The organism is Pedobacter sp. FW305-3-2-15-E-R2A2 (genome assembly GCF_038446955.1).
Taxonomy (GTDB): Bacteria; Bacteroidota; Bacteroidia; order Sphingobacteriales; family Sphingobacteriaceae; genus Pedobacter.
In genome coordinates this window covers 6,285,419-6,746,791 of the sequence record NZ_CP151803.1, presented here as the reverse complement: position 1 = coordinate 6,746,791, position 461,373 = coordinate 6,285,419, and the positions used below count along the sequence as shown (strand labels likewise).

The window sequence follows — 461,373 nt, the reverse complement described above, 5'->3', positions numbered from 1 at the left end:
GGTGAGCAGGCGATCAGAAAAGAAAAAGGTTTAAAACCTAACGAGCCAGTATGTTTCGCATGTCATGGTCCGGTTGATACGATGGAAGAAATCTATCAGTTCTCTCCGCTAACGATGAAATGGTGTATCAATTGCCATAAAGACGCTGAGGTTTCAGGTAAAGACAATGCTTTCTATACGAAAGTGATTGAAGCCCATGAGAAAATCAAGAAAGGTGAGAAAATCACACCAGCATTATTGGGTGGTTTAGAGTGTGGTAAGTGCCACTATTAATAGTAGAGTTTAATAAAAGAACGTTCGATAAACAGTAATATAGCTTAAATGGAAAGCAATAAAAAATACTGGAAAGGCTTAGAGGAGTATAAAAACACTCCCGATTTTGTTGAAAACAACAAAAACGAATTTGCTGAGCCCCTTCCAATAGAAGATGTTTTAAATGAAGCAGGGTTGAGTACGGTAACCCCGCGCCGTGACTTTTTAAAAGCTTTAGGCTTCGGCCTTGGGGCGGTAACGCTTGCAGCTTGTCAATCAGCTCCGGTTCATAAATCAATTCCTTATGTCATTAAACCTGAGGAGGTAGTTCCGGGTATCCCTAACTACTATGTTTCAAGTTTCAATGGTCAGAGTATTTTGGTGAAGACCAGAGAGGGACGTCCTATTAAAATTGATGCCAATCCAAATGCAGGAGAATTCAACTGCGGTACGGATTCACAGGCACAAGCTTCGGTTTTAGACCTTTATGATGTTTCTAAATTACAGGGTCCTGTATTAAAGGATGATGAGAAAGCAACATGGGCTAAGATTGATGAGTTTGTAAAAGGAGAGTTAAATAAGGCTCAGGCTTCAGGAAAGAAAATCCGCGTGGTTTCCTCTACTGTAAACAGTCCTTCTACAAAAAATGTAATTGCTGATTTTGCTACTGCTTATCCTAACACCAAGCATGTACAATATGATGCAGTTTCATATACCGGTATCATCAAGGCAAATGAGAATAGCTTTGGTAAAGCGGTAGTTCCTAAATACAGATTCGATAAAGCTGACCTGATCGTAAGTTTCGGTGCAGACTTTTTGGGTACCTGGATCAGCGGTGAAGAATTTACTGCCCAGTATATTGCGAACAGAAATCACAAGTCATTAAAGGCTGGTAAAATGTCACGTCACTTCCAGTTCGAAGCTGGGATGAGTTTAACAGGTACTAACGCAGATACGCGTGTTCCTGTGAAATTATCAGAAGAGGGACCTGCGTTAATTACCTTATATAATACCATTACCGGTAATAACTTAGCTGGTGGCGCTTTACCTAATAACGTAACTGCTGATAAAGCGATTAAGTTGGTAGCGAAAGAGCTGGCTCAGAATAAAGGAAAAGCACTGGTAGTTTCAGGATCAAATGACGTATCTACTCAGATTTTGGTTAATGCGATCAACTCTGCAATCGGTAGCTACGGCACAACGATCGATTTAGACAATCCTTGCAAACGTTACGCAGGTAACGATGCAGAATTTGCGGAATTCATTAATGAAATGAGCAGGGGAGAAGTTGCAGCAGTATTCTTCTTAGATACCAACCCTGGTTATGACGTGGCAAATGCAAAAGCATTCGCTGATGGTTTAGCAAAAGTTCCATTAAAAGTATCTTTCTCTGACCGTAAGGATGAGACTTCTACTCTATGTGATGTGATTGCAGTTAACCATAACTATTTAGAGTCATGGGGTGATGCCAACGCTTACGAAGGATCTTACTCTATCGTACAGCCGACGATCAATCCGGTATTCAACACCCGTCAGGCAGAAGAGAGTTTATTGATCTGGTCTGATAACGCGGTTAAAGATTACTATCAATATGTACGCAACAACTGGGAAAAAAGTATCCTTCCATTATTTGGAAAGAACTGGAAAGAAGTGTTGCAAACAGGTGTATTTACAGTTGCAGAGAAAGCAGCAGGAGCGTATAACTTCAGCTTGTCATTAGCAGCAGTAATTCCTACTATTTTAAATAACAGCAAATCTTTAGCAAAAGACATCGAGTTACAGGTTTACGAAAGTGTACCGATGCGTGATGGTAAACATGCAAACAATGCATTTTTACAGGAATTGCCTGATCCGGTTTCGAAAGTAACCTGGGACAATTACATCGCTATCGCGCCTAAGTTCGCTGAGAAATTAGGTTATAAAGAATTCGATATCGTATCTGTGAAAGCAGCGAACGGTTATACTGTTGACTTACCTGTGTTGATTCAACCGGGACAAGCTCAGGGAACTGCTTCTATCGCTTTAGGATATGGACGTACGAAAGTTGGTAAAGCAGGAAATAACGTTGGTCAAAACGCTTTCCCTTTTGTAAGCTTTAGCAATGGTACTTCTAAATATGCTACAACGGTTCAGTTAACTGGTACTGGTCGCAGAGAAGAATTGGCGCAAACACAAACGCACCACTCTTTCGAAGGTAGAAATATCATTCGTGAAGCGACTTTTGCGGAATACAAAAAGAATCCTGCAGCTGGTTCAGGTAATGACCATGCTAAGCATAAAACCTACGATATGTGGGATAAATATGAGAAACCAGGTAACAACTGGGTTATGGCGATCGATTTGAACGCTTGTACTGGTTGCGGTTCTTGTATTGTTGCATGTAACGTAGAGAATAACATTCCTGTTGTAGGTAAGGACGAGGTTCGTAAGCGCAGAGAAATGCACTGGATCCGTATCGACCGTTACTACAGCTTTAATGTAGAGGGCGAAGCTCATGGTGAGAAAGCGGCACATGGCGCACATGGAAATGGCATCAATGCGGTAACTAAAGAGAAAGAAATTGCTCATTTAGACAACCTTGATAACGTATCTGTAGTTCATCAGCCGATGCTTTGTCAGCATTGCGATCACGCACCTTGCGAAACGGTTTGTCCGGTATTGGCAACAGTACACTCTTCTGATGGTTTGAACCATATGGCTTATAACCGTTGTGTAGGTACCCGTTACTGCGCGAATAACTGTCCGTATAAAGTACGTCGTTTCAACTGGTTTAACTACTGGAATGATTCACGTTTCGATAACTACCTGAACAACGAATTTACTCAGCTGGTACTTAACCCTGATGTAACTACCCGTTCAAGAGGGGTAATGGAGAAATGTTCGATGTGTATCCAACGTATCCAGGGCGGTAAATTAAAAGCTAAAATTGAGAAACGTCCATTAAAAGACGGAGATATCAAAATGGCTTGTCAGGAAGCATGTTCTGCAAATGCCATCATTTTTGGTGATGCTAATGATCCTGAATCCGAAGTATCTAAAGCATTACGTAGTGAGCGTATTTACTATGTTTTGGAAGAGATCAACGTACAGCCGGGTATAGGTTATATGACAAAAATTAGAAACACAGATACAACAGTACAAGCGTAAGCTGATATTAAAGAAAATAAATTATGTCAGGACATAAGGAATCAATATTAAGAGAACCATTAATCACCGGCAATGATATCACGTATGCAAAAATTACGAATGATATCTTAATGCCAGTTGAGAATAAGCCTAATAAGGCATGGTGGATAGGATTTATACTAGCACTTTGCGGAGCCACACTTTGGTTGGTTTCTGTAGGGTATACCTTCTGGTTTGGTATCGGTGCTTGGGGATTAAATAAAACAGTAGGATGGGCATGGGACATCACCGGATTCGTTTGGTGGGTAGGTATCGGTCACGCTGGAACACTAATCTCTGCGGTACTGTTACTCTTCCGTCAGAACTGGAGGAACTCGATTAACCGTTCAGCAGAGGCGATGACGATCTTCGCCGTAATCTGTGCGGCCACGTATGTAGTATCTCACATGGGTAGACCATGGTTAGCTTACTGGGTACTTCCATTGCCGAATCAATTCGGATCATTATGGGTTAACTTTAACTCACCACTAGTTTGGGATATGTTTGCGATCTCTACTTACTTCTCGGTATCACTATTGTTCTGGTATACAGGTTTACTACCTGATATCGCAACCATCCGTGACCGTGCAACAGGTGTGAGACGTAAAATCTATTCTATCTTCTCTTTCGGATGGTCTGGTAACGTAAAAACATGGCAACGTTTTGAGGCAGTGTCCTTGATCCTTGCGGGTATCTCTACACCACTGGTACTTTCGGTACACACGATTGTATCCATGGACTTTGCAACCTCGGTAATTCCGGGATGGCATACCACGATCTTCCCTCCATACTTCGTAGCAGGGGCGATCTTCTCCGGATTTGCGATGGTGTTAACCTTATTATTGGTTGCACGTAAAGTATTAGGTCTGGAAAACTACATCACCATGTTCCACATTGAATCGATGAATAAGATCATCATTCTAACAGGATCTATCGTAGGTGTGGCTTATATCACCGAGTTTTTCATTGCCTGGTACTCAGGTTCAGAATACGAGCAATACGCTTTCATTAACCGTTCAACTGGTCCATACTGGTGGGCATACTGGATGATGATGACGTGTAACGTAATCTCTCCTCAGTTACTTTGGTTCAAAAAGATCCGTACTAACATTCCTGCGACCTGGATTCTGTCTATCGTTGTGAACATTGGTATGTGGTTCGAACGTTTCGTAATTATCGTGACTTCATTACACCGCGATTACATCCCTTCAAGTTGGGCGATGTTCTATCCAACATGGGTAGATGTGGGTGTCTTTGTAGGATCAATCGGAGTGTTCTTTACTTTGTTCCTTTTATTCTTAAGGGTATTGCCTTCAATCGCGATTGCTGAGGTGAAACTATTGCTGAAGAGTGCGAGTGAGCAATCTAAAATGGAGCAAATTAAAGAAGGTCATTTAGATAAGGAGCAAGTTGCGGAATACGTAGAGTCTCTGGAGAAATTTGATAGTGTTAAACAAGAAGAATACGCAAAAATATAACAATGAGTAATATCAAATATATTTTAGGCAGTTTTGGTGATCCTGACGAAATGATGCACGGCATCGAGAAGTTACAGGAAAATAACATTAAGATACATGATGTTTATACGCCAATGCCTATTCACGGCATCGAAGCTAAATTAGGGGTCAAAAGATCCAGGTTAGATATTCTCGCTTTCTTTTGCGGGATTACAGGAACTATGTCTGCATTTGCACTGATCTACTTAACCTCGGTGGTAGACTGGAAACATAATATCGGTGGTAAACCAGCTTTAGCACTTCCGGATTTTATTCCGATTATGTTTGAGGTGACGATCCTTTTCTGTGCATTCAGTTTGGTAGGTGCTTATTATGCTTCTACACATTTATTCCCTGGAAGAGCACCAAGAGTGATGGACTTAAGGGCAACAGACGACAGATTTATTATCGCTATTGATGCAAAAGAAAACGCGGAACATAGTAAGATAGATGGTTTATTAAAAGATGCAGGTGCTTTAGAAATTAAGCACAATGAAAGGAAGTACATTAGCTATGAATAAGAATAAAGTAGTTTTAGCCTCATTTTGTATTCTTGCCAGTGCTGTAATATTTTCAGCATGTAAGGATAAGCAGAGTACAGGTTTAGAATATGCAAGGAACATGTATGATCCGATTGCTTATAACCCGGATCAGCCAAACAAAAACTTTAAGAACGGACAGACGGCACAAACGCCACCGGCTCATACCGCTCCTGTAGGATTCGATAAATATGATTATCCGAATACTAAAGAAGGTTATGAAGCAGCAGGTGCCGCTTTGGTGAATCCAGTTCCGGCCACAGAGCAAAACCTGATTTCAGGAAAGCATTACTTCACGGTATTTTGTGCTCCATGTCATGGAGAAAAGGGAGACGGACAAGGTCACCTGGTAAAAATCGAAAAGGTTAGTGGTATTCCTTCTTACCATGGTGATGCAACTTCCTCACGTGGTGGTAACATGAAAGACCTGAGCGCAGGAAAAATTTACCATACGATTATGTATGGTCTAAACAACATGGGTTCACATGCCTCACAATTGTCTCCTGAAGAGAGATGGAAAGTCGTGATGTATGTTCAACAATTACAAAAAATACAATAGAAAAGCACAAATAAATGGGAACTCACAATTATAATTTAACTGAGCAGTTTGAGTTTACAGGTAAAGCAAAAACCTTAAGCTTTGTCGCTATTGCCGTAGGGGTATTAGCTATAGGCTACGGTTTTACGGCTAAGGAGCTTCATGAGCGTACTTTTGCCAACTTGTTACTGATGGCTTATTACTTCGCATGTGTTTGCATGTCAGGTGCATTCTTTCTTGCTGTTCAATTTGTAGCACAGGCAGGTTGGTCTGCTTCTATACTACGTGTACCTCAGGCGATGGCCAAAACATTACCAATTGCAGTGGTTATTCTGATCGCAGTAATGGCAGCAGGCTTGTACACACACAACTTATATCATCACTGGAATGCTCCGGGTTTAACGGACATCAACAGTCCTAACTATGATAAATTAATCGACGGTAAGTCGGCTTTCCTTAACGTACCTTTCTTTATGGCACGTCAGGTGATCTTCTTAGGTGTGTATTGCATCTTTGCGGTACTTCTTGCGAAGTTATCGACAAATGAAGATTTAACCGGAGGATTAAACTCTTACAGAAAAAGCTTTAAATACTCTTGTATATTTTTAGTAATCTACGGTTTCACTACACCAATCTTTGCTTTTGATACGATCATGTCATTAGAGGCACACTGGTTCTCTACTATGTTTGGCTGGTATAACTTCGCCGCAATGTGGGTAAGCAGTTTAGCAACGATTGCCATCATCATTATCCTGTTGAGAAAAGCAGGTTACATGAGCTGGGTGAACAATAGTCACTTACACAACCTTGGACAGTTTATCTTCGGTTTCTCTATTTTCTGGACTTATGTATGGTTTGCTCAGTTTATGCTGATCTATTATGCAAACATGCCGGAAGAGACTGTATACTTCTACAAAAGGTTCGATCACTACGAATTTTGGTTCTATCTGAACCTGATCCTGAATTTCTTAGCTCCGGTATTGTTATTAATGGACAGAGATAATAAAAGGCAGGAAAACATCATGCTAACGGTGTGTATCATCGTATTGTGTGGTCACTGGGTTGATTATTACCAAATGATTATGCCTGGAACGGTTGAAGAACACCATGCTTTTGGTTTTATTGAGATCGGAACAGCCGTAGGTTTTGTAGGATTGTTTACCTTTACCGTTTTAAGAGCACTAAGTAAACAACCTTTGATCGCCAAGAACCACCCGTTCTTACAGGAAAGTTTGAATCATCACTTGTAATAAGTGATCTTAATACAGTAAATAAAATAATAGTATAATAGAAGTACAGCGTTACTACTTTTAAGGAAATGAGTTTAAGAAAATTTATAAGTAACAAAACAATAGCGGCACTAGCAGTGATTCTAACTGCATTTGCAAGCACAAGCGCATTTGCACAAGCTGCCGGCGCTGCCGCTGAGACCGTCGCCAAACCTGTTGATATGGGTCCGGTTTATAAAACGGTTATATTTTATACCATGGCATTTCTATTGCTTTGCTTATTCATAGCAATCATTGGAAAAGCATTAAAGGTATATGAATTGACCCGTGAGGCTCAAGATAAACCGAAAGGCATCAACTGGAATGCAGTAAACGGAACGTTGTTCGCGTTATTCCTTATTGTAGGTTTGTACGGTGTATACTGGGAATATACGGTTCATGGAAAGATGATCCTTCCGGAAGCAGCATCAGAGCATGGTAAGAAAATTGACCAGATGTTTAACATCACGTTGATCATTACGACTATCGTGTTTATCGCGACGCACATCATCCTGTTTGCTTTTGCTTATTTCTATAAAAACACCGGAAAAAGAAAAGCGTATTACTATCCACATAATAATGCTTTAGAGCGTATCTGGACAATTGTTCCGGCATTGGTTCTAACCGTATTGGTATTGATGGGTTTCCTTACCTGGAGATCAATTTTCTACAAAATCGAAGATCCTAACAACAAGCCTTTAAGTATTGAGATCACTTCATCTCAGTTTTCATGGGCGATCCGTTATCCGGGAGCTGATGGGATTGTAGGGGTAAAAAACTACAAGTTGATCAACGGTGTTAACCAGTTGGGTATTGATTTTAAAGACAAAAACACTTTAGATGACCAGACTGCTGATGAGATGGTAATTCCTGTGAACAAACCTGTTCGTTTGATTTTAACGAGTAAAGATGTATTGCACAGTTTTTACATGCCTCACTTCAGAATTCAATTGAATACAGTACCGGGTATGACTTCTTACTTTGAGTTTACGCCAACCATCACTACTGAAGAGATGAAAGCGAAAACCAATGATCCTAAGTTTGCTTACCTATTCTTATGTGCTAAGATTTGTGGTGAAGGTCACTACAAAATGCAGAAAGAAGTAAGGGTTGTTTCACAGGCAGAGTATGAGGCTTGGGTTAAAAAACAGGGAACTTATTTAACTGACGATTTGAGAAAAGAGTTTGGCCTGCCAGTAACTGCAGCACCTGCACCAGTTGCAGCTAAGCCAGCAGATAGTGTAGCAAAAGATACTTCTGCCGTTAAAACAAATCAATTAGCTTTAAAAAAATAATAATACTGGAATAGCACATTATGTCAACTATATCATTACACGATACACATAACCACGATAGCCATGATGATCATGGGCATCACAAAGAGACCTTCTTAACGAAGTATGTCTTTAGTCAGGATCACAAAATGATCGCTAAGCAGTTCCTGATAACAGGTATTATTATGGCTGTTATTGCGATGGGCTTGTCTATCCTCTTCCGTTTGCAACTGGCATGGCCGGATACAAACTTCCCTATCCTGGAAACATTCCTTGGAACATGGGCAGAAGGCGGACGTATCAAACCGGATTTCTATCTGGCATTGGTAACGATACATGGTACCATCATGGTATTCTTTGTATTGACTGCCGGTCTGAGTGGTACATTCAGTAACTTATTAATTCCTCTTCAGATAGGGGCTAGGGATATGGCCTCGCCATTCCTGAACATGTTATCTTACTGGTTCTTCTTTGGAGCTTGTGTGGTGATGATGAGCTCTTTCTTTATTCAGACAGGTCCGGCAAGTGCGGGATGGACAGTATATCCTCCGTTATCTGCTTTACCAACTGCGATTAAAGGTTCTGCATTAGGTATGACTTTATGGTTGATCAGTATGATCATGTTTGTTGCTTCCTCATTAATGGGTGGTATCAACTATGTGAGTACCGTATTAAACATGCGTACTAAAGGAATGGACCTTTGGAAAATGCCATTGACGATCTGGGCGTTCTTTTTAACTGCGATCTTAGGTATCTTATCTTTCCCTGTACTTGTTGCGGGTGTGGTACTCTTGATCTTTGACCGTAGTTTCGGAACAAGTTTCTACCTTTCTGATATTGTTATGGGTACACAGGTATTGCCTAATGAAGGTGGTTCCCCAATCCTATGGCAACATTTATTCTGGTTCCTTGGTCACCCGGAGGTATATATTGTAATTATGCCAGCTTTGGGTATCTCTTCTGAGGTAATTTCAGTAAACTCAAGAAAACCTATCTTCGGTTACCATGCGATGATTTATTCATTGATCGGTATCACCGTGTTATCATTTATCGTTTGGGGTCACCACATGTTTGTGACGGGTATGAACCCGTTATTGGGTGGGGTATTTATGATCACCACATTGATTATTGCTGTTCCTTCAGCAGTTAAGACTTTCAACTATCTGGCTACCTTGTGGAGAGGTAATATCAAGTTTACGCCGGCAATGTTATTTGCTATCGGATTGGTATCTTTCTTCATCTCTGGTGGTTTGACCGGTATCTTCTTAGGTAATGCTTCCCTGGATATCAACTTACATGATACTTATTTCGTTGTTGCCCACTTCCACTTGGTAATGGGTTCTGCTGCGATCTTTGGTATGCTTGCAGGTGTATATCACTGGTATCCTAAAATGTTCGGTAGAATGATGAGCAGCAAATTGGGATACCTTCACTTCTGGTTGACTTTTATCTCTGCTTACCTGGTATTCTTCCCGCTTCACTTCTTAGGTTTAGATGGTGTACCTCGTCGTTACTATGCATTCACTGAGTTTGAGTTTATGCAGAAATGGTTAACAGTTAACGTATTTGTTACCTGGGCAGCTATTATCGGTGCATTGGCACAGGTAGCATTCTTATGGAACTTCTTCTATAACATTTTCAGAGGTAAAAAAGCTCCTCAGAATCCATGGGAGTCTAACACTTTAGAGTGGACTACACCGGTTGAACATTTACATGGTAACTGGCCAGGAGAAATCCCAACAGTATACCGTTGGCCATATGATTACAGTAAACCAGGTTCAGAAGCGGATTTTATTCCTCAGACTGTACCTTTCTCTCAGACCATGTCTTCAAACATGCCTCATGATTTTGAAGGTAACACTGAATCTGAGCGTATACAAAGAGAGTGGGAAGCTAAAAATGTTCCTGCAACAGAGAAGTTAGACTAATACATCGTATTCTAAAATACACAATGGGGTATCTGCAGTAGGTAAATACTTACAACAGATGCCCCATTTTTCTTAAACACATACCATGGTTCCTAAATCTGAAAAGAGATTTATCAGGCTAAACCTCATCACCATCATCGTCACCCTATTGCTGATTCTGGCAGGGGGAATCGTACGTAGTACGGGTTCAGGGATGGGCTGTCCGGATTGGCCGAAATGTTTCGATCAGTATGTTCCGCCAACTTCCGCATCGCAGCTACCTGCAAACTATAAGCAAAAGTATGTAGCGGAGCGGGTTGCGAAAAATGAACGTTTCGCAAAGACGCTGGAGAAAATGGGAAAAGCACACCTTGCAGACAGCATCAGACATGATGAGTCGATCTTAACACCTGAGACTTTTAACGTAGCCAAAACATGGACGGAATATTTAAACCGTTTGATGGGCGCGATTACCGGATTTCTATTGGTTGGTTTAGTGGTTTATGCTTTTGCTTATCGTAAAGCTGCCAAAAGAATTCTGGTATTGAGTATTCTGAATGTGATTATTGTAGGTTTCCAGGCTTGGTTGGGTTCTATCGTTGTATCGACAAACCTGATGCCCTGGATTGTAACGGTACACATGCTGCTCGCACTGGTGATTCTGGCAATTTTGGTGTATACCTATAATTATGCCCTGCAAATGCAGAAACAGGCGACGGTGATCATGTCGAATATTATTTGGCTAAAGGTATTGGTACTGGGATCTGTGGCTTTGAGTACCCTTCAAATTGTTTTGGGTACAGAGGTCAGGGAAGCGATTGATGCGATTTCAAAAGGAATGATGTACAATGACAGGGGCAGCTGGGTGAGTAAAGTAGGGGCGACCTTTTCTTATCACCGGGATGTGGCCGTATTGGTGCTGATCGTAAACCTGGTGATTTATAAGATCGTAAAAGACAAGTTTAATGGAAAAGCAACTGCTTTAAGAGTTGGTAATGCAATTGCCATAGTTTTGATCATCCAACTCCTAACAGGCTTATTATTGTCTAACTTTGCGCTGCCTCCATACGCTCAGGCATTACACATATTGTTCTCTACGGTATTATTTACCTTACAATATTATCTGTACCTGTTGGTGTACAGAACAGACACTTACAATCAGTAGTATTAATTATATATAAATTGAAACAGTTTTTAGCAGATTTCTCTAAGCTCATTAAATTCAGATTAACTTTTCTGGTTGTATTTTCCGCATCAGTTACTTTTTTAATAGGCTCTAAAGTACCGATTAACGGGGTAAGCCCGGATATTAACTGGATGAACTGGTTGATTTTAATTGTAGGTGGTTTTTTAGTAACCTCTGCGGCAAATTGCTTCAATGAGGTGATCGAAGTAGACCTGGATAAATTGATGACCAGAACTAAGGACCGTCCGATGCCTGCCGGACACATGACTACGGGACAAGGTTTAGTTTCCGGTCTTGTGATGGGAATGCTTGGTACCTGGTTACTTGGAAAACTAAATATAGAAACGGGTTTACTCTCTGTATTCTCGATCTTCTTATATGCATTTGCTTATACCCCGTTAAAACGTAAATCACCGATTGCAGCCATTGTTGGTGCAATTCCAGGTGCATTACCTCCACTAATCGGTTATGTAGCTGCACACGGGAAAATAGATCAGATTGCGGTAATTCTTTTTCTGATTCAGTTTGTATGGCAGTTGCCACATTTCTGGGCGATTGCATGGGTGCTGGATGATGATTATAAAAAGGCTGGGTTCCGACTTTTGCCGACTACAAAAAGAGATAAGACGAGTGCATTTATTACCTTTTTCAGTACGTTGGTATTGATTCCGGTAAGCTTAATGCCGACCTTTTACGGTTTTGGTGGATATTATATTGCAGGGGTGTCCCTCCTTGCCGGGCTCGTATTTGCGTGGCTGGCGTTTAAAATGTGGATGAATATGGACGTGGCAAGTGCCAGAAAGGTGATGTTTTGCTCTTTCTTTTACCTGCCAATCGTTCAGTTGGTTTTATTGTTTGATTTTATAGCTTAATAATTTAAATATGGTACATACGTTAAAAGAGCAGGATGTAAAATATGGTGAGGAGTTAAATACGAAGCCGAAGAAGTTTATTCTTTGGTTGTTTGTGGTTTCTTCGACGATCATGTTTGGGGGCTTTACGAGCTTTTACATCGTATTCGCAGCATCAAAAGGTAAAGGTCATGGATTGGTACTTCCAGACGCCTTTATGTACAGTTCATTAATCCTGATTGGCAGCAGCGTCTGTCTCTTCCTTGCGGCAAAAGCATTGAAAGCAGGAAATATCGGATCTCAGAAAATCCTGTTGTGGGGAACTATGGTTCTGGCCCTGGTTTTTGGTTACCTTCAGGTAGATGCCTGGAGTGCTTTATACCATACCGGAGCTACACTCGTGAATAACAACGCAGCAATATCTTTAATTTATATTGTTTCTGGATTTCACTTATTGCACATTTTTGGAGGACTTTGTTTTATCTTGAATTGTTTATTTGGTGCCTATGGTAAAATACCAGTGGCAAAAGCTAAATACAGGATGGAAATCGCCTCTATATTTTGGCATTTTATAGATATATTATGGATATATCTGTATGTTTTTTTACTTTTGAACAGTTAGATTTGTTAACAAACTATTACAATTTATAAAATGAATTCATTATCACAATTAGATCAGGTAAAAACTACTCCTTGGAGCGGCGGTCGCTCACCGTGGTCGGTAGAGTACGGTAAAATAATGATGTGGTTTTTCTTGCTTTCTGATGCATTCACATTCTCTTCATTATTGGTTTATTATGGAGCTCAACGTTTCACTAAATTAACCTGGCCAGATCCGGATTTGGTATTTCAATCTATTCCGGGAGTTATGGACCATGGTGCGCCATTAGTGTTCGTAGGTATCATGACTTTTATTTTGATCATGAGCTCTGTGACGATGGTACTTGCAGTGGAAGCGGGACACAGACGTTCGAAGAAAGAGGTCATCTGGTGGATGGTTGCAACAATCGTTGGTGGATTCATGTTCCTTGGTTGTCAGGCTTTAGAGTGGACACACTTATTCCACGAAGGATTCGGTTGGGGAAAAATTCCTCCAATGGAGACATTAAAGCACTTGTTTACAGGTGAGGTTTCTACCGTTTCTGCACAACAGTTTTCAAACCTGTTCTTTACGATTACCGGATTTCACGGATTTCACGTATTTAGTGGGGTAATTATCAATATCATCATCCTATGTATGACCATTAATGGTACGTTCGAAAAACGCGGACATTACCTGATGGTGGAGAAAGTTGGTTTATACTGGCACTTCGTAGACCTTGTATGGGTATTTGTATTTACATTCTTCTATTTAGTTTAATCATTCAATAAAAAATATTATGTCAGAGCACGCACATACAGAAGAGCATGGACACGGCGAACATGCAGGCTTAACCAAGAAAAAAATATGGCAGGTATTTGGTATCCTTTTGCTGATCACAGTAATTGAGTTTATCATTGCCCTTGTGATATTGCCAAAAGGCTTAATGAGCCATGGTGTTGGTAATTTCTTATACATCGCACTTACTTTATTAAAAGCATTTTATATTGTAGCTTATTTCATGCACTTGAAGTATGAGAAACTGGGTTTACAATTGTCATTAACTGTCTCGTTTATTTTTATTCTTTACTTTATAACATTAATGCTGATTGAAGGCGGTTACCTGCATCTTCACATGCCCCTTGTTTAATGAAGAGTTCACAAATAAAAAAAATATTAATCCTGGTCACCATTTTAGCGGTACCAGGATTTTTGTATTATTTGCTACAGGATAAAGGTAAAAACCGTTATAAGCCATTGCCTTTTTTTGGCCCTAAGGAAGTGGCAAAGACCTTTCATTCGGTTCGTGGGAAAAAGATTCCGGATACGATTTATCACTTGGTGCCTGATTTTAAATTAGTCAACCAACAGGCAGATACTGTCAACTGGAAAAGCTATGAAGGAAAGATCCTGGTCCTGAACCTGTTTTATACTACAGGAAATACCTATGCTGTTAATTTTGCGAATAAAGCCATGAAAGCTTTTGAAGCGACTTATGCGCATAACAAAACGGTTAATTTTGTTGGTTTAAGCATTGATCCTTCCAGAGATACACCTAAAGTATTGGCTGATTACGCAGCTGTTTTAGGTGCTAAGGCGGGTAAATGGGACCTGTTGACCGGTGATAGCACCACAATTTATGGTCTGATTAACAAAGGATTGTTTATTGACGCGCACCGGGAGTTACAGAACGGAGAACAGAAGTTTGTATATAGCAATATGTTTGTATTGCTGGATCCTCAGCGTCGCATCCGTGGATATTATGAAGCAACCAGTCAGGAAGCTTTATCTAAACTGGACGACGAGATCAAGGTTTTGATCACTGAAGAATTAAGAAATAATAAAGACGGGAGGTAAATCCTCCCATAATACCTGAATAAGATGAATGATAAGTTTTTTTTACGTTTAGTATGGATCGTTACAGCTGTGGTGCTGACTGTTGTTATTGCGCTGAAATTAGTACCACCACCGACCACTAAACCATCTTTCATTTATCTTTTACCTCATATTATCGGTGGTATCAATGCCACTTGTTCTGTGTTACTGATCATCTCTTTGGTCTTTATCAGAAAAGGGAATATTAAAGCCCATAAAATCACGAACATCATCACCTTTATCCTTTCAGCTATCTTTTTGGTTTTTTATATCTTGTTTCATCTATATGAAAAGGATACGAAGTTTGGCGATATTGACCATAACGGCATCTTATCTGTAGCAGAGCTTGCTGCAGTGGGAAGCACAAGATATGTCTATTTCTTCATTTTGGCTACGCATATCATCCTTGCTGTGGTTGTTTTACCTTTGATCCTGGTAAGCTTTTACAGGGGCTTAAACATGCAGGTAGCGCTTCATAAAAAGATCGTTCGCTGGTCTTATCCTGTTTGGTTGTATGTAGCGGTTACGGGGGTTGTGGTTTACTTAATGATTTCTCCTTACTATAATTTCTAATTAGATAGTTACTTTATTTAGGCTGATTTTTTTATTTTTCTGGAAAAATGCTGCCGGAATAGTGGACTTATCCCATTTAAGTTAATAATATTTTATTTTTTCAGCAATAATTCCTTCTTAAATCATATTTTAGAGCTATTAACGTAATAATTTCGATTTTGTTCAAATTATTCTAATTGGTTAGGAGTGTGATGAGTGTCAGCAAATCGATAGATGTAATTTCAGGGAGTGATCTACTCTTACTTATTGAGGATAACAATAAGGATGCATTCACTGACTTTTATTCTCATAATTTCAGGAAATTAATTTTGGTTTCGGATAAGTATGTTCAGAGCATTCCCGCCGCCGAAGAAATCGTACAGGATGTTTTTTTGAAGATTTGGGAGGAGAAGGAATTGCTATCGGAGATCAAATCTATTAAAGCTTATCTCTATCGTAGTGTGGTAAACGCTTCTATCAATTTTATAAACCGTCAAAAGAATATTGAGAAACATCACCTAAAAATTGCAGATCACATTACTCCTGATGATGCGGAGCGTCATGATGAAGAGAACGAGTTGATTGTATTGCTATACAACGAAATTGAGTTGCTTCCAGAGAAGTGCCAGCAGGTTTTTAAGCTCAGTAGGATGGACGGCCTGAAATACCGGGACATCGCTTCACAGCTAAACATTTCTGAAAAAACGGTAGAGAATCATATGGGGAATGCACTCAAGATTCTGAGAAGCCGCGTTTCTAAAGCCGCGGAAAATAGTCCTGTCAGGAAGAAATTCAAGTATTTCTACCTTCTTGCCATGTATTTATACTAAGGCATTCGTCCCTCAGGGGATATTTAATAAATATTATTTTTTTAATCATATATGACTAGGGGTTTTTAGTCACCCGTTTGTCTTATATACAAACCTAACCGAATTGCAAGACAAACTAACCTTTCAGGATATGATCCTGAAACATTTCAACGAACCAGAAAATGAGATTTTAGCGGCAGAGGTAAACCATTTGAGAACCTTGTCTGAGGAGAATGAAGTTTATTTTCAGCAGACCAAAAGAATATGGGATAATGCTGCCGAAACAAAACGTCTGCAGGGTCTTGATGTTCAAAAATCGGTACGTAATTTCAGGTTACGCCTCGATGAGGCTACTTATGTGGAACCTAGACGAATCTTTAGCTGGAGCAAAGTTGCAGCTGCCGCAGTTCTCGTGCTGACCGTTGGTTTCTGGATTTATAGCGAAAAAACTGCGGTAAATTATATTGTTAAAAGGACGAGTACTGAAATTGATTCCGTGTTGCTGGATGATGGATCAAAGATTTTCCTGGCTGCGAACAGTGCAGTGAGTTACCCTGAAGAATTTTCTAATGAAGAGCGTCCCGTAACCCTCGAAAAAGGTAAAGCTTTCTTTTTGGTGAGTAAAGATTCAAAAAGACCTTTTGAAGTGACGATAGGTCATTCTGTTGTTAAAGTTTTAGGAACTTCCTTTAACATCAATTATTCTGCAACGAATATAGACCTGTCGGTAAGTACAGGAAAGGTAATGTTCAGTCCTAATCAAAAAAGCAAACCTTCTATTCTACAAGCCGGCGAGGGAATCAGTTATCAATATGTTGACAATACGATACTCGGGTTGAAGAACAGTAATGATGCAGCCTGGTTTACTAAAGAGCTGAAGTTTGTGGATATGCCGCTTGATGAAGTTTGCGAGCAGTTAAGCGATTATTACGGGGTTCGGATTGTGCTGTATGACAAGAAGCTCACCATCAAAAAATTCAACGCTAATTTTAAAAATACCAGTCTGGATGAAGCATTAACCGCGCTGAAAGAGACTTATTCAATACATATAAAAAAGGATGGTAATGCCATCATCATTAAGAGCTTATAATCAACTTTAAAACCAATCAACAATTAATTTATGGAGAAAAACTACCAAAGAAAATTGCGGAGATTGAAGTATGGCCTTGGGGCTATGTTATTCTTCACGTTCTTTTGTTTTTCATTTGCCAAGGCTGATGAACTGCAAGGAAGCGCAATTAAGACAGAGAGATTAGATAACTATCTAAAGACAATAGAAAACGCTTATCAGGTGAGTTTCGTTTACGATGCAGCTCAAATCAATAAAGAAATGAGTATTGATGTTCCTGTAAAATTGGTTTCTATAAGAACAGATCTGGAACCACTGAAAGTAAAAGGAATCAATTACAATATCGTTGGAAAACAGGTAATCTTAAAAAAACTTATTGAGTCCAAAGCCAGCAGAGATGTCGTTGTAAAGGGATCTGTACGGGCAGCTAAGGATAATGAATTGTTACCGGGAGTTAGTGTCCGTGAAAAAGGAGTTTCTAATGGTGTTTCGACAAATGGAAACGGAGAATACCAGATCAGGGTGAAAGATGGTGCAACGATCGTATTTACTGCTATAGGTTATAAAACAGTTGAAATTGCTGTTGGAACCAGGACAAGTATAGATGTAAGTCTGGAAGAGGACATCAGCCAGTTGAAAGAGGTAACGATTTCGACAGGATATCAGAATATCAATAAAAAGTTATTTACCGGAGCGGCAACCAGTTTAAAAGGATCAGACATTAAGCAGGAAGGTATAACCGATGTGAGTCGTATGCTGGAAGGTCGCGCAGCCGGTGTTTCTGTTCAGAACGTTTCTGGTACATTTGGTGCAGCACCTAAAATCAGGGTTCGTGGGGCAACTTCCATTACTGGTGAGAATAAGCCATTATGGGTTGTTGATGGAGTTATTCTTGAAGATGTTGTAAATGTTTCAAATGAGCAATTGTCGTCAGGAGATGTAACGACATTAATCGGATCTTCTGTTGCGGGTATTAATGCGGATGATATTGAGAGTTTTAATATTTTGAAAGATGCAGCTGCAACTGCTCAATATGGAGCAAGAGCAATGAATGGTGTGGTTGTTATTACGACTAAAAAAGGACGTATCGGAAAACCATTGATCTCTTATACCGGTAACTTTTCTACCTATTTGAAGCCGACTTATAATGACTATAACATTATGAATTCAGCAGATCAGATGTCTGTGTATTCTGAGATGGCACGTAAAGGATGGTTAAACCATAGTCTTGCCTCACGCAGAGCAGATGGTGGTGTATTCACTAAAATGTATCAATTGATCAATACTTATGATGCGACTTCAAATCAGTTTGGACTGGCAAATACTCCGGAAGCGAGAAATGGCTTTCTAACGCGTTACGCTCAAGCAAATACGGATTGGTTTGATACCTTGTTTAAGAATTCATTTTTGCAGGAACACTCTCTAAGTGTGTCTTCAGGTACTGAAAAATCACAGTTATATTTTTCTGCCAGTTATTTGAATGATAATGGTTGGGCTAGAGGGAATAGCGTAGAGCGTTATACTGCTAATATGAATGCGAACTTTATCTTATCGGATAAACTTTCTGTGAATTTCATTACTACAGGATCCATCAGAGATCAGAAAGCACCGGGAACGGTTGGTCGTGTGAGTAATCCTGTAGAAGGCAAGTATTCACGTGATTTTGACATCAATCCTTTCAGTTATGCCCTGAATACCAGTAGAACACTTACTGCGTTTGATGAGAATGGAAAAAGAGAGAACTTTACAAGGAATTTTGCAGATTTCAATATCCTTAATGAGCTTGACAACAATACTTTAGATCTAAGTTTGCTTGATTTTAAACTTCAGGGAGGTTTGGGCTACAAGTTTAACAAACATTTTAAATATGATTTTCTTGCTTCGATGCGTTACGTGAAAAGTGGCAATGAGCATAAAGTAAGAGAAAATTCGAATATGGCTAATGCCTATCGTGCGAATGGCGATTCTTATATTCAGGACAATAACCGCTTCCTTTTCCGTGATCCGGAGCATCCTGAATTGCAGCCGATTGTTGTATTGCCATATGGTGGTTTTTACAACACTACGGACGACTTCCTGAAAGCTTATATGGTAAGAAACTCTCTGGAGTATAACAATACCATTAACGACGATCACCTGATTAACGTGTACGCTTTCCAGGAAATGAGAATGGCAAATCGTCAGTTTAGAAGTAATATCGGTTATGGCTACCAATTTGATAAAGGAGGGGTTCCTTTCCTTGATCCTAACATCATCAAACAAGCAACTTTAAATAACCTGCCGTACTATACCATGGGTCATAAATATGACCGTTTTGCGGCATTCATGGCAAGAGCTGCTTATTCTTACAAAGGAAAATATTCATTCAATGCTACAGGTAGATATGATGGTTCCAATCAATTGGGTACTTCTGCTACCGCGAGATGGCTGCCAACCTGGAACGTTTCAGGAGCATGGAATGTGGATACTGAAGACTTCATGAAAGCTCAGCAGACGATCAGCCGTTTAACTTTACGTGCAACTTATGGTCTTACTGCCAGTTTGGGTAGTGCAACAAACTCTGCTTTGGTACTTAAAAATGGAGCTGCATTGCGCCCGTATAGTAATGAGACAGAGTCTACGATGAATATCGATTATATTGAGAATCGCGACCTTACCTGGGAAAAACAATACGAAACGAATATCGGAGTTGACTTTGGCTTTTTTAAGGATGTGCTGAGTCTGACTGTAGATTTATACAAAAGAAATGGTTTCGACCTGATCAGTCCATTGAGAACTTCTGGTATTGGCGGGCAGTTTTTAACGACTGCGAATTATGCGGATATGAGAACTAAAGGTATCGAGTTTACCTTGTCTGGAAAGATTGTGGATACCAAAGACTGGGGATGGAGAAGTAACCTGAATTTTGGTTATAATGATAATAAAGTAACCAGCTTAAAAAGTCCACAGAATATTTTTCAGTTGATCGGTGCCGATGGTGGACCTCAGGAAGGATTCCCGTACCGTGGTTTGTATTCACTCGAATTTACTGGTTTGAATCATGATACCGGAGTTCCGGAATTTATTAACGAAAAAGGAGAAAGAAGCAATAAAGTATACCTTCAGAGTGATGTAACGAAATACCTTAAATATGAAGGTCCTACTGATCCGAAATTAACCGGAGGCTTCTTTAACCAGGTTCGTTATAAAGGATTTACATTATCTTCTTTATTCACGTTTTCTGCCGGAAACAAGATCAGGCTAAATCCTGCATTCTCTACTTCTTATTCGGATCTTGATGCGCATCCTAACGAATTTAAAGACCGTTGGACTTTGCCAGGTGATGAGACCAGAACTAATATTCCTGGTATACCTGATGTATCTACGGTACTCGGTTTTCCAGGTATTTTTCCGTACGACAGTTATAACTATTCTTCTGCAAGGGTTGCGGATGGTGGATTCATTCGTCTAAAGCAATTATCGCTGACTTATGCTTTACCCGCTAAAATGTTAAAAAGCATCGGTGCCAATAACGCTTCACTGGGTGTTGTGGCAAATAATTTCTGGCTGATCTATTCAGACAAAAAACTAAAAGGACAAGATCCTGAGTTCTTTGCTTCTGGTGGTGTGGCCTTACCGATTCCTAAGCAATATACCCTTTCTTTAAAAGTTGGTTTCTAATTTAACCCAGAATGAAAATGAAAAAGATTAATCAAATTATATATATGTCAGTTCTTGCAACGGTAGCATTATCCGGTTGTAAGAAGTTCCTGGAGCACCAGCCAGATGACAGATCAGAATTAAATACACCAGTAAAAGTTGCAGAATTGTTGGCTAATGCTTATCCACATGGTAATTATATTCCTTTTGCTGAAGCGATGAGTGATAATGCCGGTGATAAAGGTAACAGGTCGGGTAATGCAATTGACATCACGAATGAATCGCCATGGAAGTATGAAGATCAGGTGGATGCACAGCTGGCAGATACTCCTCCTTACTATTGGAATGCTTGCTATAAAGCGATCTCTGCTGCAAATTATGCTTTAGAAGCAATCGAAAAAGGAGGAAATACAGAAGCCTATATGGCGAGTAAAGGTGAAGCATTGGTTGCGAGGGCTTATTCTCATTTTATGTTGGTTACCTTCTTCTCTAAAGCTTATGATCCTGCGACTGCAGCTTCGGATCCTGGAATTCCTTACGTGACTACTCCTCAGAAAACAGTAGAAGGAAGCTACCGTCGTGGTACTGTTGCCGAGGTGTATGCGCAAATTGAGAAAGATCTGGAGGAGGGAATTCCTTTGATCAGAAACAATACTTACCGTGTGCCTAAATACCATTTTACCACTCAGGCCGCACATGCGTTTGCTACTCGTTTCTACCTGTTTAAAAAAGATTACCTAAAAGTAGTGGATCATGCCAATGCTGTATTTCCGGGAACTACCGTTGCCGCCAGCCTAAGACCTTGGAATACCACTTATAATGCTTTGGGATATTACGAGTTACAGGCATTGTATACCAATTCTTCTGAACCTGCAAATCTATTGATTCAGGAGTCTGCAACGAGTTGGGGAACCAGCTATGCGGAGTACAATTATTCTTTAAGTTCAGAAGTTCAGAAAATTTTTAATCCGGCAAATAATCCGATAAAAAGAGCGCTGGCAATCAGTTCAAAAGTATTTGGTGGCACAGAATTTTTCTTGAACATTCCTAAATTTAGAAATCATATCGTAAAGGAAACGATCAATGCTTCCTTTGGAGAATTTTATAACATGATCCCCTTGCTGACCGCTGAAGAAGTATTGTTTAACCGTGCTGAAGCAAACGTTATGTTGGGAGATAACGCTGCAGCGGTGAACGATATGGATGCTTATCTGTCGAAACGTATTGTAAATTACAGTGCGACGGCGATGAAATTCACAGAAGCGAAAGCAATGGCATTTTTTCCGGGCATGGATGTTAAAGATGCCTTGGTTGGATCTATCCTGAACTTTAAACGTCAGGAATATATGCATGAAGGAATTCGCTGGTTTGATATCATCCGTCTCAAAATACCGATAACGCATCCTTATATCAGTGGAGGAGAAGTGATCACTCTTGGTGCAAACGATCCAAGAAGGGTAATTCAATTGCCACAGGAAGCGATTGCTTTAGGTTTAGAGAAAAACGCCCGTTAATCATTTTAATTAGATATGATCATGAAAAAGAATTTTGGAAAGATAATGGTTCTTGGGGTTGCATTGGCGGTTTTGGCCTCATGTAGCAAAAAAGACGATTTAAGTACTCCTCTGGTAGGATTAGGAGGAGATACCTGGGCTAAAGGGCCTTTGGATGAATGGTTAAGTACCAATTATACCACACCTTATAACATAGAAGTAAAATACAAATGGGACAGGTCAGAACTGGGAGAGATTGAAAAGGACGTAGTTCCGGTGAAAGAGGATAAGGTGATTCCCGTAATGGACGCGATCAAGAAAGTATGGATCGAGCCTTATGTTGCGGTTAAAGGAGAAGCATTTTTTAAGAAATATGCTCAAAAGCAGTTCTTCCTTGTGGGAAGTCCTTCTTATAACAGCAATGGAACGATGACTTTAGGGACTGCTGAAGGTGGTAGAAAAATCGTATTGATGGTTCTGAATCAGTTTGACATTAAGAACAAGCCTGAAGTACGTAGAATGCTACATACCATTCATCATGAGTTTGGCCACATCTTGAATCAGAACATTGCTGTGACCTCTGATTATCAGAGAATCACTCCTGGTGATTATACGGCTACCTGGTTTAATTTTGACGATGCGGAGGCTCAGGCACTTGGATTTATTACCAGTTACTCAAGATCTAATAAAGATGATGATTTTGTGGAAATGCTGGCAAGTATGCTGGTTGACGGACAGGCAAGAATGAACGATGTGGTGAATAACCAGTTCATTATGGCAGGTAATTTTATTAAGAGAGATGGAAAAGGATTATACGAGCGAAACAATGACTCCAGATCTAAACTAACCAGGAAACAAGCGATTGTAATTTCTTATTTAAAAGATGCTTATGGTATCGAGTTGTCACAATTGCAAGCAAAAACTCAGGAAGCGATAGAGAAGCTTTATCCAACACCGGATCTGACGAGTGTAGTTGCATTTGATAAAGAGTTGAATTCCATCAATATTAATCCACAGAAACTGACCGGACTTTCTCCGAAGTTCCTGACTGCTTTTAATGCCGGAAACACAGGGTTGTTAAATATGGGATATTACCTGGATAACATTTCTCTTACGCTTATTGCGCCAGATAAAATTGTACTTAGCGTGAATCTAATGGATCCAACGGCAGCATTAGGCCAAGGGTATTTAGGGAATTTCTTATTTGATGCGACTACAGTTGGCGGAGTAACTACTTTGAGCAATCCTGTTGCAATGAATGGGAATGCAACTTTTATACAAGCAGCAGTGATCCCTTTACTTGCGTATTTTAACAATCAAAAGTTCAATATTCGTTGGGTAGATGATATCGTTCCTCAATCTAAAAATCTTTATGGAGGATTTGTGAAGACTACTGATGCGACTTCTTACTTATTTGGCACATTGCAATCTTTTTAACATGAACACAATGAAAAATCTTTTATTATATTTTCTTCTGCTGACTACAGTTTTTGTGTCCTGCAGGAAGGATGATACAAAGCCTATTATGGGCAATGTTGATGAACGTTTAAATGAAACACTTACGGCTTATCAGACTCAATTGGCCGGTGCTGCCTATGGTTGGAAAGCAGTAGTATTTCCAAGTAAAGGTTACGGTTTTGGTCATTTCTTTAAATTTGATGATAAAAACAGAGTAACGATGTACTCTGATTTTAACCTGGAAGGACAAACCAAAAGTCTGGAAAGCAGCTATCGTCTGAAGGCCCTGCAGCAACCTACTTTATTGTTTGATACCTATTCTTATTTGCATATCCTTCAAGACCCAACTCCTTCTTTAAGTGAAGGAGGGGAGCTGGGACAAGGTTGGTATGCCGATTTTGAATTTAAGTTCGTTTCAGCTACTACCGACACGATAAAACTTACAGGTCTATATAACCAAAGCCCATTGGTATTGGTTCGTGCAAGTAAAGAGGATTACGACTCTTATAATGCAAAAGGCCTGGAGGTAATGGATGAGGCTACTCAGGAATACGTCTCTCAACCCACTTTTAAATACCTTGATTTAGGTGATGGAAAACAGATTCAGTGCAATATAGATCCAAATACAAAAAGCTTTGTAATGATTTATAAAGACAACAGTAATTCGATTGTTGCTCCTATTACCCAATTCGGATATATGAACAGCAGTTTATTTCTAAAGGAATATGTTTCTTTTAATGGCGTGGCGTTTAATGAATTGTTCTGGGATAATGTTAAGGAATCTTTTTATGTTAAGGTCGGAGGAAAAAGATACGATTTCCAAAATTCCGCTACCGCTCCGTTTAACCTGAATTCTTTATTGGGTGTAAGTTTTAATACCCTTGATATTGATACTTCTGTACCATTGGAAGGTGCAAGTCCTGATTTTATGCTAAAGGTGGATTCCTTTAAAGCACTGTGTGAAGCTGCATATGGTTTAACATTAACCAATATGACTTTCAAATTCAAACCTGTAAATAACACGATGATCTTAGACTGTATTGTGTTGCAGGAAGGAAGGGCATTTATTGCTACTTTCCCGTTCAGCTATACAAAGGATGCCAACAATGTCTATAAATTTCAGCAGATCCCTGCAGGAAATAATGGAAATGCAGGTTTACTGGTTTCTTTTATAAAACCAATATTTGATGTTTTAAATGCAGATAAATTCACCTTAGATTATTTCAATGTAAGGCTGGGACAGTTTAAAAGCATTGAGAGACCAGGGTTTTATTTCTCAGGTAATTTAATAAAGAACTAATATTTTTTGGCGCTCCCCCCCTTAATTGAGGCCGGCAGACTTAGGTTTTCCGGCTTTTTTTATGTGATATTTTTTACAATACCAAGTCGCTGATCTCTAATCTTCTTTCCTTATATTTGCAGGATGAAAAAGATAGCTTTTGTCTTCCTTTTTATGGTGGTATTGGTTACTTCCAATATGCCATCTGCCAGTGCGCAATGCGCCATGTGTACTGTTAGTGCTGAGCAAAGTGTTAAAAATGGAAATACACAAGGAAAGGGCCTTAATACCGGCATTATCTACCTTCTGGCCATCCCTTATCTGTTAATTACGGGGATGGGGATTTTATGGTATGTAAAGTTCCGTAAGAAAAATACAGACCAGGTATTTAATATCTCGGAATAAGTTTCAATTCACCCTTCCTGCTTCTTTGCGGGTTTTTGATAGATATGCAAAAAACATCTAAGTTGTATACACTTGTGCATGGGAAATGCCCACAATGCCGCAGGGGCGATATCTTTACCGGAAGTCTCTATGGGTTTAACCTGCAGCGCACAAATACAGTTTGTAGTCATTGTGCATTTCGCTTTGAGATTGAACCGGGTTATTTTTATGCAGCAATGTATGTTAGCTATGCGATGAATTGTGCAGAGATGATCTCACTCGGTGTTGCCGCTTATATCTTATCAGGAGGTTGGCTGGAATTTGAATCTTTTTGGTTATACATCACCGTCATTTTTTCGGGATGTTTAATTTTGGCTCCATTTAACTATCGCTATTCCCGTGTGATTTTATTACATTGGCTAACACCAAAAGTTAAGTATAACGCCTATTACGATAAGCCATGATTAAACCAGAAACACTCGTTTTTATAACCGACGTCGCTCAAAATAATACCCGCGAATGGTTTGCGGAAAATAAAGCCAGATACGAAACGGCAAAGGAAGATGTATTGGCTTTTGTGGATCAGCTAATTCCTAAACTTGCTGCTGTGGACCCCGAATTTTCTATAGACACACCAGCAAAAAAATGTTTACTTCGCATTTACAGAGACGTACGGTTTAGCAAGAACAAAGACCCTTACAAGAACAATTACGGAATTTCCTTTAATGTGAAGGGAAAAGGAATTCCTGATCCAGGATATTACCTTCATATCCAGCCCGGACAATGTTTTTTTGGTGCAGGCTTCTGGATGCCCGAAGCTCCGGTCCTTAAAAAGATCAGGGAAGAAATTGATTACAATACTTCTGAATTTCTGGACATCATCAATGCTAAAAGCTTCAAAAATACGTTTACACTGAGTCAGGATGATAAACTGAAAAACGCCCCTAAAGGATATGAAGTCGATCATCCTCAGATAGAACTTTTAAAATTGAAAAGCTTTATTGCCGTTTATCCTTTGAAAGATGAAGATTTTCTGAAAGCCGGAATCGTTGATCAATTGAAAATTGCTTTTGAAAGTGTCTATCCCTTTATATTATTTTTGAGAAATGCCGTAGCGCAATAGTTATGATGAAAAAAACCGCTTTATTTTTATTTGCCGGATTACTGGCAACCGCTTTCAGTGCCTGTGTAGTTTTGTCTCCCAAAAAGTATAAAGCTTTACTGGCTAAACAGGATTCGCTGAGTTCCGGCCTGGAGCAGGCACACCTTAAAGGAGAATACCTGGAAGGGCTGATTGCAAGATTGAAAAAGGACACGACAGGTTTAAGCGCGACTTTAAACGACCTGAGAGGAAAGTATTCTGAAATGGATGGAAACTATGCCAAGCTAAAGGATAATAGCTCTACGGAGATTAGTAAGCTTTCCCAGGACCTTAAAAAGAGGGAGCAACGATTAAAAGAAGTAGAAGAGGTATTGCGTAAGCGGGATGAGGCCACCAATCAGTTGAAGGAAAAGCTACAGCAAGCCTTACTGGGTTTTACCAAGAGTGGTTTGACCGTAGAAATAAAAAATGGAAAAGTATATGTATCTCTTATGGATAAGCTGTTGTTTCCTTCCGGTAGTATTATTATCGATGAAAAAGGAAAGCTGGCACTTGCCCAGTTAGCAGGTGTTTTGAAGGAACAACCTGAAATCAATATTGCGGTAGAAGGACATACAGATTCACAGAAGATCACCAACCTTGGGCAGATTAAAGACAATTGGGACCTGAGTGTATTGCGTTCGACTTCAGTAGTTCGGTACCTGACAGAGGTGAGCAAAGTAGAAGGCGTACGTATGACCGCAACGGGTAAAGGTGAATTTCAGCCTCTGGCGCCAAATACCGGAGCTGATGGCAGAAGCAAAAACAGGAGAATAGAAATTGTACTTTCTCCTAAACTGGATGAACTGTACAATTTGATCAAACAATAATTTACTATTATAACGTATAAAAAAGGACTGTTGAAGTCTTTAAAAGCGGGAAGTATCTGATCCTTATCAGAAAGAATAAACTCATTTTCAGAAATAACTTTATTCCATTGAATGTTCAGGTCCGCATCGTTCCAGATCACCCCGATTTCTGAGTCTTTATCGTAGTAGTTGCTTACTTTATAGGTAAAAATGGTTTCATCTTCCAGGGTTAGAAAACCATGTACAAATCCTGGTGGAACCCAAAGCTGTCTGTGGTTCTCTCCGCTAAGTTCAATATCGTAGTGATTGCCATAGGTAGGAGATCCTTTTCTGATATCGACTACTACGTCCATCACTTTCCCCTGGATCACTCTGACCAGTTTACCCTGATCAAAAGGGGCTTTTTGAGCATGTAAGCCACGTAAGGCTCCTTTCTGAGAAAAAGATTGATTGTCCTGAACAAAGTTGACATTGATGCCTGCCTCTGCCAGTGTTTTCGCATTGAAACTTTCGTAAAAATAGCCACGGTTGTCTTTCCACACTTTAGGTTCTATGATCAGTAGACCTTCAATGGGTGTTTTTGTTATATTCATATTAGGGATTAGATTACATATTCCATCAGTGTGCGAAAAGAAACTGCTTGATTTTCAAAGTTCGCTGCTGTTTCAGCCTGGAGGGCTGGGGCATGATTGGCCTGATAATCCAGGTAATCGGCCATATTGTCTACTACATATTGAGCACAGTAAGTAACCCCTTCATTTGGAGAATCCAGTACCTTAAGTAAACGTTGAGAAACAAATTTCCCTGTGGACATTACTGCCGGAATGTGAGACTCCTGCATCCACTGCAACCAGCGGTCGGCAGAGGCATCTTCAATTATTGAAGTAACATTGTATAATAACATGAGGCAAAGATAGGAACTATGTACCAATAATATCTCCACGAAGTTTCCTAAAACGTTTACGTGCTTCAGTGGTATACATGCTGCCTGGATAATCGTTGATCAGCTTCTGGTACAATACCTTTGCCTGCTCATTGTCTTTTAGATTAGTCTCATAAAGTCCGGCAAGCGTAAACAAAGCGTCATCTGCCCATATGCTCGTCTGTTGCTTCTCCGTCAGCTCCTTCAACACAGTAATCGCCTGACTGATTTCATTATTTTTGATGAAGATCTTTGATTTTGCCATCAGGATGTCATCCTGCAGACTATTGTTTGGAAAGGCGATGGGAATACTGTCCAGTTTTACCATGGCTTTCGCCGGAAGATTTCTGAACTGAAGCATTTCTGCATCGGCATACATTTTTAAAGCGCTACTGTCTGTACTCGATTGAAGATTGTCTGAAATCAGAAGGCTCAGATTCAGAGCATCATTGGCAATCAGTTGTGACGTTGAGGCCTTCAGGATGTCTGCCTGTGATTTTGCATAAGTAAAGTTGCCCTGGTAAAAGGAGAGTCTTGCCGAGCGGTATCTGGCCTCATTTCCGATGGCCTGATTTTCAAATTGTTTGGCTACCTGTTCATAGAGCAGGATGGCTTCCCAGGGTTGTTGTGTTAAAATGTAGATGTCTCCCAGGTCAAGCTTTAGCTGTCCGGTTTCTGCATTGGGAAGACCAGGGATTTTAAGTGCTTCTTCCAATCCCTTTTCGGCCTTTTCAAGATCGTTCAGATAATAAGCCTGCAGATTTACCCATTTTTTTAACGCGAAAACCGTTTGCGGCGTTTTGCCATATTCATCCAGGATGGATTGGTAAGCTGCTGCCAGTTCCGTAATGGAATTTTTCTCAAACTTTCCAGTAATTACCAATTGGTATTTAGCATTGACGAGCTCCACCTTTGCCGGTAGATAATATTCATTTTCTTTTCCTTTTAATAGCAGGTATTCATAAGCTTTGATGGCTACCGGATAAGCCTGGTTGCTCAGGAAAGTATTGGCAGCCTGATAAAGAATTGCGCCATCGTCTTTAATCCGTTTGTCCTGTGCAATCAGTTGCCTCAGGGCCATTTCATATTCCTGTTGCTGCAGGTATTGCCAGATTAATAATTTGGTATAGATTTCCGTTTGTGGTTCCTTTTGAATCTTTTTTAGCAATGCAGACTGTAAAAGCTGGTAATCGGAATTGTCTTCAAAGACGGTAGACAATACGCTTTCTGCCTGGGGAAGTAGTTGAGGCATTTCAGGAAGTGCATTCAGGTATTCCTGAATCAGCATGTTTTTGTCTTTTTTATAGCGGTAAATACTCAGCAACTCAAAGGTGAAAGGCTTAGTGTCATTCATGAGCTTTCTTCCCTGTAAAAAGGTAGTGATGGCCAGGTCATAGGCCTGGAAGTTATAAAAATTATTGGCCAGCTCCCGGATCTTATACTCTTCGGCAGGAAGGTTATTAATGGCTTGAAGGTATTGCTTATTGGCTTCATCTATCTGTCCTTTTTCCTGATAAAAACGACCAAGGGCGATGCTATATGCTGGTTTTTTCGGATGCTGTCTGATCAGTTTTTTTACCAGTTTCTCTGCTTCCTCAAATTTCTTAATCTTTAACAACGAAGTGAAATATAGTTCAAAGTACGTATCACTGTTTGTTTTATTAAAGAGCTTTTCCAGTAATATGGAAGCTTCCTGAAACTGTCCCTGCTGATAATACTGATAAGCAAGTGCATCGTCTACACTCTCCTGAGCAGAAGAATACAAAACAGAGAGGCAAAAGGAAATGAATAAAATTAATTTTTTCATCAGCATATAATTGTTTTTCAACGGTTATGAAGCTATCTTAAGCATGTCCATTGTTTTTTGCAAGGGCTATGCTGCTGATGGTTTCATTGGGATAAAGTGTACAGGAACCTAAAATTAACGATTTAAAGGTTAATTTATGTGTTAAGTGAACAAGATTAATACATGCTGGTATTTTAAATGTTACTCATTTATATTCCCATACCACAAAAAAGTAATTATATTCAACATCATACGCCAGACATAAAGGAGTATAAAAGTAACAATATTGGTGTATAGCCTTTTTAGAAAGGCAGCGTTGTGTAGCTTTGCAGGCTATTAAATAATATGATTGTATATAAAAGATACTTTTTCCTGTTTTTAATATCTCTTGCTTTTGCCTGTCAGCAGAAGGAGGGGGAGGCACGCCTTATTCCTCTTGATGATTTTTTTAAATCACAGGATAAAATTACTTATCGTGTCTCTCCTGATGGATTGAATATCTCTTACCTTAAACTGGAAGATTCAGGTCTGAATCTTTACATTGAGGATATTGCTACCGGAAAGGCGAGGAAAATTACCCACCTGAAAGACAAAAACGTTATTTTTTATTTCTGGGTGAGCAACAATGACCTGATCTATTATAAAGAGATTGATGCGGCAAAACGTCGTTCAGATATTTTTATCATCAATAAAGAAGGGGTAAATGAAAGGCAATTGAGCAGAAATGAGCAGGGGAAAATGAGGGTTTTGGAAGATCAGTTGATTGATGATAAGTTCTTGCTGGTCTCTTCCAATAAGAGAGATTCTACTGTTTTTGATGTTTACCGGCTAAATGTAAGAAATGGAAGCATGGAAATGGCAGCTAAAAATCCCGGGAACATTACAGATTGGAAAACAGACTCGGAAGGGAAATTAAGACTGGCCGTGAGTACAGATGGTGGGACGACCACGATGTTATACCGGGCGCAGGAAGGACAGGTCTTCAAGCCCATCATGACCAATAATTTCATCACTACTTTTAAACCTGTGGCCTTCAAGCATGACCGTCCTAATATCATTTATGCCATTTCCAGTGTAAACAGAGATAAAAGTGCATTGGTCGAAGTGGATTGTAATACAGGGAAAGAGTTGAAAGTGCTTTTTGGAAATGACACCCTTAATATTACGGAAGCTCAATATTCGAGGAAGAAACAAAAGATGTCTTTTCTGACCTACGAAACCTGGAAGAAAGAGAAGCATTATCTTGACGATTCTATTAAGATTATCTATGATGACCTGGATCGTCTCTTGCCTAAAACGGAGACCCAGATTCTATCCCGTGATAAAGCAGAAAATGTATTTGTCATCAGGACCTTTACCGACAGAAATCCTGGGTCCTATTACCTCTATTTTGCCGACAAAAGAAAACTACAGAAATTAAGTGATTTTAATTCCGCAATCCGGGAAGGAGAGATGAGTGAAATGAAAGCGGTTAGCTTTCAATCGAAAGACGGAACTAAAATTAACGGCTATCTCACCCTTCCTTTACATGTTAAAGCAGTTAGCCTGCCAGTTGTGGTATTGCCGCATGACGGTCCTGTAAGCCGGGATTTATGGGGGTATAATGCAGAGGTTCAGTTTTTGGCCAACAGAGGATATGCTGTATTTCAGATCAATTACCGTGGTTCTTCAGGGTATGGCAAGACCTTTATGTCTGCCGGATTTAAACAATGGGGTGGGAAGATCCAGGATGATATCAACGATGGGGTAAACTGGCTCATTGAAAAAAAGATTGCAGACCCGAGGAGAATAGGAATCTATGGAACAGGATTTGGTGGTAATGTTGCTTTGAACTGCTCTTATCTGAGCCCTGGTATTTATGCTTGTGCTGCCTCTAACTCTGGCGTAATTAACTTATTTGCCTATTTAAAATCTATTCCACCTTATTTTAAAACCAGCCTTCAGCTCTATTATGGTATTGTTGGAAATCCACTAACGGATGCGGATCAGATGCGAAAATCTTCCCCCTTATTCCAGACCGATAGAATCAATATTCCGGTATTCATTTGTCAGAATGTAAAGGATCAGAATACGAATGCCGGCGAATCCCTGCAATTTGTGAAAAATCTTAAAAAGAGAAATGTGAATGTAACCTATCTGGAAAATGAAGGCATCGTATTTCCGGCTAAAAATCAGGAAAGCAGACACCAGTTCTATACTACCCTGGAACAATTTTTAGAGACTAATCTTAAAAACAGGTAAATTCGGATCTCATGATCTCAGAGAAAAAAACAGGCTATCGTAAGAATTTTTCCTTAATCCTTACTTTCATCGCATTGATGTCTGTATTGTTTTGCCTGTCTTTATATCTGGCCTATAATTTCAGCAAAAAATTCATTGAGAACGAGTTTGTATCAGAGAAGGTCAATGTATTGGAGCAAAGCATTAAACCATATAATGATTTCTTTCAAAAGAAGTTGCCAGAGGTCTCTTATTATAACGGTTATCTGGATTCTGCTACGGCCTCCAGCTTCGTGGATACGGTATTACTGGAATATCCCTTTGTTTCCAAGGTGGTGTTTTATGATTCCGAGGTAAAGAATACACCTGTAAGCGACGGATTAAACACCGGGAAGTTTTCCTTCGGACCGAAAAATATTTATCAGTTTGGAAGTTTGATCCCACAGGATTCCGTGCTGTTGTTCTCCAGGGAGAATACCAGGAATTTTATTGTAGGAGATGATTTTAACGGATTAGCGTTGAAACTGGCTTCGTATATTGAAAGCCTGGATACCACTAAAGTGCCGGATCAGGATGAACTTTTCAGCAATTTCAGTAATGTCCGTTCCAATAAGATCACCTATCTCAATATTCCGAGGATGGAGGAATTGAAGGCTTATAAAAAAATGTTGAGGAATGTACTCGATCCGCAGCCAGTGTACCAGCAGGACATGATGTGTTTCCACCTGGATCCTTATAAGATTAAGATCATTAATTCCAGGCCCCTCCTGTATCAGTTTATCAAGATACAACCCCTGACCTATGATCCTTTAGATACTTCGCAAGCCTATCTCAGTACAGAGATTACCCTTCCAGGACCTTTTTCTGATTATAAGCTTTATTTTATCTCCTCCAAATCATTTGTAGATAAGGAAATCCTCAGTTATTTTTTACCTATTGCCTTAGCAATCCTGGTTTTTTATGGGATTGTGGTGCTGGTTGCCTTTCTGATTTACAGAAACCTGAACATCAATCAACGGATGTTTAAATTGCAATACGATTTTGTGAATAACCTGACGCATGAGTTTAAGACGCCCGTAAGTGTCATCAAGATTGCAGGAAATAACATAAAAAGTGCTACTGTTCTTACCGACAGGGAGCTGAAGCTGTATGGGAAGATCCTGGATGAAGAAGCGGATAAGCTGAACGGATTAATGAATAAATTGCTGGCCTTCACCCAGATTGAAAATAAGGCCATTCAATTAAACAGAGACGAGATTTACATAGAAGATTTTATAGAAAGTACCGTGGAGTCTCACCGTCTGAAGCATCCTGATTTTGACTTTACCTATGAGGTGAGCGGTTTCAGTACTTTTGTGACTGATCCTGTGCTTCTCGGAAGCCTTTTTGATAACCTTGCGGAGAATGCCTATAAATATTCTCCATCGGAGCGTAAAAAGTTGCACATCAGTGCCCGCTTAATCAAAGGAAGAGTGGTGTTTAGGTTTACGGATCATGGGATCGGAATCCCATCCTCCGAAATTAATAATATCTTTAAGAAGTTTTTCCGCATCCAGAATCAATACAACCAGAATGGAAGCGTTGGACTTGGCTTGGCTTTCTGTAAGGAACTCGTTAACTTTATGAAGGGCGAGATTACCGTGAAGAGCAGGGTGAATAAAGGAACAGAATTTAAAATTGTACTACCATATAATGATTAGAAAGTATGTCTAAGGAAATTAAAATATTAATAGTTGAAGACGATGAGAACTTAAGGTTTCTAGTAGTACATCGCTTAAAAGCAGAAGGATATGAAATCATTGAAGCTGGAGATGGAGATGCTGCGGAAAAATTGATCCTAAGCGAAAAACCGGATATCGTATTGCTCGACTGGATGCTGCCTGGTAAACAAGGTTCAGAAGTTTGCGAAGAAGTGAGAAAACAGGGATTTGAAAATCTGATCATTATGATGACTGCAAAAGCGCAGGATATCGATAAGATTGATGCCTATAACTTTGGTGTTTCCGACTATGTAACCAAACCCTTCAATATGGATGTATTGGTGGCTATGCTCGAGAATAAAGTGAAGTTTCTGCTAAACAATGATCGTTCAGAGATTCACCGTTTTGGCAATATGGAACATCATCCTAATATCCATACCTTATTCAGGAATGAAAAGAAAATTGAACTGACCATTCTGGAAAACAGAATCTTGCTTTATTTTCTTAGAAACCCTAATAAAGTGATCAACAGAGATGCTTTGATGCTGGAAGTATGGGGATATAATTCAGATGTAAATACCAGGACGCTGGACATGCACATTGTACGCCTGCGTAAAAAAATAGAACTTAATCCGGATAATCCTCAGTTATTGCAAACGGTTAGAGGGGTTGGGTACCGTTTTAATCCTGCTTAAAACCTAATACTTACCAATAACAGGAGCAGGTATTGTAAAATCATTATACCATCTAAGAAGAAGAAATAATAATATTCATTCTTTTGGATGCCGGACTTAAATATGAGCCATCCTGTGAGCAGGATGGTAATGGTTAGGGCGATGACATCCAGATTGACGGTTTGGCTGAACAATAGCAATAGAACGAGGTAGCCTAAAAGTAAAAACTGACAGAAAATATAGGCTTTCTTTTCGCCGAACATTACCGGGATCATTTTCAGTTCATATAGCTTGTCCTGAAAGAGGTCCCGGATATCAAAAGGAATCGTGATTGCCGCGATGAATAAAAAACGTTTGCCTACAAGCAGTAAAGTCTCGCCTGTGGAGATGTTGATCGGGTAACTGTGTTCTACCTCCACTATAGGCAATAAAACGCAGCTGATGGCCCATACGATCGCCACCAGAAAGAGTTTGATGCCCGGTATATTCCTTAATCCGATCTTTTGATGATTTAAGATCAGGAAGGGGATGCTATAGCTAACGGCTATTGCTCCCGTAAAGAGCATCAACAACTTTGCTTCTATACTTAGATATAGTAATCCCAGGGGGATCAGGCAGAGCGCTGAGATCAGTGTGATGGAAATGATCAGCCGGTGATGCGAAAAGATCCAGCGTACCCTTATATAAGGAGAGTGGCCCGGATCTTTAGGATGAGACATCAGCATACTGAAATTATAGATGGCCAATGTCCCAAAAAATAAGATCGCAAGAATGTTCTTGTTCGGCGGTACCTGTAATAAATGATAAGTCAGGAGCCCCTGGGCAACTGCACAGATCGCAATGAATAAATTGCTGAATAGTAGAAAATCAAGGCTGGAAAATAGTATTCTTTTTACCATGTCCGGAGAAAGATTAGCTAAGCGCGTTTCAATTCAAATATCGTTATTTCAGGTAAAATTCCAACCCTTCCCGGATAGCCCAGAAAGCCATATCCAACATTTACATAAAGTTGCTGATTTTTTTCCTGATATAAGCCTGCCCATTCTTTATAAATGTACTGTACCGGACTCCATTGAAAATCTTCTGTTCTTACTCCGAACTGCATTCCATGGGTGTGTCCGCTAAACATCGCATCTATCTGTGAATACTTGGGCAGTACCTCTGCCCTCCAGTGTGAGGGATCGTGTGAAAGTAATAATTTTACAGGAAGGTCGTCTGTATCTTTGGTGGCCAGGTCCATTCTTCCATATTTTGGAAAACGCCCGGTTCCCCAGTTTTCGATACCCAGGATTCCGATCTCTTCTCCATTTATCTTTAATCGGCGATGTTCGTTCATCAGCAGGTCCCAGCCCATCAGCTGATGCGTTTTGATGACATCCTGAAGGTTTTTTGCTTTCGCAGCGGATGGCCCTTTACCGAAATGATACTCTCCATAATCATGGTTTCCAAGAACAGAATAAACGCCTAATGGAGCCTTTACTTTGCTGAAAATATCCTGATAATCCCGCATTTCTGTGGCCATGTCGTTCACAATATCTCCGGTGAAGAAGATCAGGTCCGGTTTTTCAGCAAGCAGCATTTCTACACCACCAAGTACTGCTCTGGGGTTATAGAAGCTTCCCGAATGGATATCTGAGATTTGTCCCAGCTTCATTCCTTCAAAGGATGCAGGCAGGTTCGGTAGGATTAAGGTCCGGCGTTTTACTTTATAGTCGTATGCGCCTTTGGCAATGCCCCAGGTTAAAGAAGTAAGGGGGATGGCAGCAGTAATTAATCCCGCTTTAACCAGGAATGAAGAACGACTGATTGGTTCGCCGGGTAAGGGCTGAGTAATGGTTTCCGGCATAGTTGGGTCAACCAACGGACCGGATGAGGGTTTTACTGATCTGGAAAGCTTAATGATGAACCTTCTCAGATCGTCGACTATTAAGAAAGGAAGCATTACCAGCTTACAGGCAACCGTTAAAAAATAAGCCACCAGGATCACTGATTTCATGCTTAGGAACAAATTGGCATAGAAAGAGGTGAACACACCAATCACCAGCAAAGTGGTATATCCCCACCAGATCAGGGTAAATAGCTTTCTTGTTTGAGGTTTCCAGTTCTTGAATACACTCAGAATGGCACGGTAGCAATAATAATCGAATGCTAACAGTAAAACAGATAAAAATATAAAGACGGGTAATCGGCCCATTCGCAGGTTTTAAAGGTTATTATTAATCATACTTTGAGATCTCAGATTTTCTATCTGAAATCAAGGTCATCTTCTTCTTCATCGGGTCCGGTACTGAACAAGCTATCGAACAGATCTGAAAAGCCGAAGCCACTCTCCAGATATTTCTTGTTTAGCTGTGAATATTCTGCCAGTCCATGGAGTACAAATTCCATCATCAATAAGGTCTGGTTTGCACTTAGTTTAGGATGAAACTGTTTTACCAACTCATTCAGTCCTGCCACCTGCATCAGTTCTTTTTTATAAGCAGCTAAAGTTAACCGGTCGGAAAGGTCCAGCGTATTTCCTTCTGTAAACCATTCTGTCACAATTAGGTATGGGTTTGCAGATTTGCTCTTTTTTGCTTTTTCAGGATCTGGAAAATAACGGTTAAATAACGACTTGATTGCTTTTCCGATTAAGGTATGGGCAACTTTTGCCGGGCCTTCCAGCTCACCTTCATAAACCAATTCAATCTTCCCGGTAATTGCCGGAACAATCCCTACCAGATCTGACAACCTTACAAAGGTGTTTTTCTCTTTGTTTACGAGCATTCTTCTTTCCGCTGAGCTGATCAGGTTTTCATAAGCAGAGATCGTTAACCTTGCGGAAACTCCGGACTTTTGATCTATGAACTCACTCTGACGGGCTTCAAATGCCACTTGTTCCACCAGGTCTTTTAACAATCCATCAGATTCGATAGCTGCTTTTTGCTCCTCGCTTATTTTTGCTTCCTGGAAAGTGATTTTTCTGGAAATGGCAATTGTTTTAGGGTAATGGGTCAGAATCTGACTCTCTATCCTGTCTTTTAATGGCGTGACAATAGATCCCCTGTTGGTATAATCCTCAGGGTTTGCTGTAAATACAAACTGTACATCCAATGGCAGGCGGAGTTTAAATCCTCTGATCTGAATGTCTTTTTCCTGAAGCATATTGAACAGGGCAACCTGGATGCGTGCCTGCAGATCCGGAAGTTCATTGATCACGAAGATGCTGCGGTGTGCCCTTGGGATTAGCCCGAAGTGAATTACCCTTTCATCATTATACGTTAGTTTCAGTGTCGCTGCCTTAATCGGATCTACGTCGCCAATTAAATCGGCAACCGTTACGTCAGGTGTGGCCAGTTTCTCTGTATAGCGTTCGCTACGGTGCTGCCAGCTAATTGGGGTCTCGTCGCCATGAATTAAAATTTCATGTTTTGCATACCAGGAGATCGGGTTCAATGGATCATCAAAGATTTCGCTTCCTGCAACATAAGGAATGTATTCGTCCAAAAGGTTGACCATCAAACGGGCAATCCGTGTTTTTGCCTGTCCTCTTAAACCCAGCAGTAAAATATTATGTCTGGAAAGGATGGCAGTTTGAAGCTCAGGGATAACGGTTTCATCGTATCCTAAGATGCCTTCAAAACCTGCTTCATTACTTCGAAGCTGGGTGATCAGATTTTTACGAAGTTCGTCCTTTACGGCTAGTGATTTATAGTTGGAAGCTTTGAGCTGTCCGAGTGTTTTTATCGTGATGTGATCCATGTTGTATCGTCGTGTTGAGCTGGTCTATCTAACCGTTTTTCTTCTGTTCTTAATGTAATCTTCAAAAATATACTCTCCAAGGCCTGTGAGGGAGCTATAGAAGGCCCTTCCGCCGTTAATCTGCGTAAACTCCCGTACGAATTGCTGCAGATAGGGATCCTGTGCAATCATAAAAGTAGTGATTGGGATGTTCAGTCGTTTACACTGTGCCGCCATGTTCAGTGTTTTATTGATCACTTTCCGGTCTAGACCCATGCTGTTTTTATAATAGCGTCCGTTTTCCTTCAGGCAGGTGGGCTTGCCATCGGTGATCATAAAGATTTGCTTATTGTGTGTTTTTCGACGGCGCAACAGGTCTGCTGCCAGCTCCAGTCCGGCAAAAGTATTGGTGTGGTAGGGGCCTACCTGTAGATAGGGCAGGTCTTTTACTGTAATCGGCCAGGCATCGTTTCCAAATACCACAATATCCAGTGTATCTTTTGGATAACGGGTTTTAATCAGTTCTGCAAGGGCCATTGCTACCTTTTTAGCAGGAGTGATCCTGTCTTCTCCATAGAGAATCATGGAGTGGGAGATGTCAATCATCAGCACAGTAGAGGTGAGGGTTTTATAATCCTTTTCTTCTACTTCCAGGTCTCTTTCGGTAAGCGTAAAGTTTCCTATGCCATGGTTGATCTGTGCATTGTGGATGGAGGCAGTCATGTCAATCTGGTCGAGGCTGTCTCCAAAAGTATACTCTCTTCTATCGGCATTCTTCTCCTCTCCAATACCGGAGATATTGCTGTTGTGATTTCCTTTGCCTGCTTTCTTTAGCTTCCCAAAGATTTCTTCCAGCGCAGACTGCCGTATGGTTTGTTCTGTCTTGGCGGTGATGCTCCTATCGCCATTGGCAGGGTTTTCCTTGAGATAGCCTTTATCTTTTAGATCCTCGATAAAGTCGCCCATCCCATAATCGTTATTCGTGAACTTGTATTGCTTGTCCAGTTCGTTCATCCATGCCAGGGTTTCTCCCGCATCACCGGCAGTGTAATTGAGCAGTTGGGTGAATAGCTTTAGCAATTCATCAAAACCGCCTTTTGGCAAGTCATCTGGTTGAAAATTAGAAAAATGGAAACCTCTCATGTGTTTATATATAAACGGAATATCGAAGGTAAAAGTTTGAGGTATTAGTAATGTTATCCAGTTGTAAAAATACCTTCCTATATTTAGCTTAGCAACCAGCACATTTTTAGTGGTTTCCGGAGGGATATCCAGGTCATAAAATGTGTTTATTGCCAATTGAACCCAGATCAATCAATATGAAGAAATTAATTTTAATCCTGTTTATAGGATTTGGTCTTAGTGGAAAGGCCCAACAAAGTGCAGATCAGCAAGCGATACTCGCCGTATTAGAGAAACAACGCCTTGCCTGGAATGAGGGAAACCTGGAAAAATTCATGGAAGGCTACTGGAAAAATGACAGTTTGCTTTTTGTAGGAAAGAGCGGGCCCACTTATGGATGGCAGCAAACGCTGGATAATTATAAGAAAGGGTACCCCGACAAAAGTGCAATGGGTACCCTGACCTTTAATATCAAGAAAGTAGAACTCTTATCAAAAGATGCGGCATCCGTATTGGGTGGCTGGCATCTGAAAAGAGAAAAAGACGAACCGCAGGGATACTTTACCTTAATCCTGAGAAAAGTCAAAGGACTATGGCTGGTGGTATCCGACCACAGCAGTTAACTTATTTGGGAGAGCCGTTTGCTAAGGCTCTCTCTGCTCTTTTTATCGCCAGGCGTTCTCTGTATTTTGCATAAGGGGCTTTAAAAGCCATTTTCAATACACTGTCCAGACCTCCTTTTACCGCAAGGTTAAATACACTTTGTGCTTTTCTGGTGATAGACGCGTCCCATGCTCTTAAACTTAAAGAGAAAGAACCATCCAGGTATTTCATCCAATGCCACATACCGGTAGGCATGAAAAGGGTATCCCCATGCTCTAAGAATACTTCGTATCCTTCCACGCCTTTTAAAGCAGGGAATTTTTCGAAATCAGGGTTTGCTACATCATAATCCTCTAAGGCATAAGTTGCATTTGGAATACAATACAATCTTTTTTTCCATTTGTTATCGAAAAGGATGATGTGTTTTCTTCCTCCAAAATGGGTGTGGAAAAGGTGAGGTAAATCTATGTCGTAATGTAAAAAGGTAACGGAATTCGATCCTCCGAAGAACATGGCTGGCATGCTTTCGATAAAGCCGCCCATCAGGTCTTTAGGTAAGGTGATGTCCTTAATCAGATCAGGAACATGTTTAAACAGGTTGAAGAAAAATATACGCAGTTCTGTAGGCTCTCTTTTGATCAGGTCCAGGTAATCACCAAAACGCATCGTGGCAACAGAGGAGTTGATCGGCTTTGAGGGATCAGCTTTTGAATTGTCCATCAGGCTCACATTGATGTCGCCGCCAATTTGTTTTAAATAATCAGTCGTCCATTTCTCTCTGGCAGGCCAGGATTTAGTCAGCCCCTTAATGATTAAAGGACGTCTGGGATCTAAATAATTTTTTTTGAAATCCTCAGGACTAATATTTTCAACGGTATCTACCGGCTTCAGTATAAAGCTCATAATTATCAAGGTTAAAGAACAAAAGTGTAAATTAAAATTTAAACTTGTTCATTCAGGATTAATTATTTTTTACCAATTCGGGACGCTGAATGTACCATTTATCTGGGTTTCTGATTCGCAAGCGCCCTATTTGCCCTTCTAATTGCCAGTCTTTCCTTCCATGTCATATACTTGTCCCGGAAATTAGCCTTCATAAAATCATCGAACTTCCGCTGGATTGTCAGGTTGTATAAGCTTTTTGCCTTTATCAGCAAAGACTTATCCCATGCCCTTAAACTGATCGAGAAGGAACCATCCAGGTATTTCATCCAATGCCAGTATCCGGTAGGCATAAATAGCGTGTCTCCGTGTTCGAGGAAAGCCTCGATTCCTTTAACACCTTCCAGTGCCGGGAATTTGTTGAAGTCTGGTTTTTCGACGTCGTAATCTTCTAAGGCATAGGTCGCATAAGGAATTTGATATAGACGGTCTTTCCATTTGTTTTCGAACAAGATGACGTGCTTTCGGCCGTTGAAATGGGTATGGAAAATATGCGCAAGGTCGATGTCATAATGTAAGAAAGTGACCGACCCCTTGCCGCCAAAAAACATGTTCGGATAGCTGTCCAGAAAACCTCCCATCAATTCTTTAGGCGCACGGTAGTCTTCCAGTAGTCCAGGCGCCTGCTTTATGGGATCGAAAAGGAAAATCCGCAGGTCTGTAGGGGTGTTTTTAATGAGCTCAATGTAGTCGGCAAATTTCATCTCCGCAGCGGAAGCATTAATGGGCTTCGAAGGATCTGCTTTTGAGCTATCGTATAATGGAACCGTTCTGTCGCCAACTACAGTTTTCATGTAGTCCAGGTCCCACTTTTCGTAAGCAGGCCAGTTTTTCGACATGTTTTTAATGATTAACGGACGACGGGTATTCAGGTAGTGTTTCTCAAAATCTGCTTTGGAGATGTCGTTTACAATATCAATTGGAGTAAGGTCGAAGTTCATCTGTTTATTTTTTATTGTTCAGATGGGCACGCATGATCGAAATCAATCCCCTTTTGATAGATCATGAAACATGCTCAGGTCATGTTAATTTATTGTTAAAAGCAAAATTAATGAAAATGTAAAATGACAGATTGGGGAGGGAGGAAAAATGGAAATCTTCTGACAAATGGAAAAAGTTAATCCTGTTCTTAGGCTCAAATGTTTTGAAGGGAAAACATTTGCAGGCCTTCGAAAAGGAACAACTTTTTCTGTAGCATGATGCATATGCATGATGCATATGCATGGTGTATATAGCAGGATGTATATAGCAGGATGTATATTTCAGGATGCATATTATGGGAATGGATACAGCAGGGTGTAGGAAATTGAGTGTATAAAAAAGGGGCAACTCAATTTGAGCTGCCCCTGGGATACTTCCCTTTCCCCTATTTATAATGCTTTACCCGTATTTTTAGTTTGGCATTAATACGGAATCTATCACATGGATGACCCCATTTTTTTGATGCACATTCGCAATGGTTACGGTTGCCGTACCACCTTTTTCATCTTTTAATACCAGTTTGCTGCCTTCCATCCAGGCCCATAGTTTACCACCGCTTACGGTCGTTAGCTCAGCTTTGCCATTGCCTGCTTTGATGGCCTTTGCAATTTCTTTACTGGTCATTTTTCCGGCGACTACATGGTAGGTCAGGATTTTTGTAAGCAGGGCTTTGTTTTCTGGTTTGAGGACTGTTTCTACTGTTCCTTCAGGAAGCTTAATGAAGGCTTCATTGGTAGGTGCGAAAACAGTGAATGGCCCTGCTGATTTCAAAGTCTCTACCAGTCCTGCGGCTTTCACTGCTGCAACCAGTGTGGTATGATCTTTGGAGTTTACGGCATTGTCTACAATGTCTTTATCGGCATACATCGCTGCGCCTCCGACCATTGGATTCTTTTGTGCCTGTGTGTTAAATGCCAAAGCTACTAAGGCAATTACTGTTAAAAAGGTTCTTTTCATAGTGGTAGTTTTCATATGGGCAGATACGAAGAAATCTTTAAGCCGGATTTAATGAAGGGTATATTAAATGGAATAATAATTTATATGTTATTAATCTTTATGACGTTTTAATGGTCATAAGGTTGTTCATCAAATTGTCAGCTTATGAAAACACCAGTAAAGGTTCTTTATTCATTTGTGTTGCTTTTCCTCGTTACGGTATTCTTTTCTTCTTTTAAAGAGAAGCCTGCTTTTCCTTATCAAAAGGCAGGTCTTACGGAACGACAGGCTGCAGCACATCTGTTGAGTAGGTTTACCTATGGCAGTAAAGAAGGGGATGTGGATGCAGTCGTCAAAATGGGACTGGAAAAGTGGTTTCGTCAGCAATTGGATGGAGATCTTTCGGATGATTCTTTAAACCTGATGTTGAGCAGGTTTGATGACATTAACCTGAGCAATACAGAGGTCGAGAATAAATACCCAAGACCAAACCGGGTCCTGAAGCTGGCGATTGCCGATGGATCTATTCACAAAGATTCAGTAGATAAAGGAGATCGTAAAGCATATAGGGAGCAGATTCGCAGCTATATGGAGAAGAAAGGGTTTAAGCCGGAGCAGGAATTATACAGACAGTTTATCAATCAAAAGATATTAAGAGCCGCCTATTCACGTAATCAGCTGAGAGAGCTGCTGACGGATTTTTGGTTCAATCATTTCAATGTTTCTTTAACCAAGAATCAATGCGCTTCTTTTGTTCCCGCTTATGAACGGGATGTAATCAGACCTAATGTGACAGGGAAGTTTGAAAATCTATTGCTGGCCACCGCCAAATCTCCGGCGATGCTGATTTACCTGGACAACTTTACGAGTACGGGACAGCCTGTTGTTTTAGAAAATGGCCGGGAGCCGCAGATGAACGGGGCAGGAAAACCGCTAAAAAGAAGGGTTCCTCCGAAGCGGAAACAGGGCGGACTAAATGAAAACTATGCAAGGGAAGTGATGGAACTGCATACACTGGGAGTCGATGGTGGATATACACAGTCGGACGTGACACAGGCGGCAAGGGTACTGACCGGATGGACCTTAGCCCCAATGGGGGAAGAAGGATATGGAGCTGCAATGCAGAAGATCATCGATAATGTAGGAGCAGAAAATCTTAAGAAACGTGGTTTTGTGAAAGAGGGCGATTTTCTGTTCGTTCCAAACAGACATGACAATGAAGAAAAGACCGTTCTGGGTAAGCATTTTGCAGCAGGGGGAGGTTATGAAGAAGGGCTGACTTTACTGAACATGCTGGCCCGGCATCCATCTACAGCACAGTTCATTTCTAAAAAGATAGCGACGAGGTTTGTCAATGACCATCCGGCACAAACGCTGGTTGATAAGATGGCAAAGACTTTTACGAAGACAGATGGAGATATCCGGCAGGTGATGGTAACAATGGTTTCTTCTCCTGAATTCTGGAGCCCTGCATCGCTCCGGGAAAAAACAAAATCTCCCTTTGAGTTGGCCATCAGCGCGGTCCGTAGCCTGGATGCCGACATTACGCAACCTTATCAGCTGTTTAACTGGATCAATAAAATGGGACAGAAAATGTATTACTACCAGGCCCCTACAGGATTTCCGGATAGAGGCCAATATTGGATTAATACGGGGGCATTGCTGAATAGAATGAACTTCGGATTGGCGCTTGCAGGACAACGGATCCCCGGAGTGAAGATCAACCTTTCTGCATTGAACAACCATCATGAGCCTGAAAGTGCGGAAGCAGCCTTGCTTACGTATAGTAAGATGATCATGCCGGAACGGAATTTAACAGAGACCGTAAAGCGCTTGAAGCCGATGTTAAATGATCCTTCATTATCAACTAAGGTGGCCAATGCTGCGGAGAAGACAAACCCTCAACAGGAACAGACAATGATGGGGACGGATAATACTCCCCTAAAAACCGCTGCAAATAACGCGGTCAATAACAATGCAATGCTGGCGCAGGTAGTAGGGGTAATCATCGGTTCTCCGGAATTTCAACGTAAATAAACTTAAGTCATGACGTCAAGAAGAGGATTTATCAAAGCAGGTGGACTCGCGTTATTCGGAATAGGAATGGGGGGAATTCCCGCCTTTCTTGCCGAAGCCGTTGCAGGCACAAAACCTTTAGGGCTGTTTAACAGGAAGAAAATTTTAGTCTGCATTTTTCAACGGGGTGCAATGGATGGTTTGATGGCAGTCACGCCATTTACCGATGAGTACCTGAAGGCAGCAAGACCAGGTTTGTTTATGACTGCTGCTAAAGGAGGCAAAAATACACCACTGATTGATTTGGATGGCCGTTTTGGCCTGCATCCCTCTATGGCTGCTTTTGAGCAGGTGTTCAGGGATAAGAGGATGGGCATCGTTCATGGCATCGGATCACCCAATAATACCCGCTCTCATTTTGATGCGCAGGATTATATGGAATCGGGAACCCCATTTAAAAAAGGAACGGACAGTGGTTGGTTAAACAGGGCTGTCGGACTGCTGGGGCATGATAGTGCAACACCGTTCCAGGGAGTCAGCTTAACCTCTTCTTTGCCAAGATCATTCTATGGGGAACATCCGGCAGTAGCCATTAGCAATCTGCAGGATTTCAACATTCAGATGAGGGGAAATGTTAAGGGGGCGAATATGGCGGCTAAGAGTTTCGAAGAGCTCTATGATCAGACCTCCTCCGGACTGTTGAAAGATACCGGAAAGGAGAGCTTCGAAGCGATAAAAATGCTTCAGAAAACAGATACTAAAAATTATAAACCCTCAAACAATGCCATATATCCAAATACGGCATTGGGAAATTCTCTGAAGCAAATCGCACAGCTGATTAAGATGAATGTCGGAATGGAAGTCGCCTTTGCAGAGTCCGGAGGCTGGGATACCCATTTTAATCAGGGAACTGATACCGGGATTTTTGCGAGGAATGTAAATGACCTGAGTAATAGCATCATGGCTTTCTGGACAGATATGGGCACGTTACAAGATGATGTAACGGTAATGACCATGACTGAATTTGGACGTACGGTAAGGCAGAACGGAACCGGTGGAACGGATCATGGGAGGGCCTCCTGTAACTTCATTTTAGGCAATGGCGTGAGTGGAGGGTTGGTACATGGTAATGTAGAGCCAATGGCAGTCGAAAATCTGGAGGATGGCAGAGACCTGGCCGTAACCACAGATTTTAGAAGCGTATTCAGTGAAGTGGCAGACAGGCATTTAAATCTTAACAATGATAAAGTGCTGTTTCCGGAATGGGATGGAAGTAAAATCGGCGTGATGAGGTAAGAGTTTAACTTTTTATCATTATTTTGCCCTTCATTATTCCGAATTCAGAATCATGCTCAATAGCTTTTAGAGATTCTGAATATGACCACGATTTTTTATGAAAAGAGAACTTTTGTATTTGTTTTTTGTGTTGGCCATTACAGCCTGCAATCAGAAAAGCGACAAGAAAGGATTGGCAGGTACTACTGCTGATACTGTCGCCGGTGTGGACCATTCAAACCATACTGACTCTGCTTGTTGTAATTCTAACCTGCCTAAACGATACGGAGCAGTTACCGGAATAGAAACACTTGCTGGAACGGAGAAAGATGGCCTTGCCTCGCATCAGGGCATGAAATTTATTCCTGCAGGTTCTTTCAGAATGGGCGCTGCGGATAAAGAAGGCAGAAGAGATGAATATCCTGCCCATGAGGTAAAGGTGGATGCTTTCTGGATTGACGAAACGGAAGTCACCAATGCACAGTTTGCTGCTTTTGTGAAAGCTACCCGCTATGTGACGCAGGCAGAACAGAAACCAGATTGGGAAGAAATAAAGAAACAATTGCCTCCGGGAACACCAAAACCTCCGGAAGAACAATTACAGCCGGCCTCACTTACTTTTAGTCCGCCGAAAGGCAGGGTTGACATCAATGATGTTTCACAATGGTGGAGCTGGACTCCCGGCGCAAGCTGGAAACATCCGCAAGGACCGAAAAGCAATATTAAAGGGAAAGAGAACCTTCCTGTGACCCAGGTTTCCTGGATCGATGCCGCAGCTTATGCGAAATGGGCGGGAAAACGTCTGCCTACCGAAGCGGAATGGGAATATGCAGCAAGAGGTGGGCTCAGGGAAAAGAAATATCCATGGGGAGATGAAGATCTTGCTTCAGGGAAGGTTAAAGCCAATACCTGGCAGGGAGAGTTTCCTTATTCAGATAAAAAGACGGATGGCTATTCTAGTGTGGCTCCTGTGAAGTCATTTGCTGCAAATGGATACGGTTTATACGATATGGCAGGAAATGTATGGGAATGGACGGCCGACTGGTACCGGGAGGATTATTACCAGAGTCTGAAAGGGCAAACCGTTAATCCCAAAGGGCCAAAAGACAGCTATGATGCTGCCGAGCCTGGGATTCCTAAGAAAGTGATCCGCGGAGGTTCATTTATGTGTCATTCTTCCTATTGCAAAGGGTATCGCGTAACTTCCAAGATGAAGTCTTCTATGGATACAGGACTGGAGAATACCGGCTTCCGGTGTGTTTCCAAATGATATTCTTTATCCAGTCCTGATGGGCTGCCTACCTAGGGCAGCTTGTTGAAATCTATTGCAGGATGTGTTTTTCCTGTTGATTTCCTATGAAATGGAGTCTTAATGGGGGTAAAATCATTAAAGAATCCGCAATTTTTTAAGTAGAAAGCGGCTTGGTCTGATCCTCCGGTATAATCTTTTCGGTAATTGATTCTTGCCGTTGCATCGGCAGTAAATGTGGCATCGGTAACCTCATGCCATTTTCCATTGGCATCTATAGCCCATTGGTTTTTATAGTCGCCCCGACGGGACTGATCACCCGTTACCGGCGAAAAATTTTCAAGGAAAGAATAAATGCCTTTCAGATAAACCGCCGATTGTGGACGCTCAAAGCTCGCTACCAATTGCCAGTCGCCTTTTTCTAAATCTTTAAAATAAGCCGTGTAAACCGTGGTTTTTTTAGCTGGATTTGGCTTGGCATGAGTTAAAAATGCATAGCTCTTACCTGCTTTCCATGGGTAAATCATATAGCTTTGGCCGCCGGAACCTTCATTGCCAAACTCACCGGTCTTGGTTTTGCTTCCTTTTTTTAGCAGGATCACTTTCATGCTATCGGGAATAGATTTCGGATCATCCGTAGAAAAAGGGCTCCAGATGGAAAAAAGCACCCTGCGTTCTGTAGGGGAATTGGCCTGCATTCCAAAATATCCGCCACTAAATCCATTGGCCATATAATAGGTGCCCAGTTTATCCTCTCCTTCGGGAACCATGATCTCATTATAAAACCATTCTACTTTGTCTTCCGCTGCTGCGGGAATGATATAGTTCAAATGCACAGAAGGGCCTCTTCTGCCCCAGTGGAAATAACTTCCTTCATTGTTCTTTACATATACTGCTCCGTTATCAAGTGCGCTTCCACTAACCAGCAGGTCGGAAACGTCGGCAAATACCTGTCCGGTTTTACTCAGACCTCTTAGTTCTACTTTTACATATCCCGGAGCAGCAATTTTAACATTGCCTAGTTTTATAACAGCGGCGCCCAGGTTACTTACTTCTTTAGTCAGCGTTGTTCCCGCTACTGTCAGGCTGATTTTGCTGTTTCCCTCAGGAACGCTCAATCTGAGTGACAATTCCGCATCTCCGGCAGCTTCGGTACGAAAGTAAATGGCAATGACATCTGAGGCATTGCTCCAATTGCTCAGGCCTTCGTTTTTTATCCTTGCATGGCCGTTCTTTTCCACATATCCATTGCCCCCCAGGGGGATAGTGATCGTGGCCGGCTCGGTTTCAGCCCTGCTTCCGGCGAATGATGCCGGAAGGAGCAGTAGCTGAAAAGCAAGAAGGAAAAAGGTTAATTTTCTCATGTTCATTTGTGTGTTTGTGGTTTGTGTGTTGATTGTTTGATGAAATTAGGAAAAGGAGAGGCAAAACAAGGATCAAAATTCAGTCAAACGTTTGCGTTGTGGATTTGGGCAAAATATAATTACGTTAGATAGCGCAATACAATTTAAACACACAAATGAAAAAACTTTTTACATCACTATCATTATTATTGGCCTCATCAGCAGTAATGAGCCAGCAATTACCTGCTGAGCTACAGACTCCTGAGGTGGTTTCAGTGAACCGGATGCCGATGAGGGCCTCAGCTTTTGCTTTTGAAAGCAAGGCGGTTGCTGCAAAACGGGAGAAGGAGAAATCCGAATACTTTATGACGCTCAATGGCCAATGGAAATTTAACTGGGTTCAGGACCCGCGTAAACGCCCGGAGGACTTCTATAAAACAAGTTTTGACGATACAAAATGGGATAACTTTAAGGTTCCTGCCAACTGGGAAACCAATGGCTATGGCTTACCGATCTATGTAAACCAGCCTTATGAATTCGCAGGACGCAAGAATACAGGCTCAAGAATGAATCCTCCTTTTGATATTCCTGAAGACAACAATCCCGTAGGTTCTTACAGAAAGAAATTTAATCTCCCTCAGAACTGGGATGGCCGTCAGGTATTTATTCACCTCGGCGCAGTAAAATCGGCCTTTTTTATCTGGGTAAACGGAAAGAAAGTTGGTTATAGCGAAGACAGTAAACTTGCCGCAGAATTTGACATCACCAAATATGTCAAAGCTGGTGAAAACCTGGTTGCATTACAGGTTTACCGTTGGAGTGATGGCAGCTACCTTGAATGTCAGGACATGTGGAGAATCTCCGGAATTGAACGTGATGTGTACCTGTATGCCACACCAAAACTCGATGTAAGGGATTTCAAAGCTATTGCTACACTGGACAAATCCTATAAGAACGGACTCCTTTCATTAGATGCAGAAATCAACAACTATAGAATCGACAGGAAGACCAACCATAGCAAGCCGGATACTTTTGCCGTAGAGCTGGAGTTGATCGATCCGAAAGGGAAATCTGTATATAAGGACGAAACAAAAGGAATAAAAACGGTCCTTGGGAATTATAAAAGCAATGTGGAGTTCCATGCAGAAGTTGGAAACGTCGCGGTATGGACTGCAGAAACCCCTAACCTGTATACGCTTTTCATTACTTTGAAAAATAAAAAAGGGGAAGTACTGGAAGTGATTCCTCAGCGAATCGGTTTCCGTACCGTCGAACTCGTTAACAATAATTTCCTTGTGAACGGGAAACGTGTGTTTTTTAAAGGCGTGAACCGTCATGAGCACAATGCGACCCAGGGGCATACGCTGACCAGGGCAGACATGCGTAAAGACATGGAGATGATGAAAAAGCTGAACGTAAACTCTGTAAGGCATTCTCATTATCCTCCTGATCCCTATTGGATGGAACTTTGCGATGAGTATGGTTTATACGTAATTGATGAGGCGAACATTGAATCTCATGGCCGTTATTATGATCTTGATTATACTTTTGGAAATGATAAGCAATGGAGAATTCCTCATTTGGAGCGGATTCAGAGAATGTATGAACGCGATAAAAACCATTCCTCAGTAGTGACCTGGTCTTTAGGAAACGAGGCGGGTAACGGAAGGAATTTTTATGAAGCATATGATTGGCTGAAAGCAAAAGACATTCGTCCCGTACAATATGAACGTGCAGAGGAAGATTACAATACAGATATGATTGTTCCTCAGTATCCTGATCCAAATTGGTTGAAAGAATACGCTAACAGCAAGCCTGACCGTCCGCTCATCATGAGTGAGTTTGCCCACATTATGGGAAACAGCCTCGGTAACTTCAAAGAATACTGGGATGTGATCGAAAGTCAGCCAAACCTGCAAGGTGGTTACATCTGGGAATGGATTGACCAGGCGATTGATACCGTAAAAAATGGAAAGCATATCAATGCTTATGGTGGAGATTTTCCTTTAAGCGGACCTGTTAATGAGGACTTCAGCGACAATAACTTTAGCGTGAAAGGTGTAGTGACGAATTATCGTGGCATGACGCCGATGGCGGTAGAGGTGAAGAAGATTTACCAGTACATCAAAACAAAATACGAAGGCAACAACGCCATCAAAGTAAACAACTCTTATTTCTTTAAAGGGCTGGACAATGTGAAATTAAACTGGGAACTTTTAGAAAACGGTAAAATCGTAGAAAAAGGAACGCAGAACCTTCCCGTAATTGAGCCAAGAACAGAAAAAGAACTGAGCCTGGCCATTAAAACTAAAGCGAAAGCCGGCGCAGAATATTTTCTGAATGTATATTACGACCTGAAAATCGCAGAACCTTTCCTTCCTGCAGGATATACCATTGCTACCGGGCAGTTTGCATGGAGCGGAGCACCAAAAGCATCGGTCTATGCTGCGGCCAATGGAAAATTGACGATAGAAAAACCTTCAGGAAAAGCAGTAGTTAAAGGAAGTGATTTTTCTATCGCCTTTGATCTGGAAAAAGGATTGATGACAGGATATACCCTAAAAGGTAGCCAGTTATTGTCTGAGGGCCCTCAACCTGGGTTCTGGCGTGCCTCAACAGACAACGATATCGGTGCAGGATTTAACCGTAGCCTGAGGAAATGGAGAAATGCCTATTCAGAGGGAAAACTAATTTCTGCAGAGGTAGAAACTGCGGCTTCTGGTGAAGTGATTGCGACCTTTAAAAAGGAATTGATCGGCGGAGCAGCAACAGTGGAGCAAACGTTTACCATCAGACCTGATGGAATTGTAAAGGTAGACAATCATTTTACAGCCAATAAAGGGAAGTATCCGTTGATGCAACGTATCGGAAATGACCTGCAATTGAACGCTGCGTTGAGTAAAATTAACTTCTATGGCCGTGGACCGGGCGAAAACTATTGGGACCGTAAAACCGCATCTTTTGTCGGCTTATACCACCAGACCATCGATGAGCAGTACTTCCCTTATGCGCGTCCTCAGGAGAGCGGAAACAAAACTGATGTTCGCTGGGTGAATTTCACAGACAAGAAAGGCAAAGGACTCAGCTTTGGAATGGCAGATAGTTTATTGAATTTTTCTGCACTGCCATACAGCATGGACGACCTTGATCCTGAAGTCGAGAAGAAACAATACCATTCCGGCGAGTTGGTAAAAAGAGATAAAATCTACCTGCACCTGGATTTGATCCAGAGTGGTTTACAGGGAATAGACAGCTGGGGTTCTATGCCGTTAAAGGAATATAGAGTGCCTTTTGCAGCACATCAGTATTCGTATTGGATCAAACCAATTAAATAAGACGTGCTGATATTATAAAAAACAGGGCTTTTGGATCATCATCCAAAAGCCCTGTTTTCGTTTTTAACTATTTGCTTTATAGGTGGTTGAGAAATACTGCGCAAACGTTTGCGCCCGCGAATCCGTAGCGAGGCTCAGCTTCTCTTATAACAGCATTCCTACCACTGCCATAACCAGGGCAATGATCAGTGCCGGAGTAAAGCCCTTTACTTCAAAATCATCAAAAAACTTATCCGCCAATTTGATCATGATGGCAGTAACCACCAAATGAACAACAAAGGAGATCAGGCCGAGGGTGACTACATTCATAGGGAACCTGAGGAACATACCCAGCGTTGCATTCAATAAGCCAATCACCAGGGCTACCAGAATGGCTGTTCCGTAATTTTTAATTCTAACGCTTGGCAATACATAAGTCATTCCCAAAAGAATTCCTGCATTGACGAGTAAGGTGATAATAAAGTTCATGTCGTTTTTTTTAAGTTTTGTAAGGGTCAAAAATCAATCCAGAAATTGCCCTGAAGGCACATCAGTGCAAATAAAATAAATTAACTTTAATTTGTAGCAAATCTTATTTATCTTACGTTTAGTATGTTATACTAAATTAACAATCAGCCTTATGAAAAACATCCCGCTATTATCATTTTTTATTCTAATAATTTTCTCTTCCTGTCAACCGAAAGTGATGACTACAAAAGAACTTAATCCCGCCGATTCCTTTATGCCTATGCAAATCGGAAATTCCTGGAAAATGGGAGAACACACTTATACTGAGATTCAGGATACCTTGAGGATTGACAATAAGTTGTATTATAAATTCTATTCCTTAGTTGGCGGAGATGCCACAGATATCAAATATCTGAGAATAGATGAAAATAATGACTTGCAGGAATCCTATCCGGATCAGCCTAAGAAGGTTTATACCCATGCAAAATTCTACGCAAAAGTAAACGACGAGTTTTACACCCTCGGCGATAAATCGCAGAACGATTATAAAGTCAAAGTGATTGAAAAGACCGATAAGAAGATGACTTTTGAGTTCGATATGGTGTATCATCCTAATTTAAAAGGAAGCACACATAAAGTGAGTTATATCAAAGGTTCAGGTCTGGATGAAGACTGGAAAAGTATTAAGATTGACGGCAAGGTGATTAAGTAACCTTTGCCGTTCTTAAATATTTAGAGAAGCGCAAAGGGAAAAATCTTTTTAGCCAGATCCCTTTGACTTCTTTGCCTCCGATATAAATCTCTTCCTTACGAAGCCTGACTGCGTTGACAATCAGTTTCGCACATTCCTCAGCCGGCATGCCATTTTCCTGTGCGCTGTCCATTGTTCCTTGCGGGGCTCCATTCGAAGTCAAAGCATTCAGGGTAACGTTTGTTTTGATGAAACCCGGACAAACCATAGTGATGTGGATGCCCTGGTCAAAGAGTTCAGACCGTACAGAATCAAAATATCCATGTAGGGCATGTTTAGAAGCCGCGTACGCAGAGCGGAGCTTTGTCCCGAACTTCCCAACCAGACTGCTGATACAAACGATCTGGCCGCCTCCATTCGCGATCATTAGCGGCAGTACCGCTTTACTCAAGACTACGGTTCCCCAGAAATTCACATTCATCAGGCGTTGTTCTACTGCCAGCTCTGTTTCCAACGCAAGGCTCCGCTGACTGATTCCTCCGCTATTGATCAGCAGGTCAATTTTACCAAAGATGCGGATCGCTTCTTCAGCTTTGTCTGCCAATGCTGCGGTATTTTCAAGATCTAAAGACAGCACATGAACGTTGATTTTGTTTTTACATCCGTTCTTTACCCTAAACAACTCATCCCGGTTACGCGAAGAAATGATCAGCCTTGCACCCAGCTGACTATAGGCATATACCAATGCTTCTCCGATGCCGGATGATGCTCCGGTAATCCAAACAACTTTATCTTTCATTATGCGATCATTAATGGTGGTCTTCCGGGATTAGAAACAATTCAGAGGCAATATGGTCTGCAAAAAGTTTCCCATCCAGGGTCAAAGTTAGGTGTTCCTTTTCATTCATCAGCCATTTCTGCTCTATAAAAGGTTTGATGCTTTTGAGGGTGTCATGGAGAAATACCTTGCCAAAGTCGGCCTCAATTTTATGTAAACTGCTTCCCCACATGGTTCTCAGGGAAGTCATCATGTATTCATTGAACCGGTCGTAAAGATCGAGCGTTTCTATGGTTTCCGGTAAACGGCCCTCCCTGATGTCGCTCAGGTAGGCGGCGTTATTTGCGATGTTCAGGTAGCGTGTTTCTCCGTCAAAACCATGGGCAGAGGGGCCGATTCCAATATAAGGGATGCCCCGCCAGTAATTGGTGTTATGAACAGCGTATTTGCCGGGTTTACTGTAATTCGAAATCTCGTAATGCTCAAAACCTGCTTTTCCAAGCTGCTCAATTAAAGAGATGAACTGGTCTGCGCTTTGTTCGTCATTTACCGGAACCTGTTTGCCTCTTTTTATGGCATGGGCCAGGGCTGTGCGAGGTTCCACCGTTAAAGAATAGGCAGAGATATGTGGCGTTTCAAATTCAATGGCTTTATTGATATTGCTCAGCCATTTCTGGTCGGTCAGTAAAGGATAGCCATAAATCAGATCGATGCTTAAATTCTCAAATCCTGCATCCTGACTTCTTTTGATGCAATTTTCCGCTTCGCCGGAATTGTGCGCGCGATTCATCCAGATCAGGTCTTCATCAAAGAAAGATTGGATTCCAATGCTGAAACGGTTGACCGGCAATTGCCTTAACTCTTTGATTTTCTTAGCGTCCAGGTCGTCAGGATTGGCTTCAATAGTGATCTCCGCCTCTGAAGCGACAGAAAAATGCTTTGTTATGGTATTGAATATTTTTTCAAATGCTGCAGAAGGCAATACAGAAGGTGTTCCTCCACCAAAGTAAATACTGCCTACCTGATGGTCTGCAATTCTATCTTTTTTCCTGATAATTTCTGTGCAAATGGCCTCCGTCATTTCATCAACATACTTTAAAGAAGTGCTGAAATGGAAATCGCAATAGGTGCAGGCTTTTTTGCAGAATGGAATGTGGATGTAGATACCGGACATGGGGGCAAAGATAAGTGCAATTATACAGTTTTGAATGCCGGCGTATATTTTGCCATCCAAACCGTCGCATTTCCGCAGTCCGGATCATCTGTTTGATGTTTTAACAGGGTAAAATGATGGTCTGTTAAAAGTTTTTGGTATTCTTCAGTACTTAATGAACCATGAAATAGATTTTCTCCACCAATTTGTCCCCAGGCTTCGCCGTGTACGGTTCCGGAAGTGAAAAGTAAAATTCCACCAGGATTGAGGTGCTTTTGGAATTTGGCAAACATTGCCGGTTGATCTTCTGCAGGCAGGTGAAAAAAGCTATGCCAGGCAATAATTGCGTCGAACCTTTTATTTAAGGAGAGTTCCCGCATATCTGCCTGGATAAATGGGGTAGAAGGGAAGTTTTTCCTTGCTATGGAGAGTATTTTGGAGCTCGCATCAAGGCCGGTAATGTTTAATTTCCGACTTAAGAAATAACCCAGAATGGGAATTCCTGTTCCGCAACCAAGATCTAAAATACAGGAATCATCATTGAGATGACTGATGACTTCATCCAGATAGTTTTTTTCCATTAAACCTTTATCCCGGTTTTCAGCAAACCAATCTGCTACTTTATCGTAAACCTCGAAGGTATTTTTTCGGAAATCTTTTTCCATAGGAGATCGATATCAAAGATTCAAGCTAAAGTAAGCAATTTCCGTTATGCGATCATAACCTCGCTGATGATCTTATATCGGGGCTTTAAATCGGATATCCGCCGTTTACGCTAATCAAGTTGGTCATCCCTTATAAATTTTATATCCGCAACACCAGGTTTTTGAAGGGGAAGGGTTTTATTTTTATCGATTTAATGCTACTTTTGAAATTCACAAAATTTTATTTGGTTAGGCAGATAAATCAATTATGACACAGATAATTGACTGGTTTTTTGTGCAATTAATTAAATCTGTTTTTTAAAGTTCAATTTATAGCGGGGGGCGAAAATGTTGACTTACAGTTTACTCTCAGATTTAGAATTAACTGCACTCCTGAGAGAGGGGGATGCTGCCGCCTATACAGTGGTTTACAACCGTTATTTTAACGAACTCTATATCCATGCCTATAGCAGATTAAGGGATAAAGAAGAAGCGCAGGACGTGATCCACGAATTATTTGCTTCAATTTGGAATAAGCGGGCGGACCTGGTCTTAAAGTCGAGCTTACCGGCCTATCTCTACACAGCAGTACGCAATAGAATTCTCGACGTGATTGCACATCAGCAGGTCGAATCTAAGTATGTCAGCTCTTTACAGCATTTTCTGGAAGAAGGATATTGTGTGACTGATCATCAGGTCCGCGAGCGGCAACTTGCTGCGCTGATTGAAAAAGGAATTTCAGAACTACCTCCCAAAATGAGGGAGGTTTTTGAGCTAAGCAGAAAACAGGCGATGAGCCATAAGGAGATCGCAGAACAATTAAACTTATCGGAGCAAACGGTAAGAACACAGGTTAAGAACGCATTGAGAATTTTACGTTTAAAGCTTGGATTGATGCTTTTTGTGAGTGTGTAATGTCAGGGTTAAAAAAATATTAATTTCTTCTACCCCATCCCCCCATATTTTCCCGTCTATCATTAAAAGGGGGTATTCCCTTTCAACTTATGCAAAATAAAGAAGCGAAAGCATTACTGGCCAAATACAAACAACGGAATTGCTCGGAAGAGGAGATTGCCTTACTGGAGAGCTGGTATCTTAATTATAAAGACGAAATGTCTGATTTAAGCCCCGAAGAATTAACCAGGGCAAAGACGGAGGTCTGGGCGGGCTTACCCGTACATCAGCGTCAGGGGAAAACCATCCGTTTATGGTCCCGGATTGCGGCTGCGGCGGCTATCATTCTTTGCGTTGCAGCAGGCTGGTGGTTCTTCCAAACGAATCAGCATGTAAAGCCGTTGACCAGTAGAGAGATGGCTGCAAAGATATTACCCGGTGGAAATAAGGCCGTCCTGACTCTGGCTGATGGATCTGAAATTTCCCTCACTGATGTGGCAAATGGAAAACTGGCCAGTCAGCAGGGAATAGTGATTACCAAGAATAAAGATGGTCAGTTGGAATATCGAATAGATCCGGCAGCAGGAGTGGCAGCAGGCGAGCTGCGTTTCAATACCATCAGTACACCTGCCGGCGGTCAATACCAGGTAATCTTGCCTGATGGAACCAAGGTCTGGCTAAATGCAGGATCTTCTTTGAAATATCCAACCGTTTTTGCCGGTCAGGAGCGAAGAGTGATCCTGAAGGGAGAAGGATATTTTGAAGTCACACATGATCAGTCCAGGCCATTTAGAGTCCAGTCCAATGATCAGACCGTGGAGGTGCTGGGGACTCATTTTAACATCAGCGCTTACGAAAATGACGGGGATGTGAAAACAACGCTGATTACTGGTAAAGTGCAGGTGAAAACGCAACATAGCAATGTTTCGGCGATACTTAAGCCAGGCGAGCAATCCACATTGGAAAATAACGCTTTAAAAGTAGCAGAAGTGATGACTGAAGATGTGATTGCCTGGAAGAACAATTCTTTTGTTTTTAACAACGAAAAGCTGGGCAGCATTATGCGTAAAATAGCAAGGTGGTATGATGTCGAAGTGATCTGTCCGCCAGACCTGGCCGAATCGGTTTTTGTAGGCTCGGGATCAAGAGATAAAAGCCTGGACTGGACCCTTGACAAGCTGGAGCTCACTGGAACAATTCATTTTAAAGTAGAAGGAAGGAGGGTTACCGTAATGCCATAAACTTCTACTTCCCACACCCTTTTCCGGAACAATAATTAGAGCCAGGAGCGGTTGCAACGCCCCTGGTCTGTGTACTCTTTTTGGAGTAACTGTTCGGGTCAGGATGTTAAATAAATCGACTTATAAACATTGGAACCTAAACCCAAACTAAACAAATGTATGAATTTTTACAGGACATTTAAATATGGCGAATCCCGCCCTGTTTATGCCAGGATACTATTGAAATTGAAGCTGACTTTTATAATCTTGACCACTGTGATTCTGCAGGTTAGCGCAACCGGCTATGCCCAGATTACACTTAAAGAAAAGGATGCCCCACTGGGGCAAATCATACAGAAAATAAGAAGGCAGACTGGCTATGACTTCTTTTATAATGCAGGAATGCTCCTTAAAGCAAAACCTGTCACCCTCAACGTGATCAATGCCACGGTACCGGAGGTCCTCGACCTTTGTTTTAAAGACCAGTCTTTTACCTATAGGATTGAACAGAAAACAATTGTGATCCAGTACGTAGAACCACGGATGCTCCAAACCAGGGCAATGGTCGTTTCGGGAAGGGTCCTTGATGAAACGGATCGGCCTATTCCCGGTGCATCCATCACAATTAAGAACGCACGTGCCGGAAATACCGTCAGCAATGGAAATGGGGAGTTTAAGATCATCGTTCCCTCGGATAAAAGTATCCTGATCTTTTCTTATGTAGGATATAAGACACAGGAAATTAAGCTTAAATCAGATCAGGGACCATTGCTGATTCGCATGGAAATTGCAGAGAACAACATGAAAGATGTGGTCATTACCGGTACAGGGATTACCAGAAACAAGAATACTTTCACTGGTGCTACAGCCACTTTTTCGGGCGAACAGCTGAAAGCTGTGGGAAATCAGAACATTATCCAGGGACTGAGAGCTTTAGATCCTTCTTTTATTCAGCTGGAAAATAATAAGTTCGGCTCCAATCCCAATGTCCTTCCAAACCTGGAAATCCGCGGTAAAACAAGTATTTCCTCCACACTTCAGGATCAGTTTGCTTCAGATCCAAATCAGCCACTATTTATCTTAGATGGATTTGAAACCTCCTTGAGAACTATCGTGGACCTGAACATGAACAGGGTTGCTTCTGTCGTTATTCTGAAAGATGCTGCCTCCACTGCGATGTATGGCTCAAAAGCCTCAAATGGAGTAGTGGTTATTGAAACTGTGAAGCCGAGACCGGGGCAGATGCGTATAAATTATAGCTCAGACCTGAATGTCGAGATTCCCGATTTAACAGGCTATAACATGATGAATGCGGAGGAAAAGCTTGAGTTTGAACGTTTGTCAGGGAGATATATATACTATCTTGGAGCGGATGGCTCTCCGAATTTTCAGCTGGATTTAGATTCTATGTATGCCGTTCGGCTGGCAGAAGTAAAGAGGGGAGTAAACACGTATTGGCTCAACGAGCCGGTACGTACGGGATTCTCTCAACGGCATTCTTTTTATGCGGATGGAGGAGATCAGGCATTGCGATATGGAGTAGGGCTGACCTATAAAAAAACAACAGGGGCAATGAAAGGTTCCGGCAGAGAGGATTGGGCAGGAAACGTGGACCTGACCTATCGCAAGGGAAAATTCAATCTCTCGAATCAGATTTACATCAATGGTTATACAGGACAGGAATCCCCTTATGGCTCATTTGCTGATTTTGTCAATGCGAATCCATATTACAGAAAGAGTACCTCGAAGTATCTGGAGCAAAGTAAAGACAATGTCGGAAGATTATATAATGTGGAGAATCCATTATATAATGCCGGACTCAATAATGTCAACAGCACCAAAAATTTTGCAATTCAGAATAACCTCCAGCTGAATCTGGACCTGACCCGGGAACTGATGCTGCGGGGAGCAGTACAGGTACAGAAAGCCATCACTACAAACTTGAATTTTCTTTCTCCTTTGCATACCGACTTTGACGACAGCAGCATTTTTGAACGGGGCTCTTACAAAAACAGCAGGACAGATAACTTCAGTTATAACGCTAATCTGATGCTAACCTATGGAAAAGTGTTTGCAGGTGCTCATGCTTTAACAGCCAACCTGCGTGCGGATATCAGAGAGAATGACAATCAGAATTTAACCTTTCAGGCGGTAGGCTTCCCTTCTTCAAGTAATGGGAATCCCAGTTTTGCCTATAGTTATAAACCGGATTCCAGGCCTGCTTCGGTGGTAGGTAAAACCCGGACGAATTCCATTCTGGCCTCAGCCAATTATGCTTACAAAGCGCGCTACCTGGCAGATGCATCTTTCAGGTATGACGGTTCCACAGCCTTTGGTTCCAACAAAAAATATTCTCCTTATTATAGTGGCGGTTTGGGCTGGAACATCCATAATGAAGCCTTTATGAAGCCAATAACCTGGATTAATACTTTTCGGTTGATTGCCAATATCGGAATCACCGGGAATCAGAATTTTGCCAGTACTTCTTCGATTTCTACCTATGGTTATGATTCTTATATCAACATATATGGCCAGGGAGTAACCTTAAATTCTTTGGGTAATCCGAACCTGAAATGGCAGAACTCTGTGCAGACCAATCTTGGAATGGATCTGGTCATGTTCGGTAATAAGCTCAGCTTTAATGTCAACGCTTATCAAAAAAGAACGGATCCATTGGTCGTGGCTATTGATCTTCCATCTTCTACCGGAATTAGCTCTTTCCCGATTAATGCAGGTCTTTTAAATACCAAGGGGTTGGAAGCAACAGTAAAGTTTTCTCCTATTTACAAACCGGATCAACGTGTGGTCTGGACTTTGGGGTATACCGGCTCTGTCTATAAAAGCAAATATGACGGATTCAATAACCGGTTGGCTTCTTTGAATACCAAACAGCTGACCAATAAAACTTTGCAGCGCTTTAAAGATGGATATAGTCCTGATGACATCTGGGCGGTTCCTTCTCTGGGGATTGATCCAACCACAGGTATGGAGGTTTTCCTTAGAAAAGATGGCCAATCTACCTTCAGGTATGATGCCAATGATATCGTCCGGGTGGGAAATGCACAACCGACCATTGAAGGCGTATTCAGCAATAACCTGAGCTATAAAGGTTTTACTTTCGGGATGAGCATCCGTTACATCCTCGGCCGCGATATTTTTAATACCGCATTGTATGAGAAGGTAGAAAACATCTCTGCTCAGGGATTGGCAAATAACCAGGACCGGCGCGCATTATACGACCGTTGGAAACAACCTGGTGATGTGACACAATTTAAATCAATTGCTTTGACCAGCAAACAGGAAATGTCTTCGCGTTTTGTACAGAAGGAAAATATGCTGAGTGCTGAATCTGTGAATTTTGGTTACAATTTCCTACAGAATAAATGGTTAAAGCAGGTTGGACTTTCCTCCCTTCGCCTCAACGCTTATATGAATGATATTTTTCGGATCTCCAGCGTAAAAAGAGAAAGAGGAATAGAATATCCCTTCGCAAGGTCTGTTTCCTTTAGTTTAAATGCCACTTTTTAATTATGATTATGAAAAGATTAGCTAAAAATATATATATCGTCATCGGCTTAAGCTCGCTTATGCTATTGGGCTCCTGTAAAAAGTGGCTTGACGTACAACCTGAAGATAAGTTCACCGAGAAGCAAATTTTTGCGACACCTCAGGGAATTTCAGATGCCCTGAACGGAATCTATCTGGACATGGGTAAATCCAAGCTTTATGGTGCAACCCTAACGGGTACGATCCTTGATATATTGGCACAACGTTATAATGTGAGTGCACTTCATACCCTCACCAAATACCAAACCTATACCTATGATGATAAAGATGTAAAGGCGAGGCTCGACAACATCTGGACCAACGCTTATATCAATGTTGTGAATGCAAATAAATTCATTAAAAACCTGGATGTCTATCCCGGCGTGCTCGATGCCCAGACAGATTCTTTGTTTCGGGGAGAAGCCTATGCTTTAAGGGCTTTTTTACAATTTGATCTTTTACGGATGTATGGCCCGGTGTATAGCACCGCAGACTCGCTGAAGACTGCGATCCCTTATTATACAGCAGCGGGAATAGATGTAAACCCAATTCTGCCTGCAAACGAAGTGATGCAGAAGGTCATCACGGATCTTAAAAAAGCAGAAAGTTTATTGCTTGCGGATCCGATCAGAACAAAGGGAATTGTAAAATCCTCTGATAAAAATTATCTGACCTACCGCAACTATCGCATGAATTATTTTGCAGTTAAAGGCCTTCAGGCGCGTGCATATTTGTATCGTGGAGATAAAATTTCAGCGGCAGCGGCGGCTAAAGAAGTGATTGATCATACCACAAAATTTCCCTGGATTACCTCTGGAAATATCCTGTCTGATAAATCAAATCCTGATCGGGTATTCTCTACCGAAATTCTTTTTGGCCTGCAAAGCTTAGACCTGTACGATAACTACAGGGCTTTTTTCGCACCTGATTTGCAGGATAAGGACGTGCTTGCACCCCTGGATAGCCGTCTGAAAGCCACATTCGAAAACAATGAAAATGACTATCGCTATAATCCAAACTGGATGCTGACGGGGATTGGAGGAAAAGGCTACAAAACGTTTTTTAAGTATGCGGACATCAATGATAAAAAATTGATCTATCGCCTTACAGTTCCCCTGATCAGGCTAAGTGAAGTCTATTATATTGCTGCAGAAAGCGAACAGAATGTCGCTTATCTGAACACTGTACGTAACAATAGAGGCTTATTGAACTTGCCTGGAACGGCATCACTGACCACCGAGTTGCAGAAAGAGTATCAGAAAGAATTCTTTGGCGAAGGTCAGCTTTGGTATTATTATAAGAGAAGAAACCTGAGTCCTATTCCAAATCCTTTGGTGGCGAGTGGAAACATTACAATGAACGCGACTAAGTATGTCTTCCCCTTACCGCTGTCCGAACTCACTCCCCGTTAATTTAATCCAGACCATCATGAAAAAATATATATACATCGTTATTGCACTGGTAGCTATAGGAGGCCTGTTCAGTGCATGTAAGAAAGACCTGAAAACTTTTGAAGCAGAAACAGGGATCTACTTTTTGCCTTCTGTCTTTGCCTGGGAAAAAAAGCCGGTCGGAGATAGTACGATTATTTCCTTTTCCTATGCTAAAAGTACGTTGAAAGACTCTGTCATTCTGATTCCGGTAATGATCACCGGGCAGACTTCTACAAAAGATAAAGACTTTAAGTTGAGCATTGACCCGGCATCTACTGCAGTCCCCGATACACATTATGAGATCCTGACTAAAAATTTTGCGATCCCTGCAAACGGGCAAACTGCTATTGTCAGTATAAAGCTGCACCGTACCGAAGACATGTTAACTAAAGATTATGTACTGATCCTGAACCTGGAGGGTAATGAGAATTTTAAAACACCCATGGTCGATCGCGTTCTGGATGCTGCAACGGGTCGAAAAATCAGTTACATCAAGTACAAAATCCATCTTAATGATATCTTAAAAAAGCCAGCTGCATGGCTTGATTATTACCTGGGGCCATTCAGCCGAAAAAAGCTGTTTCTTTTGGCAGAGACGGCAGAAATTAAAAATATAGGTGACCTCGACAATACTAGCCTGACCTCTATTTCTAAAATTGTGTTCTATGGCACTTTCATGCAACGCTACCTGAATGAGATGAAAGCCTCAGGAAAAACCATATACGAAGAGGATGGAAAAGAAATGAGAATGGGAGATGCAGTTCAGTAATTCTTTAAACTAAAATTTTGATCAAAAGATGTTAAACTATAGATATTTTAAACAGGCATTACTCTTTGTGATGCTGTTTGTCAGCTTTTCCTGTAGAAAGGACCTCGGTAATTACAATTATGAAGAGATCAACGCTGTTGATTTTGGAGGAATGGAAAAAGCTTATAATGCCCTGCTTGGCGAAAAATTTAAGGTCAGCCCGGTGCTGAAATTTACGAAAGATGATACCAATGATGAACAGGCTTATTCTTATCAGTGGTTCGCCATGAAAAACGGGGAGTCATTGAATTCGGAAATAAGAAAAGAGTTGGCAACGACGCGTAACCTGGACATAGTGGTCAAAATTCCTTCCGGTATTTATGACGTTTACTATATCGTGACCGATAAAAAAACAGGTGTTGCGTATCGGACTTCCTTCAAACTAACGGTGCAAACAAATATCTATGAAGGTTGGATGGTATTAAACGATGTAAATGGTGCCGCGAGGTTGGACATGGTCTCAAAGGTTAATGAGGTGTATACCCCGGTAACTGATGTCCTGACTTCGACAGGTTCCGAACTGACGCTAAAAGGGAAGCCTCTGGATGTTCATTGCTATCAATTTAGCTTCAGTAATTATGGTATTTATCTTTCTACGGATAAAGGAACCAATAGGGTCGATCCCGAGACTTTTAAATGGAAGAATACCCTTAATATTAAATACGAGATGGTCGCTAATGTTCCGGACGATTTTCATGCTGATTTTATGGCTTCAACGGAGCATCCTCAGGGAGCCGGAACTTCCTATATGTTTTCTGCCGGAAACGTCTATTACTATTATTACGTATACCAGATCAATTATGGGGTACCCATTAACCTGGTTAAAGAAGAGGCTGTTCCATTTAAAGCAGCACCCTTTATTGCCAGATCACTCTCCAGTGCAAGCCTGATGCCCAATGCTGTGCTGTTTGATGTGGATAAAAAGAGGTTTGTCAGACACATTAACAATGAGTCTACCTGTACTACGATGCCTACGATGGACAATGCATTGTTTGACTATAATAACGTTGGAAAAGACCTTGTTTACATGGAGTATTCTCCTTTTAACGGAGGAGATGTATTTGCCATTCTAAAAGGAGGAGATGGTAAAATCTTTCTCGCCCGGTTTAACCTGGTTACCGCAATCCAAACTTATTACGCGGAAATCACAGGAGCAGAAATTGGTAACGCAGAAAAATTTGCCATTAATCCAACATATGGTTACCTGTTTTACAATGCGGGAGGCAAAGTGTATGAGTATGATATGTCTTTAAAGACCAGTAAGCTGATGATCGATAAAGGAGCGGAAAAAATAAGCTTGCTTAAGTTTCAAAAATTCACAAAAGCAGGAAGTTCCCGCCCGTATTATGAAAGCAGACAAAATCAGTTGATGGTTTGCTCCTATGATGCTGCATTACCCGCGGAGCGTAATGGGAAAATGGAGCTTTACACTGTTCCTTCGCTAAACGGCGACCTTACTCTGGGGGAAAGTTACTCCGGCTTTGGTAAAATCGTTAGCGTAAGCTACAGAGAACGTTAACCTTTATCCGGCAATTGTATTTACACACACACAAATCTAAAATTATAAACAATGAACCTAAAAAGAATAAGTAGCGCAGCAATCCTGTCGCTATTCATCAGTGCCGCATCGGCACAAATGCCGGTTGAAGTGACCGGGCTATTAAAAAGAGAGAAAATTACACCCGTTAAGCTGTTTAAAGTAACAGAGGGTAAAACGGTAGAAATCGCCACTTCGGTGCCTGAAGGGAAGGGTAAATTCGGATTCCTCTTCTATCCGGAATATGAAGGATTGTATGTGATCGGAACCGGATCTGCAATCGCCGCGAATGACAATTATAAGTTTTATTTTAAGGGCGGGGAGCAATTGTCTCTTTCCATTCTGGAATCAGGTTATGAACTGACCGGTAAACTAAATTCCAGGGAAAATACCCTGTTAACCCAATGGCATGACCTTGTTTTTCCATTGGAACAGAAGGCGGTTAATTTTATGAAAGTGCAGAGTACCTTTGTCGATTTCTTCCCTCAACTGGAAGATATCGCTGCGAAATCCAAATCTTTTTTAAAAGGAAAGTCCACTGGAAATGCAAAGTTTGACCAACAGATGAAAGCCTACATGGCCTTTGATATGGCTTTTTACGCAGCTAATTTTATAAATACCCCACGCTCAGCACATCCTTCACTGGAAGAATGGAGCCCTTATTACAGTACACTTAAAGCGCAGGATTTTTCTACGAATGCAAGCACATTGTATCGCAATCCATGGGGGAAACGGATGCTTTCGTCTCTTGTTATGATCAATTTAAGACAACAAAATGTAAAATTTGAGGGCGGTCTGGCAGGCCTCAAAAATTCCCTTGTCTATTTGCCCAATGATACTTTAAAAGGTGATGCGGTTCTGGATCATGCAGAGCGGTATAAAAGTTATAACGACTATAAAGAGCTGATCGATACTTATGGCAAATATGTGATCACCAAAAGTCAGAAGAAAAGAAACATGGATATCCTTGCACCTTTGGCTTTATTGAAGCCTGGTGATGCCGCTTTCAAATTCTCCTACCCTGATAAAGAGGGGAAAACAGTGACAATGGATGATTTAAAAGGGAAGGTTGTTTTGGTAGATGTCTGGGCAACCTGGTGTGGGCCATGTAAGGCAGAAATCCCTCATTTGAAAAAGCTGGAAGAGGAAATGAAAGGTACAGATGTGTCTATCGTCAGCATCTCTGTAGATGAAGCTAAAGACAAGGATAAATGGCTTAAAATGATCGCTGATGATCATTTGGGAGGTACTCAGTTGTTTGCCTCAGGTTGGGGAGATCTTGCTCAGTATTATAAGATCACCGGAATTCCGCGTTTTATGGTCTTCGACAGACAAGGTAAAATCGTGACGGTTGATTCGCCAAGACCTTCCAGTCCGGAGCTCAAAGCTTTATTAGAAAAAACATTGGCAAAATAGTTTTTTTTCAAGGTATTAACACAGCGCGCTGCTATCTTAAATTTCCATGAAGCCATCATAAGTAGGCCGCTTACAAACAGTAATGAGCATGCTTATGATAGCTTCATAACCGATAAAAAGTATATTCTGATGAAAAATAAATATAAATTATGCCTCCTCTTGATGTTGCTGGCATTGTTGCCGGATCAGTATGTCCGGGCTCAGCAGCAAATGGCTTCAACATCGACATTGAAAGTCAAAATTCCTTTTGAAACTGACAATGGCGCAATTATTCTAAAGGTTAAAATTAATGGAAGTCAGCGGCCGCTGAGGTTATTATTTGATACCGGAGCAGATGGGATGGCCCTGAGTCAGGATCTGGCCGATTCGATTGGTTTAAAGGTCTCGGGAAAGCAAAAAGCATCGGTAGTAGGAGGGAGCATGGACATTGCAGTTTCGGAGGGAAATGTGGTACAGCTGGATTCATTTGAACTGCCGGATCAGCGCATTGCGATCTTCAAAGAACTGCATAAAGGGACGGATGGAATTATCGGTAATATCATTGCCAGAAGGTATGTCACAAAGGTTGACTTCGATAAAAAGGAACTTTCTTTATATGATTTTGAAGGTTATGAATATGAAGAGAAAGGAACGGTTGTTCCGATAACCATTCCTTCCGGATTGTTCATTATTCCCGGTACTTTAAGCATTGCTGCGGGGCAGGCGCATCGTGCAGAATTTGTCTTTGATACAGGTGCGGCATATCAGCTGATTTGTTTTCGTCCATTTGTTAAAAAGAACCGACTGTTGGTGAGCGGATTTAAGCCGGAATATCACGGCAGTACCAGTAGTATGGGCGTTACTACACCGACTTTTAGTGGTAAAGCCGCTTCTTTTTCTTTCTCGAATATGCCGGTGATTAAAGAGATGCCGGTTACGCTAATGGCTGGAGGCGGGCAAAGCGAAGACTGGAATCCGGGATTTGACGGCTCCATAGGCGCAAGGTTAATCAGCAGGTATAATTTTACGATCAATTTGAAGAAGAAAGAAATTCACCTTGTCGCAAATAAGAGCTATGATTATCCGCATGACTTTGCCATTGGAGGATATCTTTTTGGTTTTGATGGCGAGGGGGCACTAGTGGTACAAGGATTAACCGCTATGGGAAATCCTGACCTGAAGCTGAAACAAGGAGCCCGGTTAAAATCTCTGAATGGGCTGTCCGCTCAGCAATTGTTAAAAGACCGAAAGCAACTGGATAAACTTCTGGCAATGCCTGGGGGGACAAATTATGTGATCGAATCTGTTCATAACGGGCAGGTGTTTAAAGATACCATTACGAAACAATTATAATTTTTAGCGCGCTGTTACTTCATCTTAAATGGATTCAATTATGAAAATATATAAAATATGCGGATTGTTATTGCTGATTATAGCGAGCATCCGGCTGAGTGCCCAGGAAAATCAATTTGTGAAAACGGACTCCTGGGAAGCCTTATTTGCAAAAGCAAAAAAGGAAAATAAACTGGTATTTGTCGATAGTTATTTTGTCGGCTGTCACCCTTGTAAAGAAATGGATGATGAAGTATTTCCACTTCCGGAGGTCATGAAATTTATGAAGGACAACTTTGTGAGTGTAAAAATTGATTTTATGGTAGAAGAGCTGGGGAAAGCATTACAATTGAAATATGCGGTTACAGGTTTTCCGACTTTCCTCATTTTAAATGAGAAAGGACAGCTGATTTCCAGGTTCTCCGGATATCAGGAAGCAGATGTATTTCAGAAATTGTTGAGAGAATCTATCCTGAAATCTAAAAAAGGAGAGGTGTTGGGAGGATTTAGCCCTTCAATTCAGGTGGCACACCCTGATTTTTATACGGCCATGTTCAAAGCACGTCAACCGATGAAAGCAGAAGCCCTTGTTGCTTATCTGGACCAAACTAAGGATGCATCGCTGGAGCCTGCTGCAATTCCATTTTTAGTCAGCAGAAGCCTCAATAAAAAATGGGACGATTATTTTCTTGTAAACTATGCCTCATTTGAAGATAAGTATGGTAAGGAGCTGATCTGGGGAAAACGGAATGCCATTATGAATGCGAGATTGAAAGCGTTGGGCAATGCCCGGAATGATGACCGCTTTAATGCTTTTCTGACGGAAATCAGGCCACTTTTTTCTGATAAAGACTGGGCATATGCAAAGATGGATATGGCCGAGGCCTATTATTACAGCATTCACAAGGACCATAAAACATTTTTCAGGTATGCTGCGGAGCATTACAATGATGACGACAATAAAATCCGTTACCTGTCCATGTATCTGAACGGCCCCACAGTGGATGCTGAGGAAAAAGAGCTGTTTGTAAAATGGATGGAAAAGGTGGTTAATATGGATGCTTCTTATTCCGTTCTTGCTGCTGCTACGAGATTGATGGTAGAGCAAAATGATAAAGAAGCAGCGAAGAAGTATGCAGAATGGGGATCGATAAAAGCCAGGTTGTTAAAAAAGGACGGGGCTCATTTCCGGAATGTGCTTTAAATTTATCGCATGTATAAAACCTGTCCATACAATGTTGGAAACTGCTTCGGATGAACCCCGGATAGAACAGGGATAGAACAGGGATAGAACACGGATAGAACAGGGACAAAATCCGGGTTTCATCTGTATTTGATCCGCGCTTAATTCTACCTGTATTCCTTTTTTTTCCGAAGTAGTTTCTGGCTTGTCCTTTCTGACCTCAGCCTTTGGCGCTGAGTTTTTTTTTGTGATAAAAAGGATAATTTTTCTGTCATTAAAAGGGAATTTAGGGAAGTAAAAACCTTTTCAGAATTAATACAATAAAAAACTAAATTTGCAGCAATGAATTTAAACCGCATCATCCTGCTGCTCCTGGTTATTTTTGTTGCAGGCCTTCATGAAGGGTATGCCCAGGTTCCGCCTGTTCCGGTGGATACCTTGCCGGCACGATCGGTTTATCCTAGGAAAATAGTGAAGGATGCGGCGTATTATGCCAGAAAACAGTATGTAACAGATTCCATCATGACGCATACCTGGATTCTGCCTGATTCGCTGATCAATAAGAACATCATCATAGACAGCATCCTGAAAGCAAATGTTTCCAGACGTACCAACCTCTTTAACCGGTATCAGGAAATCGGAACGATAAAAAAGATCAGCCCTTTCCGGACAGGGAAACCAGTACCCAAAGGAGACATCTGGATTCTTGGGGTTTTGGCGGTATTACTGGCGATATTTTCGGCCCTCAGGATCTCCTTTTCCAAGCAATTGCAAAGCATCATTCAATCGTTCTTTAGTAACCGGATTTTGAATAACCTGAATAAGGAAGATAACCTGTTTACCTCCTGGCCTTTTCTCCTTTTATTTGTGCAGTTTGGTTTTACATTGGGGATGTTTTTTTACCTGGTTTCCCAGTATTATCATGTCACTTTTTCGAGCAGCGGATTCCAGTTTTATGTAAGTATTTCGATACTTATAGTGGTCTTATATGTCTTTAAAATTATCATTTTACGGATGTTGGGCTATCTTTTTGATGTGCAGAAAGCCGTAAATGAGTATGTTTCCATATTATATTTAAGTTACTTTAATCTTTCTCTGGTATTCATTCCGCTGGTAATTGCTTTTGCCTTATCTCCTTTAAGGTATGGACCTTACTATGTGGCAGCTTCTTTTGTACTTCTTGCAATTATTTTTACTTTCCAGTTTATCCGCGCAGGAATTAATATTTTATCTCATTATAGATTTTCTAAAGTCTATTTATTTCTGTACTTTTGTGCCCTCGAAATTTGCCCTATATTAATATTAATCAAGGCAATAGGATTTTAAAGCGGTAATTAGGTAAAATGCAAGAAAAGACAGAAGATAGGTTGCGTAAGGTTAAAAGTATATTAATCACCTTACCAAAACCAGAAACAGAGAAGTCTCCTTATTTTGATTTGGCAAAGAAGTACAACCTGAAAATTGATTTTAGATCATTCATTCATGTTGAAGGAGTTCCAGCCAGAGACTTCAGAAAGGACAAAATCACACTGGGTGATTTTACTGCAGTAGTGTTCACCAGCAGAAATGCAGTAGATCATTTCTTCAGAATTTGCGAAGAAATGAGATATGAGGTTCCTGCTGACCTGAAATATTTCTGTATTTCAGAGTCTACCGCCCTGTATTTACAAAAATACATCCAGTACAGAAAACGTAAAATCTTCTTTGGCAAGCAAACTGCAGCCGACCTGGCTGAAGTGTTGAAAAAGCATGCCAATGAGAAATTCCTATACCCATGCTCTGATATGGCAACGGAAGATACCATGAATTTCCTTCAAAAAAATGGATACGACTTTACACCAGCGGTATTGTTCAGAACAGTAGTGTCTGACCTTTCAGATCTGGCAGAAGTTTTCTATGACGTGATCGGATTTTTCAGTCCTTCCAGCATCCAGTCATTGTTTACCAATTTTCCTGATTTTAAACAAAACAACACCCGTATCGCTGCTTTTGGTGTAAATACTCATAAGGCGGTAACGGATGCAGGACTAATGGTAGATATCGCAGCTCCTTCACCGGAAGCGCCGTCTATGATCATGGCTATTGAGAATTACATCAAAAAATCAAACAAATAGTATTAGCTTATATTTTTTGTAGCTTACAGTTTTTATTTTGCATATTTTTTTCGGAGGTTAGTACTTTTTAATTTTTAGTAGAAAGTACTTTCGGACAGGGGATTGATATAGACGAATGAACGGATAACTTTGTTCATTATTGCTTTTAGTCGCATTTTTATAGTCTAATAGTTGTTTATGTGAATCTTAATCTATAAAATTGCTATAAAATTGTCTGACTATATGATGAGAAATATCTACTTTTTTGGATTTATTGCTACAATACTATTGGCCAGCTGCGGAAAAGGCGGACAGGGAGAATTGGTTGGAGTATACAATAAGAAGTTCAAAAACAACCGGGTTCCTTTAGGAATGGTATATGTACCTCCCGGACGGACACTGATCGGAATGTCTGACGAAGACATTAACAACTCTCAAAGCTCTCCAAGCCGAATGACCTCATTTAGCGCTTTCTTCATGGACCAGACGGAGATTTCCAACGCAGAATACAGGCAATTTGTAAACTGGGTAAGAGATTCTGTGGCCATTACCTCATTAGGACCCAGTGGTGCTGCCGCCTATTATAAGCAAGCGCCTACCGGACAGCCGACCTCCGTTTCCGAACGTTATATCGACTGGAAGAAAGTTGGAAACGGTTCTAACCTGTGGAGCACCAAATCAGGTGGTCTTGGTGCTAAACTGACCGATATGTACTATAGCGGAGCAGATGCCTTACCAGGTAGAAATGAAATTGATGTAAGAAAGCTGAAATATGCTTACAGCTATAAAAGTTCTGATCTGGCTGCCGAAGGCAGAAATGACCCTACCAAGAAAAGACAGGATTTTATCCTCACTTATACAGACCTTCCTGACCCTGCCAAATCAAATCAGTTTCCTTCGGTAAACGTTTACCCGGATACCCTGGTTTGGAAAGTCGATTATTCTTACTCACAGAATGATCCAATGGTCAAAACTTATTTTAATCACCCTTCTTACGACGATTATCCTGTGGTTGGTGTAACCTGGGAACAAGCCACTGCTTTTTGTGTATGGCGCACCCGTTTCTACGAATCCGTTGCGGTATCGAGAAAACAACCATTGAATTCAAGACCTGAATATCAGCTGCCAAGTGATGCGCAGTTTGAATATGCAGCAAGAGGTGGTAATGTGAAAACAAAATATCCATGGGGCGGCCCTTATGTGCGCAATACCAAAGGATGTATGCAAGCTAATTTTAAAGTCGGACGTGGAAATTATTCTGACGATGGCGGTTTATATACCGTAAACGTGAAGTCTTATTTCCCGAATGATTACGGATTATACAATATGGCTGGTAACGTAGCAGAATGGACGGTTACTGCTTACAATCAATCAGCAGCGCCTTTATTGCTGGATTTTAACCCCAACTTTACTTACGTGGCAAAAGCTTCAGACAGCAAATACCTGAAACGTAAAGTAGTTAGAGGAGGGTCATGGAAAGACATCGGATTCTTCCTTCAAAACTCTGTAGGTACTTATGAATATCAGGATCAGGCGAGGTCATACATTGGCTTCAGGTGTATTTCTGCTTATCCGGGTTCCGACATCAAGAATAGAAACTAAAAACAACACATAGCACCTCTTCATCCTTAAAAGAAAATGGCAGCAGCAAAACGTAAATTCGATAAGATGCACCTGGCGATATCGCTTGGTGCCAGCGTAGTAATTCTTGGAGCGCTCTTTAAAATCCTTCACTTAGGTGGGGTTTGGGGCAATTACATGATCGGAATTGGATTAGGCGTAGAAGCAATTTTATTTGCTTTAACCGGTTTTATTCAGCCTGAACCGGAACCAGAGTGGGAAAGGGTATACCCGGAATTAAGAGCTGATTACGATGGGGAATTACCTACATCATCAGCAAGAGCTGCTGTTCAGCCAGCTGCGTCCTTTTCTTCTACTGCTGCCCTTGATAAAATGTTGGCAGATGCCAAAGTTGGACCCGAACTGATCGAAAGTCTGGGTACAGGACTACGTACCTTTGGAGATAAAGTCGCTGCAATTTCTAATGTAGCGGATGCTTCAACAGCAACAAACGAATTTACAAGCAAGCTGAAAACTGCTTCTGCAAGTTTCGATTCTTTAAACGGAGCGTTCTCTAAAGCAACAGCTCAACTGGTCGAAATTGGAGAAAGTACAGGTGCTTCTCAGGCTTATCACTCACAAGTGAATGCCCTTGCGAAAAACCTTTCTGCTTTAAATGCAGTCTACGAACTGGAATTACAGGATTCAAGTGCGCATCTTAAATCAATGAATAAGTTCTATCAGAACCTTTCCCTGACGATGAATAACTTCAATGAGTCTATGGAAGATTCTAAACAGTTTAAAGATGAAGTGGGCAAACTTGCTAAAAATCTATCGTCATTAAATGCGATCTATGGCAACATGTTGTCTGCCATGAATCAGCCACGCGTATAAGCATATTTAATTAGTTATCATTTAATCATAGACCTAATTAATAATGGCCGGAGGAAAACAAACGACAAGGCAGAAGATGATCAATATCATGTATTTGGTATTGTTAGCTATGCTTGCTTTAAACGTATCAGATACTATCCTTAATGCTTTTAAGAACATCAACGACAGCTTGGTGACTTCAAAAACAAATGTCAATCTCAGCATTGAACAGTTGTTTGCAGCATTTCAGAATACAAAACTTAAAGATGAACCTGGAAGGGCACAGCCGATCTGGGAAAGTGCCAATAAGGCGAAAGCTTATGCTGATGAGCTGAACAATTATATCCAGAAGCTGAAAGACCAGTTTGCGGTTGCCGGAAAAGGAATCGACCCGGAAACAGGCGATTTAACCGAGCGCTCTAATATGGACATTGCTCAGGGAATTATGATCAATCAGAAAGAAGGCGATAAATTGCAGGTAAAAATCAATGAAACCCGCGAAAAACTAATCGCTTTACTTAAGCCGGAAGATCGTAAAGGAATTACCTTTTCATTGGAAGCTAAGAATGCCGAGAAAGCTGTAAATGGCAAGAAAAACTGGGCAGACATCAACTTCGGCGAAGGAACGCCGCTAACTGCTGCAAATACGATTCTGACGAAACTTCAGTCTGACGTAAAAAATGCAGAGGCAGAAATCGTAAAGAAATTATTCGGGAATATGGACAAGGCACTGGTTAACCTGGATCAGTTTGATGCAGTTGCCGTGGCACCAAGTTCTTATGTGATTCAGGGACAGCCTTATACCGCTCAGGTATTTTTAACGGCAAGTGATTCCCGTTCCAGTCCTGAGATTTCTGTAAACTCAAACCCACTGTCTGTGAAAGATGGTAAAGGGGTGTATACCGGAGGTACCGGGAGTGTAGGGGTCTTTAAATGGGTTGGAACGATCCGTGTAAAACAAACCGATGGTAAAGTGATGGAGTATAAAACTCCTGAACAGACTTATCAGGTTGCTAAACCTTCTGCAACAGTATCCCCAGATAAAATGAACGTGATTTATGCAGGGATTCCGAATCCTTTTTCTGTATCAGCAGCAGGCTTTCCTCTGGAGAGTGTGAAAGCGAGTATGGATGGTGGAACGATCTCTGGCGGAAATGGTAAATACACGGTCAACGTAGCAGGTAGCCAGGTTGGCAAAGAATTAAACATCAATGTTTCGGCATCAAGTGGCGGAAAGACTTTAAACCTGGGTTCGCAAAGGTTCAGAGTGAAAGCTTTACCAACACCTAAAGCATTGGTAAAAGGTAAATCAGGTGGTAGTGTGGATCTGGAATGGCTGGAAAGTGCCGGTCTGATGGATACTCAACTGGATGATTTCGTTTTTGATGTGAAATACAGAGTGATCAGATTCTCGGCAACATTTATCAATCCGAGATCCGATGCGGTGACGATACAGAATAGTGGTGGTGGATTTAGTGGCCAGGTAAAAGGGGCCTTGAACTCGATCAAGCCAGGAGCAACGGTGATCTTTAAAGACATTGTGTGTGAAGGGCCTGATGGCCGTCAGAAGGTTTTAGACGGCATCACATTTAGTGCAAAATAGGAGGGAACATGAAAAATATTTTAAGTATTGCGTTATTACTGTTATTAGGATTCGGAGCTTCTGCACAGGATAGCATCCCTCCTGCAGTAAAACCCTTGAAAAAAACAAAGATAAAAACGCCGCCCAAAGATGGCTTTTCGGCCAGAAAAGATGTGGATAGTGCCGTAATGGTTCCTTATGCAGATGTTAGGGAAGAGGATGTGTACTATTCAAAACGTGTTTGGCGTGAAATAGATCTTAGAGATACCATTAACTCCGTTCTGAAAGCTGAAAATGCGAAACTGATCGATGTGCTGATGGAAGCAATTACCAATGAAGAGCTCACTGCTTACTCCTCGAAAGACACCGTTGCCGGAAAAATTCTGGAAGACAACGATTCCTTTAAAATTGCTTTAACGGCACAACAAGCGCTTCAGAATATGCGCGGCGTAACAGAAGGAACTCCTGATGCCACTACCGGAAAGATCGCAGAGCCTACCTTGAAAAAGTTAAGATCGGATGAATTCCAAAAATACAGAATCAAAGAAGACTGGATTCTGGATACCAAACGCTCTATTTTTGAACCCAGAATCGTCGGTCTTGCACCAATGAAAATGGTGGAAGGAAACTGGCAGCCGGTATTTTGGATCTATTATGATGATGCCAGAGAATTGCTAACCAAGAAAAAGCTGATGAATCCGGGTAATGATGCTTCGGTTCTGACCTTTGATGATTTCTTTGTAAGACGTTTGTTCTCAAGCTATATCGTGAAGGAAACAAATCCAGGCAATAAGAACATTACAGATATGCTGGGCTTAACAGATCCTAAAGATCCGAGGAAATTATACGAATCAGAGAAGATTAAGAAATCTATCGCAGATTTTGAACAAAGCCTTTGGGAATACTAATTTCCAAAATCATATACAAAAAAACCGGTCTTCTGTTAGAGGACCGGTTTTTTTTATGCTTTATCTTTATTGAAATAATTCGTTAAAGCGAGGAGTTGTGCTTTATTGAGTACGGTTTGTAATTCTGATTCTTTAGCTTCCGCAATCTTTTTCACGGATTTGAAATGACGGAGCAGCTTGTCGGCGGTCGTCTTCCCAATGCCTTCTATTTGCTCCAGTTCCGTTTTTAACGTACCCTGGTCTCTTTTCTTGCGGTGGAAGGTGATACCGAAGCGGTGGGCTTCATCCCGAAGTTGCTGGATGATTTTCAGGGTCTCCGACTTTTTGTCGAGGTAGAGCGGATAGGGATCTCCGGGGAAGAACAATTCTTCCAGCCGCTTCGCGATTCCGATCACGGCGACTTTCTTGTCTATCCCCAGTTTTTTTAAGCTCGTCATTGCAGAGGATAGCTGGCCTTTACCACCATCAATGATGATAAGTTGAGGCAAGGTCCCCTCTTCCTCCAACATGCGCTTATATCGCCTTAAAACGGCCTCTTCCATCGTCGCAAAATCGTTGGGACCTTCCACTGTTTTCACATTAAAATGCCGGTAGTCCTTTTTGGAAGGCTTGGCATCTTTGAACACAACAATTGCCGAAACAGGATACTTGCCCTGGAAGTTGGAGTTGTCAAAACATTCGATATGTTTAGGCAGCTGGGTTAAACTCAGGTCCTTTTGCATTTGCGTTAAAATGCGGTCCGTTCTTAAATCCGGATTCAGCTTTTCATACTGGTTCAGTTTTTCCTTCTTAAAAAACAAAACGTTTTTCTGAGATAGTTCCAGCAGGTTTTTCTTTTCCCCAAGTTTGGGAACGGTAAACCGGATGTTTTTATCTTCAAGTATGATTTCAAAGGGAACAACGATCTCCTTGGAGGTGCTGTTAAATTTCGTCCTGAATTCTGTGATGGCAATTGTTAACAGCTCTTCATCAGTCTCGTCCAGTCGTTTTTTGATCTCGATGGTTTGGGTTTGAATGATGCTGCCATTCATGATCTTCAGGTAATTTACAAAAGCATAACGTTCATCGGAAGCAATACTCACGACATCAATATTGGTGATGGCGCTGCTCACGACCGTAGATTTACTTTGATATTTCTCCAGGACGACCAGTTTTCTCTGGTATTGATGCGCGTATTCAAAGTTGAGTTCTGCCGCTGCGTCCTTAATGATCTGTTTTACATCTTTGATGACATTCCCGATCTTTCCGTTCAGGATGTCTTTTATTTCTTCAATATTTCTGTTGTATTCTTCCTCAGCCTGGTAAGCCTGACAAGGGCCTTTACAGTTCCCGATCTGGTATTCCAGGCAGACTTTAAATTTGCCGGCACTGATATTTTTCTCCGTGAGGGGCAGATTACAGGTTCGTAGGGTATACGTTTCTTTAATCAGGTCCAGAATGGTGTGCATCATGCCCACCGAAGCATAGGGGCCAAAATAAGTAGAACCATCTTTTACCCTGTTTCTCGTCCAGAATACCCTTGGAAAAGGTTCTTTTTTAATGATAATCCATGGATAGGTCTTATCATCTTTCAGCATGATGTTGTATCGGGGCTGATGCTTTTTGATCAGGCTGTTTTCCAGCAGCCAGGCATCAATCTCCGTATCCACAATGGTGAAGGTGATCTTCCTGATCTTGGAAACCAGGACCTTGGTCTTGCCATTCAGCTGTTTGTCCTGATTGAAATAAGAACCAACCCTATTTCTCAGGTCTTTGGCTTTGCCGATATATATCAGGGTATCTTCTATATCCCAATACTGGTAAACACCAGGCTTATGCGGAATATCGGCCAATACCTTTTTATAATCAAAAGCACTCATGGGAATTTGTTAAAATGATTAGAAGCCTAATTTCTCGTCCAGTTCAGTTTTCTGTTCCTGTTGTTGGTACTGGTTACAGTCGAAAGTAATGGACACTCCGTTTTTAGGCGGTTCAAAGTCGGCTTTACTCATGTTCAGCTTAGAGCTGGCATATACGCGTTTCATAAAACCGGCATAGATCGGAAGGGCAGTTGTTGCGCCATCACCCTGTGCGGTACTGGTAAAGTGAAAGGCACGGTCTTCGCAACCGGTCCATACACCAGCTACCAGCTGAGGGGTAATCGCCATAAACCATCCATCAGAGTTGGCATTGGTCGTACCTGTTTTACCGCCGATAGGTCCGCTTACACCGAATCTACCCGCGAGTCGCCATCCTGTTCCATTGGTAATTACACCACGAAGCATTCTGGTCATCACATAAGCCACTTCTTCAGATATTGCCGGAACCGGAATCGGTTTCTCACTGTACAATACCACCCCGTTTTTATCTTCTATCTTTAAAATATAAGTGGGTTTATTCCAAACGCCTTTATTGGCAAATACACTATATGCACCCACCATATCATAAACGGAGGCATCAAAAGAACCCAGTGCAATGGATGGATAAGCGGGAACTTCTGAGGTGATCCCCATCTTTTTAGCTAAAGTAGCTACCGGGATCGGGCCCACCTGTTTCATCAGGAATGCCGCTATATAATTTTGTGACAGGGCCAATGCTTTTTGCAAAGTCAGGTATCCCGGAACCGTTCCTGAAGACCTTGGCGTCCATGGGGAACTTCCAGGTACTTCAATCGTTACCGGCTCATTGAGCACACTGAAACAAGGAGAATATCCATTTTCAATGGCTACGGTATAGGTAAAAGGCTTGGCGGTAGAACCTACCTGCCTTGTTCCCATTTTTACCTGGTCATACTTGAAATGTTCGTAATTGATTCCGCCAACCCATGCTTTCACATACCCGGATTGAGGGTCCATTGCCATCATCGCATTTCTCAGAAGCAGCTTGTAATATTTTACAGAGTCAATCGGCTTCATCAAAGTATCCACATTTCCTTTCCAGGTGAAGATGCTCAATCTGGTCGGAGTATTGAAATCAGCCTTAATTTCCTCCTCTGATTTTCCTTCCAGCTGCAATGCTTTATAGCGGTCAGATCTTTTTACACCTTGCTCAATCTGCATTTCTTTACCTTTAAAAGGATTGCGTCCTTTCCAGCTGTTATTGAAAGAAACCTGTAAGGTTTTCATGTATTCTTTTTGCGCCTCTTCGGCAAATACCTGCATGTCGTAGTTGATGGTGGTGGTGATTCTCAAGCCATCTCTATCCAGGTCATATGGCGTACCATCCGATTTAAGAATGGAACGGTCCTGGAAAATTTTCTTGATGTCGTTTTTTAAGACTGCTCTGAAATAGGGCGCAATTCCATCATTTACGGTTGCTGCACTGAAGCGTAAGCCCAGTGGTTTTTCTTTTTCTTTTTCAAAATCAGGATCCGTCAGGAAATCTGCTTTGACCATTAATCCCATAATGGTATTTCTACGGGCTAAGGAACGGTCCGGATTACGGGTAGGGGAATATCTGGAAATCCCTTTCAGGATCCCTACCAGCGTTGCCGCCTGGCCAACAGTCAGCTTATCCGGAGTAGTGTTGAAATAAACCCTTGCTGCAGATTTGATGCCATAGGCCTGATTTCCGAAGTCTACGGTATTTAAATACATCACGATGATTTCTTCCTTGGTGTAGTTGCGCTCTAATTTAACCGCAATTACCCATTCCTGAAATTTCTGTAAAAGGCGCTTGGCAAAGTTCTTTTGACGTCCTTCTTCGGAGAAAAGGTTCAATGCCAGCTGTTGTGTGATGGTACTTCCACCTTGTTTTTTTCCTATGATGGCATATAGAAATATCGTAAAGGTTCGCTTGAAATCAATTCCTGAATGTTCTTTAAACCGGATGTCTTCCGTAGCAATCAATGCGTTGATGACATTCGGCGAGATCGCAGGATAAGTAACATTAGATCGGTTCTGAACGAAATAAGTGCCCAGAACTTTCCCTTCTTCAGTAACCACTTCAGAGGCTTGATTGCTTTTTGGATGTTCAATATCCCTGAAGGAAGGCAGTTCACCGAACAAGCCAAAACCTACGGCAATAATGAAGAGAGCGAATAAAACGATTCCGGCAATTAATACTTTCCAAAGTCTAAAATTGTACTTTCTGATGTCTTCTTGCGAAAGTGGTTTGTTCATTTTTAATAATTGTTTTTATAAAATTCCTGGTATTTATCCAGAATGTCCTTGCTGCTCAGCTTCTCGAAGTTTTCTTTGCTAATGATAAAGCTCTTATAAAGGTTAGCAGGGACCTTCATGATTTGTTTTAACTGTGGATTGATTCCCTCCGCATATGTTTTTGCGTCGTCGAAAGTACCAAAGTTTCCTACAAATATAAGCTGATCATTGTCAAATTCCTTCAATTGATGTCGCAGATTGTTCTCCGCATAGTTTCCGCGGTTGAATTGTCCGATCCCAAATCGGGAAGAACTGAGGGTTAATGAGCCGTCAGCCACATGAACGACATAATAATAGGTAGTCGAAACTGCCGTACTAAAAATGCCTGCAACTTTTACAGGGGCGACTGGTTTTTCTACCGTGGCCACCTTTTCTGTTGGAGGTGCGACCGCTGGTGTTACGACAGGACTGGCGGTATTTTTGACTGGTTGTTGTACAGGTTTCGCGTTGCTGGCCGGAGGGTTCACTGCTGCTACTGCTGTTGCCGGGAACTGTTGTCCAAAGAACCTGGGTTCATTCGGATCAAAGTCGATCAGCGCAATTTGCCTCTTTTTGAACTCTTCCAGATGCTGATTGATGTAACCAAGGTGCTCTTTTACGAGTGGAACGATCAGTTTATCTTCTCTAAAGCTGGTGTTGATCTTTTCAAATTCATTAATCAGGTAGTCCACATGGTTTGTTCTTCCTACGGCAATGGCTTTCAGATAGGCGAATTGTGGAGCCAGATAGTTGTCAGGGCTTGCCGTTAAAATTTCATTCACCTGCTGGATAACGGCACCGAAATCCTTTTTCTCATACAGCTCAAAAAGGTCATTATATTTTTTATTGATAAGGGTTTCCATTTCCGACTGTCTCAAAGAGAAGGAAGGATCAAGAATGGTCTTTGCATAAGTAGAAGAGGCATAATCCTTCAGTACTTTGTTCTTGAAGACTTCGGCTTTGGCCGGATCAAGTGTTTTGTTGACCAGGAACAGACCGTAATAAATAGAAGCCAGGCGGTTGTTGTTTGGAAAACGGTCCAGCAGAATCTGATAGACCTCAGCAGCCTCTTTCGGATCATTTAATTCCTGAAGATAGAAGTTGGCAATTTCATGATAGGCATCAATGATCTTCTGATCTGACTTGGCGAGTAGGTCCGGTGTAAGTGGCAGTGTTGCCGTGATGGCTTTAACTCTCGCAGCGGAATCTGGTGCTGCAGCAAGGAGGCTATCCGGATTTCCGGCTACTTTTCCATTGTTCGTACTGTAATTTTTATTGATGTCCTGAATGGTTTCCTGAGCAGAAGAGCGGATGCTCTGGCGCCAGTTGTTTTCCAGTTTCCTGTTGCCCCATTTCTTTTTGAAATCGTTGTAACCGGTACTGATGGCATTGGAATTTGCAAAATAGAAGCTGCTGCTGGTGTTTTTGTTTTTAGATCGGCTATCATTACCGGTCTGGAATGGATCCAGCGGAATGGCATTAAAGCTTTCTGTGGTTTTGACAGCGGCCACCACCGGGTTTGCGATCAGGTTGACTTTCGCCATGCGTTCCGCTTCAGGAAGTTTTGCAATGGATTGAAGGGTGTCTTCCGATGAAATTATCCCATAACGGTCGGTCAGGTATTGCAGGTTTTGATTTTTCTTCAGAATAAGCTCATAACCGGGATAAGATTTAGGTAGGGTATTTGTCGTACTGTCGTAGTAGGCTTTTGCAGCCCTGTAATCCCTGAAGTGTTTGAAATTAAGGTCTGCGATTTTTAAATAAGACAGGCCTTTCTGATAGTTGTTTTTTGTACTGTTGCGCACAGACAGCTGATAATATTTTTTGGCCTGATCGAAGTCACCGTCTCTGATATAAGTTTCTGCTACCTGATAATAGATCTGGTCATGGTAATCTTCATTTTTATCGTCTTTAAGCAGGGCAAGTAACTGGTCTTGTTTGTTTAATTTTACGCCACTCATAAAGGCGTTGAGCTTAATGCGGTTTAAATTCGCATTAAAGTACATCTCGAAAGGAGCGCTGCTTTTTTCCACTTTCCGGTAATAAAGTAAGGCTTCCGGATAGTTTTCCAGCTGCTCAGAGAGCTGTGCGAGAATATAGGTCCAGCGGACGCGTTCGGCACCGGTTGAATTGGACTTTATCGCTTCTTTTAAGGCATTGATGGCTTCGAGCGGCATCCGTTGATGGATATAGATCTGTGCAATCGTTGCCAATGGATCTGCTTTGTTCTTTTTTTGTTCGGAAATGGCAATAGATAAAGTATCCAGCACTAATGCTGCTTCACTGTATTTACTGAGCTGCATCAGACTTCGTGCTTTCCAGTCTAAAGCCTGGATATAACTCTTCTTATTATTGGGGAAGTTTTTGGCAGTATAGTCAAAATATTCCGTGGAGTTGAAATAGTTCTGTTTATAGAAGTTTGCTTTTCCCAGCAGGAGGTAAGACTCGTCTACATAGTTGCCAAAGCTTTTTTCCAGGAGGATTACCCTTGCTTTCTTGATGATCTCATCCATGGCAGGTAAGCTTTCTGAAGGCTGACTATTAAATATGTCGTACTTCTCCGGATTTACATATACGGGAAGGATCTCATCGTAATTGTCTGCATAGCCTTCCGTAAGTTCCTGCTGATGCTGGGCAAGGATCACATTTGCATTGTAGATGTAATTGTAACGGGAGGTGAGGTTCTGCATAGCCCTGCTTCCGGCAGTATCTTTATGTGAACTGCAGGAGTATAGGATACCGGAACAAAAGATAAATAGCGTTATCTTTAGAGAGTTGATTGCGTAATTTTCCAAAAAAATGCTGATTGAGTTAAAAGCTTATAACAACAAAATATATGCAAAAGTATTTTATTCAGCAATAACTTCTTAACAAAATGGGTTTTATTTGTAGGAGATTTAATTAAGATGGAACCAAACGAAAATAAAAAGAACATAAATAATTTCGCCAAATATTCTTCTATCAGTTTTCAAATGCTGGCCACAATAGGCCTGTTTGCCTTTGCAGGATATAAAATCGATGAATACAGGCAGAGTAAGACGCCGATCTTTACGGCAATTTTAAGTATTGTTGGGGTCGTTATATCTTTGTATCAGGTTGTAAAACAACTGAATAAAAATAACGACTCATGATTTAAAATCGGGGTAATTCCCTACTTTTGTAAAAAATTACTGATTTGAGTTTAACGCGGTTTACCCTTTACTATTTATTATACAGCTTTGTTCTGGCTGTGATTGCTTATTTCCTTCCTTCTGTTTTTCCCGGTGAGCTGATCCTGGTTCAGAAATTCTGGTTAGTCTTTGGCTTTTTAGCCAGCATTACCTTCATCGCTTATATTCTTGCTGATTTGGGCATAAAAAAGAACCCTGAGACCGGAATTATGGCAATTATGGGCTCGATTGCATTGAAGATGATTTTTTCTATGGCTTTTGTGCTGATTTACAGCCTGAAGAGCAAGGAAAACGGCTTTGTTTTTGTCCTGAATTTTTTTTCTTTATATTTATTGTTCAGCTTCTTTGAAATATACTGTTTGTTACGTAACTTGCGCCACCAAAATAAAAAGTAAAAATCTGCGAGTAAATGGATTGTAGCCACGTTTTTGAGTTTAAAGTGAAAAGGTTAATTGTTGTTTTTACGCTGTTTTTAGCGTTTTTTTCTGTTACACCCGCAGCTTTTGCTCAGGTTGACACAGCACAAGTAACAGAAGATTCCCATGCCCAACCAGAGGCAAAGGAAAAGTTTGACATTGGTAAGTTTGCACTACACCACATTGCGGATTCGCACAGCTGGCATGTAATCGGACATACCTATATTGATCTTCCGGTGATATTGTATACCAAAGCTGGATTTGTAAACTTCAGTTCTGCTGACTTTAACCATGATGATGATGGTAAAGTAATCGTGGAAAGAAACGGACAACGTTTTGTGAAGATGCACGAAAAGATCTATTATGCATCTGAAGCTGCAAATGAGCATGGACAGTTCCTGAACTTAGATGAGAAACATCATGCATTAAACGAACGTCCTTTGGATTTATCCATTACGAAAAACGTTTGTACCTTGTTCTTATCGATCATCATTCTGCTTGTCGTATTTATCAATGTAGCCAACGGGTACAAAAAACGTGTAGGAAAATCGCCAAAAGGATTACAATCCTGGATGGAGCCGATCATCCTGTTTGTACGTGATGATATTGCAAAACCGAATCTTGGACATAAATATGAGCGCTTCATGCCTTATTTATTAACCGTATTCTTTTTCATCTGGTTTAACAACATGCTGGGTCTGATCCCATTCTTACCAGGTGGTGCCAACTTAACAGGTAACATCGCGGTAACGATGATCTTAGCCATTGCTACGTTCTGCCTTACTGTATTCAATGGTAACAAATACTACTGGAAACACATCTTTATGCCTGATGTACCATGGTGGATGTACATTGTAATGGTTCCGGTAGAGTTGTTCGGTATCTTTACCAAACCTATTGCCTTAATGATTCGTTTGTTTGCGAACATCACTGCAGGACACATCCTGGTGTTGTCATTAATCTGCCTTGTGTTTGTATTCAACAGCCTATACATTGCCCCGGTATCGATCGCGTTTGCTGTGTTTATTGGCGCCATAGAATTATTGGTTGCTTTTATCCAGGCCTTTATCTTTACCATCTTGTCTGCCCTGTTTATCGGAATGGCAATTGAAGAACACCATTAATAAGAATTATTTTTTAACAACAATTAATATATAAAATCATGATTACAGGAAGTATTGCTGCAATTGGTGCAGGATTAGCTGCGATTGGCGCTGGTCTGGGTATCGGACGCATTGGTGGTTCAGCTATGGACGGTATTGCTCGTCAACCAGAAGCTGCCTCTAAAATTCAAACTGCAATGTTAATCGCTGCTGCCTTCGTTGAGGCTGTTGCGCTTTTCGCAGTAGTAGTTGCCCTAATGGGTAATGGCTAGAAATTAAAAGGTGCCAGGTGTAATGCCTGGTACCATTTATTGTTAAAAAAGAAAAAAATATTAATATATACATCAGATGGAATTATTATTACCTGAATTTGGCCTAGTTATCTTTCAATCCATTGCTTTCTTATTGCTAATGTTCCTATTGGCAAAATTTGCCTGGAAACCTGTTTTAGCAGCAATTAAAGAACGTGAGCAGTCGATTGATGAGGCTTTAAATAAAGCTGAACTGGCGAAACAAGAAATGACCCGTTTAACTGCTCAAAATGAGGAGTTGATGAAGTCTGCCCGTGCTGAACGTGATTTGATCTTGAAAGAAGCAAAAACGCTTAAAGATAGTATCGTTAATGAAGCTAAACATTCAGCGCAAACTGAAGGTGCTAAATTAATCGAAAAGGCTAAGATTGAAATTGAAAACCAAAAGAAAGCTGCTTTGGCAGAATTGAAAAACCAGGTTTCTACTTTATCATTGGATATCGCAGAACGTGTATTGCGTAATCAATTACAGGATAAAGCTACCCAACAGGATTTAGTTGCTAATCTTTTAAAAGATGTTGAATTAAACTAGTTGATAGTTTGTTTAGCCAAATTAGATAAAAATGTTAGAAAATAAAGCAGCATCGAGATACGCCAAATCGTTAATAGACCTTTCTACTGAGCAGAATGCTTTGGAAGAAATCAAAAACGATATGGTTCTTTTAGATCAGGTAATTGATCAGAATCCGGAATTAGAAGCCATTCTTAAAAACCCTATCGTTCCTTTGGATAAAAAGGCAGGGATTTTAGACAATGTCTTTGGTGCCAAAGTAAATGCGGTAACCAAAGCCTTCCTAAAACTGGTGGTAAACAAAGGACGTTCTGAAATCTTATTCGGAACAGCAAAAGCCTTCATTCAGCAATACAATGCGATTAAAGGAATTGTAACTGCTGAGGTAACTTCAGCTACAGAACTGACTGATGCAAACAGAGCAGAGATCGTAGCGATAGTGAAAAAAGAAGTAGGCGCTAATGAAGTGGTGATTAAAGAAAAAGTTAATGACAAACTGATTGGCGGTTTTATTTTAAAGGTTGGGGATAAGCAGTTTGATGCAAGTATCGCCAATGGTTTGAATAAACTTAAAAAAGAATTTGCTCAGGGAATTGTTTAACTTGAGTATTTAATAATAGAAGATAACATATACTGATTTACAAAAGAAATAATATAAAATTATGGTAGAGGTAAGACCAGACGAAGTATCGGCAATTATCAGGCAACAATTGGCGGGCTTTAAATCAGAAGCAGAACTTGAAGAAGTTGGTACCGTATTGCAGGTGGGTGATGGTATTGCCCGTGTTTATGGTTTAACTAAAGTTCAATCCGGTGAGTTAGTTGAATTTGAAAACGGCTTACAAGGTATTGTTTTGAACCTTGAAGAAGATAATGTTGGTGTGGTTTTATTAGGCCCATCCGACACGATCAAAGAAGGTGATACGATTAAACGTACTAAGAAAATCGCCTCTATCAAAGTTGGTGAAGGTATGTTAGGTCGCGTGGTGAACACTATGGGTGAGCCAATCGACGGTAAAGGACCAATCATTGGCCAGACTTATGAAATGCCGATCGAGCGTAAAGCTCCTGGGGTAATCTATCGTCAGCCGGTTACTGAGCCTCTACAAACAGGTATCAAAGCTATCGATGGTATGATTCCAATCGGTCGTGGTCAACGTGAGTTGGTTATTGGTGACCGTCAGATTGGTAAAACTGCGGTATGTATCGATACGATCATCAACCAAAAAGAATTTTACGAAGCAGGTAACCCTGTATTCTGTATATATGTTGCTTGCGGACAAAAAGCAAGTACTGTAGCGAACATCGTTCGTACGTTAGAAGAAAACGGTGCAATGCCATATACGGTTGTTGTTGCTGCTTCTGCTGCTGAACCTGCTCCATTACAGTTCTATGCTCCTTTTTCGGGTGCAGCGATCGGTGAGTTCTTCCGTGATACGGGTAGACCAGCACTAATTGTTTATGATGATTTGTCTAAACAAGCTGTAGCTTACCGTGAGGTGTCTCTATTGTTACGTCGTCCACCGGGCCGTGAGGCTTATCCTGGTGACGTGTTCTATCTTCACAGCCGTTTATTAGAGCGTGCTGCTAAGATCAACTCTAACGATGACATCGCACAGGCAATGAATGATCTTCCTGAATCATTAAAAGGTATCGTTAAAGGTGGTGGTTCATTAACTGCACTTCCAATTATCGAAACTCAGGCTGGTGACGTTTCTGCGTATATCCCTACGAACGTAATTTCAATTACTGACGGACAGATCTTCTTAGAAACCAACTTGTTCAACGCAGGTATCCGTCCGGCAATTAACGTAGGTATCTCGGTATCACGTGTAGGTGGTAATGCGCAGATCAAATCGATGAAAAAAGTTGCTGGTACATTGAAATTGGATCAGGCTCAATATCGTGAATTAGAGGCTTTCTCTAAATTCGGTTCTGACCTTGATGCAGCTACTAAATCAGTACTTGATAAAGGTTCACGTAACGTGGAAATCCTTAAACAAGGACAGTTCTCTCCAATGACTGTGGAGAAACAGGTAGCAATCATTTATATCGGTACTAAAAACTTAATGCGTTCAGTTCCTGTAAATAAAGTAAAAGAGTTTGAAGCTGAGTATTTACAACAATTGGAATTGCGTCATCCTGATACTTTGAAAGCTTTAAAAGCTGGAAAATTTGATGACCAAATTACAGGAGTGTTGGAAACTGTTGCAAAAGAGCTTTCCAGTAAATACTAATTACTCTCGACTGAAGAATAAAAAAGAATGGCTAATTTAAAAGAAGTAAGAATTCGTATATCATCGGTGCAATCTACACAGCAGATCACCAAAGCCATGAAAATGGTTTCGGCTGCGAAGTTGAAGCGTGCGACCAATGCGATTGTTCAGCTACGTCCGTATGCTACAAAGCTAAAAGAGATCTTAGGAAATCTTTCAGCAAGCTTAGAAGGATCATCGTCTCCGTTTATTCAGGAACGTGAACCCAATAAGGTATTGATTGTAGTGGTTTCTTCTAACCGTGGTTTAGCTGGTGCCTTTAACATGAACGTGATTAAAGCAACCAATAACTTAATCGCGGAAAAATATAGCGAACAATACAAAAAAGGTAATGTAAGTATCGTTGCAATCGGTAAGAAATCTCAGGATTTCTACGAAAAACGTAACTATAACGTCATCGGAAACAACAACGAAGTATATGCAGCGCTTACTTTTGAGAATGTAACCAAGATCACTGATTCGATCATGGCTGGCTTTGAAAAAGGAACGTTTGATAAAGTGGAATTGGTGTACAACAGGTTCAAAAATGCCGCTGTTCAGATCATTACTACTGAGCAATTGTTGCCGCTGCCTAAAGCAGAAGCGACTGACGCAGTAAAATCTGAGCATCTGGTGGATTATATTCTTGAGCCTTCTCAGGAAGAAATCGTATCGCAATTGATTCCTAAGTCTATTAAGACGCAATTGTATAAAGCCGTGTTGGATTCTCATGCTTCTGAGCATGGTGCCCGTATGACTTCAATGGATAAAGCAACTGAAAATGCTGGTGATTTGTTGAAAGCCTTAAAGCTTTCTTACAATCAGGCACGTCAGGCTGCAATTACTACAGAGCTTACAGAGATTGTAAGTGGTGCAGCAGCATTGAACGGTTAATTTACCTGATATCTAATTTAAAAAAGCCCTTCTCCGTTTGGAGAAGGGCTTTTTTGTTACTGTAGATTTAAGATGTTCTTATCCTTGGGATACTTTACGGAATAGCTGATCCGGATTGTTTCTGTGGCCCCTGCTTTCAGGTTCAGTTTCCAGGTAAGGACTCCGGTTTCTTTGTTCACTGCAGCACCCTCTGCGGCTAACAATTCTACCTCCATGTCTTTATCTGTAGAGACCGGATACTGATCTTTGAGCAATAAATTGACGGCCTCCTTTTTTCCGTTGCGCAAGCGGACCTCATAAGTGAAGGTTTGCTTTTTGCTGCTTCCGATAAATTTAACGCCCGTTTGCTCTGCCACTTTTTCCCTTTTTATCGTGATTTTTTTATCCCTTCCCATACTTAGGTTCAGGGTATCTGTGGTCGCATTGGGATCGATGAAAGATTTGCCGACATAGCTATTCTCAAAGATGATATTGGCTTCGCCTGGTAAGAGGTTCAATTTATCGTAATTCGTGATCTCCGCCATTAAAAATGCGTCACCGTCGACTTTAGGAACGCTATAGTATTTGAAATTGGCAGGCTGACTGAATTCTTTCAGCGTCACGCTATGTGGTTTACTGTTGGATGCGATATCATAAGGAATTTCAATGTCAAAAGAAGCATTTAACATGTTCTCATTCTGAGTTAGTGCAACGCCGGCAACCTGTCCCTGAATTATTGGCTTAGTCATGACCACCTCGGCGGCTAACATCTGCTCATCTTTTATTGGCACACGGGCCTCCATCGTCTGGATTCTGTTTTGGTAGGCCTGTTTTTTGCGATCATAGGCATACTGAGGTTCTCCAAATTGTAAAAACCAGGCCGATAATAACGGTGCAGTTCCATTCTGAGATGGGTTTCCTGTAGATAAACTAAGCTTCACTTTTTTCCAGTCCAGCCCTGTAGATTGGGTCACATTGGCTTTGTAAACGATTTTCAAAGGAGAAGAAGTGTTTTCCGCACGCAAGTCGTAAAAGGCAATCCAGGCTGCATTTGGGCTTAGGTAGCTGATGTTAAAATCTCCGGTACTGGCTGCTGTGGCCATCACCTGTAATACAATCTGACCGGTAGTTCCGGTTTTATCCATACTTAATTCCTGCAACTGTTGCTGCATCCTGTCTATCCGCTCCTGCTGTTTAGCTTCTGCTTCTTTCAAACTGAAAATGTTGTTTCTCAATTCCAGCTGTTTGCTTTTATAATAATCGGCTACTTTGATCAACTCTGCTACATTTACTCCCGTATTTACACCACCAATCGCCTGATTTTTATCGAGTAAGACCAATAGGTTCTCCTCTACAATTCGTTTATTTTGAACTTTATTCAGTTCTCTTTTCACAATTTGTAAGCTGTCTTCGACTTTGATATAAGCCGGACTTTTGTTTTCAGTTTTTAAGAAATCCCTGGAGAAGCTGGTCGACAGGATGGTTACACTTGAAGGAACTCCGACCTGAATGCTGCTTTCATCAACGGCATTGGCCATGTTATTCAGTATGATTTCACTGGTTCCTGCCGGAATGTTGACTTTTACTTTATGATTGAGTTCTGCACCTGTGCTGTATACGGTAACGGATTCCAGCCGGCTGTTAAAGGAAAGAGGGGATTGCGCGTAACTATAGGTAATGCTAAACGCCGTAATTAAGGTTAAAAAAATTCTTTTCATTGGATTGTGTTTTTAATATGGATGCAATTATTAAAGATAATCCATAAGTTGGAAGATGCACTGAAAATTATACCCATGTTATACCTCTTTTTGTTTAATTAATATTATTTTTGTGCCATAAATAAAAAAAGACTATGGCACAGACACCAATCCACAATACCGAAAGCATGAAGAGAGCTAATGAAGTTTCCATCTATAAATTGATGGCTGTCGGAATTTTAGTTAGCGTTTTAGGCGTTTATTTGCGTTTTGCTGGCGACTCTATGACTTTATCTATCGTATCCTGGGCAATTTTATTTGTAGGTGCTTTTATCGCTTGCAAAGGTGTATTCAAAATATTAGCTGCTTAATATTCAGGGCAGTACATTCTGGAAATTCCTCATTGGCTTTTGCTGATGAGGAATTTTTTTTGGCTCATATTTTCCTCATTTTTATTTTCATAGGTTACCTTATTGAAGATCTCGTATTAAGGGAAAACCTTAATCGATTAATATTATGAAAAAATATTTAATCTATTGTGTCGCAGCAATAGCAATTTCCGCCTGCAGTAAAGAAAATAAATCTTATGAAGCAACTTCTGATGCCACGGCCGCGAACCTGGAAGTTAACGACACCACCTTAACCGAGAAAATTATCAAGACTGCCGACATGCGTTTTAGGGTCAAAGAGGTACAGGAAACCAAAGAGAAACTGGCGGATCTGGTCAAAGCCGAAGGAGGGACCCTCGCGGAGTTTTCCATTCAGAGTAACGTAGAGCGTTTTGAGAAAGTCGGCTATTCTGCCGACTCCTTACTGGAACTTACTTCTTACCGTGTGGAAGGCTTAATCGTAGCAAAAGTTCCTTCAGAGAAACTGGATGCTTTTACCAATAAAGTAGCAGGAATGGCTGTCTTTGTGGACCATCAATCCATGAAAATGGACGATCAAAGTATCTCGTACCTTTCTAACAAATTAAAAAATCAAAATCGTGTCGAAGCAGTCGCGCAACTGAACAAACATGCGAATAAGAAAAGCAATAACGTAGAGACGGCACTCAGCTTAAAAGACGATTTTATCGATAAGAAGATCGAAAACTTAAGTATAGATTCCAGGGTGAAGTACAGCGACATCACGCTTAATTTCTACCAGGACAATACGGTGAAAAAACTGGTCGTTGGAAATGATAATTTGGCGGATTACCGTCCCGGATTTTTTAGAAGATTGGGATTGAACATCCAGAATGGATGGGTCATCTTTAAAGAATTTATCCTGATCATCTCCAATTTATGGATGCTGGTGGTCTTGGTACTGGCTGGATATTTCGCTTTCCGCTATTATCGTAAGAAAAGAAAATCTGCCCTGGCAGCATAAAAAAACTGTTGATTTAGCAGAGCCTGATTTGGTCATTAACCAAATCAGGCTTTTTTATTTTAATCGCTTTTTATTGTCTTTGGCAAAAGCCTCCCATCCGGAGTAAGATTTCCCGGAACCTGAAGTACTGACCCGCTGAAAGGAGTGACAAACCGCAACAGCTAAACCATCTGTCGCATCCAGAAACTCTGGAGTCTCCTTAAAATTCAATAACCTTTGCAACATGGCTGCCACCTGTTCTTTTCCTGCGCTCCCGTTTCCGGTAATCGATTGTTTGATTTTACGGGGTGCATATTCTGTGATTGGGATATTTCTGGATAAGGCTGCCGCCATAGCTACACCTTGTGCACGGCCTAATTTTAACATAACCTGGATGTTTTTCCCATAAAAGGGGGCCTCAAGCGCCATCGTATCCGGTTTATATTGGTCAATCAGTACTACTGTCTTCTCAAAAATCCGCTGTAGCTTTAAAAAATGGTCGTCTAAATGATCCATACGGACAATCCCCATGGTAATCATTTCGATTTTACTACCCTTTTCCAAAATCACCCCATAGCCCATAATCGAAGTGCCTGGATCAATTCCCATGATCACCCTTTCCTTTTTTTCCACCAACATAAAACAATATTAAGCATATTTGCACAGAGTAAAAGCAAAAAAGTTGACATCACAATACAAAAAGATAGTTTCATATTTTCTTAAAGCCGGAATTGTTTTTTTCGCATTTTGGTTTGTTTATAGCAAACTGACTGCAAACAAGAACTTAAAAGATTTCAAAAACCTCCTGACACAAATCCCTCAATGGGAAATTTTTTGTGTATTGGGTTTCGTCTTGTTCCTGATGCTCGTTAACTGGGGGTTGGAAGCTGTAAAATGGAAAAGGTTAATTTCCAGTGTAGAGCGCATCAGCCTCTGGAAGTCTGTGGCATCGGTTTTCTGTGGTTTAACCTGGGCGGTATTTACACCCAACCGGATTGGAGAGTATGGTGGACGGGTATTCTTCTTATCGCCAAAAAGAAGGATCATCGGAGTGGTGGCCATGGCGGTTGGCAATATCGGTCAAATGGTGCTGACCAATGTCTTCGGTGCCATCGCATTTTGTGTTTTTATCTACCGCTTCGTGAATATTGATCCCTTACTATTTTATGGATTGGTATTTCTTGCCTTGATTTTCTGTCTGTTCTTTATTGTATTTTACTTTAATATCAAATGGCTGAATGGGATTCTGGTTTCGATGCGTTTTACCAGGAAGTATAAGAAGTTTTATAGTATCCTGGCCAGGTACCAGAAGCGGGAATTGTCTAAGATTTTATTGCTGTGTTTCTCCAGGTATCTTGTTTTCAGTACGCAATATTTCATTTTGTTTTTCTGGCTGATTCCTAACCTGCATTACCTTGAAATCCTGATGATGGTGAGCATCCTCTTCTTTGTGCAGTCGACCTTGCCTTCTTTAGACCTCTTTGATATTGGTGTAAGGACAGCCACTGCTTCTTATTTTTTCAGCTCGATCACCGATCAGGAAGTCGCTGTGATTGCTTGTACTGCCAGCATCTGGCTGATTAATATTATTATTCCTGCTATATTAGGCACTTATTTCGTATTTAAACTTAACTTTTTTGGAAATCTTCAGCGTAGCTAGCTATATCACCTCTTTTTTAACGGTCTTGTATGTCCTGGTGGTGCTGGCTTTTATCAGAGGCTGGCATAGGCTGACCTATTATCAACCCAAACAACCAGTTTTTAAAACTAAGGTTTCTATATTGGTTGCGGCGCGCAATGAAGCCGCCAACATTTCAAAAACACTGGATGATCTGTGTGCGCAATCTTACGATGCTGCATTAACAGAAATCATCTTTATTGACGATCATTCTACCGACGATACCGCAAAAATCATTGCATCTTATGCCTCAAAAGGGGTAAAGCTAATCCGCCTTAATGAAGATCGTGCCCTCAATTCCTATAAGAAAAAGGCAATACAGACGGCAATAGGGCAGGCTACCGGCGAATTGATCATCACTACCGATGCCGATTGCAGGATGGGAACAAACTGGCTTAAAACGATCGTCAGCTTTTATGAAGAGAAGGACTATAAAATGATCTCATCGCCCGTGGCTTACTTTGAAGAAAAGACTTTCTTTGAGCGTGCACAGGCATTGGAATTTTTATACCTGATCGGTTTAGGGGCCTCCACCATAGGGAATAAAAAACCTTCTACCTGTAATGGGGCTAACCTTGCCTACGAAAAGGCGGCTTTTTATGAAGTCGGCGGTTTTCAGGGGATTGACGATTTAGCTTCCGGAGATGATGAATTGCTATTGCATAAAATGGCTGCCCGTTTTGACAATAATATTGGCTTTTTAAAGCACCATGATGCCGTAGTCTATACACATGCAAAGCCGACTTTAGGGGAGTTTATCCAGCAACGGAAAAGATGGGCTTCTAAAAGCACGCGTTATAAAAATAAGTCGATTATCGTATTGGGTGTTGGGATTTGGTTATTCAATGTGAGTATCTTGTTAAACATTGCCATCGGTTTATTTTTTGGATTTTTTCTACAGCTGGCACTAGCTCAGCTATTGGTCAAAATTATCGTGGAATTGTTATTTTTATACGACGTCACAGGTTTTGCAAAGAGAAGGAAATTACTCGTTTTATTACCTATACTTAACCTGATGCACATCGTTTATATCGTTTACATCGGCATTGCCGGAAACTCAGGAAAGTATAACTGGAAAGACAGAATGGTGAAATAATGGAGATCAATAATAGCCCTTCAGGAAAAGTATGGAAGCGATTCAGAAAAAATAAGATGGCTTTCGCCGGGCTATTGTTCATTCTATTAATGGTCCTTATGGGTATTCTTGGTTACCTGATCACACCGGATCAGACACCTTATGCGAATACCATGCATTTACAGCTTAGCAATAAAAAGCCGGGAAGGAGTTTTGATTTTCTCATCATCAGCAGAAATAAAGACATCAAAAAAGTGAATTTTCTGGAACGCATGTTATTCGGACAGGAAGCCGACTTTAAAAGTATTCCGGTTACGGCCTACCGTGAGGAAGGAAATAAGGTGTATGCAAGGGAATATATCGGAGACGATGAACAGGCGGAAGAATCAGTGTACCCACTCCTGGAAAAGGAAAACAGGTATCGGCAGACCTTTTGGCTGGGGACAGACATTTACGGAAGAGATTTGCTGAGCAGGTTGATTATTGGCATCCGCGTCTCCCTTTCAGTAGGACTGATGGCGGTACTCATTTCTCTTTTTATAGGCATTAGCTTAGGTGCACTTTCTGGTTATTTTGGCGGGAAGATCGATGCAGCCATCAGCTGGTTCATGAACGTCATCTGGTCTTTACCTTCCCTGTTATTGGTGATTGCCATTTCTTTCGCCTTAGGGAAAGGATTCTGGCAGATCTTTATTGCGGTGGGATTGTCTACCTGGGTAGATGTATCCAGACTGGTAAGAGGGCAGGTGATGGCTTTAAAACAAGTAGAATTTGTGGAAGCTTCCAAAGCCCTTGGTTTCTCCACCTCCAGAACAATTATTAAACATATATTACCCAATATTGCCGGACCTATCCTGGTAGTGGCTTCTGCAAATTTTGCCTCGGCAATTCTGCTGGAAACAGGCCTGAGCTTTTTGGGCTTTGGGGCACAGCCACCGATGCCCAGTTGGGGCAGCATGATCAAGGAACATTATGGTTATATCATTATGGATGCGGCTTACCTGGCCATTTTGCCCGGTTTGTCGATCATGATCACGGTATATGCCTTCAACTTACTCGCGATTGGATTAAGGGATGCTTTCGATGTGAAATCGCAAAATATATCTGTTTAGTTGAAAATTTATTAAATTGTAATATGCTGTTAAATAGTTATCAGAATGAATTAATCGAGGCTGGTTGCGATGAAGCTGGCAGGGGATGTCTTGCAGGCCCTGTATTTGCCGCCGCAGTGATCCTTCCTCCGGATTTTATTCCCGGAATGCTGACGGATTCAAAAAAGTTAAGTCATAAACAGCGGGATGTTTTAAGACTGATCATTGAGAAGGAAGCAATTGCCTGGGCTGTAGCCGAGGTGGATCACCTGGAAATTGATAAAATCAATATCTTAAATGCTTCTTTTTTAGCGATGCACAGGGCGATAGAAAAGTTAAGCCTGAGACCTCAATACCTGAGCATTGACGGGAACCGTTTTAAAGCCTACCCGGAAATTCCTCATGCCTGTATTGTTAAAGGAGACGGGAAATACCTGAATATTGCTGCTGCTTCCATTCTGGCTAAAACGCATCGTGATGAGTACATGGAAAAGATCGCCGAAGAATATCCCATCTATCAATGGAAGAAAAATAAAGGATATCCTACTGTAGACCATAGAAACGCGGCTTTAGCGCATGGATTATCGCCATATCACCGTAAAACTTTTACAATTAGCCAACCTCAGCTGGCCCTGTTTTCCGAAATTAAAGGATAATTAGTATTTTCACGTGATTTGAAAACATTAATACTCACAAACAGAATACCTTTTCCGCCCAATAGCGGCTATCCGATCGTTGTATATAACACAATAAAAGGATTGTTAAAACTGGGAGTAGAGATTACTATGTTCAGTATTAATCCCAATAAATACCGGGTAGATGTAGAGGATATCTATGATCCTTTGTTTGAACAAATCAATTTTCACTCTTTCAACCTGGATACGGAGGTAAATGTTTATGGCGCCTTGCTGAATATTTTCTCCAATCAATCTTATAATGTATCGCGCTATTTCGACGAAGATGCGGCCAAATTACTCGGCGACCTTTTAAAGGAAAACGAGTTCGACATCATTCAGTTTGAAGGACTTTTTGTCGTACCCTATCTGGATGTTGTGAAGGAAAACAGTAAGGCAAAGGTAATCTATAGGGCCCACAATATCGAGTTTGATGTCTGGGAACGGATTGCGCTGACGGAAAAATTCACCCCCAGAAGGAGTTATCTTCAGTTTTTAGCACGTCGTTTAAAGGTTTACGAAACCGAGCAGATCAATCGCTTTCATCAGGTTTTTGCGATTAGTGAGCAGGACAGGCAAAGCATTTTAAGGTTTGGTTGTGAAACGGCGCTGGAAGTTTTTCCGGTAGCGCTGGACTTTGAGAAATATGTGACAGACCCCTCCAAAACAAGTTTTCCAACCTTGTTTCATTTGGGCGCCATGGACTGGCGACCGAATAAAGAAGGATTGGAATGGTTTCTGGATGAGATCTGGCCGGATATTGAAAAACTGAACAGTGAGCTTCGTTTTTATATTGCCGGGAAAAATATGCAGAAGCAGTTTTTTGAATATGATTCGGAAAATCTGGTGGTAGAAGGAGAGGTCTTTGATGCGGTTGAGTTTATCAATTCCAAAGCGATCATGATTGTTCCTTTATTGTCCGGAAGTGGAATGAGGGTAAAGATCATCGAAGGCATGGCGATGCGGAAGTGTATCATTGCAACCAGCATGGCTGCCGAAGGAATCAGGTGTGAAAATGGAAAAGATATCCTCATTGCAGATACTGCAGATGAGTTCTACAGGGCCATCCTGCAGTGCATTACCAATCCTAAAAAATGGCGTGAGATTGGAGAAAATGCCAGAAAAACGGTAGAACGTGACCATGATGTCAGGATCATCGCAGAAAGAATGTTGAATATCTACCAAAAATTACTTACTGTATAATTTTTATGTACTTTTGCCCACGTTTTACAGGCCTGCATCAGGGATGATTCCCGGTTTATGGCTTTTAAAATGAACTAACTACGTGAACCATAAAAAAACAAATATATACTCATGAAAAATACCGCATTAACAGATAAACACATTTCATTGGGTGCCAAGATGGTACCTTTCGCAGGATATAACATGCCGGTTCAGTATGAAGGAATCAATGCAGAACATGCGGTAGTAAGAGGTGGTGTTGGCGTTTTTGATGTAAGCCACATGGGTGAATTTATCCTGAAAGGCGAAAATGCTTTAGATTTAATTCAAAGGGTAACGAGCAACGATGCGTCGAAACTTTATGACGGTAAAGTGCAGTATTCTTGTCTGCCAAATGAAGATGGCGGTATCGTAGACGATCTGTTGGTTTACAGAATCGACGAAAAAACTTATATGCTGGTCGTGAATGCTTCCAACATTGAGAAAGATTGGAACTGGATTCAAAAATATAATGATAAAGATGTAGAGATGCACAACATCTCTGACAAAACTTCTCTTTTAGCGATTCAAGGTCCTAAAGCAGCTGAAGCACTTCAGAGCTTAACAGACGTTGATTTAGCTTCTATGGAGTATTATAACTTCGTTAAAGGAACTTTTGCAGGGGTGGAAAATGTAGTAATTTCTGCTACAGGTTATACTGGTGCTGGTGGTTTCGAGATCTATTTCGACAACGAACATGCAGATGTGATCTGGGATGCCATCTTTGAAGCGGGTAAACCATTCAACATAAAGCCAATCGGCTTAGGTGCACGTGATACTTTACGTTTAGAAATGGGTTTCTGCTTATATGGAAATGACATCGATGATGCGACTTCGCCTATTGAAGCAGGATTGGGATGGATCACTAAATTCAGCAAGAAGTTCACCAATTCTGAGGCTTTACTGGCACAAAAAGAAGCTGGTGTAGCACGTAAACTGATTGGATTTGAAATGATCGACAGAGGGATTCCCCGTCATGATTATGAAATCGTTGATGCAGAAGGAAATGTAACTGGAAGGGTAACTTCTGGAACTCAGGCACCATCTTTACAGAAAGCAATCGGAATGGGATACATTGACAAAGCATTGGCTAAAGAAGGTACTGAGATCTATATCAACATCCGTAACAACAAAATTAAAGCGAAAGTGGTTAAATTCCCTTTCAACAAATAAGCTAAGAAAGACCTGTTCATCCCATTAATTGCCAATGCCAAAAAGTATAGAAGTTTGTTTAACGCCCGCACTGCTTGATCTTTATGCTATAGAAGAAAGTATTGTTGTGGTCATCGATGTTTTAAGAGCAACATCATCTATTGTATATGGTATTGATAATGGAGCCAGTGCAATCATCCCTGTCGCACAGGTAGAAGATTGCCTGAGCTACGCGGGTAAAGGCTTTTTATTAGCTGCAGAGCGAAATGGAGAAGTGGTTGAAGGCTATGACTTCGGCAATTCTCCATTTTCTTATACTCCGGAAAAAGTAGCCGGAAAAACGGTGGTTCTCACCACTACCAATGGAACGAAAGCACTTCATCTGGCAAGAACAAGGGCACATCAGGTGGTGATCGGTTCTTTTCTAAACCTGGAATCCCTGTGTAACTGGCTGCGCATTCAAAATAAAAATGTCTTGTTGTTGTGTGCGGGCTGGAAGGATAAATTCAATCTGGAAGATACCTTATTTGCCGGAGCAGTGGTCAATGAACTGCGCAAAGATTTCGCCCATTTTGACGATTCCTGTGTTGCCGCAGAAGACTTATACCTGCTGGCAAAGGATGACCTGAGGAATTACCTTCATAAATCTTCTCACAGCCATCGCCTGGCAGAGCTTAACATCGAAGAAGATGTAAAATTCTGTCTCCAGCTGAACATCTGTAAGGCCATTCCTGTATTGTCGGGAGATGCGCTGGTAGCAATTAAGGCTTAGGTTCCTTAAAATTATGGATCAGTTCCTGCAAGCTTTCGTTAGACTTGATGGTCTTTAACGTTTGCTCATAAGCAAGCCAGTAAATGGTTTCTGCTTTTTTCATATCGAAAGTACTGATGTCTCCCATTCCTTTGGGTTCCACCAAAGCATTGCAGAAAGATACCTTTTGCTCCATATCTTTATTGATAGACATGACCCCGGCCCTTTTCATCAGGGAAGAAATATTGGTGATCTTATCAACCTCATTTAAATGATTACAAGAAGAACCGATGATATAATCGCAATCGCTCAGCAAGGGTTCTATGGGAAAATTATTCAGAATTCCGCCATCCACATACATCTGATTGTTGATCATGATCGGTTTAAAAATTCCAGGAATACAACTGGAAGCCAATACTGCCCTGATCAATGGTCCTTCGGTAAAATAGACCAGTCTCCCTTCACTAAAATTGGTGGCCGCAATGGTTAATGGTATCTTCAGGTTTTCTATCCGGTCTTCCGGAAGGTGTTCTTTTAACAATTCCTCTACGTGCTCTATATTGATCAGGCCTAAAGATCCCAATGCCGGTCTGATGAAGCGCAGTAATTTTGCTTTGATAAAAATATCCAATCCTTTTTCAGGATCAATTCCTGAAGCATAAAAGGCACCGGCAATAGAGCCTGCACTGGTTCCACTGATGTGGCTAAAGGTGATACCGGCGTTTTTAAAAGCCTTTAAGACGCCTAAATGTGCGATTCCCCGAATGCCACCACCTGATAATACGATTCCTACTTTAGTCATAAGGTTATATTCTTTTGCTATTTAGGCTTATATTTTGACATGTTCAAAATTTTCTGCGGATCTTTTTCAGCCATTAGCTGTTGGAGGCTGATCCCTTTGTTCTCCTGCATGTATCTTTTTACCATTTGCCAGCCTACCCATACCCCTAATTTCGGTGCAGATTCATTCTTCTCTCCAAGACCCGGGGTAAAAGGTCCTTCACCCAGAAATACCTGGATCTTTTGATAGTCGGTTTCAAACAACAGGCTATTTTGTAATAAATAAGCCCAGATGTCTTTTTCATAAGTTTTACACCAGTCGATCTGTGATTGTGTATATCCGATTTTAACAGAATCCGGGACCTCATCCGCCAGCACCTGGTCCATAAAGTAAAGGATCTTTCCATTCTGAACCATTTTTGACAATAAGGTCCGGTCTTCATCCCTTTCCGGGAAGAGGTCTTCGCGGGCATAGGTTTCCGCAATTCTGGGAACCACATATTCCGGACTGAAACGACGGGAAAGATAAGTGGGTACACTCTGTACGATGGCGCCGTAAAACTTGCTGTTTTTTCCCAGAAACATATCCAGTCCAATACCCATATAGTCATCACCGATAGGAGTCTGAACGGCAAATCCGGAGATAAAAGAAATCATTTTCGGGATCCTTGCATTTGGGTAATAATGTTTCACATATTTGAAGGTCTGTGTGAGGTCTTTTTCAATTCCTCGCATGTCTTTAAAGATGCTGTCGGTCTCCCTGTTTAAATCGGTATAGGCCTGGTCTTTGTATAAGGTGGAAAGGATTTCCGTGTTGCTGTAGCTTGGATCACCCACCATGCGGTGTACAAAATCGTTATAAAATGCCCCGTATTTTTGCTGTAGTTGCTGGTCTGTTTGCGTTAGGTCTTTTGTTTTTCCATTGTAAAGATCCTGATCAAAGCGGGCCACTTTTATGTCCAGTTTGATGTCGCTTATATCTGGTTTGCTGCCTTGTTTACAGGAAAAGAGCAAGAGTAAACTACCTGACAATAACAAATGAAAGGTTCCTGATGTCCTTATTCTGCGCGCTGACTTACTGGCCTTTGATGAAAAAAAAGCCGGTATAGAAAGAAAAAATAGATAGATTTGGCTGGATTTTACGTTATTTATCATTTATAGCAAATATAAACAGATCCATAAGGAAAATTGCATAAACTTATTGCTCAAAAAATGAAAAGATACCTTACTTTATTCTTATTACTTTTAACGGGCCAGCTTTTTGCACAGGAAGCAGGCTCTCCATATTATGGCTTTAGATTAGGCTTAACGGCACATCCTACTTTGGGATGGGTGAAACCCGAGGTTGGAAAGACTGAGGGCATCGCCCTTGGCTTTGCTTACGGTTTAATGGCCGACTTTAATTTCGCGGACAACTATTCTTTCGCCACGGGATTAACGATCACCACGATCAATGGAAAGAGTACAGAACTTGGTTATATGGCTAATACGGTGAATGCTGAACCAGTGGATCACGAATTGAGGTATCGGCTGCAATATATAGAAGTACCGCTGACCTTAAAATTGAAAACCAATAAAATTGGCGATCTGAGGTGGTACGGGCAGTTTGGTCTCTCTAATGATTTCAATATCGGAGCGAAGCAGGACGTGAAACGTGCTGGTGAAAAAATTGCAGATGGCAAAAACATCTCGGATTATACCCGCTTTTATCGTGCCGGATTAATTGTTGGTGGAGGTGCTGAATACGATTTGGACAATCGCACCAGCCTGGCCATAGGCTTGACTTTTAACAATGGCTTTACCAATATTGCAAAGAATGGTGATGGAAAAAAAGTTAAGAATAGCTATATCGGTCTGAATATCGGTGTTTTCTTTTAGGCAATTTTAAGGATAGGACATGAATATTGCACTCGCACAACTCAATTATCACATTGGGAATTTTGAATACAATACCAAAAAAATAATCGACAATATCAACCTGGCGAAAGCCAGGGGTGCAGATCTGGTGGTCTTTGCAGAGCTTGCAATTTGCGGGTATCCGGCACGGGACTTTCTGGAGTTCGACGAATTCATTGAATTGTGTGAAGCTGCGGCACAAGAGATTGCCCTTAGCTGTCATGGGATTGCCTGCATCATCGGGCTTCCGGTGAAAAATGACGTGCTTGCCGGAAAGGACTTATATAATGCTGCCTATTTTATTGAAGATGGGCAAATCAGGGACATCGTAAAGAAAGCATTGCTGCCTACTTATGATGTATTTGATGAATACCGTTATTTCGAACCTGCCAATCATTTTGAATGCATCAGCTTTAAAGGAAAGAAGATTGCTTTGACCATTTGTGAAGACCTTTGGAACATCAATAACAATCCATTATATGCCTCTTCTCCGATGGATGAACTGATTCGTCAGAAACCAGACATCATGATCAACATCGCGGCTTCTCCTTTTTCTTATTGTCATGATGACGAAAGGGTGGTTGTATTGTCGGATAATGCAAAGAAATACAAATTGCCATTGTTGTATGTGAATCAGGTTGGTGCACAGACAGAAATCATCTTTGATGGTGGCTCAATGGTGTTTGATAAACAAGGAAAGCTACTGGATGAAATGCCTTATTTCAAGGAAGAGCTTCGTGTTTATCAAATGGAGAATGATCAGTTCATCGGCTATGCACCTATTGAACATACGCCTGCTCCTGATATTGAAGTGATACACGAAGCACTGATTCTGGGGATTAAAGATTATTTTTCAAAATCTGGGTTTAGCAAAGCGGTATTAGGTCTTTCCGGTGGAATAGATTCTGCTATTGTATGTGCATTGGCTTGTCGCGCTTTAGGGCCTGAAAATGTAATGGCAGTATTGATGCCTTCTAAATATTCTTCAGATCATTCCATTCAGGATGCATTGGACCTGGTTGCAAACATTGGCTGTAAGCATGAGATCATTCCGATCAAAGAAGCTGCAGATGCTTTTGATCAAATGATGGCTCCGGCTTTTAAAGGTTTGCCTTTTAACCTGACCGAAGAAAATATCCAGGCCAGGTGCAGAGGGATTATAGTGATGGCGATGTCGAATAAATTTGGCTATATCTTACTCAACACTTCCAATAAAAGTGAGTGCGCTGTAGGTTATGGAACCTTATACGGAGATATGTGCGGCGCAATAGGCGTGATCGGAGATGTGTATAAAACACAGGTGTATCAGCTGGCAGCCTATATCAATAAAGATGGAATTGTGATTCCGGAGAATTCCATTGTTAAACCTCCTTCAGCAGAGCTGAGGCCGGGGCAAAAGGATTCAGATTCACTACCGGATTACGATATTCTGGATAAAATCCTTTTCCAATACATTGAGCTGAAACAAAGTTCTTCGGCAATTATTGCACAGGGTTATGAAGAAGCATTGGTAAGAAGGATCATTAAGATGGTCAATACGGCGGAATTTAAACGTTATCAAACTCCGCCGATTTTAAGGGTTTCTCCCAAAGCATTTGGAATGGGCAGAAGGATGCCGATTGTTGGAAAGTATCTTTCTTAAGCATTTATTGAGGTGATCCACCAAACGTTGCCTGTGGTGTCTTTAACGCCACAGGTACGTCCATAATCCTGATCGGATAACTCCATAACTATTGAAGCTCCTGCTTCCATGGCTTTGTGAAAACTTTCGTCTGCATTGTCTACATAGACAAACAGATTTGATACTGCCGTTCCCCAGGGTTCCATGGCATCGCAATACATAATGGTACTTCCTGAAATCTGTGCTTCTCCATGTCTGAGTAAACCCGTCTGGTCTTCCCTTGGGTGCTGATGGGTAATCTCTGCATTAAACACCACTTTAATAAAGTCGGTAAACTTCTGAGCGCCGTTGAGCATAAGGTATGGCATAACTGCCTGATGTGTTTTTGGAATGTTCATGATGCTGTTTTTTAATCGTTTATATCACAAATTTAGGTGCAGATCATTGCGGTAAATTGGAAAAACACGACATTCTTTATGCGGTGATCCATTTTGTTCCTTCCGCGTTTCCGGAAAAATAAGTGCCTGGATGATGCCCGGAGAATTCTTTAAAGTCGTGGATAAAGTGCGATTGGTCATAATAGCCGCAGTTGTACGCAATGTCTGTTAAGGAAAGGGATTCCTTCTCGGGATATTTCCTTAAGGCAGTTTGAAACCGGATGATCCTGGTAAATAATTTAGGGCTAAAACCTGCATATTCTTTAAAATTGCGCTGAAACTGACGCATGGATAAAAAGCTGTCGTCTGCCAGGCGTTTTACGTTGCTGCTTCCATCAGTGTCGATGATTTGCCGGATGGTTTCCGAAATTCCATGGTGCTTTGTTTTGCGCCGGGCAAGCTTCGATTCCAGAAACTGACTGATGATGGCAACTCTGGCCTGGTTGCCGGAAGCGAGCATCATCTTTTCTTCCAGTTCTTTGCCCGCTGTACCGAGAATTGTGGTCATGTCTATCATTTCATTCGTCAGTGCAAGACAGGGAATGTCGAACAATTCAGACATGGCAAAAGGATAGAGGTATACCCCAAATATGCCAAAGCGTTGATCAATTGAAAATCGCCTGAATTGTTGTGAAGGACCCGATATTCCGGAAGAGAAGGAGGTTATTTGCTGATCATTGCTTAGCAGTTCATCGAAAACACCCTGATAATGAAAAACCATTTCCACACATCCATCCGCCATGGTCCGGTGAATATAAGGTGTTCCGGAAAAGCTGTCCATTTCCAATACCCAAAAACAACGTACCAGTCCGGCAAGTTTTGGAGAAGGAGTAATGCTGAAGTATTTCATAAGAGATAAGCCTCAACCTAAAGTTAGCGATTTTTAGGGCGTCTTTTTAACCCATTTTTTATAAGGAATGATCAGGGCGAATAACAAGGCTGTAAGCGAGAATAATTTCGCAATAAGATCTCCGTTTTCTACGTAAAAAGTAAGGTCACTGTTCAGGTTGATGTCTGCTTTTAAGGCAGTAGGTACCCACCATTTGCTTTGCTTTACCAGATCTCCTTTTTGGTCGATAAAACCGGAGATTCCGGTGTTAGCCGAACGGACTACCCATCTTCTGGTTTCTATAGCTCTTAATTTTGCGTATAAGAGGTGCTGGTCTTTTCCTGACGTATTTCCCCACCAGCCATCATTCGTGATGATAGCGATGAACTGAGCGCCTTCCTTTACCGATTTACCGATCCAGTCGCCCCATAGCGATTCATAACAGATTACAGGAGCCACACCGATACCGCTTTGCGCATACATGACCGCTGGGTTCTCCTGCCATCCCCATCCACTAACCGTGCCGCCCAATTGCGCAAACACCGGCTTTAAAAAAGCTAAAGCATTCGGGAAAGGCATTTTCTCTACACCCGGAACCAGTTTTGATTTATGGTAGAACTGTACGTTTGCAGAGTTTTCCACCTGCATGGCGGTGTTGAAATTATCATAATAGACCCCGCTGTTCTCATCAAACTTCGCACTGATGGTTTGCAGGTCATTGTAGCGTTTGATGCTCTCAATTCCGGTAATCAATGTTCCGTTTTTATACTTGGAAAGGAAATCCTGAAGCTGTATAAAGTCAGGATTACTTCTCACACGTTCTTCATCGCTATAGTTCGGGATCGCCGTTTCCGGCCAGATGAAATATTCTGTATTGGGCTGTCCGATGGAATCTGAGAGCCGGGTTAAGGTACGGATCTGTTCCTGTGAAGAAATCCCGCCCAGTTTCTGATAAGGATCGATGTTTGGTTGTACGGTGACCACATTTACCGGAACTACTTTCTCTTCATAACCGGAATATCTGATCAATGAGGCGGTAATTGGTATTAAGATCACCAGTCCCAGTATAATCAGGGGCCTGAATTTCAGGTATCCTTTTTGAATTTTGAAAGCCTGGTAAGCTTCAAAGGCGAGGATATTGCTGATTAGAATCCATAAGGAGCCACCGTAAATTCCGGTATATTCATACCATTGTATCAATTGATGGCTTGCCGCAAAACCATTTCCTAAGGTCATCCATGGAAAGGCAAGGTCCCAGGTCTGGTGCAGGTATTCCATGCTGATCCAGAAGCTGATGAGCCCGGCATAGGCCATCCATTTAGAAGCATACCGGCTTAAACGGTAATACAGCCAAAAGGCGAAGGTCATCAGCAATGCACCCAGTCCGTAAGGAATAAGGGAGATCAGAAAGGCAACAAATGCGTTATTATAAGCACTGATCGCATTATAAACCCAATAAATACAGGCGGTATTCCATACGAGGAATGTTAATCCTGCGGTTAAAAAAACACGTTTTCCTTTTTTCTCTTTTTCGCTGCTGCTGGTTTGTTTGATGGCGATGAGTAAAGGAACCATACCAATCAGCAAAAGAGGGGCAGTATAGGGAATAGGTGGCCATGCCAGCCACATTAAGAAAGCGCTTGACAGGGCCAGGAGCGTCGTGTTTTTTAAATTCATTGGGGATATTATCGTGCTGCTTTTTGAATTAGAAATTGTCTAGTACATCTGCTTTTTTAGCCTCGTATTCCTCAAGGGTAATCAGTTGCTTATCGTACAATGTTTTCAGTTTCCTCAATTTGATGGTGGTTTCATCTTCAGGTTCTTCTACCGGAGCAGGCGGTGCTAAAGGGGCAGGAGGGATGAACGCTGCCGGCTCTTCCACTACCTTAGGCTCAGGAATGGTGTTTACAGTTACCGGAGAAGTCGACGAACGTCTTTCTTCCAGCTCGATCTGGCGCTGTTGTTCTTTAAATTCTTCCAGTTGTTCATGAGCGGCCTGGTATAATTTACGGGCCTGTACTTTAGGAATGTATTCGGTGATGATGTTTTCTCCATGTGTAGGTACACAGATGAATTTAGAACCAAAAATCTCTTCTTTAAAAGAGATCTCTTTGATTGTTTTCCAGGAGATGTCTTTAAAGTTCATCGTGATTCCGAAGTTGCCCGGTTCACAATAGAAAATACGTTTGTTACTTACCGCGATGCAGGTTGGAAGCAGATTTACAGCAGGTCTTTTTTGTACCGCCATATAAATCAGTTCTTCATTTGCACTGAGCATATCATTTAGTTTTCCCAATACTTTTTCAACAGCCTTAGGATCTTGTTCGTCACTTAAAAATCTATCTATTAATATCATGTTAATGCTTTTTTATAATACTATCAAAAATTGAACCTATTTATCTTTTTCGTATTTGGACTTCTTTACTTCCGTTTTTCCCGCAATACAAATCACGAATTCTCCTTTTAATATGTTGTTTTCAAAATGTGTTTTTATCTCCAGCAATGTACCCCTCACGGTCTCCTCATACATTTTTGTCAGCTCCCTGCTTACCGAAGCCTGACGGTCTTCTCCGCAATATTCCGCAAACTCTTCCAGGGTTTTCAATAAGCGGTGTGGACTTTCATATAAGATAATGGTGCGGTCTTCCTCTGCCAGTTTTTTAAAACGTGTTTGTCTGCCTTTTTTTACCGGCAGAAAGCCTTCAAATATAAAGGAATCCGATGGAAGTCCGGAGTTCACCAGTGCCGGAACAAAAGCGGTTGCCCCTGGTAAACACTCTACCGCCAGGTCATTCTTGATCGCTTCCCTCACCAGGAAGAATCCAGGATCAGAAATGGCCGGAGTACCTGCATCGGAGATCAGTGCTACATTTTTTCCTTCTTTTAGAAACTTAATGATTTCTGAGGTTGCCTGATGCTCATTGTGCTGATGATGTGAATAGGCCTTTTTATCAATGCCGAAATGTTTCAGCATCGGGGCACTGGTACGGGTATCTTCAGCCAGAATCACATCGGCCTCTTTTAAGATTCTTATCGCCCTGAAGGTCATATCCTCAAGGTTGCCTATTGGCGTGGGAACAAGAAATAGTTTGCCTTCCATAGTTATTTTTTTCGCGATGCGATGCCAAAGGGGCTCGCAATGACGAGTTAAGTTATTATCTTTGTTTAAAAAATAAAATAATGTTGCAAGTTAACTATATCCGCGAAAATAGAGAGAAAGTTTTAGAACGACTGTCTGTCCGTAATTTCAAACAGCCTGAATTGGTGGATGAAATTATTAAAATTGATGAAGAGCGTAGACAAGCTCAAACCTCCTTGGACTCCCTTTCCGCTATCGCAAATTCCAGTGCTAAACAAATTGGTGAGCTGATGCGTAATGGTAAAAAAGAGGAAGCGGATGTATTGAAATCGGAAACTACAGCAAACAAAGAGCAGATCAAAAACCTTTCTGATGTACTGACTGAAGCGGAGGATAAATTGCACCAATTGATTGTACAGTTGCCTAACCTGCCTCATGAATCCGTACCAACGGGAGCTACACCAGAGGAAAACGAAGTGGTATTGGTACATGGTGAGCCTGCAGTATTGGGCGAAAACGCTGTGCCACACTGGGAGCTGACTGCTAAGTATGACATCATAGATTTTGAACTGGGTACTAAAATTGCCGGCGCAGGTTTTCCTGTGTATAAAGGAAAAGGAGCACGTTTACAAAGGGCATTGATCAATTTCTTTTTGGATCGCGCAATAGATGCGGGCTACAGAGAGATGCAGGTTCCTCACCTGGTAAATGAAGCTTCAGGCTTTGGTACTGGTCAGTTACCGGATAAAGAAGGTCAGATGTACCATGCAGGAGTAGACAATTTATACCTGATTCCTACAGCTGAAGTTCCGGTAACGAATTTATACCGTGATGTGATCCTGAAAGAAGAAGAACTTCCGGTTAAAAACACCGCATATACTCCATGTTTCCGTCGCGAGGCAGGTTCTTATGGGGCGCATGTACGTGGCTTGAACCGTTTGCACCAGTTTGATAAGGTGGAATTGGTACAGGTAGTTCATCCCGAAACATCTTATGATGTTTTAGAACAAATGAGCAGCTATGTACAATCCTTATTAAAGGATCTTGGCCTTCATTACAGAGTTTTGAGTCTGTGTGGTGGTGATATGGGATTCACATCTGCTAAAACTTATGATATGGAAGTATGGAGTGCTGCACAGCAACGTTGGTTAGAAGTATCTTCAGTTTCCAACTTCGAGACTTACCAAAGTAACCGTTTGAAATTAAGGTTCAAAGGGGCAACCGGAAAAACACAGCTGGCGCATACCTTAAACGGAAGTGCTTTGGCTTTACCACGTATTGTGGCTTCTATCCTGGAAAATAACCAGACGGATAAAGGAATTAAAATTCCGGAAGTTCTGGTAAAATATACCGGATTCGAATATATCGACTAAGGGCTTACCAGCTATTCATCCATAAAAAAACCTTCTCCATTACGGAGAAGGTTTTTTTATTCATCGGTAGATGAGAATATTATAAGATTAAGATCAACAATAGGATGATGATGATGATGGCTCCAACAGAAAGATAAACTCCTCCTCCTAATGCTTTAGATTGTTTTTTTAACTCTCTCAGCTCTTTACGAAGTTCTTTTTTCTCTGCTCTGGATAAATCTGATTTATCCATTGACCTGATTTCTTCTACCCGTTCTGTGATTCTTTTTAATTGCGCCTGTTGTTCAACAGTCATCTCCGTTTTATTCTTTTCAGACTTGTCTGCGGCAAGAACGGTGTTCGCGCTAACGCCTAACATAAAAATTAAGGCCAGTGAGTAAATGAATTTTTTCATGTGATTAGGTTTTGTGATTTCCTTGTAAATAACAAAAAACCTACCAAAAAATATTGGTAGGCTTTTTTTAGGCAATCTTAAAGCGCTAATAATCGCTTTTTAGCTATGTTTAAGCAGTATAACTGAAGAATATATTTTTGATGTTGATTCGCTTTTAAGGACTGTTCAACCTGTAAACTGTATATTCTTACGGCCAGTATTATTTGATCTCAAACACAGTATTCATTGTGTAATTCAATTTGATTTTCTTGAAATCAATTTCCGGAGCTGCTCCGCCCATTGCATCTGCACTTTCCGCTTTCATCATCATTACGTTTGCACGGTACATTGGCTGAGGGTAAGACTCGTTGTTTAATTCCTGAATGTCGATGATGCTTCCCAATTGATTGCCCAATGCTTCTACTAAATAAGCTGCTTTTGCTTTCGCTGCCTGAAGTGCTTTGATTTTAAGCTCTTTTTTTAAGGCTTCGATCTTAGAGTAGTCATAGCTATCGATATTGGTATAAGCCACACCTTTTGGGTCTACTGAACCGATCAGCTCATTCCATTTGTTCAGGTCAGTTACTTTTAAGCGGTATTGTTTGCTTACTAAGAAGTCAGGATTTTTCTTTTTCTCTGCAATGCTATAACCAGATACATTGTTGATGGTTAAGTTTTCTTTTGCGATACCTGCATCCTGAATCGCTTTATACAGCTGACTTTCCAGGGTAGTGATTTCTACTTTTTTCTTGCTGTTGTTGTCTTTTAAATATTCTTTTAAAGAGATGCTGATATAAATGATATCCGGAGTAACTTCCGTTTCTGCAGATCCGCTAACACTTATCTTTTTTCTCAGATCTACTTGTTGAGCCATGGCACTTAAACTAAATAAGGCAACAAAGGCAAGGGCAAATAACTTTTTCATAATGTTGATTTTTCTTTTGTGTATTTGATAAGAAGATGTAAATATCAGTCCAATTCCATATTCCAGGCATAACAATTTACAGATTATTTCTTAACTGCTTCATTATTAGGGTTATTTTCTGCGAAAAATAGTTATGAAATTTTGACTGTAAATAAAAAAGTCCGCAAAGCAAACACTTTACGGACTGTTGTTTTTTTCAGTGATCCTTAGTCTTCGACGATCTCGTTATTTGGACCGATCTCTTCTTTTACCTCTTCCTTAAAGTAAGTTTTCTGGTAGATCAGGATGATGACCACCCCAACAGAGATCGCTGCATCAGCGATGTTAAAAACAGGTCTGAAGAAGATAAAATCTTCGCCTCCCCAGATGGGTACCCATGATGGGAAATTACCCTGCAGGATCGGAAAGTAAAACATGTCTACTACCCGACCATGAAACCAGCTCTCGTATCCGTAGATCTTTCCATACAGTACAGAGTCAATGATATTGCCCACTGCACCGGAAAAAATCAATGCCACATTCAGGATCAAGCCCCTGTGGTATTTTTTCTGAATCAGATAATGTAATGCATACCCAATTCCTGCTACTGCCGCTATTCTGAATAAAGAAAGAGACAGTTTACCGAACTCTCCGCCAAACTCAAGGCCGAAAGCCATTCCATTGTTTTCCGTGAAATGAATAATAAACCAATTGCCGATGATCTTAAACTCCTGACCAAGGTACATATTGGTTTTAATCCAGGTCTTTAATACCTGGTCTGCCAGCAAAACAAAAAAGATAATCAGTAAAGGTTTTGTATATCCCTTCATTAGCTTTGCTTCATTTTAGCTTCCATGCTTAACGTCGCATGCGGAACTGCACGAAGACGTTCTTTTTGGATCAGTTTACCTGTTTCACGGCAAATACCGTAAGTTTTATTTTCGATACGTACCAATGCAGCTTCGAGATTCTCAATGAACTTTTTCTGACGGGCAGCCAGTTGGTTCAATTGTTCTTTTTCTAAAGTAGCAGAACCATCTTCCAAAGTCTTATATGTTCCTGAGGTATCTTCAGTTCCGTTAGAGTTGGGGCTACTTAATGAGCTGGTTAGAGAAAGAAATTCTTCTCTGGCCATACGTAATTTTTCCTGAATTAATTCTTTAAACTCTTGAAGTTCACTATCAGAATACCTTGTTTTTGCAGCTTTTTCCATAATAATTATTGTTTTGCTATCGAAATATGTAGTTCAACATCGTCGATTACGATTTTGTTTCCATTCTCTAAATTATCTATTAAATTAATTTTATCCGCTAAGATTTCCGAACAAATGTATGTTTTATTTTGTGCTACTGCATTTGCGATCAAATTATCGTTTTGTAAAGAGACGGTAATCCTATCGGTAACCTCAAAATTCAATTCCTTTCTCAGATTTTGGATTCTATTGATCAGCTCGCGCGATAAACCTTCCTGTTTTAGCTCATCTGTAATCGTAACATCCAATGCTACAGTTAGATTTCCTAAATTGGTGACCTGCCATCCCGGAATGTCTTCCGCAATGATCTCCACATCAGCCAGCTGAACAACGTATGCCGTTCCCGGAATCTGATATTCTCCTGCAGCTTCAAATCCCGCAAGTTCTTCCTGACTCAGGTTATTGATCACCTCGGCTACCAATTTCATATCCTTGCCTACTTTCGGACCTAAAGCCTTAAAGTTTGGTTTGATCTTTTTCTTAATGAATCCCGCAGCATCAGTGATATATTCGATATCCTTGATATTGGTTTCCGAAAGAATCAGCTCTTTTACCAGTTCCACCTGCGTTGCAAATTTCTGATCCAGTACCGGAACTAAGATTTTTGCCAATGGCTGACGAACATTGATGCTGCTTTTCTTACGTAAAGAAAGCACCATTGAAGAAATGTTTTGTGCCAGTTCCATACGCTCATTCAGTTCCTTGTCGATCAATGAAATATCCGCTTCTTTCCATAACGTTAAATGTACAGATTCAACCGTATTATTATGATCTGCGACAGATAAATTCTGGAATAACCAATCCGCAAAGAATGGTGCTACCGGTGACATGATCTGTGCGATACTTGTCAGACACGTATACAACGTCTCATAAGCTGCTTTTTTATCTGCTGTCATCTCTCCCTTCCAGAAACGGCGGCGGGATAAACGGATGTACCAGTTGCTTAAATGCTCGTCTACGAATGCTTGAATTGCCCTTGAAGCCTTAGTTGGCTCATAAGCCTTATAACTCTCATCTACCTCTGCGATTAGCGTCTCTAATAAAGACAAGATCCACCTGTCCAGTTCACTGCGTTCCGCTACCGGTGTTTCATTGTGTTCGTCGATGACAAACTTGTCGATATTCGCATATAATGCAAAGAAGGAATAGGTATTGTAAAGCGTTCCGAAAAACTTACGGCGTACCTCATCGATACCATCCAGGTTAAATTTAAGGTTGTCCCATGGAGAAGCATTACTGATCATATACCAACGGGTGGCATCTGCACTGTAAGTATCTATCGTAGAAAAAGGATCAACTCCATTGCCTAAACGTTTAGACATTTTGTTGCCGTTCTTATCCAGTACTAATCCATTGGAAACTACATTTTTAAACGCAACTCCGGGATTGCCCACTCTTTCATTGATGGCTTTAATCTCCTCGCTGGATTCACTTAACATCACCGCAATGGCATGTAAAGTAAAGAACCAGCCACGGGTCTGATCTACACCTTCAGCAATGAAATCTGCAGGATACGCATTTTCAAACTCCTCTTTATTTTCAAAAGGGAAATGCCATTGTGCGTAAGGCATCGCACCACTGTCAAACCAGACGTCAATCAGATCTAGCTCACGGATCATTCTTTCTCCCGTAGAAGAGGTCAAGATCACATCATCCACATAAGGACGGTGCATGTCTTTCAACTCAAAACCGGCTTCCATAAAACCTGCAGTTACAGATTTTTGAATCTCTGCATTCAGTTCTTCAATTGATCCGATACATTTCTCTTCCTGACCATCAGCGGTACGCCAGATCGGAAGGGGAGTACCCCAATAGCGGGAACGGGATAGGTTCCAGTCTACCAGGTTCTCCAGCCAGTTGCCAAAGCGTCCTGTTCCGGTTGCTTCGGGTTTCCAGTTGATGGTTTTGTTTAAAGCCACCATTTTCTCTTTTACCGCAGTGGTTTTGATAAACCAGCTGTCTAAAGGATAATAAAGGATCGGCTTATCAGTTCTCCAGCAATGTGGATAACTGTGTTCATATTTTTTAACGTCGAATGCTTTGTTGTCTTCTTTTAATTTGATGGCGATGAGCACATCTGTAGGTTTAAAATCAGCAGCTGTGCGCTCTTCGTCTGAATAGTATTCTTCTTTTACATAGCGACCGGCAAAATCAGTCACTTCAGTAACAAATTTCCCTTGTTTATCCACCAAAGGAGCTTCGTTACCATTTTCGTCTTTGACCAATACCGAAGGAACACCGTTCTCTTTGGCTACACGAAAATCGTCTGCACCAAAGATCGAAGCAGTATGCACGATACCCGTACCATCTTCTGTGGTTACAAAATCACCAGGAATAACGCGGAAAGCATTTTTTTCCAGGTCCTCATTCGTCACATAAGCCATTAGCTGATGATAGTGCAGGCCTACCAGGTCTTTACCTTTAAACTCGGCAGCTACGGTCCATGGGATTAATTTGTCACCCCCTTTATAGTCTTCAAAAGAAAGGTCTTTCGCATCTGCTTTGAAATGTTTCGGTACCAGGTCTTTCGCCAATACTACGCTGACTGGCAGGAAGGTATAAGGGTTGAAAGTTTTGATTTTCACATAAGTGATCTTATCTCCAACTGCTAAAGCACAGTTAGAAGGTAAGGTCCATGGTGTGGTTGTCCAGGCGATGATCGCTGTTTCTTCTTTTTCATTTTCAAAAAGCTGGCCCATCAATGGATGTTCCTGATCCTTTTTAAGAAAAAACTGAGCAGTGATCGAAGTATCTTTCAGCATCTTATACGTGCCCGGCTGGTTCAGCTCATGAGAGCTCAATCCTGTTCCTGCGGCAGGGGAATAAGGCTGTACCGTATAACCTTTGTACAAAAGACCCTTGTTGTAAAACGACTTTAAGATCGACCATAACGACTCGATGTACTCATTTTCATAAGTGACATACGGGTTCTCCAGATCTACCCAATAGCCCATTTTCTCCGTAAGGTCGTCCCATACGTCAGTGTATTTCATTACCTCCTCACGACAGGCTGTATTGTATTCTTCAACGGAAATCTTCTTTCCGATATCTTCTTTTGTAATGCCTAACTTTTTCTCTACTGCCAGCTCGATAGGTAACCCATGTGTATCCCATCCGCCTTTGCGTTTTACCTGAAAACCTTTTAAAGTTTTATACCGGCAAAAAATATCTTTAATGGCACGTGCCATTACGTGGTGAATCCCAGGCATTCCATTTGCGGAAGGCGGGCCTTCATAAAAAGTAAATGGGTTCGATTTTGAACGTGTAGAAATGCTCTTCTCAAAGATGTTTTCCGCTTTCCAAAAATCAAGTATCTCTTTTCCTATTTTAGCTAGTTCCAGTTGTTTAAATTCCCTATACATCAATCAAGTATCTCCAAAAAATTAAGGATGCAAAGTTACGTTTTTTGAATTAAAAATTGTAGTCTTATCATCATCATCTTGACGATGACCTTTGCAATCCAGATTTTATTATAAATCAGGATCGTAAAATAGGAAAAAAAATAGATTTGGAGTGGTTTTTGTTGCTTAATTGTTAATCCTTTAATGACCTCCTGTGATGATAAAAGTATTGAAACTTCAGAAAGCGGTGATGGCCATTGTATTAGGCATCATTGCACTTATTGCTTATAAAGTGATGGATGTAAAGCACCTGGAATCGAGCATTTATATGTTGGAATTCGCAGGGCTTTTATTTGTAACCGGGGCATTGCTATTTCTATATCCGGTATTCTTTGCTAAAAAAGATAAAGATGGGAATGTGGAGCTCGATCCGGAACAACAGGAAGAAGGAACAATAGAATAACAGGTGTTTTCAAAAAAAGAACGCGGAAGAAAAACACCGCAATGTTTTCCTTCCGCGCAAGGAACAGATCTTCCGTTATTTTATAATACTCCGCCCATATATGGGTCTGTGATTCCTTCTTCGCCGGTTTCTACATGGCCTGCATATTGTTTACTAAATGCCTCGTAACCCTTGATCTGAAGGCTAAAGTCATACCAGGAAGCGCTTTTCTGCAAATCAATAATGATCTTCACCTTACCTTTGGCAGATAAGGTGATGTCCTTTGTTTTATTCTTTTCGTAAGTATTGTCCTTAAGGGTAAGCTGTAGTTCTTTTGTCCCTTCATTTTCAAGGATCAACTGAACGTTCCCGGTTAATTTTTTTGTCAGCATTCCCGAAGCTTCATATTCACAACGGATTTTCAATGCAGGATCATTTTTGTTTCCTTTAAACTGACGGAAAAATCCATTCGGACCACTGATACACAAATGATAATGCTCTTTTTCAAAATCTGCCAGTTTCAGCGTATCGCCGATCTTATCGCCGGCGCTGAGGGCATAGGACCATGTTTTTCCTGGTTTTCCCTGATAAAGCGCAGGACTGTACATTAGGAATGGAGTCCCTACAGGAACCAGCTTCTGTCCAAAGTTTCCTTTTCCAGATTCAAAGTCAACCTGAATGGTCTGTGTTGCAGCATTTAGTGCTGCTTCTGCAAAGGGCTGATAAGGAAGTGCACAAGCAGGGCGTGTTCCTTTTTCCTGCTGCGGCATGGCTGAAGGAGAATTAGGATCAAAAGCCGGATGGGTATTGATTTGTTTAATCTGTTCTGGTGTTAGAGGATCAGGTTTTACCTGAGCAGGTTTGTTTTTGGCATTCTGGATTCCCGTAATCACAGCCTCTCTTTTTAAGGGGCTAACCGGATTGGACTGATCTGCTTTGGCAGGCCTGAATACAGAGGTCAGGTCTCCGCAGATGCTCCTTCTCCAACTGCTGATCGTACTGCTTTTGATCTTTTTGCCGGTCTTTTTACCCAGGAAATTTTCCAGAAACATCAGGCAGGACGTATGGTCAAATACCTGGGAATTTACATACCCGCCTTTACTCCATGGAGAAGCGACCAACATGGGTACGCGGTATCCGAGTCCAATTGGACTGCCTTTTTTCGATTCGTAATCAGCCGCAATATCAATCTTATCAGAGACTTTTCCTGTGGAAGCATCTCCGGGCTTAGGAACGACATAAGGAGGAATGTGGTCAAAATAACCATCATTCTCATCATAAGTCAGGATGAAAATCGTTTTCTTCCATACTTCCGGGTTTTTGGTCAGGATGTCTATGGCTTCAGAAACATACCAGGTGCCGTATAATGGAGAGCTCGTATGGTCAGAGAATCTTTGTGGAGCAACCAGCCAGGATACGGTAGGCAGCTTTCCATTGTCTACATCAGAGCGGAACTGGTGGAAAATATCGTTTTTAGGGATGTTTATGGTTTGCTGTTTTCCCTGATCATCAGTAAATGAAAACGGAGCGAGCTCCAGGTAATTTTCAGGGGCATTGATATTGGTTGCAAAGGCTTTGTCGATCAGGTTTTTCTCGCGATCTGTTAGCTTGTTGTATTTTTCTGTTACTTCTGCAGCAGTTAATGCGGGCTTGCTCGATTGATCTCCGTTTTTCCTAAAGTATGCAGAGAGTTTAACGTTATAGCGTTTTACATATTCGATCGCATTGTCGCCATAATTTCCCAACCAATCGTCCACAGTATCTCCCTTTAAATCGGCGGTCCAGATCTCGTTCTGGTAGATTTTCCAGCTGACATCGTTGTCCTCCAGCAATTCAGGGAAAGTTTCCCAATCTACATAGGCATTCTCACGGGATTCTGCCTGAGAGTTATTAACCGCAGCAACAGAGGTCCCGTTTTGTTCCGGGCGGATTGTTCCACTCCAGAAAAATAAGCGGTTAGGGGTCGTTCCGGTTAAGGAAGAGCAAAAGTTATGGTCACATATGGTGAAGGCATCAGCCATGGCATAGTAAAAAGGCACATCGGTACGGTCGTAATAACCGAGGCACATATGTGATTTTACCGGCACCCATTTGTCGTAATTTCCATTGTTACGCGCTGCGAGCTGATCAGACCAGGAATGTGGAAGGCCACCTTGCCAGGTGATTTTAGTCTTATTGATGTCGACATGAAAAGGGGCAAATGTTTTTCCTTCCGCGTCTTTCTGAAGCCATACCTTGTTCTGGTCAGGAAGGGTAAAGGTTCGGGGGTCATTAAAGCCACGGACACCCTTTAACTTTCCAAACATATGGTCAAAAGACCTGTTTTCCTGCATCAGAAAAACAACATGTTCGGCGTCATAAAATGTAGATCCCGGGTCGGCACTGATGGCCATCGCCTTTTGGATAGACATTGGAATAACATTAGGGAGTCCGGCGGCCCCGGATAGCAAGGCTGCCTTTTTTAAAAATGATCTTCTTGAATCCATTGTGTTGGTTTGTGTGTATGTTCAAATGTAACAAGATTGAAGATTAAAAATAATTTTTTGAGATGAAAATAAAGGCAATGATGCTTAAGATGTTACCCTACGCGGATTGATCATCTTCGCTTAACATTTTTGATCAGATTACTTAACCATACGGGTAGATCCTGACCTGATTTATTCACATTTTTATGCTATTTTACAGCTTTAAACACCTAAACTAAATTTCTTATGATAAAGTATCTTGGCGGGGCGCTGGTCATTGGCGGAGTATTGACTTCAATTTTGAGTCCTGAAGACAAAACGGCTGTACGGCAGTCAAAACCAATGGCTGTTAATGGCAATCATTTCCTGGAAGAAAAAGCAGCACTGAACTATCGGAATTATTGCGGTGGTTGTCATGGGGAAAAGATGGATGCTTTTGTGGACCGCCAATGGAAACATGGAAATACAAAAGAGGATCTTTTTAAAGCGATAAAGAATGGATATGCGAATGAAGGAATGCCTGCCTTTGATTCGACATTTACGGATAAAGAGATCAGAGAACTTTCAGATTACATCATTAAAGGAATAAAAAATGTCGACCGGTATGGTGCAGGAAAGAAACCTGTCAGCAATATTTTTAAAACAGAAGAACTGACCATTCGCCTGGATACGGTTGCAAAAGGGCTGGATATTCCATGGGGAATGGCCTTTCTGCCTGGCGATGAGTTGCTGGTCACGGATCGCAATGGCAAATTCTACAAAGTGAAAAAAGATCAGTCTTTGCAATCCATCAGTGGAGTTCCGGAGGTCCTGGCAAAAGGGCAGGGAGGGTTGATGGATGTGGTCCTTGATCCTGCTTTTGCCAGCAATAAGTTTATTTACCTGTCGTACTCTAAATTTAAAACCGAAGATGGGAAGGTGTTGGCCACGACTGCAATCCTGAAAGCAAAACTGGAAGGGAATGAATTAAAGGATCAGCAGGATATTTTTGTCGCCAAGCCCTGGTCCAGAACCCAACATCATTATGGTTCCCGAATGCAGTTTGGCAAAGACGGCTATTTGTATATTGCTGTCGGGGAGCGGGGAAATGAAAAACAAAATCCTCAGGAGATCAAGGGCAATGACCTTGGAAAGATCCACCGGATAAAAAGCGATGGAAGCATTCCTTCCGATAATCCTTTTGTAAAAACCGACGGTGCTGAGCCTTCTATTTTCACTTATGGAAACCGCAATCCTCAGGGAATGACCATTCACCCTCAAACGGGTGCCATATGGGAGAATGAGCATGGTCCAAGAGGAGGAGATGAAATCAATATCATTCAGCCGGGTAAAAATTACGGTTGGCCAATCGCGACTTATGGGATCAATTATAATGGAAAGATCATCAGCAATGTTTCCGAAAAAGAGGGGATCACCGCACCTTTACATTATTGGATTCCTTCAATAGGACCCAGTGGGATGGCCTTTGTTACGGGAAGCCGTTATAAGGGATGGGAAGGAAACCTGCTTACCGGTTCTTTACGTTTCGAATACCTGAACAGAAGTGTGTTGAAAAATAATAAAGTGGTGAAAGAAGAAATTCTTTTTAAGAATATCGGAAGGCTCAGAGATGTGAGGATGGCACCAGATGGCTTCATCTACATTGCGGTAGAATCTCCGGGCATTGTATATAGACTGGTACCGGTTAATTAACGGTAAAAGTTTTGTTTAACCATAAGGACAGCGGGAGTAAAGCGACAATGATCACTGCAATGTACCAGATGCCAAAGGCGCTGGCCCAGGCGGCATTCAATAGGATTAGCGCAATTACTCCTGCTTTTACCGATTTTCCGATGTTCTTTCCAATGGGATCATCGAGTGTTTTAAACAGGGGATTGAAAATCATCAGATAGAAAGGAATCACAAAGACAATGGTAAGCAGGAAGAATCCTTTGCTATGCGCAATGAAGAGGATACAGGCAATGACAAAAGCATAAAGGAATGCAGCAAGATAAAGTGTCCCTTTACTTTTTTCATTTCCTTTTCTTCTGTTGATGATGGTCAGCGAGGCAATGTATACGATGGGAATGGTTGCAATCACCAGCCACCATATTTCCGGGTAGCGAGAAAATATGCTTACCCCTAAAAGCAGGTTCAACCCGCGACAGAGGCCCATATTGATCGGGCCGGTGACGGTCATGTGCTTAGACCATTTATCGTAAGTGAGTGCTGCAATCATAATCAGACTGGCAAGGGCCAAAGCGGTCAGGTTAACCATTGCTGCTGTCATAATGCCGATGGTAAAACAGATTCCGCCAAATACAGCAGCATCTTTTTTGCTGATGCTCCCGCTGGGAATAGGGCGGTCTGGCCGGTCTTTTACATCTCTTTCGGCATCGAATACGTCGTTAAAAATAACCCCTCCACTGTATAAACCTATCGTAGAAATACAAAGCAGCAGAATGGGGAATAGATGTTGGATCTCAAATTCTGTCGTTAAAAAATAACCTGAAATGGCTACACCAGCAAGGACATCAGCAACAGAGGTCACCAGATTTGCCGGGCGCATGATCTTGATATAAGCCAGTTGGTTCGTCAAGGAATTTAAGTTTAAAGCAGATTTTGTTAATAAATAACGACTATCCTGCAGTATAACAATAAAAAGCAGGTTTAGGTTGGTATTTAATTACAAATAAACATATAAAAACGCTATTTGTTACTTTAACCGGCCTTTTCTTGTGTATTTTTCATGTTAAGCTGGACCATTGATTGGGAAGGATTTAACTGAATCCAGGCAAACTCAAGGGTCAATACAGCATACGTCCGGCTTTTACTGCTAAAACCTGGACTCAGCGCGGCCTTACTGTAGACTAGAGATGGAATCAATACAGCAATTAGCGTATCTTATACTTGATTTTAGCAGAAGAAATGTGGTTTAATGAGGCTGAGCTAAGTTTTGTCCCTGTTGTGATTATTTTCCCTTGTATTCTTTCTAAGGATCATATCTGGACCATCAGTTTTATTAAAAACTGGATGATTTATGACAGATCAGTTTTTATAAACTTTGTCCTAATTATTAACATAAGCAGATTTATCATTTAAACTTTAATAAAATGGCAAAATCAATTTTTTATCACGCAGGCTGCCCTGTATGTTTAAGTGCAGAGCAGGAAATTATAGCCCTTATTGGCGAAGACAAAGTAGAGGTAGTTCATCTTGGAGAAACAAGTAACCGGATTGAAGAAGCTGAAAAAGCAGGCGTAAAATCCGTGCCGGCTTTGCTTACCTCATCAGGGAATGTATTGCACCTTAATTTTGGCGCTTCCATGGCAGATGTAAAAGGATAATTCCATTCCGTAAAATTGCTCAGGTACTGATGATAGCTTCGGTAGCCTGGGCTTTTTTATTAAATCATCAAAAATAACCTCAGTATTAACTTATGGATGCCATCCTGAACAAATTTATCCTTTAATCAGTTACTTTATCTTTGATCGCAGGGCTTTTACTTCCGGAGCAGTAATCGCAGCGGCTTTATTGCCAAAGCTATTTCGGATATAGGTCAGCACGTCTGCAATTTCCTGATCCTTGAGGATGTCCAGTTGCGGCATGGGATTGGAATAGGTTTCCCCATCAATTTCCAGGCTTTCATTGGAACCATTGAGAATAATTTTGATCAGCCTGCTTTTATCTCCAAGCACATATATAGTTTTACTTAAAGGAGGGTTGAGATTGGGTACACCTCCACCATCTGACTGGTGACAGGAAGCGCAAAATTTCGAATAGACCTTTTTCCCTTCCAACAGTTGATCTCTTGCAACATTGGGAGTTGATATCGCTTTTTTTACTTTTTGAGCTTGCGTAAATAAAGCGAAAGGAAGTACGAACAGAACGGTTAGGAGGAACTTCTTCATGATATCTTATTTTCCGTTATATAAAATCCGGTATACCGTGCCTTTAACATCATCAGTTACATAAAGAGAACCATCTGGTCCCTGTGCCAGTCCGCAAGGGCGATGTTTGGCATCCCGGGGCGACATTATCTGATCTGTTCCGGCAAAGCCATCAGCAAATATTTCCCACTCTCCAGTCGGTATTCCATCTTTAAATGGGGCAAAGACGACGTAAAATCCTTCCTGTTTTTCGGGAGTCCGGTTCCAGGAACCATGAAAAGCGATAAAAGCACCATTCCTGTATTTCTCAGGAAACTGATTTCCGGTATAGAATAGCAGTCCGTTGGGAGCAAGATGACCGGGAAAAGCTAATGCCGGATTGATATATTCCTTGCTGCCTTCTTTTTTACCATCGCCTCCATATTCAGGTGCTTGTATGTTTTTCTTTTGATACTGGTCATAATAGACATATGGCCATCCGGCATTGTCTCCTTTTTTGATCATATACAGGCATTCTGCAGGAAGCAGGGCGGATGTTTTTTCGTCATAAAGATCCGGCCAAAGACCATTGAGCTGATCACGGCCATGTTGCATGACAAATAAAGTGTTGTTTTGTTGATTCCAGTCTAAACCTACCACATTTCTTATACCTGTAGCATAACGAACGCCATCGCCATAGCTTTGGTTGAGCTTGTTCGCTTTGAACTGCCATATCCCTCCGGCAGAATCTAATATCGGGCAACCCTTAATCCCGGGAGAACCAGGCGTTCGGTCTTTATGCTGACAAGAATTGGAATATGCACCAATGTTGACATATATATTACCTGAATTGTCTAAAACAATTGACTTGGTATCATGCTGCCTTCCTTTTTTTAATTTAGTGATCAGCTTTGCTGGATTATTCTGATCCAACACCTCATTTTTTTCGTTCAATTGATAACTGAAAACTTCGTCATTTGAAGAAGCATACAATAGGTTGTCTTTTAGGTAAAGGCCGGTTCCGCCGTAATTTCCAAAGCCACTTTGCTCGTCCATCCGGCCGTCGTTATTTTTATCCTGCAGGTAAATGATGCCTTTCTCTTTAACAGGTTTCGCGAGCTTTACATAGAGGTTCCCTTCTTTGGTCACCACAATATGTCTGGCTTTGCCAATGCTATCGGCCACCACTAAGGCTCCAAATCCGGAAGGGAGTTTTAAGCCTGCGTTATCGGCATCTGTTTTTGGCGGATGAATCTGTCTGCCTGCGGAAGGATTATTTTTAAAAGCATATAAGGAGCAGAAAATTCCGGCACTGAGTAACGGAATGATCATTAGTTTCTTTATCATAGTATTGGCTTGTCAATTTTATAAGATGCTTGCGGTTGGTTTAACGCAATAATGCCGTTGCGCACCATAGAATTGGCGCTTGTCCATGTAGGTCGCCGGTATTGCGCTTCCGGTCCAGGTAATATTGACGGTCGTTCTTCTTATTTGTCCCTTCACATACGTCAGTAACTTCCGCGTTTTCGTTGATATAAGAAACGAGCCCTAACCAGCCATTCCTGGCGGCTTTGCCATAAACCTCTTTATCCAGCCATCCGTTTTTAACACCGGTAATCATGGCGAAAGTAAACATTCCCGTTGCAGAAGTTTCCGGCCATGCTTCAGGATCGTCAATGAGTTGGTTCCACATACCATTCTTTCCCTGATATTTGAGTAGAGAGGCCATCATATCTGTATAACCTTTCATGATCCGCTCCCTGTTTGGATTCTTTTTCGGCATGGAACTCAATAGCTCTGCCATCCCTGCAGCCATCCATCCATCTCCTCTGCCCCAATAGAAAGGAACATCCGGAGCATGGTAAAATAAGCCGTTGGGTTTTTGAAGCTGATCTAAATAAAACACCATTTCTTTTGCTGCCTGATCAATGTATTTTTGATTTCCCGTTGCGCGGAATGCCTGTGCCTGTAATGCAGTAATCATATACATATCATCAATCCACAACCTCGTTTGCCAGGTATAACCCTGTTTATAAAACTCATGCGATTCCTCCTTTACACGCGGCCCTTCGGGTGGTCCCCATTGTTTCTCAGCGATAGAAATCCCAAGGTCGAGGTATTTTTTATCCTTTGTCTGGAGATATAATTCCAGAGGTACGGAACCAAAAACACAATAATCCACATGATCAGGCACTGGGATCATCTTTGATTCTACTCCAAATAAGGGTTCAAAACGTTCCGCAAGATTCTTCGTTAGCTGTTTATTTCCACTGGCTTTAGCGAAGGTCAATGCGCCGTACCAGGCACAGGATTCGGGATAGGTGATCACCCTTGGTGGTGTGGACTTGCCAAAATTGGTATGCGGCGTAACTACAAAATGATCGGCCACCCTGGTTCCTATCTCTTTCGGAGAACTGCTCTTTGGCCAGTTTTTTAAATCTGCAGATGTTGACTGGGCCTGTAGCAGACCTGTTCCGGAAAAGAAGAAGTAAGATATAAGACCGGTTATACCTAAGAAAATATTTTTATTCATGGGGATTTAGCTGTCTGATGATAAACATCTATGGTGATATTTACCTGTTTAGGTATTTAAAGTTAGCTTTTATTTGATTTTCGGAAAATGGAGAAAGGTGTAGTATCTGCTTAATTTGTTGATTTGATAGAATTATCGGCTATTCTTGTTAATATGGTTTACTAATTAGCTAAATTGGAACAGTATTTTTAATTCAATAATTATTCAATTGCAGTAATGCCAGCGATAAAACAATAAGTGATGAAAGATTCCTAATTTGTAAATAACAATTACACGCTGCTGAAACCTTCATGATCTTACAGTTTAGCGTACAAAATGAACTATTGAGATCCTGATCGCTTCGTAACCTTTAAACCGGGCTGTGAGCTCTTGATACCCTTTGAAAACCAATAACAACCAAATATATTCCGATGAAAAAGTATTTCTCTCTCATTTTAATCATTACACTGTCTTTGCAGCTGAAAGCACAACATAGCCTGTTGAAACTCTGGGAAACTGACAGTGTTGTAAATCTTCCTGAATCTGTTTTACCTGATTTGAAAGGTAAAGTGCTATATGTATCTATTATGGGAAATAACCCAAATGATAAGGACGGAATTGGCGGGATTGGAAAAATAAAACCTGACGGCAAAGTGATCGACCTCAACTGGATTTCAGGACTAAATTCCCCGAAAGGCCTGGCCACATTTGGCAACCTGATGTATGCTGCGGACCTGACCGATGTGGTGGTGATTGACATTGCCAAAGGAAAAGTACTTCGCAAAATTGCGATAGAAAACACCAAATTTCTGAATGACATTACGGTGAGCGACAAAGGCATTGTTTATGTCTCGGATTCCAGAACTAAAAGAATTTATAAGATTGAGAATGATGTTCCTTCCATATACCTGGACAGCATCAATGGGGTAAATGGCTTAAAAGCAATTGGCGAAGACCTGTATATCCTTGGTGGGAAAAGCTTTTTGAAAGCCGATGCAGACAAGAAGATCAGCAAGATCGCAGAATTGCCAAATGGAGGAGATGGTCTGGAGCCGATCGGAAATGGCGACTTTCTCTGTTCCAGCTGGGGAGGATATGTATATTATGTTTATGCCGATGGGAAAATCGATCTTTTACTCGATACTCATTTAGAAAAGAAGAATACTGCGGATATCGGATATGATCCAGTGAAAAAGATCGTCTACATCCCTACTTTTTATAAAAAGACGGTCATGGCTTACCAGTTAAAATAAACCTTTAGCAAATCCTGGAACTTATCGTTTCAGAACATTATAGCGACAACAATTGTTCGGTATTTTTAGTGCAGAATCTATTGGTTTCTATTTTGGTGATCATTTCCAGTAATATTGAAAAACAATTGCTTCATGGACGGTCTTTTTCTGATAAACGGTTTGTTAACATGCTTCACTTCATTCATTTTAATCTGTTGGATCAGGAGAAAGTGAGTGTAGAGGGGATTTCCTCTCGTTTCCATATTTCTGAAACCTATTTTAGTAAATATTTTAAAAGAAATGCTAATGAAAGCTTTCGCGATTATATCCTCAGATCGAAGTTGAAAATCGCAGAAGCCCGTGCAGCACTAACCTCCAATTCATTTAAAGAAATCGCAAATGAACTGGGGTTTACGGATAGTAGTCATTTGAATAAAATGATGAAAAAGTATTACCACCGGGGAATGCGCGAAATCAGAAACAAAGTAACCGCAGCTTAACGACATTAAAAAAAACGATTATGAGTAGCCTTCTTAAAGACATATATTCCCCGGCATTTTACGATAGATTATCTGATGTCCTTCTGCAAACCGTTCCTTCTTTTGATAAAGAGAAATTTATCAGTCAGATCTTTGATAAAGATTTTGAAAATAAAGAACTAAAGGCAAGGATGAAGCATACGGCTCAGGTATTACATCCCTTTCTTCCGGAAGACTATGGGAAAAGGGTAGACCTGCTTTTTGATATCATTACCGGGTTACGGAAAAACAACAGCGGAGAAGACGGACTGGCATTTATGTTTCTTCCGGATTATATAGAGACCTATGGAATGAATGATTATGAAAACTCTGTGAGAGCGATTGAATTCATTACCCAGTTTGTGAGCTGTGAGTTTTCCGTAAGGCCTTTTATTCTGAAATATGGTGATCGGATGCTAGCGCAGATGACGGCATGGTCCTTTCATGAAAACCATAAGGTAAGACGTTTGTCGAGCGAGGGTACAAGGCCGAGACTGCCATGGGCGATGGCTTTACCTGAGCTTAAAAAGAATCCAGCTCCAGTTTTACCACTGTTGGAAAACCTGAAAAATGATCCTTCAGAATGGGTGAGAAGGAGTGTGGCGAACCATATCAATGACATTGCCAAGGATAATCCGGATATTGTTATTGAGATGGCAAAACGATGGAAAGGGTTGCATAAAGAAACGGATGCCATCATCAAGCATGGTTCCAGGACATTGCTGAAGCAAGGACATCCGGAAATATTAAAACATTATGGCCTGGAGAGTAAAGACATTCAGATCACTGAATTTAAGATTTCAACGCCGGTAACTCCGATTGGGGGTGATTTGCATTTCTCTTATTACCTCCACAATCAGGAACAAAAAGAACAAACCATCCGCTTAGAGTATGGATTGTATTACCGGAGACAAAACGGCAGCTTGTCAAAAAAGGTATTCAAGATCAGCGAGAAAGTCTACCAGGCAAATGAAAAAGTAAAGATATCGCGGAAGCAAAGTTTTAAATTGATCACGACCAGAACGTTTTATCCCGGGTTACAACAATTGTCGGTGATTGTGAATGGAGAAGAGAAAGAGATCCTGGATTTTGAACTTAGCCTGTAATTTGAATTTGGGCAATAATAAAATATCAGCTGTCTGAAATAGATTCAGACAGCTGATATTTTGTTTACTGAGGTTTCACCGTAATCCTTATTCCTGCAGAATGGCTGCTGAATTCCGGAGCATACATCGACTGCAAACTGGTAATTCCATTGGAGAAGTTCCCCGCATGACTTACCCTTAAAGCATATTCAAACACATATACGCCCTTTCTGAGGTAACTGATAAAGAAATTGGTGGAAGCGTCTTTTGTGCTTTCATAATAGCCCAGCCCGTCCTGGTATTTATACGTGGAAATCACATTTACCGGTTCAAATCCTGAGGAACGCATGTCCTTTAAATGGATGTATTCCATGTCTCTGTCGGCACGAATTTCTATCCTGACCTTGAGCAGGTCGCCTGGGGTCAATACATTTGTTGGACTCAGCAGCGTCAATACATCGCCCTTGCCTGATTGTTTCTGTAAAAACAGTTCTTTTTTAATTTTAACTCCGGTTTCCGCGGAAGTGATCTTATCCAGCTGTTCAAAATATTGCCAGTATACCCCTCCCCAGGCGATGGTTTTGTTGTTATTTTTAACCTCAATTTTGCCCATCTCTGGTTTTACATTTTCACCGGCAATGGTCAGTTTCTGGTAACCCGTTCCTGCTTCTTTCTTCGCATCGTCCAGGCCTAACTGAGCAAGGGTTTGATTTCCGATGGAGATTTCAGGTGCTGCAGATTCTTCCAGCATACTTGTTCCGCGAAGAAGTAAGGAATAGCAAGCGGCCGCAGTAGCTTTCGTAGTTTTCCAGTCGTTGGTCTGTTTGTTCTTTAACAACCATATTTTCATTTCTTCTACTGATTCTGCATCATTGGCTACTTCATCAAATACTTCTATCAGCAATGATTGCGTCTCAATCGGACTTTGATACCACCACCAGCCATTGCGGTTGTCCTCCCAATACATGCCCATCTCTTCGTTCTTACGAGCACTTTCTTTTAGGAAGCGGACAATGTTCATTGCTTCTGGTTTATTTCCGTTTCTGGCTAACACCAGAGCTGCCTGACCGCGTTGGTATGCGTCCATACTTTTCCAGCTGTTTTTCAGTTTGTTCAGATAATAAGCAACTGCCTTTTTAAAGAAAGGATCGTTGTTCTTATGATCAGTATAACTCCTTGCATACAAATAGTGGAGTGGGAGATAGGCCACTCCTTTTCCCGACACTTCCCTCTGGAAATCATCCTTTAGCTTCTCGTCCAGGTAAATGATCGCTTTATTCAGCATTTTCGGAAAGCCAGGATAGGCTTTCTCATCTATCATCTTCAACCGCTTTAATTGCCCCATACCCAAAACAATATGTTGGGTGATGTAGCGGTCTTCGGCCATTCCGTTAAACCAGGCGAAGGCACCATTTTCATGTTGCATGTTTTCCAGCTTCTCAAAATTACCTTTTAACTCGTAAGTCATCCGGTTCAGGTCAAATAGTAAGGCCAGTCGTTTCTTACGTGCGGTTTCTTCACCTGCATCTTTTACCCATGGGGTTTCTTCCAGGAGAATAGACTTCAGTTCCGGATTTTTCTCCAGATTAGACAATAGTGCTGCCTCATCTTTTTCCTGTTGCCAGCGGGTAAAGACTTGTTTTATTTTGGGAGCGCTGTTGATGATTCCTGTAGCAAAGCTGTTCGCATAAAAATGGCTGAAGGTTTGTTCTGCACATTCGTAAGGATATTCCATTAAATAGGGAAGCGCCTGTACGGCATACCACACTGGATTTGCGGTGAATTCCAAAGCTAAGCTTTGATTTTTTAAGGTTTTGGAGGAGCCTGATTTTAGCAGTTTCTCCAGGTTAAAACTCTTGCTGGTATTTCCACGTACATTCAGCGGCATGGTCTCCGTAAGGAGCATACCATTGGGCAGTACGGGAATGGTCATTTCTTCTCCGTCGCTATATTTGCCAGATTGTGCGATTATTTTATAAGTGATGGCTGCAATACCTGAAGGGATTTGCAATGACCATCTCAATACCTCATTACCTTTGTTGGCGACTTCAAAGTTTTGTGCTTCTTTAACATCTGCAGCCGTAATGTGGATAACTTTGTTAGTAACTGCATCTCTTAATTCCAGCATGGCTTCTCCTTTTAATGCTTTTCCGCTCAGGTTATTCAGTTTGGCGGTAAACAAGATGGTATCCCCCTCGCGGAAGAAGCGCGGGGCATTTGCGGAGATGGCCAGTTGTTTCTGAGTAATGAGTTCACGGCTGATATTGGCTGTTTTCAGGTCTTTGGTATGTGCAAAGCCCATCATTTTATAGCGGGTTAAAGATTGAGGGATGGTGAAATCAATTTGAATCTCTCCGTTTTTGTCCGTATGCAGCTGAGGGTAAAAGAAAGCGGTTTCATTGAAGTTGGTTCTCGGTATTATCTTTTCCAGACCTTTATCCTTGCTTGCTGCCGGGTCATTATAGCCTCCGGCATCTGCAGCTACCGCCGGCATTGGTGCCTGAACTGCAGCTGGGGCAGACTCGCTAACCAGACCTGCAACTTTTCCGTTCAACATAGACATTCCGCGTATCTGAACGGAAGCGGCAGTCTTCATTTGTTTCTTTTGGGCTGCATACCCCACAACGACCACTTCATTCAAAGCTGAGCCATCCGGCCTTAGGCTCACATCCAGTCTTTTTGATTTACCTGCTTTTACGGTAAATGCTTTAAACCCGAGCGCTTTAAATTCTATTTGCTGCCCGGAAGCTGCATTTATTTTATAGATGCCGTATACATCGGTAACCGCTGCTGCTTTACCGGATTTTACACTTACTCCAGGTAAACTATAGCCTTCTTCATCGGTGACTACACCATAGAGGAGGTTTCCTTTTTGCAGTTCTGCCAGCCTTTTAAACCCTGCTTCAGAGATATTTCTGATTTTTATTTTATTCAGATAATTGCTGTAGCCCGGATTGTGGCCACCGTAATAGTAATATCCAAAGAGATTCAGGTCTTCATATTTTCGGAATATCTCGGAAAAATAATAATCATTGTCACCCAAGAACCAGAGTCTGTGTCCGGTTCTAAGGTTGTTTCGTTCTGATGCCCAGGAGTAGCGATGATAGTCGTAAGTATTGATCAGCGGAGCATTCCAGTCCATGTTATTAAGTTCATCGAGCGATGCATCATAAAGTGTGGCCGCGAGTTCTGCCATTTGTTTTTCTCCTGTTTTGCTCGTGATGCGTAGTTTCCAGCTTTCTTTTTCACCGGGTTGTAATTTATTCCGGAAGGTTAGAAAATTAATCTCTAATGCTTTTTCGGGATCAATGATATTTACTGTCTGCAAGGAGTTATAAACAATACCATTTTGAATAAGGGTAAACTGAACAGCGAAGTCGTTCTGGAATTCTGCCCTCGGGCTTATTTTAATGATGTTTTGTTTGGTTGAAACGGTTATCCACACTTTATCCACAATTTTATTTTTGTAGTAGACCTCGTAATAAGCTGTTCCGGAGGATGTTGTTCCTGCCAATCTGAAGATGGCACTTTCAGTTGGTGAAATCTGGGTTTTTTCTGCGATCAGCCATTCCTGTTCTGTCAGGATCTGACTGGCTTCAGGATGGTAAATGCGCAGTACTTTCTCCAGATCAATGCGCTCCTTATCTTCATTAATGGCACTGAACTTCACTTTATAAAAACCAGGGCTCAATTGTTTTGCATTCAGGCTAAAGTTTCCCTCTCCTTGTTCGGCACTGATGTTTTGCGTAAAGTCGATCTTTTTTGCCGGCCAGTTTATAGGGTTATCATCTCCTGCATAAGCTTCATTTGGAAAAGCCTTAATAAATTCGGTTTTGGAAAGTGTATATTTTTCCGGGCTAATTGTAAAAGGATTTTTGTTGGGTATTCTTCCCGGAGATTCCAGTAAAAACCATTCTGTTTTTAATTTCGCTTTAGTGGGTTCTCCGTTCAGGTTGGTGATGCTAAATGGGATGCTATCTGCTTTTGAGCTTAAAAAGAGCTGCGGCGGTAATGCTACATCTAAAAGCAAGTCTTTGTCTCCTGCATTGATATCTTTGGTTCCCGTTCTGGTCTCTCCGTTAATATCGGTCACCTCTACCTTCACTGAATAGGTATACCGCTCTGCTTTTGGCTGACCTGTGCTTGCAAAGAACTGAAGGCTAAAACTACCATCCGCTTTGGTCTCCGTTTGGCCTATGGCGATTTGCTTTGGCGATTCTCCTCTGGAGCCATAGAGGTAGTGAGGAAATCTGCTGTTTCTGAAAACGGTATATTTTACTTTTCCTGCACCTACTGCATAACCGGAAAAGGTAGTTGCATTTCCCTTAACCAATACGCTGTCGTTCAGTTTGTACTTCTGGGTGGATTTATCAAAGAGAACTTCAAAGCTCGGACGTTTGTATTCTTCCACCTGTACTTGAATGCTTCCATAATCGGTGCTTATTTCCATGCTGCCATTCATTTTACCCATAGGAATACTAAAGGAGCCCTGAAATGTACCATACTCATTGGTGGTTACAGATACCTCTTCCAGCTCTTCGCCATTTACGTCGTCGAAGGTGACTTCGAGTTGTTGTCCTGCTACAATGCTATTTTTTGTGTCGTCTTTTTCGATGAGAAGTCCTTTATAAAACAAGGTCTGTCCGGGGCGGTAAATAGGGCGATCAGTAAAGAGGATGACCTGTTTTTTCTCACTCTCCTCTCTATAGTAATAATAGCGGTTTGAAGCATTGGTCATCAGGGTATCATCCTTATAACTGATCTGCACTTTTCGAACATCCGGATTCGGCTTGGAAATTACAACGCCATTTTCATCTGTTTTCATTGGAGTGCTATTGTATGACTTTGATACTCCTTTGTCGTAACGCTCATTTTTTTCCAGGACAGTTGCGTTTTTTAAACGTTTTCCGCTAAGACTATTGGAAACGACATATTGCAGTGAGTCCTCAGACAATCCTCTGCTGACCACTGCAAGTGCAGTGACCCTAAACTGATTGAGGCTATTGGTATATTTCTCTTTTTTGGGATCGAAAGTGTTTTGGGCGATCAGCAAATAATTACCCATTGGAAGCGCTTCCATCTGATCAGATAAGTGATGCTCCTGATAATCCTTTAAGGAAGGGACCGGAACAGACCAGGTCCTGAAAGGCTTTTCTTTTTTAATAAAAAGCTGATAGGCCTCTTTGTTACCGAAATTTAGATAAGACTCATCGTCAGTGGCAGAAATTTTATAAAGCTTCAGATGTACGGTATCTATATTTTTGTAGCTGAGTAAAAAACGTATCGGGCGTTCCGGAAGGTTAGCCTGTTTTATTTCGACTTTTATGGTTTCTGTCTTGATGACCCGGATTAAATTGGCCGCATTTTTCGCACCCTGGCTCTCGGGATACATTTTGATGGCTTTTTCCAGGAGGGCCATTGCCTTGATCAGATTTTGCTTGCTGCTGTCTTGCTGTCCTCCATTGTTGTAAATCTGAGCCTGCTGAAATAGTACATCTGCATATAATGGATTGCTTTCTGTTGTTTTTCCCAATGATTCCAATGCATGGAAATACAGACTGTCTTTTTGTTCATTAGCACTTCTTCCATAGATGAACTTTAATCTTTTAAGTTCGATCTCTGTCAGGGCTGCGGCACTGTTCGGCTGATCATGAACTTTAAGCAGTTGCTGGAATAGTTTTAACGCCTCTGCCGAGAAATAACTGCTGTCGGCCTGCGGGATCTTTATTGCTGAAAATGTCTTATGGTCTGCAAACCAGATGGAATCATCGAAATTGATGCCCTCCATATCTGTATTGGTCATGTCGATTTGGGGATTCATAAATACGTCTAGCGCACGATGGGCTAGAAGATCATAAAGACTAGGCCTTAAATCCCGGTTACTGCTGTCGCCGATGAGGATATCATTTAACACTCCAACCTTTATTTTTTGTAAAAGGCTGGCTTCGGAAAGGGAGCTGAGGTATGTTTTCGCAGTTTCATTAGTGATTTGTCGGATAGACCAGGTGCCGATCTCGTCACTGAGCTTCGTTTGGACCATGGTCCGTTTCGCAATGCGATAGCTGTTCTCCTGGTAATACTTCCAATACATTTCAGCAAGCAAGGATTGCAAAATGCTTTTTTCAGGTTGCTTTGCCAGTTTGATATCGCTCCGCAGGTCATTCAGAATTTCCTCAAAAGCATTTTCTTTCAGGTAGCTCTGAAATAGCATGCGGTACATCACAGATTTTACCAGCATGGGAGAATTGCCTTCCGTTCTGGCTTGTTTAATCAATTTCTCAAGAATGGGGAAAGCTTTGTTGGCCTGGGCCATGCTGGCTAAAGAATCTATTTTATCGAATTCCTTCATATAATTGTTTGCCGTAGGTTGTTGTGAAAAGCTACTCTGATAAATGGAAACAAAGCAGAGGAGTAAAAAAGAGAGGCGTAGCGTAACTTTCATAAGTCTGTATTTTAAAAGAAGATGGAGTTATTGGTCCAATTCCATAAGGAAGTTGAGATTATCAACTGATGTATTTTATTTAATCTATCAGGCATTCCTTAGTAAATAATAGTTTAATTTAGTTCATAATATTGAACGAATTAAGATAATAAAAAATAAATGAGGATTGATGAAATAATTCAGGCTCAGGTGAATGCCTATAATGAGCGGAATCTGGTTAAAATGATGACTTTCTTTGCGGATGACATCCAGCTCTTTGATTTTGCGGAAAGCAAGCCATTGGTTAAAGGAATTGCAGGAGTAGAAAAACTGTACCAGAATGTTTTTGACCACTCGCCAAACCTCCATGCGGAAATTTTAAACCGGATTGTATTTGATGATAAAGTGATAGACCAGGAAAGGGTGATTACCCATCAAGGAGGGGTGGCGACGGAAGTGGTAGTCATTTATGAACTTGCCCATGGATTGATCAGTAGGGTTTATTTCATCCAGGAAAAAAAATAGTCTGAGCGCAATGGTCGCAGGTGGGGAGGCCGAAAAATCAGAGAAAAACTCAACCTGAGCTTTTCTCTGATGGTGCTGCTTTTCTTAGAATAAGCCAAACATAATCCCCGCAGAGAGACCAGTAAAGCTTTTGATCGGATTTGCATTTGCGTGTGCAGAACAACTTAAAGCAATGTTTCTGGAAAAATTAAAGCTATACCTGAGCTCCACAGGTAGGCCAATTGCAAAACGCTGCTTAAAGTTTTCTTCCTGATCTGAAGTTTCCGGATCCTTGCTATTGCCTTTTACTACATGTGTAACGAAGGATACACCTGTTCCAAAATGGACACGTTGATGCCTGAAAAAAGTATAGTTTCTTCCCAGTATCAAACTGGCATCTGAAATTTCAGGAATGGTTTTTTCCCTATATTTCTTCTTCATATACTTGGGTTCAATTGCTGAAGTGATCTTGATCTTATAATAGTTTTTCCCCAACTCCAGCCATATTCCACCTTGCAACATATTGACATTGCTGTTGTTTTTGCCTAACTCAGCTCCCATGTAAAGGTTGTTGTATTCTTCAAACTCCAGGGAATCCGAACCCTGAGCAAAGGTTTTACCTCCAAAGATTAAACCGAATGCCATGCTGATTAAAATGATGTTAATTTTCATTTGATTTCGTGTTTATGTGAACTCAAATGTAGAAGCAAAATAATGGGTCAATTATTCTTGTAAGATCACGGTAGTCTAGTTAATAATCTTTAAGATTAATTGTTATCTTAGATGAGGAGATGTTTCACTTGATGAATAACCTTAAAGTATGAAGTTGGCTTGAAAAGCTAATAATAGTCTGGTCAATCGCTCTAAATAATAATCTTTGATGATCAAATATGCAACAGAATTTTATTGACCGCCTGAAGCTGACTTTGCCAGCCTATCAGAATCCTGCCCAAAGTATTGCCGACTGTTTAAATATCAGTTTAAATGAAGCGTATAAAAAAATCAGGAATAAGAGTGCGCTTACCCTTCAGCAAATGGTGAAATTGGCGGATGCGTTTAAGATACCAATCGTATACCAACCTGACGAAACGCCCACGGTAACTTTCAGCTATCCAAAAATTGAAGGCGGGGAGCCAAACATGGAAGATTACCTTCTTGATCTTTTGACTAACCTCAAGCTGATCCATGCTTGTAAAGAAAAACACCTGACAATCGTGACAGATGATATTCCCCTGTTCCACCTTTTTAAGTATCCGGAGCTTACGGCCTTTAAGCTGTTCTTCTGGTTCGAGAGCCTGAGCAGTAGCCCTCAGAAATTTGAAAGGTCATTTGTTACGGAAAATATTACGGCAATAGCCCAGGAATTAAGCCGTATTTATCTGGAAATTCCGAGTACGGAAATCTGGGCTAAGAACAGCATTCATGGGAGTTTAGAACAGATCAGGTATGCTTATGAAGCGGGATACATTAGCGATCATGCTTTAGCAGAGGAGCTGGTGGTACAATTGCGCTACTGCCTTACGGATATGAACATGTATGCCATGAGCAGTAAAAAGACCATAGATGCAGCGCATACTTTTAACTGGTACAATTGCGATGTTTTAGGTACCATTGCCTATCTGGCAGAAATGAACGGGACTAAAATCTGTTTCAACCGATTTAATACCTTTAACTTTTTGAAAACAGAAGATCCTAATTATTGTCTGCAAACCAAAGCATGGATGCAAAGTCTGATGCGTAAGTCGGTTTCTTTTAGCGGGCAAGGGGAAAAACACCGGAATAAATATATTTATCAGGCTTTTCAGGAATGTGATGCCTTGATCAAGGAGATCTCAGGAGAGCGGAATTAAAAGACCAGACAGGTACAGCTTACATAGTACCTGTCTGGTAGGGAATTAAGAAGTCTTCTTATTCCGCTTTTATTGATGACTGGCTACAAAATCTTTGTAGTTTTTCTCATTGGCAAAATAGGCGACACTGCCTTCTTCGTTGAGCAGGATGATATAGGCGGTTGCCTTATTTACCTTTGCTCCCGTTTGCGGATCGGTCGCGATCCTGACCGTTTCATCCTTTGGAATACGCTCTACGCACATCTCGCAGCAGCCATAAAACATATCCCCTTTGTAAGGAACTTCAATTTGTTTTTTCCCCATATAGGCGTCATTTACCATGCAGACCTCACTATTGAGCACCCTGCTTCCTTTTTTAGGACCCTTTGTAAGGGTTGCGGGAGCCACTTGTGCTGCTGCTTTTGTGGTTACGACTTCTTTATTTGTTGTGGTATTTACTGGTTGAGCAGTAGAATTGCAGGCGGCAAAGAGTACACTGGATAAGGCCAGGGTACAGCATAATTGATTAAATGTATTCATGATTTCTATTTTTTTATGGATGTTCCTTCTTCGATTTCTTCAGTTGCTTTTAGCAGGATATGGTCGCCCTCACTGAGTTCGCCAAATACCTCTACCTTGTCGGGCATCATGCGCCCTTTGGAAACAGGGATGTTCTTTGTCTTCCCATTTTCAACACGGATCACGTAGATGCCGAGATTTGCATCTACTAAAGCTGTTTTGGGGATAAAGAAAGTGGCTTGTCCTGCTTGCAAGGGAATGTTTGTTTCTGCAACCATTAATGGCTTCAGATCCTGGCCTACATTCATGAAATCTGCTTCAATCTTTTCAGACCGTAATTTCAGATCCAAAGCGCCTGATTTGCGGGAGATCCTGGCTGCATACATCTTTTGCGGAACAGATTTTACCCTAAACCGGATCGTATCTCCCACATTGAGGTAAGGAGTGCTGGATTCAGGAACGGATAAGGACAGGCGAAGTTTATGGTTGTTCTGGATGACAAGCAAAGGCTTATCGGCAGCTTTACCCATAGGACCAACATAAGCACCCAGATCTACACTTCTGTCGGTCACGGTACCGCTAAAAGGAGCACGGATGACCAGGTAATTGTTCATGGCTTTTAGCTCATTGTAAACAGACCTTGCGGCATTTACCGTTGCTTCATCGGCTTGTTTTTTTGCAGTAATCTGATCCAGGGCGTCTTTGGAAATTGCCCCTTCGGTTTTATCTGCGTCAAACATCCGGTCGTAATTTGCTTTCGTGGCAATGTAGATGGCTTCCTGGGCATGTAGTTTAGACTTTGCCGTAGCCAGTTGGGCGAGGACTTCCGGAGCTTCCAATACCATCAGTACCTGCCCTGCACTTACTTTTGAGCCAATGTCTACATTGATCTGCTGGACATAGCTGTTTACCTTGGCGTACAATTCCGTTTCCTGATCTGCAAGGAGTTCTCCTGCCAGCTTTAACGATACCCTGGGGTTGCTCTTCTGGATGGAAACCGTCTCGAAACTTGGCATCATCATCGGCATTGCCGCAGTTTTTGCGGTTTCTTTCTTCTCATTATTACAGGCACTGAAGGTCAGCGCCAATCCTGCAAGGATATAAGTTAATCTTTTCATTTTTCTTAATGGTTTGGTTTAATAAAATGGATGCTGTTCTCATCTTCCGGATCAAGCGAAGCAGAGATGGTGCTCGTTTTTCCCTGTACCCAGGCAAATACCAGAGGTAATAAAATCAGCACAGAGAAGGTAGAGGCAAATAAGCCTCCGATCACTGCACGACCCAGCGGCGATACCTGATCACCACCCTCGCCATGTCCGATCGCCATGGATAACATTCCTGCCATCATCGCCATAGAGGTCATGATGATTGGACGGATTCTAAGGGAGGCTGCTTTCATCGCTGAAGCAAAAGCATCTCCATTCTGTAACCGTAGGGTTTCTGCGTTGCTGATCAGTAATACTGCGTTGGCAATAGAGACCCCAACGGACATAATAATACCCATATAAGATTGCAGGTTGAGTGTAGAACCTGTTATTTTAAGGAGAACCAAGGAGCCCAGGACCACAAAAGGAACGGTGGTCAGGACCACGAAAGAAACTTTGAAAGATTGGAAATTGGCCGTCAGCATCAGGAAGATCACCAGAACGGCAATCAATAAGCCGTTGATCAGACTTTCCATCGTTTCATCCAGCACGGGCGACATGCCAGCGACGGAAATGTTCAGTCCTTTAGGAATTTCTCCTAAGGAAGCGATTGCCGCATTGACATCCTTTTGTGCCCTGCCAAGATCCTGATTGTGCAGGTTAGCGGTAACTGTGGTATAGGCCATCGTTCCCAGGTTATAGCTTTCACCAAGGGTAGTGGTTGGCATAATGGTCGCTACATCTCCCAGTACCGGGCGGTCGGAATTTTTGGACAAGGGGATATTTGCCAGTTCATCTTTACTGTTCAGTACGTTTTGAGGGGTCTGCACTTGTACATCATAGGCAATCCCCATCATTCCTTCCACCCACATGTTCTTACTGGTATACCTGGAAGAGGCAGTGGAAGCAATCAGGGAACGGGCGATATCCTGTGCATCAATTCCCAGCTGTGCTGCACGAACGCGATCTATATTGATCGCCATCGCAGGATAGTTTAAGGATTGAGGGATCTGCTGATCTCTCAGGTAATCGATCTCCTTTAATTTTGCCAGGAGCTTATTGGCATACATGACATTTCTCTTTTTCATCATTCCTGAGAAACGTACTTCAATCGGCGTATTGGTGCCCTGACTCAGAATCTTTTCGGTCAGCTCTATCGGCTCAAAAGAAAGGTGCAGTTCCGGCATTTTCTTCTTCATGTGTGCCCGGATCTGATCTTTTAAATCATTTGTATTTCCCGAATAGTCTTTCAGTGCCACCTGCATGAGTGCTTCATGAGGCCCTGCGTTGTATAAATAAATAGGACTCACTGCAAAAGATGAAGGGTGTTGCCCGATAAATACCGAGGATATTGCGATATGGTCTTTTCCGATAACGGTTTCCAGTTCACGCAGCATCTGTTTGATCTTTTGTTCGGTTTTCTCAATCCGCGTCCCTTCCGGTGCTTTTACCCGAACCTGAAACTGACTGGAATTTACTGCCGGTAGTACGTCTGTTCCGGTGATGCTGAACATCAGGTAAATCAGGCCCCCAATTGCCAGAAAGCTGATGATGATCACTGGTTTTCGTTTAGGGAGCAGGCTTTCCAGAAAGGCAATAAAGCGGTTTCGGAAACGATCAAAACGACCTTCTTTATTGTGTTCTTCTGCCGAAAGTGGTTTGATCAGCCAGTTACAAAGAATCGGAACGAAGGTTTGAGATAGCAGGAAGGAGAAGATCATGGAGAAACCGATAGCGAGGGCTAATGGCATAAATAAGGCTCCCGGAATTCCTGTCATGATAAAGGCCGGTGCAAATACGGCAAGGATGCACAACAAGATCAATAGTTTCGGGAAGGCAATTTCCTTACAGGCATCCCAGATGGCCAGTGGTTTCGGTTTTCCCATGGCCAGATGCTGGTGGATGTTTTCAATCGTTACCGTACTCTCATCCACCAGGATCCCGATGGCCAGGGCCAGTCCGGATAGGGACATAATGTTGATGCTTTGTCCGAAGAGCTTGAGGAACAGAACCCCGGAAATAATAGAAATCGGAATGGTCAATATCACGATGATGGCACAACGGCGATCTCCAAGGAATAATAAGACCATCAATCCGGTCAGTATGGCACCTAATGCACCTTCTACAATTAAGCTTTTTACGGCATTGATCACATAGACCGACTGGTTAAATTCATAAGAAATTTTGATGTCGCCGGGCAGGTTATTCTGGATATTCGGAATGGCCTTTTTCAGGTTACTCACAACATCCCAGGTAGAGGCGTTTCCGGATTTTGCAATATTGATGTATACAGAACGCTTCCCATTGATCAAAGCGTAACCCGTGGTAATGTCTGCACCGTCTTTTACGGTTGCCACATCGCGGATATAGACGTTGTCGACCTTGCCTTTAAAGATCGGGATATTGCCGAAATCTTCTACCGCTTTAATGGTATTATTTGTTGGCGTCAGGTAGTTGATGTCATTGATATAGACATTTCCCGATGGGGCGGTGATGTTATTGCGACTGATCGCTTCGACAATCTGATCAGGAGAGAGCTGATGGGTCCGTAATTTATTGGGGTCAATGTTGATCTCGACTGTTCTCGGACTTCCGCCGAAAGGAGGGGCTGTGGTTAGTCCCGGAATGGCAATAAGGAAAGGGCGCGCAGTAAAGTTGGCGATATCCTGTAGCTCATTATTGGTCTTGGTTTCACTTCTGAAAACGAGCTGGCCCACCGGTTGTGAAGAAGCATCGAAGCGGATAATGAAGGGTGGCGGTGCGCCCGGAGGTAAGAATACCTGCGAACGGTTGGACAAGGCGCTGATCTCTGCGATGGCCTGGCCCATGTCTATTCCTTCATAAAAGTTGAGTTTCATCAGGGTGAGTCCCTGTGTGTTTTTAGTTTCTATACTTTTGATGCCACTGGTAAAGAGCATCATGTTCACATACATCTTGGTGAAATAACCTTCCATCTGCTGCGGTGTATAGCCATTGAAGGAATGGGCAATATAGACCACGGGAAGGTTCATTTCCGGAAGAATATCAATCTTGATATCCTTAGAAGCTTTAATCCCGAAGAATAAAAGCCCGAGTACCATCACCATAATGGAAATGGGCTTGCGCAGTGCTAAGCGTATTAAATTCATGTTTGTTCGGAATTATTGGATGGCATTTAATAAAATAGACAATTCCCCCATTGCGGCAGATTTGATGAGTAAGGCTTGCCAGATGTTATTCCGGGCAATTTCAAAATCAATCTCCGCCCTGTTAAGTGCATAGAGGGATTGGGTCAGGTCTACGATGGTCGTTAATCCATTCCGGTATAAAGCCATGTTTTGGCGATAAGCATCGGATGCGGCTTTGATCTGGATTTCCGTCTCTTCAAAATTCTCCATTGCATTTTTTAACTTGGCATTGGCGAGTTGTGTTTGTGCAGATAAATCCTCATTGATGAGCTGATACTCGTTTTGAAGGGATTGTGTCCTGTGTTTTTGTTCCCTTGTCTTTGCGGAGAACCGATAAAGATTGGTCAGATTCCAGCTCAGGGTTAATCCCGCGAGGTAATTGCCACGGTCTATTCCTGCTCCTTTTCCGTAAGACCTGGAGAAAGCACTGTTGTCTTGTACATAATTCCATTCAAATCCTGAGCCGCGTCCCTGAAGTACAGCAAAAGCGGATAAAGACGGAAGTTTGTTCGAACGATGAAGCTTTTCTGCCTGTTCGCTGCTTTCTACTTTGCTTTTTTGCCATATCAAAAGCGGGTGATGGTTTCCTGAGGGATCCTTGTCTGCCAGACGTGGAGTTTTGCTCGTAAAAACGGAATCCAGGGAAAAGCTTTGGTACTGTTCACCAAGGAGTACGGAAAGCAATTTGGAATATTCCAGCTCCATATCATAGGCCTTAATCCTCGCAGACTGGGCATTGGAAACTTCTGCCTTTGCAAGAGAAGCGTCTACTCCCGGAATCAGTCCGCTTGCTGCACGGCTTGCCGTGGTGGTCATAAAGACCTGAGCGCGATCCAGGTTTTTCTCTTGTACATATTTGATCCGCTGACTGGCCAGCAGGTTGAAATAAGCGGCGCCAACTTTTACCTGGTGCTGGAACTTTTCCTGCTCCAGATCTGCAAGGGCTACTTTTTCATCTGCCCTTGCGATTTGGACCTGGTTTTTTATCCGTCCAAAAGTAAAAAGGTTCCAGTTGATATTGGCCAGGTAAAGAGAACCGAAAGCAGCATTCCAGTTTTGTTCTGCAAGTGGCATAGAGGTGGCAGCACTGCCTAATCCACCGTAAGCATATATCGGTCCGTTCTGGGCGTTGATGGTCCCATAACTTTGCTGTACCAACAGGGTAAAATCAGGTAAATGCTGACTTTTCTGGTAAGTTGTATTTTCACGGGAAGCCAGGACCAGGGCTTCTTTTGCTTTAATTTTTTCGTAGTTCTGTATAGAACGTTGTAATGCATCTGGCAGTTGTAAAGTTTGGGCATATGACAGCGTCGATAAACCACAAAGTACCGCTAACGCAATGAATCTGATATTCATTGTATAATAATTAGAAATTAAACCATCATGATAACTTAGTATGGAAACATACTACAGGTTTCAAAAAGGGGATGGTCTATATTCTATATACGCAATGTAATACATAGAGCGGGGGCCGCTCTTTAGGGGTTGAAAAATAAAACGAAGGAACATTAAGCTCCGTAGAAATGATCCTTTCGTCGAAAGGAAGAAGGGGATGATGATAAAGGGTGGTTTCTCCGGAAAACTTAAACAGTGTTTGTTGCTGCGAAATCTTCTCCACCTTTTCCGTGAGTTTGATTTGTTCTTTTTCGTGTTTGCAACAATTGTCTTTTTTTGTCTTCTGTTTGGTTTTGATCACGCAAACCGGACATACTGTGTTTTGATGATCATCTGGAAAGAACTGGATCTCCTGTTTGATGCCATTGCAAAAATGAGCACTGGCCGTAAATCCGGTGGATACGGTCAGGAACAAAATGCAAAGAAAGAGGCTAAACAGTCTTTTCATAACAGGAACAAAGATGCTGTTCTCTTTAAAAAAGATCTTATAGAATTCTGAAAATGATTTATATAATTTAGATCAGATTATTATATTTGTTTAATTTAGAAAATGCTCATTATCGGATAAATCTATCTGACAGTACTCCTGGTAGCATAGATCGCAAACGCTCAGATCAACAAAAAAGATGAATAAAACATGGCAAATCATAAGCATCACGATCGTTGTTATTTTTGGAACAATCAGGATCGTTAATTATTTAGGCAGGCCTGAAGGCAATGCACAGATCATTAGCAAAACTTATGAGCCTTATTGGCGGGATGATGCTGGTGACCTCCACCGTGAAATCAAAAAAAGTCTTAAAGACAACATGGTTAGTTATGCTAACTATTATATCAAAAAAAATAATAAGTCGGGAGATGAAGTGCTTGTAGCCTGCACTAATGATGAGGAGGTGTTTACTTACTTTACCTATTATAGCTTATCGGGAAGATTAGCTCAGCTGGAGGATGATGGCATTTCAAAGCCAAAATCAACAAATACGGCTGTGAATTAGTCCTGGAGAAACTTTACAGAGAGTTTGCATAGCCGTTAGTAATACAGCTAATGGCTAGATGTTTGGAAATATAGCGGTTGTACCTGAGTTTGACAAGCATTCGGGATCTCCTCGAATTGCTGTTTCAGGAAAAGTTGAACATATAAAAAAAACCTTCCAGAATATCTGAAAGGTTTAGTGGGAGATACTGGGTTCGAACCAGTGACCCCCTGCTTGTAAGGCAGGTGCTCTGAACCAGCTGAGCTAATCTCCCTTTGGTTCTACTCTTTTTATATCCAACCGAGTAAGGTTGCTATTTAAAAAGCCTTAGATTTCTCTGAGGCTTTTAGTGGGAGATACTGGGTTCGAACCAGTGACCCCCTGCTTGTAAGGCAGGTGCTCTGAACCAGCTGAGCTAATCTCCCCTTGATTCTACTCTTTTTGTATTAAAACCAGCTGAGTAAGCCGTATTCGTTTGTCAAAGTTCCCTTCGTTTTGGGATTGCAAATATACACCCTAAAATCATTTTTGCAAAAGTTTTTTCAGCTTTTTTATGAGAGCACATCTTCAAGGACCTGATGTGAGCGGATTTCTCCGAAAGAAGCGGTATGTAAGGTGTAGTAAACCAGTATTTTATCAAGAATGGAACGTCTTGTTTTATTTTCTAATTTAATTTCATTTATTTTTTCAAAAGGAGAAATATAGAGTGAAATAAATAGGACAGCATCGGCTTTATCTATAAAATAGGGGTGTACAGGGGGAAGAGATTTGAACTCCCCTTCCTGCAAATCGAAATAGCTCTGGTCGCTTTTTGTCTCCGTACTTGGTGCAAAACCTAAATAACGGGAGAGTTTTAGCAAAAAAGCAAGGTGGAAATTCACGTTCGTTTCTTCTGATTCGTCAAACCAGCATACAGCACTGAAGATGAAATCAAACAAATGTTCATCTGCCATTTGCTGTCGGATGCTTTTATATAAAACTTCATTCAGAAAAATGGTGATAGTGCTTTTTATGATGTCATAAGGAATACTGCGAAAGATAGGCGTTGGCCTTAACTCTGAAATCCGCTGGATACTGCTATTCACCTTATGATAAACAATCATTTCTACCAGGTGAAGTGGTTGCAGCATGTTCATCCTGATTTTGGCTTTTGGCTTTCTAACCCCGTTGATCATGTACGACTGGATTCCGAATTTCTCGGTAAACATCTGTACCACGACACTACTTTCACTGTAGAGTGTAGTTTTAAGTATAATTCCCCGGGTTTTATGCAGCATAGCTTATTTTGGGAATGAAAATGATCAGTCCGATGAGTACCGAAGTAATGGCTGCGATCAATACTGCAGCGGCAGCCGTATCTTTAATGATCTTTGCCTTCGGATGAATATCCGGAGAAACCAGGTCTACCAGAACTTCGACGGCAGTGTTGAACAATTCAGAGAGCAATACGATTCCGGCAGCAACAACAATCCAGAGCCATTCGCCGGCGGACAATTGAAAATACCATCCCGCAAGGCCAACAACAAACAATGCTGCAATATGGAACCTGAAATTAAACTGGCTTTTAAAGGCATGGACAATCCCTGAAAATGCATAACCGAAACTTTTTATAAACTTAGCCATATCATGCCGTCCAAATGAGGATTTATTCTGATGCAAAGTACGTCATGCTTTCTAACATATCCAATTATTAATTGTGCGTCGATTTGAGATTACTGTTAACAATACCTTAACGGGGAGTTAAGCCTGAAGTATCCTTAGGATGATACTTTTGCTCAAAACACACAGAATGAATAGAAGATCATTATTAAAGGGAGGATTGCTGGCCGGATTGGGTTTGCCATTTTTATCTGCGGGCGATGTATTGGCGAAACCAGGTTCTCTGAAGAAAAAGGCAAAGAACATTATTATGTTAGTCAGTGATGGAATGAGTCAGGGAACGTTGAATATGGCAGATCTTTATGCACAGCGTGCTTTTGGTAAAACCAGTACCTGGATGCAGTTGTACCGTGATGGTAAAGTGACCCGTGGTTTAATGGATACGGCATCTGCCAGTTCTATGGTGACTGATTCTGCTGCGGCAAGTTCCTCCTGGGGAGGTGGTATGCGCGTTAACAATGGCTCCCTGAATGTAGGGCCGAATGGTGAAAAACCACAACCGATCCTTCAGAAATTTAAAGAATCCGGTAAAAAAGTAGGCTGTGTAACCACTGTTCCGATCACCCATGCTACTCCTGCAGGATTTTGTGTGAACATCAATAGTCGCAATGGGATGGAAGAGATTGCAGAAATGTACCTTAACCTGAAGTTTGATGTGATGATGGGTGGTGGTGCCGATTACTTCGGACCAAAAAGAAAAAATGGGAATTTACTCCCTAAATATTTAACACAGGGATTTAAAGTAGTCGAAAATAAGGCAGAAATGATGGGTTACAAAGGCAATGCTCCTGTTTTGGGCATTTTTGCTCCTGATGGATTGCCTTATGAAATAGACCGTAAAAATACGCCTCAGCTGCTGAAAGATATTCCTTCGCTGGCAGAAATGACCAGCAAGGCGATTTCCTTAATGAAAGACCATAAAGATGGTTTTGTATTACAGGTAGAAGGTGGAAGGGTAGACTGGGCGGCTCATGGAAATGACATTGGCGGACTGATTTTCGACCAATTGGCTTTTGATGAAGCAGTAGCCGTTGCGATTGATTTTGCCGAAAAGGACGGAGAAACATTGGTGATCATTACGACCGATCATGCAAATGCAAACCCTGGTTTATTCTCTGGTAGTAAGGCCGACAAGAACTTCGATAGCCTTCAGTTATTTAAACACAGCAATCAGTGGGTGTTGAACCAACTGAACCGGACTTCCAGCCCTGCACAGGTGATAGAGCTGATCAAAAGTGGTCAGGGAATGCTGATCACCGATGCAGAAGCTAAAAACCTATTGACTCATTTCTCTGATATTCAGGAAGGACAATTGTATAATGACGAAAAACTGCCTTTCTATGAAATGGCAAAGATGCAGTTTACACATACCTCTGTGGGTTGGGCAGGAATGGACCATGCTGCCGATTTTGTAGAGATTGCAATGTTTGGACCTGGCAGTGAGCAGTTAAAGCCATTAATCAAAAATACAGAGGTTCATAACATGATGTTACATGCGGCAGAAGTAGCGGAACATTATTTAGTGAAGGCCTGAAATTAAAATAACATTACCTTTGGCGAATTATTTAGTCGAAGGTAATGTCTATAGAAAAACAAGTCTTACATCCAAGAAACAAGCATCGGTCCAGGTATGATTTTCCGGAGCTGATTAAAAGTCTGCCGGAATTGCGTCCTTTTGTTGCCCTTAATGCCTATGGTGATGAATCGATAGATTTTTCGGATCCTGTGGCGGTGAAGCTCTTGAATAAAGCATTACTGAAACATTTCTATCAGATAGACCATTGGGATATCCCGGAAGGTTATCTATGTCCGCCAATTCCCGGAAGGGCAGATTATATTCATTACCTGGCCGATTTACTGGCTTCCGTCAATGATGGCGTTGTGCCCAGAGGAAAAAATGTAAAAGGTCTGGATATTGGCCTGGGCGCAAATTGCATTTATCCGATCATTGGCCATCAGGAGTACGGATGGACCTTCGGCGGTTCCGATGTAGATAGTTCTGCCATTAAATCAGCGAAGAACATTGCTGCGATAAACCCGGCATTATCTGCCTCTGTATTCCCAAGACTGCAAAGCAACAAAAATCATATTTTTAAAGGTGTGGTAAAACCGGGAGAGGTCTTTGATTTTACTTTGTGCAATCCCCCTTTCCATGCTTCTGCAGCAGAGGCACAGGCGGGAAGCCAGCGTAAAGTGAGGAATCTGGGTAAGCAGAAAGGGAAAGAAACGGTACTTAATTTTGGCGGACAGCAGGCCGAGCTCTGGTGTGAAGGTGGTGAAGTGGGCTTTATCCGGAAGATGATCGAAGAGAGTGCCGCCTTGGGTAAACAATGCTTCTGGTTCTCCACGCTGGTTTCAAAGAGCATGAATGTCCCTTTTATTTACGGTTCTTTGGAAAGGCAACGTCCGGTAGAGATCAGAACGATAGAGATGGCGCAAGGTCAGAAGATCAGTCGTTTTGTAGCCTGGACTTTCCTAAGTCCTGAGGAGCAGACAAGCTGGAGGAAAAACAGGTGGTAGCCTAAATTACTTTCGCTTTTTTATTTTTAAAAGAACCAATTAACTCCCCTGTTTCCATGTGTTTGAACAACAGGGGATCACTTTCTTTAAATCGTTTTTTAAGCATATAGTAAAGATGCAGGCATTTGATCCAGTTCAATGCCGTAGCAGCATCTTTCCAGATATCAGGATATAAATATATCTCCTTTTCTTCCAGCCGGATCAGGTTCTTTTCTTCCAGTTCTTTTACGTTGGCAATGATCTTAGCTGTCTGAGCAGCCAGGTTTGCCGTATTTTGGACTTTCTTCTTTGCGTAGATCATCAACAGAAATTATTATTCTAATAGCAGGGCATCATCATCTTCATCATCAGTAAGGCTGAGCTGAATGGTATCTGTGCCGGCAATGCCTTCGATAGAACCCCGGATATGCGCTGCGTTCAGCATCACTTTTTCCAGTTGTTTCTCACGGGCTTTCCAGAGTTTTTCCATCGCATCACGTTCTTTCTGGATAGAGAGTTTCATACTCATGAAACCTTCTCTGATGGCTTTCCATTGTTCTGAAAATTCATTGCTGGTCAGGTAATCGTATAACATGTGCATTTTGTCGCCACGGTTTTCCTGGGATTTTATGGCGCCAAACAATTTGACAATACCATCCCTGAGGATATAAGAAACTGCCCTTACTTCCTCAAAGGAACAAATCCAGACCCCGTCTTTTTCTCCAAAACAATCCATGCCTTTAGGGTAGCTTTGTGTCACGATTACCGCCACGTCAACTCCCATGCTGCGCATGTCTTTTTTCAGTTTCTCAATCCATTCCATAGAGAAGTCCTTGGTTCGTTTGCTCTCATAAATGATCTTGCCGCATTCCTGTCCGAATTGATTTCTGATATGGTGTACACAATCTGCCCCTCTTACGCCTTTACCGACTTCGGTAACGAGATCAAAAGGGAAGGCATTGCGCAAAAGCTCTTCCAGGATCAGCTCCTGAACTTCGCCCTGCAATTGCATAGAGCCTTGTTCGGCCTTACGCTTCATTTCCTCGGCCAGTTTTTTCTGGTCATCGAGCTGTTTTTCCAGTTCCTTTACCCTGAGCTGGTGTTCGGTATCTTTAAGGTTATTCTTTTCTGTTTCCTGTTTTCTAATCTGCTCGACCATTTCTGCACGTTGCTCCTGAAGTTTGCGTTGAAGCTGGATTTCCATTTCTTCTTCCTTTTCCTTCATTGCTTTTTCCTTCATCAGAAAGTCCAGCTCTTTGGCGCGGGCAAGCTTCAGTTTCTCTTCACTCTCTTTGTTGGCCGTGTCCATCATTTGAAGTTTGTTCTCAAAATCACTGGCAATGCTTTTTCTTAAACTCTCTTCCAGGGCGGTCTGCAGAACTTTCTTCTCTTCTGCCAGCTTCTGCTCGAATGCCTGGGCCTGGAGCTTGTGTTGCTGCTCAAATACCTGCTCCTGCTGTTTCTGCTGCTGGCTTAACTCATTCAGTTTTTTATTATATTCTTCGTCCTTTTGTTTGGTAAAAGAGACCATCTTTTCTCTGAGGTCTTTTTTATATTCCTCTGCCATTACCTCTTCTATAGGAAAAGTGTGTGCACAATTAGGGCATTTTATTTCTGTTGACATATCTCGAATGTAATGGGACCGGATGAATTGAATGAATACAAATTTACGACTATCTCTTTACAAACAAACTTTCTGCAAACTTCATAGATACGTTTCGCGGTTCTTCATCTGCAATCTGTATGCTTAAAGAACCGTCAAAGTCAATGCGTTCCAGGACTTTAATTGCGGTACCGATGGTGATGGAAAGCTTTTCCAGGTATTGAAGAAATACAGTGGAAGTATCTTTCACTGCAACAACTTTACATAATTCATCTTCGTTCAGCTCCGAAAGTAAAACCTTATCTATGTTGGGGATTTCTCCGTTTGCCTTAGGGATGGGATCGCCATGAGGATCAAACTCCGGGAAATTTAAAAATTCTTCGAGCTTATCTACCAGCTTGGCCGACTGGATATGTTCCAGTTGTTCTGCCACTTCATGGACCTCATCCCAGCTGAAATCCAGCTTTTCATACAAAAAAGTTTCCCATAAACGGTGTTTTCTTAAAATCGCTATTCCATTCTGCTTCCCGGTTTCGGTGAGCAGAATCTTCCCGTATTTCTTATAGGTTACCAATTCCTTTTCCTTCAGCTTTTTAAGCATGTCTGTAGCCGTAGCAGGCTTAACACCCAAATAGGCGGCCATTTCATTGGTTCCGGCTTCAGGTTTATCTTCATTCTGAAAGCTCAGTTTCAATAAAGCCTTTAAATAGTTTTCTTCCGTGTAAGATAGCATGCTGCAAATATAAAACAATAAATGTCAAATTATATTTGTTAGACTAATCTAACTTTTATAGTTTTGTGATGTAATTATGGAAGTTAGATGAACTGGCCAGTTCTGATATTCGGATAACAACACACATTTTAAAAAACAAAACATACTAATGAAAGCTATCTCTATTCGAGCCGCCACCACGATCTTATTTATATTTTTTGCAATGTCGGCCTGGGCACAAACTGGAATCATTGAAGGAAAGGTTATTTCTGAAGGCAGCCCGCTTCCTCAGGTCAACATCAGCCTGCAGGGCACCAACTCCATCATCATGACCGATAGTGCGGGCCTATATAAAATGGCTGCAATAGCTGCGGGGACCTATAAAGTACAGGCCAGCGCAGTTGGTTTCAGAAAAATGAGCAAGACCATTATCCTGAAAAAAGGAGAACAGCTTAAATTGGACTTCGACTTGAGTAATTTTCAGAATGATCTGAATGAAGTGGTCGTAACCGGGACTTTAAAGGAAGTAAACCGGCTGGAAAGCCCGGTACCTGTAGAAGTATATACGCCTGCCTTTTTTAGAAAAAATCCTACCCCCAGTATTTTTGAAGCCCTACAAAACGTAAACGGTGTAAGGCCACAGCTGAATTGTAATATTTGCAACACCGGAGATATACACATCAATGGATTAGAAGGACCTTATACCATGATCCTGATTGATGGGATGCCCATTGTGAGTAGTTTATCTACTGTCTATGGCCTTTCAGGAATCCCGAATTCCCTGGTAGAGCAAATTGAAGTGGTAAAAGGACCTGCCTCTTCTCTTTATGGAAGTGAAGCCGTTGGGGGGCTGATCAATATCATCACCAAAAAACCTCAAAATGCACCCTTATTCTCTGCAGATGTCTTTGGAACAACGTATCAGGAGTTCAATGCAGACCTTGGCTTAAAAACTAAAGTGGGTTCTGCCACCGCATTAACCGGAGTCAATTATTTTAAATTCGGCAATGTGGTAGACCATAACCATGATAATTTTACTGATGTTACCTTACAGGACAGGATCTCTGTTTTTCAGAAATGGAATTTTCAACGCAAAGATAACCGCTTGTTTACCATAGCCGGACGTTATTTGTATGAAGACAGATGGGGTGGGGAAACGAATTGGAATAAGTCTTACCGCGGTGGGGACCAGGTTTATGGAGAAAGTATTTATACCAAGAGGTGGGAGTTTATCGGAAACTATCAGCTTCCTGTAAAGGAGAAAATTTTCCTTGCTTTTTCTTACAATAACCATGATCAGGATAGTCGTTATGGGATCAAATCCTATATTGCCACACAGAAAGTTGGTTTCGGACAACTGACCTGGGACAAAAAGCTAAAGAACCATGATTTACTGGTGGGTGCTGCATTGCGCTATACCTATTATGACGACAATACTCCGGCTACAGAACTGAATAACCCTGCAAAAAACATCTGGTTGCCTGGTGTCTTTGTACAGGATGAAATCACAATTGCCCCAAAGCATAAGTTCCTGGCAGGTTTCCGTTATGATTACAACTCTTTACATGGAAATATCTTTACCCCAAGATTTGCGTATAAATGGAACCTGAATGATAACAATATCCTCCGTTTAAATGCAGGTACAGGATTCAGGGTGGTGAATATTTTCACAGAAGACCATGCTGCACTAACAGGTGCCAGGGATGTGGTTATTGCTAACCAGTTGAAACCAGAGAAAACCTATAATGTGAACCTGAATTACCTGAGAAAAATGTATGCTGCTGATGGGACCTTCTTTGGAATAGAGACTTCTGCATTTTACACTTATTTCAACAACAGAATTATCGGAGATTTTGACACGGATCCTAATAAAATTATTTATAATAACCTCGACGGTTATGCGGTGAGTAAAGGTTTGACGGCCAATGTCGATATTGCCTTGAATAATGGACTGAAATTCGTATTGGGCGCAACCTATCAGGATGTGGCGACTTATGAGAAGGGTGTTAAAAAGCAGCAAATCCTGACAGAAAAATTCTCAGGAAACTGGGCGGTATCCTATAAAATAAGAAAGCTGGACCTTGGCATCGACTATACGGGGAACATTTACAGTCCGATGCGTTTGCCATTGCTGGGGCCTTTGGACCCAAGAAGGGAATTTTCTCCGGTCTGGAGCATTCAGAATATCCAGTTTACCTATAGTGGTTTCAACAAATTTGAAATTTATGGAGGCGTAAAAAACCTGCTCAACTGGACACCAAACAAAGGAAATCCATTCATCATCGCTGGGGCGAATGATCCCTTTGATAAAAATGTGGTATATGACGACAATGGGAAGGTAAAACCTACGGAGAGCAATCCTTATGGCTTAACTTTTGACCCTAATTATGTCTTTGGACCAAATCAGAATATCCGGGGATTTTTTGGCATTAGGTATACTATAAAATAAACATGAATAGCTTAACTTTATGGCATGATCTACCAGTCCACCTATCAGGCAGCACGGGTTATTGCCCCAAAAGTTGAAGCTATTTTTGCAGCACATCTTTCTGCAGCAAGAGAAAGCGGAGAAGATGATCTTGCACCATTGCCAACAGCCAATGTGGTTGAAGCCATCATTGATGCAACATTTTGGGCGAGCCTGCGCAAAGAGGAGGGACATTCCCCGAAAATATCACTGGCATATTTACCTCCTCAGCAAGCGGGTAACCCTTTGCTTTTTAAACACCGCCTGCCACTGAGCCCGGGGATTCTGACCAAGATTGCTCCAGGTGTAGAACGGGCAGGTATCCATTTAGGAGTCTGGCTGGAAGATGACGAATTGTTTATCTGGGGAACTACCGTTAGTATTCCCAACTTCTGCTTTGTATTGGATGTATCAGAGCCCGCTTTACTGGTGATTAAACACCGCAGGATTTATGGTTTCGGTAAGTTTACCAATATTGCAGTACTCAAAGGCGATCAGGTGAAAATGGTAGATGAAAACAATACCAATATGGCGGATTGCCCGCCGATGTTACTTTCATTACTGGACCTTACTGCGCCTTCTTACTGGAATGATTCGGTCAACGTAATGATTCAGCTGGCTGTTTCTATGAGGAGTCATGGAAGGGGGGGGACATTGCTGGTCGTACCCTCAGAAACAAACAACTGGTTGCAGTCGATCATTAAACCCATTCAATATTATATTCAGCCGGCATTTACCGGCTTGTCCAAACTGCTTCAGCAGGACCGGAAAGAAGCCAGTCAGATTTTCTGGCAAACGGCATTGAAGCGTGAAGTAGAGCATCTTGCTGGTCTGACGGCTGTAGATGGTGCGACGGTCATCAGCAGCGATTATGAGCTGCTGTCTTTCGGTGCTAAAATCGGTAGGGCAAAAGGAAAGGAGAATATTGATGAACTTTCTTTCTCTGAACCGATTAAAGGGGGAGATGCAATCGTGGTTCATCCGACCAAAGTTGGTGGAACAAGGCACCTTTCTGCCGCTCAGTTTGTGCATGACCAAAGGGATGCGACTGCCCTGGTTGCTTCTCAGGATGGACATTTTACCATTTATACCTGGTCTGAAAGTCAGGGGAGGGTACAGGCCCACCGCATCGACACCCTCTTATTATAAGCCATTTAAAGCGGAACCAATGCGCATAAAAAAAGCGTACCCTGGAGAACGCTTAATTAAAAATTAATTAATCTAAAGGCTAAATTTTCGGGATCAGGAAAAGACGATTGCCCCGACAATTACCGCCACAAACAGCAGGATGATCACTATACGGTCTACCTGGATCCATTCACTTTTAGTGAGTGGTCTTTCTTTTTTTTCCTCTTTTTGCCTTGCAAAAACCTGAAGAATAGAGTAAGGTTTACTTAACATAGTTGGCTGTTTTTTAGTAATTCATTTAATGCAAACTGCGAGCCAAAAAATTAGTGGAATGTGAAAAAGTTAATAATTTTCATTTCTTCCTTGATTTTGAGACTAGTTTGTGACTTTTGTCCCTCATTTATAATGAGTTGTTGTCCATTAGTTCTCCATATTGTCCTTTTTTTAGCCATTTCGGAAAGGTGAATTTTTAACTCCATTTATTCCGGGAACCTGGCTCTAAATTCCCGATTTTTCCTTGATTGTTGATTTGTATAAAATCAGAATGTAAAATTATCTATCTGATAATAAGTTGTTTATGTCAAATTTGTTATTTATTATAGTACTATGTATTGCATATTACTATATAAAACATATAACTTTGTATTATGATAGCAGAAAATACGCAAACACAAATGCGAAAGGGCATACTGGAATACTGTGTGCTCCTGATCATATCCAGAGGTGAGATCTATGCTTCTGATATTATCGCAGAATTAAAGACAGCCAAATTGTTGGTGGTAGAGGGAACTTTGTACCCCTTACTTACCCGCTTAAAAAATAATGGCTTACTGAGTTATAACTGGGTCGAGTCCACGTCAGGGCCTCCCCGGAAATACTACCTGTTAACGGCCGAGGGTAAAGCCATCCTCAGCCAACTGGACCATACCTGGCAGGAGCTGGCTTATGCAATAGAAACTTCCAAAACTAATTTAACCAACTCATGAAGAAGACACTTAACATAAATATCGGTAACTCCATCGTTCACATCGAAGAGGATGCTTACGAAATGCTGACCATTTACCTGAACGAAGTAAAACACCATTTTTCAAAAAATGCAGATGATTTTGAAATCGTTACAGATATTGAAAACAGGATTGCCGAAATGTTTGGCGAGATCTTGTCCATCCAGCAAAAACAGGCCATCAATATAGAAGATGTCAAATCAGTAACCGCACAGATGGGTTCTGTAAAAGATTTCGAAACTTCTGAGGAATCCGAAGGAGCTGAAGATCCGCTTGCCCATATCCCACCGTATGATGGCGTAAAGAAATTATACCGGGATACCGATCAGGCGATGGTTGCGGGAGTATGTGTTGGTCTCGGTCATTATCTGAATATTGAAGCCCGCTGGATCCGTTTGGCAGCTTTGATCTCTATGCTTATCGGAGGATCCGGAGTACTCGCTTATCTTATCATGTGGATCGTTATTCCAAGGGCAGAAAGTAAGTCGGAAAAGATGACAATGAGGGGGGAAGCGCCTAACCTGAGGGGCTTTGCCAATAGCCACCTGAATCCCTTGATGAAACAATCACGTGGTTTTATTGCTGAATTTTTTGAATTTCTGGGCAGCTTTATTCAGGGTGCAGGAAAAACATTATTTAAAATCATTGCGGTAGGAATTATCATTTTCGGTTCTTTATTTCTCTTGTTTCTGATTGTTGCAGTTGCCGGTTTATTTGGAATCTGGGATTCCGATGTGTACAGTTACTTTCCGGTGAGCATGGTCAATGAGGATTACCTCAGTTCTTTGGTGATCGCTGTATTTATTGTCTTTGCAGTTCCATTGCTGGCCTTGGTATTGTTCTCTGTTCGCGTTGCTTTCAATGGCAGAGCGATTAATAAAACCCTTTCCTTTGGTCTGTTGATCATCTGGCTTGGAGGCGTAGTCGTGAGTATATTTTACATTGCTAAAATCACGACTGAGTTTAAAGAACGTGCAGAACTGGCACAGGTTACGCCATTGGTTGCGCATAAAACCATTTTCCTGACGGTAGATAAAACGCGTTTCTTTAGCAAGGAGGATAGTGTTAACTATCACATTGAGTCTTACCATCAAAATGGACGCAGAATCTTAAATGATCACCATGGGCCTTTTGATGAGCCAAGAAATGTAAACCTTAGAATTGAAAAAAGTGAGAATGGAAAAAGTGAACTGGTTAGAAATTATAGTGCACAGGGGAAAACTTTTGAAGCTGCTTTAAAACAAGCACAGAACATCCGTTATGAATTTGTACAAAAGGACTCTCTGTTGAATTTCAGCTCCCGTTTACAGCTGACTAAAAAAGCCAGTTGGAGAAATCAGGAAGTAGATTTGATGCTGAGGGTGCCTGTAGGTACCCATTTAAAAATCAGTCGTGATCTGGAATGGTTTTTAAATGGGTACAATTACTGGAACTGTAATGAGGATGGAACTGCCGAATTCACAGAGTGGATCATGACAGATACAGGCTTAAAATGTCTGAATGAACGTAAAGATTCAGACAACGAATAACTATTTTACGGTGTAGCGGTAGACAGATCGGGTAACATTTCCGAATTTGTCTACCCCTTCAATTACTGCTCTGTAAGTTCCTTTGCCATCTGCATTAAAATACTCTAAGCTTAGTGGCGTTGTTCCGGTGGTAATTACTTTTGGGTTCCAGTAAATGGTTGTTCTTAAATCATTAAAATTATAAGTGTTTGCCGGGTTGATATATTTTGGCATATAAAACTCTCTCTGTTTGCTGAAGCCTTTTGGATTGAATTTTAACATGTTCTGCTGAGGCAGCATTTTCTTCAGATCGGCAATACTCATCGTGCTTTTCTTGATCTTCTTTGTATTTACTACCAATACACCATTGGTATTGTACATTCTGTTTACCGTTCCAAGTTCATCTTTCGTAAAGACCTCTACGGATTCTACTTCCGTAGGGACTACACTCAATAAAGCCAGATAATCTACTGCCATTCCATTGATGAAAATCTGTACAGGAACCCTGCTTCCGGCCTGATAGTCCCGGGTTACATAGAAATTGTTTTCAAAAAAGGTAAGCCCCATAGCCATGGTTTGAAGGCAGAGCGCAATAGAATTACAATCTTTCAGGCGTTCCCCATCGATCACTGTTCCCGTAATAGAACTTAAGCCCGCCAATGCAGAGTGGTCCGCATGACTAGGTTTTTTAACTTTCGCCCCTTCGATTTTTACTTCTTTTAAGGTGCGCAGGTAGTTGTACTGGCGTTTGCTGTTGCTGAGGTAGGCAGATAGGGTACTGTCAATATTGCTTACTTCTTCTGCCGGGTAAGGGTTTTTACCAACCTCAGGCAAAGGTGATCCGTCCAGCATGATCATCAGGTTGGAACCATTCGTGCTATATTTAGCATTGATCAATACTTCTGAGGAATCCGGAATGGATAAGTTAGGAAAAGCGAAAAGACCAGATGGACTGGTCACTGCTTCCGAAGAAATGTTCGTTCCCGGAACGGTTAAACGTAAAGCACCTTTTCTTACCGGCATTCCGGTCCGGTCCCTTAATGTTCCGGTGATGCGCATGTCTTGCTCCGGTAAATAGGTTACAGGAGGGAATTTATTGGCCAGGATATCTTTATACGCAAAACGGCGGTACCCTTGCGTCAACATCAGGAGATCAAGGTCTGCCAGTTTTTTCTCATCCGGCTTAGTGAAATAGTAATTTGGTTTTTCAATGTATCCCTGTAAATCTGAAGTCAGCAGAAGGGAACTCAATATGGTTGTCTCCGTGTCTTCGTCAACAGGAACTTTAGTTTCGTCAGTAACAGAGATGGAATAATTTCCCTCCAGTGGCTGAGTGGCATTCTTAGGACTGACAGTCAGCTTTACTTTTTGTCTTGGTTTATAAGATGGAAGGTCTGATTTAAAGGTCAGACTTTCATTTATCGGGTAGTTGAAGGCCAGTCTTTCATTAATTGGCTCTCCGGATTCAGAGAATAATGTAATCTGAACTATTCCGGCAGGGAATTTATCTTTAGGGATCTTTGCTGAATTGACTTGTGTGGCCAGACGTGTTTTTGCAGCATAATAAATGATACCGCCCTGTGTTGCTACAATAAAGAAGGTCTTTCCTTTGTTTTGCTGAAAATAGCTGTCGTTGGCCAGGATCTTAAGGTTAAAGGCCGCTGGGTCTGTGTTGGTGATCTGATTGATGATGCCTGAGGGAACAGCTTTAGGTAAATCAAAGCTTTTGCTTGTGCCATCTTTAAAGGTAATGTTTGCTTTATAGCTTTTGTCACTTTCTACATTCAGGTAAAAAGAGCCCATTCCCAGGTGACTGGAGGTAAAATTGCTAAGCGTATTTCCTTGATTATCAGTAATTGTTCCTTTAAGGTCTATACCTAAGCCTTTAGCGGTAACCGCTTTGAAGCTTACCCGAATGGCCAACCCGCTGATCATCTCTCCGCCTTCGGGGAAAAACTGAATGTCATGTGTAGTCGCTACCGGTCTTAAATTAAAGCTGTTGGTGACGATATCTTTATCTGTCAGATTGAGTTCCGTAATTAGTTCACCATTGGTGATGAGCTCGTTTTTTCTGGGTTCAATCTTTATTTTTAGAATCCCGTTCTGATCCGTTGTTCCCTTTCCTTTACTAACGACATCATAATTAGAGATTACTTTCCAATTGACCGTTTTATTTGCCTGTGCTACCTTATCCGGGTTTTTAAACTGGACCATGGCCTCAATGCTCTGACTTTTATCGCTCTGTGTATTCTTATAGCTGAAATGAGTGATGAGTTGTTTGTCAATTGCTTCTCCAATAGGAATCGTCTTGCTGAAAAAGAATTTGTCGCTAGAGTTGAGCATCCATACTGTATAGGCCCTGATGTAATAATTTCCTTGTTTATAGGTTCCGGGTGTAAGCGGGATGTTTCCGGTAGCCACAGCATTCACTGTAGGCAGTTTGATGGTTTGTACCAGAGAATCTTTGGCATTCACCACATCGACATAAACAATCTTACTGAGCTGTGAAGGGATGTTTTGCTCCATGGTCAGATAAGCCTTAAACCAAATGGTATCGGCAACGCTGTAATAAGGTTTATCAAAATGGACATAGACCTTTTCTACGGGATGTTCATCCGAAAGTTTCTTGGTTTTGCTAATGATGTTGTCTAGGACGACACTGTCTTGTTGTGCACTGGCCGAAAGATGCGCAGTAACGGATAGCAGTATAAGGGCAATAAAGAAGTTTATAAATCTCATCAAAATAGTTCAATACGGTTAATATGGCTAATATATTCATTTATGAATTGAATAGCCATATTAACCGGCATGTTTAACACTTTTTGACATTCGGTTTATTCCTTTCCCGGTAAAATATGGAAGCTTAGCCATAAAATCAGCAGCAGTAAAAGCGGGAATAAAGCAGGGAAAGGCATAGTGTTGATATATAAGAAGATAAATGTCAGTATCCCGGCAAGGAAGACAATCGCTGCCATCTTTGATGTTTTCCTGAAAAACAAGGCCGGATAAAATGGATGACACCATAAAATATTGAAATTATGTCGCATCAGATCCAGTTCTGAATAGATAGAGAGGTAAATAAGGAGCAAGCCGGCAGCACTCAGGAGAAGGAGAAAAGATCCACTGAGGAGAGAGGCTGACCGTTTTAATACAGGATATTTTCGGATGTCGATCAGCAGTCTGCCCAGGATGGGAAATAAAAGGAGTAAAATTAATCCATAATACAAGGTGCTCAACAGGAAAGTGTGGCTACTGGCATTTGGATTAGCCTTATATAAATAAGTGATGGGGCCGGAGAACTTGCGTTCCGGGAATTGCATTTCGTCAATTCTTTTTCGCAGGGTATCGGGCAAAAATAAGCTGAGGGTCCTGTTGGTCAGGGTATCGGATTGCTTGCCGAGAAAGCTGTTCATGCCAATCATTTCAAACTTATCGTGTTTCAGATAGGGGGCCAGTAGTTCCCGGATGGAAGGCCCTTTTCCCTTGCTGACTTCCGATAAGGACTGGTCAAAATCAGGACCTATAGATTCCGATAAGAGGTCGATGATTTTAGTGGAACAGTTTTGCCTGATGAAATCATAATTATAAGACCTGTTTTCAGGCTTTATTTGTGTCTGTAGAATGGAAATTAGCTTGCTCTTCCCGGTTTCGCTCAAGTGCAGCTTTTGTTCCGTAACGGATTGTTCATCCATCAGGTAAGAACGGATAAAGGTCTGGTAATCTGTTTGGGACAGAAAGTATTTCATTCTGCCATGGAGAAAGTTGACATAGAATCCCGGGTCATTGGTGTCAAAGGTTCCATAATTGTAAACAAGGTCCAGCTGATGAGCTTCATCCCTGATCCGGATCGCGCTATGTCCAAACAGGGCATAAATATACCGGTCGGTTTTTTCGCAGGTCAACAGGCTAACCGAAATGTTCTGGAGGCTGGGGATAGGACTTGATATACTTGCTTTATGACACAGCAGGAAAAAAATGCTGAGGATTAGAAACTTTTTTAATATTCTCATTAGGAGCAATCTGGAGCGAAAAATCTGTTACAAAGATGTGAATATCCTATTAATAGAATATAAAATGAGGATTATCTTTAGAGAATAGAAAAAAAAGAGAAGGTGGTAAAAATAATTAACCCGGCATAGTGAAGCTATACCGGGTTATAAAGCGGCTTTCTATTGCCTATTTAAATTCAATGATGAAATCTTCTAATGGGGTACGTACCTTTTTCAGGTTCACCAACCAATCGCCACTTTCGTCTCTGTATCCAAGAGGTAATAAAGTTGTGGTACGAAGGCCTTTTTCTTTTAAGCCTAGTAACTCGTCCAGTGCTGCCGGATTGAAACCTTCCATTGGGGTTGCATCAACTTTTAATAAAGCGGCTTCAGCCAGGGCAACACCAAAACCAATGTATGCTTGTTTTGCAGCGTGGTTAAAGTTTTCCTCAGGAGTTTTTGCAGTATACGTTGCCACAAGGTTGTTGACATAGTCTGAGTGTGAATCTTCAGGCATACCACGCTCTCTGTTGCCATGTGCAAATACGTTTCTGATGTTTTCTTCCGTGTAATTTTCCCATGCAGCAAAAATTAACAAATGTGAAGAATCTGTAATCTGAGATTGTCCGTAAGCAAGAGCTTTGATTTTTTCTTTTAATTCCGGATTGGTAACCACAATAATCTTGAAAGGTTGCAAACCTGAAGAAGTAGGGGCAAGGTGTGCTGCAGCAAGGATCTGGTCAACTTTATCCTGTGGAACTTTCTCACCGTTCATTTTTTTTGTGGCATAACGCCATTTTAATGCTTCAATTAAGCTCATATTCTTATTTTTTTATCTAAAATTTTTCTTTTTTTGCGTGTAAGTTATATGGCGACTAAATAAATAACACTGTTAGCAAATGTAGGTATGTTACTGATATCTTGTCCATTGTTTTTTGCTTTTTACTTTTAGATGATACTTGATTGTGACAAAAAGTATGCGATAACATTTGGATTAGTTTTTTTTATTCCGTAAAATCGTTTATTGTTATGCAAGCATAATTGTTTTATAGCAAACTCAATCAAATTGAAATTGTTAATCTACCACAAGATCGACATTAAATGTTTCTTTGAGATAAACCGAATATCAATTTAACCCTATCTAAATATGAAAAAGATCCTACTAAGCTTTTTACTGGCTGTGCCTATTTTAGGCTACTCCCAATCCTTTCAGGTAAACCTTCAAGGCCAAAAGCAAACCGCCATGGGAGGTGCCGGAACAGGCCTTGCCCTGGACGAAGCTGCTGTGTTTTTTAATCCGGGAGCAGTCTCCTTCCTAAAGAAAAATGGTGTTCAGGCCGGTATCAGTCCGCTGTACCTTAAAACGGCATTCCGCGAGAATGGATCGAACATTACGGAATATAATAAAGATAAAATAGCCACTCCTGTGATGGGCTATGCGGTATTCGGTTCACCGGCCAACCGTCTTAGATTTGGTATCGGTATTTACACTCCGTTTGGTGGTGCGATGCACTGGAAGGAAGACTGGACAGGAAAATATACCGTAACCTCTCTTGACTTACAGGCGATTTATATCCAGCCAACATTAAGTTTAAAAATTACAGACAATATTGGTATCGGTGGAGGTTTGGTGTATTCTTTAGGAAAGGTTGACTTGAGAAGAGCCATTCCAATCACGAAGTCAAATGGAGAAGCCTCGACTGCAAAACTAAAAGGCGATGCAAAAGATTTTGGCTGGAATGCAGGTATCTATGTTCAAACAGTGTCTGGTGTTTCTATCGGGGTTACCCACCGTTCACAGATCACTGCAAAAGTTAAAAATGGCGATGCCATCTTTGATGTACCGGATGCTTTGAAGGCGAGTATGCCAACGAGATTTAATGCAGAACTTCCTTTGCCGGCAACAACGTCGATTGGTTTGGGTTTCTATCCTTCAGATAAAACCACTATTGCGGTTGATGTGAACTGGGTGCACTGGAATAAATATAAAGAACTGGCTTTTGATTATGACAACAATGCCAGAATTCCTGATACTAAATCACCGAGGAATTATCATGATGCTGCGGCCTTCCGTGTGGGGATTCAAAATCAAACCACTAACAGATTAGCACTTCGTGCAGGTATTGCTTATGCGATGACTCCGGTAGGAAAAGGGTATGTAACACCGGAAGTTCCGGATGCGGACCGCCTTCTGTTAAGCGCAGGTCTTGGATTTAAAGCATCTGAAAGGTTCCTTATTGATTTGTCTTTCCTATATGAAAATGTGAAAGCCAGAAATGAAACTAATATTGAAACAGGCTTGAGCGGTGAGTTTAAAACTGCAGCGTATATCCCAGGCATCTCTTTCTCTTATAAATGGTAGTTAACCTTTTCAGAAAAAACATAATGAAATCAAATTTTATATATAAAAGTATTTTTGCGGTCGCTATTCTTGGAATGGCTTCCTGCAAACCAGAGCTAAAAGACATTACGCCTACCAAAGGGTCGGCTGATTTTTCAAGATACATCGCTGTAGGAAATTCCCTGACTTCCGGTTATGCGGATAACGGATTGTTTCTGGATGGACAGAAAAACTCCTATCCTGGAATGATCGCTGAACAAATGAAAACTGTAGGTGGTGGCGCTTTTTCTACACCATTTTTTAAAGATTCGGAAGCGGATGGTTCGGGACATTTGGTGCTGAAAGGATTCGATGCAAAAGGATTACCACAAATCGCAATGCAGACCACCAATTTGGCGGTAAGACCAGAATCGGGTGCGGTAACGCTTTTTACGAAGTATACGGGAGATCTTAACAACTATGGCGTTCCGGGGATTAAACTATTGCACATTACTGTTCCTCAATATGGTAACCTGAATGGATTCTATGAAAGGTTGTTGCCAGGAAATGCTCCTGGAAATACGACCCCATACCTGGACTTCGTAACGGCTAAGCCTTATACTTTCTTTAGCATGTGGCTGGGGAACAATGACATCCTGGGCTATGCCAGTTCGGGAGGTGCAAATCCTGCAGATCAGCCAACGCCTAAAGCGACTTTTACTGCTTTATACAATCTGGCCGCGAACAAGATGACGGGTAATGGCGCTAAAGGGGTGGTCGCAACAATTCCTGATGTTTTAGGTACACCTTATTTTAATACGGTTACTTTGGCTTCAATATTAGCAACGGTACAGGCAACTGCACCTACAGTGACTGCAATTTATATCAGGACGGGTGCCGGGGTAAGCAGAGCAGCAACGGCTCAGGATTATTTCGTACTTCCTTTGCTTTCTGCAGGGGTGATCGGAGTACCTACAGGAGGAATTCCTTATGGTTTACATCCACTAAATCCAATCGAAAGCAAATGGGTCTTGGATAAAGATGAGGCTGCTGTAGTTGCGGATTATACCACTGCTTATAACAATACCATCAAATCCGTAGCGGCAGCTAAAGGTCTGGCTTTGGTAGATGCTTATGCTTTGCTGAAAGATTACGGTGCAGGTAAAGATGTAAACGGAGTAAGAGTAAGTGCAGCTTTCATTACAGGCAACATCTTCTCCTTAGATGGGATTCACCTGACTCCGATGGGATATTCTATCGTAGCCAATGAGTTTATCAAATCTATCAATGCAAAATATGGCGCTTCTATTCCAATTGTAGATGTGACGAAATACAGAGGGGTGAAGTTCCCTTAGTTTATATCAGTAACCCTTATTTAAAGCGGTAGGAGAAGTCGAAGCGAATAGCAGATTTCTCCTACCGCTTTTTTGTGGGTTTGTACCGCATGTTGCTATGCCCATGACCTTCCTTTAACGCAGTATAGTAATGGCCTTTGACCATCTTAGTATATAGATCTGTGACGACAACGACAAAACGGTTGCTAAGCCCATCCTTTAGACGCAGATGTTCAAAACCGGAAGTATCCGTCAGATAAACAAGTGCTGAAAGTCCATTTAAAGGAATGTCAGGCCTTAAAAGCCCCTGATCTTTTAGTTTCTGGATATAGGTCAGCATATTGCCGTTCAATGAGGTTGCTTCGACCGCCTCTATCGTCTTATGACTTAGGGTTTGTTCCAGTTCTCTATCGCTAAGTTCAGTGGTGATGAAATCATTTTGCTCATTTATCAAATCAGGTTCCCCGGGGGTTGGTTCAGGAACTTGCGTTTCTGTTGATTGATGAGGTTTCTGGACTATTTTGCTATGCTGATGATCATCGGCTGGTCCCGGAATACGCAGCTTGCCTAAATACTGGCTATCGGATTGTTTAGACCTGTCCTTAGCCACTACAGCGATATAAATAGCTACTTCTTTACCTGTCAGATCATGATCAAGCTTTAAAACATCAGTGCCTGAACCTCTGAAATTACCGAGCGATTCATAACAGGCTTTTTTGCCCTCCAGGTCTATCGCTAAAAGCATTACCTGATCCTTAGGGGAAGCACTGTAGGAAGAGGCTGTACTCCAGTTAAACCTCAACAGGTCCGGGCGTTCCAATTCTACAGTCGTATCATTTAGGCCAGCAAGTACACCTCCGCTAAATTTAAATCGCTCAGGATCAATCAGACAGTCGTCTCCGTTTACTTGAACAGCATGTGTTTTATTATATGATATGGCGCCTCTGGTGCCTCCGGTCTTAGTCCAGTAATCTTTGAAACCAATTTTTATTAAGGATTTGATGCAGTTTAGGGTGTCCTGTACCAATTTAAACTGTTTTCTGTTTTTTAATTCCGCAGCTGTAGCAGGAGCAGTCCGTTCAGATACAGATCGCATCCTGTCTTCGCCATAGGTTCTATAGCCGACAACACTACCTATTTTTCCGGTAAAACCACCCAATATTCCATTCTTTATTGTAGCCATGATGTTTTGTTTATCTATAATTAGATAACAATATAGGAATATTTTACAGTATTATTTTATGATCAGTTGCTTTTTAAAATAATCTAACACGATTCTTTTAAGCTGTTTAAACGCTTACGACCGAGTTGGCACCGAGTGAATATCGTGTGAGAAGCGCTTAGGATGCTGGTAATTAGAAAGCTGTCTTATCCGTGTATGGCTATACAGGTTATTGAATTAATTTTAAATTGACTATACACTCAAATTTGTTATTCCTGATCGGGTTATACAAGTTTGATTTTCCTTTGTTTTGTACTTTTTAGGCTTCCATCTTTTCTTAAAGATTCCCCGTTTAAGATGCGCCTGTTCTGGTGTGAGATAATCACAGCTTGCATGCGGTCTTAGTTGGTTATAAGTTTGAATATTCTCTCTGATTCTCTTTGTTGTTTCTTTAAAACTTGCTTTAGAACTATGCATATCAAACTCCGCTTTTAATATTCCATTTACCCGTTCTGCTATTGCATTTTCATAAGGGTCTCCATTTTCAGTCATGCTTATTGCTACCTGATTTTCGGTAAGCAGGTCCACATAGTTTTTACTACAATATTGTGATCCCCGATCAGAATGATGTATGAGCTGATCTTGGGGGTGTTTACGTGTTTTGACAGCCATATCAAGCGCGTCTATACATCCTTGAGCAGATAAATCAGTCCTAAAAGCCCATCCCATGATCTTTTTAGAATAGGCATCTGTGATAAGGCTTAGATATCCCCACTGTTTTGTCAACTGAATATAAGTAATATCACTTACCCAGACCTGTTCGGGACGGTGGATGATCAATTCCTTGATCTGGTTATTATATTTTCGCATCCAATGCCTTGAATTAGTTGTCACCGCTTTCCTTTTTCGTGTTCTGATATGGAGGCCATGCTCCCGCATTAGGCGAAATAAATAGTCCCTTCCAATTTTAATATCGTGCGCTGACAACACTTCCTGCAGCATAAAATGCAGTTTCAACGTACCTATTCGCTTTTGCTTTTCCCGAATACGCAGTACATGCTGCAAAATGATCTCATCTTTTAAACCCTCATCCTGTACTCGCCACTGGTGGTCGTAATACGCATGTCTTGTTTTGCCAAACAGTCTGCACAGCAACCTGATCCCAAGTTTTGGGAAGTCCTGTTTCATTTTGATGACTGCCTGGCACCAGACTTTTTTCTGATGTCGATTTTAAGCTGTTCTTCTGCAATATCGATCAGAGTATCAAGGGCCTGGATTTTCAAATTGGCCTCTGCCAAAGCTTTTTGTAAAGCTTCGAGTTCTGTACTACTGGAATCAGTTGTCGTGTTTTTGGCCACTTCTAGAGGTTTGAGAAGGCTAATCTCTACATTTTCTTCCTTATTTTTCTTGATCCAGTGTCTTATAATACTTGGATGGGAAATATTATATGAAACCTGGGCCTCCCGAATGCTCATACCGTTTTCTACCGCCCGAATTACCGAACGTCTTTCTGACGGTGTATAGGATTTACGTTTTGAACCCGATAAACCCGAGTTTCCCAGCCATTCTACAAGCGTGCTGCTTGACATACCGTATTCTTCCATAAGATCTCTACGGGGAACGCCTTGGGCTTCGAGCTCCACAATATGCGCTATTAATCGCTTGTCATAACGCTGATTTTTACTCCTTCTTTCTGAAATGATAAATTCTGTTTCTGTTATTTCCATACACTGTTTTTTTGTATAGCCTTTTTAGGAATGGACAAGCCTTTTAGTTTACAAGAGCTTGCTTCTACATCAGCTTAATCTATGTTGAAGATAATGGTTGTCAGCAGGCCTGAATTTAACCTACGTTTTTACGCAGTTTTTAAGAGTATGTACTTTTATGTTTCTATATTCATTCAACTTATAAATTAAAATAAATAGAATTTACATGAACAAAAGGGAATACACGCTTAATGAATTTATTCTGGAGGCTGCAGAAGATCCGAATGAAAATGATTTCTTTGAACTGGAAAAGCCGGCTTTACTGGAGGTAAATCTTAAGAATCAAAAGATAATGGCCAAAGCCGGATCAATGGTTGCCTATATAGGTAATATTGATTTTAAAAGAGAAGGTATGATGAGCAAAGGGCTCGGAGGGTTGCTTAAGAAAGCAATATCCGGAGAAGGTACTTCGTTAATGTATGCTACCGGGACGGGTAAATTATACCTGGCTGATGAAGGTAAAAAGGTGAAAATCATTAAGCTGAAAAACGAAGCCATCTTTGTGAATGGCAATGATGTTCTGGCCTTGGAGGAAAGTATTCAGAATGAAATCAAAATGCTTAAAAGTGTTGCTGGTATGATGTCTGGAGGCTTATTTCAGGTAAAGCTATCTGGTTCTGGCTATATTGCCATTACTACTCATGGAGAGCCTATTCTATTAAAGGTGACTCCTGGTCAGCCTGTTTTTACCGATCCAAACGCTACTGTAGCCTGGTCTGAAAATCTAACGCCAAAAATCAAAACGAATTTAACATTCGGTTCATTTATTGGAAGGGGTAGTGGAGAATCTTTTCAACTGGAGTTTATGGGTGAAGGATGGGTTTTAGTTCAGCCTTACGAAGAAGTGAAGTACGCTGCTAAATCTTAAGCAGGTAGAAAATGATAAACGGAATTAATTAGAACCATAAATGATAAAGGGCCTATAAAACATCAATGTTTTATAGGCCCTTTATCATTTATTTCTTAAGGACGTATTTGTCTGCCAGTGCTCCGGTGATTTCTTTTCCCTCCATATCCAGTTGTATCAGTTTATTTTCTCCAACAAAATAAGTATTTGGCTGATCCTTTAACCCAATGAGTTCTACTTTTGAGCCTGTGCTATCCCATTTAAATGTTCCTTTATCCTGAGGAAACTTCGTGTCTTTGCCCATGTAATTTGTTTTCAGTACAAAGGTCATGTCCTGGTTAAGGGTAAGCTCTGTCTGGATGCCTTCACAATCTGCACAAGGAAGAACTCCTTTATAAGTGCCATTCCAGTCCAGGGAATTCTGGGCATTATGGCCATCGTTGATGGCTGTATTTTCTGTTTTTGCAGTGCTGTCCAGTTTTTCAGTTTTTGAAGTGCTGTCTGCATCAGATGTCTTTTTTGTTTCATTAGTACAGCTCCATAATAATATGGATGCTGCGGCGAGAGTTAAGATTTGTTTTTTCATTGGTAATGAGTTTGTCTTTATTGCTGTCTTACTTCTAACGGCTGGGAAAGCGTTTTGTTTTACAAAAAAGCGGTTTGGATTTAACATCCAAACCGCTCGTAGCCCTTAACGGTTATTTTAGTGCTTTAGCTTTGCTTTAAAGACCTTTTCCAGCTTTTCCAGTTTAGGAAGGATAACCATGCGGCAATATGGCTGACTTCCATTTTTATTGAAGTAATCCTGATGATAGTTCTCGGCTACGTAAAAGGTCGCTGCTTTATTGATCGCAGTGACCACTGGTTTTCCAAAAGCATGAGTGTCATTCAGTTCTTTTTTATACTTCTCTGCAATTTGTTTCTGTTCCTCGTTATGGTAGAAAACCACGGAACGGTACTGAGTGCCCACATCCGCACCCTGACGGTTTAAAGTAGTCGGATCATGGCTCTTCCAGAAAACCTCTAAAAGTTCATCATATTTTATTTTAAGAGGGTCATAAGTAACCTCAATTACCTCTGCGTGTCCGGTTGTTCCGGTACAGACATCTTCATATGAAGGGTTGGCTACCTCGCCGCCCTCATAGCCGGACCTTACACTGCTGACTCCGTCAAGTCGCTGGAAAAGTGCTTCTGAACACCAGAAACATCCCATTCCAAAAGTTGCTTTCTGTAATTTTTTAGACTGTGCATCAGCTTGGTCTGCTGACAACGCTGATAAGAAAACTAGGACCATAATTGATAAATACTTCATGATTGTAAAAACAAGTTGAAAAAACACTTTTCAAGATATATTACGTAAGAGCAGGCTTTATAGTTTTTATAGAATACCCTTCGTAACCTAAATTACATTTGACTGATAATTTGATTTTTCAATCAGAAAAATGTGCATAACTTAATCTCGTTATTTGCAGAATGTTACGCAAGATAAGTATTGTTATTTAACGTTTATTAACAATTCTTTCTTAAATTTATCCTGTTAATACCTATAAATAAATCAATATGTCAACACCTTATATTCCAAGTTTAGATCTGAGCTCTTACATCGATGGCGATGAAGCACAGCGTAAAAAGTTCTCTGACGAATTGGGCAGGGCCTTCAATGATTCTGGTTTTGTAACCATTACTAATCATGGTGTAAGTCAGGAGTTAATTGATAAGCTATATAAAAATATTCAGGCAGTTTTCGGACTGAGCCCGGAGCAGAAAAAGAAATACGAAAAGGTGGAACTTGCCGGTCAGCGTGGATACACCAGCCCTGGAAAGGAAACAGCTAAAGGTGCTAAAACTGCCGATTTAAAAGAATTCTGGCAGATTGGTCAGGAGGTGACCGATGGCGATGTGATCAAAGCAGAATATCCGGATAATGAGGTCTTGGAAGAGCTTCCTGAATTCAATGAAGTAACCCGTGAAATCTATCAGCGATTGGAAGATAATGGTAAACATCTTTTACGTGCCATTGCTACTTATCTGTCCCTGCCGATTGATTATTTTGATAAACATGTACATAATGGCAATTCGATCCTAAGAGGAATTCATTATTTCCCGATCGAAAATCCGGATGCTTTACCTGATGATGCAGTTCGTGCAGGTGCACATGAAGACATTAACCTGATTACTTTATTGATCGGTGCGAGTGCCGACGGATTAGAAGTCCTGACCCGCAGTAACGAATGGCTGCCAATCAAAGCTGGTCATACCGATATCGTAGTAAATGTTGGAGATATGTTGCAACGATTAACGAACAATAAATTGCGTTCTACAACGCATAGAGTGGTAAATCCACCGCGTGAACTGATGAAAACTTCCCGTTTTTCTGTTCCTTTCTTCTTGCATCCACGTTCAGATATGGATTTAACCAGCCTGGAATCTACCATTGATGAGGCACATCCGAAAGTATATGAAGATATGACTGCCGGAGAATACCTTGATGAGCGTTTAAGAGAAATCGGATTAAAGAAATAATCCATTTTCGATGAATTATAAAAGGGTCCTTAATGAAAGTTAAGGACCCTTTTTTATTAAAGTTCACAGACAGAATTCCAGCTTATTTTTTTCTTGAATATTTGATCTCCATGTTTTTCATTTCTTTTCCGTCCATGTTACAATACATTTCCAGGATCTGGTTGTTCTCATCTACAAACTTCATCACCTGGCGAATGTTGGTGTCTTTCCCGGTCATGGGATCTACACAGGTGCCCTTAAAGTTGATCGACTTAGAGGCGTCATCCCAGGTGCCATCCATGTGCATAATACCTGTACCCATGTTGTCTATCCAGCTGCTGACAAAAGCTTTTTTCGAATTGTCATAGCCCATAATGCTCATTCCTTCAAATGGCATTCCCATCATGGTTCCTTTGAAAAGACATTTTTGATAACGGCCGCCCATAATCATTGAATTTTCTGAGCTTCCTTTACTTTTTTCCGGGGGTGCTCCGGGTACCATCCACATGGTTACTTCTGCATCCCATTGCCCATTATCCTTAGCCATCATTTTGTGTACATCGCCAGGGGTCATATAGGCTTGCCAGGCTTTCATCATGGCATCATCCTGTGCCTGAACCCGGCAGGTTATGACAAGCATCAGCAATGCCATAACAGTTAATGTTAACTTTTTCATTTCATTAGTTTTTGGTTTTGTATGGTACTCACTAATTTACCTTTAATCCGGAAGGTATCAAAATAAAAGTTATCAAAAATGTTACAATGAAATCTGTTTGTTTCCTTTAATCACTGCCCTTTTCTATCGCTTTGTAAATAGCGTCCTGAATTCTTGGACGGATTTTCATGCTGCCTAATTTCTCTGATACCGAGGGGTTTACCCTGTTGGATAAAAAGACGTATACCAGGCCTTTCGCGGGGTCTACCCATACACAGGTTCCGGTATATCCGGTATGCCCGTAGGTTTGCGGAGAGGCCAGTTCTGAAGGATACTTCTTGCTCGCATCCGGATCCCAACGGTCAAAACCCAGTCCTCTTCTGCTCACATCGGATTGTTTTTGAGTGAACATATCTACGGTCTGTGGCTGAAAATAACGGTTGCCACCATAGCTGCCTTTATTTAGCAGCATCTGGTAAATGATGGCCACGTCGTTTGCGCTGGCAAATAGACCTGCATGCCCGGAAACACCTCCTGCCAATGCAGCGCCCTGGTCATGTACATATCCTTCCAGTAAGGTTTTCCTGAAATAGGTATCCTGTTCTGTAGGGACAATCTGATCTTTGGTAAAGCGGTTGCGGGGTAGGAAGCCTGCGGTTTGCATGCCAAGTGGCTTGTAGAAATTTTCCCAGACATAGGTGTCGAGGGGAATTCCGCTCAGACGTTCAGAAATTTCTTTCATTACATACATACTGATGTCGCTGTATACGTACTTACCGCGGGTTTGAATCGGGGAGTTCAGCATTTTCGGCCACATGAAGTCTTTGAAAAAACCTTTTTTGATGTAATAGAAGTCGGCGACTTTAGTTGGGTAAGCAGCACTGGAATCCCTGCTGTAATCTCCTGCTTTTACAAAATTGTGGAAAGGGATATAGGGAATGAAGCCTGCCTGATGCAACATCACTTCACGAACCTTAATGTTGTTCATAGGTGATAATCTTGCTTTGGGAATATAGGCTCCGATATTGGTATCCAGGTTCAGTTTGTGCTCTTCAAAAAGGCGCATTACCGTTGGGGTAGTGGCGGTGGTCTTTGTTAAGGAAGCAAGATCAAAGATGTCGGTTACTTTTTCAGGGAGTCCGTTGTTATAGGTGTGGTTTCCGTAAGCTTTATTGAAAATGACCTTCCCGTCTTTGGCAACCAGTACCACGATTCCAGGCGCTGCCTGAGCGCGGATGGCTTCGTTGGCGATGTTGTCAATTTCTTTCAGGTTGTCTGAGTTGACGCCTGCATCTTCTGGAAGCGTGTACTTTAAGCGGGTAGGGCTGGTTAGGGCTCCCGATCCTGCTGTGTATTTTGGAGAATAATTGGCCGTTAGTTTTTTGCTGATGCCGATTCCACCAAAGATCATTTGAGGAATGGTAAGGGCTGCCTCCTCGTTATTCTGGTTGGCCCAGATCAAGGGTACGGTGAGTCCGTCAAAGGCCAGCAGGCTTCCGGTTTCCCCGAATAGGGAAATAATAATTTTTTTACTTTTCGCCAGGCTGCCGATGAAACTGGTGTTTCTGGGGTCGTTAACCGCCGAGACCGGAAGGGAGATGATGACCAGGTTGAAGTATTTAAGGTCGTCTTCCAGGTCGTTTAGTGTAGTTGAGCTTAAATATTGATCAGAAGAGAAACTGCTTACTTTGGTGTATTTGTTCAACAGGCTGTCGAATGTGGTATGAAAGGCAAAGCCAAGGCTGACCGAAGCAATGTTCTTTTTGTCCAGATCGATCAAAGGGATGGTGTTTTCCTGGTTGTTCAGCAATACGGTATTGCTGCTGATGGTACGGAGAAGAGATAATTGTTGTTGGTTTTGCTGGTGATTCTGCGCGCAGGCATTGAAGGTAAATAGGGCAATGAAACTGGTGGCGATGATCCCTGCAAGGTTATTTTTTCTCATATACTTTTTCTCCGTTAACATAGGTTTTTAATACTTGTGTGTTTAATATTTTTGAAGGGTTACTTTTCATCAGATCCTGATCAAGGATGATGAAATCAGCAAATTTCCCTTTTTCAATGCTTCCTTTTTCTTTTTCTTCAAAGTTTGCTTTCGCTGCCCAAATGGTCATTCCCCTCAGGGCCTCTTCTCTGCTCAATGCATTTTCCATTTGGAAGCCTCCTGCAGGATAATTTTTTGAATCTTTTCTAACTGTTGCCGCATAAAATGTGAAGATAGGGTTGATGTCTTCTACCGGGAAGTCTGTACCCAAAGGTAACCAACCATTTTGTTGCATCAATTGTTTGTAAGCATAAGCACCTTTTAAGCGTTCTTTGCCTAAACGGTCCCCAGCCCAATACATGTCGGAGGTGGCGTGGGTGGGCTGAACAGAAGGAATTATGTTGGCACTGCCAAAAAGCCCGAAATCTTCAGGGGCAACGACCTGTGCGTGTTCTATCCGCCAGCGTTTGTCGTTTTTTCCACCCAGGACTTTGTTGTAGATTTTCAGGATACTGCGGTTGGCGGAATCGCCGATAGCATGGGTACACATCTGAAAGTCGTGTTTGGCGATCTTTTCTGCAACTTCCTCGAAATGTTTTGGATTGCTGAGCATGAAGCCTGTTTTATTCGGCAGGTCATGATATGGATGCAATAGGCAGGCACCTCTGGAGCCCAAAGCTCCATCTGCGTAAACTTTAAAAGCACGGACATTGAGGCGGTCGGTTTTAATCGCCCCGCGACTGAACAAATAAGTGTAATTTGGTTCGCTGTCTGATAGCATCAAGTATAAACGCATTTTTAAGCTTTTTGATGCATGGAGTTTTTCAACGAGGCTAACTAAGCTGGCGTCTACACCACAATCGTCAATGGTGGTCAGGCCGGCAGCAAAACATTTGGCTTGTGCATCGAGTAATATTTTTTCCGCCTGTGAGGCTGTTGATCCGGGAATTTTACGATTGACCAGGTCTACGGCATTATCGATCAGTAGTCCGGTCAGTTTTCCGTTGTTTTCCACGATTTCTCCACCGGTAAGTGTGTAACTCCGGGTAATTCCGGCAGTGGTCAGTGCTTTTTGATTGGCTATTGCTGCATGACCGTCGATTCTGCTGAGCAATACCGGGCGGTCAGGAAAGAGGAGGTCAAGCTGTGCTTTGTCTGGAAATTGTTTGTCCACCCAGTCGTTTTGGTCCCAGCCTCTGCCAATCAGCCAGCCCTCAGGATGGGTCTTTGCAAACTCACTCAGGCGCTGTGTGACTTCCTCCCAGCTGCTGGTGCCCCTCAAGTCGGCGGTTTGCAAGCTCTCTCCGTAACCAAAAAAATGGGCATGCGCATCAATGAAGCCAGGGTAGACGCTTTTTCCGGCAACGTCGACTTCTTCCGTCGCCCTGAATTGTTTTCTGATTTCGGCACTGCTTCCGACCCCGATGATCCTGCCATCTTTCACCGCAAAAGCTTCTGCAGTGTCAAATTTCTCATTTACGGTATAAACTTTACCGTTGTAGACAACTAAATCGGCTTTTTGAGCGTTGCAGCTACTGAAAAGCAAGCTTGTGATGGTTAGGGTCGCGAAGAGGGCTTTCATTGGTATTTGTTTTACTTTTTATAGGTTTTTTCTGGCTTTCTATTGATTTTTAAATGATCTCAGGAACTCAAGGGCCCTGTTCAAAGGCGCTCAAGAGCTGGTAAGCTCGGTTTAGCAGATAGGAGCCAATCTTGAGAAAGATTTTTGTTGGGCAATCTGTGAGATCATGTTAGTTTCAAGTGTTAAAGATAGAAAAAGGAACAATGAAAACGAGAAGTACATCGTTGTGTGAAGATTCTAAAGAATTTTGCTATTTTGAAGGGTAAAACTAGCGATGAAGGCTTGATAACAATGAAAAAGACAAATTATATACAAATGAAAAACAAGGATTGAGGCTTATTTTCCTTAAATTAGCCACCTTTACCAGCGAGAAATAAATGTCAGATATAATACAACTTTTACCGGATAGTGTTGCCAACCAGATCGCAGCCGGAGAGGTGGTGCAACGACCGGCATCAGCCGTGAAAGAGCTTTTGGAGAATGCGATAGATGCAGGTGCAAACAAGATACAGTTAATTCTAAAAGATGGCGGCAAAGGGTTGATCCAGGTGATCGACAATGGCTGTGGAATGAGTGTTACAGATGCGCGTATGTGTTTTGAACGCCATGCCACTTCTAAAGTACGCAAAGCCGAAGATTTGTTTGCCATCCGTACGATGGGCTTCAGAGGGGAAGCAATGGCTTCTATCGCTGCGATTTCCCAGATTGAAATGAAAACCCGCAGGCATGAAGATGAACTGGGAACGATGGTGGAAATCGAAGGCTCTGTTTTTCTGAAACAGGAACCGGTGGCAACTGCTGAAGGAACAAGCATCAGCATCAAAAATCTTTTCTATAATACGCCGGCAAGAAGAAATTTTCTGAAAAGTAATCCTGCAGAAATGCGCCATGTACTGGAAGAATTTCAACGGGTATCGTTGGCCAATCCTACGATTGCCTTCAGTCTGCACCATGACGGCGTAGAGATTTTCCGTCTGCCTTCTTCTGTTTTAAAACAACGAATAGTCCATTTATTTGGAAATAATTATAACCAGCGACTGATTCCTGTAGAGGAAGAAACGAGTATCATCAACCTGAAAGGATTTATTGGGAAACCTGAGTTTGCCAAGAAAACCAGAGGGGAACAGTTTTTCTTTGTCAACAATCGCTACATCAGGGATACTTATCTAAACCATGCGGTCAATAAGGCGTATGAAGACCTGTTGCCGGATGATCATTTTCCTTTGTATGTGTTGTTCATTGACATCGATCCGGCAAAGATCGATGTAAACGTACATCCGACAAAAACAGAGATCAAATACCTGGATGAAAAGTCCATTTATGCGATCCTTCATTCGGCGGTAAAACGGTCTATCGGTAGGTTTAACATCAGCCCGACGATTGATTTTGATCAGGAAACCGGTTTCAGTGGAATGATAACGCATAAAGCACCGGAAGAGATTGTGCCGCCAAGCATTAGCTTTAATCCGAATTTTAATCCTTTTGCTGAGCCCAGTCCGGCAAAGGAACCGACGGTGTTTTCCAGAAATTCAAGTGCTGCGATTACACCGAGTACAAAAAACTGGGGCTCATTATATGAGATCGCTAACCATACAGAGGCGGAACAAACGGCTATAGATTTGCCGGGGACAGCCCCTTTGCCTGATGATTCATTGGTGCCTGTACAAAAACAACTGATGCAGCTGCACAACCGTTACATCATTTCTCAGATTAAGTCGGGGTTGATGTTAATCGATCAGCAAGCTGCGCATGAACGCATTCTTTATGAACGTTTCAGCAAAAACCTGGAGGACCGGAAAGGTGCTTCTCAGCAAAGCCTCTTCCCGCAAACGGTAACTTTAAGTCCGAATGACTACGAGTTGGCAAAAAGTTTATTGGAAGACATTAAAAGTTTGGGCTTTGAAGTAAGAGAGTTCGGTAAAAATACGTTAATCATCGAAGGGATCCCGGTAGATCTTGGTAGTAACAACGTGAATGAAACGCAGCTGTTTGAACACCTGATCGAAGGATTTAAAAATTCACAGCAGGAATTGAAACTGGATAGAAGAGATGCCCTGGCAAAAAGTATGGCCAGAAATAGTGCGATTAAGAGCGGAACAGCATTGGGGCAACAGGAAATGAATACGCTCATTGAGCAACTTTTTGCCTGTCAAACTCCTAACTTTAGCATTAGTGGAAAGCCAGTGATCCAAACCATTGGCCTGACAGAATTGGATAAGAAATTTGATAAATAGATACAATGAATAACATTCATATACCGCCAGTCGTTAAAAACCTGCTCATTATCAATGTGCTTTTTTTTGCTGCGAAATATTTTTTGGGTACATCAGGAATAGACTTAGGTCGTATGTTGGGTGTATATTATTTTGATTCACCCTATTTCAGGGTGTGGCAGCTGATTACCTACATGTTTATGCACGGTGATCTTGGACATATCTTCTTTAACATGTTTGCTTTATTTATGTTTGGAGGTGTTCTGGAAAGCAGGTGGGGGGCGAAACGTTTTATTAACTTCTACCTGATCACTGGGCTGGGTGCGGTGGCACTCCAAATGGGGGTACAAGCTTATGAAGTTTATCAAATCACAGGATCTGCTATTAACAATCCTGTAACGGTAGATCTTGGAGCAACTATGGGAGCTAATATGGATGCAATAGCGTTATCTGGAATATCAGATATGGGGAAACAAACCCTGATTGGAATCTATGGCTTCCCTATGGTAGGCGCTTCCGGCGCGATCTTTGGATTGCTGGTTGCTTTTGGAATGCTGTATCCCAATACGGAAATGTACATCATGTTCATTCCTATTCCGGTGAAGGCGAAGTACATTATTCCAGTATATATACTGGTGGAGCTCTCTTTAGGAGTTGCCCGTGTTCCAGGCGATTCTATAGCCCATTATGCCCACCTTGGCGGTGCATTGTTAGGCTTTATACTGGTGAAATTATGGAAAGACAAGGATAACAACAGATTTTATAAGTATTATGAATAAGAATCTTTTCCAGGACCTGAAGTACAAGGTATTCCAATCAGGAAACCCTTTGTTTTTTTATATAGGCATCAATGTGCTCCTGTTTTTAGTGGTGGCATTGGTAGGGCTTCCTTTTTTCCTGTCGGGAACAGAGTTCAAAGACTTTTCTCTTCTCGTTAGGGAGTATGCAGGGGTTCCGGCAGCGATTGATAAGTTGCCAACCCGGTTTTATACGGTCATTACTTATCAGTTCTTCCATGAAGGAGTGATGCACTTGTTGTTCAATATGCTTTGGCTGTTCTGGATGGGGAAAATTTTCCTGGATTTCCTGAAGCCAAGACAGTTTCATTTTGTATATCTGGCAGGAGGAGTTGCGGGAGCTTTGATTTATATTCTGGCTTACAATGTTTTTCCGGTTTTTTCCGGCAGCATCGCTGGAGCTACAGTCATCGGTTCTTCTGCATCAGTAACGGCTATCATTGTCGCGACCGCTACGCTGGTTCCCGATTATAGCATTCGCTTGCTTTTTCTTGGGGATGTGAAACTGAAATACCTGGCGATCGGCTATGTTGCCCTGGACCTGATTGGTATTGCTTCTGCAAACGCAGGAGGAAGTTTTTCACATCTGGGTGGTGCAGTGATGGGATTTGCTTATATTAAACTGCTACAAAACGGAAAAGACTGGAGCAGTCTGTTTAAAAGAAAGTCTAAATTAAAGGTGGTTAGAAATGAACATGCGAAATCTTCTGCCAACTCAAGAAGTACGGGGGTCAATCAGCAGGAGATAGATGCGATCTTAGATAAGATTTCTAAATCGGGATACGATCAGTTAAGCAGGGCAGAAAAAGAAACTTTATTTAAGGCAAGTAAACATTAATGAAGAAATCTGAACCGACATTTCTTGATAAACTGGTTCGTTTCCTGGCAGTTCTGCTGGCGGTGACTTTACTGCTGGGCTTTATGGCGGGCAGATTCGATCCCAGAAAGTATCAATTGATTGCTTTTTTCGGTTTAGCTTACCCTTTTATTTTGTTTCTGAACCTATTTATGATCCTCTGGTGGTGCATCCGTAAGCGATGGCTCTTTGCCGGAGCTACCCTGGTTTTAATCCTCATGGGATGGCAGGCACTGACGGCCACGATGGGCATCTCCGGAGAAACAGGGAAAGGTCCTAAATCTGATCCCAAGGCGCTGCGTATGATGACTTATAACGTGCATAGTTTTAAACCCTATGGACAGGAAAATGTGGAGTCTGTGAAACAACAGATGCTGGAATTGATTGGTAAGGAAAATCCGGATGTCATTTGCTTTCAGGAGTACTTTACCCGCAGGAAAGGATCTTTTGATATTACGGATAGCTTGAAAAAGATTCTGAATACCCGGTATTTTTATTTTGTTCCTTCAAGCGAGAATAATTACGAAGCTACAGGTCTGGCCATCTTTTCCCGTTACCCGATTCAGGATAAAGGAACGATTGCTTTCGGCCCGAATTTCGGGGGCAATGCTTCGATCTATATCGATGTGGAAGTGAACAAAAAGAAGCTCAGAGTGTACAATCTGCATTTACAGTCCATCTCTTTTGATAAGCAGGATTACAACTATATTGATAAGGTAAAGAAAAAGATGGATGCGGAAATTAAACCTTCCAAGCGCATTCTGACTTTGCTCAGGAATGCTTTTCTGAAACGAAGTGAGCAGGTAGATATTATGAAGGAACACATGGCAAAATGCCAGAGTTCTTTCCTGATTGCCGGCGATTTTAACGATACACCCGCATCTTATGCGGTAACCCAATTAACGAAATCATTAAACAACACGTTTCAGGAACAAGGAACTGGATTAGGGCGAACTTATAATGGTAAATTTCCCAACTTTCAGATTGACTATATTGCCACTACAAAAGACATCAAAGTGATGAATCACCTGGTGATCCCGGCGAAATTGTCAGACCACTTTCCTGTTCGCAGTGATTTGATATTAAACCCCTAAAATTTTTACCTTTGCAAAATGGATACAGGTCTACAGCTCTACAATACCCTTACGCGTAAAAAAGAAATTTTTGAACCGCTAAACGCACCTCATGTAGGTATGTACGTTTGCGGCCCTACTGTTTACAGTGACGTTCATTTGGGGAATTGTCGTACGTTTATCTCATTCGATTTGATCTTCAGGTATTTAACGTATAGTGGATATAAAGTCCGTTATGTGCGGAACATTACCGATGCCGGTCATTTGGAAGGTGATCGTGATGAGGGTGATGATAAATTTGCAAAAAGAGCCAAGCTGGAGCAGCTGGAGCCAATGGAAATTGTACAGAAGTACACTCTTGGATTTCATGATGTCCTGAGAATGTTCAATACCCTGCCGCCAAGCATTGAGCCTACCGCTACAGGGCATATCATAGAGCAAATCGAAATGATCAAAGAGATCATCAGCAACGGATATGCATACGAAGCGAACGGAACGGTTTATTTTGACGTAGAAAAATATAGCAAAGAATATAACTATACCATTCTTACCAACAGAAACATGGAAGACATGCTGGCCAATACCAGGGAACTGGGTGGGCAGGATGAAAAACGCGGACGATTGGATTTTGCACTTTGGATTAAAGCGAAGCCAGAAACACTGATGCGCTGGGCTTCTCCATGGGGTGAAGGTTTTCCGGGTTGGCATATTGAATGTTCGGCAATGAGTGCGAAATACCTTGGCGAAGAGTTCGACATTCACGGAGGAGGAATGGACCTTGCTGCAACACATCATACGAATGAAATTGCACAGTCTGAAGCTTGCAGTCATAAACAACCGGCCAAGTACTGGATGCATACCAATATGCTGACGGTGAATGGAACGAGAATGTCTAAAAGCTTAGGAAATGGTTTCCTTCCTGAGGAATTGTTCAAAGGGGAGCATGTATTGCTGGAGAAGGGCTTTAGCCCGATGACGGTTAAATTCTTTATGCTTCAGGCACATTACCGCAGTACGCTTGATTTTTCTAATGAAGCATTGGATGCCTCAGAAAAAGGATTCAAAAGATTGATGAATGCCATTAGTCTGATGGATAAATTAAGCCCTTCGGAAAGCAGCGATTTTGAGATCGGCCCAATCATAGACAACTGTTTAAAAGCTATGAATGATGATTTCAACAGCCCTGTGGTGATTGCAGAATTGTTCGAAGCCGTGCGCATTATCAATACGGTGTATGATGGTAAAGGAACGATCTCCGCTGCAGAACTGGATAAGCTGAAAAAGCTGATGAAAGATTTTGTGTTTGACATTTTTGGATTAAAAGCGGAAGATACTTCCAATCTGGAATTGAATTCGGTGTTGGATATGGTAATCGAGCTAAGAAAGACAGCCAAAGAGAATAAGGACTATGCCACATCTGATAAAATCCGTCTGGGCCTCCAAAGTATGGGCATCCAGTTGAAGGACAGTAAAGAAGGTACGACCTGGAACAAAGCTTAACATTGTTTAATTGTTAATTACTTTTTAAAGGTCAAAAGTAATACAACGACTATATTAGTGCCCAAACTATACCTAAAACATGATGAATAAATTTATATATACAATTATAGCGGTTTCTATAACCCTTGGTGCATATGCACAAAAATCGGATGGAAGCACTAAGTCCCTGGTAAAAGCAGAAAAGGAATTTGCAGAAGACCTTGCCAAGCATGGTGCAAAAACTGCATTTACCACTTATTCTGCGAATGATGCGCTGGTATTCAGACCCAACCCGGTAAATGCGAAAACCTTTTATGCGGGGCAGGGAGATGATAAAGGATTGAGCTGGAACCCTGTTTATGCTAAAGTAGCAAGAAGTGGCGACTGGGGTTTTACGACAGGTCCTTTTACTGCTGATGGGGAAACTAAAACCTATGGCCAATACCTTTCAGTATGGAAGGCGAAAGACGGAAAGTGGGAGTTAGCGATGGATTTAGGAATCACTCATAACAAACCTTTAAACAAAGTAGAACCTTTATTTATTGAACCTAAAGACTTTTATAAGCCTAAGTTCGCTGGTGATAAACAAAGGGCTGCAGGAGTTGACATCATTGCAACAACCGAAAAAACGCTGAATACGATGCTGAAATCTTACGGGATTGCTGCCTTCGCTGGGTTCTTAAATCCTGATGCAAGGGTTTTGTTTCCAGGATACGAGCCGATCATAGGAAAAGAAAAAGCATTGTCTTTCTTTAATGGAATGGTGAAAAATATAACATTGAAAACCACCAAAGTCAATAAAGCGGACGGTGGTGACCTTGCTTATACTTATGGCGTGGCTACTGTAGATTATAAAGCAGATCTTAGAGAAAGCTTTAATTATCTTTTTATTTATGAGCGTCAGGCAGACCATAACTGGAATTTGATTGTACAGGTATTTGCACCTGCTGAACGTTAATCAAAAGAAAATAACTTATAAAAAAGGTTTCTTAAAGATTTAATTTAAGAAACCTTTTTTTTGATCCGTTTTTTAACCCGGCCATTGCCGTATAAACACACAACAAAGACATTCATGAAGAAGAATATATTATTCATTGCGGCCATCATGTTGGCCTTTCAAAGTCAGGCTCAGAAATTCGATTTACAGGGGCAGAGGGGAGCCAGGGGGATCATGCCTGAGAACACCATTCCCGGAATGATAAAGGCGCTGGATCTGGGTGTAAATACCTTAATTATGAATGCAGTGATCTCGAAGGATAAGCAGGTCGTCCTTTCTCAGGAGCCTTATTTCAATTCGGAGATCAGTCTGAAGCCGGATGGGAAGGAAATCAGTTTGAAAGATCAGAAAAAACATAACATCTATAAGATGGATTATGCGGATGTGAAGAAATATGATGTGGGCAGTAAGGTGCACAACCGGTTTCCCGGACAGCAAAAGTTCAAAACTTATAAGCCATTGTTAGAAGAAACGATTGATTCTGTGGAGAACTACGTGAAGGAAAATCGATTGGCAAAACCGAATTACAGCATCGAAACGAAAACCATTCCTAAAGGTGACAATGAGTTCCAGCCTGAACCTGCAGAATTTGTAGACCTGATTATGGATGTGGTAAAGAGAAAGAAAATAGAAAAAAGGGTTACGATTCAATCTTTTGATGTCCGTACGCTTCAACACCTGCATGAACATTATCCTAAGATCAAAACAGCTTTACTGATTGATGAAAAGGAAGATTTTGAGAATAACATTCAGGAGCTTGGATTTAATCCTACGGTATATAGCCCATATTCTGTATTGGTAGGTAAAGGTCTGGTAGACCGTTGTCACGCTGCAGGAATTAAAATCATTCCCTGGACGATTAATTCGACAAAACAGATGAAATACCTGATTGATCTTGGTGTGGATGGTATCGTGACCGATTATCCAAACTTGTTTAAAGCGGAACTTCTGGAGCAATAGCATTTCTGTATAAAATTAAAAAGGCCTTGAAATTTTTCAAGGCCTTTTTAATTTGTATTAATCTGACAACAGATTAATATAAGTTTTTAATGATTTGTTCGATGCTTAAGCCTTCCGCTTCAGCGCGGTAGTTTCGCACAATACGGTGGCGTAGGATCGCCTCGGCAACAGCCTGTACATCTTCAATATCAGGAGAATATTTACCTGATATAGCAGCATGACATTTTGCACCGATCACCAGGAACTGAGAAGCCCTTGGTCCTGCACCCCAGCTGATGTATTTATTGATATCTTCAGTAGCAGAAGGAGTGTGAGGACGGGTTTTAGTTGCCAGTTTTACCGCGTATTCTATTACATTATCTGCAACAGGGATGTTTCTTACCAGTTTCTGGAAATATTGAATCTGCTGTGCATTGATGATTTTTTTCAATTGAATTTCCTGATTACCCGTGGTATTTTTAACGATCGTCAGCTCTTCCTCGAAGGAAGGGTAGTCCAGATGTACATTGAACATGAAACGGTCTAACTGCGCTTCAGGAAGAGGGTATGTACCTTCCTGCTCAATTGGATTTTGTGTAGCCAATACAAAGAATGGATTGGGTAAAATATGTCTTTGACCAGCTGCAGTTACCGCTTTTTCCTGCATGGCTTCCAATAAGGCAGCCTGTGTTTTTGGCGGTGTTCTGTTGATCTCATCCGCAAGGATGATATTCGAAAATATAGGTCCGGGAATGAACTTAAAATTTCTGTCTTCCCCAAGAATTTCTGCACCAATGATATCGCTGGGCATTAAGTCGGGAGTAAACTGGATCCTGTTAAAATTAAGGTCCAGTACATTGGCTACAGTTTGAACAAGTAAGGTCTTTGCCAGGCCGGGAACCCCGACAAGTAAACAATGACCATTACTGAAAATGGATATTAAAACGGATTTTACGACATCATCCTGTCCAATGACCACTTTGCCGATTTCGGCCTTAATATCCTTGTACGATTGATGTAATGCGTCTACGGCTTTTATATCGTTATCAAACTGCATAAACCTATTTTTTAGCCGTTTTAGTCCAGATTTTTAACTCATCACATTTGTTGTAATCTTCGTCAATTCTGATGTAGGTATTTTCTCTTCTTTTTTCGAACCATTCACTCAGGATACGGTCAATTTTACCTTGTTGCGCTCTTTCTTTGAACTTGGCATAATCCTGTTCCAGGTTTCCTTTATGAGGTGGAATTTTAGATTTAAGGAAAAGGATTTTATATCCTTCTTTTCCATCCTGTCCTGTGAAAAGTACCGGTTTAGAGATTTCACCTACTTTCATGGTATCCACTACCAGGAATACTTTAGGATCAAGCTTATCAGCAGGGATAAAAGTTGTTCTTGCAGTAACGTTATCCGCATAAAGGATCATTCCTCCATTGTACTGGGATTCTTTGTTGTCTGAATATAGAGATGCTGCTGTAGAGAAGGTGATTTTCTTCGTGTTGATATTGGTGTAAAGACTATCTGCCTGAAGCTTCACGCGATCTAAACTCTCTGGCGTGGTCTGAGGACGAATCAGAATGTGACGGGCCTGAACCTGTTCACCACGACGTTCAATGACCTGTAAGATATGGAAACCATGCTCTGATTCAAAAACAGGAGAGAGCTCACCAGCTTTCAGCTTGAAAGCCCATGCAGTAAATTCTTTCACCATTCTGGTCCGGTCAAAGAACCCTAAATCACCACCATCAGGTGCTGATCCCGGATCTTCAGAGTAAGATTTTGCAAGGAAAGCAAAGTCTTCACCACTTTTTACCCTAAGTCTTAAAGCATCAATTTTATCATAGAATTTTTGTTTCTCTGCCTTGGTTAGTTTTGGGTGAAGCACGATCTCTCCAACCTCAAACTCTGTAGGAATATCAGGAAGACTATCTTTTTTGTACGAATCAAAATATTTTTTAACCTCCAGAGGAGTAATGCTTACATCCTGAGTGATGTGGGCCTGCATCTTATTAGAGATTAATTGTTCCTTTAAATCAGGTCTGATCTCATCTTTATATTGGAGAACAGAACGGTTTAAAAATTGCTCCAGACGTTCTTGTCCGCCGGCCCGTTGGATCTGCATACGCATCCTTTTATCCACTTCTTCGTCTACCTGCGCTTCTTCCACAGTGATAGAGTCAATTTCTGCCTGTTGTTTCAGTAGTTTCTGAGCAAGCATCTGTTGCAAAATATAGCATTTTACCTTTTCATCAGCCGGGTTTCCCGAATTCAGATATTGCGCATATTGCTGGTTCAGGTCCGATAATAAAATGATATTATTCCCTAATACTGCAACCACTTTATCTATATTTTTCTTTGCTGGTTGTGCTTGTGCGTTCAAAAACAAACAGATTAATCCGCCTGCAATCGCTAAAAATTTCTTCATTCTATGTACGTTCAATTATATTCTTTTTGCAAATTTAATATTAATAATCTTCCGGTGGTATAATTATAATTTAGCCAGTTTTCTTAATTCCGCCTCGTATATTTTCACCGGATACTTCTTTCTCAATGCGGTCACCCATTCTCTTTCCAGGACCTCCTGGTAATCATTGATGACTTTTCCTTTGACCTCTTCAAACGAACCATCGTTATAAAAGAGCTTGTTTCTTTCGTAAAAATTGCGGAGTTGGTCTTCATCATTCTGTGCTTTATCCCAAACTTTTAATTCCGAAATGTTAAACATCAATACCGCATTCTTATATTCATTCATGACCATCGAATACGTTGCCTTTGTGTTAGAGATCTTCTTCCGGGTACGTAAAGCGGCCTCATAATTCTTTATTTCTGTAAGATAGGCCGTATCCTTATCAAAGCCCATTTCTATGGCATCGAGTACTTTAAGTTTGAAATTCAGGTAAAGATTTAAATAACCTTCCAGCTCTGTAAACGCTGCATTTGCAGTTCCTGAGTGGTTTTTCTTATAAACCCACATAAATTCTTTGCTGCCTACAGGCTTCCCATTGATACTCGCCACATTTTGTGCAAATGCGCCGGCAAAGGTCAGGCTGAAGATGATAATGCAATAAGTTTTTCTCACGAAAGATATATACTATATATATTTTAAGGCATAAAAGTAACAAATAAAGGCGCTATAATAAGATATTTAACTAATTTTAACAGAAAAAAGATTTCCAATAAAATCAGCATTAATGGCCAGTCAACTTACAACTAACGGGGACGCTTTACGTTTATTTTTCACAGATGATATTTATTTGATTAGAGGAGAGGAGATTTTATCAGCGGACAATGATATTGTTTCTGAAGATCAGTTGGTTAAGCCGGTTTCTGAGGCTCCGGTTAGTCCTGTGGTTTCGTTGCCGCGCGCTGTGGAAGAACCGAAAGAAATCCTGTCTTTTAAATTTCTGGGGAAGAACAGCCGCAATATTCTTATTCTCGTGAATGATCCAGAGCATGAGGTAAGCGATGAAAAAGGGAGAGAACTACTGCGTAAGATCGTAAAATCAGTAAACCTCAGTGCGAATGATTTTGCCCTGCTGAATTATGCCGGTTATACCGGGACAAGTTATGCACAATTACAGCAGCATTTTTCCAGTGTACTGATCTTTGCTTTTGGGGTGACACCTGAACAGTTGAAAATGAAGGCATATCCTCAGAACAGCATTGTGTTGGAGGAAGGGGTCAGAATGATTTTCTCCTCCGAGTTGAAAACGCTGGAGGGAGATTCGACAGGTAAGAAAGTATTATGGGGCAGCCTTAAACAATTAGGATTATGAGAAAAGAACTGGTGTTTGCCACCAACAATAAACATAAAACGGAAGAAGTCGGCGAGCTTTTACTGAACGAATATAAGGTACTTAACCTTTCAGATATCGGTTGCACGGTAGATATCCCGGAAACGGGTGATACTTTTGAAGAGAATGCTTTTTTGAAAAGCACTTATGTCGTGGAAAACTACCAGCTGGATTGCTTTGCAGACGATAGCGGGCTCGAGATTGAAGCTTTGAACAATGAGCCGGGGATTTATTCTGCCAGGTATTCAGGGCAGAAAGACGATCAGGTGAACCTAAAGCTGGTACTTCAGAAGATGGAAGGGCTGAGCAATAGAAAGGCCCGTTTTAAAACGGTGATCTCCTTGATTCAGGGGGCGAAGAGCTACTTTTTTGAAGGTGTAATAAATGGACATATCCGGGAAAATCCTGTCGGTGATCAGGGATTTGGATATGATCCTATTTTCGTGCCTGATGGATATGAGCAGAGTTTTGCACAGATGAGCATGGAACAGAAGAATCAGATCAGTCACCGGGCCATCGCCATGCGCAAGCTTATTGCTTTTTTAAAGGAACAACAGCCGGTGCTTTAATCGCATTGGTTTTAAGCGGAAGGCCTTTCAGGCTATCCGCTTTAACAGGTGCTTTAGAAAGACTATCTGCTTTAACAGGCACTTTGGGAAGGCTATCTGTTTTAGCTGCCGCTGGTTTTATCGTTCCGGGTTTGATGGTACCTGTTTTTATTGAATCTGTTTTAAGGCTTCCTTTTCCTTCGGTTTGTTTCAATGGTACTTTGGGAATCACATTTCCTTTTTCCGGAACTGCAGTTGGATCATTCTTGTCCTTAGGTTTCAACGGCATTTTCGGTCCCTTAGGTCCCGGTGCTTTCTTTGCTCCCGGTTTGGGCTTCGGTTTTCCATTGATCACTTCTTTTTTTGACAAAGGCCTAAGTTCCGGTTTCCAGGTAAATCCGGTCAGGAATACATCTTCTTTGAGCTCTTTTATTGGTGTTCTCGCTCCTTCAGTATCCTTAATGGTGATGATGTCTTTGATTTCCTTATTTTGAAAAATAATTTTTATCCTGGCGCTCACCGTTTGGTTCATTTCAGTATAAATACTGTCCTTTTCCTTGTTAAAGTAGATACTTTCTGCATTCCCATCCACAAACATCCGGTTTAGTTTGCCATCGATGAAAAAGCCGGTAATGAGTTTTCCTTTGACCTGGTTGTATCTTGCTGAATCGAGGTTTACGTTTACCATGAAACCATTGTTGAGCACCTGTGACGTATTCAGCTGTTTATTTTTCAGTTTCAGGTAAATGGTATCCCCGGTTTGCTGAGATCCTTCGGCCCATAATACCGGACTTCCATACCAACGTAGGGTAGAGTCTGAGCTGGTATAAAACAATGAATCTGCCCTTGCCTGCATGTTCGACTTAAACACCCTTACATTGTGATACGCTTTAATTGCCCTGGTTCTGATCGTATCAGCAGGATTAAAGGGAAGTGAGTCTTGAACTGAAGGTTTAGTGCCCGGTTTTGCGACAGGCGTTTTTCCTCCTGCTCCTTTTTTTGGGTCGGTTGCTTTTTTTGGATCAGTACCCTTTTTGGCATCCGTAGCGTTGGCCTTTTTAGGATCTGTTTTTGCAAGCTTAACCGAGTCTTTTGCCGTTGCAGGCTGAATGACTTCGGCGGCCTTTAGCACGGTCAGAATGGTGCTGTCGGCGAGAACCTGTTTTGTCGCTTTTTTGACAATGGGGACTTCTTTTTTCTTAATCGGAATGCTGTCTTTTTTCAGTGGAATATTGTCTTTTTTGAGGCTGTCCGTTAATCCGGGGATTTTAACTTTCGTACTGTCACTGCCGGCTACAGGTTTGTTCCCTGTTTTTGGGTTTTTATCAGTTTTGTCGCCTTTTTTCGCTCCTTTTTCAGTTGTCGCGGAGGCAGCTATCCCTTTTTTATCTCCAACTTTTTTCTCCTCTTTTTCCTCTTCGCCCATTTCGTTATCCTTTTTAAGTACCGGGGAGGAGATGAGTTTCAATGTTTTTAAAAGGACCATCTGTGTTTCCAGCGTATCGGCTCCCATCCACAAGCTGTCGGGACGAAGCTTTTTGCCGACCATGACAGAATCTGAAGTGCCTAATCCTATATAAGGATTTTTTGTCACAATGGTCCGCTGGTCTATTTTGTAATAATACCCCAGTTGTCCATACATCACCGTTTTATCGGTCGTGTCTTTAAATACGATATTTCTTACTGCCTTGCCATATCCGGCAATTCCATCATAATATAAACTGTCTCCTTTTAAAGATTTGGAGCCCTGAGTGTACAGGTTTTTCTTTCCGAAGTAAGCATATTGTGTTTTGGTATTGTAAGCCCCGTTTTCGGTATAAAGATTATCGTCCTTTCCCATAATATTGGTGGGGCCGTAAAAATAAGTCCAGTTAGTGAGGGTGTTGTATCTTAAGGTATCTGATTTAATGGTAGATTCAGGAGTAACGACCACTACATTATAACGGAAGTAAGCATCGCGGCTGTTGGAAAAATAGTACCCGTTTTTACTGGTTAGGGTAACATCCTTACTCACAATTTTACCTCCGGTTACATAAGTTCCTACCTTACTGCCAAGGTTGTAATCCAGAATATTGGTGGTCAATATGGATTCTTTATCAATCATTTTAACATTACTTGTTAAATGGGCATTTTTAGTGTTCCCATCATAAGTAAGTCTGTCAGAATAAATGTTGATGGTGTCGGCCTGGTTAATGTGCACATGGTCAAAAGCATCAAACATGTTTTTTTCTTCGTAAAATACGGCACTATCGCATGCAAGTGTGGCGTTGTCTTGTTTGAACACAGGATTTCTCAGATAGGAAACTGAGCCGGAAGGAGTCTTCTTTACCGTGGTCGCAGTGGAACTTAATAGGAAAATCTTTGTTTTCTGTTGCGCGAGCAAAGAAAACGGGAGCAGGAATAGAATTAAAAAAAGACGTAATTTTTGCACTTTACAAAGTTAGTTTTTTGCGTACCATTTCCATCGGAATATATTTGTTTTTTTAGCGTTATTTATTGATTTTTAAAGGTTCCCACGAACTCACAGATTCGGTTTAAGGGCTGCGAACTGATCATGAGCAGATAGGTTTCATTGGGTGATTACCAGCCTTTAAATGATTGTTTTTTTCTAAGGTATCCCATTGTGGTTTAAATTAAATATTTTTGAAAGATGTTACCTCTTCAGAATTTTAAAGATTACATCAGCCAAAATGCTCTTTTCACTGTAAATGACCGGATTCTTCTGGCTGTAAGCGGAGGCCGGGACTCTGTTTTAATGGCCCATCTATTTAAACTCTCCGGATATGATTTTGGTATTGCACACTGTAATTTTAATTTGAGGGGAGAAGAATCTGTGCGTGATGAACATTTTGTGAAAATGTTGTCTGCAACACTTGATGTGCCTTTTTATGTACAGCATTTCCGGACAAAAGAGTATGCCGCCGGACATAAGGTTTCGATACAGATGGCGGCGAGGGATTTGCGTTATCAATGGTTTGAAGAGCTGAGAAGTAAGGAAGAATATGCATTCATCGCCCTTGCGCAACATCAGGATGATGCCATTGAAACTGTTTTGCTCAACCTGACCCGTGGTACAGGGATTGCCGGATTACATGGCATCCTTCCCAAAAGAGGCCATTTAATCAGGCCCCTTTTGTTTCTCTCCAGAACTGCAATCAATGAACTGATGGAAAGAGAACATCTCGACTATGTGGAAGACAGTTCCAACCTAAGTACCAATTATGCCCGGAATAAAATAAGGTTAAAGGTATTGCCCAGGTTGAAAGAGATCAATGGGAATCTGGAAGTCACCTTTCAGCACAACATTCAGCGTTTTGCAGATACGGAACTGGTACTGCAAAAGGTAGTGGCAGATTTAAGCCAGAAACTCCTCATTAAAAAACAGGATGGAATTCACCTTTCCATTGCGGAAGTTAAAAGCCTGTCTCCGCAGAAATTGTTGTTGTTCGAGGTCTTGAAGCCTTATGGTTTTACTGAGCACCTGGTAGCCGATGTACTGCAGGCATTGGATAAACAAAGTGGGATTTCATTTTTTAGTACTTCTCATCAGCTGACACTGGATCGGGAGGATTTGATTTTAGTTGCCTTGAAGAACAAGGACGCGATGTCCCGACAGCACCTGATGATACACGCACAAGATCTGATTACCGCACTTCCTGAAGGTGAACTGACAATGGTTACCCTTTCTAAATCGAAATTTGAAGAAACGCATTCTTTTAAAAAAGACCATTTTGAAGCCTACCTCGATGCAGAAAAGCTGATTTATCCGTTAGTATTAAGAAACAGACAAAACGGTGATAAGTTTAAACCGATCGGGATGAGCAACTTTAAAAAACTAAGCGACTTCTTCATTGATGAAAAAGTCCCGGTGACGAGGAAAGATGATATTCCTATCCTGGTAAATGGGAATGGAGAAATTATTTGGGTCATGGGCCTGAGACAGGATAACCGGTATAAGATCAGTCCAGCGACGAAAAATGTAACAATATTGACTTTTAGAAATCTACATATTACAATTTCTAAACAATCTTAAGCAGGTTGTTTTACTAAGCAAAGGAAAAAACAAGTAACTTTATTGAAAATTATATAGATGGGGAACCGATACGCATTTTTGGAGAAACAATATATAGGCCGCGATTACATCAGAATATGTATTCGGTTGGTTATGGCTGCATTTTGTTTTGCTGCTTATGTCTATGAGCGTGATCGCGACAATACTCAGGACCTGTTTTTGGTAGTGGGTTTTGGAATTATCGGCGTTTCTATTATTCTCCTTTTCATGATTCAATATAAAACGATCATTGATGATAAAAAGATCCTGATCGATGGTTTATGGTCTGCCAGAAAGGTCGAGATTGATCTAAATACCATTAAAAGCGTTAGAAAAGATACATATAGCAATTATTTATTCAATAATCCGGTATATAACCTGCACCGTAAAGGAAGTGTCCGCTTTTATTCTTCGGGAAAAGATGCGGTGGTGCTTACCGATCGTGATGGTTTTGAGTACTTTATCGGAACACAACGCCCTAATGAGATGTATCTTGTTCTGAAGGACCAGATGAAATCTTAAATAATTGCAATTGTTTAACACAAAGCTCAGTTTAAGTATTGTACTTTGCATCGTAAAACAAATTCGCTGGAATGAAAATAGGTATCGTTTGTTACCCAACTTTTGGAGGTAGTGGAGTAGTTGCTACTGAATTAGGTAAAGCACTTGCTGATGAAGGTCACCAGGTCCATTTTATCACTTATAGTCAGCCTGCCCGCCTCGACTTTTTCTCTGCCAACTTATTCTATCATGAAGTATCTGTAAGGGATTATCCTTTATTTGATTATGCTCCCTATGAATCTGCACTGGCGAGTAAACTGGTAGACGTAGTGCGCTTTGAAAAGCTGGACATTCTGCATGTACATTATGCGATTCCACATGCTTCTGCTGCATTTATGGCCAAGCAAATTCTGGAAACTTATGGGATATATATCCCATTTGTCACTACGCTGCACGGAACAGACATCACCCTGGTGGGTAAAGATCCAACCTATAAACCGGTGGTTACCTTTTCGATTAACAAATCAGATGGTGTAACCACTGTTTCGCAAAACCTGAAAGAAGATACGGAGAAACATTTTGAGATCACCAATGAGATCAAAGTGATTCCTAACTTTATCGATTTCAACAGGTTTAGCTTAAAGCCTAAAGATCATTTCAAGAAAGCCATCGCGCCTAATAATGAAAGAATTCTGATCCATACCTCTAACTTCCGAAAAGTGAAGCGTACAGGTGATGTGATCAGAACCTTTGAGAAGATTCAACAAAGGATTCCTTCCAAGTTATTAATGGTAGGAGATGGCCCGGAACGTGCTTATAATGAGCAGCTTTGTCGTGAACTGGGAATTTGCGAACATGTTCGTTTCTTAGGGAAACAGGATGCAATAGAAGAGATTCTATCGGTATCAGACTTGTTCCTGATGCCTTCAGAATCGGAAAGCTTCGGATTAGCGGCATTAGAAGCTATGGCCTGTAAAGTTCCTGCCATTACGTCTAATGCAGGTGGCTTGCCAGAGTTGAATATCGACGGTTTCTGTGGCTTTATGAGTAATGTAGGTGATGTGGAAGATATGGCTGCCAAGGGAATTCAAATTCTGGAGAATGATGAGGTGTTACAACGATTTAAGGAGAATGCCTTTATCAGGGCTCAGGATTTTGATCTGAAGAAGATCCTGCCAGTATATATAGATTACTATAATCAGGTAATAGAAGAAGCGCATAAACTGAAAGTAGTTTAGCTATAAAAAAAGTCCTTTGGATCATCCAAAGGACTTTTTATTTTCAAAGTACGGTTATTTTACCGGAGCAAACAGCAGGCATACGGGAGCGCCAACTTCAATCCTTTTTCCGGTGTCCTTTAAAGCGCCTGTTTCCTGGTTACGTTCAAAAATAACTACGTCATTGGTGTACTGGTGTCCTACCAGCAGGTATTTTCCACTTGGGTCAATGACAAAATTTCTCGGGCCTTTACCAAGTGTACTTGCATGCCCCCTGATACTTAACAAGCCTCCTTTTTCAATGGCGAAAATGGTGATCTTATTTTCTGATCCCCTGTTACTGGCATACAAAAACTTACCATCAGGAGAAAGGTGGATGTCTGCTGCACCATTTTGTCCTGTAAATCCATCTTCTGTGAGTTTGGTTTGTTGAATTTCGTTCAAATTACCATCGCTATAACTGAATACGGTGACCCCTGCGTTGATTTCCCCAACGAGGTAAGCATATTTACCATCCTTGCTGAATACAAGGTGTCTTGGGCCGGTTCCCGGGGTTACATCAATGCTATATTGTATTTGTAATACTTTCTCGTTCAGGCTTGGGTTGTATTTGTAAAAAAAGATCTTGTCCGTACCCAGATCGTTCACCACAATATATTTGCCGTCTGGGGTAAACTGCGCCATGTGGACATGTGGCTGGTCCTGCTGAGGCTTAACAATGCTTTTGCCTGTATGTTGTGTGAGTAGTTTTAACGCAGATAAGGAACCGTCCTTTTTAATGCCGAACGTAGAAAGACTTCCTCCTGAATAGTTGGCTGTGATGACGTTCTTTTGATCAGCAATCACATAGCATGGATCGGCACCGGTTGCCTGTTTGTTTAAGAAAGTCAGCTTGCCGGATGCTGCATCGAAACGAAAAGCACTGACCGCGCTGCTTGCTCCGGTTTCATTAACGGCATAAATGGTTTTATTTCCGGTTCCTAAAGCCAGATAACTCGGGTTTTCTACATTTTTGGTAATACTTTTTGCTTTGAAATCAGCGGTATTCGTATTGAAGTCATAAACATAGATTCCTTCACTTTTCCCGGTGTTGGTATAGGTTCCAATGATCAGGTTGTAATCTGTTTGTTGTGCATAGCTTTGCATGGCTAGAAGTATTACTGGAAAAAACAAAAGTGCTCTCATTTGAATATTTATTATTTAGCAATAATATCATATTAAACTTGAAATTATAGGAAATATGTTCAGATTGTTGAGATATTCTGTCTGTTTTTTGAAAAGAGAGGGCGGTAAAGGAGGTCGATCAGGGGATGTCTTGATCGGGATGGGTATAAATAAAAAGAACCGGTTACGTTTGGTGTAACCGGTTCTTCAGGTATTTTTTATTTGATCAGGTGTTTAATCTGGATCAACTCATGTTCTTCTAAATAGCGCCATCTTCCACGTGGAAGGTCTTTTTTAGTCAGGTTACCATAAACAACGCGGTCTAGTTTTACCACATCATAACCCAGGTGTTCGAATATTCTTCTTACGATTCTATTTTTACCACTGTGAATCTGGATACCAACCTCACGTTTACTGCCTCCGGTTACATAAGATACATTATCTGGTTTGATGATTCCATCTTCCAGTTCAAGGCCGAACTGAATTTTGTTCAGATCTCCCTGGCTTAAGCTTCTGCTCAATTCCACATGATAGATCTTAGTGATGCCGTTTTTAGGGTGTGATAGTTTATCTGCAAGGTCTCCATCATTGGTCATCAATAATAGACCTGTTGTATTGCGGTCTAATCTTCCTACCGGATAAATGCGTTCTCTGCTTGCTTTATCTACCAGTTGCATCACAGTACGACGTTCCTGAGGATCGTCAGTTGTGGTGATGTAATCTTTTGGTTTGTTCAATAAAACGTAAACTTTCTTTTCGCGTTTCAACAATTCTCCGTTGTAACGGATTTCATCTTTCGCGGGGTCAATTTTATGTCCCAGTTCCGAAACTGCTTCTCCATTTACAGATACGACACCTGCTGCAATCAGCTCATCCGCTTTACGGCGTGAGCAAATGCCTGAATTGGCAATGTAACGGTTCAAACGGATCAGTCCGTCATCTTTAGGGATTGGCGCTTTTCTGCCACGCATAACGGTATTGCTATCGTCGCGTTCAGTGCGTTCTCCACGTGCCTTAAATCCAGGTCTTGTATTATCGTCTTCTCTTTTTCTGAATGGTCTGCTGTCCGTACTTCTGGAAGCTGATCCTTTTTTATCATCGAATTTTCTGAAAGGTTGATCACCACTTCCGAAATTGTCTTTCTTTATATAACTACGGGTTTTGTCTGTAGGAGGAACATCTCTTGAGCTTCCTGCACTATGTGGTCTTGGTTTGTAATCCCTTGACTCATTATCACCTCTTGGTTTGAAATCTCTCGATCCACCCTCTCTAGGCTTGTAATCTCTTGAACCGCCTTCTCTTGGTTTGAAATCTCTCGATCCACCTTCTCTCGGCTTATAATCTCTTGAGCCACCTTCTCTTGGCTTGAAGTCTCTCGACTCATTATCTCCCCGTGGTTTGAAGCTTCTTGAATCTCCCTCTCTCGGTTTGTAATCCCTTGAACCACCTTCTCTTGGTTTGAAATCTCTCGAGCCACCTTCTCTCGGTTTGTAATCCCTTGAACCACCTTCTCTTGGTTTGAAATCTCTCGAGCCACCTTCTCTCGGTTTATAATCTCTTGAACCGCCTTCTCTTGGCTTAAAGTCTTTCCTGTCTCCCTCTCTTGGTTTGAAGTCTTTTCTATCGCCTTCTCTTGGTTTAAAATCTCTCGGGCCACCAAACTTACTATCCTTCCCCTCTTTGTCGTCAAACTTGCCTTTGCCTTTGTAAGAACTGTCTGTTCCACTACGACTTTTGCCTGTTGTACTTCTGTTTCCCGGTTTGGACTTGTCATCCCGACTGTTCCTGTTGTTGTCTTTGATCATGATACGCTATATAACCGCATAATTTATGCGGCTGCAAATTTAGTAAAAATCGGTCAATTTATAGCTGAATTTTTCGGATTTGTACAAGATGTAAAAAATCATAGCCTATGGGTGTTTAAACGCTGATTTTCAGTACAGTTTTCGTAAAAGGTTGATAATTAACATAATATACTGTATGTTTGCAAACGTTTTAAAATTATTAACCAAAAAAAGGAGGAAAATGATAAAGAAACACATAATAACATGTACGGTAATAATTGCATTACTGGTTATGGCAAAAGTGTTTGCTTACAACATGCCCCAAGCAGCAAAAAGTCTTTTAAAAGAAGAAAAAACAACAAAGAATACAGATACATTAACACCAAAAATCGAAGAACCGGTAGCAGTAATTGCCCGGTTAAATTTTGCAGCAGAAACACTTCCACTGGGCGATGCCAGGGTGGAACGTAAAATGAAAAAAGTTCTTGCTGCATTCAGTCACAGTAAATTACAGACCAATCGTTTGCACAATAAAGCAGCAGAATGGTTTCCTGTAATAGAACCAATCCTCGCCGCTTATGGCATTCCAGAGGATTTTAAATACATCCCTTTAGTTGAATCAGGATTAAAGGCAGGCGTATCACCTAAAGGTGCTGCAGGCTTTTGGCAATTTATGCCAGGTACAGCCCGTAGTTTTGGTTTGAAAGTCAACTCAAATGTAGACGAGCGTAACAACTTACGTAAGTCAACAATTGCAGCGGCAAAGTATATCAAAGAGCTTTACGGCATTTTTGATAGCTGGACATTGGTTGCAGCAGCCTATAATGTAGGTGATGGCCACATGCAAAGGCAGATCAACAGGCAAAAACAGGACAATTATTTCAAGATGAAGCTAAACCGTGAAACAGCGGGTTATGTGTACAAATTGATTTCCATGAAGCAGATTCTGGAATTTCCTGGTAGATATGGCTATAAAGCGCCAAGAGCCTTGTTGGCATACAATGCTGAAAAAGCTGCAAATAATACAGAAAAGACCGCAAACGCGGAATAATAAAAGATAAAAGACACACAAATGGGGGAAGCCGGAATTTATTCCGGCTTTTTGTTTTTCTTGGAATTTTACTATTTTACCCGATATGGGATTGTTAAAACTGCGCATTACCACGATGACTTATTGTCCGGGGGAGACATTAATCATCAGCTTTGAACCCCTGGAAGGATCGAAACCTGACTATCTTGCCGGTCAGTTCCTGACCCTGGTTTTTGAGGAAAAAGGGAAAGAACTGAGGCGTTCTTATTCTTTATGCAGTTCTCCGGATGTGGACGAACCTTTATCTATCGCCATTAAAAGGGTAGAAAATGGAGCAATTTCGAGACTATTACATCATAAAACTGCTGTAGGAGATGTTTTGACCGCATTGGATCCCAATGGGAAATTCAGCTATGTTCCTGAACAGGAAATCAGAAGGACCGTTTTCCTTTTTGCGGCAGGTGTGGGAATCACCCCTTTATTCTCGATTTTAAAGACAGCACTCCTTAGAGAAAAACACAGCAAAGTCATATTAATCTATAGCAACAGATCTGCTGAAGGGACATTGTTTTACGCGGAACTCAATGCTTTACAAGCGCAGTATCCGGATCGTTTTAAACTGATTTATCTGTTCAGTCAGTCGAAGAATTTATTGATGGCTCGCTTAAACGGACAGTTGATTGAACGGATTGTGGCGGAGCAGCTGGAATTTGAAAAACAAGATGTCTTGCTTTACACCTGCGGACCAGTAGATTACATGGACGTATGCAGGATCACTCTGCTGAATCTTGGTTTCGACAGAACACAGATAAAAAGAGAGACTTTTGTGCTTCCGGAAGATGAGGCGGATGAAGACGACATGACGGAAAAGAAAGCCAGGGATACGAATACTTATTCCGTGATTCTGAACTACCGTGGGAAAGTACATGAAATTGAGGTGCCTTACTACCAGAGTATTCTTGACGCAGCACTGGAGCAGAAAATTGACCTGCCATATAGCTGTCATGCTGGCATCTGCAGCACCTGCACTGCCAATTGTATCAAGGGACATGTGGAAATGGATTATAATGAAGTTTTAATGGATGACGAAATTGCATCAGGTAGAGTGCTGGTTTGCACTGGTCACCCTACTGAAAATGGCACCACACTGGTTTGGTAAACAATCTCAGGTCTGCCTTGCGTAAACTTTTCTTTTGATAAAATTTTTAGCATTTTTGTGGCTGAAAATTTGTTATCCTAAATATATAGATATCAGTACAGTTTTAATAGAAATATGAGCAAAAATACCGTTGACCTGGGCGAGCAAAAGGATGTAGAAGTATATGGAGCCAGGGTACATAACCTTAAAAATATAGACATTTCCTTTCCACGGAATAAACTGGTAGTCATTACCGGTCTCAGTGGCAGTGGAAAGTCCTCACTGGCTTTTGATACCATTTATGCAGAAGGGCAACGGAGGTATATGGAAACCTTTAGTGCGTATTCCCGTCAGTTTATGGGAGGAATGGAGCGCCCGGATGTGGATAAAGTATCCGGTTTAAGCCCGGTGATTGCCATTGAGCAAAAAACCACCAGTAAAAACCCAAGGTCTACTGTGGGAACAATCACAGAAATCTACGATTTCATGCGTTTGCTATATGCCCGTGCAGCAGATGCTTTCTCCTACAATACAGGGGAGAAGATGGAGCGTATGAGCGAAGATCAGATCCTCGGTAATATCTACAATAAGTTCGAAGATATGCCGGTTAATATCCTTGCACCAGTAGTAAAAGGGCGTAAAGGACATTACAGGGAACTGTTCGAACAAATCCGGAAACAAGGCTATGTAAAAGTCCGCGTGGATGGGGATATTCAGGATATTAGTCCAAAGATGCAGGTAGACCGTTACAAGATCCATGACATCGAGATTGTGGTAGACCGGCTTATAATCGATAGAAAAGACCAGAAACGATTACAAGACTCCCTTCAAACGGCGATGCGCCTGGGGAAAGGAATCATTAAAATCAGTGATAAGGACAATAATGTTTCCCATTTCAGTCGTTTTCTAATGTGCCCGACAACGGGAATCTCTTATGATGAACCACAGCCAAATAGTTTCTCTTTTAATTCTCCTTACGGAGCATGTGAGAACTGCGATGGACTGGGATATATCTTCGTTATTGATAAAGAATCGGTAATGCCGAATCCGAAGTTGAGCATTATGAACGGCGGATTGGCTCCGCTGGGAGAATACCGCGACATCTGGGTGTTCCAGGTGCTGAAAGCATTGGCTAAAAAATATAATTTTTCTTTGTCTACTCCATTGGAGAAACTAAGTGAAGAACATATCAGTATCATTTTAAACGGTTCGCATGAATTGTTGAGTGTGGCGGTGGAATACAACAAATGGAATGTTCAGAACTATCAGATTACCTTTGATGGTATCATCAAATTACTGGAAGAACAACAGGAGAAAAAAGGAGAGGGGGCAGTCGATGATATGGAGACTTTCCGTAAGCTGAAAACTTGTCCGGTATGTAATGGCGCAAGGTTAAAGAAAGAAAGCCTGCATTTTAAAATTGACGGAAAAAATATCTTTGAACTGGCAGAAATGGACATCAACAGCCTGAAAAACTGGTATTTTGATGTGGAAAGCCGTTTAAATGAAAGACAAAATACGATTGCTAAAGAGATTCTTAAAGAGATCAGGGCGAGATTAGGCTTCCTGACCGATGTAGGATTGAATTACCTGTCTCTGGATCGTACTGCGCGGACGTTATCTGGAGGGGAGGCACAGCGGATTCGTCTGGCTACACAAATCGGATCACAACTGATGAATGTCATGTACATTCTGGATGAGCCAAGTATTGGTCTTCATCAGCGTGACAATGAGCGCCTGATTGGTGCGCTTAAAAACCTGCGTGACCTTGGTAACACGGTATTGGTGGTAGAACATGATAAAGACATGATTCTGGAGGCAGATCACGTAATCGATGTGGGGCCGGCAGCAGGAGTCCGCGGTGGTCAGATTGTTGCCCAGGGAACGCCGGCAGAGATTTTAAAATCGGATACACTGACTGCGGCTTATCTGAATGGTAAAAAGGGAATTGAAGTACCTAAAAAGCGTAGAAAAGGAACCGGGCACAAGTTGTCCATTATTAAAGCGAGTGGACATAACCTGAAAGACGTGTCTGTGGATTTCCCTCTTGGAAAGTTCATCGCGGTAACCGGTGTTTCCGGAAGTGGAAAATCAAGCCTGATTACGGAAACTTTATATCCGATATTAAACCATCATTTTTTTAGGGCGAAGAAACATCCTTTACCGTATGAGAAGATCAATGGGATTAAAGAAATAGATAAAGTAATTGAGATCGATCAGGCACCTATCGGACGTACGCCAAGATCGAATCCTTCTACTTATACCGGAGTATTTTCTGACATCAGAAACTTATTTGTGCAATTGCCGGAAGCAAAGATCAGGGGTTATAAGCCTGGTCGTTTTTCCTTCAATGTAAAAGGCGGAAGGTGTGAAACTTGTCAGGGGGGCGGAATGAAAGTGATAGAAATGAACTTCCTTCCCGATGTTCAGGTACCATGTGAAGAGTGTGGTGGAAAGAGATACAACAGGGAAACCCTGGAGGTTCGTTACCGGAGTAAATCCATTAGTGATGTACTCGATATGAGTATTGAAGATGCCTGTGATTTCTTTGAGAACATGCCGGTAATTTACCGGAAGATCAAAACACTAAAGGATGTGGGCTTAGGTTATATTACTCTAGGACAATCGTCTACAACGCTTTCGGGTGGTGAGGCTCAACGGGTTAAACTGGCTACTGAATTGTCTAAAAAAGATACGGGCAGAACATTTTATATTTTGGATGAACCCACAACTGGCCTGCATTTTGAGGATATAAATGTTCTATTAGGTGTGCTGAACGAGTTGGTAGAGAAAGGGAACACCGTATTGGTGATTGAGCACAACCTTGATGTCGTAAAAGTAGCAGATTGGGTAATCGATTTAGGTGAAGAAGGTGGCGCAGGTGGCGGTAGAATCATATTTGAAGGAACTCCAGAAGGATTGGTACAAAACCCAATAAGTTTAACCGGTAAATTTTTGAAGAAAGAAATGGGCTTATAAATTTAAAGTTATGTCAGTCTTCCTGAATACTTTTCTGCCCGATACAGATCCATCGAGTAAATTACAGGTGGTAGATCGGGGATTAAATAAACAAAGTGCAGAAGCATCCGCTTCTCCTTATAAATTAATAGAAGAAGAAGATATCAGGGCACTGCTGAAGCCTAGAATGCCATTTTCACATAAAGGAACATATGGCCATGCGCTAATCATTGCCGGGGAAATCCGGACAATGGGTGCGGCCATGTTGTCTGCAAAAGGCTGCCTCTATGGCGGTGCAGGCTTAACAACACTTTCCATTCCGGAAAGTGGGTTAACCGCATTAAATTCTACCTTGCCAGAGGTGATGTTTCTGGAAAGAAAACAGCTCATTAAGATGAAATCTTTAAAGAAGTATAATGCGGTTGCCATAGGTCCCGGAATTGGAAAATTATTGGATGGTATGGCGGTGCTGGAGGGTTTGTTTACTTTAAAGCGGCCAATCATTGCCGATGCCGATGCGTTAGGTCTTCTGGCTGAACATCAGGACCTGTTGTATCATTTACCGAAGGATTCGATTCTTACTCCTCATTTAAAAGAGTTTGACGGCCTGTTTGGGAAGCATAAAAACTGGTGGGAACGGTTACAGACAGCCCGCATGGAAGCTAAGAAATTAGGCGCAGTGATTGTCTTGAAAAATCAATTTACTTTTATTATTGATCAGCAGGGAGATGTGATGATCAATCAGACCGGCAATCCTGCTATGGCACAGGGTGGGATGGGGGATGTCCTTACAGGCTTAACTGCTGCTTATGTGGCACAGGGGTATAGTGCTAAAGCTGCTGCAATTCTGGCTTGTTTCTTCCATGGAAAAGCAGGAGATGAGTTGGCCACACATAGCATTAACGTTACGGCATCACAGGTGGCCCAGGAGATTCCAAAAACAGTAAAAAGGTTTTTAGATTTTAAATCGGAAGATTAGATAGATACGCCACCCATAACGATCATCTGATCCATAGTTGGGCTAGCTACGCCGCCACGTTTTTCCAAAGTTACGGCGAAAGCCTGCGCGGATCCGATTTCTTTCATTTTAAGCAGAATGTGTGTGGTATCTGCTTTAACATCAAATACACCAAGATCTACCGGTTTTCCGTTTACCAAAGCCCAAAGCTGGTACTGATGTGCCTGATCGTTTTTAGGAAGTCCCATTTTGGAATTGTCTACCATAACATGGCGTCCTGAAGTATGCCAGTAAACCATCATTTTAGCCTGAGGGGCCATTTTCGTGCCGGCAAGTTTAACAATCTTCCAATCGGGATCATTCGGCATATCGGCAATGGTCTGTAGTTCCTGATTGGTTTCTTTCATGTAGTTCACTGTATTGGCGAACTTCTGTTTATCCTGGTTAAGGGCAATGATTTGATCTTTGGCAATATCCAGTTCTGTATGTGCTGAGTAAAGCGCAATTCCAGCTACGATAAGGAGGACGGCGCAAGCGATCAAGGCAATCCGAAGTGTTTTTAGTTTTGATTCATAACCTTCAGGATATAAAGGCAGGACTTTAGCTTCCTGTGGAGTTGCAGGAGTTAAGTTTTCAGAAACTTTAGGTGTGGCGACTGTTGCCGCTTCTATTCTTTCTAATATTTTATTTTCTAACCCTATAGAAGGCTGAACGGAATGTTGAATCGCATATTCTTCCATAGCAAGCTCAATCGCAGAAATCTCCTGTTTTACTTCAGGATATTGTGCTGCCATCGCTTCCACTTCATATTGCTCCTGCTCGTTTAACTCGCCGAGAACATAAAGCTCAAGTATGCCTGATTCTATATATGCTTTTCCCTCTTCCACCTTAATTAAAATTCTTTCTTAGTTCCATAATTGCCATTCGAATCCGGGTTTTCACCGTACCCAAAGGTAAATCCAATTCTTCTGCTGCTTCCACATGGGTATATCCCTTAAAATACACCATATCTAATACCAGATTAAACTCTGGTTTAAGTGACGTAACCATGTCTTTTAAACCAATTGCATCTGCATTGAAAGTAACCTCTTTTTGAGCGTCAATGAAATCTACGTTATTTTCTATGTCCTGGTTTTTATTGGCGTTTTTAAAGTCCTTTGAACGGAGTTTGTCAATGGCTAAATTCCTGGCAATATTCATCATCCAGGTAAATAGACGGCCTTTACCCGGATCGTAATTGTCTGCAGATTTCCAGATTTTTATGAAAGTTTCCTGTAATACATCCTCGGCAACCTCAGGTTGAAGGATGATTCTTGATATGACACCGAATAATGCTCCCGAATACATATCGTACAATGCTTTAATAGCAATTGTTTCCTGGCTTTTTAGGGCCCGGACAAGTTCTTCTTCGGAGAGGGATATTTTCTTTGTTGTGGTCAAGTTCAGCTAATATACAGAAACAACAACAGGAAAAAATAAAATTTGTTTGATGTTATAAAAATTACAAATCGAATAAGTGCTTTTCGGCATGGTAAGAAGAACGTACCAATGGACCACTCTCTACATATTTAAATCCTTTTGCCATTCCTACTTCTTTGTATTTTGCAAATTGATCAGGATGAATCCAATCCAATACCGGGTGGTGATTACGGGTAGGTTGTAAATACTGACCTAAAGTAAGGATGTGTACGCCATTGGCAACAAGATCGTCCATGGCTTCGTATACATCTTCTTCGGTTTCTCCTAATCCAAGCATAATGCCTGTTTTTGTTCTTAAGCCAAAGTCAGAAATGCGTTTAAGACATTCTAAACTTCTGTCGTATTTTGCCTGAATGCGGACCTGTTTGGTTAAACGTCTTACTGTTTCAATGTTGTGCGACATCACCTCTGGTCTTTCTTCCAATACACGGTATAGGTTATCCCAGATCCCTCTGAAGTCAGGGATTAGTGTTTCCAGTGTTGTTTCCGGACTTTCTCTTCTGATCGCCTGTAATGTTTCTGCCCAGATAATTGAACCACCATCTTTCAGGTCGTCTCTATCCACAGAAGTGATCACGCAATGTTTTACCTGCATTAACTTTACAGAGTTGGCTACCCTGTTTGGCTCATCAGTATCTACAGCCAATGGTCTGCCCGTTGCTACTGCGCAGAAAGAGCAGGAGCGGGTACAGATATTTCCAAGAATCATAAAGGTAGCGGTACCTGCTCCCCAGCATTCACCCATATTCGGGCAATTGCCGCTTTCGCAGATGGTGTGCAGCTTATGTGTGTCTACAAGACTACGTACTTGTGCATATTCTTTACCTACAGGAAGCTTAACTCTAAGCCAATCTGGTTTACGTTGTACTGGGTTTGCGGAAACAACCGGAAGTGCGATCATACTGCAAAGTTAAGCAATAGGTTTGAATAGTTATAAAAATGAAGTGTTTGCCGGATGTAATGTTCTCCATTTTCGGTGATATTCAGATGTGTTAAAGTTGTGTTTTACTAAAATTGAATGCTAACTGACTGGTGTATCGTCGTTAATAGGCCTATTAGATCAATTATGGACCTATCAACCTCCTATTGAAGGTCAATTGACGATCAATTTTAGTAAAACACAACTTTAACGGAAATTGAACGGAACGTGAAAACGTTGGACCGGGGGGATGCGTTGAATTGCTATAGATTAGGGAGTCGGAAAAGCGGAATTGAATTGCCTCCTTTGAAAAATTATGTTAATCTTGTAATCTAAAATATAAACGATGGCAACTTCAAAAATAACCTATAATGGTGGTTTAAGAACCACATCCGTTCATGAACGTTCCGGAAATGAAATCATTACTGATGCACCGATAGATAATAAAGGACAGGGAGCTGCTTTTTCACCAACAGATTTGCTGGCGACTTCACTGGGAAATTGTATGTTGACTATTGTTGGGATTGCAGCGAATGAACATGGATTTAACATCGATGGTGCGACCTGCGAGATTACGAAGATCATGGCTGAAAATCCAAGAAGGGTTTCGGAAATTGTGGTCAACTTCCAATTCCCTGCAAATAACTATTCTGATAAGGATAAAAAAATCATTGAAAGATCGGCCAATACTTGTCCGGTGGCCTTCAGCTTACATCCGGATCTTAAGAAAACAGTTTCTTTTAATTATTAATTACTTCGGCAACTTCCTCTGCAGAAATGTCACTATGTGAAGCATCAAGAATGCATTCCCCATCTTTAATCAATAAGATTTGCGGGGATTCATGGTGAACCTGAAAAGTCTCAGCTATTTGTGCGGAAATCGCACGATAGCTGATTAAATCTAAAAAGTATAAGGAAGTATCTGTAGGGATGGCTTCCCAGTCCATTTCAAAGCGTCTTTTTGCCATCATGCTCACCGAACAACGGGTGCTATGTTTAAAAATTAAGCTGTACCCGGTTTCTTTTTGTATGTCACTGATTTGTGCCAAATCAGTTATAAATTTCCACTGCATCAATATTCTCCTAAAATGTATGTTTGTTGCTTATCTTCTTCTCCTGCTTTCCGGATAAGAGCCGTATGCCGGACAAAGTCGGTTTGAGCAGGCTTCCAGAAGCGCTATGGTTAAGAATACGCCAAGCAATAATATGGCTACTTTTTTCATGAGGTTAATTTTTATAAAAATTCTCCACTAATTTACAGATTTTAATATGAAGAAACAAGGTATTGCTAAATAGTAGCCACCAGCTCTGCCATTTTTAGTGCTGTAATCGCTGCCTCGTCGCCCTTGTTGCCATGTTTACCACCTGCGCGGTCTATTGCTTGCTGTTGATCATTTGTCGTCAGCACGCCGAAGATTACGGGCTTGCTGTATTTTATGCTTACCTGTGTGATGCCCTGAGCTACTGCGTCGCAGATAAAGTCAAAGTGTCTGGTCTCTCCCTGAATTACACATCCCAGGCAGATTACTGCATCAAGATCTTGGTGTTTTTGTAGTAAAATGTCTGCAGCAGAAGTCAACTCGAAAGTGCCCGGCACTGCAATAGAAACGATGTTTTCTGCCAATACTCCATTGTTGATCAGGGTTTGTAAAGCGCCGTTATATAGGCTTCCGGTAATTTCTGCATTCCATTCTGCAACGGCGATCGCGATTTTAAAAGGACTTCCGTTAGGAATGGTCGTATGAGAAAAGTCAGATAGATTTTTAAGTTGTGTTGCCATTTTGCAAATATAAGTAAAGGGTACAAAAAAAGGCTAGCCGTAATGGCTAACCTTTGTCATAATATTTTTTTACTCATCTATTTTGCCTGCGCTGAAGCGCGGGCGATGAATTCATCTGCCATTGCTGCTTCCTGGCTTTCAGGATATTGAGTTTTGATTTTCGTGTAAGCATCTTCTGCAGATTTGAAATCTTTAAGATGTTCATAAACCAATCCTAGTTTTTTAAGGAACAAAGGAGAAGTAAATTTGTTGCTGGCTTTATCGGCAGCTTTTTTGTAATAAGTTGCAGCTTGTTTAAAGTCTTTCAACTCACTATAAGCATCACCTAATAAACCTAAGGCCAATGGATCTGCAACAGGACTTCCGGTTTCTGAGTATTTACCTAAAGCTTCAGTTGCTTTTTTGTATTCACCTTTACGCAAATAGATACCACCTAAATAAAGGTTGGCTAAGTTTGCTGATTTGGTATTGTCGTACTCTTCCGCAATTTTCTCTAAACCAGGGTAACCCGCAGCGCCATTGATTGCTTTATTGGCAAGGGAATCGACTCCAACATACTGTTCTGATTTGTACATTTTTGCAGAAGCTTCTAATGCTCTGTTTTTTAAATATACGTTTTGATACCAAAGGTAAACTCCAATCAATAACACTACAGCGCCTGCAATGAACAAAAGGCTTTTTGAGTTTTCTTCTAAAAAGGAACCCTTCTTTACCGGGTGACTTACTTCTTTTTCTGTTGTAGACATTTTATTTAAAAAAATTAAGGATTGCAAAAATACATTTTTACATCAAAGTATCAACCCCTTTTTGCGGATTTATTAAACTTTATTGAAGGGTACTTCCAAACAGAACTGCCTGATGTTTAATATTCTAGTAGAGAGCCTTTAAAATAACTGAAATATTACGGAATAAGAGAAGAGAAATAAAAGGTAACTTTGCAGCATAATAATATGTGGTTAAAAAACATTACACTCCTCAACTTTAAGAACTATGCCGATGCCAGTCTCAGTTTTTCAAAAACTGTGAACGCATTTGTGGGTAATAATGGTGCTGGCAAAACAAATTTACTGGATGCGATACATTACCTCTGTTTATGTAAAGGGTACTTTAATCCGATAGACAGCCAGCAAATTAAGACATCCGAAGATCTGTTTATGATCCAGGGGGATTTTGAGCGTGAGAAAAAAAATGAGAAGATTACCTGTGGTGTAAAAAGAAACCAGAAGAAACAATTTAAGCGGAATAAGAAAGAGTATGATAAGCTGGCCAGCCATATTGGTTTGTTCCCTTTGGTCATGATCTCTCCTTATGATACCAATATCATTATGGATGGGAGTGAAGAGCGCCGCCGTTTTATGGACAATGTGATTTCGCAAACAGATGCACATTACCTGGATGAACTCATTTTATATAACAGGCATCTTTTAAACAGAAATGCGCTGTTGAAGCAAATTGCGGTGACCAGAAGCTACGACCCTACTTTACTGGAGATTTACAATGAGCAGCTCGTGCAATCCGGAAATAAAATCTTTGCCAAACGCGAGCAGTTTATGAAAGATTTTATCCCCTTGTTTGATAAGTACTACCAGTTTTTGACGGAAGATAAAGAAGAGGTCAGCTTGTTTTACCAGTCGCAGTTAAGCGAAACACCTTTTCTTAAATTGCTTGGACAATCCATCGAAAAAGATAAGATTTTAGAAAGAACTACTACCGGGATTCATAAGGATGAGCTGATTTTTACGATTACCGGAATGCCTTTGAAGAAATTCGGCTCGCAAGGGCAACAGAAATCTTTTTTAATTGCCTTAAAGCTTGCGCAATATGCTTATCTTCAGAAGTTTAAAGGATTTAAGCCTTTGCTGCTGCTTGACGATATTTTTGATAAACTGGACGATAGCAGAATGCATAAATTGATGGAAATGGTGTCCCATCAGGATTTCGGACAGATTTTTATTACCGATACGGGGAGAGAACGGGTGATGGCGGTATTTAATAAAATAGATGTTGCAGTCACCTTATTTGAAGTAAATAACGGAGCAGTAAATCATGCGTAAACCTAATGACATCACCTTAAAAGAAGGTATTGGAAAAATGCTCAATGTATATAAGCTCAAAGGCAAGTTCGATGAGACCACCATCATTGCGCTGTGGCCGGAACTGATGGGCGTGGCTATCGGGAACCGTACGACACAAATTTACATCAGCCAAAAGAAATTATTTGTGAGGATAGAATCTTCGGTGATCAAGAATGAGTTGATGATGGTCAGAACCGGGATCATTGAAAAATTAAATGAACGCGCCGGTTCTGAAGTAATCATAGAAATCGTCTTTCTGTAGAATTTTAGCTTCGGCCACCAAAAATCCGGCTAATCAGCCAGATGATCATGGCTAATACCAATACTACAACAATAACGCCGGTCCAGACACCGGCTTTGAATATGCCTTGAACAAGTTCGCAACTTGCAAGGGTCGTTGATAATAATGCAATAATTGCCAGTGGGAAATATCTTTTTGTCATCATAAGTTTTTGCTTTATAGACTAACAAACAAATCTCCAGATGGTTTTTATGGCTTTATTTACCGTTAACCTTTAAGAGTTCTACCTCGAAAATCAAGGTGCTGTAAGGTGGAATATCCTGCCCGGCTCCACGCTCGCCATAAGCCAGTTGGTAAGGGATAAAGAATTTATATTTTGAACCAGCAGGCATCAGTTGAATTCCTTCTGTCCATCCAGGAATTACCCTGTTTAAAGGAAGAGAAAGTGGCTCATTCCTATCGTAAGAGCTGTCAAACTGTTTGCCGTTTAACAAGGTGCCTTTGTAATGTGCCAAAACAGTATCGGTAGCTTTAGGTTTGATTCCCTCTCCGGCTTTAATAACGATGTATTGCAGTCCGCTTGGAGTTACCTGCACACCCGGTTGTTTCTTATTGTTTTCCAGAAAGTTTTTTCCTTCGGTAATATTGACTGCAAATTTCTTTTTACTCAGTCCGTTAAAGAGATTGCTGATTGGCAATTGTGATTGCTCTTTACTGATGAGCAAGGTCTTTCCTTCAAAAGCATCTTTCAGCCCTTTAACCAGAAGATCGTAGTTTAAAGCACCCAAGCCATCATTTTTCATGCTGCTGGCCATGTTTGCTCCGAATGCATAACTGGCAGAATCAAGGCTGCTGTTAAAGATAACTTTCGTTGTTGCTTTTTGTGTACTTGCTTTTTTAGTAGCAGTTGCCTTTTTTCCTTTTGTTTGCGCCAGTGTGATGAGCGTACAAAAAGGAAGTAATAAGGTGATAAAAATTCTTTTCATCAGTTTCAATGGTTTTAATTTGGTTGGAAAGGTACAAAGTATCCTTAAAAAAATAAGCACCTTGTTGGGGTGCTTATTTTTTTAACGGTTACCGTTAATGTTCGTATGTCGACTGAATACTAGAAACGCTCAGCAGCAGTAAAGAAGAAATCTCCTTCAATCTGTGCATTTTCGTCAGAATCAGAACCGTGAACTGCATTTGCATCAATAGATTTTGCATATTTAGCACGGATAGTACCTTCTGCAGCATCTGCAGGGTTAGTCGCACCGATTAGTTTTCTGAAGTCTTCGATTGCATTGTCTTTTTCTAAGATTGCAGCAACGATAGGTCCTGAAGACATAAAGCTTACTAAATCAGCGTAGAAAGGACGTTCTTTATGAACTGCATAGAACTGACCAGCAGTTTCGTCAGTTAGTTTAGTATATTTTAATGCAATGATTTTAAAACCTGCTGCAGTAATGTCATTGATTATTGCACCGATGTGTCCGTTTGCAACAGCATCCGGCTTAATCATGGTAAATGTTCTGTTTGTACTCATCTTAATTTCAATTTTTTTGCAAAATTACATTTTATACTGCTAATATTAAAGCTTCAAATATAATACGCTCCATTTATCATTTAATCATTAGCTTTGCAACGAAAAATATGCTATCTGTTTCTGAAATAAAATCATTGCTGGCTACGCCGCAGAAAATTGTAATTACCACCCATCATAAACCTGATGGTGATGCGATGGGCTCATCTCTGGGCTTATATGCTTATCTGATCCAAAAGGGGCACCATGTAACGGTGATTACGCCTACGGACTATCCCTACTTTTTACATTGGCTTCCCAATAACTCAGATGTAATTATTTACACAGAGCAACAGGAACTATCTGCTAAATTAGTGGAAGAAGCCTCTTTGATCTTTTGCCTGGATTTCAACAGCCTGAGCAGGATTAATGAGCTTGGGGAATTGGTAAGGGCATCCGATGCTTATAAGATTATGATCGATCATCACCTGGATCCTGAAGATTTTGATGACTATCGTCATTGGAGTATCAGTGCCTGTGCGGCAGCTCAGCTGGTGTATGATTTTATCGTAAATGAACTGAAAGAAGGGGAATTCATGAATAAGGATATTGCGACCTGTTTATATACAGGAATCATGACCGATTCCGGATCTTTCCGTTTTCCTTCTGCTGATTCTACCGTTTACCGGATTGCAGCAGACCTGATCGACTGTGGCGCTGAACATTGGAGGATTCATCAGCTGGTGTACGACAATGCTACTGAAAACCGACTGCGTTTTCTTGGGCACTGTCTGAGCAATAAACTGGAAATTCTTCGGGATCTCCGGACTGCGATCATTACCGTGACGAAAGAAGAGCTAAAAGCATTCAATATTCAAACGGGTGATACGGAAGGAATTGTAAATTATGCCCTGTCTGTAAATGGGATAAAACTAGCTGCATTTATTATTGAAAGAACTGATAAAGTTAAATTATCTTTGCGCTCCACCGGGGATTTTCCTGCCAATGAAATTTGCAAGAAATATTTTAATGGAGGAGGCCACAGGAACGCTGCAGGTGGATATTCTGACCAAAATCTGGAAGATACTGTGTTAGAATTTAAGGCGTTATTAAGTGATTATAAAACGCAGTTATTACAGTAAAAGATATCGTTCTTTTAGTAGCAAATAAACATAAAACGAAAAACGGCGGAGCCCTCTTGAGTACCGCTGAAAGAAAAATAAACATAAAACGAAAAACGGCGGAGCCCTCTTGAGTACCGCTGAAAGAAAAATAAACATAAAACGAAAAAAAATAATTTAAAAACCACATGAAGAAAGGTATAGTAATTCTTTTCGCAGCCACACTTGGATTAGCTGCTTGTAACCAATACAAAAAAGGCCCGGGAGGTTTGATGTACACCATCCACAAAGATGGCGGTAAAGATAAAATCAAAGAAGGCGATATCGTTAAATTGAACTTTATCCAGAAAACGGAAAAAGATTCGGTAACTGTTAATACTTGGGATATGGATGCACCTCAGGTGTTCCCTGTTCAGAAAAAAGTATATGCTGGTGATATGAATGATGTGTTGACTCTATTTGGAGAAGGCGATAGTGCAACATTCAAATTAGATTTAGATACTGTTGCTAAATATTCAGGACAACCAAAACCAGCAAATACAAAAGATAAATACCTTGTATTTACAATTAAAGTAGAAAAAGTACTGCAAAAAGGTAAAGGTGAAGCTGACTCTACTTTCCAGAAAAAAGCAAGAGATTTCTTTGAAAAAGACTACAAAGCAAACATCGAAAGATTGAAAGGTGCTGAAGCAGGAAAAATCAAAAAATACATCGCTGATAACAACCTTAAAACAGTAACTACTGCATCAGGTTTACAATATGTGATCAGCAAACCAGGTAATGCAGAAAAACCTGTTTTAGGTGATACCATGATGGTAAACTATACTGGTAAATTAACGACTAAAAAATCTAACGGTAAAGACAACGTGTTTGATACCAGTGATGAGAAAATTGCTAAAGAATCAGGTAAACACAATCCGATGGCTACTTACGGTCCTCGTCCGATCACTTTAGGTCGTGCAATCCCAGGATTTGATGAAGGCTTAAAATTAATTGGTAAAGGTGGAAAAATGACGTTGATCATTCCTTCAAACCTTGCTTATGGTGAAGGTGGTATGCAACAAGGCGGTATCAGTCCTTTCTCTCCATTGGTATTTGAAGTTGAATTATCTGACATCAAAAAACCTAAAGCTGCTCCGGCAGGTGTAGCAGGTGCTACCATTGCTCCGGTAACCACAGCTCCGGCAACTGCACCAGCAGCAGGACATGAAGGTCACAAACACTAACAAAATAAAAAGGAACATCATGGTCTGAAAGCATGACCGGGTGTTACCCATAAAATTCCAACCCTGTCCGGATATTCCGGACAGGGTTTTTTTATTAACTTTGTCCATGCTTTTTACGGATACCCATACCCACCTTTATTACGAGACAGACCCTGAAAAACTGGAGCTATTGATGCAACGTTGCTTTGATAACAAAGTAGAACGTTTGTTCTTACCCAACGTTGATATTGCTTCGATCGCAAAAATTGATGACCTGGTTAAAAGATACCCTGGTCATTGTTTTGCTATGGCGGGTTTACATCCATGCGATGTAAAAGAAGATTATGAATTGGTGCTGGACGAGATTTGTGAAAGCATTGTAGACCGGGAGATCTATGCCATTGGTGAAATCGGCATTGACCTTCATTGGGATAAAACCACTTTAGAGATTCAGCAAATTGCCTTTTCTGAGCAAATTAAATGGGCAAAGGATCTTAATCTACCCATCGTTATCCATTGTCGTGAGGCTTTTGACGAGATCTTTGAGATCCTGGAAAAAGAGAAAGACGATAAGTTAAGAGGAATTCTGCACTGCTTTACGGGTAATCTGGAACAAGCCAGAAAAGCCATTGACCTTGGGTTTTATCTAGGAATTGGTGGCGTGGTTACCTATAAAAAAGCAGGCCTTGATGAAGTGTTGAAAGATATTCCATTGGCAAACCTGGTTTTAGAGACGGATTCTCCTTACCTCGCTCCAGTTCCCTTCCGCGGGAAACCAAATGAAAGCAGTTATCTTGTTCATATTGCCGGGAAATTAGCAGATATTTACCAGACCAATATAGAGGAAATTGCTGAAGTAACCACAGCAAATTCCAGGAGCATCTTTAATATTTAATCAATGACCAAAATACTGATCATCTACACCGGTGGAACCATAGGGATGGTAAACGACCCTAAAACCGGTGTCCTTATTCCTTTTAACTTCGAACAAATTCAACAAAATGTACCCGAACTGGCCAGGTTAAATTATGACCTTTCGGTGTATTCTTTTGATCCCATTCTTGATTCTTCTAATATGGATCCTCTGATTTGGGAGCAATTGGCGAAGCTAATTCAGGATAAATATGAAGAGTTTGATGGATTTGTAGTGCTACATGGTTCAGACACCATGTCCTTTACCGCATCTGCATTGAGCTTTATGTTGGAAAATCTCTCTAAACCAGTCATCCTTACCGGATCCCAATTGCCAATAGGGGAAATCAGAACAGATGCAAAAGAAAACCTGATTACGGCGCTGGAAATAGCAGCCATGAAAAAACAGGGAAAGGCAATGGTTCCGGAAGTATGTATTTATTTCGATTATCAATTGTTTCGCGGCAACAGGTCCATTAAATACAATTCTGAGAAATTTGAAGCCTTCCGTTCCCCCAATTATCCGATTCTGGCAGAAGCAGGGGTACACCTGTCTTTCTTTAAAAATTACATTGCAAAACAACCTACTGAAGCGCTTAAGGTACATACCAGCTTCAATTCAAATATCGGCGTGTTAAAGCTTTATCCTGGAATTTCATCTCAGGCGGTTCATGCGATTACCAAATCAGGTGTAGATGCCATCGTGCTCGAAACGTTTGGTTCCGGAAATACAACAACTGCCGAATGGTTCATTTCCAGTTTACAGGATGCCGTTAATAGCGGTAAGCTGATCATCGACATTACCCAATGCAAAAGAGGTTCTGTGGAGTTAGGTAAATATGAAACGAGTAAGAAACTTCAGCAAATGGGAGTCATTAGTGGCTATGATACTACGTTTGAAGCCACTATTACTAAATTGATGTACCTGATGGGACAGGGCTTGCCAAATGAAGAAGTTGCCATTTTAATGGAACAATCTTTAAGAGGAGAGCTGACGGCCAGTTAGGATGGAAATCGATAAGGATTTACTGGTTGCAATTTCCGCCGGGGAAATTGTATTGCGGGACGATAGGATCAAAAGGGAATGGACAGTGAAAATTGATCCTTTCCTGATTGGCAGATATCCGGTAACTCAAGACCTGTATTTCTCCATTACAAAAGAATCTCCGTCTTTCTTTGAGGGGGATAAAAATCCTGTGGAACAAGTAACCTGGAAAGATGCGATTACTTTCTGCAACCTGCTTTCCCGAAAATCCGGACTCAACGAATGTTACCTCATCGATGATGATATTCGTTTTGATTTGAAGGCCAATGGCTATCGGCTTCCGTTAGAGGCTGAATGGGAGTATGCCTGTAAGGCTGGAGCATCGGAAGTAAGGTATGGTGACCTTGACGAAATTGCCTGGTATAAGGGGAATTCCCAAAATAGCACTCATGAGGTTGGTACAAAAATTCCAAATGCCTGGGGCTTATATGACATGTTGGGGAATGTGTGGGAATGGTGCTCGGATATCTATGATGAAGAGGTTTACGGTTCCTACCGTATTTTTCGCGGAGGTGGTTGGTGTGATGAGGCAAGGGGGTGTCTGGCCACAAACCGAAGACGTAGTCACCCGACTTCATTCAAAATTGATGACCTTGGTTTCCGGCTTGCCAGATCTTTATGATCCGTTCCTTTCCCTATAGTTATGTCATTAATAAGGGAATATTTGCGGTACTTCAATTATAACCTTAATTTTGTATTTCAATAGCATAAATACAAGAATGAAGATAGAGCAGATATATACAGGTTGTTTAGCAGAAGCGGCTTATTACATAGAGAGTAACGGCGAAGCAGCAATCATTGATCCTTTGCGTGAGGTTGCACCTTACCTGAAACGTGCGCAAAAAGACAATGCAACAATAAAGTATATTTTTGAAACTCATTTCCATGCTGATTTCGTGTCCGGACATGTGGACCTTGCCGAAAAATCAGGAGCTGAGATTGTCTACGGACCGACTGCTCAGACCACTTTCAGGTCGCTGATTGCGAAAGACGGAGAACAATTTAAGATCGGCGTGCTGATTATTACCACTTTACATACACCAGGCCATACGCCGGAATCTACGACCTATCTGTTAACGGACGAGAATGGTAAAGCATATTGTATTTTTACAGGGGATACCTTGTTTATCGGGGATGTTGGCCGTCCCGATCTGGCCCAAAAAGGAGAGCTGACGATGGAAGACATGGCGGCTACTTTATATGATTCCTTACAAAATAAGATTTTGACCCTTCCGGATGATATCCTGGTTTATCCTGCTCATGGAGCGGGCTCTGCCTGTGGTAAAAATATGAGTAAAGAGACGTTTGATACGCTGGGACATCAAAAAGAGGTGAATTATGCGTTGAAAGCGGCGACAAAGGAGCAGTTTATAAAAGAAGTAACGGAAGGCATTTTACCTCCACCACAATATTTTGCCAAGAATGCGGCGATGAATAGACATGGCTATGAAAGTTTTGACGAAGTCTATGAGAAAGGCCTGACTCCTTTATCACCTGATGAGTTTGAAGCCATGGCCAACCTTACCGGAGCGGTAATCCTCGATACCAGAGATCCACAGGTTTTCGCTAAAGGCTTTATTCCTTCCTCGGTAAATATTGGTCTTAACGGACAGTTTGCCCCTTGGGTAGGTGCGTTGATCACCGATTTAAAACAACCTCTATTATTGGTTTGTGAAACAGGAAAAGAAGAAGAGGCCATTACTCGTCTGGCAAGGGTAGGGTACGACAATACCATAGGCTTCTTATCTGATGGAATTGTCCTGTGGCAATCTGCAGGCAAAGACTTGGATACCATTACGTCTATTTCTGCATCGGAATTTGAACAGGTATTGAGTAATAATGAAAATATTCATGCACTGGATGTTCGTAAACCTGGCGAATATGAAGCTGAACACCTGGAACAAACGTTGACACGTCCATTGGATTATATCAACGACTGGACCAATGAAATTGACCATAAGGAGACTTACTATATCCATTGCGCAGGGGGCTACCGATCTATGATTGCGGCTTCGATTCTAAAAGCACGTGGCGTAGAAAATGTAATTGATATTGCGGGTGGTTATGGAGCGATTAAATCTACGGGTTTGAAACGCACAGACTTTGCCTGTCCTTCAAAAGCAATGAAGTCTTAACCGCACATAAAAACATAAGAAAATTAATGAAAGACTATGATGTACTGATTATCGGTGCCGGCCCTATAGGTATGGCTTGTGCTATTGAAGCGAAAAAGGCCGGGCTGAGTTATGTCATCGTGGAAAAAGGAGCCTTAGTCAACAGCCTGTACAACTATCCGGTTTTTATGACCTTCTTCTCGACTTCCCAGCGTTTGGAAATTGGGGATGTTCCTTTTGTGAGCATCAATCCGAAACCAAACCGCAATGAAGCCGTAGAGTATTACAGGAGAGTAGCTGAAAAATTTTCTTTAAATATTCATTTGTTTGAAAGGGTAGAGAAAGTAAGGAAAGAGGCAGATGGGCTGTTTGATGTAGGGACTTCCAAAACAACTTATAAAGCAAAGCAGGTCATCATTGCTACAGGATTCTATGATATCCCTTTGTTGATGGATATCCCCGGAGAAACGCTGCCTAAGGTCACACACTATTATAAAGACCCGCATTTGTATGCTTTTCAGAATGTGGTAGTGATCGGTGCAAATAATTCTGCCATAGATGCCGCACTGGAAACTTACCGGAAGGGGGCAAAGGTAACTCTGGTCATTCGTCGCGGAGAGATCGGTTCTTATGTGAAGTATTGGGTAAGGCCTGACATCGAAAACAGGATTAAAGAAGGAGAGATCACCGCTTATTTTAATTCAGAAGTGCTGTCTATTACGCCAGATCAGGTAAGAATTAAAACTCCGGAAGGGGAACAGGTCATTGAAAATGATTTTGTCATCGCCATGACTGGCTATCAGCCTGATTTTGGCATGCTGAAAAAATTGGGTGTGGAGATGGGTGATGGCAGTCAGCCTTTCTATGATCCGGAAACGATGGAAAGCAATCTGCCAGGCTTATACCTGGCAGGGGTAGTTTGTGGTGGAATGGATACCCATAAATGGTTTATAGAAAACAGTAGGGTGCATGCGGAGCAAATCTTTGCCCATATCGCAGCTCAGTCCTAATTGATCTTTAATACGGTGTGTGTGAAGCTATCTATAGCCTTCTCTACTGCCGGAATATCTTTGGAAGTAATGTGAGAACCCAATACATGGCTTGCGCCGTTAGGGATCGCCGTTTTAACTTTTAAATCTTTTGGCGTACCGAGCTCATCAAACATGCTTAGTTCTGCAGATACTTTTACAGTCTGGTCCTGTTCCTGTTCGTTTTTATAATAATAAAGCAGGAGAACGGGTTGTTTTACCTTTCCAAAAGTTTGTTTATTCATGCTGGTTTCTACCAGTTCCTGAAGTTGCACCGTAGATTCCAGACGGTAACGGGTGTACCAATATTTTTCATAGGTGGCAGACTCTCCTTCGATCACCCTTTCTTTGCCCCCAAGCGCTAAGCGTGCGATCTGTAATCCCCATGGTGCATTGAGCATGAAAGCCATTTTATCATTGATCTCAATATTTGGAGAAATAAGTATCAGGCTGTTGATCTGATCCGGATAGGTTGCAGCCAGTTTTAAAGCCAGGGTTCCTCCGGTAGAAGTGCCGACAAGAATAATTTTCTTTCCCAGTTTCTTTCCAATTTCCATAGCTTGTTTGGCGCTTTCCCAGAGACGGTCGGCGGTGAAATATTCCATTGCAGCGGTCGTATCCACACCATGGTCTGCAAGACGGGCGAGGTATAAGTTGGCTTTGATTTCTTTCGCTAAATGAAGGTGTACAGGATTTCCTTCTTCCTTAGATGCTGAATAACCGTGTAAATAGACTACAGCATATTCCGATTGGCTTTTTAAAGCGGAGTCCGCCCAGATAATTTCGGCCTCGTTACCCGGTTTTACTTTATGCTGGGATTCGATCTTTTTTACATAATCTTCCAGTTGATTGAGGTCAGGAACAGGGGGAATCTCAGTGTTATATTCGGGATGCTTAGGCTTCGGACCCATGAAATATACTACGGTAGCCACCAAAATAACGGCGATAAGTACTTTAAATGTTATTTTCACTTTAAACTTTTTACTAAAAGTACGCTTTTAAAGATATTTAATTTATGTTTGCACACATATTTTTTTACCTGAATGCCAGGAATAAATCAGATAAAACTCCCCATAGCCGCCGACATAGCTGCCTTCGAAGAAAAATTCAAGGCCTCGATGCATAGTGATGCACCATTGCTGGATAGGATTACCCATTATATTGTTAAAAGAAAGGGTAAACAGATTCGTCCGATGTTCGTCTTCTTTGCTGCAAAACTTTGTGGCGGAATCATTGAGTCTACACATAGAGGTGCTGCATTAGTAGAGCTTTTACATACCGCAACGCTGGTTCATGATGATGTGGTAGACAATGCTTATGAAAGAAGAGGCTTCTTTTCCATCAATGCTTTATGGAAAAATAAGATCGCTGTTTTGGTGGGCGATTATTTATTGGCGAAGGGCTTATTGCTTTCTGTGAATAATGGCGAATTCCGTTTACTGCAAATCGTTTCTGAAGCGGTAAAGCAGATGAGCGAAGGAGAATTATTGCAAATAGAGAAAGTAAGGAAAATGGACATCAGCGAAGAACTTTATTTCGATGTGATCCGTCAGAAGACCGCTTCCTTAATTGCCTCCTGCTGTGCCTGTGGTGCTGCATCAGCCGGTGCAGATGAAGAAACCATAGAAAAAATGAGGTTGTTCGGTGAAAAGGTTGGTATTGCCTTCCAAATCAAAGACGACACTTTCGATTTCGGTACTGACGATGTCGGAAAACCTTTAGGGATCGATATTAAAGAAAAGAAAGTGACCCTTCCTTTGATTTATGCTTTAAACCGATCAGAAAAAGCAGAGAAAAAGAGAATTATCAATCTGGTGAAAAACCATCAGGATGAGCCTGCAAAAATACAGGAGATCATTGATTTTGTGAATGCCAAAGAAGGGGTTCGCTATGCGAATGAGAAAATGGTGCAATATCAGCAGGAAGCTTTCGAGATCCTTCACAGCTTTGAACCTGGAGAAGCGAGAACAGGTCTGGAGCAATTGGTGCGCTATACGACAGAACGCAAGAAATAGTCTTTCGCAATAGATTTGTTGCAGAACAAAAAAGAAAGAACGTAGGACATCGCGGTCAAAATTCTTATTTTCATCAAAAAAACATCTTTATGAAAGCTTTCTTTAGTTTGCTCATCTGTGGTATGGCCTTTTCCGCGCAGTCGCAAGACAATTTTACTCCCGTTTTTGAGAAAATCAGCAATGAGGTACAGGCCAATTCCAACGCTTATGGAAACTTGAAGTTTGCCACGGAAAGTATCGGACATCGTCTGACGGGTTCCGCTAACGGAGCTAAAGCTGAAGAATATGCTTTCAATCTTTTAAAATCCTATGGTTATGATGTAAAATATCAGCCTTTCGAAGTGGAAAGCTGGAGTCGCCTGACCAATGAAACTAAAATAGGGGATGCTGAAAATGAAATGAGAAAAATCAGTTCAGTGACTTTAGCCCATTCGCCGGTTAAAGCAGTCGTTGTTGGGGAAATGGTAGACCTGGGAAATGGATTGGAAGAAGATTATCAGAAAGATGCGGGTAAGGTAAAAGGAAAGATTGCTTTGGTTTATCTGGGGGTTTTACCCGGTTCTCCGGCAAATACGCCCTCATTACACCGTTCAGAGAAGGCCGCAATTGCGACTAAATACGGAGCAAGCGGAATCATCATCATCAATGGTGTTAAAGGTGGAGTATTGCTTACCGGTACGGCCTCTGTTACAGGAAAACTGATCCCTATTCCTGCTGTTTGCATCGGACTGGAAAACGGAATGCGTCTGAAAGAAGCTTTAAAAACGAAAAAACAATTCGCAAGTTTAAACATGACCAATTTTTCGGGAATGATCAAAGCCCGAAATGTAATTGCGACCATAAAAGGAAAAACACATCCGGAGGAGAAGATCGTGGTAGGTGGACATCTGGATAGCTGGGATCTTGCTACCGGTGCGATAGATAACGGAATCGGATCTTTTGCCATTATGGATATGGCACGTACTTTTAAAAAGTTGAACCTAAGCACAGATCGTACTTTGGAGTTCATTCTGTTTATGGGCGAAGAACAAGGCTTACTGGGATCTAAAGCTTATGTAGATGCGGCAAAAAAAGAAAACACATTGAATCAGCTGCGGTTCATGTTAAACTATGATATGACCAATGATCCTAAAGGATTTTCTACCAGCCGAAAGGAAATGAAAACTTTATTTACCGATTGGGGTGGGCAGATCAGTAAACTCGATACTGGTTTCAAGAATGTTTTTTACTCCGGTGCAGGGTTGCATAGTGATCATCAGCCGTTTTTATTGCAAGGCGTACCTACGGGTGGTGGTGCAGGAGGTAAATTACCTAATAATTCCGGCCCTTATTACCATTCTGATGGAGATGTGTTTAAATTGGTAGATGAGCAAGGTTTGAAAAACACCGTAAGGTATAGTGCTATGCTGGCTTATGCACTTGCCAATACGCCGACCATCCCTGTGGTTAAGCAAACTGAAGAAGCTTTGAAAGTCTTCCTTCAGGATAATGAACTGGAAGTTCCGTTAAGGATTGCCGGCGAATGGCGATGGTAAAAGTGTTTCAGTAATTCTTTTAAGATCCTCGCTTTTGGTGGCATTGACGTTAACAAGGTAAAAATCCTGATTTTCCCTGGCCGCATTCCACCTCCATTGGAACTGGTCAATGGTTTTCATTTTTCCATTGTCAAACCACCAGGAGGCATAGATCTTATCCTTGCCCTTAACCAGAGTGCCCGTATAAATTTCGGTTCCGTTGATCATTTCTTTTTTTATCAATTGAAACTCATAACCACTCCCAGTCCAACAGATCATGGGATTGTGTTCCGGGGCGTAAAAGGAAGTTGGCTTCATATAGATCAATGCTTCTTTGTTCTCAAACTTTAATACATTGTTTTGAAGAAAAGTTTTCTGATATCCTTTTAATGCAATGTACTTGCTGTTTTTGTGCGCTGCAGGCACATTTTCAGATGAATGGATGGAGATAAAAATGATAACACCAAAGAACATAAAGTGTAAGAGCGGGTACTTTAAAAAATGTGCTGTTGCTTTTGATTGATCTTCCATTTTCGGGTTTATTTTACCAAATCGTTTCACAAAAGAGCCACTTAGTGCTATCAAGGGTAAAATGACGTAAACGATCAGTGTACACATCCCAACGAGGTCATGCATTGTTGTTCCAGGCATAATCTTGAAAATGACAATCATCATGATCCTGAAAAAGTTGGAAATAATATTCAGCAGGAATGTCAGGATCAGCATCGCCAGCAGGCTATAAAAAGGAAGAGATCCTTCGTTCTTCCTCTGGTGGTAACTGAGGATAAAGAGGCAGATCAGCAAAGAGATACTGAGCATGTTTAATCCGGCGCAGGCCTGATCAATGTAAAAATCGTAACCATCAATGGTAATGATGTTTCCAGTCGCCTTGGCATGTATTCCTGCCAGGGTTATGGTTTGAGCAACTGTATTGCTTAACCATAACCGAAGGGGGAAGCTGAGCGTGTCGCTAAAGAATTTAAAAAGTGGGGACAGCAGTACCAGGACGAAAAAAAAGTTCAGGCTAATCTTCCCCATGAAATTTTCAAATAGCAACAATATCGTAAATACCAGTGTAAAAAACAGGGTTGATTTTGCCGGAATAAAAACGGCAAGCAAAATGAAAAGCAAGGCAGGAATAAGAAAGCGCAATGACCTGCTTCCACTTTCTATGCGGCATACATAAGGAATAATGGCTATTCCGATGTATACGGTGATGTCCCAGATCAGGTATCCCGAAAGCAACCTAAAAGAGATCAATGTATAACAGAGACACATTATGACCGGCAAAAGAAGCGTCAATGGCTTTCTCAATCCTGCTATTTCCATAATTGGCTCAATCTGTTAAAATGTCCGGACTGATAACTGAAATAAATCATCACAGTTGCACACAGCATGATGAGCATCCATTCATGTGGTTCCGGAGCGGCACCCGAAGATTGAATAGAGGCATTTTTCAGGCTGTTCTTGCTCTCTTCTATTCCAAAACGATCATAGTCCTTCTGGCTTTCTAAAATGATCATACTGGACACCGGAGAAACAATGAAGGCCTGATCGGCTGTGGCCAGCAGCTCAGGCCGAACATAATCTTTCTCAAAATAGGTAGCCCCTACTTTTTTAAGAATGTCATTGTAGGCAAACAAACGAAGTAAATGATCCGGAGCATTCGTATTTACACTGCCTTTTATCTTTTCTACTTTCATCGTTGCATTGGGAATCATCAGGGAATTTTCCTGCGCTTCGAAGGTTTTAAATTGATTGGTCTGCAATTGGCTAATGAGTAGGTCTAGATCTCCTTCATTATAGTGGAAGAGACCAAATTCCTTTAATGTTTTTAGGTAAGGACTGCTTTGTCCGCCTAGCTGATATAAGTGAAATGGTCTGGCTTTAGCAAAGAAAGTACTGGTCTTTTTCTGGAATCTACTATTTTCCAGATCTCTAAGGTTAGGTTCATTTCCACTACTTTTGCTAATGACCAGCGCGTTTTCGGGATCTGAGATTTCATAGAACGGAAACAGGCTAAAGTTCAGTTCACTAAAATCGTTGTAAACCGAACTTAAATTCTCAGTAGTTACTTTGATCAGTTTTCCCTTAAAAACATATACGTTTTGCTGACTTATTTTTAGCCAGAGTTTTTTCAGTTCTTGTTCAGACCAGGAACGATTGAGGTCCAGATAAATGACTGTTGGTTTGAATGGTGTAGGGATAGCCCTCGCGTCTTTCAGCTGATAACTGTTGCCTCCAAATGAAAAGAGCTGAGCAGATAACTCGGTTTTACCAAGACTTAATGTCCATTTGTCTTTGTACTGGCGGTCTGAAGTGTATTTTCCGTTTTTCTGAAGGTTGAAGTCCGTGTGGAGTTCCTTTGGAGAGACCGAAAAATCAAGCTGAACGCTTTCTTCCGCATTTTTTGCCGTAGGGCCATCAAACCAGGTGTTTTCATAGATGAGTTGATTGTTCTCTTTTTTCAGGGGACTGCTGATGCCGATCTTAAATTTCCTGTTTTCTTCGCTGGTGCATGGAAAGACGCGAACACTTACTGTATTGCCTTCCTGCCAGTGAACCACAGAAGGATCGCGGGATTCGACTCCGACAATCGTTTTGTAAGCAGAATCTGCTTTCCCTTTTGTCGTCAGGCGTGCCTTTTCCTCTATCCCGTTGATCCATAAAGAAAGTGAACTGATGACCGACCCTTCAGGGAGGTGAAAGGTATAAATAGCCTCCTGGTTCATGCTCCATGGCCTTTGGCTATTGTTGCGAATGCTTAATGTTTTTTCTGTGTATGCCATGCGGTATTCGGGATACACTTTGATATTGCTGGTTACACTTTGCGTTTCCAGGTCATCACCAGACCAAAGTCTTTCCTCAGCAAGGTGTCTGGAATCATAAATGGATTTGAGGATCTTAATCCGGTTTTCGTCACTCAGATTAGGTTTACCCGACCACAAACTGGCGAATACAATCAGAGGATCATGCTTTTTAGGTTCTGCAAAGGAAGATCTGACATCTCCCCAAAACCAATTTCTGTTTTCATTTGGAGTGGTATATACCAGGTCGGCTTTCAGGTATTTTTCCGTAATTAGTGATTTTGGGAGTTGAGCTGCAATGACTGCCCATTCAGGAAGCGGGCTTTCATTTAATGAATTGTGATTTTGAGATAAACGGACACTTTTATTCAGCTGACTCCACTCAAAGGTAAACCAGGCGGCAATAAGTACCGGAATCGTAAAACCGGCAGCAATGGAATATTTTAGCACAGGGATTTTTTTAACAAAAATCACCAGAAACGAAATGGAAATGATGGCCAGAAAGAGTGGAATAAAAGAATGAATAGATAAGCCTAAAAATATAGCTGCCAAGGCACTAAGTGCATAAAATGGAATCAGATAAATGGCATAATAGATGAACAGCAGGCTTGATGCGGCCAATAGGAATGTCAGTATATGTTTAGCGAACAGACCGAATGCCTCTTGTATTGTGCTCAATACCATGGCCAGGCATGCGATACAAATGTATACAGAGAGCCAGGTGCCGGAACTGTTAAAAATATTCATGACTCTGTTCAGAGAGAATGCACTGATGAACCAAAGGACAAGTACAAGGGCCGTATATTCAATTTTAGCCTGACCCGCTTTTCTTTTGTACAAGAAAGCGATTTTGTATAAAAACAGCAGCGCAAAGATGGCCGAAAATCCGTAGCAAAGGATAAAAAGAAAAAATGCCGTGTCTTCTCTGAGAAAACCTGAAATCACAAATACCGCTGTTGAAATAAGAATAGAGACAATTCCGCTCAGGCGGAATTTGTCTTCTAAAAGAATGGATTTTATGCTTTTCATGATTTAAGCAATTGCAGGTTGATTTTTATTCCAGTTGATTTTAACGGAGAAATACATCAGACAGGCGACGGTGATAAATAAACCGATACTTCCAAAAAGGAGGGCCATGTCCTGCAATTGAATGATCACATAAATGAAACTATAAAATATGCTCAGGATAATGGCAAACACAAATGCCGCTTTCTTGTTTCTCAAAAATGTTCCGATAAAGACGCTCACCAGGGTAATGGTAGCTATGGAAGCAATTAAGTAAGCGAGTGCAAAGCCAATCTGTTCCGTGAAAGACAGCAACAGGCTATAGTAGATGATCATTGCCGCGCCAATTAACACGTACTGAAGCAGATTGACCTTTATTTTGTTGAGCAGTTCAATGAAGAAAAGAGAGATAAAGCTCAATAAAATGATCAGCACGGAATATTTTGCTGAGCGTGTGGTCTTCTGATATTGATCCACAGGAAGGAGGAATTTGACACCGAAGGTCGCTTTAGCTTTATTTTGTTCGTTTAGCGCATCATTGCTGCCCAGCCATTGCTGCGGAAAAGGCCGGTTGAAATTGGACATTTTCCAGTTGCTGCTAAATTGTTTATCCGTGATTGATCTGGTCTCGGGTAGGTAGTTGCCGGTAAAGCTCGGATTGCTCCAATTTCCTGTGACGCTCACAGAAGTGTTTTTTCCCAGATGGAGGAAATCTAATTCTCCGCTTCCGCGGAGGTCAATATCGTAGTTAAAGCGAATTGCCGTGCTTTTACCAGCACTAAGGTTGGCCTGTACCGCGAGACTATTGTTGAACAGGTGTTCCGGGGAGAAATCAGGTTCTGCGGTATAGGCCAGGTCCTCAAGTTTTATGATTGGGTTATTTTTTAACCCTTTTAGATCACTTAATCCGGCAATCACTTTAACCTTATCCCATAAGATCAGCTCTGGGTTAATGCCTGACTTTTTTAATTCCAGTTCGCTGAAGCGGCCTTGAATTTTCAGTTTGGTATTGTATACGACAGCATCAAAAATACCACGATGTAAAATTTCAGGGCTTACCTGGCTTTGAATGCTCAGGTCTTCAGGTAGGATATATACTACGGAGAGACCGTCTTTTAAGCTCGTTTTGCCAGCTGCATCTGTCACTTTGACGAAGGTTTTGTAAGGTAGCTGCATCACAGGGCTTTCGATCAATTGCTTACCGGACCATTTTTCTGCAATTTCTGTGATCGCTTCATTCTGACGTTGTTCACGTTCCGTAATCAGCGATTGAATCCAGGAGGAGGGAAGGAGTAGCAATACGGTAAGCATGCCAATTAAGAAGAGCTTGGCACCAACAGATTCCTGTAGTTGAGTGAAGACTGATTTTTGTGGGGGCAATTGAAATGGTTCCATGATTTTGATTTTTAAAAGTACTTTGTATTTCAAAGTAGTTGAATAAAAAAAATTAACGTTTTTGTTGTTTAATTAAATTTTCAAGGGATTGCAGGTGTTTCAGAAATGCGGCTCTCCCTTTTTCAGAGGCTGCATAACTGGTATTGGGTTTTCTGCCCAGAAAGGATTTATAGATAATGATATATTCTTCTTTCTCCAGTGCCTTCAGGTGAGAGGCCAGGTTACCATCAGTTACCTCCAGTAATTCCTTCAGGGAATTAAAGTCGTAATTCTCATTGGCCACCAGGATGCTCATGACCTGCAGGCGTATCCTGTTCTCAAAGGCTTTATCGAAATGTTCTAATGCTGATCTCACCTGTCGTATTTAAAATGCATGATAGAACCGTAAATGATGTGTAGTACTCCGAAACCTACGGACCAGAAAATAAGGCCATACCCAGGAAGTAAAGTCGCAAATAAACCAAGAATAATTTCCAGAATACCCAGCCATTTTACATCTTCAAAAGTATAATGACTTGCGGCAACAAGGGCCAGGCCATAAAATATTAAGCTTGCAGGAGCAACAACGGCATAATGGCCTCTTGCGATTAAAATCAGGATAAACAACCCCCCTGTAAATAAAGGAATAGCCATATTGATCATCAGTTTTCTGCTACTTGGGTTCCATACATTCTGATTTTTCTTCGCTGCTTTTCTTAGCGTCAGTAAAATTCCTGTTCCTAAGGAAAGGATCAATACGATCAGGGCAATAAAAAATAATTTCCAAAGTACCTGTTGGTCACTGATATAATAGTCTCTGTATTGAAGACCACCATAGGGACCATACACAAGATAGTAAGCATAACCTGCACCGATCAGTGCATAAACTCCAGCCATAATTCCTGACAATCCGCTTAAGGATATGAATTTGGCAGAACGTTCCATCAGGTTCCTGATAGAATTGAGTTCGGTATAAATTTCTTTCTCTTCCATAAAAGTACTTTGTGTTGCAAAGTAAAGTATTAAAAATTGAACTTGCAATAGTGTATTGCAAATTCAATAAAAAAAAAGGGGGGATTTGTATTAGGCGTTTTTCACCAGAATGCTCTCCAATACATTCGCGACATCGTCGCATTTGTCTGTAGCCATTTCCAGTGTTTGAAGAATCTCTTTTTGTTTAATGAGTTCAATGGCATTGGTTTCCGACTCGAATAAGCCAGCCAGTGCATGGTTACAGAGCGAATCTGCCTTGCTTTCACCTTTGTAAATCCTCAGACAGACATCGCTGATGAGTCCGGTATTTTTAAAAGTTTTGAGCTCTTTAAGTGCGATTTCGAGGTCTTTACACATTTCGATCAGCAGCTGGGCCATTTTGATCATGGGCTTGTTGAGATCAACTACATGGTATAGATCAATGTTAATGGCTGCGGTATGCATATGGTCGGCAATGTCATATAGCGAGCTGATCAGGGAATGGATGTCTTCCCTGCTGAATGGGGTAATGAGACTTGTGCTGAGTTTCAGGAAGACCCTGGTCCGGATGAGTTCGCCGATATGCTCCATGCGCTCAATTTCCTTGATGTGTATTTTTCGTTTTTCCATATCGGTCGTACTCAAGGTAAGCAGGAGTGCTTCTGAGATACTGACCAGATTTCCACCACATTCTTCGAAGAGGGGCTGGAATTTTTTATCCTTAGGGCTAAAGACTTTGAAAAAGCTATTCATATTACAGATGATATAACTCAAAAATATCGATCGTAATATTAACCCAGGATGAAGTTTTTGCTATCTGATGGCTATCAAATGATGGATACCTTTATGCCCATACTCTCCAGATTTTTTACCGTTTGGGGGGAAATACCGCTATCTGTAATGATATGGTCCACTTCGTCGATGCCGCAGATCTTGCCAAATCCTCTTTTTCCGAATTTCGTAGAATCGGCGAGGACTATTATTTTTTGCGAGGAATCGATCATTTGACGGTTGAGGTGTGCTTCAAAAGCATTGGTGGTGGTTAGTCCGAACTCAAGGTCTATGCCATCGACGCCGAGAAAGAGCTTGCTGCAAAAAACATTACCCAGGATATTGTCGGAATAAGGGCCGGTCACGGAGGAAGAACTTTTTCTAAGTAATCCGCCCAACTGAATCACTTCAATATTGCTATGGTGAACGAGTTCCAGGGCTACATTTAATGCGGAAGTGATGACCGTAAGGTTGCCTTTTGGCCGGATACACCTGGCTAATGCCAGCACTGTAGTACCTGATGCAATGATGATCGAGTCATTATCTTCTACCAGATCCGCAGCAAGGGCACCAATTCTCATCTTTTCTGTAGATTGCAGTTGTTCTTTTTCATTTACCGGCTTATCTACGGTATACGGATTGTTTAATGTTGCCCCTCCATGGGTTCTGAACAAAAGATTTTTATCTTCGAGTAGTTTCAGGTCTTTTCTGATCGTTACAGAGGAAACGTCCAGCTCTTTACATAAAGCCTGAACATCTACTGATCCATCAGTCTGAATTTTATTGAGAATATATTGGTGTCTTTCTGCTATATTGATCATCGAGGGTGTTGATTGTGGTTCGGGTACCTGATTTGAAATTAAAGATGCAACAAACTTAAGTGAAAAATAAATTATTCCATTTGTTTTTTAGTTTAACAGATCTATAATACCTGCTTAATAAGGAAACCGGGAGATTTGTCCTAAATCATCAAGACATGACCATGAAAAATACTACGTTTCTACTCTGTATAGCCGCAATAGGCCTATCTTCGTGTAAGACCATACAACAGCCTATGACTACTACTGCTCAATTTCCTGCTTTTAGTAACGAAGGCCATCGGGGTGGGCGGGGTTTAATGCCTGAGAATACCATTCCTGCAATGCAATATGCCATAGACCTCGGGATGACTACACTGGAAATGGATACCCACATCACCAAAGATCAGGAAGTGGCTGTTACCCACGATGATTACCTGAGCCCTGCTTTTATGCTCGATCCACAGGGTCAGGAGATCCCAAAATCCGATGCCCGGAAATATGCTGTTTTTCAAATGGACTATGCCGCACTGAAACAATTCGACCTGGGATCTAAATATTATGACGCATTTCCTCAGCAGAAAAAGATGAAAAGTTATATTCCCCGCCTGGGAGAATTGATAGAAGCCGTTCAGCAATATTTGAAGGAAACCGGTAAAAAACAGGTCTTTTATAATATAGAAACGAAATGCAGTCCGGAAGGAGATGGCTTCCTGAATCCGGATCCCGAAACTTTTGTCAAGCTGTTGATGGAGGTGATCGAGAAAAAAGGAATTCAACCATTTGTCGTCATCCAGTCTTTTGACAAAAGGACTTTGCAGGTATTGCACAAGAAATACCCAAAAGTGAAAACTTCCTATCTGGTGGCCAATAAAAAGAGTTTCGAAGAAAATATTGCCGATCTGGGCTTTAAGCCCTTTATCCTGAGTCCGATGTACCAAATGGTGAATGCTGAACTTGTTAAAAAGTGCCATGAACAACAAATAAAAGTAATTCCATGGACAGTGAATACCCCTAAGGAAATAACGGAGCTCAAAGCTTTAAATGTAGATGGAATCATCTCCGATTATCCTGATCTACTGGTTCATTAAGTAACATATTTGTTAATGAGTTTTGTGCATTGACACTATAGAAAGATCAGCTAAAGTCGTAGTTTAGTTCTGTATGAAAAAAGTATGCTGCTACCTGATTACAGGAATTTGCCTGATCTTTCTTTTAGCCCCTTTTAAGTTAAGTGCCCAGACTGCAAAATGGGATACCATTTCCAGAGCGAAGTACTATACCGAAAAACTGTCGAAATTTAAATCCGATCCGATTTCGGAGCAGGATTTTGTGTTTTTAGGGAATAGCATTACCGCAGGAGCCAACTGGCCAACCTTGCTGGATTTGCCTGTGGCAAAGAACAGAGGGATTTCCGGCGACATTACTTTTGGTGTGCTTGACCGCCTGTCAGAAATCATTGAGGCGAACCCTCGAAAAATATTTATACTCATCGGAATCAACGACATTTCTAAGGGCATTCCCGACAGTCTCATTCTGCGGAATTATAAGCGGATGATTAGTCGTATTCAGAAAGGTTCAAAGTCGAAAATTTACTTTAATACCCTCTTACCGGTTAATTATCCTGGTGATAAACAAAGGGATAGGAATGAACACATTACCGCACTAAATAAGGAAATCAGGAAGCTGAAAAGTAAAAGAGTGACCATTATTGATCTCTATCCTCATTTTATTGACGCAGAAAACAGACTCAGGGGAAACCTCAGTTCTGATGGTTTACACCTGAATGCTATAGGATATCAGGAATGGGCAAACCTGCTTAAAGCAGGTAATTATTTAAAATAGAATCTGTTTAGCTATTTATAACGTTCATCACATTAGATTATAATCAGGAATCAGGGGCTTTTTAATGGAAAATCAATTGGTAGTTTTAGCGCGCTTAATCGGGAATCTGAGTGCTGGTATGGTGGGAAGAGACCATGGTTTAAAAGGAAGTTTTTTGCAAAAAGAATTTAACCGGATTAAGTCGGAACTGGAAAAGTTGCCTTATCAGCAGCTGGAGGATACGATTGAGGTCTGTGAGTTTCATTTGTCGGAATCCTGCAGACTGGCAGATATCGTCATTCGTTTAAAGGTTTCCCTGAAAATGAAGAAAGACCTGACAGATGATGAGTTTTACCAGTTGATGAAGTGTGATACCCTGCTGAAAGAATTCAATACCTTAATCAATTTCAATAAAGCGCTGATTCAACGTAAAACAGATCTCAATCAGGAGATGGGTGCCGTATAAATGACCAAATCTACTGCTCTGTTGACATACCTGTTCTCTTTATAGGTTTCCTTGCCTAATTTCCTAAGCATCCGGTAATGAGATTTCAAGGCATCACCAAAGGTGATACATTCATTATAAGGCAAGTCGAATTCTGCGGCTGTTTGCTTAACGATTACTCCAATAGCAGGGTAATGGATATGGCAGATTTTAGGGAAAAGGTGGTGCTCTACCTGTCTGTTTAATCCTCCGCATAAGAAGGCTGCCAATTGGCTTTCTACCGCGAAATTAGCCGTTGTCTGCAGTTGATGCGCTGCCCATGCCTCTTCAATATTACCAGCTTCGTTAGGGAAAGGAAATTCTGTTGATTCTACCACATGTGCAAGCTGGAACACCAGGCCAAGAACTAAACCTTGTGCAAATTGCATAACCAGAAAGCCAATGATAAACTGCCACCAGGTCACGTTCATTACCAGAAGGGGAAGTACAATAAACAGGAAATAATAAATTCCTTTATAGAAAAAGAGATTAAAATATTCAATTTTAGGATGGCTCAATACATGCTCGCCGATCTTTTTCTGAAAGAACTTTTTATAGTCTTTTCTGAATACCCAGGAAAGCATGGCCAGGCTATATAATGCAAAAGCATAAAAATGCTGATATTGTTGTACCCTGTTGACGGTTTCAGAGGTAGAGAAACGGATCAGGCCGGGGGCAACGTCAATGTCTTCGTCATGCCCGGCAATATTGGTATAGGTATGGTGAACGATGTTGTGGCAAATGTTCCAGACATAAGGGCTGGCACCAATCAGGTTAAAGACAAAACTGAATATTTTATTAACTGTAGGATTGGGTGATAAGGCTTTGTGGATGGCATCATGGCAAACATTAAAGCCTACAAAAGCACCGAACATCCCCAAAAGGATGGACAGTAAAAGCATAACAGGTAAGCTTAGGTTGCCTAACAGCAATAGGAGATAGATGCCGGTTAGTCCGGTAATAAAGAAAAAAACCTTGAACCACATGGCAGCATTGGCATGCGTTGAAATATTATTTTCAATAAAGTAGGCATCAACCCTCTTCCGTACTGTAATATAAAATGTTGACTTATTGGCATTAGTGAATTTGACTTTTCTCGTCATAAATGTGTTTTCCCCTAAAAATGAATCGCTTGCTCCCCGTGTAATTTTGGCTAATGTACTATAATTAAATAGGTACATAATGCTTTCTTATATTATTATTTAGTTACGAAACTGCCGGCAGTTTAGATTTTCATCTATATTTACCATAAATTAATGGTTCTATATCAATCATTATTGAAACATAGATGGAGAGCGTAAATATCAAGCAATTAGCTAAAGCACTGAATTTATCCACTTCAACGGTGTCCAGGGCTTTCAGAGATAACAGTGACATCAGTAAGGAAACGAAGGAGAAGATACTTTCCAAAGCAAAGGAATTAAATTATCAGCCCAATCATTACGCCAGTAATCTGAGAGAGCAAAAAAGTAAAACCATTGCGGTAATTGTTCCTGAGCTGGCCAATAATTTTTTCTCGCAAGCCATTCGCGGGATCGAACGCATTGCCAGAGATAAAGGTTACCATATTCTGATTTATGCAACAGAGGATGATTATGAGAAAGAAGTATCCTTTATCAGACACCTTCATAACGGACGGGCCGATGGCATCATTATGTCCGTATCAGGAGAAGCCAATGACCATACTTATCTGAATGAACTGAGTCAAAACCGCCTTCCCCTGGTTTTCTTTGATCGTGTTTACGAAGACATCGTTACCCCAAGGGTGATTACCAATGATTACGACAGCAGTTTTGCTGCTACACAGCACCTGATCAAGCAAGGGTGTAAGGAAATTGCTTACCTCGTGATCAACAAAAATCTATCTATCGGAAAGTTTAGGATGCAGGGCTATCTTGACGCCCTGGAAAAACACCGCATTCCTTTTGACGACCGTCTGGTTGTGGATTGTACAAATAGTTATGCCAAGAACGATGCGATCTTAAAACGCTTACTTCTGGAGATTAAGCCTGATGGGGTCTTTACTTCCGTGGAAAGACTGGCATTTGCGACTTATTATGCCTGTTATGATCTTAACATCTCTATTCCTGATGACTTGAAGGTCATCGGCTTCTCGAGTCTGGAGATCGCCCCTTTATTAAATCCATCTTTAACGACGATTACACAGCCGGCAACCAAAATTGGAATCGCAGCTGCCGATCTTTTATTTAAGATGTTGGAAACACCGGGAGCAGTCAATCCCAGCGAAAAAATTATACTGAATTCTAAACTGATTAAAAGAAGGTCTACCGATCGGGCTTAAGCCCCCTTTTTTTAGCCGGATTCTCCCGTTTTTCAGCTTTCAAAAAGCCTCCGTAAAACATGGAAATCCGGCCTCATTTTTCTTCTCTTTTCCTCCTGCTAAAAGGCCATTTTTTTGCCATACAAAATCCCTGTTTTTTGAAAAAAATAATAACGATTTTCCGATTTCACGCAGAATTCACCTGGGATTTTAGAGCAGGCTTTGAAAAATGTGTGAATAATTACGGGAACGTTCCCGGTATCGTTCCCGGAAAAGCGTCCAAAATATCATAAGTGTAAAAAATACACTAATTAAGTTGAAAAATGTTTGTAATTATCTGATAATGAGTTTGTAATTGTTTTTACTCCTAATTTTATCAAAAATGGACTTGCAAATTTATATCCATATTTTTTACTTTTTGGAGTATAAAATATGGTGTTAAAAAAAAATTTAATATAAAATTTTGATTTCTCAGGTGGGCTTGTAAATTTACCATAAGTGTTACATACACTTAACATTAACCAAATATTTACATTAAAAAAGAGCCCAAATATGAAAGTATTTTACCTGATGAAGCATAGTCTTTTGGTGTGGTTAGCGCTAATCACATTGACGGCAAATGCGCAAACCAGTTCCTTAGCTGGAAAGGTACTTGACGAGACCGGACAACCGCTGCCCGGAGCATCTGTTCAGATCAAAAATCTCCAGAAAAGTACCACCACTACAGGCGATGGTGCCTACCAGTTAGGCGGATTAAGCAACGGGACTGTAACGGTTACCGTAAGCTATATTGGCTATCAATCGCACAGCCAGGAAGTCAGCATCAAAGGGAACACCACCCTTAATTTTAATTTAAAGCCAAGTGCGGAAAGCCTTAATGAGGTAGTCGTAGTTGGTTATGGTACGCAAACCAGAAGAGAGATTACGGGTTCTATTGCTAAAGTTACCGGCGATCAGATTGCTTCAACCCCTGCACCTTCATTTGAATCTGCTTTGGCAGGTAGGGCTGCCGGTGTACAGGTGACCACAGGATCCGGGATAGCCGGTTCTTCAGCGCAAATCAGAATCCGTGGAATTGGCTCCATCTCCGGTGGTGGAGAGCCACTATATGTGATTGATGGAATTCCAATGACCTCCGATATTTTCTCGGGTGCAGGCGCAAACGGCGACTCCAGAGTACGTGCTGGTTTTAATCAGAATCCCCTGGCTACCCTGAATCCGAACGACATTGAATCTGTAGACATCCTGAAAGATGCCGGTGCAGCTGGTATTTATGGCTCAAGAGGAGCGAATGGGGTAATTCTGATCACCACAAAACGTGGTAAGACAGGAGCACCGAAATTTAGTTTCTCTTCTAAAGTTGGATTGTCAAGTGCCTCCAACAGACCTCACTATACCAATAGCGAGCAATGGTTACAGCTTCGTCAGGAAGCATGGGAAAATGATGGCAATACCGGATTAGCCCCTTTACCAGCAAACATTACCTGGGAAGATGCGAAAAATACCAATACCGATTGGTGGGACCTGACTACCAGAGATGCTGTTTCTCAGGATTACAGTCTTTCTGTAAGCGGAGGAGGGAAGAAGCTTAAAACATTTTTAAGCGGAGCCTGGAATGATAACCCTTCCTATATTGTAGGCAACAGTTATAAAAGACTGAGTACAAGAGGAAATCTTGATTATACTTTTAATGATAAACTAAGTGTCAACCTATCGTCCAGCTGGGCACAGGGTGATAACCAACGTGTATTGGCTGCCTGGGCAGGAGGGATCGGAGATGCCATGTCTTCCGCCTTGCCTATTTTCCCAGTCTATAAAGATCCGGCAACCAACGATGGAAATCCTTATTTCTTTAACGGAGCAAACCCGGTAAGATCTGAAGAGAATACAGATTGGAGAACATTGGATACCCGTTGGATTTCCAATGTTTATCTGAATTATACTCCAATTAAAGACCTGACCATTCGTGTTGGAGGTTCCCTGGATTATAACGATACACAGCAAGACCGTTACCAAAGTAAATACCTTATTGATGGAGCAAAGCCAGTAAATGGACAATCGCTTCGCTTTCCGGTATGGGTAACCAATTATAATACCAATGCGACGGCCACTTACAACTTTAAGTTCACTGATAAGCATAAGTTTACCGCATTGGCCGGGGTTGAATATCAAAGATCCGTGACCAAACAATACAGCCGCATCGAATTATTTGGCCCGAATGCAACCGGCGTTTTTTATAAAAACCCGGATCTATTGGATCAGGCCACCAAATATTATGTAAATGATAAAGGAGGATTAATCGCTCCGGACGGACGTTGGGCGTTCGCTTCCGTATTCGCGAGGTTAAACTATACTTATAACGACAAGTTTGTTATTCAGGCATTGGCACGTACAGATGGTTCTTCCCGTTTCGGCCCGAACAATAAATACGGTTTCTTTCCTGCCATTTCAGGAGCGTGGATTGCCAGTCAGGAAGATTTTGTTAAATCTTTGGAATGGGTTTCCCTGTTGAAATTCAGAGCAGGATACGGAATTACCGGAAATGCGAATATCCCTTCCGACAAATGGCGCTCTTATTATAAAGTGGATGAAAATAAATATGGAAACGAACCGATTATCTATCCTTCACAGCTGGCTAACCCTGACTTGAAATGGGAAGACATCCGCAGCATTGATTTAGCACTGGAATATGGATTCTTAAACAACAGAATTACCGGTGAGATTTCTTATTATAATAAAAAGACCACAGATGCTTTACTAAGTGTTAACCTACCGGATCATGTGGGTTATGAAAGTCAGTACAGAAACCTGGGTAAAATTAGAAATCAAGGGTTTGAACTCAGTTTAAATACCAAGAACATCGTTACCAAAGACTTTAGCTGGACTACAAATTTCAATATTGCAACCAATAACAACAAAATTCTTGAAGTTGGTGGTCTACCTTCCGAAGCCATTCAGGGTGGAACAAATGATACCCGTGTGATTGTTGGTTACCCTATCGGAACAAACTTCCTGGTTCGTTATGCCGGAGTTGATCCAGCGGATGGAAACCCGATCTGGTTGGATAAAGATGGCAATCAGACGAAGACTTATAGCCCGGATAACCGTGTTGCAGCGGGTAAAGTAACCCCTGATTTTTCCGGAGGATTAACCAATACCTTTAACTATAAAGGTTTTGAATTCTCTACCTTATTCACCTTTGTAAAAGGACAGGATTTATGGGACAACTCTGCGAAATTCCAGTTCCAGGGTGCTTCTACTCAAAACTGGGTAGTGAGGGAAGATTTCTTTGACCGCTGGCGTAAACCCGGAGATATTGCTAAATATCCACGTTCTTATTATAATACAGCAAATGGATACCCGGGTGTGACTGCTCAATATTTATTCAACTCTAATATGTTCCTGTACGATGGGTCTTACATCAAACTTAAACAGGCAACGATTGCTTATACCCTTCCTGCAGAAGCAATGAGGAAGTTAAAACTGAGCAATGTGAAGTTTTATCTGACAGGTGTCAACCTGCTGACATTTACAAAATATCCAGGTGGAGATCCTGAGGTAGCCCGTGATTATGAAAATGCAACGGACCGTAACCTGAGTGCAAATGTCACTTACCTTACCCCGCCGCAGCAAAAATCATTCATATTGGGTGTAAACCTTAATTTCTAAATTTTTAAGCACAACTAGAGATGAAAACATTAAACAGATATATATTCACCTTTCTGACCGCTACAGCAGTGCTGGGTTTCCAGGGATGTGAAAAAGCACTGGAATTAGATCCATTAGGAGGAATTGAGAAAGAAGAAGTCTTCAGTTCTGAAGCGAACATCAAATCTTTACTGAACTCCATCTATACGGTTATTGGCTCAGACAAATGGTCAAATGGACGGGTTCAACAATTTAACGATTTGTTGGGTGATGAGTTTTTTGGCGCACAGCTGGGCTCTACTAAAGGAGAAATTTATAACCGCAATACCAGCGTTTTTAACGATGATATTAAGGGGCTTCACAAAGAACCTTATTATGCCATTCAGCGTTCCAATCAGGTATTGGATAACATCGGTATCGTTTCTGCCGGATTTAAAGACAATGCCGAAGGTCAGGCTAAATTTGCCAGAGCATTGGGACATTTTGACCTGGTGAAATTATTTGCACAGCCTTATAATACCAACACTGACAATGCGCATCCGGGAATTATCTTACAGTTGACGGTCAGCGTAGAAAGTGCAGTTGCCAGGGCTACAGTAAAACAAGTTTATGATCAGATCATTCTGGATCTTAAAGATGCTGAAGCTAAATTGCCTTCCCAAAATGGAATTTATCCCACAAAATGGGCTGCGAAAGCTTTATTGGCGCGCGTTTATTTTCAGATGAATAAATTCACAGAAGCCTATACCTATGCAAATGATGTACTGGCCAATGGTTTGAGTGTGAGAGGACAGAGTTATGCACAGATCGGGTATACAGATTTGGCTTATGCTGACCGATTCTCTGTAGCCGGTTCTAAAGAATCTATTTTCGAAGTGGTGAATGAGGCCGGTTTGTCTGGCCGTTCCAACAGCTACCGAGACCTTTATAAATCAGAAGGAGGCAACCCGGATATGAAAGTGATGAACAGCTTTTATACGGCGAACACAGGGGATGCAAATGACAAACGAGGTGCTGCCTGGTATGTTGCCGGAACATCGTCGGATTGGAAGATGCTGAAGAAATTTGATGTACAAAACTTCACCACAACCTTGATCCACTTTACAGAAATGAAACTGATCAGGGCAGAATCAGCAGCCGAAACAGGCTTAAACCTACCGGTAGGGATTGCAGATCTGAATGACATCAAATCCCGTGCTTATGGTACAGCTGCAGCCCTTTTGCCAGGGAATGCCAGTGCTTCTCTATTGAAAGACCAGGTACGGACACAACGTGAAAAAGAAATGATTGGGGAAGGTGACCGTGCGCAACAGATCAAGAGAATCGGAGCGAAAGGAGAAATTTCTTTCAGTCGCGGTGTAGTCTGGAATTGTAACGGAATGATCCTGCAGTTCCCAGGTACTGAATTTAACCTGAATCCTTTGTTCGTTAAAAATCCAGAAGGTGGATGTAATTAAAAATATACAGATATGAAAAAGTTAAAATATATCATTTTCCTGCTGGTAGTTCTAGGTGCTGCCTCATGTAAGCAGGATGAGCTGAAAGACATAGGCCCGGCACGCCAGGTAATCAGTGCTATGAAAGGGAACTGGAGCTTGAATTCTGTAATTCAGGTAGATGAATATGCTAAAGATAAACAGTTCCCATTTACTACAGTGGAGCTTACTGATCTATATCCTTACCGTGAAGCCAAGTTAACCCTGAATACCACTGAAGATCATAAACCGAGTACTTTCAGCATCTCGTTTGGCAATTCCCCTAAGTTTCTTAAACTGACTCAGGGAAACTGGACGGTAGACAATAACGATGCGCCTAAAACGATGACGCTGACCAGTGGAACAACTACTGACCAGATCACCATCGGGAAATACGGATTACTGGATCAGGGACAGTTGTTACTGAGTGTTAAAAAGTATCAGGTAGGCAGCAAGGGCGAGAGGACACTCGTTTTATCTAATAACTACTATTTCAAAAAAGCCAATTAAACAGTTATAAAATGAAAAGAATTTACAAATTATCGCTGATTGCCTTTTTCTGTTTGATTGGCATTACTGCGCAAGCGCAGAAGGCGCAGATAAAATATACGGTTACTCCCGGTGTCTTTACACCGGAAGATGAAGTGGTCCTTGAGATTGATCTTGCCGGCTCTTCCCTGGCAGGAAAGGAACCTTATATCTGGGCTTTCGGTCCTGGAGATGCCATCACGAATACCAGCTGGACGAGTTCTCCGGATATCGCGAAGTTTACTAAAGTGGCTGATGATAAATGGAAATACATATTTGTCGGAACTACGTTTTATAATAAGGGAGCATCAGACATCATCGGCAAGCCTTTTAGCTTTCTGGTGAAAACAAAAGATGGAGGAATCCAATCTGAAGATTATACACCTACGAAGTTTTCCCCGATTCTGTTTGTACCTACATTGTTCAGAAACTTCCCGCTACGCACCAGTCAGTATGATGCTTTGAGTCTTTATCTGGATCAACGCTATACTGCAAGTCCGAATAACCAACGTTTTTCTCCAACCAGTATCAATATCAGAATACTGGACGCGGCTGGACAGCTTGTCGGACCAGAAAAGAAAGGACTGCCGATCGTTAAACAAAAAGACGGCTCTTTTGGCTATACTTTCTTACCGGAAATATTGTTCGGTATTCCCGAAGGGAAGGTTGTAAATAAAGCAGTATACAGTTTTACCGGAACTGTAAAAGATGTGAATGGCTCAACGGTTCCTTATACTACCGAAGAGGCTGAGGTTGTATTTCTGGATCTTAAATAACACGCAATCATGAAGAAAATACTAAGCCTGGTCATCATTGCCGTAATTGCAATTACAGGGTGTAAAAGAAACGAATTTGACAATACGATAAAGGGGGAGGCCCTGGGGAACTTTAGCCTGAAAGCTCCTGAAAAAAATGCAATGCTGATCCTGAATTCTGCCACACCTGATCAACAGGTTGTGATCGACTGGACTGCAGCCTTGCCTGGTGTAAATACAGCACCAACCTATACCTGGATCGCAGCGCTTAAAACGGGATCCCTTGATGCTCCATTACTGGAAATTCCTTCAGACAATAAAGGATTGACCAATAAACTGACCATTAGTCAGAAAGCATTGGATGATGCATTAAAAGCAAAAGGTATTGCAGAAGGGCTAAAAACAGACTTGATCTGGACCATTGTTGCAAAGAACGGAAGTGTCAGCATTCGCGCCGCAGAAACATTTAACCTTTCCATCACCCGTTTTGGAGATGGCGCATCCAACTTTGCACTCTATAGCCCGGCATCATCATTTGATGTGATCTCTATAGAATCTCTTTCCTCGGCTGAATTTTTGAAGTTCAAATGGCAGAAATCTTTTGCTGGTAAACCTGCTGGCAACATCACTTATAAAGTAAAATTCATTAAGAATGGTGGTGATTTTAACAGTCCTTTAATGGAGTTTACTGCAGCGAATAATGGTGCTGACAGTACACTTTCTATCAGCTATAGCGATCTTGATATAGCGATGAAAGCAGCAGGACTAACAGACCGGACTCATCTTGACAGTTTGAAATGGAACGTAGAGGCAAATTCAGGAGCTTTTAAAAAGTTTGCTGACTATTCAAATGACATCGTGATTAAGCGTGGAACAAAACTGACCATGTATCTGATCGGTGATGCGACACCTGGAGGTTGGGACAATTCCACAGGCAACGCTTCTATTCCTGAAATGACGGCTTTGGGAGAGGGGAAATGGTCGATTACTCTGGAACTGAAGCCAGGAGGTTTTAAGTTTATCCCTAAGAAAGGAAGCTGGGATGTAAATTATGGAGGTTCTCCTAATGGCAGTGACCTTGGTGGTGATAACATCTCCATTTCTGAAACAGCCATGTATACCATTACCCTCGATGAGGTTAACAAAAAATATACTGTAGTAAAAAACTAAATAGTTATGGAGACCGGTAAATCCGGTCTCCTCAATTCCTTCCTGATTTTTTTAAGCATGAGACGATTTTCATTTATTTTCTTTTTACTTCTTTCCAGCACTGTTTTTGCGCAATCCAAATTAGAACGCATCGAACCAATGAACTGGTGGGTGGGGATGCACAATCCTAAACTTCAGCTCCTGATTCATGGAAATCAAATTGCAGCATATGAGGTCCGGATTAATTATCCTGGCGTAAAACTACTGGAAGTACATAAAGTAGAAAACCCAAATTACCTGTTTGCAGATCTTGAGATTTCTGCAGCCGCGAAAGCAGGTAAAATGACCATTGGCTTTTTTCTCAATGGAAAGAAAAGATTTGAAAATAGCTATGAATTAAAAGAAAGGATTCAAAATGCCAACAGGATTCAGGCAGTAACCAATAAAGACCTGATCTATTTACTGATGCCGGATCGTTTCTCTAACGGAGATCCGAAGAACGACATCGTAAAGGGGATGAAAGAGACGAAGTTGAACCGTGATTCTATGTATTACCGCCATGGTGGCGATTTACAGGGCGTGATCAACAAGTTGGATTACCTGAAAGACCTTGGGATAACTACCCTATGGATGACTCCGGAAATTGAAAACGACATGTCATTGGCATCCTATCATGGATATGCCGCTACGGACCATTATAAAATAGACCCAAGGTACGGCAGCTTAGCGCTCTACAAAACACTGGTAGATCAACTGCATGAAAAGGGGATGAAGATCGTAAAGGATATTGTACACAACCATATGGGAACCGAACATTGGTTCTTCAAAGATATGCCAATGAAAAATTGGGTCAACGAATGGCCGGTGTTTACCCAGACCAGCTATCGCGATGAGCCCGTAATGGACCCTCATGCTTCAAAAGCAGATCAAAAGAAAATGCTGGATGGCTGGTTCGTACCCACCATGCCGGATTTTAACCAGAGAAATCCTTACGTACAGAATTACATCACTCAAAATCACATCTGGTGGGTAGAATATGCCGGTATTGACGGACTCAGACTGGATACCTATCCCTACAATGATCCGGAATATATGAAAGACTGGGCCAACAAAATAAAGGCAGAATTTCCGACGCTATCCATCTTTGGAGAAACATTGGTCAACTCTGCTGCAGCACAGGCTTATTTTACCGGAGGAAACACGGTGAGCAGAGGTTTTGATACCGAATTACCCGGTGTTACTGATGCGGTGATGAAGAATGCGATCTATGAAGCTTTGAATGGCAAGTCAGGTTGGACAGATGGCGTATTCCGCTTGTACACGACCATTGCCCAGGATTTCCTTTACCAGGATGCAGATCGTAATGTCATCTTCCTGGACAACCATGACATGAGCCGCTTTTATTCTATGGTCAACGAAGACCTGAATAAATACAAATCAGGAATGGCCCTCTTACTTACCCTTCGCGGAATCCCTCAGGTCTATTATGGAACAGAAATCCTGATGAAAAATTATTCCAATCCTGACGGACTGGTCCGTTCCGATTTCCCTGGCGGATGGGCGGGTGATAAATCTGATAAGTTTACTGCAGCAGGGCGTACTCCACAGGAAAATGAAGCCTGGAACTATTTCCGTACCCTCGCAAATTATAGAAAAAATAGTCCTGCATTACAAAACGGTAAAATGATGCAATACGTACCTGAAAATGGCGTGTATACTTATTTCAGGTATCTGCCTGGAGGTGGCAAGACCGTAATGGTCATCGTCAACGGAGATGATCAGGCCAAAAGCCTGGAAACAGCAAGGTTTGCCGAGCGTATGTCTGGCGCAACGACTGCCATCAATATCATTACAAAAGAACAATTGAATACCTTAAAAACCATTGCTGTGCCTGCAAAAGGCACATTGGTACTTGAATTAAACTAAATGCAAGAAATCAAACAACATATCGCCTGCATATTTGACCTGGATGGGGTACTGGTAGACACTGCAGTTTATCATTACAAGGCCTGGAAACAACTGGCCAATTCCATGGGCTTCGACTTCACAGAACACCAAAATGAGCAGCTGAAGGGCGTAAACCGGATGCGTTCATTAGACATGATCCTCCAATGGGGAGGAGTAGAGCGGTCTGCCGAAGAAAAGGAAGTGCTGGCAGCCAGAAAAAACGAATGGTATGTGGCCATGATCAGCAAAATGACCGAAGCAGAACTATTGCCAGGTTCGCTGCAGCTTCTGCAGGAGCTTAAATTGAAGGGCGTAAGGATTGCCCTAGGATCTGCCAGCAAGAACTCTTCCCTCATTCTGGAACGCACAGCATTGACCCATTTCTTTGATGCCATTGTAGATGGAAATTCCGTGACGACTTCCAAACCAGACCCGGAGGTTTTCCTGAAAGCTGCGGAATTGTTGAATGCAGCGGAGGCAGATTGCGTGGTTTTTGAAGATGCTGCTGCCGGAGTACAGGCCGCAATTGCCGCAGGAATGAAAGTGGTAGGAATAGGGACCATAGAAAACCTTCCCGGATCAGATATCGTCATCAAAGACCTATCAGAAATTACCGTAACAGAAATTGAAAGACTGAAAAGTCTGAGCACAGATAAAGGATAACGTAAACCGGTTCAATCACCCCCGGAATACCAGAGCAGTATATAAGATGAAGAATTACATAAAAGCAGACGAGTGGAATATTATTGAGGAAGGTTTTGATCCTCATTTGAATAAGATATCAGAGAGTTTATTTAGTATTGGCAATGGCCGCATGGGGCAACGTGCCAATTTTGAAGAAAGCTATTCCGGAGAAACTTTGCAGGGGAACTATGTAGCCGGCGTATATTATCCGGACAAAACAAGAGTAGGCTGGTGGAAAAATGGCTATCCGGAGTATTTTGCGAAAGTCCTGAATGCCACCAACTGGATTGGAATTCATATTCGGATTGGAGACGAAATCTTAGACCTGAATACCTGTAAGGTAACCGAATTTAAACGGATCCTAAACATGAAAGAAGGAACATTGAGCCGGAGTTTCAGAGCAGAACTGAAAAGCGGAAAAATCATAGCCGTAGAAGCCATTCGTTTTTGCAGCATTGCCGATGATGAGGTTGGGGCTTTACATTACCGTCTTTCTGCCATCAATTTTGACGCAGCTGTTCAGCTGACTTCCTTCCTGGATGGAGATGTGAAAAATCAGGATTCCAATTACGATGAAAAGTTCTGGGACCAGGTGAGTCAAAAGCAAGAGGAAAATACCGATTATCTGGTATTGCGGACTAAAAAAACAGCCTTTGAAGTTTGTACGGTGAGCCGGACTACCCTATTGAACAACGGAGCATCGCAGGAATTAAAACAGGTCAGCAAAGAAAAATATCTGGGACAAACTGCAACCTCCAACCTGACACAAGGCGGGCACATCGACCTTTATAAAATTGTGGCGAACCTTTCTTCCGAGAATTATGATAAAGAACAATTGCTAAATGAAGCAAAACTGAGGATCGACATGGCATCGGCTAAAGGTTTCTCACAATTGTGGAAAGAACAAGCGGAAGCATGGGCAAAGAAATGGGAGGAAGGCGACATCATTATTGAAGGTGATGTTGCAGCTCAACAGGCCATCCGTTTTAATATTTTCCAGCTGAACCAAACCTATACCGGAAAAGATGCCCGTTTAAATATCGGACCTAAAGGCTTTACCGGCGAAAAATACGGAGGTTCTACGTATTGGGATACGGAAGCTTATTGTATTCCTTTTTACCTGTCTGTAGCTCCGGAAGAAGTGGCTAAAAACCTATTGGTTTACCGCTACAAGCACCTGGATAAAGCGATAGAAAATGCAGCTAAACTAGGATTTAAAGATGGGGCTGCCCTTTATCCAATGGTGACTATGAATGGCGAAGAATGCCATAATGAATGGGAAATCACCTTTGAAGAAATTCATAGAAACGGAGCCATCGCTTTTGCCATTTTTAACTATATCAGATATACCGGTGAGGAGAGTTACCTGGCACAATATGGACTGGAAGTCCTGATCGGCATTGCCCGTTTCTGGAAACAAAGGGTGAACTGGAGTGCAGATAAGAACAAATTTGTGATGCTCGGTGTAACCGGCCCAAATGAGTATGAGAACAACATTAACAACAACTGGTATACCAACAAATTGGCGGCCTGGTGTTTAAAATATACGATTGCCGCTGCGGCGAAAGTAAAAGAACAGGCCCCGGAGCAATACCTGAAGATCCTCCAAAAAACTGGTCTTCAGGAAGCACAGGAGTTTCAGGACTGGACTTCAGTAGCCGAACAAATGTATTATCCTTTTGATGAGAAAACTGGAGTTTTCCTACAGCAGGATGGCTTCCTGGACAAGGACCAAATTTTAGTTAAAGACTTGCCGGCGGCAGAGCGCCCGCTAAACCAGAAGTGGAGCTGGGATAGGATCTTACGTTCCTGCTTTATCAAACAAGCGGATGTATTACAGGGTATGTACTTCTTTGAAGAGGAATATGACCTGGAAACGCTTCGTAAGAATTTCAATTTCTATGAAAGCAGAACGGTGCATGAGAGTTCATTATCACCTTGTGTACACAGCATTTTAGCCGCAAAGCTGAATGATGAAGAGAAAGCTTATGAATTTTACCTGCGTACTGCCCGCCTGGATCTCGACGATTATAATAACGATACAGAAGATGGATTACACATTACTTCTATGGCTGGTACCTGGATGAGCGTGGTAGAAGGTTTTGCTGGAATGCGCGTGCGTAACGGACAATTGGTATTTCAACCGTTTTTACCTAAAAACTGGAATGCCTTTTCTTTCAGCATTGGCTTTAGAGGAGTGCAGTTAAAAGTGAGCATAACCGCAGATCAGATCAGCATCCGGAACAATTCAGATCAGGAATTACAGATTGTGGTCTTTAATCAGGCTTATCCTGTCCCTCATGGAGAAAAAGTGATTTCCTATAAAGGAGCCCTGGCATGAGCAAAAGTTTCAGAAATATTACTTTGATCGTATTGATGTATATAGGATCTTCCGATATGAGCATGGCACAAAGCAAACCCATCATTTATCAGTTGCTGCCCCGTTTATTCGGCAATCAGCAAAGCAAGAACATCGCCTACGGGACCATCGAACAGAATGGAACAGGCAAGTTTAACGACATCAGTTTTAAAGCTTTGGATGGACTGAAAGAATTGAGCGTTACTCACGTTTGGTATACCGGGGTCGTTGCCCATGCAAGTCTGACGGATTACAGTGCTTTTGGCATTAAACCTGATGATGCAGATGTGGTGAAAGGACGGGCCGGCTCGCCTTATGCCATCAGAGATTATTATGATGTAGATCCTGATCTGGCGGTAGATGTTAAAAACCGAATGGCAGAGTTTGAAGCCCTGATCTCCCGTACACATCAAAAGGAGCTTAAAGTTCTCATTGATTTTGTGCCCAATCATGTGGCCCGTCATTACCATTCCCTGGCGAAACCCGCGGGAGTAGAAGACTTCGGCTTTCGTGATGATGTAAATAAAAGCTTCAGTCCTGCAAATGATTATTATTATGTTCCCGGAAAACCCTTTGTCGTTCCGGCAAATGAAGGTCAGCCAAACGCCTTAACGGCGTTGAAAGATGGTCAGTTTGAGGAGAACCCAGCTAAAGCAACGGGAAACAATGTGTTTTCTCAAAGCCCTTCAAATGGCGATTGGTATGAAACAGTAAAACTGAACTATGGTGTCGATTATGGGAATGGAGAAAAGAAATATTTTGAGCCCATTCCTCCAGTATGGACAAAGATGCGTGATATCCTGGTTTACTGGGCCGGAAAAGGCGTAGATGGATTTCGTTGTGATATGGCCGAAATGGTTCCCGTAGCCTTTTGGGTATGGGTAATTCCAGAGGTTAAAAAACAATACCCTAACCTGATCTTTATAGGAGAAGCTTACAACCCGGCAGTGTATAAAGAATACCTGTACACGGGTCATTTTGATTACTTATATGATAAAGTCGGATTATATGACGGCTTAAAAAAATTAATCAGGAATGAGCCCGGAGCAAGTGTTAAAGACATTAGTAAGGTGTGGCAGGTAGAAAGCGCCGGCTTTGGCGACAAGATGCTTCGCTTTCTGGAAAACCATGATGAAGAAAGAATTGCTTCTGCAGGTTTCGCGGGAAATGCAGCTTATGCCATTCCGGCGATGGTGGTTTCGGCGACGTTATCTGCCGGTCCGGTGATGCTTTATTTCGGACAGGAAGTTGGAGAACCCGGCAAAGGAGTTGAAGGTTTTGGTGGCGAGGATAACAGAACGACCATCTTTGATTACTGGGGTGTTCCAGAACATCAGAAATGGATGAACAAAGGGGCTTTTGACGGTGGACTTCTAAATCCGGAACAACAAAAACTAAGGGCTTTCTATCAGCAACTGATGAAAGTTTCAGGTACTGCGGAAGCCGTGCTGAAAGGCGATATCCTGGAGGTTCCACTGCAAACAGAAAGGGCCTATGCGTTTATCCGTTATTCCGGCAATCAACGCCTGCTGGTTGTCGCCAATTTTGACCGGAATCAATCGGTCATCCAGGAGCTCAATGTTCCCGAAAACCTGCTGAAGGGACGTAACATTACTCAGGCCGTTGATTTATTAACAGGAACGGTGAATGCCCATACCAATCTATCTATATCTTTAAAGGTCTTGCCGGGAACGGCACAAATCATAGAATTTTAAAAAAATTGCCCGATGGAAAAGAAAATTGCTGTAAGTAAACCAAGACTATCATCGTTACAAATATTTAACCTGAGCGCGGGATTCTTCGGGATTCAGTTTGGATTTGCCTTACAGAATGGAAATGCCTCCAGGATCCTGCAAACCTACGGAGCGGATGTAGAACATCTTTCTCTGTTTTGGCTGGCAGCACCGCTCACAGGGATGATCGTTCAACCGATTATTGGTTATTACAGTGACCGGACCTGGAACAGGTTCGGAAGGAGAAGACCTTACTTTCTGATCGGCGCGGTATTAACGGCCCTTGCTTTAATCCTCATGCCCAATTCGGCCGTGATGGCTAGTCTTTTACCGCCAATCATCATTGGTGCAGGAATGCTGATGATCATGGATGCTTCTATTAACGTGGCAATGGAACCTTTTCGCGCACTGGTGGGAGATAAGCTTCCCGAGGAGCAAAGGAGTTTTGGCTTTTCCGTGCAGACCTTTCTGATTGGTGCCGGAGCGATTGCCGGTTCCTGGCTGCCTTATATTCTTTCTGAGTATTTAGGTGTATCGAAGGTGGCCGCGCAAGGACACATCCCGAACAATGTGATCTATTCCTTTTATGTAGGTGCTGCGGTATTGGTGTTCACCATCTTGTGGACCGTCATCACGACAAAAGAATATCCGCCGGAAGAGATGGAACGCTACCATGGTGAGTCTTCTGAAGGGGAAAATAAAGGGATCATGTCTATTTTTACAGATTTCTCCAAAATGCCGCTAACGATGAAACAATTGGGACTGGTACAGTTTTTCTCCTGGTTCGCCTTATTCTCAATGTGGGTCTTTACGACTCCGGCAATTGCACAACATATTTATAAAGTAGCTCCCGGTGATACCTCTTCTGTGAAATTTGCAGATGCAGGAAACTGGGTGGGAATCCTTTTTGGAATTTACAATGGCGTGTCTGCCATCTACGCTTTATTATTACCCTCCATTGCCAAAATAACCAGCAAGAAGATCGCACATGCTTTCTCTTTAACGGCAGGAGGGATCGGTTTGCTGTCTATTTATTTCATCAGTAATCCACAATACCTGATCTTCTCTATGATTGGAATTGGCCTGGCCTGGGGAAGTATCCTGTCTATGCCTTATGCCATCTTATCGAGCTCAATCCCTGCACGTAAAATGGGCGTCTATATGGGGATTTTTAATTTCTTTATCACGATGCCACAAATCGTTAATGGTTTCTTCGGTGGAATGATCGTCGAAAAGTTCTACGATGGCAAAGCCATTTATGCCATTGTAATGGCTGGGGTATTTATGCTCCTCGGAGCCATCTCCGTCCTGTATATCCGAAATAAAAAAGAATTGTAAAACACTAAAAGCTGAAACGAATACCATGAGAAAAATATACAGCCTCTTATTGATTTTTATGGTATTCGCTGCAGCATGCAGGAAGTCGGATCCAATAATTAAAGAACCTGGAACAGAGCCACCGATAGTCGTTCCACAGACCGGCTTACTGACCACTTCCACCGATTTCCCGACGGCGGAAGAAACTTTTACCCTTACTTTTGACGCCGCCAAAGGAAATGCTGCTTTACAAAATACTTCTGCGGATGTCTACATTTATACCGGAGTCATCACCAACAAAAGTACTGGAGCTGCCGACTGGAAGTATGTTAAAAGTGCTTCTTTCAGCAGCCCGGATCCCGCGGCCAGGATGACTCCCATTGGAAACGGAAAATTTCAGATCAGTTTAAGTCCCCGTAGTTTTTATGGTGTTCCGTTGGGAGAGAAGATCCTCCAGCTGGTGATGTTGTTCCGTACCGCTGATGGAAAGATTGTTGGGCGAAACAAAGATCAAAGTGATTTATACCTGCCGATTTATGAGGCCAATCAACTTGGCATAAGATTTAAACTCCCTGAATTTGAACCTACTTTCAATCCCGTGCCGGTGATCAGTATTCAAATGATCGGAGAGGAACTGAGCATTAGTGCCGCAGCCTCTAAAGCGGCTACATTGAACCTTTCTCTGGATGGCGTTGGTTTTGCATCGGCAACAAATGCAAAAGAGATCAATGGGAAGGTCAAAGTGAACGCTGCGGGAAGACATGAGCTGAAACTAAGCGGAACCGACGGTACGACCACCATAGAACGGTCTTTTACTTTCCTTTTAAACGGAACTGTGGAGACGGCTGAATTGCCGGCAGGGGCAAAAGAAGGAGTCGTCTTTATCAATGGTGGAAAATCAGCAATTCTTACGCTATATGCCCCTTTCAAACAATATGTTTATGCCATTGGCGATTTTAACGACTGGCAGTCTGGTCTTCCTTATTTCATGAAAAGGACACCTGATGGTAACAAATGGTGGGTTCAGATTGATAATTTACAACCTGGTAAGGAATATGCGTATCAATATTTAGTAGATGGCAAATTAAGAATTGCCGATCCTTATACAGAAAAGGTGATCGATCCCCAGTATGACGGGGCAATCCCATTTTTGAGTTATCCTTCCATCATGCCTTATCCAATGGGAAAGACTTCGGGCATCCTGAGCGTAATGCAGAGCAGTCAAACTGCTTATTCCTGGAAGTACAAAAACTTTAAAAGACCGGAAAAGAACGATTTGGTGATCTACGAACTCCACCTTCGCGATTTTCTTAAAAATGCAAATTACAATACCCTGAGGGATACACTGGACTACCTTGCTAAGCTTCATGTGAATGCCATTGAACTGATGCCGGTCAATGAATTTGAAGGGAATTCCAGTTGGGGATATAACCCTTCCTTCTATTTTGCTCCTGATAAATATTATGGAACAAAGGTCGCATTACAACAATTCATAGACGAGTGCCATGGCCGCGGGATTGCGGTGATCATGGATATGGTGCTGAACCATTCCTTTGGGCAGTCGCCGATGGTACAATTGTATTTTGATGAAGCCTCAGGGAAACCGGCCACAAATAGTCCCTGGTTTAATGCAACGCCCACCCATCCTTTTAATGTCGGGTACGACTTTAACCATGAAAGCCCGGCAACGAAAAGCTTTGTCAGGAATGTGCTGAAGTTCTGGATGGATACCTATCAGATAGACGGCTTTAGATTTGACCTTTCCAAGGGTTTCACTCAAAAGAACTCCGGAACTACTGATGCAGGTGTTTCTGCATGGAGCGCTTATGATCCAGATAGGGTAGCGATCTGGAAAGACTATAATTCATTTATCAAAACCAATAACCCGGATAACTTCTACGTCATTCTGGAACATTTTGCTGCAGATGCAGAAGAAAAAGAACTTTCTGAGCAAGGGATGATGTTCTGGAACAATGTCAATACAAGTTTTAACCAGGCAACGATGGGTTATCAGGAAAACTCTGATTTCTCCCGCGCTTTCTCCGGAACGCATGGTTTTAGCAGATCGGAAAATCTGGTCAGCTATATGGAGAGCCATGATGAAGAACGGCTCATGTTTAAAAACCTGGCTTATGGCAATGCTTCGGGAAGTTATAGTGTGAAAAACCTGGCTACCGCATTGAAGCGTCAGGAGATGGCAGCAGCATTTTTCTTTTCTGTTCCGGGGCCGAAGATGTTGTGGCAGTTTGGGGAATTGGGCTATGAGGTCTCAATAGAACAAAACGGAAGAACAGGAGAAAAACCAATCCACTGGGACTATCTCGGACAGGCGGCACGTTTCTCATTGAAGACAACCTATGCCAATCTGATCAATTATAAAACGAACAATTCCATTTTCAAAACGGGTATTCCAACATATAATCTTAGCGGGCCTGCTAAATACCTGAAGTTAACGAATACGGACAATACGGTGGTGGTGCTTGGTAATTTTGATGTAAAGGAACAAATACTTAGCGTTGACTTCGGGCAATCCGGACAATGGCTGGAATGGCCGGGAGGAAACACGATGAGCCTCAGCGGAAATACCTATACCAAAACACTGAGCCCCGGTGAATACCATATCTATAGCAGGAAGCCCTTGTATCTCAGATAAAAAGAGTAACAATTTTAAAGCATAGGATGCATTGATTGGGTTTAGTTTGATATTTATATTCATAAACCAACCTAAACCACTAATGAGAACAAAAGTATTGACCCTTGCATTGGCTTGTGTATGCTGTTTTAGCATATCATATGCACAAAAAGCGCCTTCAGCTAAAGCTGAAACAGCTGCAAAGACCGAACCGGTAAGCCCTTCGAGAACCATCGTTCCTGAAAGTTCAGTCGTTACCCAACATCAGGCCACCATCAACGGACAGCGCATTGCCTATAAAGCAACTGCCGGAACCCTTCCGGTATGGGATGAAGAGGGAAAAGCAATTGCAGGTCTGTTTTACACTTATTATGAACGTTCCGATGTTCAAAACCGGGACAGCAGGCCATTGGTGATCTCCTTTAACGGAGGCCCGGGTTCTGCTTCCGTATGGATGCACATCGCTTATACCGGACCAGTAGTCTTAAAAATAGACGATGAAGGATATCCGGTACAACCTTATGGGTATAAAGAAAATCCGAATTCCATCCTTGATGTTGCAGATATCATTTATATCGACCCGGTTAATACAGGTTACTCGCGACCAACAAATAAAGATGTTCCGGGCGCTAAGTTTTTTGGCGTCAATGCCGATATCAAATACCTCGCAGAATGGATCAATACTTTTGTGACCAGGAGCAACCGATGGGCATCTCCTAAATTCCTGATCGGGGAGAGCTATGGAACTACCCGCGTTTCGGGACTGGCCCTGGAGCTTCAGAATTCGCAATGGATGTATTTAAACGGCGTGATTCTGGTCTCTCCTACAGAACTGGGAATCGAACGCAGCGGACCTGTAGAAGCAGCTTTACGCTGGCCGTATTATGCGGCTACGGCCTGGTACCACAAGGCCCTTCCTGCAGATTTACAGTCGAAAAAACTGGAAGCATTTTTACCGGAAGTGGAAGAATTTACCATCAATGAGCTGTTGCCGGCAATGGCGAGGGGTAATTTCCTGACGGAACAAAAAAAGAAAGAAATTGCGGCAAAGATGGCGCGCTATTCTGGAATTTCGGAAAAGGTGATCTTACAGTATAACCTCGATGTTTCTACGAACTTTTTCTGGAAAGAGCTGCTGCGGGATAAAGGTTTTACCGTTGGCAGATTAGATTCCAGGTATAAAGGGATCGATAAAAGTGATGGGGGAGAACGCCCTGATTACAATGCCGAACTGACTTCCTGGTTGCACTCTTTCACCCCTGCCATCAATATGTACCTTAGAAATGAGCTGAATTATAAAACTGACCTGAAGTACAATATGTTCGGTTCGGTAAGGCCATGGGACAATAGTAATGACAGGACCGGAGAGAACCTACGACAGGCAATGGCACAAAATCCATATCTGAATGTCATGGTGCAGTCGGGATATTTTGATGGCGCATGCGATTATTTTAACGCAAAATATAGCATGTGGCAATTAGATCCGGGAGGCAGATTAAAAGACAGATTAAGCTTTGAGGGCTATGAAAGCGGTCATATGATGTATTTAAGGAAGGAAGATCTCTCTAAAGGAAACCGTCATATCCGTGAATTTATATTAAAATCTTTACCTAAACCCGGGGTGCCTGCGAAGTTTTAAATAAAATGTCTATTTTTACAGCCCACTTATGGAACAGATAAAAACATCATTTGATTTCGAAAAACCTTTAGCTGAATTGGCGCAGCAAATTGAAAAGGTTAAACAGGTTGCCGATAAAACCAAAGTAGATATGTCTGCGACATTAACTGAACTGGAAGCTAAGTTGGCTGATACTCAGCAAACGCTTTACAGCCACCTTAACGGATGGCAGAAAGTTCAGATGTCACGTCATCCTGAAAGGCCTCAAACCCTGGATTACATCAGCATGATCTGCGATGATTTCATAGAAATGCATGGCGACAGGACTGTAAAGGACGACAAAGCTATTATTGGCGGTTTTGCAAGTATTGCTGGCCAGACGGTAATGGTGATCGGACACCAGAAAGGTAAAAACACGAAAGAGCGTCAGTACCGCAATTTCGGAATGGCTAATCCTGAAGGATATAGAAAAGCATTGCGCTTAATGCGTCTTGCAGAGAAATTCAATAAACCAGTTATTTCTTTTATTGATACGATGGGTGCTTATCCCGGGCTGGAAGCGGAAGAACGCGGACAGGGAGAAGCAATTGCACGTAACCTGTTAGAAATGTCTGTGCTGAAAGTACCGATCCTATGTTTTGTAGTAGGTGAAGGCGCTTCCGGCGGTGCATTGGGAATCGGAATCGGCGACCGTGTCTATATGTTGGAGCATACCTGGTACTCTGTAATTTCTCCGGAATCCTGCTCTTCTATTTTATGGCGCAGCTGGGATTATAAAGAAAGAGCCGCAGAGTGTCTGAAACTGACTTCCGATGATATGTACAAAAATCAATTGATTGATGGCATCATTAAAGAGCCACTGGGAGGTGCACACCAGAATCCGGAGGCAATGGGGGAAACAGTAAAAGAACAGATCTTAAAAGACCTGGCAGTACTTAAAAAATTAAAAACGGATGTCATGATCACCCAAAGAATTGATAAATTCTGCGCAATGGGCGTGGTAAACGAATAAATCATTATAAAGAAATCAAAGGAAAAGGCTGCAACTCACACTGCGGCCTTTTCTTTTTTTAATATTTTTCCATAAAAGCCTATGATAAAGAAAATCGGATATGGCCTTGCCTTGTTGCTCTCCCTTTTTGTATTGGTCCTTTGTATGCTCTTCATCCGGCGGCCGGAGCTGATTCGCGTTTTACGCTACCAGACCCCTGCTGCAGAAACCTATAAGATATATCCACAATCGTTGGTAAATCCGGCAGATACTCCTTTTCATTTCGTAAAAGCGGAACGGATGAGGGAAGACCTGGATACGATCATGGTCTTTGACCGGGATAATAAAAGTATGCCTTTCAAAGATTACCTGGAAGCGGGAAAGGTCAACCTTTTTATGGTGATCAGGAATGATACAGTGATTTATCAAAAGTTTAAGCCAGGTTACAGTGATACCAGCTTAACCACCCTTTTTTCAGTAGCTAAGTCGATGGTTTCTATGATGCTGGGACAGGCAATTGAAGAAGGAAAGATTAAAAGCCTGGACGACCGCCTGTTGGTCTATGTTCCTGAATTAAAAAAGAACCCGGCATTTGAGCGGATCACTTTAAGGAACCTGATGGAGATGAAATCAGGCCTGGAGTTCAGCGGTCTTGAAGGTGGATTGGTTGCGGCATTTTTATCGGATGAAGCCAAATACTATTATACGGAAGACCTTAAAAAAGAGCTATCGAAGCTTAGGGCTGATCATCCTCCGGGAAAGGTCTGGAAATATAAAAGTGTAGATGTACTGTTGCTCAGCTGGGCATTGGAACAGGCGACGGGGAAAAATACTGCCAGCTATTTCCAGGATAACATCTGGAAAAAAATAGGAGCTGCACATCCGGCAAGCTGGGGACTGGATCATATTAATGGATTGGCGAATACCGCGAGCAGGTTTCAGGCAACCGCCATAGATCTGGCTAAAATTGGAAGGTTGTACCTGAACAAAGGTAATTACAACGGGCATCAGGTGGTTCCTGAAGAATGGGTTACCCATTCTGTTCATGCAAATGCTGATCCTGCTGTTCCTGTAAAAGGCTGGCAGAAGACGCGGCAAAACTATTTGTGGTGGCTTCCCCAGGAAGGGATCAATGGTGATTTTGCCGCAGAAGGGATGCGTGGACAACGTTTATATGTCGATCCCTTAACGCATACCATTATCGTTCAGTTGGCCCTTAAAGGAGCTGGAGATTATCCCTATCGTAAGATCAGCCGTTACTTATCAGGAGTACCTTTTACCTATCCTAAATAGCGTAAATAAAAAAACAGGCATAAAAAAAGGGCATCCCATACGGAATGCCCTTTTTTTATGGATTTTAAATCTTATTGTTGCGGTGGAAAGAAAGCAGAGAATCTCGCTTCTAACATCGCAAACTTATCATTCAGGTCTTTGCTGAGTTTCGTTTGTTTGTATTCAGCAGCAGTTCTTGCCATCTGGTTCAGGAAGGACATGCCCAACTGAACGTTTTGTCCGCCTACAAACTTCTTCTTGCTTTGAGAAACATCGGCAAGGTAAGTCAGTTCTTTTTCAATATAGGTGGCTGATCTTTCAATCAGTGTATTTGCTCTTTTCTGATCATTCAGCAGATATAGATTTTCTGCCATAAAATAAGCACCCATCATAGAACGCATGCCATAGAATTTCTCCGGCATCACTTCGAAATAACGATTCACTACCTTTTTAGCATCTTCTGTTTTACCTTCTTTAAGCAATCCTGAAACGGTATTGTTGAATACATTCGTGAAGATCGAAATGTCATCAGCTGATTGTGTATCCAGGTATTTTGCATTTTTAACATTCCCCCATACAAACTTGTTCATCACATTGTTGTATAGTGGTGCAATATTAAGCTGCTCATTTTTAGCGGCTGCAGTATCCGGTTTGAAAGGCATCAGACGTAAAGCCAGACCTTCATTATACAGATATTTATCTAATCCATTGTACTGATCAGAAGGAACTGTGCTTGCGAAGTAAATTGGTCTCTTCCAGTCGTTATGTACCAGGATGTCGAACATCGCCAACGTTCCTTTAGTTACATAACCTTTATTAAAGGTCCATTCCAATGCAGGAGCGATCCTTGCAGAATCCGCTGCCGTGGCAGCACCGTTTTTGATGGCATCTGCTTTATTGATCGTTAGTTTAAAGTTCTTTGTTGGAATGAAGTTTACTTTTCTTCCGTCGTTCAATGGAACTTTATCCTCATTATTTTCAGAAAGAAGGAGTTCCACAATGGTTTTTAACTCTACATTTCCTGCAATATCTTTATCCTGATAGTACATCACATCTCTTTCTCCCTGAACATATTGAGATTCTTTCATGGTAATCGGAAGTGGCGCAGATTCATTTTGTTTGCGTTTCATTCCATTGATGTACCAATCGGTATCGAATAAGCTCAGGTTAACCAAACGGATATCTGGTCTGATGTTTTCCACTTCCTGTGCATACCATAGGGGATACGTATCATTATCTCCATAAGTAAAGAGGATGGCATTCGGAGCGCAGGACTGCAGGTAGTCGACTGCAATATCATGAGCAACCATTTTCGTAGAACGGTCATGGTCATCCCATCCCTGAGCAGCCATAATGATCGGCGCAGCGAATAAACCTGCTACCGTTGCAAGGATTCCTCCGGTGGCAGGGGTCATCTTTTTAAAGATCCATTCCCTTAGGGCAAGGACACCAAATCCGACCCAGATGGCAAAGGCATAGAATGATCCTGCGTAAGCGTAATCACGTTCCCTTGGTTCCATTGGTTTCTGATTCAGGTACAATACAATGGCAATACCGGTAAAGAAGAATAAAAGGCCAACAATTCCGGCATCTTTCTGATTGCGTTTGAAATGCCATATCGCACCTAACAATCCCATAATTAAAGGAAGGAAGAAAAATCTGTTGTAAGCATTGCTTTCTGTGATGGAAGGAGGCAGGTTTTTCTGATCTCCAAGCATGATGCCATCGATAGGCTTGATTCCACTCAGCCATTGGCCTTCATAGATACTGCCTTGTCCCTGGTCGTCATTCTGTCTGCCAACAAAGTTCCACATAAAGTACCTCATGTACATCTGTCCAACCTGGTAAGACATCAGGAATCCGATATTGTCGATCAGGCTTGGGAAGTGGTCGTCACTAAAGCCCATCATGTCTTTATAGTACGCTACGTGACCTGGGTCTTCGCTATACATACGAGGGAAAGGAGTTGTTCTGTCATATTCGTATTCGGTCTTTTTACCGGCTACTTCATATTTTTCAGCACCTTTTCTATAAAGTGTTTTTCCTTCTATTACATTTACACCCTGAGAATTATAGTTAGGACCGAATAATAAAGGCCTGTCGCCATATTGCTCCCTGTTCAGGTATCCTAAGAAAGAGAAGGCATTGTCAGGAGAACTGTTGTTCAGGTTCGGGTTTGCTTTTGCACGGATAATGATCATCGCAAATGAGCCATAACCAAAAATGATCAATACCGTAGACAATAAGGCCAGGTTAAGGATCTTTTTCTCGTGTTTAATGGAATATCTGATTCCCCAGGTAAGACCTGCGATCAATAGGATGGCAAAGAAAATTACCCCGGTGCCAAAGCCCATTCCTAAGGTGTTGACAAAGAACAAGTCGAAATATGCACCAAATGAAACCAGGTATTGTATGATTCCATACTGGATCACCGCAAGAATCAGAATCCCTACAATTCCTGCTTTAATGGTTCCTGCAGTAGTTGGATTTTTTGTTTTCTTGAAATAATATACAAAGGCAATTGCCGGAATGGTCAATAAGTTCAATAAGTGAATCCCGATGGATAAACCCATGATATAAGCGATAAACAACAACCACCTGTCTGCACGGGGTTCATTGGCATTGGCTTCCCATTTCAAGATTCCCCAGAATACAATAGCGGTGAATAAGGAAGAAAGTGCATATACTTCAGACTCTACAGCAGAAAACCAGAAACTGTCGGAGAAGGTGTAAGCAAGCGCACCTACGATACCTGCACCCATGATAGAGATCAGGTTAGATTTGCTGACTTCTTCGTTCTCTTTTACCAGGACTTTTTTCGCCAATGCGGTAATGGTCCAGAATAAGAATAAGATCGTTGCGCCACTGGCAACCGCAGAACCTACGTTCATGAAATAAGCTACTTTAGTGACATCACCAAAAGCGAAGAGTGAAAAGAACCGCTGGATCATCAGGAACAAAGGGGCACCTGGTTGATGGACTACCTGCATTTTTAAGGCAGAGGCGATAAACTCACCGCAATCCCAGAAACTCACTGAGGGTTCTAATGTCAGGACATAGGTTACTGTAGCTATCAGAAAACAAATCCAGCCGGTAAGGTTGTTGATTTTTGAATAATTCATTTTTTGTATTGAATAGTTATTAAAGTCGAGCGAATAAAATGCAGCCGAAAATAAAGAATAAGATTGATAAACGCACAAAGTAATGGGGAGTTTAACAAATTTAACGAAGGATTAGGGGCGCCTTATTACAGTATCACTTATATGTTACCATAAGCAGGGCCGATTATTTTTAGAAAACTTACCTGGAGAACGCGGTCTTTTTGAAGACATGAATTCTCTTCTTCAATTTTTTTTTAAAAAAGTTTAAAAAAAAGATCATCTACAACTTCCTGATTTTAAATAATTTATTTGCCCTGCAAAGCGGAGGGCTTAAATTATTTTAATTTTTTTTGTGCGAGCCCTTGCAAAAATCAAAAATGTGCGTACATTTGCATTCCCTTACAAAGCAAGCCTATCACGCTTTAAAAAGGAAAGATTGCCCGATAGTATAAAGGTAGTACAACGGTTTTTGGTACCGTTTGTCTAGGTTCGAATCCTGGTCGGGCAACAAAACATATTCGGATTGTGGTTTTACTCACAATCCGATTTTTTTTAACCAGCATTGATACACCTTCAATCATGCCATTGCAGTTTAACCCAGTTAAGCTTTTTGCCGGAACCGGTACAAAAGAATTAGCAATCAAAATTGCCGAAAGCTACGGCAAGCCTCTAGGCAACGTCACTTTAAACCGGTTTAGTGACGGTGAATTTCAACCTTCTTACGATGAAACAGTACGCGGTTGTGATGTCTTCCTAATCAATTCTACTTACCAGCCTAACGACAACTTAATGGAGCTTTTGTTAATGATTGATGCCGCAAAACGTGCATCTGCTCATTACATTACTGCTGTTGTTCCTTATTATGGTCTGGCCAGACAAGACAGGAAAGATAAACCACGTGTGGCTATCGGAGCAAAATTGGTAGCGAACTTATTAAAGTCTGCAGGTATCCACAGGATCATGACAATGGACCTTCACGCTGCTCAGATACAAGGTTTCTTCGATATCCCTGTAGACCACTTAGATGGTTCAGTGATCTTCGTTCCTTATATCAAAAGCTTAGGCCTGGAGAATTTAACCATTGCTTCTCCGGATATGGGCGGTTCTTACAGGGCACGTACGTTTGCAAAGTTCTTCAATGCAGAGGTGGTGATTTGTGATAAGAGACGTAAACGTGCCAATGAAATCGAATCGATGTCTATCATTGGAGATGTAGTTGGTCAGGATATCGTTTTAATTGACGACATTTGCGACACCGCAGGAACTTTGTCTAAAGCAGCAGCGCTGATCATGGAAAAAGGAGCGAAAAGTGTGAGAGCAGTTTGTACACACGCGGTGCTGTCGGGGAACGCTTATGAAACGATTGAGAACTCCATGTTGGCAGAACTGATCGTTACAGATACCATCCCGCTGAAACGTCAGAGTGATAAAATAAGGGTATTGAGTACCGCTGAATTATTTGCAAAAGCAATTGCCAATGTAAATGAACACGGTTCTATCAGTGACCTTTTTAAAGTTTAATATTTTAATACAACATATATAATCAATAAAAAATGAAAACAATCGCAATTAGCGGTTCTCCAAGAGAGAACGTAGGGAAACGCGATGCTAAAGAGCTTCGCTATGAAGGTAAAGTTCCTGCAGTATTGTATGGTGGTAAAGAGCAAAAACATTTTGCTGTAATTACAACTGAATTAAAGGATGCTATTTATACTCCTGAAGCAAACTTTGTTGAAATTGACATTAATGGTACTAAAACTAAAGCTATCATTAAAGAATTACAATTTCACCCGCTTACAGACCTATTATTACACGTAGATTTTCTTCAGTTATTTGATGACAAAGAGATCTTAATGGAAATCCCTGTTAAATTAACCGGTACTTCTCCAGGTGTTAAAATGGGTGGTAAATTAGTACAGAAATTACGTAAACTTCGTGTTAAAGCATTCCCTAAAGATATGCCTCAAACAGTTGAAGTGAGCATTGCTAAATTAGAAGTTGGAAACTTGTTCCGCGTACGTGACCTTGCAAAAGCTGACTACGTGATCACAAACACTCCAGAAGATACGATCGTATCTGTAGGAATGTCAAGAGCTTTAAAACAAGCAGAAAACGAAGCTAACAAGAAATAATTTCTTTCAGCTCATTCAAAAAAGCAGCATCGGCAACGGTGCTGCTTTTTTTGTGGAATAGATTTATGGTAAATGCTTGTTCTCATCTAAACTATTATATTTGCAGCACATGAAATACTTAATCGTTGGTTTAGGGAATATCGGTCCTGAATATATGGATACGCGACACAATATCGGTTTTAATATCGCTGATGAGTTGGTGAAAGACCTGGGAGGATCATTTTCGAACGTCCGCCTGGCTTATTATGCGGAGGTGTCTTTTAAAGGGAAAAAACTACATGTGATCAAGCCAACCACCTATATGAATCTGAGCGGTAAATCAGTCAACTATTATATGCAGGAGCTGAGAATCCCATTGGAGAACGTATTGGTGATCGTAGATGACCTGGCTTTGCCATTGGGTAAACTGAGGCTAAAAATGCAGGGCAGCAGTGCAGGACATAACGGGCTGAAAAGTATTGAAGGTCTTTGTGGCGGACAAGGTTATCCACGTTTGCGTTTCGGAATCAGTGATAACTTTGCCAAAGGCAGACAAGCGGATTATGTGCTGGGCCCTTTCGACAAAGATGAACTCCCGGAGCTTCCGGCATTGATTGATAAAAGCGTGGACCTGATCAAAAGTTTTGTGACCATAGGTCCGGCGCTTACCATGACTGCTTTTAATAAGTAGTATCTTCTATCCCGGAATACTTTGTTATTTTCTCGTGAAGGACCTCTAATTCGAAAGGTTTACTGACCACATCATTTGCACCGGCATCGATGGCCGTCTGCTTATCTGTTTCTAAAACAGCCGCAGAGAAGGTGATGATCGGAATGCTTTCCTTGCCTTTAATAAATCCTTCACGGATGAGTTTAATGGCATCAAGTCCGTTCATAACGGGCATAAAAGTGTCCATCAGGATGAGGTCATAGTCTGCATCTCTGAGTTTATCCAGCGCATCCTTACCATTTTCTACCACATCCGGGTTCACTTCCCAGTCCTTTAGTATTTTTACAATCAGAAATTTGTTGATGGGATTGTCTTCTGCAACAAGAACCCTTAATCCTTTAAAAGGGCCTAAATGAGGTTTGTTCATTTTTTTAACGACTACTGTATCTTTTAACACTTCATACCAATTGGTGAAACAGAAGGTGCTGCCTACACCTTCTTCACTGATCACTTCCAGAACCCCACCTTTTAACTTTGCGAGGTTTCTAACGATAGACAGGCCTAACCCCGTGCCCCCAAACTTTACGGTTGTTTGTTCATCCGCCTGTTCAAAGGTTTCAAAGATCTTATCAATATTGTTTTTGGCAATGCCGATGCCGGTATCTATCACTGAAAATTTGATCTGCAGGTTGTTTCCTTTTCTATCGAGAATTTCCGTTTTCAAAGTGACACTCCCCTGAATGGTAAACTTAATGGCATTTCCAATCAGGTTCATCAGAATTTGGTTCAGGCGAAGGGAATCTGCCAGGACCAGCTTTGGCAATTCCGCATCAAACTCCGTGATCAGGTCAAGCTCCTTTTCTATGGCACGGATGCGCAGCAGGTTCACTACCGAATTACAGATTTTTACAATATCAGTCTCTGAGCGGTTAATTTTAAACTTCCCGGATTCAATCTTTGAAAGGTCCAGAATGTCGTTGATGACCCCGAGCAGAGAGTCTGAGGAGATCTCTAAAAGGTTGATCATCTCTTTCTGTTCCGGTGTTAAATTCGTTCTTCCCAGGAGGTTGGCCAGGCCGATAATGCCATTGATCGGGGTACGGATTTCATGGCTCATATTGGCCAGGAAATTCTCCTTAATCCTTTTCCCCTGTTCCGCCTGTTCCTTCGCCTTGATCAGCTCTTTCTGGTATGCTTCCAGTTCATGGTTTTTCTTTTTGATCTCTCTTTCATTTCTCACCAGCTGGATAAAAGAATCTACTTTAGCAGAGGTGACATATGGGTCAAGTGGCTTGTACAGGTAATCTACTGCCCCGGTATTTAACCCCTTTACGGCATATTTTGTTTCTTTGGAAATAGCGGTCACAAATATGATGAGGATCCCTTTGGTTCTGGGGTTACTTTTTAAAATTTCTACCAGCTCAAACCCATCCATCTCCGGCATTTGAACATCCACCAGAGCGATGGCGATATCCATTTCCCAGGATATTCTTAACGCTTCATTGGGATTAGTGGTGGTAATAATATTGATGTCATCACGCTGAAGCAATGCCTCAAGGGCAATGATATTTTCAGGTCTGTCATCAACAATTAAGATATTAATCTTTTCCATAGGTCTCAGGTATGAGGTAGTGTTTCGGGGATGGTTTTGAATGGCCCCTAGGCTATTTTTTGGTAAATGTTATTTTTCTTGTCAATAATTTTAAAACGACCGGTTTCTGTACTTCTTAAAGTTTCTTTGGCCCCTAAACACAGGAACCCAAAATTAGCTAAACTATTATAGAATAACTCAATCACCTTCTTTTGCAGATCTGTATTGAAATAGATCAATACATTGCGGCAGGAGATGACTTGAAATTCGTTAAATACGCCATCCGAAGCCAGGTTATGTGCCGAGAACAACAGATTTTTTTTAAGGGAATGGTTGATTGATGCTGCTTCATAGCGTGCGGTATAGAAATCAGAAAGCGTATGCATGGTTCCTGTCTTTTGATAATTTTCAGAATACTGCTTCATCTTTTGTAAATCATAGATCCCATCTTTGGCGAAATCCAGTACATCATTATTGATATCGGTTCCGTAAAAGAAACTCCGGTCATACAACTCTTCTTCGGCAAACATGATCGCATACGAGTACAATTCTTCTCCCGTAGAGCAACCTGCATTCCAAACTTTAATCCTTTGATAGGAGCGGAGGTAGGGAATGATGTTTTCCTTCACCGACCTGTAAAACGCAGGGTCCCGGAACATTTCTGTCACGTTAACGGTGATCTCGATCAAAAAGGATTCGAAATAATCATGGTCGTTTGTCAATAAGGTACGTAAGTCAAATAAGCTTAGTTTTTGCAGTTGCATGATCCTCGTCACCCTTCTTTTCAGAGAGGCTGCAGAGTAGTCACTAAAATCAAAGCCATGAATGTTTTTTATAAAATCAATTAGTTCTGATAATTGATCATAGCTGATGTAATCCTCCTCCTTATGCATACTAACTTAACCACACCCTTAACATTGACAATAGTTTATCCATATCAACCGGTTTAGAAATATAATCATTTGCTCCGGCTTCGATACATTTTTCACGATCATTTTTCATGGCTTTTGCCGTTAATGCAATGATCGGTAGTTTGGCGAAACGTTTTTCCGTTCTGATGGCTTTCATGGCTTCATAACCATCCATTTCAGGCATCATAATGTCCATCAGTACCAGGTCAATCTGCTCTGAATCTTCCAGTCTTTCCAGGGCTTCTCTGCCGTTGTTGGCGATCACGATCTTCAGGTCATAAAGCTGTAATGCACTGGAAAGGGCGAAGATGTTCCGCATGTCATCATCAGTGATTAAAATGGTTTTGTCTTTCAGGACCTTCTCCATCGTAGAAACGCTTTTGCCTTTCACTGCTCCTGGTTTTGCAGGCGCAGAGGGGCCATCCTGTTTAAGTTTATTGATAAATAAGCTGACCTCATCGATTAAGCGATCGTTGGATTTGTTTGATTTCAGTACCATGGCATCGGTATACTTCATGATATGGGCCATTTTTTCCTGGTCCAGCTCCATCGCAGTGTTAATGATCACGGGAATATGTGCATGCAGGGCCTGCGATTTGATCTGGTCGAGCAAATCAAATCCGGAAATGTCGGGAAGCTTCAAATCCAGAATAATACAATCAAAGACCTGATCGTCCAGAAGGTCCAATGCTTCTTTTCCTGTGAATGCCTGTTTGACATCTACCCCTTTTTCAGTCAGCTGTTGGGTCAGTTCCCTGCTTTGTAACTCCTGATCTTCGATCACTAACACGCTTTTGAAATTGTATTTCAGGTAAGCGGCACTAAGGAGGTTAAAAGCTTCATCCAGCTGTTCTTTTTCAACTGGTTTCTTCAGGAAGCCTATGGCGCCTTCTTTTTTAGCTTTGCTGGCTTTTTCATTTCCCGCCGACATCATATGTACCGGGATGTGTTTGGTTCTTGGATCAGCCTTTAACTTTTTCAGAATGGTCCAGCCGTCCATTACCGGCAACATAATGTCCAGGACGATGGCGTCCGGTAAATGAGAAAAGGCCATTTCCAGGCCGGTATCGCCACTATGTGCGAGAATTGGCTGAAATCCTTTTTCCAGTGCATAGTCATTTAATACATCTGCGAAAACCACATCGTCTTCAATAATCAGTAAAGTCTGAGGATCATCCGCTTGTTTTGCCGGGCTGACTGCCATTTCCGGAACAAACGGAATGATGACTGCTTCTTCTGCAGGAGAATTGTTCAGGTGCTCGGGAAGCTGGAAGGAATTATTTCTTGGTACAAATAAAGTAAAGGTACTTCCTTCATTAGGTTTACTGTTCACCTGGATTTCTCCGCCAAGAATGTACGCCAGTTCTTTACTGATGGAAAGGCCAAGTCCTGTTCCGCCAAATTTCCTGCTCGTAGATCCGTCAGCTTGCTGGAAGGCCTCGAAGATCAGTTTTTGCTTGTCTTCGGGAATGCCGATGCCCGAATCTTTTACCGTGATGCCGATAATTTCTTCTGTTGTATTCCTTAAGCGGTCAGAGAAAAAGCGGGTTCCTCTGGATGGTCTGCTGATGCTGAGTGTGATCTGACCGTATTCCGGTGTGAATTTGAAGGCATTGGAGAGTAAGTTTTTAACAATCTGTTCCAGTCTGGCCTGATCGGTAAAAATATAGTCCGGCAGGTCATCTTCGATGATGGTGTTGAACTGGATCTTCTTACTTCTGGCAAGCTCGGTAAACAGGGATTCCATCCCATGTTTAATGGCATCTGGTTTTACCGTTTCTATGCTTAGGTCTACCTTTCCGGATTCTATTTTTGATAAATCCAGAATGTCGTTGATGAGACTGAGTAAATCATTTCCTGCATTATGAATAACGCCGGCATACTTAATTTGATCTTCATTCAGGTTTTCAGGCCTGTTTTCTTTTAAGATCCTTGCCAGGATCAGAATACTATTCAATGGTGTTCTTAATTCATGACTCATATTGGCCAGGAATTCCGATTTATATTTGCTGGAAATCTCCAGTTCTTCAGCTTTTAAGCTAATCGCTTCTCTGGCCTGGTTGATCGAAATGTTGCGTTCTTCCAGTTGTTGTGCTTTCTCCTCCAACTCCGCATTGGTCTGGCGTAATTCTTCCTGTTGTACCCTCAATTCTTCTTCCGACGACTGAAGCTGGTCTGTTTTGTACATCAGCTCCTCATTGGTGGTCCGCAGTTCTTCCTGTTGGCTCTCCAGTTCTTCGGCCTGTTGCTGGGTTTGTTCGAACAACGCTCTGAGTTTTACTCTTGCGATTGCACTGTTTACTGCAACACCAACACTTTCGCTAATGCTGTTCAGGAATAATATTGTTTTCTCATCAGGGTTCTCCTGAAGGCCGAGCTCAATCACGGCCAGGGTCTCATCTTCAAATACAATAGGAACAAGGTAAATACATTTTGGCGAGGTATTTCCCAAACCTGAACTGATTTTCAGGTAATCCAAAGGGATATTGTTGAGTAGTTTAACCCGTTTCTCTGAGGCAACCTGACCTATGAGCCCTTCTCCGATAGGGTACTGGCTTGTTTCTCCTTTTTTAGGCTGATAGGCATATCCTCCGGTAAATTTGAAAGTCTTTTTTGCGCTGTTGATCAGAAAGAAAGCACCGATAGGGGCATTGATGTAATTGCTGACCCTCGTAATGATATTGACCGAAAGCTCCTCGATCTCCTGTTCTCCACGCATCGCCTCATTTACGGTTGTTACGCCTGATAAAAGCCAGTTTTTCTGTTCATTTTCAACAGAAAGTTTTTCCAGCTGGAGATTTGATTCTCTGATATGAACTTCTGTTAATTTCTGCTGATCAAATGTTCTTTTGATATAGGTAAAGAGAAAGAGAATCAGAGAAAATATAATTAAAGAGCTGAGTAAAATGATCCAGGTACTTCTCTGACTGCTGCTTGCGGTATTCGCTTTCCGTTCTGCCAACAGGCGAAATTCTGTCTCAATCATTTTTTTGCTGATGAGCAGCATCTGGTCCTTATAATGTTGCCCACCTCCGTTTAGTACGCGGTCTGTAGCTCCTGCCTGTCCCTTACTGTCGTAAATCCGGATCACTTCCTGCATTTCTGCCACTTTTTTATGCGCGTAGGAATCCAAAGAATCGGCCCTTTCTTCTTGTTCAGGATTGTCACTGATCAGTTTCTTTAAATTCTGGACCGTCTCGAGTATCAGGGGGGCATTTCTATTGTAGGGCTTTAGGTACAAACTTTTCTGCGACAAAATAAATCCACGTAAGGCGCTTTCTGAGTTCAGAACCTGAGTTTCTACCGTCTTGATCAGGTCAATGACCTCGTAAGTATGGCTTTGCCATTTTGTATCTTCATTCAGTTTCTCCACACCGAAGTAAGAAGTGATGGCAGATACGAGGACAAACAATAAGGAAACAGTAAAACCTGTTAATACTTGTTGTTTAAAAGTTAGCTTAAGCATAGACATGAACAATTAGATGTTAAGAACTTATCTAAAATTGTGAATTAGGATTGAAATTAAAGTGTTCCACAAAAGGGTTTAAATTCGGTGCTGTCCTGTACTGAACTTGGTTTTTGGTTACCTCTTTTGCAATTTCAAGTCGCCCCCCACAGAGAGAGATAAAATCAACAACAATATTAATGATAATAAATTTTATTTTTGCTGATATGATCATATACGGAATACCAAATTGTAATACAGTAAAGAAAGCCAGGACCTGGTTGGCAGAGAATGGATTTAATCCCGAGTTCCACGACTTCAAAAAGAGTGGCATTACCGCTGAAAAGCTGAATGAATGGTGTGTAGCTTTTGGCTGGGAAAAGGTTTTGAATAAAAAAGGAACGACCTGGAAAAAGCTGACTAAGGAACAGCAGGATGCGGTTGTTGATCAGGCATCGGCAGTTCAGGTTTTATTGCAAAATACCAGTGCGATCAAAAGGCCCGTTGTTGAGCTTGATCAGAAAGCGGTACTCATCGGTTTTGAGGAAGACAGTTACCAAAGCCTTTTGAAGTAATTGACACGCTGTTGTTAAATTTTGTTAAAATATAATCAAGGCGTAAAAACAGCGTTACATTTGAATATGGTTAAGTATTTATTCTTGTTGTTCATCTGTATTGCCCCTTTCGGCGTCTGGGCACAAACTTCTGTATCTGGTACGGTGTATGATTACGATAATAAAACTTTTCCTATTCAGGATGTCATTGTGCGGAACCTGAACAGTAAAGAATTGTCAAGAACGAAGGCTGCCGGCCAGTTTACCATTCCCGCTAAAATAGGGGATCTGCTTGAGTTTTCTTTTGTTGGTTATCATACAGATACACTTTTTCTGATAGACCTGAAACCAAAGACCATTTTCCTGCCCGGAAATTCGAAAACCTTAAAAGAGGTGGAAATTTTAAGTGCAAAAGTAAATCCTTCCGTGTTATACCGGGACCCGGATGCAAAAGAATCAAAACGATTTGGCTCGGATGGACTAAGGGGCAAAGGAAATAACGACAGGGCCGGAGGGATGATGTTTAACCTGGGCTATGGCAAAATGAAGCGGGAGCGGGAGAAGGAAAGAAGGCTGGAAGAGCGGGATGTGTATGAAACGGAAATCAGGGAGAATTTTAATGAAGAGACGATCACTAAGCTCGTGAAGCTAAAGGGGGAGGACCTCAAGGACTTTATGGCCATATACCGGCCAACAGAAGCACTGATCAGGGACGAGCGCCCTTTTAACTATACCTATTATATTGTTAAGGCTTACCATAGCTGGCTTAAACTTCCTGCCGGACAACGAAAGGTCTATCCGATGCCTAAATTGAAGGCGAACTAATAAAACCGTTACAATGGTCAGGTATAACATTTCATTTTATACCTTTAGTTCGAATCTAAAACCAACAACTAAACATCATGAATAAGCCCACCCTATTACTGGCCTTGTTATGCGCATTCGGTTTCAGTTCCATGGGGCAACAAACCACAGGGAACTATGACCCTCACGTTGCATTCAATCCGCTTTTTTACACACAAAATGGCAATGAATACCGATCCGCAAATGGATATCCCGGTGCTAAATACTGGCAGAACCGTGCAGATTATCACATTACGGCAAAGCTGGATGAAGCAAAAAACAGCGTCACAGGATCTGTGACCATTACTTATAAAAATAATAGTCCCGATAAGCTGCCATTTTTATGGTTACAGCTCGACCAGAATCTATTCGCGGAGCAGTCAAGAGGAAATTCCCTGATTGCTGCAGGCAGCAGGTATGGTGCAAGAGGGGAGAAAGTAGAAGGCGGTTATAAAATTGAAGGCTTAAGTGTGTCTCAAAAAGCGAAGCCTGTAAAATTCACTTCCCTGACAGAAGACACCAGGATGCAAATCCGTCTGAATGAGCCTTTGGCGGCGAACGGGGAGACGATCACTATTAAAATGGATTTTTCATTTGTGATCCCTATCAATGGTTCGGACCGCATGGGACACCTGGTCACCAAAAACGGAGAGATCTTTGCCATTGCACAATGGTTTCCAAGAATGAGTGTGTATGATGATATTCTGGGATGGAATACTTTACCGTATTGGGGAGCAGGCGAGTTTTATTGTGAATACGGAGATGTAGATTTCTCTGTTACCGCACCTGCAAATCACATTGTGATGGGCTCTGGTGAACTGTTAAATCCACAGGAAGTATTTACTGCCGAACAGTTGGCGCGCTGGAATGCCGCTAAGCTGAGTGATAAAACCATTGCGATCCGATCTGAGTCGGAAGTAACGGATCCAAAATCCCGCCCTGCAAAAGGGACATTAACCTGGAAATTTAAAATTAAAAACACCCGCGATGTTGCCTGGGCTTCTTCAAAAGCATTTGTTTTAGATGCCGCCAGGATTAACCTGCCAAGTGGGAAGAAGTCGCTTGCGGTTTCTGCACATCCGGTAGAGAGTAATGGTAAAGATAGTTATGGCCGGGGTGTAGAGTATGTGAAATCTTCCATAGAGTATTATTCCAACAAATGGTTTGAATACCCTTATCCAATGGCGGTAAATGTAGCCAGTAATGTTGGGGGGATGGAATATCCGGGAATTGTGTTTTGTGGCTGGAATGCAAAAAATGGAAGCGCCTGGGGGGTAATTGATCATGAATTCGGACATACCTGGTTCCCAATGATTGTAGGAAGTAATGAGCGTAAATTCGGCTGGATGGACGAAGGCTTTAACACCTTTATCAATGGTTTGTCTAAAGCAGCATTCAATAATGGAGAGTATAAGAGCAAACCTGAAAATATGCAGGGTATTGCTAAGTATTTAAGTAATGACGCCTTAGAATATGTGATGTTAAGTCCTGATGCGATGAAGGAGGCCAATATTGGGGTAAACCTTTACTATAAACCGTCTTGGGGCTTGAACGTATTAAGAAATCATGTTTTAGGTGCCGATCGTTTTGATTATGCCTTTAAAAAATATATTGAAAACTGGGCCTATAAACACCCCAGTCCTTTCGACTTTTTCCGTGCAATGGAGAATGGCGCAGGAGAGGATCTTTCCTGGTTCTGGAGAGGCTGGTTTATGGAAAACTGGAAAACAGATCAGGCCATTTCTGAGGTGAAGGAACTGACCAAAGATGGTGCAAGAACGGGTTATGATATCGTGGTTGCAAATTTGGAAAAAATGCCAATGCCAGTGATTATTGAAATCAAAACAAAGAGTGGAAAGACTGATATCATTAAGCTTCCGGTAGATGTCTGGATGCGTAACACGAAGTGGACGGTTAATTATCCGACCACAGAGGAAGTAATTTCAGTGACACTTGATCCGGAGCGGGTACTGCCCGACAGCAATGCTGCAAATAACAGCTGGACTAAATAGTTTTCAAATCGAATAAAAAAAATCCCCTTGTGCATTTGCGCAAGGGGATTTTTTATTGATCAGGAGAGATGATGTCCATTTCATGGACCTTCAGATCGAAATAACTGGCAGAAGCGAGCAGATGGTCAAATATATCTGCCATGATGTATTCGTAGTCAACCCATTTGGTAGTGCCTGTAAAAGCATAGATCTCCAGTGGCAGGCCGCTAGGAGTAGGGGCCAATTGCCTGACCATCATCGTCATCTTTTTATGTAAACCGGTATGGTTTGAAATGTAGTTGTCGATATACTTCCTGTATAGTCCTGCGTTGGTTAGGTTTCTGCCGTTAATCAACAGGCTTTTATCTGCTCCAATACGTTCGTTATGTTTATCGATGTCTTTTTGGCGGTGGTCGATATAAGAGGTCAGGGATTGAATTCTTCTGAATTGTTCAATTTCTTCATAAGTAAGAAAACGAATGGTGGATTGTCTGATAAAGATGGCTCTTTTTATTCTTCTTCCTCCGGATTGTGTCATGCCACGCCAATTTTGAAAGGAATCCGAAATCAGGGAATAGGTTGGGATGGTGGTAATGGTTTTATCAAAGTTCTGCACTTTCACCGTGGTCAGGTTAATTTCTACCACATCACCGTCGGCACCATATTTTGCCATGGTAATCCAATCGCCGATACGGACAGTATCATTGGTACTCACTTGTATGCTGGCCACAAACCCCATAATGGTATCTTTGAACATCAATAGCAATACTGCCGAGATCGCTCCCATAGCCGTAAAGAAAGTAAGTGGAGATTTTCCGGTCAGGTTGGAGAAGATGATCACGGCGCCAATAAAAAACAAGATGATTCTGATCACCTGCATATAGCTTTCTATAGGCTTCGATTTGAAGGCAGACTTTTTTCTTAGGGAGTCTGCACCGGAGCGGATGAGAGAGATGATCAGCCAAATGATGATGATGACCAGGTATACTTCTGTCAGTTTATTTAAAGGGGCGATTAGACTTGGGAAGGAATAAAATACCACCGGAATGGAACTTTTTACCAGCGCAACAGCCGTAGTCAGTGCTACAAAATGAGAAAATCGATTTTCCAGTAAATGATGGAAAAAATCAATCTTGGTGCGTTTTGTAATGCGGATTAGGGTGATCCTTAATAAACGTCTGAGGACATAATGCAGGAGATAAACTGCAATGGCAAGGACCAGTGATAGTCCAAGCAGGTTAATATAGTCGGCAATGCTATCTGAGACTCCCCATTTGATCAGAAGGTCATGCGTTTTTTTGCCAATGGTTTGGAAGTCAAAATTGTAATCTGTTGCGCTCATTTATTGTTATTTTAACTAGGGCAACAGATTACAAAAAAATAATTGGAAAGACAATATTCTGATCTAAAATATTAGTCTTTATAAGAGATTCTGTAGACCAGATTGGCGAAATCGTCGGAAACCAGGATGGAGCCATCGGGTAACTGCAGGATGTCTACCGGTCTTCCCCAGGCTTTTCCTTCTTTTAACCAACCTGTGGCAAATGGTTCATAACTCAATACTTTATTCCCATCCAGTTTAACCAGCATCAGGCGATAACCCGATGGGATTTTGCGGTTCCATGAGCCGTGTTCCGGGATTAAGATCTGATTTTTATAGCTTTTTGGAAATTGGTCTCCTGTATAAAATTTCATTCCCAAAGCAGCGACATGTGCATCTAGCTTTCTCTGGGGGGCACTAAAGTTTTTAGGGTCTTTTCCTTTCCCAAATTCCGGATCTAAGAGGTCTCCGGCATGGACAAAAGGATAACCGAAATGCATGCCCGGTTTATCGGCACGGTTCAGCTCATCTCCAGGAATGTCTTCGCCAAGCATATCTCTTCCATTGTCGGTAAACCACAAATCTTTGGTCAGGGGATTCCAGTCGAAACCAACAGAATTTCTGACCCCATTGGCAAAAATCTCCAGACCTGTTCCGTCCGGATTCATCCGCAGGATGGAGGCATATCTCTTGTCTTTATCTGTGTTGTCGCAAATATTGCAGGGAGCCCCGATTGGAAAGTAAAGCTTCCCGTCTGGTCCAAAACCCAGATATTTCCATCCATGGTGGGTATCCTTAGGAAGTTTATCGTACAGCAATATGGGCTTTGGCGGATTGGCCAGGTGATCTTCTATCTGATCAAAGCGCCAGATTTTGCTGACCTCCGCCACGTATAAACTGCCATCTTTAAAGGCAATTCCATTTGGCATGTCTTTTAATCCCTGGGCAATAACGTATGTTTTTTCTGCCACCCCATCCTTATCTGCATCTACCAGGGCATAGACTTTATCGCCATCGCGATTGCCTACGAAAACGGTTCCATTGCTGCCAAGAGCCATAGACCGGGCATTGTCAACCTTAGCATAAACTGCTATCTTGAATCCATCAGGTAATTTGATGTCCTTCAGCCGGGGCTCATCGGCTTTTTCCATTGGGCGGTTACAGGTGACTGCCATTAATGGAATACAAAAAAGAATCGCGAAGAGGGGGGATAGATTTTTCATTACGTTGGGTTTTTGTGTTATCGTGCTTTAAAAAAGCTTTCTTTAAGTTTTTCTGCGTCAATTAAGGCTTCGGCAGCATCAAGACGGATCAGCCAGCCTTTTTGTTTGAGCAGGGCGATTTCTTCTTTAGCTACAGAAAGATCTTTTCCTTTGATGCGTTCATGATAAATGATGGCATCTTTAGGCTCCACATTTGCCGGTGTATGAAATAAGATCTCCAGTTTAAATTTCGGCCAGATCTGGATGTCTCCAAGTTGGGCAGAATAGATTTTCTTTGTCGAATGTGCCGGAACTATTGCTGCAAACTCACCTTTGTAGTGATCGCCTTTTTCTGTGGTCAGGCTGGCCAGAAGCTGAAAGGAACTTTCATTAACCAGGTGAAAATGGGCCACTGAACTACTGTGTTGATCTGTGATCAGGCCCAGATAAATTCCTTCTTTAATAAATTGTGCTTCAGGTACGACTACCGCCGGACGATTCGAAACAATGTCGTTGTCGGGAATTTCTCCATGTACCAGGGTAACTTTTGTCGCTTGGACAGGAATTTCAAAATCATTGGAATCGGTTACGCCTATCGTGTCTTTATCTATGATTCTGGTAATGTACCCTTCTATGTTTTCGTCTACAAAACGAACAAAATCTCCTAATTTAAATTGCATCTGTTATGGATTAAATAAAACTGATTACAACAAATTTAGTCATTAGAGCCGGAAATTCTTTTTAATTTTGTCGCATGACGGAAGCAGGACAGCCAAATAACCCATTGCACGGTAAAACACTGGAGTTTATTGTTAAACAACTGGTATGGCATTATGGCTGGCCAGAATTGGGTGTATTGATTCGCATCGACTGCTTTCAGAATAACCCCAGCCTGAAGTCCAGTTTAAAGTTTTTGCGTAAAACAGATTGGGCAAGAAAAAAAGTTGAAAAACTTTATTTGAATACATTCCATTAAATAGGTTTATTTTCTTTATATATGCTGCGTAATGAACTACATAGGGGGTGTTCGTTGTTCTTGCGCCATATTATTTTTATGCCTATTAATATTGGCGAGCCATTGTTATGGCCGACAGAAGTCGGACCACTGGAACAGTCTTGAGTTCTCTCCCCAGATTTCTTTAGCGCTTTTTACTGCTGGAAATAAGCTCCGCGGCTCTGCTTTTGGTGGAGAATTGACTTATCATATTCAGAAGAACAACCATCCAAGACCCTGGATGCGTATGCTTCGTCTAAACAGCGTTGACCTTGTGTTTAATTATAAGAACATGGAAAAGGTAACACTGAGTTCAGATCCAAGACCTAATTTATTTGGAGATGCCTATGCCATTGTTGCGGCGTTGAACTTCACGTTGCTAAAATCTAAGTATGCGGAGTTATGGGTTGCGCCGGGCTTGGGGATAGGGTATCTGGGGCAGACTTATTTCACAAACCGGAATATATTGATTGGAAGCCACCTCAATTTTGCTTCCAGAATGGCACTGAAAGTAGCGGCTAAAGTTGCGCCTTACACGCGATTATCCGCGGGAATGGATGTGCTGCATTTTTCTAATGCAGCAATAAGAACACCTAATTATGGGATAAACATTAGTAGTTTAAGCTTTGGAGTTCTTCAGATGCTGCGTTCATCAGGACAGCCGAAAAGGGATACAACAGAGAGAAAGGACCGTCTGGGATTGAGCCGGCATCAGTTTGACTTTGGGGTTAACATTGGCCGCAGGGGAGTAGTGAGAAGTCGGGAAGGCTTGTATAAGACGGGCCTTTATGCGGGGTATAATTATCGGTTAAATCCACTTTTGGGTTGTAGCTCGGGCATAGATGCGGTCTATTACCATACTGTTTATCAAAATAATCTTCAGACTGACCAGTCATTGGCAACCTCATTGGACCGCTGGAGGGTGGGGTTGGCTATTGGCCCTGATTTTTGGATGGACCGCCTGGCTGTCATGGCTAAGTATGGATATTATCTGCATTATAATCATTTTTCTAAATCGTCCGAAGAGGTTAAGACGTACTGGACGGCAGGGTTGAAGTATTATGTGATGGACTGGGCCGCAGTGCAGACAAAAGTTTACCTCCATAAAACGGAAGCGGATTATTTAGGACTGGGTATATTATTAACTCCATAGTGGCTCAATGTAAATCTGCTGCTTGTTTTGCGGGACTGTTTTTTGTGATGATCTGCCTTACCTGAGGAGAAAAGGGAGGGGTTGGGAATTGCTTCGGAAAAGCGAGGAATAAAAGCCGTATCAATTGCGGATAACACCCGGATGAAACACGGATTTTGTCCCTGTTCTATCCGGGGTTCATTGGAAGCAGTTTCGAACCTGTTTCTACATTGCATTTTTATAGTATCCTGCCAGTCAGCTGCCTCCCAAAGGCAGACACTGCGTGAAGGATTCCCGAAGTCTGTAGCGATAATCCCGGATTAGTGATCTACCCTGCCTGATGTCAGGTTTCCGCTGAATTATTTTTATGTTAACCCCTTGATTTATAAAATGTATTGTCTTACCTTTGCAGTCCCTTATTATAGGGGTAAAGTTTTTAAATATTAATAGAAAACAAAAAAAGAACAATGCCAACCATTCAACAATTAGTTAGAAAAGGTAGAGTAGCACTGGAGTTCAAGAGTAAGTCTCCAGCGTTGGACAGCTGTCCACAGCGAAGAGGTGTATGTACACGTGTATATACCACTACCCCTAAAAAACCAAACTCAGCAATGCGTAAAGTTGCCCGTGTACGTTTAACCAATGGTAAAGAGGTGAATGCCTATATTCCAGGTGAAGGTCACAATTTACAGGAGCACTCCATTGTATTGATCCGTGGTGGTCGTGTTAAAGATTTGCCAGGTGTACGTTATCACATCATCCGTGGAGCACTAGATACTTCAGGAGTTGCTGGTCGTAACCAACGTCGTTCAAAATATGGTACTAAACGTCCTAAGCCAGGACAAGTAGCTGCGGCACCAACAAAAGGTAAAAAGAAATAATTAGGAGGAAAAACAAATGAGAAAGTCAAAACCAAAAAAGAGAATTATCCTTCCTGATCCAAAATTTAACGATGTTCAGGTGACAAGGTTTGTAAACAATATGATGTATGATGGAAAAAAATCCATTGCATATGATATTTTTTATGATGCTGTAGAACTAGCTGAGAAAAAAGCTGGTGAGAACGGATTAGAAGTATGGAAACGTGCTTTAACAAATGTAATGCCTGCAGTAGAGGTTAAATCTCGTCGTGTGGGTGGTGCAAATTTCCAGGTACCTACAGAGGTAAGACCTGACCGTAAAATTGCTTTAGGCATGAAATGGTTAATTTCTTACGCTCGTAAACGTGGAGAAAAAACAATGAAAGAGAAATTAGCAGGTGAAATCGTTTCAGCAGCTAAAGGTGAAGGTGCAGCAGTGAAGAAAAAAGAAGATACGCATAAAATGGCTGAGGCTAACAAAGCGTTCTCTCATTTCCGTTTCTAATTATACAGAATCATAAAATGTCAAGAGATTTAAAATTTACAAGAAATATTGGAATCGCGGCTCACATTGATGCGGGTAAAACCACAACAACTGAGCGTATCCTTTATTACGCCGGAGTAAATCACAAAATTGGTGAGGTACACGAAGGTGCGTCTACGATGGACTGGATGGTACAGGAAGCGGAACGTGGGATAACAATCACCTCTGCTGCTACAACAGTTTTCTGGCCTTACCGTGGTGAAAAATATCAGGTAAACGTTATCGATACTCCTGGACACGTGGATTTTACCGTAGAGGTAAACCGTTCACTTCGTGTTTTGGATGGATTGGTATTCTTATTTTCAGCTGTTGATGGTGTTGAGCCTCAATCTGAAACTAACTGGCGTTTAGCTAACAACTATGCAGTTCCACGTATTGGTTTCGTTAACAAAATGGACCGTTCAGGAGCTGATTTCTTAAAAGTTGTTAAGCAGGTAAGAGATATGCTGGGTAGCCATGCAGTTCCTTTGCAATTGCCAATTGGTGCAGAAGATAGCTTTACTGGTGTTGTTGATTTAATCAATAACCGTGGTATCGTTTGGAATGAGCACGATAAAGGGATGACCTTTACTGAAGTGCCAATTCCTGCTGACATGGTTGATGAAGTTGCGGAATGGAGAGAGAACTTATTAGAAGCTGTTGCTGATTATGATGAGTCATTAATGGAGAAATTCTTTGATGATCCTAACTCAATCACTGAGCGTGAGATTCTTGACGCATTGCGTAAAGCAACTTTAGATGCTAAAATCGTTCCTATGGTTTGTGGTTCATCTTTCAAAAACAAAGGTGTTCAAACCATGTTGGATTTGGTAATGGAATTATTGCCTTCGCCAATGGATGTGGATGGTATCACTGGTACCAACCCGGACACAGGTGAAGAAGTAACCCGTCAACCAGATGTAAAAGAGCCATTTGCAGCTTTAGCGTTTAAAATCGCAACCGATCCTTTCGTAGGTCGTTTGTGCTTTATCCGTGTTTACTCAGGTAACTTAGAAGCTGGTTCTTACGTTTATAACGCACGTTCTGAGAACAAAGAACGTATCTCCCGTATCTTCCAGATGCATGCGAACAAGCAAAACCCAATCCCTAATGTAGGTGCTGGTGATATTGCTGCAGTAGTAGGATTTAAAGATATCAAAACAGGTGATACACTTTGTGATGAGAAACACCCGATCATTCTGGAATCTATGGATTTCCCTGAGCCGGTTATTGGTTTAGCTATTGAGCCTAAAACTCAAGCTGATATCGATAAATTAGGTATCGGTTTATCTAAATTAGCTGAAGAAGATCCTACATTTAGAGTTCAAACTGACGAGGAAACTGGTCAGACTGTAATCTCTGGTATGGGTGAGCTTCACTTAGACATCCTGATTGACCGCTTAAGACGTGAGTTTAAAGTAGAGGTGAATCAAGGAGCGCCACAAGTTGCTTATAAAGAGGCAATTCACGGATCTGTTCAACATCGTGAGACTTACAAAAAACAATCAGGTGGTCGTGGTAAATTCGCGGATATCCAGGTTGTGATTTCTCCAATCGATGCAGACTTTGAAAAAGGTGGATTACAATTTGTAAACGAAATTACTGGTGGTTCAATCCCTCGTGAGTTTATCCCTTCTGTAGAGAAAGGATTTGCAGCATCGATGGCTAACGGAGTATTGGCTGGATATCCACTTCCAGACATGAAAGTTCGCTTAATTGATGGTTCATTCCACGCAGTCGATTCAGATGCTTTGTCATTCGAACTTGCTGCTAAAATGGCTTACCGTGAGGCATTGCCTAAATGTAACCCTGTATTGATGGAGCCAATCATGAAAATCGAAATCTTAACCCCTGAAGAAAACATGGGTGATGTTATCGGTGACATGAACCGTCGTCGTGGTCAGCTTTTAGGTATGGACACCCGTAATGGTGCTCAGGTAATTAAAGCAACTGTACCACTTTCTGAAATGTTTGGTTATGTAACTCAGTTACGTACCATTACTTCTGGTCGTGCAACTTCAACTATGGAGTTTGATCACTACGAACCAGCACCAAGAAACGTTCAGGATGAAGTAGTTGCTAAATCAAAAGGCAGAATTAAGTCCGCAGAATAATAAAAAATCGGCAGCCGGTTATTAATAGCTCTAACCGGCAGCCTTAATACATAAATAAGATGAGCCAAAGAATCAGAATCAAATTAAAATCTTACGATTACAACTTGGTAGATAAATCTGCTGAGAAAATCGTTAAGACTGTTAAACCTACGGGTGCAGTAGTGAGTGGACCAATTCCATTGCCTACAGAAAAGAAAATCTTCACTGTTTTACGTTCACCACACGTGAACAAAAAAGCACGTGAGCAGTTTCAATTATGTGCTTACAAACGTTTGTTAGACATTTACAGCTCTAACTCTAAAACAGTTGACGCTTTAATGAAACTTGAATTACCTAGCGGTGTTGAAGTTGAAATCAAAGTTTAACTATATAGACGGTTAACAAAAAAAGCCTTCCTGAGTTTTCAGGAAGGCTTTTTTCGTATCAGGGAATTATTGTCTGCCCCTGTTTTTTAATTCATCAAGTTTGTTGCGCTCGTCCTGCAGTTCCCTTGCCAGTTTCTTCTCTTTGTCATTGGCCTTCGTTTTATAACTCTGGTACTCTTGTGAAATTTCTTCATACAAGGAGCTTCTGTATTTTGCTTCATGAATATGTTTAGCTGATCTCAGGATGACAATCGCTAAGGCGGCTGCTAATACCAGGATCAGGCTCCATACGATCACGTTATAATTGCTTTTGGTAAAAGAGATCCCAAGAAAGCTGATCTCATTTAATTTGGCATTAGAAGTTGCTAAAGAGCTTTCTGTTCCGGAAATTTGTCCCTTTAATGTCGCAATTGTTTTTTCTTGTTCTGCAAGTTTCAGTTTTACAGCGCCAAGTTGTTTGCGGTTGGTATTGAGTGAATCCGCTACACTTTTCCACAGTCCGGCAAGCCTGCCCGGATTAATGAGCTTGTAACCATTAATGGTTTTAGACTTCGACAGCATAAACTCGTATTGGCCCCGAAGACCAGGGGCAGCTTTCGCACTGTCTGCTGGAATTTGTGATTGTGCATTTAAATTTAAGAGGAGAACGGCTATAATTGCGAATATCAGTTTTTTCATAATTGCTGTTTTTTTAATAGGATGTTTCTGTTTTTAAAGGTAATTGAATGGATTTTGTGGTGTTTGAAGACTCATGATGGCGGCATGGTATTTAATTTAACATTCATATTCTAATTTTATTGTGTTCTGGCTGTAGATAGTATATTTGCAGCAATGTCGGTATTACTATTTACAATTATAGTTTTAGCAGGAGCTTTTTTAGCTGGATTGGTCGGTTCTCTGACTGGTTTAGGGGGTGGGGTAGTGATCATTCCACTGCTGACATTGGTCCTTGGTGTCGACATTCATTATGCCATCGGCGCTTCTATCGTATCTGTGATTGCCACCTCTTCCGGATCTGCCGCGGCTTATGTGAAAGAGGGGATTACCAATATCAGGATCGGAATGTTTCTGGAAATGGCCACAACGATCAGTGCCATTATCGGCGCCGTGGTGACCGTCTATCTGGACCCGAGCTATATTGCAGTGATCTTTGGTTTGATCCTCTTATTCTCTGCCGCAATGATGGTAGTGAAGAAGGTAGATCGCTCAGATAATGATACTTCCGGAAAACTGGCGGTTTTTTTAAAACTGAACGGGACGTATCCGACAGAGGGAGGAATGAAGAAATATGCGGTTCACCGGGTGCTTGGCGGATTTGTGATGATGTTTTTTGCGGGGATCATTTCGGGTTTGCTGGGAATAGGTTCTGGTGCATTAAAGGTGATTGCGATGGATAACATCATGCGGATTCCTTTTAAAGTATCCACCACAACGAGTAATTTCATGATGGGAGTGACGGCTGCTGCAAGCGCAATCGTATACCTTCACCGCGGACAAATTGATCCGGGGATTGCCATGCCGGTAACGATTGGGGTGCTTTGCGGGGCGACATTAGGCTCAAAGATCCTGGTGAGAACCAAGACAGATAAGTTGAAAGTGGTGTTTGCAGTAGTGGTGACCTTCCTCGCATTGCAAATGATTTATAACGGTTTATCAGGTAAATTATGAGTTCAGAGAAGAAAAATTTCTTTGCAGACCGTGATATTCAGGTCATCCTTGGTACTCTACTGCGGGTAGGCGTGATCGCTTCGATGTCTGTGGTGCTGATAGGAGGGCTGCTTTACCTGTTTTCTGATCATGCCATGCTGATCGATTACCGTAATTTTAACCCGAATAAATCCGGCTTCTCTTCTATTCATGCAATTCTGATCGGACTGAAAGACCTGGATGCCAAAGCGATCATTCAGTTTGGGACGTTGTTGCTGATTTTTACCCCTGTGGCAAGGGTCGTTTTTTCTATATTTAGTTTCCTGATTGAGCGTGATTATTTATACGTTTTGATCGGTTTGTTCGTTTTATCAATTATCTTGTACAGCCTGAGTGACAAGTTAGTTGGTTAAAAAGTTACTTATCTCAACGGATTCCCCTTCGCGAAAAAAAATAGGGCTTATTTGAAAAAATAATTAGCTAACTATTTGAAAATTAAGATTTCTTTCGTATTTTTGCCCTCCCTTAACGGGAATTGTATCCACCTTGAACGAAGCCCTACTGCTTCGATGGGTGTTAATTTAAAAAAAGAAAATGTCAGGTATTATTGGAAAAAAAGTAGGAATGACCAGCATTTTCGACGCCGATGGAAGAAACATTCCATGTACGGTGATCGAAGCTGGGCCTTGTGTAGTAACACAGGTAAAGACCGAAGAGAAAGACGGTTACGTTTCAGTTCAGTTAGGTTTCGATGAAGCCAAAGAAAAGAACACTACCATGCCTCTTAAAGGCCACTTTGCGAAAGCAAACACTACCCCAAAACGTAAATTGGTTGAATTTGAGCCGTTTGAAGAATCGTTGAACTTAGGTGATACGGTAACGGTAAGTATTTTCAATGAAGGCGATTTTGTGGACGTTGTTGGTACTTCTAAAGGTAAAGGTTTCCAGGGTGTTGTAAAACGCCATGGTTTCGCCGGTGTTGGTGGACAAACTCACGGACAGCATAACAGAATGCGTGCGCCAGGTTCATTAGGTGCTGCATCTTATCCTGCACGTGTATTTAAAGGTATGCGTATGGCGGGTAGAATGGGTGGTGACAGAGTAAAAGTTCAGAACTTACAAGTTTTGAAAGTTTATGCTGATCAAAACCTTGTTGTAGTTAGTGGTTCCATTCCAGGAGCTAAGGGTTCTTACGTAATCTTAGATAAGTAAGCAGATGGAAGTTAAAGTATTAAACATTTCAGGAAAAGAGACAGGTGCCAAGGTGCAACTTCCTGAGTCAGTATTTGGCATTACGCCTGTTGACCACGCAATCTATTTAGATGTAAAACAGTATTTGGCTAATCAACGTCAAGGTACTCACAAGTCTAAACAACGTAACGAAATTGCTGGTTCAACCCGTAAACTATACAAACAAAAAGGTACTGGTGGTGCTCGTGCCGGAAGTATTAAATCTCCATTGTTCAATGGTGGTGGTCGCGTGTTTGGTCCTCAGCCACGTGATTATAGTTTCAAATTGAATAAAAAATTAAAGCAACTGGCTCGTAGATCAGCATTGACTTACAAAGCTCAGGATAACAACGTTGTTGTTTTAGAAGACTTTGCTTTTGATTCAATCAAAACTAAAAACTACATCAATTTAGTTAGCGCTTTAAATTTAGCTGGCGAAAAGACATTGTTGGTTTTACCTTCACAAAATAACAATATCTATTTATCAAGCAGAAACATCCAGAAAGCGAAAGTGATTACTGCAGATCAGTTGAATACCTATGATGTATTAAACTGTGGCAAGCTTTTGTTAACGGCTGATTCTCTTAAAACATTGGAGGAGGCATTTGCCAAGTAATATGGAATTTTTAAGGAAACCAATATTAACAGAAAAAGCTTCTGCATTAACAGAAAAGTCTAACCGCTTTACTTTTAGAGTAGAACACAAAGCAAATAAATTGCAGATTAAGCAAGCCATAGAGAAAATGTACAACGTTAACATCTTAGCAATCAATACCATGATTGTTAATGGTAAAATGAAGTCCAGAAACACTAAAGGTGGTTTAGTTACGGGTCGTAGCCCAAAATACAAGAAAGCGATTGTTACACTGGCAGCAGGCGAGACAATTGATTATTACGCGAATATTTAATAAGAATTGAATAATTTATAACTATGGGCTTAAGAAAATTTAAACCAGTCACTCCGGGAACCCGCTTTAGAGTAGGTGCCAGCTTTACGGAGATTACAGCAACCAAGCCCGAAAAATCATTGGTTGTATCTTCTAAAAAATCGGGAGGACGTAACAATACAGGAAAGATGACTATGCGCTACATGGGTGGTGGTCACAAAAAATCTTACCGTTTAATTGACTTTAAACGTGATAAGTTTGATATTCCTGCAACAGTAGCTACTGTTGAGTACGATCCAAACCGTACAGCTCGTATTGCACTTTTGCATTACGTAGATGGTGAGAAGCGTTACATTATTGCACCGGAAGGATTGCAAGTAGGACAAACAGTAGTTTCGGGTGATACAGCTACTCCAGAAGTAGGAAATACATTGAAATTAGCTAACATTCCATTGGGTTCAATTGTACATAACATTGAAATCCAACCAGGACGTGGCGCACAAATGGCACGTAGTGCTGGTGCTTATGCTCAATTGGCAGCACGTGACGGAAAGTATGCAACTGTTAAAATGCCATCAGGTGAAGTAAGATCTATCTTAGTTACCTGTTTAGCAACTATCGGTGCAGTTTCTAACTCGGATCATGCAAATGAAGTATTAGGTAAAGCAGGTCGTAAACGTTGGTTAGGACGTCGTCCTAGAACACGTCCGGTAGCGATGAACCCAGTCGATCACCCAATGGGTGGTGGTGAGGGTCGCTCATCGGGAGGTCAGCCTCGCTCAAGAAACGGTATGTATGCTAAAGGCTTCAAAACCCGTTCACTTAAAAAATACTCAAATCGTTTCATCATAGAGAAAAGGAAGAAATAATGGCTCGTTCGATAAAAAAAGGACCTTATATTGACCATAACGTAGAGAAGAAAGTAGTATCTATGAATGATTCAGGCAAAAGGTCTGTAATTAAAACTTGGTCTCGCAGATCAATGATTTCACCAGATTTTGTGGGTCATACATTTGCAGTGCATAACGGTAATAAATTTATACCGGTATACGTAACAGAAAACATGGTTGGTCACAAGCTGGGAGAGTTTGCTCCAACCAGAACATTTAGGGGTCACTCTGAAAAGAAAAAATAATTAAGAGATGGAAGCAGTAGCGAAATTAAACAATTGTCCAACCTCACCACGTAAAATGCGTTTGGTTGTAGATCTTATCAGAGGTGAGCGTGTTGAGAAAGCTTTACATATTTTAAAGTTTACCAATAAAGATGCAGCAATAAGAGTGGAGAAACTATTATTGTCAGCGATCAAAAACTGGGAAACTAAAAATGAAGGTTCTCGCCCTGAAGAAAACCAGTTATACGTGAAAACGATAATGGTAGGCGGTGGTCGTCAATTAAAAAGACTTAGACCAGCACCTCAAGGACGTGGTTACAGAATTCGTAAGCGTTCAAACCATGTAACTTTGGTAGTAGATAGTAAAAACGTTGAAACTCAAACTAATTAACAGAAATGGGACAAAAAGCACATCCAATAGGAAACAGGTTAGGGATCATCAAAGGTTGGGATTCTAACTGGTTCGGTGGCAACAACTATGCTGATAAATTAGTTGAGGACGAAAAAATAAGAAAATACCTTTCTGCACGTATCGCAAAAGGCGGTGTAGCTAAAGTGGTAATCGAGCGTACGTTAAAACGTATCACGGTAACTATCCACACAGCTCGTCCGGGTATTGTGATCGGTAAAGCAGGAGCTGAGGTGGATAAGATCAAAGAAGAGTTGAAGAAATTGACTAAAAAGGAAATTCAAATCAACATTTTTGAGATCAAACGTCCTGAGCTTGATGCACAATTAGTTGCAGAAGGTGTTGCAAAACAATTAGAAGCAAGGATCTCATTCCGTAGAGCAATGAAATCTACTATCGCATCAACAATGCGTATGGGTGCTGAAGGTATCAAAATTATGACCTCTGGTCGTTTAGGTGGTGCTGAGATGGCTCGTAGCGAACAGTATAAAGAAGGAAGAATTCCTTTGCATACTTTCCGTGCTGACATTGACTATGCTTTAGCAGAAGCTTTAACTACTTATGGTAAAATAGGTGTTAAAGTATGGATCTGTAAAGGTGAAGTTTACGGTAAACGTGATCTTTCTCCTAACATCGGTGCAGTGAGCAATGCTCCAGGTAAAGGTGGCAGACCAGAAGGTGCTTTCGGTGGTGGAAGAGACAGAGATAACCGTGGCGGTGGCGACAGAAGAAACGACAATAAAGGTCGTGGCGGAAGAGGTCCAGGTCAAGGCGGTCCTGGTGCAGGAAGAGATAATAGAGGCGGAAATACTCCTAACAGAGGTCCTCGTAAATAATTAGTTAACAGATCGTTTAACGATAATATTAGAATAAGATGTTACAGCCAAAAAGAACGAAGTTCAGAAAGATGCAAAAAGGCAGAATGAAAGGTTTAGCAACTCGTGGTGCTGAATTATCATTCGGATCCTTCGGGATCAAGTCTTTAGAGTCGACTTGGATCACAAGTCGTCAGATAGAGGCAGCCCGTATTGCGGTAACTCGTTTCATGAAACGTGAAGGCCAGGTGTGGATTAGAATATTCCCGGACAAACCGGTAACTAAGAAACCAGCTGAGGTACGTATGGGTAAAGGTAAGGGTGCTCCAGAATACTGGGTTGCCGTTGTTAGACCCGGACGTATTATTTTTGAAGCCGAAGGTGTTCCTTTAGAAGTTGCTAAAGAAGCAATGAGATTAGCGGCCCAAAAATTGCCGATCCAAACAAAATTTGTAGTACGTAGAGATTACGTAGAAGCATAAAAAAAGCTCTTGGGTTGAATGTTGTAAGTAACTTGTTATTATAACCGCTAGACCCAAGGCATAAAAATTAATAAAATGAAGAACTCAGAAATCACAGGGCTTTCACAAGAAGAACTAGTAGCCAGGATTGCAGAAGAAACTGAAAACTTAGTAAAGTTAAGATTTGCACATACAATTTCGGCTATAGAGAATCCTACCCGTATCAAAAAGGTAAGAAGGGATATTGCCCGATTAAACACTGAAGTGACTAAGCGTAAAGCTCAGTCTGCTACTGAAACTAAATAACTTTAGAGTCGAAATGGAAAGACAATTAAGAAAAACAAGAACCGGGTTGGTAGTAAGCAACAAAATGGATAAGTCTGTTGTTGTAGCGGTAGAACGTAAAGTGAAACACCCGATCTATGGTAAGTTTGTTAAGAAAACTACCAAATTTATGGCTCATGACGAGAAAAACGATTGCGGTATTGGTGATACAGTACTGATCATGGAGACTCGTCCGCTGAGTAAAAACAAGAACTGGAGATTAGTTGAAATTTTAGAAAGGGCTAAATAACATGGTACAACAGGAATCAAGATTAAACGTAGCCGACAATAGCGGCGCAAAAGAAGTATTGGTTATCCGTGTACTTGGTGGTACTGGAAAAAGATATGCTTCTATTGGTGACAAAATCGTTGTTACCGTTAAAAGTGCATTGCCTTCTGGTAACATCAAAAAAGGAACCGTTTCTAAAGCAGTGGTTGTAAGAACAAGAAAAGAAATCAGACGTAAAGATGGTTCTTACATTCGTTTCGACGACAATGCAGCAGTATTATTAAATGCACAAGATGAGCCGCGTGGTACACGTATTTTCGGCCCGGTAGCAAGAGAACTGCGTGAAAAACAATTCATGAAAATTGTATCATTAGCACCGGAGGTATTATAAAATGAAAAATAAAGTAACTACACCAAAGATAAAAATCCGTAAAGGAGATTTAGTTAAGGTAATCGCTGGCGATTCAAAAGGCCAACAAGGAACAGTACTTTCTGTATTAATTACAAAAAGCAGAATCCTTGTAGAAGGTGTTAACCTTGTATCAAAACATACAAAACCTAATGCTGCTACTCCAAACGGAGGTATCATTAAAAAAGAGGCTGCTCTTCATATTTCTAACGTAGCATTAGTTGATCCTAAAACAGGTGCAACTACTCGCGTTGGCAGAAAGCTTAATGCTGATGGGAAATTAGTTAGGGTTAGTAAAAAATCAGGAGAGGAGATCAAATAATGACTTACGTACCAAGATTAAAAAGTAAATATAAAGAGGAAATTGTAACTGCACTTAAAGATAAGTTCAATTACAAAAGCGTTATGCAGGTTCCTAAGTTAGAGAAAATCTCAATCAACCAGGGTGTTGGTCGTTTCTCTGTAACTGACAAAAAGATTATGGACAGCTCTATTTTAGAGATGACTACAATCGCAGGTCAACAAGCAGTTGGAGCGAAATCTAAAAAAGATATCTCAAACTTTAAATTACGTAAAGGTATGCCGGTTGGTGTACGTGTAACTTTGCGCGATAACAACATGTATGAGTTTTTAGATCGTTTAATTTCCGTAGCTTTACCTCGTATCCGTGATTTCAAAGGTATCAATGATAAAGGATTTGATGGAAAAGGTAACTACACATTAGGAGTTACTGAACAAATCATCTTCCCAGAGATCAACATCGACAAAATCAGCAAGATTTTAGGTATGGATATTACGTTTGTAACCAGCGCTACTACTGATGTTGAAGCATTGGAATTATTAAAACAATTTGGATTACCATTTAAAAACCAAAATAACACAAATTCATAATGGCAAAAGAAGGTGTAAAAGCTCGCGAAATTAAGCGCCAAAAATTGGTGGCTAAATATGCTGATAAACGTGCAGAACTTAAAGCTGCTGGTGATTATGAAGGATTAGATAAGTTACCAAAAAACTCATCTGCAGTACGTTTACACAACCGTTGTAAATTAACTGGACGTCCTCGTGGTTACATGCGTACTTTCGGTATATCAAGGGTATTGTTCCGTGATATGGCTTTAGCAGGTAAAATCCCTGGAGTAAGAAAAGCAAGCTGGTAAAACAGCTTTCTTTATGCTAAGGGATTTTCCCAAGGCAGAGAACAACGAATATTAACCGATGGAAGGTCGTCCCGAATAGGATAGGAAGGAAACCACCGTCACAATTATATAAAAATGAATACAGATCCAATAGCAGATTATCTTACAAGAGTAAGAAATGCCATCAAGGCAAATCACAGAATTGTAGAAATTCCTGCATCAAACCTTAAAAAAGAAATCACTAAAGTTCTTTTTGACAAAGGTTACATTGCTAATTACAAGTTTGAGGACACTACGGCTCAAGGAACGATCAAAATCGCTTTGAAATACAATGCGATCACTAAGATCCCTGCAATCCGTACATTGACCCGTATCAGCAAACCAGGTTTAAGGCAATATGCCGGCGTAGAAAATATGCCAAGAGTATTAAACGGTTTAGGTATCGCCATCTTGTCTACATCTAAAGGTGTGATGACAGATAAAGAAGCAGCCAAACTGAACATTGGTGGCGAGGTTTTGTGTCACGTTTATTAATTAAAGGAGGATAGCAAAATGTCAAGAATAGGAAAAGCCCCAATTAATGTACCCGCAGGTGTAACGATTACCGTAGCTAAAGATAACTTAGTAACTGTAAAAGGACCTAAAGGAGAATTGACTCAAGCAGTTGATTCTGATATCACTGTAAGTCAGGAAGACGGAGTATTAACTGTAACCCGTCCCTCAGAGCAGAAAAGACACAAAGCATTGCACGGTTTATACCGTTCATTGTTAAACAATATGGTTATTGGTGTAACAGAAGGATACAAAATTTCTCAGGAATTAGTAGGTGTTGGTTACCGTGCTACAAACACAGGAAACACATTAGACTTAGTTCTGGGTTATTCTCACCACTATGTATTCCAATTGCCGGAAGAAATTAAAGTAACAACAACATCTGAAAAAGGTCAGACTCCTAAAATCATTTTAGAAAGTATTGACAAACAATTGATCGGACAAGTAGCAGCGAAAATCCGCTCGTTACGTACTCCTGAGCCATATAAAGGTAAAGGTATCAAGTTTGTAGGTGAAGTGTTAAGAAGAAAAGCAGGTAAATCAGCTTCTAAAAAATAATCAAAATGGCAGGAAAAAAATTATCTCGTAGAGATCGTATAAAAAAAGGAATCAGAAAAAGATTAACAGGTTCTGAAAGCCGTCCACGTCTATCGGTATATAGAAGCAATAAAGGAATTTATGCTCAAATCATTAACGACGTAACCGGTAATACAATTGTATCAGCTTCGTCTTTATCAAAAGACTTTTCTGGAACTGGAAACAAATCTGAACAATCAGTAGCAGTGGGTAAGTTAGTAGCTGAAAAAGCACTTGCAGCTGGTGTTAAAGAAGTAGTTTTCGATAGAAATGGCTATTTGTACCATGGACGTGTTAAATCGTTGGCAGAAGGTGCTCGCGAAGCTGGTTTAGTATTTTAATCTGAAAATAGGATAAGAATGTCAACTATCAATATAAAAAGAGTTAAGACTAGCGAGATCGAATTAAAAGATCGTTTAGTTAGCATACAACGTGTTGCCAAAGTAACTAAAGGTGGACGTACTTTCAGCTTCTCAGCCATCGTGGTTGTTGGAGATGAAAACGGAATCGTAGGTTACGGTTTAGGTAAAGCAAAAGAGGTAACTGAAGCAATCGCTAAAGGTATCGATGATGCTAAAAAGAACTTGGTAAAAGTTCCTCTGTTAAACGGTACTGTTCCTCATGAGCAAATCGGTAAATTCTCTGGTGGTTTTGTATTAATCAAACCAGCAGCGGTAGGTACAGGTGTTATTGCTGGTGGTGCAATGCGTGCGGTATTAGAGAGTGCAGGAGTACATAACGTACTTGCAAAGTCTAAAGGTTCATCAAATCCTCACAACGTGGTAAAAGCAACTGTTGATGCTTTAACTAAAATGCGCGATGCTTATACTGTCGCTCAGCAACGTGGTGTCGATTTAAATAAAGTTTTTAACGGATAATATTATGGCTAAGATCAAAATAACCCAGGTAAAAAGCATTATCGATAGAAGCGAACGCCAAAAAAGAACGATGAAAGCATTAGGTTTAACTAAAATGAACCAAAGTGTTGAAGTGGAAGCTAACGCTGCCATCATCGGAATGGTGAGAAAAGTGAATCACTTAGTTGCTATAGAGAGTATATAAATTTTTAAAGGTTGTAAATGTGGTTTATATAATTACATTTGCAACCTTTAAATATGTTTAACCGTTGCCCTGATTAGTGAAAGCGAAGGGCAGCACAAGTTTCAAAAAATGAACTTAAGTAATCTTAAACCTGCAGCAGGTTCAACAAAAAACAACAAGAGAATTGGTCGTGGTACCGGTTCCGGACGCGGTGGAACATCTACACGTGGACACAAAGGTGCTGGATCACGTTCAGGTCACAAAACTAAAATCGGTTTTGAGGGTGGACAAATGCCATTGCAACGTCGTGTACCTAAGGTAGGTTTCAAACCTATTAACCGCGTTGAATATGTAAGCGTTAACTTAGACGTATTACAAGGATTAGCAGAGAAATTTAGCTTAACTACAATTGATTTTGCTACATTGCAGGATCACGGTTTAGCTCATAAAAATGACCTTGTTAAAATTCTTGGTCGTGGTGAAGTTAAAACTAAGTTAGAAGTTAAAGCACATGCTTTTTCTGCAACCGCACAAAAAGCTATTGAGGCTGTTGGAGGCTCAATCGAAAAATTGTAATTAATGAAGAAGCTGTTTACTACTTTAAGTAATATTTGGAAAATTCAAGAATTGAAAGAGCGTATTGTATTTACGCTCATGATTCTTTTGGTTTATAGGTTTGTATCTCATGTGGTTCTTCCAGGTGTTGATGCAACTCTTTTAGGCAATAATGAGAAGTCTGGACTTTTGGGTCTCTTGGATATGTTTGCCGGAGGTTCGTTTTCACGGGTATCTATCCTTGCCTTGGGTGTTATGCCTTATATTTCTGCCTCAATTGTAGTTCAGCTATTAGGTATTGCTGTTCCTTCCTTCCAGAAAATGCAAAAGGAGGGTGAAAGTGGCAGGAAGAAACTAAATCAAATTACGCGTTACCTGACGGTAGCCATCACAGCTGTTCAGGCTGTAGGTTACGTTAAAACACAGGTTCCAGCAGAAGCAATCGTTATTGATCATGCTTTGTTCTATGTAATGGCAACATTCGTGTTGGCAGCAGGAACATTGTTTGTGATGTGGTTAGGTGAGAAAATCACCGATAAAGGTATTGGAAATGGTATTTCACTGATCATCATGGTTGGTATTATCGCCAGATTGCCAATCGCTTTATACCAGGAGATTACTTCAAGATTTGTTGGCGCAGGCTTAATAGCCCTTGTCGTGGAAATTGTTGCCTTATTTGCAGTAGTGATGTTTACCATCATGATTGTTCAGGGTGTACGTAAAGTACCTGTTCAATATGCGAAAAGGATTGTTGGTAACAGACAGTTTGGTGGAGTAAGACAGTACATCCCTTTAAAGGTGAATGCTGCCGGTGTAATGCCGATCATCTTTGCTCAGGCATTGATGTTTATTCCAGGGTTTATTCCTCAGTTCTTTCCTTCCCTGCAAAATACCTGGTTGGTTCAGTTCAGTGACTATACTTCATTAGCGTATAGCTTAACATTTGGCTTTTTAATCATTGCATTTACATTCTTTTATACTGCAATTACTGTTAACCCTACTCAGATGTCGGACGACATGAAGAAGAATGGTGGTTTCATTCCTGGTATCAAACCGGGTCTTGCTACCTCAAGCTTCATAGATGATGTAATTTCGAAGATCACCTTCCCAGGTGCTGTCTTCCTGGCCATCATTGCGATCCTTCCTTCTATAGCGGTTAAATTCGGTATCAAGTCGGAGTTTGCCCATTTCTATGGTGGAACTTCCTTATTGATCCTGGTAGGTGTAGTATTGGATACTTTGCAACAAATCGAAAGTTATTTGTTAATGCGTCATTATGATGGTTTAATGAAAACAGGCAGGGTTACCGGCCGCACAGGAATTCCTGCTGCAGCAAGTGGTAGCAATGCGGTGATCTAATATATTGCATGTCTAAGATCTATTACAAATCTCCGGAGGAGATCGAGTTAATCAGAGAGAGTTCTTTACTCGTATCTAAAACCTTAGCTGAAGTAGCTAAAGTAATTGGTCCGGGCATCACGACAAAAAAACTGAATGACCTGGCTGAAACGTTTATTAAAGACCACGGAGCAATCCCTGCTTTTTTAAACTATAACGGCTTCCCGTATTCACTGTGTATTTCGCCTAATGAGCAGGTTGTTCATGGCTTTCCTGGTGAGTATGTGATACAGGACGGGGATTTAATCTCTGTAGACTGTGGGGTCATTCTAAACAAGTTCTTCGGTGACTCCGCATATACGTTCTCCATTGGAGAGATATCTGCGGAGAAACAGAAACTGGTTGACGTGACAAAAGAATGCTTAAGGCTTGCGATTGAGAAGGCCGTTGTAGGTTCAAGGATCGGAGACGTAGGCTATGCTGTACAGGCGCATGCGGAGGCGAATGGATTTGGTGTGGTGAAAGAATTAGTGGGTCACGGAGTCGGAGTCCAGTTACATGAAAAACCTGAGGTGCCAAATTATGGTAAACGCGGGAGTGGAATTAAACTGGAGGAGGGAATGGTGATCGCTATTGAGCCAATGATCAATGCAGGTACAGCTGGTGTAAAGTTCTGGTCTGACGGCTGGACAGTAACCAGTAAGGACAATAGGCCATCTGCTCATTTTGAGCATACAGTGGCAGTTAAAAAGGGTAATGCAGACGTTTTATCGACCTTTTCAGTAATTGAAGAAGTTTTAAATAAAAAAAAGTAAATAATTAAATTTTTTTATTTAATTTTGCAACCCTGTTTAGTAACAGCTAATTAAGTAAAAATCAATATTATATGGCTAAACAAGCCTCAATTGAGCAAGACGGTGTAATAAGGGAAGCATTATCCAATGCCATGTTCCGGGTGGAACTAGAGAATGGTCATGAGATAATTGCTCATATTTCAGGTAAGATGAGGATGCACTACATCAAGATTCTTCCTGGAGACAAAGTCAAATTAGAGATGTCGCCTTACGATTTATCAAAGGGCAGGATTACTTATAGATATAAATAAAATGAAAGTTAGGTCATCAATTAAAAAACGTAGCGCTGATTGCAAGATTATTCGTCGTAAAGGTAAACTTTTCGTGATTAACAAGAAAAATCCAAAATACAAGCAACGTCAAGGTTAAGAAATTATTGAATTTGATGTAGATTGAATGTACAAGATACTCAATCTCGTTCATTCAGTTAATCAAACATTAGTACAAATATGGCAAGGATATCAGGTATTGATTTACCAAGAAACAAAAGAGGCGAAATTGGTCTTACTTACATCTTCGGAGTAGGAAGATCAACTGCTCAACGTATTTTAACGGAAGCAGGTATCGATTTTAACAAGAAAGTACAGGACTGGTCTGATGATGAGTTATCAGCGATCCGTACCATCATCAACGACGGCGTAAAAGTAGAAGGTGCTTTACGTTCAGAAGTTCAGTTGAACATTAAACGTTTAATGGATATCGGTTGTTACCGTGGATTACGTCACAGAAAAGGTTTGCCGGTACGTGGACAACGTACTAAAAACAACTCTCGTACACGTAAAGGCAAGAGAAAAACAGTTGCTAACAAGAAAAAAGCTACTAAATAAAATTAGTACTGAATAAGAATTATGGCTAAGAGTAAAAAAGTTACCAAAAAGCGTATTGTTGTTATTGAGCCTGTTGGTCAGGCGCACATCAATGCTACTTTTAACAATATCATTGTTACTTTAACAAATAACAACGGTCAAACTATTTCATGGTCTTCTGCAGGTAAAATGGGATTCAAGGGTTCTAAAAAGAACACTCCTTATGCAGCAGGTCAGGCTGCATCAGATTGCGGTAAAGTAGCATTTGATTTAGGTCTGCGTAAAGTAGAAGTTTTTGTTAAAGGTCCAGGTTCAGGTCGTGAGTCTGCAATTAGAACATTGCAAATCTCAGGTATCGAAGTAACCTCTATCAAAGATATCACCCCGCTTCCGCACAACGGATGTCGTCCTCCTAAGAAGAGAAGAGTTTAATAATTAACTTTTAAAGCTAAGAGTCTGCAGTTTAAGGCTGTATGATACTTTAAAACAAAAAGCAATGGCAAGATATACAGGACCAAAGTCCAAAATAGCCCGTAAATTCAGAGAGCCAATTTTCGGCCCTGATAAGGTTTTAGATAGAAAAAATTATCCTCCTGGACAGCACGGTGCTTCCAAAAGAAGAGGAAAACAATCCGAGTACGCAGTACAGTTAATGGAAAAACAGAAAGTTAAATATACTTATGGTGTATTAGAACGTCAGTTCCGTAATTTGTTCACAAAAGCATCTTCACGTGAAGGTATCACTGGTGACAACTTACTGCAATTATTAGAAGCTCGTTTAGATAACACAGTATACAGATTAGGTATTGCTACAACACGTTCAGCTGCCCGTCAGTTAGTTAGCCATAAACACGTAACAGTTAACGGTGAAGTAGTAAATATCCCTTCATATCAATTAAAAGCTGGTGATGTTGTTGCAGTTCGCGAAAAGTCTAAGACTTTAGAAGCGATTACAAATTCAGTAGCAGGCAGAGTAATCAATAAATTCAATTGGTTAGACTGGAATGCAAGTGAATTGACAGGTAAGTTCTTAACTTATCCTAACCGTGATGAGATCCCAGAAAATATCAAAGAGAACCTTATAGTAGAGTTATACTCTAAGTAATATATTTAGTGAATTGCCTTCTGGGCAATTCACTTTATTTCATTACATAATTTTAATAACGATCTAAAAACATTATAAATGGCAATTTTAGCATTTCAGAAACCCGATAAGGTAATCATGCAGAAATCAACAGATTTCGATGGTATATTTGAATTTCGTCCTTTAGAGCCCGGTTTCGGTGTAACAATTGGTAACGCCCTAAGAAGAATTTTACTTTCTTCATTAGAAGGTTATGCCATTACAAGTATTCGTTTTTCTGGCGTATCTCACGAGTTTTCTACAATGAAAGGTGTTGTAGAAGATTTGACGGAAATCATCCTTAACTTAAAACAAGTACGTTTTAAAAAAGTTGGTGATTCTGGTGATTCTGAAAAAGTTTTCATTTTAGTAAACGGTCAAGATCAGTTTACTGCTGGAGATATTACAAAATTCTCTAACAACTTCGAGGTTCTTAACCCTGATTTCGTTATTTGTAACATGGAAAAAACAGTGACTTTAGAGGTAGAATTAACTATCAATAAAGGACGCGGTTATGTTCCAGCTGAAGAAAATAAAATTAATGATGCTGTAGTTGGCGTGATCGCAATCGATTCGATCTTTACACCAATGAAAAATGTAAAATACTCGATTGAAAATTATCGTGTTGAACAAAAGACAGATTATGAAAAATTAATATTAGATATCTCTACAGATGGTTCAATCCATCCTGAAGAAGCACTAAAAGAAGCTGCGAAGATCTTAATCCAGCACTTTATGTTGTTCTCTGATGAGAATTTAGTATTGGAATCTCAAGCTAAAGAAGAAACTAAAGAAGTAGACGAGGAAATCTTGCATATGCGTAAGATCCTTAAAACTGAATTGGTTGATTTAGATCTTTCTGTACGTGCATTAAACTGCTTAAAAGCAGCCGATATCCGTACTTTAGCTGACCTGGTTTCTTACGATGTTGCTGATATGTTAAAATTCAGAAACTTCGGTAAAAAATCACTGACAGAGATTCAGGAATTGGTGAAATCTAAAAGCTTATCTTTCGGTATGAACTTATCGAAATTTAAATTAGACGAAGAGTAACCAGCCAAACATTAAATAACAATATTGTTAATAGTGTATAATTCCCTCAGATAAACATCAAAGAGACGGTATACACTGAATAAAATCAAAAATGAGACACGGTAAAAAAGTAAACCACTTAGGAAGAACAGATTCACATCGTAAGGCGATGTTGGCTAACATGGCTTCATCGTTAATTAAACACAAAAGAATTTCAACTACTTTAGCTAAAGCAAAAGCTTTACGTATGTATGTTGAGCCTCTTTTGACTAAATCTAAAACTGATACTACTCACTCACGTCGTATCGTTTTCGGTTACTTACAAGATAAAGAAACTGTTACTGAATTGTTCCGTGATGTTGCAGCTAAAATTGCTAACCGTCCGGGTGGTTACACAAGGATCATTAAATTAAACAATCGTCTTGGTGATAACGCGGAGATGGCTTTAATTGAATTGGTTGATTACAATGAAGTTTACGGTAAAGAAGCTGAATCTGCTGAGAAGAAAACTACACGTCGTGGTAGAACCAAAGCTAAAAAAGCTGATGCTCCTAAAGCTGAGAAAGCTGAAGTTGTTGCAGAAGAAGCTCCGGCTACTGAAGAAGCAGCACCTGCAGCTGAAGCAAAATCTGAAGATAAAGGCGAATAATTTATTCCCTCATCAACATAAGGAAACCCTGTTCGATTCGGACAGGGTTTTTTGTTTATCAGAACATTTTCAATTGCGTAACGCTTGGAACCGGATGGTACTCACTATGGATGTTCCAACGTTTTCCATCGTGTTTTAGTAAGGTGAAATGATCTGCTAAAAATTCTTCCCTGAACCTTCTGTTCTGATATTGCTCCATGATTTGTGGATAGGCTTCTTTCGCATCTCTGTAAGCGATCGTGAGGTGTGGAGTAAATGGATTTTTGGAACCTTCGACATAAGGTTTCAAAGCTGCTTTCAGACTTTTATAGAGTGTGGAAATTCCTGGATTCTTTAAGGCTTTAATAAAAACAGTATGTTCCGGGAAACCATTAAAGTCTTCCAGCTTTTGGACAAAAGGATCAAAGTGGCAAGCTGATTTTAGCTTTTGGATGAGCTGTTGTTCCATCGCTGCTTTCAATTTAAAGGGGGCCGCAAGCGTAATGTGTACCGGCGGTTTCAGCGCACTGTACACCCCATGCTCCAAAGAAATTTCTTTCCTGATCTCCTCGATCCTTTCCTTTAGTCCGGCTGGCGGAAGGATTGCTACTAAATATAAATCTTCCATCTTACTAAATTACTAAAATTATTAGTATTTTAAAAATAACGTTATTCTTCTTTCCTTTTCAAAAGGTTATCTTTGCAGCGTAATCCAATTTCATGTCCAACCAACTCCATCTACAGCAGTTTCAACAGCAGATCGCTGAAAGTATTTCATCCAATACATTTCTGAAAGTTTCTCTTGGTAATTATCAGGGAAATGAAAAGGAACTAAAGAATGTTTATGTCCGCAGGGTAAAGATCAAAAGAACAGATATGCTTTCTTTTACTTACCGTCATAAAACGAGAGACATTATCAAGAACCTTCCAATTCCGGAAGGCATTCATCTGATCGCTAATTTCATCAGTAATGATTTCAAAGTCTGCACCCTTTTTACGACAGCAAAAGAAGTGATTCTTGAACATGGTAAAAAGCAACTGATCTCTGTAAGGGAGCATGTGGTGAAAACGGCTGTTCAACCCACACTGACTCATAATAAAGAAAAGAAACGCATCATTCATCCTACGGGAAAGACTTATTTGCAGGAGTTGAAGATCAGTGACGCAGAAGGGAATGTATTCAAAAATGCGCAGGATAAATACCGTCAGATTAACCAATATGTAGAGATCCTGAGTTCCTTAATTAAAGAACTTCCGGCCAATAATATTAACAATGTGGTCGATATGGGTTCGGGTAAGGGATACCTGACTTTTGCATTGTATGACTATTTGCACAATGTATTAAAACTGGATACTAAAGTGACTGGAGTGGAGTACCGGGAAGACCTGGTGACTTTATGTAATGGGATTGCCGGAAGTTCGGGTTTTGACAAACTTAGCTTTGTACCAGGAACGATCGAAAGCTATGCTGTGGAGTCGATCGACCTGCTGATTGCGCTTCACGCCTGCGATACGGCTACTGACGACGCGATCTACAAAGGGATCATGGCAAATGCCGGATTGATCGTGGTGGCACCTTGCTGCCATAAGCAGATCAGGAGAGAGATGGAGAAAAACAAAGCGAAAAACGAACTTGCCTTTTTAACCAAATACGGAATTTTCATGGAGCGTCAGGCGGAAATGGTGACAGACGGAATCAGGGCTTTGATCCTGGAGTACTGTGGCTATAAAACCAAGGTCTTTGAATTCATTTCTGATGCCCATACCCCTAAAAATGTATTGGTCGTAGGTATTAAAACCTCCAGCCCGGGACAGGCCGGCAAAGTGCAGGAAGAAAAAAGAGCAGAGATCAAGCAGAAGATTGCAGAATCGAAGGCTTATTTCGGAATCGGCTACCATCATTTGGAACGAATTCTGGGCCTGGATAAACAAGTTTAAGTAAAATTCTGTCATCCTGTCACATTTTTGTAACAGGTTTCGGACATAAAATTCTTTAATGATTAGATATCCGGAAGATTTTCTGCCAAAATCTGATTGGCACATTGCTTGTTAAACAGATGTAAATAAAAAGATTTCATAACATAAACAGAGATAAATAGCATGTCAAAAATTATTGGTATAGACTTAGGAACAACAAACTCTTGCGTAGCCGTAATGGAAGGTAACGAACCTGTAGTTATAGCCAACAGTGAGGGTAAACGTACTACGCCATCCATTGTTGCTTTTGCAGAAAATGGAGAACGTAAAGTAGGTGAGCCGGCAAAACGCCAGGCGATTACTAACCCAACAAAAACAATTTCTTCGATCAAACGCTTTATGGGCAGCAGCTTTGCTGAGGTAACTAAAGAAGCTGGTCGTGTACCTTATAAAGTAGTTAAAGGCGACAACAATACACCACGTGTAGAAATTGACGACCGTAAATATACGCCACAAGAGCTTTCTGCAATGATCTTGCAGAAAATGAAAAAAACAGCTGAAGACTTTTTGGGTCATGAGGTAACTGAAGCAGTTATTACTGTTCCTGCTTACTTTAATGATGCACAACGTCAGGCCACTAAAGAAGCTGGTGAAATTGCTGGTTTAACAGTGAAACGTATCATCAACGAGCCAACTGCAGCTGCCTTAGCTTACGGTTTGGATAAAGCACATAAAGACATGAAAATTGTTGTGTTTGACTGTGGTGGTGGTACTCATGACGTTTCCGTATTAGAATTAGGTGACGGTGTATTTGAAGTAAAATCTACTGATGGTGATACACACTTAGGTGGTGATGACTTTGACCATATCATTATCGAATGGTTGGCAGGTGAATTCAAAATTGAGTATGGCATGGACCTTCACCAGGATCCAATGGCGTTACAACGTTTGAAAGAAGCTGCTGAGAAAGCTAAAATTGAGCTTTCAAGCACTACTTCTACAGAGATCAACCTTCCTTACATTACTGCTGATGCAACAGGTCCTAAACACTTGGTTAGAACTTTAAGCCGTGCTAAATTTGAGCAATTGGCAGCTGATCTGATCAAACGTACCATTGATCCTTGTAAATCAGCATTGAAAAATGCAGGTTTAAAAACATCTGATATCGATGAAATTATCTTAGTTGGTGGTTCTACACGTATCCCTGCAATCCAGGATGCAGTTAAAGCTTTCTTCGGTAAAGAGCCTTCTAAAGGTGTTAACCCTGATGAAGTAGTAGCTATCGGTGCTGCAATTCAAGGTGGTGTATTAACAGGTGAAGTTAAAGATGTATTGTTATTAGATGTTACCCCTCTTTCTTTAGGTATCGAGACTATGGGTGGTGTAATGACAAAACTAATCGAAGCAAACACTACTATTCCTTCTAAAAAAGCAGAAACTTTCTCTACAGCAGCTGATAACCAGCCTTCAGTAGAAATCCACATCTTACAGGGAGAGCGCCCTATGGCAGCTCAGAACCGTACGATTGGTCGTTTCATCTTAGATGGTATTCCGCCAGCTCCACGTGGAGTTCCTCAGGTAGAAGTAGCATTTGATATTGATGCAAATGGTATCTTACATGTAAGTGCTAAAGATAAAGCTACTGGTAAAGAGCAAAAAATCCGTATTGAAGCTTCTTCAGGCTTAACTGATGAAGAGATCAAAAGGATGAAAGAAGAAGCAGAGCAAAATGCTGATGCTGATAAAGCAGCTAAAGAAGAAGCTGAAAAAATCAACAGCGCTGATGCTTTAATCTTCTCTACTGAGAAACAATTGAAAGAATTTGGCGAGAAAATCTCTGCAGATAAAAAAGCACCTATCGAAGAAGGTTTGAAAAAACTGAAAGATGCGCATGCTGCAAGAAACTTTGCTGATATTGATGCTGCTCAGGAAGAATTACAGAATGCATGGAATGCAGCTTCTGAAGAGATGTACAAAGCAGGACAAGATGGTGCACAACCAGAAGGTGCTGCTGGTGCTCAGCAAGAAGGTCAGCCTGCAGGTGGTGACGACGTTACCGATGTAGATTTTGAAGAAGTAAAAGACGATAAAAAATAGTCGTTCATACGATCATAAGAAAAGGGTGTGTTGTTCGTTCAACACACCCTTTTTTGTTTAATTCCTAAGATAGTGATCAAACAAAAACGGGGATTCACATCGTGAATCCCCGTTTTTTATCAGTTTGTTTTGTAATTAGTTCCAAAGGTTATCCGGATAAGCTCCGTCTTTGATCAACTGATCAATACTTGCTTTAACGATTGGTTTATCTTCTTTATAAGTTACGCCGAACCACTGGCTGTCAGTAGGGACTACTTTGAAATCTGCTTTTCTTGATTTTACCAGGTATTCTGCTACCAATGGAATGAAAAACTCTGCTTTAGGGTTTTCTTTATTTTGTACAGCGAAATCTCTGAACAGCTCTTCTGTGATTTGGAAAACAGCAGGTGTAAAGCCCCAGAAATTCATCGATACACGCGTATCTACTGCTAATGGGTATTGTTTGTCGTCTTCTTCGAAAACGATCGCGTCACCGTCTCTTAGCACCTTTGTGCGCTCATTGATGTCTTCCAGTATACCGTTCTCGTTTACTTTGCAAACACCTCTTGATACCGAACCATAGTCTGACAACGTTTTGCCAATCTCATATCCGATCATGGAGTAATTGCTGTCGCTCACTTCAGTAGTCAGGAATTTTACCATTTTCTGGTAAGCATCCAATCCATAGAAATCATCCGCATTGATCACGCAGAAAGGCTCATTGATGGCCGTTCTTCCGGAAAGGATCGCATGAGCAGTACCCCATGGCTTTGCTCTTTCAATATCGATATCTACACCGAATTGTTTGATGTCAAAGTTTTGGAATACGTAGTCCGTTTCGATTTTTCCGTTTAGCTTCGCTTCGAAAATCTCTTTGAAATCTTTTAAAAACTCCTCTTTAATAATAAAGACAACCTTACCGAAGCCGGCTTTAATCGCATCATATATAGAGTAATCAATAATGGTCTCGTTATTCGGGCCGAATCCGTCAATTTGTTTCATGCTGCCGTAGCGACTTGCCATCCCAGCAGCTAGTATTAGTAAGGTTGGTTTCATGGGACTAAAATAATTATTAAGTTTATATTCAAGGTAAAAAATACGGGTTTATTTATAATTTAACCACTAATAGGGAGTGATTCGCTGATTTAAAAACCAAAGATTCCTTTTCCTCCGCTACTGCGTGTTTTTTTGCCCGTTAACATTCCGAACAGCCCACGTACAATTTCCTTGCCAATCTGCCTGGTAATCGTGGCACCCATGACTTGTTCTATGATGCTTTTACCCTCCTTTTTAGGCACAATTTCTTCTTCCGGGGCTTCTACAGCCAGTTTGTCGTTAATTCGTTTGGTCAGGATTTCATAGGCGCTTTCCGGATCTATGGTTTCCTGATACTTTTGGTTCATGGGGCTGGATTGGACTAATTTTCCATAATCTGAGGCATTCATGGGTCCCATCACTGATTTTGGAGGAGTGAGCATGGTTGCAGTCACCTCTGTTGGAATCCCTTTATCGTTCAAAACCGTGATGAGTGCCTGCCCGGTTCCCAGTGAGGTAAGTACTTTATCGATCTTGTAGAAAGTAGAAGTGGGATAGGTATTTACCGTTTTCTTTAAAGCATCGGCATCGTTGGGTGTAAACACCCTTAATGCATGCTGAATCCGGTTGCCCAATTGAGAGAGTACACTCTCCGGAACATCTGTAGGGGATTGCGTGCAAAAGAAGACGCCTATGCCCTTAGATCTGATCAGCCGGATGATGGTTTCAATCTGTTCCATAAAAGCCTTGGAAGAGTCTTTAAACAGCAGGTGTGCCTCATCAAAGAAGAAGACCAGTTTGGGTTTGTCAAGATCTCCCACTTCAGGTAAATTATAATACAATTCTGCCAGTAAACTCAGCAGATAGGTGGAATAGAGTTTCGGTTGATTTTGAACATCCGAGATGTTTAACAGAGAAATCGTTCCCTTACCATCGGTTCTCCCAAAAAGATCTTCAATATCAAAAGAGCGTTCTCCAAACATCGGGCCCAGACCCTGTTGTTCTATCGTGATGATCTTTCTTAAGATCGTCCCGGAGGTGGCAGGGGAAATGGAGCCATAATCACTTTTTATTTCTTCTTTTCCAGGGCCGTCTGAAAGGTAAGAAACCAGTTTTTTAAGGTCATTCAGATCGATTAGCGGAAGCTTATTGTCGTCCGCATATTTGAAGATGACAGACAATACTCCGGTTTGCGTATCATTAAGATCCAGGATTTTAGCGAGTAGGGTTGGACCGAACTCCAGAATGGTTGCCCTCATTTGTGCACCTAATTTCCCCGAAAGGGAATAGGGCTCTATCGGATATCCGGAAGGGGTAAAGGCTTTGTTCAATAGTTTTGCCCTTTCCTCAATTTTAGGATTGCTTTCCCCTGCCTGATATAAACCGGAAAGATCTCCTTTTACATCGAGCATAAACACGGGAACGCCCGCATCGGAGAGTTGTTCGGCAAGCAGTTGCAGGGTTCTGGTTTTTCCTGTACCGGTAGCGCCGGCAACCAATCCATGACGGTTCATCATGTGTAAATAGAGGTTTACTTCTGCTTCTGCCAGGACTTCGCCTTCCAAAATTCCGGCACCTAGATAGATATAGGAACCTTTAGGTTGATAAGCTGCTTTAACTTTTTCTATAAACTGTTGGGTTTGATCACTCATAAGAGGGTATAGTTTTTCATTGACATGCTTTTCTAAAAATAGGGAATTAAAAATAAAAGCGTGAATGGCTTTCGCCAGACACGCTTTTATCAATACCTGATTGCAGGTTTTATTTAGAATATTTGAAATCGTGGTTGTTTTTGATGTTCAATAAAGCGTGATAAATTAAGCTGATCACGTTGTCTACATCTTCTTTATGGATCATTTCTACCGTAGTGTGCATATAACGCAATGGAAGAGAGATCAATGCTGAAGGAACACCACCGTTAGAGTAAGCAAAAGCATCAGTATCTGTACCTGTAGACCTTGATGAGGCCTGACGCTGGAAAGGAATGTCGTTTTTTTCTGCCGTTTCAATCAATAATTTATTCAGGTTGGTTTGTACCGCAGGCGCATAAGAAACTACAGGACCTTTGCCACATGCCAAATCACCCTGTGTGATCTTGTTGATCATTGGGGTACTCGTATCGTGAGTTACATCGGTCACAATTGCTACATGAGGTTTAATCCTGTCGGCAATCATTTCTGCACCACGTAAACCGATTTCTTCCTGTACGGAGTTTACAATGTACAATCCAAAAGGAAGTTTTTGTTTGTTTTCTTTCAGTAAACGGGCTACTTCCGCAATCATGAACCCACCGGCTCTGTTGTCTAGCGCACGGCCAACATAATAACGGTCATTCAGCACCATGAATTCATCTTCATAAGTGATGACACAACCTACGTGGATACCCAGTTTTTCCACTTCTTCTTTGCTGGTACATCCACAATCAAGGAAAATGTTTTTTAAGGCAGGAGCTTCTTCTTTTTCACCGCTTCTGGTGTGAATGGCAGGCCATCCGAAAACAGCTTTCACCATCCCTTTATCGGTATGGATATTTACACGTTTTGAAGGCGCAATCTGGTGATCTGAACCACCATTGCGGATCACATAAATTAAACCATCAGCAGTAATGTAATTCACAAACCAGGAGATCTCATCGGCATGTGCCTCAATCACCACCCTGTATTCTGCTTTTGGGTTGATGACACCCACTGCCGTACCATAGTTATCGATAAAACTTTCATCGATATAAGGTTTTAAATAGTCCAGCCATAACTTCTGACCAGGGTATTCAAAACCAGTAGGAGATGGGTTATTAATATATTCTTCAAAAAATTGGAGTGATTTCTTAGTAACTACAGAAACATGTTTCTGTTTATCGTCTTTCTTTTTTGCCATTATAATGTTTTCTTTAAAACGTGTTTTTAAGCGGATTTATGCTTAAGCTGAACAAATATATAAACTAGGGCTTAAGCAACAAGTTAATTGTTGAGTTGTAACTGCATGATGACAAATTCCAATCCAGGTTTGCTGAAGCGCTGATCGGTTTCTGAAAAGCCGAATTTCAGATAGAAAGGCGAGGCCGATGTCCTGGCATTACACCACAGTTGGGTTCCCCCGATACTGCTCACATAGGTAATGACGTGTTGGAGCATCTGGCTTCCATATCCTTTTCCCTGTGCAGCAGGAAGGGTTGCAAATTTGCGGAACTGATAAATTGCACCCACTTCAAAGATAGAGATGACTGTAACGAGCTGATCATCGGCGAACAATCCGAAGTGAATCCCATTGGGATCATCTTTTAGTTTTATGGTATCATATGGCTCATCCGGATACATTGCCTCATGTCTGATGCGCCAGGTAAGGTCAGGTCTGATTTGTTCAATCTGTATTTTTTCCATTGGCGGGGAGATTAGTTTTTCAGCTTTCCGCTGTAAAATTTATAGATACAAATATTCAGCAAGATGACTGCAGTGGTTCCCAGGCAAAATAAGGGCCATTGACCTTTATCCCATAACCATAAACCTAAAGCAGACCCAAAAGAGGCGCCAACGAAACTCACCGACATAAATACGGTATTGAGGCGGTTGCGTGCTTCAGGAAGCAATGCGTAAATCCGCGTTTGGTTGGTCACGTGGATCGCTTGCTGACCGATATCGATCAGAATGATTCCTGCAATAAAGAGGTACAAATGGGTTCCGGTAAAGTAAAAAGCAACGATACTCAGCAGTTGTAAGATCAGCCCCGTCAGCAGGTTTCTCCGTGGATTCGTGCCACTGCTCAGCTTGCCTACCAATGGGGCAGCCAGGGCTCCGGCAGCTCCGGCAATTCCAAATAAACCTATTTGTAAGGTTTGAAAGCTGAAAGGAGGATTGGCCAGGAATAAAACCATGGTTGTCCAGAAGGCACTCAGAATAGAGAAAGCAAGGAAATTGATGATCGAAGCTTCCCTTAATACCGGTTGTGTTTTCACATAATGCCACATGGACGACATCAATTCTTTATAAGTGCCTTTAAAAGAAGGCATGCTCAATGGAAAACGTTTGGCCATCAGGATCAATAACAACGAGCAGATTCCGGCAGCGATAAAATACATCGTTCTCCAGCCCCAGAGAAAGCCGATGCTTCCACTGATCGCCCTTGAGGCAAGGATACCTACCAACAGGCCACTCATGATGATGCCAATGGTTTCCCCTCTTTTCTCATCAGAACTGAGGTTGGCTGCCATAGGCAAAATGAGTTGTGGTACAATGGAACTGGCCCCGATCAATACACTGGCAATTTGCAGCAACAGGAAAGAGTGGGAGAGTGCGGCAAGCAATAAAGCGGCTACTGCCACACCTGTAATCATTAAAATCTGCTTACGGCGTTCAAACATATCGCCCAGCGGAACAATTAAAAACAAACCCAGGGCGTAACCGGCCTGGGTAAGGTAAGTGATTTTGCCGGCATGACTTTCGCTGAGTCCAAACTCCTGAGCGACAAGGATTACCAGGGGCTGGCAATAATAGATATTAGCTACGATAAGACCTGTACAAAAGGCCATCAGCAAAACGTCAGTACGACTAAGCTTCATTTATTTTCTATAATGGGATGTTCCCGTGTTTTCTGCGGGGACGGTTGACAACTTTATTTTCCAGCATCTTAAATGCCTTGATCAATTTAATTCTTGTTTGGCTTGGCTCAATCACTTCATCCACAAAACCGCGTTCTGCTGCACGATAAGGATTGGCGAAAGTATCAGAGTATAATTTCTCTTTTTCCAGCCATTTCTCTTCCGGGTTTTCGGCAGTGCTGATCTCTTTTTTGAAGATGATTTCGGCAGCTCCCTTGGCACCCATTACGGCGATTTCGGCAGTTGGCCAGGCATAGTTCATATCTGCACCAATGTGTTTAGAATTCATTACATCATAGGCACCACCATAAGCTTTGCGGGTGATGACCGTAATGCGGGGAACCGTCGCTTCACTGAAAGCATACAATAGTTTTGCCCCATTGTTGATAATGCCATTCCATTCCTGATCTGTACCCGGAAGGAATCCCGGAACATCTTCAAAAACCAATAGCGGAATGTTGAAACAATCACAGAATCGTACAAAACGTGCGGCTTTCGTTGAGGCATGGTTGTCGAGTACTCCGGCAAGATAGGCCGGCTGATTGGCCACAATACCAATGCTTCTGCCAGCAAGGCGCGCAAAGCCAACCACGATATTTTCTGCATATTCACGATGTACTTCCAGAAAACTGTCTGTATCCATCACTTCAGCAACAATAGTTCTGATGTCGTAAGGCTGATTGTTATTGGCAGGCATCAGGGTATTTAATCCCGGGCGACTTTCCTCTGCAGCAGTGTAGGGTAGCGCTGTTGGCGTTTCCTCACAGTTCTGAGGCATATAGCTCAGCAATCTTTTCACATGGTTGATGGCATCCAGTTCATTGGCACAGGCAAAATGGGTAACGCCCGACTTGGTGGCATGTGTTGATGCGCCACCCAGCTCTTCAGAGGTTACTTCCTCATGGGTTACTGTTTTCACGACATTAGGTCCTGTGACAAACATATACGACGTGTTTTCCACCATCAATATAAAGTCGGTAATTGCAGGAGAGTATACTGCGCCACCGGCACAAGGGCCCATGATGGCCGACAACTGTGGGATCACTCCTGAAGCCTGTACATTCCTGTAAAAGATATCCGCGTAACCGCCAAGGGAAACTACACCTTCCTGGATCCTGGCACCGCCACTGTCGTTTAATCCAATAACCGGAGCACCATTTTTCATGGCCATATCCATGATCTTACAGATCTTCTCGGCATGGGTTTCTGATAAAGAGCCTCCGAAAACGGTAAAATCCTGTGAAAACACATAGACCAGCCTACCATTGATATTTCCATATCCGGTCACGACACCATCACCCAGATATTTTTCTCTTTCCATTCCAAAATCGGTACTTCTGTGAGTCACCATCATTCCAATTTCTTCAAAAGTATTTTCATCCATCAGGAAATGAATTCTTTCCCTTGCGGTCAGTTTTCCTTTTTTATGCTGACTTTCGATTCTTGCTGCTCCACCACCGGTTTGAGCTTGTTTAACTTTATCCTGAAGTAAATCTATTTTGGTTTTCATTGGAATATGTTTTTTTAGCGGTTATGAACTTGTCATCAGCATATCTATTGCAATTTTTAAGCGGTATGCTAACGATGGTTTCATTCGAATATATTTGGTTCAATGTTGATCTGAACATCCGGTTTTTGCAAATTGTGGATCAGACCGGATGATTTTGTAAAATGGCAATAGTTAATGAGACGATGGCATTACCAGCGGTATTGTAGTCTGGCCGTAAATACATCGTCTTTAATGTCGTCCTGGTATTGTGGTAGTTGTGTTTTGTCGTTTACCACATGCTCATTGTAAAGGGTTAACTTTAAACGGCCGTTGATCAGGTAGGTCATCCCATAGCCAAGTGTACTGAATTTGATATCTCCGGAAGTGGTATTGCTGTTTGCCGCTCCGATTTCATTTTCTTTGATCTGGTCGTTGGGATCATATACATCATAGGCCGCCAATGCGGTAAGTTTTGTTTTTGCGATCCGGTGGCTGAACCATAGATAATAGCCGGAAAACTCACGCAGGTACAGATTGGTTTCCGGTTGTATAGAGAAACTCTGACTGGCCAATGGGCCGGCCAATTTCGAAGAGCCGGCAACTCCAGGCTGTTTACCTCCGATATATTCTGCCTTAAATGATGTGCTTCCTAAAGGGTTGTCATATTGCAATTGCAGGTTGGCGCCATAATAATCACGTTTGGCATAAGAATCAGTGTAGCTGGTACTGGCATCTTTAACAAAACCATTTCCATTGCTCCTCAATAATGTATCTGTATTGCTGCGCACATATCCTTTATAAATTGAGCCCCCAAAGCCCAGGTGTAATTTCCCGTTCGCGAGACTGTCAAACTTAAATCCCAGATTTCCTACGATGTCTTTTTTAGAATCGTAATCCCGGGAGCTGTGTCCACTGCCATTAATTACGGCTACTTCGGCAGTCAGGAAATGAAACGCCTTGTTGTCAGGTCTGAAAGTGATCATGGCACCCAAGTCACGCTCTCTTGGCATTAGCGTTTGAAATACCCTTGCACGTTCCGGAAAGTCCCGGTACCCTGAAGAATACACAATGGAGTGACCAAATGGACGGTTGAACAGTCCGGCGGTAAACAAAAATTGTTTGGTGTTCGGTTGATGAAGCTGAATAAAAGCATCCATTAGCTGAACGCCATTTTGTGTCGCATCTATCTGAAAAACAATACTGGAGTATTTATCTGCCCTATCTATTTTTAACCTTCCCCTGCGGATCATAAAACGGTCTTTGGAGTTCTTTGCAAAATCTCCTCCGGAAAAGGAACTGATTCCTCCCGACTGTGCACGTTGATATTGAGTTTGAAGATACCCGGTGATGGCAATTTCATGCGGGTCATAAGAAGAGGGAGCGTTATTGCTTTGTGCCAAGAGCGAAAAGGGGCTTAAAATGGCAATGAATAGTAATAATTTTCTCATGAATGGTAAGCAATATTTTGAACTGCCTAAATTACACTTAATGCTTCGTTTTTCGATGGGAAGCAGGGGGATTTTAAAAAATCAGCGCCTGTTTTTTGCGACTGTCATCACTAAATTACATTTTTATTACATGACAATTTGGTAAAAAGACTGTTTTGGAGCTATTTTTGAAGGCTTGAAGAAAAAATTATAGATCAGCATGTTCCTAAGGAAGTACCGTCTTTTAATCATCATTACCTTTTTGGGCATCTTTTGCGTAAAGATGGTGATTTCCGGTGCTCCAGTGTTTTTTAGCAATTTCCATAAAGATAGCATCAACTCTGTGATCATGCAGATCGAAGTAGAGCATAGTGCTGATGGTGATAGTGGTAAAGTCAAAGTGAACCTCTGCGATTCTAAAATGATCGACGTTCATTATGCCGTAAGTTTTATGGCCATACTTAGCCACTTTGGTATCAGCAATAGCTATATCGATCACTTTAAACGGCATGTCGATCCATTCCATCCCTCCGTACCTACGCCGCCACCAAACTGGTGCTAATTTATCCGTATAACTAACCCTTAATGGGATAGCTATGCATTTTTTTGAATTAGTTTATTAGAATTAAAACGTAGTTTTATGCAGAATGGTAACTCAATCTTCTCAAGATTGGAAGTGAAAAAGTATATATTAAAAAAGAATTTAAAACACGATTTGCCCTCGAGTATTGTCGTGTTCCTGGTGGCCCTGCCCCTGTGCCTGGGCATCGCCTTAGCCTCAGGTGCACCTTTATTTGCCGGTCTTGTAACCGGTATTGTGGGGGGTATTGTGGTATCCACGCTAAGTGGATCTCAATTGAGTGTCAGCGGCCCGGCTGCCGGTTTAACAGCCATAGTTTTAGGAGCAATAGCTCAGCTAGGTGCATATGACATCTTTTTATTAGCTGTTGTGCTTGCCGGAGTAATGCAGCTGATCCTTGGTTTATTAAAAGGGGGTACAATAGGTAATTATTTCCCTTCAAGCGTAATTGAAGGAATGCTTGCCGCCATTGGTTTAACGCTGATCCTTAAACAACTTCCTCATGCTTTAGGTATAGATTCAGATTTTTTTGGTGATGAAAGCTTCTTCCAGAAAGACAATGAAAATACCTTCTCTGCCATTGGAAATGCCTTTAGTCATTTTAGCTTAGCGGCAATTGTGATCAGTGGATTGTCTATTGCGGTTTTGCTCTTTTGGCCTAAGTTCAAGAAATTGGCGGTTATTCCTGCACCATTACTTGTAGTGGTATTGGGTATTGCCTTAACTTTTGTATTCCAGAATACTGGATATGCCTTGCAAGCCAAACAAATGGTAGAAATTCCTGTGGTTAGCGGATGGTCGGAATTTACAGCCTTGTTTGCTGTTCCGAATTTTTCGGCAATCACGGATTCTAAGGTATGGGTCGTTGCGGCAACAATTGCAGTAGTAGCGAGTCTGGAGACTTTGTTAAGTATTGAAGCGGTTGATAAAATTGATCCGATTAAAAGGGTCTCCCCAACCAACAGAGAGTTGATGGCTCAGGGTGCGGGAAATATGGTGAGTGGTATGTTGGGCGGTTTGCCAATGACATCGGTGATTGTGAGAAGTTCTGCCAACGTAAATGCCGGCGGAAGAACTAAAATGTCTGCAATATTTCACGGAGTTTGGTTACTTTTATCCTTATTATTTATTCCCGGTATCATCAATATGATTCCTCTGGCCTGTCTGGCTGCGATTCTATTGGTAACGGGTTATAAATTAACACGTGTCGCATTGTTCAAACATATGTATCATAAAGGTTGGGACCAGTTTATACCGTTTGTCATCACGATCATCGCCGTGTTGTTAACCGACTTGTTAAAAGGTGTGGCCATAGGGATGTTGTTCTCGATCTTCTACCTGCTGCGTACCAATATGCGGAACCCATTCTTTTACAAAATACAGGAAGAAGGCAACAAGAAAAACCTACGGATAAAACTTGCCGAAGAGGTATCATTTTTAAATAAGGCGGCCATTCAGGTGGTGCTGACAAATATCCCTAAAGAAACAAATGTGATCATTGATGGAACGAATTCCAGATATATCGATCCCGATGTTTTAGAGACCATCTTTAATTATAAGCACAACGCTTATACTAAGGGGATTATAGTAAGTTTAGAGAATATTAAAACACAATACACTGTTCCAAAGTTGAACAGTAAAATCATAGAAGAAATTAATAATTAGAATTATTATGTGCGCAAAATTAGAGACACCAGAAACAAAACAAATTACATACGAAGGATTATTACAAGGGAACAAAGACTGGGTGGCTGCCACTCTGGCGGAGGATCCTAAATATTTTGAACGCTTATCTGCCGGACAAAAACCACCGATCTTATGGATCGGTTGTTCTGACAGCCGTGTTCCTGCAAATCAGATCACGAATACTGCTCCGGGTGATATCTTTGTTCACCGTAACATTGCCAATGTGGTGGTGCATACCGATATGAACATGTTGAGCGTACTGGATTATGCTGTAAATGTATTGGAAGTAGAGCATGTGATTGTATGCGGTCATTATGGTTGCGGTGGGGTAGAAGCTGCGATGGGCAACAAACAGGTGGGCATTATCGACAACTGGTTGAGAAATATTAAAGACACTTACAGATTACACTATCATGAGCTGGATATGATCTCTGATCATAAAAAGAGAGCAGCGAGATTGGTAGAATTAAACGTAATCGAAGGGGTTTTCAACCTGAGTAAAACATCTATCGTTCAGAACAGATGGTCCAATGGTAAAAAGTTAAGCTTACATGGATGGGCTTACAGCCTGGCCAGTGGTTTGATCACAGATCTTGGAGTTACCTGTGAGAACAACAGCCATATGAAATCTGTATTTCGTATGGATGGTATAGAGAAAGCAAAATAACCTAAAAAAGGCTGAATCTCAGATTCAGCCTTCCATAAAAAAAGGAGGATTCTTTTACAGAATCCTCCTTTTTTTATGCTTAAAAATTCTAGTCGTTAGACAAGAACGGGTAACGGTAATCTTTTGGTGGATCGAAAGTTTCTTTGATCGTACGTGGAGAAACCCAACGTAAAAGGTTGATCATTGATCCTGCTTTATCATTCGTACCTGAACCTCTGGCACCACCAAATGGCTGCTGACCAACAACGGCACCTGTACATTTATCATTGATGTAGAAGTTACCTGCTGCATTTCTCAAACGGTGTGTTGCTTTTTCAATCGCATAACGATCCTGAGCAATCACTGCACCAGTTAAGGCATAGATAGAAGTGCTGTCTACGATATCTAGGATCTGATCGAACTCTTCATCGTCATAAACATATAATGTCAATACTGGTCCGAATAACTCTTCGCACATGGTCACATACTTAGGATCCTGAACTACCAATACTGTAGGTTCAATGAAGTATCCTTTAGATTTATCGTAGTTACCACCTGCAATGACCTCTACAGATTTATCGTTTTTAGCCTCATCGATATATTTTGTCAGTTTATCGAAAGAGTTGCCATCGATTACTGCATTGATGAAATTGCCAAAATCTTCTGTTCCGCCCATTTTGAAGGTCGCTAAGTCGCGCAACATAAATTCTTTGACCTTAGGCCAGATGCTTTTTGCTACATAAACACGTGAAGCAGCAGAACATTTTTGTCCCTGGTATTCAAATGAACCGCGGATGATCGCTGTGCTGGATGATTCTGCTTCTGCTGAACCATGAACAAGGATAAAATCTTTACCACCTGTTTCACCAACGATACGTGGGTAAGTTTTAAATTTATGAATGTTATTTCCAATTGTTTTCCAGATGTCCTGGAATACGCCTGTAGATCCTGTAAAGTGAATACCTGCAAAGTCAGGATGGTTGAAGATCACTTCACCTGCTTCCGGTCCGGAAACATAAACCAGGTTGATTACGCCATCAGGCAATCCTGCTTCTCTGAAGATCTGCATCAATACATTTGCAGAATAGATTTGTGTATTTGCGGGTTTCCAAACTACCACATTTCCCATCATTGCTGCGGATGTTGGCAGGTTTCCAGCGATTGCCGTAAAGTTGAATGGGGTTAAAGCGAATACGAATCCTTCTAAAGGACGTTGTTCTACCCTGTTCCATGATCCTTTAGGGGAAACCGGAGGTTGTTGTTTATAGATTTCCGACATATAACTTACGTTAAAACGAAGGAAGTCGATCAGCTCACATGCCGAATCAATCTCTGCCTGATAGGCATTTTTCGACTGTCCCAACATGGTTGCTGCATTCAGTTTATAACGGTATGGTCCGGCAATAAGATCGGCTGCTTTTAAGAAGATCGCTGCACGATGTTCCCATGCCAGATTTTCCCAGTTTGCTTTTGCGGCCAGAGCGGCATCAATAGCTTGTTTTACATGGTCTTTATTCCCCTTACTGTATTCAGCAAGAATGTGCTGATGGTCGTGTGGAGGAGTTGCTTTTCCTTTATTTTCCGTATGCACTTCCTTCCCGTCAATGTACATTGGGATGTCAATTTTTTTAGAGCGGGCATCGGCTATTGCAGCCTTCAAAAGTTCACGTTCTTTACTTCCGGGAGCATAGCCTAAAATCGGCTCATTGGTCGGAGTGGGTACGTTAAAAAATCCTTTAAGCATGATATAAAATATTGTTTGCACAAAGATAGCCTTTTATTTTGTTGGCTGGTAGCCCTGAATATGTATTAACTTCATACAATGCGCGCTATAATTCTTATTTTTGAAGCTCAGCATGATTAAATACCTACGGTTACTGTTATTTCCTTTTTCCATCCTTTATGGGATTGTGGTTTTTGTGAGAAACAAGCTATATGATGCACGGATTTTTTCGTCCGAAGGCTTTGATATTCCAGTCATTTGTGTGGGGAATCTCGTCGTTGGGGGCTCCGGTAAAAGTCCTGTGACAGAATATCTTGTTCGTCTTTTTCCAGGTCATCGCATTGCGATTCTGAGCAGGGGCTACGGCCGGAAGACGAAAGGGTTTATCCTGGCAGATGAAAGGGCAACCGCCGAAAGGATTGGCGATGAGCCCATGCAGTTTTACCGGAAATTTCCGGAAGTCACCGTGGCAGTGTGTGAAGACCGGGTAACAGGAGTCCGGCTCTTGGAAGCTCAGCACGACCTCATCATTCTGGATGATGCCTATCAGCACCGGGCCATCCGTCCCGGGTTTAGTATCCTGTTATTTGAATTTGAAAAATTACGGCATCCGCAATTCCTGCTGCCTGCAGGGAACCTGAGGGAAATCTTTTCGGGATATAAGAGAGCCGATTCCATCCTGATCACCAAGACACCCGAAACGATAAGCCCGGCGCAGGAAGCAAAATGTCTGGCTAAGTTCGGTGGGCAATGGAAAGAGCAGACTGTATTTTCTTCTCTCGTTTATCAGGACCTTATTCCTTTGATTGCCGGAGAACAACGCAGCTGTTCTTCTCTTTCGGAGAAAACAACCATCTTCCTGTTGACGGGGATTGCAAATCCAAAACCGCTTTTGTCGCATTTAGGGCAATATACTGAAGACATTCGTCACCATGATTATCCGGATCATTACCGCTTCAAAGAAAAGGACATTATGGAGCTGATCCATGCTTTTGAGCAGGATCCTTCTGCAGAAAAAATCATCATCACAACAGAAAAGGATGCGCAACGTTTATTAGGTGATACTTTAAAAGAATTACTGTTAAATTTACCGCTCTTTTATTTACCTATTCAGATAGGGATAAGAGCAAAAGATAAAACTACATTTGATCAAAAGATTTTAGATTATGTTTCAAGTCATACACGAAACCGTTGAATATTTAAAGCGTAAAACAGAAGATTTCCAACCGGAGATCGGCATTGTCTTAGGAACAGGCCTTGGCGGACTGGTTAGCGAGATCGAGGTTAAGCATCAGCTGATGTATTCCAACATCCCTAATTTTCCTATTTCTACTCTGGAGTTTCATTCCGGTAAACTGATATTCGGAATCCTGAATGGAAAACGTGTGGTGGCCATGCAAGGCCGCTTACATTATTATGAAGGATACAGCATGCAGCAGATCACCTTTCCAATCCGTGTGATGAAGGCTTTGGGTATTGCTCATCTCTTTGTGTCCAATGCTGCGGGTTCCCTGAATAAAGATTTTAAAAAAGGCGACCTGATGGTGATCAATGACCATATCAACCTACAGCCGGAGAGTCCTTTACGTGGTAGGAATGATACAGATATGGGACCTCGCTTCCCGGATATGAGCCAGCCTTATCAGCGCTCTTTGGTGAAACAGGCATTGGAAATTGCCAAAGAAAATGAGATTAGTTGTCACCAGGGCGTATATATTGCCGTGACCGGCCCAAACCTGGAAACAAAAGCAGAGTACAATTACCTGAGAATCATAGGTGGCGATGCGGTGGGGATGAGTACCGTTCCGGAAGTCATTGTGGCCAACCATATGGGAATTCCTGTGTTTGCCATTTCCGTGTTAACTGATGAAGGATTTACTGAGGTATTACAACCGGTAAGCCTGGAAGAGATTATTGAAACCGCAAGAATCGCGGAACCTAAAATGACAAAAATACTGAGCCAATTAATCTCAACTTTATAATGTATAAAAGCATTGCTTTATTTGTTTTTTGCTTTCTCATCTTGGGGACAGGGGCTTTGTTTGCCCAGGATCTAAAGACCAAGGTGAACGATAATAAACTACTGGACTCTTTGAGAAAGAAAGAAGAAAATGGATTAGACTCTGTTATTTTTACTTCCCGTTTTATTCGTTATACGACACTGAAGCTGACCAAAGACAGCATTCAGACTCTAGCGCTGGACACCAGCTTAAACGGCTTTCAGAATTTCAGTATGATTGCCCAGCCAAGAAGACCTACTATCGGAACGGGTAACCTCGGACTGGCAGCTATGCCCATGCTTTTTGAACCTTTGAAGACCATTGGATTTGATGCCGGATTCCACTCCCTGGATTTTTATGCTATCGGACATGACGACATTAAATACTATCAGGCTAGGACCCCCTTTACCAATCTTTATTTCGCTTCTGCGGGGGAAACTGAAGCGATATTTAGGGTGACCCATTCCCAAAATATTAAGCCAAACTGGAATATCGGTGCCAATTTTAATAGGATCGGTGCGAATGGATACTATACCCGCCAGCGTGGAGATCACTTAAATGCGGACCTTTTTAACTGGTATCAAAGTCCTAATAAACGATATAATTTATGGGTGAGTGCCATTTTTAACACGCTCAAGGCGCGCGAAAATGGTTCGGTGTATAATGATGAGATTTACACCAGTAAATCGCCGACTTTAGGGCTGGCCCATTTGTCTGAGAATGTCCGTTTGTCGGATGCGGGACACATCTATAGAGGAAATACCTTCATGATCAAGCAAACTTATTTTGTAGGACGTATCGATAGCCTCGCGCAGGAAATCAGCCAAAAGATCCTGCCTACGAATAAAATTGCCTATACTTTTAAATACAGTCAAAACTCCTATACTTTCCATAAAGGAACCAGCGATGATGGCACTGCAATTCCTACAGGTATTGCAGATGTCTCTTTTACCTATGACAGTACCCGATATATGAACGTACAGAATGAGTTTATGTATAGCTTTTTTCTGCGGGCAAAAGGAAATTCAATCATTAAGAATGAGCTGAAGCTGGATGCAGGGATCAGACATGATTTTTATAAGTATAACCAGGGAGTGTATTATGCGGACAGGAAAAGTCCTTATTACGACTTTAGGTCTACTTTTCAGAATGTGACGCTATTGGGTTCAGCGGGTTACAGGTTCAGTAGCCGCATTGACCTGAATGTAGATGTACAGCAGATTTTTCAGGGAAGAAATAGCGGAGATTTTCTCTATGAGGCAAAGAGTAATGTATTATTGAGTAAGTCGGTGGGCAGAATTGTATTGGGTGGATATTTTCAGAATAAATCTCCCGAAGAGGTATATAATCGGTATTTTGGAAATCATTACAATTGGCTGGAATCTTTTAACAGAACAAAAACCATTAATCTGTCTTTTAAATACTACCATGATAAGTTGAAGTTTGAAGCTGCTGCTGAATACTATTTGATTAACGATTATCTGTATTTTACCATGCCTGCAATACCCCTGAAAGATGGTGTTCCGACTATGTCGGAAGAAGATTTTTATAAAAAGAATGCCAATAAAATTGCCCCCGCACAACAGGGAAGTTTAAACCTGTTAAAAATCACGCTGGGTAAGAAACTCAACTTCGGTAAGTTTAATGTGGACAGTTACCTGGTTTATCAGAAAACAGACAATCCCAATATCCTGAGAACTCCCGAGGTGTATGCCTTTGCGAGTATTTATCTGGATCATACTTTCTTTAAGACCTTGAAAACAAATGTGGGTCTTGATGTCAGGTACAATACCCCTTATAAAAACTATTCTTATTCTGCTCCTGCAGGACAGTTTTATGTAGGGGAGGGAAGGACCTTTGATTCTTATCCAATTGTAGATGTTTGGGTGAAAGCAAGTCTGAGAAAAGCGAACCTGTTTGTGAAAACAGATTATGCGAATCAGGGGCTGCTCTCCAAAGGCTACTATTCTGTGAACCGTTATCCAATGATGGACCGTGTACTGTTTAAGTTCGGTGTGAGCTGGAGTTTCTACGATTAAGTTTTCTGCGGTTTCTTTTTGGCCGCAGGAAATAACACATTATTTAAGATCAGTCTATAGCCGGGAGAGTTGGGATGCAGGTTCAGGTCCGTTGGCGGATCACCTACGGCATGTTGATAATCTTCCGGATCATGACCACCGTAAAAGGTAAACTGTCCTTTTCCGATTTCCCCGTTCAGGTACCGCACTTCTTCCGCTCCTTTATTTTCTCCCAATACAGTAATGTTTGGTTTTACCAGCGACTTCTTAAAAGCGGTAGTCTGGCCCATAAAACCTTTGATCACTTTCTCGTGGTTTTGGGTCAGCATGGTGGGTACAAGGTCCCATTTTGCAGAGAAATCAAATAGCGTAAAGTAATCATTGGACTGTGTTAATGTCCTGGTCTGGGTGACATCAATATCAGAAAATTCATAATTATTAGGGTTTACATCAAGCCTGAAATCTTTGAATGCAAAGGTTTTATTGAAATTCAGCTTTGCCTGTGCCTGCGGATCTGCGCTATCTCCATCGAACATGCTTTCGCAAATGTCTACGCCATCGGCACTTAGTGCGATGTCAAAACTGTCTGTTCCGGAGCACATAGCGAATAGGAAGCCTCCTCCGGCACAGAATTCTTTGATTCTTTTCGCTACCGCCAACTTCATCTCAGAAACTTTATTGAAGCCGTTTCTCTTTGCCGTTGCTTCCTGATTTTTGACATCTTCCCGATACCAGGTCGCATTTCTGAAAGCGCTCCAAAAACGTCCGTATTGTCCGGTAAAATCCTCATGGTGCAGGTGTAACCAGTCGTAACCGGAAAGTTTGTCTTTCAAGACCTCATCATCATAAACCACCTCATAAGGAATCTCCGCATAGGTCAGCACCATGGTCACGGCATCATCCCATGGAAGTTTACTTTTGGGAGAGTAGACCGCAATTTTAGGCGATTTCTCTAGCTTTACCACTTCCATATTCACCTCCGGGTCACTGATTTCATTTAATATGGCCGTGACCTTTCCATCCGCCAACACCTGATAAGAAACGCCCCTGGTTTTACATTCTTCCTCTATACCCTTATGGTACTGAATTAAAAAACTGCCTCCTCTATAGTTTAAAAGCCAGCTTACATCAGCCTTTTGCTTGATGCTCCAATAGGCAATGCCATATGCTTTTAGGTGGTTCTTCTGATCTTCATCCATAAAAATCAAGATAGAAGAGGCCTTCAGACCGAGGCTAAAAATCAAGAGAAAAAACAGGAGGTAAGTTTTTTTAAGGGCCATACTTTAATCGGGTATATGCGAATGTAATTTTTTATAAACCTATAATAAAATTATTGTGCTTAATAAACGTTTATAGACGATAATCAGTATCTCTGCTTTTTTACTATTAATTTACTATTCAGTAATCATTTCAATTTACTAAATTTGGCATTTACAAAAAATTATCATGAGCAAAGCAATAATAAAAACAGATAAAGGCAATATGACCGTTCAGTTCTATGATCAGGATGCGCCAAATACCGTTGCTAACTTTAAGAAATTAGCTTCAGAAGGATTTTATGATGGCATTACTTTCCACAGGGTGATTGCTGACTTCGTTATTCAGGGTGGATGTCCTAACTCTAAAGACCCGGCTAAAGCACATTTAGCAGGTACTGGTGGTCCGGGATACAAAATTGATTGCGAATTGACCGGTGAGAACCAATTCCATGATCGTGGTGTGTTGTCTATGGCACATGCAGGTAGAAATACTGGTGGTTCACAATTCTTTGTATGCCACAGCAGGACTAATACTGCTCATTTAGACAGGAATCATACTTGTTTCGGAAAAGTAATAGAAAATGTTGATATTGTTGACGATATCAAACAAGGAGATAAGATTATAGGGATAGAAGTAATAGAAGACTAGTTTCTTACTTCTCAAAAAAAGACAATTTATATGAATTTAAGAGGAATCGTTGCAGTATCTGGAAGACCAGGTCTATTTAAGCTTGTAGGGCAAAACAAAGGCGGATACGTTTTAGAAAGTCTGGATGCTCAAAAGGTTAAAATTGTAGCTAATATTACTACAACTAAACTTGCGTCATTAGAAGATATTACCGTATATGGCGAGGACGACGATTTGAAGCTATTGGATGTTTTAGCCAATATCGTTGCGGCTAAAGGAAACGTTCCTGATGCAAAAGCTGATGTAAAAGAATTGAAAGCGTTTTTCTTAGAAGTTGCTCCGGGTCACGACCAGGAGAAAGTATATACTTCGGATATGAAGAAAATCGTTTCATGGTACCATTTGTTAAAAGATATGCCACTTTTCAGTGAAGAGGCACCTAAAGAAGCGGTAGATCATGAAGGTGTAAAAGCAGAAGATAAGGTAGAGAAGAAGCCTAAAGCAACTCCAAAGCCATCTAATGCAAAAGCGCCAAGCAAAACTGCTCAGCCGGCTAAGAAAGCCAATATGACCAGCAAAAAAGGAGTTTAGAAACTTCATCAGGTATATAAAAGCCGGATCTCCTGAGGTCCGGCTTTTTATTTAGAGAAAAAACCAGATCAGAATGAAGGCAATGATGGACACTACTATAGCAATAATATAACTCAGGCGGTCCCGTTTCTTGTCGCTTCTAAATTTGTACTCTCTTTTAAAATCACTTGGCAATTGCATAATAACTCCTTTTTTATAGATGATGATGTTTGTATTGGTTTTCCACAAACCCAGTACATTTTATTCGTGGTGATAAGGTTCGCCTTTTAAAATACTGAATGCCCGGTAAAGTTGCTCCACAAAGAATAAACGCACCATTTGGTGAGAAAAGGTCATGTCAGACAAAGACATGCTCCCATTTGCCCTTTGGTATACTGTTTCATCAAAACCATAAGGACCACCAATGATAAAGACAAGGTGCTGCACACTGCCGATCATTTGTTTATTCAGGTAATTGGAGAATAAGACAGAAGTGTATTTCTTTCCTTTCTCATCCATAAGGATGACCGTATCCAAATTACTGACCTGCTTTAAAATCAGCTCCGCTTCCTTTGTTTTCTGCTGGGCTTCCGTCAGGTTTTTAGTATTCTTGACATCTGGAATTACCACCAGGTTAAACCCGATATAGTGCTTTAGCCGCTTTAAATATTTATCAATCCCTTCGATCAGGTATTTATCTTCGGTTTTTCCAACAACCAGTAATGTAATTTTCATTAAGTGTATATTCTAATCCCTATATTTACCCATTTAGAGCACATCCAAAGATAATGGTAAAAACAAAAGATAGTATTTTAAACGACTACCAAAATAACATTAAAACACAGGAAAGCCGCATTATAGATCTTAAAAAGAAGTTAAATAAGATCTCCTTTTCCCGTTTAGGGCTGTTTATCGCCGAAATTCTGATCATTGCCCTCATCATCAATATTGGTTTTAATCCAGTTCTTACAGGTTTGCTGGTTGTTCCTCTTTTACTGTTTATGCTGCTGGTAAAAAAGCAAAGTGCGGTGCAGAACGAGTTAACCTATGCCGGACAGTTGTTATGGATTTATCAGAATGAAGCAGATCAGTTGCTTTTTGGTAAAAATGGCTATCACAATGGTGAGGCCTATCAGGATGAGCAGCATCCTTATGCTTCAGACCTGGATATCTTTGGTGCAGGTTCTTTATATGCGTTTACCAACCGTTGTAATACACAAAAGGGAATGGACTTACTGGCGGATAGTTTTAGTCGGCCGAATGATAAAAAGACCATTCTGGACAGGCAGGAAGCAATCAGGGAACTCTATACTCATATCGACCAAACCTTTCATTTTCGTGCAGAGCTGCAAAACCATAAACCGGAACAACTGACGGTCATTCAGAATAAACTGAAATATCAATTGCCGGAGCAGTTGCTGTTTACCAATAAGCGCTTTTTGAAATTATATATAAAGGCAGTGCCATTTTTGATGTTGGCTTTGCTCATAGCAGGCATGATCTTCGGCGGCGCGGCATGGCAGATCTTTGGTCTGGCGGCAGTGTTTAATATGGGGCTTACCTTTTTTAACCTGAAAGACATCAATCAGGTTTATTATGGTTTCTCCGGCAGTTCCAATCTTTTAAATGCCTTCTCCGGAACGATCAATTGGACGGAAGAAGTGAAATGGAGCAGCCTTTATATTAAAAATCTCTTTCCTGCACAACAGGAAGGACTTCAGGTGAGCCATCAGATCAGACAGCTGACGAAGATCATTCAGGCCTTTGACGCAAGATTGAATATCATTCTGAGTGCATTTTTAAACCTGTTTTTATTGTGGGACCTTAAATGTTCTGTAAATCTTGCCGATTGGCATAGCAAATATGCAAATGAAGTATTGGAGGGCTTAGACCGGGTCTGTAAGTTTGAGGAGCTGATTTCTTTTGCTACCCTGACCCATAACCAGCCGGATTGGAATCTGCCGTCTATAGAAGATACGTTCCATCTCCGGACATCTGAACTCGGACATCCGCTGATTCCTCAGAGAACGCGTGTGCTGAACGATTTTGCTTTAAACCCACATCCAACAGTAGATATTGTAACAGGCTCTAATATGGCCGGAAAAAGTACTTTTCTGCGAACAGTAGGGATCAATATGGTCCTGGCTTTTGCTGGTGCTCCTGTTTGTGCGAAAGAAATGTCTGTTTCGATCTTTAAAGTGCTTTCCTATATGCGGATCAAGGATTCTTTGAACGACCAGACTTCGACCTTTAAAGCGGAATTAAACCGACTGAAAATGATCCTGGATTCGATTAAGACCTCTTCTAATTCTCTTGTTCTTATTGATGAGATGCTGAGAGGAACAAATAGCCGCGATAAATACCTGGGCTCAAAGGTCTTTATCGAGAAACTGATCGATCAGCAGACCCCTGCTTTATTTGCTACCCACGATTTGCAGCTGTCAGAAATGATTGCTGATTATCCGGAGCAGGTAAGGAACTATCATTTTGACATTCAGATCAATGAGGGAGAAATGAACTTCGATTATAAACTAAAACATGGCCCCTGCACCACCTTTAATGCCGCTTTACTTTTAAAGGAGATTGGCTTAACGTTAAATTAACACCTTATTCCCATCTTGGCTGTTATATTCAAGAGATATGATTAAAGCATCAGATTTTGGGAGTGATTTTTCCTGGGGAGTAGCCACCGCTGCAGCCCAGATTGAAGGGGCAGCAGATCTTTATGGAAAAGGTCCTTCCATTTGGGATACGTATGCCAACAGGTCGGGCAAGATTAAAAAAGGGCACCACCCGACCATCGCCTGTGATTTTTATCATAAGTATAAAGAAGATATTGCTTTAGTCAAACTGCTTGGTTTTTCTGTGTTTCGTTTTTCCATTTCCTGGCCAAGGATCATGCCCTATGGAGAGGGAACCGTAAACGAAGAGGGGATTCGCTTTTACCATCAGGTAATCGATGAATGTCTGGAGAATGGATTGGTTCCTTACATTACTTTATACCATTGGGACCTGCCTGAAGCTTTGGAGCAGGAGGGTGGCTGGACGGCTTTTGGAATCAACACTATCTTTAATGCCTTTGTGTCTATCTGTGCCAAAACCTATGGTGATAAAGTAAAGAACTGGATCGTGCTGAATGAACCTTTCGGCTTTACCTCTCTGGGGTATATGCTGGGCATCCATGCGCCGGGAAATACAGGTTTAACGAACTTCTTCTCGGCAGTGCATCATGCGGCGATTGCACAGGCAGATGGCGGTCGCATTTTGAGGGCAGAAGTGAGTCAGGCAAATATCGGAACGAGCTTTTCCTGCTCAGAAATCATTCCCTACACACAGCGTGAATCCGATCTGCTGGCCGCGCAACGCGTAGATTGCCTGATGAACAGGTTATTCATAGAACCCTCCCTGGGAATGGGTTATCCGGGGACGGATTGGGAAGTGATGGAGAAGTTCTCTATTCAACATTCTACCTGGCGTCATACCGAACGCTTAACCTTTGATTTTGACTTTATAGGAATTCAGAACTATTTCCCGCTTACGATTAAATACAATGCCTTTATCCCGGTGATTCAGGCTTGGGAAGTGAAGGCTAAAAGTCGGAAAGTTCCCCATACGACCATGGGGTGGGAAATCAATGGAAACAGCTTTTACAATGTGATCAAACAGTTTGCTGCTTACCCTAAGATCAAAAGTTTAATGATCACGGAGAATGGTGCGGCTTACCACGATAAACTGAACGAAGGGAAAGTTCATGACGCAGAAAGAATCGCTTACTTTCAGGAATACCTGGCGGCTTTATTAAAAGCGAAAAATGAAGGATTGAACATCACCGGATACATGGCCTGGACACTGATGGATAATTTTGAATGGGCGGAAGGGTTTAATGCGCGCTTCGGTCTGGTGTACAACGATTTTAAAACGCAGAAACGTACGATAAAAGATTCAGGGTACTGGTGGCAACAATTTCTAAAGGCATAAAAAAAGCTGCTCCGGAAAGGAACAGCTTTTAGTCATTATCTTTTAGCCTGAACTATGCGTTTTTCAATGCTGCTTCTCTGCGGATGATGTTTAGTGCACCACCTGCTTTGAACCATTCAATCTGTTGTGCATTGTAGCTATGGTTAACAGAAATCTCTTCTTTAGTGCCATCGATATGGTTCAATACCAATGTCAATGGAACATCAGGAGTAAAGGTGGTTAAACCAATGATGTCGATGGTATCGTCTTCCTGGATTTTTTCATAGTCATCTTTGTTGACAAATGTTAAACCAAGCATTCCTTGTTTCTTCAGGTTGGTTTCGTGAATACGGGCAAAAGATTTTACCAATACCGCGCGAACACCTAAGTGACGAGGTTCCATCGCAGCGTGCTCACGACTTGATCCTTCACCATAGTTTTCATCACCAACTACAATAGAACCGATTCCTTCTGCTTTATAAGCACGTTGAGTTGCAGGAACAGGACCATATTCGCCTGTTAATTCATTCTTAACGTTATCGGTTTTATCATTGAAATAGTTTACTGCACCGATCAACATATTGTTAGAGATGTTGTCCAGGTGACCACGGAATTTCAACCATGGACCAGCCATAGAGATGTGATCCGTAGTACATTTTCCTTTTGCTTTGATCAGTAATTTTAAACCTTTAAGGTCTGTGCCTTCCCAAGGTGTAAACGGATCAAGCAATTGCAGCCTGTGTGAAGTTGGAGATACCAATACCTGTACAGCACTACCATCGGCAGCCGGTTGCTGATATCCTGCATCATCTACGTCAAAACCTCTTGGAGGCAATTCAAATCCTGATGGGGCATCCAGTTTTACCTGTTCACCATTTGCATTTGTTAAGGTATCTGTAAGCGGGTTAAAGCTTAGGTCACCAGCGATTGCCAATGCAGTTACCAGTTCCGGAGAACCTACAAAAGCAAAGGTGTTCGGGTTTCCATCTGCACGTTTCGCGAAGTTTCTGTTGAAAGAGTGAACGATGGTGTTTTTCTCTTGTTTTTCAGAACCAACCCTGTCCCACATACCAATACATGGTCCGCAGGCATTGGTGAATACTTTAGCACCAATTTTCTCGAATACATCTAAAAAACCGTCACGTTGAATCGTGAAACGGATCTGCTCAGATCCCGGGTTGATACAGTATTCAGATTTTGCCGTTAAGCCTTTTTCCGAAACCTGTTTAGCGATACTTACCGCACGGGAGATGTCTTCATAAGAAGAGTTGGTACATGAACCGATCAAACCAACATCAATTTTCATTGGCCATCCGTTTGCTGCGGCAACTTCTTTCATTTTAGAGATTGGCGTAGCCAAATCCGGAGTGAAAGGACCGTTCAAATAAGGCTCAAGCTCTGAAAGATTGATTTCAATGATCTGATCAAAATATTTTTCCGGTTCTGCATATACTTCTGCATCACCTGTTAAGTGTTCTTTAATTGCGTTTGCTGCATCAGCCACATCAGCTCTGTTGGTTGCACGTAAATAACGCTCCATGCTCTCATCATAACCGAAGGTTGAAGTTGTTGCACCGATTTCAGCACCCATATTACAAATGGTTCCTTTACCAGTACAGCTCATGTTGTTGGCACCTTCACCGAAATATTCTACAATCGCACCAGTACCACCTTTTACAGTCAGGATACCGGCAACTTTAAGAATTACATCTTTAGCAGAAGTCCATCCGTTTAATTTTCCGGTTAATTTGATACCGATCAGTTTAGGGAATTTAAGCTCCCATGGTAAACCTGCCATTACATCACAGGCATCAGCACCACCTACTCCGATGGCAACCATACCTAAACCACCTGCGTTTACAGTGTGAGAATCGGTTCCGATCATCATACCACCCGGGAAAGCATAGTTTTCCAATACCACCTGGTGAATGATACCTGCACCTGGTTTCCAGAAACCGATACCATATTTGTTTGAAACTGAAGCAAGGAAATCAAAAACTTCTTTACTTTCGGTGTTTGCTGCCGGTAAATCAATCTCAGCACCATATTTTGCAGTGATCAGGTGATCACAATGAACTGTTGAAGGAACAGCTGCCTGAGGTCTTCCAGCCTGCATAAATTGCAGTAACGCCATTTGCGCAGTTGCATCTTGCATGGCCACACGGTCAGGAGCAAAATCTACGTAATCAGTACCTCTTACGTAAGAAGTATTTGTATTTCCATCCCAAAGGTGGGTGTAAAGAATTTTTTCTGAAAGTGTTAAAGGTCTGCCTACTAATTTACGGGCCGCCTCTACACGGGGGCCAAAGTTTGCATACACCTTTTTGATCATTTCTATATCAAAAGCCATTGATAATATGTGTTAAAAGGGTAAGTTATTCTTAATTATTTGTAGCGAATTTACGAAAAAAAACAGGTGCAGGACATCATCTGTAGATCATTGTATTATTTATAAATATTCTAAATAATATAAACAGGAGATCTGGAAACTGAATGAAAAGAATAACACTGGTCGTTTGCGAACATTGTTGTTCGTTTATGAACAGTTGTAAAAGAATGTTCAGTTGTAAAATGCTGATAGATAGTTTTTTGCGGTGATTTTCTATTCTTGGCCTGAGCTTAGCTTAAAACAGCTCTGAACATTAAAGGGTTTCGAATCGGAAACCCTGTTCACTGAAATATTGTAAAGCCCTTGGTAAAGCATATTTTAGCCTGTCGAAAGCTTTAAGGCTGTCGTGAAAGACGATGATCGAACCGTTTTCGGTATGTTTAATCACCTGTTCATAACATTTTTGTGGGGCGAGTTTGAGGTCGAAATCGCCGCTAAGTACATCCCACATGACAATTTGTAGCTCAGGAAGTTCGGTGCGCAGACTCGAAATCTGTGATTTTTTAATTCTGCCGTAAGGCGGACGAAATAAATTAGTGTTGGTCAGTTCCTGGCATTGCCGGAAATTTTGAAGGTAAACCTGGTCTTCCGTTTTCCAACCTTTTAAGTGATTAAAAGTATGGTTTCCGATCCGGTGCCCTTCAGACTTTAGCCTGCCGAATACATCGGGATGCTTTTGTATATTATCGCCAATGCAAAAAAAGGTGGCTTTCGCATTAAAGCTTTTTAAAGTTTTTAGTACGAAGTCTGTAACATCCGGTATAGGTCCGTCGTCAAAGGTTAAATAAATGACTCTTTGAGCTCGGGTTTTGTTCCAGATGAGAGATGGGTAATACCATTTCAGTAAAAGCGGAGATTTAACTAGGTACATGTCCAAAAGTAATAAAATACTTTGTTGTACCTGAAAATTTACAAAATCAGTTAGTTGTTTATATTATTATTGTGAAATTAAAATTATGAGAAAGTTTACCAGTTTTAATGCGTTACCCAAGCTCAGCTTAGTTTTGTCATTAGCATTGATTACAGGTTTTGTGCAGAACTCCGCGGCACAGGAAGTAATTACTATTCAGGATGCGATAGATAAAACTTTAAATAATAACCTTCAGGTGAAACAATCGAAATTGAGCGAGAGTTTATCTGAAGAAAACTTAAGCCAATCCAAGTATGCGTTGCTTCCGACTTTAAACAGTAATGGAAGTTACAATATCAATTTCGGACGTAGTGTCGATCCATCCACCAATGAGTTTAACAGCTCAAAGTTCTCCTCATTTAATGGGGGAGTGTCAACAGGAGTGAATATCTTTCAGGGTTTTCAGAAGCTTAACCAGATCAAACAAAATAAACTTTTGCTTGATGCAGATAAAACGAATACGGATAAAGTGAAAAACGATCTGATTTTGCAGGTAGTGACCTCTTATCTTCAAATCTTGTATAACAGAGATCTTTTGTCTGCATCTAAGCAACAACAGTCGGTGGCTAAGCAAACGCTGGCTCGTGAGCAGCAATTGTTAGATGTGGGAAATAAGACGCTGGCAGATCTTTCTCAGGCCAAATCTCAATTGGCTACTGCTGATCTGAATGTAACGAATGCGCAGAATACTTTAACCATTTCTTATCTAACCCTTGCGCAACTGATGGATATCCCGTCTTCTACGGAATATGAAGTGCAGGCACCCTTATTGTCCAGCTTTAATAAGCCTTCAGTCAATCAGAATGCAGGAGATGTTTACAATGCAGCCACTGAGCTGTTTCCGGATATTAAATTAGCTGCTTTGCGTACGGAAGCCGCAAAAAGAGGAATTGAGGTCGCCAGAGGTAGTTATTATCCAACTTTATCTTTTGCTGCCGGTTTAAGTACGAATTACTCAAGTGGGAGAAAATCAACGATTGGATTCCTTCCAAATGGCTTTAAAGAGATTGGAAGAGTTGAAGGAACTAATGCAGCTGTAATGGCTCCAAGTGCCCTTGCCGTAACTGAAAGTTATCGTTTTAAAGATCAGATCAGTGATAACTTTGGTCAGTACGTAGGACTATCTCTTCAGATTCCTATTTTCAATGGTTTTTCTGCCAGATCCAGTGTGAGAAAAGCTAAGATCAGTTATTTACGCAGCCAGACTGATGAACAGTTGGCTAAAAACAATTTGAATAAAGTAATCTATCAGGCTGTTGCCGATTTGAAAGCTGCGGAAAGCCGTTATGAATCGACTACAAATACTTTCCAGGCACAAAAAGATGCATTCAACGTGATTGAACAACGTTATGCGGTAGGACTGGTAAACTCCTTAGATTACAGTACTTCCCAATCCAACATGAATAAAGCTGAAGTCGATATGATTCAGGCAAAATATGATTTACTCTTCAGGGCAAAAGTTATCGATTATTACCTGGGCAAGCAAATCATCTTTTAAAGCATTATAAGGCTCGATTTGATATAAAATAAATAAACAACAACAAATGAAACTAAAACCCATATTAATTACATTAGGCGTAGTCATTGCTTTACTGGTTGTAGCAAAGCTTACGGGCCTTATCGGTGGTGAAAAAATTGAAAAAGTGACCATTGATAAAGCTGCAGACAGAAAAGTAATAGAAACGGTTACTGCCAGTGGAAAGGTACAACCGGAAACAGAAGTGAAATTAAGCTCTGAGGTTTCCGGAGAGGTGACTGAACTTTTAGTAAAAGAAGGCGATGTGGTTAAAAAAGGCCAGTTGCTGATCAAAGTTCGTCCTGATGTATTAAAGTCGGGTTATGACAGGGCAGTGGCCTCCTATAGCTCTCAGAAAGCAGGAGTGGCTTCTGCTTTGCAAATGATGAAACAAAGTGAAGGAAACTTCGTAAATGCAGAAGCAACTTACAAACGTAATGTGGAGTTAGTTGGTAAAAAGGTGATCTCTGCATCAGAGTTTGATGCTGCAAAAGCGGCCTTCTTAACTGCGAAAACCAATGTCGCTAAATCTAAAGAAGATTATGTGGCTGCCAAGTTCCAGCTGGAGCAATTTGGAGCCAATGTACAAGAGGCAAATGCCAACTTGGCTAAAGCAACGATTTATGCGCCGGTAGATGGGGTAATCTCTAAATTGTCTGTAGAGCTTGGTGACCGTATCCTGGGTACGGCACAGATGGCAGGAACAGAGATCATGAGGATTTCCAACCTGACTACCATGGAAGTAAACGTAGACGTAAACGAGAACGACATCAACAGGGTAAATGTTGGTGATAGTGCGAAAATCGAAGTAGATGCTTTTGCTGATAAAAAATTCAAAGGAGTGGTTACTGAAATCGCAAGTTCTTCCAAAGACATCGGTTCAGTAACGACCTCAGTAGATCAGGTAACGAACTTCGTGGTTAAAGTAAGGATCATTGCAGATTCTTATCAAGGAGTTAAAGGTGGTGCAAAAGACCTTCCTTCTCCTTTCAGACCAGGTTTATCGGCAACAGTGGATATCGAGAGCGAATCGGTAAAAGGATTGGCCATTCCAATTCAGTCGGTATTTACCAGCGATAAAAATAAAGATGCTAAAACTGCAGGTAATGATGAGAATGCAGATAAACAGAAAACAAAGCTGGCCGACAAAACGGTGAAGCAATATGTGTATGTTTTCAATGCAGGAACAGTTAAACAGGTAGAAGTAACTACAGGAATTCAGAACGATCAGTTTATCATCATTAAAAGCGGCCTTAAAGCTGGACAGGAAGTGGTATCCGGACCTTACTCTGCGATTCAGAACAAACTGAAAGATGGAATGAAAGTAGAGAAAACAACTAAAGATCAATTGTTTGTCAATCCTGATAAAAAGTAAACTTTATCAATCATTTTTAAATGAGTAAATTGCCCCGGTTAAAACAATAACCGGGGTTTTTTATTTAATACTGTATGATACCTAAAGTTGCAATGATTGGTGGGGGTAGTTGGGCTACTGCTATTGTAAAAATGCTTTCAGACAATACGACTGCAAAAGAGATTTATTGGTGGATGCGTAATGCGGAAGCGATTACACATTTGCAAAAATATAAGCACAATCCAAATTACCTGAGCTCTGTGGAGATCAGAATTCCTGAAACACATATTTCCAGCGATATCGTCAGCATTATTGAGCAGGCTGAATACGTGATTTTAAATGTCCCTGCGGCCTTTTTAAAGGAAACCTTAAAGGATGTTACCCCGGCGATGTTAAAGGGCAAGAAAATGATCTCTGCGATCAAAGGGATTGTGCCCGACGAGAATCAGATCATAGGGGAGTTTCTGAATCAAAAATACGGAGTTTCTTTGGAGGATATCGTCGTGATCAGCGGCCCTTGTCATGCGGAAGAAGTGGCTCTGGAAAAATTGTCTTATCTGACCATTGCCTCTCTGGATTTAGACCTGGCAACTATCTTTGCAAATTTATTGAGCGCCAGATATATCAAGACAAATGTTTCAGACGATATTTTCGGAACGGAGTATGCTGCGGTGTTGAAAAACATTTATGCCGTAGCCAGCGGAATTTGTCATGGGGTAGGGTATGGAGATAACTTTCAAGCGGTTTTAATCTCCAATGCAATTCGCGAAATTAAACGTTTTGTGGATGCGGTACATCCGATTTCCAGGGACATTAAAGAATCAGCTTATCTTGGAGACTTACTTGTTACTGCTTATTCTCAATTTAGCCGGAACCGGACTTTTGGAAATATGATCGGTAAAGGATATACGGTGAAATCAGCGCAACTGGAGATGAATATGGTGGCTGAGGGCTATTATGCGGTGAAATGTATGCACCATATCAATAAGAAATATAAAGTAGATATGCCCATCAGCAGAGCGGTATATGCGGTTCTTTATGAACAACATTCTCCGCATATCGAAATGCGTCTGCTGACAGAACAACTGAACTAAGTAATCAAACAAATTTTATGGTATTTTGTTATTAGCTAAAAACATCTCACCATGAAAAGAAAATATCTATTTGGGGGTTTAGCCCTTGCGTTCCTTAGCACATTGGCCTTAACCTCTAACGCTCAGGAGAAAAAAGAAAGTGTTGGCCAGGCGATTAGCAAAACGGCTAAAAAGGTAGGTAACAAGACTGCAGAAGTCGCAGTGAAGGGAACGGCTAAAGTTGCTGATCAGACCTACAAAGGCAAAATGGCTCCTGATGGGTCCGATGTTTACATCAACGGAAAAAACAAGAAATATTACATCAATAAAAAAGGAGGGAAGGTTTATCTGAAAGAATCTCAGATCAAGACCCGTCCTGCAAAGAAAGATAAATAGTTTGCGGGGATTAGAGATTCCTTGCTAAAACAAAAAGGTCGGCTTCCATAACGGAGCCGACCTTTTTTATGCTTGCGAATTATAGCTGTTTGAAGATAATGACTTTTCGTGTAGATACATTGAGTGCAATGATGTCGCCGTCGCTGTTTACTGCAATACCACTAACGTGGCCTCCGGCGATTTCACTTCTTCCAATATCCTCTTTAACCAATCCGTCTTCGTCTGTTTTCAAAATAGATCCTCCACAGGCTATATAGAGATGATCTCCTTTTCCTTTGATTGCGTTTGCTGACGCTCCCGTATTCCATGTTTTGATGTAGTTTCCTGCTTTATCATAAACTCTAACCTGACCATTTCTTGGCGAAGTGACAAAGATTTTATTTTTGAAAAAGCAGATTCCGAATGGATAAGGCCCGTTCTGCTGCCCGGGAGCGCGCACTGCGCCGGGAAATTTCAGTAAGAAATTACCATTCTGATCAAACTTTTTCACCAGATTATTTGAGCCATCTACGACATATATATTCTGATCGTCGTCGGTGGTGATTTCTTCAATATTGAGGAATTGATTATCGGCTGAACCGTATGTACCCCATCCTTTCAGGACGTTTTTCTGTTTGTCCATGATCTTAACATAAGGATTGCTGTATTGTGCCTGTGTGACAACAACATTGCCATTGTTAAGGAATACAATGCCCCGTGCTCCCTGTCCATTATAAAAGCGCTCTAAAAATGTACCTTTCTGATTAAATTTATGGACTACATTATTTCCTTCGTCACTTACATAGATATTGTTGTCTTTATCAACTTCTAGGTGATTAACAAAGCTAAACTGTCCCTGACCTGCTCCTTCAGTTCCAAAGCTAAGGAATGGGACGTAATTCTGTCCAGAGGTGTATCCATAATCAAGATCACTGAACTTACTGTATTCAGTGTCGCTGTTGCGGACCATGACTTTGTAATATACTTTAGTCAGGGGTTTAGTGATTTGAAGGTCTGTAAATGTGGTATCGGTTGTTTCTTTAGTTAATACATATTCCTGCGTGCTCTCGTTCAACTTAAAAAGCTGATATTTTTTTGCTTTGGGGATTGGGGTCCAGGTAACCACTATTCTGTTTCCAAATTTCCCTTTTGTTGCGGAGACATAAATGGGTCTGTCTAATTCTGTGGCTGGTTTTTGATCAATAACTTGTGGGGTCTCGCTTTCTTTTGATTTTTTGCATCCTGTCAGTAAAAGGAGAAATGCGAAGGTAATAGTTGGTAAATAATTATTCATATCGTTAATTAGGCTGTAAATATAGTGATAAAAAATGTCAGCTTTCCTGTCGGACCGAAATTTCAGGGCATAAAAAAACCTCCGGGATCTCCGGAGGTTTTTTATAATATGAGTTGTATTAAGATCTACGTCTTCTGTCGCCACTTCCGGCTCCGCCTTCGCGTCTTCCGCTTCCGCCAGTGTTTCCACCACGATCTTCACGGCTTCTTCCAGAGAAATCTCTGAAACCACCGCCGCCGCTTCCGCCTTCACGTCTGCCGCCACCGCTGCTTCTTCTGTCACCGCCACCGCTTCTTCCGCCGCCGCTATAGCTTCCGCCTTCGCGTCTGCCACCACCGCCACCGAATCCACCACGACTACGACCACCGCCGCTACCGCCATCACCATCAGCAGTTTTCTCAATTCTAACGCCACGGTTATTGAATTCAACACCTTTGAAATTATTGAATAGAGAATCTACAGTTGCATCTTCTACTTCAAAGAATGAATAAACACCTTTTAAGTCGATTTTACCAATGCTTTTTCCACTGATTTTACCGTTGTTACAAACAAAAGATAACAAGTCACCTCTTGTAAAGTCATCTACCGAACCTAAGTTGATAAACAAACGGGTGTAACCGTCGCTACCTCTAGGGCCTCTTTCACCGCGCTCACCACGTTCTCCTCTTTCACCGCGATCATCAGCCGAAGAATTAAGATCAGGAGCGTTTTTGTAATACTCTAAAAAGCGGTTAAACTCTAAAGATGCAAAACGTTTGATCACTTCTTCCTTGCTCAATTCAGCAAACTCATCCATAATACGAGGGATGTATTGCTCAATTTGTGCTTCGTTAACTTCTACATTGTGAACCTTGTGAACCAAAGCAAACAATTGTTTCTCACAAACGTCAAAACCTGTAGGTAAAGAAGCTTTAGTAAATTGTTTACCAATGATTCTTTCGATCTGACGGATTTTTCCAAGTTCTTTAGAGTTAACGATACAAATAGAAATACCTGTTTTACCTGCACGGCCGGTACGACCGCTACGGTGGGTATAACTTTCAATTTCGTCAGGTAGTGAATAATTTACAACGTGAGTTACGTTGTTCACATCAATACCACGTGCTGCAACATCTGTAGCAATTAATAATTGCATGTTGCGGTCACGGAAACGCTGCATTACTTTATCACGTTGTTGCTGAGATAAATCTCCGTGTAAAGCATCCGCATTATAACCATCTTTAATCAAGTGTTCAGCAACGTCCTGTGTATCCATTTTGGTTTTACAGAATACTACCGCAAAGATTTCAGGGTTAAAATCTACGATACGTTTTAAAGCAGCGTATTTATCTCTTGCACGTACGATATAGTACTCATGCTCGATATTTACGTTACCTGTGTTTTTGGTACCCATGGTTAACTCTACTGGAGAGTCCATGTAGTTTTTAGCTATTCTTCTAACCTCTGGAGGCATAGTAGCGGAGAATAACCATGTTTTTTTGTCGTCAGGAGTAGTCGACAAGATGTCGTTAATGTCTTCCTGGAAACCCATGTTCAACATCTCATCAGCTTCATCCAAGACTACAAATTTCACATTCGTGAAATCAATAGCTTTTCTGCCAATAATGTCCAACATACGGCCCGGTGTAGCTACAACAATTTGTACACCGTTTCTAATTTCACGCAATTGCTGCATAATGTTTGCGCCACCGTAAACGGCAACGACATTAGCACCAGAGATGTTTTTTGAGAAATTCTTGATGTCGCTCGTAATCTGTAAGCAAAGCTCTCTTGTAGGGCATAAAATTAATGCCTGAGGCTTGTTGCTTTTAAAATCGATCAATTCTAACAGAGGTAAACCGAATGCGGCTGTTTTTCCTGTTCCTGTTTGGGCCAAACCAACAAAATCGTTATTGCCCTCTAACAGCACAGGAATACTTTGCTCCTGAATAGGTGTTGGATTTTCGAAACCTAAATCCTTTACGGCATTAACAACGTCATCACTTATCCCCAATTTACTAAATGGGTTTATCATGTATATATATTAATTAAGCCGCAAAGGTACGCTTAATATTTGGCATTTCACAGATGCGTAACTAAATAAAAATGAGACGATTAATTATCTGAGTCGATCTGCCGACCTCAATAACTGCTCGTCTTTACGAATTCCACGGATAGCCAAAGCACAAAACAAGATGCCTGCAACGGGTAAAAAAGCACCTATACCCGGTTTTACCGCAGCAATTCCACCCGGAAGATTTTGCGCGTAATAGAAGATCCAGAAGCCAAGAGAAATCATCGCGAGGATGGCTACAATAATCAGACGTTTCTGCCCCGTCCTGTTTTTAAAAGTAAATATAGTAGCAATACAAAGCATGGTTACACATACTGTATTTAGAAATAACGGTTTGAAATAATCAGTTTTTCCAACTGCTCCGTTTGTTTTCTGGTATAAACCTGTTGCCAAAATCCAGTATTCCGAGCCGTTAGATTGGCTGCTTACAATCGGGATAAACATTAAAAGTAATATGGTCAGGCCTGCTAGTAGAAGCCAGATAGATTGTACTCTTTGTATCATATCAGTTCAATAATTTCAACAAATATATTAAAAGGCCCCTACTAACCAATCAATATCTTGATCCAAAAGATTAAATTTGTCCTATTGAAACCGAACATACAGCGATATTTTATTGAATTGTCTTATAATGGCACAGATTATCATGGCTGGCAAATACAGCCAAATGCCATGACCGTGCAGGAATGTCTGGATAAGGCATTGTCTGTTTATTTCCGTCAGCCTGTCGTTACGCTGGGTTGCGGGCGGACAGATGCCGGCGTTCATGCTACGGAATTCTTTGCCCATTTTGACCTGGAGATTTCTGAAGAAAAACCAGTTAATGCAGAACGTTCCATTGCCGGGATCAACTCTTTGTTGCCCTACCAGATTGCAGTTAAGCGTGTTTTTCCAGTCGCCGCCGATGCACATGCCCGTTTCGATGCCATAGAAAGGGCTTACCATTACCACCTTCATTTTCATAAAGATCCTTTTAAATTAGAGCGGTCCTGGCTGTTTAAAGGGGAGCTGGATGTGGAAGCCATGAATGACGCAGCTAAAATTATTCTTGAATACACTGATTTTTCCTGCTTCAGTAAATCCAATACCCAAACATTTACCAACAACTGTAAGGTCACCGAAGCTTATTTTGAGCTAAAAGATGGTGGCTTACAATTTACCATCCGTGCAGACCGTTTTCTGAGAAATATGGTGCGCGCCATTGTAGGTACCCTGATTAGGATTGGAAAAAAAGAAATTAACTTAGTACAGCTTAGAGAAATTATTGAAAGTAAAAACCGTAGTAACGCAGGGCAGTCCGTTCCGGCATGTGGTTTATATTTAGTGAATGTTGTTTATCCCTTTGTAAACTATTGATATGTCTAAAATAACTGGTGATGCGTTGAATGTTGGCTTATTGAGAAGAGTTTTTCAATATGTAAAACCTTACCGCAGGATCTTTATCTGGGCAATCGTGTTGACCATATTACTCGCTTTAATTGCACCCGTACGGCCTTTCCTGATCCAATATACCCTGGATAATTACATCATGAAAGACCAGCACGGAGGCTTGTTACAGATGACCATCGTGATGCTGATCCTGCTCGTGCTGCAGGCGGGAATTCAGTTTAGTCATACCCTGCTGACAAATACGCTTGGGCAATCGGCTATCCGGGACCTGAGGATCAATGTTTTTAACCACATTACCAAGCTCAGACTAAAATATTTTGACAATACACCTATCGGGCAGCTGATTACCCGGACAGTTTCCGATCTGGAAACGATAGCAGAAATTTTTTCCGAGGGCTTGATTGTCATCATTGGTGATATTCTGATGGTGATTGTGATTATCGGAGTGATGATCTACCGGGATTGGGCATTGACCTTTGTCGTATTATTGCCTATGCCTTTGTTAATGCTGGCGACTTCCGTTTTTCAGAAGGCCATTAAATCAGCATTTCAGGAAATCAGAACAGAGGTTTCTAATCTGAATACTTATCTGCAGGAACACATCTCCGGAGTTTCTATTATCCAATATTTTGCGAGGGAACAGCAGGAGTATAAAAAGTTTATAAAGATCAATGCACGTTACAGAGATGCAAATATCCGTTCTAACTGGTATTATTCCATCTTTTTTCCGGTAGTAGAGATCATTTCGGCGATGTCATTAGGCTTGCTGGTATGGTATGGCTCGAGAAGTATCCTTGCTAAGCCACTCGACGTAACTCCGGGGACAATCGCTGAATTTATTCTATATATCGGAATGCTTTTCCGCCCGATCAGGGAACTTGCTGATAAGTTCAATACCCTTCAGATGGGGATGGTAGGAGCAGAACGGGTGTTTAAGGTTTTAGATACCGACGAGGTGACAGAAGATAAAGGAACCTTTGCTCCTGAAAAGATGGCAGGTTCGATTTCATTTGATAAGGTCTGGTTTGCTTATAATGAAGAAAATTATGTATTGAAAGACATTTCTTTTGAAGTGCAGGCTGGAAAGACGATTGCTTTGGTAGGTGCTACCGGTGCAGGTAAGTCTTCTACGATTAATATCCTGAATAGGTTCTATGAGATACAGAAGGGGGAGATCAAGGTGGATGGCGTTAAAATCCAGGATTATCAGCTAAACTACCTGAGGCGCAATATTGCGACAGTTTTACAAGATGTCTTCCTGTTTTCAGATACGATATTTAACAATGTCACTTTAAATAATCCAGACATTACCATGGAAGAAGTGGTGGATGCAGCGAAAAAAGTTGGCGCCCACGATTTTATCGAAAGACTGCCTGGCGGTTATCAATATAATGTAATGGAACGTGGTGCAACACTTTCGGCAGGACAGGCGCAATTGATTTCCTTTATCCGGGCATTGGTCTATAATCCGTCGATTCTGGTATTGGATGAGGCCACCTCTTCAGTAGATACCGAAACAGAAATGCTGATCCAACGGGCCATAGAGAACCTGATGAAAGGTAGAACTTCCATCGTTATTGCACATCGCTTGTCTACGATCCAGAAAGCAGATAAAATATTGGTTCTGGATAAAGGGGAGATCAAAGAAATGGGAACCCACCAGGAACTGTTAAAGCTGGATGGATATTACAAAAGATTATATGATCTTCAATTCAATTCCGGTGGGATTGTCTCTGCCTGATGATTCCTGTTCAGCGCTTGTATCACTCTTTTTTCTTATAAATTTAAGGTTTTTAGCTCACCTTCGGCATCAATGATAAAGGATAAGTAATCCAGGACTTTATCGAGATAGTCGTAGACTTCCATTTTTAACGATTCGTTATCGCATAGAATCAGCTGTCCCTCTTTATGATGTTCATATGTGTTTACGTAATATTAATGGTCCGTTGGCCTCGAAAACATCGTTAAAAGGTCAGTAAAACCAATCAAGGACCTATCAACCTCCTATTGATGATCAATTGAAAATTAATTAACATGGAAAGCAATTGAAAAGGAAATCAAAAGGAAATAAATTTGATGTTACTTTTTCTAATCCGCAATGAAAATAGTTTTTAGGAAGAGGTTAATAGATAAAAGGTGAGATGAAGCGAACCGGAACTTCTCGTCCCTGACATCTTCCTGGCTTCCGTTTTGGAAGTAACTGTATCACTCTTAACATTTCCAGATCAAGTTTGGAGTAGTCTTTTCTTTCCTTGCTATGAATACTGATATTTGTTAATTCTCCGGTAATTTTTACACTCGCTTCAAGGTCGCCGGCTAGTTCTGTATAGTAGAAAGGACCGTTATCTCTGATGAAATCATAATGGGTAATTCTCCAGTAATCAGTTCCCGGATCTACAGTCATGGTTATTGAGTTTGCATTTTCAACTGATTTAAGTGGTTTATTATACCATTTCATAGCTTTCCTGACTTGAAGTTTTGTAAACTTAAATAAAATGCGGAATAAGAATGTTGATGGAAGATGCGTTATTTAATAAATTGAATAAAAAATGTCAATTCGCTGATGGGTTGAAACCGGAAGAATTGTGTTTCTTTATAGCATTTGAAAATAAAATGAGAAGACGAGTCAGCACAATCCTGGTTTTAATATTGTTGATTATTGCAGGTACCTATGCCAGAAATGAGATTTTTGGGCCGCTACATCAAGTGAATAAGTCCGATAAAAAGAGTAAGGAGAGCGCTGGTACAACAGAAATAAAAAATGGAGATATTATTTTCCAGACCTCGGTATCTGGACAAAGCAAAGCGATTCAGCTGGCTACACATTCTAAGTACAGCCATTGTGGAATTGTGTATAAGAATGGGGAGAACTATTTCGTTTATGAAGCTGTAGAGCCTGTTTCTCTAACACCTTTGAACAAATGGATTGCCCGTGGATTTGGAGGCCATTTTGTAATCAAGAGGTTGAAAAATGAGGATAAAATATTAACACCTTTGGTCTTGAGCAAGATGAAAACAGTTGGAGACCGGTTTAAAGGGAAGCATTACGACCTCTATTTTGAATGGACAGACGACAGAGTCTATTGCTCAGAACTCATTTGGAAAGTCTATAAGGAAGCTACAGGTTTGGAACTGGGGAAACTTGAAAAGTTAAAAAGCTTTGATTTGACCAGTCTTGCCGTAAAGGAAAAAATGAATGCCCGGTATGGCAAAAAAATCCCAATGAATGAAACGGTGATTTCACCGGAAAGCATTTATAAGAGCGAATTATTAATAACGGTAAAATCAAACTAACAACCTCATTCAGGATGGAATAAATATATAATGGAGAAATTACCTTGTAAAGGATGCGGGGCACTTATTCTGCCGGCAACATATCAAAAAAATGATGGAGTGTGCATGTTATGTGCCAATGGTATTAAGAAAGAGACCTGCGACAATTGTGGCAAAGAAGCAACAGTCTTATCAAGTCGGGAGGGGGAACGCATTTGTCTGCGCTGCAGCATGTCCGCAACAAAACCGGTAGCTGAGGCCTGGAAGCAATCTTGCAGCAAAGGAAAACATCCTTTTAAAATAGAAAGTCTACAAGTTGTTCATTATCCTGATTTTAAAGATGTCTTCTTTGATCAGAAGTTGGAAGGATTTTTCTATCCTTTATGCTCTCTGAGCTTCTCAACAAAAGAAGAGAATAAAAAACAGATTTTTCACCTGGTTTCTTATAATGGACTTTGGTTGGATGAAACGCAGGAATCTGCTGAATTAAATGAAGGATTTTCTGTTTTTGAGCTTAAAGACGGAAAGTATGATTTTAAAGGGGATTTCAAATCCTTTAAAGGGCATACTTATATTCCAGACCTTTACCGCTTTCTTAAAGAGGATTTTGAGCGTTCGGGCGCTGAATATTTGAGTAAAGGCATAGCGGAAGAGGAGTATGAAGCTCATATTACAGCACATTATACTAAAGAATTCGGTTCATTTGACAGCACGTATTATATCAATACGTTTTTCAATTATGGAATTGAAAAGTTGAAGCAAAAGAACCATAATGCTAAAAAGCTATTTTCCGCTTTTAACACCAAAGATTTTATTGCAGGGGGAGAAGAACTGATTATTAATGAAAAATATTACTCATTTCCGGCGAATCTGATCAACACAATTCCGCTGGGGGCCTGTTGGTTATACCAGTATGGAGTGGAGGGGAATAATGTCTTTGCTTTTTATGACCCAAAAAAATCTATTGTTTATAATGTGAACCAATATTCCTAAAGCTGAGAACATACCATTGAAATATGATAAGTGAAAAAGAAAATAAAAGAATTAGCAAGTTTCTAAGTTTTGTATTAAGACACCATCCGGAATTGATTGGTATTGAATTGGATGGGAATGGATGGACTGATGTGTCCTTGCTGATTCAGAAATCTGGAAAAACAGAGCCTGGATTAGATTTCGAAATGCTGAAGTATATCGTGGATACCAATGCCAAAAAGAGATTTAGCTTTAATGAACAACGGGATAAGATCAGGGCTAATCAAGGGCATTCAGTAGCGGTCGATTTGGGGTATAGTCCACAAGAGCCACCAGAAGTATTGTATCATGGAACAGGGATCAGGTTTGTAGATTTGATCAAAAGTTCTGGTCTGGAGAAACAAAGCAGGCATCATGTTCATTTGAGCCAGCATAAAGAAACTGCGATTAATGTCGGACAGCGACATGGAAAGCCATTTGTGTTTGAGGTATTGTCCGGACAAATGTACCGGGACAATTACGAGTTTTTTTTATCAGAGAATGAGGTTTGGCTTACCGAGCACGTACCTTCGAAATATTTAAAAAGCTAAGCAATTGAAAGAGATCATATACCTCAAAGGAGATGCGACAAATCCAAAAGCAGGGGGCAACAAAATTATCGTTCACATCTGTAACGATATCGGTGGCTGGGGCAAAGGCTTTGTCATGGCGGTCTCTAAACGCTGGAGGTTACCAGAACAAAGCTATCGGAACTGGTATAAATCGAAAGAGAACTTTTCCCTTGGAGCGGTTCAATTTGTTCAGGTGGAAACAGACATATGGGTAGCCAACCTGATTGGACAGCACAAAATCAATAAAGACGAGCGGGGAAATTCGCCTATCCGATATGAAGCGGTATTAGCCGGGTTAGATAAAATCGGCGTATTTGCTGTAGAAAATAACGCCACGGTGCACATGCCAAGAATAGGTTGTGGTCTTGCCGGTGGTATCTGGGATCAAATCGAACCCTTGCTAAATTCAGCTATTGCAAGCCGGGATATTTTAATAACGGTCTACGATTTTTAATATTTTTTGTTGTTATCTTCAATGCTACAACCATAGCAAATGTTAATCTCATGAAGGATATACCAACTTTATACGAATGGGCGGGAGATATGCAAACTTTCGAATTGTTGTTCAGCAGGTTTTATGATAAGGTTTTAAAAGATGATTTACTTGCTGAAGTCTTTGAAAATAGGTCTCCGGAGCATGTAAGCCATGGAGCTCATTTTGTGGCAGAAGTTTTTGGTGGCCCTAAGTTATATTCTTCTGAAGATGGAGGAAGTCATGCGCAGATGGTGGGACACCATATAGGAAAGATGCTTACAGTAGTTTACCTTTAACTCCCTATTGTTTGCTCTTTTATCTGTAATGATGACAATGACACCATTGGCAGCTTTTGAACCCCAGATTGATGCGACTGTAGCGTCTTTTAATATGGTAATGTCTTCACATCAATTAGGATTTACGGAATTGATATCTGTTACTTGAACACCATTGACTACAAACAGAGGGTCGCGATTGTTGAAATCACTGATCGTAGTAAGTCCTCTGATCATTACGGATGAGCTTCTTTTTCCATTGATAAGATTTCCGTTAGGGCTTGTGGAATTGTTAATAACTAATCCTGGAATCAGTCCGTCGGGCGTTGAATTACACCCATAGAGCCGGAGCGGTTCGTTAAGATATCCATATCCGGCTTGTCAATCGCTCCGGCACTTCTCTCTCTTGCAATAGAGTGCTATCCGGTGTTCACCATTACCAATACTTCCTGTAGATTACCTGCATCGAGAATCATCTTAATTACACCGATTTCTTTTGCAACTTTCACTGGTTGAGTCTTATATCTGAGGAATGAGATGAGTAATGCCGCTTTCTCATCTACATTTTTAAGGAAAAACTCTCCGTTTTTATCGCTGATTGCTGCAGCATTCCCTCCCTTTAAAGTGAGAAAATAGTCGCCCGTTTTTTGTCGTTGTCGCCTTCACTGGTGACAATACTAATTATGGCGCCAACAAGCAGGCTTCCCATTTCATCTGTGATTCTGCTTTTACATCTATTGTGGAAAAGTATGTGGATAACCTGTCTATAAGTGTTTGCTCCTTCTTAGTCAGGGCGACTGTGTTCTGAACAATTTTATATGTAAAAGGCTGATCTTTAATTAAGCAGTCAAGGATTCTTCTAGCGTTTCATTTCTGACATTGATACTGGGCAATGTAATCTTTGTGGTTGATCTGATTTGAGGTGCTGTCTGCGGACTAGCTATTCTGATGACTTTATTTTGGGTTTGCAGTCTTCTCAGATGATCGAGGAACAAGTAATCTCCTCAGTCTCTTTCTTTGATTTCGGGAATAAAAAGACATGGCGGTAAAGCGGCTTAAAATAAAAGGTATACAATAGTGCATAAGCCGCTCTATCCCCATGCGAACAGCGTTGTTTGATGTCTTCTTCATCTACCCCTTCTTGCATTTCTTCTATAAAATTTTTCCCTAAAGGGATCAATGATGGAAAAAATTACAGGACAATCCAATAATTTATTTTTCGGTTTATGCGATCTTACTCACAGATTGAAGCTGGATCATAACCTCATTAATGGTTTCTTCGAAAATTTTATAGGAGAAAGGCTTATTTAACAATTGAAGGTAGTCAATCCCCAATGTGTTTACATATTTTTCGTTATGGGCAGTAGTAATGATGATATTACCGTATTGATTGATCTCATGATCAATCTTTGTGTAAATGGATAAGGGACTATTAATGAGATCGAGGAAAACAATATCAACTTTTTCATGAGCATCAGCTAAAACATCATCTACAGAGGGCGTAGACCATTTAATTTCTATTAGGCCCATTCTTAGAATGTATTTTTCCAATAGGGAATAAGCGAGCGCTTCGTCCTCTATAATTCCGCAGGTATAATATTTTGTCCCTTCCATTAATGACTTCAGCTTTTATAAATGTCAATTCTTGCGTTTTCTGAGAACCCTAGAGAGATACTGCGCTAGTCGTTTCCCAGCAAAGTCTGGTAGTGGTTATGAATGAAGCTTCCTCATTTTTAACTGTACGCGCAGTCAGGTTAGAAACTGTTGCTTTTTTTAGGTTTAAAGTTTTGGTAGTTTTGTTTAGTTTTTTCATGGTTTTTTATAATAAGGTGAAACCAAATAAACAAAAGGATACGTAAAAGTGCGATTTATTTCGACGAATTGACAACCTCTTTCGACTAATCGACGGATGTTAAAGGGCTCCCCCGTCCAGCAGTTCTTTAATCACTTCTTTATAGCGGGTACCGATTGGCACTTCGCGGTTTGTGGTGAGTTCTATGGTGTTTCCTTTGATGGCTTTTACCGAAAGTTTTCTTACTATAAAGGAGCGGTTTACCCTCAGAAATTCAGTGCTGGGAAGGAGTTGTTCAATCCTGGTCATGGTCATATGAGTGATGAGCATTTTGGAAGTGGTATGGATTTTTAAATAATCTTTCATGCCTTCCACAAAGTGAATCTCATCAATGGATACATTCACATATTTTTTGTTTTCTTTAAAGAGAATCTGCCGGTTTTTAAGCTGGGCTTCATTTGAGGTTGTTTTCTCCAGGTCATTGACCTGGATTTCGGGGATCTGGGATTGGGTGCTGAAATTTCCATATGCCAGCTTTTCTCTAACTTTGTTAATGGCCTTAACGAAGCGGTCAAAAGTAATGGGTTTTAAAATAAAGTCCAGTACATCCAGATCATACCCGTCAATTGCATATTCAGGGTAGGCCGTAGTCAATACAATAATCGGTTTATAGGTGCTGAAGGTTTTTATAAACTCAATACCTGTCATTTCGGGCATATTAACATCCAGAAAGATCAGGTTTGGCCGTAAGGTCGATACCCGCTCCAGTGCCTCAATGGCGTTCTCGCATTTTGCTAAAAGATTTAATGAAGGAATACGTTTCACGTATTTTTCGATTAATTCTTGCCCCAGATGTTCATCGTCAATAATCATACACGAAATGCTGTTTTCCATTTTTACCAGATTTTTAAAAGGAGGTTGTAAGTTAGTTCATCTTCCTTGACTTCCAGGAGGTGACGTTGAGGGTATAGAATATTTAGTCTTCTTTTTGTATTGGAAAAGCCGATTCCTCCAATACTTTTGGGGCTGCCATTGGCCGGTTTCAAGTTACTAATCTGGAAGCAGAATCCATTTCCATTGTCAATTGAAGCCTTGATCCTGATCCAGGAATCTTTAGCAATCTTATCTACTCCGTGTTTAAATGCATTTTCCACAAAATTGATCAGCAGCAAAGGGGGGATTTTGAAGTCGTACATATTCGTAAAATCCATCTCTATGGATAACCTTTTGCTATGTCTTATGTTCTGGATGTCGATATAACTTTTTATGAAATTTAATTCTTTGTTGACTTCAACTTCTGAGGTATTGGAATCATAAAGTGCGTAACGCATCATATTAGATAAAGAAAAAACAATCGAGGCGGCAACCTCATCCTTATCTTCTATGAGCGAATAAACACTATTCAGAGTGTTAAATAAAAAATGCGGATTGATCTGCGACCTTAAAAAATTGAGTTCCAGTTCCAGATTGTTTTTTTCAAGCTTTAGCTTTTCAATTTTCGATTGGAAAGCTACCCTGAAAATCTTTATCGTTAGCGGCGGAAACAAGGCGAGCCCCAACTGCTCGAAATGAAAATAAAGGATCTCATTTTCTTTGACAAAAGTCCACATTCCAAATTGAGAAATGTTTTTCACAAAGAATCTATAGTAACCGGGCAAGGTCTTGTCCTGATTTATGTAGTTGTACAATAAATATACCGTAGTTCCGTACAGAAATAGTGTAAATACCAAAATTAACAGGATATAAATACCAATTTTTAGGTCGGATATTTTGCGGCCCAAAACATAGGAAATGCTATAAAAACAGGAAAGAATGATTATGTATTTGTGAAGTCCGATGAGATAGGCAGCCTCAGGATGCTGATCTCCCGATACCCATCGTGCCTGAAAGAGGAACCATTGGAAAATGCATATCCAAAAAATGAGATGTGTAGCAATAGTGACAATCTTGTTTTTGTTTGTTCCAAGAAGAATGGCTGTGGTTTGATTAACAATACTTGACATCTACAATATTTTGGCGATATAGGCATATAATTGCATTCTAAGGTAAATTTTTAGCCATTCAATTCCAAATTCAACAGTTTTTAATGGATTCCACTGCTCATATTTATGGCTTCGTTAACGGGTGAATTGGCCGTTTTTTCGACTAATATCCTATCTGCTTAGACGAATAAGGCGGATGTGCTGGAATTATCCATGAAGTTGTTTAGTCGACGCCATTTGTATAAACGTCTAAAAAGTGGTGACATTCATCTAAATAGTTTCCCATTAACTTTTTTTTGATGCTACTTTGTTTCGAAATGAGAATGAAAAGATTAACAAAAATATATACAAAAGACATCTACCATCCCTGAGCTGCAAAAGACAAGTGTGACGTACATTGGAACTTCAAAATCGAAATCATGCTTGTTAAATGCAGTTTTTTCAAAGGGGAATTCTAACATAAATTTAATCGAGGTATCGCAATGTAAGTCCTGAATTGTTTGTATTTTAACAAAATAACAGGACATAAAATTTTATTTGTATGAAAAGCATGCTTTCATTAGCGCACGCGAAATATTACCTCCTAAGACGACCACTACTATCTGTCAATACATTTTTTGAGATCAATGAGCTGGTATATAGTAACAATGAAGTGTTTGAACAAACACTCTTAGATAAATATAAAGAGGATTCGGTGTTGATGGAAGCGATTTACACAGCTTCTCCTGAACTGTATTATGAGTTTTGTAAAGTGATCAATGGAGAAGCAAAACCGGGCTCAAAGTTAATCCTTACGCTTTACAAATATTTATCCAGAATGAGTACCCGTTGTACACCTTATGGTTTATTTGCAGGCTGCTCGACAGGTGTGATTGGTGATCATACTCATATTTCGTATGCGGATGCTGTGCATAGGAAGGAGTCGCGACTGGACATGAATTATGTAAATGAGTTGGTTAACCATTTACAACTGATTCCTGAGCTGAAGAGAAAGTTGGCGTACAGCGTAAATACGAGTTTATATGCTGTTGCTGGATTTTATCGCTATATAGAATATAAGATAACGCATAAAAGAAGGCATTATACACTGGCATCCGTAAAAAAAAATGAATTCCTGGATTTACTAATTCAGGCAGCGGATAAAGAGTTGAGCTATGAGGACCTTCTGGGGTTACTAATGGCTGCTGCAACCACAGTGGAAAAAGAGGAGGCAGAAGCGTTTCTTGATGAACTGATCGAAAGCCAGATTCTGATCAGCGAACTGGAGCCTACGATTACGGGAGAAATATATATGGATACCCTCGCTGACAAGCTTAGGGGTAAGGTTGCTCCTGAGGTTATTGAAGACATTACGAAAATCAACTCCCTGTTGAATGAAGGTGGGATAAGTGCATTTGAGCAGGTTCATAAGATTATAAATGATTGTTTTGGTGCGTGCCAGTCAAAGGACCTGATTCAAACGGATCTGTTCTTTGAACATAAAAAAAATCAATTGAACGCTGAAACGGCAGCTCAAATCACTTCCCAACTTTCTGAATTGTACTGTTTGTCTACCAGGGCAAGTGCAAAGGATCTGGATGATTTTAAAAAAAAATTTTATGAAAGATATGAGGATCGCGAAATCCCCTTGTTGCAAGTGCTGGATGGAGAATCTGGCATTGGCTATGGCAGTTTAGGGAAATCGGATCATTTGCCATTACTGGAAGGAATCGTTCCGGGTGTAAAGAAAATGCCAAAAGTGATCACCTGGTCTGCATCCACTGTCATGGTGAATAAAGTTTTTAAAAGAGCGGTAGAAAGTGGAACAGGGATCGGTGAACTTACGGCTGCCGACCTGGAAGAATTAGGGACGAAAGAAGGACTTGAGGAGCAGGTCCCAGCCAGCTTATTCGCTTTTGGTTCTATTGTTGCTCCTTCTGCTAAGGAATTGGATGCCGGTAATTATCAGTTTTCCCTTGGTACCTGCTCCGGGCCATCAGCGGCCAATATATTATCCCGGTTTTGTCATGGAGATCCCGTATTGTATAAGAATATAGTAGAAATGCTTTCTGAGGACGAGGCGGATGATGATGGTAAAGTTTATGCAGAGATTGTCCATTTGCCGGAATCAAGAATCGGAAATATCCTAATCAGACCTGACCTTCGGAATTATGAAATTCCTTTCCTGGGGAGGTCGTCTAAGTCACTGAAAGACCAGATCAGAATTCAGGACATCATGGTTTCCATAAAAGAAGGAAAGGTGGTGTTAAGATCGGTAAGGCTAAATAAAATTGTTATCCCAAGGTTATCAACAGCACATAATTACACGGATGGCTTGCCTGTTTACCGTTTTCTCTGCGACTTGCAGCAGGAAGGACTTTGTCACAGCATCTACTGGAATTGGGATAACCTGAGTGATTCCCCATTCCTTCCCCGGGTAGTCTATAAAAATATTATCCTTTCAAAAGCTTCCTGGACCATAAATAAGTTTGCTTTCAATGATCTGACAGGGAAAATAGAAGAAGACATTACCTCTGTAAGTACTCATTTAGAACGAATGAAGGTGCCAAGGTATGTTTGTATTACAGAGCATGATAATGAACTTTTAATTGATACCCATAATTATTTAGGAAGAACTCTTGTTTATCAGCAACTGAATAAAAAAGGAGGGGTTAGACTCACTGAATTTCTTGCAAGGGCGGAGGACTGTTTTATTAAAGAGGGGAAAGAAGGAGTAGCACATGAAATTCTATTGCCACTTTCCAATAAGAAAGGCCTGTTGAAATATCCTAAGCCAATTATTTCAAGGGATTCAGAAGTCCAGCGGGTTTTTATTCCTGGAAGTGAGTGGATTTATTTTAAGCTGTACGGCGGAACTAAGACCACAGAAAAGGTATTGGTAGAAACCATTCGACCATACCTCAAATCGCTGATTGATCAGGAATTGATTAAAGAATGGTTTTTCATCCGCTATACCGATCCGAACCATCATATCCGTTTACGTCTAAGAATTAATTCGGGGAAAATAACTGCGGTCGGCCAGGTGATTTCAGGATTCTATGGTTTATTTAAAGCTGACCTTGAAGAGGATGGACTGTATAAAATTCAGCTGGATACCTATGTGAGGGAATTGGAGCGGTATGGAGCGCTTAACATCGAAAATTCAGAAACTTTGTTTTATCATGATAGTGTGGCCATCACCGAGATTTTAAATATGATCGAGGGGGATGTCGGTGAGTCGTACAGGTGGCTTTTGGCGGCCAGAGGACTAGATGAGCTATTGAACGACTTTGGACTCGGATTGGAAGATAAAATCACTGTGTTTGAAAAAATATCAGATGCATTTTTTAAGGAACATAATGGGGATAAAAAATTAACAGTGGCGCTGAATGACCAGTTTAGAAACCATAGTAAGTCCATCAGAAGCTTCCTGGATCCAGAGCAGGATATTGAAAATGAGATCGATGAAGCCACTGCAGAATTTGCCAGAAGGAGGTTGGGGACGAAGGATGCGATTAAGGCGATACTTGCTTTGTTTGATGGACGCCTTCTAGCCGATGCGGATGGTTTTTATTTGCTTTCCAGTTATATACATATGTATATGAACCGCTTTTTTCTTTCCCAGCCAAGGTTACATGAACTGACGCTTTATACATTGATGAAAAAGTATTATTTATCTGAGCGGGGGATTCATAAAAGGAAGGCCATGAGCTTGAATTCTTAAACCTCGTCCACAATTACAGTAACTGTCTTATCTAATTTGATGGTGTGTAATACTTTTGTTTTTTCACTATATACAACAATCCGGGTTTCATCCAGATATTGAACTAACCGATAAGGAGCGGAGATCTGCACATACCTCCACTGGGTATAAAATTGTTCTGAAAGTGTTTTTTCCTGTGGTAAGTAGGTAATAACAACCTCAATATCTGTAACTCTATCAATAAAGAAGTTTTCATTTGTTTTCAAGACCTGTTGCGCTGGCGGACTACTGTTGAGTTCCTTAATGGCAATTTCCCTTAGCGCGCTGGAAGACTGACTGGGATTTCTGTTGATCAGGTCTACAATCAGGTTGTTCACTTCATTTTTAGTGGCCAGAAATTTTCCGTTTCCTGTTTTGGTAATTTTAAAAAAGATTTTGAGTGGTTTCATTGCGGGAATTTGTTTTATACAAAGAAAGAAGTATTTGCATTTCCCGGCGAAAATATTTGAGTAAATGTCAAACGTTAAGGCCTGAACCCGCAGGGATTGCTCTTTTTGTAGAAAAAAAATCGATTGTAATAAAAATGGTAATGCATTTGACAATCCATTTCAATTAGCTTAGATTTGCACAAAAAAAAATAGATACATGAGTGTTTTAGTAAATAAGGATTCAAAAGTTATTGTTCAGGGTTTTACTGGAAATGAGGGTACTTATCATGCCTCTCAAATGATAGATTACGGAACTAACGTTGTTGGTGGTGTAACGCCAGGCAAAGGTGGCCAGACTCATTTAGACAGGCCCGTATTTAATACGGTAAAAGATGCGGTTGATAAAGCCGGTGCCAATGTATCTATCATTTTCGTTCCTCCGGCTTTTGCTGCAGATGCCATTATGGAAGCTGCTGAGGCAGGAATTAAAGTTATCGTTTGTATTACTGAAGGTATCCCTACAAAGGATATGATTCAGGTAAAAGAATATATTTCTGACAGAGATTGTCGTTTAATCGGTCCAAACTGCCCGGGTATCATCACTGCTGATGAGGCTAAAATTGGTATTATGCCAGGTTTTATCTTCAAAAAAGGTACAGTTGGTGTAGTCTCTAAATCAGGTACTTTGACTTATGAAGCAGTTGATCAGGTAGTTAAGGCAGGTTTGGGAATTACTACAGCTATCGGTATCGGTGGTGACCCAATCATTGGTACAACTACTAAAGAAGCGGTTGAATTGTTGATGAATGATCCTGAAACTGAAGGCATCATCATGATCGGTGAAATCGGTGGTGGTATGGAAGCCGAAGCAGCGCTTTGGATCAAAGAACATGGAACTAAACCAGTTGTAGGATTCATCGCCGGACAAACTGCGCCTCCGGGACGTAGAATGGGCCACGCAGGTGCAATCGTTGGTGGTGCTGATGATACTGCTGCGGCAAAAATGAAAATTATGGCTGAATGCGGTATCCGTGTAGTAGAAAGTCCTGCTGAAATCGGTGATGCAATGGCTGAACTGTTGAAGAAATAAGAAGATCTTCTTGTATAAATCAAAAGCTCTGGTGAATTTTCATCGGAGCTTTTTTTATGGAATAAGGATGACCAAATTATGGCAGAGCATTAAAACTATAAAAAGAGTTTAGCCGTATATTGTATAAAATAGAGGAGATACACATGAAGACCTTGATCAACAAAACATTTATACTGGCAGGTTTGTTAATTTTAACCAGCCTGACGGCTTGCGCCCAGAAGCAAAAAAAAGAAGATTCAAAAAAAATAACCAGGAATATGGAGTGGAATAAGTTAACCAAAGAAGAAGAGGATGTAATCGTACGTAAGGGTACAGAATATCCGGGTACAGGAAAGCTGTTGAATAATAAGGAAAAGGGCACCTATATCTGCAGACGTTGTAATGCGCCATTGTACCGTTCTGAGTCGAAATTTGAGTCGGAATGCGGATGGCCAAGTTTTGACGATGAGATCAAAGGTGCGGTGGAAAGAATTGCTGATGCAGATGGCATGCGAACGGAAATTGTATGTGCAAATTGTAAGGCTCACCTGGGCCATGTATTTATTGGAGAAGGTTTCACTGCTAAAAATACACGCAACTGTGTGAACTCGGTCTCCATGAGTTTTGTGCCAGATAAGAAATAGTTTGTTTTATAATGATATTGCTATGATGCCCGATGATAACTTGTCGGGCATTTCTTGTTTATCCGGGGGGAGTTTGCTTATGTTTGTCCTTTCACCAACAATTGTAAATATGAAGTATTGTTTATTTTTATGTTTTATGTTGTCTTTCGCGGGCATCTCTGCCCGGGAAAATTTCAGGAAGCAAGAGACAGAAGCAGACTCCACTGTTCGTACAAAAACAGGATATGCTACTTATTATGCCCGGAAATTTGAAGGACGCAAAACAACGAGTGGGGTGAGATACCGTGCCAGCAAAATGACTGCCGCACATTTGACATTACCTTTCGGAACTGTAGTAAAAGTAACCAATTTATCTAATGGTAAATCTGTCGATGTGAAGGTGAATGACAGAGGTCCACACAGCAAAAAATACATCATCGATCTTTCCGCTGGCGCAGCAAAAAAACTGGGCTTCTACAGGATGGGACATTCAAAGGTAGAGATCAGCTACCAGCTTCACAGAGAATAGCTTTTTTAACTTTAAAGCGGCTATAGTCAGTTTCCCTATATTTATTAACATTGCGGCCAAAGTTCCGGACTTGAAAAAAAGAAATAAATACCAATTTTCAAGGTAACTGGTATGTCAAATTCTGTTCAACGTGTTGATAAATATGACCGCTTGTTAACAACTTATGTACACGAATCAAGGTCTCAGACTTTATATTTGTTATTACAAAGTTCTTTAATAAATCACATCCAGATTTTTAGTTAAAGGTTTAATATTTAGTTGCTTAAGGCTGTTGTAAGATTCGATTTCTTTTCATCTTTTTAAAACTAAGTACGGATTGCACGGCTGCTGGAATTTTTAAAGACTTTTTAACTATCCTATACATTTACCTATTAAAAAGATGCTTATGCAAGAAGAAGAAGTATTATTAAAAGAAAACAAAGATCGTTTTGTTCTTTTGCCGATTAAATATCCTGAAATCTGGGAAATGTATAAGAAGAGTGAAGCAAGTTTTTGGACAGCAGAGGAAATCGACCTTTCGGATGATCAAAAGCATTGGGACAATCTTAATGATGGTGAAAGACACTTTATTTCTCATATTTTAGCCTTCTTCTCTGCCAGCGACGGAATTGTAAATGAAAACCTTGCAGTGAACTTTATGAGTGAAGTTCAGCTTCCGGAAGCACGTTGCTTCTATGGGTTTCAAATCATGATGGAGAATATCCACTCTGAGACTTATGCCTTACTGATCGATACGTATATCAAAGATCCTGACGAAAAAGACAGGTTATTCCATGCCATAGAAACTGTTCCTTGTGTAAAGAGGAAAGCCGAATGGGCTTTGCGCTGGATCGACAACGGAAATTTTGCCGAACGTTTGGTTGCGTTTGCTGCGGTAGAAGGAATCTTCTTCAGTGGTAGCTTCTGCTCCATCTTCTGGTTGAAGAAACGTGGATTAATGCCGGGATTAACTTTCAGTAATGAGCTCATCTCAAGAGATGAGGGTTCACACTGTGAATTTGCCTGTCTGTTGTACGGCATGCTTAAAAATAAACTGAGCGAAGAGCAGGTTCATGGCATCATCCGCGATGCGGTTGAAATCGAAAAAGAATTCGTGACGGATGCACTACCGGTTGCGCTGATCGGAATGAACGCGAAGTTGATGTCTCAGTACATTGAGTTTGTGGCCGACAGATGGTTGCAGGAATTGGGCTATACCAAAATATATCATGCGACAAATCCGTTTGATTTTATGGAGATGATCTCCCTTCAGGGAAAAACCAACTTCTTTGAGAAAAGAGTAGGGGATTACCAGAAGAGTGGCGTGCTGACTTCAACAGAAGATAAAGCTGCAGCATTCTCCTTAGACGACGACTTTTAAATAATTAGAAATTTGGTGCCGATGCTGGCTCGCTCATCACAAGCCAATATGCACCTTTAAATACCTGAAAAATATGTTTGTAATAAAAAGAGATGGCCGTAAAGAAGCGGTAAGATTCGATAAGATCACCGCTCGTATCGAAAAGTTATGTTATGGCTTTAACGTCGAACTGGTGGATCCGATCGATGTGGCTAAAAAGGTAATCGAAGGTTTATATGATGGGGTAACTACTTCAGAACTGGATAACCTTGCCGCTGAAACGGCAGCTTCTTTAACCACAAAGCATCCTGACTATGCATTGCTGGCTTCCCGTATTGCGGTTTCCAATCTACATAAAAACACCACGAAGTCGTTCTCAAAAACGATGGAAATGTTGTACCTGTATGTAGATTCCAAAACAGATAAAAATGCTTCATTAATTGCTGATGATGTATGGGAAGTGATTAAAGAGAATGCAGATATTCTTGATAGTACCATCATTTACGACAGAGATTTTGGTTTTGACTACTTCGGTTTCAAAACATTAGAGAAATCATACCTGTTGAAAATTGAAGGTCAGATCGTAGAGCGTCCTCAGCATTTATTCATGAGGGTTTCTGTAGGTATTCACAAAGGTGATATCGACAGCGTAATCAAAACTTACAACCTGATGAGTGAACGTTGGTTTACACATGCGACTCCAACTTTATTTAATGCTGCTACACCAAAACCTCAAATGTCTTCTTGTTTCTTATTAACAATGCAGGATGATAGTATTGAAGGAATTTATGATACGTTAAAACAAACGGCTAAAATTTCACAAAGTGCAGGTGGTATTGGATTGAGCATTCACAATATCCGTGCAACGGGTTCTTATATTGGTGGTACCAATGGAACCAGTAACGGTATCGTTCCAATGTTAAAAGTGTTCAATGATACTGCGCGTTATGTAGATCAGGGTGGAGGTAAACGTAAAGGTGCCTTTGCAATTTACTTAGAGCCTTGGCATGCAGATGTATTCAGTTTTCTTGACCTGCGTAAAAACCATGGTAAGGAAGAACTTCGTGCCCGTGATTTATTCTATGCACTTTGGGTTTGTGACTTATTCATGAAACGTGTAGAAGAAAATGCAGACTGGAGTTTATTCTGTCCGCATGAAGCACCGGGACTAGCCGATTGCTTCGGTAAAGAATTCGAAGATTTATACGAACGTTACGAAAAAGAAGGAAGAGCACGTAAGACGATCAAAGCTCAGGAATTATGGTTCGCCATCCTGGATTCACAGATCGAAACCGGTACGCCTTACTTGTTGTATAAAGATGCTGCCAACAGCAAATCAAACCAGCAAAACCTGGGTACGATCAAAAGTTCCAACCTTTGTACAGAGATCATCGAGTATACCTCTAAAGATGAAGTTGCAGTATGTAACTTAGCTTCTCTGGCTTTACCAAGATACGTGATCAATGGTGAGTTCGATCACCAGAGATTATATGATGTGACTTATCAGGCGACTTTAAACCTGAATAAAATCATCGATTATAACTATTACCCTGTTGAAGAGGCTAAAAACTCTAACATGCGTCACAGACCAATTGGTTTAGGTGTACAGGGCTTAGCAGATGCCTTTATCTTAATGCGTTTGCCTTTCGAAAGTGAAGGTGCACGTGAATTGAATAAAGAAATCTTCGAAACGATCTATTTTGCAGCAATGACTGCTTCACATGACCTTGCGGTAATCAATGGCCCTTATCAGACCTTTAAAGGGTCTCCTTTATCGAAAGGTAAATTCCAGTTTGACCTTTGGGATGTAAAACCAAGCAGTAACCGTTGGGATTGGGAAAGTCTACGCAAGAAAGTAGTAAAAGATGGGGTATATAACTCTCTTTTAGTGGCACCAATGCCTACTGCTTCTACTTCTCAGATTTTAGGTAACAATGAGTGCTTTGAGCCGTATACTTCTAACATCTATACGAGAAGGGTATTGAGCGGAGAGTTTATCGTAGTAAACAAACACTTGTTGAAAGATCTTGTTGCTTTGGGTCTTTGGACTCCTGCAATGAAAGACAGAATCATTTTAGCGAATGGATCTATCCAGGACATCGCTGAGATCCCTGATTATATCAAAGAGCTGTACAAAACAGTTTGGGAAATTAAAATGCGCAGCATTATTGATATGGCTGCCGACAGAGGTGCTTATATCTGTCAGTCGCAATCCCTAAACTTGTTTATCAATGCACCGAATACTTCGAAACTGACTTCAATGCACTTCTATGCATGGAAGAAAGGATTGAAAACCGGTATGTATTATTTACGTACACAAGCGGCTTCTCAGGCAGTTAAATTTACTGTAGAGAATCAGGCTGGTAAAAACATGGAGCCGGTAATTCCGGAACATATCGAGCAGGTAGTGGAAGAAATCACTGATGGACCGGTTTGTTCAATGGAAGAAGGCTGTATCAGCTGTTCAGGTTAATTCCTTCTAACAATTAATATATAAAGGGGTAAGATTTCATCTTGCCCCTTTTTTTGTACATGAGTTATCCACATTCCAGAATAGGTTTGTGAACAGCTTGTAAACATAGCGTCTGTTGTTTCTGCACATTTAAAACTTGATTATTCACGCTTATTAACGATTTTTCATAGTTTCCCAACAGGTTCTTAACGCGTTCCCCACAGGGTAAATATGGTTTCCCACATAGTTATCCACATGCTTTATGTTGGATACTTGTTGCTTATTCACATGTTTTCCACCCCAAATTATTAGTTCTCCACGGCTCTGAAAAGTTGCTCACAGATTTCCCACAAGCGCTATATAGGTTACTCACAGCTTACAAACATACTATTCACAGCTTCCCCACAGCTTGTTAACAGGTTACCCACAGGGTTATCAACATCGTTGTTTCCTGTATATAAGCTATTTATGTTTTTTACTAACTTTTCTATAGGCTTATTCACAGGCTTATTTCTTCTCGAAGAATAAGCTTAAATACAGAAAAAATACCCGATAAAGTGAATGTGAATTAAAGCAGCTGTAATTGGCCTTCTGATTTTATGAAAAATTAGCCGATGAATTTAAGCCAAAAAATAGAAGGAATATTCCTGTATTAACGGTTTTCCACAGGTGTTTGGAGTTACCCACAGCTTATAAACAGGTTACAAACAGCTTGTTCACAGGTTGTAAACAGGTTCCCAACAGAGTTATCCACACCCTTTTTTATTGAAAATAAGCACTTTGTCATTTTTATTAACGCATCTCCACCTTAAATCAGGATCTCGTATCTTTGTAAAATAATGGCCAAACACGAAATCATTCCCTGCGAGCGTTGCGGTACACCAATAGAGTGTAAGGCCAACTCCTACACCAAATGTCAGTGTAGTGTGGTTCAGCTCAATCTTAACGAAGTGCAATACATCAGCGAGCTTTATGATGGTTGTCTGTGTGCTAAATGCTTATTTGAGCTTCAGGGAGAGTATAAGGAAATGGTGGCCTCCTGAAAAGAAATTATTTTCTGCTAACTTTGTCTCACAAAATTTCATAGAATGGCTAAAGTACAGGTTGGATTGGTGCAGATGAGTTGCACTGGTAATAAACAAGAGAATTTAGATAAGGCGATCGTTAAGATCAGAGAGATTGCCGCTATGGGTGCACAGGTGGTGTGTCTACAGGAACTATTTACTTCATTGTATTTCTGCGATGAAGAGAATTATGAAAACTTCAAACTGGCAGAATCTATTCCCGGCCCATCAACTGATGTGTTGTCGAAGGTAGCGGCTGAGTTGAATGTGGTCATTGTTGCTTCTTTATTTGAGAAAAGAGCAGAAGGCTTATACCATAATACTACTGCTGTATTGGATGCTGATGGTGCTTACCTGGGTAAATACCGCAAGATGCATATCCCTGATGATCCTGGTTTTTATGAGAAGTTCTATTTCACGCCCGGTGATTTAGGTTACAAAGTATTTAAAACCAAATTTGCTAAAATAGGTGTCCTGATCTGTTGGGATCAGTGGTATCCTGAAGCGGCACGTTTAACTGCTTTAATGGGTGCCGACTTCCTGGTTTATCCAACTGCTATTGGCTGGGCAACCACTCAGGATGAAGCGACCAATGTGGAACAATATAATGCATGGCAAACCATCCAGCGTTCTCATTCTATCGCAAATGGTGTTCCGGTAGTGAGCATCAATAGGGTAGGTGAAGAAGCAGGAGTTGCTTTCTGGGGAGGATCATTCGTATCTAATCCATTCGGAACGATATTGTATCAGGCAGACCATAGTAAAGAAGAATTAAAAGTAGTTGAGCTGGACCTGTCAAAATCTGACAGCTACAGGACGCACTGGCCGTTTTTACGTGACAGACGCATCGATAGTTATTCACAAATCACCAAAAGATATATAGATGACGAATCTATTTAATGATAGCCCTAAAAAGGCAGGATACCGTTTTCCTGCGGAATGGGTAAAGCACGAAGCCACTTGGTTAAGCTGGCCGCATAAGGAAGAATCCTGGCCGGGAAAACTGGAAACGATATATACTCCTTATTGCCAGTTTATCAAAATTGTAGCAGAAGGAGAGAAAGTAAGAATCAACGTTAATGATGAAGAGACCAAAGCTTTTGCCATTTCCGAATTGGAAAAGGTAGGCGCAGACCTTAGTCAGATCGAGTTTTACCTGAATCCAACCAATGATGCCTGGTGCAGGGATCATGGACCTGCATTTTTATTAAATGAAGCCAAGGATCAGAAAGCTGTGGTAGACTGGGGTTACAATGCATGGGGTGGTAAATATCCGCCATTCGATCTGGATGATGTGATTCCTACTAAAATCGCCAATCATTTTGGTTACCCGCTTTATCTTCCTGAAATCGTAATGGAAGGTGGATCTGTTGAATTCAATGGTGCTGGAACCATCCTGACCACTACGGCTTGTTTATTGAACAAGAATAGAAATCCACACCTGACAAAAGAAGTGATTGAACAATACTTACTCGAGTTTTATGGTGCAGAGCAGGTACTTTGGCTGGGAGACGGAATTGTTGGAGATGATACAGACGGACATATTGATGATATTACCCGTTTTGTAAACGAAGACACCGTTTTAACTGTAGTGGAGAGTAATCCTCTGGATGAGAATTATATTCTCTTACAGGAGAACTTAGCGGCATTGAAAGAGATGCGTTTGTTAAATGGTAAACCATTGAACATTGTCAAACTTCCTATGCCTTCACCAGTGATTCATGAGGATACCCGTTTACCTGCTTCTTATGCTAACTTCTATATTGCCAATACTTCGGTGATTGTGCCTACATTCAGAGATGTGAATGATGAGAAAGCGTTGAAGATTATTCAGGATGTTTTCCCGGATAGAAAAGTAGTGGGCATCGATTCTACGGATATTATCTGGGGACTGGGTAGTTTTCACTGTCTGAGTCAGCAGGAGCCTGCTATTTAAGTATTACAAACAACAAAACAGAAACAAAATATTTTCATAACCAAACATATTTACGATGAAATTACTAGAAGGAAAAACAGCATTAATCACCGGTGCTTCTAAAGGAATAGGCCGCAAGATTGCCGAGAAATTTGCGGAGCAGGGTGCAAACGTTGCTTTTACTTATCTGTCCTCAGTAGAAAAAGGTCAGGCCTTAGAGCAGGAGCTGCAAAGCTTCGGTACTCAGGTTAAAGGATACCGTTCAGATGCTTCTAAATTTGATGAGGCGGAAAAACTAATCAATGATATCGTTGCTGACTTTGGCGCTTTAGACATTGTGGTGAACAACGCAGGAATCACTAAAGACGGTTTATTGATGCGCATGAGCGAAGAGAACTGGGATGAGGTGATCAATGTAAACCTTAAATCTGTATTTAACGTTTCTAAAGCAGCTTCTAAAGTAATGATGAAGGCCCGTAAAGGATCGATCATTAATATGAGCTCTGTAGTTGGTGTTCAGGGTAATGCTGGTCAGGCAAACTATGCGGCTTCAAAAGCAGGAATTATCGGTTTCTCTAAATCTTTAGCTAAAGAATTGGGTTCCCGTAATATTCGTACCAATGTAGTTGCTCCAGGATTTATCCGTACTGAAATGACTGATGTACTGGATCCTAAAGTAGTTAAAGGCTGGGAAGAGGGTATTCCATTGAAAAGAGCAGGAGAGCCTGAAGATGTGGCAAATGTTTGCGTGTTTTTAGCTTCAGACATGAGTGCTTATGTAACCGGGCAGGTATTGTCTGTTTGCGGAGGAATGTTGTAAATAAATTGCTTAACCCTGATAAAGGGTTCTTAAATAAAAAAAACGCAGAAGAGATTCTGCGTTTTTTTTATACCTGTTTTATAGACTATTTGAAAGTATATTTCCCCCCTTTTTCTGAGGACAGCGGAATCGTTTTATGCTGCTCAAAAAGCTGGTACGCGGGTTGAAGTCCGGTCCAGAATGTTTTTTGCTGAGGGAATTGGACTGCAAATTTATCCAGGTTCGCTTTATTCATCTTAAACGGAAAGATGTGAACCGGTATTCTGGACTGCCCGCTATTTTGGGCTTCTACTGCCAGCACATAAACTTCCTTGATCTTCTCATCTGTAAGTGGAATGCAACCCACGGTAACACAGTTTCCATGAATGTAGATATCTCCACCGGTACGTTTGGTACCACTTCTTTTTTTATCCACTCCATTGGGATAATTTACACCGAGCGACAAGTGGAAATTGCTCATCGGATTGAATACGTTGATATGGTAAATCCCTTCGGGTGTTTGATAATCTCCTTCCTGTACTTTTGGTCCGAGTGTACCGGAATGCTGACAAAACTTATAGGTCTTAAATAAGCGATATTCTTTATCCTTTAGTTTTTTCGCCCAGACTTCCAGCACCCCTTCAGTTTTATAGGCGGCGAGGTACAGTTGAAAAGGACCATCGAACTTTGCTGTTTTCAATTGATTCTGTAAGCTGCTCCAGCTATCGTCATAAGCAGCCCTCACCCTTGGAAAAGTAAGTTGTTGTTGTTTAAATGTCAATTGTGCGTTTACTGAGCTGGTCATCGTGAAAAAAAGTATCACCTGAAATAAGGTTTTCGTATGGTTTGATGCGGAGCGTATCATTGTTTCTTAATTGGTCTGGTTTTTATGAAAACAAATTAATCTTATTTTTTTAAAATTTAGCATCTTTACCCAAATACATATGGGCGATTCTTTCAATTTATATACAATAATGGCTTTAATGGGATGTCTTCTGCTGGGACTCCTGTTCGCATATGTATCCTACGGGAAAACGGCACATCTGGAAAGAAAACTCCGGATTGGACTTGCCGCATTAAGGGCAGCCCTGGTTGCCCTGATCTGCGGACTGCTGTTTTTTCCTCTGGTAAAGCGGGTCAGTTATAACCTCGAAAAACCACTGATCATTATTGGTCAGGATAATTCTTTATCTGTCGGGCATATTCAACCTGCAGGTTTTAATAAACGGCAGTATGAAAAAGATCTTCAGGCACTGGCGGATAAATTGTCTGCAAAATATGAACTGAAGATTTACCATTTCAGTGACAGCATTAAGGCTGGCTTTGATTTTTCCAATAAAGGTAAACTCAGTAATGCAACGGTATTGTTTAACCGCCTGAACGACGAATATTTAAATCGTAATATTGGTGCTGTTATTTTGGCTTCAGACGGAATATTTAACCGTGGGGGCAGTCCGCTGTATGATTTAAATAAACTTAAAGCACCGGTGTATACAATTGCACTGGGGGATACCATTCCCAAAAGAGATTTAATGGTTGCAAATGTGAACCATAATAACCTGGTCTACCTGAACAATGAATTTACAATTGAAGTGCAGGTGGAGGCATTTGAAAGTAAGGGCGAGGAAACAAAACTGACGGTTTCTGAAAATGGAAAAATGGTGCAGGAGAGTAAGCTTCAGATTGGAAGTAATGCTTTTGCGAAGACGGTTCCTGTAAAGTTAAAGGCCTCAAAGATGGGCTTGCAAAAGTATACTGTACAGCTCAGTCCTTTAAGCAATGAGGTCTCAGAGAAGAACAATGCGCAAAGCATTTTTGTAGAAGTCATCGACGCCCGTCAGAAGGTGTTGATTGCTGCAGGAGCGGCTCATCCGGATATCGCTACGATAAAACAGGCCATTAGCGGAAATAAGAACTACGATTTAAAAGTTGCATTGGGAGAAGAGTTAAACGCTGTAAATGTGACCGATTATGGCCTGATCATTTTATACCAGTTGCCCGATGTTCAGAATCACGGGGCTTCCTTCCTTGTCAGGTTGCAGCAGGCCAATATTCCGGTATGGTATATTCTTGGTGCACAAAGTGACGTAAGCAAATTTAACCAGCTGCAAAAATCCGTTAGTTTTAACGGCAGCAACAGTACCATTCAAGAGGCTTTTTCTTATTCAAATCCTGACTTTACCACTTTTGATATCGATGCGGCGTCTGCAAAGCATATCGATGATTTTGATCCGTTATTGGCCCCTTTCGGAAAAATTACCATCAATGGAAATGGTTTAATTGCCCTGAACCAGCGAATAGGAAAAATTAAAACCCCCTCAGCACAATTGTTTTTCCTGAATGAAAACGGAAAGAAAGCAGGATACCTGATTGGGGAGGGATTATGGAGATGGAAGTTATCTGAAAGCAAGGATGGGCTAACCAGTTCCGTAGTAAATGGCTTAATCTCAAAAACGGTTCAATACCTTTCGGTAAAGGATGATAAACGTAAATTCAAGGCGTATCCTGCCAAGAATACTTTCGACGAAAATGAAAATGTGCTGATCAATGCGGTATTGTACAATGACAGCTATGTGGCGATCAATACGCCGGATGTCAATATCCAAATCAAAAATCAGGAAGGAAAACTGTATAATTTTCTTTTCTCCAGAACAGAATCCGCTTATCAGCTGGATGCAGGAATGCTTCCTGCCGGAAACTATACCTTCAGTGCCAGCACCAGTCTGGGAGGTAAAAAGCAGATTGCACAGGGTGCTTTTTATGTAAACGCGATGATTGCCGAGTATCAGCAAACCATAGCCAACCACCAATTGCTGAACAATATGTCGGTACAGACCAATGGCAAAATGTATATGCCTCAAAACCTGTTAAACATATTGACTGATATCTCCAAAAATGAAGACATCAAAACGCTGAGTTACGAAGACCGCAGGTACGAGGAATTGATAAACTTCAAGTGGCTATTTGCCATGATCATCTTATTGCTTAGCTTGGAGTGGTTTTTCAGAAAGAGAAACGGCGAAATTTAATCTGCACAGGATATGGAAATCAGCACCATGCAAACCATTGAAACATTAGGGACGGTTGCCTTCTCGATCTCGGGCTCATTTGCTGCTATGCAAAGAAGACTGGATCCTTTTGGGGTTCTGATCATTGCATTTGTGACTTCCATTGGCGGGGGGACGGTAAGGGATTTGCTCATCGGAGATACCCCGGTAGCCTGGATGCGGGATGTAAATTATTGTTTGCTCATCCTGCTCACCTCTCTGGCCACGATATTCTTTAAAACTCATATCAAAAAATTTAAAGTCACCCTATTTCTGTTTGACTCCGCGGGGTTGGGCTTATTTACCATGTTGGGAATTCAGAAGGGAATTATGTTTGGACTTAGTCCGGGCATCTGTGTGGCACTTGGTACGATTACCGGATGTTTCGGTGGGGTCATCAGAGATACGTTCTTAAACACGATCCCATTGATTTTTAGAAAGGAGATATATGCCACTGCCTGCATCCTGGGAGGAATTCTCTATTTTACACTTAAACATTTCAACCTAAAAGAAGATGTGGCCAATATCTCGGTCATCGCTTTCATTTTTGTTTTCAGAATAGTCGTGGTAAAATATAAGCTGACGCTTCCTAAATTCGGATATTAGTCTTTAGGAGCCTCTTTAATGATCACGAAAACGTCCTCATTGTCTCTTTTCATGAAATACTTTTCACGGGCAAATTTCTCTGCCGTATTCAGATTGGTGTTCAGCTCGTTTAAATCCTTTTTTACGGTAGCCGTTTCCCTTTCATAAAAATCCTTTTCTTCCTGAAGTTTATTCACCTCAGAGCGGAATTCGTATTGAGACAGCATATCATTCTTATCAAAAAACAACATCCATACGATGAAGGCTGCCACAGACAGAAAGTATTTATTGCGTATCAGTTCCAGCAAACGTTCCATAGTACAAAGATATAAATAAACCCTGATAAGCTAATCTAAGAAATAACCCTGATCATCAGTGGATTTAAGGTCCTAAAAAATTGTGTTATAAAAAAACATCCGAAGGTTCTAAATCTCCGGATGTTTTCCAATGTAGTATTTTCCACATATTAACAAAAAAAGAAATGTTGTTTTGAGGACATGCAAATCTTTCTTTCAAAAGATTTGAGGACGAAAAGCAACATTCCTTTTTAAGCAATATTATTTTTTCTTCAAAAATTTGAAATCTTTACCAATAAAACGTGCTGCAGAACCTAGTTCTTCTTCAATACGTAACAATTGGTTGTATTTCGCGATCCTGTCAGAACGTGAAGCTGAACCTGTTTTGATCTGACCGCAGTTTAAAGCTACTGCTAAATCTGCAATCGTAGTATCTTCAGTTTCTCCACTTCTGTGGCTCATTACAGAAGTATAGCCGTTATTTTGTGCCAAACTTACTGCGTTAATGGTCTCAGTTAATGAACCGATCTGATTTACTTTTACTAAGATGGAGTTTGCAGTGTCGGTATCAATACCTCTTTGCAGACGTTTTACATTAGTTACGAATAAATCATCACCAACCAACTGAACATGGTCACCGATTTTCTCAGTTAACAATTTCCAGCCAGCCCAGTCATCTTCGCCCATACCATCTTCAATAGAGATGATTGGATATTTTGCCGACAATTGAGCAAGGTATTCTGCTTGTTCTTCGCTGGTACGGATCGCACCTTTGTCGCCTTCAAATTTAGTGTAATCATATTTACCGTCTTTGTAGAACTCAGACGCAGCACAGTCAAATGCAATATAGATTTGCTCACCTGCTTTGTAACCTGCTTTTTCAATCGCCTGAATGATGGTTTCCACTGCATCTTCTGTACCTTCAAAATTTGGCGCAAAACCACCTTCATCGCCTACAGCAGTAGAAAGGCCTCTGCTGTGTAAAATAGCTTTCAGGTTATGGAATACTTCTGTTCCCCATCTTAATGCTTCAGAGAAAGAAGAAGCACCAACCGGCATGATCATGAATTCCTGGAAAGCGATAGGCGCATCAGAGTGAGAGCCACCGTTTACAATGTTCATCATCGGGATAGGAAGGATGTTTGCATTAACACCTCCGATATAACGGTATAAAGGCTGACGGCTTTCCTGAGCTGCAGCTTTAGCAACGGCTAAAGAAACACCTAATATTGCATTGGCACCAAGGTTTCCTTTATTTTCTGTTCCGTCAAGCTTGATCAGTAAGCTATCAATTGCATTTTGTTCAAATACATCAATACCTCTCAATTCATCTGCAATTTTATCATTTACATTGGCAACGGCCTTTAAGACACCTTTACCCATGTATACAGATTTATCATTATCACGAAGCTCTACAGCCTCATGGATACCTGTTGAAGCGCCGGAAGGCACAGCAGCACGACCAAGAACACCATTTTCTGTCATTACATCTACTTCAATAGTAGGGTTTCCTCTTGAATCAAGGATTTGTCTGGCGTGAACATCAATTATTAAACTCATTTTTATCGGATTTTATTTGTTAATCAGCCTTAGTGTAAATATTACAATTACTACGGCGATATCCAAAGTTAAAAATTAAACACAAAAAAGTCGTAATTAATTTAATTACGACTTTTTTGTGGGTATGAGCCTATGTTTTAATGATTTAAAATCTATGCGGTCTGTGGTTTAGCGGCAAAAACTGCTTTATATACCAATCCTGCTAAAATTGCACCGGCGATCGGGGCAACCCAGAACAGCCATAACTGGCCTACTGCATCGCCACCAACAAATAAAGCCTGACTTGTGCTTCTTGCAGGGTTCACAGAAGTATTGGTTACCGGAATACTGATCAGGTGGATCAATGTTAATCCTAAGCCGATAGCTAAACCTGCAAAGCCTTTCGGTGCTCTTTCGTCTGTAGCGCCTAAAATGATCAACAGAAAAATAAAGGTCATGACTACTTCTGTTACTAAAGCTGCGGTCATGCTGTATTTACCAGGGGAGAGGTCGCCGTAGCCGTTCGTGGCAAATCCGCCAATGGAACTTCCGTTACCGGTTGCGATGACATATAGTACACCTGCAGCAGCAATTCCGCCCAAAACCTGTGATATGATGTAAGGAATCAGTTCTTTTCCGTCGAAACGTCCGCCAATCCATAACCCAATTGAAACGGCTGGGTTAAGATGCGCGCCTGAGATGTGTCCCAATGCATACGCGATGGTGACTACTGTTAATCCAAATGCAAGGGCTACTCCGGCAAAGCCGATTCCTGCTCCGGGATAATTACAAGCCAGAACAGCGCTTCCGCAACCGCCAAGAACCAGCCAAAATGTTCCGATAAATTCTGCTACAAGTTTTTTCATTTTTCTACATTGTTTATGATGAGTGTTTGATAGATGTTTATTAGTGAAAAGTTAGTAACAAATATTTAATATTCCTAATGGAGATATTTTTATTGACCAATCGATCTTATTAAGATTGCGAATAAACCTGAAATGAGAAATTATTTAACATTAAATCAATTGCCAGGTAATCTTTCGTATGTATGTTTATGATAATCAAAAAAATATTTCATGAAATACAAAATTAACGCTAAACAGCTCATTAAGTTCTTCCTGCTAGGGATAGTAACTACGGTTTTTGTTTACTCCTGTAAAAAGGCAGACGAAACGGATGAAAAAGTCCAAATCAAAAAGAAAAAGGAAGCGATAATAGGTGGAAACCCTATTCCTATTACAAGAGTTCCATACCAGGTAAGGATAAATATTCCAAATGCTTCCGGTGGAGGGGTAATTTTAAGCAAAGACTGGATAGTCACTGCGGCCCATGTAGTTTATGGATTATCCGCATCTCAGGTAAATGTAGTCTCCGGAACGACAGATGTTACGCTTAATTCGGCAGGCCGGCAAGAGCGGACAGCAGACCAGATTATTATTCACAATGATTATTCTCCTTCAGGAACGCTTAACGATATTGCTTTAATACATCTCTCAGCACCTTTAACACTAAACGAGAGTACAGCCTCAATAGCATACGCCACAAACGAAAATATTGACATCACAAACACTACAGGTGCTTATGTTTCCGGTTGGGGAGTAATTGCGGACAATCCTGGTTCCAATCCTGATACAAGAACAAATGTATTATTTGGTGTAGGCGTTTTCTTATCGAATGTTGAACAAAAACTACTTTATACCCAGCCATACGACAACAGCATACAACAAGGACCTTGCTTTGGTGATAGCGGAGGCCCTTTAGCCACATCCTTAAAATACGATGGTAAAGAACATGTATTAATTGGTATTGTAAATGGTTGGGGAAACTGTAATATCGGAGCGAAAGGCTACGCCAGAATCTCATATTTCGCGCCTTGGATTTTAGAAAAAACAGGAATACCAGTTACCTATTTTAGCAAAGGACTTTCCGGTTACTTTTCTAAAAATGATTGCCCGTCAAATTTTATTCCGCAACAAAATAAAGTATTTTATAGTATAAGCCCGGCCGAGTTTCAATCTACTGTCAGTCAGGCTGATGCTAATGCACAGGCATTAAGTGCTCTAAACTCCAGGGGACAGGCCTATGCGAATCAATTCAGCTGCGGAGTTATCTACAACCTGACAGGTACTGTTACGATTAATTATGGATACCGGGAAGATATCAGATGGAACGCACCATATTTTCAAGACGATTTCGTAAAAATTGAACTCTATCAACGTAATTATTCAGGTCCCGATCTTCTTTTTGGGGTCATTACACAAGCAACTCCGAATAATGGTTTGTTAGTTAATGGTATAAATAGCGACAATTATCCGAATAACTTCCAGGGGGAGTACAGGGTTAAAATAATCTCCTTAACAACAGGGAGCTTTGCTTTTAGTAATTACTTTAATAATTTTCAGGATTAAAAGATCTTATCCTGAAAAATCGCAGATATCAAATGATATGTATTGTATTCAGACAGGCAGATGGTCATTACCGGGCGATCTGCCTGTCTGATTTAGGGCTGATGAGGGTATTTAAGAAGCAGCTTACTCCCATTTAAAAACCTTCACCGCAACCGCATAAATTCCGATCCCCCAGATCACCATGATCAGGATCTGATGTTTCACATCCCATAATCCGGCACCCTCAAAGGCTACCTTTCTCATGGCATCATTCAAATAAGTTAAAGGTAATGCCCTGCTGATTGGCTGAAGCCAGTTCGGGAAAGCATCTATAGAGAAAAACGTGCCTGACAGCAAGAACTGAGGCAAGGTAATGATATTGGAAATGGGAGGGATGGTGCTTTCACTTTTAGCGATTCCGGAAACCACAAAACCGAAGCCCATAAAGACGATCAGTCCGATGATGGACAGCAGCAGCATGTTTAATACCGTGACTGCTCCATTGATCAATGTAAAATGGAAAAAGAAATGACCAATCAGGATAATGAATACGGCGCCCAGTAAGGCAAAACCTATTCTGGCGATTCCTTCTCCAAAGACAATACTTGATTTTCTTACCGGAGTGGCAAAGAAACGTTTGATTACCAGCGTCTGACGTAAACTGAAGAATACGAATGCAGTACCAAAGACACCTGTGCTCAACAGGGAGAACCCCAATTGCCCGGGCAGGATGAAATCTATAGTGCGGTAAATTCTTCCTTGTACCGTGCTTTCATTAAGCTGTGCTACGGTAGGCATTACATCTTTGGTGTTCAAAGTATACATCAGGTTATGAACTACAGATTTCAGGATATTACCTTTATCCATAGAGGCCGAGGTATATTTAATATCAGCCAGGTAGGCCGGTTTTCCGGCAGGATTCTTTTGCACATCAATTAAGGCGTCGATATGACCTTTTTCCAGCCCTGTTTTGATATCTTCAGCATCCTTATCTTTAAGGATATGGACAACTGAATTTGCTTCCAATGCTTTGATGATTGGGTTTTGAAGGTCAGATCCCGGAGCAATGGCCAGGTCTACTTTCACTCCTCCGCCACCCAGAAATCCGAAAACCAGGATGAAGACCAAAGGAAAGGCAAGGGTAAACACCACTGCCGAAGGGCTACGCATAATCGAACGGAAACTTGCTTTCGCAAGGGCCAGGGTAGCTTTAGTATTATTGTAAGGTTTACTCATGTATCTTTTTTAATTGTCTTCTCTCCACTCTTTTCCAGTCAGGTTGATGAAAACATCTTCCAGATTGGCTTTCTTAACTTCTTTCTTCCGCTCGAAACCGCTGCTGATCAGCTTGTCGATTAAATTATCCGGAGTGTCCAGTGCAATGATTTCTCCACGTTCCACAAAGGCAACGCGGTCACATAGCTGCTCTGCCTCATCCATATAGTGGGTAGTGAGCACTACTGTTGTTCCGTTATTTCTGATGTCGATGATCAGGTCCCACAGGTTCCGGCGTGCCTGCGGATCAAGTCCGGTAGTCGGTTCATCCAGGAAAATGATCTTTGGAGAATTGATAAGGGTGGTGGCGATGGAGAAACGTTGTTTTTGTCCGCCGGAAAGGGCTTTATATTTCGCTTTGGCCTTGTCCTGAAGGTTTACTTTTTCCAGCATTTCCATCGGCTTGATGTCTACGCCATACAGGCCGGAGAACAATTCCATCAGCTCTACCAGGTTGAGGTTTGGGTAATAACCTGCTGCCTGAAGCTGTACACCGATGATTCTTTTGATTTTGCTGGCATCTTTATCTACGGAATGTCCATCTACAATAATCTCTCCGGAGGTTTTCTCACGAAGGGTTTCAATGATTTCTAAAGTGGTGGTTTTTCCTGCTCCGTTCGGGCCAAGGAGGCCGAAGATTTCGTTTTGATATACATCAAAGCTGATGCCTTGTACTGCGGTAAAGTCGTCGTATTTTTTAACGAGGTTCCTTACACTGATAATGGCATTGGGTTTGTCCATGGTATAAATGTAAGAAGGTTTAGAAGAATAGAAAACCTAATCCTTGCTAAACCTTCGAATATGTCGGTAAAATGATGTTTAACTCCTAATTACCAGGCGAGTTCGCCTTTGATCATCTCAATGAAATCATCAAACAGGTAACGTGAATCGTGTGGGCCTGGAGAAGACTCCGGGTGATATTGTACAGAGAATGCTTTTTTACCTTTTACCCTGATGCCCTCAATACTTTGGTCATTCAGGTTGATGTGGGTAATCTCTACTTTGTCAGAACTTCTTACTTCTTCCGGAACAACACCAAAACCGTGGTTTTGTGAAGTTACTTCGCAGTGATCTTTGATGATGTTTTTTACCGGATGGTTTAAACCTCTGTGTCCGTTAAACATTTTCATCGTTCCAATACCGTTCGCTTCTGCCAGTAACTGGTGACCTAAGCAAATTCCAAACAATGGTTTATCCGCAGCCAAGACTTGTTTAACCGTCTCAATTGCATAAGGCATTGCCGATGGATCACCGGGGCCATTAGAGATAAAGTAACCGTCAGCACCCCATTTGTCCATTTCTTCAAAGCTTGTTTTAGCCGGGAATACCTGTACATAGATGTCTCTGTCGTCGAAGTTGCGAAGGATGTTCTTTTTAATTCCAAGGTCTAAAGCTGCAATTTTATAAGTTGCATCAGGAGAACCATAGAAATAAGCGGCTTTTGTAGATACCTGAGAAGACAATTCCAGCCCGTCCATAGATGGAACTTCTGCTAATTTAGCTTTCAGTTCTTCAAGATCAGTGATTTCGGAAGAGATAATGGCATTCATTGCTCCTTTATGTCTGATATGACGCACCAAAGCACGGGTGTCAATGTCAGAAATTCCTACAATGTTTTCATTTTGAAAATAGTCCTGAATAGATTCAGAAGCTTCTTTACGGCTAAATCCGATGTTGTAATTTTTACAAACCAGACCTGCAATTTTGATGCTGTCAGATTCTATTTCTTCTCTATGGATTCCATAATTCCCAATATGTGCATTGGTGGTGACCATGATCTGTCCGAAGTAAGAAGGATCAGTGAAAATTTCCTGATATCCTGTCATTCCGGTGTTGAAACAGATCTCTCCGGTAGTTGTGCCGATTTTTCCCGCAGCTTTTCCGTAGTAAACGGTGCCATCAGCCAATAACAAGATTGCAGGTAACTTGGTGTAGTTAGTCATTGTGTGTATAAAAATGAGAAATTATGGTGAAAAAAGAGAAAAATGATGGTTTATGTGTGATTTTGATATCACTTCTGTAGTTAACAAATGTGCTGTTAAGTAACCCCTTCATTTCGGGATACAAAGATACGTTTTTGATGATTTAAATCAAGACTTTTTTTTACATTCTGTAAGAGACTAAGGAATACATTCCCGAGTAGGGGAAGAAGCCGGACCGGATTCTGTCACAAAAAGAATAAAACTCGCTTTATTTCGGATGTAAAAACTAATTTTGCCCAAACTAAAATATAAAAACATGTCTGTAAATAAAGAAGTAAAACGGATAACTACCCATATTTTGCAAGCAATGAAGCAACGTGGTGAAAAGATCGCGATGCTAACTGCTTATGACTATTCTATGGCCACCATCCTTGATGATGCCGGCTTAGATGTATTATTGGTTGGAGACTCCGCTTCCAATGTTATGGCGGGACATGAAACGACCTTGCCGATCACGCTGGATCAAATGATCTATCATGCACAATCTGTGGTAAGGGGGGCTTCCCGTGCTTTAGTCGTAGTTGACCTTCCTTTCGGATCGTACCAGGGAAACTCTAAAGAAGCATTGAACTCTGCAATCCGCATCATGAAAGAATCCGGAGCACATGCGGTGAAAATGGAAGGTGGAACAGAAATCGTGGAATCTGTACAAAGAATCATCACTGCCGGAATTCCTGTTATGGGACATCTGGGCCTGACTCCTCAGTCTATTTATAAATTCGGAACGTATACCGTAAGGGCAAAAGACGAAGCTGAAGCTGATAAACTAAAAACTGACGCAAAAGCATTACAGGAAGCAGGATGTTTTGCAGTCGTATTGGAAAAGATTCCGGCAAAACTGGGTAAGGAAGTTTCCGAATTCCTTGATATTCCTACTATAGGAATTGGTGCAGGCCCGGATTGCGATGGCCAGGTATTGGTTGTAAATGACATGATTGGTTTAACAAAAGGATTCAAACCACGGTTCTTACGTCAGTATGTAAACCTGTACGATGGCATTTTAAATGCAGCACAGTCTTATATTAAAGATGTGAAATCAAATGATTTCCCTAACGAAAAAGAGCAATATTAATCAGAGCTTAAAATTGCTCCACCTACAAAGATGCCAATAACAGCAAAAGATATACTTTATGAAGACAATCACCTGATCGCGGTCTGTAAGCGGGCAGGTGATATTGTCCAGGTAGATGAGACAGGGGATGAACCTCTGGACGAAATGGTTAAAAAATACCTGGCCAAAACCTATAACAAACCAAACAGTGCTTTCCTGGGAGTGGTTCACCGTCTGGACAGACCGGTCAGTGGCGTGATTCTATTTGCCAAGACCAGTAAAGCACTGGAAAGGATGAATGCCGTTTTCAAAAACAGGGAGGTAAAGAAAACCTATTGGGCAGTCGTGAGAAATAAACCTGCGAAAGCTTCCGGTACTTTGGTGCACTGGTTGGTTAAAAACCCACAGAAAAACGTCGTTACGCCACATAATGTGGAAGTAGAGGGAAGTCAGCGTTCGGAATTGAGTTATCGGTTAATCGGAGAGCTGAATGGTTATTACCTGATTGAAGTAGATCCGCTTACCGGCAGGTCACATCAGATCCGGGTACAGCTTTCAACTTTAGGTTGTCCGATTGTGGGAGACAATAAATATGGTTATCCAAGGGGAAGCAGAAAGGGAAGTATTTGTTTACATGCCCGCCGACTACAATTTATCCACCCTGTAAAAAAAGAACCTGTAAATATTTTTGCCAAACTTCCGGTAGACGGTTTTTGGGAAAAGTTCGAGAACATGTAAGAACCGTAATTCAGGATAAATACTTTTTGAAGAGTATCTATCCTGAATGGGACTACGATCTAAGGGCGTTTATAATTTAATTGGTTAATTAAGTTGGGTGATTAGTACAATGCGGCAGTTGCTGCTTTGTCTCTTGCAGACAATACTGCAGCGCCTGATCCACATTGACCCCCGTTCATTAATGAAAGCGCATCAGTTCCGCCTACTCCAGGTACATTGATGGCCGCACTTTCTCCGAGAGCTGCCCAATTGGTATGTCTGAAAGAGATGTTATGTCCTAATTCATGACAAATGGTTCTGGCACGCTGAGCAAAACTATTTGTAGCGATATAAGCCTTGTTAATTCTGATCAGGTTACCGGCAAGTCCTCCTGAAGGAAAAGTACCGGCACCACAAACACCATTTCCAAGATTCACATCTGTAATGCGGATATCATAAGGAGCCGCGGTTACTATTTTAAACTTTAACGCTGAACCGGCTACAGCGTTCCACTGCGCAACAGCAGAAGCAATTTCTGCATTCATACTGGTCATAGTTGCATCTGCAAACACTCTAATTGCAACTGCATTTGCAGGGCTTACTAAAGTACCGGTATAATATTGCTCTAATTTGGGACTGCCGTCCGTAACCGGAACTTCCATGTTTTTAGGGAAACTGATGTCTCCTTCTACCATGTATTCCGTTCCAAGGTCAACAATACTGCTGGAAGGGAATCCCAGACTGGTAATGTAATTGTAGACTTTGTCTTTTTTTACTACTGCTTCCTGAGCAGCGGGTGCGTCTTTGGTTTTAGAGCACGATGAGATCGCTAATGCAACCATTGCAATACAAGCGATGTTTTTTAGATTTTTGATCATAATAGGGATGAGGTTAGTTAGATCGTAATAATCTAATATAAGAATATCTTTTCAATAAAAAATATTGTTAATAGACTGTTTTTTTAAATAATACTGAAAGTATATATATTAATGTTACACTAAGTTGACTAATTTTTCTCTGTATGAAATGTGAATTTTCTTCCTTTTTCTTGCACAGCATCATTTAAACTAAGATTTTAAGCATGCTCGGGAAAGGTAAGGATGGAGGAAATACACACGTATTTTGCTTTGAAATTTTTTTATTTTTTATTTCGACAATCTGCTTGATTATTAGGAGTATACGGCTGAATTAATCTCGTTTGTGATTGTTTAATTTTAGTTAATTAACCTATTGTAAACCAAATTATTAAACGATTATGAAATTAATGCCATTATTCAGCGCAGCAGTACTCTTGTCTTTTTTTCAATTGTCCTGCAAAAAGAATGAAAACCCGATACTCCCGCAGGAGCAGATTGCTGCAAAGACACAGATGTCTGGCCAGGAGGTCGGAATTAGTGCTCTGACTACCGGATGGACGCTAACACCGTATACTTATAATATCCAGACCCCTCACGACCTGCCGCAGTCCGACCGTTATACCTATTCAGGTGGACAGCATACGTTCTGGATTTATCCTGACGACAGCCCGCATACGCCAACGAGCAATACCGGACCAAGGTCTGAGTTCAGGATGAAAAATGACTACCTCCTGGGGAAACACCAGTTTGAAGGAGATGTATACATCGTTCCCGGTTCAACAGGAACAGATGTCATGCAGGTTTTTGGAGGAGTTACCAATGCCACGTCTTTTATGATGAAAGTATTCTCTGCAAATAATGGCACCTTGAAACGTTATGGCAGTCAGACACTAATGACCAATGTGTACAGCAGATGGATCCATGTAAATGTACAGCATGATGCCGACAATGGTAAAATCTATGTGTATTTGGATAATGCACATGTGGGCACTTTTGACGACCGTGGACAGGCCACCCATTACTTCAAATGTGGTACCTATAACATTGAAGGTAACCGTTCAGAAACCCGTTGGAAAAACATCAAATACTGGAAGAACGGTCCGATCGGGGTTCTTTAAAAAAAGAAAGGGTTCTCCCTTATCGGAGAAACCCTTTCTTTTTTATTTACAGTCTACCGGATTAAAAGTAAAGTGATCGTCAAACTTTAAGCGGGCACGATTTACAAAAGTGAATTTGCCGTTTTGCTCTTTCATCTCCCCATATCCCTCATAGAGTTTTCCTTCTTTTTTCAGGAAGACCACCTGTCTTACTGACCTCAATCCTTCCGAATCGAAAGTGTAATCTGCAATGATGGTATCTCCCTTCATTTCTCCTGCAATTGTTCCATGGTTCTGATCCTTTTGGAAGATGTTATAATGAAGCGTTCCGGTCAGTTCTTCTCCTTTGAGCTGGAGCTTTATGGAAGCAGTGTCCTTTTTGTTAACGTATAAATAGCAACTGCTGCTGTTTTCAGGAGCCGGATTGGTTGGGCTGAAAGTCGTATCCAGTGCAATCATTCCGGTGGTATCTTTTGCCTTCTTTTCTGCATTGTTACTGGTACAGGAGGCCAACATTGCAGTCAGTCCTGCAACTAAGAAAAAAGCTTTTTTCATCATTACTAAAGTTTTATTTCTGAAAATGCTGCAATAGCCTTGCCAAAAAGCAGAAATAAAAAAAGCCCTGCGCTGTGCAGGGCTCTGGTATTAGTTGGATCGTGTGTTACTTTTCCAGGTATAGGTTCCGGCGGAACCTGCAGGAAGGGTAGTGCTAACCAGCATTCCATTGTATTTGATATGGAAAGTCTGAGGACTTCCGCTCGTGTTCATTGCAATCAGGACAATCTTTCCTTCAGGAGTCTTAAAAGCCACATTCTGAATGTTGTCCTGCTGGTTAGAAGAAACGCGGAGGGAACCTGCGCCCACAAATTTTGAAGCATGACCGATCACATAATAGGCCACATTTCTGCTGACCTCTTTACCGATCGTAATGGCGCCCAGGCAGCTGGTACATCCGCCATCCGGAGTAAATGGACGATACTGCGGATCTGCGGCTAAATTCCATTCCAGTACAGTTTTACTCCAGTTGCGGGTTGCCCCAACAACTAAAGTCGAAACATGCCATTTTAAGTCTTCAGCGAAATTTCCGGGACCACCTACCCATTGTTCGGTGAAGTACAGGTTTTTGTCAGGGTGTGCTTCCTGTACTTTTGACAATGCAGAGATGTTTCCTCCATAAAGGTGAAAAGCAGAACCGTCAATATATTTATTTGCTGCCGGATCGTTCAGCACCGTAATCGGATAATCAGGACGGTCGGCATTGTGGTCATAAATAATGATTTTCGTTTTGATGCCTGCGGATTCAAATACCGGACCCAAGGCATTTTTGATGAAATTGGTTTGATCTCCGGCGGTCATATACATGCTCGGATTGTTTCCCGGATGCAAGGGCTCATTTTGAATAGTTATGGCGTCTATGACGATCCCTTGTGCCTTCATTGCCTCAATATACTTGACGAAGTATCTGGCATAGGCCTGATAATATTCCGGCTTTAAACTTCCGCCACGATACCCTTGATTGTCTTTCATCCAGGTCGGCGCCGTCCATGGAGAACCCATGATCTTAATTTTTGGATTGATGGCGATGATCTGTTTCAAAACAGGAACAAGGTCTGTCATTTCCTTTGCGATAGAAAACTGTTTCAATTCAGGATCAGTCTGCCCTGCCGGCATTTCATCATAAGTGAAGGTCTCCGCACTGAGATCGGAAGCACCAATACTTAACCTGAGGTAACTGATGCCAATTCCATTGCCTGTGGTAGAGAAGAGCTCTTTTAGTAAAGCCGCCTTTTCAGCTTTGGGAAGCCCGTTGATCAGGCTGGCGCTGCCACCTGTTAAGGTATAGCCAAAGCCATCAATCGTTTGAAAAGTTTTGGTATCATCCACCACGACTGTCGTTCCGGTTTTCATGGCGGTATTAAAGAACATCGGCACATTTTGTCGCTGTAGCAAGGCTGATTTATCACCGTTCGTTAGCCAGAATTCCACTTGTGTGTTTACTGGTTTTTCGGATTTACTGTTGTCGCCGCCATTTTCAGCACCTTTTTTTGTGGCACATGAACTTAGGGCAAGGGCAATCAGTACGCTTATATTAAGTAATTTCATAAGGTTTTATGCTGCTGAATTAAGGGATATAATTAAAGGTTACTTTCTGGTCTCCGATCTGTAGGCTAAATTCTCCTGCTTCGGTAACCAGCTTATTCTCGGTATTGATGAAACCAATATCTGATGCATCGATTTTAAAAGTTACTGTTTTTGTCTCACCTGCTTTCAATTCGATCTTTTCAAATCCTCTCAGACGTTTCACATCAGGAGTAATCAAAGTAGCCACTAAATCAGACGTAAATAACAGGACCGTCTCTTTTCCATCCACTTTACCGGTATTGCTCACATTGACCGTGATGTTCAGGTTTTCTCCTTTTTTAAGGGTATTGCTGCTCAATTTCAGCTGGTCGTATTTAAACGTCGTATAACTTAAGCCATGACCGAAAACATATTGAGGGTTATAATCCGAATCATAGTTGTAAACACCTTCTGTAGTTCCTTTAGATTCTGAAGGTTTATGGTAATAAGTAAACAAGGCGTTAGGAAACTGTGGATAGGTGTAAGGAAGTTTTCCGGAAGGGTTAACCTCACCATATAAAACATCCGCAAGGGCATCACCACCAAAGTTACCCGGAAGGTAGGTCTGCACAATCGCATTCATTTTCTTCTCAAATTTGCTGATCACACGGGGTCTTCCTTCATTCAACACCAGGATCACTTTTTTACCCGTAGCAGCCAGTTTCTGAGCCAGCTCTGTTTGCAGGTCCGACAGGTATAAATCGTTCATGTTTCCCGGTGATTCTGTATACGAGTTTTCTCCAAGACACAAAACAATCACATCTGCATTTTTTGCTGCGGCGATGGTTTCTTCCATTTGATCTGCATATTCGTCGTAATATTTGCCATCCATCTTATAGCTTACGCCAGGCAGGTAGCTTACATTTTCTTTTCCTGCTTTATGTTGCAATGCTTCCAGAATGGTGTTGTACTTCGCTGCAAATTCTTCTACTTTTTCTCCCTGCCATGAATAGGTCCATGCCCCGTTCAGGGTTCTCATGGAATTGGCATTGGGGCCGGTTACGAGGATTTTTGTTCCTTTGGCCAATGGAAGGATCTGATCTGTGTTTTTCAACAAAGTGATTGATTCTGCTGCAGTTTGATAAGCAGCCTGCTCAAATTCTTTACTTCCGAATTTTGGATAATCTTTAGGATTGGTGGTTGGTTTTTCAAAAAGATTCAATTCATATTTTACCCATAGGATTCTTCTCACCGCATCATCAATACGTGATTCTTTTACTTTTCCTTCTTTCACCAATGCAATCAGGTTATCGCAGAAGGTCTCGTAATTGTAAGCAATCATAGACATGTCGATTCCGGCATTGATGGCAATCATGATCGCTTCTTTATCGTCTTTGGCAATGCGGTCTCTTTTGTAAAGATTTTCGATATCTCCCCAATCCGTTACTACCAGACCTTTGAAGTTCAGTTCTTCTTTCAACAGTTCTGTAAGGATATGATAGTTTGCATGAACAGGAACACCGTTGATGATTCCTGAATTGATCATAATGGTTTTTGCACCAGCGTCAATTGCCGCTTTAAAAGGAGGCAGGTGATATTCTCTTAAAGCCTGGTCTGAGATAAATGCCGGAGTTCTGTCTTTCCCTGAAACGGAAACCTGATAACCCAGGAAGTGTTTGATCGAAGAAGCTACTTTTTCCGGATGTGCAACGCTTCCGTCTTCTCCTTCATAACCTTTCACTGCCGCAACGCCCAGTTCTTTGATCAGATAAGGGTCTTCACCAAAGCTTTCCCATTGACGTGGGAAGCGTGGGTCTGCACCAAGATCAAGCAAAGGAGCAAAGTTCCATGGAATAGAACTTGCACGGGTTTCATAAGCCGTAATCGAAGCGCCATTTTTAACCAATGAACGGTTAAAGGTAGCTGCCTGTCCGATTTGCTGCGGGAACATGGTGGCACCAACGGTATAGGTGGCACCATGGATTTCATCCACGCCATAGATTACAGGAATCTTATTGGGTGTTTGTTTCATCGCCACATGCTGGATCTTGCTGATGATGTTATACCAGACCTGCGGTGTTCTTGCCCTGTTATTCGACGTATTCAGGACCGAGCCTACATGGTATTTTACCAGGACTCTTTGCAATTCTTTTTCGTCTAAACCAAAGGGCTCGTCGCTTTCAAAACGTCCTTTTCCTTTGCCAATTACATCCAGGGTAATTTGAGCCATTTGTCCGACTTTCTCTTCGAGACTCATCTTTTTCAGCAGGCTTTCCACTTTTGCCTGGTTATTGGTTTGGGCATTGGCTGTACCTAAGCAGCCGGATAGGAGCAATAAAGAAAGGGTTCTTTTTAATTTCATGTTGTGTGCTTAAAAAAGAGGAGCGCCGGAATTGAAGCGCTCCCCCCGGAATTTTATTTATTGATATTCGGATTTCTGTCGATTTCTTTCTGAGGAATCGGCAGTTGAAGATTTGCATTCGTAATGTTATAGTTGAGTGATGCCCCTGTACCATCTTTTTGTGCGTTCATCACCGCTACAGCTCTGTTGGTACGGATGAGGTCGAACCACCTGTGACCTTCAAATGCCAGCTCCAGGCGACGTTCTTTTTCAATAGCCAAACGCATGTCAGCCTGATTTGCAGCAGGAGTTCCCAAAAGGTTAACGCGGCCTCTGATCTGATCTACCAGTACTTTGGATTGCGCCCATCCTCCGGCACTGATCTCGTTTAGTGCTTCAGCTTTGAGGAGGATAATATCTGCCAAACGAAGGATATAAGTGTTTGTTTTATCGTCCAGCCTATATTTGTTAATAAAGGGGTAATTGTTTTTTGACCAGTAAATATCTGCCCAGCCTTCCGTTGCCACATTTTTAAAGGTAATACTGGAATTTTTACGAACCACATCACCTTCGTCTTCAAATGCCTTTACCAGGTCATTTGTTGGGGTGCAGAACCTTTTCCATCCTGAGCCAATCAGCAAGCCGGGCATCCAGTTTCCACGTCCCTGAGGACCACCCCATCCATCGTACTGCATTTCCCAGATCGCTTCGGAATTGTTTTTGTTGGCACCACTGAACAATCCGTCAAAACTACCAAACAGGCTATAACCCCCGTTAATGGTTGCATCGGCATATTGGTTCACTTTGTTCCAGTCGGGATTTGGTTTCGTCGCATATACTTTAGCGAGTAAAGCATTGGCAACACCCTTGGTAATGATCCCTTTGTGAGGGGCAGTAGTCCTGGTATTGGCCAGGGCGAATTCAAGATCTTTAATGATCTGCGCATATACCTGATCTACGCTTGATTTCGGAGCCTGCATCTCTGCCAGATTTGTAGCCGATTTCAGTACCAATGGCACCGGACCCCAAAGGCGGACAAGATGGAAGTAATAGTAAGCCCTCAGGCCGGAAGCCTCTCCAAGAATCTGATTGCGTCTGTCGCCCTTATCAAGCTCCGGATCTTTGATATTCGGTACATTTTCCAACACTTCATTCGCGTCTTTAATATTGCTATAAAAGCCCCTCCAGTCTCTTTCTACAATTTCATTGGTAGAAATGCTTTTGAAAAGATCCAGGTCATTGATGTTGGCATTGTCTCCTCCTGAGTAAGCATTGTCTGCACTCACGTCTCCGTTGATCATAAAATCCCAGATATTGGCATCGTTGTACATGCTTCCGTAAGCACCGGCAAGTAATTTTTCTGCTCCGGCCAGATCCACAAAGGCCACATCTCCGGTAACCTGATTGAAAGGTTTTTTATCGAGGAAATCTTTTTTACAGGCAGTCTGCAGACTAATGGTAATCGCTGCTGCCGTGATGATTGAATATAATTTAAGTTTCATGATGTTCTAATATTTAAAATCCAACGTTTACACCAAACAGAAAGCTTCTGCTTTGCGGATAGGTTCCATAATCGACGCCCATCTGAGGACCATTTGAACTGTACTGGTTCACTTCAGGATCCAGTCCCTTGTATTTGGTGAAGGTGAGGATATTGTATCCTGTAGCAAACAAGGTGAGTTTACTCATTTTCAACCTGCCTAGTGCTGTTGCCCCAAAATTGTAAGAAAGTGTGGCTGTTTTCAGACGGAGATAAGAAGCATTTTCTACAAATCTGCTGGAGGTTAATGAATTGTTGACATCATCTTTTACTGCTTTAGGGATATTGGTATTTGTATTGGAAGGCGTCCACCTGTTTAATACCCTGTCAGATTGGTTTTTAGCGTCAATCATTCCCTCGAGGTCAATTCCTGAAGCATTGAACAACTGATTGCCTTGTACTCCCTGGAAGAAAATATTTAATCCAAAATTTCCATAAGTCAGGTTGTTGGTGATACCATAAGTGAAATCCGGTTGTGCGGAACCAATAAAGGTTCTGTCGTTCGCATCAATTTTTTTATCGTCGTTTAGGTCCTCGTAAGTGGCCATTCCGGTTTCAGGATTAACTCCGGTAAATTTGTAACCATAAAAGCTTCCCAATGGCATTCCTTCTACCACGCGTACGGCAGAGGTCCGTCTGGCAATTGGTGCGAAATCGAGTGAAGCTGTCGTTTCTCCAAGGCTCGTTACCTTATTTTTATTGAATGAAATGTTCAAATCTGTTGACCAGGTAAATTTCTTGCGGTCGAAGTTTTTGGTGGATAAGCTAAACTCCAATCCCTTGTTTTCCATAGAGCCGATGTTAAATGCCTGTTCTACGAAGCCTGAAGAAAGTGGAAGTTGTACATTAATCAACAAGTCGTCCGTTTTCTTTAAATAAGCATCTGCGGTAAAGGTCACCCTATTGTTAAACATCGTTAAATCCAAACCAATATTTGTCTGAGTCGTCGTTTCCCAGGCAAGGTCTTTGTTCTCCGGATTTTTCAATGTATAGGTGTTTTGGGCATTGATCTCATACAATTTCATATAAGAATAATCGCCGATTCCTTCGTCATTACCCACTTTACCCCAGCTTCCTCTGATTTTTAAATCGTTAATGGTTTTGCTGTCTTTCAGGAAATTCTCTCCGGAAATTCTCCAGCCTGCAGAAGCTGAGGGGAAGTACCCAAACTGATTGTTTTTGCTAAAGCGTGAGGAACCATCCGCTCTGAAATTGGTGCTGAATAAATATTTGCTGTCGTAAGCATAAGTAACTCTCGCCAGATAAGATTGTTTGGCCCACTGTGCTCTCTTTGGAATCGTTGGCGATACCGAAGGTTTTTGTGGAATGGTGCCGGTCAGGTCAAAGAATCTCGTCTCCTGGTAATCACGGTATTTATAATCGGATTCCTGAATGGTGTAACCTGCGGTTGCGCCGAAAGCATTTTTTCCGAAATCTTTTTTATAGTTCAGGATATTCTCATTTAGCCAGACATGATCACGGGTATGGTTGTTTCTGTATATTCCGCGTTCCTGACGTCCATAAGTAGTCTTGAAGGCGTCCAGGGAATAATCATAGAAATTCTTGTTTAAATTGGTACTGATGGTAGATTTAAAAGAGAGGTCTTTTGTAAAGTTCAGCTCTCCGCTAAATGCACCGATAAACCTGAAATTGCGGGTTTTGTTTTTTGCACCAAAGGCCAGGGCTATAGGATTGTCCCATCCTCCTGCATTTGGCAGTGTAGTATAGGTGCCATCAGGATTGTAAATTCCTATGGTGGAAGGCGTATTCAGGGCGGATAAGATCACACCTCCATTGGCCACGCCATTGTTGTCAGATACATCAATCGAATTTCTGGAAGTCAATGCCGCATTTGCTGTGAATTTCAGCCATGAGGTCGCCTTTTGAGATCCGTTGAAATTGAAGGTATACCGGTCTAATTTAGCCGGAGCAACCACACCTTTGTCCTGCTGATAGCCCGAAGACAGGTAATACTGACCTCCCTTGCCGCCACCGGAAATCGCCACCTGATACTGGTTTTGTGTTCCCGTACCAAAGGTTTCTTTTTGCCAGTCGGTATTGCTGTCGCCACCAAACGTGGTATAACCCAGTTCTTTCTGCAGCGTAATGTATTGCTCATTGTTCAATACTTTTTGCTTGCGCCAGAAGTTGGAAAATCCGGTAAAAGCATTAAAGTCTACTTTCACTTTTCCGGAAGTCCCTTTCTTGGTCGTGATCAATACCACACCATTCGCACCGCTTGATCCATAAATGGCAGCTGCGGAAGCATCTTTTAAGATGGTTAGAGACTCAATGTCATTGGGATTGAGGAAACCAGCAGTTCTGGAGGTGATTCCGTCAATTACGTATAAAGGACTGTTAGATGCAGTAATAGAGGTGTTTCCACGAATACTAATGGTAATATCTGAACCTGGTTTACCAGACTGTGAGCTGACCTGTACACCCGCCGCTTTACCTTGAACAGCCTGTAAAGGGCTCGTGATCGGTTGGTTTTTAAGGTCTTTTGAAGTAATGGTGGTGACTGCCGTAGTCAGGTCTTTCTTGGTTTGTGTTCCATAGCCGACTACAATGACTTCATTGAGTTGGTTGTTGTCTTCACTGAGATTGATGTTTAGCTGGGTTCTGTTGCCAATAACCTCTTCGATCGTTTTATAACCGATGAAAGAAAAGGTTAAGGTTGCATTTGCAGGAGCACTAAGGGAATAACTTCCGTCAGCGTTGGTCATCGCTCCTTTACTGGTTCCCTTTACTTTAACAGAAACCCCCGGAAGTGGCAAACCCTGATGGTCCTTTACCGCTCCTTTGATGTTGAGCTCCTGTGCCATACTGATGGAGATCCCACAGAACAGACAGAAGATGAAAAGAGTAAACTTTTTTCTCATAATTTTTGCTTTTGTTTAATTGAATTTGATGTGATAAAGTTAAGGTTCCTTTAATGTTAATTCCTAGTGAATGAACTAATTTATTTTGCGTAAATATCTGATAATTAGATTGTTGTGTGTGTTTTGATACGCTTTGGTACCATAGGTGAGAATCGGCCTAAGTGCTGATATACAGTGCTTAGAGGTAGGAGTAGGCCGGGAACAGATGCTGGTGTTGATACGCTTAGGTACCCTTGTCTTTATCGTGTCAAAAAAAATGCAGACAGGTCAAAAAGTACAATAAAATTGCGCGTTTGAGCGCTTTCGATGCTTTATTAGTCGAGCACGAGGAGGCTCCAGCCGTTTTTATTTGCTTTTTTAAGTTGGGTTTTTCGCTCTTCCATCACCTGTTTTATTCTGGAACCATAGGTCCAGCAAGTGCTTTGCCGGATGCCTAAGATCTCCGCTAATTTATGGGAGGAGATCTTACCTTTCGAAGAGAAGATCAGGAAGATCATATAAAAAGCTTTCACGATTGGAATCCGGGTATTGTGGAAAATGGTATAGGTGGTCACCGATTCTTCATAACTGCATTTGCTGCAACGTCGGCTATAGGCAATATGGCCGTTATAATAATGGTCGTTCTTACACTTCCTGCAGGTGTAACCATCTTTCCATTTGAGCTCGGAAAGGAATAAATTACAGCTTTCTTTATCCGGGTAAATCTTACTGAACTCTTCGAAATCCACATCGGCCGACATCACCCGGTCGCGGGTAACTTTCTCCACATTGGTCTGCAGTTCCTGATTGTCCTGTTCCAGTAAGGTGTTCATTCTGGAAATCTCTTCTGCCTGTTGTTTCAACAGATCATTGGCCTTCTGCAGTTCCCCATTTTTGGCTTCAATGATCAATGATTTATGGAAAACCTCTCTGGTTCGCTCCTGAACCTGACTTTCCAGTTCTTCATTCAGGCTGTCTTTTAACTTCGCATTCAGCGCCATCTGACGGATCATCTGCCGTTGTACTTTATCTTTCTTCTTTTTAAGAATACTGACCTTATCGCCGATCGCAAAAGAAAGAAAGACCATTTCCAGGATGAAACAGAAGCTGAGGCTGTAATAGCTGATGACCCCAAAATTCAAGGTGTCAAAGCCCAGCATGATGAGAAATTTAAGGAGAAAACCTGCAAAGAGGAAGCTATATCCCAAAACAAAGAAACGGGCAGGGAGATAACCCTGTTTGTAAATGTATATTCCTGTAAAAAAGGCAACGGCAAGGGGAATGGCATCAATGAACTTATAGTTGAACAGGTTCTGGTTGAATGCCAGACAATATAAAAACCAAATCGTCCGGATGGCAATAACGATCAGAATCAGCTGATTGAGCTTCGGCGCTTTGGACTTGACAAACAACAGTTCCCGGGTAAAGAGCAAGGCAAAAATGCTGACGGCATAAAGGGAGAAAGCATAAGCCGTCTGATTCCAGACCGGGTGGTTAGGCCAGAGATACTGATAGGCAATCCCATCTGTGCTCATCTCAAAAAAGCCAACACTCAGGTTGTAAAGCACGTAATACAGGTATTGCTTTTGGCGCATGGCGATAAACATGATCAGGTTGTAAAAACTAAATACCAGGATCATCCCATAGAAAATGCCGAAATAGAAGTACTCGTCTACCGCATAAGAGATAAACCAATCTACAGAACGAAGTACAATGATGGCATCACCAATCTGTGAAGACTGAATCTTGAAATAATAGGTCTGCACTTCATCACTATTGTTGGAGAGGTAAAACTCAAAATTCTTATGCTGTAACCTGCGCTCCTCAAAATTAAAGCGGTCGCCAAACTCCCTGATCTTGTAACTTCCATCCTGCTGTGGAATATAGGCGGTCACATGGTCTAAGGTCTGGTCAAAAAATTCCAGGAGAAAATATTTCTCCGCCTTGCTGTTGTGTTTTATCTTAATCCTGAACCAATAAGGAGAATTCAGCTGAATGGTCTGTGGGGTACTCCGTTTACTGGCTACAAAGTTTTTGTCGTATGCTTTACTGTGAATCTGTTCAAAACTGAGCTTATTCTCCGGATCATGTAGCATTTCAATCTGTTTAAAGGAGAAAATATGCTGGTCAATCTGATCGCTTATAGTGACCGCTTCCTGCGCTTCTGAATGTTTACTCGTTAGCAGGAAAAGAATCAGGAATACTACTTTACAGTGGAATAAGAATTTTGATGACATGCGGCTACGGCGAAACTAAGGGTAATGGATGCGGACAAAGATCGGAAGAATTTTTATTCTTCTTCGATCTGTAGGTCCGAATCTTATCCAAATGGCATTTTAGCAAGAATCAGATTTAATTCTATGTTCAATTGCCTATTTTTGAAAATGGGTAAACGCATACTTAGCATATCAATACCTCCTGATTTTAGCTTTGGAGAATGTCTGTGGTTTTTAGACCGTGATTTCGACGATTGTATGCTGAAAGTAAACAGGGATGGCCTGAGCAAAGCCCTGTTGCTGAATGAAAGTGTGGTTCTGCTGAACATCAAAGCCGATGCAGATCAACTGCTGATCTCTGTCTTGCAGGGGGAGCTGTCGGTCGATGAGGAACCGGCTCTAAAAAAATATATAGAAGATTGGTTTGATATGGGGCTCGACCTGAGTCCTTTTTATACACTACTCGCCAAAGACTCTCGATTGGCCTTTATGGCAAATGCCTACCATGGTCTTCGGCTGGTCGGAATTCCGGATATGTTCGAAGCCATTTGCTGGGCGATTATCGGACAACAGATCAACCTTACCTTCGCCTATAAATTAAAAAGAAGACTGGTAGAACGATATGGCCGGCGACTAGACCATCAAGGCGATGCTTATTACCTGTTCCCAGATGCTGCGGTATTGGCCGAAGCCAGTGTGGAAGAATTGCAGGGGATGCAATTTTCCAAAAGCAAAGCGCTTTACCTGACCCTCATTGCCGGGGCTTTTGCCAGCAAGCAGCTTAGTAAACAAGGACTGCTGCAGCTGCCTGACCTTGCTTCAAGACAAAAGGCCCTGATGGACATCAAAGGGGTAGGGCTATGGACTGCCAATTATACCCTGATGAAATGTTTGAAAGAAAGAACCTGCATCCCCTTCGGAGACGCAGGATTATTAAATGCTTTGCTGATGCATGGCATCATTGCGGATAAAAAACAAGCCCTGGAAATCCAGAATTTCTTTTCTGCTTATCCCACATGGGAGAGCTACCTTGTTTTCTACCTTTGGAGATCGCTGTCCAAACGATCAGAGGCTTAAATCTGTTTGTGCCGCTTCCCAACCAATCATGGCGGTCTTCCGCGGACTACCCCAATGGTATTGACCCAATTCTCCTGTAGATTTGATCACCCTGTGACAAGGAATCAGAAATGCGACGGGATTATCGCCCACTGCCGAACCGACTGCTCTGGATGCTTTAGGGTGGTCAATCGCAGACGCTATCGCCGAATAGGTTGACAATTCACCGACTGGTACTTTAAGTAAGGTTTCCCAAACTTTAATTTGAAAATCTGTCCCTTTCAGATGGAGTTTCAGTTCCTGTAGCCTGCTCCAGTCTTTCCCGAAAATATATAGCGCATTTTGCTGCATCATGTCCAGAACCTGACGGTATTTAGCGTTGGGAAAGAGCTGCTGGAGTTCCTGAAAGGCAAGGTCCGGATCATCTGCAAAAGCCATATAACAAATGCCCTTAGGCGTTGCTGCAACGATGAGCGAGCCAAAAGGACTCTCCGCAAAACTATAATTGATCTGAAGCTGCGCGCCACCGTTTTTATACTCGCCGGGAGTCATACCCTCAATTTTGATGAAAAGATCATGAAGCCTGCTGGTCCCTGACAATCCGGTTTCGTAAGCGGCGTCAAATAAGGTACTTTGCTGGTCTTTCAGAATTCCTTTAGCATACTCTATACTCAGGTATTGAAGAAATTTCTTTGGCGTAACACCTGCCCATTCCTTAAACATCCGTTGAAAATGAAAGGGGCTCAGATATACATGAGCGGCGACATCCTCTAATGAAGGTTGTTGTTTAAAGTTGACCTTTAAATAATCAATCGCTTTTTCAATTCTGTGGTAATCAATTTGATTTAATGTTTCCATGTTTCGAAATTTACAATTCAAAACTACGCTAAGCAGCAAGGAGATAAAACCCGAAACTTGCGCTATTTCTTTTCCTGCTGATGCCCTGTAATCAATTCTTCCAGGTGTTTATGGCGGTTTTCTGAGATTAGGGTGTTGTGTTTTTTCCCGGTATCGGACAAGAGGTTAATCAGCATCTTTTTATTGGATCCGGCAAGGTCCTGATACAACATATGATCTGCTTTAGAGAGGAGGTCACGAAGATTAATAAGTATCTTTTCTCCTTGTGGACTGAGTTTTACGAGCCTGGCTCTTTTATCCATTGGATCATTCCTTTCCTGGATCAAGCCTGCTTTTTTGATCCTGTTGAGAATGTCGATCCCGGTTGATTGTTCAAAAAATACCGCGCTTACAATGTCAGATTTTCTGGCTTCTTTCTGCTGATCTATTTCTTTCATGAAATAAAACCATTCCAACTCTATTCCGGGGATTTCTTTTAATAGCGCTTTGGCATAAATGACATGAATGGCGTTAAGCTGGTTAATGAGACTGGCCAGTTGGGCGTCGGAGTCTGAAGCCGGGACTTCAACCGGAGTATCGTCGGTCAGGCCTTTGCTGTTCAGCAAATAATGACTGCAAAATTCCGCCACCGAAGCAGCGGGATTTTTGCTTTCATAATCGGCCCAGGCCGTAATCAGTTCTACAACTGGTTTCATCGATGTTGCTTTTTAAATAGGTTATCGGGCCTTGCTCACATATTTCCTGAAATACCCGCATTCATTTAAGACTTCCTGGTAGAATCTGGTATCTGCATACTGTTGCCTCATGACAGAAAAGTACCTGCCGAAATAAACCGGATCTGTCTTTACACTCCAGTAACCTGCGTTCTTGTTTTCCGGAAGCTCATACGAACGGTTATAGCTTTCATTTCGCTCACATTTGCTGGCCATGAAAGTGCACCTTGCCTTTTGTTCTTTGCTCTTTGTCGCCTCCCTTGCAATGAGGTAATACTTCTCTGCAATTTTTCCGGAAAGCAACATCGGGCGGAAGGGTGCGGGAATACCCATGGCATAACTGCTGTAAGAATCGGTAAGTTCTGATTCGTAAAATGCCCTTGCATTTCCATAATGGGTAATGTTGTAATAGGCATTGGCAAGCAGGTTTGCATTGTTATAAACGTTTCTGCCGGCAGTAAGCTCATCTTTCAGGTTTTTCATCATCTTGAGCATGCTCATCGAACTGAATTTTTTAGACTGTGCCATCTGATGGTCGCAATCATGACAATCGTTGATACGCATGTTGAAAGGATTTCCTAAAAGCAACCTATCTGCCCTGTTGCTTTTTGCTAAAAATGTAATCGCCTCATCCAGTCTTTCCTGATACACCAATACCGTGGCCTGGAAGAAATAAAGATCTTCCAGTTTGTAAGGGTAGTAATGTAACATGGCCTTTTCAAAAGGAGTCTGATTGCTTTTCTGCATCAGAGTTTTCAGGCTTTCAATATTTTGGTTGTTCGTGTAAAATTCATTGTAATTGCTGAAGATATTGGCTTTTACAGGATCGCCTTGTTTTTTATAAAGGTTAGAGATCACCACCAGACTTTCGTTCAGAGACTGATAGAACCTAAGGTCAGGGATGGTGTCTTTTCCCTCTTTAAGTCTGGCAAACCAGTTTAAAGGCTCTACCATTTTAGCCTCGGCCTTTGCGTCGATCTTTTTCAGTTGTCTGATGTATAAACCCCAGTCCAGAATCTTGTACTGAGCCATGATCAGCGCATTGTCTTTAGGAAGTTGTGTTTTTGCAGCCTGATAAAATTTCGCGGCCTGAGTATAGTTCTTACTCATGAAGTTCAGGTACCCTGCGGCAAGGTTCCAGAAATACGGTTTGGAGGTATTGTTTTTCAAAGCGATACCACTCACCAGGGCTGTATTTGCCCTTAAGGTTTTTGTCGAATCCTCTTTTCCTCCCCAGTAACCAGAACGACTGCTTTCGGTGATATTGACCACCCTGCTCAAGAGCAGGTCTAATTTTTCTGATTTTGGATCTAAAGCTACAATCTCCGGAATGGCCCGCTCTGTATCAAAATAGATGCCCAGTAAATGCCAGAGCGTGATTTTCTCTTCCTTGGTTTTGGCCATCGCCAGACTCTGCTTCCAATCGGCTTCCTCGTTTGGATGAAAAGCCCATTTTGCAGGAATTTTCATCTCTGAAGCATAATCGTAGCAAAGGCTGAAAAGGTAGTTGGAAGTTGCATAATCTTTCGCCAGGTAATGTCTTCCTGCAACATAACCCAGGGTTCTGTAATAGATCATGTTTTTCGGGAAAGTATCTTTATAGGTATCAAATGCTTTGATCAGCTGTGAATCTTTAACAGGTTTAACCCCTGTGCTTCTTTCCAGAAAATAATAATAGCGAACCAGCTGGAACCAGAGGCGTTGCTTGATAAAGGTATCCTTGGTTTTTTGAAATGCAGTCAACAAGGACTGTTCCATTGATTTTGGCGCAGCATAATTTGGTTTCTCATCCCAGCCATAATATTCCTGATATTTTGCGGAAAATTCTTCAGCAGATTTGGCCAGTGTGAGGTAATCAAAAAAGGAGTTGACCTGTTTCTTGTCCAGTTTCAATGTTTTTAGCTGAGGCATGCTGTCGGGCAGGACTTTAATTTTGCCCTGGAAATTTTGATATACAGAATCAATTCCTTTAGCACTGGTCTTTAGCAAGAGGTATTCCAGGTCTTTTTTACTCAGTTGTTGTCCAAAGTAATCGTACCATTCTTTTACAATCTGATCGTTGTAGCGGGTGTTGGTATTGTCATCTCTATACGTGTAATCTTTGGTGTAATAGGTCGAAAAATCGCTGTAAAAGAATGGGGTATATTCCTTAGCCACAAAGGCTTCAGGGCTAAAGCTGGAAAAGTCATCGGAATAGCCATAGTCTGCGCAAGCCCAGACCACTCCACCCACAGAGAGTGTGCTAAGGCTAAAAATGAGCAGAAATTTCTTCGAAATCTTTTGTTTTAAATGTTGAAATGTTGAGGTTGCCAATTTCATAATAGATGATGGTTTTTTGTTCTTTTTTATTCAAATGTTCGGCCAGTTGTATGGTGGCCTGTTCTAATAATGCTTTATCTGTTTCTTCCAGCTTGAAAAGATCATCGGTTTTCACGTAAATCCCTCCGGTAAAGAAACTCCTTAACGCTTTATACACGTTTTTATGTGCAGTAGGCTGAAAATTTTCCGGGTTACTCAGTTCTTTCTTTCCGATTTTTCCATATACCTGGATGATTTCGCCATTCCGGATGTGAATTGACCAGGAAAATAGCGGTAAGGCAATGTCCAAAGGTAAGCCGTATTTCGGAAGATAGCTGATATAAGTTGCCGCATCTTTGGGATTATAGATGGAATTTGGATCTTCGGGCTTTGCAGAGAGTTTTCCCATGTTGTAAAACATGAGGATTCCTCTGTCTACAGGAGGAATGCCGGTTCTGACCTGGTATTTTACCTGGTGGAGCCTGATGGTTGCTTCCAGTTGTTTTTTGCTGATGGCCTTAAAGGTTTTCAGAAACTGAAAGTATTTATCTTTCGTTCCCAGGCTCCAGTCGCAATCAAATTGTACACTTTGATAACTGATCTTTTGCGCTTGTGCAAGGTGCTGTAATAAGGTATTACTTTGCATGGCGAGGCTATCCACGCCAGCAACGCTTAATTTTTCAAAGGTCTGATTGGTAATGAAGACTACGGGGGTCAGCTTTGTTGTTTTTACCGGTTCCTTAAAACTGATGATCGCTTCAGGATGCGCTTTTCCGGCATAGGTATTCCATTTGATATCGAAGAAGCGCAGGTAAAGTTTGCCGGCGGCAACTTCATCCAATACCTGATGTTGTGCTTTATTTAAGGTTAAGGTTTGCTTCCAATAATAAAATGCAGCATCAGCTTTGCTTTCCCTTTTACAGGAGGAGAGGGCAAATAGGAGCAGGAGGCAGGCTAAAAAAAGACGGTGTAAAAAAGAACCTGGGATCATCATCATGGGGAAGCAACTCAATAAGCAGACAAAGTTAAACTTCTTCGCCGATCTTAAATATTTTTTGGAAATAACAATTATAGCATTACCTTTGTACTGTAATAAAAATAATTACAGAATGAACAACGCAAGATTTGCTATTTCTTTACACATCCTGACATTGCTTGAAAAAGCAAAAGGGGAGTTGATGTCTTCCGACTATATCGCGGGGAGTGTCAACATCAACCCTGTTCTGGTAAGAAAGGAGCTGATCACTTTAAGAAACCACGGCTTTGTGGGGAGTAAAGAAGGTAAAAACGGAGGGAGTTTTCTGGCTAAACCTGCAAACACAATCACTTTAGATCAGGTTTACATTGCAGTAAGACAAAATAACTTGTTGGGTACTTCTAAAAATGAACCCAATCCACATTGTGCAGTGGGTAAGCAGGTAAGTCAGCATTTAAAAACATTATATGACAATACAGAAAAGGTATTAGTTAACGAATTGTCTAAAAAAACATTAGCTGATTTCAGTGATCAGTTTGATTGATTTTTTTTAACCATAACTGTAACAAATAACATTACAATATAACTAAAAAATAGAAAACATGAAAGTATCATTAATTGGAGCAAGTGGCTTCGTAGGGTCAAACATTTTAGAAGAGCTGTTAAACCGTGGTCATGAGGTTACGGGAATTGTAAGAGATGCAGCGAAAGTAAAACAAAGCAATGCGCATCTGGATGTAAAAGAAGTAGATGTATTAAATACGGAAGCATTGGCAGCAGCGATTGAAGGCGCCGATGCGGTAATCAGCGCATATAACGCAGGTTGGACCAATCCAAATCTTTACGATGATTTTGTGGCCGGTTCAGAAGCCATTCAAAAAGCAGTTAAAGCCTCAGATGTAAACCGCCTGATTGTAATTGGTGGTGCCGGAAGTTTAGAAATCAACGGAAATCAATTGGTTGACGGACCAGATTTTCCTGCCGAATATAAAGCAGGTGCTACTGCTGCCAGAGATTACCTGAATACCATCAAAAAAGAAGAAGAACTGGAATGGACTTTCTTTAGCCCTGCCATAGAAATGCATCCTGGCATTACTGCCGGACGCACGGGTCAATACCGTTTAGGTGCGAACAGCCCGGTTTTCAATGAAGAAGGCAGAAGCATCCTTTCGGTGCAGGATTTAGCGGTGGTGATTGCCGATGAACTGGAAAACAACAAACACCCAAAGCAAAGATTTACAGCTGCTTATTAAGCAGGGAATCAGAAAGGTGTTCCGGAACAAGAGCTGCGGAACACCTTTCCATTTGGTATAAAATTCGGATAAAGACTAGTGTTTCACTAGATATTGTGTTACTTTTGCGGCGAATATAGATTCGGATGCCAGGAAAGATCATTAGAAAACATTACCGCAGAGCAAGGTACGTACTGTACCGGGAGACTTTAATTGATGCAAAGGAGCATGTCTTAACCTTTATCGGTTCTTTTGTTGGAATCGGTTTGATTGGTTTACTCAACAGCCAATACCTGGTTGCCAATGATAATTTATTCCTGATCGGCTCATTTGGTGCTTCTTCGGTATTGATTTATGGCATCATTAACAGTCCTTTGGCGCAACCCCGGAACCTGATCGGGGGGCATGTCATCTCTGCCATCATTGGCGTAACCATCCTGAAGCTTTTTCCTTCTGAACTCTGGTTTGCAGGAGCATTGGCGGTTTCGCTGTCAATTGTAGCCATGCAGATTACGAAGACTTTGCATCCACCAGGTGGGGCTACTGCCTTAATTGCGGTGACCGGAGGAGCAAAAATCAAAGCAATGGGATACCTTTATGTCCTCTCCCCGGTATTTACCGGTGTCTTGATTTTATTTATGGTTGCCCTGGTATTTAACAATATGCGTCATCGGAAATATCCTGCCAAACCGATTTTTAAGCGAAGAAGAATCCACTAAGTTTTTTAGTTTTCCATTCGCTTTACGCCCATTGCATATTGAATTCCTCCAAGCAGGTGTTGTAAAAAAAGAGGATCAGTATAAGATTCTTCCGTATGCCCGAGTCCGGTATAGAAAGCCCTTCCACCATCAAAATCATGATACCAGGCCATAGGGTGGTTTGCCCCGTTGCTTCCTCCCTGATAGCTGTTTTCATCGATGCTGATGAGGACCTTCAGATCGGTGGAAATGTCTTTGAAATTGTACCATTCGTCTTTTCTTTTCCAGACCTCTGGTAAATGTGCTGTGGAAATCGTTTTGCGGTTAAGGACATTCAGTTCCGCAACTTGTTGTGCCGGATGTTTTACAAAATAGGCACCTGCAAGTCTTCCATACCAGGGCCAGTCGAACTCCGTATCAGTAGCTGCATGTACGCCCACAAAACCTCCTCCTGATTTGATGTATTGTTCAAATGCCTTTTCTTGTTGTTCATTAAAAATGTCACCGGTAGTATTGAGAAAGACAACCGCCGCATATTGTTTAAGGTTGGTTGTGTTTATTTTTGTCGCGTCGGTAGTGCTGTCTGCTATGAACTTATTTTCCATCGCCAGACGTTGGATGGCCATAATTCCGGCGGGGATAGAGCTATGGTGAAATCCGGCAGTTTTGGAAAAGATCAGAATCTTTTTTTTCTTCGCGAAACTGTCGCTGTTAAAGGAGAGCATCATGGAGAAGGTCAGCAATAGAAAGGTGTATGATTTAAGCATGTTGATGGGTTTAAATCATAAAGATATCATTAATCCTTTATATTCGGTAACGAGTAAATATTCGTCATTTTCTAAAGAAAGATAACCGTATTCGTAGCAGAAATGATAGGTGTTCCCCTTTTTGTTTTGATAGAGGTGGGTAAAATAGTCGAGCCTGAATCCGGTAGCCAGCAGTTGTTGCCTGCTGATTTTTATTTTTCCATCCGGATTTAGCCGTTTCAGGATGTCCCTGTTTTTCCTGAGGATTTTATTAATGACCTTCAGGGGATCTTGCCCGGGGTGTTTGTGCTCATTATTGTAATTGTTCCGGCAGTGCTGACTGCAGAATTTCTGATCTGCCCGACCTTTCAAAGGCAGCTCACAATCTAAACAAGATCTTTCCATTTCTCCTGGATTTCGGTTAAAACAAGTTTAAGTTAATAAAATTTCCTGATTAAACGTTTATAAGCGTTTATAACCGATTATAAGCGCTTAAAATAAGGAGGATTATTTGAGGAATGCAGAGGTTTGTATCGTCGGCAATCAGGGCGGTTGCTGTTCGTTAAACCATAGATAACCTAATCATTTAAAGAGATGAAAAATTTCAGAAACAGTGTGTATTTAACAGGACTTGCAGGAACAGATCCAATTGTAGTGAACTTCTCCGATGAGAAAAAAGTGGCCAGAGTAAGCCTGGCAATTAATGAGTTTTTTAAAAATGGTGCAGGTGAGGCCGTGTGTCAGACACAATGGTTCAATCTGGTTTTCTGGAATAAGAAAGCAGACCTTGCCTTACAAATGATAAAAAAGGGAGCGGAAGTCAGTATTGAAGGAAGTTTGAATGTACAAAGCTATACCGATAAAAAAGGAGAACAGCGTCTGACGACCGAGATCTTTGTGAACCACCTGGAAGTAGCAGAGAAAACGGAGGCCTAGCCGGGCACATCATTGTTGGTGTGTTCCAAACATACCAACAATGATGTAGTTATTTCCTCTTAAACTGAAGGCTTAATCCGGCGTAAAAATTTCTTCCCGCTGCTGCATTAAAATACCTTCCTGCAGCGGCATTTAAATCATTTCCAAGACTGTATTTTTCATTTAACAGGTTGTCTGCTCCGGCAAAGAACTCCAGTGGAGACTTACTGGCTGATCGGTATTTCCAGCTCAATCTCGTCTGGATCAAATGATACTTTCTGGCATAAACGGTATTGGCATCGTTGAGGGGCAGGCTGGAAGTGTAATTGTGCTGGGCAAATAAAGACCATGTTCCGGCAAATTGAACATCTGCACTGCTAATCAGCATGTGTTTCGGAACACCGGTAAGCTGGTTGCCGGAATAGTCGGAAGTTTTATCACTGTAACGGTTAAATTTGAATTGACTCAAGGTATAAGCATTACGCAGTTGTACTCCCCGGATAAATTTTGAAGCATTAACCGGAATAAGCCAGCCGGAGATGGAAGTTTCCAGGCCCCATTGCTTTGTACCTCCTGCATTGATAAAATATTCGGAACCGCCGGTATTCAGGCGCCTGACAATGGCCTGCTGCAACCGGTAATAGAAACCGGTAAGATCAGCCTGAATTCTGCCTTTAGGATCCTGAAACCTGATTCCGCTTTCATAATTCCATCCGGACTCCGGTTGAAGGTCGGTATTGATGACATTATCCGATGCCCTTACCTCGGCGATGGTAGGTGGAGAGTATCCTTTGCTAATGGCGCCCCGTAAGGATAAGCTGGGAGCAATTAAATAAGACAATGCGACTCTAGGCATGAACTGAAGGTCAAAGCGGTTGGTTTTTCTGTTTGTCGCAACAGGGAAAGTGCTGTTATAGGCATATTGGTACCAGTTTGTACTGGCGGATAACTCCAATAACCACTTTTCCTGCAAATCAATGGTTAACTGTGCAAAAGCCACATTGGAAGCAGCTTTCAGTTTATCGCCTACTTTCAATGCGGTGGCGTTCCCCTGGTCATTGCCGTAGTTGTTGATGTCAGAGGCAGTTTGCATGCTTTCCAGTCCCAGGTTGAACCTGTAATTCAGCATTTCCGTTTGACGGTAATATTCCAGATAGGAGCGGAGCCCTAAAGTGAACTCTTTCCTTTTCTCATAGTTGGTGATAAACGGATTTTTGAAGTCGGTATAAGAAGAAAAAACAGAGACAACATGCTTCAGCTGCTTATTGATCTGCCAATCATGGGAAATGCCTCCAAATATAGTTTTACTAAGGATTCCCGCATTTTGCTGTATGGCACCTTTGAGGGCGCCGTCCGCAGGTCTCGATCCTTTTGGGTTTTCCTGATATTGTACCTCCGTTAATCCACCTGGCGTCTGGTACTGAAGATCAGAATAAAAGATCAGTGCTTTAAGGCTTCTGTCTTTCGCATAGTTGTATTTTTGAAGGGCCTGAACATATTTTTTACTCATCCCGCTATGGTCCCGGTATCCGTCACTGCGCTGATAAGCCTGAGTAATATTCAGGCTGTATTTGTTAAATTGTTGTCCGAGGCTGAGCTGCTGCCGGAAGCTGCCATAGGCCCCTGCTTCGATCTTCAGACTGGCTAATGGATCGCCAATATTGTTTTCCTGAGGCTGAATCAACACCACCCCACCTGAATTTGCACCAAAAATGCTTCCTTGTGGTCCTTTCAGGATCTGAATCTGACTTGCTCCGGCAACTTCAAGCGCATTGAGGTAACTGTTTCCTCCGGCATCGGTTAAGGGGAAATCGTCAAAATAGATTTTCACATTTCTGACGCCGAACGGAGAACGCAATAAACTTCCGCGTATGGATAAACGGTAGCTTCCCGGTGAACGCTCTTCCATTCTCAATCCGGAGATGGTATTCATGGCAGAAACAAAAGATCCGCCTGGTTGCTTTTCCAGTAAAGAAGCATTGAGGAGACCTATAGAACCTGTGGATCTCAATAATGGCTGCGTAGAAAAATAGGGCCGGATCTGAACCTCTTTTAACCGCTTTGTGGTATCCTGTTGCTGTTGTGCAAATGTGGAAAAGGAAAGCAATAATAACGAAGTGCCTAAAAGTGTTTTCATCTTTAACAAAGCTAAAATTTATGGCCAAAGAAACGCGTCTTTAGCTGGCTATTTTGTCAGGGATTTTGGCCTTTATTTAATTGGTTTGAGATCATTAAAAGACAGGGACGGGAAACAGTAAACATTTTTCAGTATAGGACAAAGTGTATAACCTGGCTCAAATTAAGTCATTAATAGGTATAGTTTATTTAGGATGTGACACGCATAAGACAGGTTAATACCTGGTTTTACCCAAGCTAGGTTTAACTTCGCTCTAAGCTCGGTCTATACTCGGTGCTAACTCGGTCAGAAGCGTGTTAAAGGCGGGTAAGCAACGACTATAAATTGAGGTTAAAATGAGTGTTTCTGCCAGCAGTTCCTTCCTTGAAAAAAAGTTGATCCGGATATCTTCAACTCATTCGGAAAATCAACGGATAGCCGGTTTTGAATCTTTGTTTTTTTTCGTTTGACATTTTATTAATCTTTTTAACTTTTTTTAACCTTTTAATGCGTAATAGTATCCGCAAATTATTTCAACTTTACTTCATAATATAAAATGTATGAAGAAGCTCTTGTTCCTGTTGCTGTGCCTGTTATCCGGAGGTATGGCCTTTTCCCAACAATTCACCCTAAAAGGGATTACCTACGATCATGAAAAGAGTATACTCCCCTTTACGAGTATTTATATTCAGGGGACAAGTACAGGGACTTCAGCCAATACAAACGGAGAATTTCAACTCAGACTTGAAAAAGGAAAATACAGCTTGATGTTCAGGGCAGTAGGGTATAAACAACTGATCAGGGAGGTAAACATCAGCAAGGATACGGAGTTATCTGTAGCGATGGAAGCGGAGGCCTATCAGTTAAAAGATGTCGTGATTAAGGCCAATGCCGAAGATCCGGCATACGAAATGATCAGGAATGCGATCAGAAAACGTAAGGAACATTTAACGGAGGTAAAAGCTTATTCTTGTGATACCTACATAAAAGGGGTGACTAAACTTAAAAACGCACCTAAGAAATTTCTGGGTAGAGAAGTCCAGGGAGAGTTGAAAGATATGGGGCTGGACTCTGGTAAAAGAGGAATCCTTTACCTGTCTGAATCCATTTCTAAGTTTAACTTCCAGCAGCCAAATAAAATTAATGAGGAAATGATTTCTTCAAAGGTGAGTGGGAATAGTAATGGTTTTAGTTTTAATCAGGCGACTGATTTTCTGATCAGCTTTTATAAAAATACCGTCGAGATCAGCGACCTGAGCCGTGTCGGTTTTGTTTCCCCAATCGCCGACAATGCCATGTTGTTTTATCGCTATAAATTCATGGGTACTTTCAGGGAAGGCAACGACTGGATCAATAAAATACAGGTCATCTCCAGACGGAAGTACGATCAGGTCTTTAATGGTTACATCTATATCATTGACGACAGCTGGAGGATTCACAGCACAGACCTGGAGATTACGAACAATTCGATGATCGAAGGGATTGACACACTGAAGATCAAACAGCAGTTTATTCCTGTGAAAAATGGCAAATGGATGCTGGCCAGTCAACAGTATGACTATTCAGGTGGGATCTTCAGCTTCAAATTCCTGGGCAGTTATACCGGTGTGTTCAGCAACTACGATATAGAACCCAATTTTCCGCCAAAGTTCTTTACCAACAGGGTCTTGAAGGTGAATGCAGATGCAAACAAGAGAGACTCGACCTATTGGGCAGGAATCCGTCCGATGTTGTTAACCCCGGAAGAGCGCAGGGATTATGTAAAAAAGGACAGCATTAAATTGTGGAGGAGTTCCGATAAATACCGGGATTCAATCGATAGAAAAGCAAATAAGTTTAAACTGCTGAAAGTGTTGACCTTGGGTTATGCACACCAGAATACCAAGGAAAAGGAGTCATGGAGAATCAGCGGGCCACTTTTTAACATCAACTATAATACGGTAGAGGGCTGGGTGTACAACCCCGGACTGACTTATAGAAAGACGCTGAAAGATAGTACCGTACTGATCGCAAAGATCAATGGCCGTTACGGGTTTGAAAATAAAAAGCTGACTGCAAATGCCAGTCTGGGTTATGTTTATGATCGTAAACACAATGGTTATGTCGGCCTGAGTGGAGGAACAGCTTATACTGACTTTAACAGCAATTATTCGGCAATCCCTCCGCTGTTTAATACCATAAGTACCTTGTTCTCGAAAGAGAATATTCTCAAACTGTATAAAAAGGATTTTGTAAATGTCATTTCCGGAAGGGAGCTGAGTAATGGATTATACCTCTCGGGTAACCTGGAGTATGCCAGCAGGACTCCTTTAATCAATACTTCTTTCAGAACAGCAAGCCGTTTCCCGGATAAGGAATTTACAGCGAATAATCCATATCCTTCATCTGGCAACGACTATGCTTTTACGGCACATAAGGCACTTACCATGGGGATAACAGTAAATATTGCCTTTGCACAAACCTATATTGAACGCCCTGATTTTAACATCAGACAAGGATCTGTGTACCCGAAGCTTCAGCTGGACTATCGTAAAGGGATCAAGGGAGTATTTAATTCAGAGGTAGATTTTGATTATGTAGGAGCCCGTATTTTTGACTCCAACAAAAAGCTTGGAATCCTTGGTGCTTTCAGGTATAGCGTCGCTGCAGGGAAGTTCCTGAATAGAAAAAAGCTGTATTATATGGACTTCAAACATTTTGCGGGGAGCGATATTTTTGTCTATACCCAATTCACGGATGGCTTCCTGCTGCTTAGTCCTTATGAATTCAGTACCGGAAAGCAGTTCCTGGAGGCTCATTTTGAACACAATTTTGGAGGTCTGTTTTTGAGTAAGATTCCCTTGTTTAAAAAATTGAAGCTGGAAGAGGTGATAGGTGTGAATTACCTGAGCTCTGATGTAATTAAGAATTATACCGAAGCTTATGTAGGTGTTCAGCGATTTGGTCTGAGATTGAATTTCGTAAAGAACTTTAATTACAACAATAGAAGCAGCACCGGGTTCAGGATATCAGCTGCTTTTTAACAAAAAAACCTGTTGGCAAAGCCAACAGGTTTTTTCCAATCCTGGAAAAAGATTAAGCTAATTTTGCTTGTAGGTTCTCATCAATAGCAGCTAAGAACTCTTCAGTATATAGGTAATGTTTGCCATGCTCAACTTTGTTACCATGGATACAAACGGCTAAATCTTTAGTCATTTTTCCGCTTTCTACAGTTTCAATACAAACCTGCTCTAAAGCCTGACAGAATTTAACCAATTCCTGGTTGTTGTCTAAAATACCACGGAACTCTAAACCTCTTGTCCATGCAAAGATGGAAGCAATCGGGTTCGTAGAAGTTGGTTTTCCAGCCTGGTGATCACGATAGTGGCGGGTAACGGTACCATGTGCCGCTTCCGCTTCCATTGTTTTTCCATCTGGTGTGATCAATACAGAAGTCATTAGTCCTAATGAACCAAATCCTTGAGCTACAGTATCAGACTGAACGTCGCCGTCATAGTTTTTACAAGCCCAAACGAAGTTCCCATTCCATTTTAAGGCAGAAGCAACCATGTCATCGATCAAACGGTGCTCATAAGTAATTCCTGCAGCATCAAACCTTGCTTTAAAGTCGTTTTCATAGATCTCCTGGAAGATGTCTTTGAAACGTCCATCATATTTTTTAAGAATGGTGTTTTTTGTAGATAGGTATAAAGGCCATTTTTTGCTCAATGCCTGGTTAAAACATGCATTGGCGAAACCGCGGATACTTTCGTCAGTATTGTACATCGCTAATGCAACACCATCACCTTTGAAGTTATACACATCAAATGATTGAACCTCGCTGCCATCTTCAGGGGTGAAGGTTAAGGTTAATTTACCTTTTCCTTTAGTCACTAAATCAGTAGCACGGTATTGATCACCAAAAGCATGACGACCGATACAGATCGGGGCAGTCCAGTTTGGTACTAAACGGGGAACATTGCTCATCACAATCGGCTCACGGAAAACGGTTCCATCTAAAATATTACGGATGGTTCCGTTTGGTGATTTCCACATTTGTTTCAAATTAAATTCCTTCACACGGTCTTCATCAGGAGTGATGGTTGCGCATTTGATACCTACACCATATTTCTTGATCGCCTCAGCTGCATCAATTGTTACCTGGTCATTGGTTTCATCACGATACTCTACACCTAAATCATAATACTTGATGTCAAGCTCCAGATAAGGAAGGATTAGTTTATCTTTAATGAATTTCCAAATGATGCGGGTCATTTCATCACCATCTAACTCTACAACGGGTTGGGTTACTTTAATTTTTTGTACAGACATATTAGTGGATATAATTTTAATTGTTGAAAAAACAAAGATATAAATTTTGAGTTTATAGCCTCATTTTCTGACAAAATCCAAAAACAATTAAAGATTTTATAACGTTATGATGATATAAACTTACCATTATGAGTATCGAAAAAAAAGATAAGCTTCATCCTACCGATCTGGGCGAAACCAAAGATTTTGACAATCTGTCTTACGATAAGGATAAAAATAGTTTTGTGTTTGATGTAAAAGGCACAGAAAAAGAGTACGATCACCCTTTACCTTATGATACTTCCGCTCCCAATGGAGAGGACAGCATTTCTACTTATGATGAAGCCAATCCTTATAATGGGACTGAATACAATGATGCAGAGCAAATCGGCGAAAATTTAGAAGAAGCTGGAATGCATATCGATAACGGGCAAAGTGTGGAACTGGATCCTGAAGATGAACTGCTGGGAAGAACTGCAGAAGATGAACGGGAGGACCTGGATGAAGAGGGTTATCCGATTAATGATTCCCCGGCCATCAGAAAGAAATTTTAAGGATTTACGTCCAGATTGAACTTGCGGCGGAACTCATCCAGTTTAGGGTTTTTTTCTACCAGATACTGGTACTTCTCAGTACTGGTGTAAAGCCTGTTGACCACTTCCCGGGCCATTTGTATGGTCCTGATCGAAACATTGAAGTTTTTTAGCCTCGGCCTTAAAAAATTCATCAGGTCTACCATTTCTTCCTGTAGCAGGCTTTCCTGAAGTTTGTGTTCTACTTTTACAATGATGGTTTCTGTTCCCTCCAGCTGTGGGTCAGCTCCGGACATCAAGGTATAGATATTGATCTTCCCGGAAGTCTTTGCGCTTTCCGAATATTCGTTCCAATACACTAAAAGCTGGGCTAACGTGAATACTTCCCGGTCATCACCACTGATGTATTTCGGCTCGCCATCGTCTTCTCCCGCCGAACTTCGGTTCAGGTCTGTTAAAGAAGGAATAAAGGTTCCGGTATTGCTGCCACTAAGGTTGATCTTTTGATTTAAAGCAATCTTTGCCGTAGGAGCAGGACTGGTTGCCGTCTTTACCGGAGCGCTTACCGCAGGTGCAGGAATGGGTTTTGGAGCGGGTTCTACCACCGCAGGAGCCTTTTCGTCTGATTTATAGGCAGTAGCAACCGGAGCTGTATTTTGAGCCGGCGCCGGACTTACATTAGTTTTTTTTTTAATCTGATCTTGGTCAGTTGCGGAGGAGTGAGTAGGCTGCTGGGCGAGTTGTAGTACCGAAGGAATGTGGCACATCTTGATCAGAGCCAGCTCCACCTGGAGCCGCTGGTTCTTGCTGTTCTTATAGATCAGGTCACACTGATTGGCCAGGTTTAATGCAGTGAGTACAAAGGAAACTGCCGTCTGCTGACTTTGACTAATGTATTTTTGTTTGATGTTTTCACTCACCTCCAATAACTTTGTCGTCTGTGGATCCTTGGCCACAAGAAGATTTCTCAGGTGACTTGCCAGTCCGTTGATGAAGTTGTTCCCGTCAAAGCCATTGTTCAGCACCTCATCAAATAAAATCAAGGCATTGCTGACATCAGCAGTGGTCAGGTATTGGGTGAGCCTGAAGTAGTAATCATAATCCAGAATGTTCAGGTTATCGATTACGGATTTATAGGTTAAGTTTTTATTGGTATAACTAACAATCTGGTCAAACATGGAAAGGGCATCCCTCAATCCACCATCTGCCTTTTGAGCGATGATGTGTAATCCATCTGCCTCTACATTGATGTTTTCCCGTATCGCAATCTTGTTCAGGAGACCGGAAATGTCGTCTACCTGAATCCGGTTGAAGTCAAAAATCTGACAACGGGATAGGATCGTTGGCAGGATTTTATGTTTTTCCGTTGTCGCTAATATAAATATGGCATAAGAAGGTGGTTCTTCCAATGTTTTCAGAAAAGCATTAAATGCGTTCGCCGAAAGCATGTGCACCTCATCAATGATATAGATCTTATATTTTCCTGCCTGTGGCGGGATCCGAACCTGCTCAATCAAACTGCGGATGTCATCAACAGAATTGTTCGATGCCGCATCTAATTCATGAAAATTGAAAGAATGGCCGGTTTGAAAAGAAACACAGGAGTCGCAGGTTCCGCAAGCTTCCTGTTCTGCGGTTAAACTGGTACAATTGATCGTCTTTGCGAGAATCCTTGCACAGGTAGTTTTACCGACACCTCTTGGTCCACAGAATAAAAAAGCCTGGGCCAATTGATTATTTTTAATGGCATTTTTTAACGTACCCGTGATGTGGTGTTGACCAACAACGGTTTCAAACGTTGCCGGACGGTATTTACGGGCTGATACTATAAAATTCTCCATTCGGCAACGAAATTATAAATTTTTTATGGAGCTGAGGGGATTTGTTGGAAAATAAAATGAACTGGCCTGGAACCGGGGTTTTTTATACTTTTCCAAAACTGATAATTAAGTTTAGATTTGCGCATAAATATAAACTCATTTTATGAAGCGCTTTCTAACTGGTCTGTTTTTGACTTTGCCAATGTTCGGTTTTGCCCAATCCAATTTCCATAAAGGATATGTTTTGACAAATTCAAAAGATACTTTAAAAGGATATCTTGATTATAGAGAAGAAAAAAATAATCCTGTAGCTGTTGTTTTTAAAGAGGACGGGAATGCCAGTCCAAAAACATATACCCTGAAAGACTGTGCAGGTTATGGGATCAATGATATGGTCAGTTACCAAAGACATGTCGTAAATATCAGTCTGGGTCCCGACGACATGTCTAAACTTACCGAAGTGGTAGATACCAGTTCTAAACGAGAACCCGTGTTTCTCCAGGTGATTCAGGAGGGACAACGCGTGACTTTTTTTCAGTATGAAGATCAGGTTAAAAGAAGATACTATATTCTGGATAAAGGAGATCAGGAACCTCAGGAGTTAATCAGACAGCTTTACATACAAACTGACAATCCTGGAAAGATGCTCACGAATGTCAGATATGCCCGTCAGCTAATGGCGATTTTAAGAAAGTACGGTAAATATTCGGAAAGCCTGGAAAACCGCTTAGGCCGGTTAAAGTATACAAGGGACGAGCTGTCGAAAATTGTAGTGTTGATTAATGATCAGCAGCTGGAGGAATCTAAATTTCCAAAATCAAGGTTTTTTGCCGGAGCGGGTATCAATGCGGCCTTACTAGGCTTCAGCGGAGCACATGTGCTGGCCGGATCGGATGCCAGTTCAAAATTGTCTTTCGGACCCACAATTGCCACGGGATTAGATTTCTTTGCAAATCCTGCCATCCGCAGGTTGTTGTTTAGGGTGGAATTGTCGTTAATGATGAGTAAAAATAAAATTTCCAGCCCGACCGCTATGCAATCGTTTGACCAGCTAGGGGCAGCGATCAATCCACAGGTGATTTATCACCTGTATAATGCGGCTGATTTTAAAGTATTTATTGGCGGAGGAATTGGCCTCAATTTGTCGAGTTACAGCAATCAAAAATCCACCCGGTATTCGAAGAGTTTTTATACAGGCGTGGAGACCGTAGAGACCAATAATCCCAATGATCTGGTAGATCTGGAGACTTTTTATGCGAGCTTCCCGGTAACCGCCGGAGTGGTACTGAATAAAAAGATAGAACTTTCTATTGGTTATAGCATGGCTACAGCCATTACAAATTATGCATTATTCAATGCAGATAAGCAACAATTCAGACTTGGGGTTAACTATCTGTTTGGTAAACACTAAATCATTTGATTTTTAATATTTTATTGCTACATTTGCAGCCCCGCATTTTGTGCGGTAAATAAACATAAATTAATCATAACAATGAATCAGTACGAAACTGTTATCGTTCTAACCCCGTTGTTATCAGAAGAGGTTGCGAAAGAGGCATTAGCCAAATTCAGCAAAATCATCACTGATAGCGGAGCCGAAATTGTTCAAGAGGACAATTGGGGTTTGAGAAAATTAGCGTATCCGATTGAGAAAAAAGCAAGCGGATTCTTCCACCTTACAGAGTATAAATCTTCAGGTGAATTAGTAAGTAAATTGGAATTAGAACTAAAACGTGATGAGCGTGTTCTACGTTTCCTTACCATTAGATTAGATCGTCATGCGGTTGCGTATAATGAGAAGAAACGCAGTGGTGCTTTTAACAAAAAACCTAAGAAAGAGGAGGTTGCAGGATAATGGCTAAAGATCAAATACAATATGTTACCGCTCCAAAAGTGGACGATAACAGAAAAAAATATTGCCGTTTCAAAAAGAATGGTATTAAATATATTGATTACAAAGACGCAAACTTTTTGTTAAAGTTCATCAATGATCAAGGTAAAATTTTACCTCGCCGTCTAACCGGTACTTCATTGAAATTCCAACGCAAAGTGGCTCAGGCGGTAAAACGCTCACGTCACATTGGTTTGTTACCTTTCGTTGCTGACCAATTAAAATAGGAGCTGAAAAATGGAAATTATTTTAAAACAAGATATCAAATCCCTAGGGGAAAAAGATGATATCGTTAATGTAAAGCCAGGATACGGTCGTAACTACTTAATCCCACAAGGATTCGGTCAGTTGGCTACTCCTTCAGCGAAAAAAGTATTAGCAGAAAACTTGAAACAAGCTGCTTTTAAACAAGATAAAATTAAGAAAGATGCTGATGGTATCGCTGCACGTTTAGTAGATGTGAAGTTAACTATCGGTGCTAAAGCTGGTGAAACAGGAAAGATTTTTGGTGCTGTAAATACCATTATGATTTCTGAGGCATTAAAACAACAAGGTTTTGATGTTGACCGTCGCCGTATCACTTTCGAAACTGAACCTAAATTTGTTGGTGAATACGTAGCCAACTTAAACTTGCACAAAGAAGTGAAAGTTAAAGTTCCTTTCGAAGTTGTAGCTGAGTAATCTTTTTACATGACATAAAAAAGGGTTCTGATTCATCAGAGCCCTTTTTTTATTGCTTTTTTTGCCAGTGCCGCAATCGGGTATTCCGCAATCTTCTTACCTTTGGGGCAATGGCAACAAAACGACGCAAACCCGCTAAAGCAAAATCTCCTTTACTTAAAAAAATCACTGGTATCCTGACTAAGGTCTTTCTTTGGTTTTTGATGGTGACCGTGCTTTGGGTTTTGTTTTATCGTTTTGTAAATCCACCCATCACCCTGCTGATGATCCAAAGGAACATCGAACGGAGTTCAGAGGATAAGCCCTCAAAGATGGAGAAGAAATGGGTGGACTTCGATGATATGTCCGATAATATGAAACGGGCTGCAGTATCTGCCGAAGATCAGCTCTTCCTGAAACATATAGGTTTTGATGTGAAAGCCATAGAAAAGGCTTTTGAGACGAATAAAAAGGGTAAAAAGATAAAAGGGGGAAGTACCATCTCCCAGCAAACAGCTAAAAACGTATTTCTATGGCCGGGACGCTCCTGGATCCGTAAAGGTTTTGAAGCCTATTTTACATTGCTGATAGAAATCTTCTGGAGTAAAGAACGGATCCTGGAGGTTTACCTCAATGTAATTGAGATGGGCGACGGAATTTATGGTGCGGAAGCGGCTTCACAGGCCTATTATGGTAAATCCTGTAAGAAGTTAAGCCGGGCACAGGCCGCGCTGATTGCTTCCTGCTTCCCTAACCCAAGAAGGTGGTCGCCAAAAAATGCAACACCTTATATCCGTCACCGCCAATACCTGATCATGAAGAACATGAGACGTCTGGGACCTTTGGATTTTTAATCCCTTTTTCTCCGGAAATTCCTATATTCATCCCTGAATATGGGCCTAGGCGAAGATGATCACAATTATTGGGAACAAATGCGCCTTGGGGATAAACAGGCTCTATTTGAGCTATATAACCGCCAGTATTTCCAGCTTATCCGCTCCGGCATGAAGATCAATGCCGATGATGAACTCGTTAAAGATTGTGTCAATCAGATTTTTTTAAATATCTGGGATAAGCGGGAACGCCTGCATCCGGTAGAAAACGTCAGGGCTTATCTGATGACTTCCCTTCGCCATTGTATGCTGGACCAGTTGTCGTACCTCAATAAGACAAACGCAGCGCTGAGCAAAATGCTTGCTGAAGAAGAATGGAATGAGCTTTCTTATGAACAGGTACTGATTAACATTCAACAGGACGACGACCTGAAAGAAAAACTTAAAATTGCCATCCGCCAGTTAACTCCCCGTCAAATGGAATTGATTCAGCTTAAATTTTTTGAAGGGCTAAGTTATGAACAGATTTCAGAAAGAACGGCGCAGAGCGTGAAAACGGCATATAATACGATTTATGATGCGATCAAAGTGCTTCGGAAGTTGCTGAAATAACGGGGCGGGAAATAAACTTTAAATTTTCTTAGGAAAAGGAGGGCATTTCTCCGTCTGTATATTAAAAGCTCCTTATGATACAGATGCCTGGCAATGATTTTGACGTAGAAGAATTGATTTGCAATGAATCATTTCAGGAATATTGTCTGGGCACCAGCCTGGAACATCAAATCCTTTGGAAGGAATGGATGGCAAAATTTCCGGATAGAAAGGAAGATATTGCAGAGGCCGAAAGAATAGTTGCCATTCTGAATGTAAAACAAGGCAGCAGAATAGAACAATTGAAGGCATTAAGGTCCGGGCTAACGCAGCAAGAGGCTTTCCAGTCGGCCATCTCTTTCAAATCGGAGATCCCCTTCAAAGAAGAACCTCTGGAGCGTAGTCTTAAAGCGAGAAGACCGCGCTGGTATTTTTACTTTGGTAGCAGCGCAGCAGCCATTCTGATCGCGATCACCTTTTTATACTTTTACAGACCTGCTTTTTTTGAGGCTAAAAAAGAGCCGGCATTGACCTGGTTTTCTTCGGGTAAAGCCTTGCGCAAAACGGTCATCCTGCAAGATGGCTCTGTGGTTACACTGGGAAAAGAGAGCTCCATTCGCTTAGGGGAAGGTTTTAATGCTGCGAAGAGAGAAATATGGCTCGACGGAGCTGCCTTCTTTGATATAAAACATGATGCAGCCCATCCTTTCGTAGTGCATACTACTTTTAATGACATTAAAGTTTTGGGAACCACCTTTAATGTGAAAGCTTATGCAGATTCCAGCATGATGGAAACTACCTTGATTCAGGGCAGCGTCCAGGTAGCCTCCAAAAAGTATCCGGGTTATTTTGTCGTGCTGAAACCTAATCAGAAACTGCTGAGTCTCCACTCCCCGGCAAAAGCATCCCTTTCAAAACCTGATGCCGAATACCGCATCTCTGAGTTGAAGCAGAACGCTGCTGCTCCGGTACCTGAGGAGATTGCCTGGGTGCGGAAACGTCTGGACATCGATAATCTGCCGCTTGCTGTCATTGCCCAAAGGCTTCAGGACTGGTATGGCATAGAGATCATCATTACCGGAGAAGAGGTTAAAAATTACAGGTATTCGGGAGTTTTTGAAAATGAAACCATTTTGAAAACACTTGAGGCCCTGCAGCTTTCGTATCCCTTTCATTTTGAAGTCCGGGGAGATCAAATTTATATCAAAAAATAACCCTGATCTGGGGTCAAACAGATGAACTAAACCACCAAACTAAACAGATATGAGAAGAGTATTACTAAGTATGAAAATTACAGGTTTTGTGCTGCTGCTCCTGTGTATGCAGGTCTCTGCCGCAGGTTTTGCACAGCAGAGGATCAGCATTAAGATAAAAGAAAGCAGTATTAAGGAGCTGTTGAAGGCGGTGGAACGACAAACGGACTATCGATTTGTATATAGCAATACGGCAATGTCGGCTCAGCGGAATGCGCTCGATATCAGGGAGGCCTCATTGGAGGAGGCGATGCGCCTGATTCTGAAAAATAGCCAGCTGACTTATGCATTGAAAGAAAACAACCTGGTGGTGGTGTACCCTGATGCCACTATGGCGGGTAAAAAAGACATCGTCATTACCGGAAAGGTACTGGATGATGCGGGGCTGCCTTTGCCGGGTGTTTCGGTAAAAGTAACAGGCCTGGCCATTGCAACGATCACCGATGCAAATGGGGCCTATTCCATCAGGGTGCCTGATGGAAATGCCAGCCTGGAATTTTCGTTTATTGGCTATGCCAGGCAGATTGTTAATCTCGCTGGCAGAACCTCGCTTAATATCGAACTGAAATCTGACAGTCAGAACTTGCAGGAAGTTACGGTAACCGGATATACGAGTTATAACAGGCAGCAGTCGGCAAGTTCTTCTGCGGTAGTAAGCGGAAAAGACCTGGCACAAACTTCATTGTCTACCTTCGATCAGGTATTGCAGGGCCGGGTTTCCGGTTTACAGGTTTCTTCAGGCTCGGGGCAACCTGGTTCAAGTTCCAAAGTAATCCTGAGGGGGATCGGAACGATCAGCGGGAATACAGCCCCTTTATACGTCTTGGACGGTATTCCTGTGGAAGATGCTTATTTTCAAACACTCAATCCTTCCGATTTCGAAAGTGTAACGGTGTTAAAGGACGCCACTTCAAAAGCACAATATGGTGCAAAGGGAGCGAACGGGGTGATTGTCATCACGACAAAAAAGGGGAAATCAGGTAAGGTACAGTTCAATTATAAGTCGCAGTATGGATTGTCGAAGCTGACTTCCCCGAAGTTTAATATGATGAATACTACCCAGCGCTTACAGTTTGAAGAAGAGATCGGTCTTGAAACAGGCTCAGAGATTGGTCCGGGTTGGGAGTTTTCCAAAAAGAACCCGGATTATGCAAGCAAAACACCGCAGGAACAGCGCAGGGCTGATGCCATCCTGGATAGTATTGGAAAGATCAATGCGAATTGGAAAGACATCTTTTTCAGAACAGGAAAGTTTACGGAACAACAGGTTGATGCCAGTGGCGGAAATGATAATGTTCGTTTTTATAGTTCCTTAAACTATTATAAACAGGATGGGATTGCCAAACGTTCCGGTTTAGAGCGCTACTCATTGCGGAATAACGTAGATTTTAATGCCGGGAAACTTTCAGGAAGTATCAATACCAGTCTCGGATATTCGGAATCGAGCATGATTGAAAATGAAGGCCAGTCGAGCGGTAAAAATCCTTTGTCTGCCGTCTATTATGCCTTGCCCTATGAGTATCCTTATGCCCCCGACGGGACATTGATTCATAACGGTAATTCGGATGAATATGAAATTTATGATCAGCGCGAAGGAAGTAAAGCATTAGAGCGGTTGTTAAATACAACCAATAAAGACAACCAGTACAAAACGATTCTCAGCGGTGCTTTGAGTTATAAAATTACCGCGGATCTGACGGCAAAGACCAGGTTTGGAATTGATTTCAGAGAAACGACCTCAGAAAATTTTGTGCGGCCGGATTCTTATTCAGGAGCTCAGGAGAACGGAGAAAAAGGAAGCTTTGGGGAAAATCTGCAAAGAAATTTTTCGATGATCTCTACTTCTGGATTAACCTACTCAAAGGTGCTGGATAAACACAGCTTTGAGTTAACGGGACTTTATGAGATCACCAAACAACACCGCAGAGGTTTTGGGTATAAAGCCTTTGGAATTGATCCCCGGTTGCCGGAAACACCGGCTGGAGGGACACCGGGGTCTGCAGAAAATTCTTTTATCCCGGAATTTAGCGGAAGAAGAACAAAAAATGCTTTGATCTCTTATATCGCATTGGGGCGTTATACCTTTAACGACCGTTACACCTTAAACGCCAGTTATCGCTATGATGGTTCTTCTACTTTACCAAAGAAAAACAGATGGCATGGGTTTTATTCGGTCGGTGCAGCCTGGAATGTGAAAAAAGAAAATTTCCTTGCCGGTTCAGAACTGATCAATGACCTGAAACTTCGGGTTAGCTATGGTACAACGGCGAGCCCTTTTCCTGGCAATTTCACCTATCTTTCAGCTTATTCGACCACTTCTTATGGAGGACAAAGCGGAATCTATCCTACAGCTTATGGAAGTGTGAATTACGATTGGGAGTATGCAAAAGATCTAAATATCGGTTTTGACCTTGATTTCTTAGACAATAGAATACACCTGGTAACCGATGTATATTATAAAAAAACGGAAAACCTGTTCCTTGACCTTCCGGTTTCCCTGACCGCGGGTGTACCAGTGCTGTCTTTAAATGCGGGTTCGATGAGAAACAGAGGGGTTGAGGTGGCTTTGGGTGTAGATGTGATCAGAACTGAGGACTTGAAATGGAATGTAGGTTTAAATTTTGCCTATAATCAAAATAAAGTCCTCTCACTGGCCGGCTCTGAAGGTTTTGAGCAGGGAGATTCTGAAATCGTTAGAGAAGGCCTGCCTTATGGTTCTCATTATGCGCCCAAATGGGCAGGGGTGGACCCAAAAAATGGAGACCCATTGTATTATGACCAAAATGGAAATATAAGTACCAATTACAACGCAGCCACGATGAGTGTCGCTGAATTTGGAAGCCTCTATCCGCCATTTACTGGTGGGTTCAATACCTCGCTGAATTATAAAGGATTCAATTTATCGGCATTGTTTAGTTTTGCCAATAATGTATTCAGGTATAATAATGAAGATTATTACAACGAGAATCCTGATTTCGGTACCAGCGGCCAATCGGTCAGAATGTTGAATAACCGTTGGAAAAAGGAGGGCGACAATGCCATCCTGCCAAGGTATAACGCAGCAAGAAGCTTCTCTTCCAAAGACATCCAGAATGCATCTTACCTTCGTCTGAGGAATGTAAACCTGAGTTATGCACTTCCTAAGTCCTTGCTTGCCGGTACTAAGTTTATCAGCGGGGTAAATGTATTTGTGCAAGGCAGTAATCTGCTGACCTGGACAAAGTGGAAAGGTTTTGATCCGGAAGATAGTGATGGAGAGGCCAAGTTTGACTATCCAAGTTCCAGGACTTACACTTTTGGTTTAAATGTTAATTTCTAATCGTATGATCATGTTAAAATATTATAGCAACAGAATTTTCTTCTATACTTTATGCTGCAGCCTAATGCTCCTGAATTCCTGCAGTAAAGAACTGGACCTTGTTCCTTCAGATAGTTTTGATGACAGCAGGGCTTTCAATACCGTAGAGGACTTAAATGGCGGACTAATCGGAGCTTATGCTTCTTTAGAAACGGATGTCATCACGAATACTTCCCTTACTTCCGACGAATGCAACCTGCCGAAGGAAAACTCAACAGGACGTGGGATAGGGACCTACAGATGGCAATACGATGGTTCAGGTGGTACGATTACCGCCGGCTGGGCAAGTAATTACAAAAGCATTGATATGCTGAACAGGGCCTTGAATTATGTGGACAAAGTGAAATCCAAGCCTGCAGAAGAAATACTTAAAAAACAATATAAGGGTGAAATGCTGGCCATGAGGGCTTATTGTCATTTTGAGCTGCTCAGAAATTTTGCTTCCAGTTATGAAAGCAATGGAATGGGGGTTCCTTATATGGAAGTGTCCACGGTATCCCGCCCTTCGAGGTTAAGTTTCGGAGCGACAATACAAAAGATAAAAACAGATTTACTGGCTGCCAAAGGATTAATCCCTGCTTCATTTGAAAACAAGACGAGAATTACCCTGATCGCTGTTTCCGCCATGCAGGCAAGAGTAGCCTTGTATGAGAAGAACTGGGATGATGCCTTGAAATACAGTACGGAAGTAATTGAAGCTGCTGCACTGGCTGACCGCGATCAGTTTCCTTTGATCTGGAAAGATAAGGCAGAAGATGAGGTGATCTGGAAATTGAAAAGAGTAAGCGGAGACAGCCGTTTGGGGGATTTCTATTACGATACAGATGATGTGGTATTGTATGCTCCTGCATTTGAACTGATCAATTCCTTTGATGCCGGCAATGATGTGAGGTATGGTGCTTATGTTAAATTTGACGATACCAGAGGAGTAGGTACTTCGAATTATAGTGTGAATAAGTATCTGGAAGGAAATGCAGGCCGGACAAACCTTTGCGATGTTAAATTATACAGAACAGGGGAAATGTACCTGATCAGGGCTGAAGCCTATGCGCAGAAACAAAATCTATCCCTGGCAGGAGCAGATTTGAATGCACTTCGCGCTGCAAGGATCAGTGGATATACGGATGTTACTTTTGCAGATCAGGCAGTATTGTTGAATGCCATTGTTTTGGAAAGGTATAAAGAACTGGCTTTTGAAGGGCACAGGTTTTTTGACCTGCGCAGAAATGGATTGCCGGTAACAAGAGAGCCTGCGGATGCAATAAATGCTTTAGGTTCTGTAACTTTAACTTCAGCAAACAAACAATATGCATATCCTGTACCAAACGCAGAGATTCGTGCCAACTCAAACGTGAAACAAAACCCATTGTATTAAACAACCAAAAAAATAACCACATGAAATTTAAATTAAACTATTCTCTTTTGTGCCTGATGATCTTCACCTGCATGGCAGTTTATGGGCAAAAGAAATATGTGATGGTCATCCATGGCGGTGCCGGGACGATTCTTAAGAAAAACATGACTCCGGAAAAGGAAGCAGCCTATATTGCCGATTTAACAAAAGCATTGCAAAAGGGATATGAGGCGCTCCAGGCCGGGAAAACCAGCCTGGATGCGGTCGAGGCAGCGATCCATGTGATGGAAGATTCTCCCTTATTCAATGCAGGGAAAGGTTCCGTTTTTACGCACGATGGAAAAAATGAAATGGATGCAGCGGTAATGGATGGGAAGACCTTGTCTGCGGGTTCCGTGGCTGGTGTAACCGTGATTCGCAATCCCATCAGCGCTGCAAGGGCAGTGATGGAAAAATCTGAACATGTCATGATGGTGGGTGCAGGTGCAGAGGCTTTTGCCAAACAATCTAAACTGGAAATCGTCGACCCTTCGTATTTCTACACCAAGGAACGCTGGGATGGCTTACAGAAGGCGATTAAGGAAGATTCCGTAAAAACCGTACTGGACCATGGCAGTAAAAAATCAATGAAACTGGGTACGGTCAATAAGGATTATAAATTCGGAACGGTAGGTGCTGTGGCACTTGATAAATCCGGGAACCTTGCTGCGGGAACCTCTACCGGAGGCATGACGAATAAAAGATATGGAAGGGTAGGAGATGCACCGATCATTGGTGCAGGTACTTATGCCAACAATGCGACTGCAGGAATCTCCTGCACCGGATGGGGAGAATTTTATATCCGTAATGTAGTGGCTCATGACATTTCTGCAATGATGGAATATAAAAAGATGTCAGTGGCCGATGCTTCAAAAGCGGTATTGGAGAAGGTTGGGAAAATGGGTGGCGATGGTGGTTTAATTGCCATGGACAAACAAGGACATGTGGCCATGCCTTTCAATACGGAAGGAATGTACAGGGGAACGGTAACAGCAGCCGGAAAAATAGAAGTATTGATCTACAAATAAGGCTTCCTCATGAAATTTTTATTTATAAAGCCTTTGCTGGCTTGTGTATGGGTACTTACCTCCTTGTTGGCTATTGCCCAGCAGCGGCCTGCAGCGAAGGGCAGTCTGTTTATTATTGGTGGTGGGGATAAATCCCCTGAATTAATTCAGGAGCTCATTAAAACGGCTGATATGAAGGCAAAAGACTATGTGGTAGTTTTGCCGATGTCCAGTGGTTTTCCTGAACGTTCTTTTGAAGCGATTCAACAGGAATTGTCAGTAGCCACCCACAATCACATTGCTTGTTTTAATTTTGATGCTTCAACGGTAAATGACCGGAAATGGCTGGATTCTTTAACCGGAGCGCGTTTAATTTACATTACCGGAGGCGATCAGAACCGTTTTATGAAGGTGGTATTGAATACCCCGGTTTACAAAGCGATTCATCAGGCTTATCAGAATGGTGCAACGGTGGCCGGTACAAGTGCCGGAGCTGCAGTGATGAGCAAGTACATGATTACGGGAGAACAGCTTCTTGGTGATACGGCTTATAAAGCCACATTTGATCAGCTGCGCTTTGGCAATGTGGAATTTCAGGAAGGTCTTGGCTTATTGGATTCCGTGATCATCGACCAGCACTTTGTAAAGCGGAGCCGGTATAACCGATTGATCTCTGCTTTGGCGGCACATCCCGGTTTTGATTGTATCGGTATTGATGAGGGCACCGCCATCATCGTTAAACAGAAAAAGATCAGGGTAGCCGGAGAGAGTCAGGTACTGAGAATCGCCAATCCTCTGAAATTAAAGGTCACGAAATCACAACACCTGAAAATGGAGGGCTTGCAGTTTAGCCTGTATACAGAAGGAGATACTTTTTATACGAAGTAAAAGTTACAAAGCCCGGTTACAGCAGGTGTGCAAACACTTTGCTGTGCCAGCTTTGTTCAAAAGGAACTTCCCATTTGTTCTGGAATTCGTCCAGTGTCTGAACAAGGTTGTTAAATACAACCGTCTTCGGGCCTACCTTTTTGATGCTCACCAGGGTTTCGAAATCTTCCTTATTGGTTACAATCACTTTGTCATCTACCTTGTAGGCCATATTGAACCTGTCGAAAAGGTCCACTTTATATTCCTGCTCTATTTCTTTTATGATTCTCACAGAAGCATCTATAGAGCATCCGGTCACGCCGGCACTGGCTTCATCCACGGTAAATACAATGAAAAAATGATGTAATACTTCGGCTTTAGCATTCAGCTGATGGCCATGCGCTTTCCATTGCGCGGCAAAATCGTTCAGCTTTTGCTGAATTGACGTTACTTCGTTGTCAGTAAACGCACGGTTACTTTGGTATACCCAAACTTTTGATTGTGGAGAAAAACTCATACTCCAAATTTAGTAAAATATTTAAATTGATTTTTCTAAAATAGGAACGTGATGAAAAAGTTTACATTAAACTTAACAATATGCCTTTGCGCATTGTCATGCGTTATATTTACGGCTTTTTCTGCTAAAATGGCTCTGGATGAAGAGATTGCCTACCTTCAAAAAATACTGTCTGAACATTATGACAGCAGTAGGGAGGAAAAGGAAATTAAGCGCTACGAATTAAATGTTACCAACAGTGGCTTCTGCCGGTACAAGCGTTACTTCTCCAGTGGGAAAGTAGAATATTTCTCTTTTAACCTGATCAAATTCAAAGGATTGGACTATCAGGGGACCGATGAAACTGGCGAAAGCGGTGATCTTTTTCTGCGTACAAAAGGAGAAGATGTAATTGTACAGACCTATAATGATAAGATAGGCGGAGATGTAGACAGCATGGCTTGCTTTATGACCATTCCGGTGAAAAATATGAAAACTCAGGATTTGTCTGATCTTTCCGAGCGGCTGGTTAAAATGAATGCACTGCTACCGGTTCAAAAATAGTATAAACAGCCGTTTCTTCATATCTGGAAGCCACAATGATCTCTGTTCCATTGGCATGTTCCCTGAATAAGTTTGCTGCGAGCTCCGGACAGTTGTTGTCTTTGGAAAGATGCGATAAGAGCAGGTGGCTCATAAAGGAAGGCTTGTGTGCGATAAAAAGATCCAGGGCCTGTTTATTGGACAAGTGACCCATTCCTCCGCTGATGCGTTTCTTCAGGAAATAAGGGTAAGCACTTTTACTTAAAAGGTCATCATCATAATTGGTCTCCAGAAATGCAGCATGACACTGCTGGAAATGGCTGGTCAGCTCCCCGCATACTGCTCCAAGGTCTGTAAATATACCTACTTTAGTGTCTCCGCAGGAAACCAGGAAGCTATGTGGTTCAGCAGCATCGTGTAACTTCAGGAAACTGCTGATGTTCAGGTCTCCTACCTGTACGCTTTGATGACTTAAAAGTGTCCGGACTAAATCTGTTCTCAGGTTAAACCTGCAGCCGCTCAAAGTACCGGGAGTGATGTAAACTGGTAAATTGAATTTAGCAGACAGGACAGCAAGCCCCTTAATATGGTCGGTATGTTCGTGAGAAATAAAGATGGCCTTCACCTTATCCATGTTCAGGCCCAGTCTTAACATTCTCTTTTCTGTTTCCCTGCAGGAGATACCGGCATCGATCAGTACGGCTTCTTTATCGTTTCCGACATAGTAGCAATTGCCGTTGCTGCCCGAATTCAGGGAAGCGATGAAGAGGGTATTACAAGCCATTTGCTCTGGCTGTAATTTCTGCAATATCCAATACCTGTACGTTCTGGTCCTGATCTTTCAGTTTAACCCCATCGCGAAGCATGGTCATACAGAAAGGGCAGGAGGCCGCAATTACCTGTGGCTGAGTTTCCAAAGCCTCTTCAATTCTTTCAATATTGATGTCTTTATTCCCTTTTTCCGGTTCTTTAAACATCTGGGCACCACCGGCACCACAGCATAAACCGTTGGATTTACAGCGTTTCATTTCTACCAGCTGGGCATCCAGTACTTCAAGCGCTTTGCGTGGTGCTTCATACACTCCGTTTCCGCGGCCCAGATAGCAAGGGTCATGGTAAGTGATCTTTTTACCTTTGAAACTCTCTCCGCCTTCAGCTTTTAGCTTGCCATCATTGATCAGGTCCTGGATGAGCTGAGTATGATGAATCACTTCATAGGTTCCGCCAAGTCCGGGATATTCGTTTTTGATCGTATTGAAACAATGCGGACATCCGGTAACGATCTTTTTGATGTTATAGGCGTTGAGTACTTCGATATTGGTCATGGCCTGCATCTGGAACAGGAATTCATTTCCTGCCCTTTTTGCAGGGTCTCCGGTACAGCTTTCTTCCGTTCCAAGAACTGCATATTTCATGCCTACATGGTGTAGGATCTTACAGATATCACGAGTGGTTTTCTGCGCCCTTTCATCATAACTTCCGGCACAACCTACCCAAAACAGGATTTCAGGTTCTTCGCCTTTGGCTAACAGTTCTGCCATTGTTGGCACTTCAAAATTTAGTTGCTCGCTCATCTTAGCTCTAATATCAGATTTAATATTTTGATTAACTTTCTTTGGCCCAGTTCAACCGGTCTGCCGGAGAATATTTCCATGGAGCACCATTGTTCTCAATGTTACCCAGCATGGCATTGATACTGGCCGGAGCCTGCGATTCTTCCATTACGGCATATCTTCTCAGCTCAGTAATGATCGCCAAAGGATCAATGTTGATCGGGCAGGCCTGTGTGCAGGCATTGCAACTGGTACATGCCCATATTTCTTCCCTGCTGATGTAAGTGTCTATTAAAGACTTTCCATCATCAAAGCCGTTTCCGGTTTTATCAATATTTTTTCCGACTTCCTCCAGCCTGTCGCGGGTATCCATCATGATTTTACGTGGAGAAAGCAGTTTTCCGGTAATGTTTGCCGGACATACAGAAGTACACCTTCCGCATTCTGTGCAGGTATAGGCGTTCATCAGGTTTACCCAGGTCAGGTCATTCACATCTTTAGCTCCAAACTTGCTTCCGTCGGGCTCAGGAGGGCTAAAGGAAGGGTCTAACATGGCCTTTACTTCATTCGTAACACTCTGCATATTGCTGAACTCCCCTTTAGGCTCCAGATTAGAGAAATAAGTATTGGGAAAGGCAAACATGATGTGGAAATGTTTGGAATAAGGAAGGTAGTTTAAGAAACCAAATATCCCGATAATGTGGAACCACCAGCAGCCTCTTTCAATTGCAATTAAAGCGCCTTCAGTACCTGGCAACAGGTTCATCAGAAACTGACTCACCGGGAAAGATCCTACTGCAGTATAATGTGCGGCACCCATGGCCTGTAGTTTTGCATCTGCAGCATTCATCACTAAGAAAGCCGTCATCAATAAGATCTCGGTAATCAGGATGTAATTGGCATCAGATTTCGGCCAGCTGGTCATCTCTACGCCGCTAAACCTTTTCAGTTTAATGATATTTCTCCTCACCAGGAAGATGGCACAACCGAGCCATACGCCAAGGGCAAGGATTTCAAAAGAAGCAATAAGGAAATTATACAAAGCACCCAAGCCACCGAAAACACGGTGAGTGCCGAAAATACCGTCGATCATGATCTCCAATACTTCGATATTGATGATGACAAAGCCGGCATAAACAATCAAATGCAGAAAGGCTGGGATAGGACGAAAGAACATTTTCGTCTGTCCAAGCGCAACTTTGACCATGGTCATCATTCTTTTTTGCGGTTGATCGGTTCTGTTTGCCGCCCTTCCAATTCGAATGTTGCGGATAACTTTCTTTAAGTTATAACTGAACAAGGCGACCCCTGCCAATGCAATTGCTATAAATAGGATTTGTAACACCATTTTTTTGAAGATCTGTTATAGTGTTGCTAAGTTAAAACAAATCCGGTAAAACAAATTACTATGCATGCATAAAATTTAAATTTAGACGGGTTTTAAATAAAATATTAAGAATTAATTTGTTTTTTGAAAAAAGACACTACATTTGCAATCCCAAACGAGGGGACAAGGTTAAATGGTGCGGTAGCTCAGTCGGTAGAGCAAAGGACTGAAAATCCTTGTGTCGCCGGTTCGATCCCGGCCCACACCACTTCAAAAAGCTTCAGCGCAATCTGAAGCTTTCTTGTTTTAATTCATGGAAAATGGGGGGATACCAGAGTGGCCAAATGGGACAGACTGTAACTCTGTTGTCGCAAGACTTCGAAGGTTCGAATCCTTCTCCCCCCACCATTAATTTTCCCATCATCTTCTTCATTTCTTCAGTTGCCCCCTTAAATTTTCCCTTTGTTCAGACCCGCGGAATTTAAATTTTTGTACCTTCCAATTTTAACATGATCAGATCTCAGTTTATGAAGCACCAGGGGAAGGAATTTGTCCTTATTTTATTCATGACCTTGCTTTTTAGTGTACCCGGGTATACGCAGCAAAAACCTAATGTGATTGTTTTCCTGGTGGATGATATGGGCTGGCAAGATACTTCCCTGCCTTTCTGGACGCAAACCACACCCTTAAATAAACGTTACCATACCCCAAATATGGAACGCCTGGCAAAAGAAGGTATGAAATTTACGAACGCTTATGCCACACCGGTATGTACACCAACCAGAATCAGCCTGATCAGCGGGATGAATGCAGCACATCATAAAGTGACCAACTGGACATCACCACAACATAACGTTTCTTCCGATAACGACGATGAACAATTCTTGCCGGCAACCTGGAATTATAGCGGTCTGAGCCCGAAACCCGGCATTCCCAATACGATTTATGCAACTCCTTATCCTCAGCTCTTAAAGGAAGCAGGGTATTTTACCATACACGTGGGGAAAGCACATTGGGCATCCATCGGCAGTCCGGGTGCGAATCCCTATAACCTTGGCTTTATGGTAAATATTGGGGGACATGCCGCCGGACATCCCCAAAGTTATTACGGACAGGATTTTTATGGGAATAAGCCCGGCAAAAATACCCTGCAATCGGTACCTGATCTGGAAGAGTATTATGGTACAGAAACGTTTTTAACCGAAGCCCTAACTCTTGAAGCGCTGAAAGCACTGGATGCCCCGATAAAGAACAAACAGCCTTTCTACCTGAATATGGCCCACTATGCCATTCATACGCCGATTCAGGCGGATGAACGGTTCTATCAAAAATATATAGCTGCAGGATTGGCCCCTATAGAAGCAAAATATGCTTCTTTAATTGAGGGAATGGATAAAAGTCTGGGCGATATCATGGATTATCTGAAAGCAAAAAAGGCAGACCAGAATACGGTGATTATCTTCATGAGCGACAATGGGGGCTTGAGTCTGGTGCCGCCAAGAGCCGGAATTGCACATTCTCAAAATCTGCCCTTAAAGGCAGGCAAGGGTTCGCTGAATGAAGGCGGGATCCGGGAGCCCATGATTGTGAAATGGCCAGGGCTGACAAAGCCTTCCAGCGTAGCCAAACAATATGTCATTATTGAAGATTTCTTTCCAACGATACTGGAAATGGCGGGCATCAAAAATTATAAAACCCATCAGGAGATTGATGGAAAAAGCTTTGTGCCGATTCTGAAGAATGCGAATTATACGGACAATCAGCGGGCTTTATACTGGCATTTTCCAAACAAATGGATCCCGGAAGATGGTCCTGGAATTAATTATAAAAGCGCCATCAGAGTAGGAGACTGGAAGCTCATTTATAACATGCGTGATGGGAGTACCGAACTTTACAACCTGAAAGAAGACATCGGCGAGCAGAAGAATGAAGCCCCGGCTTATCCCGAAAAGGTGCGGACTATGGCTGCGCAACTGGGAACTCAGCTCAAGGAATGGGAAGCCCCAATGCCGGTAATAAAAGCGACAGGAAAAACATTATCCATGCCCGGCCTGACCGGAAACTAGGACAATGAGCCAATTGAAAAACTATCTTTGAATAAAATAAATGCATGATTGAATTGCTCCTGAAATGTCTTAAAGATAATTTTGATTTCCCCCTGGAGGAGTTTTCAGAGATTAAAACACATTTTGTTTTCTATAAAAAGAAGAAAAAGGATTTCCTGCTGCGGGAAGGCACTTTGTCAAAGGACTATTTTTTGATCCTGGATGGTTATGTACGTACGTTTTACCTGTCGGAAAATGGAACGGAGGTAACGATTGAACTTTTAGGAAAAGGAGAGTTTGCAGCGTCAATGTACAGCATATTAAAAGGAGCAGCTTCTTTTGAAAATATTCAATGCCTTACGGATTGCCTGGTCGTGAAGATTGCAGAATCTTCCTTTGAGGCCTTAGCTTTAAAAGATCCCAGGTGGATTCAGTTTGGAATGAAATGCCTGAAGACAGCTTTGTTAAAAAAAGAAGAAAGAATCCTGACCTTCGGAAAGCTAAAAGGTAAAGCACGTTATGCCAGATTAATCAAAGAAAAACCGGATTTTGTGCAGCATATTCCGGTTCAGCACCTTGCTTCTTATCTGGGAATGAAACCAGAATCTTTAAGCCGCATCAGAAGCTAAGGTTCATTTTCCTAACAATTGTTATTTTTTATATCTGCAGTTCTGCAGAGTTTTGTGGCGGGGTCAAGGCTTGCTTAGTTCTCTTTTAAGAAGTTTTTTTACTTAACACAACTTAATAAGGTGTCTGGTTTATCCTGAGAAATGATCTCTAAAAATACAATGGAAGAATTTGATAGAAAAATACCAGCTGGCGCGGTAGGGTATTTTAGAAATTGTCTGAAAAACGGAAATGTGGAAGACGCATTAAGTTGTTTCGATAGTCAGGGACTGTATATAGACCGCAGTGGTAAAGAAATGAAGGGTTTGCAGCAAATTGAAATGGCGATGAAAAGTTTGTGCATACTGAAGCCTTCAATCGTCGGATCAGCGGCACATGTTTCAATTGTGGAGGACCTCGCCATGTGGCTGGATAAATGGACCATGACTGGTAAAACCCCGGATGGTCACCCTTTGGAGATGAATGGACATACTTCCTGCATTTTAAAGAGAAATGAAGCCGGAATCTGGTTGTGGCTGGTAGACAACCCTTTCGGTTCGGCAATTCTGGAAGATTAGCGAAACAAAATCAGTATTTTAAATTATTTTCAAAAAAGATTTTGTTTTTAGAAAAAAGAGCCTACATTTGCAATCCCAAACAACGGGACAAGAAATAAAAAACGGTGCGGTAGCTCAGTCGGTAGAGCAAAGGACTGAAAATCCTTGTGTCGCCGGTTCGATCCCGGCCCACACCACTTCAAAAGCTTCAGAGAAATCTGGAGCTTTCTTGTTTTAACCCAATTCCTATAATTTAGTCCTGCATATTTTGGTTCGGTTCCTTGTATCGTGATGGATAAATATTAACTTGGCTTCCATATAAAACTTTATTAACGCACTCCTTCATGAAAAAGATTATTCTTTGGGCAAGCTTAACGGTGTTCCTGATCGCACTGGTTTATTTTCTTATACCAGCTCATATTTATCAATCCCTACTTTATCTCATTGCCATCGCAGGGCCTTTGGCTATCGGGATCTGTGTGCTTGCGCTCTACTTGCTGATCACTGATTATATAAGAACCGATGGAGGCAAAAAGAAAGAAAACGAGAACAAAGAGGACTCTGGTTATGAAGGGTATTTAATGACCGCAGTTTTTCTGATCTGTCTTTTTGGCGGGGGCTATCAATGCCTTGTACGTGAAACCAATCTTGTAAAAGAAGAATTGGAGAAAAATGGTGTTTTTACGTTTGCAAAAATTGTAGATGGCAGTTCCTTCTCTGCCCGGAAATTAGACCTTAGTCATATTGAAGTGGCTTTTACACTTGAAAATGGTCAGCCAGGGTATACGAGTATCTCGATCCCTAAATCATTTTTTAACCGGCTTCATCAGGATCAGGAAATTCCGATTGTTTACTCAAAAAGGCACCTCTCGGTAAATACGATTATCACTACTCCCGAAGAACTGGAGCGTTATCAAAATAAGGAAAACCCAAATACAAAGACTTCGCTTTAAACCATAGCTTACATGGCAAAAAAAACACTTTTTAAACTACTTTTTGTCTTCCTTTTGATCGCCCTGACAAACGATCTTCAGGCACAGAAATTCAAAACTGATCGTTACGGTTACGTGGCTGATCCGGCATTTCATGAACTGATCAAACAGCGGAATTATCAAATCGTTTCCGCGTTTGATACCGTAATCGTTGAGCAACAGCCTAAAATATTAGCGACCGTATTTAAGGCAAATGTCGCTTTTCATATAGATCTGGAAGGTCAGGAATTTCCTTATTACAATGAGATACCTGCAATGATCAAAGCCCGGGAGCAGGCATTACGAAAACCTTATGAGGATGCAAAAATGAAATTCCATGCCCTCACGCGCGCAGATCCACGATATGAAAAAGTGAAGACGGGTGATTTGTATGGACTAATCAGAAAGTCTGATGGCAAAACAATTCTGAAAACTGAATACCAATCACTGGATGTCTCGCTGGCCAATTTTATCATTATTAAGCAAAATGGCCAGTATGGCGCAGCTGATACTCTGGGAAATGTATTTATAAAACCAGCATATGATATTGTTGATCCATGTATGGCAGACTCCAGTGGAATCAACTTCTTTATCGCATTAAAAGGTGGGAAGTTTACTTTGGTCGACAGAAAAGGCAAAGCTTTATTCCCTCCCAAATACCAAAAAATTGATCCTTTTGCAGTATATGATGTATTATTTACAATCAACTCAGTCAAGGGGGAGTTACGTTGGGGATTGATCAGTAAGACCGGGAAAATTCTTTTTGAACCTCAGTATACAGAGATGGTCAAAGTCGAAGGAATGGACTTTATCAAAGCGTATGTCCCGGAAACCCAAAAGTTTGGATTGGTAAACAGCCGTGGCGAGGTCATCCTGGAGCCTGTTTATGATCGTGTAGAAACTTCATCGGAAACTGGTTATATGTATCTTGAAAAAGGCGGTAAAACAGGCCTGATGGATAAAAATGGTAAAATTTTGGTTGGGAGCCTATATGATAAATTATGGGTAGAGCCGGCAAATGGCTTAATTGGGGTAGGAAATAAGCAAAGCGGATCAGCATCGGGTAAGTATCAATATGGATTGCTGAACTACCAAAATAAGCTTGTCGTTCCCTTAAGCTATGACAAGCTCAGCCAAATTGGGGAGTTTTATTTGGGCCAAAAAGGCGGGAGCTATTATTTATTAAATAAAAACGGACAAGTCTTACGTCATTACGAATATACCTATATGAACGACAGCAATGGTTATTTAATCGCATTTGATAAGAATAAATGTTACGGTGTGATAGATGTCAAAGGTAAAATCGTGGTGCCTTTTAAATATTCGAACCTGAGAGGCATTGGTGGCCATTATTTTGCAACGCCCGAAGGTATTTATGATCCGGAGGGCCGGCAGGTGCTAAATGGGGATTACACACGGAGTAAATTTACTAATAATTTAAAGTTGAGAGCAAAAGGTGTTTTTCTGTTCACAGGTTTTGATAAAGAAAGTTTTTCCGATAGGTATGGAAATCAATTTGATCCAAAGAGATCAGTTCAATAAAGTTTTCTTTCTCCAATTGCCTCAGCTTAATATGGAGACATTGCAGGCGCTAATAGACTGATACATCAAAAGGGGATAAACAGGGCTTTCTCAGTCCGAATTATCCCCTTTATTTTTTCTTAGATTTTGTGTTTTATGCAGCTACCAATACTTGCTTTGGCTTCTTTTTACTCTTTTTCTTTTTCCCCCACCAGATATAGAATCCGGTAATCGGTAAACTGGCACAGATCAGGCTGGCTAAGAAGTATAGAATTTTGGTGGTTAATCCACCAATCGCACCTACATGTATCGCATAATTGAGCTTACGCACCTGATCGGGGAATTTAAGGTCCCCAAGTCTTTTGGTAGAATTTGGCAGAAGCTCCAGGGTCAGGGGATCAAAATTAAGGTCCCTCCAGAAGCCCATGGTCATATCCGTACAGGCATAGATGGCCTCATCGGGCTCTTCTGCGAAATGTATAATGACCTGGTCTTTGTTATATAAAGCAATTTCATTGACTACTTTATTATAAATCAAGTCTGCATTTTGTAAGGAGCTCTTCACTGAAGGACCGGAGACTTCTACTTTCTGCCTTCTTGGCCTTGAACCATTTTCACCTCCTGTTAGCCAGTAAACGCCTTTACCGAACCAGGAGAAGCTCATTACCAGGCCGGTAACTGCCATTAGTACGGCCAGTAAGAGAGAATAGAAGCCCAATACGTTGTGAAGATCATAGTTTACCCGTTTAAAACGTGCTTTCCACTTGATTTTAAAACTTTGGTCGCGGGTAGATTTGGTCCATTTTTTTGGCCACCATAAAATGATCCCGCTAATCAGCAACAGAAAGAAGACGAAAGTAGACCAGCCTACAATTTGTTTGCCCAGTTTACCTTCAATCCAGAGGTGCCGGTGCCCCTCATCCATGAAATGAAAGAAATCTTCATGATCAACCATGGCAATGACTTCTGCAGTATATGGATTTACATAGACCATTGAATCTGATTCATGGACGCTGAAATGTGCGGTACGGTTTTCTCCATGATACCATACTGATTCAATATGTTTTCCAGGCAATGCCTGCTCCACTGCACGGTGTAATACTGAAGGGGCTAATACTTTAGCATCTTTAGGTCGTTCGGCATGAAGCCATGGATAGGCAAGGCTTTTGATTTCCTGTTCAAATACCAGGACGCATCCGGTGATGCTGAGAATAACGACTACAATTCCTGAAGCTAATCCCAGCCAAAGGTGTAACCATGCGTTTATTGCGGATAGTTTGGATTTCATCTCTTAAAATAAACGGCAGAGCAACCGTTGAGGCTGCTCTGCCGTGATTTATTGGTAGTTATTATCTTAACTTATAAAGCACTGGGGTATCTCCATCGCCACCTTCAATTTTTGCTCCTTTTGTTAGTTTATCGGTACCAGGATCATATTCCCAGATGTAAATTGCATCTGCTTTAGCATCGTTTACAGCGATATAGGCTTTTCCATTTTTAACGATCGCTGAGCGGGAATTCAACAAGCCTGGAAAGTCAAGTTTTTTTACGATTTGTTGTGTATTTACATCAACCACAATGTATTCCCACATTGGTTTATACCACCAGTCATTTTTCTCTTTAACTACATTTTTGGCATCACGGGCATTGATCAATAATGCCTTTCCGTTTCCAAGGTATTCTACACCAAGCTGATTGTCACCTTGACTAAGCGCACTGATGTTAAAGAAATATCCTGGATCTAAAACTGTAGAACCATCCTTAACACGGTAAAAACCGGTAGGCATATTAGGTTTGTTTCCGCCTAGCATTGGCATAGGATGGGTCAGTATATAGGTATTCCCCTGATCACTGAATTTGTGGAAATATCCATTACGTAAAGCACCTGGAGGAGCAGAACGCGTATCCTTTCCTGTAATCTTAAAATTAGTCAGGCTTGGATAGTCAACAGATGCGGTGTAAGCGGTATCGTAAGTAAGTTCGGTCACTTCGTTTCTTACCATAAAAGTCAGGAATACTTTCCCACCTTGCGGAGTAATGGAGTTTACAGATAAGGTATGGTCTTTTGGTAATTCTTTTCCGGTATCAAATACACCACTTTTTACGATGGTCATGTTGTCTACATCGATTACTGCATATTCGCTGTTGCCACGTCCACCGATCATCAGGGTTTTATTGTCTACCCAGGTATGCCATCCAAGGTATAGATAAGACATCGCTGAAAATGGAATCTCTTTTATGGTTTGTAATACTCCGTTTTCGAAGTTGTATTTCCCAAATTTGCCGCTGTTTGGCTCAACGGTATAGAAATATTTTCCTTGCTGGATGATGTTCTCACCCCAGGTAAAAATATTGGTTACATCAGTTCCTTTTCCTACAGGGGTAATTACACCCGACATTAAATCATGGATCGGCAGGAGGTATGAACCTTTAGATGTACTGTAATGTATGGCAAATTCTGGTTTGCCTTCCGGAGTGGGGCCAGTGTCTCCTCCTTTAGATTTGCTGCAGGCAGTAATTGATGCAGCAACAAATAATGCACCTGCAACAAGCAGACTGCGGTTCTTGGTTTTATTAAACATACTTATATTGATTTATTAAAATGAATTAATGTTATATCGGAGCTTTAAAAAGAATGCCCTTCCAGGTTTTTGCTGTTTGAATACATCATAGGCAATTTGGTCGGTCAGGTTGCGGGCCTCTCCGGTGATGTTGTAGCGGCCATTCTTTAGGGAGTAAGTAAGCGCGATGTTTTGTACCCACTGGGCCGGGATGTAATCTTTAGTTTTCGCATCCCCTAATTTTGACCAGCTTAAGGAATAATCGTTCACAAACTGCATATACCAGTTAAACTGAAGACGGTTGCCTTTTTTACCAAATACATTGCTTTTTCCTACGCTTACATCGGTATTTCCATACAACCATGGTTCGTTCGGAGTACGGCTGCCATAGGTTATCTTTTCCCGGTTAGTTCCTTTAACATATCTTTCACGATCCACTGCGTCATAATAGCTCATGTTTACCAACGCGGATAATAAATCGCCATAAGTGTATTTTAGCTCAAAATCAGCCCCTTTTATTTTTATTCCGCCTTCATTTGCTGATTCGGAATAGGCTCCCTGAGAATTGGTGTATGGTCTTGAAATGATGTAGTCTTTTGCGTTTCTATAAAACACGGATCCATCAGCGCTAAAACGGTGCTTGCCAATTGTTTTACCAAAGAAAAGACCCAGGTTAAAATTATCGCTGTTTTCAGGCTTAAGCTCACTGTTACCGATCACGTCCAGGCCATTTCCGAACAATTCAACCATACCAGGGAGTCTGTAAGCATGTTCATAAGAGGCTTTGATGCCCAATTCTTCTGTTATTTTATAAGTTGAAGCCAGGCCGTATCCATAGTATGCTGCTGTTTCAGCAGGTTTATTTGCGTCCGGTCGGCCACTGAACCCAAAGTATTTACCAAAAAATGAATTGGTCAGTTTGTTGTTAAAGAAGTTTTGCTGATAATTTAAGCCTAGGACTGTTTTGTTGACACGATTGGTTTTGTTGTAAGTCTGGTTGTAAGGGTCTATCTCATCGTAACCTTCACGGGTAGCACTGTTCAGGTTATAGTTCAGATTGAAAAGGTGTTGTTCAGAAAGCTGATAATTCAGATTTAACTGAACCAAGGCATTGTTGTTATTGTAGTGCAGGATAGATTTATTGCCCATTTCACCTCTATTGGGATATTTTGGATTTGGCAATTCATCTGGTTTACCGTCCCATCGGTAAGAGAAAAAGGAGCTGGTATCTGTTCGCACCTCTTTGCTGATCGACATATTTGCGAAAACGGTAGCCGACAAGCCATCTACTAAGATCCTGTTTTTACGGTAGCGGAAACTCGGAACAATACTGTGGCTGTTGGCATCCACATTTCCATATATTTTCTCTTGTGTGGCACCTGTTTGACGTTCATTCTTTACGTTGTTATAAGTTAAGCCAAATACGGCGATATCTGCCCATTTTTTATCCGCAACGCCCAGTTCCACCTGCCCCATATAAGACTGGTAATCGTTATGGAACCTTTTAGCCGATGACAGGGTATCGAAACCTGATTTGTCTTTGCTGGGAACCTGCAGATACACATTGGCTTTTGGATAGCTCCTCATTTTATAACTGTTGTCGGAATAGTTATAATAGGAGTTTACGTTAACCTTTATACCACTTTTTGGGTAAGTATAGCTTCCGCTAACAGCGGTACGGTGGGTGTTGAAAGAACCGTAACTGTAACTTACATCCAGGGATTTTCCACGATCACGATTCGTGACGATGTTCACTGCTCCACCCAGCGCATCCGAACCCAGATAAGGAGGGACTACGCCTTTATATACCTCTATGCGTTCTGCAATGTTGATCGGAATGTTATTGAAAGACATTCCGCTTCCATAAGATTCCAAAGGAATTCCATCGATAAAAAATTTGACATGGTTGCCTGAAAGTCCATTAATGGAAAAGGAATAATCAGAGCCTAATCCACCCTGTTCGCGGATTTTAACCCCTGTACTTCGGCTTAGAACCTGATTGATATCGGAATTGGTATTGGCATATTGTTTCGTCTCGATCACGTTGACCGCATACCCGGATTCTTTAATCTTCGCCGCTTTGGTCTTGCCGTTAATCGCTACATCCTTTAATTCGTTTTGACTCCCCTTTAAGGAAAAATTTAGGGACCTGGCTTCCGATTCTTTAAGTACAACCTTCTGCTCCATCTTTTTGAAGCCTACAACGCTGATCTGAATGGTATAAGACCCGGGTGATAAATCCAGAAACTGGTAATTCCCTTGCTGGTCGGTAGCGACCGTTTTGTTAACAGGAAGCAGCCTGATCGTCGCGAATGGAAGGCCTTCTCTTTGCTCATCGGAGACCTGCCCTTTGATGCTGCTTTTGATTAATTTCTGCGCTTGCACACAAAATATACAGACGCATAGCACGCCTGTTAGCAAGATTTTTTTAATTTGCATTACTTTTAGATGTTTCGATTTAAGAGTAACCCTTTTCAGGGATTGGGTCATACAGCTGCGAACTGTATGGCCCTTTTTAACTAATAATTATCACAAGTCGGCAGTTTCCCCTACGTTATTTAGACTTTTTTTAAATAAGCTTTATTTTTTCCCTTTAACTCCCACTACTTCTTTTCCTTAAATGAGGCTTTTTGTTGCTTTAAGGTGTATTCGCGCTGTTTTTTTGGATTAATGAGTTTATGCGGGTAAATCCTGTGCTCAGCTGAAAAAGCTGAAATGAAATGTTTCATGGACCTTCCGAAAAGTTAGAAGGAGGAAAAGAAGAACTGATTACTACCCTTATATACCTGAATTGGAGCCCCCTTCTTTATGGAATTCATACGCAATTTTATTAAGCGGGGATCATATCCCTGCACTGGCTGCTAAACCTTAAAAACCAAATATGATGAAAACTACCTCCAATTACCTGCTTAGGGCAATGCTCTTTGTCGTATCCTTTTCTTTTGCCTGCAAGAGAGATTCCAGTCTGGATGAAATGAATGCTGCTCCGCTAAAAGCGATGAAAACAACAACCCTTATTTCTGTGGCAGATCATGTCATTGAAACAGGAATGAGTTTATCACAAATTAACGCAGTGATCGCAGGCGCCAGTTCCGGAGAAACGGTGTTGGTACAGCCGGGTACCTATTCGATTACCGGTAAAATTGTGATGAAAGCAGGAGTGTCATTAGCCAAACAAACAAGTACCAACCCCATTTTCGACGCAAGTGCTTCAGCCGTCATTTTGACGATGAGTTATACCACCGACATTAGCAATTGCCTGATTTCCGGGATTACCTTCTGGAACGTTAGGTTTTCTATGATCGGAGCAGCAGGTACTTCTTTTAAATACTGCATTTTTGATTATGGAAAACGTGCCATGAATACCAATAAAACGAATAACCTAAAAGATGCTTACCTGGAATTCAGGGATGCAGACCTGAGTCTTGTGAGCAACTGCGTGTTTTGTCACAGGGCCGCAGATCCGGGCAGGGGAGTCTGGTTGAAAAACACTACGAATTCCAAAATTATCAACAATACATTTGGTAATGGGGGGACTACGGGATATTTTGTGACTGCTATTAATGACAATAGCCAGAGCAATTCCTTAATCGACGGGAATACGCTGAGCAGAAATCCGGGCCTAAGTCTGGTCGACAGCCTCACGGATCATGGAATGTATGCGCATAGTTTTAACGGGTTAACGATTTCGAACAATACGGTTTCCGGATGGCCGGCAAATGCAAGTGGTGGAAGTATTAAAGCCAGGAATGGACAAAACCTGAATATTTCAGGCAATACCCTTAATGATTCGGGAATCCTTCTTTATGAATATTCCAACAACCCCTCTTTTCCTTATTTAAAGTATGTAGTCGTTGCCAACAATACCATTAACATTGCCGGTGCCGCAGCCGATATGTATCATGGAATTGGGTATTACCGAGACAATACCATTCATTCCGAATACTCAATTAATATTTCCGACAACCTGCTGCCTAACGGAACAATTTATGCCGCCGGATCGGCCATTAATGTCGCTGATTTTAATGCTGCGGGCGGTGGCGTATATCATAATGATACTGCAACCGGATATGTATTGCTCAAAACCGGAATCAATAATTCAGGTAATTATTAATTGGTTTAAGACTTTTTTATACGCTTGTTGTCATAAGTTTATGAGGAAAATCTATTCGTTATTCCTGGCGTTGTTTTTATTCAGTTCCTGTACGGCATTGAAAGAACTGCATTCTGAGCGAATGTCGAGGCCCGATTCCCAGTTCAGGGTTCATGCCATCAGTCCGCTGATGAATGGATATTGTCTGCTCAGCGGACAGGATGATGATCATAACCAATATAGTTTCATTGCTAAAGATATTCCACAGACTTTGAAAATAGGCGATGTCTATTCTATGAAATAAAAACAGTAACACTTAAAAAAGACCCGGATGATTTATCGTCCGGGTCTTTTTCATTAGGGGAGCGGGTCTTAACTCTTTTTTGATGGTTTCAGTGGTGCAGGAGCTGCTGGTTTCTGACCTTTGTCTGCTTTACGCTGAGATTTGGTATCTTTTGCCGGAACCTCTTTTTTAACTGTGTCTTTTTTAGCCGGAGCTTGTTTCGGTCTGTTTTGTGCCATCGCACTCATGCCAATGGGCATTACTGCACAGAAGATAGCTGCAAGAATGGAACCTTTTAAAATGGACTGGATGTTTAAATTGCTTTTCATAATGATTTAATTGTTGTTTTAAGGTGTTTTATTGTTCAGCGTACTTTTTTACCTTCCCGTTTTTGGTATGGAAAACGCTGATTTTATCATTTGCCAAATCGATACTCAATGTATAATCGTTATTGGCACAATTGTGTTGCTCACAACCCGTGGTCGATATGATGTTGTTTTCAACGCTGATTGGAGTTTCTGTATTCCAATATTTAATCATGAGGTCGTAATCTTCGCCCAGTAACTGCTGAAGCCTTGGTTTCAGCCTTACATTTTTCAACAATGCAACGTCATTGGGATACCTGCCGGTATAAGCGGCCAGGTCTGCCAGATCAGAACGGATCGGTTTGGCATCTATAATCTCAATTTTTGTATGGCCTTTATTTAATCTCTGCTTTTCAGTACAGGAACCAATCAGGACTATGGTCATCGTTAGGGCTGCTAAAAATATGCGGTTCATCTCTCTATTTTTTAACGAGTAATTGTCCCCTGATTTCACCGGCAGGGAATTTTGTTGAACTGAGGTTAAGGTACAGCTTGTCCTCCAGTAAGGCTTTTTCTCCGGTCTCATTTAATACGACAGAACCGATAGAGGGAAGTGTATATTTGGCTCCTTCTTTCTTCAGGTTGACGACCAATGCTCCCAACTCTGTCGCTGTTCCAAGATGAAGGTTGGCACTTTCCGGATCGATGTTGCTAAAGCGTAGGTTATATCTTAGTGTTTTGTTTGATTTTAGGTAAGTAGCAGAAAATATAGCTGTTGCTGTAGAACCGGTTCCGGTATTGGTCGCATTCACGACAGAAGTAATGTTGTACTCGATTTCTTTTTTATCCGCCGGACGCTGCGTTTTTTTCTTGCAGGCGCTGAACAGGGCGAGTGTACAGCAAATCGTGCTGAGCATTAAAATTGGTTTTCTGAAGGAAATTCCTTTTGAATAGCGGAGTGTTTTCATTGACATAAAAATTAAATTTGTTTTTTGTTACTAAGACACCCCTTGTTTTTAAAAGTCTTAGTCCTTTATTTTTTTTAAAAAACAGGAAGATTTCAGTAGGACTTAAATGACTTTAGGTTGTCATCATGTATATATAGACTAAGGAATACTTATGACTGATCAGGATACTGAGCTCATAGAGGGGATTTGCCGAAAGGATAAACGAAGTTTTGAGTTGCTTTATAAAGGGTATTATAAAAAATTATACATACTGGCATTTCAGTATGTACGTCAGCCGGAAATGGCTGAGGAGCTGGTAAATGATGTCTTCTTAAAGCTTTGGAACGATGCGGAGCAATTGAATATCAGGCAATCCCTGGGTTCCTACTTGTCCAGGTGCATTATCAATACGGCGCTAAACAGCATAAAAAAGGAAAACCGGAAGGCTTTTCATCAGGAAAAATTTCTGTCGGCGTACGAGGAATCTGAAATGGAAAATGACGAAGCTCAAATACTGGAAAATAAACTGATCAGACTGGAGAAGGCATTGGACAGTCTTCCACCGCAGTGTAAGAAAGTCATCATGATGAGCAAGTTTGATAAGTGTAAGCAGCAGGAAATCGCAGATGCCTTAAATATTTCAGTTAAAACAGTGAAAAGCCACCTGACCAATGGGTACGAAAAAATCAGAGTAATGCTCTCAAAAGAACAGGTGCTGTTTTTCTTTCTATTTCTTTTATTCGCAGTTGAATTAAGACTTCTGCACTTAAACATTGTCTTATAACTATCATGGAAGAAATTAATCACCCCAATCAAATCCCTTACCATCTGATCATGGATGAAATGGAAGGGAAAATTTCAGCGGCCGATCTTCAGGAGTTGGAAAGCTGGAAAGCAGCCGATCCGGCGCATTTGCGTAGCTACCAGGAAATTGTTGATATCGCCGATCATGCAGCGTTGCTAACGGCATACCAGGAGGCGGATCCGGAACTGGCCTGGCAAAAGTTTAAGCCCTCGATTCCTGCAGCAGCAAAAATTGTTCGTCTTCATCCGGAAAAGAAAAACGGATTGTTCTTTTTGAAATGGGCTGTTGCTGTAGTCATGGTGATTTCAGGAGCGTTGCTGCTGGCAAATCAGGGCGGATGGATTGGAAGTCAGACCATCAGCACCGGGAAAAATGAGCGGCAGCAATTAACCTTGCCCGATGGAACGGAAATATTTATGAATGCCAACACGACAGTTTCCTATCATAAACGTGGGTTCTTGAAAGCAAGAAATGTGGAACTGGAAGAAGGAGAGGCTTATTTCAATGTCACTCACGACGAGAAAAACCCTTTCTCTATCAAGGTAGGTGACCTCAGTGTAAATGATCTTGGAACGAGTTTCAACCTGAAAGTAGAACCTAAGCAGGTCGTGGTGGTGGTAAATTCCGGGAAAGTTTCTTTGGAAAAAGGTAAGGATGCAGAAAAAATTCTCCTTTCTCCCCAGGACAGAGGAACCTTTAACAAAGAGACGAAGGAAATGAGCTTTGCTAAAAACAATGACCTCAATTATAAGGCATGGCATGACAAAACCTTACATTATGAGAAAGCATCATTAACTGAAGTTTCCGGGGACCTGAAAGAATTATATGGAACACACATTATTTTTCAGGATGCTGCGTTAAAGGAAAGAACATTAAGTGCTTACTTTAAGGATAAGACCGAAGCCGAAATTATGAATAGCATCGGCGAAACACTAAGGTTAAAAGTAACGAAAAGAGCTGGAACCTTTATTTTATCTAATTAAACCTGAAGCCTATTTTTAAATTATACATTTTAACCATCATTACAATATAATTGCGAGTATGATTTCTTTTCTTCCTCATTTCTGAATGAAGGTCTTCTGCATTCGACAATCCATGGTCATTAAGTTTATGGCCATGGTTTTTCTTGTTTTAATGCCAGGGCAGGTTGCAAAAGCTCAGCATATTCCTTTAAGAAAAAAAATGACCGTTCGCTTCTCTAATGTCACCCTGGAAGAGGCCTTAAACCTGTTGAATGCAGACCATACTACCCCGCTGTCCTTTGATCCGGCAATTATCCCTTCCGGGAAGAAATTTAACCGGTCTTTTTCCGATACACCCCTTGCCTTGATTTTGGAATTCCTGCTGGCTGAAACGGGCCTTTCTTACAAATTCCTTTTCAGAGAAGTGATCATCCTTCCCATGGAAGAGAATAAAACCACCCTGAATGGCCGTATTGTAGATGCAGAGACCGGAGAAGATCTGATTGGTGCCAGCTTTTATATCGAAAGCCTGAAACAAGGCGTAAGCAGTAATAACTATGGTTTTTATTCCCTGACGGTTCCTACCGAAGATTATGAAATCCTGGTCAGCCACGTGGGATACTCCTCACAAAGGCTGAAGTTCTCCTTACAATTCCCCAACCATCTTCAAATGATCCGTCTCAGGAAGCAAGTCAATAAACTGGAAGAGATCGTGGTAAAGGTGGTCCAGAGTCCGGATTCTATTGCGGCTAAAAATCCAGGCCAATCCCTGAATTGGGAGGCGCTGAGAAATGCACCCTATTATAGAGGTGAGGCAGATGTCATCAAGGCACTTCAAATGCAAAATGGCATTGTCGGTTTAACGGAAGGCAGCAGCCAGATGTTTATCCGGGGAGGAAATAAAGATCAGAACCTGATCTTACTGGATGAAGCCATTGTCTATAATCCGGCACATTTATTCGGACTCACCTCTATTTTTAATCCGGATGCTTTAAAAAATATTCAGACTTATACAGATGCGATACCCGCCAATTTTGGGGGACGTTTATCTTCTGTGATTGATGCCCGGATGGCCGATGGGGATGATAAAAATTTCCACATTAAAGGAGGTATTAGTTTATTGGCGGCAAGAGTTTCACTGGAAGGACCTCTGGTTAAGGAAAAAGGATCTTTTTTGTTTGCCGCCCGCAGAAGCCTGAGTAATGTGCTCAGCAGGGATCTGGAATTGTTTGACTTGAAACCGGCGTATCATGATTTCAATTTTAAGGCCAATTACCGGTTTAATTCCCGGGACCGGATCTTTTTCTCCTCCTATATTGGAAGGGACAAGGTAAGGTCGCAAAACGGATATTTTAACCGCTGGGGAAACCAAACGGCTACTTTGCGCTGGAACCATATCTTTACACCGAGGCTATTTTTAAACTTATCGGCAATCTATAGCAATTATAAAAATCAGCTGTTTATCAATGCAGATTCTCCAACGGGGATGGACAAGTGGATCACGGGCATTAAAGATGCTACTGTAAAGGGGGATTTTATTTTTTATCATAAACCTCAAAGTCAGTTTCAGTTTGGCTTCAGCAGTATTCTTCATCTTTTTATTCCCGGCGAAATCAATCAGGAAGACCCGAACAGCATTCCCCGGGCAAGGGCTGCGGAATCTGCGGTATATGCTTCCCACCGCTTATTGATCGGTGAAAAAATGAGGTTTTTATATGGATTGAGGATGAGCATGTTTCAGAATATTTCGACTCCCAGACTCTTTTATTTTGATGAATTCTATGAACCGGTCAACTATGAGGAAGATGTGAGGGGAGGGTATAAAAGATTTTTAAGGCTTGAACCCCGTTTTTCATTCCAATACATGCTGCAACCTTCAAGCTATCTGCAATTAAATTATAACCGGAATTACCAGTATTTACAACTCGTACAGAATGACGAGCTGGCATTTTCATCGTTGGAAAGCTGGATTCCTTCCAGTCCTAATCTGGCTCCACAGCAATCGGATATGTTTTCCCTGGAGTATAAGAAACGTGTCTCTTTTGGAAGTTTCTCTTTGAGTGGTTATTATAAGAAGATGCAGAATCAGCTGGAGCTGATCGACCATGCACAGCTGATTTCAAATCCTGCCGTGGAAATGTTTCTCCGCCCGGGCACATCGAAAGCTTATGGTCTGGAATTCATGTTCTCTAAAGATGTTGGCCGCTTTAAAGGAAGCCTTTTCTATACCTGGTCCCGGGTCTTTCGTCAGATGGATCAGATCAATCAGGGTAAAAAATATCCTGCAGGGTATGATATCCCCCATGTCCTGAAGCTTGCCATGGGCTATCAGTTTTCCGACCAGATCTCTGTGAATTCCCTTTTTACCTACAACAATGGAAGACCAGTGACATTTCCCATTGGATATTTTCTGCAAAAGGATGTGAAGGTGCCGATCTATCCGGAGCGGAATTCTGCCCGGATGCCTGATTTTCACCGCCTGGACATTAGCATGAAATGGGAACCTTCCCTTGGCAATAAAACCAAAAAACGCTGGATCAGTAGTTTTAATATTGGTCTTTATAATGTTTATGGGCGGAAAAATCCATTGGTATACAGAATCAATCAGGACAATCCGGAGGATTTACAGTTTGACGAACAGATCTTTTCCGGAAGGACGCTGGCCTTCAGTTATAATTTTAAATTTTAGCAAATGAAATTAAGAACCGGTTTATGGACGTTTGGTCTGCTTCTGTTATTAATGGGATGTAAAAAACAGGAAGAGCCTTTTCCATCTCCGATGTATGATCTGATCGTGGAAGGAGGAATCAATACGTATAGTAAACATCAGTATATCCGCCTGATTAAACCGGTGGGTTTTGCGGATGAAGAAGCCTCGCTAAACCTGAAGCCTATCAGTAATGCCGTGCTGAGTGTAAATGATGGTGTTCATGATGTTCCTTTCACTGAAATTCCGGGAACAGGGATTTATACCGCTGTTATGGAGAATAACGACAACTATTTTGCCGATTATACGCTAACCATTAAGTATGATCATAAAGAATATAAGGCGGTCGACAGGTTGATTCCGGTATTTCCTATCGATGCGAACTATATTCCACTCTCTATCAAAAAGGCGCAGACAGGAGGAGTCAGACTGACCATTCCCAAGCATACCTTTGGGACTAAAAATGCACAGCAATGGCTGATCTTACCGGAAGGAAAAACCTGGGATCCGGGAAAATTCAATGAGAGTTATCCTTATAGTTATTCTCATGTTTATGGTACACCTAATGCCTTACATCCATTAATTCAAAGAGCAAGAATTGTCGATTCCGGTATAAATGATAACCTGGTCATTTATAAGTATTCTATTTCGGACGACTATAGCATTTACCTGTATAGCGTGTTCCAGGAAACAGATTGGAAAGGCTTATTGTCTTCTGTCCCCGGAAATGTAAAAGGTAATATTTCCGGTAATGCAAACGGTTTCTTTTATGCCATCGATGTAGAGGTGCAAACAAAATCCATTAAAGAACTGATGGGAAATTAAATCTTAAAATATTTCATTTCTGCTCTAAGACTTTTTGACAATGCGGTTGTCTTAAAGGAAAACACCTGATCGTATGCGCTTTTTTATAGCCGCAGATCGAACACATTTATGAAATATTTTACGTCGTTATTCTTCTTTTTTATCATTTCCGGGGTCCGCGCACAGTCTGTTCAAATAAAAGGAAAGATCATCGATCAGTCCACAGGGTTACCCTTATCTCATATCAATATTGGATTTTCAAATGCTAACGTTAAATCACGTAGTGATGCCGATGGAAAATATACCATCAGTACCAATGCAAAGGTTAAAGAGGTTAGTTACTCTGGCGTCGGCTATAAAAAGCAGGTCAGGACGATTGGTAAATCGGAGATTCAGGAGTTCAATATCAGCATGGAACCCCTCACACAAGACCTTTCTGAAGTCAGCGTGGTGGCTGCCAAACAACCCAGATACAGGAACAAAAATAATCCTGCTGTAGAGCTGATCCGAAAGGTTATGGAGCATAAGGAACGAAACAGTTCAAAGTTCCATAAAGAGGTGGTTTTCGAGCAATATGAAAAGCTGAACATGTCTTTGAGCATCAGCAGCGAGAAGGCTAAAAAGTCTTCACTGCTCAAAAAGCTTCCTTTTCTAATCAAAAACTCCGATTCATTAAGAAAACCGGGGAAACATTTGATTCCGGTATTCATGCAGGAAAAATTAAGCCGGTATAAACACTCAGGTCAGGGCCAGGATTCGATCTTGGTTCTTGGAGAGAAACAATCGAGGATAGACCAGTATATCGATGAGGATGGAATTAACGAATACCTGGAAAAAGTTTACCAGCGTGCAGACCTCTATGACCATGACATCGGTATGGGAAACCAACGTTTTCTAAGCCCTATCGCCGATATGGCACCTCAGTTTTATAAATATTTTATTCTGGATACCCTTAAAGATATTGCTCCATGGCAGCTTAAGGTGATGGTTTCCCCAAAGAATAAACAGGACGTCCTCTTTATGGGGTATTTATATGTGAGTCTGGATGGGCATTATGCGGTGCAAAGGGCTACACTTTCTGTAAATAACCAGATCAACCTCAATTGGGTGAGAGATTTGCAGATCACATTGGACTATCGTCAGGATTCTTCTGGTCATTACCACCTTGGAAAAAGCGTGATGAGTATGGACCTGGGGATATTTAAAGAAGGAACCAGTGTTTTTGGGGAAAGGACAATCATGATCAATGATTTTGTTTTTGGCCCGCAAGCTTTGCAGAAAAAGATAGGACCAAATGTGATTGCCGATCGGAAAATAAACCACCAACCTGAAGATTTCTGGGAAAAAGCAAGACATGAAAGGCTATCCTTAACAGAGCAGATGGCGTATACCAATATTGATAGCCTTAAAAGCTCAAAGCCCTTCAAACGAAAAATGGCGGTGGCCGCGCTTTTGCTATCTGGTTATCTGACCAAAGGACCAGTGGAGATCGGACCATTTAATTCCTTTTTTAGCTTTAACCCTGTAGAAGGGGCAAGGTTTCGCTTTGGTGGACGTACGACTGATGAATTTAGTAAAAAACTGGTCTTTGATGGCCATACCGCCTATGGAACAAAAGATCAAAAATGGAAGTACAGCCTGGGTGCCATTTATTCATTAACAGACCGCTCCATCTATCAGTTCCCGGTCAGGTCTTTGACGGTAAGGCATAGCTTTGAAACGCAGATTCCAGGTCAGGAACTCAATTTCCTGGAAGATGATAATTTTCTGCTCTCTTTCAAAAGGGGAGTAAATGATAAATGGTTGTACAACAGAAAGTGGATGGCAGAATACCTGCACGAAACGGAGCAACACATTTCCCTGCGGTTAACCTATAAAAATCAGGCTTTAAACCCTGCAGGCGGACTTTTGTTTGTTCCGCAAACGGCGATTCCTTCCCCGGCGATCCGGGAACTCCGTACTTCAGAGTTCTCCGCCGAGCTACGCTGGGCACCTCATGAGAAGTTCTATCAGGGGAAAAGGTTCAGAAGGCCGATCAACAATGGTCATCCTGTATTTACTTTAAGAGGAAGCATTGGCATGAAAGACTTTTTAGCTGGAGATTATAATTATCAAAGCCTGACCTTGAACGTGGCCAAACGTTTCTTCTTTTCTCAGTTTGGATTCTCGGATGTGGTGTTGGAAGGAGGGGCTGTATTTGGCAAAGTCCCTTATCCTTTATTGAGCATCCACCGCGCCAACCAGACCTATGCTTACCAGCTGACTTCTTATAACCTGATGAATTTTATGGAATTCATGAGTGATCGTTATGCGAGCCTGAACCTGCAGCATTCATTTAATGGTTTTTTCCTGAATAAAGTACCCCTCATCAAAAAACTGCAATGGAGAGAGGTGATCTCGGTCAAAGTTTTAACCGGTAGTATCGGTGCTGGAAATGATCCGGCAAAGAACCCTCAGTTGTATCGCTTTCCTTTCGATGAGCAGCAAAAGCCACGCTCTTTTGCGATTGGAAACGTGCCTTATATAGAGGGAAGTGTGGGGGTTTCTAATGTGTTTAAATTTCTGAGGGTGGATTTTGTGAAACGCTTTACGCATTTGAATAATCCTGGCGTAAGTCCATGGGGAATTCGCGCAAAAATTAATGTAGACTTCTAATCGTATGAAAATTCAAATATCGACAATGACATGGCGACAAGCCTGGAATAATGGAGCCTTTAAAGCCAAATTGTTCTTAGGTATTTTTATAATGGGATTGCTGGCTGTTTTTCTGCCGGTTTTCTTTGCCGAGATCGAGCAAAGAGATGGAATGGTGCTGGGCGATGAATTGTTGAAAATAATTCCTTCCTATGATGTTTCTATAACGATCTTTATCGTCCTTTACGGAGGGATCTTGTGGCTGATCAGGGATGTGATCCGGAATCCCCTGGTTTTCCTTACCGTACTTTGGGCTTATATATTTTTATGCATAAGCCGTATTGTCACCATTAGTCTGGTCCCTTTAGATCCGCCAGTGGGATTGGTGGAAATGTGGGATCCGTTGTCCATCTTCTTTTACCATACCAAAACCATAACCAAAGACTTGTTCTTTTCCGGACATACTTCTATTTTATGTTTGCTGGCCTTGTGTCAGCAAAACAGGCAGAGAAAACTGATCGGATTTGGAATGGCACTCCTGATGGGGATCCTGTTGTTAATTCAGCATGTCCATTATACGGTAGATGTTCTGGCGGCTCCTGTGTTTACGGTATTCTTCTGGTACCTGATCAGCATCTCCGGTATCCAGCTTGGTGTATCAGAATTTAGCGCAGTAAGCAGCTCCCGCTCAGCTGATTCATCGGGATTGTAAGGTTTTTTTAATAAATTGTCTATATTTTTGGCCCTCATACTAAATGATCCATACAGATGATGAATAAAAAAGTCTCTATCAAAGATATTGCAAGACTTACCAATACCTCTATTACGACCGTTTCCTTCGTATTAAATGGGAAAGGACACATTAGTAAAGAGATCATTAAAAAGGTACTCGAGAAAGCACAGGAAATCGGATATGAACCCAATCGCATGGCCATTGGTTTGCGTACCGGGGTCTCTAAAGTGATTGGCCTGGTGGTGGAAAATATCGGCGGACCCTTTTTTGGAGAGATGAGTAAAGTCATCGAACAGGAAGCGGATAAGCTGGGCTACCGGATTCTTTATTGCAGCACAGACAACAGCATTAGTAAAGGAAAGGATGTTATCCGAATGCTGACCCAACAATTGGTTGACGGGTATATCATTACCCCTTTAAAAGGGCTGGAAGAAGATGTTCAGAAATTGGTGGATCAGGGGAAACCCGTGGTGCTCATCGATGGCTACTTCCCGGGATTGAATATTCCGCATGTGCTGGTCGATAATTACAATAGCGTCAGTAAAGCGATGAATTGTTTCATTGAGGGGGGCTATAAAAAGATCGGTTTTGTGACTTCTGACCTTGACCTGATCCAGTTACAGGACAGGCTGATGGGGTATAAAGCGGCTTTGAAGATGAATGGCCTGAAGGAAGAAAAAGAGCTAACGCTGAGATTGCCTTATCAGATGGATAAAGATCAAAGTATAGCCGAGATCAAAAGCTTTATCAAAGCACACCCGGAGATGGATGCCATTCTTTTTACCACAAATTACCTGGGCATTATGGGCTTAAGAAGTGTCAAAGAGCTGGGCTTAAATATCCCCTCAGATATCGCCATGATCAGTTTTGATGAGAGTGAGATTTTTAGTCTTTTTCCTCCGGGAATTACGACGATTCAACAACCTGTTTATCAAATTGCAAAACTGGCCATAGATATGCTGTTGTCCCAAATACGGGATGAAGAAAGTAAAGATGCGAATGAAATGAAACTGCAAATCCCATCAAATCTGATTGAGCGTGGCTCTACCTTGAAGAAGGTTTTATCCTAGTCAGGGGATCCCAATTGTTTGACTGATGTCTAAATAATTGAAATCATGTGAATTGAAAGTCATATCAGTCATTTGCCCTTATCGGGGAGCTGTTTTGATTGTATTTTTGATTTTATTTTATTCACATGAAGAAACAACTGACTTCCATTCCTTATTCCGTATTGGATCTGGCTACTGTTATTGAAGGAAAAAAGCCTGCAGATACTTTTAAAAATAGTTTGAATCTCGCACAACAGGCAGAAGACTGGGGCTATCACCGTTATTGGCTGGCAGAACACCACAACATGATCAGCGTGGCAAGTTCTGCAACTTCAGTTGTGATCGGACATATCGCGGGTGGGACTAAATCGATCAGGGTGGGGTCCGGAGGAATCATGTTGCCAAATCATTCCCCTTTAGTTATCGCTGAACAGTTTGGAACTTTGGAGTCCCTGTTTCCAGGCAGAATTGACCTTGGGCTCGGAAGAGCACCCGGGACAGACCAGCTGACCGCCATGGCGATCAGAGGAGAGCGGATGAATGCCGCCAATAGTTTCCCTCAGGATGTACTGAAGCTTCAGGCCTATTTCTCTGCAGAAAACAGTACGAGTAGCGTTAGGGCAATTCCGGGAGAAGGTCTGGATATTCCAATCTGGATTCTGGGTTCGAGCACCGACAGTGCCCGATTGGCTGCGGCATTAGGCCTTCCTTATGCTTTTGCAAGTCATTTCGCACCGGCACAATTCCTTACAGCGATCAATATTTACAGACAGAATTTTAAACCTTCCGATCATTTAAAAGAACCTTATGTATTGGCTTGTGTCAATATCGTTGCCGCAGATACAGATGCGGAAGCCGATAAACTGGCGACTTCTCTGTATCAGTTGTTCCGAGGAATCGTAACAGGTAAACGTTCCCTGCTCCAGCCACCGGTAGAAACGATGGAGGGGATCTGGACGGAATATGAAGAAGAGCAGGCAGGACAAATGCTGGCCTGTACTTTTACCGGAAATAAAGAAACGCTGAGTAAGGACCTGCAGCAGTTTCTGGACCAGACTCAGGTCGATGAACTGATGACAACCTCACATATTTTTGACCATCAGGCACGTTTAAAATCCTATCAGTTGCTGTCAGAAGTCTTTAAGGGAATCTAAATTGACGCTTCAGATACCTAATCAATCTATCAGTTTGATTGTATCTGAAGCGTATCATATGCCATATATGGTGTTTTCTAACTGGCCTTTAACCTGAGTTTTAGTGCTTTTGGTTTTGAGATCAAAGCGTATCAATTTTATATCAATAATTTGATATTCAGTGTTTTGTGTGTTTTTCTTGTTGTTTGTTTCAAAAACTCTTTTAATTTTACAGCAACCAAACAGCCGCTTTAGCCTGAAACTAAATGAGAAAACAGCATGCCACTTCTTTACCCGGACTCTGGGTTAAAAGCATTTTGCTTACATTCATCTTATTGGCCTCAGTAACGCAATGGACTAAAGCCCAGCAGGTCGTAGAAATTAAGGATCAGATTCCACACCATATCTTCTCTTACGGAGAGATTCAATACCTGGAAGATAAAACCAATAGCCTGACATTTGCGGATATTTTAAAACCCGGTATCAATTCCAGGTTTCAATCCAATAAAAACTATACGCCTAAAAATTACCATACCGGCTCTTCTTATTGGTATCGGTTCACCATCAAACACAGCAAAGCTTCCTCAAAGCATTGGATCCTTGAATTCTTTGATCAGTCTATTCACCATGTCAGTTTATTTGTTCCAGATACTGCAGAACAGTATCATGCGCATTATTTTGGAACAGAATATGTCTTTAATAAAAGGGAATACGGGCATAAGAATTTTACCTACGACCTGAAAAACGATTCTGATCTGGCGCTTACTTATTACGTAAAGCTGAAATCTTCTCAATCTGTAGGGGCCATCATTGTGCTCCGTGATGTGCATTGGTTCATTAAGTACGCACTTAATGAGTACCTCATCTTTGGCTTATTCTACGGGATGGTCATCGTATTTAGCTTGTACAACCTCCTGATGTTTTTTGCGGTGAGGCAAAGGCAATATCTGTATTATGTATTGTACAACCTGAGTATTGGCTTATATGAAATGAGCAGTGACGGTATCGCATTCCAATACCTTTGGCCCAATGCCCCCTGGTGGAATGAATATGGTTTTGGTTTTGCCCTGTTCCTGAGCAGCGTTTTCGGATTGATGTTTACCCTTAACTTTCTATATGTAAAGGCGAAAGCACCAAGACTGTATACCTTAATTGTTGCGGTCATTATCCTGAGAACAGCTTTTTTCATTTTATGTCTTTTTAATAAACACCTTTTCAGTTATAAGCTAATTGAACTGATTCCCTTGCTGGTTGCCTGGGGAACGGGGATTTATATCCTCAAGAACCGGTATAAGCCGGCGCGGTTCTTTGTGATCGGTTATAGTTTTTTGCTGCTTGGTTTCGCCATAAAAATACTCTTGTTGTTAAATGTAAGCTGGCTTCCTTATGGGCCAATCACTTATTACAGTTTGAGCTTTTGCTTCGTCATTGAAATGATCCTGGTTTCCTTTGCCATAGGCGAGAGCATCAGGACGCTCAGAAAGAAAAAAGATAAAGCGCAGAAAAGGATCATCACACAACTTCAAATCAATGAACGGTTACAGGAAACCCTCAATAAAGAACTGAGCTCATTGGTAGAGGTCAGAACCCGGGAGGTGAGGGATAAAGCGGCGATCATCGAAAAGCAGAATGAAGAAATTTCCCTCATGAATGCGATGTTGGAAAAAGACAATCAGGAACTTCACCAGAATATCGAAAAAGTCACGAGAGCCAGGGTCATGTCGGATGAAGTGGATTTTGCGGAGTTCAGCAAGATTTACCCGGATCGGGAAACCTGTTTTAAGTATTTGTCTGAGTTAAAATGGGCAAAGGGATATCAGTGTCGCAAGTGCGCAAATGCACATTTCCTTTCCGGTTTTCTTCCCTATAGCCGGAGGTGCACCAAATGTGGGTATGATGAGTCTGTGATTGCCAATACCATTTTTCAGAACAGTAGAATCCCGATTAATAAAGCTTTTTACATGCTCTTTCTGGTATATTCCACGAAAGGAAAAATTTCTTCTCACAAATTATCAGAGATCCTGCTGATCCGGCAAAGTACCTGCTGGGCTTACAACAGTAAAATGCAGAAGATGCTGGAAGAGCGTAAAAAGGAGCTTCGGAATGCGGGAGAAGGGGGCTGGAGTAAGCTAGTGCTTGAATCCTGACCTGTTTTTTCGGTTGCCGAGCCACAATAGCCCGTTCATAATGAATTTGTTCTGAATGGGATTGTCGAAAGTCAGCGAGAGTTCTTTGTTGGTATGGTGCTCATAGTCGATGTCATTGTGCCCCATGTTCACATAGATCATTTTATATTTTTTATTGCTCCAGGCTACAGGATAATAACCGCTATGCCAGATCTCATGAGCCTTAGGTCCCGTACCCAGGGGGAAGCTACTGCTATCCACTGCCAGTAAGATGTCAATATCAGGATTCTTTCTTAAATCATGTTCCCAGCGATACCATTCATTTGGCGATGATTTGAAGCGCTGCGGCAATTGCTGCGTTGCCGGATGGTTCTGGTTTTCTATCCTTAATATCGCCGGTGTTGGTCGCCAGGTATTACTGCCATAGGCACCTGAACCCAGGAATTGCTGATGATACCAGTTCCAGTTGTCGGGGAAAGCAGAGTCTGCCAATGAAAATGCGGCGAAGTGAAACCCCATCCATGCCCCTCCTTTTTCCATATACCTTTGGAAAGCAGCTCGCTGAGCAGCATCTTCCGGCCTGGTATCCAGGAACAACACGACCTGATATTGCGACAGAAACTTTTCGTTCATATTGTTCCAGTTCGCAGTCGTATCGTATCGGAAATTGTATTGCGCCGCCATCTTGGGAAACCATTTGTTCGCCTCACGAACATAGCTGATGTGTGCCTGGTCATTCTTTGCCGTGTAAAAAGCAATCACTTTAAATTTTGGGATAGGCTGAGCCATTACAGCTGTGCTGAAAAGAAGTAGGAATGACAGCAGCCAGGGCTTGATTTTAAGGAATAAGTTCATGGTTTGGGCGGGTCTTTAGGAGTTCTTAACCAAATATATCATCTTTTGGGATATAATGGACATCGTCATTTTTCTAAAAACAGCATTTAAAGTGTTTTATGGGCGCTTTTTAGACCCTGTTTTCCCTTTTTTACACAAATTTTCAATGCTTTTTAACCGTATCGGGCAAAAAATCACAATGGGGCTAATCTGATCTTAATCAAGGATAAAGCTCATTTTTTTCTTGTAATTAAACCGTATTGTTTTTGTTGTAAGTTATTGTTTATCAATGTTTTATGACTTTATTTTTCTTGGTATTGCAATTAAATTCAAATAGTTTTAGCAAACCAATTATAAATTCTAACCAAACAAACATGAAAAAAAGAATTACTCTTCTTATTGTCTTTGTACTGATGAGCTGTGTGCTGTCCTTCGCTCAGGACCGTACGATTAAAGGCGTCGTTCAGGACAAACAGGGTACGCCAATTCCTGGTGTATCCATCAAGTTAAAAAATTCAAAGAGTGGTACATCTTCAGGAGGAGATGGGAGCTATGGGATTGCTGTTCCCGGCAATGCCATATTGATCTTTTCCGCGATCGGTTATACCACGGTGGAAGTTCCCATCAACAGCCGAACACAAGTTAACGTTGTGCTTGTTGAGGAATCAAAAGGACTTTCGGAGATCGTTGTGGTCGGTTACGGAACCGCAAATAAGAAGGATGTAACAGGAGCAATATCCAGCATAAAGGCCACTCAGCTGGAAAATGAAAACCCTCAGAGTGTTTCTGATATTTTAAGGGGAAATATTGCCGGATTAAGCGTAAAGCTAAATAGCAGTGCAAAGGGTGGTGGTGACCTCCTGGTAAGAGGAAAAACCACACTGAGCGCTGGTACAGCCCCTTTAATTGTGCTCGACGGTGTGATCTATAATGGACAGTTGTCAGACATCAATCCAAATGATATTGAAGCTGTTGATGTACTAAAGGATGCAAGTTCTCTTGCTGTTTTTGGTGCAAAAGCGGCGACGGGTGTAGTCGCAATTACGACTAAAAAAGGAAAAAGTGAGAAACCAACCATCACGTTCAATACCAATTTCGGGATCGCAGAACTGGCTCAGGATATGAAGATTTATCAGGGGCAGGCTTTTCTGGATTGGCGCGCTGATGCGAAACGTAGCGGGGCCGCAACGCCTGAGTATTTATACAATGACCCAAGAGCCCTTCCGGAAGGAGTGACCCTTACGCAATGGCTAAACGGGCAAAATGGAGATCCTTTAGATCTTTGGCTCAACAGACTCGGCCTTCTGGCCAACGAAAAGGCGAATTACCTGGAAGGTAAAACGGTCGACTGGTACAATGAAGTTTTCAGAAGAGGATTGCGTCAGGACCATACTTTGAGCATGGGCGGAAAAAAAGAAGAAATCAGTTATTACATGTCCCTGGGCTATCAGAAGAATGAAAATCTGATCAAAGGCGGACAGTTCAGTACCTTCAGAAGCCGTTTAAATATAGAAGGACAAGCTGCCAAATTTTTAACCGTTGGGATGAACCTGCAGTTTGCAGACCGGGATGAAGGTTCCATCGAAGCCAACTGGAATCAACTGGTGAACCTTTCCCCTTATGGAGATCAATATAATGCAGACGGGACTTTAAGAAGAATTCCAACCGATGATAATGGATCGAATGCAAGGAACCCCTTTCTGAGTATGACCTATAACAGCAGAATGGATAAGCAAACGACATTGTTTGCCAGTTTGTTTACCAGGGTAAAACTTCCTTTTGGAATTACTTATCAGCTAAACTTTAGCCCAAGTCTGGATAATTTCCGCCTTTTTAACCATAGTTCTTCCAAAAATCCTGATGTGACCACACCAGGAGGTATCGTTACCCGTGCGCAGGAAACAAGGTACAACTGGCAGGTGGATCATTTGTTAAAATGGAACAAAACGATAGCGGAGATCCATAATTTTGATGTGACTTTACTGGCAAATGGAGAGAAATACCAAACCTGGTGGACGCAGGCAGGAAATCAAGGCCTGATTCCAACTGATGTTTTAGGGTATCATAATGTAGCCAGTGGTGTGAAACCATCGGTCAACAGTGAAGATAAAGTCTATACCGGTGATGCCTTGATGGCGAGATTGGGCTATAGCCTGATGCAACGCTATAACCTGACGCTATCGGTCCGCAGAGATGGTTATTCCGTTTTTGGCGTACAATCTAAAAGAGCAACTTTTCCGGCAGCAGCTTTTGCCTGGACTTTTACGGAAGAATCTTTTCTCAAATCGCAGACCTGGTTGAACTACGGAAAATTACGTTTCTCTTATGGTATCAATGGTAACCGTGATTTACGCAATCCGGATAACAATACGGTAGATCCATACGCGGCTTTATCGCAACTGGTGATTGATAAATATCAGACGGTAGATGGAAGTGGAACGGCTTCGGAAGTGAACACAGTAGTGATTGGCAACAGAATGTCAAATCCAAAACTGAAATGGGAACAGACGGCTTCTTTCAATGCGGGACTTGATTTCTCTATCCTTAAAGAACGCATCAGCGGTTCCGTAGATGTGTACACTAAAAAAACAACGGATTTGCTGGTAAGGCCATCGCTTTCTTCGGTTGGCGGTTACGTGAATGTCTATTCCAACCTTGCTCAGGTGAACAATAAAGGAATAGAACTGAACCTGAATACCAAAAATATTACCGGCGGAAACATCACCTGGAGTACGAGCTTCAATTTCTTCATGAACAGAAACAAGATCATCAAACTGGCTACACCAGCTGACGACCCTGGAAATGGATGGTTCATTGGGAAAGACATTGACGTGATCTGGGATTACAAAATTCTTGGCGTATGGCAGGAGAATGAAGTTGCGGAGGCCAATAAATTCAATAAGGGAATTAAGCCGGGTGATTTCAAATTGCAGGATGTAGATGGAAGTTATAGCTATGACGATAAGGACAAACAGTTTCTGGGTTATAAAAGCCCACGCTTTAACTGGGCCATCAGAAATGAGTTTAACATTTATAAAAACTTTGATTTCTCCTTCCAGCTGGTATCCAACTGGGGACAATACAAAAGAAATGATCAGCCTAAGAACCAACCAGGTAGTGTAGGTTTCTCCCGGATGAACTCCTATGTAACTCCTTACTGGACACCTTCCAATCCAATTAACGATTATGCAAGGCTTGCCTCAGGATTAAGCGGAACCAGCTTTGCGGTTTACAGAAAAAATTCTTTTATCAGACTGAATACGATTGCACTTGCTTATACCATTCCAAAAAATCTACTGGAGAAGGTAGGGGTAAAAGGAGCTAAAGTATACATGAACGTAAACAATGCTGCGGTGTATAGTCCGGACTGGAATTATTGGGATCCGGAAAATGATGGCCCTACGCCAAGATATTATACGGTAGGTCTTAATCTTTCATTGTAATAAAAACAAGAACACTAATGAAAACAACAAATACAAAACTCGCCATATACGTCGCCTCTGTCTTACTGCTTGCAGCGGGAGGATGTAAGAAAAGCTTTCTGGATTCTGATCAGTTATCTCAATATTCTCCGGAAACCTCTTTAAGTAATGTTGCCGCATTAAGGGGGGCACTAAATGCACTGGGTGCAAATGTCCGCCAGGAATACTTTGGTGACTCTGCGCCTATGCTGACGGAATCCATCTTTTCTGATGTGGCCGTTGAAGGTACAACAGACAAAAGCACCCCGGCACAGGATCTGGTTGCCCGCATCACACCGGACGCCAATCTGAACAGCGCCGATTTCAATAAAATCGGTTGGTACTGGGAAGAAGAATTCAAAGGGGTCAGGTATGCAAATACAGTGATCAGTAATATCGACCGACCTGTGTATAGTTCGCCGGCAGAAAGAAACAGCATTTTAGGCGCTGCTTATTTTTATCGTGCTTATCATTACTACAGACTGGTACACCAGTTTGGGGATGTGCCTTTGATGTTAAAAGATCTGGATGCTCCACGTGATAATTTTTTCTCTACGAAACGGGAAGTGATTCTGGAAAAAATGAAAGCAGATCTTGAATTTGCGCAAACCAATGTGCCCGACAATGCGAACAGAGGAGAGGTGACAAAAGGAGCCGTGAGTCATTTGCTCACAAAAGTTAACCTTGCACTTGGGAAATTTGATGATGCCATTGCTGCGGCCGGGAACGTGTTGAATGGCAGTAAATATGGCTTAATGACCAGCCGCTTTGGAAGTACGGCGAGTGATGCGACTAAAAATGTAGTATGGGACTTACATCGGATGGACAATAAAGCATTGCCAAACAATAAGGAAACGTTGTTCCTGGTGGTTGACAGAGAAAGCTTAGCGGGTGGTTTTACCGCCCTGGGTTCTCAATTGATGCGTAACACGGTTCCTGCCTGGCACTTTGCAAACGTAAAAACCCCTTCCGGTGCGACGGCTTTAACCGATGCCGCCAACGCGGAAATCCCGCTAACCAGAATGTATGGGCGTGGAATAGGCCGTTATCGCGGTACACCGTATAGCACAAAATATATCTGGACAGACCATACCGATTACAGACATGCCAAGGGAATGTGGATGGACATGACGGACTTGGTGTATAACAACCCGGCATTAAAAACTTCAAAAATTCAGGCAGACCGTGACTTATATGGTAAGCCATTACTGGAATACAACAGCAGTAATGTTGCTGCACGTTTTGAAAATGGAGCATTGGATACCATCCGCCATTGGTTTGGATGGCCACATTATAAAGTATTCATTAACTCGACCAATGCATTGGCCAATGATCCGTATTGGAGCCCACCGCGTGGTACAAATACAGACTGGTATGTTTTTAGAGTTGCGGAAACTTACCTGCTAAGAGCGGAAGCCTACTATTGGAAAGGAGAGCTGAGTCTTGCAATGGACGATATCAATAAGGTGAGAGCGCGTGCCAATGCAGCACCGTTGACAGATATCAGTAAAATCACCATCGGAACCATTCTGGACGAACGTGCCAGAGAGCTGTATTGGGAAGAACCCAGAAAGACAGAATTAACGCGGATTGCCTACATCTTTGCTTCAACAGGTAAGACGGCATATAATGGTAAATCATATGCTGTGGCGAGCTTCTCTGAGAACAATTTCTTCTATGACCGCATCATGGAGAAAAATGATTTTTACAAAAATGAAGTTCCAACCTTGCAGGGCGTGAAATATAGAATTGCACCGTATCATGTTTTGTGGCCGGTTCCTGCAAGTGTACAACGATTTAATGCCAATGGTCGTGTGAACCAGAATAAAGGATACAGCGGATTTGAATCCAATGTTCCACCACTTGATAGAATCGAATAAACAAAAAGAAAATTTTTATAGATGAAACGATCATAAGCATGTTCACTGTTTTTTGTAAGTGACATAATTATGATTGTTTCTTAACTGGTAAAAATCGAATATATACGGATAAGTTTGACAAGTTTATTTTTTGATTAGGCAACGCTCAGGGGAAAACATTCGTAATAGGAGTATAGAACTATTAATTAACCCCCTAAAATCTGATCTATGATAAACGATTCGAAAACAAGATTACTGATTGTCCTGTGTTTGTTAACCAGCTTTTTCGCCTGCTCCAAGAAGGATGATGTTAAAGATCCTGTCACTACGAAAAAAGGTTTACAGCTAACTGCGAGCACTAAATTTGGTGCTGTTCTTACGGACAATGCGGGAAAGACACTTTATTTTTTCGCTATGGATGCCAATGGTACCTCAGGATGTACCGGTGGTTGTGAGGCAATATGGCCAGTCTATTACTCTGCCGAGCTTAGCGATAATGCCGGTATCAATGCTGCTGATGTAGGTGTGATCACCAGGGCCGATGGAAAACAACAAAACACGTATAAAGGCTGGCCGTTATACTATTACAAAAATGATGTTGCAGCCGGTGATATCAATGGCGATGGGGTTGGTGGAATCTGGTTTGTTGGGAAAACCGATTATTCCATCATGTTGGTAAACAGCCAACTTGTTGGTGAAAATACTAAACAGTACACTGAAACACTTGTTGAAGGACCAGGAATCACGCAATACTTTACCGATGGAAATGGAAGAACGCTGTATGCTTTCGCTCCGGATAAAGCCAACAAAAACACCTATACCAAGGCTGATTTCAGTAATAATGACCTTTGGCCGCTTTATGAGTCAGATGTGAAAAGTCTTCCTTCAGTGATTAAAGCAGAGTTTGTCGGACAGATCACGGTGTTTGGCAGAAAGCAATTGACCTATAAAGGTTGGCCGTTGTATTATTTCGGACAAGATACCAAGCGTGGCGACAATAAAGGCGTGAGTTACCCTGTCCCTGGAATATGGCCGATAGTTAAACTAAGTACAACTGCAGCACCATTAAACTAAAAATGCTTTTAATTTTTTAAGGTTACCCTTTGACCCATGTGGGCCGGAAAGCTCCAGCGCAAGCTGGAGCTTTCTCTTTTTGCTGAAATGGAGTCTTAAAAATCAAATTAGGATGAGTTTTTCAATTAAGTTAGAGTGCCGGACGCTGTAAAGCTTTAAACACATATTCTTTATAACTGGCCCCGATGGGAATTTCAGTGTTTCCAATCTCGATATCATAGGCGGTAAAAGCAGTTATCCTTTTCATATTGATGAGGTAAGACCGGTGGATGCGCAGAAAACCTTTGCCTTGTAATTCCGCTTCCAGATCACTGATTTTGTATTTTGCTGTGATCTTGTTGCCAATACAATGGGCAACTATATAGTCTTTCAGACTTTCTATATATAAGACCTCGTCAATATTTAATTTATGAAACTTACCTCCCGATTTAAGGTACATAAATTGTTGATCACCGGGGGGAAGGAGGGTAGGACTGCTTTGGTTATTTAACCTTAAATATCGTTCAATTGCTTTAAAGAAGCGGTCAAAGGTAATGGGCTTTAAGAGGTAATCAATGAGGTCCAGGTCGTAACCCTCAATGGCAAACTCCCGGTAGGCCGTGGTAATGATCACTGCCGGAGGATTTTTTAACGTCTTTAAGAAATCTATTCCCGAAATCTGGGGCATTTTAATATCCAGAAACAACAAGTCCACCTGTCTCTCTCTTAGTACTTCCAGGGCCTTAACGGCATTCCCACAGGTACCTACCACCTCAAAAGAATCGAGTTGATCAATGTGTTTTTGGATCAGTTGAATGGCCAGCGGTTCATCGTCTACCAGGAGACATTTTACTTTCATGGAATTAATATTTTACACTGCGGGATGGTGTAGGTTAATCGTTAATAAAGCTACAAAAGTCTCTTCATGCTGAGACAAATTCAGCTCATAATTTTCGGGATAAATTAGATCCAGCTGTTTCCTGATGTTGTTTAATCCGATTTGTTCATTTTTGTTTTTGTGCTCCCTCGGCATAAAAGAATTTGAGACCATAAATTCAAAATGGTTGTTCTGAAGCCTTAGGTGAATGTTGATCACTGGGTTTCCAATATCCTCTCCCGCACCGTATTTAAAAGCATTCTCTACTAAGGATAGTAAAATCAGTGGAGCTATTTCTGCGTTTTCATCTACCGTTTGCTGAAAATTCACCTGCAAACGGTCATCATACCTTAGCTTTTCCAGTTCAATGTAATTCTGTAAAAGGGTTATCTCAGCCGATAAAGGTACATAGGTCCCATCACAACGATAAAGTACATGATCCAGAATTTCAGATAAACCGGCAATAGATCTTGAGGTTACAGATGAATTCATGAGGGATAACGAGTAGATGTTATTTAGGGTATTGAAAAGAAAATGAGGATTCAGCTGGGTCTTTAAAATTTTTAGCTCTGCTTCTGCTTTCTCTTTTTCCAGCTGAAGTGCACGCTTTTGAACGAGATATTGATCCTTGAGTAATTTTAGAAAGGTAAAAACCCATGCTGTGGAGAAATCATGAAGAAAATAAGAACCCGCGAGCTTGGGAATATCTGTTAATATTTCCAGAAAGGATTCCTGGCCAAAAGGTGGGATTCTTACCAGGGGCTCTACGACATAAATAATTACCGTTCTTGAAAATACACAGATCAGGTAGCTGCCGATCAGGAAATAGAAGATGACAAAATAATAATTCTTTACATTTAATAGTTTTGGAATGACGAGGTATGCTACGAAATAAGTAGGAATCATGGATAGCAAAAGCGCAAATCCTTCTGTAATCAATTCCGTTCTTAATTCCTCAGATACAGATGTATGCCCTTCCGGCTTCGTAACCGACAACAAAAAAACCATCACCCAAAAAAGGATATGGCTAGGTATTCTATATACCGTGCTGTAGTTTACAATTTTCTCAAATAGTGACATATTCATCTCAAATATATAATTCGTGGGAGAAATCAAGCCCTTTTGTCGACGAATGTGTCTGAAACGCAGATGGAAATGTGGAATTGGCCCATAGAGTCGCTTTGTCTTTGTATTTAACTTGTTGATCCCCTTATGTGCATTGTGTAGCATTACACTTTTTTTGGTGTCTTGTATTTGATCATTTTCGGAAAAAATCCAATCAAACGATGAATAATATCGAAAAGTTAATCCTGGCCTTCCTGATGTTTTGCAGCTTGCAAAGTTCCGGACAGCAAGCTGCAGAGGTAAATGTCAGAGGAAAAGTGCTGGATAACACCACACAACAACCATTAGAATATGCAGGAATAACCCTGTTGTCGCTTACAGGAAATAAAATTCTGAAGAGCGTAGTAACGGATAAAAAAGGAGAATTTTCCCTGCTTATCACTCCGGGACAGTATCACCTGAAAATAGAATTCATTTCTTATAAACCGGTTCTACTGGAAAATAAGCAAATCAAGGAAGCCACAAACCTGGGTAGCATCCTGCTACAGGAGGATGTTAAATTGTTAAAATCGGTAAATGTGGTTGGAGAGAAATCGACGGTGGAGCTGAACCTCGACAAAAAGGTTTTTAATGTAGGAAAAGACCTGATCTCGAAAGGAGGTTCTGCAAATGATATTTTGAATAATGTACCTTCTGTAAGTGTCGATGCCAATGGTGGCGTTAGTTTAAGAGGCAATGGCAGTGTCCGTGTATTAATTAATGGAAAACCTTCGATGCTTACCGCCAATAACGGTCTGGAGCAGATTCCTGCAAGCAATATAGAAAAAGTAGAAGTGATTACTAATCCTTCAGCAAAATACGAGGCGCAAGGCGGAGGAGGGATCATCAATATTGTACTGAAGAAAAATACGCAGGGCGGATTAAACGGATCTGTTCAGGCCGGACTTGGAGATCCGATCAATTACCATGGCAACCTAAACCTGAGCTATAAAACAGAGCAATTTAACCTTTTTTCCAACGTGGGTGGCCGGTCCAGAGATTTTTATGCAGAGGAGAAACGCTTTCAAACGACTGCAAAAGATGGATTGACAAACATCTTGCGTCAGCAGAATAAGCAGAAAAGGAATGACGATACTTACAATATTTATGTTGGCGGGGATTATTATATCAATGCAAAAAACACGATGACGGGTAGTTTCTATCACAGTACCTTGTTCAACAGAGATACGACCAATTTCGGATATTCCTATTATAACGGAGGCAATACCCTGGATAGCGCAATTACGCGTTTCGAAAACTACAGGGAACCGCAACGATATAACCAGTTGGAATTGAATTATGTAAAAACCTTTGATAATAAAGATCAGAAATGGACCACTAACCTGCAGTATGATTTCTGGAATGACGACGAAAACCAGAATATCAGTCAGCAAAAGCGTTTCCCAATGTCCAAAGCGATCTCCAGACTTACTTCCCGGAATATCGAAAGTAGTGATGACATCTATATCCAAAGTGATTTTGTTACGGCCTTTTCTAAGGATTCCCGCTTTGAAGCCGGAATCAGAACAGACCTTCGTGCCATCAGGAGCGACTACCGGGCAACAGCAGATGAGGTTTTACTGGAAAAATATAACAATAAACTAAAGTATGATGAAAACCTGTATAGCGCTTACCTGCAATACGGAAATAAGATCAATAAGTTTAGTTATCTCCTTGGGCTAAGGGCAGAATTGTCTGAGATCGGAATCTCAGATCAGGCAGGAACATTCAATAACGACAAGAATTACCTGAACCTGTTTCCAACGGTTCATCTGACTTATCAGCTTCCCGAAAGTGCGGAGTTTCAGCTGAGCTATAGCCGAAGGATCAACAGGCCTCAATTCTGGCAGCTTAATCCTTTCTCCGGATTATCTGATACCCGAAATCTGACTGTCGGAAATCCAGACCTGGACCCTACCTATACCAATTCATTTGAATTCTCTTTGATTAAGAGGTTGGGGAAACTGAACATTAATCCTTCCATTTACTATAAACATACAACCAATTATTTCCAGTATGTCATCGAGCAAACAGCCGATGGCTATTTTGTGAGTACTCCGGTTAATCTTGATTTTGAAAACCGTTATGGCCTGGAGCTTTCCAGTAGTTACAATCCATTTGGATGGTGGCGTTTATCAGGGGATTTTAACTATTATAAGTATAAGCAGCAGGGGGCGTATGAAGGGAGAAATTATAGCGCTGAAGATCAGACCTGGTTTACAAGAATTGGTTCGAAGATGAAATTTTCCAAAAATCTCTCTATAGAATCAAGCTTCAACTATATCGGTAAAAAACAAGACATACAAACGATCAATAAAGCACAATACAGGGTAGATATTGCAGTGAGCAAAGACTTTTTAAAGGATAAGATGTCTTTTACCCTTGGCGTGATCAATGTCTTCGATTCGATGGTCGATAAACGGATGACCAATACAGAGACCTATCATCTGGAATCTGAATCCAGGAGGGTTGGCAGGTTGGTTTCGGCAACAGTTGTTTACAGGTTCAATAGAAAAAAAGAAGACAAAGATCGTTTACCTGATGAATAATTTCGTTATTAAAACAGGCTGCCATAGGGTTGTCAGTGGTCCATGTTTTCTTTGTGTTGTAAATACATACAAAGACCCTATAAAACCTTAAAACATGGAAAATCATATTGCAGACGTACAAAAAATTTATGCCTCCCCTTTTGTAATTGCCACGGAAGACCTGCTGGTTCACTGGCAGGGACACCGCCGGCTTACACGAAGAGCGATTGAAGCTTTTCCGGAAAAGGAGTTCTTTAATTATAGTATTGGCGGGATGCGCCCTTTCTCGGAAATGGTGCTGGAAATGATCGGGTTGGCATCATCAGGAATGAATGGTGTCCTGACCGGAGAATGGGATAAAGTGGGTACACTGTCTCATCATACCAATGACTCAAAACCTACAACGAAATCAGAAATACTGAAGTTATGGGATGAGTTAACGGTCGACATAGAGATCGGATGGCCCAAGATTCCTTTAAGCCGTTTTCATGAAATTGATCTTGCCTATGGTGAATATGAAGGACCAATTTATTCTTTCGTCTTATATTGGATCGACAATGAAATTCACCACCGTGCACAGGCAACGGTCTACCTGAGGTCCCTGGGAATCGAACCGCCCTATTTTTGGCTACGTGATTAAAAGAAAAAGGATAAGGCCCGAAGATCTGATGAACAGATACCCGGGGCTTATCCTTTTTTGAAGAAATACAACTTGCGGTTTTGCTGTCCCGTTTCTTTATGAAAAAGAAAGGTCTGGCCTGCAAAATCTATCTTTTTCAGAAGGCTGCCCTGACTTTCGTCCATATATCTGATTTTAAAATCGATTGCTGCTCCGGCAAATTCTATTCGGTAGTAATAGATCGAATTGTCCTTAAACCATCCCTTAGGAAGCCTGTCGTAAGGGCCGATTATCTGGTTTGTCCCGTTATCTGCTGCCCGATATTCTGAAATAGACCAATCTGCATTGAATTTGCTCTCACAATACGCACAGTTCTTGAAAAAGATCTGGTAAACTTTTCCCGAATGCTTCATATAATAAAAGAGTCCATGATAATCTTTACGCTGAAAACTGAGCAATGTATCTCCTCTTTGTGGCATCTCAAACAAGGCTTTTCGATCAATTTCCAGCGACTTTCCTGACCTGGAAGGCTGATCAGTTACTGTCATTTGTTGTATTGGGCGATATTGATAAGAATGGTGTTCAAAATAACCTTTGCCTGCATAGATATTTTCCAGATCATCTGTTCCAAATAAGCCGTCCAGCTCAGGAGCATCGATCTTTTTCAGGACGTTTAGCGCGGTATCATAAACCTGTAAACGATATTGCTTATGCGCATCTTCCCTGATCAGTCTGCTGATCACAACGAGTCTTTTCTGATCTCTTGAAGGATACACCCGACAGATATCTTCCTCATCAGTACCCAACTGTTCCAGGTAAATGTTTTTCGAAGTGCTGTTAAATTCAGGGAAATTTTTAATTTCCGGATATTTGTCTTTCTCTTTATTACTGCAGGAACTAAAGATGAACAGGATTAGAAATAGCTTAATTATTGATTTATGAGTCATGATCGTCCTAAAGTTATTCAAAGATCTTTGTTTTTACACTTGCTAAATGTCTCCGGTGCTGATTAAATATCTCCTGTTCTGAGTCTGTATCGGTAAACCTACTGTTGGGAGAGGGGCGCGCCGGGCTAATTTAAAAGCGGCGCAGGCAAAAGCCCGGACTCTGGGAATTCTCCGTTTACAATTTCCGTTAAAGACCGTATCAGCTGACTAACCTTGTTTAGCGTCTCCTCATCTGTAATCTGAAGATCTGAATTCAACTTTGTTTGAATCGCAGAAATCAGGAGTTGTGTAGCGGAACTGATTTTGGATTCAATAATTAATAAGGTTCCAAGTAAAGATTGATGTGCCCTGCTTCCCGAGGTGGATGCCGTAATCAAAGCTACCGGTTTTTTGGAGAATTCCATCGTAGAAACAGTCCAGTCAATGGCGTTTTTTAAAGTACCGGGAACGCCAACGGCATACTCGGGGGTACAGATTAAAACCGCATCAGCATCCCTGAGCTGCTTTCTGAAGCTTGCCACCTTTTCATCTTCTGCCACTTGTCCATAATCCAGATCCGGATTAAAATGAGGCAATTCTGTGAGCCCTTCAAAAATAGTGATCGAAAAAATTTCTGTGGCCAATAGGGCAATGGCCTTAATCAGGTTAATATTTGAAGAGGTTTTTCTGGTGCTTCCGGAAATGGCAAGGATATTTATTTTAGCTGTTCTCATCTTTTGATTAACCTTATGATCGTTCAAAGGTATAAAATCTCTTTCTTTTTAGATTTTGATGCACCTTGTTAAAAAACATATATTGCATGCTGATCCCCAATTTAAATGAAGATGAAACTATGAAAAATCTAACCTTTATCCTCTGCATGTTCCTTTTTTCTGCTTTTTTAAAACCACTGATGGCGCAGGAAAAAGCCGGTTTTACAGGTGCCAAAGCGACCATGAAACACTACAAAGCGCTATATGTGCTCAATAGCGGAGAGGAGAAAAAGATCAATGGCACTTTACGGAACATCAAAAATGCATTGGAAGATCCCCGCCTTAAAGGCAAACTGGAATTAGAACTGATTGTCTTTGGTGATGGGGTGGCAGTTTACCAAAAGAACAGCAATTACGAAGCTGCTTTAAAATTGTTACAGTCGAAAGGTGTGATCCTGGCCCAATGTGAGAACACCCTGAAGGAAAGGAAAATTGATAAATCTGAATTGTTCGATTTCATCAGTTTCGTTCCCAGCGGAAATGGGGAAATTATCATTCGCCAGCAACAGGGCTGGGCAGTTGTTCATCCTTAAAGTTTTCATGTCCGTTTTAAAAAAGCTATGTTTGCAAGACATGTATAAAATCTCAAATCCCATGCGAAATGAAAATGCCGGCCGCTTAAAACCGCTGCTGTTATTTGTATTGATGGGCTGCTTTGTACTTTCTGCATGTTCTGTTAGAAAAGGAATCCAATCCTTTTTTGCGGAAGTCAGCCCTGTCGCCGTAACTAACATCAAAGTCAGTAAGATTTGCACGACGACATTGAACTCCGCAGACGGAATTCTTTTTAAACAGAATGTGACCCAGATGTCGGCATCAGCCCTGATTCTGTTTTTTCTTTTACCGGATTTTATGCTGTCCGCATTTTTCTTTAAAAAAGACAAATACCTGGCAGTGCCCTCAAATCCGGACCTTTCCGGTTCTCCGGTTCCCCTGTTTATCAAAAACAGGCTTTTATTGATATAGCAGCTCTTCTTCCATTAAATTAAACGGCGCTGCTGTTTAATCCGTTCATGTCGTTCCGAAAGAACAACATGCTAATCACGT

At 41.4% G+C, this 461,373-nt stretch carries 411 protein-coding genes and 6 tRNA genes (1 of these 417 running past the window's edge); 262 read left to right on the top strand and 155 right to left on the bottom strand.

From position 1 onward, the window contains the following. The 25 genes from AAFF35_RS27425 to AAFF35_RS27305 all read left to right on the top strand — a co-directional run. Positions 1-273, top strand: partial view of a c-type cytochrome gene (locus AAFF35_RS27425; protein ID WP_342329654.1) — the 3' end only. Its footprint begins 1,023 nt before the window's first position; the window shows 273 of its 1,296 coding nt (coding positions 1,024-1,296); the start codon falls outside the window, past its left edge; its stop codon occupies positions 271-273. A gap of 48 nt (positions 274-321) precedes the next feature. Beyond that, positions 322-3,399: a TAT-variant-translocated molybdopterin oxidoreductase gene (locus tag AAFF35_RS27420; RefSeq protein WP_342329653.1), complete on the top strand. Its 3,078-nt coding sequence runs from the start codon at positions 322-324 to the stop codon at positions 3,397-3,399. Between the two features lie 23 nt (positions 3,400-3,422). Next, complete coding sequence (gene nrfD, locus AAFF35_RS27415; protein WP_074611704.1) at positions 3,423-4,895, top strand: NrfD/PsrC family molybdoenzyme membrane anchor subunit; 1,473 nt, start codon at positions 3,423-3,425, stop codon at positions 4,893-4,895. A gap of 2 nt (positions 4,896-4,897) precedes the next feature. Further along, positions 4,898-5,434, top strand: coding sequence for a DUF3341 domain-containing protein (locus AAFF35_RS27410; RefSeq protein WP_073232044.1), 537 nt, complete (start codon positions 4,898-4,900; stop codon positions 5,432-5,434). Beyond that, positions 5,427-6,011 (top strand): cytochrome c, encoded by a 585-nt coding sequence (locus AAFF35_RS27405; protein ID WP_342329652.1) that lies wholly within the window; start codon positions 5,427-5,429, stop codon positions 6,009-6,011. Before AAFF35_RS27410 ends, AAFF35_RS27405 begins: the two co-directional genes overlap by 8 nt. 14 nt (positions 6,012-6,025) lie before the next feature. Continuing rightward, positions 6,026-7,240, top strand: a complete 1,215-nt coding sequence (locus AAFF35_RS27400; RefSeq protein ID WP_074611706.1) for a quinol:cytochrome C oxidoreductase — start codon at positions 6,026-6,028, stop codon at positions 7,238-7,240. A gap of 68 nt (positions 7,241-7,308) precedes the next feature. After that, positions 7,309-8,553, top strand: coding sequence for a cytochrome c oxidase subunit II (locus AAFF35_RS27395; RefSeq protein ID WP_342329651.1), 1,245 nt, complete (start codon positions 7,309-7,311; stop codon positions 8,551-8,553). A gap of 20 nt (positions 8,554-8,573) precedes the next feature. Then, the gene (locus tag AAFF35_RS27390; RefSeq protein ID WP_342329650.1) at positions 8,574-10,460 is read left to right on the top strand and encodes a cbb3-type cytochrome c oxidase subunit I; all 1,887 of its coding nucleotides are present in this window, start codon (positions 8,574-8,576) and stop codon (positions 10,458-10,460) included. An 85-nt stretch (positions 10,461-10,545) separates the two neighbouring features. Further along, complete coding sequence (locus AAFF35_RS27385; RefSeq protein WP_342329649.1) at positions 10,546-11,604, top strand: COX15/CtaA family protein; 1,059 nt, start codon at positions 10,546-10,548, stop codon at positions 11,602-11,604. Positions 11,605-11,621: 17 nt separating this feature from the next. Then, a complete protein-coding gene (cyoE, locus tag AAFF35_RS27380; protein ID WP_342329648.1) occupies positions 11,622-12,497 on the top strand; it encodes a heme o synthase in 876 nt (291 codons plus the stop codon). Positions 12,498-12,507: 10 nt separating this feature from the next. Continuing rightward, on the top strand, positions 12,508-13,098 hold the full coding sequence (locus AAFF35_RS27375; RefSeq protein WP_342329647.1) for a cytochrome c oxidase subunit 3: 591 nt from the start codon (positions 12,508-12,510) through the stop codon (positions 13,096-13,098). 30 nt (positions 13,099-13,128) lie between these two features. Beyond that, positions 13,129-13,836 carry a cytochrome c oxidase subunit 3 gene (locus AAFF35_RS27370; RefSeq protein WP_342329646.1) on the top strand — a complete coding sequence of 236 codons (708 nt, stop codon included), beginning with the start codon at positions 13,129-13,131 and terminating at the stop codon, positions 13,834-13,836. A 19-nt stretch (positions 13,837-13,855) separates the two neighbouring features. Beyond that, positions 13,856-14,206, top strand: coding sequence for a cytochrome C oxidase subunit IV family protein (locus AAFF35_RS27365; protein ID WP_083252017.1), 351 nt, complete (start codon positions 13,856-13,858; stop codon positions 14,204-14,206). Then, on the top strand, positions 14,206-14,913 hold the full coding sequence (locus tag AAFF35_RS27360) for an SCO family protein (RefSeq protein WP_342329645.1): 708 nt from the start codon (positions 14,206-14,208) through the stop codon (positions 14,911-14,913). The genes AAFF35_RS27365 and AAFF35_RS27360 overlap by 1 nt, the downstream gene beginning before the upstream one ends. Positions 14,914-14,937: 24 nt before the next feature. Beyond that, positions 14,938-15,504 (top strand): DUF420 domain-containing protein, encoded by a 567-nt coding sequence (locus tag AAFF35_RS27355; protein ID WP_342329644.1) that lies wholly within the window; start codon positions 14,938-14,940, stop codon positions 15,502-15,504. Positions 15,505-15,695: 191 nt separating this feature from the next. Beyond that, complete coding sequence (locus AAFF35_RS27350; RefSeq protein WP_342329643.1) at positions 15,696-16,313, top strand: RNA polymerase sigma-70 factor; 618 nt, start codon at positions 15,696-15,698, stop codon at positions 16,311-16,313. Between the two features lie 103 nt (positions 16,314-16,416). Then, positions 16,417-17,382, top strand: a complete 966-nt coding sequence (locus AAFF35_RS27345) for a FecR domain-containing protein (RefSeq protein ID WP_342329642.1) — start codon at positions 16,417-16,419, stop codon at positions 17,380-17,382. A gap of 30 nt (positions 17,383-17,412) precedes the next feature. Continuing rightward, positions 17,413-21,021 (top strand): SusC/RagA family TonB-linked outer membrane protein, encoded by a 3,609-nt coding sequence (locus AAFF35_RS27340; RefSeq protein ID WP_342329641.1) that lies wholly within the window; start codon positions 17,413-17,415, stop codon positions 21,019-21,021. Positions 21,022-21,065: 44 nt separating this feature from the next. After that, entirely contained in the window at positions 21,066-22,514 is a 1,449-nt protein-coding gene (locus tag AAFF35_RS27335) for a RagB/SusD family nutrient uptake outer membrane protein (protein WP_342329640.1), read from the top strand. A gap of 21 nt (positions 22,515-22,535) precedes the next feature. Further along, positions 22,536-23,930, top strand: coding sequence for a putative zinc-binding metallopeptidase (locus tag AAFF35_RS27330; RefSeq protein ID WP_342329639.1), 1,395 nt, complete (start codon positions 22,536-22,538; stop codon positions 23,928-23,930). 10 nt (positions 23,931-23,940) lie between these two features. Further along, complete coding sequence (locus AAFF35_RS27325; protein WP_342329638.1) at positions 23,941-25,251, top strand: DUF4302 domain-containing protein; 1,311 nt, start codon at positions 23,941-23,943, stop codon at positions 25,249-25,251. Between the two features lie 123 nt (positions 25,252-25,374). Further along, entirely contained in the window at positions 25,375-25,635 is a 261-nt protein-coding gene (locus AAFF35_RS27320; protein ID WP_342329637.1) for a hypothetical protein, read from the top strand. Between the two features lie 44 nt (positions 25,636-25,679). After that, a complete protein-coding gene (locus AAFF35_RS27315) occupies positions 25,680-26,078 on the top strand; it encodes a DUF983 domain-containing protein (RefSeq protein ID WP_342329636.1) in 399 nt (132 codons plus the stop codon). Continuing rightward, entirely contained in the window at positions 26,075-26,737 is a 663-nt protein-coding gene (locus AAFF35_RS27310; RefSeq protein WP_342329635.1) for a DUF2461 domain-containing protein, read from the top strand. Before AAFF35_RS27315 ends, AAFF35_RS27310 begins: the two co-directional genes overlap by 4 nt. 5 nt (positions 26,738-26,742) lie before the next feature. After that, positions 26,743-27,585 carry a flagellar motor protein MotB gene (locus AAFF35_RS27305; protein ID WP_342333381.1) on the top strand — a complete coding sequence of 281 codons (843 nt, stop codon included), beginning with the start codon at positions 26,743-26,745 and terminating at the stop codon, positions 27,583-27,585. Here the strand turns inward: AAFF35_RS27305 and rfbC are convergent. The 3 genes from rfbC to AAFF35_RS27290 are packed head-to-tail and all read right to left on the bottom strand — an operon-like array spanning position 27,477 to position 30,293. After that, a complete protein-coding gene (rfbC, locus tag AAFF35_RS27300; protein ID WP_342329634.1) occupies positions 27,477-28,157 on the bottom strand; it encodes a dTDP-4-dehydrorhamnose 3,5-epimerase in 681 nt (226 codons plus the stop codon). The genes AAFF35_RS27305 and rfbC overlap by 109 nt on opposite strands. 8 nt (positions 28,158-28,165) lie before the next feature. Further along, positions 28,166-28,468, bottom strand: a complete 303-nt coding sequence (locus AAFF35_RS27295; RefSeq protein WP_342329633.1) for a DUF4286 family protein — start codon at positions 28,466-28,468, stop codon at positions 28,166-28,168. Positions 28,469-28,484: 16 nt separating this feature from the next. Further along, a complete protein-coding gene (locus tag AAFF35_RS27290; RefSeq protein WP_342329632.1) occupies positions 28,485-30,293 on the bottom strand; it encodes a tetratricopeptide repeat protein in 1,809 nt (602 codons plus the stop codon). A gap of 324 nt (positions 30,294-30,617) precedes the next feature. Here AAFF35_RS27290 and AAFF35_RS27285 point away from each other — a divergent pair, with 324 nt between their 5' ends. From AAFF35_RS27285 to AAFF35_RS27275, 3 genes are read left to right on the top strand one after another with little or no spacing between them, the layout of a single operon-like run. Continuing rightward, positions 30,618-32,513, top strand: a complete 1,896-nt coding sequence (locus AAFF35_RS27285) for a prolyl oligopeptidase family serine peptidase (RefSeq protein WP_342329631.1) — start codon at positions 30,618-30,620, stop codon at positions 32,511-32,513. 11 nt (positions 32,514-32,524) lie between these two features. Beyond that, on the top strand, positions 32,525-34,192 hold the full coding sequence (locus AAFF35_RS27280) for a HAMP domain-containing sensor histidine kinase (RefSeq protein ID WP_342329630.1): 1,668 nt from the start codon (positions 32,525-32,527) through the stop codon (positions 34,190-34,192). A 5-nt stretch (positions 34,193-34,197) separates the two neighbouring features. Beyond that, positions 34,198-34,887 (top strand): response regulator transcription factor, encoded by a 690-nt coding sequence (locus AAFF35_RS27275; RefSeq protein WP_074611729.1) that lies wholly within the window; start codon positions 34,198-34,200, stop codon positions 34,885-34,887. Here AAFF35_RS27275 and AAFF35_RS27270 read toward each other — a convergent pair. From AAFF35_RS27270 to AAFF35_RS27255, 4 genes are read right to left on the bottom strand one after another with little or no spacing between them, the layout of a single operon-like run. Continuing rightward, positions 34,884-35,765: a hypothetical protein gene (locus AAFF35_RS27270; protein WP_342329629.1), complete on the bottom strand. Its 882-nt coding sequence runs from the start codon at positions 35,763-35,765 to the stop codon at positions 34,884-34,886. The genes AAFF35_RS27275 and AAFF35_RS27270 overlap by 4 nt on opposite strands. Positions 35,766-35,782: 17 nt before the next feature. After that, positions 35,783-37,060: a metallophosphoesterase gene (locus tag AAFF35_RS27265; RefSeq protein WP_342329628.1), complete on the bottom strand. Its 1,278-nt coding sequence runs from the start codon at positions 37,058-37,060 to the stop codon at positions 35,783-35,785. A gap of 50 nt (positions 37,061-37,110) precedes the next feature. Then, a complete protein-coding gene (locus AAFF35_RS27260) occupies positions 37,111-38,607 on the bottom strand; it encodes a sigma 54-interacting transcriptional regulator (RefSeq protein ID WP_342329627.1) in 1,497 nt (498 codons plus the stop codon). A gap of 24 nt (positions 38,608-38,631) precedes the next feature. After that, entirely contained in the window at positions 38,632-39,729 is a 1,098-nt protein-coding gene (locus AAFF35_RS27255; RefSeq protein ID WP_342333380.1) for a VWA domain-containing protein, read from the bottom strand. A gap of 176 nt (positions 39,730-39,905) precedes the next feature. Here AAFF35_RS27255 and AAFF35_RS27250 point away from each other — a divergent pair, with 176 nt between their 5' ends. Next, on the top strand, positions 39,906-40,331 hold the full coding sequence (locus AAFF35_RS27250; RefSeq protein WP_342329626.1) for a DUF4440 domain-containing protein: 426 nt from the start codon (positions 39,906-39,908) through the stop codon (positions 40,329-40,331). A 1-nt stretch (position 40,332) separates the two neighbouring features. Here AAFF35_RS27250 and AAFF35_RS27245 read toward each other — a convergent pair whose 3' ends face one another. From AAFF35_RS27245 to AAFF35_RS27235, 3 genes are all read right to left on the bottom strand, one after another. Next, positions 40,333-41,214 (bottom strand): cupin-like domain-containing protein, encoded by an 882-nt coding sequence (locus tag AAFF35_RS27245; protein ID WP_124581658.1) that lies wholly within the window; start codon positions 41,212-41,214, stop codon positions 40,333-40,335. A 98-nt stretch (positions 41,215-41,312) separates the two neighbouring features. Then, complete coding sequence (locus AAFF35_RS27240; RefSeq protein ID WP_342329625.1) at positions 41,313-42,194, bottom strand: cupin-like domain-containing protein; 882 nt, start codon at positions 42,192-42,194, stop codon at positions 41,313-41,315. A 451-nt stretch (positions 42,195-42,645) separates the two neighbouring features. Then, on the bottom strand, positions 42,646-43,191 hold the full coding sequence (locus AAFF35_RS27235) for a fasciclin domain-containing protein (RefSeq protein WP_342329624.1): 546 nt from the start codon (positions 43,189-43,191) through the stop codon (positions 42,646-42,648). A gap of 144 nt (positions 43,192-43,335) precedes the next feature. Here AAFF35_RS27235 and AAFF35_RS27230 point away from each other — a divergent pair, with 144 nt between their 5' ends. The 3 genes from AAFF35_RS27230 (at position 43,336) to AAFF35_RS27220 (ending at position 47,731) form a co-directional block, all read left to right on the top strand. Then, positions 43,336-45,207 carry a DUF1800 domain-containing protein gene (locus tag AAFF35_RS27230; RefSeq protein WP_342329623.1) on the top strand — a complete coding sequence of 624 codons (1,872 nt, stop codon included), beginning with the start codon at positions 43,336-43,338 and terminating at the stop codon, positions 45,205-45,207. A 9-nt stretch (positions 45,208-45,216) separates the two neighbouring features. Continuing rightward, positions 45,217-46,482 carry a DUF1501 domain-containing protein gene (locus AAFF35_RS27225; protein WP_342329622.1) on the top strand — a complete coding sequence of 422 codons (1,266 nt, stop codon included), beginning with the start codon at positions 45,217-45,219 and terminating at the stop codon, positions 46,480-46,482. Between the two features lie 97 nt (positions 46,483-46,579). Continuing rightward, on the top strand, positions 46,580-47,731 hold the full coding sequence (locus tag AAFF35_RS27220) for a formylglycine-generating enzyme family protein (protein WP_342329621.1): 1,152 nt from the start codon (positions 46,580-46,582) through the stop codon (positions 47,729-47,731). A gap of 32 nt (positions 47,732-47,763) precedes the next feature. On the opposite strand, the gene AAFF35_RS27215 is transcribed toward AAFF35_RS27220, so the two are convergent. After that, positions 47,764-49,074: a DUF3472 domain-containing protein gene (locus tag AAFF35_RS27215; protein ID WP_342329620.1), complete on the bottom strand. Its 1,311-nt coding sequence runs from the start codon at positions 49,072-49,074 to the stop codon at positions 47,764-47,766. Positions 49,075-49,229: 155 nt separating this feature from the next. On the opposite strand from AAFF35_RS27215, the gene AAFF35_RS27210 reads away from it, so the two are divergent. Further along, a complete protein-coding gene (locus tag AAFF35_RS27210; RefSeq protein WP_342329619.1) occupies positions 49,230-52,388 on the top strand; it encodes a glycoside hydrolase family 2 TIM barrel-domain containing protein in 3,159 nt (1,052 codons plus the stop codon). A 144-nt stretch (positions 52,389-52,532) separates the two neighbouring features. Here AAFF35_RS27210 and AAFF35_RS27205 read toward each other — a convergent pair whose 3' ends face one another. Further along, positions 52,533-52,856, bottom strand: a complete 324-nt coding sequence (locus AAFF35_RS27205) for a phage holin family protein (RefSeq protein WP_342329618.1) — start codon at positions 52,854-52,856, stop codon at positions 52,533-52,535. Between the two features lie 217 nt (positions 52,857-53,073). Between AAFF35_RS27205 and AAFF35_RS27200 the strand changes: the two genes are divergently transcribed. Further along, positions 53,074-53,547 (top strand): hypothetical protein, encoded by a 474-nt coding sequence (locus tag AAFF35_RS27200; RefSeq protein ID WP_342329617.1) that lies wholly within the window; start codon positions 53,074-53,076, stop codon positions 53,545-53,547. Here AAFF35_RS27200 and AAFF35_RS27195 read toward each other — a convergent pair. From AAFF35_RS27195 to AAFF35_RS27185, 3 genes are read right to left on the bottom strand one after another with little or no spacing between them, the layout of a single operon-like run. Continuing rightward, the gene (locus tag AAFF35_RS27195; protein ID WP_342329616.1) at positions 53,540-54,325 is read right to left on the bottom strand and encodes an SDR family oxidoreductase; all 786 of its coding nucleotides are present in this window, start codon (positions 54,323-54,325) and stop codon (positions 53,540-53,542) included. The two genes, AAFF35_RS27200 and AAFF35_RS27195, sit on opposite strands and share 8 nt — an antisense overlap. Before the next feature lie 10 nt (positions 54,326-54,335). Continuing rightward, a complete protein-coding gene (hemW, locus tag AAFF35_RS27190) occupies positions 54,336-55,478 on the bottom strand; it encodes a radical SAM family heme chaperone HemW (RefSeq protein ID WP_342329615.1) in 1,143 nt (380 codons plus the stop codon). Positions 55,479-55,498: 20 nt separating this feature from the next. Next, positions 55,499-56,122: a class I SAM-dependent methyltransferase gene (locus AAFF35_RS27185; RefSeq protein WP_342329614.1), complete on the bottom strand. Its 624-nt coding sequence runs from the start codon at positions 56,120-56,122 to the stop codon at positions 55,499-55,501. 327 nt (positions 56,123-56,449) lie between these two features. Here AAFF35_RS27185 and AAFF35_RS27180 point away from each other — a divergent pair, with 327 nt between their 5' ends. The 15 genes from AAFF35_RS27180 (at position 56,450) to gldN (ending at position 76,465) form a co-directional block, all read left to right on the top strand. Continuing rightward, positions 56,450-57,016, top strand: coding sequence for an RNA polymerase sigma-70 factor (locus AAFF35_RS27180; protein ID WP_342329613.1), 567 nt, complete (start codon positions 56,450-56,452; stop codon positions 57,014-57,016). 89 nt (positions 57,017-57,105) lie between these two features. Further along, complete coding sequence (locus AAFF35_RS27175) at positions 57,106-58,236, top strand: FecR domain-containing protein (RefSeq protein WP_342329612.1); 1,131 nt, start codon at positions 57,106-57,108, stop codon at positions 58,234-58,236. A 159-nt stretch (positions 58,237-58,395) separates the two neighbouring features. Further along, positions 58,396-61,743 (top strand): SusC/RagA family TonB-linked outer membrane protein, encoded by a 3,348-nt coding sequence (locus AAFF35_RS27170; RefSeq protein ID WP_342329611.1) that lies wholly within the window; start codon positions 58,396-58,398, stop codon positions 61,741-61,743. An 8-nt stretch (positions 61,744-61,751) separates the two neighbouring features. Further along, the gene (locus tag AAFF35_RS27165) at positions 61,752-63,173 is read left to right on the top strand and encodes a RagB/SusD family nutrient uptake outer membrane protein (RefSeq protein WP_342329610.1); all 1,422 of its coding nucleotides are present in this window, start codon (positions 61,752-61,754) and stop codon (positions 63,171-63,173) included. Between the two features lie 16 nt (positions 63,174-63,189). Further along, on the top strand, positions 63,190-63,963 hold the full coding sequence (locus tag AAFF35_RS27160; RefSeq protein ID WP_342329609.1) for a DUF4843 domain-containing protein: 774 nt from the start codon (positions 63,190-63,192) through the stop codon (positions 63,961-63,963). Between the two features lie 28 nt (positions 63,964-63,991). Next, positions 63,992-65,521, top strand: coding sequence for a PKD-like family lipoprotein (locus AAFF35_RS27155; RefSeq protein WP_342329608.1), 1,530 nt, complete (start codon positions 63,992-63,994; stop codon positions 65,519-65,521). Between the two features lie 51 nt (positions 65,522-65,572). Beyond that, entirely contained in the window at positions 65,573-66,955 is a 1,383-nt protein-coding gene (locus tag AAFF35_RS27150) for a TlpA disulfide reductase family protein (protein ID WP_342329607.1), read from the top strand. A 129-nt stretch (positions 66,956-67,084) separates the two neighbouring features. Then, positions 67,085-68,287, top strand: a complete 1,203-nt coding sequence (locus AAFF35_RS27145) for a retropepsin-like aspartic protease (RefSeq protein ID WP_342329606.1) — start codon at positions 67,085-67,087, stop codon at positions 68,285-68,287. A gap of 40 nt (positions 68,288-68,327) precedes the next feature. Continuing rightward, positions 68,328-69,470, top strand: a complete 1,143-nt coding sequence (locus AAFF35_RS27140; RefSeq protein ID WP_342329605.1) for a thioredoxin fold domain-containing protein — start codon at positions 68,328-68,330, stop codon at positions 69,468-69,470. Positions 69,471-69,791: 321 nt separating this feature from the next. Next, positions 69,792-70,775 (top strand): DUF4271 domain-containing protein, encoded by a 984-nt coding sequence (locus AAFF35_RS27135; protein ID WP_342329604.1) that lies wholly within the window; start codon positions 69,792-69,794, stop codon positions 70,773-70,775. A 17-nt stretch (positions 70,776-70,792) separates the two neighbouring features. Next, a complete protein-coding gene (locus AAFF35_RS27130) occupies positions 70,793-71,563 on the top strand; it encodes a uroporphyrinogen-III synthase (protein ID WP_074613005.1) in 771 nt (256 codons plus the stop codon). A gap of 225 nt (positions 71,564-71,788) precedes the next feature. Continuing rightward, a complete protein-coding gene (locus AAFF35_RS27125) occupies positions 71,789-73,144 on the top strand; it encodes an SUMF1/EgtB/PvdO family nonheme iron enzyme (protein ID WP_342333379.1) in 1,356 nt (451 codons plus the stop codon). Between the two features lie 36 nt (positions 73,145-73,180). Continuing rightward, positions 73,181-73,996, top strand: coding sequence for a gliding motility protein GldL (gene gldL / locus AAFF35_RS27120; RefSeq protein WP_342329603.1), 816 nt, complete (start codon positions 73,181-73,183; stop codon positions 73,994-73,996). 43 nt (positions 73,997-74,039) lie between these two features. Further along, a complete protein-coding gene (gldM, locus tag AAFF35_RS27115) occupies positions 74,040-75,578 on the top strand; it encodes a gliding motility protein GldM (protein ID WP_342329602.1) in 1,539 nt (512 codons plus the stop codon). Positions 75,579-75,586: 8 nt separating this feature from the next. Then, positions 75,587-76,465: a gliding motility protein GldN gene (gldN, locus tag AAFF35_RS27110; RefSeq protein ID WP_342329601.1), complete on the top strand. Its 879-nt coding sequence runs from the start codon at positions 75,587-75,589 to the stop codon at positions 76,463-76,465. 53 nt (positions 76,466-76,518) lie between these two features. Here gldN and uvrC read toward each other — a convergent pair whose 3' ends face one another. Genes uvrC through AAFF35_RS27095 form a run of 3 tightly spaced genes read right to left on the bottom strand, consistent with a single transcriptional unit; the run spans position 76,519 to position 83,378 of the window. Next, positions 76,519-78,324 (bottom strand): excinuclease ABC subunit UvrC, encoded by a 1,806-nt coding sequence (uvrC, locus tag AAFF35_RS27105; RefSeq protein ID WP_342329600.1) that lies wholly within the window; start codon positions 78,322-78,324, stop codon positions 76,519-76,521. A gap of 18 nt (positions 78,325-78,342) precedes the next feature. Continuing rightward, entirely contained in the window at positions 78,343-80,565 is a 2,223-nt protein-coding gene (locus AAFF35_RS27100; RefSeq protein ID WP_342329599.1) for a transglycosylase domain-containing protein, read from the bottom strand. Between the two features lie 2 nt (positions 80,566-80,567). Next, entirely contained in the window at positions 80,568-83,378 is a 2,811-nt protein-coding gene (locus AAFF35_RS27095) for a tetratricopeptide repeat protein (protein WP_342329598.1), read from the bottom strand. Between the two features lie 111 nt (positions 83,379-83,489). Between AAFF35_RS27095 and AAFF35_RS27090 the strand changes: the two genes are divergently transcribed. The 8 genes from AAFF35_RS27090 to atpG all read left to right on the top strand — a co-directional run bounded on the left by AAFF35_RS27090 (position 83,490) and on the right by atpG (position 89,243). Next, a complete protein-coding gene (locus AAFF35_RS27090; protein ID WP_342329597.1) occupies positions 83,490-83,714 on the top strand; it encodes an AtpZ/AtpI family protein in 225 nt (74 codons plus the stop codon). A gap of 44 nt (positions 83,715-83,758) precedes the next feature. Next, positions 83,759-84,148, top strand: a complete 390-nt coding sequence (locus AAFF35_RS27085; protein ID WP_342329596.1) for a hypothetical protein — start codon at positions 83,759-83,761, stop codon at positions 84,146-84,148. Positions 84,149-84,162: 14 nt separating this feature from the next. Then, positions 84,163-85,293, top strand: coding sequence for a F0F1 ATP synthase subunit A (atpB, locus tag AAFF35_RS27080; RefSeq protein ID WP_342329595.1), 1,131 nt, complete (start codon positions 84,163-84,165; stop codon positions 85,291-85,293). A 41-nt stretch (positions 85,294-85,334) separates the two neighbouring features. Further along, complete coding sequence (gene atpE / locus AAFF35_RS27075) at positions 85,335-85,544, top strand: ATP synthase F0 subunit C (protein WP_062551197.1); 210 nt, start codon at positions 85,335-85,337, stop codon at positions 85,542-85,544. Between the two features lie 76 nt (positions 85,545-85,620). Beyond that, positions 85,621-86,115, top strand: coding sequence for a F0F1 ATP synthase subunit B (locus AAFF35_RS27070; protein WP_342329594.1), 495 nt, complete (start codon positions 85,621-85,623; stop codon positions 86,113-86,115). A gap of 31 nt (positions 86,116-86,146) precedes the next feature. Continuing rightward, positions 86,147-86,695: an ATP synthase F1 subunit delta gene (gene atpH / locus AAFF35_RS27065; protein ID WP_342329593.1), complete on the top strand. Its 549-nt coding sequence runs from the start codon at positions 86,147-86,149 to the stop codon at positions 86,693-86,695. 61 nt (positions 86,696-86,756) lie between these two features. Further along, a complete protein-coding gene (gene atpA, locus AAFF35_RS27060) occupies positions 86,757-88,331 on the top strand; it encodes a F0F1 ATP synthase subunit alpha (protein ID WP_074612992.1) in 1,575 nt (524 codons plus the stop codon). A gap of 27 nt (positions 88,332-88,358) precedes the next feature. After that, positions 88,359-89,243 (top strand): ATP synthase F1 subunit gamma, encoded by an 885-nt coding sequence (gene atpG / locus AAFF35_RS27055; protein WP_342329592.1) that lies wholly within the window; start codon positions 88,359-88,361, stop codon positions 89,241-89,243. 56 nt (positions 89,244-89,299) lie between these two features. Here the strand turns inward: atpG and AAFF35_RS27050 are convergent, their stop codons facing one another. Continuing rightward, positions 89,300-90,940 carry a DUF4139 domain-containing protein gene (locus tag AAFF35_RS27050; protein ID WP_342329591.1) on the bottom strand — a complete coding sequence of 547 codons (1,641 nt, stop codon included), beginning with the start codon at positions 90,938-90,940 and terminating at the stop codon, positions 89,300-89,302. Between the two features lie 134 nt (positions 90,941-91,074). Between AAFF35_RS27050 and AAFF35_RS27045 the strand changes: the two genes are divergently transcribed. Then, positions 91,075-91,290: a hypothetical protein gene (locus AAFF35_RS27045; protein WP_342329590.1), complete on the top strand. Its 216-nt coding sequence runs from the start codon at positions 91,075-91,077 to the stop codon at positions 91,288-91,290. Between the two features lie 145 nt (positions 91,291-91,435). Then, positions 91,436-92,290, top strand: coding sequence for a DUF4349 domain-containing protein (locus AAFF35_RS27040; RefSeq protein WP_342329589.1), 855 nt, complete (start codon positions 91,436-91,438; stop codon positions 92,288-92,290). 54 nt (positions 92,291-92,344) lie between these two features. Here the strand turns inward: AAFF35_RS27040 and ruvC are convergent, their stop codons facing one another. After that, complete coding sequence (ruvC, locus tag AAFF35_RS27035) at positions 92,345-92,908, bottom strand: crossover junction endodeoxyribonuclease RuvC (protein WP_342329588.1); 564 nt, start codon at positions 92,906-92,908, stop codon at positions 92,345-92,347. A 43-nt stretch (positions 92,909-92,951) separates the two neighbouring features. Between ruvC and AAFF35_RS27030 the strand changes: the two genes are divergently transcribed. The 7 genes from AAFF35_RS27030 (at position 92,952) to AAFF35_RS27000 (ending at position 99,932) form a co-directional block, all read left to right on the top strand. Further along, on the top strand, positions 92,952-93,929 hold the full coding sequence (locus tag AAFF35_RS27030) for a hypothetical protein (protein WP_342329587.1): 978 nt from the start codon (positions 92,952-92,954) through the stop codon (positions 93,927-93,929). Next, entirely contained in the window at positions 93,907-95,043 is a 1,137-nt protein-coding gene (locus AAFF35_RS27025; RefSeq protein WP_342329586.1) for a glycosyltransferase, read from the top strand. Before AAFF35_RS27030 ends, AAFF35_RS27025 begins: the two co-directional genes overlap by 23 nt. After that, positions 95,043-96,134 (top strand): ABC transporter permease, encoded by a 1,092-nt coding sequence (locus AAFF35_RS27020; protein ID WP_342329585.1) that lies wholly within the window; start codon positions 95,043-95,045, stop codon positions 96,132-96,134. The genes AAFF35_RS27025 and AAFF35_RS27020 overlap by 1 nt, the downstream gene beginning before the upstream one ends. 23 nt (positions 96,135-96,157) lie before the next feature. After that, entirely contained in the window at positions 96,158-96,769 is a 612-nt protein-coding gene (locus tag AAFF35_RS27015; protein WP_342329584.1) for a ribonuclease HII, read from the top strand. An 18-nt stretch (positions 96,770-96,787) separates the two neighbouring features. Next, positions 96,788-97,990, top strand: coding sequence for a glycosyltransferase (locus AAFF35_RS27010; protein WP_342329583.1), 1,203 nt, complete (start codon positions 96,788-96,790; stop codon positions 97,988-97,990). Positions 97,991-98,101: 111 nt separating this feature from the next. Further along, a complete protein-coding gene (gene gcvT / locus AAFF35_RS27005; protein WP_342329582.1) occupies positions 98,102-99,181 on the top strand; it encodes a glycine cleavage system aminomethyltransferase GcvT in 1,080 nt (359 codons plus the stop codon). 34 nt (positions 99,182-99,215) lie between these two features. Then, on the top strand, positions 99,216-99,932 hold the full coding sequence (locus tag AAFF35_RS27000) for a 2-phosphosulfolactate phosphatase (RefSeq protein WP_342329581.1): 717 nt from the start codon (positions 99,216-99,218) through the stop codon (positions 99,930-99,932). Here AAFF35_RS27000 and AAFF35_RS26995 read toward each other — a convergent pair. Both AAFF35_RS26995 and gldB read right to left on the bottom strand, forming a co-directional pair. Next, positions 99,922-100,713: a patatin-like phospholipase family protein gene (locus AAFF35_RS26995; protein ID WP_342329580.1), complete on the bottom strand. Its 792-nt coding sequence runs from the start codon at positions 100,711-100,713 to the stop codon at positions 99,922-99,924. The two genes, AAFF35_RS27000 and AAFF35_RS26995, sit on opposite strands and share 11 nt — an antisense overlap. A 17-nt stretch (positions 100,714-100,730) precedes the next feature. Next, positions 100,731-101,846: a gliding motility lipoprotein GldB gene (gldB, locus tag AAFF35_RS26990; protein ID WP_342329579.1), complete on the bottom strand. Its 1,116-nt coding sequence runs from the start codon at positions 101,844-101,846 to the stop codon at positions 100,731-100,733. 57 nt (positions 101,847-101,903) lie between these two features. On the opposite strand from gldB, the gene AAFF35_RS26985 reads away from it, so the two are divergent. Together AAFF35_RS26985 and AAFF35_RS26980 are read left to right on the top strand one after the other, a co-directional pair. Continuing rightward, positions 101,904-102,569 carry a porin family protein gene (locus AAFF35_RS26985; protein ID WP_342329578.1) on the top strand — a complete coding sequence of 222 codons (666 nt, stop codon included), beginning with the start codon at positions 101,904-101,906 and terminating at the stop codon, positions 102,567-102,569. 19 nt (positions 102,570-102,588) lie between these two features. Next, positions 102,589-104,229, top strand: a complete 1,641-nt coding sequence (locus AAFF35_RS26980; RefSeq protein WP_342329577.1) for an NAD+ synthase — start codon at positions 102,589-102,591, stop codon at positions 104,227-104,229. Here AAFF35_RS26980 and AAFF35_RS26975 read toward each other — a convergent pair. The 5 genes from AAFF35_RS26975 to rsmI form a co-directional block, all read right to left on the bottom strand. Beyond that, positions 104,226-104,606, bottom strand: coding sequence for a VOC family protein (locus AAFF35_RS26975; protein WP_342329576.1), 381 nt, complete (start codon positions 104,604-104,606; stop codon positions 104,226-104,228). The genes AAFF35_RS26980 and AAFF35_RS26975 overlap by 4 nt on opposite strands. A 76-nt stretch (positions 104,607-104,682) precedes the next feature. Then, the gene (locus tag AAFF35_RS26970) at positions 104,683-105,495 is read right to left on the bottom strand and encodes a helix-turn-helix domain-containing protein (protein WP_342329575.1); all 813 of its coding nucleotides are present in this window, start codon (positions 105,493-105,495) and stop codon (positions 104,683-104,685) included. Positions 105,496-105,528: 33 nt separating this feature from the next. After that, the gene (gene lnt, locus AAFF35_RS26965) at positions 105,529-107,151 is read right to left on the bottom strand and encodes an apolipoprotein N-acyltransferase (protein WP_342329574.1); all 1,623 of its coding nucleotides are present in this window, start codon (positions 107,149-107,151) and stop codon (positions 105,529-105,531) included. Positions 107,152-107,179: 28 nt separating this feature from the next. Continuing rightward, positions 107,180-107,830: a PH domain-containing protein gene (locus AAFF35_RS26960; protein WP_342329573.1), complete on the bottom strand. Its 651-nt coding sequence runs from the start codon at positions 107,828-107,830 to the stop codon at positions 107,180-107,182. A 36-nt stretch (positions 107,831-107,866) separates the two neighbouring features. Then, on the bottom strand, positions 107,867-108,574 hold the full coding sequence (gene rsmI, locus AAFF35_RS26955; RefSeq protein WP_342329572.1) for a 16S rRNA (cytidine(1402)-2'-O)-methyltransferase: 708 nt from the start codon (positions 108,572-108,574) through the stop codon (positions 107,867-107,869). Positions 108,575-108,654: 80 nt separating this feature from the next. Here rsmI and serS point away from each other — a divergent pair, with 80 nt between their 5' ends. After that, entirely contained in the window at positions 108,655-109,926 is a 1,272-nt protein-coding gene (gene serS / locus AAFF35_RS26950) for a serine--tRNA ligase (RefSeq protein WP_342329571.1), read from the top strand. A gap of 79 nt (positions 109,927-110,005) precedes the next feature. Here the strand turns inward: serS and AAFF35_RS26945 are convergent, their stop codons facing one another. The 5 genes from AAFF35_RS26945 to ileS all read right to left on the bottom strand — a co-directional run bounded on the left by AAFF35_RS26945 (position 110,006) and on the right by ileS (position 115,817). Then, positions 110,006-110,320 carry a hypothetical protein gene (locus tag AAFF35_RS26945; protein ID WP_074612973.1) on the bottom strand — a complete coding sequence of 105 codons (315 nt, stop codon included), beginning with the start codon at positions 110,318-110,320 and terminating at the stop codon, positions 110,006-110,008. 199 nt (positions 110,321-110,519) lie between these two features. Continuing rightward, positions 110,520-111,224, bottom strand: a complete 705-nt coding sequence (locus AAFF35_RS26940) for an SIMPL domain-containing protein (protein WP_342329570.1) — start codon at positions 111,222-111,224, stop codon at positions 110,520-110,522. A 206-nt stretch (positions 111,225-111,430) separates the two neighbouring features. Further along, positions 111,431-112,033: a lipoprotein signal peptidase gene (locus AAFF35_RS26935; RefSeq protein ID WP_342329569.1), complete on the bottom strand. Its 603-nt coding sequence runs from the start codon at positions 112,031-112,033 to the stop codon at positions 111,431-111,433. Continuing rightward, on the bottom strand, positions 112,033-112,416 hold the full coding sequence (locus AAFF35_RS26930; RefSeq protein ID WP_074612970.1) for a TraR/DksA C4-type zinc finger protein: 384 nt from the start codon (positions 112,414-112,416) through the stop codon (positions 112,033-112,035). The genes AAFF35_RS26935 and AAFF35_RS26930 overlap by 1 nt, the downstream gene beginning before the upstream one ends. Positions 112,417-112,421: 5 nt before the next feature. Next, positions 112,422-115,817 (bottom strand): isoleucine--tRNA ligase, encoded by a 3,396-nt coding sequence (gene ileS / locus AAFF35_RS26925; RefSeq protein WP_342329568.1) that lies wholly within the window; start codon positions 115,815-115,817, stop codon positions 112,422-112,424. 196 nt (positions 115,818-116,013) lie between these two features. Here ileS and AAFF35_RS26920 point away from each other — a divergent pair, with 196 nt between their 5' ends. Continuing rightward, entirely contained in the window at positions 116,014-116,259 is a 246-nt protein-coding gene (locus tag AAFF35_RS26920) for an isoleucyl-tRNA synthetase (protein WP_342329567.1), read from the top strand. 80 nt (positions 116,260-116,339) lie between these two features. On the opposite strand, the gene AAFF35_RS26915 is transcribed toward AAFF35_RS26920, so the two are convergent. Next, positions 116,340-118,724, bottom strand: coding sequence for a phospholipase C, phosphocholine-specific (locus AAFF35_RS26915; RefSeq protein WP_342329566.1), 2,385 nt, complete (start codon positions 118,722-118,724; stop codon positions 116,340-116,342). Positions 118,725-118,949: 225 nt separating this feature from the next. Between AAFF35_RS26915 and AAFF35_RS26910 the strand changes: the two genes are divergently transcribed. Then, positions 118,950-120,395: a PQQ-dependent sugar dehydrogenase gene (locus AAFF35_RS26910; protein WP_342329565.1), complete on the top strand. Its 1,446-nt coding sequence runs from the start codon at positions 118,950-118,952 to the stop codon at positions 120,393-120,395. Here AAFF35_RS26910 and eboC read toward each other — a convergent pair. Further along, positions 120,388-121,281, bottom strand: a complete 894-nt coding sequence (gene eboC / locus AAFF35_RS26905) for a UbiA-like protein EboC (protein WP_342329564.1) — start codon at positions 121,279-121,281, stop codon at positions 120,388-120,390. The genes AAFF35_RS26910 and eboC overlap by 8 nt on opposite strands. A gap of 514 nt (positions 121,282-121,795) precedes the next feature. On the opposite strand from eboC, the gene AAFF35_RS26900 reads away from it, so the two are divergent. Further along, positions 121,796-122,029 (top strand): thioredoxin family protein, encoded by a 234-nt coding sequence (locus AAFF35_RS26900; protein WP_342329563.1) that lies wholly within the window; start codon positions 121,796-121,798, stop codon positions 122,027-122,029. 129 nt (positions 122,030-122,158) lie between these two features. Here the strand turns inward: AAFF35_RS26900 and AAFF35_RS26895 are convergent, their stop codons facing one another. Genes AAFF35_RS26895 through AAFF35_RS26885 form a run of 3 tightly spaced genes read right to left on the bottom strand, consistent with a single transcriptional unit; the run spans position 122,159 to position 125,084 of the window. Continuing rightward, positions 122,159-122,593: a cytochrome c gene (locus AAFF35_RS26895; protein WP_342329562.1), complete on the bottom strand. Its 435-nt coding sequence runs from the start codon at positions 122,591-122,593 to the stop codon at positions 122,159-122,161. A gap of 6 nt (positions 122,594-122,599) precedes the next feature. After that, entirely contained in the window at positions 122,600-123,898 is a 1,299-nt protein-coding gene (locus tag AAFF35_RS26890; RefSeq protein ID WP_342329561.1) for a PQQ-dependent sugar dehydrogenase, read from the bottom strand. Positions 123,899-123,938: 40 nt separating this feature from the next. Further along, on the bottom strand, positions 123,939-125,084 hold the full coding sequence (locus AAFF35_RS26885; RefSeq protein WP_342329560.1) for a glycoside hydrolase family 88 protein: 1,146 nt from the start codon (positions 125,082-125,084) through the stop codon (positions 123,939-123,941). Positions 125,085-125,494: 410 nt separating this feature from the next. Between AAFF35_RS26885 and AAFF35_RS26880 the strand changes: the two genes are divergently transcribed. The 3 genes from AAFF35_RS26880 to AAFF35_RS26870 all read left to right on the top strand — a co-directional run bounded on the left by AAFF35_RS26880 (position 125,495) and on the right by AAFF35_RS26870 (position 127,919). Next, positions 125,495-126,316 (top strand): ATP-binding protein, encoded by an 822-nt coding sequence (locus tag AAFF35_RS26880; protein WP_342329559.1) that lies wholly within the window; start codon positions 125,495-125,497, stop codon positions 126,314-126,316. 167 nt (positions 126,317-126,483) lie between these two features. Further along, on the top strand, positions 126,484-126,795 hold the full coding sequence (locus tag AAFF35_RS26875) for a helix-turn-helix domain-containing protein (protein WP_342329558.1): 312 nt from the start codon (positions 126,484-126,486) through the stop codon (positions 126,793-126,795). Between the two features lie 20 nt (positions 126,796-126,815). Continuing rightward, positions 126,816-127,919, top strand: coding sequence for a DNA alkylation repair protein (locus AAFF35_RS26870; RefSeq protein ID WP_342329557.1), 1,104 nt, complete (start codon positions 126,816-126,818; stop codon positions 127,917-127,919). 64 nt (positions 127,920-127,983) lie between these two features. On the opposite strand, the gene AAFF35_RS26865 is transcribed toward AAFF35_RS26870, so the two are convergent. After that, positions 127,984-134,340: an MG2 domain-containing protein gene (locus tag AAFF35_RS26865; protein WP_342329556.1), complete on the bottom strand. Its 6,357-nt coding sequence runs from the start codon at positions 134,338-134,340 to the stop codon at positions 127,984-127,986. A gap of 159 nt (positions 134,341-134,499) precedes the next feature. Here AAFF35_RS26865 and AAFF35_RS26860 point away from each other — a divergent pair, with 159 nt between their 5' ends. Beyond that, positions 134,500-134,844, top strand: a complete 345-nt coding sequence (locus tag AAFF35_RS26860) for a nuclear transport factor 2 family protein (RefSeq protein WP_342329555.1) — start codon at positions 134,500-134,502, stop codon at positions 134,842-134,844. An 84-nt stretch (positions 134,845-134,928) separates the two neighbouring features. On the opposite strand, the gene AAFF35_RS26855 is transcribed toward AAFF35_RS26860, so the two are convergent. Further along, the gene (locus AAFF35_RS26855) at positions 134,929-135,495 is read right to left on the bottom strand and encodes a hypothetical protein (RefSeq protein ID WP_342329554.1); all 567 of its coding nucleotides are present in this window, start codon (positions 135,493-135,495) and stop codon (positions 134,929-134,931) included. Positions 135,496-135,713: 218 nt separating this feature from the next. Between AAFF35_RS26855 and AAFF35_RS26850 the strand changes: the two genes are divergently transcribed. Beyond that, on the top strand, positions 135,714-136,673 hold the full coding sequence (locus tag AAFF35_RS26850) for a hypothetical protein (protein WP_342329553.1): 960 nt from the start codon (positions 135,714-135,716) through the stop codon (positions 136,671-136,673). 69 nt (positions 136,674-136,742) lie between these two features. Here the strand turns inward: AAFF35_RS26850 and AAFF35_RS26845 are convergent, their stop codons facing one another. From AAFF35_RS26845 to AAFF35_RS26825, 5 genes are all read right to left on the bottom strand, one after another. Continuing rightward, complete coding sequence (locus AAFF35_RS26845; protein ID WP_342329552.1) at positions 136,743-137,192, bottom strand: hypothetical protein; 450 nt, start codon at positions 137,190-137,192, stop codon at positions 136,743-136,745. A gap of 5 nt (positions 137,193-137,197) precedes the next feature. After that, positions 137,198-138,289, bottom strand: a complete 1,092-nt coding sequence (locus tag AAFF35_RS26840; RefSeq protein ID WP_342329551.1) for an efflux RND transporter periplasmic adaptor subunit — start codon at positions 138,287-138,289, stop codon at positions 137,198-137,200. A gap of 5 nt (positions 138,290-138,294) precedes the next feature. Further along, a complete protein-coding gene (locus AAFF35_RS26835) occupies positions 138,295-141,444 on the bottom strand; it encodes an efflux RND transporter permease subunit (protein ID WP_342329550.1) in 3,150 nt (1,049 codons plus the stop codon). A 12-nt stretch (positions 141,445-141,456) separates the two neighbouring features. Next, complete coding sequence (locus tag AAFF35_RS26830; protein ID WP_342329549.1) at positions 141,457-142,839, bottom strand: TolC family protein; 1,383 nt, start codon at positions 142,837-142,839, stop codon at positions 141,457-141,459. Between the two features lie 76 nt (positions 142,840-142,915). Further along, complete coding sequence (locus AAFF35_RS26825; RefSeq protein WP_342329548.1) at positions 142,916-143,326, bottom strand: hypothetical protein; 411 nt, start codon at positions 143,324-143,326, stop codon at positions 142,916-142,918. Between the two features lie 178 nt (positions 143,327-143,504). Here AAFF35_RS26825 and AAFF35_RS26820 point away from each other — a divergent pair, with 178 nt between their 5' ends. Further along, positions 143,505-143,873 (top strand): lytic murein transglycosylase, encoded by a 369-nt coding sequence (locus tag AAFF35_RS26820; protein ID WP_342329547.1) that lies wholly within the window; start codon positions 143,505-143,507, stop codon positions 143,871-143,873. A gap of 178 nt (positions 143,874-144,051) precedes the next feature. Here the strand turns inward: AAFF35_RS26820 and AAFF35_RS26815 are convergent. The 4 genes from AAFF35_RS26815 to AAFF35_RS26800 all read right to left on the bottom strand — a co-directional run bounded on the left by AAFF35_RS26815 (position 144,052) and on the right by AAFF35_RS26800 (position 145,475). After that, positions 144,052-144,126, bottom strand: a tRNA-Val gene (locus AAFF35_RS26815). Between the two features lie 76 nt (positions 144,127-144,202). Next, positions 144,203-144,277 (bottom strand) — tRNA-Val (locus AAFF35_RS26810). A 126-nt stretch (positions 144,278-144,403) separates the two neighbouring features. Further along, positions 144,404-145,129 carry a DNA repair protein RecO gene (gene recO / locus AAFF35_RS26805; RefSeq protein ID WP_342329546.1) on the bottom strand — a complete coding sequence of 242 codons (726 nt, stop codon included), beginning with the start codon at positions 145,127-145,129 and terminating at the stop codon, positions 144,404-144,406. Continuing rightward, a complete protein-coding gene (locus AAFF35_RS26800) occupies positions 145,119-145,475 on the bottom strand; it encodes a diacylglycerol kinase family protein (protein ID WP_342329545.1) in 357 nt (118 codons plus the stop codon). Before AAFF35_RS26800 ends, recO begins: the two co-directional genes overlap by 11 nt. A gap of 166 nt (positions 145,476-145,641) precedes the next feature. On the opposite strand from AAFF35_RS26800, the gene AAFF35_RS26795 reads away from it, so the two are divergent. Together AAFF35_RS26795 and rlmF are read left to right on the top strand one after the other, a co-directional pair. After that, on the top strand, positions 145,642-147,045 hold the full coding sequence (locus AAFF35_RS26795; protein ID WP_342329544.1) for an alkaline phosphatase: 1,404 nt from the start codon (positions 145,642-145,644) through the stop codon (positions 147,043-147,045). 44 nt (positions 147,046-147,089) lie between these two features. Beyond that, positions 147,090-148,031 (top strand): 23S rRNA (adenine(1618)-N(6))-methyltransferase RlmF, encoded by a 942-nt coding sequence (gene rlmF, locus AAFF35_RS26790; protein ID WP_342329543.1) that lies wholly within the window; start codon positions 147,090-147,092, stop codon positions 148,029-148,031. Between the two features lies 1 nt (position 148,032). Here the strand turns inward: rlmF and AAFF35_RS26785 are convergent, their stop codons facing one another. Genes AAFF35_RS26785 through AAFF35_RS26775 form a run of 3 tightly spaced genes read right to left on the bottom strand, consistent with a single transcriptional unit; the run spans position 148,033 to position 150,346 of the window. Further along, a complete protein-coding gene (locus AAFF35_RS26785) occupies positions 148,033-148,332 on the bottom strand; it encodes a hypothetical protein (protein WP_342329542.1) in 300 nt (99 codons plus the stop codon). 12 nt (positions 148,333-148,344) lie between these two features. After that, positions 148,345-149,634, bottom strand: coding sequence for a DUF2130 domain-containing protein (locus AAFF35_RS26780; protein WP_342329541.1), 1,290 nt, complete (start codon positions 149,632-149,634; stop codon positions 148,345-148,347). Between the two features lie 49 nt (positions 149,635-149,683). After that, the gene (locus AAFF35_RS26775; protein ID WP_342329540.1) at positions 149,684-150,346 is read right to left on the bottom strand and encodes a metal-dependent transcriptional regulator; all 663 of its coding nucleotides are present in this window, start codon (positions 150,344-150,346) and stop codon (positions 149,684-149,686) included. Positions 150,347-150,494: 148 nt separating this feature from the next. On the opposite strand from AAFF35_RS26775, the gene AAFF35_RS26770 reads away from it, so the two are divergent. Together AAFF35_RS26770 and AAFF35_RS26765 are read left to right on the top strand one after the other, a co-directional pair. Further along, positions 150,495-152,774 carry a TonB-dependent receptor gene (locus AAFF35_RS26770; protein ID WP_342329539.1) on the top strand — a complete coding sequence of 760 codons (2,280 nt, stop codon included), beginning with the start codon at positions 150,495-150,497 and terminating at the stop codon, positions 152,772-152,774. A 24-nt stretch (positions 152,775-152,798) separates the two neighbouring features. Then, entirely contained in the window at positions 152,799-153,941 is a 1,143-nt protein-coding gene (locus AAFF35_RS26765; RefSeq protein ID WP_342329538.1) for a putative sensor domain DACNV-containing protein, read from the top strand. A gap of 93 nt (positions 153,942-154,034) precedes the next feature. Here AAFF35_RS26765 and AAFF35_RS26760 read toward each other — a convergent pair whose 3' ends face one another. Next, on the bottom strand, positions 154,035-154,193 hold the full coding sequence (locus AAFF35_RS26760; protein WP_342329537.1) for a hypothetical protein: 159 nt from the start codon (positions 154,191-154,193) through the stop codon (positions 154,035-154,037). Positions 154,194-154,567: 374 nt separating this feature from the next. Between AAFF35_RS26760 and AAFF35_RS26755 the strand changes: the two genes are divergently transcribed. Together AAFF35_RS26755 and AAFF35_RS26750 are read left to right on the top strand one after the other, a co-directional pair. Next, positions 154,568-154,906, top strand: coding sequence for a PadR family transcriptional regulator (locus AAFF35_RS26755; protein ID WP_342329536.1), 339 nt, complete (start codon positions 154,568-154,570; stop codon positions 154,904-154,906). After that, on the top strand, positions 154,903-156,453 hold the full coding sequence (locus AAFF35_RS26750) for a PspC domain-containing protein (RefSeq protein ID WP_342329535.1): 1,551 nt from the start codon (positions 154,903-154,905) through the stop codon (positions 156,451-156,453). Before AAFF35_RS26755 ends, AAFF35_RS26750 begins: the two co-directional genes overlap by 4 nt. Here AAFF35_RS26750 and AAFF35_RS26745 read toward each other — a convergent pair whose 3' ends face one another. The 3 genes from AAFF35_RS26745 to AAFF35_RS26735 all read right to left on the bottom strand — a co-directional run bounded on the left by AAFF35_RS26745 (position 156,454) and on the right by AAFF35_RS26735 (position 161,241). Then, a complete protein-coding gene (locus AAFF35_RS26745; protein ID WP_342329534.1) occupies positions 156,454-159,171 on the bottom strand; it encodes a carboxypeptidase-like regulatory domain-containing protein in 2,718 nt (905 codons plus the stop codon). A 95-nt stretch (positions 159,172-159,266) separates the two neighbouring features. After that, entirely contained in the window at positions 159,267-160,442 is a 1,176-nt protein-coding gene (locus AAFF35_RS26740) for a DUF4105 domain-containing protein (RefSeq protein ID WP_342329533.1), read from the bottom strand. Between the two features lie 166 nt (positions 160,443-160,608). Then, positions 160,609-161,241 (bottom strand): NAD(P)H-dependent oxidoreductase, encoded by a 633-nt coding sequence (locus AAFF35_RS26735; protein WP_342329532.1) that lies wholly within the window; start codon positions 161,239-161,241, stop codon positions 160,609-160,611. A 327-nt stretch (positions 161,242-161,568) separates the two neighbouring features. On the opposite strand from AAFF35_RS26735, the gene AAFF35_RS26730 reads away from it, so the two are divergent. Both AAFF35_RS26730 and AAFF35_RS26725 read left to right on the top strand, forming a co-directional pair. Beyond that, on the top strand, positions 161,569-162,783 hold the full coding sequence (locus tag AAFF35_RS26730; RefSeq protein WP_342329531.1) for an outer membrane protein transport protein: 1,215 nt from the start codon (positions 161,569-161,571) through the stop codon (positions 162,781-162,783). A 23-nt stretch (positions 162,784-162,806) separates the two neighbouring features. After that, positions 162,807-164,096, top strand: coding sequence for an SGNH/GDSL hydrolase family protein (locus AAFF35_RS26725; RefSeq protein WP_342329530.1), 1,290 nt, complete (start codon positions 162,807-162,809; stop codon positions 164,094-164,096). A gap of 61 nt (positions 164,097-164,157) precedes the next feature. Here AAFF35_RS26725 and AAFF35_RS26720 read toward each other — a convergent pair whose 3' ends face one another. The 3 genes from AAFF35_RS26720 to AAFF35_RS26710 all read right to left on the bottom strand — a co-directional run bounded on the left by AAFF35_RS26720 (position 164,158) and on the right by AAFF35_RS26710 (position 166,964). Beyond that, complete coding sequence (locus AAFF35_RS26720) at positions 164,158-165,258, bottom strand: DUF6266 family protein (protein ID WP_342329529.1); 1,101 nt, start codon at positions 165,256-165,258, stop codon at positions 164,158-164,160. A 231-nt stretch (positions 165,259-165,489) separates the two neighbouring features. Next, a complete protein-coding gene (locus tag AAFF35_RS26715; protein WP_342328044.1) occupies positions 165,490-166,425 on the bottom strand; it encodes an IS3 family transposase in 936 nt (311 codons plus the stop codon). After that, entirely contained in the window at positions 166,422-166,964 is a 543-nt protein-coding gene (locus AAFF35_RS26710; RefSeq protein ID WP_342328045.1) for a hypothetical protein, read from the bottom strand. Before AAFF35_RS26710 ends, AAFF35_RS26715 begins: the two co-directional genes overlap by 4 nt. A gap of 205 nt (positions 166,965-167,169) precedes the next feature. Between AAFF35_RS26710 and AAFF35_RS26705 the strand changes: the two genes are divergently transcribed. Continuing rightward, positions 167,170-167,871 carry an AIM24 family protein gene (locus AAFF35_RS26705; protein ID WP_074612931.1) on the top strand — a complete coding sequence of 234 codons (702 nt, stop codon included), beginning with the start codon at positions 167,170-167,172 and terminating at the stop codon, positions 167,869-167,871. A gap of 88 nt (positions 167,872-167,959) precedes the next feature. Here the strand turns inward: AAFF35_RS26705 and AAFF35_RS26700 are convergent, their stop codons facing one another. Continuing rightward, positions 167,960-168,436, bottom strand: a complete 477-nt coding sequence (locus AAFF35_RS26700; RefSeq protein WP_342329528.1) for a copper resistance protein NlpE — start codon at positions 168,434-168,436, stop codon at positions 167,960-167,962. 117 nt (positions 168,437-168,553) lie between these two features. Further along, positions 168,554-169,120 carry a peptide-methionine (S)-S-oxide reductase MsrA gene (msrA, locus tag AAFF35_RS26695; RefSeq protein WP_342329527.1) on the bottom strand — a complete coding sequence of 189 codons (567 nt, stop codon included), beginning with the start codon at positions 169,118-169,120 and terminating at the stop codon, positions 168,554-168,556. Between the two features lie 290 nt (positions 169,121-169,410). On the opposite strand from msrA, the gene AAFF35_RS26690 reads away from it, so the two are divergent. After that, positions 169,411-170,373: a 2-oxoglutarate and iron-dependent oxygenase domain-containing protein gene (locus AAFF35_RS26690; protein ID WP_124581458.1), complete on the top strand. Its 963-nt coding sequence runs from the start codon at positions 169,411-169,413 to the stop codon at positions 170,371-170,373. A gap of 82 nt (positions 170,374-170,455) precedes the next feature. On the opposite strand, the gene AAFF35_RS26685 is transcribed toward AAFF35_RS26690, so the two are convergent. The 3 genes from AAFF35_RS26685 to AAFF35_RS26675 all read right to left on the bottom strand — a co-directional run bounded on the left by AAFF35_RS26685 (position 170,456) and on the right by AAFF35_RS26675 (position 174,573). Continuing rightward, positions 170,456-171,028, bottom strand: a complete 573-nt coding sequence (locus tag AAFF35_RS26685; protein WP_342329526.1) for a DUF1579 domain-containing protein — start codon at positions 171,026-171,028, stop codon at positions 170,456-170,458. A gap of 106 nt (positions 171,029-171,134) precedes the next feature. Then, positions 171,135-172,952, bottom strand: a complete 1,818-nt coding sequence (locus AAFF35_RS26680; RefSeq protein ID WP_342329525.1) for a serine hydrolase — start codon at positions 172,950-172,952, stop codon at positions 171,135-171,137. Further along, on the bottom strand, positions 172,939-174,573 hold the full coding sequence (locus AAFF35_RS26675; RefSeq protein WP_342329524.1) for an amidohydrolase: 1,635 nt from the start codon (positions 174,571-174,573) through the stop codon (positions 172,939-172,941). Before AAFF35_RS26675 ends, AAFF35_RS26680 begins: the two co-directional genes overlap by 14 nt. Positions 174,574-174,950: 377 nt before the next feature. On the opposite strand from AAFF35_RS26675, the gene mutL reads away from it, so the two are divergent. The 7 genes from mutL (at position 174,951) to AAFF35_RS26640 (ending at position 182,948) form a co-directional block, all read left to right on the top strand. Further along, positions 174,951-176,807, top strand: coding sequence for a DNA mismatch repair endonuclease MutL (mutL, locus tag AAFF35_RS26670; protein ID WP_342329523.1), 1,857 nt, complete (start codon positions 174,951-174,953; stop codon positions 176,805-176,807). A 5-nt stretch (positions 176,808-176,812) separates the two neighbouring features. Next, complete coding sequence (locus AAFF35_RS26665; RefSeq protein WP_342329522.1) at positions 176,813-177,565, top strand: rhomboid family intramembrane serine protease; 753 nt, start codon at positions 176,813-176,815, stop codon at positions 177,563-177,565. Further along, positions 177,558-178,421: a rhomboid family intramembrane serine protease gene (locus AAFF35_RS26660; RefSeq protein ID WP_342329521.1), complete on the top strand. Its 864-nt coding sequence runs from the start codon at positions 177,558-177,560 to the stop codon at positions 178,419-178,421. The genes AAFF35_RS26665 and AAFF35_RS26660 overlap by 8 nt, the downstream gene beginning before the upstream one ends. Next, a complete protein-coding gene (locus AAFF35_RS26655; RefSeq protein ID WP_342329520.1) occupies positions 178,421-179,533 on the top strand; it encodes an endonuclease/exonuclease/phosphatase family protein in 1,113 nt (370 codons plus the stop codon). The genes AAFF35_RS26660 and AAFF35_RS26655 overlap by 1 nt, the downstream gene beginning before the upstream one ends. An 18-nt stretch (positions 179,534-179,551) precedes the next feature. Next, positions 179,552-181,012: a cysteine--tRNA ligase gene (cysS, locus tag AAFF35_RS26650; RefSeq protein WP_342329519.1), complete on the top strand. Its 1,461-nt coding sequence runs from the start codon at positions 179,552-179,554 to the stop codon at positions 181,010-181,012. A gap of 79 nt (positions 181,013-181,091) precedes the next feature. After that, positions 181,092-181,949, top strand: coding sequence for a nuclear transport factor 2 family protein (locus tag AAFF35_RS26645; RefSeq protein WP_342329518.1), 858 nt, complete (start codon positions 181,092-181,094; stop codon positions 181,947-181,949). Between the two features lie 114 nt (positions 181,950-182,063). Continuing rightward, the gene (locus AAFF35_RS26640) at positions 182,064-182,948 is read left to right on the top strand and encodes a glycerophosphodiester phosphodiesterase family protein (RefSeq protein WP_342329517.1); all 885 of its coding nucleotides are present in this window, start codon (positions 182,064-182,066) and stop codon (positions 182,946-182,948) included. Between the two features lie 73 nt (positions 182,949-183,021). Here the strand turns inward: AAFF35_RS26640 and AAFF35_RS26635 are convergent, their stop codons facing one another. The 3 genes from AAFF35_RS26635 to AAFF35_RS26625 form a co-directional block, all read right to left on the bottom strand. Then, positions 183,022-183,984: a MoxR family ATPase gene (locus tag AAFF35_RS26635; RefSeq protein WP_342329516.1), complete on the bottom strand. Its 963-nt coding sequence runs from the start codon at positions 183,982-183,984 to the stop codon at positions 183,022-183,024. A 4-nt stretch (positions 183,985-183,988) separates the two neighbouring features. After that, entirely contained in the window at positions 183,989-185,353 is a 1,365-nt protein-coding gene (locus AAFF35_RS26630) for a peptidylprolyl isomerase (RefSeq protein ID WP_342329515.1), read from the bottom strand. Between the two features lie 63 nt (positions 185,354-185,416). Then, on the bottom strand, positions 185,417-186,007 hold the full coding sequence (locus AAFF35_RS26625) for a hypothetical protein (protein WP_342329514.1): 591 nt from the start codon (positions 186,005-186,007) through the stop codon (positions 185,417-185,419). A 112-nt stretch (positions 186,008-186,119) separates the two neighbouring features. On the opposite strand from AAFF35_RS26625, the gene AAFF35_RS26620 reads away from it, so the two are divergent. Continuing rightward, positions 186,120-186,704, top strand: a complete 585-nt coding sequence (locus AAFF35_RS26620; RefSeq protein ID WP_342329513.1) for a hypothetical protein — start codon at positions 186,120-186,122, stop codon at positions 186,702-186,704. Beyond that, entirely contained in the window at positions 186,701-187,291 is a 591-nt protein-coding gene (locus AAFF35_RS26615) for a non-canonical purine NTP diphosphatase (RefSeq protein ID WP_342329512.1), read from the top strand. Before AAFF35_RS26620 ends, AAFF35_RS26615 begins: the two co-directional genes overlap by 4 nt. On the opposite strand, the gene AAFF35_RS26610 is transcribed toward AAFF35_RS26615, so the two are convergent. Further along, entirely contained in the window at positions 187,254-189,701 is a 2,448-nt protein-coding gene (locus AAFF35_RS26610) for an OstA-like protein (RefSeq protein WP_342329511.1), read from the bottom strand. The genes AAFF35_RS26615 and AAFF35_RS26610 overlap by 38 nt on opposite strands. A gap of 219 nt (positions 189,702-189,920) precedes the next feature. On the opposite strand from AAFF35_RS26610, the gene tilS reads away from it, so the two are divergent. The 3 genes from tilS to bshA all read left to right on the top strand — a co-directional run bounded on the left by tilS (position 189,921) and on the right by bshA (position 193,060). Further along, the gene (gene tilS, locus AAFF35_RS26605; protein ID WP_342329510.1) at positions 189,921-191,303 is read left to right on the top strand and encodes a tRNA lysidine(34) synthetase TilS; all 1,383 of its coding nucleotides are present in this window, start codon (positions 189,921-189,923) and stop codon (positions 191,301-191,303) included. Positions 191,304-191,360: 57 nt separating this feature from the next. Further along, positions 191,361-191,843, top strand: coding sequence for a hypothetical protein (locus AAFF35_RS26600; protein ID WP_342329509.1), 483 nt, complete (start codon positions 191,361-191,363; stop codon positions 191,841-191,843). 71 nt (positions 191,844-191,914) lie between these two features. Then, the gene (gene bshA, locus AAFF35_RS26595) at positions 191,915-193,060 is read left to right on the top strand and encodes an N-acetyl-alpha-D-glucosaminyl L-malate synthase BshA (RefSeq protein ID WP_342329508.1); all 1,146 of its coding nucleotides are present in this window, start codon (positions 191,915-191,917) and stop codon (positions 193,058-193,060) included. Between the two features lie 54 nt (positions 193,061-193,114). Here bshA and AAFF35_RS26590 read toward each other — a convergent pair whose 3' ends face one another. After that, positions 193,115-194,185, bottom strand: coding sequence for a lactonase family protein (locus AAFF35_RS26590; protein WP_342329507.1), 1,071 nt, complete (start codon positions 194,183-194,185; stop codon positions 193,115-193,117). A 236-nt stretch (positions 194,186-194,421) separates the two neighbouring features. Next, on the bottom strand, positions 194,422-196,008 hold the full coding sequence (locus AAFF35_RS26585) for a pseudouridine synthase (protein ID WP_342329506.1): 1,587 nt from the start codon (positions 196,006-196,008) through the stop codon (positions 194,422-194,424). Positions 196,009-196,183: 175 nt separating this feature from the next. Here AAFF35_RS26585 and AAFF35_RS26580 point away from each other — a divergent pair, with 175 nt between their 5' ends. The 4 genes from AAFF35_RS26580 (at position 196,184) to AAFF35_RS26565 (ending at position 202,092) form a co-directional block, all read left to right on the top strand. Continuing rightward, on the top strand, positions 196,184-197,038 hold the full coding sequence (locus AAFF35_RS26580) for a lytic transglycosylase domain-containing protein (protein WP_342329505.1): 855 nt from the start codon (positions 196,184-196,186) through the stop codon (positions 197,036-197,038). 85 nt (positions 197,039-197,123) lie between these two features. Next, a complete protein-coding gene (locus AAFF35_RS26575; protein ID WP_342329504.1) occupies positions 197,124-198,176 on the top strand; it encodes a 2Fe-2S iron-sulfur cluster-binding protein in 1,053 nt (350 codons plus the stop codon). Between the two features lie 114 nt (positions 198,177-198,290). Continuing rightward, positions 198,291-201,134: an excinuclease ABC subunit UvrA gene (uvrA, locus tag AAFF35_RS26570; RefSeq protein WP_342329503.1), complete on the top strand. Its 2,844-nt coding sequence runs from the start codon at positions 198,291-198,293 to the stop codon at positions 201,132-201,134. A 10-nt stretch (positions 201,135-201,144) separates the two neighbouring features. Next, positions 201,145-202,092: an NAD(P)H-hydrate dehydratase gene (locus AAFF35_RS26565; RefSeq protein ID WP_342329502.1), complete on the top strand. Its 948-nt coding sequence runs from the start codon at positions 201,145-201,147 to the stop codon at positions 202,090-202,092. Here the strand turns inward: AAFF35_RS26565 and AAFF35_RS26560 are convergent. From AAFF35_RS26560 to lipA, 3 genes are all read right to left on the bottom strand, one after another. Next, complete coding sequence (locus AAFF35_RS26560) at positions 202,089-202,958, bottom strand: anti-sigma factor (RefSeq protein ID WP_342329501.1); 870 nt, start codon at positions 202,956-202,958, stop codon at positions 202,089-202,091. The two genes, AAFF35_RS26565 and AAFF35_RS26560, sit on opposite strands and share 4 nt — an antisense overlap. Position 202,959: 1 nt before the next feature. Beyond that, positions 202,960-203,511 carry a sigma-70 family RNA polymerase sigma factor gene (locus AAFF35_RS26555; RefSeq protein ID WP_342329500.1) on the bottom strand — a complete coding sequence of 184 codons (552 nt, stop codon included), beginning with the start codon at positions 203,509-203,511 and terminating at the stop codon, positions 202,960-202,962. A gap of 61 nt (positions 203,512-203,572) precedes the next feature. Further along, a complete protein-coding gene (gene lipA, locus AAFF35_RS26550; RefSeq protein ID WP_069379571.1) occupies positions 203,573-204,451 on the bottom strand; it encodes a lipoyl synthase in 879 nt (292 codons plus the stop codon). A gap of 364 nt (positions 204,452-204,815) precedes the next feature. On the opposite strand from lipA, the gene AAFF35_RS26545 reads away from it, so the two are divergent. Continuing rightward, the gene (locus AAFF35_RS26545) at positions 204,816-205,220 is read left to right on the top strand and encodes an OsmC family protein (RefSeq protein ID WP_342329499.1); all 405 of its coding nucleotides are present in this window, start codon (positions 204,816-204,818) and stop codon (positions 205,218-205,220) included. Here the strand turns inward: AAFF35_RS26545 and ytxJ are convergent. The 3 genes from ytxJ to AAFF35_RS26530 all read right to left on the bottom strand — a co-directional run bounded on the left by ytxJ (position 205,210) and on the right by AAFF35_RS26530 (position 206,995). Further along, positions 205,210-205,542 (bottom strand): bacillithiol system redox-active protein YtxJ, encoded by a 333-nt coding sequence (gene ytxJ, locus AAFF35_RS26540; RefSeq protein ID WP_342329498.1) that lies wholly within the window; start codon positions 205,540-205,542, stop codon positions 205,210-205,212. The two genes, AAFF35_RS26545 and ytxJ, sit on opposite strands and share 11 nt — an antisense overlap. Positions 205,543-205,757: 215 nt before the next feature. Then, positions 205,758-206,249, bottom strand: a complete 492-nt coding sequence (gene ribH, locus AAFF35_RS26535) for a 6,7-dimethyl-8-ribityllumazine synthase (protein WP_342329497.1) — start codon at positions 206,247-206,249, stop codon at positions 205,758-205,760. Positions 206,250-206,326: 77 nt separating this feature from the next. Then, positions 206,327-206,995 carry a tetratricopeptide repeat protein gene (locus AAFF35_RS26530; protein ID WP_342329496.1) on the bottom strand — a complete coding sequence of 223 codons (669 nt, stop codon included), beginning with the start codon at positions 206,993-206,995 and terminating at the stop codon, positions 206,327-206,329. A 204-nt stretch (positions 206,996-207,199) separates the two neighbouring features. Here AAFF35_RS26530 and recF point away from each other — a divergent pair, with 204 nt between their 5' ends. Then, on the top strand, positions 207,200-208,303 hold the full coding sequence (gene recF / locus AAFF35_RS26525) for a DNA replication and repair protein RecF (protein WP_342333378.1): 1,104 nt from the start codon (positions 207,200-207,202) through the stop codon (positions 208,301-208,303). Further along, positions 208,296-208,586, top strand: coding sequence for a DUF721 domain-containing protein (locus AAFF35_RS26520; protein ID WP_124581400.1), 291 nt, complete (start codon positions 208,296-208,298; stop codon positions 208,584-208,586). The genes recF and AAFF35_RS26520 overlap by 8 nt, the downstream gene beginning before the upstream one ends. 4 nt (positions 208,587-208,590) lie before the next feature. On the opposite strand, the gene AAFF35_RS26515 is transcribed toward AAFF35_RS26520, so the two are convergent. From AAFF35_RS26515 to AAFF35_RS26505, 3 genes are all read right to left on the bottom strand, one after another. Beyond that, positions 208,591-208,770: a hypothetical protein gene (locus tag AAFF35_RS26515; RefSeq protein WP_342329495.1), complete on the bottom strand. Its 180-nt coding sequence runs from the start codon at positions 208,768-208,770 to the stop codon at positions 208,591-208,593. A 52-nt stretch (positions 208,771-208,822) separates the two neighbouring features. Next, positions 208,823-209,551: an FKBP-type peptidyl-prolyl cis-trans isomerase gene (locus AAFF35_RS26510; protein ID WP_342329494.1), complete on the bottom strand. Its 729-nt coding sequence runs from the start codon at positions 209,549-209,551 to the stop codon at positions 208,823-208,825. A 119-nt stretch (positions 209,552-209,670) separates the two neighbouring features. Further along, positions 209,671-210,090 carry a nucleoside-diphosphate kinase gene (locus AAFF35_RS26505; RefSeq protein WP_073232224.1) on the bottom strand — a complete coding sequence of 140 codons (420 nt, stop codon included), beginning with the start codon at positions 210,088-210,090 and terminating at the stop codon, positions 209,671-209,673. 107 nt (positions 210,091-210,197) lie between these two features. Between AAFF35_RS26505 and AAFF35_RS26500 the strand changes: the two genes are divergently transcribed. The 7 genes from AAFF35_RS26500 (at position 210,198) to AAFF35_RS26470 (ending at position 217,473) form a co-directional block, all read left to right on the top strand. Next, a complete protein-coding gene (locus AAFF35_RS26500; protein WP_342329493.1) occupies positions 210,198-211,208 on the top strand; it encodes a DHH family phosphoesterase in 1,011 nt (336 codons plus the stop codon). A gap of 167 nt (positions 211,209-211,375) precedes the next feature. Further along, positions 211,376-212,413 (top strand): FKBP-type peptidyl-prolyl cis-trans isomerase, encoded by a 1,038-nt coding sequence (locus tag AAFF35_RS26495; RefSeq protein WP_342329492.1) that lies wholly within the window; start codon positions 211,376-211,378, stop codon positions 212,411-212,413. A gap of 106 nt (positions 212,414-212,519) precedes the next feature. Next, positions 212,520-213,287, top strand: coding sequence for a TatD family hydrolase (locus AAFF35_RS26490; RefSeq protein ID WP_342329491.1), 768 nt, complete (start codon positions 212,520-212,522; stop codon positions 213,285-213,287). A gap of 3 nt (positions 213,288-213,290) precedes the next feature. Continuing rightward, entirely contained in the window at positions 213,291-214,310 is a 1,020-nt protein-coding gene (locus tag AAFF35_RS26485) for a type I asparaginase (protein ID WP_124581389.1), read from the top strand. 1 nt (position 214,311) lies between these two features. After that, on the top strand, positions 214,312-214,971 hold the full coding sequence (locus tag AAFF35_RS26480; RefSeq protein ID WP_342329490.1) for a formylglycine-generating enzyme family protein: 660 nt from the start codon (positions 214,312-214,314) through the stop codon (positions 214,969-214,971). A gap of 97 nt (positions 214,972-215,068) precedes the next feature. Then, positions 215,069-216,484 (top strand): rhodanese-like domain-containing protein, encoded by a 1,416-nt coding sequence (locus AAFF35_RS26475; protein WP_342329489.1) that lies wholly within the window; start codon positions 215,069-215,071, stop codon positions 216,482-216,484. Between the two features lie 26 nt (positions 216,485-216,510). Continuing rightward, complete coding sequence (locus AAFF35_RS26470) at positions 216,511-217,473, top strand: YpdA family putative bacillithiol disulfide reductase (protein WP_342329488.1); 963 nt, start codon at positions 216,511-216,513, stop codon at positions 217,471-217,473. Here the strand turns inward: AAFF35_RS26470 and AAFF35_RS26465 are convergent. Next, positions 217,470-218,462: an alpha/beta hydrolase gene (locus AAFF35_RS26465; RefSeq protein ID WP_342329487.1), complete on the bottom strand. Its 993-nt coding sequence runs from the start codon at positions 218,460-218,462 to the stop codon at positions 217,470-217,472. The two genes, AAFF35_RS26470 and AAFF35_RS26465, sit on opposite strands and share 4 nt — an antisense overlap. A 72-nt stretch (positions 218,463-218,534) precedes the next feature. Here AAFF35_RS26465 and AAFF35_RS26460 point away from each other — a divergent pair, with 72 nt between their 5' ends. Together AAFF35_RS26460 and AAFF35_RS26455 are read left to right on the top strand one after the other, a co-directional pair. Then, positions 218,535-219,506, top strand: coding sequence for a polyprenyl synthetase family protein (locus AAFF35_RS26460; protein ID WP_074612060.1), 972 nt, complete (start codon positions 218,535-218,537; stop codon positions 219,504-219,506). Between the two features lie 89 nt (positions 219,507-219,595). Beyond that, complete coding sequence (locus tag AAFF35_RS26455) at positions 219,596-221,041, top strand: M28 family peptidase (RefSeq protein WP_342329486.1); 1,446 nt, start codon at positions 219,596-219,598, stop codon at positions 221,039-221,041. On the opposite strand, the gene xrtN is transcribed toward AAFF35_RS26455, so the two are convergent. The 7 genes from xrtN to AAFF35_RS26420 all read right to left on the bottom strand — a co-directional run bounded on the left by xrtN (position 221,012) and on the right by AAFF35_RS26420 (position 228,770). Continuing rightward, positions 221,012-222,349, bottom strand: coding sequence for an exosortase N (xrtN, locus tag AAFF35_RS26450; protein ID WP_342329485.1), 1,338 nt, complete (start codon positions 222,347-222,349; stop codon positions 221,012-221,014). The two genes, AAFF35_RS26455 and xrtN, sit on opposite strands and share 30 nt — an antisense overlap. Further along, entirely contained in the window at positions 222,340-224,856 is a 2,517-nt protein-coding gene (locus AAFF35_RS26445; RefSeq protein WP_342329484.1) for an XrtN system VIT domain-containing protein, read from the bottom strand. The genes xrtN and AAFF35_RS26445 overlap by 10 nt, the downstream gene beginning before the upstream one ends. 3 nt (positions 224,857-224,859) lie before the next feature. Next, entirely contained in the window at positions 224,860-226,227 is a 1,368-nt protein-coding gene (gene creD / locus AAFF35_RS26440) for a cell envelope integrity protein CreD (RefSeq protein WP_342329483.1), read from the bottom strand. Between the two features lie 52 nt (positions 226,228-226,279). Further along, positions 226,280-226,582, bottom strand: a complete 303-nt coding sequence (locus AAFF35_RS26435) for a transcriptional regulator (protein WP_124581371.1) — start codon at positions 226,580-226,582, stop codon at positions 226,280-226,282. Then, on the bottom strand, positions 226,579-227,199 hold the full coding sequence (locus AAFF35_RS26430) for a hypothetical protein (protein WP_342329482.1): 621 nt from the start codon (positions 227,197-227,199) through the stop codon (positions 226,579-226,581). The genes AAFF35_RS26435 and AAFF35_RS26430 overlap by 4 nt, the downstream gene beginning before the upstream one ends. Positions 227,200-227,289: 90 nt before the next feature. After that, positions 227,290-227,931: a DUF47 family protein gene (locus AAFF35_RS26425; protein WP_342329481.1), complete on the bottom strand. Its 642-nt coding sequence runs from the start codon at positions 227,929-227,931 to the stop codon at positions 227,290-227,292. Positions 227,932-228,005: 74 nt separating this feature from the next. Further along, complete coding sequence (locus tag AAFF35_RS26420; RefSeq protein ID WP_074612068.1) at positions 228,006-228,770, bottom strand: DeoR/GlpR family DNA-binding transcription regulator; 765 nt, start codon at positions 228,768-228,770, stop codon at positions 228,006-228,008. A 161-nt stretch (positions 228,771-228,931) separates the two neighbouring features. Here AAFF35_RS26420 and AAFF35_RS26415 point away from each other — a divergent pair, with 161 nt between their 5' ends. The 3 genes from AAFF35_RS26415 to AAFF35_RS26405 all read left to right on the top strand — a co-directional run bounded on the left by AAFF35_RS26415 (position 228,932) and on the right by AAFF35_RS26405 (position 231,036). After that, positions 228,932-229,837 carry a glycerophosphodiester phosphodiesterase family protein gene (locus AAFF35_RS26415; protein WP_342329480.1) on the top strand — a complete coding sequence of 302 codons (906 nt, stop codon included), beginning with the start codon at positions 228,932-228,934 and terminating at the stop codon, positions 229,835-229,837. A gap of 73 nt (positions 229,838-229,910) precedes the next feature. Beyond that, entirely contained in the window at positions 229,911-230,591 is a 681-nt protein-coding gene (locus AAFF35_RS26410) for a GDSL-type esterase/lipase family protein (RefSeq protein ID WP_342329479.1), read from the top strand. A gap of 64 nt (positions 230,592-230,655) precedes the next feature. Continuing rightward, entirely contained in the window at positions 230,656-231,036 is a 381-nt protein-coding gene (locus tag AAFF35_RS26405) for a hypothetical protein (protein WP_342329478.1), read from the top strand. Here AAFF35_RS26405 and AAFF35_RS26400 read toward each other — a convergent pair. Beyond that, entirely contained in the window at positions 231,015-232,157 is a 1,143-nt protein-coding gene (locus tag AAFF35_RS26400; RefSeq protein ID WP_342329477.1) for an acyl-CoA desaturase, read from the bottom strand. The two genes, AAFF35_RS26405 and AAFF35_RS26400, sit on opposite strands and share 22 nt — an antisense overlap. 185 nt (positions 232,158-232,342) lie before the next feature. Between AAFF35_RS26400 and AAFF35_RS26395 the strand changes: the two genes are divergently transcribed. The 15 genes from AAFF35_RS26395 to AAFF35_RS26325 all read left to right on the top strand — a co-directional run bounded on the left by AAFF35_RS26395 (position 232,343) and on the right by AAFF35_RS26325 (position 255,464). Further along, a complete protein-coding gene (locus tag AAFF35_RS26395) occupies positions 232,343-233,356 on the top strand; it encodes a LacI family DNA-binding transcriptional regulator (RefSeq protein ID WP_342329476.1) in 1,014 nt (337 codons plus the stop codon). Positions 233,357-233,887: 531 nt separating this feature from the next. Then, complete coding sequence (locus AAFF35_RS26390) at positions 233,888-237,004, top strand: TonB-dependent receptor (protein WP_342329475.1); 3,117 nt, start codon at positions 233,888-233,890, stop codon at positions 237,002-237,004. Between the two features lie 20 nt (positions 237,005-237,024). Then, complete coding sequence (locus AAFF35_RS26385; protein WP_342329474.1) at positions 237,025-238,440, top strand: RagB/SusD family nutrient uptake outer membrane protein; 1,416 nt, start codon at positions 237,025-237,027, stop codon at positions 238,438-238,440. A 12-nt stretch (positions 238,441-238,452) separates the two neighbouring features. Then, on the top strand, positions 238,453-238,968 hold the full coding sequence (locus AAFF35_RS26380; RefSeq protein ID WP_342329473.1) for a DUF5004 domain-containing protein: 516 nt from the start codon (positions 238,453-238,455) through the stop codon (positions 238,966-238,968). Between the two features lie 11 nt (positions 238,969-238,979). Continuing rightward, on the top strand, positions 238,980-239,762 hold the full coding sequence (locus AAFF35_RS26375; RefSeq protein ID WP_342329472.1) for a hypothetical protein: 783 nt from the start codon (positions 238,980-238,982) through the stop codon (positions 239,760-239,762). Between the two features lie 9 nt (positions 239,763-239,771). After that, positions 239,772-240,911, top strand: a complete 1,140-nt coding sequence (locus AAFF35_RS26370; protein ID WP_342329471.1) for a SusE domain-containing protein — start codon at positions 239,772-239,774, stop codon at positions 240,909-240,911. Between the two features lie 57 nt (positions 240,912-240,968). After that, positions 240,969-242,816, top strand: a complete 1,848-nt coding sequence (locus AAFF35_RS26365) for a glycoside hydrolase family 13 protein (protein ID WP_342329470.1) — start codon at positions 240,969-240,971, stop codon at positions 242,814-242,816. After that, entirely contained in the window at positions 242,817-243,500 is a 684-nt protein-coding gene (gene pgmB, locus AAFF35_RS26360) for a beta-phosphoglucomutase (protein ID WP_342329469.1), read from the top strand. 46 nt (positions 243,501-243,546) lie between these two features. After that, positions 243,547-245,862 (top strand): glycoside hydrolase family 65 protein, encoded by a 2,316-nt coding sequence (locus tag AAFF35_RS26355; protein WP_342329468.1) that lies wholly within the window; start codon positions 243,547-243,549, stop codon positions 245,860-245,862. After that, positions 245,859-247,595 (top strand): alpha-amylase family glycosyl hydrolase, encoded by a 1,737-nt coding sequence (locus tag AAFF35_RS26350; protein WP_342329467.1) that lies wholly within the window; start codon positions 245,859-245,861, stop codon positions 247,593-247,595. Before AAFF35_RS26355 ends, AAFF35_RS26350 begins: the two co-directional genes overlap by 4 nt. Positions 247,596-247,607: 12 nt before the next feature. Continuing rightward, positions 247,608-248,951, top strand: coding sequence for an MFS transporter (locus AAFF35_RS26345; RefSeq protein WP_342329466.1), 1,344 nt, complete (start codon positions 247,608-247,610; stop codon positions 248,949-248,951). 25 nt (positions 248,952-248,976) lie between these two features. Beyond that, entirely contained in the window at positions 248,977-251,583 is a 2,607-nt protein-coding gene (locus tag AAFF35_RS26340; protein WP_342329465.1) for an alpha-amylase family glycosyl hydrolase, read from the top strand. 82 nt (positions 251,584-251,665) lie between these two features. Continuing rightward, positions 251,666-253,201, top strand: a complete 1,536-nt coding sequence (locus tag AAFF35_RS26335) for a carboxypeptidase (RefSeq protein ID WP_342329464.1) — start codon at positions 251,666-251,668, stop codon at positions 253,199-253,201. A 28-nt stretch (positions 253,202-253,229) separates the two neighbouring features. Then, positions 253,230-254,192 (top strand): acetyl-CoA carboxylase carboxyltransferase subunit alpha, encoded by a 963-nt coding sequence (locus tag AAFF35_RS26330; protein ID WP_342329463.1) that lies wholly within the window; start codon positions 253,230-253,232, stop codon positions 254,190-254,192. Positions 254,193-254,273: 81 nt separating this feature from the next. After that, positions 254,274-255,464 carry a serine hydrolase gene (locus AAFF35_RS26325; protein WP_342329462.1) on the top strand — a complete coding sequence of 397 codons (1,191 nt, stop codon included), beginning with the start codon at positions 254,274-254,276 and terminating at the stop codon, positions 255,462-255,464. A gap of 71 nt (positions 255,465-255,535) precedes the next feature. On the opposite strand, the gene AAFF35_RS26320 is transcribed toward AAFF35_RS26325, so the two are convergent. After that, the gene (locus tag AAFF35_RS26320) at positions 255,536-258,565 is read right to left on the bottom strand and encodes a DUF2723 domain-containing protein (protein WP_342329461.1); all 3,030 of its coding nucleotides are present in this window, start codon (positions 258,563-258,565) and stop codon (positions 255,536-255,538) included. A gap of 416 nt (positions 258,566-258,981) precedes the next feature. On the opposite strand from AAFF35_RS26320, the gene AAFF35_RS26315 reads away from it, so the two are divergent. The 4 genes from AAFF35_RS26315 (at position 258,982) to pth (ending at position 261,346) form a co-directional block, all read left to right on the top strand. After that, a tRNA-Gln gene (locus tag AAFF35_RS26315) sits at positions 258,982-259,052 on the top strand. Between the two features lie 71 nt (positions 259,053-259,123). Next, entirely contained in the window at positions 259,124-260,065 is a 942-nt protein-coding gene (locus tag AAFF35_RS26310; RefSeq protein WP_342329460.1) for a ribose-phosphate pyrophosphokinase, read from the top strand. A 32-nt stretch (positions 260,066-260,097) separates the two neighbouring features. After that, positions 260,098-260,676, top strand: coding sequence for a 50S ribosomal protein L25/general stress protein Ctc (locus tag AAFF35_RS26305; RefSeq protein ID WP_342329459.1), 579 nt, complete (start codon positions 260,098-260,100; stop codon positions 260,674-260,676). Positions 260,677-260,785: 109 nt separating this feature from the next. Then, positions 260,786-261,346: an aminoacyl-tRNA hydrolase gene (gene pth, locus AAFF35_RS26300; RefSeq protein WP_342329458.1), complete on the top strand. Its 561-nt coding sequence runs from the start codon at positions 260,786-260,788 to the stop codon at positions 261,344-261,346. On the opposite strand, the gene AAFF35_RS26295 is transcribed toward pth, so the two are convergent. Genes AAFF35_RS26295 through AAFF35_RS26285 form a run of 3 tightly spaced genes read right to left on the bottom strand, consistent with a single transcriptional unit; the run spans position 261,336 to position 267,293 of the window. Continuing rightward, a complete protein-coding gene (locus tag AAFF35_RS26295) occupies positions 261,336-262,937 on the bottom strand; it encodes a response regulator (protein ID WP_342329457.1) in 1,602 nt (533 codons plus the stop codon). The two genes, pth and AAFF35_RS26295, sit on opposite strands and share 11 nt — an antisense overlap. Before the next feature lie 47 nt (positions 262,938-262,984). Then, positions 262,985-263,809 (bottom strand): protein-glutamate O-methyltransferase CheR, encoded by an 825-nt coding sequence (locus AAFF35_RS26290; RefSeq protein WP_342329456.1) that lies wholly within the window; start codon positions 263,807-263,809, stop codon positions 262,985-262,987. 1 nt (position 263,810) lies between these two features. Then, the gene (locus tag AAFF35_RS26285) at positions 263,811-267,293 is read right to left on the bottom strand and encodes a response regulator (protein ID WP_342329455.1); all 3,483 of its coding nucleotides are present in this window, start codon (positions 267,291-267,293) and stop codon (positions 263,811-263,813) included. Between the two features lie 206 nt (positions 267,294-267,499). Here AAFF35_RS26285 and AAFF35_RS26280 point away from each other — a divergent pair, with 206 nt between their 5' ends. The 3 genes from AAFF35_RS26280 to AAFF35_RS26270 all read left to right on the top strand — a co-directional run bounded on the left by AAFF35_RS26280 (position 267,500) and on the right by AAFF35_RS26270 (position 270,681). Further along, the gene (locus AAFF35_RS26280; RefSeq protein ID WP_342329454.1) at positions 267,500-267,847 is read left to right on the top strand and encodes an arsenate reductase; all 348 of its coding nucleotides are present in this window, start codon (positions 267,500-267,502) and stop codon (positions 267,845-267,847) included. A 66-nt stretch (positions 267,848-267,913) separates the two neighbouring features. Next, positions 267,914-268,651 (top strand): hypothetical protein, encoded by a 738-nt coding sequence (locus AAFF35_RS26275; protein WP_342329453.1) that lies wholly within the window; start codon positions 267,914-267,916, stop codon positions 268,649-268,651. Positions 268,652-268,728: 77 nt separating this feature from the next. Then, positions 268,729-270,681 carry a M1 family metallopeptidase gene (locus tag AAFF35_RS26270; protein WP_342329452.1) on the top strand — a complete coding sequence of 651 codons (1,953 nt, stop codon included), beginning with the start codon at positions 268,729-268,731 and terminating at the stop codon, positions 270,679-270,681. A gap of 52 nt (positions 270,682-270,733) precedes the next feature. Here AAFF35_RS26270 and AAFF35_RS26265 read toward each other — a convergent pair whose 3' ends face one another. The 3 genes from AAFF35_RS26265 to AAFF35_RS26255 all read right to left on the bottom strand — a co-directional run bounded on the left by AAFF35_RS26265 (position 270,734) and on the right by AAFF35_RS26255 (position 273,863). Further along, positions 270,734-272,002 carry a mechanosensitive ion channel domain-containing protein gene (locus AAFF35_RS26265; RefSeq protein ID WP_342329451.1) on the bottom strand — a complete coding sequence of 423 codons (1,269 nt, stop codon included), beginning with the start codon at positions 272,000-272,002 and terminating at the stop codon, positions 270,734-270,736. A gap of 71 nt (positions 272,003-272,073) precedes the next feature. Then, the gene (locus AAFF35_RS26260) at positions 272,074-273,204 is read right to left on the bottom strand and encodes a sorbosone dehydrogenase family protein (RefSeq protein ID WP_342329450.1); all 1,131 of its coding nucleotides are present in this window, start codon (positions 273,202-273,204) and stop codon (positions 272,074-272,076) included. A gap of 17 nt (positions 273,205-273,221) precedes the next feature. Further along, entirely contained in the window at positions 273,222-273,863 is a 642-nt protein-coding gene (locus tag AAFF35_RS26255) for a hypothetical protein (RefSeq protein WP_342329449.1), read from the bottom strand. 74 nt (positions 273,864-273,937) lie between these two features. Here AAFF35_RS26255 and AAFF35_RS26250 point away from each other — a divergent pair, with 74 nt between their 5' ends. From AAFF35_RS26250 to rpsJ, 6 genes are all read left to right on the top strand, one after another. Continuing rightward, on the top strand, positions 273,938-274,159 hold the full coding sequence (locus AAFF35_RS26250) for a VF530 family protein (protein WP_342329448.1): 222 nt from the start codon (positions 273,938-273,940) through the stop codon (positions 274,157-274,159). Between the two features lie 91 nt (positions 274,160-274,250). Then, positions 274,251-275,330, top strand: a complete 1,080-nt coding sequence (locus tag AAFF35_RS26245) for an acyloxyacyl hydrolase (RefSeq protein ID WP_342329447.1) — start codon at positions 274,251-274,253, stop codon at positions 275,328-275,330. Between the two features lie 446 nt (positions 275,331-275,776). Then, the gene (gene rpsL, locus AAFF35_RS26240) at positions 275,777-276,190 is read left to right on the top strand and encodes a 30S ribosomal protein S12 (protein ID WP_008244597.1); all 414 of its coding nucleotides are present in this window, start codon (positions 275,777-275,779) and stop codon (positions 276,188-276,190) included. Positions 276,191-276,206: 16 nt separating this feature from the next. Continuing rightward, complete coding sequence (gene rpsG / locus AAFF35_RS26235) at positions 276,207-276,674, top strand: 30S ribosomal protein S7 (RefSeq protein WP_008244596.1); 468 nt, start codon at positions 276,207-276,209, stop codon at positions 276,672-276,674. A gap of 17 nt (positions 276,675-276,691) precedes the next feature. Beyond that, positions 276,692-278,806 (top strand): elongation factor G, encoded by a 2,115-nt coding sequence (fusA, locus tag AAFF35_RS26230; RefSeq protein WP_342329446.1) that lies wholly within the window; start codon positions 276,692-276,694, stop codon positions 278,804-278,806. Between the two features lie 59 nt (positions 278,807-278,865). Then, entirely contained in the window at positions 278,866-279,171 is a 306-nt protein-coding gene (rpsJ, locus tag AAFF35_RS26225) for a 30S ribosomal protein S10 (protein ID WP_008244591.1), read from the top strand. A 66-nt stretch (positions 279,172-279,237) separates the two neighbouring features. Here the strand turns inward: rpsJ and AAFF35_RS26220 are convergent, their stop codons facing one another. After that, positions 279,238-279,849 carry a hypothetical protein gene (locus AAFF35_RS26220; protein WP_342329445.1) on the bottom strand — a complete coding sequence of 204 codons (612 nt, stop codon included), beginning with the start codon at positions 279,847-279,849 and terminating at the stop codon, positions 279,238-279,240. A gap of 153 nt (positions 279,850-280,002) precedes the next feature. Between AAFF35_RS26220 and AAFF35_RS26215 the strand changes: the two genes are divergently transcribed. The 31 genes from AAFF35_RS26215 (at position 280,003) to rplQ (ending at position 296,361) form a co-directional block, all read left to right on the top strand. After that, positions 280,003-280,839, top strand: coding sequence for a sulfite exporter TauE/SafE family protein (locus tag AAFF35_RS26215; protein ID WP_342329444.1), 837 nt, complete (start codon positions 280,003-280,005; stop codon positions 280,837-280,839). Next, positions 280,836-281,231, top strand: coding sequence for a DUF1634 domain-containing protein (locus AAFF35_RS26210; protein ID WP_342329443.1), 396 nt, complete (start codon positions 280,836-280,838; stop codon positions 281,229-281,231). The genes AAFF35_RS26215 and AAFF35_RS26210 overlap by 4 nt, the downstream gene beginning before the upstream one ends. Before the next feature lie 181 nt (positions 281,232-281,412). Further along, positions 281,413-282,030, top strand: a complete 618-nt coding sequence (gene rplC / locus AAFF35_RS26205; protein WP_074612107.1) for a 50S ribosomal protein L3 — start codon at positions 281,413-281,415, stop codon at positions 282,028-282,030. Between the two features lie 4 nt (positions 282,031-282,034). After that, entirely contained in the window at positions 282,035-282,664 is a 630-nt protein-coding gene (gene rplD, locus AAFF35_RS26200) for a 50S ribosomal protein L4 (RefSeq protein ID WP_073232277.1), read from the top strand. A 1-nt stretch (position 282,665) separates the two neighbouring features. Then, on the top strand, positions 282,666-282,956 hold the full coding sequence (gene rplW / locus AAFF35_RS26195; RefSeq protein ID WP_073232278.1) for a 50S ribosomal protein L23: 291 nt from the start codon (positions 282,666-282,668) through the stop codon (positions 282,954-282,956). Between the two features lie 23 nt (positions 282,957-282,979). Next, complete coding sequence (gene rplB / locus AAFF35_RS26190) at positions 282,980-283,804, top strand: 50S ribosomal protein L2 (RefSeq protein WP_073232279.1); 825 nt, start codon at positions 282,980-282,982, stop codon at positions 283,802-283,804. Next, on the top strand, positions 283,804-284,070 hold the full coding sequence (gene rpsS, locus AAFF35_RS26185) for a 30S ribosomal protein S19 (RefSeq protein WP_069379634.1): 267 nt from the start codon (positions 283,804-283,806) through the stop codon (positions 284,068-284,070). Before rplB ends, rpsS begins: the two co-directional genes overlap by 1 nt. A 7-nt stretch (positions 284,071-284,077) precedes the next feature. Next, entirely contained in the window at positions 284,078-284,440 is a 363-nt protein-coding gene (gene rplV, locus AAFF35_RS26180) for a 50S ribosomal protein L22 (RefSeq protein WP_055130479.1), read from the top strand. A gap of 5 nt (positions 284,441-284,445) precedes the next feature. Then, on the top strand, positions 284,446-285,294 hold the full coding sequence (gene rpsC / locus AAFF35_RS26175) for a 30S ribosomal protein S3 (protein ID WP_069379635.1): 849 nt from the start codon (positions 284,446-284,448) through the stop codon (positions 285,292-285,294). A 38-nt stretch (positions 285,295-285,332) separates the two neighbouring features. Next, positions 285,333-285,755, top strand: a complete 423-nt coding sequence (rplP, locus tag AAFF35_RS26170; RefSeq protein ID WP_048907441.1) for a 50S ribosomal protein L16 — start codon at positions 285,333-285,335, stop codon at positions 285,753-285,755. A 75-nt stretch (positions 285,756-285,830) separates the two neighbouring features. Next, a complete protein-coding gene (gene rpmC, locus AAFF35_RS26165) occupies positions 285,831-286,040 on the top strand; it encodes a 50S ribosomal protein L29 (protein WP_069379636.1) in 210 nt (69 codons plus the stop codon). A 13-nt stretch (positions 286,041-286,053) separates the two neighbouring features. Then, positions 286,054-286,308 (top strand): 30S ribosomal protein S17, encoded by a 255-nt coding sequence (rpsQ, locus tag AAFF35_RS26160; protein WP_037442595.1) that lies wholly within the window; start codon positions 286,054-286,056, stop codon positions 286,306-286,308. 1 nt (position 286,309) lies between these two features. Then, positions 286,310-286,678 carry a 50S ribosomal protein L14 gene (gene rplN, locus AAFF35_RS26155; protein WP_062550431.1) on the top strand — a complete coding sequence of 123 codons (369 nt, stop codon included), beginning with the start codon at positions 286,310-286,312 and terminating at the stop codon, positions 286,676-286,678. A 1-nt stretch (position 286,679) separates the two neighbouring features. Beyond that, entirely contained in the window at positions 286,680-287,018 is a 339-nt protein-coding gene (gene rplX / locus AAFF35_RS26150; protein ID WP_074612110.1) for a 50S ribosomal protein L24, read from the top strand. Further along, a complete protein-coding gene (rplE, locus tag AAFF35_RS26145; RefSeq protein ID WP_073232280.1) occupies positions 287,018-287,587 on the top strand; it encodes a 50S ribosomal protein L5 in 570 nt (189 codons plus the stop codon). Before rplX ends, rplE begins: the two co-directional genes overlap by 1 nt. Further along, the gene (gene rpsN / locus AAFF35_RS26140; protein ID WP_055130472.1) at positions 287,587-287,856 is read left to right on the top strand and encodes a 30S ribosomal protein S14; all 270 of its coding nucleotides are present in this window, start codon (positions 287,587-287,589) and stop codon (positions 287,854-287,856) included. Before rplE ends, rpsN begins: the two co-directional genes overlap by 1 nt. 114 nt (positions 287,857-287,970) lie before the next feature. Then, positions 287,971-288,369: a 30S ribosomal protein S8 gene (gene rpsH, locus AAFF35_RS26135; protein ID WP_069379639.1), complete on the top strand. Its 399-nt coding sequence runs from the start codon at positions 287,971-287,973 to the stop codon at positions 288,367-288,369. 18 nt (positions 288,370-288,387) lie between these two features. After that, on the top strand, positions 288,388-288,945 hold the full coding sequence (rplF, locus tag AAFF35_RS26130; RefSeq protein ID WP_342329442.1) for a 50S ribosomal protein L6: 558 nt from the start codon (positions 288,388-288,390) through the stop codon (positions 288,943-288,945). Positions 288,946-288,950: 5 nt separating this feature from the next. Beyond that, a complete protein-coding gene (gene rplR / locus AAFF35_RS26125; protein WP_073232282.1) occupies positions 288,951-289,304 on the top strand; it encodes a 50S ribosomal protein L18 in 354 nt (117 codons plus the stop codon). Between the two features lie 33 nt (positions 289,305-289,337). Continuing rightward, the gene (rpsE, locus tag AAFF35_RS26120; protein ID WP_225872703.1) at positions 289,338-289,841 is read left to right on the top strand and encodes a 30S ribosomal protein S5; all 504 of its coding nucleotides are present in this window, start codon (positions 289,338-289,340) and stop codon (positions 289,839-289,841) included. A 4-nt stretch (positions 289,842-289,845) separates the two neighbouring features. Beyond that, positions 289,846-290,025 carry a 50S ribosomal protein L30 gene (rpmD, locus tag AAFF35_RS26115; protein ID WP_062550424.1) on the top strand — a complete coding sequence of 60 codons (180 nt, stop codon included), beginning with the start codon at positions 289,846-289,848 and terminating at the stop codon, positions 290,023-290,025. A gap of 108 nt (positions 290,026-290,133) precedes the next feature. Beyond that, complete coding sequence (rplO, locus tag AAFF35_RS26110; protein ID WP_073232283.1) at positions 290,134-290,580, top strand: 50S ribosomal protein L15; 447 nt, start codon at positions 290,134-290,136, stop codon at positions 290,578-290,580. A 3-nt stretch (positions 290,581-290,583) separates the two neighbouring features. Then, positions 290,584-291,918, top strand: coding sequence for a preprotein translocase subunit SecY (gene secY / locus AAFF35_RS26105; RefSeq protein ID WP_074612113.1), 1,335 nt, complete (start codon positions 290,584-290,586; stop codon positions 291,916-291,918). Between the two features lie 8 nt (positions 291,919-291,926). After that, positions 291,927-292,712: a type I methionyl aminopeptidase gene (gene map / locus AAFF35_RS26100; protein ID WP_074612114.1), complete on the top strand. Its 786-nt coding sequence runs from the start codon at positions 291,927-291,929 to the stop codon at positions 292,710-292,712. 71 nt (positions 292,713-292,783) lie between these two features. Next, positions 292,784-293,002, top strand: a complete 219-nt coding sequence (gene infA / locus AAFF35_RS26095; protein ID WP_008244555.1) for a translation initiation factor IF-1 — start codon at positions 292,784-292,786, stop codon at positions 293,000-293,002. Between the two features lies 1 nt (position 293,003). Then, complete coding sequence (gene rpmJ / locus AAFF35_RS26090) at positions 293,004-293,120, top strand: 50S ribosomal protein L36 (RefSeq protein ID WP_073232286.1); 117 nt, start codon at positions 293,004-293,006, stop codon at positions 293,118-293,120. Between the two features lie 80 nt (positions 293,121-293,200). Continuing rightward, positions 293,201-293,578: a 30S ribosomal protein S13 gene (gene rpsM, locus AAFF35_RS26085; RefSeq protein ID WP_062550421.1), complete on the top strand. Its 378-nt coding sequence runs from the start codon at positions 293,201-293,203 to the stop codon at positions 293,576-293,578. A 21-nt stretch (positions 293,579-293,599) separates the two neighbouring features. Next, entirely contained in the window at positions 293,600-293,989 is a 390-nt protein-coding gene (rpsK, locus tag AAFF35_RS26080; protein ID WP_041878538.1) for a 30S ribosomal protein S11, read from the top strand. A 64-nt stretch (positions 293,990-294,053) separates the two neighbouring features. Further along, on the top strand, positions 294,054-294,662 hold the full coding sequence (gene rpsD, locus AAFF35_RS26075; RefSeq protein WP_069379645.1) for a 30S ribosomal protein S4: 609 nt from the start codon (positions 294,054-294,056) through the stop codon (positions 294,660-294,662). A 78-nt stretch (positions 294,663-294,740) separates the two neighbouring features. Further along, positions 294,741-295,733, top strand: a complete 993-nt coding sequence (locus AAFF35_RS26070) for a DNA-directed RNA polymerase subunit alpha (protein WP_062550419.1) — start codon at positions 294,741-294,743, stop codon at positions 295,731-295,733. Positions 295,734-295,824: 91 nt separating this feature from the next. Continuing rightward, positions 295,825-296,361, top strand: coding sequence for a 50S ribosomal protein L17 (rplQ, locus tag AAFF35_RS26065; RefSeq protein WP_342329441.1), 537 nt, complete (start codon positions 295,825-295,827; stop codon positions 296,359-296,361). Between the two features lie 58 nt (positions 296,362-296,419). Here rplQ and AAFF35_RS26060 read toward each other — a convergent pair whose 3' ends face one another. Next, a complete protein-coding gene (locus tag AAFF35_RS26060; RefSeq protein WP_342329440.1) occupies positions 296,420-296,968 on the bottom strand; it encodes a 2'-5' RNA ligase family protein in 549 nt (182 codons plus the stop codon). Between the two features lie 92 nt (positions 296,969-297,060). On the opposite strand from AAFF35_RS26060, the gene AAFF35_RS26055 reads away from it, so the two are divergent. Together AAFF35_RS26055 and dnaK are read left to right on the top strand one after the other, a co-directional pair. Then, positions 297,061-298,278, top strand: a complete 1,218-nt coding sequence (locus AAFF35_RS26055; RefSeq protein ID WP_342329439.1) for an SAM-dependent methyltransferase — start codon at positions 297,061-297,063, stop codon at positions 298,276-298,278. Between the two features lie 162 nt (positions 298,279-298,440). Further along, a complete protein-coding gene (dnaK, locus tag AAFF35_RS26050) occupies positions 298,441-300,354 on the top strand; it encodes a molecular chaperone DnaK (RefSeq protein WP_073232290.1) in 1,914 nt (637 codons plus the stop codon). A gap of 135 nt (positions 300,355-300,489) precedes the next feature. On the opposite strand, the gene AAFF35_RS26045 is transcribed toward dnaK, so the two are convergent. From AAFF35_RS26045 to AAFF35_RS26015, 7 genes are all read right to left on the bottom strand, one after another. Then, positions 300,490-301,389 carry a sugar phosphate nucleotidyltransferase gene (locus AAFF35_RS26045; RefSeq protein WP_074612119.1) on the bottom strand — a complete coding sequence of 300 codons (900 nt, stop codon included), beginning with the start codon at positions 301,387-301,389 and terminating at the stop codon, positions 300,490-300,492. Between the two features lie 89 nt (positions 301,390-301,478). Continuing rightward, positions 301,479-303,020 (bottom strand): helicase HerA-like domain-containing protein, encoded by a 1,542-nt coding sequence (locus tag AAFF35_RS26040; protein ID WP_342329438.1) that lies wholly within the window; start codon positions 303,018-303,020, stop codon positions 301,479-301,481. Between the two features lie 109 nt (positions 303,021-303,129). Then, positions 303,130-304,242, bottom strand: a complete 1,113-nt coding sequence (locus AAFF35_RS26035; RefSeq protein ID WP_342329437.1) for a M42 family metallopeptidase — start codon at positions 304,240-304,242, stop codon at positions 303,130-303,132. A gap of 83 nt (positions 304,243-304,325) precedes the next feature. Further along, positions 304,326-304,745 (bottom strand): GNAT family N-acetyltransferase, encoded by a 420-nt coding sequence (locus AAFF35_RS26030; RefSeq protein ID WP_342329436.1) that lies wholly within the window; start codon positions 304,743-304,745, stop codon positions 304,326-304,328. 11 nt (positions 304,746-304,756) lie between these two features. Next, positions 304,757-305,920, bottom strand: a complete 1,164-nt coding sequence (locus AAFF35_RS26025) for an MFS transporter (RefSeq protein WP_342329435.1) — start codon at positions 305,918-305,920, stop codon at positions 304,757-304,759. A 7-nt stretch (positions 305,921-305,927) separates the two neighbouring features. Next, positions 305,928-307,469, bottom strand: coding sequence for an acyl-CoA carboxylase subunit beta (locus tag AAFF35_RS26020; protein WP_342329434.1), 1,542 nt, complete (start codon positions 307,467-307,469; stop codon positions 305,928-305,930). A 188-nt stretch (positions 307,470-307,657) separates the two neighbouring features. After that, entirely contained in the window at positions 307,658-308,896 is a 1,239-nt protein-coding gene (locus tag AAFF35_RS26015; protein ID WP_342329433.1) for a porin, read from the bottom strand. 199 nt (positions 308,897-309,095) lie between these two features. On the opposite strand from AAFF35_RS26015, the gene AAFF35_RS26010 reads away from it, so the two are divergent. From AAFF35_RS26010 to can, 3 genes are all read left to right on the top strand, one after another. Continuing rightward, the gene (locus tag AAFF35_RS26010) at positions 309,096-309,437 is read left to right on the top strand and encodes a hypothetical protein (protein WP_074612125.1); all 342 of its coding nucleotides are present in this window, start codon (positions 309,096-309,098) and stop codon (positions 309,435-309,437) included. Positions 309,438-309,515: 78 nt separating this feature from the next. Then, positions 309,516-311,120, top strand: a complete 1,605-nt coding sequence (locus AAFF35_RS26005; RefSeq protein WP_342329432.1) for a SulP family inorganic anion transporter — start codon at positions 309,516-309,518, stop codon at positions 311,118-311,120. A 7-nt stretch (positions 311,121-311,127) separates the two neighbouring features. Further along, entirely contained in the window at positions 311,128-311,808 is a 681-nt protein-coding gene (gene can, locus AAFF35_RS26000) for a carbonate dehydratase (RefSeq protein WP_342329431.1), read from the top strand. An 88-nt stretch (positions 311,809-311,896) separates the two neighbouring features. On the opposite strand, the gene pruA is transcribed toward can, so the two are convergent. Then, positions 311,897-313,531 carry an L-glutamate gamma-semialdehyde dehydrogenase gene (gene pruA / locus AAFF35_RS25995; RefSeq protein WP_342329430.1) on the bottom strand — a complete coding sequence of 545 codons (1,635 nt, stop codon included), beginning with the start codon at positions 313,529-313,531 and terminating at the stop codon, positions 311,897-311,899. Between the two features lie 112 nt (positions 313,532-313,643). Between pruA and lpxK the strand changes: the two genes are divergently transcribed. From lpxK to AAFF35_RS25980, 3 genes are read left to right on the top strand one after another with little or no spacing between them, the layout of a single operon-like run. After that, positions 313,644-314,705: a tetraacyldisaccharide 4'-kinase gene (gene lpxK / locus AAFF35_RS25990; protein ID WP_342329429.1), complete on the top strand. Its 1,062-nt coding sequence runs from the start codon at positions 313,644-313,646 to the stop codon at positions 314,703-314,705. Then, positions 314,677-315,492, top strand: a complete 816-nt coding sequence (locus AAFF35_RS25985) for a purine-nucleoside phosphorylase (RefSeq protein ID WP_342329428.1) — start codon at positions 314,677-314,679, stop codon at positions 315,490-315,492. Before lpxK ends, AAFF35_RS25985 begins: the two co-directional genes overlap by 29 nt. Next, positions 315,492-317,549, top strand: a complete 2,058-nt coding sequence (locus AAFF35_RS25980; RefSeq protein WP_342329427.1) for a putative porin — start codon at positions 315,492-315,494, stop codon at positions 317,547-317,549. The genes AAFF35_RS25985 and AAFF35_RS25980 overlap by 1 nt, the downstream gene beginning before the upstream one ends. Here the strand turns inward: AAFF35_RS25980 and AAFF35_RS25975 are convergent. Continuing rightward, positions 317,546-318,808, bottom strand: coding sequence for an asparagine synthetase B (locus AAFF35_RS25975; RefSeq protein WP_342329426.1), 1,263 nt, complete (start codon positions 318,806-318,808; stop codon positions 317,546-317,548). The two genes, AAFF35_RS25980 and AAFF35_RS25975, sit on opposite strands and share 4 nt — an antisense overlap. 166 nt (positions 318,809-318,974) lie before the next feature. Between AAFF35_RS25975 and AAFF35_RS25970 the strand changes: the two genes are divergently transcribed. Together AAFF35_RS25970 and AAFF35_RS25965 are read left to right on the top strand one after the other, a co-directional pair. Continuing rightward, the gene (locus AAFF35_RS25970) at positions 318,975-319,436 is read left to right on the top strand and encodes a peptidylprolyl isomerase (RefSeq protein ID WP_342329425.1); all 462 of its coding nucleotides are present in this window, start codon (positions 318,975-318,977) and stop codon (positions 319,434-319,436) included. 30 nt (positions 319,437-319,466) lie between these two features. Next, on the top strand, positions 319,467-320,006 hold the full coding sequence (locus AAFF35_RS25965) for a DUF5606 domain-containing protein (protein ID WP_342329424.1): 540 nt from the start codon (positions 319,467-319,469) through the stop codon (positions 320,004-320,006). A 240-nt stretch (positions 320,007-320,246) separates the two neighbouring features. Here the strand turns inward: AAFF35_RS25965 and rlmH are convergent, their stop codons facing one another. Then, complete coding sequence (gene rlmH, locus AAFF35_RS25960) at positions 320,247-320,720, bottom strand: 23S rRNA (pseudouridine(1915)-N(3))-methyltransferase RlmH (RefSeq protein WP_342329423.1); 474 nt, start codon at positions 320,718-320,720, stop codon at positions 320,247-320,249. 53 nt (positions 320,721-320,773) lie between these two features. Here rlmH and AAFF35_RS25955 point away from each other — a divergent pair, with 53 nt between their 5' ends. After that, complete coding sequence (locus AAFF35_RS25955; RefSeq protein WP_342329422.1) at positions 320,774-322,588, top strand: DNA mismatch repair protein MutS; 1,815 nt, start codon at positions 320,774-320,776, stop codon at positions 322,586-322,588. A gap of 37 nt (positions 322,589-322,625) precedes the next feature. After that, on the top strand, positions 322,626-323,963 hold the full coding sequence (locus tag AAFF35_RS25950) for a GH1 family beta-glucosidase (RefSeq protein ID WP_342329421.1): 1,338 nt from the start codon (positions 322,626-322,628) through the stop codon (positions 323,961-323,963). 52 nt (positions 323,964-324,015) lie between these two features. Here AAFF35_RS25950 and AAFF35_RS25945 read toward each other — a convergent pair whose 3' ends face one another. Both AAFF35_RS25945 and AAFF35_RS25940 read right to left on the bottom strand, forming a co-directional pair. After that, complete coding sequence (locus AAFF35_RS25945; RefSeq protein ID WP_342329420.1) at positions 324,016-326,292, bottom strand: aconitate hydratase; 2,277 nt, start codon at positions 326,290-326,292, stop codon at positions 324,016-324,018. Between the two features lie 292 nt (positions 326,293-326,584). Further along, positions 326,585-327,202: a polysaccharide deacetylase family protein gene (locus tag AAFF35_RS25940; RefSeq protein WP_342329419.1), complete on the bottom strand. Its 618-nt coding sequence runs from the start codon at positions 327,200-327,202 to the stop codon at positions 326,585-326,587. Positions 327,203-327,287: 85 nt separating this feature from the next. Here AAFF35_RS25940 and AAFF35_RS25935 point away from each other — a divergent pair, with 85 nt between their 5' ends. The 4 genes from AAFF35_RS25935 (at position 327,288) to AAFF35_RS25920 (ending at position 331,580) form a co-directional block, all read left to right on the top strand. Next, positions 327,288-328,739: a TolC family protein gene (locus tag AAFF35_RS25935; protein WP_342329418.1), complete on the top strand. Its 1,452-nt coding sequence runs from the start codon at positions 327,288-327,290 to the stop codon at positions 328,737-328,739. 46 nt (positions 328,740-328,785) lie between these two features. Next, positions 328,786-330,132: an efflux RND transporter periplasmic adaptor subunit gene (locus AAFF35_RS25930; RefSeq protein ID WP_342329417.1), complete on the top strand. Its 1,347-nt coding sequence runs from the start codon at positions 328,786-328,788 to the stop codon at positions 330,130-330,132. Positions 330,133-330,206: 74 nt separating this feature from the next. Then, positions 330,207-331,205, top strand: coding sequence for an NAD(P)H-dependent glycerol-3-phosphate dehydrogenase (locus AAFF35_RS25925; RefSeq protein WP_342329416.1), 999 nt, complete (start codon positions 330,207-330,209; stop codon positions 331,203-331,205). 51 nt (positions 331,206-331,256) lie between these two features. Beyond that, positions 331,257-331,580 (top strand): hypothetical protein, encoded by a 324-nt coding sequence (locus AAFF35_RS25920; RefSeq protein ID WP_342329415.1) that lies wholly within the window; start codon positions 331,257-331,259, stop codon positions 331,578-331,580. A gap of 79 nt (positions 331,581-331,659) precedes the next feature. Here AAFF35_RS25920 and AAFF35_RS25915 read toward each other — a convergent pair whose 3' ends face one another. The 3 genes from AAFF35_RS25915 to AAFF35_RS25905 all read right to left on the bottom strand — a co-directional run bounded on the left by AAFF35_RS25915 (position 331,660) and on the right by AAFF35_RS25905 (position 335,410). Continuing rightward, positions 331,660-332,853, bottom strand: a complete 1,194-nt coding sequence (locus AAFF35_RS25915) for a hypothetical protein (protein ID WP_342329414.1) — start codon at positions 332,851-332,853, stop codon at positions 331,660-331,662. A gap of 118 nt (positions 332,854-332,971) precedes the next feature. After that, positions 332,972-334,867 (bottom strand): DEAD/DEAH box helicase, encoded by a 1,896-nt coding sequence (locus tag AAFF35_RS25910; protein WP_342329413.1) that lies wholly within the window; start codon positions 334,865-334,867, stop codon positions 332,972-332,974. A gap of 84 nt (positions 334,868-334,951) precedes the next feature. Next, complete coding sequence (locus AAFF35_RS25905) at positions 334,952-335,410, bottom strand: DUF4293 domain-containing protein (RefSeq protein WP_342329412.1); 459 nt, start codon at positions 335,408-335,410, stop codon at positions 334,952-334,954. An 84-nt stretch (positions 335,411-335,494) separates the two neighbouring features. Here AAFF35_RS25905 and truA point away from each other — a divergent pair, with 84 nt between their 5' ends. After that, positions 335,495-336,262, top strand: coding sequence for a tRNA pseudouridine(38-40) synthase TruA (gene truA / locus AAFF35_RS25900; RefSeq protein ID WP_342329411.1), 768 nt, complete (start codon positions 335,495-335,497; stop codon positions 336,260-336,262). A gap of 1 nt (position 336,263) precedes the next feature. Beyond that, on the top strand, positions 336,264-338,036 hold the full coding sequence (locus AAFF35_RS25895) for an ABC transporter ATP-binding protein (protein WP_342329410.1): 1,773 nt from the start codon (positions 336,264-336,266) through the stop codon (positions 338,034-338,036). Between the two features lie 381 nt (positions 338,037-338,417). Here AAFF35_RS25895 and AAFF35_RS25890 read toward each other — a convergent pair whose 3' ends face one another. Further along, positions 338,418-338,753, bottom strand: a complete 336-nt coding sequence (locus tag AAFF35_RS25890; RefSeq protein ID WP_342329409.1) for a DUF1349 domain-containing protein — start codon at positions 338,751-338,753, stop codon at positions 338,418-338,420. A 155-nt stretch (positions 338,754-338,908) separates the two neighbouring features. On the opposite strand from AAFF35_RS25890, the gene AAFF35_RS25885 reads away from it, so the two are divergent. The 5 genes from AAFF35_RS25885 to AAFF35_RS25865 are packed head-to-tail and all read left to right on the top strand — an operon-like array spanning position 338,909 to position 341,922. Further along, on the top strand, positions 338,909-339,589 hold the full coding sequence (locus AAFF35_RS25885; RefSeq protein WP_342329408.1) for a YiiX family permuted papain-like enzyme: 681 nt from the start codon (positions 338,909-338,911) through the stop codon (positions 339,587-339,589). 30 nt (positions 339,590-339,619) lie between these two features. Then, on the top strand, positions 339,620-340,561 hold the full coding sequence (locus AAFF35_RS25880) for a hypothetical protein (RefSeq protein WP_342329407.1): 942 nt from the start codon (positions 339,620-339,622) through the stop codon (positions 340,559-340,561). A 23-nt stretch (positions 340,562-340,584) separates the two neighbouring features. Beyond that, entirely contained in the window at positions 340,585-341,130 is a 546-nt protein-coding gene (locus AAFF35_RS25875; RefSeq protein WP_342329406.1) for an RNA 2'-phosphotransferase, read from the top strand. 4 nt (positions 341,131-341,134) lie between these two features. Beyond that, positions 341,135-341,605 (top strand): hypothetical protein, encoded by a 471-nt coding sequence (locus AAFF35_RS25870; protein WP_342329405.1) that lies wholly within the window; start codon positions 341,135-341,137, stop codon positions 341,603-341,605. A 50-nt stretch (positions 341,606-341,655) separates the two neighbouring features. Further along, positions 341,656-341,922, top strand: coding sequence for a hypothetical protein (locus AAFF35_RS25865; RefSeq protein ID WP_342329404.1), 267 nt, complete (start codon positions 341,656-341,658; stop codon positions 341,920-341,922). A gap of 955 nt (positions 341,923-342,877) precedes the next feature. Here the strand turns inward: AAFF35_RS25865 and AAFF35_RS25860 are convergent. The 4 genes from AAFF35_RS25860 to AAFF35_RS25845 form a co-directional block, all read right to left on the bottom strand. Further along, positions 342,878-343,048, bottom strand: a complete 171-nt coding sequence (locus AAFF35_RS25860; protein WP_342329403.1) for a hypothetical protein — start codon at positions 343,046-343,048, stop codon at positions 342,878-342,880. A gap of 77 nt (positions 343,049-343,125) precedes the next feature. Further along, positions 343,126-343,515 (bottom strand): hypothetical protein, encoded by a 390-nt coding sequence (locus AAFF35_RS25855; protein WP_124581182.1) that lies wholly within the window; start codon positions 343,513-343,515, stop codon positions 343,126-343,128. 298 nt (positions 343,516-343,813) lie between these two features. Then, positions 343,814-344,587, bottom strand: coding sequence for a response regulator transcription factor (locus AAFF35_RS25850; protein ID WP_342329402.1), 774 nt, complete (start codon positions 344,585-344,587; stop codon positions 343,814-343,816). A gap of 2 nt (positions 344,588-344,589) precedes the next feature. After that, positions 344,590-345,696 carry a sensor histidine kinase gene (locus AAFF35_RS25845; protein WP_342329401.1) on the bottom strand — a complete coding sequence of 369 codons (1,107 nt, stop codon included), beginning with the start codon at positions 345,694-345,696 and terminating at the stop codon, positions 344,590-344,592. Between the two features lie 520 nt (positions 345,697-346,216). On the opposite strand from AAFF35_RS25845, the gene AAFF35_RS25840 reads away from it, so the two are divergent. Beyond that, positions 346,217-349,378 carry a lantibiotic dehydratase gene (locus AAFF35_RS25840; RefSeq protein WP_342329400.1) on the top strand — a complete coding sequence of 1,054 codons (3,162 nt, stop codon included), beginning with the start codon at positions 346,217-346,219 and terminating at the stop codon, positions 349,376-349,378. On the opposite strand, the gene AAFF35_RS25835 is transcribed toward AAFF35_RS25840, so the two are convergent. Next, on the bottom strand, positions 349,375-349,806 hold the full coding sequence (locus tag AAFF35_RS25835) for a hypothetical protein (protein WP_342329399.1): 432 nt from the start codon (positions 349,804-349,806) through the stop codon (positions 349,375-349,377). The two genes, AAFF35_RS25840 and AAFF35_RS25835, sit on opposite strands and share 4 nt — an antisense overlap. Before the next feature lie 196 nt (positions 349,807-350,002). On the opposite strand from AAFF35_RS25835, the gene sucD reads away from it, so the two are divergent. The 9 genes from sucD to fabG all read left to right on the top strand — a co-directional run bounded on the left by sucD (position 350,003) and on the right by fabG (position 359,596). Further along, positions 350,003-350,875: a succinate--CoA ligase subunit alpha gene (gene sucD / locus AAFF35_RS25830; protein ID WP_073232338.1), complete on the top strand. Its 873-nt coding sequence runs from the start codon at positions 350,003-350,005 to the stop codon at positions 350,873-350,875. A 143-nt stretch (positions 350,876-351,018) separates the two neighbouring features. Further along, positions 351,019-351,498: a methionine-R-sulfoxide reductase gene (locus AAFF35_RS25825; RefSeq protein ID WP_342329398.1), complete on the top strand. Its 480-nt coding sequence runs from the start codon at positions 351,019-351,021 to the stop codon at positions 351,496-351,498. Between the two features lie 109 nt (positions 351,499-351,607). Then, complete coding sequence (locus AAFF35_RS25820; protein ID WP_342329397.1) at positions 351,608-352,006, top strand: septal ring lytic transglycosylase RlpA family protein; 399 nt, start codon at positions 351,608-351,610, stop codon at positions 352,004-352,006. Positions 352,007-352,391: 385 nt separating this feature from the next. Beyond that, entirely contained in the window at positions 352,392-353,366 is a 975-nt protein-coding gene (locus AAFF35_RS25815; RefSeq protein ID WP_342329396.1) for a ribonucleoside-diphosphate reductase small subunit, read from the top strand. 73 nt (positions 353,367-353,439) lie between these two features. Further along, positions 353,440-355,818, top strand: a complete 2,379-nt coding sequence (locus AAFF35_RS25810) for a ribonucleoside-diphosphate reductase subunit alpha (RefSeq protein ID WP_342329395.1) — start codon at positions 353,440-353,442, stop codon at positions 355,816-355,818. Positions 355,819-356,636: 818 nt separating this feature from the next. After that, a complete protein-coding gene (locus tag AAFF35_RS25805; protein ID WP_342329394.1) occupies positions 356,637-356,840 on the top strand; it encodes a cysteine-rich CWC family protein in 204 nt (67 codons plus the stop codon). Between the two features lie 45 nt (positions 356,841-356,885). Further along, complete coding sequence (locus AAFF35_RS25800; protein ID WP_342329393.1) at positions 356,886-357,761, top strand: carbon-nitrogen hydrolase; 876 nt, start codon at positions 356,886-356,888, stop codon at positions 357,759-357,761. Further along, positions 357,745-358,797, top strand: coding sequence for an agmatine deiminase family protein (locus AAFF35_RS25795; protein ID WP_342329392.1), 1,053 nt, complete (start codon positions 357,745-357,747; stop codon positions 358,795-358,797). The genes AAFF35_RS25800 and AAFF35_RS25795 overlap by 17 nt, the downstream gene beginning before the upstream one ends. 55 nt (positions 358,798-358,852) lie before the next feature. After that, positions 358,853-359,596 carry a 3-oxoacyl-[acyl-carrier-protein] reductase gene (gene fabG, locus AAFF35_RS25790; RefSeq protein WP_074612192.1) on the top strand — a complete coding sequence of 248 codons (744 nt, stop codon included), beginning with the start codon at positions 358,853-358,855 and terminating at the stop codon, positions 359,594-359,596. 85 nt (positions 359,597-359,681) lie between these two features. Here fabG and AAFF35_RS25785 read toward each other — a convergent pair whose 3' ends face one another. Next, a complete protein-coding gene (locus AAFF35_RS25785; RefSeq protein ID WP_342329391.1) occupies positions 359,682-360,440 on the bottom strand; it encodes a L,D-transpeptidase family protein in 759 nt (252 codons plus the stop codon). A gap of 118 nt (positions 360,441-360,558) precedes the next feature. Here AAFF35_RS25785 and AAFF35_RS25780 point away from each other — a divergent pair, with 118 nt between their 5' ends. Next, positions 360,559-362,604, top strand: coding sequence for a hypothetical protein (locus tag AAFF35_RS25780; protein ID WP_342329390.1), 2,046 nt, complete (start codon positions 360,559-360,561; stop codon positions 362,602-362,604). A 12-nt stretch (positions 362,605-362,616) separates the two neighbouring features. Beyond that, positions 362,617-363,228, top strand: coding sequence for a trimeric intracellular cation channel family protein (locus AAFF35_RS25775; protein WP_124581156.1), 612 nt, complete (start codon positions 362,617-362,619; stop codon positions 363,226-363,228). On the opposite strand, the gene AAFF35_RS25770 is transcribed toward AAFF35_RS25775, so the two are convergent. The 3 genes from AAFF35_RS25770 to aqpZ form a co-directional block, all read right to left on the bottom strand. After that, the gene (locus tag AAFF35_RS25770; RefSeq protein WP_342329389.1) at positions 363,225-363,524 is read right to left on the bottom strand and encodes a septum formation initiator family protein; all 300 of its coding nucleotides are present in this window, start codon (positions 363,522-363,524) and stop codon (positions 363,225-363,227) included. The genes AAFF35_RS25775 and AAFF35_RS25770 overlap by 4 nt on opposite strands. Positions 363,525-363,764: 240 nt before the next feature. Beyond that, positions 363,765-365,063, bottom strand: coding sequence for a phosphopyruvate hydratase (eno, locus tag AAFF35_RS25765; RefSeq protein WP_342329388.1), 1,299 nt, complete (start codon positions 365,061-365,063; stop codon positions 363,765-363,767). 152 nt (positions 365,064-365,215) lie between these two features. Then, a complete protein-coding gene (gene aqpZ, locus AAFF35_RS25760; RefSeq protein WP_342329387.1) occupies positions 365,216-365,908 on the bottom strand; it encodes an aquaporin Z in 693 nt (230 codons plus the stop codon). Positions 365,909-366,118: 210 nt separating this feature from the next. On the opposite strand from aqpZ, the gene AAFF35_RS25755 reads away from it, so the two are divergent. Then, positions 366,119-367,450 carry a trypsin-like serine protease gene (locus AAFF35_RS25755; RefSeq protein WP_342329386.1) on the top strand — a complete coding sequence of 444 codons (1,332 nt, stop codon included), beginning with the start codon at positions 366,119-366,121 and terminating at the stop codon, positions 367,448-367,450. A 123-nt stretch (positions 367,451-367,573) separates the two neighbouring features. On the opposite strand, the gene AAFF35_RS25750 is transcribed toward AAFF35_RS25755, so the two are convergent. The 3 genes from AAFF35_RS25750 to carA form a co-directional block, all read right to left on the bottom strand. Next, entirely contained in the window at positions 367,574-368,665 is a 1,092-nt protein-coding gene (locus tag AAFF35_RS25750; protein ID WP_342329385.1) for an ABC transporter permease, read from the bottom strand. A gap of 9 nt (positions 368,666-368,674) precedes the next feature. Next, positions 368,675-369,445 (bottom strand): ABC transporter ATP-binding protein, encoded by a 771-nt coding sequence (locus AAFF35_RS25745; protein ID WP_342329384.1) that lies wholly within the window; start codon positions 369,443-369,445, stop codon positions 368,675-368,677. An 89-nt stretch (positions 369,446-369,534) separates the two neighbouring features. Then, positions 369,535-370,647: a glutamine-hydrolyzing carbamoyl-phosphate synthase small subunit gene (carA, locus tag AAFF35_RS25740; protein WP_342329383.1), complete on the bottom strand. Its 1,113-nt coding sequence runs from the start codon at positions 370,645-370,647 to the stop codon at positions 369,535-369,537. Positions 370,648-370,942: 295 nt separating this feature from the next. On the opposite strand from carA, the gene panB reads away from it, so the two are divergent. Further along, positions 370,943-371,758, top strand: coding sequence for a 3-methyl-2-oxobutanoate hydroxymethyltransferase (gene panB / locus AAFF35_RS25735; protein ID WP_342329382.1), 816 nt, complete (start codon positions 370,943-370,945; stop codon positions 371,756-371,758). A 30-nt stretch (positions 371,759-371,788) separates the two neighbouring features. Then, the gene (locus tag AAFF35_RS25730) at positions 371,789-372,475 is read left to right on the top strand and encodes an RluA family pseudouridine synthase (protein ID WP_124581137.1); all 687 of its coding nucleotides are present in this window, start codon (positions 371,789-371,791) and stop codon (positions 372,473-372,475) included. Between the two features lie 101 nt (positions 372,476-372,576). Here AAFF35_RS25730 and AAFF35_RS25725 read toward each other — a convergent pair whose 3' ends face one another. Then, a complete protein-coding gene (locus tag AAFF35_RS25725; protein WP_342329381.1) occupies positions 372,577-373,332 on the bottom strand; it encodes a M57 family metalloprotease in 756 nt (251 codons plus the stop codon). Positions 373,333-373,709: 377 nt separating this feature from the next. Here AAFF35_RS25725 and AAFF35_RS25720 point away from each other — a divergent pair, with 377 nt between their 5' ends. Beyond that, positions 373,710-374,429: a polysaccharide lyase family 7 protein gene (locus AAFF35_RS25720; protein ID WP_342329380.1), complete on the top strand. Its 720-nt coding sequence runs from the start codon at positions 373,710-373,712 to the stop codon at positions 374,427-374,429. A 42-nt stretch (positions 374,430-374,471) separates the two neighbouring features. Here AAFF35_RS25720 and AAFF35_RS25715 read toward each other — a convergent pair whose 3' ends face one another. The 6 genes from AAFF35_RS25715 to AAFF35_RS25690 form a co-directional block, all read right to left on the bottom strand. Next, complete coding sequence (locus AAFF35_RS25715) at positions 374,472-374,966, bottom strand: hypothetical protein (protein WP_342329379.1); 495 nt, start codon at positions 374,964-374,966, stop codon at positions 374,472-374,474. A gap of 87 nt (positions 374,967-375,053) precedes the next feature. Next, positions 375,054-376,511: a glycoside hydrolase family 30 beta sandwich domain-containing protein gene (locus AAFF35_RS25710; protein ID WP_342329378.1), complete on the bottom strand. Its 1,458-nt coding sequence runs from the start codon at positions 376,509-376,511 to the stop codon at positions 375,054-375,056. Between the two features lie 19 nt (positions 376,512-376,530). Continuing rightward, the gene (locus tag AAFF35_RS25705) at positions 376,531-378,831 is read right to left on the bottom strand and encodes a glycoside hydrolase family 3 N-terminal domain-containing protein (protein ID WP_342329377.1); all 2,301 of its coding nucleotides are present in this window, start codon (positions 378,829-378,831) and stop codon (positions 376,531-376,533) included. A 53-nt stretch (positions 378,832-378,884) separates the two neighbouring features. Beyond that, complete coding sequence (locus AAFF35_RS25700; RefSeq protein ID WP_342329376.1) at positions 378,885-380,312, bottom strand: RagB/SusD family nutrient uptake outer membrane protein; 1,428 nt, start codon at positions 380,310-380,312, stop codon at positions 378,885-378,887. 13 nt (positions 380,313-380,325) lie between these two features. Continuing rightward, the gene (locus AAFF35_RS25695) at positions 380,326-383,232 is read right to left on the bottom strand and encodes a TonB-dependent receptor (protein WP_342329375.1); all 2,907 of its coding nucleotides are present in this window, start codon (positions 383,230-383,232) and stop codon (positions 380,326-380,328) included. A 314-nt stretch (positions 383,233-383,546) separates the two neighbouring features. Further along, positions 383,547-385,448 carry a 7TM diverse intracellular signaling domain-containing protein gene (locus AAFF35_RS25690; protein ID WP_342329374.1) on the bottom strand — a complete coding sequence of 634 codons (1,902 nt, stop codon included), beginning with the start codon at positions 385,446-385,448 and terminating at the stop codon, positions 383,547-383,549. A 147-nt stretch (positions 385,449-385,595) separates the two neighbouring features. On the opposite strand from AAFF35_RS25690, the gene AAFF35_RS25685 reads away from it, so the two are divergent. Beyond that, positions 385,596-386,504, top strand: coding sequence for a DNA glycosylase (locus tag AAFF35_RS25685; RefSeq protein WP_342329373.1), 909 nt, complete (start codon positions 385,596-385,598; stop codon positions 386,502-386,504). Here AAFF35_RS25685 and AAFF35_RS25680 read toward each other — a convergent pair. From AAFF35_RS25680 to AAFF35_RS25665, 4 genes are all read right to left on the bottom strand, one after another. After that, positions 386,493-387,341 carry a methylated-DNA--[protein]-cysteine S-methyltransferase gene (locus AAFF35_RS25680; RefSeq protein WP_342329372.1) on the bottom strand — a complete coding sequence of 283 codons (849 nt, stop codon included), beginning with the start codon at positions 387,339-387,341 and terminating at the stop codon, positions 386,493-386,495. The two genes, AAFF35_RS25685 and AAFF35_RS25680, sit on opposite strands and share 12 nt — an antisense overlap. Positions 387,342-387,403: 62 nt before the next feature. After that, positions 387,404-388,036: a MarR family winged helix-turn-helix transcriptional regulator gene (locus tag AAFF35_RS25675; protein WP_342329371.1), complete on the bottom strand. Its 633-nt coding sequence runs from the start codon at positions 388,034-388,036 to the stop codon at positions 387,404-387,406. A gap of 21 nt (positions 388,037-388,057) precedes the next feature. Beyond that, a complete protein-coding gene (locus AAFF35_RS25670; RefSeq protein WP_342329370.1) occupies positions 388,058-390,373 on the bottom strand; it encodes a hypothetical protein in 2,316 nt (771 codons plus the stop codon). Next, on the bottom strand, positions 390,303-391,349 hold the full coding sequence (locus AAFF35_RS25665; protein ID WP_342329369.1) for a hypothetical protein: 1,047 nt from the start codon (positions 391,347-391,349) through the stop codon (positions 390,303-390,305). The genes AAFF35_RS25670 and AAFF35_RS25665 overlap by 71 nt, the downstream gene beginning before the upstream one ends. Positions 391,350-391,461: 112 nt before the next feature. Here AAFF35_RS25665 and AAFF35_RS25660 point away from each other — a divergent pair, with 112 nt between their 5' ends. The 3 genes from AAFF35_RS25660 to AAFF35_RS25650 all read left to right on the top strand — a co-directional run bounded on the left by AAFF35_RS25660 (position 391,462) and on the right by AAFF35_RS25650 (position 393,279). Further along, positions 391,462-391,872 (top strand): Rrf2 family transcriptional regulator, encoded by a 411-nt coding sequence (locus AAFF35_RS25660; RefSeq protein ID WP_342329368.1) that lies wholly within the window; start codon positions 391,462-391,464, stop codon positions 391,870-391,872. Positions 391,873-391,930: 58 nt separating this feature from the next. Further along, complete coding sequence (locus AAFF35_RS25655; RefSeq protein ID WP_342329367.1) at positions 391,931-392,581, top strand: NAD(P)H-binding protein; 651 nt, start codon at positions 391,931-391,933, stop codon at positions 392,579-392,581. Between the two features lie 125 nt (positions 392,582-392,706). Further along, on the top strand, positions 392,707-393,279 hold the full coding sequence (locus AAFF35_RS25650) for an HPP family protein (protein WP_342329366.1): 573 nt from the start codon (positions 392,707-392,709) through the stop codon (positions 393,277-393,279). A gap of 5 nt (positions 393,280-393,284) precedes the next feature. Here AAFF35_RS25650 and AAFF35_RS25645 read toward each other — a convergent pair whose 3' ends face one another. Together AAFF35_RS25645 and AAFF35_RS25640 are read right to left on the bottom strand one after the other, a co-directional pair. Continuing rightward, complete coding sequence (locus AAFF35_RS25645) at positions 393,285-394,025, bottom strand: ThuA domain-containing protein (RefSeq protein WP_342329365.1); 741 nt, start codon at positions 394,023-394,025, stop codon at positions 393,285-393,287. A gap of 15 nt (positions 394,026-394,040) precedes the next feature. After that, positions 394,041-394,409, bottom strand: coding sequence for a hypothetical protein (locus AAFF35_RS25640; protein WP_342329364.1), 369 nt, complete (start codon positions 394,407-394,409; stop codon positions 394,041-394,043). 189 nt (positions 394,410-394,598) lie between these two features. Between AAFF35_RS25640 and ssb the strand changes: the two genes are divergently transcribed. After that, positions 394,599-394,940, top strand: a complete 342-nt coding sequence (gene ssb / locus AAFF35_RS25635; RefSeq protein WP_342329363.1) for a single-stranded DNA-binding protein — start codon at positions 394,599-394,601, stop codon at positions 394,938-394,940. A gap of 49 nt (positions 394,941-394,989) precedes the next feature. On the opposite strand, the gene AAFF35_RS25630 is transcribed toward ssb, so the two are convergent. Continuing rightward, positions 394,990-397,056: a TonB-dependent receptor gene (locus tag AAFF35_RS25630; RefSeq protein ID WP_342329362.1), complete on the bottom strand. Its 2,067-nt coding sequence runs from the start codon at positions 397,054-397,056 to the stop codon at positions 394,990-394,992. Positions 397,057-397,595: 539 nt separating this feature from the next. Between AAFF35_RS25630 and AAFF35_RS25625 the strand changes: the two genes are divergently transcribed. After that, positions 397,596-400,058: a DUF5686 and carboxypeptidase regulatory-like domain-containing protein gene (locus tag AAFF35_RS25625; RefSeq protein ID WP_342329361.1), complete on the top strand. Its 2,463-nt coding sequence runs from the start codon at positions 397,596-397,598 to the stop codon at positions 400,056-400,058. A gap of 52 nt (positions 400,059-400,110) precedes the next feature. On the opposite strand, the gene AAFF35_RS25620 is transcribed toward AAFF35_RS25625, so the two are convergent. Next, positions 400,111-401,346: an isocitrate dehydrogenase (NADP(+)) gene (locus AAFF35_RS25620; protein WP_073232386.1), complete on the bottom strand. Its 1,236-nt coding sequence runs from the start codon at positions 401,344-401,346 to the stop codon at positions 400,111-400,113. A gap of 128 nt (positions 401,347-401,474) precedes the next feature. Between AAFF35_RS25620 and AAFF35_RS25615 the strand changes: the two genes are divergently transcribed. Next, positions 401,475-401,879, top strand: a complete 405-nt coding sequence (locus AAFF35_RS25615; RefSeq protein WP_342329360.1) for a hypothetical protein — start codon at positions 401,475-401,477, stop codon at positions 401,877-401,879. Here AAFF35_RS25615 and AAFF35_RS25610 read toward each other — a convergent pair. Continuing rightward, positions 401,876-403,699 carry a DNA polymerase III subunit gamma/tau gene (locus AAFF35_RS25610; RefSeq protein WP_342329359.1) on the bottom strand — a complete coding sequence of 608 codons (1,824 nt, stop codon included), beginning with the start codon at positions 403,697-403,699 and terminating at the stop codon, positions 401,876-401,878. The two genes, AAFF35_RS25615 and AAFF35_RS25610, sit on opposite strands and share 4 nt — an antisense overlap. Positions 403,700-403,841: 142 nt before the next feature. On the opposite strand from AAFF35_RS25610, the gene AAFF35_RS25605 reads away from it, so the two are divergent. The 11 genes from AAFF35_RS25605 (at position 403,842) to AAFF35_RS25555 (ending at position 415,552) form a co-directional block, all read left to right on the top strand. Next, a complete protein-coding gene (locus tag AAFF35_RS25605) occupies positions 403,842-405,089 on the top strand; it encodes a hypothetical protein (protein WP_342329358.1) in 1,248 nt (415 codons plus the stop codon). An 81-nt stretch (positions 405,090-405,170) separates the two neighbouring features. Further along, the gene (gene rpsF / locus AAFF35_RS25600) at positions 405,171-405,533 is read left to right on the top strand and encodes a 30S ribosomal protein S6 (protein ID WP_062550348.1); all 363 of its coding nucleotides are present in this window, start codon (positions 405,171-405,173) and stop codon (positions 405,531-405,533) included. Continuing rightward, a complete protein-coding gene (rpsR, locus tag AAFF35_RS25595; RefSeq protein ID WP_008244392.1) occupies positions 405,533-405,796 on the top strand; it encodes a 30S ribosomal protein S18 in 264 nt (87 codons plus the stop codon). The genes rpsF and rpsR overlap by 1 nt, the downstream gene beginning before the upstream one ends. Positions 405,797-405,806: 10 nt before the next feature. Beyond that, entirely contained in the window at positions 405,807-406,250 is a 444-nt protein-coding gene (gene rplI, locus AAFF35_RS25590; protein ID WP_342329357.1) for a 50S ribosomal protein L9, read from the top strand. 110 nt (positions 406,251-406,360) lie between these two features. Then, positions 406,361-407,083 (top strand): monofunctional biosynthetic peptidoglycan transglycosylase, encoded by a 723-nt coding sequence (mtgA, locus tag AAFF35_RS25585; RefSeq protein ID WP_342329356.1) that lies wholly within the window; start codon positions 406,361-406,363, stop codon positions 407,081-407,083. A gap of 39 nt (positions 407,084-407,122) precedes the next feature. Further along, positions 407,123-407,674 (top strand): sigma-70 family RNA polymerase sigma factor, encoded by a 552-nt coding sequence (locus AAFF35_RS25580; protein WP_342329355.1) that lies wholly within the window; start codon positions 407,123-407,125, stop codon positions 407,672-407,674. A gap of 74 nt (positions 407,675-407,748) precedes the next feature. Continuing rightward, complete coding sequence (locus AAFF35_RS25575; RefSeq protein ID WP_342329354.1) at positions 407,749-408,867, top strand: FecR domain-containing protein; 1,119 nt, start codon at positions 407,749-407,751, stop codon at positions 408,865-408,867. Positions 408,868-408,916: 49 nt separating this feature from the next. Further along, positions 408,917-412,225: a SusC/RagA family TonB-linked outer membrane protein gene (locus AAFF35_RS25570; RefSeq protein ID WP_342329353.1), complete on the top strand. Its 3,309-nt coding sequence runs from the start codon at positions 408,917-408,919 to the stop codon at positions 412,223-412,225. 10 nt (positions 412,226-412,235) lie between these two features. Continuing rightward, complete coding sequence (locus AAFF35_RS25565; protein WP_342329352.1) at positions 412,236-413,639, top strand: RagB/SusD family nutrient uptake outer membrane protein; 1,404 nt, start codon at positions 412,236-412,238, stop codon at positions 413,637-413,639. 20 nt (positions 413,640-413,659) lie between these two features. Further along, entirely contained in the window at positions 413,660-414,685 is a 1,026-nt protein-coding gene (locus tag AAFF35_RS25560; protein WP_342329351.1) for an isoaspartyl peptidase/L-asparaginase, read from the top strand. 9 nt (positions 414,686-414,694) lie between these two features. Beyond that, complete coding sequence (locus AAFF35_RS25555) at positions 414,695-415,552, top strand: cyanophycinase (RefSeq protein ID WP_342329350.1); 858 nt, start codon at positions 414,695-414,697, stop codon at positions 415,550-415,552. Between the two features lie 16 nt (positions 415,553-415,568). Here the strand turns inward: AAFF35_RS25555 and AAFF35_RS25550 are convergent, their stop codons facing one another. Next, the gene (locus AAFF35_RS25550) at positions 415,569-416,048 is read right to left on the bottom strand and encodes an ABC transporter ATPase (RefSeq protein WP_342329349.1); all 480 of its coding nucleotides are present in this window, start codon (positions 416,046-416,048) and stop codon (positions 415,569-415,571) included. A 51-nt stretch (positions 416,049-416,099) separates the two neighbouring features. On the opposite strand from AAFF35_RS25550, the gene AAFF35_RS25545 reads away from it, so the two are divergent. Further along, entirely contained in the window at positions 416,100-416,591 is a 492-nt protein-coding gene (locus AAFF35_RS25545) for a hypothetical protein (protein ID WP_342329348.1), read from the top strand. Here the strand turns inward: AAFF35_RS25545 and AAFF35_RS25540 are convergent. Genes AAFF35_RS25540 through AAFF35_RS25530 form a run of 3 tightly spaced genes read right to left on the bottom strand, consistent with a single transcriptional unit; the run spans position 416,557 to position 419,471 of the window. Beyond that, positions 416,557-417,354, bottom strand: coding sequence for an MBL fold metallo-hydrolase (locus tag AAFF35_RS25540; RefSeq protein ID WP_342329347.1), 798 nt, complete (start codon positions 417,352-417,354; stop codon positions 416,557-416,559). The genes AAFF35_RS25545 and AAFF35_RS25540 overlap by 35 nt on opposite strands. Beyond that, positions 417,344-418,144 carry a (Fe-S)-binding protein gene (locus AAFF35_RS25535; RefSeq protein WP_124581065.1) on the bottom strand — a complete coding sequence of 267 codons (801 nt, stop codon included), beginning with the start codon at positions 418,142-418,144 and terminating at the stop codon, positions 417,344-417,346. The genes AAFF35_RS25540 and AAFF35_RS25535 overlap by 11 nt, the downstream gene beginning before the upstream one ends. A 31-nt stretch (positions 418,145-418,175) precedes the next feature. Continuing rightward, complete coding sequence (locus tag AAFF35_RS25530; RefSeq protein WP_342329346.1) at positions 418,176-419,471, bottom strand: (Fe-S)-binding protein; 1,296 nt, start codon at positions 419,469-419,471, stop codon at positions 418,176-418,178. 174 nt (positions 419,472-419,645) lie between these two features. On the opposite strand from AAFF35_RS25530, the gene AAFF35_RS25525 reads away from it, so the two are divergent. The 8 genes from AAFF35_RS25525 (at position 419,646) to AAFF35_RS25490 (ending at position 425,171) form a co-directional block, all read left to right on the top strand. After that, positions 419,646-419,718: transfer RNA gene (locus AAFF35_RS25525), tRNA-Phe, on the top strand. 54 nt (positions 419,719-419,772) lie between these two features. Continuing rightward, positions 419,773-419,858, top strand: a tRNA-Tyr gene (locus AAFF35_RS25520). A gap of 101 nt (positions 419,859-419,959) precedes the next feature. Then, entirely contained in the window at positions 419,960-421,516 is a 1,557-nt protein-coding gene (locus AAFF35_RS25515; RefSeq protein WP_342329345.1) for a sulfatase, read from the top strand. A gap of 44 nt (positions 421,517-421,560) precedes the next feature. Beyond that, positions 421,561-422,124, top strand: a complete 564-nt coding sequence (locus AAFF35_RS25510; protein ID WP_342329344.1) for a Crp/Fnr family transcriptional regulator — start codon at positions 421,561-421,563, stop codon at positions 422,122-422,124. A gap of 159 nt (positions 422,125-422,283) precedes the next feature. Beyond that, positions 422,284-422,679 (top strand): hypothetical protein, encoded by a 396-nt coding sequence (locus AAFF35_RS25505; protein ID WP_342329343.1) that lies wholly within the window; start codon positions 422,284-422,286, stop codon positions 422,677-422,679. Between the two features lie 103 nt (positions 422,680-422,782). Beyond that, positions 422,783-422,855 (top strand) — tRNA-Phe (locus AAFF35_RS25500). A 147-nt stretch (positions 422,856-423,002) separates the two neighbouring features. Next, complete coding sequence (locus AAFF35_RS25495) at positions 423,003-423,611, top strand: hypothetical protein (protein WP_342329342.1); 609 nt, start codon at positions 423,003-423,005, stop codon at positions 423,609-423,611. Positions 423,612-423,623: 12 nt separating this feature from the next. Beyond that, positions 423,624-425,171, top strand: a complete 1,548-nt coding sequence (locus AAFF35_RS25490; protein ID WP_342329341.1) for a WG repeat-containing protein — start codon at positions 423,624-423,626, stop codon at positions 425,169-425,171. Positions 425,172-425,304: 133 nt separating this feature from the next. On the opposite strand, the gene AAFF35_RS25485 is transcribed toward AAFF35_RS25490, so the two are convergent. The 3 genes from AAFF35_RS25485 to AAFF35_RS25475 all read right to left on the bottom strand — a co-directional run bounded on the left by AAFF35_RS25485 (position 425,305) and on the right by AAFF35_RS25475 (position 430,096). Then, entirely contained in the window at positions 425,305-426,438 is a 1,134-nt protein-coding gene (locus AAFF35_RS25485) for a PepSY-associated TM helix domain-containing protein (protein WP_342329340.1), read from the bottom strand. A gap of 61 nt (positions 426,439-426,499) precedes the next feature. Continuing rightward, positions 426,500-427,732, bottom strand: a complete 1,233-nt coding sequence (locus tag AAFF35_RS25480; protein ID WP_342329339.1) for a hypothetical protein — start codon at positions 427,730-427,732, stop codon at positions 426,500-426,502. Positions 427,733-427,747: 15 nt separating this feature from the next. Further along, complete coding sequence (locus AAFF35_RS25475) at positions 427,748-430,096, bottom strand: TonB-dependent receptor (RefSeq protein WP_342329338.1); 2,349 nt, start codon at positions 430,094-430,096, stop codon at positions 427,748-427,750. A 496-nt stretch (positions 430,097-430,592) separates the two neighbouring features. On the opposite strand from AAFF35_RS25475, the gene AAFF35_RS25470 reads away from it, so the two are divergent. Together AAFF35_RS25470 and AAFF35_RS25465 are read left to right on the top strand one after the other, a co-directional pair. After that, positions 430,593-431,825, top strand: a complete 1,233-nt coding sequence (locus AAFF35_RS25470) for a right-handed parallel beta-helix repeat-containing protein (protein ID WP_342329337.1) — start codon at positions 430,593-430,595, stop codon at positions 431,823-431,825. Positions 431,826-431,865: 40 nt separating this feature from the next. Further along, positions 431,866-432,108, top strand: a complete 243-nt coding sequence (locus AAFF35_RS25465) for a hypothetical protein (protein ID WP_342329336.1) — start codon at positions 431,866-431,868, stop codon at positions 432,106-432,108. Positions 432,109-432,176: 68 nt separating this feature from the next. On the opposite strand, the gene AAFF35_RS25460 is transcribed toward AAFF35_RS25465, so the two are convergent. From AAFF35_RS25460 to AAFF35_RS25450, 3 genes are read right to left on the bottom strand one after another with little or no spacing between them, the layout of a single operon-like run. Then, positions 432,177-432,416, bottom strand: coding sequence for a hypothetical protein (locus AAFF35_RS25460; RefSeq protein WP_342329335.1), 240 nt, complete (start codon positions 432,414-432,416; stop codon positions 432,177-432,179). 28 nt (positions 432,417-432,444) lie between these two features. Beyond that, positions 432,445-432,867 carry a hypothetical protein gene (locus AAFF35_RS25455; RefSeq protein WP_342329334.1) on the bottom strand — a complete coding sequence of 141 codons (423 nt, stop codon included), beginning with the start codon at positions 432,865-432,867 and terminating at the stop codon, positions 432,445-432,447. 4 nt (positions 432,868-432,871) lie between these two features. Further along, on the bottom strand, positions 432,872-433,360 hold the full coding sequence (locus AAFF35_RS25450) for a CHRD domain-containing protein (protein ID WP_342329333.1): 489 nt from the start codon (positions 433,358-433,360) through the stop codon (positions 432,872-432,874). A gap of 151 nt (positions 433,361-433,511) precedes the next feature. Here AAFF35_RS25450 and AAFF35_RS25445 point away from each other — a divergent pair, with 151 nt between their 5' ends. The 9 genes from AAFF35_RS25445 (at position 433,512) to AAFF35_RS25405 (ending at position 446,313) form a co-directional block, all read left to right on the top strand. Further along, positions 433,512-434,123 (top strand): RNA polymerase sigma-70 factor, encoded by a 612-nt coding sequence (locus AAFF35_RS25445; protein ID WP_342329332.1) that lies wholly within the window; start codon positions 433,512-433,514, stop codon positions 434,121-434,123. Between the two features lie 5 nt (positions 434,124-434,128). Beyond that, positions 434,129-435,127 carry a FecR domain-containing protein gene (locus AAFF35_RS25440; protein WP_342329331.1) on the top strand — a complete coding sequence of 333 codons (999 nt, stop codon included), beginning with the start codon at positions 434,129-434,131 and terminating at the stop codon, positions 435,125-435,127. Between the two features lie 112 nt (positions 435,128-435,239). After that, positions 435,240-437,795 (top strand): TonB-dependent receptor, encoded by a 2,556-nt coding sequence (locus AAFF35_RS25435; RefSeq protein ID WP_342329330.1) that lies wholly within the window; start codon positions 435,240-435,242, stop codon positions 437,793-437,795. A gap of 3 nt (positions 437,796-437,798) precedes the next feature. Then, positions 437,799-438,638 (top strand): DUF4249 family protein, encoded by an 840-nt coding sequence (locus AAFF35_RS25430; protein ID WP_342329329.1) that lies wholly within the window; start codon positions 437,799-437,801, stop codon positions 438,636-438,638. 108 nt (positions 438,639-438,746) lie between these two features. Further along, positions 438,747-441,272, top strand: coding sequence for a DUF5686 family protein (locus AAFF35_RS25425; protein ID WP_342329328.1), 2,526 nt, complete (start codon positions 438,747-438,749; stop codon positions 441,270-441,272). A gap of 4 nt (positions 441,273-441,276) precedes the next feature. Continuing rightward, entirely contained in the window at positions 441,277-441,963 is a 687-nt protein-coding gene (locus AAFF35_RS25420) for a phosphatase PAP2-related protein (RefSeq protein ID WP_342329327.1), read from the top strand. 56 nt (positions 441,964-442,019) lie between these two features. Next, complete coding sequence (locus tag AAFF35_RS25415) at positions 442,020-443,054, top strand: LacI family DNA-binding transcriptional regulator (protein ID WP_342329326.1); 1,035 nt, start codon at positions 442,020-442,022, stop codon at positions 443,052-443,054. A gap of 125 nt (positions 443,055-443,179) precedes the next feature. Continuing rightward, entirely contained in the window at positions 443,180-444,187 is a 1,008-nt protein-coding gene (locus AAFF35_RS25410; RefSeq protein WP_342329325.1) for an LLM class flavin-dependent oxidoreductase, read from the top strand. 245 nt (positions 444,188-444,432) lie between these two features. Then, positions 444,433-446,313, top strand: coding sequence for a 7TM diverse intracellular signaling domain-containing protein (locus AAFF35_RS25405; RefSeq protein ID WP_342329324.1), 1,881 nt, complete (start codon positions 444,433-444,435; stop codon positions 446,311-446,313). Here AAFF35_RS25405 and AAFF35_RS25400 read toward each other — a convergent pair. Beyond that, the gene (locus AAFF35_RS25400; RefSeq protein WP_342329323.1) at positions 446,296-447,147 is read right to left on the bottom strand and encodes a ThuA domain-containing protein; all 852 of its coding nucleotides are present in this window, start codon (positions 447,145-447,147) and stop codon (positions 446,296-446,298) included. The genes AAFF35_RS25405 and AAFF35_RS25400 overlap by 18 nt on opposite strands. A gap of 353 nt (positions 447,148-447,500) precedes the next feature. Here AAFF35_RS25400 and AAFF35_RS25395 point away from each other — a divergent pair, with 353 nt between their 5' ends. The 3 genes from AAFF35_RS25395 to AAFF35_RS25385 all read left to right on the top strand — a co-directional run bounded on the left by AAFF35_RS25395 (position 447,501) and on the right by AAFF35_RS25385 (position 453,520). Further along, positions 447,501-450,569 (top strand): SusC/RagA family TonB-linked outer membrane protein, encoded by a 3,069-nt coding sequence (locus AAFF35_RS25395; protein WP_342329322.1) that lies wholly within the window; start codon positions 447,501-447,503, stop codon positions 450,567-450,569. Between the two features lie 17 nt (positions 450,570-450,586). Beyond that, on the top strand, positions 450,587-452,467 hold the full coding sequence (locus AAFF35_RS25390; RefSeq protein ID WP_342329321.1) for a RagB/SusD family nutrient uptake outer membrane protein: 1,881 nt from the start codon (positions 450,587-450,589) through the stop codon (positions 452,465-452,467). A gap of 207 nt (positions 452,468-452,674) precedes the next feature. Next, complete coding sequence (locus AAFF35_RS25385) at positions 452,675-453,520, top strand: hypothetical protein (protein ID WP_342329320.1); 846 nt, start codon at positions 452,675-452,677, stop codon at positions 453,518-453,520. Between the two features lie 130 nt (positions 453,521-453,650). Here AAFF35_RS25385 and AAFF35_RS25380 read toward each other — a convergent pair whose 3' ends face one another. Next, a complete protein-coding gene (locus AAFF35_RS25380) occupies positions 453,651-454,358 on the bottom strand; it encodes a LytTR family DNA-binding domain-containing protein (RefSeq protein ID WP_342329319.1) in 708 nt (235 codons plus the stop codon). Between the two features lie 12 nt (positions 454,359-454,370). After that, positions 454,371-455,462 (bottom strand): histidine kinase, encoded by a 1,092-nt coding sequence (locus AAFF35_RS25375; protein ID WP_342329318.1) that lies wholly within the window; start codon positions 455,460-455,462, stop codon positions 454,371-454,373. A 200-nt stretch (positions 455,463-455,662) separates the two neighbouring features. Here AAFF35_RS25375 and AAFF35_RS25370 point away from each other — a divergent pair, with 200 nt between their 5' ends. Together AAFF35_RS25370 and AAFF35_RS25365 are read left to right on the top strand one after the other, a co-directional pair. Further along, on the top strand, positions 455,663-458,029 hold the full coding sequence (locus tag AAFF35_RS25370; RefSeq protein ID WP_342329317.1) for an outer membrane beta-barrel family protein: 2,367 nt from the start codon (positions 455,663-455,665) through the stop codon (positions 458,027-458,029). A gap of 94 nt (positions 458,030-458,123) precedes the next feature. Next, positions 458,124-458,648 (top strand): DinB family protein, encoded by a 525-nt coding sequence (locus AAFF35_RS25365; protein ID WP_342329316.1) that lies wholly within the window; start codon positions 458,124-458,126, stop codon positions 458,646-458,648. Between the two features lie 47 nt (positions 458,649-458,695). Here the strand turns inward: AAFF35_RS25365 and AAFF35_RS25360 are convergent, their stop codons facing one another. Both AAFF35_RS25360 and AAFF35_RS25355 read right to left on the bottom strand, forming a co-directional pair. Next, positions 458,696-459,595 (bottom strand): hypothetical protein, encoded by a 900-nt coding sequence (locus AAFF35_RS25360; protein ID WP_342329315.1) that lies wholly within the window; start codon positions 459,593-459,595, stop codon positions 458,696-458,698. A 104-nt stretch (positions 459,596-459,699) separates the two neighbouring features. Continuing rightward, positions 459,700-460,287: an NAD(P)H-dependent oxidoreductase gene (locus AAFF35_RS25355; protein ID WP_342329314.1), complete on the bottom strand. Its 588-nt coding sequence runs from the start codon at positions 460,285-460,287 to the stop codon at positions 459,700-459,702. 119 nt (positions 460,288-460,406) lie between these two features. Between AAFF35_RS25355 and AAFF35_RS25350 the strand changes: the two genes are divergently transcribed. Then, positions 460,407-460,859: a DsrE family protein gene (locus AAFF35_RS25350; protein WP_342329313.1), complete on the top strand. Its 453-nt coding sequence runs from the start codon at positions 460,407-460,409 to the stop codon at positions 460,857-460,859. Positions 460,860-460,899: 40 nt separating this feature from the next. Then, complete coding sequence (locus AAFF35_RS25345; protein ID WP_342329312.1) at positions 460,900-461,292, top strand: hypothetical protein; 393 nt, start codon at positions 460,900-460,902, stop codon at positions 461,290-461,292. Positions 461,293-461,373 lie beyond the last annotated feature (81 nt).

Bases quoted from the DNA above. Each gene is read 5' to 3' on its own strand.
- AAFF35_RS26070 (WP_062550419.1), top strand. From the start codon at position 294,741: ATGGCAATTTTAGCATTTCAGAAACCCGATAAGGTAATCATGCAGAAA.
- AAFF35_RS25875 (WP_342329406.1), top strand. From the start codon at position 340,585: ATGATAAGTGAAAAAGAAAATAAAAGAATTAGCAAGTTTCTAAGTTTT.
- mutL (WP_342329523.1), top strand. From the start codon at position 174,951: ATGTCAGATATAATACAACTTTTACCGGATAGTGTTGCCAACCAGATC.
- AAFF35_RS26515 (WP_342329495.1), bottom strand. From the start codon at position 208,770: ATGATGACAAAAAGATATTTCCCACTGGCAATTATTGCATTATTATCA.
- AAFF35_RS27370 (WP_342329646.1), top strand. From the start codon at position 13,129: ATGAATTCATTATCACAATTAGATCAGGTAAAAACTACTCCTTGGAGC.
- AAFF35_RS26640 (WP_342329517.1), top strand. From the start codon at position 182,064: ATGAAGAAGAATATATTATTCATTGCGGCCATCATGTTGGCCTTTCAA.
- AAFF35_RS25815 (WP_342329396.1), top strand. From the start codon at position 352,392: ATGCAAGAAGAAGAAGTATTATTAAAAGAAAACAAAGATCGTTTTGTT.
- AAFF35_RS25930 (WP_342329417.1), top strand. From the start codon at position 328,786: ATGAAACTAAAACCCATATTAATTACATTAGGCGTAGTCATTGCTTTA.
- AAFF35_RS25915 (WP_342329414.1), bottom strand. From the start codon at position 332,853: ATGAATAATTATTTACCAACTATTACCTTCGCATTTCTCCTTTTACTG.
- AAFF35_RS26580 (WP_342329505.1), top strand. From the start codon at position 196,184: ATGTTTGCAAACGTTTTAAAATTATTAACCAAAAAAAGGAGGAAAATG.
- AAFF35_RS27410 (WP_073232044.1), top strand. From the start codon at position 4,898: ATGAGTAATATCAAATATATTTTAGGCAGTTTTGGTGATCCTGACGAA.
- AAFF35_RS26365 (WP_342329470.1), top strand. From the start codon at position 240,969: ATGAGACGATTTTCATTTATTTTCTTTTTACTTCTTTCCAGCACTGTT.
- rfbC (WP_342329634.1), bottom strand. From the start codon at position 28,157: ATGAATATAACAAAAACACCCATTGAAGGTCTACTGATCATAGAACCT.
- AAFF35_RS27215 (WP_342329620.1), bottom strand. From the start codon at position 49,074: ATGAGAAAATTAACCTTTTTCCTTCTTGCTTTTCAGCTACTGCTCCTT.
- AAFF35_RS26715 (WP_342328044.1), bottom strand. From the start codon at position 166,425: ATGAAACAGGACTTCCCAAAACTTGGGATCAGGTTGCTGTGCAGACTG.
- AAFF35_RS27205 (WP_342329618.1), bottom strand. From the start codon at position 52,856: ATGAACTTTATTATCACCTTACTCGTCAATGCAGGAATTCTTTTGGGA.
- AAFF35_RS25935 (WP_342329418.1), top strand. From the start codon at position 327,288: ATGAGAAAGTTTACCAGTTTTAATGCGTTACCCAAGCTCAGCTTAGTT.
- rpsK (WP_041878538.1), top strand. From the start codon at position 293,600: ATGGCTAAGAGTAAAAAAGTTACCAAAAAGCGTATTGTTGTTATTGAG.
- AAFF35_RS26645 (WP_342329518.1), top strand. From the start codon at position 181,092: ATGATGAATAAATTTATATATACAATTATAGCGGTTTCTATAACCCTT.
- AAFF35_RS27200 (WP_342329617.1), top strand. From the start codon at position 53,074: ATGACTACAAAAGAACTTAATCCCGCCGATTCCTTTATGCCTATGCAA.
- AAFF35_RS25905 (WP_342329412.1), bottom strand. From the start codon at position 335,410: ATGATACAAAGAGTACAATCTATCTGGCTTCTACTAGCAGGCCTGACC.
- AAFF35_RS25375 (WP_342329318.1), bottom strand. From the start codon at position 455,462: ATGAATATGTCACTATTTGAGAAAATTGTAAACTACAGCACGGTATAT.
- AAFF35_RS25380 (WP_342329319.1), bottom strand. From the start codon at position 454,358: ATGAAAGTAAAATGTCTCCTGGTAGACGATGAACCGCTGGCCATTCAA.
- AAFF35_RS26480 (WP_342329490.1), top strand. From the start codon at position 214,312: ATGGAAATCGATAAGGATTTACTGGTTGCAATTTCCGCCGGGGAAATT.
- ribH (WP_342329497.1), bottom strand. From the start codon at position 206,249: ATGGCAACACAACTTAAAAATCTATCTGACTTTTCTCATACGACCATT.
- gldL (WP_342329603.1), top strand. From the start codon at position 73,181: ATGGCAGCAGCAAAACGTAAATTCGATAAGATGCACCTGGCGATATCG.
- ileS (WP_342329568.1), bottom strand. From the start codon at position 115,817: ATGTATAGGGAATTTAAACAACTGGAACTAGCTAAAATAGGAAAAGAG.
- rplR (WP_073232282.1), top strand. From the start codon at position 288,951: ATGGCAGGAAAAAAATTATCTCGTAGAGATCGTATAAAAAAAGGAATC.
- pruA (WP_342329430.1), bottom strand. From the start codon at position 313,531: ATGCTTAAAGGATTTTTTAACGTACCCACTCCGACCAATGAGCCGATT.
- hemW (WP_342329615.1), bottom strand. From the start codon at position 55,478: ATGTCCGGTATCTACATCCACATTCCATTCTGCAAAAAAGCCTGCACC.
- AAFF35_RS25605 (WP_342329358.1), top strand. From the start codon at position 403,842: ATGAAGCGCTTTCTAACTGGTCTGTTTTTGACTTTGCCAATGTTCGGT.
- AAFF35_RS25845 (WP_342329401.1), bottom strand. From the start codon at position 345,696: ATGTCAAGTATTGTTAATCAAACCACAGCCATTCTTCTTGGAACAAAC.
- AAFF35_RS25750 (WP_342329385.1), bottom strand. From the start codon at position 368,665: ATGAGTAAACCTTACAATAATACTAAAGCTACCCTGGCCCTTGCGAAA.
- AAFF35_RS25610 (WP_342329359.1), bottom strand. From the start codon at position 403,699: ATGGAGAATTTTATAGTATCAGCCCGTAAATACCGTCCGGCAACGTTT.
- AAFF35_RS26690 (WP_124581458.1), top strand. From the start codon at position 169,411: ATGTCAACACCTTATATTCCAAGTTTAGATCTGAGCTCTTACATCGAT.
- AAFF35_RS26730 (WP_342329531.1), top strand. From the start codon at position 161,569: ATGAAAAAGATCCTACTAAGCTTTTTACTGGCTGTGCCTATTTTAGGC.
- AAFF35_RS25440 (WP_342329331.1), top strand. From the start codon at position 434,129: ATGGAAGAAATTAATCACCCCAATCAAATCCCTTACCATCTGATCATG.
- AAFF35_RS26735 (WP_342329532.1), bottom strand. From the start codon at position 161,241: ATGAGCTTAATTGAAGCATTAAAATGGCGTTATGCCACAAAAAAAATG.
- AAFF35_RS26335 (WP_342329464.1), top strand. From the start codon at position 251,666: ATGAGAACAAAAGTATTGACCCTTGCATTGGCTTGTGTATGCTGTTTT.
- uvrC (WP_342329600.1), bottom strand. From the start codon at position 78,324: ATGAGTGCTTTTGATTATAAAAAGGTATTGGCCGATATTCCGCATAAG.
- AAFF35_RS26030 (WP_342329436.1), bottom strand. From the start codon at position 304,745: ATGGAAAAAATACAGATTGAACAAATCAGACCTGACCTTACCTGGCGC.
- AAFF35_RS25885 (WP_342329408.1), top strand. From the start codon at position 338,909: ATGAGAAGACGAGTCAGCACAATCCTGGTTTTAATATTGTTGATTATT.
- AAFF35_RS26425 (WP_342329481.1), bottom strand. From the start codon at position 227,931: ATGAATAGCTTTTTCAAAGTCTTTAGCCCTAAGGATAAAAAATTCCAG.
- AAFF35_RS25785 (WP_342329391.1), bottom strand. From the start codon at position 360,440: ATGATACGCTCCGCATCAAACCATACGAAAACCTTATTTCAGGTGATA.
- gldN (WP_342329601.1), top strand. From the start codon at position 75,587: ATGAAAAATATTTTAAGTATTGCGTTATTACTGTTATTAGGATTCGGA.
- fabG (WP_074612192.1), top strand. From the start codon at position 358,853: ATGAAATTACTAGAAGGAAAAACAGCATTAATCACCGGTGCTTCTAAA.
- AAFF35_RS26675 (WP_342329524.1), bottom strand. From the start codon at position 174,573: ATGAAAGCCCTCTTCGCGACCCTAACCATCACAAGCTTGCTTTTCAGT.
- AAFF35_RS26045 (WP_074612119.1), bottom strand. From the start codon at position 301,389: ATGAAACCAACCTTACTAATACTAGCTGCTGGGATGGCAAGTCGCTAC.
- serS (WP_342329571.1), top strand. From the start codon at position 108,655: ATGTTGCAAGTTAACTATATCCGCGAAAATAGAGAGAAAGTTTTAGAA.
- AAFF35_RS26345 (WP_342329466.1), top strand. From the start codon at position 247,608: ATGGAAAAGAAAATTGCTGTAAGTAAACCAAGACTATCATCGTTACAA.
- AAFF35_RS27355 (WP_342329644.1), top strand. From the start codon at position 14,938: ATGAATGATAAGTTTTTTTTACGTTTAGTATGGATCGTTACAGCTGTG.
- gldM (WP_342329602.1), top strand. From the start codon at position 74,040: ATGGCCGGAGGAAAACAAACGACAAGGCAGAAGATGATCAATATCATG.
- AAFF35_RS27240 (WP_342329625.1), bottom strand. From the start codon at position 42,194: ATGAACTTCGACCTTACTCCAATTGATATTGTAAACGACATCTCCAAA.
- AAFF35_RS26885 (WP_342329560.1), bottom strand. From the start codon at position 125,084: ATGAATAAAAATATTTTCTTAGGTATAACCGGTCTTATATCTTACTTC.
- AAFF35_RS25850 (WP_342329402.1), bottom strand. From the start codon at position 344,587: ATGGAAAACAGCATTTCGTGTATGATTATTGACGATGAACATCTGGGG.
- AAFF35_RS26040 (WP_342329438.1), bottom strand. From the start codon at position 303,020: ATGAGTGATCAAACCCAACAGTTTATAGAAAAAGTTAAAGCAGCTTAT.
- carA (WP_342329383.1), bottom strand. From the start codon at position 370,647: ATGACTAACTACACCAAGTTACCTGCAATCTTGTTATTGGCTGATGGC.
- atpG (WP_342329592.1), top strand. From the start codon at position 88,359: ATGGCTAATTTAAAAGAAGTAAGAATTCGTATATCATCGGTGCAATCT.
- rplI (WP_342329357.1), top strand. From the start codon at position 405,807: ATGGAAATTATTTTAAAACAAGATATCAAATCCCTAGGGGAAAAAGAT.
- AAFF35_RS27150 (WP_342329607.1), top strand. From the start codon at position 65,573: ATGAACCTAAAAAGAATAAGTAGCGCAGCAATCCTGTCGCTATTCATC.
- AAFF35_RS25880 (WP_342329407.1), top strand. From the start codon at position 339,620: ATGGAGAAATTACCTTGTAAAGGATGCGGGGCACTTATTCTGCCGGCA.
- AAFF35_RS27175 (WP_342329612.1), top strand. From the start codon at position 57,106: ATGCAAAATAAAGAAGCGAAAGCATTACTGGCCAAATACAAACAACGG.
- AAFF35_RS26960 (WP_342329573.1), bottom strand. From the start codon at position 107,830: ATGATATTAATAGATAGATTTTTAAGTGACGAACAAGATCCTAAGGCT.
- AAFF35_RS26635 (WP_342329516.1), bottom strand. From the start codon at position 183,984: ATGCAGTTTGATAACGATATAAAAGCCGTAGACGCATTACATCAATCG.
- AAFF35_RS25695 (WP_342329375.1), bottom strand. From the start codon at position 383,232: ATGAGAAAAAAGTTTACTCTTTTCATCTTCTGTCTGTTCTGTGGGATC.
- AAFF35_RS25345 (WP_342329312.1), top strand. From the start codon at position 460,900: ATGTATAAAATCTCAAATCCCATGCGAAATGAAAATGCCGGCCGCTTA.
- AAFF35_RS25495 (WP_342329342.1), top strand. From the start codon at position 423,003: ATGAAAAAGATTATTCTTTGGGCAAGCTTAACGGTGTTCCTGATCGCA.
- AAFF35_RS25955 (WP_342329422.1), top strand. From the start codon at position 320,774: ATGGTAAAAACAAAAGATAGTATTTTAAACGACTACCAAAATAACATT.
- atpH (WP_342329593.1), top strand. From the start codon at position 86,147: ATGTTAGAAAATAAAGCAGCATCGAGATACGCCAAATCGTTAATAGAC.
- rplX (WP_074612110.1), top strand. From the start codon at position 286,680: ATGAAAAATAAAGTAACTACACCAAAGATAAAAATCCGTAAAGGAGAT.
- AAFF35_RS27235 (WP_342329624.1), bottom strand. From the start codon at position 43,191: ATGAAAAGAACCTTTTTAACAGTAATTGCCTTAGTAGCTTTGGCATTT.
- AAFF35_RS26470 (WP_342329488.1), top strand. From the start codon at position 216,511: ATGAAAGACTATGATGTACTGATTATCGGTGCCGGCCCTATAGGTATG.
- AAFF35_RS27160 (WP_342329609.1), top strand. From the start codon at position 63,190: ATGAAAAAATATATATACATCGTTATTGCACTGGTAGCTATAGGAGGC.
- AAFF35_RS26385 (WP_342329474.1), top strand. From the start codon at position 237,025: ATGAAAACATTAAACAGATATATATTCACCTTTCTGACCGCTACAGCA.
- AAFF35_RS26860 (WP_342329555.1), top strand. From the start codon at position 134,500: ATGAGGATTGATGAAATAATTCAGGCTCAGGTGAATGCCTATAATGAG.
- AAFF35_RS26710 (WP_342328045.1), bottom strand. From the start codon at position 166,964: ATGGAAATAACAGAAACAGAATTTATCATTTCAGAAAGAAGGAGTAAA.
- rpsM (WP_062550421.1), top strand. From the start codon at position 293,201: ATGGCAAGGATATCAGGTATTGATTTACCAAGAAACAAAAGAGGCGAA.
- AAFF35_RS25565 (WP_342329352.1), top strand. From the start codon at position 412,236: ATGTTAAAATATTATAGCAACAGAATTTTCTTCTATACTTTATGCTGC.
- rplP (WP_048907441.1), top strand. From the start codon at position 285,333: ATGTTACAGCCAAAAAGAACGAAGTTCAGAAAGATGCAAAAAGGCAGA.
- AAFF35_RS25640 (WP_342329364.1), bottom strand. From the start codon at position 394,409: ATGGAAAGATCTTGTTTAGATTGTGAGCTGCCTTTGAAAGGTCGGGCA.
- AAFF35_RS25645 (WP_342329365.1), bottom strand. From the start codon at position 394,025: ATGCTTAAATCATACACCTTTCTATTGCTGACCTTCTCCATGATGCTC.
- AAFF35_RS25895 (WP_342329410.1), top strand. From the start codon at position 336,264: ATGTCTAAAATAACTGGTGATGCGTTGAATGTTGGCTTATTGAGAAGA.
- AAFF35_RS27195 (WP_342329616.1), bottom strand. From the start codon at position 54,325: ATGAAAGATAAAGTTGTTTGGATTACCGGAGCATCATCCGGCATCGGA.
- AAFF35_RS26685 (WP_342329526.1), bottom strand. From the start codon at position 171,028: ATGAAAAAGTTAACATTAACTGTTATGGCATTGCTGATGCTTGTCATA.
- AAFF35_RS26355 (WP_342329468.1), top strand. From the start codon at position 243,547: ATGAAGAATTACATAAAAGCAGACGAGTGGAATATTATTGAGGAAGGT.
- AAFF35_RS26930 (WP_074612970.1), bottom strand. From the start codon at position 112,416: ATGGAAAAAGCTGCAAAAACAAGGTATTCTGATAGTGAACTTCAAGAG.
- AAFF35_RS26500 (WP_342329493.1), top strand. From the start codon at position 210,198: ATGCTATCTGTTTCTGAAATAAAATCATTGCTGGCTACGCCGCAGAAA.
- AAFF35_RS26460 (WP_074612060.1), top strand. From the start codon at position 218,535: ATGCCAGGAATAAATCAGATAAAACTCCCCATAGCCGCCGACATAGCT.
- AAFF35_RS26420 (WP_074612068.1), bottom strand. From the start codon at position 228,770: ATGATCAATATAGCAGAAAGACACCAATATATTCTCAATAAAATTCAG.
- AAFF35_RS27290 (WP_342329632.1), bottom strand. From the start codon at position 30,293: ATGAAAAAATTAATTTTATTCATTTCCTTTTGCCTCTCTGTTTTGTAT.
- AAFF35_RS25925 (WP_342329416.1), top strand. From the start codon at position 330,207: ATGATACCTAAAGTTGCAATGATTGGTGGGGGTAGTTGGGCTACTGCT.
- AAFF35_RS27185 (WP_342329614.1), bottom strand. From the start codon at position 56,122: ATGGAAAAAGATTTCCGAAAAAATACCTTCGAGGTTTACGATAAAGTA.
- recF (WP_342333378.1), top strand. From the start codon at position 207,200: ATGTGGTTAAAAAACATTACACTCCTCAACTTTAAGAACTATGCCGAT.
- AAFF35_RS26060 (WP_342329440.1), bottom strand. From the start codon at position 296,968: ATGGAAGATTTATATTTAGTAGCAATCCTTCCGCCAGCCGGACTAAAG.
- AAFF35_RS26825 (WP_342329548.1), bottom strand. From the start codon at position 143,326: ATGAAAAGACTGTTTAGCCTCTTTCTTTGCATTTTGTTCCTGACCGTA.
- AAFF35_RS25510 (WP_342329344.1), top strand. From the start codon at position 421,561: ATGATTGAATTGCTCCTGAAATGTCTTAAAGATAATTTTGATTTCCCC.
- AAFF35_RS27265 (WP_342329628.1), bottom strand. From the start codon at position 37,060: ATGGGCCGATTACCCGTCTTTATATTTTTATCTGTTTTACTGTTAGCA.
- lnt (WP_342329574.1), bottom strand. From the start codon at position 107,151: ATGAATTTAAAAAACACGACGCTCCTGGCCCTGTCAAGCGCTTTCTTA.
- AAFF35_RS27325 (WP_342329638.1), top strand. From the start codon at position 23,941: ATGAAAAATCTTTTATTATATTTTCTTCTGCTGACTACAGTTTTTGTG.
- AAFF35_RS25910 (WP_342329413.1), bottom strand. From the start codon at position 334,867: ATGATAAACCCATTTAGTAAATTGGGGATAAGTGATGACGTTGTTAAT.
- AAFF35_RS26330 (WP_342329463.1), top strand. From the start codon at position 253,230: ATGGAACAGATAAAAACATCATTTGATTTCGAAAAACCTTTAGCTGAA.
- can (WP_342329431.1), top strand. From the start codon at position 311,128: ATGTGCGCAAAATTAGAGACACCAGAAACAAAACAAATTACATACGAA.
- AAFF35_RS26510 (WP_342329494.1), bottom strand. From the start codon at position 209,551: ATGAAAAGAATTTTTATCACCTTATTACTTCCTTTTTGTACGCTCATC.
- AAFF35_RS27250 (WP_342329626.1), top strand. From the start codon at position 39,906: ATGAAGAAATTAATTTTAATCCTGTTTATAGGATTTGGTCTTAGTGGA.
- rpsG (WP_008244596.1), top strand. From the start codon at position 276,207: ATGAGAAAGTCAAAACCAAAAAAGAGAATTATCCTTCCTGATCCAAAA.
- AAFF35_RS26795 (WP_342329544.1), top strand. From the start codon at position 145,642: ATGAATAGAAGATCATTATTAAAGGGAGGATTGCTGGCCGGATTGGGT.
- AAFF35_RS26395 (WP_342329476.1), top strand. From the start codon at position 232,343: ATGGAGAGCGTAAATATCAAGCAATTAGCTAAAGCACTGAATTTATCC.
- AAFF35_RS26800 (WP_342329545.1), bottom strand. From the start codon at position 145,475: ATGGCTAAGTTTATAAAAAGTTTCGGTTATGCATTTTCAGGGATTGTC.
- AAFF35_RS26490 (WP_342329491.1), top strand. From the start codon at position 212,520: ATGCTTTTTACGGATACCCATACCCACCTTTATTACGAGACAGACCCT.
- rplB (WP_073232279.1), top strand. From the start codon at position 282,980: ATGGGCTTAAGAAAATTTAAACCAGTCACTCCGGGAACCCGCTTTAGA.
- lipA (WP_069379571.1), bottom strand. From the start codon at position 204,451: ATGATCGCACTTCCGGTTGTTTCCGCAAACCCAGTACAACGTAAACCA.
- AAFF35_RS25835 (WP_342329399.1), bottom strand. From the start codon at position 349,806: ATGAAACCACTCAAAATCTTTTTTAAAATTACCAAAACAGGAAACGGA.
- AAFF35_RS25725 (WP_342329381.1), bottom strand. From the start codon at position 373,332: ATGATCAAAAATCTAAAAAACATCGCTTGTATTGCAATGGTTGCATTA.
- AAFF35_RS26820 (WP_342329547.1), top strand. From the start codon at position 143,505: ATGAATAAAACATGGCAAATCATAAGCATCACGATCGTTGTTATTTTT.
- AAFF35_RS25820 (WP_342329397.1), top strand. From the start codon at position 351,608: ATGAAGTATTGTTTATTTTTATGTTTTATGTTGTCTTTCGCGGGCATC.
- AAFF35_RS25965 (WP_342329424.1), top strand. From the start codon at position 319,467: ATGAATTTAAGAGGAATCGTTGCAGTATCTGGAAGACCAGGTCTATTT.
- AAFF35_RS26035 (WP_342329437.1), bottom strand. From the start codon at position 304,242: ATGGCAAAAAAGAAAGACGATAAACAGAAACATGTTTCTGTAGTTACT.
- AAFF35_RS26840 (WP_342329551.1), bottom strand. From the start codon at position 138,289: ATGAAAAGATTAACTTATATCCTTGCAGGATTGGCGCTGACCTTCAGT.
- AAFF35_RS25450 (WP_342329333.1), bottom strand. From the start codon at position 433,360: ATGAAAACACTCCGCTATTCAAAAGGAATTTCCTTCAGAAAACCAATT.
- AAFF35_RS26655 (WP_342329520.1), top strand. From the start codon at position 178,421: ATGAAGAAATCTGAACCGACATTTCTTGATAAACTGGTTCGTTTCCTG.
- AAFF35_RS26305 (WP_342329459.1), top strand. From the start codon at position 260,098: ATGAAAACAATCGCAATTAGCGGTTCTCCAAGAGAGAACGTAGGGAAA.
- AAFF35_RS25350 (WP_342329313.1), top strand. From the start codon at position 460,407: ATGAAAAATCTAACCTTTATCCTCTGCATGTTCCTTTTTTCTGCTTTT.
- AAFF35_RS26025 (WP_342329435.1), bottom strand. From the start codon at position 305,920: ATGAAGCTTAGTCGTACTGACGTTTTGCTGATGGCCTTTTGTACAGGT.
- AAFF35_RS25720 (WP_342329380.1), top strand. From the start codon at position 373,710: ATGAAATTAATGCCATTATTCAGCGCAGCAGTACTCTTGTCTTTTTTT.
- AAFF35_RS25860 (WP_342329403.1), bottom strand. From the start codon at position 343,048: ATGCAAGAAGGGGTAGATGAAGAAGACATCAAACAACGCTGTTCGCAT.
- AAFF35_RS26280 (WP_342329454.1), top strand. From the start codon at position 267,500: ATGATCATATACGGAATACCAAATTGTAATACAGTAAAGAAAGCCAGG.
- AAFF35_RS25400 (WP_342329323.1), bottom strand. From the start codon at position 447,147: ATGAACTTATTCCTTAAAATCAAGCCCTGGCTGCTGTCATTCCTACTT.
- AAFF35_RS25700 (WP_342329376.1), bottom strand. From the start codon at position 380,312: ATGAAACTTAAATTATATTCAATCATCACGGCAGCAGCGATTACCATT.
- AAFF35_RS25560 (WP_342329351.1), top strand. From the start codon at position 413,660: ATGAAATTTAAATTAAACTATTCTCTTTTGTGCCTGATGATCTTCACC.
- AAFF35_RS25975 (WP_342329426.1), bottom strand. From the start codon at position 318,808: ATGGCCCTTAAAAAAACTTACCTCCTGTTTTTTCTCTTGATTTTTAGC.
- rplW (WP_073232278.1), top strand. From the start codon at position 282,666: ATGGAATTTTTAAGGAAACCAATATTAACAGAAAAAGCTTCTGCATTA.
- rplE (WP_073232280.1), top strand. From the start codon at position 287,018: ATGACTTACGTACCAAGATTAAAAAGTAAATATAAAGAGGAAATTGTA.
- AAFF35_RS26015 (WP_342329433.1), bottom strand. From the start codon at position 308,896: ATGAGAAAATTATTACTATTCATTGCCATTTTAAGCCCCTTTTCGCTC.
- uvrA (WP_342329503.1), top strand. From the start codon at position 198,291: ATGAGCAAAAATACCGTTGACCTGGGCGAGCAAAAGGATGTAGAAGTA.
- AAFF35_RS27210 (WP_342329619.1), top strand. From the start codon at position 49,230: ATGAAAAAACTTTTTACATCACTATCATTATTATTGGCCTCATCAGCA.
- AAFF35_RS25470 (WP_342329337.1), top strand. From the start codon at position 430,593: ATGATGAAAACTACCTCCAATTACCTGCTTAGGGCAATGCTCTTTGTC.
- AAFF35_RS25355 (WP_342329314.1), bottom strand. From the start codon at position 460,287: ATGAGAACAGCTAAAATAAATATCCTTGCCATTTCCGGAAGCACCAGA.
- AAFF35_RS27365 (WP_083252017.1), top strand. From the start codon at position 13,856: ATGTCAGAGCACGCACATACAGAAGAGCATGGACACGGCGAACATGCA.
- rplD (WP_073232277.1), top strand. From the start codon at position 282,035: ATGGAAGTTAAAGTATTAAACATTTCAGGAAAAGAGACAGGTGCCAAG.
- rpmC (WP_069379636.1), top strand. From the start codon at position 285,831: ATGAAGAACTCAGAAATCACAGGGCTTTCACAAGAAGAACTAGTAGCC.
- AAFF35_RS26705 (WP_074612931.1), top strand. From the start codon at position 167,170: ATGAACAAAAGGGAATACACGCTTAATGAATTTATTCTGGAGGCTGCA.
- AAFF35_RS27220 (WP_342329621.1), top strand. From the start codon at position 46,580: ATGAAAAGAGAACTTTTGTATTTGTTTTTTGTGTTGGCCATTACAGCC.
- AAFF35_RS26700 (WP_342329528.1), bottom strand. From the start codon at position 168,436: ATGAAAAAACAAATCTTAACTCTCGCCGCAGCATCCATATTATTATGG.
- AAFF35_RS26590 (WP_342329507.1), bottom strand. From the start codon at position 194,185: ATGCAAAGCTATGCACAACAAACAGATTACAACCTGATCATTGGAACC.
- AAFF35_RS26890 (WP_342329561.1), bottom strand. From the start codon at position 123,898: ATGATAAAGAAACTAATGATCATTCCGTTACTCAGTGCCGGAATTTTC.
- AAFF35_RS25430 (WP_342329329.1), top strand. From the start codon at position 437,799: ATGAAATTAAGAACCGGTTTATGGACGTTTGGTCTGCTTCTGTTATTA.
- AAFF35_RS26845 (WP_342329552.1), bottom strand. From the start codon at position 137,192: ATGAATACATTTAATCAATTATGCTGTACCCTGGCCTTATCCAGTGTA.
- AAFF35_RS26985 (WP_342329578.1), top strand. From the start codon at position 101,904: ATGAAAAGATACCTTACTTTATTCTTATTACTTTTAACGGGCCAGCTT.
- AAFF35_RS26870 (WP_342329557.1), top strand. From the start codon at position 126,816: ATGAGTAGCCTTCTTAAAGACATATATTCCCCGGCATTTTACGATAGA.
- bshA (WP_342329508.1), top strand. From the start codon at position 191,915: ATGAAAATAGGTATCGTTTGTTACCCAACTTTTGGAGGTAGTGGAGTA.
- rpsF (WP_062550348.1), top strand. From the start codon at position 405,171: ATGAATCAGTACGAAACTGTTATCGTTCTAACCCCGTTGTTATCAGAA.
- AAFF35_RS26010 (WP_074612125.1), top strand. From the start codon at position 309,096: ATGTTCCTAAGGAAGTACCGTCTTTTAATCATCATTACCTTTTTGGGC.
- AAFF35_RS25775 (WP_124581156.1), top strand. From the start codon at position 362,617: ATGGAAATCAGCACCATGCAAACCATTGAAACATTAGGGACGGTTGCC.
- AAFF35_RS27280 (WP_342329630.1), top strand. From the start codon at position 32,525: ATGATCTCAGAGAAAAAAACAGGCTATCGTAAGAATTTTTCCTTAATC.
- infA (WP_008244555.1), top strand. From the start codon at position 292,784: ATGGCTAAACAAGCCTCAATTGAGCAAGACGGTGTAATAAGGGAAGCA.
- AAFF35_RS26285 (WP_342329455.1), bottom strand. From the start codon at position 267,293: ATGCTTAAGCTAACTTTTAAACAACAAGTATTAACAGGTTTTACTGTT.
- AAFF35_RS25550 (WP_342329349.1), bottom strand. From the start codon at position 416,048: ATGAGTTTTTCTCCACAATCAAAAGTTTGGGTATACCAAAGTAACCGT.
- AAFF35_RS25920 (WP_342329415.1), top strand. From the start codon at position 331,257: ATGAAAAGAAAATATCTATTTGGGGGTTTAGCCCTTGCGTTCCTTAGC.
- AAFF35_RS26390 (WP_342329475.1), top strand. From the start codon at position 233,888: ATGAAAGTATTTTACCTGATGAAGCATAGTCTTTTGGTGTGGTTAGCG.
- rpsH (WP_069379639.1), top strand. From the start codon at position 287,971: ATGAATACAGATCCAATAGCAGATTATCTTACAAGAGTAAGAAATGCC.
- AAFF35_RS27070 (WP_342329594.1), top strand. From the start codon at position 85,621: ATGGAATTATTATTACCTGAATTTGGCCTAGTTATCTTTCAATCCATT.
- rpsN (WP_055130472.1), top strand. From the start codon at position 287,587: ATGGCAAAAGAAGGTGTAAAAGCTCGCGAAATTAAGCGCCAAAAATTG.
- aqpZ (WP_342329387.1), bottom strand. From the start codon at position 365,908: ATGAAAAAACTTGTAGCAGAATTTATCGGAACATTTTGGCTGGTTCTT.
- AAFF35_RS26880 (WP_342329559.1), top strand. From the start codon at position 125,495: ATGAAAAAGTATTTCTCTCTCATTTTAATCATTACACTGTCTTTGCAG.
- rplF (WP_342329442.1), top strand. From the start codon at position 288,388: ATGTCAAGAATAGGAAAAGCCCCAATTAATGTACCCGCAGGTGTAACG.
- AAFF35_RS25660 (WP_342329368.1), top strand. From the start codon at position 391,462: ATGAACAACGCAAGATTTGCTATTTCTTTACACATCCTGACATTGCTT.
- AAFF35_RS26415 (WP_342329480.1), top strand. From the start codon at position 228,932: ATGAAAAATACTACGTTTCTACTCTGTATAGCCGCAATAGGCCTATCT.
- AAFF35_RS27000 (WP_342329581.1), top strand. From the start codon at position 99,216: ATGCCAAAAAGTATAGAAGTTTGTTTAACGCCCGCACTGCTTGATCTT.
- atpB (WP_342329595.1), top strand. From the start codon at position 84,163: ATGGATTGTAGCCACGTTTTTGAGTTTAAAGTGAAAAGGTTAATTGTT.
- AAFF35_RS26005 (WP_342329432.1), top strand. From the start codon at position 309,516: ATGCAGAATGGTAACTCAATCTTCTCAAGATTGGAAGTGAAAAAGTAT.
- AAFF35_RS27245 (WP_124581658.1), bottom strand. From the start codon at position 41,214: ATGAGCTTTATACTGAAGCCGGTAGATACCGTTGAAAATATTAGTCCT.
- AAFF35_RS27100 (WP_342329599.1), bottom strand. From the start codon at position 80,565: ATGAACAAACCACTTTCGCAAGAAGACATCAGAAAGTACAATTTTAGA.
- AAFF35_RS26755 (WP_342329536.1), top strand. From the start codon at position 154,568: ATGATAGCAGAAAATACGCAAACACAAATGCGAAAGGGCATACTGGAA.
- AAFF35_RS26895 (WP_342329562.1), bottom strand. From the start codon at position 122,593: ATGAAGAAGTTCCTCCTAACCGTTCTGTTCGTACTTCCTTTCGCTTTA.
- AAFF35_RS25545 (WP_342329348.1), top strand. From the start codon at position 416,100: ATGAAAAAGTTTACATTAAACTTAACAATATGCCTTTGCGCATTGTCA.
- rlmH (WP_342329423.1), bottom strand. From the start codon at position 320,720: ATGAAAATTACATTACTGGTTGTTGGAAAAACCGAAGATAAATACCTG.
- cysS (WP_342329519.1), top strand. From the start codon at position 179,552: ATGGATACAGGTCTACAGCTCTACAATACCCTTACGCGTAAAAAAGAA.
- pth (WP_342329458.1), top strand. From the start codon at position 260,786: ATGAAATACTTAATCGTTGGTTTAGGGAATATCGGTCCTGAATATATG.
- AAFF35_RS27400 (WP_074611706.1), top strand. From the start codon at position 6,026: ATGGGAACTCACAATTATAATTTAACTGAGCAGTTTGAGTTTACAGGT.
- AAFF35_RS26295 (WP_342329457.1), bottom strand. From the start codon at position 262,937: ATGGAAAAGATTAATATCTTAATTGTTGATGACAGACCTGAAAATATC.
- AAFF35_RS27295 (WP_342329633.1), bottom strand. From the start codon at position 28,468: ATGTTATTATACAATGTTACTTCAATAATTGAAGATGCCTCTGCCGAC.
- AAFF35_RS27145 (WP_342329606.1), top strand. From the start codon at position 67,085: ATGAAAAATAAATATAAATTATGCCTCCTCTTGATGTTGCTGGCATTG.
- AAFF35_RS27320 (WP_342329637.1), top strand. From the start codon at position 25,375: ATGAAAAAGATAGCTTTTGTCTTCCTTTTTATGGTGGTATTGGTTACT.
- AAFF35_RS26660 (WP_342329521.1), top strand. From the start codon at position 177,558: ATGAATAAGAATCTTTTCCAGGACCTGAAGTACAAGGTATTCCAATCA.
- AAFF35_RS26290 (WP_342329456.1), bottom strand. From the start codon at position 263,809: ATGCATAAGGAGGAGGATTACATCAGCTATGATCAATTATCAGAACTA.
- AAFF35_RS26915 (WP_342329566.1), bottom strand. From the start codon at position 118,724: ATGGATTCAAGAAGATCATTTTTAAAAAAGGCAGCCTTGCTATCCGGG.
- AAFF35_RS27225 (WP_342329622.1), top strand. From the start codon at position 45,217: ATGACGTCAAGAAGAGGATTTATCAAAGCAGGTGGACTCGCGTTATTC.
- AAFF35_RS27260 (WP_342329627.1), bottom strand. From the start codon at position 38,607: ATGGATCACATCACGATAAAAACACTCGGACAGCTCAAAGCTTCCAAC.
- AAFF35_RS27270 (WP_342329629.1), bottom strand. From the start codon at position 35,765: ATGGTAAAAAGAATACTATTTTCCAGCCTTGATTTTCTACTATTCAGC.
- AAFF35_RS25480 (WP_342329339.1), bottom strand. From the start codon at position 427,732: ATGTTTAATAAAACCAAGAACCGCAGTCTGCTTGTTGCAGGTGCATTA.
- AAFF35_RS25405 (WP_342329324.1), top strand. From the start codon at position 444,433: ATGAGAAAACAGCATGCCACTTCTTTACCCGGACTCTGGGTTAAAAGC.
- AAFF35_RS25435 (WP_342329330.1), top strand. From the start codon at position 435,240: ATGGTCATTAAGTTTATGGCCATGGTTTTTCTTGTTTTAATGCCAGGG.
- AAFF35_RS25615 (WP_342329360.1), top strand. From the start codon at position 401,475: ATGAGTATCGAAAAAAAAGATAAGCTTCATCCTACCGATCTGGGCGAA.
- rplV (WP_055130479.1), top strand. From the start codon at position 284,078: ATGGAAGCAGTAGCGAAATTAAACAATTGTCCAACCTCACCACGTAAA.
- AAFF35_RS25865 (WP_342329404.1), top strand. From the start codon at position 341,656: ATGAAGGATATACCAACTTTATACGAATGGGCGGGAGATATGCAAACT.
- AAFF35_RS26380 (WP_342329473.1), top strand. From the start codon at position 238,453: ATGAAAAAGTTAAAATATATCATTTTCCTGCTGGTAGTTCTAGGTGCT.
- AAFF35_RS25370 (WP_342329317.1), top strand. From the start codon at position 455,663: ATGAATAATATCGAAAAGTTAATCCTGGCCTTCCTGATGTTTTGCAGC.
- AAFF35_RS25705 (WP_342329377.1), bottom strand. From the start codon at position 378,831: ATGAAATTAAAAAGAACCCTTTCTTTATTGCTCCTATCCGGCTGCTTA.
- AAFF35_RS25670 (WP_342329370.1), bottom strand. From the start codon at position 390,373: ATGAAATTGGCAACCTCAACATTTCAACATTTAAAACAAAAGATTTCG.
- AAFF35_RS26680 (WP_342329525.1), bottom strand. From the start codon at position 172,952: ATGAGAAAAAATAACCTTGCAGGGATCATCGCCACCAGTTTCATTGCC.
- AAFF35_RS25745 (WP_342329384.1), bottom strand. From the start codon at position 369,445: ATGGACAAACCCAATGCCATTATCAGTGTAAGGAACCTCGTTAAAAAA.
- AAFF35_RS26400 (WP_342329477.1), bottom strand. From the start codon at position 232,157: ATGACGAGAAAAGTCAAATTCACTAATGCCAATAAGTCAACATTTTAT.
- AAFF35_RS25800 (WP_342329393.1), top strand. From the start codon at position 356,886: ATGGCTAAAGTACAGGTTGGATTGGTGCAGATGAGTTGCACTGGTAAT.
- AAFF35_RS26265 (WP_342329451.1), bottom strand. From the start codon at position 272,002: ATGAGCGCAACAGATTACAATTTTGACTTCCAAACCATTGGCAAAAAA.
- AAFF35_RS26775 (WP_342329540.1), bottom strand. From the start codon at position 150,346: ATGCTATCTTACACGGAAGAAAACTATTTAAAGGCTTTATTGAAACTG.
- AAFF35_RS27155 (WP_342329608.1), top strand. From the start codon at position 63,992: ATGTTAAACTATAGATATTTTAAACAGGCATTACTCTTTGTGATGCTG.
- AAFF35_RS27405 (WP_342329652.1), top strand. From the start codon at position 5,427: ATGAATAAGAATAAAGTAGTTTTAGCCTCATTTTGTATTCTTGCCAGT.
- AAFF35_RS26495 (WP_342329492.1), top strand. From the start codon at position 211,376: ATGAAGAAAGGTATAGTAATTCTTTTCGCAGCCACACTTGGATTAGCT.
- AAFF35_RS26945 (WP_074612973.1), bottom strand. From the start codon at position 110,320: ATGAAAAAATTCATTTACTCACTGGCCTTAATTTTTATGTTAGGCGTT.
- AAFF35_RS26020 (WP_342329434.1), bottom strand. From the start codon at position 307,469: ATGAAAACCAAAATAGATTTACTTCAGGATAAAGTTAAACAAGCTCAA.
- AAFF35_RS26745 (WP_342329534.1), bottom strand. From the start codon at position 159,171: ATGAGATTTATAAACTTCTTTATTGCCCTTATACTGCTATCCGTTACT.
- AAFF35_RS27090 (WP_342329597.1), top strand. From the start codon at position 83,490: ATGGAACCAAACGAAAATAAAAAGAACATAAATAATTTCGCCAAATAT.
- rplO (WP_073232283.1), top strand. From the start codon at position 290,134: ATGAACTTAAGTAATCTTAAACCTGCAGCAGGTTCAACAAAAAACAAC.
- AAFF35_RS25395 (WP_342329322.1), top strand. From the start codon at position 447,501: ATGAAAAAAAGAATTACTCTTCTTATTGTCTTTGTACTGATGAGCTGT.
- recO (WP_342329546.1), bottom strand. From the start codon at position 145,129: ATGCTGCATAAAACCCGGGGAATTATACTTAAAACTACACTCTACAGT.
- AAFF35_RS27375 (WP_342329647.1), top strand. From the start codon at position 12,508: ATGGTACATACGTTAAAAGAGCAGGATGTAAAATATGGTGAGGAGTTA.
- AAFF35_RS27125 (WP_342333379.1), top strand. From the start codon at position 71,789: ATGAGAAATATCTACTTTTTTGGATTTATTGCTACAATACTATTGGCC.
- AAFF35_RS26565 (WP_342329502.1), top strand. From the start codon at position 201,145: ATGTCAGTCTTCCTGAATACTTTTCTGCCCGATACAGATCCATCGAGT.
- tilS (WP_342329510.1), top strand. From the start codon at position 189,921: ATGTTACCTCTTCAGAATTTTAAAGATTACATCAGCCAAAATGCTCTT.
- AAFF35_RS25465 (WP_342329336.1), top strand. From the start codon at position 431,866: ATGAGGAAAATCTATTCGTTATTCCTGGCGTTGTTTTTATTCAGTTCC.
- AAFF35_RS25570 (WP_342329353.1), top strand. From the start codon at position 408,917: ATGAGAAGAGTATTACTAAGTATGAAAATTACAGGTTTTGTGCTGCTG.
- AAFF35_RS27340 (WP_342329641.1), top strand. From the start codon at position 17,413: ATGGAGAAAAACTACCAAAGAAAATTGCGGAGATTGAAGTATGGCCTT.
- AAFF35_RS25710 (WP_342329378.1), bottom strand. From the start codon at position 376,511: ATGAAATTACTTAATATAAGCGTACTGATTGCCCTTGCCCTAAGTTCA.
- AAFF35_RS26995 (WP_342329580.1), bottom strand. From the start codon at position 100,713: ATGACTAAAGTAGGAATCGTATTATCAGGTGGTGGCATTCGGGGAATC.
- AAFF35_RS26855 (WP_342329554.1), bottom strand. From the start codon at position 135,495: ATGAAAATTAACATCATTTTAATCAGCATGGCATTCGGTTTAATCTTT.
- AAFF35_RS25455 (WP_342329334.1), bottom strand. From the start codon at position 432,867: ATGAACCGCATATTTTTAGCAGCCCTAACGATGACCATAGTCCTGATT.
- rplQ (WP_342329441.1), top strand. From the start codon at position 295,825: ATGAGACACGGTAAAAAAGTAAACCACTTAGGAAGAACAGATTCACAT.
- AAFF35_RS27170 (WP_342329611.1), top strand. From the start codon at position 58,396: ATGAATTTTTACAGGACATTTAAATATGGCGAATCCCGCCCTGTTTAT.
- AAFF35_RS25390 (WP_342329321.1), top strand. From the start codon at position 450,587: ATGAAAACAACAAATACAAAACTCGCCATATACGTCGCCTCTGTCTTA.
- ytxJ (WP_342329498.1), bottom strand. From the start codon at position 205,542: ATGCAGTGGAAATTTATAACTGATTTGGCACAAATCAGTGACATACAA.
- AAFF35_RS25530 (WP_342329346.1), bottom strand. From the start codon at position 419,471: ATGGTGTTACAAATCCTATTTATAGCAATTGCATTGGCAGGGGTCGCC.
- AAFF35_RS25715 (WP_342329379.1), bottom strand. From the start codon at position 374,966: ATGATGAAAAAAGCTTTTTTCTTAGTTGCAGGACTGACTGCAATGTTG.
- rpsD (WP_069379645.1), top strand. From the start codon at position 294,054: ATGGCAAGATATACAGGACCAAAGTCCAAAATAGCCCGTAAATTCAGA.
- AAFF35_RS25580 (WP_342329355.1), top strand. From the start codon at position 407,123: ATGGGCCTAGGCGAAGATGATCACAATTATTGGGAACAAATGCGCCTT.
- AAFF35_RS26370 (WP_342329471.1), top strand. From the start codon at position 239,772: ATGAAGAAAATACTAAGCCTGGTCATCATTGCCGTAATTGCAATTACA.
- AAFF35_RS25490 (WP_342329341.1), top strand. From the start codon at position 423,624: ATGGCAAAAAAAACACTTTTTAAACTACTTTTTGTCTTCCTTTTGATC.
- AAFF35_RS25685 (WP_342329373.1), top strand. From the start codon at position 385,596: ATGGGTAAACGCATACTTAGCATATCAATACCTCCTGATTTTAGCTTT.
- rpsS (WP_069379634.1), top strand. From the start codon at position 283,804: ATGGCTCGTTCGATAAAAAAAGGACCTTATATTGACCATAACGTAGAG.
- AAFF35_RS25535 (WP_124581065.1), bottom strand. From the start codon at position 418,144: ATGAGCGAGCAACTAAATTTTGAAGTGCCAACAATGGCAGAACTGTTA.
- AAFF35_RS27165 (WP_342329610.1), top strand. From the start codon at position 61,752: ATGAAAAGATTAGCTAAAAATATATATATCGTCATCGGCTTAAGCTCG.
- AAFF35_RS26830 (WP_342329549.1), bottom strand. From the start codon at position 142,839: ATGAATATCAGATTCATTGCGTTAGCGGTACTTTGTGGTTTATCGACG.
- AAFF35_RS26770 (WP_342329539.1), top strand. From the start codon at position 150,495: ATGAAAGCTATCTCTATTCGAGCCGCCACCACGATCTTATTTATATTT.
- AAFF35_RS27390 (WP_342329650.1), top strand. From the start codon at position 8,574: ATGTCAACTATATCATTACACGATACACATAACCACGATAGCCATGAT.
- dnaK (WP_073232290.1), top strand. From the start codon at position 298,441: ATGTCAAAAATTATTGGTATAGACTTAGGAACAACAAACTCTTGCGTA.
- rplC (WP_074612107.1), top strand. From the start codon at position 281,413: ATGTCAGGTATTATTGGAAAAAAAGTAGGAATGACCAGCATTTTCGAC.
- AAFF35_RS26765 (WP_342329538.1), top strand. From the start codon at position 152,799: ATGATCTACCAGTCCACCTATCAGGCAGCACGGGTTATTGCCCCAAAA.
- fusA (WP_342329446.1), top strand. From the start codon at position 276,692: ATGTCAAGAGATTTAAAATTTACAAGAAATATTGGAATCGCGGCTCAC.
- AAFF35_RS26455 (WP_342329486.1), top strand. From the start codon at position 219,596: ATGAAAGCTTTCTTTAGTTTGCTCATCTGTGGTATGGCCTTTTCCGCG.
- AAFF35_RS27360 (WP_342329645.1), top strand. From the start codon at position 14,206: ATGAAGAGTTCACAAATAAAAAAAATATTAATCCTGGTCACCATTTTA.
- AAFF35_RS25980 (WP_342329427.1), top strand. From the start codon at position 315,492: ATGTATAAAAGCATTGCTTTATTTGTTTTTTGCTTTCTCATCTTGGGG.
- AAFF35_RS26445 (WP_342329484.1), bottom strand. From the start codon at position 224,856: ATGAAAAGCATAAAATCCATTCTTTTAGAAGACAAATTCCGCCTGAGC.
- AAFF35_RS25770 (WP_342329389.1), bottom strand. From the start codon at position 363,524: ATGGAACGTTTGCTGGAACTGATACGCAATAAATACTTTCTGTCTGTG.
- AAFF35_RS26940 (WP_342329570.1), bottom strand. From the start codon at position 111,224: ATGAAAAAGTTATTTGCCCTTGCCTTTGTTGCCTTATTTAGTTTAAGT.
- AAFF35_RS26340 (WP_342329465.1), top strand. From the start codon at position 248,977: ATGAGAAAAATATACAGCCTCTTATTGATTTTTATGGTATTCGCTGCA.
- AAFF35_RS26575 (WP_342329504.1), top strand. From the start codon at position 197,124: ATGGGATTGTTAAAACTGCGCATTACCACGATGACTTATTGTCCGGGG.
- AAFF35_RS26275 (WP_342329453.1), top strand. From the start codon at position 267,914: ATGGTTAAGTATTTATTCTTGTTGTTCATCTGTATTGCCCCTTTCGGC.
- AAFF35_RS26545 (WP_342329499.1), top strand. From the start codon at position 204,816: ATGGCAACTTCAAAAATAACCTATAATGGTGGTTTAAGAACCACATCC.
- AAFF35_RS26600 (WP_342329509.1), top strand. From the start codon at position 191,361: ATGGGGAACCGATACGCATTTTTGGAGAAACAATATATAGGCCGCGAT.
- AAFF35_RS26325 (WP_342329462.1), top strand. From the start codon at position 254,274: ATGATAAAGAAAATCGGATATGGCCTTGCCTTGTTGCTCTCCCTTTTT.
- rpsR (WP_008244392.1), top strand. From the start codon at position 405,533: ATGGCTAAAGATCAAATACAATATGTTACCGCTCCAAAAGTGGACGAT.
- AAFF35_RS25385 (WP_342329320.1), top strand. From the start codon at position 452,675: ATGATAAACGATTCGAAAACAAGATTACTGATTGTCCTGTGTTTGTTA.
- AAFF35_RS25540 (WP_342329347.1), bottom strand. From the start codon at position 417,354: ATGGCTTGTAATACCCTCTTCATCGCTTCCCTGAATTCGGGCAGCAAC.
- AAFF35_RS27285 (WP_342329631.1), top strand. From the start codon at position 30,618: ATGATTGTATATAAAAGATACTTTTTCCTGTTTTTAATATCTCTTGCT.
- rpsC (WP_069379635.1), top strand. From the start codon at position 284,446: ATGGGACAAAAAGCACATCCAATAGGAAACAGGTTAGGGATCATCAAA.
- nrfD (WP_074611704.1), top strand. From the start codon at position 3,423: ATGTCAGGACATAAGGAATCAATATTAAGAGAACCATTAATCACCGGC.
- pgmB (WP_342329469.1), top strand. From the start codon at position 242,817: ATGCAAGAAATCAAACAACATATCGCCTGCATATTTGACCTGGATGGG.
- AAFF35_RS26405 (WP_342329478.1), top strand. From the start codon at position 230,656: ATGGAAAATCAATTGGTAGTTTTAGCGCGCTTAATCGGGAATCTGAGT.
- AAFF35_RS26530 (WP_342329496.1), bottom strand. From the start codon at position 206,995: ATGTCTACAACAGAAAAAGAAGTAAGTCACCCGGTAAAGAAGGGTTCC.
- AAFF35_RS26665 (WP_342329522.1), top strand. From the start codon at position 176,813: ATGAATAACATTCATATACCGCCAGTCGTTAAAAACCTGCTCATTATC.
- AAFF35_RS26975 (WP_342329576.1), bottom strand. From the start codon at position 104,606: ATGAACATTCCAAAAACACATCAGGCAGTTATGCCATACCTTATGCTC.
- AAFF35_RS26910 (WP_342329565.1), top strand. From the start codon at position 118,950: ATGATAAAGTATCTTGGCGGGGCGCTGGTCATTGGCGGAGTATTGACT.
- AAFF35_RS26255 (WP_342329449.1), bottom strand. From the start codon at position 273,863: ATGCAATTTAAATTAGGAGATTTTGTTCGTTTTGTAGACGAAAACATA.
- AAFF35_RS25515 (WP_342329345.1), top strand. From the start codon at position 419,960: ATGATCAGATCTCAGTTTATGAAGCACCAGGGGAAGGAATTTGTCCTT.
- AAFF35_RS26760 (WP_342329537.1), bottom strand. From the start codon at position 154,193: ATGTTAAGTAAACCTTACTCTATTCTTCAGGTTTTTGCAAGGCAAAAA.
- AAFF35_RS26505 (WP_073232224.1), bottom strand. From the start codon at position 210,090: ATGAGTACAAACAGAACATTTACCATGATTAAGCCGGATGCTGTTGCA.
- AAFF35_RS25855 (WP_124581182.1), bottom strand. From the start codon at position 343,515: ATGGAAGGGACAAAATATTATACCTGCGGAATTATAGAGGACGAAGCG.
- AAFF35_RS25970 (WP_342329425.1), top strand. From the start codon at position 318,975: ATGAGCAAAGCAATAATAAAAACAGATAAAGGCAATATGACCGTTCAG.
- AAFF35_RS27180 (WP_342329613.1), top strand. From the start codon at position 56,450: ATGTTGACTTACAGTTTACTCTCAGATTTAGAATTAACTGCACTCCTG.
- AAFF35_RS25690 (WP_342329374.1), bottom strand. From the start codon at position 385,448: ATGTCATCAAAATTCTTATTCCACTGTAAAGTAGTATTCCTGATTCTT.
- atpA (WP_074612992.1), top strand. From the start codon at position 86,757: ATGGTAGAGGTAAGACCAGACGAAGTATCGGCAATTATCAGGCAACAA.
- AAFF35_RS26630 (WP_342329515.1), bottom strand. From the start codon at position 185,353: ATGAAGAAATTTTTAGCGATTGCAGGCGGATTAATCTGTTTGTTTTTG.
- AAFF35_RS27385 (WP_342329649.1), top strand. From the start codon at position 10,546: ATGGTTCCTAAATCTGAAAAGAGATTTATCAGGCTAAACCTCATCACC.
- AAFF35_RS27275 (WP_074611729.1), top strand. From the start codon at position 34,198: ATGTCTAAGGAAATTAAAATATTAATAGTTGAAGACGATGAGAACTTA.
- AAFF35_RS27315 (WP_342329636.1), top strand. From the start codon at position 25,680: ATGCAAAAAACATCTAAGTTGTATACACTTGTGCATGGGAAATGCCCA.
- AAFF35_RS27395 (WP_342329651.1), top strand. From the start codon at position 7,309: ATGAGTTTAAGAAAATTTATAAGTAACAAAACAATAGCGGCACTAGCA.
- AAFF35_RS27140 (WP_342329605.1), top strand. From the start codon at position 68,328: ATGAAAATATATAAAATATGCGGATTGTTATTGCTGATTATAGCGAGC.
- AAFF35_RS27255 (WP_342333380.1), bottom strand. From the start codon at position 39,729: ATGAGAGGTTTCCATTTTTCTAATTTTCAACCAGATGACTTGCCAAAA.
- xrtN (WP_342329485.1), bottom strand. From the start codon at position 222,349: ATGGAAATAGCAGGATTGAGAAAGCCATTGACGCTTCTTTTGCCGGTC.
- AAFF35_RS26310 (WP_342329460.1), top strand. From the start codon at position 259,124: ATGCCATTGCAGTTTAACCCAGTTAAGCTTTTTGCCGGAACCGGTACA.
- AAFF35_RS26585 (WP_342329506.1), bottom strand. From the start codon at position 196,008: ATGATCAAAGACAACAACAGGAACAGTCGGGATGACAAGTCCAAACCG.
- AAFF35_RS25365 (WP_342329316.1), top strand. From the start codon at position 458,124: ATGGAAAATCATATTGCAGACGTACAAAAAATTTATGCCTCCCCTTTT.
- AAFF35_RS27305 (WP_342333381.1), top strand. From the start codon at position 26,743: ATGAAAAAAACCGCTTTATTTTTATTTGCCGGATTACTGGCAACCGCT.
- AAFF35_RS25665 (WP_342329369.1), bottom strand. From the start codon at position 391,349: ATGATGATGATCCCAGGTTCTTTTTTACACCGTCTTTTTTTAGCCTGC.
- creD (WP_342329483.1), bottom strand. From the start codon at position 226,227: ATGGAACCATTTCAATTGCCCCCACAAAAATCAGTCTTCACTCAACTA.
- AAFF35_RS25460 (WP_342329335.1), bottom strand. From the start codon at position 432,416: ATGAAAAGCAATTTAAACATCCAGTCCATTTTAAAAGGTTCCATTCTT.
- AAFF35_RS25410 (WP_342329325.1), top strand. From the start codon at position 443,180: ATGAAGAAACAACTGACTTCCATTCCTTATTCCGTATTGGATCTGGCT.
- AAFF35_RS25420 (WP_342329327.1), top strand. From the start codon at position 441,277: ATGAAAATTCAAATATCGACAATGACATGGCGACAAGCCTGGAATAAT.
- AAFF35_RS26780 (WP_342329541.1), bottom strand. From the start codon at position 149,634: ATGTCAACAGAAATAAAATGCCCTAATTGTGCACACACTTTTCCTATA.
- rpsJ (WP_008244591.1), top strand. From the start codon at position 278,866: ATGAGCCAAAGAATCAGAATCAAATTAAAATCTTACGATTACAACTTG.
- AAFF35_RS25780 (WP_342329390.1), top strand. From the start codon at position 360,559: ATGGGATGTCTTCTGCTGGGACTCCTGTTCGCATATGTATCCTACGGG.
- AAFF35_RS26375 (WP_342329472.1), top strand. From the start codon at position 238,980: ATGAAAAGAATTTACAAATTATCGCTGATTGCCTTTTTCTGTTTGATT.
- AAFF35_RS26270 (WP_342329452.1), top strand. From the start codon at position 268,729: ATGAATAAGCCCACCCTATTACTGGCCTTGTTATGCGCATTCGGTTTC.
- AAFF35_RS27040 (WP_342329589.1), top strand. From the start codon at position 91,436: ATGAAAAAATATTTAATCTATTGTGTCGCAGCAATAGCAATTTCCGCC.
- AAFF35_RS26250 (WP_342329448.1), top strand. From the start codon at position 273,938: ATGACGGAAGCAGGACAGCCAAATAACCCATTGCACGGTAAAACACTG.
- AAFF35_RS25485 (WP_342329340.1), bottom strand. From the start codon at position 426,438: ATGAAATCCAAACTATCCGCAATAAACGCATGGTTACACCTTTGGCTG.
- AAFF35_RS26475 (WP_342329489.1), top strand. From the start codon at position 215,069: ATGAAGATAGAGCAGATATATACAGGTTGTTTAGCAGAAGCGGCTTAT.
- AAFF35_RS27135 (WP_342329604.1), top strand. From the start codon at position 69,792: ATGAATTTAAACCGCATCATCCTGCTGCTCCTGGTTATTTTTGTTGCA.
- AAFF35_RS26900 (WP_342329563.1), top strand. From the start codon at position 121,796: ATGGCAAAATCAATTTTTTATCACGCAGGCTGCCCTGTATGTTTAAGT.
- AAFF35_RS25825 (WP_342329398.1), top strand. From the start codon at position 351,019: ATGAAGACCTTGATCAACAAAACATTTATACTGGCAGGTTTGTTAATT.
- AAFF35_RS25655 (WP_342329367.1), top strand. From the start codon at position 391,931: ATGAAAGTATCATTAATTGGAGCAAGTGGCTTCGTAGGGTCAAACATT.
- AAFF35_RS26350 (WP_342329467.1), top strand. From the start codon at position 245,859: ATGAGCAAAAGTTTCAGAAATATTACTTTGATCGTATTGATGTATATA.
- AAFF35_RS27420 (WP_342329653.1), top strand. From the start codon at position 322: ATGGAAAGCAATAAAAAATACTGGAAAGGCTTAGAGGAGTATAAAAAC.
- AAFF35_RS26220 (WP_342329445.1), bottom strand. From the start codon at position 279,849: ATGAAAAAACTGATATTCGCAATTATAGCCGTTCTCCTCTTAAATTTA.
- AAFF35_RS26720 (WP_342329529.1), bottom strand. From the start codon at position 165,258: ATGGCTACAATAAAGAATGGAATATTGGGTGGTTTTACCGGAAAAATA.
- AAFF35_RS26970 (WP_342329575.1), bottom strand. From the start codon at position 105,495: ATGAAATACTTCAGCATTACTCCTTCTCCAAAACTTGCCGGACTGGTA.
- mtgA (WP_342329356.1), top strand. From the start codon at position 406,361: ATGGCAACAAAACGACGCAAACCCGCTAAAGCAAAATCTCCTTTACTT.
- rlmF (WP_342329543.1), top strand. From the start codon at position 147,090: ATGTCTATAGAAAAACAAGTCTTACATCCAAGAAACAAGCATCGGTCC.
- rpmD (WP_062550424.1), top strand. From the start codon at position 289,846: ATGGCTAAGATCAAAATAACCCAGGTAAAAAGCATTATCGATAGAAGC.
- AAFF35_RS26430 (WP_342329482.1), bottom strand. From the start codon at position 227,199: ATGGAAGAGAAAGAAATTTATACCGAACTCAATTCTATCAGGAACCTG.
- AAFF35_RS26920 (WP_342329567.1), top strand. From the start codon at position 116,014: ATGATAAAAGTATTGAAACTTCAGAAAGCGGTGATGGCCATTGTATTA.
- AAFF35_RS26875 (WP_342329558.1), top strand. From the start codon at position 126,484: ATGCTTCACTTCATTCATTTTAATCTGTTGGATCAGGAGAAAGTGAGT.
- AAFF35_RS25555 (WP_342329350.1), top strand. From the start codon at position 414,695: ATGAAATTTTTATTTATAAAGCCTTTGCTGGCTTGTGTATGGGTACTT.
- AAFF35_RS27050 (WP_342329591.1), bottom strand. From the start codon at position 90,940: ATGAAAAGAATTTTTTTAACCTTAATTACGGCGTTTAGCATTACCTAT.
- AAFF35_RS25730 (WP_124581137.1), top strand. From the start codon at position 371,789: ATGCCAATAACAGCAAAAGATATACTTTATGAAGACAATCACCTGATC.
- AAFF35_RS25795 (WP_342329392.1), top strand. From the start codon at position 357,745: ATGACGAATCTATTTAATGATAGCCCTAAAAAGGCAGGATACCGTTTT.
- AAFF35_RS26320 (WP_342329461.1), bottom strand. From the start codon at position 258,565: ATGAATTATTCAAAAATCAACAACCTTACCGGCTGGATTTGTTTTCTG.
- AAFF35_RS27130 (WP_074613005.1), top strand. From the start codon at position 70,793: ATGCAAGAAAAGACAGAAGATAGGTTGCGTAAGGTTAAAAGTATATTA.
- panB (WP_342329382.1), top strand. From the start codon at position 370,943: ATGTCTGTAAATAAAGAAGTAAAACGGATAACTACCCATATTTTGCAA.
- rplN (WP_062550431.1), top strand. From the start codon at position 286,310: ATGGTACAACAGGAATCAAGATTAAACGTAGCCGACAATAGCGGCGCA.
- AAFF35_RS25415 (WP_342329326.1), top strand. From the start codon at position 442,020: ATGATGAATAAAAAAGTCTCTATCAAAGATATTGCAAGACTTACCAAT.
- AAFF35_RS25575 (WP_342329354.1), top strand. From the start codon at position 407,749: ATGATACAGATGCCTGGCAATGATTTTGACGTAGAAGAATTGATTTGC.
- AAFF35_RS25445 (WP_342329332.1), top strand. From the start codon at position 433,512: ATGACTGATCAGGATACTGAGCTCATAGAGGGGATTTGCCGAAAGGAT.
- AAFF35_RS26725 (WP_342329530.1), top strand. From the start codon at position 162,807: ATGAAATCAAATTTTATATATAAAAGTATTTTTGCGGTCGCTATTCTT.
- AAFF35_RS26215 (WP_342329444.1), top strand. From the start codon at position 280,003: ATGTCGGTATTACTATTTACAATTATAGTTTTAGCAGGAGCTTTTTTA.
- AAFF35_RS25680 (WP_342329372.1), bottom strand. From the start codon at position 387,341: ATGGAAACATTAAATCAAATTGATTACCACAGAATTGAAAAAGCGATT.
- AAFF35_RS27015 (WP_342329584.1), top strand. From the start codon at position 96,158: ATGCTGTTAAATAGTTATCAGAATGAATTAATCGAGGCTGGTTGCGAT.
- AAFF35_RS25945 (WP_342329420.1), bottom strand. From the start codon at position 326,292: ATGGCTTTTGATATAGAAATGATCAAAAAGGTGTATGCAAACTTTGGC.
- AAFF35_RS25940 (WP_342329419.1), bottom strand. From the start codon at position 327,202: ATGTACCTAGTTAAATCTCCGCTTTTACTGAAATGGTATTACCCATCT.
- AAFF35_RS25810 (WP_342329395.1), top strand. From the start codon at position 353,440: ATGTTTGTAATAAAAAGAGATGGCCGTAAAGAAGCGGTAAGATTCGAT.
- AAFF35_RS26210 (WP_342329443.1), top strand. From the start codon at position 280,836: ATGAGTTCAGAGAAGAAAAATTTCTTTGCAGACCGTGATATTCAGGTC.
- AAFF35_RS26260 (WP_342329450.1), bottom strand. From the start codon at position 273,204: ATGAAAAATCTATCCCCCCTCTTCGCGATTCTTTTTTGTATTCCATTA.
- AAFF35_RS26055 (WP_342329439.1), top strand. From the start codon at position 297,061: ATGTCCAACCAACTCCATCTACAGCAGTTTCAACAGCAGATCGCTGAA.
- AAFF35_RS27310 (WP_342329635.1), top strand. From the start codon at position 26,075: ATGATTAAACCAGAAACACTCGTTTTTATAACCGACGTCGCTCAAAAT.
- AAFF35_RS26410 (WP_342329479.1), top strand. From the start codon at position 229,911: ATGAAAAAAGTATGCTGCTACCTGATTACAGGAATTTGCCTGATCTTT.
- AAFF35_RS26785 (WP_342329542.1), bottom strand. From the start codon at position 148,332: ATGATCTACGCAAAGAAGAAAGTCCAAAATACGGCAAACCTGGCTGCT.
- AAFF35_RS26865 (WP_342329556.1), bottom strand. From the start codon at position 134,340: ATGAAAGTTACGCTACGCCTCTCTTTTTTACTCCTCTGCTTTGTTTCC.
- lpxK (WP_342329429.1), top strand. From the start codon at position 313,644: ATGATTAAATACCTACGGTTACTGTTATTTCCTTTTTCCATCCTTTAT.
- ssb (WP_342329363.1), top strand. From the start codon at position 394,599: ATGAAAAATTTCAGAAACAGTGTGTATTTAACAGGACTTGCAGGAACA.
- AAFF35_RS27020 (WP_342329585.1), top strand. From the start codon at position 95,043: ATGGAGATCAATAATAGCCCTTCAGGAAAAGTATGGAAGCGATTCAGA.
- ruvC (WP_342329588.1), bottom strand. From the start codon at position 92,908: ATGTTGGTGGAAAAAAAGGAAAGGGTGATCATGGGAATTGATCCAGGC.
- AAFF35_RS27350 (WP_342329643.1), top strand. From the start codon at position 15,696: ATGAGTGTCAGCAAATCGATAGATGTAATTTCAGGGAGTGATCTACTC.
- AAFF35_RS26615 (WP_342329512.1), top strand. From the start codon at position 186,701: ATGAGAAAAGAACTGGTGTTTGCCACCAACAATAAACATAAAACGGAA.
- AAFF35_RS26620 (WP_342329513.1), top strand. From the start codon at position 186,120: ATGGCCAGTCAACTTACAACTAACGGGGACGCTTTACGTTTATTTTTC.
- AAFF35_RS25425 (WP_342329328.1), top strand. From the start codon at position 438,747: ATGAAATATTTTACGTCGTTATTCTTCTTTTTTATCATTTCCGGGGTC.
- AAFF35_RS27330 (WP_342329639.1), top strand. From the start codon at position 22,536: ATGAAAAAGAATTTTGGAAAGATAATGGTTCTTGGGGTTGCATTGGCG.
- AAFF35_RS25950 (WP_342329421.1), top strand. From the start codon at position 322,626: ATGATTAAAGCATCAGATTTTGGGAGTGATTTTTCCTGGGGAGTAGCC.
- AAFF35_RS25755 (WP_342329386.1), top strand. From the start codon at position 366,119: ATGAAATACAAAATTAACGCTAAACAGCTCATTAAGTTCTTCCTGCTA.
- AAFF35_RS25840 (WP_342329400.1), top strand. From the start codon at position 346,217: ATGAAAAGCATGCTTTCATTAGCGCACGCGAAATATTACCTCCTAAGA.
- AAFF35_RS25625 (WP_342329361.1), top strand. From the start codon at position 397,596: ATGAAGAAGCTCTTGTTCCTGTTGCTGTGCCTGTTATCCGGAGGTATG.
- map (WP_074612114.1), top strand. From the start codon at position 291,927: ATGTCTAAGATCTATTACAAATCTCCGGAGGAGATCGAGTTAATCAGA.
- AAFF35_RS26835 (WP_342329550.1), bottom strand. From the start codon at position 141,444: ATGAATTTAATACGCTTAGCACTGCGCAAGCCCATTTCCATTATGGTG.
- AAFF35_RS25805 (WP_342329394.1), top strand. From the start codon at position 356,637: ATGGCCAAACACGAAATCATTCCCTGCGAGCGTTGCGGTACACCAATA.
- AAFF35_RS26935 (WP_342329569.1), bottom strand. From the start codon at position 112,033: ATGAAGGGATATACAAAACCTTTACTGATTATCTTTTTTGTTTTGCTG.
- AAFF35_RS25620 (WP_073232386.1), bottom strand. From the start codon at position 401,346: ATGTCTGTACAAAAAATTAAAGTAACCCAACCCGTTGTAGAGTTAGAT.
- AAFF35_RS26850 (WP_342329553.1), top strand. From the start codon at position 135,714: ATGCAACAGAATTTTATTGACCGCCTGAAGCTGACTTTGCCAGCCTAT.
- AAFF35_RS26485 (WP_124581389.1), top strand. From the start codon at position 213,291: ATGACCAAAATACTGATCATCTACACCGGTGGAACCATAGGGATGGTA.
- AAFF35_RS26750 (WP_342329535.1), top strand. From the start codon at position 154,903: ATGAAGAAGACACTTAACATAAATATCGGTAACTCCATCGTTCACATC.
- AAFF35_RS25675 (WP_342329371.1), bottom strand. From the start codon at position 388,036: ATGAAACCAGTTGTAGAACTGATTACGGCCTGGGCCGATTATGAAAGC.
- AAFF35_RS26520 (WP_124581400.1), top strand. From the start codon at position 208,296: ATGCGTAAACCTAATGACATCACCTTAAAAGAAGGTATTGGAAAAATG.
- eno (WP_342329388.1), bottom strand. From the start codon at position 365,063: ATGAGTTTAATAATTGATGTTCACGCCAGACAAATCCTTGATTCAAGA.
- AAFF35_RS25650 (WP_342329366.1), top strand. From the start codon at position 392,707: ATGCCAGGAAAGATCATTAGAAAACATTACCGCAGAGCAAGGTACGTA.
- rpsL (WP_008244597.1), top strand. From the start codon at position 275,777: ATGCCAACCATTCAACAATTAGTTAGAAAAGGTAGAGTAGCACTGGAG.
- rsmI (WP_342329572.1), bottom strand. From the start codon at position 108,574: ATGGAAGGCAAACTATTTCTTGTTCCCACGCCAATAGGCAACCTTGAG.
- rpsQ (WP_037442595.1), top strand. From the start codon at position 286,054: ATGGAAAGACAATTAAGAAAAACAAGAACCGGGTTGGTAGTAAGCAAC.
- AAFF35_RS26740 (WP_342329533.1), bottom strand. From the start codon at position 160,442: ATGAGAATATTAAAAAAGTTTCTAATCCTCAGCATTTTTTTCCTGCTG.
- AAFF35_RS25505 (WP_342329343.1), top strand. From the start codon at position 422,284: ATGGAAGAATTTGATAGAAAAATACCAGCTGGCGCGGTAGGGTATTTT.
- secY (WP_074612113.1), top strand. From the start codon at position 290,584: ATGAAGAAGCTGTTTACTACTTTAAGTAATATTTGGAAAATTCAAGAA.
- rpmJ (WP_073232286.1), top strand. From the start codon at position 293,004: ATGAAAGTTAGGTCATCAATTAAAAAACGTAGCGCTGATTGCAAGATT.
- AAFF35_RS27335 (WP_342329640.1), top strand. From the start codon at position 21,066: ATGTCAGTTCTTGCAACGGTAGCATTATCCGGTTGTAAGAAGTTCCTG.
- AAFF35_RS26980 (WP_342329577.1), top strand. From the start codon at position 102,589: ATGAATATTGCACTCGCACAACTCAATTATCACATTGGGAATTTTGAA.
- AAFF35_RS27045 (WP_342329590.1), top strand. From the start codon at position 91,075: ATGGCACAGACACCAATCCACAATACCGAAAGCATGAAGAGAGCTAAT.
- sucD (WP_073232338.1), top strand. From the start codon at position 350,003: ATGAGTGTTTTAGTAAATAAGGATTCAAAAGTTATTGTTCAGGGTTTT.
- AAFF35_RS25630 (WP_342329362.1), bottom strand. From the start codon at position 397,056: ATGAAAACACTTTTAGGCACTTCGTTATTATTGCTTTCCTTTTCCACA.
- AAFF35_RS25890 (WP_342329409.1), bottom strand. From the start codon at position 338,753: ATGAAATGGTATAATAAACCACTTAAATCAGTTGAAAATGCAAACTCA.
- AAFF35_RS25985 (WP_342329428.1), top strand. From the start codon at position 314,677: ATGTTTCAAGTCATACACGAAACCGTTGAATATTTAAAGCGTAAAACA.
- AAFF35_RS27230 (WP_342329623.1), top strand. From the start codon at position 43,336: ATGAAAACACCAGTAAAGGTTCTTTATTCATTTGTGTTGCTTTTCCTC.
- gcvT (WP_342329582.1), top strand. From the start codon at position 98,102: ATGAAAAATACCGCATTAACAGATAAACACATTTCATTGGGTGCCAAG.
- gldB (WP_342329579.1), bottom strand. From the start codon at position 101,846: ATGATAAATAACGTAAAATCCAGCCAAATCTATCTATTTTTTCTTTCT.